Below are 461373 nucleotides of genomic sequence, written 5' to 3' on the forward strand. Positions count from 1 at the left end.
GTCGATCATGTGCTGTTGAGCAGCCGCACGGCGCAAGCCGATGCCGCGCAGAACATCTTCATCGTCCAAGGCGAACCGAGTGACCCCGCGCATCTGCGCGCGAGCATGGCAACCGCGGTAGCCGCGCAGACGCCCGCGGAAACGTCGTTCGAGCGAGCCCAGGAGCTGTCGCAAGCCGCGCAGGCACGCTCGCAGGACGACCTGCAGCAGCGCCAGGTGCAGGAACAGGCCGGGCCGCGCATCGTGTAGCGTGGCCTCGATACCACTGCCCCAGGTTCGCCCATGCCAGAAGGCCGGATGGTGTCTGGAAATCTGGAACACGTTCCGGCCACCGGGTAAACAACGCCTCAGCCCAAACGCTGCCCCGGGTTCTGCTGCTCCTGCTCGCGCGCCTGCTGTTCCGGCTGCAGCCCCACGGCCGGCTGCTGCGGGGCAATGCCCAGCTTCTGCAACGATTGCTCGGCCGGCACCTGCGCCGCTTCGGCGGTGGGCAGCATGGCGCGCAGATGGGCCGGGTTGGCCGGGTCGCCCTGCACCACGAAGATGTTGTGTCCGGCCGGGTGCTGGGCCGTGGCATTGCTCACCACAACGTGGTCGGCGCGCTCCAGGCCCTGTTCGCGGGCCTTCACGGTCAGGCTGGCGGTCAGGTTTTCACTGGTGGTGTCGAAGCTGCGGCCATGCTTTTCGTCCAGCGCGGCCACGCCCTGACGGATCTGCTGGTGAAGGATGTAATCGGGGTGGTCGGGGGTCATGGGGGCCTCCGTGTGGCCGCATCTGGATCTGGGTTGGCAGTGTAGAACGCCCATGGCTGCGTGGGTAACCGGTTTGTTGCTAGCCTGTATGCCTGCGGCGCAGGGGATGGCGCGCGCAGGTTTACCAGGATGCTTCGGGGAGAACGGCACGATGGACGTGCACACATTCAGGCGCTGGCTGCTGGGCATGGGGATGCTCGCACTGGCCGCTTCGGGGCATGCGCAGTCGATGCCGGCCGAGGGCGATGACCCCAGTTGTCCGGCACAGGACTTCGCGCAGTTCCTGCGCCACTTCACCGATCCGGCCGACGACCGGGTGCGCATGCGCTACACCACCGATCCGCTGGAATACGAGACCCCCGCCTATGGCGTGGCCAGCGAGGGCGGCCCGGTAGCTACCGAAGTGCACCGGGAACCGGGGCCGGCGCGGCTGCGTCGCCTGCGGGGCGCCACGCTGCGTGCCACCCCGGCCATCACCCCGCTGGCCGACGGTGGGCAGCAGGTACGCCTGGGCGACGATGGGGAGGCCGAGCAGTACACCTTCGCGCGCCGCTATGGCTGCTGGATGCTGACCCGGGTGGCCCGCCCGCAGGGCTGAGCCGGGTGCGGTGGAAGTGGTGCCCGGCTTGTCGGACCAGTTCATGCAAACCCGGTACGCTGGGCGCGTGGCGGTGCAGTGCTATCACCAGCGCTGACGGAGCGGACAGGAAGGCGATGGCAACGGAACTGGCGTACAGCGAGCAATTCAACGATGTGATCAATGCCGAGCGCGCCTATGAGCTGTACTGGGCGGGGGTGATCAGCGACCGGCGGGCCTTCGCCTGCCCGCAGGAGGGCTGCCCGGCGCGCTATACCTGCGTCAATCTGGAAACCGATGCGCTGAACCTGCAGGTGCAGCCGCATTACCGTGTCCTCCACAAGGGGCCAGCACACGTCGAAGGCTGTCCGTATGCGTCCGAGCGCGAAGCGCAGCAGGGAAGCGCCGCAGGCGAGGGCCAGACCCATGCAGCGGGCGCGCCACCGCCGGACCGGTTCCTGTTCGAGCGACCGGCCGATTACTTCACCGTGCGTGATGCGGCGCCCGCCGCAGGGGGCGGCAGTGGCAGCACGCGCGGCGGTGGCGGTGATGCGGCTGGCCTGCGCAGCCGTCGCACCGATTTCTATTCGGTGGCCTCGCTGGTGTCGCGCTGGTTGAAGGCACGCCGGGACGGTACGGACGATACCCAGACGCTGACTGCGGGCGCGACATCGGCGCTGAGCTACCGCGACATGTTCGAGAATTTCTCGCCGCGCCGGGCCCGTCTGTCCGGACAGGCGCGCGTGTACTGGGGCAAGGCGAAGATCGCGCAGACGCCTGACGGCTACCGCATCCGCTTCATGACGCGCGTCGATGCGCTGGGTGAGCAGGTGCTGGACCCACCGCAGGCGCCCACGGCGATGGTCTGGAACAGCGCGCTGACTGCTTCGAAGATGGGTGCGCTGCATATCAAGCGGCTGCAGCGCTTTGCCGCCAATGGCGAGGCCTGCGTGGTGTTCATCTTCGGTACGCCCACGCTGGATATCTCGCGCAAGGACCAGCGCACTTACCTGAACTTCAAGGTGACCCGCGTCGACCACGTGGACGTGCAGGCCGATGATGTCTATGACCGCATGAAGCGCCCGCAGGGCTGACGGCCCGGCCTGCGCCGTGCACGCGGTGTCACGGCCGCGGCCGATTCCCTCACGGCGGCTATCGGTGGGCCTGCCTAGGGTAGGTGCCTCCTTTCCCCACGGGAGCTGCCATGACTGCCCCTTCCATTCGCCTGCACGTTGAAGACACCGGCGGTACCGGCCGCCCGGTCATCCTGATCCATGGCTGGCCGCTGTCAGCCGAAGCCTGGAAGGCCCAGGTGCCGGTGCTGCGCGATGCCGGCTACCGGGTGATCAGTTACGACCGGCGTGGCTTCGGCCGTTCGGAGAAGCCCGCCGAAGGCTTCGACTACGACACGCTGGCAGCCGACCTTGCATCGATCATCGACACCCGCGATCTGCACGACGTCACTCTGGTCGGATTCTCGATGGGCGGCGGCGAGGTGGCGCGCTACATCGCCAACCATGGCCAGGATCGCCTGCACAGCGTGGTATTCGCCGCGGCGGTGCCGCCTTATCTGCTGAAGACCGACGACAACCCGAACGGTCCGCTCAGCCAGGAAAACGCCGATGCGATGCGCGAAGGTCTGCAGGCCAACCGGGAGACGTTCTTCGAGGGCTTCACCCGCGATTTCTTCAGCGCCAACGGGCAGTTGATGGTGACCGAAGAGACCCGCCAGGCGGCCATCGCCCTGTGCCACCAGTCCGACCCGCGGGCGGCGCTGGGCTGCATGCAGGCGTTCGCCACCACCGACTTCCGCGCGGACCTGGACAAGGTGAGTGTGCCTACCCTGGTGCTGCACGGTGACAGCGATGCGACGGTGCCGCTGGAAGGCTCGGGGGCGCGTACGCACAAGGCCATCGAGGGCAGCGAGCTGGTGGTGCTGAAGAACGCGCCGCACGGCTGCAATACCAGCCATACCGATGACTTCAACCTGGCTCTGCTGAACTTCCTGAAGAAGTAGGGCCGGAGAGGCATACTGCGGCCATGGCCAGCCCCCGCACCCCGCCCTGGAAGAAGCCCAACCCGAAGGGCCAGAAGAAGCAGCCGCTGTCGCCGGCGCAGAAAGACGCCGCGCGGCAGCGGGCCGAAGAGAACGGCCGCCGCTATCCGAACCTGGTGGACAACATGTGGGCGGCCAAGCTTCCACGCGGTTGAGGGGCTTCTTCGAAATGGCATGACGCAATGCACGCTGTCATGCGCGCGGATGCCGCGTCATCATCATGGGCCTGGCCCTATGGACGATGACGATGGATGCAAGCGTGCTGGCAAACGCGGGAGTTTCCGCGAAAGTAATTGCTGTTCTTGTGCTGGTTGCGGGTGCCGCGAAAGCGATCTATGCCCTGAAGGTGGACGGCCGCCGGAACCGGAAAGATTGCGTTGAGCTGTGGGACCCAAAGCGGGCCGGCGATGATTACTGGCTGGAGTCCTACGTCAATCTTCGCTACAGCGAGCGGTCACCGCCGGCCGATCTGGTGCGCCAGTGTCTGGCAGTGACCGATTCCACCCGGCGGTTGAATGATCTTGTGCTGTACTGGCAGTTCTTTACCGGCCATTCCATCGGCGATCTGCAGTGGAAACTGCGCTTCCGCAATCACAGAGGCTGGCGTATTGCCGAAGCCATCGCCTGGCTGCTGGCCTATCCGGCCGCGGTCACAGCCGGGGTCTTGTTCTTCTATTGGGGTGGTCCGGATGGCTGGGTGCTTGCGCTGATACTGCTGGCAGTGGGCGGCGGCTGCTTCTGGATCTTCCTCATGCTGCGTGGTGCCGCCAATGCGGAGCAGGCGCTGAAGAACGCCAGAGCTGCCCCGAAGCGAGCTGTGGCCTGAGTCCGTCTACTGCGCCAGGCGCGGCCCCCAGGCCCGCCAGCCGATTTCCCGCGATGGCGCCACCGTGCGCTCTGAAATCTGCACGGTCGGCGCGGCAGCGGGGGTAAGGGTGGCCAGCGCTGCACGCAGGCGCTCGGCCTGTACCGGCTGGCCCGTGGCAATCTGCAGGCGGTTGCCGTGGCGGCGTACCTGCACGGCAATCACCGCATGGGAATCGATCGGTGGGCCGTAGCGGCCGCGCCGGTAGCGCATGCTGACCGGTCGCACCGCCTGCATCAGCACGGGGGTCCAGGCGTGCAGCAGCGCATCCTGTTGCCCTTCGTCGATGGCAACGTCGATGACCGTGGACGGGTAACCCACGGCACTTTCCACCATCACCTGGAAGCGTGCGCCCTCCGGTGTCAGCACCGCCGTGCCAATCGCTGCAAGAATGACCACGGCCGCGGTGATCCACAGCCAGTGCCGCGGTGCCTGCGGCGGCACGTGAAAGTGTGTCAGGTTCGGCCTGCGCCGACGCATGCGGCGGTAGCGCCGCTTCGCGGCAGGGCTGTCCAGCAGACTCTCGGCGGGCAGCGCAATCTGCTGCGCAGGGCGCTTGGCCAGGCGCGCGCTGATCCAGCGCGACGCAAGCAGCGCGACCAGTCCACCCAGCAGCAGTGGGCCCACCAAGCGAACGAACAGATACAACCCCAGCATCGGCATCCCTCCTGTGCAGGATGCACATGATGGCGGAGATCCGCGCCGATGTCGCATTTGCCAGCCGACAGAGGCGATGGGCTTGGCTAGGATTCGCCTTCTTCGAAGCAACCACGCAGGTGGCCGATGACCGCTTTCTTCGGCCGTGTTTTCGGGCCCGGTTTGATGCTGTTGGTTTTCCAGTGCGTTTCGCTTCTGGCGGTGGGGCTGGAGGTGGGCTACTTCCATCTTCGCGTTGCATTGCTGCTGGAGCCGCTGTCACCGGCCTGCGGGGGCGACGATGCCTACGAGCGCATGCGCGTGGCCGAACATCTGCTGGCCCGGGCCAACGCGCTGGATGACTGGGACCCGCTGGCCTGGGTGCCGGCCACCACGCTGCTGCTGGCATTGACAGGCGCACTGGCGGCTTCGGTGGAACAGTGGCGGCGCAGCAGCCCAGCGTGCCGCGTCAGCGCCGGCCGCCTGGTGGCGCTGCAGGTTGGCGCGCTTGCCCTGGGCGGTACGATGCTGCACGCCTTCGACCGGGTCTGGCAGGCCTATATCACGCTGCTGCCCGCGGCCTGCATGACCGACGCATTGGTGCGCGAGGACGCCTCGCTTGCGGCATCGATGGGCTGGACCTTCCAGGTGTTCGACGCCGCGCGGGTGATGCCACCGCATGCTCCGGATGTGATGGCCATCGTGCTGATCGGTCAGCTGCTGGCGTCGTTGGCTGTGGGCATCTGGCTGTGGCGGCAGCCTTCGGCGTCGCTCGTGACATGACGCCCTGCCAAGGTCGGGGTTGGCATCGTGTGGCCGGCTGCGGCACGCTATGCACATGGACAAGGACGTTTCTCTGATCCGGGCCAGCAAGTTCCTGAGCCTGGTATTGCGGCACGAGCCGCAGAAGATTGGCCTGCAGCTCGATGCGCACGGCTGGGCCGACATTGCCGATCTGCTGCAGCGGATTGCCGAGCACGGGCATGCGCTCGATCGCGCGGACCTGCAGCGGCTGGTGCAGACCAACGACAAACAGCGTTTCGCGCTCAGTGACGATGGCCTGCGCATCCGCGCCAGTCAGGGGCATTCGATTGCGGTGGACCTGGGGTTGCAGCCGCTGGAACCGCCGCCGTGGCTGTACCACGGCACCGTGCCGCGCTTCCTGGAAGCCATCGCCACGCAGGGGCTGCGGCCGGGCGAGCGCCAGCACGTACACCTGTCGCTGGACCGACAGACCGCGCAGCAGGTGGGTTCGCGCCGTGGCGCGCCCGTCATCCTCAGCGTGGATGCCGGCCGCATGCATGCAGAGGGTCATCGCTTCTACCGTTCGGCCAATGGCGTGTGGCTGACCGACCACGTACCACCGAAGTACATCGCCGGATGAAGCCCTCGGCACTGACGACCGGGCGAGGCGCCGGGCTGTTCGTCCTGCCGGTGCTGGCCCTGCTGGCGCTGGCCCTGGCCGAGGCCGGCCTGCATCTGCGCGTGCAGTACGTGCTGGAGCCTGCCGCCGGCGCCTGTGCCCATCCCGATCTGGCCGCGCGTACGGCAGTGATGATGGCGATGCTGGAACGCGCGCAGGCGCTCCAGCTCTGGCAAGAGCTGCGCTGGTTGCCGATCGCCGGGGTGCTGCTGGCCCTGCTGTCTGCGCTGTGGGTGGGGCTGTCGGCGCTGCGCGGCGCCACGAGCCACGTGTGGCGAATGGCCACCACCTATGTGCTGCTGCAGGCCGGCGCGCTGAGCCTGGCCGCGTGGACCCTGTTCCGGCAGGAGCGTGCGTGGGCCAGCGTGAAGCAGCTTGCGCCGGTGGTCTGCGCGCTGGATTCCAGTGATCCGTCGGTGCCGGTGGCACAGACCCCGCAGCTGGCCTTCGATCTGTTCCTGGGGCGCAGTGCCGCGCTGCTGCACAACCCGGGGCAGTTGGCGATGGTGTTGGCCGCCGTGCTGCTGGTGGGCGTGGTGCTGGGGCTGTGGTTGTGGCGGGTCGCGCGCAGGTAGAGTGGCGGTTCCTGCCCGAACAAGGATGGATGGATGCGTTCGTTGCTGCGTGCCGTACCGTTGTTGCTGCTTTCGCTGGTGGCCCACGCCGCCGAGGTGGACCGCCGCATTGCGGTCACCATCGATGATCTGCCATGGGCGCGGGTGGATGAGATCGTGCCGGCCGATCTGCAGCAGCGGCATGCCGCATTGATGGCGCAGCTTCACCAGGCCAACGTGCCGGTGGTGGGCTTCGTGAATGAGAACAAGCTGGAAGTGGCTGGCAAGGTGCAGCCGCAGCGCGTGCAGATGCTGCGCGACTGGCGCGATGCCGGTTACGAACTGGGCAACCACACCTATTCGCACATGGATCTGAATGCCAAGGGCGTGGCGGCCTTCCAGCAGGACTTCCTGCGCGGCGAGCAGACGCTGCGGCCGCTGCTGGCCGAGCGCGGCCAGGTGCCGCAGTGGATGCGCCACCCCTACCTGCGCGCAGGGCGAACCGCTGAAGAGCGGGCGCAGATGGACGTATTTTTCCAGCAGCATGGCTACCGCGTGGCGCCGGTGACCGTGGACAACGGCGAATGGGTCTGGGCGTTCGCCTATGCCAACGTGATGAACGAGCAGGCCGATTCACCGGCGCGCGAGGCGCTGCTGCAGCGCCTGCGACGGGGCTACGTGCCGTACATGTTGAACAAGGTGGATTACTACGAACGGCAATCGCAGGCGCTGCTGGGCTACGCGTTGCCGCAGGTATGGCTGATGCATGCCAACGAACTCAATGCGGCGACCTTCGCCGAGCTGGTGGCCGCCACCCAGCGGCGGGGCTATCGCTTCGTGTCGCTGCAGGAGGCGCTGCAGGACCCGGCCTACGCGCGCGGTGCCGAAGGCTACAACGGCCGCTACGGCCCCAGCTGGCTGCACCGCTGGGCCATGGCCGAGAACAAGCCCAAGGACTTCTTCGCCGGTGAACCGGTGGTGCCGCAGTGGGTGAAGCAGTTGGCGAAGGTGAATTACGAGTGAGCGTCAGCGGCGCACGGCCAGCACGCCATCCAGCGCCAGCTCGGCCTTGAAGCCGGCCTTTTCCAGGCGCTTGGCCACTTCACGCGGCACATCGCGGCCGCTGGTGAGCTTGTTCGGCGCGCCGGTGTAATGGAACAGCCGGCCGCCCTTGCGGATGACGCGGGCCAGGTGGTCGTAGAACACCTGCGAATACAGTTCGCCGGCAATACCGAAGCGCGGCGGATCGTGCAGGATGGCATCGACGCTGTTGCTGGCCACCTGTTCGATCTGCTGCGAGACATCGCCATGGCTGAACTGCAGGCGCCCGCCCGCGGAAGCCGATTCCGGGTCGGGCGACCACGGGTTCAGCGTGCGCAGCCACATCACGTCGGCGTTCTTTTCGAACGAACGGATCTGGCCGACACCCGCTTCCAGCGCACAGGCGGCGAAGTAGCCCAGCCCGCCGCAGGTATCCAGGATGACCTTGCCGGCCGGCGCCACCAGTTCCACCTTGCGCCGCGCATCTTCGAACGGCGACAGCTTGGAGGTCGGCAGCATCTTGATGCCGTCGATCTCGAACGTCGGCGCGCCCCACTCGGTGGGCACCAGCTTGATGAGCGAACCGCTGTAGCGGGAAATGGGCGCGAAGTCCTCGCCATCCCAGTAGTACAGGGTGCGGTCCTTCAGTTTGCCCGGCCAGGGGTAGTGCTGGCCGCGGAACTGGAAGCCCTCTGCATCCAGAGTGACGGTTTCCTCGCTGCGGCCCAGGTCCAGTGAGCCCTGCCAGTCGCCTGCGCCCTTGTCGTGCGCGCGCTGCAGCGCCTGCGCGCTGTCGCGGGTGAGCAGGGGGCCGGAGTAATGGGGCACGGGCGGTACCGGGGGGCAGGTGGGGGAGGGCATGGTACCTGACCGGCCGTGAGAGCGTGGCGGGCGGGCGCCCTCGTACGCTGGCGCTAGGGTGGTTGCGTGGCGGGCCGCGTACGGACTGACGTGCAGGAGAAGCCGTGGGTGGCTGCCTCACCGCCCAACCAGGACGTTCCGTCGCCGGCCACCATGCCGTTTCCCGCGCAGGCGCGCTGATGTGCTGCACGGGTGGCGTCTGGCTGGCGATTGAGTTCGTAGCGCATTCGGCCATCCTCCTCCAGCACCCAGTGCACGGTCACCCGCTCGCTCGCGTCCCCGTCGATCGGCCAATCGATCGTGCGCAGTACCAGCGTTTCACCTTCGGCAGTGGTGAGTATCTGATCGAAGGCGCCCTGCGTGGCGGGCGCTGCGGTGGCGAGCAGAAGACTGAGCAGCATGGGGATGCCCCGGCAAAGCTTCAGCCTGGGGCGGGTTGCGCAGCGGCGCCATCAGAAACCTTGCAGATTACTCACACTTCACCGGATACACGGGCCCGGCGCCGATCAGCAGCAGGGCCATGTAGTCGCTGTCGCGGGCCTTGGCTTTCAGCGTGGCGCCGTCCTTTGCGTGGAACAGGCCAAAACCGCCGGCGCTGCGGATCAGGGCACTGTCGATCTGCTGGGCATCGTCGGGGAAGTACTTGCCGATGTCGCTGCGGCTGGCCTTGTACAGCGCGTTCGGTTCACGCTGCCAGCTGCCATTGCGCTCGAAGGAGACGAAGTACTGGCCGCCTTCCTTGTCGATGCGGAACTCGGCGGCGCGGCGCGTGCTGGTCGCGAAGCAACCCAGCAAGGGATCGCTGGAGAACGGCAGGTGGGTGTCGCCGCTGCAGGCGGCGAGCAACAGGGCACCGGGCAGCAGCAGGCAGAGCGCGCGCATGGGATGTCCCCACAGGGCAGGTGCGGCTAGTGTAGGCAGCAGCCGGGCGCGGCCCGTGCAGATAATCGGCAAGAACGAGGGAGCGGCGATGGCACAGGGCAGGGCACCGTGGTGTGGGCTGGCGAGCTGGCTGGGGCTGGTTGCCGGCTGGGGCGCGGGTTGGCTGGCGGCATGGGCGTTCGGCGCGAGCGCTCCGGTGGCGGGGCTGGCGGTGGCCGTGCTGGCATCGGTGCTGGTGGGCGGCGGGTTTGCCGTGGCCGCGAGGGTGCGCGGGGAGCGCCATGCGTGGCTGGGGATTGGCGGCGCGGCGCTGAGCGCGTTGCCGCTGGCGGCGTATCTGTTGCGGATGATGCTGAAGCTCTAGGCTTTTCGTAGAGTCGAGCTTGCTCGACTGCCTTGCACGGAAGCAGTCGAGCAAGCTCGACTCTACGGTGCGTTACGCGGTGCGGTGGATTTCCAGCGTGATGTGTACCAGCTCCTCGTGCACGCCCAAGGCCGCGCGCAGGGTGTCGGCGTCCAGGGCTGCATGGTGGGTGACCACGCTGGCGGCCACCGCGTATTTGCCACGCCCGACCTGCCAGACATGCAGGTCGGCCAAGCGCGCCTGCCACGGCCCCTGTTCGATGACTTCGCGCACTTCCGCCACCACCGGTGCATCCATCTGCGCATCCAGCAGGATGCGTCCACTGTCCCGCAGCAGGCCGATGGCCCACACGGTCACCAGCACTGCGCCCACCAGGCCCATCACCGGGTCCAGCCACGCCACGCCCCACAGCTTGCCGCCCAGCAGGGCGACGATGGCCAGTACCGAGGTGGCCGCGTCGGCCAGCACGTGGATGTAGGCCGAGCGCAGGTTCAGGTCGTGCCCGTGCGCGTGGCCATGAGCGTGATCGTGGCTGTGACCGTGATCGTGGTGGTGCGCATGTTCGTGGCCGTGACCATGTTGATGGTGGGCATGGCCCGGGCTGTCATGCAGCCACCACGCGCAGAGCAGGTTCACGCCCAGCCCCACGGCGGCGATGGCAATGGCTTCGTCGTAGTGGATGGGCGCCGGTACCCACAGCCGCTGCAGCGATTGCACCGCCATCAGGGCGGCCACACCCAGCAGGGCGATGGCACTGGTGTAGCCGGCCAGGATCTCGATCTTCCAGGTGCCGAAGGCGAAGCGCGGGTCATGGGCATAGCGGCGCGCACAGCGGTACGCGAACACCGACAGGCCCAACGCCAGCGCATGCGAACTCATATGCCAGCCATCGGCCAGTACGGCCATGGAGTTGAACCACCAGCCGCCGACGATTTCCACCAGCATCATGCCGACGGTCAGCCACAGGGCGCGGCGGGTGTTGCGTTCGGCCAGTGGGTTGCCGTCGTCGAACCGATGGTCGTGGCGGCGTGCGGCGGCGAGGAGGTCCAGTTGCATGGCGGTGGGGGGTCTTTGTAGATACCCCCATAGGGTATATGATTTGTGCATGGCACATGTACACACACAACGGAAACAGTTGCTGGCCCGGGTGCGCCGTATCGGCGGCCAGGTGGCGGCGTTGGAACAGGCCCTGGATCGACCCGAGGGAGAGCCCGGCGATTGCGCCGGCGTGCTGGTGCAGGTGGCCGCCGTGCGCGGCGCCGCCCACGGCCTGCTGATGGAACTGCTGCACGAGCATCTGCAGGGACACGTGGTGGCCGCTGAAGACCCGCAGCAGCGCGCCGCCGAGGCCGAGGTGCTGGTGGAACTGCTGCGCCGCTACGGCAAGTAGCGCCGGGCCACCCGGAGGCGGCACTGTGGATGGATCCGGAAATGTTATACCGTAACATTTCCATCCGCAGCCTCCCGCCCCGCATGAACCCTGTTTCCCGCGCCGACCGCCGCCTGCCGGTCACCGTCCTGTCCGGCTTCCTGGGGGCTGGCAAGACCACCTTGCTCAACCAGATTCTGCGCAACCGCGAGGGCCTGCGGGTGGCGGTGATCGTGAACGACATGAGCGAGGTCAACATCGATGCGCAGCTGGTGCGCGACGGTGGGGCCGCGCTGCGCCGTACTGAAGAGACGCTGGTGGAATTCAGCAACGGCTGCATCTGCTGCACCCTGCGCGACGATCTGCTGCAGGAAGTGCGGCGCCTGGCCGACAGCGGTCGCTATGACTACCTGCTGATCGAATCGACCGGCATCGGTGAACCCATGCCGGTGGCGGCCACCTTCGCCGTGCGTGATGAGCACGGCTTCAGCCTGGGCGACATCGCGCGCCTGGATACGATGGTGACCGTGGTGGATGGCAGCGCCTTCCTGGCCGATTTCGGTTCCACCCTGCGCCTGGCCGAGCGAGGCCAGCAGGCCGGGCCGGACGATGACCGCGGCGTGGTGGACCTGCTGTGCGAGCAGGTGGAATTTGCCGATGTGATCGTGGTCAGCAAGGTGGACCAGACCGACGATGACGTGCTGCAGGACACGCTGGCCGTGCTGCGTGGATTGAATCGCGAGGCGAAGCTGCTGCTGTCGCGCTTCGGCGATGTGCCGTTGACCGAGCTGCTGGATACCGGCCGCTTCGATTTCGAGCGTGCGCAGCAGGCACCCGGCTGGGTGAAGGAGCTGCGTGGCGAGCACACGCCGGAAACCGAGGAATACGGCATCGGCAGCTTCGTCTACCGCTCGCGCCGGCCGTTCCATCCGGGCCGCTTCGCACGCGCGCTGCAGCAGGGCATGCCGGGGGTGATCCGCAGCAAGGGCTGGTTCTGGCTGGCCAACCGCATGGACTGGGTGGGCGAACTGAGCAGTGTGGGCGCGGCTACCCGTACCCAGGCGGCCGGGTTCTGGTATGCGGCACGCGAACGTGTGCGTGCCGGTGACGAAGACACCACCCCGCTGCTGCCGCCCACGCCGCTGCCGTACAGCGACCTGGGCTGGGCGCGGCAGCAGGCTGATTGCTGGAGCGCGCCGCTGCCGGGCGTGGAGGCGTTTGCGGATGATGCTGAGCATGCGGCCATGGCACGGTCGTGGCATCCGCTATGGGGTGACCGGCGGCAGGAGCTGGTGGTGATTGGCGTGCACATGGACGAACGCGCCGTGCGCGCCACGTTGGATGCCTGCCTGTTGAACGACCAGGAACTGCGCGCCGGGCCGTTGCTGTGGCAGCAGTTGCCGCAGGCGTTTCCGGTGTGGAAGCGTTGAAGCAACAGCATCCACGCGTGGCGTGGATCTACTGGAATCCCGTGCCCATTCGGACGGGTAGATCCACGCCATGCGTGGATGGCGGTGGCGTGGGTGGGGTCAGATCCCTTTTGCGTTGCAAAAGGGATCTGACCCCGTCTGTGGGTCGTGCCACTGCCAACTATCGGCGCTTACCTGCAGTATCTGCGTGGGCCGCAGTGCCTGCAGCAGATGTGCGTCGTGGCTGACCATCATCAACGCGCCTGGCCATGCGGCCAGCAGCGATTCCAATGCGTCCAGCGCGGCCAGGTCCAGTGCGTTGCCGGGTTCGTCCAGCAGCAGGACCTGCGGCGCGGGATCGGCGTACAGCACGCTGGCCAGGGCGCCCTTCACCCGCTCGCCATCGCTCAGGCTGCTGGCCGGGCGCTGGATGCGCTGTGCATCCAGGCCCAGCAGGGCCAGACGCGTGCGCAGCTCTGCCGGGTCCGCACCGGCGTTGGCGGCCTGCACGGTCTGCAGGATGCTGCGATCACCGGCCAGCCCCAGCAGCTGCTGGTCCAGCAGCGCGAGCGGCGCGTGGCGCTGCACCTGGCCGCTGCGCGCTGGCAGCTGTCCTGCCAGCACCCGTAGCAAGGTGGATTTACCGGTGCCGTTGTCGCCCACCACGGCGATGCGCTCGCCGCGACGCAGCGACAGCTGCAGCGGCGCCGTGCAGCCGTGCGGTAGTACGAGATCCTGCGTCTGCAGCAGACGCGCGCTGCCACGTTCGCCGGCACCGGCAAACAGGGCCAGTTCGGGCGTCGCCTGCACGCCTGCCGCTGCCGTGCGCAGCTGGTCGGCGCTGGCCTGCAGGCGCGCCTCCTGGATCTGCCGCGCGCGGCCCAGGCTGGCTTCGGCACGTTGCTTCTGCCCGCCCAGCAGGATGGGGGCCTGGTTGGCCTGCCTGGCATCGCGTGCGCCGCGGGCCTGGCGCTGCTGTTGGCGTTCGTGCTGTTCGCGTGCGCTGCGCTGTTGCTGGCGATGCTGCGCACGCGCATGGTCCAGCGCCGCGGCCGCCGCTTCGCGCTCGGCGGCACGCGCCTGGGCATAGTGCTGCCACGGTCCGCTGTAGCGGTGCAGACCCTGCGCATCCAGTTCCACGATCTGCTGCATGTGACCCAGCAGATCGCGGTCATGGCTGATGACCAGCAGGCCGCCACGCCACTGCTGCAACTGCGTCTGTAGTTGGCGGCGATGCTGGGCGTCCAGGTGGTTGCTGGGCTCGTCCAGGATCAGCCAGTCGGCGCCGCTGGCCCACGCACCGGACAGTGCGACGCGCATGGCCTGGCCGCCACTGAGCCGCGCGGCCGGCTGGCCGACGTGCAGATCATCGGGCAGGCCCATGGACTGCAACTGCTGCTGCAGGCGTTCGCGCAGGTCCCAGCGGTCGCCCACGCAGGCGAAGTCCTGCTCATCAATGCTGCCGGCTTCGATACGGGCCAGGGCGGACAGCACTTCTCCGACGCCTGCCAGTTCGCCCACGGTGCCGCGTGGCGGATAGCCGGGCGTGGGCAGCAGGAACACACGCCCGCTGCTGCGTATCTGGCCGCTGTCGGGCGGCAGCTGGCCGGCGAGCAGGCGCGCCAGCACGCTCTTGCCCACGCCATTGCCGCCCACCAGCCCGGTGGCCAGCGGTTCGAAGGAAAACGACAGATCGGAAAACAACGGACGGCCATCGGCCAACCGATACGACACGCGATCAAGCGTGAGGGAATGCGAAGTCATGCGACCTCCAAGCAATGCCATGTCTCCCCTGCGCGCAGGGGCGGGAAGAGTCAGGCCGTCCGGTTTGCAGACGGCGGCATTACTGGCGCATTGGTCGCGAGCCTCTGGGGGGAATGATTGGAGATTATAGCGCCCGCAGGGCGCGCGGGTTGTAGAGTCGAGCCGTGCTCGACTGCTTTGCGTGGAGCAGTCGAGCGGAGCAGTCGAGCATGGCTCGACTCTACAGGAAGGGGGTTACGGTACGGTTTCCAGGCGGGCGCTGACGAAGTCGATGAAGGCGCGCAGCTTGGGCAGTACGTGGCGGCCGGACGGCCACAGCAGGTGGAAGATGCCGCAGGAATGCACGTGCTCGTCGAGCACGGTGACCAGGCGACCGTCGGCCAGCGCATGGCGCACGGAGTGCACGGGCACGAAGGCCAGCCCGCCATCGCGCAGTGCCATGGCCACGCGCGCTTCAATGGTGTTGGCCACCATGTTGACCGGCAGTTCCTGCGCGACTTCGCCGTCAGGCCACTGCACCGGCCACGCTTCCAGCTTGCCGGTGCTGGGAAAGCGATAGTGCAGCAGGCGGTGCTGCAGCATGTCCGCGGGCGTACGCGGTACACCGTGGCGCTGCAGATACGCCGGCGAGGCCACCACGCGGCGCGGGAATATGCCCAGGCGCCGTGCGTTCATGCGTGAATCGCTGGGCTCGCCCACGCGCAGCACCGCATCGAAGCCTTCTTCGATCACATCCACCAGGCGGTCGCTGAAATCCAGTTCCAGGCGGATATCCGGGTAGGCGGCCATGAAGTCGGCCAGCAGCGGCAGAGTCAGGTCGCCGACCAGCGGCAGGCTGATGCGCAGGGTGCCGCTGGGCGAGGCGCTCTGCTGGGCCAGTTCGGTACGGGCCGCATCGCGTTCGTGCAGGATCCGCCGGCAGCGTGCCAGGAACAACTGGCCTTCGGCGGTGAGGGTGATGCTGCGCGTGCTGCGATGGAACAGGCGCACGCCCAGCGCGTGTTCCAGCCGGGCCACGCATTTGCCCGCCGCTGATGCGGAAATGCCCTGCAGGCGGCCGGTTTCCACGAAGCTGCGGGTTTCAGCGGCATGGATGAAGGTCTGCAGGTTGGCCAGGTTGTCGAGCACGGACATGGCGGGCGTTCCGGGGGCATGGCGGTAGTGTGGGTCCGTCCATGGTGCCGATTGCGGACCGGGCAGTCCACGATGTAGGGAGCGTGACGTGGGTTTTTCCCGCGGGTGGCGGGCTCTAACGTGGCGGCCCTCCCTCCCAAGGATCGCCGTGATGAATGCACTCCCCACGTTGGCGCCGGACCCGGTGCTTCCTTCCGTGCAGCGCGTGCTGCAGCAGGCCCACCCCGGCCAGATCGTGGGGGCGGTGGTGCTGGTGCGCCAGCACGGTGCGTGGCGCCACGCCAGCGCCAGCGGGTTGGCCGACCGGGAACAGGGCCTGCCCATGCAGCGCGACCAGCTGTTCCGCTTGGCGTCGGTGAGCAAGCTGCTGCTGACCGTGGTGGTGCTGCGCCTGGTGCAGCAGGGCGTGCTGGATCTGGATGTGCCGGTGCAGCGCTGGCTGCCGCAGTTCCGCCCGGCATTGGCGAGCGGTGAAACGCCGGACATCAGCCTGCGCCAGCTGCTGAGCCACAGCAGCGGACTGGGCTACCGCTTCCTGGAAGCCGACGCGCAGGGGCCTTATGCGCGGGCGGGGGTGAGCGATGGCATGGATGCCAGCCCGATCACTCTGGCCGAGAACGTGCGGCGCATCGGCCAGGTGCCGCTGCAGTTCGCCCCCGGTACGCACTGGCTGTATTCGCTGGGCGTGGACGTGGCCGGTGCCGTGGCCGAGGCCGCCACCGGGCAGCGCCTGCAGGCCCTGTTCGAGCAGCATCTGGCGCGACCGCTGGGGCTGCGCGATACCGGCTTTTCCACCGCTGAAGGGCAACGCCTGGCCGTGCCCTATGTGGACGATCTGCCGCAGCCGCACCGGCTGGGTGAGGGCGAGACGGTGCCGGTCTACGCCGATACCGTGGGCATTGCCTACAGCCCGGCGCGCGCCACCGATGCCGCGCGTTTTCCTTCGGCCGGGGCGGGCCTGGTGGGCAGCGCCGACGATCTGATGGCGGTGCTGGAAGCGCTGCGCGATGTCGATCACTCGCAACTGCTGGCGCAGGAGCTGGCCGCGCAGATGGTCGGCCTGCAGGTCGGCCGTGCCGGCCCTCCCGATCCGGCGGGGTGGGGCTTCGGTCTGGGCGCGGCGGTGTTGTTTGACCCCGCTGCCGCCGCTACGCCGCAGGCCATGGGCACCTGGCGCTGGGGCGGTGCTTACGGTCACAGTTGGTTTGTCGATCCGCAGCGGGGCCTGAGCGTGGTGGCGCTGACCAACACGCTGTATGCCGGCATGCACGGGCCGTTCGTGGATGCGCTGCGCGATGCGATCTACGCCGACCTGGACGGTGCGCGATGAGCGGCCATGCAGCGGCAGACGCCTTGCCCGCAGGCGAGGCCACGCAGCTGCCGTGGCCAGCGCTGCTGGCACTGGCCGGTGGCGGCTTCATCACCCTGCTGACCGAAACCCTGCCGGCCGGTGTGCTGCGCCCGATTGGAACCAGCCTGGGCGTGAGCGATGCGGCGGCCGGCCAGTTGGTAAGCGTGTACGCGCTGGGGTCGCTGCTGGCGGCCCTGCCGATGACCGCGCTGACCCAGCGGCTGCCGCGGCGCCCGCTGCTGCTGGCGGCCATTGCCGGGTTCGTGCTGGTGAACACACTGACCGCGCTCAGCAGCAGCTACCCGCTGATTCTGGTCGCGCGCTTCCTGGCCGGTGTGTGCGCGGGCCTGCTGTGGTCGCTGGTGGCCGGCTATGCCGCGCGCATGGTGGTGCCGTCGCTGCAGGGCCGGGCCATCGCCGTGGCCATGGTGGGCTCGCCGCTGGCGCTGTCGCTGGGCGTGCCCGCGGGCACGTTGCTGGGGCAGCAGATCGGCTGGCGCTGGGTGTTCGCTCTGATGAGTGTGCTGGCCGTGGCCCTGCTGGGCTATGCGCGCTGGGCGCTGCCGGACCTGCCGGCCGCAGGCAGCGGCAAACGCACGCCGTTGGCGACGGTCTGGCGCCTGCCCGGCGTGCGCAGCACCCTGCTGGTGATGGCGCTGTACGTGCTGGCGCACAACGTGCTGTACACCTACATCGAGCCGCTGGCCCTGCTGGCCCACGCCGGCGCCTGGCTGGACCGCCTGCTGCTGGTGTTCGGCGTATCGGCCATAGCCGGCATTGCGGTGGCTGCGTGGGGCGTGGACCAGCATCTGCGCGCCCTGGTCTGGGCGGCGGTGCTGGGCTTTGCCGCCGCCGCGTTGGCCCTGCTGCTGTGGCCGGGCAGGCCGCAGGTGCTGCTGCTGGCAACGGCGTTGTGGGGGCTGGCGTTCGGCGCGGTACCGGCGTTGTTCCAGACCGCGCTGGCGCGCCGCGCCGGTGCCGCCGCCGATCTTGCCCAGTCGATGCTGGTGACCGGCTGGAACCTGGCCATTGCCGCCGGTGGCGTGGCCGGCGGCTTGCTGCTGCAGACCGGCGGTGCGCAGCAGCTGGCGTGGCTGCCGCTGGGCCTGCTGCTGGTGTGCGGGGCCTGGCTGCTGGCCCGGCCGCGGGCCTGGGGCTGACGGTCAGGTATCGGAGAATTCGCGCTCGATCGGCACGCTGCGCGGATTCTGCATGTGCTCACGCGCCGCACCATACTGCTGCTGGCGCCGGTGGTGGAAGGCCACGAATTCATCGCGTGGCAACGGCCGCGAGAACAGCCAACCCTGGCCGAACTGCACGTGCTGGCTGTGCAGGTAGGCCAGCTGTGCCTCGGTTTCCACGCCTTCGGCCACCACCCACAGGCCCAGTTCGCGGGCCATTTCGATGATGTGCGGGGTGACCGGCGTGGTGGCGCTTTCGGTGCCGATCGCATCGATGAAGGACTTGTCGATCTTCAGCGCATCCAGGGGCAGCTGCTCCAGGTACTGCAGGCTGGAATAGCCCACGCCGAAATCATCGATGGCGATGCTGTGGCCAGCCCGGCGTGCGGCGGCCATCATGGTGCGGGCACGGTCGATATCCAGGAAGCCGCGTTCGGTGGCTTCCAGCCAGATCTGCTGCGGCAGGATGCCGCTGCCGGCCATGCGTGCGGACACTACCTTCAGTGCACGGCCACTGCTGATGTCATCCGGTGCCAGGTTGATGGCGATGTGCGCGCTGCGGTCGGACACCAGCAACTCGCGCATGTCCTTCACCACGTTTTCGATCACCACATCGGTCAGCGCCTGGATCAGGCCGTGTTCCTCGGCCAGCGGAATGAAGATGTCCGGGCGCACCTGGGTGCCGTCGGGGTGCTGCCAGCGCACCAGTGCTTCGGCGCCCACGCAGATGCCGGTATCCAGTTCGATGATGGGCTGGTAGTGCAGGTACAGTTCGCGGCGGCGGATGGCGGTGGCCAGTTCGCCGCGCATGGACAGGCGCCGCTGTGACAGCCATACCACCAGGCCCACGCCCAGGGCGGCCAGCAGCAGGCCCACCGGCACGAACAGCCAGGCCTGCTGGCGGAAGGTGGCCGCCAGGGCGGTGCGCGGGGCGGTGGCGATGGCCAGCCATTGTTCGCTGCGCGCGCTGGCATACAGGGTGTCGTCATCCAGGCCTTCGCCCGGGTCGCGCAGCAGTTTCAGCAGCAGGGTCTGGTCGATGCCGCTCTGGCGGCTCAGCAGGCGCCCATCCGGGCTGGCCAGGGCCAGGCGCACATCGGGATCGGCGATGATGCCGACGAAGTGGCGCGGGTCCACCAGTACATCGTAGGAGCCGTACAGCACGGCCAGCACCTTGCGCCCGCCGGTGGCGGCCGGGCGGATGTCCACGGCGATGCCGGCGCCATCGCTGGTCACATGGTCGGCGCGCGGATGTTCCACAGTGCCTTCGAAGGCGCCCCACGAGGTGCAGCGCAGCCGGCCGCCTTCGAAATAGCCCATCTGGTCGATGGACGGGGTGGTCATCACCAGGGTCTGCATGCGCCGGATGTGCTCGCTGCTGCACGGGGCCATCGCACTGGCTTCGGCGGATTTCAGCGCGGCCAGCGCTTCCTGGTAGGACAGGTCGGCCCGCCGCAGGGTGCGTTCGGCGATGCCATGCAGGCGCTCCTGCTCCACGTCCACGGCGCTGTGCCAGGTGGCATAGACCATGGCGGCAATGGGCACGATGGCGGCCAGCAGGGCCGCAAAGACGCCGAGGATGATGACCCGCAGGCGGTTCATGGCCGGTACTCCGGGCGGGCGGGCAGGGCTGCGGGCATGGCGGCCGATCCTTGGACGGATGCCCTATCTGAGCATGTTGGCCGCCTGTGCGGAATGGGGCAGGACCGATAATCCGTCACATTGTGGCAATTGCGACAACCGATGACGGCAGCGATCCGGCTGAGACTGGCGCTCCGGGCCGCACAGGTCTACCGTCGGGGGCTTCACCCGCCCCTTCCAGCGCCCCCTTCCATGACCGAACCCGCCGCACCCCCGGAGCACCTGCGCCGCAGCCTGTCCAACCGCCACCTGCAACTGATCGCCATCGGCGGTGCCATCGGCACCGGCCTGTTCATGGGCTCGGGCAAGACCATCAGCCTGGCGGGCCCGTCCATCATCTTCGTCTACCTGATCATCGGCGCGATGCTGTTCTTCGTGATGCGGGCGATGGGCGAGCTGCTGCTGTCCAATCTGAACTACAAGTCCTTCATCGATTTTTCCACCGACCTGCTGGGCCCTTGGGCCGGTTTCTTCTGCGGCTGGACGTACTGGTTCTGCTGGATCGTGACCGCCATCGCCGATGTGATCGCGATCGCCGCCTATGCGCAGTTCTGGTTCCCCGAACTGGCCGCCTGGATACCGGCGCTGCTGTGCGTGCTGCTGTTGCTGGGGCTGAACCTGGTGACGGTGAAGCTGTTTGGCGAAATGGAATTCTGGTTCGCGCTGATCAAGATCGTGGCCATCTGCGCGCTGATCATCACCGGCGCCGGCCTGGTGGCCTGGGGCTTCACCTCGCCCAGCGGCCACACCGCCTCGCTGTCGAACCTGTGGAATGACGGCGGCATGTTCCCGATGGGGCTGGTCGGCTTCTTCGCCGGCTTCCAGATCGCGGTGTTCGCCTTCGTTGGCATCGAACTGGTGGGCACCACCGCCGCGGAAACCGCCAACCCCGAGCGCAACCTGCCCAAGGCGATCAATTCCATTCCGGTGCGCATCATCATCTTCTACGTGCTGGCGCTGATCGCGATCATGGCGGTGACGCCGTGGCGCCAGGTGGTGCCGGACAAGAGCCCGTTCGTGCAGCTGTTCGTGCTGGCCGGCATTCCCGCCGCCGCCAGCCTGATCAACTTCGTGGTGCTGACCTCGGCCACCTCGTCGGCCAACAGCGGCATCTTCTCCACCAGCCGCATGCTGTACGGCCTTGCTGAAGAAGGGCACGCGCCGCGTGGGCTTTCCAAGCTGTCGCGCGCGGCGGTGCCGGCCCGTGGGTTGCTGTTCTCGTGCCTGTGCCTGCTGGGCGGCACGCTGCTGATCTACCTGATTCCCAACCTGGTGACCGCCTTTACCCTGGTGACCACGCTGGCCACCGTGCTGTTCATCTTCGTCTGGTCGCTGATCCTGGTGGCCTACATGGTCTACCGCCGCCGCTACCCGGAACGGCATGCGGCATCGATCTTCAAGATGCCCGGCGGCGTGGCCATGTGCTGGGCCTGTCTGGTCTTCTTCGCCGCCGTGCTGGTGCTGCTGAGCCTGCAGGCCGACACCCGCCAGGCGCTGCTGGCCAGCCCGGCGTGGTTCGTGCTGCTGGGCGTGGGGTACTGGCTGCGCCGCAGAGCGGTGACGTGATTTGCGGGGTCGGATCCCGTTGCGTGGCAACGGGCTCTGACCCCATTCACCCGACCCCATTCACCCGGATTTAGCGGGCGCGGCCGGATCATCCGGCCGCCATGTTCCCCTGCCGTGCCGCCGTTGCGCTGTCGCTGCTGCTGGGCCTGTGGCCCGGCCTGGCGGCGGCGCGCACGGTGTACCGCTGCGTGCAGGGCAACACGGTCAGCCTGGCCACCGCTCCCGAGCCGGGTTCGCGCTGTACGGCAAAACAGATTGACGACAACGCGGTGCAGGCGCCCAACCTGTGGGGCAACATGGGGGTGTTCAGCGGCGTGCTGTACGAGCGCGAGCAGGACGGCACCCTAGTCTATTCCACCCGCAACCTGCCCGGTTCGCGCGTGTACCTGAAGTTCACCGTGGCCACGCCGCCGGGCGAGCCGGCACATGAAGGCCTGGGCAAGGTCGGCGCGCCGCAGCTCGCCCCACATGCAACGCAGTTCAAGGCAGCGGCCAAGGCCACCGGTGTGGACGATGCCTGGCTGCGTGCGATCGCCCATGCCGAAAGCAACTTCGACGCGCTTGCGGTTTCGCGCAAGGGCGCGCAGGGCGTGATGCAGCTGATGCCTGAAACCGCGGTGGAGTACGGCGTGCGCGATCCCTTTTCGGCGCAGCAATCGATCGACGGGGGCGCGCGCTACATGCGCAGCCTGCTGCGCCGCTACAACGGCGACCGCCCATTGGCGGCGGCGGCCTACAACGCCGGCATCGGTGCGGTGGCCCGCTACAACGGCGTGCCGCCGTATGCAGAAACCCTGGCCTACGTGGAGAAGGTGATGGCGCTGTACGCGCGCTACCGCCAGGCGATGGGCATCCGTAGCGAAGTGCCGGCGAAGTAGAGTGGTTCAGCGCGAAGACGCGTTTCCATACAGCGCGTAGCGCTCCACCCGGCCTACCTTGGCGATGGCCGCGCGCACATCGGCACGCTGCTTCAGCTGCCGCCAGCGCGCATCGATCTCCACTTCGGTGGGCAGCGACGGATAGACGCGCATGTCCTGCAGGTCCAGCAGCACCTCGGTACGGTCATGCGGCGACTGCAACTGGCCGATCAGCGCAGCGGCTGCACCGTCCAGATCGCCTTCTTCCAGCAGCATTTCCCGGTGGAAGGTGCGTGCCGTGTCGCGGTTGCGCACCAGGGTGGCCCGCGCGCTGGCTTCGGCGGCGGCGTCGCCTCGCTTGCGTGCGGCCAGGAAGCCCACCAGCGCCTGCGCCGATTCGCCATAGGGGCTCAGGTCGTCCAGCCGCGCCAGCACTGAGACTGCCTCGTCCAGCTGGTCGGTGGCAGCCAGCATGAAGGCCAGGTTGATGATGTGGTCGACATGGTCCGGCCCGCGTGAACCCACCTTCTCGGCCAGCCGAGCCGTGGCCACGGAATCGTCCAGGCGATCCAGCCGGCGCAGCGCGATCATCCGGTTGCTCAGCAGCCAGGCCAGCCATTGCGCCTCGGGGCCATTGGGCAGGTTGCCTTCGGCCACGAATCCGGCGATGCCGTCGCTGAACTGCACGACCTGCTCGTTCTCGCCCAACATCAACTGGGTGGAACTGAAATCGACCAGCGCGGCGTCCAGGCTGCGATCGAGCAGGCTGGAAACACGCAGCTCGTCCAGGTACTGGCGCGCTGCGCGCTCCGGGTCATAGCGTGGGTCATCGCGATCCACGTAGCGGTCGAAGCGCTTGTCGCTGCGCAGGGTGATCAGTTCCAGCGGTGTACGGACGCGTTCAAGCGTGGCCGCTACATCGCGGCCCGAATCGGTGTCGACCTGCAGGCTGGCCAGCAGCACCCAGAAGGCGCCTGGCTCCAGTCCATCACTCTTCCAGCCGTTGTCGAACAGGGCCTTGAGCACCTCGCGCCGGCGCGCAGGCTGGTCGCGCAGCGTGTACTGCAGGAAGCTGACCATCTGGGTATCGAATTCGAGCGGCTCGCGCGCATGCGCCGTGGCCTGCAGAAGATGGGTGACGGCCAGGTCGTTCTGGTCTTCGCTCAGATCGACCCACACCAGCGGCATCAAGGCCTCTACGTCGCCCGGATCGACCGCCAGTGCCATCTGCAGGTAGCGGCGGGCCAGAGGGTTGTCATGCTGCAGGTACGCGGTCACGCCGCCAACCCGCGCGCCCTCGGCACGCGCTTCGGGTGCGAGTGTGGCCAACTGCGGATCGTCGATCAGTTTCTCGAATTCGACCATCGCGCCCAGCGTGTTGCCGCTAGTGGCGGTGCTCTGCGCGTTCTCCCAGCGCTGCTGGAACGTGGTGGCGGCGGTGCTGTCGGCAGCCCCCGCAGCAAAAGGCGCAGCCAGCAGGATGGCGGACAGCGCAAGTGGCAGCAGGCGGGCAGGGGACATGGCGGTTCCATCCTTGGCGTGAGCGCTGATTGAAACCCGCCGCGCGGCTGGCGGCAAGCAAGGGCCGGGTAGCCGGCGCTGCAGGTGGTGGCACAACGACAGTGCAGCGACTATGGTCGTGGGCTGAAATCGGCAGGGATGATGCGTAGCGATGGCACAGCGGCAGTGGTGGATGGTGGGCGTGGTGGTGGTGACCGCAGCGGCGTTGGCCGCCACCTGGTGGCCTGACCGGGACCCCGAGGCATCCGCACCCGCTGGGCCGCAACCCACGCCCCTGGCCTGGACGGCGCAGATCGAAACGCTGGCCGGCGATGGCCATCCCGGCAATCGTGATGGCGCGGCCGCGCAGGCGCGCTTCGCCGACCCCTACGCGGTGGTGCGCACGGCGCAGGGCGCGGTGTACTTCACCGACGCCGGCGACAACAACCGTATCCGCCGCTGGTGGCCCGATGGCCGCGTGCAGACCGTGGCCGGGCAGGGCGAGGGGCGCGTGGACGGCCCGGCGCTGCAGGCCAGCTTCCACACGCCTTCGGGCATTGCCGCCGATGCGCAGGGCAACCTGTACGTGGCCGACACCGGCAACCACGCGATCCGGCGCATTTCTGTCGACGGGCAGGTGACCACGCTGGCCGGCGGCGAGCAGGGGTATGCCGATGGACCCGCCGCACAGGCACGCTTCGATGGGCCGATGGGCATCGCCGTGGATGCGCAGGGCCAGGTGTTCGTGGCCGATACCTGGAACGACCGCATCCGCGTGATCGGCACCGATGGCCAGGTGCGGACCCTGGCCGGTGGCGACCGCCCGGGGTTCACCGATGCGATCGGTGGCGAAGCGCGGTTCGATACCCCGGTGGCGCTGGCCTTCGATGCGCATGGCGCGCTGCTGGTGGCCGATCTGTTCAACAACGCGGTGCGCCGCGTGGGCGCCGACGGCGCGGTCAGTACGCTGGTGAGCAGTGGTGGGGTGATGAACGCCCCGCTGTCGTTGGCCACGACCCACGATGGCGTGCTGTACGTAGGCGACCTGGATGGGCGCGTGCTGCAGATCACCCCGCAGGGCCACCAGATTGCGCTGCTGGGCAACGACCGCCTGCCCCGCCTGGCGCGGCCCAGCGGTCTGGCCGTGGATGCCGATGGCAGCGTGCTGGTGGCTGATTCGACTGCCTACCGCCTGCATCGCCTGCGCCCGCTGCCAGTGGGCGAGCTTCCTGCACCGGCCCTGGTGGGTCCGGCCGCCGATGCCGGGTTGCCCGATACGGGCGGACGCTGGCCGCTGGCACCGCAGGACGGCTGGCACGAAGTGGTGGGCACGCTGGGCGAGGTACGTGGCAACTTCAAGGGTGAGAGCCGCCACCACCTGCACGGCGGTTTCGATGTGCGCGGTGACGTGGGGCAGACCGTGCTGGCCATCGCCGAGGGCAAGATCAGCAGCCCGATCGCCGCGTGGAGCCTGGGCGGGCAGGGCGAAGGCCTGGCGGTGGATCGCCTGAAGTACATCCACATGCGCGTGGGCCGCACGCCGCGCGGTGAGCCCTTCGATGCACGCTGGCAGCCGTTGTACGCCGACGACGGAACGCTGGAGCGCATCCGCGTGCGTCGTGGTACGCGCATCCACGTGGGGGATCGGCTGGGCAGCATCAACAGCCAGGCGCACGTACACCTGGCACTGGGCACCGGTGGTTTTGAGACCAACGCGGTGGCACTGGGCTTCCACAACTACGCCGACCACTTCGCCCCGCGTATCACCGACGTGGCGTTGCTGGACGACAACGACCAACCCATGGCGCCGGGCAGCGACGGCGTGGTGATGGTGGCGCGGCAGGGGCGTGGCGTGCAGATCGTGGTGGAGGCGTGGGACCAGGTGGACAACAACCTGCCGCGCCGCCGGCTGGGGCCGTACCAGGTGGGTTACCAGATCCTGGATGGCAACGGCCAGGCGTTGCAGGGCTACGAGCAGCCGCGCTGGAACATCGTGTTCAACCGCATGCCGCCACAGAATCTGGCGGCGAAGGTGGCCTATGCACCGGACAGCGGCATTACCGTGCATGGCAGCGCGGTCACCCGCTTCCGTTACCTGGTGACCAACACCGTGCGCGATGGCCTGATGGAAACCGGGCGCTGGCAGCCGGCGGCGCTGCCGCCGGGCGAGTACATCGTGCGTGCCAGTGCGCGTGACTACAGTGGCAACGAAGGCGTTGGCCGGCGCGAGGTCAGGGTGCGGCTGCTGCCGTAGCGGCGGGCGCGCCGCAGCGTTCGCGTTCGGCGTTCATGTCTTCCAGCGGCCGCACTTCGATGCTGCCGAAGCGTGCCCAGGGGAAGTCGCGGGCAATGGCCATGGCCTCGTCGCGGTTGCGCGCCACGATCAGGTTGAAGCCGGCCAGCAGTTCGCGGGTTTCGGCGAAGGGGCCATCGAGCACGCGGCTGTGGCCGTCGCGCACGCGCAGGGTCTGTGCGGTGTCCACCGGCTGCAGTTTCTGTGCGGCCAGCAGGGTGCCTTCGGCCTGCAGCTGGTCGGCGTGGGCCAGGCAGTCGCGCATCAGCGCGTTGAACTCTTCGCTGGGCAGGGCCTGCAGCAGGGCGGGCTCGATGTAGATCAGGAGCAGGTACTGCTGCATGGGATGGTCCTGGCGTGGCGGGCGGGGTGACCATGATGGCGCAGGTCTGCGCGGAATCATGCTGCAGCGCGAGAAGCGCGCCTTCGGCGGGGAACGGCGAACGGCGGAGCCCCTCCGTGGTGGGTGGTTTGTCGCGAGAAGCTGGGCTTGCTGGTTTGGGCCGGGCGGGTGGGGTTGGCGGGGACGCCGTGAATCCATCCGTGGAGGCTTAGCCGCGCCATCCATGGCGCGGATACCCCGCCAACCCCACCCGCCCGGCCCCAGACAAGTTCACGCGGCCGACCCACCACGGGAAATCACAAGCAAAAGCGAAAAGCGGGTCGCTTCGCTCCGTGGCCGGCACCGCGCGCAGACCGCCTTCGCTTTTGCTTTTGCCTTTTTCTCTTGATCTACCGTGGTGGGTCAGCCGCGTGAACCTGTCCGAGGCCGGTGGGGGTGGGGCCGCGGGACCGCAGGCGCCATGGATGGCGCCTACGAGCCTCCATGGATGGATTCACGGCGTGTCCCGTGGCCCCACCCCCACCGGTCCAACCCAGAACCCCCAGCTTTCAGCGACCAACCCCACCCCACCACGGAGGGGCTCCGCCGTTCGCCGATCCCCGCCGAAGGCGCGCTCTACGCGAGGAAAAGAATCTGCCAGGAACGTGTCGATTCCCCGCTGTGCTTTTGCTTTCGCCTTTTTCTCTTGATCTACCGTGGTGGGTCAGCCGCGTGAACCTGTCCGAGGCCGGTGGGGGTGGGGCCGCGGGACCGCAGGCGCCATGGATGGCGCCTACGAGCCTCCATGGATGGATTTACGGCGTGTCCCGTGGCCCCACCCCCACCGGCCCAGCCAGCGATCCCAGATAGCGACCCACCACGGAGGGGCTCCGCCGTTCGCCGACCCCCGCCGAAGGCGCGCTCTCCGCGGGAAAAATAATTTCCAGGAACCTGTCGATCCCCGTCCTCCTCGTTCGTTGTAAGAGTGAAGGGCGCGCCACTGCCGCCCACCGGAGACCGACATGAAAGTGATGGTGATCGTCAAAGCCAGCGCCGATTCCGAAGCCGGGCGCATGCCCAGCGCAGCGGAACTGACCGCCATGGGCGCCTACAACGAACAACTGGTCGCCGCCGGCATCATGCTCGCTGGCGAAGGCCTGCACGCCACCGCCCGCGGCCATCGCATTCAGTTCGGTGACGGTGCCCCGGCCGTGCAGCCCGGCCCGTTCGGCCCGGCCGAGCAGCAGATCGCCGGCTTCTGGCTGTGGGAAGTACGGTCGCTGGACGAAGCCATCGAGTGGGCGCGGCGCGCGCCGTTCAAGCACGGTGATGCCCTGGAACTGCGCCCGCTGATCACCGCCGAGGACTTCGGCGAGGCTTTCACCCCCGAATTACAGCAACAGGAACAGCGTCTGCGGAACCAGATCGACGCTTGAGCCCGCCGTAGTGCCATCGCCGGGTACGCCCCGGCACCCACGCCCCCGCCTTCCCAATGGAGCAATGCCATGAAACTGATTCCCTTCCTTGGCTTCAGCGGCCAGACCCACGATGCCATGGCGTTCTACGCCAAGGCGCTGGGCGGCCAGGTCACGTCGGAAATGAAGTACCGCGACATGCCGCCGTCCGATGAGCCCGGCTGCAGCGAGATGCCGCCGGAAACGTTGGACCACGTGGCGCACAGCCAGCTGGAGATCGGTGCGGCGATCCTGATGGCCGCCGATGGTCCCGGCGGCGAAGGTGGCAGCGCCACCACCATCAACGTGGACGTGGACAGCATCGAGGAGGCCGAACGCGTGTTCGCCGCGCTGGCCGAAGGTGGCCAGGTGCAGATGCCGATTGCCGAAACCTTCTGGGCACACCGCTGGGGCATGTTGATCGACCGCTTCGGCAAGCCGTGGATGGTCAACTGCATGAAGCAACCGTAACCGGCCCTCCCTTAAACCCAAGGAAAGCAGACCATGAGTGCAGCGCAACCGCAGATGATCTTCGTCAACCTGCCCGTGCAGGATCTGGAGGCGTCCAAAGCGTTCTTCAGCGCCCTGGGCTACCAGTTCAATCCCGCGTTCACCGACGAGAACGCGGCCTGCATGGTCATCAGCGAAAGCATCTTCGTGATGCTGCTGGTGAAGCCGTTCTTCCAGCAGTTCACCACCAAGGCCATTGCCGATGCACAGGCCAGCACCGAGGTGATCACCTGCCTGTCGGCGGACAGCCGCAAGGCGGTGGATGCGCTGGTGGACAAGGCGCTGGCGGCCGGTGCCCGCGAACCGCAGCCGGCGCGCGATTACGGCTTCATGTACCAGCGTGGCTTCCAGGACCTGGATGGCCATCTGTGGGAGATCGCGCACATGGACGGTGAACCGGGGTGAGCGGCACGCTTGTAGGGCCCGGCCGTTGATGCTGTGATCGGCACATGACCGAGCCCACCCTGACCCAGCGCATGGACACCCTGTGGCGAATGGAATCGCCCGTGCTGATCGCGCGCCTGGCACGGCTGCTGGGCGGTGACGTGGGCCGTGCCGAAGAGCTGGCCCAGGACACCTGGCTGGCCGCGCTGGAGCGCTGGCCGGCGCAGGGCATGCCGGACAACCCGGGGGCCTGGTTGATGACCACCGCACGCAACCGTGCCATCGATGTGCTGCGCCAGCACCAGCGGGTGGCCCAGCAGCACGCGCAGTGGGGCGAGCTGCTGCACCCGGCCGCGCTGCCCGCGCCCGATGACAACCACATGCTGGAAGACGACCTGGGCGACGATCTGCTGCGGTTGATGTTCGTGGCCTGCCACCCGCTGCTGCCGGCCGATGCCCGGGTGGCGCTGACCCTGCGCCTGCTGGGTGGCCTGACCACGGTGGAGATCGCCCGCGCGTTCCTGCAGCCGGAGCCCACCATCGCCCAGCGCATCGTGCGCGCCAAGCGCACGTTGGCGCAGAAGCAGGTGCCGTATGAGGTACCGCGCGCCGACGCGCTGCCGGAGCGGCTTGGTTCGGTACTGGAAGCGATCTACCTGATCTTCAACGAGGGCTACGCGGCCAGCGCCGGTGATGACTGGATGCGCCCGGCGCTGTGCGAGGAAGCCCTGCGACTGGCCCGCATCCTGGCCCATCGCATGCCAGCACCGCCGGTGCTGGGCCTGTTGGCGCTGATGGAACTGCAGGCCTCGCGCGCGGCATCTCGGGTGGACGCGCAGGGCATGCCGGTGCTGTTGGACCAGCAGAACCGCGCGCGCTGGGACTGGCTGCAGATCGCGCGTGGGCAGCAGGCGCTGGCGCAGGCCTTGGCCGCCGGCGGCCAGCACGATACCTACGTGCTGCAGGCGCAGAATGCCGCCTGCCATGCCGCCGCGCGGCAGGCGGTGGACACCGACTGGGCACGCATCGCGGCGCTGTACGCACAGCTGCTGCAGGTGATGCCGTCGCCGGTGGTGGCACTGAACCGCGTGGTGGCGGTATCGCGCAGCGATGGCGCGTTCGCGGCCTGGGCGCTGCTGCAGCCGCTGCTGGTGGATGCACGGCTGCAGGGCTATGCGCCGCTGCAGGTGGTGCGCGGCGAGCTGTTGCTGCAGTTGGGCAGGGAGGCAGATGCGCGTGACGCATTTGCCATGGCGGCGGCACAGACCCCCAATGCCGCCGAGCGCGCGGTGTTGCGGGAAAGGGCCGGCCACGCCCCGGAAAACTGAAGCCGACCAAGGCAGCACTTGTGGGCGGGCGCCTGAGCGGCTATGTTTCGCGCCCAGCAAACGTGAACGCGTTCGCATTCCGTGTCTAGACCCAGGAGCGGTTGGATGTTTTCAAGGACGAAGAGCGCGCCGCGCGCTTTTGCGCGCCTGCTTGCCTATGCGTTGTGCCTGGCCGTCTGGCCGCTGGCAACCCAGGCCGCAGAGAAATCACAGCAGGCCTACTGGGCCGGTTTCGCCTATACCGCCGATGCCGCCGCCGTAAAGGCGACCACGCCGCACGCGCAGGCAGTGCTGGAATCGCGCGGCCTGCTACCGTTGAACCAGACCCTGTGGCAGGCACTGCAACGCCGCAAGCCGGCGCAGCTGGAGCTGATCGATCAGCCTGTGGCCATGCTGGACGGCACCACCAGCGCCACCGTGCTGGCCGCCGCGCTGGACCGCGAAGTGGTGTCGGTCGAGCCGATCGGCAACCAGTACAAAGTGCTGGTGGAAGTGGCCCTGCAGGCGCTGTTCTTCGACTTCCGCGAGCGCCAGGTGATTGCCTCCTATCCGCTCACCCTGCAGCGCATTGACGTGCAGGATTACCGCCCGGACCGCGACGATATCGACGCGATCGTGGCCGACCTGCTGTACGGCAGCGCCGATACCAGCCTGTCGCAGGTGCTGGCCCAGGCCCTGGCCCAGGCAAAGTTGCCGGAAGCGGCCACGCGCCGCCTGCAGGTGGGCGCGGTCACCCTGTCCGATGCCACGCTGGCCAAGCTGCCGGACCCGAAGTGGGCCGACACGCTGCGCGCCACCCTGGCCCACGAGCTGTCCAAGACGCTGTCGTCCAACACCGGCGTCGGCCTGCTGCCGCCAGCCTCGGGCCAGGCGATCGGCGGTGCCATGGCCGCGCGCTTTGCCGACGGCAAGGTCTACCAGCTGAAGATTCCCGAGGCCGATTACCTGATCAGCGTGCAGGTGGATGCGCTGAAGAACGGCGTGATCGAAGAAACCCCGGCGATGAAGACGATGCTGTTCGGCGCGTTCTTCACCGCGAAAGTGACCGAGCCGTTCTCGGGCAAGGTCTATTTCGAACAGCCGCTGCGCAAGGGCGCCACCAAGGTGGTACCGGTCACGCAGTGGCAGGTTGACCAGTGGTCGGCCAGTTACGAAACCCTGCTGGCGGGCTTTGATGCCTTCGCCGGCGCCGCCGCCAAGCGTGCCGATTCGCGCACCTGGCTGGACGAACAGAAGCCGGGCGGCCGCCCGTTGCAGCAGCAGACCCAAGCCCTCCAGGAGTTGATCAAGTCATGTCGTTGATGCGTACCATCCTGCTCATCCTCATCGCCCTGGTGGTGGCTTCGCCGGTGGCGGCGCAGTCCGCCAGCTCGCGCGGCACCGGTTCGGCCAGCTACAGCCTGCGCCTGAGCGCCGGCACCCGCGCCGAAGCCCTGGAAAAGGCCAAGGTGAATGCACTGGAGGCGTACATCGCCGAAACCGGTGCGGCCAAGCTGCGCCTGTTCGAAGCGCGCCGCGCCGAGTTCATCGGTGAAATCGACCGCTACGTGCTCAGCGCCGTACAGCTGTCGGACAACGAAGACAAGAAGGCCAAGACCTACAGCGTGACCGTGCGTGCGGAAATCAACACCACGCTGCTGCAGACCAAGCTGGATGCCGGCTCGGCCGTGGCCGGCGCCACTGCGGCACAGCGTTCGCTGCTGACCTTCCTGTTCATGGCGCGCTCGCAGGACACCGTGCAGTCGTTCCAGGACAAGGAATACCGCCGTGCCGACGTGAGCACCAGCTACAGCGAGAACACCCGCGAAGGTGATTCGTTCCGTGGCAACTCGGTCAGCACCAACGGCAGCATCAACCAGAACGGCTCGATGTCGGTCACCACCGGCGGCAGCACCACCGCGCGCAGCGACAACATCAGCTGGAAGGTGGCCAATGCGGCTGAGGTGAACACCGCCATGACCGGTGCCTTCAGTGCCGCCGGCTATGAAGTGGTGGAAGCGGAATACGTGGAAGGTGAGTCGCGCGGCCTGCTGAACATCGAACGCATCCGCAAGGATTTCAGCACCGGCAACGATCTGGCCCCGGCCACCCTGCGCGATACCGCCAACGGCATCCGCGCGGCCAACATTCCGTACATCGCTGTGGGCACGCTGGACGTGGGCATGCGCGATCGCGATCCGGCCAGCGGCAACACCCGCGTGTTCGTCACTGTTACCGGCAAGGTGCTTGACGTGACCGGTCGCTTCCCGCGCACCGTGTCGTCGGTGGGCCCGGTGCAGTACTCCGGTACCGGCCCGAACGAAACCGTGGCCCGTACCAACGCGCTGCAGCTGGCTGCTGAAAAGGCGGCGCAGCAGATGATCAACGAACTGAACGTCAAGGCGGTTCGCTGATCCGCCACCCCGGTGGGTGCCGAGCTTGCTCGGCATCGCCCCGGGGTCACCGATTCCCCACGTGCCGCACCGCGGCCGTCTCTCTCATAAAGGAAATTCCATGATCCGCACTACCGCTCTTGCCGTGGCCATTGCCGCCGCCACCCTGTCGATGCCGGCCCACGCTGGCCTGGGCAAGCTGAAGGATCTGGCCGGTGCCGCCACCGGCACCTCCGCCAGCGCCTCCAGCGCCGCTGCACCGGACGAAGCCGCGCAGGAAGCGCTGGTGCGCCGTTTCGTCAGCTCGCAGTCGCATTCGCTGCAGGCGCAGACCTCGTTCGCACGTGCCTTCGGCCTGGCCGAGCAGGTGCAGCTGCTGGAAGCCGAGCGCCAGGCGCTGTCGTCCGGTTCGGTGAGCGTGGATGCCATGAAGAAGTCCGTCTCGGTGAGCGAGTCGGCCCAGGCCGCCATCGATGAGCGCGTGGCCGCGCAGCCGGAACTGAGCGCCGAATCGAAGCAGCACTACGCCGAAGGCCTGGTGTCGATGCTGGCCTCGGCCGCCGAAGCACAGAAGCTGGGCGGCGAAGCCGGTAACTTCACCGCGGGCATGAAGAACCTGGGCGCCACCCAGCTGGCCACCGTGGGCCGCAAGCTGGCCGCCGGTGCCTGGGTGGCCAAGGAATCGCCGGGCTTCATCAAGGGCCTGTACAGCTCGTCCAAGTCGGCCGTGACCTTCGCCAAGAAGAGCAAGGTGAAGGTGCCGTCCAACGCCGATTCGCTGCTCGACAGCCTCTGATCGCAGGTCCATGTCCATGCGCACCACTACCCGACTGATCGGCCTGGGCCTGGCCGCTGCCTTGCTGGCGGCCTGTGGCGACAAGGAAGCCCCGGCGGCGGACACCGCGCCGGCCCCCGCCAAGGAAAAGGCGGCCAGCGCGCTGGCCAGCAACGCACCGGCCGATGACGCGCCGTTGCGCGGCACGCCGGATTTCGGCGGCACCACCCAGGTCGCGCGCGAGGCCGACGGTATCGGCAGCACGCCGGAACTGGCGGTGCTGGCTGCCTTGCAGTCGGCGGTGGCGCAGGTCAATGGCGTGCGCGTGGCCAGCCAGATGCAGGGCCTGCGCGCAGGCCTGCATGTGGACGTGGATGGGGAACACGTCGGCGATATCCGCGCCGACGCGTTCACCCAGCAGATGATTGCCGGTTCGCAGGGTGCGGTGCTGGGCTATGAAATCCTGTCGCAGGACGAAGTGCGGCAGCTGGATGAAGAGACCATTGCCCGCGTGCGCGCCAGCGATGAAGGCTGGAGCTTCAAGGGCTCGGCCTCGGCCAGCGCGTCGGGCCAGGCCTCGGCGAAGGCCTCCGGCGGCGGTGGTTCGGCCGAAGCCAGCTACAAGGAAAACTACGAAGAGAACGTGCAGGTGGACGCCAAGCGCGGCGCCAGCTCGTTCGATTCGGACGTGACCCACCGCAGCATGCGCAGCTACTGGAAGGTGCGCGTGCGTGCACAGATTGCCCAGTACCGCGCGCCGGACGAACAGGGCAAGCCGAAGATCGTGGTGGCCCTGCCGCGCACCAAGTCCGGCAGCTATGCCGTGGGCGATGGTCGCGTGGATGCCGGCGAAGTAGCCGATGCCATTCGCGCGCGCCTGTCCGATACGCTGACCCAGACCCAGCGCTTCATCGTGCTGGACCGCGAGTTCGGCGATGAGTTGCAGGCCGAGATCGACCACATCAACAGCGGCAACGTGCGCCTGCAGGACACTGCACGCATCGGCCAGCAGTTGGCGACCGATCTGATCCTGATTCCCACCATCGAACGCTTCGAGTACCCGCGCAGTGTGCGCAACCTGCGCATGTCCGATCGCCAGGTCACCTCGTATTCCGGTGGCGGCCGCATCACCCTGCGCCTGGTCAACGCCACCACCGGCCAGGTGGTGATGTCCGACAGCTTCGACCACCAGCTGGCCTCGACCGGCCCCAGCACGCTGCCGCGCGTGGTCAACGGCCGCAACATGGCCGCCTCGATGATGGAATCGTTGTCCGGGCAGATCGGCACGACCATCGTCACCACGTTGTTCCCGGTGTCGGTGGTGTCGGTGGACGGCGACCAGGTGGTGCTGAGCCAGGGCGGTGAAACGCTGCAGGCCGGCCAGCGCTGGCAGGCCGTGCGCCTGGGCGAAGAACTGAAGGACCCGCAGACCGGTCGTTCACTGGGCCGCAGCGAGCACCCGTGCTGCACCATCCGCGTGGATCGCGTGGCCGCGCAGACCTCATACGGCACCATCGAAGACGGTGTGGACGCCACCCGTGGTGGCTTCCGCCCGGGCCAGATCGAGCTGCGGCAGAAGCTGGGCAGCAAGTCGGCCACCGCGGCTGCCACGGCAAGCGCATCGGCGGCACCGGCCGCCAGCGCGCGCCCGACGGCCAAGCCCAAGCCCAAGGCCGCTGCCGCTGCCGCACCGGCAGAAGACCCGAACTGGTAAGACATCGCGCGGGGTCAGATCCCTTTCCCATCGGGAAAGGGCTCTGACCCCTTCGTGTTACCAGAGCGAGACGTCAGTCGAGCATGGCTCGACTCTACAGGGGGGCGGGGCGCAGCCCTGCCGAACCCCTTACACTCCGGTAGGTTTGTCCTGCTGGAGAGAGCAATGAAACGAGTGGCACTGGGCCTGCTGGCCCTTTCGGTAAGCAGCGCATTGATGGCGGCCACGCCGAAGTTCGATGGCGCGCGTATTTCCGCCGATGTGAAGGAGCTGGCCTCCGACGCGTATGAAGGCCGTTCGCCGGCCACCGCCGGCGAAGAGAAGACCATCGCCTACCTCAGCAAGCAGTTCGCCGACGCCGGCCTGCAGCCGGGCGGCGACCTGAAGGATGGCAAGCGCCTGTGGACCCAGGCCGTGCCGCTGCTGAAGGGCGATATCGTCGGCGCGCCGCAGTTGGCGCTGCACCAGGGCGGCAAGACCGTGGCGCTGCAGCAGGGCAAGCAGATTGCCGTGCGCGCGGCCATGAACGGTGCCAGCGCAGTGGATATCAGCAAGGCACCGCTGGTGTTCCTGGGCTATGGCGTGAAGGCGCCGGAGCGCAACTGGGACGACTTCAAGGGCGTGGACCTGAAGGGCAAGATCGCCGTGGTGCTGATCAACGACCCCGACTTCGAGACCGGCAAGGGCGACTTCGACGGCAAGGGCATGACCTGGTACGGGCGCTGGCCGTACAAGTACGAAGAGGGTGCCCGCCAGGGCGCGCTGGGCGTGCTGATCGTGCATGAGACCGCGCCGGCATCCTACGGCTGGGCCACCGTGGCTGGTTCCAACACCAACACCATGTTCGACGTGGTGCGTGACAACCCCGCCGACACCCATCCGACGCTGGAAGGCTGGATCCAGCGCGATCTGGCGGTGGACCTGTTCCGCTCGGCCGGCCTGGATTTCGAGGCGCTGAAGAAGAAAGCGCAGCAGCGCGACTTCACCCCGGTGCCGCTGACCGGCGCCAGCCTGGATGCGAAGTACGCGGTGAAGACCGAGGTGATCACCTCGCACAACGTGGCCGCGCGCCTGGAAGGCAGCCGCCACCCGGACGAGACCATCGTCTACAGCGCGCACTGGGACCACATTGGCGTGGGTGAGCCCGATGCCCGTGGCGACCGCATCTTCAACGGCGCGCTGGACAACGCCAGCGGCACCGCTTCGCTGCTGGAACTGGCCCGTGGCTTCGCCAAGGGCAAGCGCCCGGAACGTTCGGTGCTGTTCCTGGCGGTCACCGCCGAGGAAAAGGGCCTGCTGGGTTCGGAGTACTACGCCACCCACCCGCTGTACCCGCTGGAAAAGACCGTGGCGATGATCAACATGGACGGCATGGCCCCGTTCGGTCCGTCGCGTGATTTCGGCATCTACGGCACCGCGCGCTTCGAGCTGCTGGACCAGCTGAAGGACGTGGCCAAGGGCTGGGACATCCGCTACACCCCCGACCCGAAGCCGGAAGCGGGCCTGTTCTTCCGTTCCGACCACTTCTCGTTTGCCAAGCGCGGCGTGCCGGCACTGTCCTGGTCGGCCGGGCAGGACTGGGTGGACGGTGGCGTGGCGGCGGGCAAGAAGGCGTCCGACGATTACACCGCCAAGCGCTACCACCAGCAGGGCGACGAGTGGCAGCCGGATTGGGTGTTCGCCGGTGCGGCACGCGACCTGGAAGTGCTCTACACGCTGGGCAGCCAGCTGGCCAACTCGCGCAGCTGGCCGAACTGGAGCACCGACGAGTCGTTCCGCGCCGTGCGTGACGCCAGCGCCGACCAGCGCAAGTAAGGCAAGGCGGGGTGCTGCCCCACCACCTACCGGTAGCGCCGGGCCATGCCCGGCGTTGCTGTAACAGCTTCCATCCCCGCTTTCCGGGGCTTCGTCGCAGGCCGCTTGTCTGCCCGGCGCGCCGGCCTATGCTCGCCTCACCCCTTCCCACCAAGGCACTGCCGTGTTCGCCAGCCTTACTCTCATTGTCCGTCATCTGTTGGCCTGGGCCGTGGCGTTGCTGGTGGCGGGCATGGTCTGGAGCGGCATCTTCAGCGGCATGAACGATGGCCCGGGCTGGATCTTCGGCCTGCTAGCGATGTTCCTGATGATTACCGCGCTGGGCAGCGCCATTACCCATGTGCGCCGGGTGTGGATGGTGGCCGGCAAGCTGGACGGCAGCACCCTGTCTGGCCGCCAGCGGCGCCAGGTGGAACTGCCCATGGACGCCGGCCAGGCCTACGCGGTGGTCGAGGCGGCGGTGGCCGAGCTGCCGCGCGTGGAAGACGTGGAAAATTCGGCTGGCAGCCTGCAGGTGCGCGCCTACGTGCGCCGCGTGGACCCCTGGAATGGCCGCCAGCCCTCGCGCTGGAATCTGCCGGCGCGGCTGGCGATCAAGCGCAACAGCGTGCAGGCCACGGTCACTCCGGGGCAGGGCACCAGCACGGTCACCCTGCTGTTCGAACCCGATGCCGGTTGGTGGGCCGATCTGCTGGCGCTGGATGAAGGCAGCAACTACGAGAACGCCGAAGCGGTGACCCGCGCGATCAGCCGCCGGGTGGCCGACCAGCGCCGCGACGAACAGGCCGCTGCCGAACAGACCCAGGTGGAAAAGGAACTGTCGGTGGCACGCCTGAACCTGCTGCACGCACAGGTGGAACCGCACTTCCTGTACAACACGCTGGCCAATGCACAGGTGCTGACCCGCACCGATCCAGGCCGCGCCGAGCAGATGCTGGGGCACCTGATCCAGTACCTGCGCAGTTCGCTGCCGCAGGTGGATGAATCGGTGTCGACCCTGGGCGTGGAGCTGGAACGCACGCGCGCCTATCTGGAAATCCTGCGCATCCGCATGGGCGCGCGGTTGGCGGTGGAAGTGCAGGTGCCCAACGAACTGCAGGGCGTGCACCTGCCGGCCATGGCCCTGCAGACGCTGGTGGAAAACGCGATCAAGCACGGCCTGGAGCCCAAGCCGGGTGGCGGCACGATCTGGATCCTGGCGCGTGGCTTCGATGACCACGTGACCGTGACGGTGGCCGACGATGGGCTGGGCTTCGGCCAGGGCACCAGCGGCACCGGTATCGGCCTGAAGAACCTGCGCGAGCGCCTGCGCCTGACCTGCGGCGAGCAGGCCGGCGTGGCGATCGTGGCCAACTTCCCCTCGGGCGTGGCCGCTACCATGACCCTGCCGCAGCCGGCCAAGGAGCGCACCCATGCCGCTTGAAGCCCTGATTGCCGAAGACGAAGAACTGCTGCGCCAGGCACTGGTGGACCAACTGGCGCGGCTGTGGCCGGAACTGAAGCTGGTGGCCGCGTGCGAGGACGGCGCCAGCGCGCTGGAGCAACTGTCCGAGAAACAGCCGGACATCGCCTTCCTGGATATCCGCATGCCGGGCATCAGCGGCATCGAAGTGGCCCGTTCGCTGTCCGAACTGAGCCCGCGCACGCAGGTGGTGTTCGTGACCGCCTACGACCAGTACGCCATCGATGCGTTCGAACAGGGCGCGATGGACTACCTGCTGAAGCCGGTCAGCGATGAGCGCCTGCTGGCCACGCGCGAACGCATCCTGTCGCGCCTGCCATCCACGCGCCAGGACGATGCCGTGCTGGAGCGGTTGCTGCAGCGCCTGGGCCCGTCGCAGGCGCAGCCCGAGCGTCCGCCGCTGGCCTGGATCACCGCCAGCAATGGCCGCGAAACGCAGCTGATCATGCTGGATGACGTGGTCTATTTCCGCGCCGACAACAAGTACACCACGGTGGTGACCGCCGAGGGCGAGAGCCTGCTGCGCACGCCGCTGCGAGAGCTGCTGGAGGCGCTGGACCCGCAGCAGTTCCGGCAGATCCACCGTTCCACCATCGTGCACATGAAGGCGGTGGCGGCGGTCAGCCGCGACGATACCGGCAGGGGCGTGCTGCGCCTGCGCCAGCGCCCGGAAACGCTGGTGGTCAGCCAGCCGTTCATGAGCCTGTTCCGCGGCATGTAGCAGGCGCCAGAAAGAACAATGCCACGGTGGCAGTGCACGGTGGCATTGTGGCTCCCCCCGCTTTCCGGGTGATCAGAACGCCGGTTGCAGCGTCATGTCGTGGTGGTGTTCGGTCTCGCCCACATGATTCAGGCGGCCCACCAGTTCCGAGTGCTGCTTCATGCGCCCGATCTCGGTCATGATGCGGATGTCTTCGTGGCGCAGTTCGCGCCTGGCGGTGACCGCCTGCTTGTAGTCCAGCACTTCCGGATAGTGCTCGGCCAGGTCCAGCGCTTCGGCCACGCATTCCACGCTGTCGGCACTGGAGCTGATGCGCGCGCGGCTGTTGAAGGCCTTCATCCAGCGTTCGAAGCCGGCGGTATGGTCGAACATGTTGGCCATGAACCAGATGACGAACAGGATCGACACCCACGAGCCGAACACGATCACCACGCGGGTGAAGGTGATATGGAAGTCGTCGCGCCACAGGTAGTTGGCGATCAGGCCCAGGATCAGCAGCGACGCTGCCTGCCAACCCACGATGGAGGCCATCAGCCACTGGCACTTGGCCTTGGCCAGCACGGCCACCTCGTCGCGGATCTGCTGCTCGCTCAGGTTGCGCCAGTGCGCGACCTGTTTTTCGAACGGGCTGCTGTACAGCTCGTTGTCCCGCAGCAGCATTCCCAAACCCTTGAACAAAGCAATCATGGCTGGCTCCTTTCTGGAACGTGCGTCGATCAGCATTGAACGATGTTGCGGATTCAGTTCTAGCACTTCCAGCGGCCGGTGCAATGGGCGCAAAGCGAAGGGGCGCAAGGGTTTTGCCTGAATGCGTGAAGATTGATGCGGTGCAGCATCGCATTCATAGGCTGCGACAAGATGTCGCAGGGTGAATCGTGCTGCGTGCGCACATGCTGCCGCGGCGCGGTCGTCGGGCTCGCCGCAGGGCGCCGGATCGCCCAGAATCAAGCCGGACCGCGCAGAACCCGGTCGATTCCGCCACCCACTGGACCCCGTATGCCGCCGTTGCTGCACCGCTTGACCCGCCCGGTTACCGCGCCCATCCGCCGCTGGGTACTCGACGCCTTCCCGCGTGGCCAGAGCGGTATTGATTACGACCACCCGCAGGGCGATCCCGGCTGGTTCGGACCGGACAGCATCACCTGGCGCGTGCATGCAGAACTGCCGTCCATGCTGGCCGGCGGGCTGTGCGCGCTGATGCTGCAGACCCTGCACCCGCGCGCGCTGGCCGGCGTATATGACCACTCCAATTTCCGCCAGGACCTGGTGGGGCGCTTGCGCCGCACCACGGCCTTCGTGGCCGGCACCAGCTACGCGCCCAGTGGCGAAGTGGAAACGCTGGTGGCCAAGGTGCGCCGCATCCATGCGCAGATCCGCGGCCGCACCGCACAGGGCCAGGCGTATGCGGCGGACGATCCGCACCTGCTGACGTGGGTGCACGTGACCGAGGCCTACGGCTTCCTGCAGGGCTACCGCCGCTATGGGCGCGAGGTTCCCGAAGCGATTGCTGACCGCTACTACGACGAGTACCGCTGCGTAGCCGAAGCGCTTGGCGCAGTGGACGTGCCGCGCAGCGAGGCGGAAGTGGCCGCGTACTTCTGTGCGCGCCAGCCCGAGTTGATGGCCGATGCGCGTTCGCGCGAAGTGCTGGAGGTGCTGTCCGCGGTGAACCTGCCGGTGCCGATTCCGGGGCTGTCACGCGCGGTGTTCCTGGGCGCCGGTGCAGCGCTGTTGCCGGACTGGGCCGAGGCGATGCTGGAACGCACGACTGCCCAGCGTGCGCAGGCGGCGGCTTCGGCGAAGCTGATGCAGGGCATGGCGCCGCTGTTCCGCCGCGCATTGCCCGATGGCCTGGCCACCCGGGCGTGCGCACGCATGGGCGTGCCAGTGGACGTATTGCGCGAGTGGCCGGCTGCGGGGTGATCCACGCTACGCGTGGACGGCACCCGGCGCCCCGTCTTGGGTAGGTGCCAACCTGGGTTGGCACAGCGTAGATCCACGCCATGCGTGGATGGGTGCCGGAAGGATCGTGCCAACCAAGGTTGGCACCCACCGACAGCGGGTGATGCGCGGCAAATTGTCTTTGGTAGGTGCCAACCTTGGTTGGCACAGCGTAGATCCACGCCATGCGTGGATGGGGTGCCGGAAGGATCGTGCCAACCAAGGTTGGCACCCACCAGAGGATGGGGTTGGCACCCACCAGAGCATGGGGTTGGCATCCACCAGAGCATCCCGCCCCCCGCAAACGAAACGGGCGCCTCGCGGCGCCCGTTCGCATCAAATCACCACACCTTGACCCGCTTTTCCGGGGCCAGGTACAGCTTCTGGCCGTCCTTCACTTCAAACGCCGGGTACCACGCATCGATGTTGCGCACGGTCAGCGCACGGAACTGGCCCGGTGCGTGCACGTCGGTCAGCAGCGAATTGCGCAGTGCCTGCTCGCGGCTCTTGCTGCGCCAGGCCTGGGCGAAGCCCAGGAAGAAGCGCTGGTCCGGAGTGAAGCCTTCCAGGGTCTGGCCCGGCTTGCCCTGCAGCGACAGCTGGTAGGCATCGTAGGCGGTACCTAGGCCGGCCACGTCGGCGATGTTCTCGCCCAGGGTCAGCTTGCCGTTCACGTGCACGCCCGGGAACGGTTCGTAGCTGCTGAACTGCGCGGCCAGCGCATCACCGGCGGCGTTGAACTGCTTCAGGTCTTCGGCCGTCCACCAGTTATGCAGCTTGCCGGTGGCATCGAACAGCGCGCCGGCGTTGTCGAAGCCGTGGCTGATCTCGTGGCCGATCACCGCGCCGATCGCACCGTAGTTCACCGCATCGTCGGCGGCACCGTCGAAGAACGGCGGCTGCAGGATCGCGGCCGGGAACACCAGGCGGTTTTCCAGCGGCACGTTCATCGCATTGATGGTCTGCGGCAGCATGGCCCACTCGCTGTGGTCCACCGGCTTGCCCAGCTTGGCGATGTTGCGCTCGTACTCGAAGCGTTCGGCACGCTGCGCATTGCCCAGCGGATCGTCGCGGCGGATCTCCAGGCCGGTGTAGTCACGCCACTTGTCCGGGTAGCCCATGCCCACGGTCAGGCCGGCCACCTTGGCCTTGGCGCTGGCCTTGGTCTGCGGTGACATCCAGGCCAGCGCGTCGATGCGCTTGGCGAAGGCGGCAATGATGTTCTTTGCCATCTCGTCGGCGCGTTCCTTGGTCTTCGCGTCGAAGTGCTTTTCCACGTAGCGCTTGCCGATGGCTTCGCCGACGGCGTGGTTGGCATCGTCCACCGCGCGCTTCCAGCGATCGCTCTGCTGCGGGGTGCCGCTGAGCGCGGTGCCGTGGAAGGCGAAGCGGGCGTCGGCGAAGGTCTTGGGCAGGTAGCTGGCGGCACGGTCCAGCGCGTGGAAGGTCATGTAGTCCTTCCAGGCATCCAGCGGCTCGGTGGCCACCAGCTTGGACAGGCCGGCCACGGCCTTGGGCTGCCAGACGATGAAGTCCTGCTGCTGGCCCAGCTTGGCCGCTTCCAGGAACGCGGCCCAGTCCATGCCCGGCGCCTTGGCGCTGAAATCGGCCTGGGTCCAGGGGTTGGCGCCCTTGGTTACGTCGTTGGTTTCTTCCTGGGTGGCATGCGCCTGGGCGATCTTGGTTTCCAGCGCCAGGATGCGCTGCGCCTTGCCGGCCGGGTCGGCCACGCCGGCCAGCTGCAGCACCTTGGCGATGTAGGCCTGGTACTGCTTGCGCAGCTCGGCCATGCGGCCATCGCCCAGGTAGAAGTCACGGTCGGGCATGCCCAGGCCACCCTGTACCAGATAGGGCGCGGTGCGGTCGGGCTGCAGCAGATCCACCGACACCCACAGGCCGAACAGGCGGTCGGTGTAGAAATTGGTGGCGTTCAGCAGGTCCACGTCGGCGCGCATGTCATCGCCCAGTGCACGGGCCAGGCCGGCCTTGTCGGTGATCGCACCGATGGCCTGCAGCTGCGGCTGCACCGGGGCCAGGCCGCGCTTCTCAATGCCGGCTTCATCCATGTAGGCGGCGTAGTAATCGCCGATCAGCTTGTCATCGCCGCTGGCCTGCGCGTTGCCGGCCGCACCTTCCAGGATGGCGCGGGTATCGGCCTGGGTCTTTTCGGCAATCACGTTGAAGCTGCCGAAGCGCGAACGGTCGGCCGGGATCTCGGTGTTCTTCACCCAGCTGCCGTTGGCGAAACCGAAGAAGTCATCGCCGGCGGCGATGCTGCGGTCCATGCCGCTGGCATCGAAGCCGAAGCTGCCCAGCATCGGCTTGGCGGCAGCCGGCGCGGCTTCGGCGGGGGCGGCCGTACCTGCCGCCGGCTCGGCCGGGCGATCGCAGGCGGCCAGGGACAGGCTGGCGAGAATGGCCAGCGCCAGGGTGGGACGGCGCAGCTTGGACATGGACTTCTCTTGCGACGGAAAACCCCAAGTCTAATCCTCTGCGGCAGCGCGGGACGCGCGCCAGCACGGGTTCGGGTGTGCGCGATCTGGCTGAACACGCGCCGCCGCGCTTCACGCAGTCATCGCGCTGGTGCATGCTGCGGGGTAGGGACCCACACAGGGAATGGCCCGCGGAGCAGGTGCAGGCGTCAAGAATGCCGCGCTGCGGCCGCTCTGGTCGGGGATGTGGAGGAATCGTTCGCGCATGAAGCCAGCTGTCTGCACAGGGAATACCGACCGATGCCCGCGCTGAAACGGGCGTTGGCCCGGCCGTTGCGTGCCATCACCTGGGGCGGCGTGGCGCTGGGCGTGCTGCTGGCCGTGGGCATGGCGGCCATGCTGGCCAACGACCACCAGCGCCGGCTGGAGGCTGCGCAGCGGCAGAGCCGCGCGCTGGCGGTGGGCAGTGAACGCCTGCTGGCGCTGGAGCTGCGCAACCTGGAACGGGCGCTGGCTGGGATTGCCGGCGATGCCGCCGAGCTGTTCAGCAACGTGCCGGCGCAGGCGCCGAAGCTGCTGGATGCGGCCATTGCCGGGGTGCTGCAGCGGCACGCCGAACTGCACAGCATCGTGGTGGTCGATGCCTACGGGCGCGCGCTGACCGGCGGTGCCGACGAACTGAAACTGCCGCTGTGGGCCGACCCGCAGCGGCGCGGGCAGGGCAGCGCGCTGTACCTGGGGCCGCCGCAACGCGCCGACGATGGCACCTGGGTGGTGCCGCTGGCTTTGCCGATGGCCGACGACCGCTGGCTGCTGGCGCGGCTGCGCTGTGGCGAGCTGCAGCGCATCATCGGCGGGCTGGACGTGGGCCCGAATGGCATGGTGTCGATCACCGATGCCGACGGCTTCATGCTGGCGCGCGTGCCCGATCCGTATGGCACGGTGGGCCGCCGCTACACCCTGCCGTACCGCAACCTGGTGGGCGGACCGGCGGTGGTGGAGCTGGGCAGCTTCCCCGGCGTGGTCGACCAGATTCCACGCATGTCCACCATCAGCACGCTGGAACACAGCCCGCTGGCGGTGCAGGTGGGGCTGGCCGATGCCGATGTGCTGGCCGCGTGGTGGCCCTACCTGCATGCGGCGGTGGCGATCCTGCTGACCTACGTGCTGGTGCTGCTGGGCCTGCTGTTCGCGATGCGCCGCAGCACCCGCAGCCAGCAGTGGATGGCGGCCGAACTGCGCACCGGCCACACCGAACTGCGCATGGCCCACCAGGTGGGCCGGGTCTGCACCTGGTACGTGGACGAAGACGCCGCGCTGCTGCACTGGTCGCCGCTGGCGCGCGAGATCTTCGGCGTGCAGACCGATGCCCTGCCGGTGGCCGAGTTCTTCGGGCGCGTGCACCGCGAAGATGCCGAACGGCTGCAGCACGCGTTCCATGAAGCGTTCGCGCGCGGCGCGGTGCTGGATGAAATGTTCCGCCTGGTGCTGCCCGGCGGCGATGTGCGCTGGGTGTCCGCGCGCGGGCAGCGGGTGGAACTGGCCGACAGCCAGCGGCGCATGATCGGTGCGCTGACCGACGTGAGCGAGCGCCATCTGGCGCGCGAACAGATGAACCAGGTCGAGCGCCGGTTCCGCCTGCTGTTCGACCGCAACCCGGCGCCGTTCTGGGTGTTCGATCCCGATACGCTGCGCTTCCTGGAAGTGAACGAAGCGGCGGTGCTGCAGTACGGCTACACGCGCGAGGAATTCCTCGGCATGAGCATCCTGGACATCCGCCCGCGCGAAGGCTGGGAGGAAGTGAAGGGCGCCATTGCCCGCGCCCGCGTGGGCGAACTGCAGGATGCGGCCGTGCGCATGCACCGGCGCAAGGATGGCTCGGTGTTCGAAGTGCGTGCGCACCTGTCCAAGCTGGATTTCGACGGCCAGCCCGCCTGCCTGGTGCTGGCCGAAGATGTGAGCGAGCGCTTGGCCTACGAGCGTGACCTGGCCTACCGCGCGCGGCACAACCCGGCCACCGGCCTGTTGAACGTGCGCGCCCTGAGCGAACAGCTGGACAGCCAGGACCGCGGCTACACCATCGCCTATGTGCAGCTGCGCGGCCTGCAGCTGGTGGCCGATACGCTGGGCCGTGACATCGGCGATGCCATCCTGCAGTCGATGGCCGCGCGCCTGGGTGGGTTGGGCGCGCGCTTCGGCACGCTGGCCTTCCAGCCGGCCGAAGACTTCGTGCTGGCCATTGCCCCGCAGCACAACACCCAGTCGGTGCTGGACGATCTGCTGCAGATCGTGTCGGCGCCGATGCGCGGCAAGGATTCGCTGCACCAGTTCGAGCCGCGCATCGGCGTGGCCGTGCGCGAGGAAGGCGATGCGCTGCGCGCCGAACAGGTGGTGGGCATGGCCGCGCAGGCGGCACATGCCGGCCGCGTGGAAGGCAACGTGGTGGCCTGGTTCGATGCGGCCGTATCCACCCGCTTGGCCGACCGGCTGCGCCTTGCCGGGCGCATCCATGCGGCCATCGACAACGAATTCCAGCTGTATTTCCAGCCCATCCGCCACGCCAGCGATGGCAGCCCGGCGGCGCTGGAAGCGCTGCTGCGCTGGCCGCAACCGGACGGCAGCTTCATTCCGCCCAGCGAGTTCATCCAGCTGTGCGAAGACACCGGGCTGATCCTGGCGCTGGGCCGCTGGGTGATCCGCGCCGCCGCACAGGCCCAGCGCCAACTGGTGGCTGCGGGCTGGGGCGAGCTGCCGATCGCGGTGAATGTGTCGGCGGTGCAGTTCTTCAACAGCGACCTGGTGGCCGAGTTCGCCCGCGCACAGGAAGATTTCGGCCTGGCCCGCGGCGCGCTGCACGTGGAGCTGACCGAAAGCAGCCTGATGCGCAAACCGGCGCAGGCCATGCAGACCATGCGCCGCCTGCACGAGCAGGGTATCTGCGTGTCGCTGGATGATTTCGGTACCGGCTATTCCAGCATGTCCTACCTGCAGCACCTGCCGCTGGACATCCTGAAGATCGACCGCAGCTTCGTGGCCGACGTGGAAACCAACCCGCGCAACGCCTCGATCTGCCGCGCGCTGCTGTCGCTGGGCCACAGCATGGGCCTGACCATCATTGCCGAAGGCGTGGAAACCCCGGGCCAGCTGGACTGGCTGGCCGCGCACGGCTGTGACCAGGTGCAGGGCTACCTGCTGGGGCGGCCGGCACCGCTGGAAAAGATCATCCAGGCGCTGGACGAAGTGGTTGCCTGATCGTGCAAACCCGCCGGGCCATGCCCGGCGGATGCGCTCACACTCCGGCGTCCACCAGGTAATCAATGAAACTGCGCACCTTCGGTGCCAGATGGCTGCGGCTGGTGTACACCGCGAAGATGCCGATCGGCGGCACTTCCCAATCGGGCAGCACGCGCACCAGGCGGCCATCGGCCAGCGCCTGTTCCAGCAGGAAATCGGGCTGCAGGATCACGCCCAGTCCGGCGATGGCGGCTTCGCGCAGCACGTCGCCGTTGTTGGCCTGCAGGATGCTGTTCACCGCCACGCGTACTTCGCCGCCGGGCCCCTGCAGCGGCCACTGGTTGCCCGAGGCCCAGTAGCTGTAACCCAGGCAGTCGTGCGCCGCCAGGTCCTGCGGCGTGGCTGGCGTGCCGCGCGCGGCCAGGTACGCCGGTGCCGCGCACAGGGTGATGCGGGCCTGGCCCAGGCGCCGGGCGATCAACGTCGGGCTGGGTTCGCGGGTAATGCGCAGAGCCACGTCGTAGCCTTCTTCCACCATGTCCACCAGACGGTCGGACAGCGCCAGGTCCAGTTCCACCTGCGGGTAGCGTTGCCGGTAGCCGGCCAGCAGCGGCCCCAGCCGGGCGATGCCCCAGCTGACCGGCGCGTTGATGCGCAGCGTGCCCGACGGTTCCAGCGCCTGCGCTCCTACGCTGGCTTCCAGCGCGTCGAATTCGGCCAGCAGGCGCACGCATTGGGCGTAGTAGGCGGCGCCGGCGCTGGTGGGGCTGACCCGGCGGGTGGTGCGGTGGAGCAGGCGGGTGGACAGGCGCTTTTCCAGCGCGGCCACCTGCCGGGTGACCCCGGCCGTGGATACCCCCAGCGCCTCGGCGGCGGCACTGAACCCGTTGCGCTCGACCACGGCCACGAACACGCGCATGGCGTCCAGAGTGTCCATTGTTGCGCCTTCTGAAATAAATACGGTCGTTTCATCGTATTTATCGGCTGGCGGCTGCGCAATAACCTGTACGCACTCTCCCTGAGGTACGCCCCCATGAAAACCTCCGCTGCTGCCGTTTCGCCGCTGGCCCCGTATGCCGCCACTGTGCTGCGCCTGGCCCTGGGCGGCCTGTTCCTGGTGCACGCGCTGACCAAGCTGCTGGTGTTCACCCCCGCCGGTACCGCCGCGTTCTTTGCATCGCTGGGCCTGCCAGGCGCGCTGGGCTACCTGACCATCGTGGTCGAGCTGGCCATCGCGGCGGCCCTGCTGCTGGGCGTGTACGCGCGCTGGGTGGGCCTGCTGGGCGTGCCGCTGCTGCTGGGCACGATCGTGACTGTGCACGGCGCCAACGGTTTCGGCTTCGCCAACGCCGGCGGTGGCTGGGAATACCCGGCGTTCTGGGCGCTGGCGCTGGTGGTGCTGTTCCTGCTGGGCGATGGCCGCTGGACCCTGCGTTCGCGCTGATCGCCGCTTCCCCCCGTATCTGGAGAACCTCATGTCCCGCCTGCCTTCGCTGTACATCTCCCACGGCTCGCCGATGACCGCCCTGCACCCGGGGCAGGTGGGCGTGCGGCTGGCCGAACTGGCCCGCGACCTGCCCACTCCGCGTGCCATCGTGATGGCATCGGCGCACTGGCTGGCGCGCCAGCCGTTGGTCGGCGCGCATCCGCAGCCGCCCACCATCCACGATTTCGGCGGCTTCCCGCGCGCGCTGTCCGAACTGCAGTACCCGGCGCCGGGCGACCCCGCGCTGGCCGAAGAAGTGGCCGGGCGCATCGCCGCGGCCGGCCTGCCGGTGGCGCTGGATGCGCAGCGCGGGCTGGACCATGGCGCCTGGGTGCCGCTGCGGCTGCTGCGCCCGCAGGCCGATATTCCGGTGGTGCCGCTGTCGATCCAGCCGATGCTGGGGCCGCAGCACCAGTTCGCGCTGGGCCGTGCGTTGGCGCCGCTGCGCGAACAGGGCGTGCTGCTGGTCGGCTCGGGCAGCATCACCCACAACCTGCATGACTGGCGCGACTACCAGGACGGCAAGGAAGCGCCCTACGTGCGCCCCTTCATTGAATGGGTGGAACAGCGACTGGCGGCCAACGATCGCGATGCGCTGTTCGACTACCGCCGCCAGGCGCCGTTTGCCGAGCGCGCGCATCCCACCGACGAGCATCTGCTGCCGTTGTACTTCGCCATGGGCGCGGCCGGCGGCGATGATTTCGGTGCCACCCGCATCGATGCGGGTATCGATGCGGGCATGCTGGCGATGGACCTGTACCGCTTCGATGGCGCCGCGCCCGTGCGGGAGGCCGCATGAGCGCCGTGCTGACGCCGGTGCTGGAGCGGCCGGCGCAGGGCAGGGCGCAGGGCCTGGTGGTGCTGCTGCACGGCGTGGGCAGCAACGAGCAGTCGCTGGCCGCGCTGGCCAGCACGCTCGATCCGCGCCTGCACGTGCTGCTGCCGCGCGCACCGCTGGTGTTCGGGCCGCAGGCGTTCGGCTGGTTCACCGTGTGCTTCGGCGCGCAGGGGCCGCTGATCGATCCAGCCCAGGCCGAAGCGTCGCGGGTGCTGCTGCGCGACTGGTTGGCCGTGCAGCAGCAGCGGCTGGGGCTGGATGCGCGGCAGACCGTGCTGGCCGGCTTCAGCCAGGGCGGCATCATGAGCGCCAGCGTGGCGCTGACCGCGCCGGAGCGGGTGAAGTCCTTCGCGATCCTGTGCGGCCGCATCCTGCCGGAGATCGCGCCGCTGATTCCGGCCGATGTGGCCGGCGCCGGGCTGGACGGCCTGGTGGTGCACGGGCGGCAGGATGACAAGCTGCCGTTTGCGCTGGCCGAAGCTGCCTCGCAGCGCCTGCAGGGGCTGGGCGTGGCTCACCGGCTGCGCGATTACCCGGTGGGGCATACCTTGTCGGCGGACATGCAGCAGGACACCCGGGACTGGATCGCGGCGCGTTTGCTGTCGCCGCCCTGACGCGCATTCATACGGGCGGCCGCAGCGGCCGCCAGCTGTGCTAAGTTTTTTTCCTGTCTCCGGCGCACACCGGTTTTTCCGGCCCCACGCGCCGCTTCCCGGAAGAAGCATGCACACCATCGAAGTCGTCCTGGCGATGCTGGTGGCCGTTGTCGCCAGCGGTTACCTGGTTCGCGTCCTGCCCTTTTCACTGCCGCTGCCGCTGGTGCAGATCGGCCTGGGCGCGGTCATCGCCGGAGTATTCAACCGCGGCCATGCGCTGGAACCGGAAGTGTTCTTCCTGCTGTTCCTGCCGCCGCTGCTGTTCCTCGATGGCTGGCGCATTCCCAAACAAGGCCTGTTCCGCGACAAGGGTGCGATCCTGGAACTGGCCTTCGGCCTGGTGGTGTTCACCGTCATCGGCGCCGGCCTGCTGATCCACTGGATGATTCCGGTGATGCCGCTGGCGGTGTGCTTCGCGCTGGCGGCCATCGTCTCGCCCACCGATCCGGTGGCGGTGGGCGCGATCGCTTCGAAGGCGCCCATTCCCAAGCGGCTGATGCACATCCTGGAAGGCGAATCGCTGTTGAACGATGCCTCCGGCCTGGTCTGCTTCCGCTTCGCCGTGGCCGCGGTGATGACCGGATCGTTCTCGCTGGCCACCGCCTCGCTCACCTTCCTGTGGGTGGCCGTTGCCGGCCTGGCGGTGGGCGTGGCGGTCACCCTGGGCGTGTCCACCTTCCAGCGCTGGCTGTGGCGCCGCTTCGGTGAAGAGCCCGGTGCGGCCATGCTGGTGAACCTGCTGATTCCGTTCGCGGCCTATCTGCTGGCCGAAGAAATCCATGCCTCGGGCATCCTCGCGGCCGTGGCCGCCGGTATTGCGATGAGCTACGTGGAGCTGACCGGCCGCGTGTCCGGCAGCATGCGCGTGCAGCGCGCCGGGGTCTGGAACATGCTGCAGTTCAGCTTCAACGGCATCATGTTCGTGCTGCTGGGCGAGCAGTTGCCGGGCATCGTCGAGCGCGCGACCACCACCATGAACGAGACCGGCCACCAGAGCGCCTGGTGGCTGCTGGTGTACGTGGTGGTGATCAACGCGATGTTGATCGCGCTGCGCCTGCTGTGGGTGTGGCTGTCGCTGCGCTGGAACCTGCTGCGCGCGCGCCGCCGTGGCCTGCAGCATGGCGAGGCACCGAACTGGCGCATCGTGGTGGCCACCTCGGTGGCCGGCGTGCGCGGTGCCATCACCCTGGCCGGCGTGCTGACCCTGCCGCTGTTCCTGCCCGATGGCAGCCCGTTCCCCGCGCGTGACCTGGTCATCTTCCTGGCCGCAGCGGTCATCCTGTTCTCGCTTGTGGGCGCCAGCGTGGCCCTGCCGCAGCTGCTGAAGGGCCTGCAGCTGCCGGCCGATTCGGGCGAGCGCAAGGAAGAGGACCTGGCCCGCAAGCTGTCTTCCAAGGCCGCGCTGGCCGGGGTGGAGCGCATGCGCCAGCAGTTGGTGATGAACCAGAACACCGACAACGTGCAGCTGTTCAATGACGCTGCATCGCGGGTCAGCCTGCTGTACCAGCGGCACCTGGAAAAGGACAACGAAGGCCCCGACGTGGACCCGGACAAGGTCAAGCGGATGGAGCAGGGCTACCGCCAGCTGCGCAGCGCGGGGCTGAATGCCGAACGCGAGGAGCTGTTCCGGTTGACCCGGCGCGGGGTGATTTCCGATGAGATCTCGCGGCGCCTGATCCGCAACCTGGACCTGCTGGAATCGCGCCAGCGCGGCTGACCCTGAGTTGTAGAGTCGAGCCATGCTCGACTGCTCTTGCCGGCAGGAGAGCAGTCGAGCATGGCTCGACTCTACAAGAAGGCGGTTATTCCGGCTTCTGTTCCAGGAAGTACACCTCGACCTTGCCCTTGACCTTGATGGTCATCGGGTTGCCGCGGCGGTCGCGCGCCTTGCCGGCCTGCACGCGGATCCAGCCTTCGCTGACCGAGTATTCCTCGACGTTGTCACGTTCGACATCGTTGAAGCGCACGCCCACGCCGCGCTCCAGCGCCTGCGCATCGTGGAAGGGGCTGGCCGGGTTGATGGCCAGGTGGTCGGGAGGGGTATCGCTCATCGCATCATTCACAGTGACGGCCACCACGGCCGGCTTCAGCGGCACAGGATAAACCGTAGAATGCCGGCCTGCCCCACAGGAATGCCCGCCATGCCCGACAACAGCGACTATTTCGACTTCGAGGAAGACGCCCACGATTTCGACGAGGACGACTTCGAGGCCCGCATCTGGAACCTGCTGGTACTGATCAACCCCGGCGATGACGAGCTGGCCCTGCAGCAGTTCAACCGCTGGCGCGAGATGCTGGCCGAGGCCGGCGAGCCGCTGGAGGCCGACGCGGACTGGCTGCCTGCGCTGTTCACCGCCATTGCCTGGCAGTCCGGGTTCGAGGTGGAGCGCGATGATCTGGAATCGCTGCAGTCGGCGGTGAACGAGCTGTCGGCGCGCTTCAACCTGCAGCTGGACTGGGGCGGCGACCTGGACGACGAGGATTTCGCCGAAGACCTGGACGGGGTGCAGCTGATGTCCACCGCTTTCGACCGCCTGCGCGAGCACAACTACACGCTGTGGAGCGTGGATGCCGGCAGCGGCGGCTTCACCGGCTGGATGGCGCTGACCCGCGACGACGATGCCCTGCTGGCGCTGTGTTCGTTGCTGAACGTGGAAGTGCGGCTGGGCAGCGACCCGTTCTGATCGATCGGCCCGCCCCGGCGGGGTAGATCGGGACCGGGGCGGAGAGCAGTCGACCAACGGTCGACTCTACCGGTATTGCGCGCGGGCGTTGGCGATCACCGCTTTCACCAGGGCGCGGTCGCTGTGCCGGGAAATGGCGCGGGCGCCGAGGGCGATCGCCTGCGCGCGCAGTTCGGCGTTGACGTCGTAGTGCGCGCCGCTGGCCTTGTTCTGGAAGGCCCGCGGTGGAATGCCGAGCTGCGCCGCCATGGCGTGCAGCTCGGCCAGGGTGTCGGCCATCAGGTGCGCCCAGCGCTGTCCGCGCCAGGCATGCACCGCGTCATCGACGTAGACCGCCACCGCCGCGGCCGGCTCAGGCCTGCGGCTTGCCGTCGGTGTCGGCGTCAGCGGCCACCGGGGCCTCGGCGTCGGCAGCGACTTCTTCGGCCACCACCGGTTCAGCGCTGGCATCTGCGCCTTCTTCGGCTTCCACGCCTTCGAACTCGGACACCAGCTTGTCCAGGTACTCATCGGCGGTCTGGCCGGCTTCAGCGGCCAGGGTGTCCAGCAGCTTCTGCAGCAGCTCGGAATATTCCAGGTTGACCTTGCGGCCTTCCTTTTCCTGCACGTTGGACAGGTGCTTGAGCATGGCCAGCATCGGCACCGGGTTGTCCGCGTTGCCCATGGTCTGGCCGCCGATGGCCAGCAGCCACTCGCGGCCCTGCAGGCCGATGGCGGCGACCGGCTGGCCGTCTTCGTTGGTCAGCACGGCATGGTTCTGCACCTGCTGCTGGGCGTTCAGGCGCAGGAACGGACGCTTGGCCTGCTGCTTCTTGCGCTTGTCGCGCTTGGCCTTGGAGTTCTGGGACATGGGTGGGGTCACCTGGAAAAGGAAAGACCGCCATTGTACTGCCCTTGGTAGGTGCGGACCTTGGTCCGCACGCGTTCCGGGCCGGGGGGCGGTAGAGTCGACTGTCAGTCGACTGGCGCGCGAAGCGCGGGATGGTGGATGCCAGCCCTGAAGCAGTCGACTGACAGTCGACTCTACCCCTCGATTCCCCGTCCCAACCTCCGGTCAGGGCGTCACGGCCGGAGGGCTGGCCTCGCCCTGTGCAGCCTGCACGTCCGGGTCGACCGTGGTGGCCGACAGCCCCACCTGCGGGCCGGCACCGGCCAGCGCGGCCTCTTCGGCGGCGTGGGTCATCACCACGATGCTGATGCGGCGGTTGATCGGGTTCTGCGGGTCCACCTTGTCGAACAGCACCGACGAGGACAGGCCCACCACGCGGGTGATCTTGCTGTCTTCCAGGCCACCATCGACCAGCGCACGACGTGCGGCGTTGGCGCGGTCCGCGCTCAGTTCCCAGTTGCCATAGCCGCGCGCGGCCGAATAGGCGGTGATATCGGTGTGGCCGGTCAGGCTGATCCGGTTCGGCACGTGGTTCAGGTACTCGGCCAGCTCGTGCAGGATCTGCTGCGTGTACGGCTTCAGCGACGCGCTGCCCAGGTCGAACATCGGCCGGTTCTGCTTGTCCACGATCTGGATGCGCAGGCCTTCCGGGGTCAGGTCCAGCAGCAGCTGGTCCTTGAACGGTTCCAGCGCCTGGCTGCGGCTGATCGCTTCCTGCAGCTCCTTCATCAGCGCTTCCAGCTGCTGCTTGTCGCGCTGCTGCTGGTCCACCGGCTGCTGCAGGGCCTGCTTCTGGTTCTGGAAGGGATCGTTGCTGTTGCCGCGGGACAGATCGGTGGCGCCGCCCAGCTTGATCATCGAGGTACTGGCGCCGCCCGGGCCGGCCATGCCCGGTGCCGGCGTGGGGCTCTGCCCGGCCAGCGGGCTGGGGTTGCGGAAGTATTCGGAAATGGCCGCGCGTTCGGGCTTGCTGGTGCTGGCCATCAGCCACAGCACCAGGAAGAAGGCCATCATCGCGGTCACGAAGTCCGCGTAGGCCACCTTCCACGAGCCGCCATGGTGGCCGCCGTGGCCGGCCTTCTTGACCTTGCGGACGATGACGGTGGGCTTGGTCTCGGCCATGGCTTACTTGACCGTCTTCAGGTGCTGCTCGAAATCGGAGAACGCCGGGCGCACGTTCGACGGCAGCGTCTTGCGGGCGAATTCCAGCGCGATCTTCGGGTTGTAGCCACGCAGGCAGGCCAGCAGCGCGGTCTTCACCGATTCGTAGATGCGGCTGTCCTGTTCGGCGCGGGCTTCCATGGCCGAGGCCATCGGGCCGACGAAGCCATAGCCCAGCAGGATGCCCAGGAAGGTGCCGACCAGCGCGCCGGCCACGTGGCCGCCCACTTCAACGATGTCGCCACCGATCGAGCCCATGGTGATGACGATGCCCAGCACGGCCGCCACGATGCCGAAGCCGGGCAGGCCGTCGGCCACCTTGGTCAGCACCTGCGACGGCGCCATGGCTTCGGCGTGGTGCTTTTCCAGCTCCAGTTCCAGCAGCGGTTCCAGCTCGTGCGGCTCGATGTTGCTGCCGATCATCAGGCGCAGGCAGTCGGTGATGAAATCGACCAGATGGTGGTCGGCCTGCACCTTGGGGTAGTTGGCGAACAGGGCGCTTTCGGCGGGGCGTTCGACGTGGTCTTCCAGCGCCATGAAGCCTTCGCGGCGGGCCTTGTTCAGCAGTTCATAGAGCAGGCTGAGGACATCGATGTAGTCCTGCTGCTTGTAGCGCGGGCCCTTGAACACGCCGACCATGGCCTGCAGGGTCTGCTTGACCGTCTTGGCCGGCGTGCCGACCAGGAAGGCGCCCAGGGCAGCGCCGCCGATGATGACCAGTTCGTAGGGCTGCCAGAGGGCACCCAGGCGGCCGTGGGCGCCGAGGTAGCCGCCGAGCACGCTGATGATGACGACCAGGAATCCAACGATGATGAGCATGGCGTGACGCAAGGAGGGGGGATATCTCCTTGTCGGCGCGGCACCGGGATTTCTGAAGAGCGGATTGTGTGAAGTCGGTCGGCGGGGGTGTTCAGTCCGCCGTGCCGGTCTCGGCGCCGCCGCGCTGCAGCGGATTGGGCCATGGCTCGCCCTGGCCGGTGAAAGAAAGTGAGACCGAATTCAGGCAGTGGCGCTCGAAGGTGGGCGGCGGGCCGTCCGGGAAGACGTGGCCCAGGTGGCTGCCACAGCGGGCGCAGGTGATCTCGGTACGCACCATGCCGTGGCTGGTGTCGCGGATTTCGCGCACATGGGCCGGGTCGTAGGGCGCGAAGAAGCTGGGCCAGCCGGTGCCCGAATCGAACTTGGTGCTGGAACGGAACAGCGGCAGCGCGCACAGGCGGCAGCAATAGACGCCGTCGCGCTTGTTGTCCAGGAACACGCCGCAGAACGGCGCCTCGGTACCGTGCTGCAGCAGCACGCGGCGCTCTTCGGCGCTCAGGCCGGCAACCAGCGCATCGGTCTGGGCGGCGGTGGGGGGCGTGAGGTCGAACGCGCTCATGCGGCTCTCCGGGGCGGTGGGATGCTGGCTGAAGTGGGGATGGCGGGGCGGCGTTGCAAGTGTGATGGCCATTCATGGGCGGCACACGGGGCCGGGTGCATGGTGGGGGCAATCCACGCTGGAGCGTGCCATGAACCGCCCCCTTGTCCTGCTGTTGTCGGCGCTGCTGCCTCTGGTGGCACAGGCACAGGTGCCCACCGGCAACCCGACCGGAACCCGCAGCAGCACCACGGTGGCGCCGCCGCCGGTGGCACCGCCGGTGCAGCCGGCACGCCCGCAGCCGCAACCGCTGCCTTCACCGCAGCCCCGCCAGCCGATCAAGGCCACCGGCCCGGCGCCGATCACCGCCACCCCTGCGCCGGCACTGCCGGACAAGGTCTACGACCGCAACGGCCGCATCGTGCCGGGGGTGAAGCCGGTGGGGCCAAACCGCGTGTTCGATTCGCGCACCGGGCGTTACTACGACAGCGTGCCGCAGGGCGCCGGGCAGCAGATCAAGCCGTGACAGGGCGTGCCGGGGTAGCGGCCTGAACCCAGCAAAACGCGTGCGTGCCGATCACCGTTTTTTCGCCTGCGATTAACCGCTGCGGGATCACCGTGGCGCTGCGCCGGCATGGTGTCGGCGCATGTCCTTCGTCCTATGGATCGCGATCATGAAGAACCAGCAGAACCGTCCGTCCGGCAAGGAACCGCAGGGCCGTAACCCGCAGCAGCAACAGCAGCAGATGGACCCGCAGCAGGCGCACAAGGGCGGCAAGCAGCAGGACCACCGCCAGCAGGGCGGCATGAAGCACCCGCAGCAGCGGTGAACGATCAGGGGTCAGAGCCCGCCATGCGGGATCTGACCCCACATTCTCGCCAGGGGTCGGATCCCGCGCAGCGGGCTCTGACCCCACACCCGGCACCGCTCAATCGGCAATCGGCAGCGCCCAGGTCTCTTTCACTTCTTCCATCACGATGTAGCTCTTGGACTCGCGCACATGCGGCAGGGTCAGCAGGGTGCTGCCCAGCAGCTTGCGGTAGCTGGCCATTTCGCTGATGCGCGCCTTCAGCAGGTAGTCGAAATCGCCCGATACCAGATGGCATTCCAGCACGTTGGGCAGCTTCAGCGCGGCGCGGCGGAATTCTTCGAAGATGTCGCCCGATTTGTAGGCCAGGCTGATTTCCACGAACACCAGCAGGCTGGCTTTCAGCGCGGTCGGGTCCAGGTGGGCGTGGTACCCGGTGATCACACCCTCGCGTTCCAGCCGGCGCACGCGCTCGGTGCAGGGCGTGGTGGACAGGCCCACCCGTTCACCCAGTTCGGTGAAGGAAATGCGGCCTTCGGCCTGCAGGATGCGCAGGATCTTGCGGTCGATCTTGTCCAGTTCGCGGGAGCGGGTGGCCATGGCCGTCAACCTCGGGGAATGAATCGCAGGGAAACTGCCTGACTGTAGTCCTAAAAACAGGCAAATGCTCTAGGATTGCGCGCCTATACTTCCCCAATTGTGGTCCCGGCGTGCTCAAACGCAGGGAATGATCGGGTTGGAGAGTCCCCATGCGAGTCCTCGTTCTTGGCAGCGGCGTGATCGGCACCACCAGTGCCTGGTACCTGCGGCAGGCCGGCTTTGAAGTCACGGTCATCGACCGCCAGCCGGGCCCCGCGCTGGAAACCAGTTTTGCCAACGCCGGCCAGCTCTCGTTCGGCTACACCTCGCCGTGGGCCGCACCGGGCGTGCCGAAGAAGGCCATCGGCTGGCTGTTCGAAAAGCATGCGCCGCTGGCCATCAAGCCTGGCATGGACCTGGCCCAGTACCGCTGGCTGTGGCAGATGCTGCGCAACTGCACCCAGGAACGCTATGCCATCAACAAGGCGCGCATGGTGCGCATGTCCGAATACAGCCGCGACTGCCTGAACGAGCTGCGCGCGCAGATCGGCATCGAATTCGAAGGCCGCGACCTGGGCACCACCCAGTTGTTCCGCACCCAGCAGCAGCTGGACGCCTCGGCGCAGGACATCGAGATCCTGGCCCAGTACGGCGTGCCCTACGAAGTGCTGGACCGCGCCGGCATCATCCAGGCCGAGCCTGCGCTGGCCCACGTGGATGGTCTGGTGGGTGCGTTGCGCCTGCCGCGCGACCAGACCGGTGACTGCCAGCTGTTCACCCGTCGCCTGGCCCAGCTGGCGGCCGACGCCGGCGTGGAATTCCGTTACGACCAGGACATCACCGGCCTGCAGGTCGAAGGCGACCGGGTAACCGGCGTGCGCATCGGCAACCGCGTGGAAACCGCCGACCGGGTGGTGGTGGCGCTGGGCAGCTATTCGCCGGCCATGGTGGCGCCGCTGGGCATGCGTCTGCCGGTGTACCCGCTGAAGGGCTATTCGCTGACCCTGCCGATCACCGACCCGGCGATGGCGCCGACCTCGACCATCCTGGACGAGAGCTACAAGGTGGCCGTCACCCGTTTCGACAACCGCATCCGCGTGGGCGGCATGGCCGAAGTGGCCGGGTTTGACCTGTCGCTGTCGCAGCGCCGCCGCGAAACCCTGGAACTGGTGGTGCGCGACCTGTACCCGAAGGGCGGCGACCTGGCCAAGGCGCAGTTCTGGACCGGCCTGCGCCCGGCTACCCCGGATGGCACGCCGGTGATCGGCGCCACCCCGCTGCGCAACCTGTACCTGAACACCGGCCACGGCACCCTGGGCTGGACCATGGCTTGTGGTTCGGGCCGCTACCTGGCCGACCTGATGAGCGCGCGCCAGCCGCAGATCAGCACCGAGGGCCTGGATATCTTCCGTTACGGCCAGTACGGCCACGCCCCTCAGCAGGAGAGCCGCGCATGCGTCCTGCCCGCGCGCTGATCGATCTGGGCGCGCTGCGCAGCAACTACCGCCTGGCCCGTGAACTGGGCGGCGGCAAGGCGCTGGCGGTGGTCAAGGCCGATGCCTACGGGCACGGCGCGGTGCGCTGCGCGCAGGCGCTGGAAGGCGAGGCCGACGGCTTTGCGGTGGCCACCATCGAAGAAGCACTGGAGCTGCGCCAGGCCGGTATCCGCGCGCCGATCCTGCTGCTGGAAGGCATCTTCGAAGCCAGCGAACTGCCGCTGGTGGCCGAACATGACCTGTGGTTCTCGGTGGGTTCGCCGTGGCAGGTGGAGGCGCTGGCCGCCTTTAACAGCCCGCGCCCGCTGACGGTCTGGCTGAAGCTGGACAGTGGCATGCACCGGCTGGGCCTGGACGTGGCCGGCTTCCGTGCCGCGCACGCGCGCCTGTCGGCGCTGCCGCAGGTTGAGCGCATCGTGATGATGACCCACCTGGCGCGCGCCGATGAGCTGGACAGCGAGCGCACGCATGAGCAGGCCGCAACGTTCAAGGCGGCCATCGACGGCCTGTCCGGCGAGACCAGCGTGTGCAATTCGCCGGCGCTGCTGGGCTGGCCCGATGTGCGCAGTGACTGGGTGCGCCCGGGCCTGATGCTGTACGGGGCCAACCCGCTGCCGGACGACAGCGCGCTGACCGCGCGCCTGCGCCCGGTGATGACCATGCAGTCGCAGGTGATTGCCGAGCGCTGGATCGAACCGGGCGAGCCGGTGGGCTATGGCGCCCGCTTCGTGGCCAAGGTGCGCACCCGCGTGGGCGTGGTGGCGCTGGGCTATGCCGACGGCTATCCGCAGTTCGCCCCGAATGGCACGCCGGTGCTGATCGACGGCCAGCCCGGTGGCCTGATCGGCCGTGTGTCGATGGACATGCTGACGGTGGACCTGACCGCCCACCCGCAGGCCGCTGTGGGCAGCGTGGTTGAACTGTGGGGCAGCGCACCCACCCTGGCCGAACTGGCCCCGCGCTGCGGCGTGAGTGCCTACCAGTTGCCGTGCGCGGTGAAGCGCGTGGCGCGGGTGTACCAGGATTAAGGGACGCCCGTTGCGCCCTGCGTGTCGACCAAGGTCGACACCTACCGGTGCGTGTTGCACCGGTAGGCGCGCGCTGTGCGGGCTTACCGCGCGGCGGTGACCTGCGGGGCCAGCTGCTTTTTCACCCAGTCATCGATCAGGCGCTTTTCGTAGCGCAGCGGATCGGTATCGCTGCGCACGCCGATGTTGTGCAGATAGCCGCTGTCACTCAGCTTCGCCTCGCCCTCGTTGACGATGCGGCCGCTGGCATCCTTCAGCGTGTACTGCAGGCTGATGCGCGGCGGGTAGATGTCACGCATGACCCGGATATCGCTGCCGCGCGGGCCGTGCCACGGTTCATAGTCGCCTGCACGCTTGATGTCGGTCACGGTCACATCCAGCGTCTGCCCGGGCTGCAGCGGCTTGGCCGCCGTGGTCTGGATGTAGCGGGCGATCTGCTGCACCCAGTCACCCCGCTCGGCTTCAAAGCGGTTGGTGGTCTGGCGCAGCTCGGTGAACTGCGCCGGATCGGTCCACTTCACGCTGACCGGGCCGTCGGCCTGCAGTGCACGGGGCGCATCGGGCGCGGTGACCGTGCGTGGCGCAGCGGTGGCGCTGCCGGCGGCCAGGGCACAGGCCAGCAGCAACGTGGCGGTAGTGAAACGCGAACGGTTCATGGCAGGACTCCTGCGGCCGGGATGGCCGACGGTCGGGGTTTCAGGGGCGAGTGTGAGCCTGCCCCGGAGGCGCAGCAATGGCCAAATGCGTCACAAATGGCCGTGGTTGCCGCGAATTCATGCTCGTCAAGCATGACCGACGGCGCTTGACGCTGTGAATACGTCCTTTGGAAGATGCTGTGCGTCCATACCGGCTTGCCTCGACCCCCTTTGTCCACACTGCCGCCCCTCGCCGAGCGCCCAGCCCCGCTGGCCCCCACGCCGGAAACCGATCTGCACCGAGGCGTGCTCGAGCGCATCAATGCCGGTTTCTGCGTGATTCACGTGATCTTCGAGGGCAGCCGTGCCGTTGATTACCGCTTCGTGGAGGTCAACGACGCGTTCGAGCGCCACACCGGCCTGAAGGACGTGCGCGGCAAGCGCATGACCGAGCTGGAGCCGAACCACGAGGGCGACTGGTTCCGCATCTATGGCGATGTGGCACGCAGTGGCCGGCCGGCGCAGTTTGAAATGGAAGCACGCGCGCTGGGGCGCTCGTTCTCGGTCGACGCGGTGCGCGTGGGCCAGGCCGGCGAAGACATGGTCGGCATCCTGTTCTTCGATGTGACCGCTCGCAAACAGATTGAAGTGGAGCTGGGCGAAAGCGAGGCCCGCTTCAGCGCGCTGGCCGACGGCCTGCCCATGCCGGTCTGGGTGCTGGACGACAAAGGCCACGCACGCTTCGTCAACAGTGCCTTCAGTGAATTCTTCGGTGGCGACGAAACCCGCGTACCGGAAGATGTCTGGCGCGGCCTGGTGCACCCGGACGACGCTTCGGTGTTCGAGTACGAGCTGCAGGAAGCGCTGAAGGCGCAGCGCTCGATGCATGCGCTGGTGCGCGCACGCCGTGCCGACGGCCAGTGGCGCTGGCTGGAAATGAATGCCCGCCCGCGCTTCTCGCGCATGGGCCGCTTCATTGGCCTGGCCGGCAGCAGCCCGGACGTGACCGACCGCCGCGAGATCGAGCTGGCCCGCGAAGAACTGCTGCAGTCCGAACGCGCAGCACGCAGCGCGGCCGAAAACATGGCGCGGTTGAAGGACGAGTTCCTGGCCACGCTGTCGCATGAACTGCGTACGCCGCTGACCACCATCCTGGGCTGGAGCGAACTGCTGCTGCAGCGCGTGGACAACACCAGCCCGCTGTTCAAGGGCCTGAACGTGATCGCCAGCAGTGCCACGGCACAGAAGCGGCTGATCTCGGACATGCTGGACCTGAGCAGCATGCTGCTGGGCAAGGTGCAGCTGGAAGTGGAATCGCTGGACCTGCGCGGGCAGCTGGTCGAAGCCATGGGTGCGCAGGAACTGGTGGCCGAAGGCAAGGCGCTGGACGTCACCCTGCAGATGCCCGAGGAACGCTGCCTGGTGCTGGGCGATGCCACGCGCCTGCAGCAGGTGTTCTGGAACCTGTTGTCCAACGCCATCAAGTTCACCCCGGCCGAGGGCCGCATCGACGTGCAGCTGCAGGCCGACGGCGCGTACTGGGTGGTGACCCTGCGCGATACCGGCGACGGCATTGCCCCTGAATTCCTCAACCATCTGTTCAGCCGGTTCCGCCAGGCCGATGGCACCACCACCCGCCGCCATGGCGGCCTGGGGCTGGGCCTGGCCATCGTGCAGCAGCTGGTGGAACTGCATGGCGGTACGGTCAGTGCGGCCAGCGAAGGCCATGGCCACGGTGCCACCTTCACCGTGCGCCTGCCGCAGCATTACCCCGACGCGGACAAGCGGCCGCTGCGCGAAGTGATCAGCGGTCCCATCGTCGAACCGATGGTGGTGGAGCCGTACCCGCTGCGTGGCCTGCACGTGCTGGCGGTGGAAGACCAGCCGGAAGTGCTGGAATACCTGCGGCGCATGCTGGAAGAGCAGGGCGCATCGGTATCAGCGGCCACCTCGGCCGTGGAAGCGCTGGCCCTGCTGGCCGACAACGGCCATCTGCACTACAACGTGCTGCTGACCGACATCGGCATGCCGGGCATGGATGGCTATGGGCTGGTGCGCACGCTGCGCGATGACATGGGCGTGGATGCCACCACCTTGCCGGCCGTGGCGGTAACCGCGCTGGCGCGCGCCGATGATCGCCGTCGGGCGCTGGCATCGGGCTTCCAGGAGCATGTGGCCAAGCCGTATTCGGTGGCCCAGCTGGTGGCGGCGGTGCGCCACGTGCAGGCGGCGCGCAACGGCGACGCATTGCACTGAGCATTCACGGCCGATCGGCGACCCTGCATGCAGGAGGTCGCCGAATGTCCCGTATCGCTCCCCGTATCCACACCGACCCGGCGCAGATCGCGCGCCTGGAATCCCTGCTGCCACAGCTGGAAGGCGAAACGCAGGTGGAACTGACCCTGCAGGATGGTCGTCGCCTGCTGGGCACCGTGGCAGTCAGGCCAACGGTGCAGCAGTTCCGTAATGACGCCGGTGATGAGGGCACCAATGGCCAGCTGCGCCTGGACGACTACGATGCGCCCGTACAGCAGCACTATGTGTGGCTGGACGAGATCGCCAGCGTGCGCAGGTTGCCGCCAAGGCCATGAGCACAGCCACCCACGGGGTGGCTCTACCCAGTAGAGCCACGCCATGCGTGGCTGGTCTGCCTAATGTTCAAACACGGTAGGCGTCGCCTCGAAGCGCCGCGCATAGGCGCGTTCTTCGGCCACGCGGGCGACTTCGTCATCGGCCAGGTCCGGGGCCCCATACACCGCATAGGCCACGGCACCGTCGGCGCCATGGCCGATCTGGTGCAGGCGGTAGCGCGAATGCCCGCCGCCGGTGTCCTCGGGGTAATGCACGGGCGGATGGCTGCCCTCCAGGTCCATTTCACTGTTGTCGACCACACCACCGACGAACAAGGCGCGCATGCAGGAGCTCCAATAGGTTGCGGGGGGAGCTCTTACCCTGAACCCTTCAATGTTGGCGGCGCATCAACGCCCCGTTGAACTTTCGCAAAGCGCGCCCGGGGCGGGGCGGGGCGAGCCGGTACAATGGACGGCCCTCACGCTTCCAGTACCCGCGCCGATGGCCGCCAGCGACGACGCCCCCCTGCAGACCCTGTTCCTGCCGTTTTCCAGCGGCGCCCTGCGCTGGCCGGAGGGTCCGGTGGCCTTCCTGCGCGCCCGCGATGGCTGGCCGCTGCGCGAAGCGGCCGGCACCCGCGAGGTCCACTTCGAACAGAGCTTTGCCCCGTTCGCCCAGCCGCTGCAGGCCAGCGGCTGGACCGTCAGCGGCCAGCTGGATGACGCCGCCGGCAAGGGCCGCTACCCGCTGGTGCTGGTGCTGCCGCCGCGCCAGCGCGAAGAAGCCCGCGCGCTGTTCGCCCGCGCCCTGGCCCTGGTGGCCGACGGCGGCCGCATCGTGGCCTGCCAGTCCAACAATGAAGGCGCGCGCTCCGGCGAAGGCGATCTGAAGCAGCTGACCGGCCTGGGCGGCTGCCTGACCAAGAACCATTGCCGGGTGTACTGGACCGCGCCACTGCAGGGCCAGCACGATGCCGACCTGGCCAAGCGCTGGGCCGCACTGGATGCGGTGCGGCCGATCATGGGCGGTCGCTTCCTCAGCCGCCCGGGCGTGTTCGCCTGGGACCGCATCGACCCGGCCTCTGCCCTGCTGGCCGAGCACCTGCCGGCCGACCTGGCCGGCCGTGCCGCCGATCTGGGCGCCGGCTATGGCTACCTGTCGCGCGAACTGCTGGAGCGCTGCCCGAAAATCACCGCGCTGGACCTGTACGAAGCCGAGCAGCGTGCGCTGGCCCTGGCCGAGCTGAACCTTGCACCGCCGCCGCGCGCGCTGCCGCTGCGTTTCCTGTGGCGCGACGTGACCGCCGGCATCGAGCCGGGCTACGACGTCATCATCAGCAACCCGCCGTTCCACACGCCCTCGCGCGCCGACCGCCCGGACATCGGCCAGCGCTTCATTGCCGTGGCCGCGCAGGCACTGCGCCCCGGTGGCCGCCTGTACGTGGTGGCCAACCGCCACCTGCCGTACGAGCACACCTTGAACGACAGCTTCGGCGCGGTGCGCGTGGTGGCCGAGCGCGATGGCTTCAAGCTGGTGGAAGCAGTGAAGGGGAAGGGCCGATGAAACTGGTCAAGCACATCGCCAACCTGGGCTACGGCAGCCGCAAGCAGGTGCAGTGGATGTTCCGCGAAGGGCGCATCACCGATGCCGACGGCGAGGTGCTGTACGCCGATGACCAGGTGCCGCACGAGGCGGTGCGGGTTGATGGCGAGCCGCTGGACCCGCCGCCGGGCCTGACCCTGGCCCTGCACAAGCCGGCCGGCTACACCTGTTCGACCAAGGACACCGGCCGCCTGATCTACGATCTGCTGCCGCCGCGTTTCCGCGACCGCGACCCGGTGCTGTCCACCGTCGGCCGCCTGGACCGCGAAACCAGCGGCCTGCTGCTGCTGACCGACGATGGCGGCCTGCTGCACCGGATCATCTCGCCCAAGTCGAAGCTGCCCAAGGTCTACGACGTGGCGCTGAGCGAAGACCTGCGTGGCGATGAAGTGGCGCTGTTCGCCAGCGGTACGCTGATGCTGGAATCGGAGAAGACCCCGCTGCTGCCGGCCGAGCTGGAGGTGCTGGGCCCGCGCCAGGTGCGGCTGGTGCTGCACGAAGGCCGCTACCACCAGGTACGCCGCATGTTTGCCGCCACCGGCAACCATGTGCAGTCACTGCACCGCAGCCGGGTGGGTGGCATGGACCTGCAGGGCCTGGACGAAGGCCAGTGGCGCATGCTCGATGCCGCCGACCTGGACACGCTGTTCGCCGTATGACCGTGATCGCTGCGCTGCCGTTCCTGCCCGACGCCGTCATCTTCGACATGGACGGCCTGATGATCGACAGCGAGCGCGTCTCGCTGGCGTGCTGGAACGAGGCGGCGCGGGCGAGCGGGCTGCCGCTGGATGAAAGCTTCTTCCTGCGCATGGTGGGCCTGGGTGACCGGGACTGCCGCGCGCTGCTGCAGCAGCAGGGGCTGAGCGAGGGCACGATCGAAACGCTGGTGGACACCTGCCACGCGCTGTACGACGCGCGCACCCAGCATGGACTGCCGCTGCGGCTGGGCATCATGGAGTTGCTGGAGCTGCTGAAGGCGCACGCCGTGCCGTGTGCGGTGGCTACGTCGACCCGGCAGCCGCGGGCCAACCGCAAGCTGGCCGCGGCCGGGCTGCTGCCGTATTTCGATGCCGTGGTAGCGGGCAACGACGTGGAGCGGCCGAAGCCGGCGCCGGATATCTATCTGCTGGCCGCCCGCAGGCTCGGGCAGGACCCGCAGCGCTGCCTGGCGCTGGAAGATTCACCGGCAGGCACGCGCGCCGCACTGGCAGCCGGCATGACCGTGATCCAGGTACCGGACCTTGTTGATCCGGACGAAGCGCAGCGAGCGCTAGGGCACCGCATCGTGACCTCGCTGCTGGACGCACACGCCCTGCTGCTGCCACTGCTGCGGTAGATATATGGTGGGTGCCGACCTGGGTTGGCACGCATGACCGCTCTGGTAGGTGCCAACCTTGGTTGGCACGATTTTAGAGCAGTCGAGCAAGCTCGACTCTACGGGGGCGACGTGGCACGATTTTCGAGCAGTCGAGCAAGCTCGACGCTACGAGGGCGACGTGGCACGCCCTTCCATCACACCCGGCCGAACACCAGCGCTGCGTTGGTGCCACCGAACCCGAAGCTGTTGGACATCACCGTATCCAGCTTCTGCTCGCGGCTTTCGCGCAGGATCGGGAAGCCTTCCACCGCCGGGTCCAGCTCGGTGATGTTGGCCGAACCGGCCACGAAGCCATCGCGCATCATCAGCAGGCAGTAGATCGCCTCGTGCACGCTGGCCGCACCCAGCGAGTGGCCCGACAGCGCCTTGGTCGACGACAGCGGCGGCACGGCATCGCCGAACACTTCGCGGATCGCACCCAGTTCGGTCACATCGCCCAGCGGGGTGGAGGTGCCGTGGGTATTCAGGTAATCCAGCGGACGGTCAACATTCTGCAGCGCCATCTTCATGCAGCGCACCGCGCCTTCGCCGGACGGTGCCACCATGTCGGCACCGTCGGAGGTCACGCCGTAGCCGATCAGTTCGGCGTAGATGCGCGCACCACGGGCCACGGCGTGGTCGTAATCTTCCAGCACCAGCATGCCGCCGCCGCCGGCAATGACGAAGCCATCGCGGTCCTTGTCATACGGGCGCGACGCGGTGGCCGGGGTGTCGTTGAAGCTGGTGGACAGCGCACCCATCGCGTCGAACATCACGCTCATCGACCAGTGCAGGTCTTCGCCGCCACCGGCGAACATGATGTCCTGCGCGCCATGGCGGATCATGTCCGCGGCCGCGCCGATGCAGTGCGCCGAGGTGGCGCAGGCGGCCGACAGCGAATAGCTGACGCCCTTGATCTGGAACGCGGTGGCCAGGCAGGCCGACACCGTCGAGCACATCGTGCGCGGCACCATGTACGGGCCAACCTTACGCACGCCACGGGCGCGCAGCAGGTCCACCGCACCCACCTGCCATTCGCTGGAACCACCACCGGAACCGGCGATCAGGCCGGTACGCAGCGCGCTGACCTGTTCCTGGGAAAGGCCGGCGTCGGCGATCGCATCGCGCATGGCTACGTAGGCGAAGGCCGCCGCATCGCTCATGAAGCGCTTCTGCTTGCGGTCGATCTGCGCATCCAGATCCATGTCCACGCGGCCGCCAATCTGGCTGCGCAGGCCGGCTTCAGCGTGGTCGGGCAGCGCGGTAATGCCCGCGCGGCCGTCGCGCAGCGCCGACGAGACGGTATCCAGATCGTTGCCCAGGCAGGAGGTGATGCCCATGCCGGTAATGACGACGCGACGCATCAGAAGCTCCCGGTTTCGGTGAACAGGCCCACGCGCAGGTCGCGGGCGTTGTAGATTTCGCGGTCGTCCACGTACATGCGGGCGTCGGCCTGGGCCATCACCAGCTTGCGGTTGATCACGCGGGTGATGTCGATTTCATAGCGCACCAGCTTCGCTTCCGGCAGCACCTGGCCGGTGAACTTCACTTCGCCGCAGCCCAGGGCGCGGCCCTTGCCGGGGGCACCCAGCCAGGTCAGGTAGAAGCCGGTCAGCTGCCACATGGCATCCAGGCCCAGGCAGCCGGGCATCACCGGGTCGCCGATGAAGTGGCAGCCGAAGAACCACAGGTCCGGGCGGATATCCAGTTCGGCACGCACCATGCCTTTGCCATGCGGTCCGCCGTCCTCGCGGATTTCGGTGATGCGATCGAACATCAGCATCGGGTCGTTGGGCAGACGGCCGGCGGCGGCGCCGAACAGTTCACCGCGGGCGCTGGCCAGCAGCTGGTCGCGGTTGAACGCGTGGAGACGAGTCATGGAAAGCGCATTCCTGGAAGCGAAAACAAGGCAACAAGTCCCCGAGGATGCACGACGGTTGCAACGGGAATCAAACCGCCACACCGTACGCGTGCGTAGTGTTCTGCGCCGGAATCGCGCATCCCGTTGATGCACAACGACCATACTTTGGCGTCTGGACGGGTACGGTGCAGGTATGATGGCGGCCGACCATGAACGCACTGCGCAAGATCATCCACGTAGACATGGACGCCTTCTATGCGTCGGTGGAGCAGCGCGACGCGCCTTCACTGCGTGGCAAGCCTGTGGTGGTGGCCTGGCGCGGCGCGCGTTCAGTGGTGTGCGCCGCGTCCTACGAAGCGCGGGTGTTCGGCGTGCGTTCGGCCATGCCGGCGCTGCGTGCCGAGCGCCTGTGCCCCGACGCGATCTTCGTGCCGCCCGATTTCGCCCGCTACAAGGCGGTCTCCCGGCAGGTGCGCGAGATCTTCCTGCGCCATACCGACCTGGTCGAACCGCTGTCGCTGGACGAGGCTTACCTGGATGTGACCGAGCCGAAGAGCGGCATGGCACTGGCGACCGATATCGCTCGCACCATCCGCGCGCAGATCCGCGAAGAAACGCAGCTGACTGCTTCAGCCGGCATCGCACCGAACAAGTTCCTGGCCAAGATCGCCTCGGACTGGCGCAAGCCTGATGGGCAGTTCGTCATTCCGCCGCAACGCGTGGATGCGTTCCTGTTGCCGTTGCCGGTGAACCGGGTTCCCGGCGTGGGCAAGGTGATGGAAGGCAAGCTGGCCGCGCGCGGCATCGTCACCTGTGGCGACCTGCGGCAATGGGCGTTGCCGGACCTGGAAGAAGCCTTCGGCAGTTTCGGCCGCAGCCTGTACAACCGCGCCCGTGGCATCGACGAGCGTCCGGTGGAACCGGACCAGCAGGTGCAGTCGATTTCCTCCGAAGACACCTTCGCCGAAGACCTGCTGCTGGAAGACCTGGCCGAGGCGATCGTGCAGTTGGCAGAGAAGACCTGGAAGGCCACGCGCAAGACCGAACGCATCGGTCATACCGTAGTGCTGAAACTGAAGACCGCCCAGTTCCGCATCCTGACCCGCAGCTTCACCCCCGAGCGCCCACCCGAATCGGAACAGGAGCTGCGTGACATCGCCCTGGCACTGCGCGCGCGCGTGGACCTGCCAGCCGATACCCGTTACCGCCTGGTGGGCGTGGGCCTGGGCGGTTTCCGCGAAAAGGAACCGGTAGTGCAGGGCGAACTGTTCGGGCACGACCCAACCCATCCCACAGAAATCTAGTCGTCAAACATGGGGTCAGAGCCCGTTGCGGAGCAACGGGATCCGACCCCAAGTCCATGAGCGCCGGCCAACTGTCGAAGGCGGGGTGGGTCCGGTTGCGGGGGCGTGAGCCGCATGGATGCGGCGACCGAGCTTACATGGACGTACTTGCAGCGTCCCCCGCGCGTGAGCAGGTGCAGGGCGCAGCCCTGCAAAAAAACTCCCCCTACCTTACGGCCACTGCATCTCGCCCTTGGCCACCTTCGCACTCAGCTCCAGTGATTCCACACCGGCCAGCGCCGGGTAGCGCGCCCGCATGGCCTGCACCAGCGCCGCACTGTCCCTGGCCTTGGCCGCTTCAACATCGAACGCACGGATGTAGTCGGCAGTGAAGCGCAACGCACTGGCATCCAGCGCCGCGCCCGGCGCGTAGTGCCCCGGCACCACCACCGTCGGCTTCAGTGCCTGCAACTGCTGCAGGGTCTGCAGCCAGTCCGCGTGCGATTGCGGCGTCTGCGTGTCGGCCATCCACACGTGTTCGCCCGCCACCACCGGAATGCCGCCGACGATCGCACGCAGCGAGGGCACCCACAGCACGCTGCGGTCCGGCGTCGGCCCGTCCAGGCCGATCAGCGGCAGGCGCTGGCCTTCCAGGACCAGTGCATCACCGTCCAGCACCTGCGGCACGACGATGCGCGCGGGTACGTCGGCGCCCATTTTCGGTCCCCAATACGCCAGCTTGGCGGCCTGGGTCTGCTGGATGTGGGCCACCGTCTGCGCGGTGGCGACGATACGTGCCTGCGGGAACGCATCCTGCAGCGTGGCCAGACCGAAGTAGTAATCCGGATCGCCATGGCTGATGTAGATCGTGGTCAGCTGCTTGCCACTGGCACGGACCTTTTCGACCAGCGCACGTGCGTCGCTGGCAGCGAACTGCGCATCGACCAGCAGCGCATCATGGCGGCCTTCGATCAGCACCGAGGACACCGCGAACATCGCCTGCGGCCCGGGGTGGAAGGTCTGCAGGTGCAGCTGTGACTTTGCAGCGGTGGCGGCAGCGGGCGCGGCGGGGGCGGCCAGCAGCGGTGCGCTGGCCGTGCCAAGTGCCAGCGCCATGGAGAACAGCAGAGCGTTGCGCATGCGCGATTCCTCGTAGCGTCGAGCTTGCTCGACGGGATAGCAGTCGAGGTAGCGTCGAGCTTGCTCGACGGGATAGCAGTCGAGGTAGCGTCGAGCTTGCTCGACGGGTTTTTGGGGTCAGTCGAGCAAGCTCGACTCTACGGTTTCGGCATCAATACGCGGCGGTGATGATCTGCTTCGGGTACTTGCCCGCTTCCAGTTCCGCCACGAAGGCGGCGCCGTAGTCGGCATAGCTGATGCGGCTGTGGCCTTCGGCATCGGCCAGGAAGGTCTTGGCCTGCACGCGGTACTGGCCGCGCTCGTCGCCCGGGCCGATTTCCGCCGCCGGCGAGAAGAACGTCCAGTCGATGTCCTCCACGGCCTGCAGCTGCTTCAGCGCTTCACGCGCGGCCAGTGCGTACGGCTTGTAAGCCTCGGGGAACCCGGGGGTGTCGACCAGCTGCACGCCCGGCGCCACTTCCAGGCTGCCGGCGCCGCCGACCACCACTACGCGCGGCACCTGGGCCTGGCGGGCAGCGGCCACCAGCTGGCCGGCCACGGTGGCGATCTGGCCGATGTCATCGCCCGGGCGCGGGCCATAGGCACTGGCCAGCACATCGTGGCCGGCAATGGCGGCAGCCAGCGCGTCGCGGTCATCCAGCGCGGCGATGACCGGGTGGGCGCCGGCCAGTTCGCCGGGCAGGTTCTGCGCGCTGCGCACGATCACGGTCAGTTGGTGGCCGTGGGCCAGGGCGTGGCGGGCAATCTGGCGGCCGATGTTGCCGGTGGCGCCGACGAGGGCAATCTTCATGGCAGGACTCCGTGGGGCAGTGGGTTGGGGTACGGGCCCACTGTAGGCGGCTGCAGTTGATCGAAAAACAGCGTATAACGCGCTTGTTTGTTGCATGGATCAAGCATATGGACCGATTGACCGCCATGACCGTGTTTGTCGAGGTGGCCGAGCGTGGCAGCCTGACCGCCGCCGCCGAGGTGCTGGACATGTCGCGGGCGATGGTCAGCCGCTATCTGGCCGAAGCCGAAGGCTGGCTGGGCGCGCGCCTGCTGCACCGGACCACCCGTCGCATCAGCCTGACCGCGGCCGGTGAGGCGGCACTGGCGCGCTTCCGGCAGATGCTGGCCATCGGCGAGGAACTGCAGGGCGAGCTGGCCAGCGACGACCCCGAACCGCACGGTACGTTGCGGATCACCGCCAGCGTGTCGTTCGGGCAGAGCCATCTGGCCCGCGCGGTGGCGGCGTTCGTGCAGCGCCACCCGGCCGCGCGCATCGAACTGCTGCTGGTGGACCGCATGGTGAACCTGGTGGAAGAGCGGGTGGATCTGGCGGTGCGTATCGCGCGGCAGATCGATCCGGGCCTGATCGCGCGGCGCCTGGCCACCTGCAGGTCGGTGCTGTGCGCCAGCCCGGCGTACCTGCAGGCACACGGCACGCCCACCGCGCCGGAACACCTGGCCGCGCACAACTGCCTGACCCACCACTACGTGGGCCGCAGCCTCTGGCAACTGCACCGCGACGGCCGCGCGCTGTCGGTGGCGGTGGGCGGGAATATCAGTGCGAACGAGGCATCGCTGCTGGTGGAAGCGGTACGCGCCAATGCGGGCATCGCCATGCTGCCCAGCTACCAGGTGGCGCCGCTGCTGCGCAGTGGCGCGCTGGTGGCCGTGCTGCCGGACTACCAGCTGGACGAGCTGGGCGTTCATGCCGTCTACGCATCGCGTCGACAGCAGCCCGTTATCATGCGCCGATTCCTGGATTTCCTGGCCGGCTGCTTCGAGCACGATCCGGCCTTCCAGGACCTCGACTGGCAACCGACGGGCAAGGAGAGCGCATGAACCATGGAACGGTAGTGAGGGATCACCGTCGTACGAGCTGGGAACTGCACGCGCAGCAGGCGCCGCCGCAGGCCCAGCCGGTGGATGCGGAGACCATCGCCGCCGCCCGCACTGGGCGCTGGCAGGTACACCTGACCCCGCGGGCGCTGCCCTTGGACTGGCTGGGCGATGTGCGTGGTCGCCGCATCCTGTGCCTGGCCTCCGGCGGCGGCCAGCAGGCGCCCGTGCTGGCCGCTGCCGGTGCCGATGTGACCGTGTTCGACCTGTGCGAGCAGCAACTGGCACTGGACCGTGCGGTGGCCGCACGCGATGGCCTGCGCCTGCAGGCGGTGCAGGGCGACATGCGTGACCTGCAGGCCTTCGGCCATGGCAGCTTCGATGTGGTGTTCCATCCGGTGTCCAACCTGTTCGTGCCCGATGTGCGGCCGGTCTGGGCCGAGTGCCACCGCGTGCTGGCGCGTGATGGCCTGCTGCTGGCCAGCTTCTACAACCCGGTGCTGTTCGTGGGCAGCGACGATGCGCCGTTGGCCGAACAGGGACTGATGCGCCCGCGCTTCGCCATTCCCTATTCCGATCTGGAAGACCTGCCCGCGGACGAGCGGCAGGCCAAGCAGGCGCGTGGCGAGGCGATGACGTTCGGTCACAGCCTGGGCGATCTGATCGGCGGCCAGCTGGACGCAGGGTTCGTGATCGAGCGCTTCATGGAAGACTGGCAGCCGCGCCCGCGGGTGCTGATCGAACGCTACCTGCCCGCGTTCCTGGCTACCCGCGCGCGGCGGATAGGCTGAGCGGATCGGCAGACCCGCAGGAGTACACTGGGCGGCCCACGTCGTACAGGTACCGTCTCTTGTCCTATCCCTATCCGTTGGTGGTGTTCGACCTGGACGGCACGCTGGTGGACAGCGCTGCCGATATCGCCGAGGCGCTGAACCGCACGCTGGAAGACATCGGGCTGGCACGCGTGGCCGAAGCAACCGTGCTGGGCTGGATCGGTGATGGCGTGCGGCGGCTGGTGGAACAGGCGGTGCAGGCGGCCGATCGCGAAGTGGACCTGGCACAGGTGATGCCGGTGTTCATGGTGCACTACCGCGATTGCCTGCTGCGCAGCCCGCGTCTGTTCGACGGCGTGCCCGAAGCTCTGGAGCAGCTGCGTGCGCGGCAGGTGCCGCTGGCGATCTGCACCAACAAGCCGGCCGCACTGGTGCCGCCACTACTGCAGCACCTGGGCATCGGCGATGCATTCGCACTGGTACTGGGTGGCGATTCACTGCCGCAGCGCAAGCCCAGCGGTGAACCGCTGCGGCATATCGCCGCGCACTTCGACCTGCCGGTCGCGCAGTGCCTGATGGTGGGCGATTCGCTCACCGACTACCGCGCCGCGCAGGACGCCGGCATGCCGATCGCCCTGGTGCGCTACGGCTACCCGCGCGGCCTGGACCTGCACACCGCGCAGGCCGTGGCGGTCATCGACGATCTGCGCGAACTGCCGGGCCTGGCCGCCGACCTGCCGACGGCGTGATGCATCGACAACGCCGGGCGGGGCCCCGGCGTTACCGTGTGCGCGTCAACCGATCACTTCGGCTGGTAGCGCACGCTCAGCTGGTACTCGCGGCCCGGCTGGTTGTACCAGGCAATGGTCTCGTACTGGCGATCGAACACATTGGCCACGCGCGCCAGCACCGACCACGCCGGGGTAAGCGCGTACTCGGCACGCAGGTCCAGCAGGCCATAGCCGCCCAGCTTCACCGCGTTGTCGGCATCGTCGAAGCGCTTGCCGGCGCCCTGCACGGTCAGGCCGGCACGGAAGTCGCCGAAGCGGCGGTCCACGTCCAGGCGCGCGGTCTGCTGTGCGCGGCGCGCCAGCCAGTTGTCGAACTGGCCGCTGCCGGCGGTGCGGTTGCGCGGGTCGGTGAAGCTGAGCTGCGCGTTGATGTCGAAGCCGGCCAGCACTGCGCCAGCGGTCAGTTCCACGCCGCGGATACGCGCCTTTTCCACCTGCTGCATCATGAAGGTGGCCGCGTCGTAGGTGATCAGGTCGTCGATGCGGGTTTCATACACATCCAGACCCCAGTGCCAGCCCTGGCCGTGCTGGGAAACGCCGATGTTGGCGCTCTTGGATTTCTCCGGATCCAGCGTCGGCACGCCGCTCCACGGGTCGTACAGATCGCTGAAGGTCGGTGCCTTGAACGCGGTGCCGTAGCTGGCGTTCACGCGCAGGCCGTGGCCCAGCTCCATCGCCCAGCCCAGGCTGCCGGTGGCATGGTTGCCGAACTGCTGGTTGTCGTCGTTGCGTGCGCTGGCCTGCAGCTGGTGGCGGCCGAATCGCGCCAGGTACTGCACGAACACGCCGGTGTTGCGGCGGCTGTCGACCAGGTAGCCGGCGCTGCTGCCATCCAGGTTGTCCTGGCTCCAGTCCACGCCGGTGCTCAACAGCTGGCCGTCGGCTACGCCGATGTCGGCCTGCAGCGACGCGCTGTCGCGGTGCGTCTGCGCGCTGCCACGCACACCGAAGTCGCCGAAGTTGTCCGACTCGTTGTCGCTGCGGCCGACGTTGGCGGTCAGCGCCAGGCGCTCGGAGGGCGTGTAACGCACCTTGCCGGCCAGTACCTGCTGGCGGGTTTCCGAGTAGTTGTAGTAGCCGTCGTAGTGGTTCTCACCATCGGCGCGCAGGGCGCTGCCTTCCACCGTCCACTGTTCGTTGAAGCTGTAGCCACCGCGCAGGCTCTTGGACAGATTGCGGTAGCCATCGCGATCGGGCTCATCGGCGAAGCAGCCGGTGAACAGGGTGGCCGACCCCCGGCAGGCATCGATGCCATCGCTGTGCTGGTAGGCGATGTCGGCGCCGAACCAGCCATTGCTGCCGCTGCCGCCGATGCCGCCGCTGGCCTGGCGCAGGCCATTGCTGCCACCGCCCAGCTGGAAGTGCGGCGCGAAGCTGCCGGCATTGCGTCGGGTGAAGATCTGGATGACGCCACCGATCGCATCGGCACCGTACAGGCTGGACTGCGGGCCGCGCACGATCTCGATGCGCTCGATCTGCGCCAGCGGCAGGTCCTGGAACATGGCCAGGTTCAGGTCAGCGCTGTTGATGCGCACGCCATCGACCAGCACTACCGTGTGCGAGGAATTGGTGCCGCGCAGGAACAGCGAGGTCTGCTTGCCCAGGCCGCCGGCGTTGGTCAGGTTGATGCCGGCGCGGCCGGCCAGCAGTTCCTGCAGCGAGGTGGCCTGGCTGGCCTCGATCTGTTCGCGGTCGATCACCTGCGCCGGCGCGATGCTGTCCTGCAGGGCGATCGGGGTGCGGGTGGCGGTGACCAGGATGGGGTCGAGCGCCTCGGTGGCCTCATCGGCCATCGCCAACGCGGGCAGGGTGGCCAGCACGGCCAGGGACAGCAATCGGGACTGCGGCTTCATCGGGGGAACTCCGGGTGCCGCGCACGCCCGCGCGGCGAAGGGGAGGAGCCACGAGGGCAGGCACGCGCCGATGCCGCAGCAGGCGCCGCGGTCATCCAGCGCCATGCCCACCGCATCGCGACCTGAGGCTTCCGGGCCGGTCTCCGGGCTTGCCGCCTGATGGCACCTGGGCCATCGTCCAGGCGCCTTCCCGTGCGCGCGGCACAGTGGCGTATTGCCTGGAACTGACGTGCTTACCGTTGCGGGGGCAGCGCCGGCCTGGCGTGTTGCCACGCGTCACCGGCTTCCCGTTTCAACCTGCCAGCCAAGGCCGCAGGTCACCTGGAAGTGCGCGCAGTCTAAGTCATTGCCTGGCGTGGGCGTTAGAGTAGTCGCCTCTCTGTGCTGGTGCCGTACCCATGGTTGCGAAGGATCGCCTGCAGTTTCTTGATGCCCTGCGTGGCCTGGCGGCCGTGTACGTCGTGCTGTTCCATGTGCAGTCGATGCCCGCACCTGCCTTGCCAGTGGCGGCGGCCTGGCTGCCGGCCGTGCAGATGGGGGCGACCGGCGTCGCGCTCTTCTTCGTGATCAGCGCGTTTTCCCTGTGCTACACCATGCCCCGGCACCATGCCAGCGGCAGGCCGCTGCTCAGCTTCTACCTGCACCGCTTCCTGCGCATCGCGCCGCTCTTCTATGTGCTGTTGATGTTTTCCCTGTTCCGCGATGGCCGCGGCGATCACCCTGGCCATTCATGGGGCGAGATCGCGGCGAACCTGTCCTTCACCTTCAATTTTTTCCCGGGGTGGGAACAGGGCATCGTATGGGCCAGCTGGGCGGTGGGCGTGGAGATGCTCTTCTACGCCATCTTCCCTGCGCTCTACCTGCTGGTCGGCAAGCCGCGCAGCGCCTGGCTGCTGATGGTGGGGCTGCAGGTGCTGGTGGTGTTGGCCTGGCTGGGCTGGCTCGGCCCGCGCATGGCGGCGTCATTGAGCGACTATGGGTGGCTGCGCCACGCCCCGGTCTTTGCGATGGGGCTGGTGGCCTTCCATGCCTTTGGCGCGCTGTCCCGATTGCCGGCGCAGCGCGCGCGGCAATGGGCCCACGGCTTGAATCTGCTGGGTGTGCTGCTGCTTCTGCTCGCCGCGTCCGCGATCTGGTGGCCTGCCGCCGGCCCTTGGCAGTGGCAGCTGTCAGGCATGGCATACGTGTGCCTGTTGCTGGGCTTCTCGCAGTGCCCGCCAGGTTGGCTCGTCAACCGCTGGACCGCATGGTTGGGAACCGTGAGCTACTCGCTGTATCTCGGCCACCCGATCGTGATTGCGGTGCTCGGTCCCGTCTTCGCGCGGGTGCTTGAAGTGCAGGGCGGCACTCTCGGCTATCTGCTGTGCGCTTCGATCACGTTGCTGGTGGTGCTGCCCCTGGCTGCACTCGGCCATCGTTTCGTGGAAGCGCCGATGATTCGCTTGGGCAAGCGGTTGCTGTCGCCCGCCATGCCGCTGCACACCGCCGCCGCAAATGGGCAGCGTGATGGTGGCGCACGCTAGAATGAAGCGCCCCGTCGCGGGGCATCAGTTCTGGAAGTTCTGCCCATGATCGTGTTCCACCTGCCGCCGCCCCTCGCCACTGACCTGCTCATGGCGCTACCGCGCCGACCGTTGCTGAGCGGCCGGCCGCGATGATCCTCGATCTGGTCCGCCACGCCGCCAATGGTCGCGATGAGTTCCTGGACGGCCGCACCGACCCACCGCAGCTTGCGCGTCTGCCGCAGGAACTGGTCGATGCCTACGCCGCGCAGGAATGGCAGCGGGTGATCAGTTCACCGCGCCTGCGTTCGCTGCACACCGCCATGGCGCTGGCCACGCCGCGCGGGCTGGATGTGGACGCCGACGAGGAATGGGAGGAACTGGATTTCGGTGACTGGGACGGGCAGAGCCTGTTCGATCTGCCGGAAGATGCGCTGGCCGCGTTCCATGCCGATCCGCATGCCTTCCCGCCGCCGCACGGCGAAAGCTGGGGGCACTTTGAGCGCCGCATCGCGCGTGCGTTGGACCGTCTGCTGGACGAGGAGGACGCCGCGCCGACCGTGGTGGTCAGCCATGGCGGACCGCTGCGGATGGTGCTGTCGCTGGTCTGTGGCCTGCCGCTGTCGCTGTGCTGGGCGCTGCGCATCGACCACGGCACGCGCCTGCGAGTGTGGGTCGAGCGCGGTGAAGTGGGGTTGGTGGGCGAACTGCTGGAGCTGCAGCAGCCCTGAGTGCGTCGCCGGGCATGGCTCGGCGCTACCCGACGAATACCGGGCCATGCCCGGCGAGCGCGGCGACCTCAATCTTCGTCGGCGCTGTCGGTCTCGTTGCCGTCGTCGTCGCCGTCATCGAAGCGCTGCTCGTGCACCGGGCCCGAGGCCGGGCCGGCAGCCTTCAACGGGTGTGCGGCAATGCGCGCTTCGTAGTCCTGTACCAGCGCTTCGCGCTGCGGCTCGCTCAGCTCCTGCCAGTGGCAGTCCAGCAGTGCGCCTTCCAGCGAATAGAGCAGGTTCAGGCTGGGCTTGAAGCCGGCCCGCTTGACCTTCACGAAGGCCCCGACCGCGCCCAGCGCGGCCAGGTCCTCGCGGCTGCGCAGACCAACCTGGCGCAGCCAGGCCGCACTCTTCGGGCCGATGTTGCGCAGCTTGGCCGCGCTCATCCCAACGCCTCCACGAACACGCGGGCGATGGCTTCCAGGCCGGCCTGGTCGTCGCCATCGAAGCGGGCGACCTTGGGGCTGTCGATGTCGAACACGCCGATCAGTTCATCGCCGCGCAGCAGCGGTACCACCAGTTCCGAACGCGAGGCCGAATCACAGGCGATGTGGCCGGGGAAGGCATCCACATCCTCCACGCGCTGGGTCACGCGCTGGCTGGCGGCGGCACCGCACACACCCTTGTCCAGCGGAATGCGCACGCAGGCGGGCAGGCCCTGGAACGGGCCGACGACCAGTTCCTTGCCGTCGTACAGGTAGAAGCCCACCCAGTTCAGGTCGGGCAGGGCGTGGTAGACCAGTGCAGAGAGGTTGGCCGCATTGGCGATGCGGTCGGTCTCGCCGTAGACCAGGCCACGGGCCTGTTCCAGCAGCTGGGCGTATTGTTCCGGCTTGCTGCCGGTAAGCGAGGCGTTGGCGAACATGGCCGCAGTCTAGCAAGCGCGCCCGGCCAGCGATAATGAACGCTCTGTTGCCCTGCTGGAGCCCTTGCCATGCCGTTGCCCACCGTGTTGCCACCGGCGCTGTTCGTCACCGGCACCGATACCGAGATCGGCAAGACCGCGGCCAGTACCGCGCTGCTGCACGCGCTGCGCCGGCGCGGCCTGCGCGCGGTGGGCATGAAGCCGGTGGCCAGTGGCAGCCACGATCTGGGCGAAGGGCTGCGCAACGACGATGCGCTGGCGCTGCAGGCGGCCAGTGACCCGGTGCCGGCCTATGCCGATCTGAACCCGTATGCGCTGCGGCAGCCGCTGGCGCCGGAGCTGGCCGCTGCCGAAGACGGCGTGCAGGTGCAGCTGGCGCCGATCGTGGCGGCCTTCGAGCGCCTGCGCGCCACCGCCGATACCGTGGTGGTGGAAGGCGTGGGCGGCTGGATGGCGCCGCTGTCGGCAGAGCTGGACCAGCTGGACCTGGTGCGCGCACTGCGGCTGCCTGTGCTGCTGGTGGTCGGCCTGCGCCTGGGCTGCGTGAACCATGCGAGGCTGACTGCGCAATCGCTGCAGGCGGCCGGGGTGGAGTGCCTGGGCTGGATCGGCAACCACATCGACCCGGCCATGCAGCGCCAGGACGAAAACATGGCCACGCTGGTGCAGCGCCTGCCGATGCCCTGCTGGGGCCGGCTTCCCCACCTGCCGGGCGCCGATGGCAGGACCCTGAGCCAGCACCTGGGCCCAGAGCAGCGCGCGGGCCAGCGGTAGAGTCGACTGTCAGTCGACTATCGCGCGCAGCGCGGGGTTTTCAGGCGTTCCACCGGAAGCAGTCGACTGACAGTCGACGCTACCCCGTCGTCACCGTCCCGTCGTCGATTCCAGCCGCTCCTCACCGTGCCGCCAACGCCCGCGCGATCGCACCCAACTGTTCCACTGCGCCGACGAACCGTGCATCCAGGCTCTGGCAGCACGACAGCCGCAGGCAATGGCGGTAACGGGCGCCGCGCGAGTAGACGTGCCCAGGCATGAACACGATGTCCTGCTGCAATGCGCGTTCGAACAGGTCTCCGGTGTCCACGCCGGGCACTTCCAGCCACAGCAGGAAGCCGCCCGAGGGCTCGGTGGCGCGCGTGCCGGCCGGGAAGTGCTCGGCCACCAGTTGCCGCAGGCGGCCCACCTGTTCGCGGTACAGCCGGCGCATGCGATGCAGGTGGTGCTCGTAGCCACCGCCTTCCAGATACGCGGCCACGGCATCGGCCAGGAACTGCGGCTCGCCGCCGGTGCTCTGGAATTTCAGCAGCGCGATGCGTTCGGCGAAGCGCCCGCCATCGAGCCAGCCGATGCGGTAGTCCGGCGCCAGCGTCTTGGAAAAGCCGCCCACCACCATCACCCAGCCGTCGCGATCAAAGGCCTTCAGCAGCGGCGCCGGTGGCTCGCTGAACTGCAGTTCGGCGTACACCGCATCTTCGATCAGGGGCAGCTGGCGGGCGTTGACCAGCTCGGCCAGGCGCTGCTTTTCGGCCACCGGCATGCTGCAGCCCAGCGGGTTGTGCACGGTGGGCATCACCACCACGGCCGCCAGCGCGGTGTGGTCCAGCAGGGCATCCAGTGCGTCCACATCCAGCCCGTGTTGCGGGTGGGTGGGAATTTCGATGGCACGCAGGCCCAGGTTGGCCAGCAGCGGGTACAGGTTGAAGTAGGACGGCGCTTCAATGCCTACCGCATCGCCGGGCTCGGCCACCGCGCGCAGCGCCAGCTGCAGTGCCTCCATCGCACCGTGGGTCAGCAGCAGCCGGTCGGCATGGGTGTGCAGGCCCATGCGCGGGCCGCGGCGCACGATCTGCGCCAGCAACCGTGGTGAGCCGTTGGTGCGTGCGTAGGTTTCCAGCGTGTGCTGGCCGTGGCGCAGCACCTGCGCCGTGTGCCGGGCCAGCTGCGCGCCGGGGTAGAACTGGCGGCCGCGCGGGCCGGCGAAGGCCAGATCGACCACGCCGGGGCGCTGCTGCGCGGCCAGCACCCGCGCCATCAACGCGTGTTGCTGCGGCGCGGTGGGGGCCGACGGCGCGTCACGCAGCGAGCGCTGCGGCGCAGACAGTCGTGGTGCTACCTCGAAGCCGGCCTTGGGGCGCGGGATCACCAGACCGGCATCTTCCAGTTGCCGGTAGGCGGCGATCACGGTGTTCAGGCTCAGCTGGCGCTGCGAGGCCATCTGCCGCAGCGAGGGCAGGCGGCTGCCCACCGGTAGCCGCCCGCCATGGATGGCTTCGGCCAGCTCGTCGGACAGGCGCTGGTAGCGGGGCGCGGCCACGCCGGCCTGCTCATCTGTATCCATCGTTCTGGCCATGGTCTGGCTCTGTACCCGTCTTGCCCGCGAGCCTAGCATGTTGCTGTCGGCCCGGCCTGATCGGGGCAGGGTCGAACTTTCGCAGCGCACGGCCCTGGTGGCCGTGCGCTTTTTTTTCGCGTGCTCGACCGATTGGCCCAGGTAGAGTCGAGCTTGCTCGACTGATCGGCAAAGCAGTCGAGCAAGCTCGACTCTACGAGGAGCCAAGTCGAGCAAGCTCGACTCTACAAAAGCGGGGTGCCATCAGCGCATCGGTACCAGCGTTGGCTGGCGGCGGTACAGCGCCGGGAACTGGCGGCCCAGCGCGGCCAGCTTCGGTGCGTCGTAATAGCGGATGTACGCGGCCTGCGGGTAGTTGGCCATGTAGTTCTGGTGGTAGGGCTCGGCCGGATAAAAGCGCTGGCCGCTGGCGATCTGGGTGACGATCGGCGCGCGGTAGACACCGGCCTGCTGCAGCTGGCCGACATAGGCGCGGCTGGCGGCCAGCTGGCGGGCATCGTCGCTGAAGATCGCCGAGCGGTACTGGCTGCCATGGTCCGGGCCCTGGCGGTTCAACTGGGTCGGGTCGTGTGCCACCGCGAAGAACACCTGCAGCAGCTGACCGTAGCTGACCTGGCGCGGATCGTAGTCCACCCTCACCGCTTCGGCATGGCCGGTATCACCGCGGCTGACCCGTTCGTAGCGCGCGTTGGCGGCGCTGCCACCGGCATAGCCCGACACGGCATTGCTCACACCTTTCACGTGCTGGAACACGCCCTGCACGCCCCAGAAACAGCCACCGGCGAACACCACGCTGGCATGGGTGGCATCGTCGGCGAACGCGGCCGCGCCGGTCGGTGCGGGCAAGGCCATGGGTGCAGGCGCGTCAACCGGGGCGGCCATGGCGCCCCGGTCCAGCAACAGCACCCCTGCCACCAGTGCGCTGGCGACCAGGCCGGCCACGCCGGCGGCAATTCCCTGTTCAAAGGACAGTTTCATCGCATCCTCCCGGTTCAACCGAAGGTAAAGGCGTAGGCCTGCACGCCCGCATCAAGGAACTCGATCTCGAAACGGTGCGGCACTACCGAACCGCGCTGGCGCACCAACTGGTACAGTCGGTGTTCGTCGACCACGCCGCTGCCATCGGCGCGCACATCCGCGCCGGCGTCCGCGGCTGGCAACGGCCTGCCATCCAGCAGCACGCGGAAGCGCACCGGGCGTCCGTCCGCGCCGGGGGCCAGCACCAGATGCAGGTCGCGTGCATGGAACTGGAAACCGATGCGACCGCCGCTCTGCTGCAGTTGCGCCGCTTCATCGCTTACCGTCCAGCGCCCGGCCAGCCCCCACTGGTTCAACTGCAGCGCAGCGGGCAGGGTGTAGTCGAACGGCGTGTCGTCACGCTGGCCGCCGGGCGAGGCGAACTGTTCGGCACGCGCATGGCCCAGGTAGGTTTCCGGTGAACGCAGGTTGCCCATGTCGGCCTGCGCGGCCACGCCCTGCAGATCGGCGGCAGCGGGGTCGGCCGGTGCCGGCAGATCGGTCTGCCCGGCCTCGGTCAGCAGGCGACGGATCACCTGTTCGGAATGCGCATAGTTGCCCTCGCCGAACTGGTGCGCGCGGATGTTGCCCTGCGCATCCACGAAGTAGTGCGCCGGCCAGTAGTTGTTGTTGAACGCGCGCCAGATCGCGTACTGGTTGTCCAGCGCCACCGGGTATTCAACCTTCAGCTGCTGCACCGCCTTCATGACGTTGCGCGGGTCGCGTTCGAAGGCGAACTCCGGCGTGTGCACGCCGATCACCACCAGGCCGTGGTCGCGGTAGCGACGTTCCCACTCGTGCACGTAGGGCATGGCGCGCAGGCAGTTGATGCACGAGTAGGTCCAGAAATCGATCAGCACGACTTTGCCGCGCAGCTGCTCGCGGTCCAGCGGCGGGCTGTTCAACCAGCCGGTGGCGCCGGTCAGTGCGGGCAGGGTGCCTTCCATGGGCAACGGTGCATCGGCCGCAGCAGCGCTGGCCGACATCATCATCGACGGCGGCGAAGGTTGCGCGCCGGGCACGGCATCGAGCAGACCCTGTTCGATGCGCGCGGTGCTGACCGTGGACAGGCGGGTCAGCAGGCCGGTATCCCAGCCCAGGCCGATGGCCACCACGGCCAGCAGCGCGGCAACGCCCAGCACCTTGCGCACGGCGTCGCCCAGGCCCAGGCGCGCCTGCAACGCACGGAACACGCGCCCGCCCACCCACACCGCCAGCGCCAGCGCGGTCATCGCACCCAGTGCATAGGCCAGCAGCAGGGCACTGGTGCCCACGCTGGCGCCATGCAGGGCGGCGCCGGTCAGCACCAACCCCAGGATCGGGCCGGCGCAGGGCGCCCACAGCAGGCCGGTGGCAATGCCGATCAGCAGCGAGGTACCGGCGCCACCCCGGCCGGCGGCATCGGTGGCGTCAGCACGCGCGCTCAAGCGCGCACCCACGCGCTGGAACGGCGCCAGCAGATGGTCGGCCAGTCGCGGCCACAGCAGCGCCAGCGCGAACAGCGCCATCAGTACCAGCGCCACCCAGCGCCCGATCTGGTTGGCCTGCGCCACCCATTGGCTGCCGACCGCGGCCAGGCTGGCCACCACGGTGAAGGTCAGCGCCATGCCCAGCAGCAGCGGCAGGGTGCTGCGCAGGAACGGCCTGTCGGCGCGCGCGAACACGAACGGCAGCACCGGCAGGATGCACGGGCTGAGCAGGGTCAGGGCACCGCCCAGGTAAGACAGCAACAGCAACAGCATGGTCAGGCTCCTGCAGCAGAAGAAGAGGTGCCAACGGGCACGCGCCAGCCACCGGCGGCGTCCTGCCGTGCCGGGCCCGGCTGGAACAGCAGCGCCACCCCGTTCATGCAGTAACGCAGCCCGGTGGGGCGCGGGCCGTCGTTGAAGACGTGGCCCAGGTGGCCGCCGCAGCGCCTGCAATGTGCTTCCACCCGCAGCATGCCGAAGGTGGTATCGCGGTCCTCGCCCACCGCGTTGTGCAGCGGCGCCCAGAAGCTGGGCCAGCCGGTTCCGCTGTCGAACTTGGTGGACGAGGAGAACAACGGCAGGCCGCAGCCAGCGCAGACGAAGGTGCCGCTGCGGTGCTCGCGGTCCAGCGGACTGCTGCCGGCCCGTTCGGTGGCCTGCTGGCGCAGCACCGCGTACTGCGCCGGGGTCAGCAGGCGGCGCCATTCGGCATCGCTGCGCATCACTTCAAACTGGCGTTGCGGGCGCGCTTCAGCGGCTGCCGGCGTGGCCCGGCTGCAGGCGGCCAGGCCGAGCAGGCCAGCGGCGGTGGCGGCACCGCCCAGACCCAGCAGGTGGCGTCGGGTGAGGGGCATGGCGGACTCCGGGAAGGGGCGACGGGGCCATGCTGCGCCCGCCCGGGTCAACGAATCCTCACGCAGGATTCAATTTTTCGTGAGGTATCGGCGGCCTTCCCGCGCCACAATGCGGGCAGCCTCCCCACTGGCCCCGAGCTGCCGATGTCCGCAAAACGCGTCCTGATTGTCGAAGACGATGCCCATATCGCTGATCTGCTGCGCATGCACCTGGCCGACGAAGGCTATGAGGTGATGCACGCGGCCACCGGCGATGCCGGCCTGCACCTGCTGGAACAGGATGGCCCGTGGGACGCGCTGGTGCTGGATGTGATGCTGCCGGGCGTGGACGGCCTGCAGGTCTGCCAGCGTGCGCGTTCGATGGCGCGCTACGTGCCGATCATCATCATCAGTGCGCGCGGCAGCGAGACCCAGCGCATCGTCGGCCTGGAGCTGGGCGCCGATGACTACCTGGCCAAACCCTTTTCCATGCCCGAGCTGGTGGCGCGGGTGCGCGCGCTGCTGCGCCGTGCCGAAGCGATGGCCCAGAGCGCCCGCATCGATGCCGGTGCGATCGATCTGGGCGGGCTGCGGCTGGACCCGGTCGCGCGCACCGCCTCGGTGGAAGGCAACGCGCTGGAACTGACCCCGCGTGAGTTCGACCTGCTGCTGTTCTTCGCCCGCCACCCCGATCAGGTGTTCGCCCGCATGGAACTGCTGAACCAGGTCTGGGGCTACCAGCACGATGGCTACGAGCACACGGTGAACACCCATATCAACCGCCTGCGCAGCAAGATTGAAACCGACCCGGCGAACCCGCGCCGGCTGCTGACCGTGTGGGGCCGCGGCTACAAGCTGGTGAACCCGGCCGGGGCGGGCGCATGATCACGCCGAACCTGTGGCAGAAGCTTGCCGCGGTGATCGCAGCGCTGATGCTGGTGTGCTGCATGGCGTTGCTGGCGCTGCAGATGCGCGCCAATACCCGGCACGAACAGGAAGTGGTGCAGCGGCTGTCGCTGGGCTTGGCCGAGCACATCGCCCAGCGCAGCGAACTGATGGACACCAGCGGTATGCGCGATGCCGCCGTGCGCGCGCTGTTCGGCCAGCTGATGGCGGTCAATCCCAGCGTGGAGGTGTACCTGCTGGACGAGCAGGGCCGCATCCTCGGCCACGATGCGCCCAGCGGCCACCTGCGCCGCGACCGCGTGGACGTGGCGCCGCTGCGCCGGCTGCTTGCAGGCGCGCCGCTGCCGATCCTGGGCGACGATCCGCGCAGCGAACACGGCCGCAAGGTGTTCAGCGTGGCGCCGCTGGTGGTGCAGGGGCGCCCGGCCGGCTATGTGTACGTGGTACTGGTGGGCGAGCACCGGCAGATGCTGGCCGACGATCTGGCCGCCAGCAGCCAGTGGAACACCACACTGTGGTCGATCGTGCTGGTCGGCAGCCTGGGCGTGCTGGCCGGCCTGCTGGCGTTCTACTGGGTCACCCGGCCGCTGCGGCGGCTGACCCGGCGCATCCAGGCGTTCGACATCGACGCGCCTTCGGTGTTGCCGCCGCTGGCACCGCTGCGCCCCGGCGAGCGCGATGAGCTGAAGATCCTCGAGCATGCCCATGCGCAGATGGCGCAGCGCCTGGGTGAGCAGTGGCAGCAGCTGCGCCAGCAGGATCTGCAGCGGCGCGAACTGGTGGCCAACATCTCGCATGATCTGCGCACGCCGCTGTCGTCGCTGCATGGCTACCTGGAAACCATGGCGCTGAAGGAGACCACGCTGGCGCCGGATGAACGCCGCCGCTATCTGGGCATCGCCCTGGCGCAGAGCGCGAAGGTGGGCCGGCTGGCACGCGCGCTGTTCGAACTGGCGCGGCTGGAACACGGCGAAGTGCGCCTGGAATGGGAGGTGTTCGCGCTGCCCGAGCTGGTGCAGGACGTGTTGCAGAAGTTCGAACTGGCGGCACAGGCACGTGGGCAGCGGCTGCACGCCGACGTGCCGCAGGGCCTGCCGCTGGTGCGCGCCGATCTGGGCCTGGTGGAGCGCGTGCTGACCAACCTCCTGGACAACGCGCTGCGCCACGCGCCGGATGGGGGGCAGGTCACGCTGACCCTGCGCGCCACAGAGGACAGCGTGCAGGTGAGCGTGGCCGACGATGGTCCCGGCGTGGCACCGGCGCTGCGCGATGGCCTGTTCCAGGCACCGGCAGCGCTGGGCGCGCGGCGTGGCGACAATGGCGGGCTGGGCTTGCTGATCGTGCAGCGCATCGTGCAGCTGCATGGCCGCCGCATCGAACTGCGCGACAGCGCGCAGGGTGCGCTGTTCGTGTTCAGCCTGCCGCGCGCGGACAGCGCGGCGGCCTGACGCGCCGCCGTCCCGCCGGGCATGGCCCGGCGCTACCGCGATGCACGCGACCGGACCCATCGTCGGTAGATCCACGCCCTGCGTGGATGCGTTTGGCCGAATCGCAGGCAAAAAAAGACCCGGCAGAGGGAGGGATCTGCCGGGTCCGGATTGCATGGGGGGAGGGACCCATGCAATGAGCGTGGGCGTAACGTCAGTGGCTGTTGGCCGTGGCGTCCGCCGGGGATTCGTTGTGGCCCTGTACCAGTTCAGACCAGGCCTTTCCGGCCTGCAGGCCCAGATCGACCATGTCCTGCTGGGCCTGGCCCAGCCGCTGCAGGTTGTCCTGCCACAGCTGTGCGCCCTTGGGCAGCAAGCCTGCCGGGTCCTCGCTGCGGGCCAGTTCGCCCAGCCAGCCGCCGGTCGCGGTCAGGTTGCGTTCCATCACCTTCAACTGCACGCCGAACATGCTTTCTGCGTTCTCCAGCGCCATCCGGTTTGCACGGGTGGCGGCCGCCGCCAGCTGGCGGGTGGCATCACTGAAACGATCGGCGAAGGCGTTGGCCATGGCTGCGTCGAAGAAGTTGATGCAATGCAGCATACGCCGATCATGCCGCATTGCAACAAAAATAACGAAGGCGCCCAAGGCGCCTTCAAAATACCTTCAGGATCAATGGCTTGATCAGCCGCCCGGGCCCCGGTAACGGCAGCCGGAGGTGCAGGTTTCGTGCACGGTGATCTCGCTCAGCGCGGGCAGTACCGGCTTCAGCTCGTTCCAGATCCACACGGCCAGGTTCTCGCTGGTCGGGTTTTCCAAGCCGGGAATGTCGTTCAGATAGTGGTGGTCCAGGCGCTCGTAGATGGGCTGGAAGGCCGCCTTCACGTCGCCGAAATCCATGATCCAGCCGGTCTGCGCGCCGGGCTCGCCTTCCACCTTCAGTTCCACCCGGAAGGAGTGGCCGTGCAGGCGCGCGCACTTGTGCCCCGGCGGCACGTTGGGGAGGCGGTGCGCCGCCTCGAGCATGAAGACTTTGAAGATTTCCATGCCGCGATTGTACGCCGCCCGCCGGGCGCTGACCCCCTGGCATCGGTTGCTGATGTAAACATTTCATTTCCATCTTGATAAAGAGATGTTAGCTTCTCTTATATCCGTATGAAGAGATGTTATTGGTCCGGGCCGGGCCAGGCATGGACTACTGCGGAACTTGTCGTCACCACCACCCCACGAACGTCATGCCCCAGAACACCCTCCTTGCAGCGGCCCTTGCGGCTGCCCTGGCCACGCCGTTGTCCGCGGCGGCCGACACCTCCACCGACGCCAGCGGCGAGGCCAGCACCCTGGCCGCCGTGCGCGTTACCGGTTCCAACATCAAGCGCTCGGACACCGAAGCCTCCAACCCCGTGCAGGTGATCGGCCACGAGCAGCTGCAGGCCAGCGGCAAGGCCACCGTGGCCGACGTGCTGCGATCGATCTCGGCCAACACCGGCAATGCCGCCAACGAAACCACCAACAACGGCTGGGCGTCGGGTTCGGCCGGCATCGGCCTGCGCGGCCTTTCGCAGAAGAACACGCTGGTGCTGCTGAACGGCCGTCGCCTGGCCAACTACGGCTTCCCGGCCGGCGGCCTGTCGGACACCTTCGTCAACCTCAACGCGCTGCCGCTGGTGGCCGTTGAACGCATCGAAGTCCTCAAGGACGGCGCCTCGGCCGTGTACGGCTCCGACGCGGTGGCCGGCGTGGTCAACATCATCACCCGGCAGAACTTCCAGGGCGCCGAAGTCGGCGGCAGCACCGGCACCGCCGACCAGGGCGGGCTGGACGAACAGAAGCTGCACTTCGTCGGCGGCATCGGCGATCTGGACAAGGATGGCTACAACATCCTGGTCAGCCTGGAAGGCTACAACCGCGACCGCCTGGACCAGGACCAGCGCGACCTGACCAAGAGCGGCATCTACAGCGACCAGCCCGGCGGCCGCTGGAACGGCTGGTCGGCCAAGGGCGCACGCTATCTGGTGAATGGCGTGTCGGTGCCGATGCTGGACGCCAACGGCAACTGCCCCACCGGCACCACCCTGGTGGCCAGCGCGCCGATCGACGGCCTGGCCGGCAACACCTGCGGCTTCAACCAGGCGCCGTACACCACCCTCATTCCGTCCACCAAGCGCTGGCAGGCCTACGTCAACGGCACCTTCCGCGTCAGTGACAACGTCGAAGCCTTCGGCGAAGTGCTGTACAGCGATATCAAGGGCGTGTCCTGGTTCGGCAGCAGCCCGTACTTCACCCTGGAAAGTGGCCGTTTCGCGCTCAATGCCGATACCGGGCTGGCCGAACCGGTGTCGTCCAGCCTGCCGGCCAGCAGCCCGTACAACCCGTATGGCCGCGCCATTCCCATCGAGTACACCTTCTTCGACCTGGGCGGCACCATCAAGACCAACCGTTCGCAGGCCTACCGCGGCCTGGTCGGCCTGCGCGGCAGCACCGACAACTGGGATTGGGAAGTGGGCGCGTTCGGTGCACGCAGCAGCGAGCGCGAGACCGTGTCCGGCGGCTTCGCCAACCGCTGGGCGCTGGCCGATGCGCTGGCCACGGGCAGCTACAACCTGCTGAACCCGTCGGCCACCCCGGCCGAGGTCATCAACGCGATCAACATCAGCACGCTGCGCCCGGCCGAATCGGTGCTGCAGGGCATCGATGCCAAGGTGTCGGGCACGCTGGGCCGCACCTGGGCCGGTGATATCGGCTTCGCCGCCGGTGCCGAATGGCGCCGCGAAAAACTCGACTCGGAAAACCCCTGGCAGATCGACGCCGGCCTGCAGATCCGCCCGGCCATCGCCGAAGTGCATGGCGAGCGCAAGGTGACCGCAGCCTACGCCGAAGTGAACGTACCGCTGGCCTCCACGCTCGAACTTTCCGCCGCCGCGCGCGCCGACCACTACAGCGATTTCGGCGATGCGTTCTCGCCGAAGCTGGGCCTGCGCTGGCAGCCGCTGGACATCCTGCTGGTGCGCGCCTCGGCCTCGAAGGGCTTCCGCGCGCCGTCGCTGTCGGAAAACTCGAACAGCACCAGCATTTCCTACGGCAGCGTGATCGATCCGCGTGATCCGGACGTGCCGGGCTCGCGGCAGAACCCCACCTTCTTCACCGTCGGCAACAACGATCTGAAGCCCGAGCGCACCCGCAGCTACAACCTGGGCTTCGTGCTGTCGCCGTGGTCGAACACCAACCTGAGCGTGGACTACTACAAGATCGAGCTGGACAACCTGGTCGGCACCAACAACAGCCAGACCCTGGTGACCGACAACGTGCCCGGTGCGGTGCTGCGCGATGACCGCGGCAAGCTGCTGGCGGTGTACAACCGCTACCAGAACCTGAGCAGCCTGAAGACCTCGGGCATCGATGTGGAACTGCGCCAGCGCATTCCCACCGAATCGTTCGGCGACTTCACCGTGTCCTCTGCCTTCACCCACGTGCGTGACTACCGTCGCCCGACCGTGGTCGGCGGCCCGCTGGTGGACTACGCCGGCAGCAACCTGGGCGCCACCCTGCCCAGGAACAAGGCCACCACCACGCTGGATTGGCGCTATGCCGACGTAAAGGCCGCGCTGACCTGGTACTACACCAGCGGTTACGACCAGAAGGCCAGTACCGCTGCCGCGGCCGTGCAGGATCGCGTGGATGCCTACAACCAGCTGGACCTGTACCTGGCCTACACCGGCTTCGAACAGCTGACCCTGTACGCCAAGGTGCAGAATTTGGCGGACAAGGAGCCGCCGTACGACGCCTCGTTCCCCGGTATCCGCGCGCCCTACGACTTCAGCCAGTACGACCTGCGCGGGCGCTACTTCACCGTCGGTTTCGATTACCGCTTCTGAACCACCGGCCGCGACCGGCCAGCACTGGCCGGTCGCGCTGCCCTGCATTCCGGGAAAACACCGTGTCCTTGCATCGCCGTACCGTACTGCCGCTGCTGATCGCCGCCGCCACCGTTCTCGCCGCGCCCAGCGTGGCCCATGCGCAGAGCGCCTACTTCTTCCCGCAGGCCAGCGAAGCCTCGGCCTTCGACGCCAGCATTCCCACCCCGGAACAGTTCCTGGGCTATCCGATCGGCAGTCGCTTCACCCGGCATGACCAGCTGGTGGCCTACTTCCAGGAACTGGCACGCCATTCGGACAAGATCAGCGTGCGCGAGATCGGCCGCAGCTACGAAGGCCGCCCGCTGCTGATCGCCACCGTCACCGCTGCCAGCAACCAGGGCCGGCTGGAGCAGATCCGCCAGCAGCACGCGACCCTGGTCGATCCGGCGCAGCCACGCAGCGCCGCCGGTGACAGCCCGGTGGTGGTGTGGCTGGGCTACAGCGTGCACGGCAACGAAACCTCCAGCGGTGAAGCGGCCATGCTGACCGCCTACTACCTGGTGGCCAACCGCAGCGCCGAAACCCAGCAGTGGCTGCAGCAGGCGGTGGTGCTGTTCGACCCGGCGCAGAACCCCGATGGCCGCGATCGCGCCGCCAACTGGCACAACGCCTGGGCCTCGGAACCGGCCTCGGCCGACCCGGCCGACAAGGAACACGTCGAACCCTTCCCGCAGGGCCGCACCAACCACTACTTCACCGATCTCAACCGCGACTGGCTGGCCCTGACCCAGCGCGATTCGCGGCCCAAGGTGGAGGTGTTCCACCAGTGGTACCCGAACGTGCAGATCGACTTCCACGAGATGGGCAAGGACAACACCTACTACTTCGAGCCGTCGCCGAAGAGCATGCACAGCCCGCTGATCCCGGCGGCCTCGTATGAATTCAACAAGACCCTGGCCAAGTACCATGCGCAGTCGCTGGATGCGTTGGGATCGCTGTACTACACCGGCGAAAACTACGACAACTTCTCCCCGGTCTACGGCTCCACCTATCCCGACTTCCACGGTGCGGTGGGGGTGACGGTGGAACAGGCCAGCTCGCGTGGGCGCGTGCAGGAATCGGTGAACGGTCTGCTGACCTTCCCGTTCACCATCCGCAACCAGGTGGCCACCGGGCTGGGCACCGTGCGCGGCGCGGTCACCGAACGCAGTGGCCTGTTCGACCTGCAGAAGAGCTTCTTCCAGAGCGCACTGAAGCAGGCCGGGCAGCAGCCGGTAAAGAGCTTCGTGTTCGGCGATGCACATGATCCGGCGCTGACCCGTCGCTTGCTTGAGCTGTTGCTGCTGCACCGGATCGATGTGCATGCGCTGCCGCGCGATGTCACCGTCGATGGCCAGACCTTCAGCGCAGGCAGCGCCTACGTGGTGCCGGTGCAGCAGGCGCAGTTCCGCCTGGTCCATTCGATCTTCGCCGAAACCCCGCCGATCAAGGGCGATGTGTTCTACGGCAGCACCAGCTATGCGATCGCGCCGGCCTATGGCGTGGCCTTCGCCGGCAGCCGCAGCCGCATCGACGGTGGTGCCGCGGTGACCGAACTGCCGGCCGCAGGCGGTGGCGTGGTCGGTGGCCAGGCAGCTTTCGCGTATGTCATCGACTGGCGCGATTACAACGCCAGCCGTGCCCTGGCCGAACTGCAGGGCAAGGGCGTGCTGGCGCGTGCCGCGTTCAAGCCATTCACCGCGGGCACGGCGCAGGGTGATGTGGCCTTCGCCGCAGGCAGCATTGTGATTCCCGTAGCGGGGCAGTCGCTGCAGGGTGCGGCACTGCTGGATGCAGTGAACGCGGCCACGCGCAGCGCCGGCGTGCAGGCCCACGCCCTGGCCAGCGGCCGCAGCCGCGATGGCATCGATCTGGGCAGCGACAGCGTCAAGGCACTGCGCAAGCCGGCGGTCGCGCTGGTGATGGGCGAGGGCGTGACCGCCACCGAGATCGGCTCGGCGTGGTTCCTGCTGGACCAGCAACTGCATCTGCCGGCCAGCAAGCTGGACCCGCAGCAGCTGGGCAAGGTGCCGCTGGATCGCTACACCACCCTGGTCCTCTCTGGCGGCAACTACGCCGGCGTGGATGCTGCGGCGGTGGCCGCGCTGAAGCGCTGGGTGCAGGCAGGCGGTTCGCTGGTGACCTATGGCAGCGCCTCGAAGTGGGCGATCGAGCAGAAGCTGGCCGATGGCGAAACGCTGGGCAAGGATGAAGACGCTGCCGACGAGAGTCGTCGCGCGTTCGGCGACCAGCGCGACATCGCCGCGATCGAACGGGTCAGCGGCAACATCCTCAGCGCCGACGCCGATACCTCGCACCCGCTGGCCTTCGGCGTACCGCGTCGGCCGCTGGCGGTGAACAAGGAAAATGCCGTGGTGCTGCAGCCCAGTGCCAATCCGTTCTCCACGGTAGTGCGCATCGACAGCCCGCCGCGGGTGAACGGTTATCTGTCCGAGCGCAACCGCAGCCGCGTGGCGGGCAGTGCCTGGCTGCTGGTATCGGCGCAGGGGCAGGGCAACGTGGTGTTGTTTGCCGATGACCCGGCGCACCGCAAGTACTGGCACGGCACGGATCGCCTGCTGATCAACGCGATCTTCTTCGGGAATCTGGTGAATCCTAGTAAAGCGCGGGGTTGAGGCTTTACGCGCCTACCTGATGCTTGGGTGGGAAGGACGGAGGGGCCGCGCAGGACACGCTGTAAATACATCCATGTAAGCTCGTAGGCGCCCTGCTCGTGTGCGCAATCCTGCGCACACGGCAAGACCGGGGTTGGGCGTCCTGCCCAACCCGCCCGAGGCATGCCTCGGGCCCATGGCGCCTGCGGTCCTGCGCAACCCCTCCGTCCTCCCCAGACAGTTTCCTGCGGACGCGGACGCATCAAACCCCAAGGCGGGAGCGAGGGCAAAAGCAAAAGCAAAAGCCGAAGCTCCTGCTTCGGCTTTTGTTTTTGAACTTGAATTTGAACTTGATCTTTCTTCTCCCGGCTACCCGGCGGGACAAGAAGGCGCTGGAAATGTCTGAAGTGGATCGGGGCGGGGGGAGCGCGAAACCGCAGGCGCCATGGATGGCGCCTACGAGCCCCCATGGATGGGTTTACGGCGTGTTTCGCGCTCCCCCCGCTCCGATCCGCCCCAAGCAGAACCAACCGCAGGCTCTCAAGCCATCCCGGTAGCCAGCCAAAAAAAAGGACGGCGCGTCAGCGCCGTCCCTCGATAGCCCCCAGCGCAGCGGGAAGCGCATCAACCGTCAGCCAGGATCAGCCGGCGCGACCGCCGCCGTTGCCGCCCTGACCGCGACCGCGGCCGCCGCCATTGCCGCCACCGCCACGACGCTGGCCCTGGCCGGCGCCAGCACCTGCACGCTGCTGGCCATTACCACCGCCTTCGCGACGGCCGCCGCCCGACTTCTTCGGGCCGGCATGCGCGTGGCGCGGCGCATCGCCGTGCGGGCGACGGGCGTGGCTCTTGCGCGGGGCGCGTTCGCCGGTTTCGTGCTCGGCCTTGCCCGGCGCACTGTTGCCCCAGCGGATCGGCACCTGCAGCTCGAAGCCCGGCACATCGCGGATATCCATGTCGCGGCCCAGCAGACGCGTGATCGCGCGCAGCAGCTTCACTTCATCCTGCGCGACCAGCGAAATCGCCTGGCCGGTGGCACCGTTGCGGCCGGTACGGCCAATGCGGTGCACGTAGTCTTCGGCCACCATCGGCAGATCGAAGTTGATCACCTTCGGCAGTTCGTTGATGTCGATACCGCGCGCGGCGATATCGGTAGCCACCAGCACGGTCACCCGGCCGGCCTTGAAATCGCCCAGTGCACGCAGGCGCTGGCCCTGGCTCTTGTTGCCGTGGATCGCCGCGGTCTTGATGCCGGACTTTTCCAGGAACGCAGCCAGCTTGTCGCTGCCGTGCTTGGTACGGGCGAACACCAGGGTCTGCTCGCGACTGTCCTGCGCCAGCAGGTGCAGCAGCAGGTCGCGCTTGCGGCCGCCGTCGACCGGATGCACGCGGTGGGTGATGGTTTCGGCCACGGTATTCTTCGGCGTCACCTGGATCTGTTCCGGGTTGCGCATGAACTCCAGCGCCAGCTGGCGGATGTTGTCCTCGAAGGTGGCCGAGAACAGCAGGGTCTGCCGGTTCTGCTTCGGCAGCTTGGCCAGGATGCGCTTGATGGACGGCAGGAAGCCCATGTCCAGCATGCGATCGGCTTCGTCCAGCACCAGCAGTTCAATGCCGGACAGGTCGATGCTGCGACGCTCCAGGTGGTCGATCAGGCGGCCCGGGCAGGCCACCAGCAGATCCACGCCACGGCGCAGGATGTCCAGCTGGTTGCCCATGCCCACGCCACCGTAGATGCAGGCGCTGGGAATGCGCAGGTACTTGCTGTAGCCGCGCAGGCTGTCGTGCACCTGGGTGGCCAGCTCGCGGGTGGGGGCCAGGATCAGCGCGCGCGGCTTGCGCGGGCCGCTGCGCACTTCCTGCGATGCGGTGCCCAGGTGCTGCAGCAGCGGCAGGCCGAAGGCGGCGGTCTTGCCGGTACCGGTCTGTGCGCCGGCCAGCAGGTCGCGACCGGCCAGCGCCAGCGGGATCGCCTGCTGCTGGATCGGGGTCGGGTTTTCGTAGCCCTGCTCGGCAAGCGCACGCAGCAGGAAGGGCGCCAGGCCCAGCGATTCAAAAGACATTGAGTTTGCTCCAAGTACAAGAAACGCCTGACCGATCGGACAGGCGGGGGCAGATCAAACTGATCGGCTGACTCGGAGCGTTCCCGTGAACCGCGCTGCGAGAAGTTGGGTGCAGCCGGCGCGGAGCACAGGCTGGAATGCGTGACGAACGGTGTCGGAGTGGGGGCGGGCGAAGGGGCGGACCCCGGTCGCCGGCGATCCCGAAGGGAAACGGACGGCCGCTGCAGACCCGCATAGTCTAACCGAAGCCTGAGACCTCACGCAAAAACCCCTGTTCAGGGAAGGGGAGGGGGCTGGCAGGGCTGCGCCCTGCACCCGCTACCGTCAACGTCAACGGCAACGTCAAAAGCGGGCTATCCGTGGGATGGCGGGGTGGGTCCGGTTGCGGGGGACGCCGTAAATACGTCCATGTAGGCTCGGTCGCGCCATCCATGGCGCTCACGCCCCCGCCACCGGACCCACCCCGCCTTCGACAGTTGGCCGCGAACTGTCGGAACGGCATTCTGCTCTGGTGGGTGTCGACCTTGGTCGACACGGATGAATTCATTCGATATCTGACAGATGTGTCGACCAAGGTCGACACCTACCAACAGCCGCGTGAATCTGTCAGAGGCGGGGCGGTGTGGCCTTGCAGGACCGCAGGCGCCATGGATGGCGCCTACGAGCCTACATGGACGTACTTGCGGCGTGTCCTGCAAGCCCACACCGCCCCGCCATCCCACGGAATGCCCGCTTTTGACGTTGCTTCAGTCGAGCATGGCTCGACTCTACAGGGGTGCAGGGCGCAGCCCTGCCGAACCCCCTCCTGCGGTAGGGTGGGCCGATGCCGCGCTGCAGCTTGGCTACACCGCGCATTTGATTACACTTGAAACTTGTTTGCCCACGACTCCGGACACCCACCCATGAAGCTTGGTTCTTTGAAGGAAGGCGGCCGCGACGGCACCCTCATCGTCGTCTCGCGTGACCTGCGCCACGGCGTACGCGCCACCGGCATCGCCGCCACCCTGCAGCAGGCGCTGGAAGACTGGAGCCACATCGCACCGCGCTTGAACGCCCTGTATGAATCGCTGAACGCCGGCGATGCCGATGGCGTGTTCGACCTGGACCCGCAGGCCCTGGCCGCGCCGCTGCCGCGTGCCTATGAATTCGTCGATGGCAGCGCCTACCTGCCGCACGTCGAGCGTGTGCGCCGCGCCCGTGGCGCCGAAGTGCCGGAAAGCTTCTACACCGACCCGCTGATGTACCAGGCCACCAGCGCCGCCTTCTATGGCCCGCGCGATGCCGTGAAGGTGATCAGCGAGGATTACGGCATCGATCTGGAAGCCGAACTGGTGGTGATCACCGACGACGTGCCGATGGCGGTCAGCGCCGAACAGGCCGCCGGCCATATCCAGCTGATCGGCCTGGTGAACGATGTCTCGCTGCGCAACCTGATTCCCGGCGAACTGGCCAAGGGCTTCGGTTTCCTGCAGTCCAAGCCGCGCTCGGCGCTGTCGCCGGTGTTCGTCACCCCCGATGAGCTGGGTGATGCCTGGCAGGACAGCAAGGTGCACCTGCCGCTGCTGACCCACATCAACGGCGCCTGGTTCGGTGCGCCGGAAGCCGGCGTGGACATGCAGTTCAATTTCGCCCAGCTGGTCGCGCATGCCGCCAAGACCCGCCCGCTGGGCGCCGGCGCCATCGTCGGCTCGGGCACCATCGCCAATGAAGACACCAGCAAGGGTGCCTCCTGCTTCGCCGAACAGCGCACCGTGGAAACCCTGCGCGACGGCAAGCCGAGCACGCCGTTCATGTCGTTCGGCGATGTGGTGCGCATTGAAATGCTCGATGCCGCCGGCAACAGCATCTTTGGTGCCATCGAGCAGCGCATCGAACAAGCAGCCAAGCCCTGAGCATGGAGGCGGCAATGGACATCCTGGTTGATGACGGCCCGGTCGACGACGGCATCGTGCTGTACACCTACTGGCGATCCAGCGCCGCCTACCGCGTGCGCATCGGCCTGGAACTGAAAGGCTTGGCCTGGGAAGGCCGGCCGGTGCATCTGGTGCGCGATGGTGGCGAGCAGCATGCCGACGCCTATGCCGCGCTCAATCCGCAGCAACTGGTGCCGACCCTGCTGCATGACGGCCATGTGCTGAACCAGTCGCTGGCGATCCTGGAATACCTGGACGAGCGCTTCCCGCAGGTGCCGCTGCTGCCGGCCGACGCCTCCGGCCGTGCGCGCGTGCGCGGCTTGGCACAGCTGGTCGCCTGCGATATCCACCCGATCAACAACCTGCGGGTGATGCAGTACCTGGAGCGCGATCTGCAGGTGCCGGCCGATGCGCGCACGCAGTGGACCCTGCGCTGGATGGCCGAGGGGCTGGCGGCAATGGAAACGATGCTGGCCAACAGTGGAGACACCGGTCGCTTCTGCCACGGCGATCGTCCTACCTTGGCGGATCTGTGCCTGATGCCGCAGCTGTACAACGCGCACCGGTTTGGACTGGACCTGGCGCCGTACCCGACGCTGCGCCGCATCGAGGCCGCCTGCCAGGCCGTGGACGCTTTCGAGCGCGCCCGCCCGGAGAATCAGGTTGATGCGATGAGGTGAGTCATTCAATGGCTGTCTTCAATGGGAAACTTGCAGTCATCGGTGCTGTAGTTGTCGCTGCCGGGGTGGCGATAGGCGCGGCTATGTGGTTCCGAACGGGATCGGCTGAGCCAATCTCGGGCACCGATGCGGGCTCCGATTCGTTATCCGGCTTAGTCAAAGCAGGGGGGCGGACAATGGAGAGCATTGGAGCAAGCTCCCTTGCTGAAGGGCGGATTGATTCTGTCCAAGTACCCGCGTCGCAGCTTGCGGCCAGTGACCCGCGGCTGGTTGCACTGTCCAAGGCAGAGCTGGCTTGGCTTGAGAAGCATTACTACCCTACACAGGCTGAACTGGATGCTCTGGATAGGATGGACCTGAAGGAACTTGCGCGATCAGCTGATCCGAAATCGAGGATGTTGTACGGCATTGCTCTCATCCGGCGAGATCAAGTGCCAGGCGCGATGCCTGCATTGAAAAATGCCGCCACGCTGGGAGCTTTCTATGCATACGAGGAGGCTGCCGCAGCCGAGTACGCAATGCTTACCAAGAGGGGAATGGACGCTCAGACGGTGCAGGACATGCTGCGAGCCAAGGTCGAAGTCGCCAAGATTCTGGGAGATCACCGGGCGGAGTATCTCCTTGGTAGGAACTTGCCAAGCGGATCGGTCGCCAATCCCGCTGCCGTGCAGCAGTACACGACTGAGTTTCTGCGGCAGCTGGGTATGAATGCACAGCTCATGGGCGTGAGTGCGTCCGGTCCAGATCCCCGGCCCAATGCGGATCTGTGGAGTGATGTCACAAAGCTGGGGAATTCCGGCTCAGCTGACGAACAGATCGACGTCTATAGCCGCAAGTGATCTCACGAGATGAACCCTGACATCCGGTTTTCAGCAAGTCCGGTGTGGGTGGCATCGTTGTTTGAGCAGGCCTCGCAATCAGCAACGATTGCGAGGGCCGCAGCAGCAGTTCAGCCAGACGGTCCTTCGGCCCTGTTTGCGCCGCGCCGCCACGCGGCAACGACGAGGGCAAGCCGTGATACTTGGCCAAGCGTGGGACCCTGGAGTTACCCGCGCGCGTGGCCGGCCTGCGCGTTCACCAGCATCTGCCGCAGGTCCTCGCGGAACAGCCGATAGCCGGCCTCGCGGCGCGCCTCATCGCCCTGCCGCAGCACCCACGCCGGGTGCACCGTGGCATAGCCGCGGGTGCCATCGTCCAGCGTGTGCCAGCGCCCGCGATCACGGGCCAGGCTGAAGTCCCGCCCGAACACGGCCATGGCGGCGGTCGCCCCCAGGCACACGATCAGCTGCGGCCGCACCCGCGCGATCTCGCCCATCAGCCAGGGCCGGCAGGCATGCACGTGGCGGCTTTCCGGCCGCTTGTGCAGCCGCACCTTGCCGCGTCGCTCGTGGTGGAAGTGCTTCACCGCGTTGGTCAGGTACAGCGTTGCGCGGTCGATGCCCAGCTCGGCCAGCGCACGGTCCAGCAGTTGCCCGGCGGGGCCGGCGAACGGGCGGCCGCTCAGGTCCTCCACATCACCGGGCTGTTCGCCCACCACCATCACCCGCGCATCGGCCGGGCCCTGGCCGAACACGGTCTGCGTGGCCGGCTCCCACAGCGGGCACTGCTGGCAGGTGCTGGCCTGCGCGCGCAGCGCCGCCAGGCTTCCATCCACGGCAGGGGCCGGCAGCACCCGCGCCGGCACCCGCCGCTGCGGTGCCTGGGCGGGCCGGTCGTGCATATCCTGTACCCGGCCTGCCGCCTCGCGCACCAGGCCCGGCAGCAGCTGCGCCTCGGGCAGGTGCCGCCAGTACTTGGCCGGCATTTCCTGCTGCATCATGCGGGTGTTCAGCCGCGCCGGGTTGAAGATGCTGGCGTAGTAGGTCTGCCACAACGCCTCGCGCGCATCCTCGGCCGGCGCATCTTCGCGCCGGCCACCCGGCCCGAAGCTCAAGGCCTGGCCGTCCCACTGCACGCTGCGGCCGGGGGTCAGGATCGCCCAGCGCATGCCGGCGAAGCGGCGCGCGAAGAACGGTGCCACGCGATCCACGATGTGGTGCTCCGGCTCGAACCAGGCAATGAACGCGTCCTGTTCGCCGGGCACTTCGCGGAAGCGCACGAAGGCTTTCATCTTGTGCGTGTCGCGGCGCACCGCCTGGGCCATCGCCATCGCCCGCAGCACGTCGGCGTCGGTCGGGTTGGACAGCACCGCGCGTTCGCCATGGGTGATCCGCCACAGCAGCCGGTACAGCAGGGCCATGCGTTGTGGTTCGCGGTGGCACAGCACGGTCGCGGCCAGTTCCAGGAACTCGCGCGGCACGCCGGGTTGCGCGCCCTGCGCCGGGTTGGCCGTCGCGTCGGGCAGGGCAGGGGCATCCAGCAGCGAGGCTTCGTGGCCCGGCAGCCAGTCCAGCTGCGATGGCGGCACCGCAGCCAGCAGCGCCCCGCGCGCGCCATCGCGCCAGGCCTGCAGCGACCACGGCGGGTCCACCCGTAGCGACCAGCGTTGCACGTCAGGCCGCCGGTGGCGTGTCGAACAGCGACCCCTGGCGCGGCGGCGGCGCCAGCCGCGCACGCAGCGCGGCCGGGTCGTCCAGCGCACTGCGCGGGTGGTGGTCGGCCAGTTGCACGAACGGCAGCAGCTTGTTCATGGGCGCCTTCAGGCGCGCGACATCGGCCACCCGCAGGCGACCGTGCCGGCGCGCCATCAGCACCCGCTTCACGTTGCGCACGCCCAGGCCCGGTACGCGCAGCAGCAGTTCCTTCGGCGCGCGGTTCAGATCCACCGGAAAGCGCTCCGGATGGCGGATCGCCCAGGCCATCTTCGGGTCGATATCCAGATCCAGCATGCCGTCGCCGCTGTTGTCGGTGATCTCATCCACGCCGTAGCCATAGAAGCGCAGCAGCCAGTCGGCCTGGTACAGGCGGTGTTCGCGCTGCAGCGGCGGTGGCTGCACCGGCAGTTGGCGGCTGGCATCGGGAATCGGGCTGAAGGCCGAGTAGTAGACCCGGCGCATGTGGTAGTTGCCGTACAGCCGATCGGCGCTGAGCAGGATCTGCTGGTCGCTGGCACCGTCGGCACCGACGATCATCTGCGTGCTTTGCCCGGCCGGGGCAAAGCGAGGCGGCCGCGGGCGCGCGCTGCGGGTGGGCGTGGATGTGGCCGCCACGGCAGGCGGCGCGCGGCGGGCCTCCTTGGCCTCGTCGATGCGCCAGCGCAGTTCACCCATCGCACCGCGGATGGTATGGCTGGTCTTTTCCGGGGCCAGCGCGGCCAGCCCGGCATCGGTGGGCAGTTCCACGTTGATCGAAAGGCGATCGGCATGGCGGCCTGCACTGGCCAGCAGTTCCGGCGACGCCTCGGGAATGGTCTTCAGGTGGATGTAACCGGCGAAGCGATGCTCCTCGCGCAGCTGCCGGGCCACTTCCACCATGCGTTCCATGGTGTAGTCGGCGTTGCGGATGATGCCGCTGGAAAGGAACAGCCCTTCGATGTAGTTGCGCTTGTAGAAATCCAGGGTCAGCGAGACCACTTCTTCCACGCTGAAGCGCGCGCGGGGCACGTTGCTGGAGACACGGTTCACGCAGTACGCGCAGTCGTACACGCAGAAGTTGGTCAGCAGGATCTTCAGCAGGGACACGCAGCGGCCATCGGGCGTGTAGCTGTGGCAGATGCCCATGCCCTCGGTGCTGCCAATGCCCCCGGACGCGCGCGAATCGCGTTTGCCGGCGCCACTGGAAGCGCAGGAGGCATCGTATTTGGCGGCATCGGCCAGGATGGCCAGCTTGCGAAGGGTTTCCATGACAGAAACCTACGGACAGGCGGTCTCATTGGATGAGACCGCCCCTTAACCCTTCAGGATTGCCGCCGGCTCAGAACCCGTGGGTGATGCTGGGCTGGGTGGCCGACGAGAAATCGGCGTAGGGATCGTGTTCGCCACTGCCGCCTTCGGACAGGCGGAACTTCAGCGCCAGACCATCGCGCGAATCGGCCGCACGCAGCGCCTCTTCCTGCTCGATCACGCCGCTCTTGGCCAGCCGGAACAGGCACTGGTCGAAGCTTTCCATGCCTTCTTCCAGCGACGATTCCATTGCCGCCTTGATCTCGTGTACCTGTCCGCGGCGCAGCAGGTCGCGGATCATCGGCGTGTTGATCAGTACCTCGGTGGCCGGCAGGCGGCGCCCGGCCTTGTTCTTCACCAGGCGCTGGCTGATCACCGCACGCAGGTTCAGCGCCAGGTTCATCAGCACGTTCTTGTGCGCGCTTTCCGGGAAGAAGTTCAGGATGCGCTCGATGGTCTGGTCGGCGTTGTTGGAATGCAGGGTGGCCAGGCACAGGTGGCCAGTTTCGGCGAAGGCGATCGCCGCCTCCATCGTTTCCGCATCCAGGATTTCGCCGATCAGGATCACGTCCGGCGCTTCACGCATCGCGTTCTTCAGCGCGTTGTGGAAGGCATGGGTGTCCAGCCCGACCTCACGCTGGTTCACGATCGACATCTTGTGTTTGTGCAGGTATTCGATCGGGTCCTCGATGGTGAGGATGTGCCCGGTGGTGGTGCTGTTGCGGTGGTCGATCATCGACGCCAGCGAGGTGGACTTGCCTGAGCCGGTGGACCCCACCACCAGCACCAGCCCGCGCGGGGTCATGATCACATCCTTCAGCACCTGCGGAAGATTGAGCTCCTCGATGCTGGGAATGCGGCTGCGGATGGCACGGATGACCATGCCCACCTCGCCGCGCTGCTTGAACACGTTGACGCGGAAGCGACCGGCGTCGGGCAGGGCGATGGCCATGTTGAGCTCCAGCTCGCGCTCGAACTGCGGCACCTGGCCTTCGTCCATCAGCGAGTAGGCGATCTTCTTCACCATGCCCGGCGGCAGGCCGGTATTTCCCAGCGGGTACAGCTTGCCTTCGATCTTGATGTACACCGGCGCACCGGTGGTCAAGAACATGTCCGAGGCGTTCTTTTCGGTCATCAGCTTCAGGAAGTAGCCGATATCCATCGCGAATTTTCCCCAACGAAACCGCCAGCGACCGTTGCAAGCACGGCGTCGGCTTGACGACAATGGCCACGTACCGACAACCGGGCACGGGCCTCCCCAATGAAACGACTTAGCTTCGCACAAATGCGCCAGGGCCTGTATGTGATGGCGTTGGCATTCGCGGTGTCTGCCCCCGTTGGGGCGCAGGAAGCCGCGCTGGAACTGGCCCAGGCCCAGCAGGCCGTGGAAAAGGCCACCCAGGCCGATGCCGACCAATATGCGCCAGACCTGATCGGCCTGGCCCGACAGGGGCTGGAACAGGCCCAGCGCGCCGCCGGCGACCGCCGCGAGCGCAAGAACGCCCCGGCCCTGGCCCTGCGCGCGGCCGCCGACGCCGACCTGGCCCGCGCCCGCAGCGAGGAGGCCACCGCCACCGCCCAGCTGCAGCTGCGCCGCAACGAGGTGAACCAGCTGCAGCGCCAGCTGTCGACCGGGGAGGACCGCCGATGAAGACGCTTTCCACCCTAGCACTGGCCACCGCGCTCGCCCTGCCGGGCCTGGCCCTGGCCGCCGACAACCCCATGGTGGGGCAGTTGACCCAGCGCCTGATGGCGATCCAGGCCAACCCGGACACCGCCGAATTGGGCGCCTTCGAGCGCATGCAGGCCCAGCAGGCCATCGCCACCCTGGAAAAGGCCAAGCGCCGCGACCAGGAGCTGGCCACCTACCTGGCCGAGCGCCGTGTGGACATCGCCGAAACCAGCGTGCGCGCCGCCCTGGCCGCCCGCGAGGTGGACCGCCTGGAGCGCACCCGCAGCGACCTGCTGATCGAAGCCAGCCGCCGCGACGCGGCCCGTGCCCGCCAGGAAGCCGAACAGCTGCGCATGCAGGCGCAGATGCAGGCCGAGGAGTCCGAGCGCCTGCGCCTGGCCGCCGAGGCCGAGACCCTGGCCCGCCAGGACGCCGAAAACGCCCTGACCAGCGTGGCCGGCAAGCAGCAGCAGCGCCTGAGTGCGGCCCAGCAGAACGCGGCCAAGCTGGCCCGTGAAGAGGCCGAGCTGGTGTCCGGGCAGAAGCTGCCGGGCTCGAAGTTCGACGGTCGTGGCGAAGTCTTCACCCTGGGCGGCGACGCCTTTGCCGCCGGTGCGGCCGGCCTGTCCGGCGGGGCGAAGAACCAGGCCAAGGCCCTGGCCGAGTACCTGAACATCGGCAAGAAGGGCCGGGTGCGCATCGAGGCCTATGACAGCGCCACCGGTGTGGGCCAGAAGCGTGCCGAAGCCCTGCGCGATGCGCTGGTGGCGGCCGGTGTCGCAGGCAACCGCATCCAGGTGGCCGGCAAGAAGGCCGCGTCCACCAAGGCCCGCTCGGCCGAGGTCATCGTGGCCCCGTAATTGTTTGAATTTGTTTGTTTTTCGTTGCTTTGAGTATTCAGCCTGAACCCCGCCACGGCGGGGTTCGGTCTTTTTGTCGCAGGGGCTTGAACCCGGCCTGCAGCAAGCGTAGGGTCAATCGTCCGGGACGCAATGCCGCGGACCGGACGATGGGAGGGCCGGGCCGATGCAAGCAGGGCGCGAACCGCAGCAGACCGACGTGCGCAGGCCAGTGCCGCGGGTCGTGGTGCGCACCCATGTGGCCATCTCCCGGCGCTCCTCCATGAACAACGCCCCGTGCCTTGCGGCCGGGGCGTTCGTGTATCTGTCGAAGGAGGTCCATCATGTTTGAAGATCAGCCCCAGAGCGAGATCGACGCCCGTCGCGCGTGTGATCCGGAGTTCCGGGCACTCCATGACCAGCACCGTAAGTTGAACAAGAAGTGCATGGACGCGGAGTTGGGTGTCCTCCCGATCGATGATGTCACCCTGGGTCGAATGAAGCGCGAGAAGCTGCTGGCCAAGCAACGCCTTCTGCGTATGTACGAAACCCCGCTTCCCACGACGTCCCCCACGCACTGACGCACGCGCTCACGCCCGGAACGGCGTGATCCGGCCATCGAAGGCCCGGCCAGGCACGTGACCTGGCCCCGCGGTATCGCCGGCAACGGCGGCCGCGCCAAGGCACCACAGGCGGTGGTGCCTTGGCCCGCAGGCCCCGGCCTGTGCAAAACCCTGCAGCCTGAGTCCACCGATGCGGGCGGTACCGGTCTCCTCGTCGATCCGGGGCCGTCCGCATCCTCCGTTCCTGGTCCGCCTGGACCCTGCTTTGGTAGGGGCCAACCTTGGTTGGCCTGCTGTGGCCGGCCGCTTTGGTAGGGGCCAACCTTGGTTGGCCCGCCGTGGCCGCTACCCAGCCGAGCATGGCTCGGCTCTACATAAGCGCCCACGTCGCGGTGCCTGACTTTCGGCGCCATCCGTCGGATAATCCATGGTCCGGCCCTGCGCGGCGCGAAACGAAAGTCCCCGAATGCCCATCCATTCTTCCGTCCTCGAACTCATCGGCAAGACCCCGATCGTCAAGGCCCAGCGCCTGGATACCGGTGTCTGCGAGCTCTACCTGAAGCTCGAAAGCGCCAACCCGGGCGGATCGATCAAGGACCGCATCGGCCTGTCGATGATCGAGGCCGCTGAAAAGCGCGGCGATCTGAAGCCCGGCGCCACCCTGGTGGAAGGCACCGCCGGCAACACCGGCCTGGGCCTGGCCCTGGTCGCGCAGCAGAAGGGCTACAAGCTCATCCTGGTGGTTCCCGACAAGATGAGCCGGGAAAAGATCTTCAACCTGAAGGCCATGGGCGCCGAAGTGCGCCTGACCCGTTCGGACGTGGCCAAGGGCCACCCCGAGTACTACCAGGACCTGGCCCAGACCATTGCCGAGCAGACCCCCGGCGCCTACTTCATCAACCAGTTCGGCAACCCGGACAACCCGGCCGCGCACGAATTCGGCACCGGCCCGGAAATCCTGGAACAGATGGGCGGTGACCTGGACGCGATCGTGTTCGGCTGCGGCAGCTCGGGCACCATGACCGGCCTGTCGCGTGCCTTCGCCAAGCTGTCGCCGAAGACCGAACTGGTGCTGGCTGACCCGGTGGGGTCCATCCTTGCCGAGTACATCAACGACGGCAACCTGAACGACAAGTCCGGCAGCTGGCTGGTGGAAGGCATCGGCGAGGACTTCCTGCCCTCGATCTCCGATTTCAGCCGCGTCACCAAGGCCTACCCGATCACCGACGCGGAAAGCTTCCACACCGCCCGCGAGCTGCTGGGCAAGGAAGGCATCCTGGGCGGTTCGTCCACCGGCACCCTGCTGGCCGCCGGCCTGAAGTACTGCCAGGAACAGACCACGCCGAAGAAGGTGCTGGTGCTGGTGCCCGACACCGGCAACAAGTACCTGTCGAAGATGTACAACGACTACTGGATGCTGGACAACGGCTTCCTGCAGCGCCCGCAGCACGGCGATCTGCGCGACCTGATCCTGCGCCCGTACGGCCAGCGTGACACCGTCGTTATCGGCCCGAACGACCTGCTGACCACCGCCTACCAGCGCATGAAGCTGTACGACGTGTCGCAGCTGCCGGTGATGGACGGCGACCAGCTGGTCGGCATCGTCGATGAAAGCGACGTGCTGCTGCACGTCTATGGCGACGAAGCACGCTTCCGCGACCCGGTGGCCACGGCCATGGTCAGCAAGCTGGACCGGCTGGACGTGAAGTCGCCCATCGAAGCCCTGCTGCCGGTGTTCGACCGCGGCCAGGTGGCCATCGTCATGGACGGCAACGCCTTCCTGGGCCTGATCACCCGCATCGACCTGCTGAACTTCCTGCGCCGCCGCGTGCAGTAAGCGCACGATCGCGCGCATTCGCTGCTGAATCCCGGTTTATCCGCGTCAAAGCCCGTTAAGGGCGCGCTGATAGACTCCCGCTCCTTCGACGGCGCCGAACACCGGCGCCATTCAGGAAACGAAATGTCCAACGCTTCCAAGCCCGATCGCGCGCTGGCCCTGGCCACGCTGGCCATCCACGGCGGCCAGTCGCCCGATCCGAGCACCGGCGCGGTGATGCCGCCCATCTACGCCACCTCCACCTACGCACAGTCCAGCCCGGGCGAGCACCAGGGCTTTGAGTACTCGCGTACGCACAACCCGACCCGCTTCGCCTACGAGCGCTGCGTGGCCTCGTTGGAAGGTGGCACCCGTGGTTTCGCCTTCGCTTCGGGCATGGCCGCCAGCAGCACCGTGATGGAACTGCTGGACGCCGGCAGCCACGTGGTGGCGATGGATGACATCTACGGCGGCACCTTCCGCCTGTTCGAGCGCGTGCGCCGCCGCACCGCCGGCCTGGATTTCAGCTTCGTCGACCTGACCGATCTGGCCGCCTTCGAAGCGGCGATCACCGCGCAGACGAAGATGGTCTGGATTGAAACCCCGACCAACCCGATGCTGAAGATCGTGGACATCGCCGCGGTGGCTACCATCGCCAAGCGCCATGGCCTGATCGTGGTAGTGGACAACACCTTCGCCTCGCCGATGCTGCAGCGGCCGCTGGAACTGGGCGCCGACCTGGTGCTGCATTCGGCCACCAAGTACCTCAACGGCCATTCGGACATGGTCGGCGGCATGGTGGTGGTCGGTGCCGACGCCGAGCTGGCCGAGCAGATGGCGTTCCTGCAGAACTCGATTGGTGGTGTGCAGGGCCCGTTCGACAGCTTCCTGGCCCTGCGCGGCCTGAAGACGCTGCCGCTGCGCATGAAGGCGCACTGCGCCAATGCGATGGCGCTGGCGCAGTGGCTGGAAAAGCACCCGGCGGTGGAAAAAGTGATCTACCCGGGCCTGCCTTCGCACCCGCAGCACGAACTGGCGGGCAAGCAGATGGCCGGCTTCGGCGGCATTGTCTCGATCGTGCTGAAGGGCGGTTTCGAGGCGGCCAAGCGCTTCTGCGAAAAGACCGAGCTGTTCACCCTGGCCGAATCGCTGGGTGGCGTGGAAAGCCTGGTGAACCACCCGGCGGTGATGACCCATGCCTCGATTCCGGTGGTACGCCGCGAGCAGCTGGGGATCAGCGATGCGCTGGTGCGGCTGAGCGTGGGCGTGGAAGAGCTGGGGGATCTGCAGGTGGATCTGGAGCGGGCGTTGGCGGCGGGGAATCGCTGATCCATGCAGAAGCACGCAAACATCCTGTTCCTGTTCCGCCAGCTCTTGGGTCGTGAATTGGCGGCACGCTATCGCACCACCACATTGGGCGTTCTCTGGCTGGTGCTGCAGCCGCTGTTGATGCTGTGCGTGTATACGCTGGTGTTCAGTGGCGTGTTCAAGGCACGCTGGGCCGGAGCCGCCTCCACCGGCGACTTCGCCTTGATGCTGTTCGCCGGCCTCGTTCCGTTCACTCTGTTGTCCGAAGTGCTGATCACGGCGCCGGGAATCATCGCGGGGCAGCCCAACTTCGTGAAGAAGGTGGTGTTTCCCCTGCCGGTGCTGTCGGTAGTGAAGGTCGCCGCCGCCCTGACTACGGCGGCCATCGGCCTGGCGATCCTGCTGGTCGCGCAGATCTGGCAGTCGGGCCTTCCCTCCGCCTGGGCACTCACCTCACCGCTGATCCTTCTGGAAATGACCCCCATGCTGCTCGCGATCGCCTGGTCGCTGTCGGCGCTGGGTGTCTACCTGCGGGATATCGGCCAGTTCGTCGGCATTCTCAGCAGCGTACTGCTGTTCCTCAGCCCCATCTTCTTCCCGGCACATGCAATGCCTGAAGCCGCCCGGGGCCTGGTGTACTTCAATCCGCTGGTCACGCCCATCGAACAGTTGCGTGCGGTGACCGTGCAGAACTCGGCTCCCGATCTGGCCATGCTGCTGCCGCACTTCCTGCTTTCAGTGGTGGCGGCGATGCTGGCTTACGCACTCTTCCGTCGCCTGTCGCGCGGATTCTCGGACGTCCTATGAACAACCCGCAGACTGCCGCGATGAGCGGCAACCCGGACGCGGCCATCGAAGTGCTGGGCGTGACCAAGGATTACCCGGTCTACGCCAACCCGCGCGAGCGCCTGATGTCGCTGCTCAAGCCATCCGGTGACAGGGCCAGCCGCACCTTCCGCGCGCTTGATGGTGTCAACCTGATCGTGCCCCGGGGGGAAACGGTCGGCATCATCGGTCGCAACGGGGCCGGCAAGTCGACCCTGCTGCAGATCCTGTGCGGAACCGTGCAGCCAACCTCTGGATCGATCAGCATCCGTGGCCGCTTCGCGGCACTGCTTGAGCTGGGCGCTGGTTTCAATCCGGACTTTTCAGGTCGTGACAACGTCTACCTGAGCGCGTCGCTGTTGGGGCTCAGCCGCAAGGAAGTGGATGACAAGCTGCAGTCGATCATCGATTTCGCCGATATCGGTGACTTCTTCGACCGGCCGGTCAAAACCTACTCCAGCGGCATGTATGTGCGCTTGGCATTCTCGGTGGCCATCCACACCGAGCCGGATGTACTGATCATCGACGAAGCGCTGTCGGTCGGCGATATCCGCTTTCAGATGAAGTGCCTTGCCCGCATCGAACAGATCCGTGCCCGTGGCGCCACCATCCTGTTCGTGTCGCATTCCCTGGAACAGGTCAAACGCTTCTGCCAGACCGCACTGTGGCTGGAGGGCGGTAAGGTGAAGCTGCACGGCGAGGCCAGTTTCGTCGCAGATCGCTTCCGCGATTACGAGCTGGGCAAGGACCAGGTGGCCGGCGCGGTTGAGCAGGAGCGCGAACGACCGGCATCCGGCAGCATTCCTGCCCACCTAGAAACAGTGGCGTTGAGTACCGACATGCTGGCTCCGTTCGAGCCGCTGTCGGTGGACATCAGCTACACGGTAGGGGATGAAGCCGTGGACGGCCTGCTGCTGGGCGTCGCGATCAAAGGCATGGACGGCCTGCACATCTTTGGGCCGAACACCTATCTGGAGCGGGTGGCCATCCCCACCTCACGGGGCTCGCACCGGGTGAGCTACCACATTCCGTCAATGACATTGCTGACGGGTTCCTATCGTGTCGATGTCGGTCTGTTCACCGACAAGGGGCTGGTGTGCCTGGACTATCTGTCCGAAGCCAGCGTGTTCACCGTGGCCGCGCCGTACTTCAGCGAGGGCGTGGTCTATATTCCGCATGAATGGAAGGTCCATGAGCCCGACGCTCCTTGAAATACCCTTCGACCATTACCAGCGCTACGGTGCCGCCACGCATCTGTTGAAGGCGCTGGATCTGGCCGCGCCGCGTGTTCTGGAAGTCGGTGCCAATCGCCAGCGCCTGCTTGGGCAGTTCCTGCCGGATGCCTCCTTCCTGTACACCGACCTCCATGCCGAGGGCGACGAGCAGGATTTCATCGTTGCCGATGCGACGGCGCTGCCGTTCCCGGACCAGGGCTTCGATGCGGTGGTCTCGCTGGACGTGCTCGAACACATTCCCACACCGCTGCGTACACGTGCTGCCGCAGAGATGGCGCGCGTGGCAGGTCGGGCGGTCATCGTCGGTTTCCCACCCGAGCAGGAGTGGGTCAAGGCCGCCGAGCTGGATGCGAACAACCGCTGGTTCGAGCTGTTCGGCGAAGACTATGTGTGGCTGCAGGAACACAAGGAGTTCGGCCTGGTCGACACGGCCGGGATCGTTGCCACATTCGAGGCCGCTGGCTTCACCGTGCTGCGTTTTGGCCAAGGCAATGCCGAACTCTGGGCCAGCCTGATGGGCGCGCATTTCATCAAGGTCAAGTACCCCGAGCTGGAGCCTCTGGTTGCCGCGGCAGACCGGCTCTACAACAGCCGCGTTTTCGCCGGTGACCACAGTGAACAGCCCTACCGGGAATACTGCGTGGCTGTGCGTCTTGAAAGCGACGCCGAACGCTTGCGGGCGGACCCGCCCTTCCAGGCTGGCCAGGACGAAGAAGCCACTGCGTTGCTGAAGGGTCTCGCCCGTGGCCTGCGCGACCTTGCCGTGCGCACGCGCAATTCGGAAGGCGAATGGGAAGCCACCGCGCGCGCACTTGATGCCTACATCGTCGATCTGGACTCAGCCAAGCGCGAATGGGGCGACACGGCCCGCTATGCGCTGGAACTGCAGGCAGCCAAGGATGCTGGTGATGCTCATTGGCTTGCGCAGCAACAGCAGTGGGAACACCGCGACCGGCAGGGCCAGCAGGAACTGGCGATGGCCAAGGAGCGCAACGAGCAATTGGTCGCTGATGCCATTGCCTCTGAACAGCGTGCTGAACAGATCCGGCTACGGAGCGCGGAAGATCTCGAGCAGCATGCTGCGGCATATGCCCGCTCGCGCAGAAGATGGAAGATCGCGATGCTTGTGATTGGCGTGGTTGGCGTTGCAGCGGGACTGCTGCTGGGTTGGGCAGTCTTTTGATCCACCACCATCATCGCTGCAAGTATGTGCTGAACAATAGAGGAAACGCCTGATGTCCAAGCTGCGCAACCTGACCAGAGGGATCTATTGGGGCCTGCGCCGAGCGAAGGGGCAGCGCATTCCCCTGCGTTCCATCATTTCCGCCGTGGTGCGCGCATCGCGCAGGGGGCCGCGACATCTGGTGCGGGCCATCCTGGCATACGCCAATGGCTCCCATCCGTTGGTGGGTACGGCCACCACGGCAGATGCCTATGAGCAGTGGCTCAAGGCGCAGCCTGCGCTGCCGGTACCCGCCGACGCGGGCCTGATCAGCATCGTGATGCCGGTCTGCAACACACCGGAAACGTTCCTGCGCGAGGCAGTAGCCAGCGTCGAGGCACAGACCTATCGCAACTGGGAGCTCTGCATCCACGACGATGCCTCCGACAAGCCGCACGTCGCACGCGTGCTTGAGGAGCTAGCCAAGCGCCTGCCGAACCTGCGTGTTTCCCGTTCGGAAACGCGCCAGGGAATCGCCGCGACCACCAATGCGGCCGTGTCGCTGGCCGAAGGCCGTTGGATCACCTTCCTGGACCACGATGACCTGCTGGAACCCGATGCGCTGGCAGCTGTGGTCGCCTGCCATCTGGAGACGACCGCTGACGTGGTCTACACCGATCACGACGTGCTGGGGGAAGACGGGCGCCTGCGCAATCCGTATTTCAAGCCTGACTGGAATCTGGATCTGTTCCTTTCGCAGATGTACCTGGGCCACCTGGTGAGCTTCGAGTCCGGCCTCGTCCGCCGGATGGGAGGCCTCCGAAGCGACTGTGATGGTGCCCAGGACTACGATCTTGTGCTGCGCTGCGTGGCAGCAGGTGCCAGCGTGGCACATGTGCCAAGGGTGCTTTACCACTGGCGCGCACATGCCGGGTCGACGGCCGCCAACGCTGCCTCCAAGCCCTACGCGCACCATGCAGGCCAGTTGGCATTGCAGCAGCACGTACAGAATGGTCACCCGGGCGCCCGGGTTGACGAGAGCGAGCAGTTGTTCTGCTACGACGTGCGCTACGCGTACGCCGATGAGGGTCCGCTGGCCAGCATCATCATTCCCACGCGCGATGGACTGGATCTCCTGCGGACCTGCGTCGAGTCGCTGTATGCCAAGACCCAGTACCGTGACTTCGAGATCATCGTGGTCGACAACGGGTCGACCCAGCCCGAGACCCTGGAGTGGCTGAAGGCCATGTCGCGGCGGCGCAACTTCCGGGTAATCGATGCCGATGTGCCTTTCAACTGGTCGGCGCTGAACAACCTGGCGGCACGTGAGGCGCGTGGCGAGGTCCTGGTGTTCCTCAACAACGATACTGAAGTCATCGACGGTGAATGGCTGCAGCGCCTGGCCGAGAACGCGCTGCGCCCTGACGTCGGCGTGTGCGGTCCGCTGCTGTTGTACGGGGACCGCACCATCCAGCATGCCGGAGTTGTGATCGGCATGGGCGGCTGGGCCGACCATGTGTTCAAGGGAGAGTCCCCGATCCACTTCCAGAACCTGTTCGTGTCGCCGGTGCTGCAGCGGCAGGTTCTCGCCGTCACCGGTGCCTGCATGGTGGTGGCGCGGGAGACGTTCGAGTCGCTGGGCGGGTTCGATGAGAGCTTCATCGTCTGCGGCAGTGACGTCGAACTGTGCCTGCGCGCGCACGCGCGGGGCCTTGCGACGGTCTACGTGGCGCGGTCGGTGATGATCCATCATGAATCCAAGACCCGCGATCCGCGTGCGATTCCCGAAAGCGATTTCGTGCGTTCTGCGCAGGCGTATTCCCCATATCGCGAAGAGGGTGATCCGTTCTTCAGCCCCAACCTGGATTACATGGCATCGTCTCCGCGTCTGCGTGGGGGCGCGCAATGAGCCGCATTGGAAACCTGTTGCGGCGCATTGCCGCACGCTTGGACGCCAGCGCTCCGGGCACTCCCACCCCCAGTACGAACGTTGCCGAGATCACTCCCTGCACACCGCGCAATGACCCGTGGGTGGGTAAGCGGCTGAACCTGGTGCTGCCCTCGATCAACAAGCAGCACTACTTCGGTGGCATCCATACGGCCGTGCTGATCTACCGCGAACTGTGCCGGCATTTTCCGGCGTCGCGGATCATCCTGGTGGACAGTTCGCCAGATGAAGAAGCGCTGTCGCGCTTCTCCGACCATGCCCTGGTACCCGCGGACCAGACGTCATCGGCGCTGCGCCAGATCGTGCCGTTCAGTGATCGCTACCAGAAGACGCTACCGGTAGCCGGCGAGGATATCTGGGTTGCCACCGCCTGGTGGACTGCGTATGCGGCCCAGCGCATGTCGCGGTGGCAGGGGGACAATGGTGGCGTGGACCGCCCGATGGTCTACCTGATCCAGGATTTCGAGCCGGGCTTCTATCCGTGGTCCAGCCAGTACGCGCTGGCGTTGAGTACCTATCGCCGTGACCGGGACATCGGCATCTTCAATACTGGCCTGCTTGCGGACTTCTTCGAGCAGCACGGCCTGCGCTATGCGCAGCGTTCCGTGTTCGAACCGGTACTGCATGATGGCCTGCGCCCGGCACTGCTGCAGGTGCGGCAAGCGCCTGCTCCGCGCAAGCGCCGCATCGTTGTCTATGCGCGCCCAGGTACGCCGCGCAATGCGTTCGAACTGATCTGCGAGGGCCTGCGCCTGTGGGGCTGGAAGGATCCGCGCGCGGCGCAGTGGGAGGTGGCTGCGCCGGGTGAACTTCAGGCCGATCTCGATCTGGGGCCGTTCGCACTGAAGGCCTTGGGCAAACTGGGTATCGACGCCTACGCGGAGCTGCTTTCCACCTCTGCGATCGGCCTGTCGCTGATGGTCTCCCCACACCCGAGCTATCCCCCGTTGGAAATGGCGGCCTTCGGCATGGGTGTTGTGACCAATCGCTACGACAACAAGCAGTTGGATGAAACAACGGCCAATGTGGTGTCGCTTGAGTCGATGACGCCAGAAGCAATCTGCGACGCCTTGATTGAACAGATCGATTTCTGTGAGGCCCGGGGAATGTTGCCGGGTATGATCGCTGGCGAGAACGATGCGCTGCTGCAGGTTGGCAGCTTTGACCAAGTGGCGGACGACGCGGCAGCTGCGCTGGGACTGTCGATATAGAGGCAATGGACCTGTAATGCTCAAGAATGGTTTTGCCTGGCCGGGGAGCGGCCAGTTGCTGCGATCGGCGCCTGTGCTGACCGCGCTGGTGATGTTGCTGCTCGCCTCGCCCTTCATCCACAGCTTCGACCAGGGAAGATTCCTGGTCCTGCTGGGAATTTCCCTTGCAAGTATGGGCTGGTTGGGTGGGATGTGCGCCCGTGTGTTCAAGCTCGAGGTAGTAATTGCGTCGCCGGCCCTGTTCACTCGAATCCTGCTGGGTCAGGTAACGTTGGTCGTGCTGTGGTTGGTGCTCTCGCCGTTGACCCTTTTGTGGTCGCACGGGCTTGGCCTGTCCTACGGCCTCCCGCTGGCTATTCTGGGGTTGATGGCGGGGACGTTATGGTGGCGTCGCGCGCAACTGTCCGTCTGGAAGCATGCGTTCTCCAGTGTTGACGGTGTATGGCTGCTGATCGCTCTCCTTGCCGTCATGGTCCTTCTGAAGGCAGGTGCGCACTATTCGCTGCGCGCGGGGGCACTCGGCTTGGATACTCACCAGCACATTGCTTTTACGCTGGATCAGTTTACTGCGGGCTATCCGAAGCTGTCGGCGGGTCATACGCTGTGGCTTGAAAAGTACCCGAAGATGCTGCATGTGCTGGCCGCCCTGTGGGCTTGGCCTGGGTTTGGCCTGCACATCGGCCCATTCCTGAAGATCCAGCCGGTTCTGCAGGCCACCGTAGCAGTCTTCGCCGTGGCTGAAGTCGTCCTGCTCTGGATGCGGCAACGACAGCTGTCGGTGACAATGTCCCGTGCCTGGGCTGTCATGCTGGTGGTCATTCTGGGGTACTGCATCCTGCGTGGCACCAGCTTCCTGTATCCGGTAGATGATCTCAACAGCACCGGTCGTCTGGCCGCCATCGCCACACTGTTGTTCCCTATGCTCTGCGCGATGCTGTGCTGGCTGGAACCAGCAAATAGTGGTCGACCCTGGCTGTTGGCTTGGCTCAGTCTGCCGCTCGCTGGAGCGATGGCGGCCAAGTTGAATCCTTCGCTCGCTATTGGCTTTGTAAGTTTCTCAGTGCCGGCATGGGTGCTCCTGGCGCTTCCCTTCTGGTTCCGGGTGGATGGATTGCGCGGCAAGCTTGGCATGCCGCTTCTTGGCTTGCTGGTTGGAGCAATACTAGGGGTGTTGCTGCTGCTGACGGATCCTTACTACCTGCAGTTGCTGGCCGAGGCCTCGCCAGTGGTGCGCCAGTTCGTCGAGCAGACGTTGGGGCTTCGTCTGCTGGTGGCTCCCGCAGAACTGGGGCGGTCCTCTGCAGAGTTCGTCAACCGCTTGTTCCAAGTGCTGCCTTGGGAGCTGTGGTACGGCCCGCAGCCTTCAATTGGAGGGCAGTACCTGCCCGATTCACAACAGGTGGTTGCCCATACACTCCTCCCGCTGACTCGTCCATTTGCCATGTTCACCCTTATGGTGGGCATTGCGATGCTGACAATCGCTCCCGCTTCGATCCGCGGTCGCCGGGCCTTCGATCTGTTGGTCATCACCCAGCTTGCACTGGCGGTGGCAGTTGCCGTCGCCCTGAGGGTTTCCAATATCACTACTCTGACGCTTGGGCATGACACGCTGGAAGCGAGCCTGCTCAGCACCTACACCCAACGCTACATTGGTCTACTGGCCATGTACGCTGTGTTTCTGCAGTGGATCCTGATACTGGCGACACTGGTCATGGCAGTTGATGCGGGAATTCAATGGCGCACCCCTCGTCTGCTGCAAGGAAGGGCGATGGACCTCGTTGGCCGGTACGCGATGGCGGTGGCAGCAGTTGCCGTAGTGGCCAGTTTCATCAGCGTCGATATCAAAGGGGTGACACCCGCAGACCAGGGGTGGACGTTCCCAATCAACGAGGCCGATGTGCGTGCCTTCCGGGCTGCCGAGCGTGCGCTGCCTGATGACGCCGTGGTGCTGGCTCCAGCCTATGCCATTGTTCTTAATGGCCGTGAGGACTGGGTTCTGCCTTCCATGTACGTAACCCCATACCTGCCATTTGCAAGCCGCGACTATTTGTTCAACGTCAGGCTCGGGTCTGGGTATGGGTTCTTCGCCAAGGATCTTCGCTCGATGTTCTGCCGCTCGCAGGTGAGGCAAACCCGTGAGATCCTGCGAAAAGCCGGGGTGACCCACTTGTTGGTGCATCGCTGGGAGGGGCAGGGGGATGAGAGGGCACTGGATGGACAGTACTGCTTGACCGGTTACCGGCAGTTGGGCGCGGCTGGCAAGCCAGTGGCGACCGGTCCCGGTGGTCTCGTGTTCTATCGTCTGGATCCTTGAGGTCAAGTTGGGCAATAACAAAGAGGAGAGGCATATGCTCGGAAAGTCTGACAGTGCGCTGAAGCAGGGAGTGCAGGCAATTGCCGTGGTCATACCGAGCTACAAGGTCACCCGGCATATCCTGGGCGTCATCGCCGGGATTGGTCCTGAAGTGGGTGCGATCTACTGCGTCGATGATGCCTGTCCTGAGCAGTCTGGACGTTTCATTGAGCAGAACAACACGGATCCCCGCGTTCGCGTGCTTTATAACCAGGTCAATCAAGGGGTGGGCGGTGCAACCATGACTGGCTACCGCCAGGCGGCTGCTGACGGCATGGCCGTCATCGTCAAAATTGATGGCGATGGCCAGATGGACCCTGCACTGCTCCCGTCGTTCGTTGCCCCGATCCTCAATGGTGAAGCCGATTACACGAAGGGGAACCGATTCTGGGATCTCTCCCAGATCAGCCAGATGCCCCTGCTTCGTCGCTTCGGAAACCTGGGACTCTCGTTTCTGGCCAAGGCCTCGAGCGGCTACTGGCGGTTGTTCGACCCAACCAATGGCTACACCGCCATCCATGCGGCAGTTGCCGAACGCTTGCCGATGGAAGCGATCAGCATGCGTTACTTCTTTGAGACCGACCTGCTTTTCAGGCTTAATGCGATGCAGGCAGTGGTTCAGGACGTGCCCATGGATGCGCGCTACGGCGACGAAGTGAGCAATCTGAAGGTCAGTCAGGTGCTTGGTGAATTCGCGCTCAAACACGCCAGGAATTTCTGCAAGCGAATCGCCTATCGCTACTATCTGCGCGATCTGACCATTGCATCGCTCGAACTGGTTGCCGCATTCGTTCTGCTCGGGGGCGGGATCATATATGGGGGCTGGAATTGGATTGTCGCTGCGGAGGCTGGCGTGTCTGCACCGGTGGGAACCGTCGTGCTTCCCGCCATCGCTATTGTCAGCGGCCTGCAGTTCCTGCTTGCCTTCCTCAGCTACGACATCGCCAATCAACCCGTTACGCCGGTGCATCGATCACTGATGGGGCTGCGCCGCTGACAGGCTCTCCCATCGTGGTCAGGTGAGCAGAAAGAACCAATTCTTTACGCTGGTTGTGCCGATTGGCCGCCTGCTAATATCGCCCCACTCGATTCCCCCCCCTGGGACGTGCAGGCTGATACCGCCGCGCAGCAGGGTAGTGGGTACTCATGCAGAGTATCTGCGCCCATGTCCACACCGAACCTGCAACTTCTGGAAGTAAAATGGACAACAACGGCACATCGGCACGTGTATCAGCCCTGACGAAATGGGGGTGGGGCGCTTCGGTCGTCGCTGGCCTGCTGCTGGTGCTGCTGCTGACCCCGTTTGCTTCGCCCATGCCCAGTGCGGGCTTGGATGGCTCCTGGTCCTTCGCCATGAATGTCGCGACCGCCGAGCACCTCCGCTTCGGCAAGGACATTATCTTCACCTTCGGTCCTTGGGCATCGGTCTATACCAACGTCTACCACCCAGGTATCGATAGCCTGATGATCGGCGGCTCTCTCTTGATTGCAGTCGCGATGTCGGGCGGCCTGTTTGCGGTCGCTCTTCCGCAGCGCCGCTTCCTGCTGCTGCTTTTCCCTCTTGTTGTTGGCCTGATCTGGTTGCCTTATGGCAGTGGCTGGCGCGACGCAACCCTTATGCTGCTGCCTCTGTTGCTGCCGTTGGCAGTTGCACGGGGCATCGAAACGGGGCGGCAGCACATAGGCATTCTGTGCCTGCTTGCCGCGGCGATTTCGATACTGCCGTTGGTGAAGGGCAGTTTCAGCCTATTGGCCGCAGGCTCGAGCCTGGTTGCTGTGCTGATGTGCTGGCGAACCTCGCCGCGTCTGGCCATCGCAATTGTCGTCACCGAAGTAGTGGTAATGCATGCTGCATGGCTGATCGCTGGCCAGACGCTGATGGATCTGCCGGGCTACTTCATTGCCCAAGCTCCAATCGTTTCCGGCTACACCAATGGCATGTCGGCTTCTGGCGATCCGAAGTTGACGAGCCTTATCCTCTTCCTGGCAACGGCGGTCCTGCTGGTTGGCATATCCGCTTTCGGCAATGTGCGGCGCCGATGGTATGCGCCGATTCTGTTTGGTCTCTATCTGTTCGTCACTTTCAAAGCTGGCTTCGTCAGAGGAGATCAGGCGCACGCAATGATCGCGTCGACCGGGTTGTTGCTGCTCGGCCTGCTGCTTTGTATTGCGCCAGGCAGCGAGCGTGGCAGAGGTATTGCCGCGCTCGCCGTCGGCGCACTAGGCTCTGTACTGATCGTGTTCTCGTACAGCATTCCTGACCCTGCGGTGGCACTGGCCAATTTGGGCGATGCAGTCAAGATGCCTGCGAAAGGTCTCTGGCAGCGCCTGTCGGACCGTGAATCGCTGGACCGCAGTTTCGAGCATCGCATCGCCGAGTTGCGAGCACAGTCTCCCTTCTCCTCGCAGACAGGTGAGGTAGATCTGTACTCTTATGATCTCACCTTGGTGCTGGCTGCAGAGGGCCTGAAGTGGAAGCCGCGCCCCATTCTGCAGAGCTATACCGCTTATACGCCGTCATTGATCCGCACCAATGCCGATCATTTGCGCAGCAATCCTCCGGCACAGATCTACTTCAACGCAGACACGATTGATCGTAGATATCCTGCTCTGGAAGATGGTGCCAGTTGGCTTGACCTGCTGGGCAGCTTCAGGGCGCAGCGGGTCGATTCCGGGTATGCCGTGCTTGGACGTCGCGCGGGACCGGCCACGCCGTTGCAGCCGCAGCCTGCTAAGGAGATCGAAGTCCCTCTCGGCCAGGAAATTGCCGTGCCAGGTTCGCAAGGACCGGTCTGGGCGAAGCTGGACATTCAGCAGACTCTTCTTGGGAAGCTGCATGGTGCGCTGTACAAATCTCCCCAGCTGGTGCTGTCGGTACGCTATGACACGGGAGAAGTTGCAACGTTCCGCATGATTGCAGGCATGGCATCCACCGGCTTCCTGCTGTCGCCGACGGTCATTGATGCAACCGGATTCGTTGCGCTCAGCTCGCACTATCGCGACGACCTCCTGGGCGACCGCAAAGTCGTCGCGATGAGTGTGCGTGGTGAGAGCGGTACGCGTTTCATGTGGAAGGGTTCATATCGGGCGACGTTAGCACCCTTGGATATTCCGATGACGACAGATGCAGATCGTGCGTTGACGGGCACATGGAAGGAAGGGCTGGCCTCTGAAGCCTACACGGTGGGCGGCAACTGCAATATCGAGGAGGTCAGCGGACAGAGCGTCACTGTCGAACCCATGGCGCTGCCGGGCCGTCTGTTCAAGGTGCGTGGCTGGGCAGCGGTGGATGCTGAAAAGGGCGTCCCCAACCAGGGTGCTTCTTTGCTCGCCGCGCTGCCTGGCGGCCATACGCTTGTGCTGCCTGCGAGGAACGTGCCGCGTCTGGATGTATCTGATCATTTCAAGAAGCCGGCGCTGGCCTATGCCGGGTATGAGGCTTATGTAGATGTGCGGAAGCTGCCCTCGGACGTGCACTTCCGCGTGCTGCAGAGCGATGGCGATCGGTGGCTGATCTGCCATCCGCCACTGCTGACCATTCATCGTACCGATACCTTGCCCGCGCCCCCCAACGACTGACCGGGGGCCCTGGTTGCTGCTGCTGGGTAGCGTTGCTGCTCAGCGGCGGAAGGAAAGCCGTTTGTGTCCGATGTAGCTGGTGATGGCCGGGATCATCACGCCAATTGCATGAGCGATGGTTTCGTTGTGGAAATCGATTCTCATTGCGGGCAGCAGCCAGTGTGCGGTGATCAGGCTGGCCAGGACTGTCTGCCCGACCGCAGCCAGATTGATCAGCAGGAACCACAGGAACTGATGGTGCAGACGATTACTGGACTTGCTGAATACAAATAACTTGTTGAGTGAGAATGCGGTGATCAGGCCGAGGCAGAACGCCAGCAGGATCGCCGGTACATAAGGCATCCAGTGGCTGAGCAGAATGCGCGAGCCGACATTGACCAGGGCGGCAACGCCGCTGGCCATCAGGAAGCGCATGAACTGGGTGGAGGGCGTACGTACGTTCATGCCGGTTCTGCCATTGGGTTGTTGCCGCGGACAGTACCGTGGGCTGGTGCAGCAGTTGTCATTTCTTCTCGTCTGGCACTGCCGTTTTCACCTCGATCTTCCAATCGTAGGGATTGACGGGGATGGTATGCGGTCCTGGCTGGCTGAGCTGCGCGGACTGTCCTTTCCAATCGAAATCCTTGAAAGGCGCCCGGCGTAGGTACTGCGCATTGGTCAGGGCGAACAGGCAGATCAACGCGGTGGTCATTGCGGTGGCATTGACGCGGCTGCGCCGTGTATGACCACTCAGCGCAAGCCATACAGCCCACCACCAGACCACCTTCGCCAGATAAAAATAGCGGTCGCCGCTGAGTGGTACAAGGGCTGCTGGATCAGTCATCCTGAGCATTGGCACGAACGTCTCGACGACGGCAAATGCAATGAAACCGAGCACCGTCAGGCGTGCATGGCCGTCGATACGGCGCGCCAGCAGCAGCGTACCGATCAGGAGGCCGTAAAGCAGCAGCCAGGCCGTGCCCGTAAGGAAGTCGCTGCCGAATATATGCGGCGGCACCAGTTTGGTGAACGTTGTGTCGAACACCCAGGTCGGCGCCATTCCCGCCAGACGCTGGGCTTGGGGATAGGACTGGATGACTGCGGCCTGCACGATGCCACCGATGGCGGTCGCGGCAATGGCCGGCAAGTCGCGATTGGTCATGAATCCAGACAGCGCGCCATTGAAGGGATCAATGCGCATACGTGCCGCCAACCAGGAAGCAGCCGTGATCGCGCCGATGACCGCAAGCAGCAGGGTGGAGAACGGCCCTGTGAGAGCAATGAGCATGATGACGGACGCGCGCAGCCAGGGGGTGATGCGCGATGTCGTAGCCTGCACCGGCAGCAGGCAGCAGACCGCCATCGCAAATTGCAGAAACCACTGGACGTTGGTGAGCGTGCCGAAGATTTCACCGTTGGTTGGTACCGCCAGCATCGATAGCGCCACGATCCATGCGGGTACAAGCCCGCGGAGGCGTCTGCAGGTATAGGTGATGGCCATCGTCGAAAGCAGGATGGCTGTAGCGTTGTAGATCAGTGGGGCTTTGGCAACCGGCAGCCAAGCAGCGATCCAGGCAACCAGGCGGGGTATCGCTAGCAGGTAGCCGGCATACGGTTCGAACAGCTGAGGCAGCACAAGGCCGTACTGGTCGGTGAAGAAAACGGTGGCATCTTCCGCCCAGAACTGCGGCAGGCTCAGCGCGTCGTTGCTCTTGTAGGCCATTACGAAGAGAACGACCAGGAATGTTCCCAGCCGCTCCCCCCGTGTGCCTTCCCGGCGTCCGGGCGTGATCAATGATAGTGAGGTCATGGGCAAGCCATCAGCAGAAGGAGGTCGGATTCCGCAGGCAGCGACGCGTGACTACTGGCCGGCGGTTGCATGGTCCGGAGGCGAACCGGCGGCAGCCGCCGCCAGTGCCGCCCCCACCGCAATGCTCTCGTTGATCGAGCGATCTTCCGGGTAGTAGTACGCCGTATCGGCCATGAAGAAGCCCTGCAGCGGCGTCTTCATCGGCGGCAGCATGTCCTGGAACCCGGGCGGGCAGATGGTCTGTGCGTACTCGTAGCGGTGGCAGTGCGTCGCCTTGATCCATTCCGGCTTGAACGCCGGGTTGATCATCGGCAGGTAGCTGATTACTTCGTCGATCAGCTGCTGGTTGCTCCACTGCCACTTGGGGTGGGTCTTGGGCATGTAGTAGGGCGCGTACACGATGTGTTCGCCCGGTCCGTTGCCCGGATTGAGGTTGCTGTACTCGATCAGGCCCGGGATGGTGATGCGGTCATCACTGATGTTCATCCAGAAGTTCTCGCTCACCGGCTGCGAGAGTTTCAGGATGACGCAGGCGACCGGAATGTTGTCGATCGCACCGACCTGGTCGGCGAAGGTCTTCGGCAGGCCCGGAACCAGCTTCGGCACGTACTGGATCGGCGCAGTGGACACAACGGCGTCGTAGGGCTGCTGCCCGGCGGGAGTGCGGATGCCGGTCACCTTGCCATCGACGGACGTCACTTCATCGATGGGCTGCGAGAGCAGGATGCATCCCCCACGGCGCTGGACGTCCGCAGCCATCTTCTCGAGCAGGACAGCCGAGCCACCCTCCAGGTAGCCCATGCTTTCATTGAACAGGTTGCGCCGCGACAGCGCCACGCGCTTGATGCGCGTGCCGATCCACGAAGCGGACAGGTCGTTCTGGTACTCGAAGAACTTTAGGGCAAAGGCCTTCTCCCACATCACCTTGTAGGCCTTCGGGCCGATCCAGCGGGTGATCCAGTCGCGGGCATTTTCCTTGTCCAGGGCGGTCCAGTCCTGGATGCCCTTGGTATGCATCACGTGCAGGGCATAGCGGATCTTGTCGACCAGGCCCAGGTGCGGGAAACCCAGCAGCGCAAAGGGAGTACCCCACTTGTGCAGCTTGCCCTGGTAGTAATAGCCCATCTTGGTGTCCGTCCAATGCAGGCGATCGGACAACTGCATCTCGTCGAGCAGCTTGAACAGGGGATAGTCGGTCTTGCAGATGAAGTGGTAGTAACGCTCGATGCGCAGGCCGTCGAAATCAAAGTCAGCCGACATGCCGCCGATGCGGTCGTCACGCTCGTACACGTCGACCTGGTGGCCCTGCTTCAGCAGTTCCAGTGCTGCCATGAGGCCCATCGGGCCGCTGCCGATGATGGCGAAAGTGCTCATTCTTGTGAAATCCCGTCTGATCTGTTGGGTCAGCGCTGCAGCACGATATGGCTGTAGCGCGGGTCGGTGTAGCTCTCTCGGATCGCATCCTCGAACGGCGTCTGCTTCACTCCGAATACCGCCTGGGTATCGATCCCCTTGAAGTCATCTCCGGCGCTCAGCGCCTTGAGCTGATCTGCGGTGAAGGGAGGCTTGCTGCTGAACAGGCTGTAGACCTTCAGCAGGAAGGCGAAAAAGCTGATCGGGATATGCACGATGAGCGTGTGCAGCTTCTTCACCCGCTTGATGGTGCGGATGATGTCCACGTAATCCACGCGGGTATCGCCGACGATGTCGAACACGTCGCCGTTGGGTTCGGTCTCGATGCACTTGGCGATGCAGCGGCAGAAGTCCCGTTCGTACAGCGGCTGGCGCATGAACCGCCCGTCCCCCGGAATAGGGAACACCGGGGTGCGTGCCATGAAGCGTGACAGCCAGCCAAGGTGTTTGGGGTCGAACCAGCCGAACATCAGCGTCGGGCGCAGCACGCAGTGGGGTTGGCCACTGGCCACCACCATCGCTTCCTGATCCCGCTTGGTGTTGGTGTAGTCATCCTTGGCGACGGAATTCACGACCGATGAGCTGATATGCACCATGTAGGGAACGGCGGCTGCCTTGCTGGCAGCCAGCACGTGCCCAGTCGCCGTCAAGTTGTTGCGGACGAACAGGTCGGTGGTCTTGCCGGTGATCTGTGCGTGCAGCTGCACGACAATTCGCGCACCTTCAAATGCGCGTGCCCAGTCACCCGGTTCGGCCAAGTCAGCCAGCACCGTCTGCACGTCCGGGTGCAGCTTGCGCAGGATTTCCAGGTTGTGTGCGTGCTTGTCGATGGCAACCAGCTGGGTATAGCCCTGCTGTTTCATCTCAACGATGAGGTTCTGTCCCACCAGGCCGGCGGCGCCGGTAATGACTATCTTGTCGTTCTTCTGTGCCATGGACCAACTCGACTACTGAAAGGAATGGGGTCAGCGCGGCTTGTACGCCACGACCAGCGCCTGCTTGCCCAGGATGTGCCACGCCAGCGGGATCTTCAGATACAGCGACACCAGCCACGGTGCCTGCGGCAGGCGGCTCTTGGTGGTGTAGGGCAGGAACCTGGGGATGACAACCCGCGGTTCCAGGCCCGCCATCAACACGCCCTCGACCAGGCTGCGGTCGCTCAACGCAGTGTGGTGATCGAAGTAATCCCAGTACTCGTCGTACAGGAAGCGGATGTTCGGCTGCAGGATGATCGCCCGGCCGCCGGGCTTGAGCATGCGAGCGCTCTCACGCAGCGTCTGCAGCACCAGGTCCTTGGTTGGCAGGTGCTCCAGGAAGTTGCTCATGAACACGGCGTCGACACTGGCATCGGGGATCGAGGCCACTGCCGTGCAGCTCTCATTGATGATGCGGATGCCGTCGGTGGCGAACTGGCGGACATCGGGGTTCAGATCGACGGCAATCTTTCCGGCCGCCGCAATGTTGTTGATGAATTCGCAGTACCCCGCACCAATGTCGACCACCGTGTCGGACGGGTTCACGAACCGACTGAAGTATTGGCTGCACAGCACCTGCCAGATCCGGTTCTTGTTGGCGAGTTCTTCCTTGGGGAAACGGTGCTGATAGAGTACGTCGAGGTCGCGATCGATATCCGGCATACGGGTCGTCCTGGTTAGTGGTTCGTGGTTCAGGTCAGAGGGAGATGCGGCGGAAAACGAATTCGGGGATGTTCTTGATGATCATCATGATCGCCCACCAGAAGCCTGGCAGGTAAGCCACGGCTTTGCGCTTGCCAATGGCCTTGACAATGCCTGCGGCCACTTTGTCGGGCGTTGCCCACAGCGCGCCCTTCTTGAACGCGGCTGTCATCGGCGTATCGACGAAGCCCGGCTTGATCACCAGTACGTTGACGCCGGCCGGGCGCAGACGCTGGCCCAGGCCACTGAGGTAGGCCGTGACGGCGGCCTTGGCGCTGCCGTAGAGGTAGTTGCTGGCGCGGCCACGATCACCAGCCACCGAGGAAATCACCGCCAGCGTGGCGCCGGACTGCAGGCGCTGGGCCAGGGCTGCCGCCAGGGCGATGGTCGAGGTGCCATTGGTGGCAAATTCGCGCAGTGACAGGCCGACCGAAGCGTTGCATGCCGCCTGGTCAGGCAGGGTGCCGTGGGCGATCAGCACCATGTCGATGCCGCCCAGGGCAGCCCAGGCGTGGTCCAGCAGCGCACCGTGCGCGGACAGGTCGTTTACGTCCAGCACGCCGGTCTCTACGCGCTGGGCGCCGCGCACGCGCAGGTCGGCAGCGATGGCGTCGAGCTTGCTGCCGCTGCGGCCCACCAGGTACATGGCCGCAGCGCGCCCGGCGTACAGGCGTGCGACCGATTCAGCGATGGCCGATGTCGCGCCGATGATCAGGATCTTCTGCATGCTTACTCCATCACCCGGCGCCAGAAGCCGGATGAGAATCGAGGGTCGATGAAACGGGAGAATGCTTCCCAGGCAGGGTACGCCTGGCGGAACAGGAGGCCGGACATGCGTGCATCCTTGGCTGGATACACCGCGCCGCCCGCTTCGCTGACGATGCGATCCAGCCGATCTAGCATTTTCAGCAGCTCCGGGCCATCATTTGGAAAATCCAGCGCCAGGGTGGTGCCCGGGCGAGGGAAGGACAGCATGCCCGGCGAGGGCCGGTCACCGAATTCCTTCAGTACGGCCAAAAAAGAGCCTCGGCCGCTGCGGGCAATTTCGCCCAGCAATGCGGCGGTGGCGTCGCGCGCGGTAGCGGGCGGCAGTACGCACTGGTGCTGCAGGAAGCCGCGTGGGCCGTACATGCGGTTCCAGTGGTTGATGCCGTCCAAGGGGTAGAAGTAGCTCTGGTAATGCGATACATGGCGCGCCCGGCGTGCCGGCTGCCGCCAGTAGTAGAGCGTATTGAACGGGCGCAGGGTCAGTCGGTTCACCAGTGAGACCGGCGGTACCAGTGGCATGCTGCGGCGCGGGGCCGAACTGGGGGTGGCGGCCTGTACATCTCCCGGGGCATGGTCGCCGCGCAGGAAGTGGCCACGGCCCAGGTTCGCGCCCTTGGCCAGGCAGTCGATCCAGGCCACCGTGTACTCGAATCCGTCGGCAGAGGCGTGCGAGAGTTCAAAAAACTCATCGAGGTTGCCGAAGCGGATCGACTCGGTTTCGATCCATGGGCCCGGCACCCGCCGAAGCTGCAGCTCGACCCGGGTGATGAAACCAGTCAGGCCCAGGCCACCTGCGGTGGCAGCGAACATGCCGCTGCTGTCGGCGGGCGTCAGCTGCTGGCGGGAGCCGTCGCTGCGCAGCAGCTCAATGCACCGCACGTGGTGGCAGAACGTGCCGGCACGATGATGGTTCTTGCCATGCACGTCATTGCCAATGGCCCCGCCGACGGTGGCGTAGCGGGTGCCCGGTGTGACCGGCAGGAACCAGCCGCGGGGCAGGGCGATGTCGAGGATGTCGGCCAGGGTGATCCCGGCCTCGCACCGAACGATGCCGGTGGCGGGGTCGAAATCGATGAAGCGGTCCAGGCCACGGCTGGTCAGCAGGGTGGCGCCTGGGTTCAGGCAGCTGTCGCCGTAGCTGCGGCCATTGCCATGCGGCAGCACGCTGCCGCCATCGGATGGCATCGGCAGGGCGGCGTCGCGGTCAAGCACCGGAAGTATCCGTTGCTCCACCCGCGGGTAGCGCCCCCAAGATTGGCCGCTCGCCCCGCTCATATCGCCAGCAGGACGATCAGTACGCACAGGCCGATGACGACCTGGCTGCCACGGTCCATGGCCGCGAACACGATCGGATCATCATGCATGTCGCCGCGGTGGGAGACGATCCACATACGGCTGATCCAGTACAGCAGGATCGGGCACAGCAGCCAGAGCAGCTTGGGATTGCGGTACAGCTCCAGGCTTTCCGGGCTGTTGATGTAGAGCGCGAACACCAGCACGCCGATGTAACCAGCGGCCGCACCCAGTGACTGCACCAGCGGCAGGTCGGCGACCGAGTAGCCACGGCCGATGGCCATTTCCTTGCCATTGGCCAGGGCCGACGCCAGTTCGGTATAGCGCTTGAGCATGGCCAGGCTGAGGAACACAAACATGGAAAATGCCAGCAGCCAGAACGAGAGTTCCGAGCCGATCGCCACTGCGCCGCCGATGATGCGTACGGTATACAGCGCTGCGAGAAGAACCACATCGATCATCACGATGCGTTTGAGCTTGAGCGAGTAGCTCAGGGTCATCACGTAGTAGCAAACCAGTACCAGTGCAAACTCGGCGCTGCACACAAGGGCCAACGCGAAGCCCGCCAGCGTCATCAATGGCGCCAGCAGCAGGCCGTGTAGCAAGGGCAGCCTACCCGCAGCGAAAGGCCGCTTGCGCTTGCGAGGGTGCATGCGGTCCGGGGTGAGGTCGAGCAGGTCGTTGAGCAGATAAACGCCGGAGGCGCACAGGCCGAAGGCAAGGAACGCGACACCTGCATCGGCGATTGCGGCAGGATCCAGGAAGCGATGTGCGGTCAGCAGGGGCACCAGCACCAGAAGGTTCTTCAGCCACTGGTAGATGCGCAGGGCCTTGATCCAGGTCATCAGGCCGCCGTTCTGTGCAGGCAGATGGGCCAGTACCTCGGTGTGGCGGGCGGCATCGCGGGCCAGGCCGTTGCCGTTGTTCACCACGATAGCGCCGCCGGCATGTGCCCAGACCTTCAGGTCCACGCGGCCGTTGCCCATGTAATCGAAGCCGCGTTCACCGAAGCGCTCGGCCAGCGCCTGCCCCTTGTTGCTGCCGGACAGGTTGGTCTGGCCATCGCTGGCCATGACTTCCTCGAACAGCCCCAGATGGTCGGCAATGGGTTGTACCAGCAGCCGGTCGGACGCCGTGCAGAGCACGCGCGGGCGCTGCGTGGTAGTGCGCAGGATCTCCAGCACGCGCTCGTCGTAGGGCAGCGTTTCGGCCGGCAGTTGTACCCGCGAGGCCAGTTGGCGCTTCACATGGGCCTTGCCGCGCAGCAGCCAGAACGGAACCAGGAACAGGTAGAGCGGGTTGTGGGCCAGAAGCGCCAACAACGATTCGTACAGGATGTCCGAGCGGAGCAGGGTGCCGTCGAGATCCACGCAGAGGGCACGGTGTTCAATGGCCAAAATTGGGAACTCCAGGAAGCAGTTGGTGCATGTGGGTATGGATCAGAGTTCGGACGGGCGTACGGCGGACGATGCGCCACTGGTCGTCTTGGAGCGTCGCTGTGCTGGGTGTATCTCAAGGCTCGCCATGGCAAGCATTCCCACTGCAATGGCGAGCCACAGGCTTGCAAGTCGTATGCCTACGGCCGCTGTGACAGCGATATGCATGCTGGCGCCAATTGCATTCAGCATCAGGACGATGGCAGCTTCGGTCGTACCGACGCCACCCGGAACGAAAGATGCGGCACCGGCCAGCATTGCAATGGGATAAATACCCAGTGAATGCTGCCAACTGATGGACAAGCCGAGGACGGAACAAAGAGCAGCAAATGCCAACGCGGTCAGCAGCCATGCCAGTGTACCCAGCAGCAGTCCAGGAAGTGCAACCTGTGGACGCAGCAGTGGCCCCGTCTCGCGAACACCGGCAACCATGAACGTGGCCAAGCGGCGCGTCCAGACGCCCGGCAGGCGGGCGCCTATTGAGGAGATCTGATGCAGAAGCCAAGGCCAGCGGCCGGCCAGGTAAAGTAGGACAAGGCAACCGGCTACCAAAGTGGCCAATACGCCAAAGGCGGGGATGAGTGTTGCAGCTCCCACCCCAAGCAAGATGATGATAAGCAGATCCAAGGCACGTTCGGCGATAAAGGTCGCCAGAACCGTATGGGCGGGGACATTGAGGTTGCCGAAGTAGCGAATGCGCAGCAGTTCACCGGCCTTGCCCGGTGACGCGGTGAAGGCGAACCCCGCAATGTAGGCACGCAGGCCTTCCCGCCAAGGAACTTGATGCCCTTGGGCACGCAGCAGGTAATGCCAGCGCTGGTAGCGCAGGAGGAAACTACCCAGCACCATCAGTGCGCAAAGCGCCAGCGGTGCGCGCAGTTCAGCCAGGCGGGAGAGCACGTGGGTATCCCGGTCGACGAACAGCATCAGGCCCAGGTAGCTTGAGCTCACTAACAGCAGAAAGAAGATGCCCTGCCAGCGTTGATGCCGGACTTTGGCTGGCTGGCGGGGTAAGGTGGGGAGCGGACGCAAGTTGGCGGGGCTCCGGTTGAGGATTCAGCAGGCCTGATCCAGCATTCTAGCGACATTTCTTGACAAGACTTGAATGTTCAGAGATCTGGGCCCACGACCAATGGAAGCATGGAGGGGCCAGATATCCAGCTCTGCCCCCTTTGCTGCTTTGCCGTATCGCAGGGGCCGATCCCCTCAGTTGCCCGGGCGCACGTCACTTCATGTGCGTGTCGATCACCATGTCCATGGACTTGTAGCGCTCAATGGCCTGTTTTGCCCCGTCGTAGGATGCCTGAAGGGACTCGGGGACATCGGGACCCCGGTACGAACCCTCTGCGTCGGTCAGGACGTACTCACCGCCAATGTTGGAGACACGGTCGAGCTCGCACTGCTCGAAGAAGGTACAACCCAGGAACAGGTTGTGGCTCTTCCTGACGCCCAGCAGACTCAACAGCGAAGGCGCGAGATCCAGTGAGTTCTTGCCAGCAGCATCGATTTCGCGGTGCTCAACGCCTTTCCAGTATATCAGCAGCGGTATGGTGTCGACAAAATAGCCCTTGATGCGGCTGTCCGCATCCACGGTTACCGGATCTGGATAGGTGGAATGGTCCGCCGTGACGACCAGAATGGTGTTCTCGTGCAGGCGGCTTGCCATGAAGCGGTCGATGAAGCGGCCGATGTCGCGATCGTAGGTATGGAAGCGATTGAGGACGATGTTACGTCCATCACCGTATTTTTCTTCGCCGTCCAGGAATGCGTGGGTCTGGAAGTTGTACATGGCTGCGAAGAATGGTTTTTCACGCGGTTGTGCCTCCAGTTCCGACAGCGCGCTGTTGAAAAGCTCTGGATCAGTCAGGTACTTAGGCATGACGGATGACCCGTCACCTCGTACATGGGTGTCGAACAGGTAGTCGCGCCCAAGCGTGCGGTCGAAACCCAGAGTTTCCACCATCTTGTTGATGTACTCCTGCTGGGACAGGAAGAAGACGCTGCGGTAGCCCTGGGCTCGCAATATTTCCGGGATGCTGATGCGGGAGACTGCTGTGATGTCGCCAGATACGTCGCGTTGGCCAATCCCCGTTCCTTCCTTGTTGTAACCATCGATCTCCTGGTGTCCTGAGGTGATCTGACCGCGCAGGCCGCGGAAGGTCGCTGCGGTGTGATTGTAGTAGTTCTTCAGAACAAGCGAGCCGCCCGCCAGTCGATCAAGATGGGGCATGAGTCCCGGATGCGCGCCACCGTAGGTTTCCATCCAGCGAGCGGACATACCCTCGGTGAAAATCACGATGACATTTGGCTGGGCCACGAGAGTGTTGGTCATTTCTGCGGGAAAACCCTGCTGATAGACTGTTCTCCTTGAGAAAGCCGCTCGCGCCTCGATCAGTTCCGCCGCACTAAGCTGTGCCCGATTGCTCATGCCTGCATATGTCGCGTAGGCACGTACCAGTGATGACACGGGTGCTTCGCCGCGTGCCACGACGATCCCGCGAGCCAGGGGTTGGTCGTGGACCATCCCAGCGTAGGCCGCGGCGGTTATTCCAAGCAATACCAGTCCCGTGCCCGGTCGCAATCGGGGCTGGTCCAAACGGTGGACGAACGCGAAAGTTACGAAGGCGAGCAGGTAAGCGCCCAGCATCGCGTAAGCACCGTTGAATGCGATGAGGCCCGTTACTTCCTGGTTGGCGAAGGCAATCGGCGGTATCAGTCCCCCGGAGAGCCACACCGAGTACAGCTGGGCAACGTAGACGAAGCCTGCCGCTGCCGGAAGCGCCAGTGCCAGGATGCGCAGCAGCCGGTTCCGCACACCCAGCGCAACGTGGGTGGCCAGATCGATCAGCGCCAGTTCCAGCAGGAAGCTGATACCAAGGTACAGAAGGTCAGCGTGGGCGTAGTAGCGGTTCATCCGCACCAGGAGGACGCCGGTCAGCAATCCTGCAACGCACGTTCCCCAGCCCGGAAGGCGTCGGGAGATACTCAAGATATTGTTGCTCATCAGCCAATTGGAAGAATCGCCAAGGAATTCTTCCTGGTTGCCTCTCTGGAATAGGTAGGGGCATTGGACTGGCCGAGCGGAATCAGGCGAGCGGCAATCCATGCCGGGCTGGATCATACGGGTTTGTCACAGAAACTACACATTCGTGAATTCGCAACCCTTCGACACGTTGGAATGCTCTTGGTTACGTTGAGATGCGTTCGGGCGAAAACGAAACAAAAGTTTGCCGATCGTGGTGAAAAGCCCGGCCTGGATGCGATCTGTTTGCATCTGTGAAAAGAAAAGCCGGCATCCAGGATGTCAGCTTTCAGAAATGGAACACTATGTTCCGTTTTCTCTACAGTGAGGCTATGCGCTGTGCGTGGCGTTTGCGTCGCTACAACTGAGGGGCATGCCCCGCGTGGAGACCACCGTCATGCTGGTCTCCTGAACACGAGCCGCGAGAAAATCAGGTAGTTCCATGCGGCGACCATTCCCATCACCAGAATCTTGGCGGCAAGCGGATGGATCCCCAGCGGGCCCACCATGAGGAATATGCACGCGTTGCTGGCCGCCAGGTTGATGGCAGCGAGGATGCCGTATTTCAGGAGCTCGTGGCCGGCGTTTCCGTCGCTGCGGAATACCCAATGGCGATTGAGCAGGAAACTGACCACGAAACCGCACGAAAAGCTCAGCGACTGGTTCACCAGCAGCCATTTCGGCCCGAAAGTAAATTGCAGGGCGAAGAATGCGGCGTATTCCACTGCCGCGGCGGAGCCACCGGCAACCAGGAAGCGTAGGAGTCGTTGTGTCATGGAATATCCGGCAGGGGCCAGGGCGTCGTCAGGCGACGCCCTGGCCAGCTGATCGGCGTCAGAGCGCCTTTTCCAGCTCCGGCAGGATCGCAAACAGATCCCCCACCAACCCGATGTCGGCAATCTCAAAGATCGGCGAGTCCGCGTCCTTGTTGATTGCGACAATGGTGCCAGCATCCTTGATGCCGGTCAGGTGCTGGATGGCACCGCTGATGCCCACGGCCACGTACAGTTCCGGCGCGATGATCTTGCCGGTCTGGCCCACCTGCAGATCGCTGGGCACGTAGCCGGCGTCAACGGCGGCACGCGAGGCACCGACGGCGGCCCCGAGCTTGTCGGCCAGCTGGAAGATCACCTTGAAGTTCTCTTCCGAACCGACGCCACGGCCACCGGAGACTACGCGCTTGGCGGCCTGCAGGTCCGGGCGGTCGCTGGCACCGGCGGCCAGGCCCACAAAGCGGGTATGGGTCGGCAGGGCCGCATCCACGCTGGCCGCTTCAACGGTGGCATTGCCACCCTGGGCGGCTTCCGGCCAGGAGGCGGCGCGCACGGTAGCGACCACGATCTGGTCGGCCGGGGCTTCCACGGTGATGATCGCGTTGCCGGCATAGATCGGGCGCTTGAAGGTGTGGCTGCCTTCCACGCTCATCAGGTCGGACACCTGGTTGACGCCCAGCAGGGCGGCCACGCAGGGCATCAGGTCCTTGCCGAAGGTGGTGGACGGGCCGAACACGTGGCTGTAGCCCTTGGCCAGCTGCGCGATCTGCGGGGCCAGCACCTGGGCAATGGCCTGCGCATTGGCGGCGTTGGCCACGGTCAGGACCTTGGCCACGCCGGCGATCTTCGCTGCTTCAGCGGCAACCGCGGCCGGGTCGGCGGCCAGCACCAGCACGTCGATGCTGGCACCGCTGATGGCGGCGGCGGCGCTGACGGTCTTGGCGGTGGCGGCGTTGAGCTTGCCGTCGTGGTGCTCGGCGATGACGAGAATCTTGCTCATTACAGCAGCCCCTTCTGCTTGAGTGCGGCAACCAGTTCGGCCGCGTCCTTGACCATTACACCCTTGCTGCGCTTGGACGGCGCGGCGTACTGGGTGGTCTTGAAGGTGTCGGCGGCTTCAACGCCCAGATCGGCCAGCTGCAGGGTTTCCAGCGGCTTGGCCTTGGCCTTCATGATGTCCGGCAGCTTGATGAAACGCGGCTCGTTCAGGCGCAGGTCGGTGGTGACCACCGCCGGCAGGTCTACTTCCAGCGTTTCCAGGCCGGCGTCGACTTCGCGGGTGACCGTGGCCTTGCCGTCGGCAATGTCCAGCTTGCTGGCGAAGGTCGCCTGCGGGCGGCCCCACAGCGTGGCCAGCATCTGGCCGGTCTGGTTGGCATCGTCGTCGATGGCCTGCTTGCCCAGGATCACCAGGTCCGGCTGTTCCTTCTCGATCAGCTTGAGCAGGGTGCGCGAGGCGGTCAGCGGCTGGATGGCCTGGTCGGTCACCACGTGGATGGCGCGGTTGGCGCCCATGGCCAGGCCATTGCGCAGGTGCGCCTGGGCGTCGGCCGGGGCGATGGTGGCGACCACCACTTCCGTGGCGATGCCCTTGTCGCGCAGGCGCAGGGCTTCTTCCAGTGCGATTTCATCGAAGGGGTTGGGGGACAGCTTGACGCCGTCGGTGACCACGCCGGAACCGTCCGGCTTGACCTGAATGCGGACGTTGTAGTCCACCACGCGCTTGTACGCGACGAGGATTTTCATCTGGTACTCGATCCTTGTAGTGCCGGCCGTTGGCCGGCTCACAGTAACGGGAAACGTCCGGTCCTCGCACAGCAACCGGTTCGGGGGTGGGATCTGGATTCTAACTGGCCTTGCGCGACCATGCGAATGCGTATGGTTTGTTGCGTTGCGTCAAAAAACACTGAATCCGCCTGCGCCGTTCACCACGTGCAGGCAGTCGTGAAGAACGCCGCCCTGTATGCTGTGGCGCTGTGTCGGAGCACCTGCGAGTGCTCCCAGGATGAATTCACTAACAGGAGAACAGGTAGTGCCCACTTGGCTTGTCACCGGCGGCGCCGGCTTCATTGGCGGTAACTTCGTTCTCGAAGCCGTCGCCCGCGGCATCAAGGTCGTGAACCTGGATGCGCTTACCTACGCCGGCAACCTGAAGACCCTGTCCAGCCTGGACGGCAACCCGAATCACGTATTCGTGCAGGGCGACATCGGCGACCGTGCCCTGGTGGCGCGCCTGCTGGCCGAGCACCAGCCCGATGCGGTGCTGAACTTCGCCGCCGAAAGCCACGTGGACCGTTCCATCGACGGCCCGGGCGCCTTCATCCAGACCAACGTGGTGGGCACCCTGGGCCTGCTGGAAGCGGTGCGTGACCACTGGAAGGGCCTGCCGGCCGACAAGGGCGCGGCGTTCCGTTTCCTGCACGTGTCCACCGACGAGGTGTACGGCACCCTGGGCGAGACCGGCAAGTTCAGCGAAACCACCCCGTATGCGCCCAATTCGCCGTACTCGGCGTCCAAGGCAGCGTCGGACCACCTGGTGCGCGCGTTCCACCACACCTACGGGCTGCCGGTGCTGACCACCAACTGCTCGAACAACTACGGCCCGTACCACTTCCCGGAAAAGCTCATTCCGCTGGTGATCGCCAAGGCGCTGGCCGGCGAGCCGCTGCCGGTGTACGGCGATGGCAAGCAGGTGCGCGACTGGCTGTTCGTGACCGACCACTGCGAAGCGATCCGCACCGTGCTGGCCAAGGGCCAGGTGGGCGAGACCTACAACGTGGGCGGCAATTCGGAAAAGCAGAACATTGAAGTGGTGCACGCGATCTGCGCGCTGCTCGATGCACGCCGCCCGCGCGACGATGGCCAGCCGCGCAGCAGCCAGATCACCTATGTCACCGACCGCCCCGGCCATGACCGCCGCTACGCGATCGATGCCTCCAAGTTGAAGAACGACCTGGGCTGGGAACCGGCGTACACCTTCGAACAGGGCATCGCCTTCACCGTTGACTGGTACCTGGACAACCAGGAGTGGGTGAACGGCGTGCTGGATGGCAGCTACCGCCTGCAGCGCATCGGCACTTCGGCCTGAACCCGGGAGACGACATGACCCAACGCAAAGGCATCATCCTGGCCGGCGGTTCCGGCACGCGGCTGTATCCGATCACCAAGGGCGTCAGCAAGCAGCTGCTGCCGGTGTACGACAAGCCGATGATCTACTACCCCCTCAGCGTGCTGATGCTGGCGGGCATCCGTGAAGTGCTGATCATCAACACCCCGCACGAACAGGCCCTGTTCCAGCAGCTGCTGGGCGATGGTTCGCAGTGGGGCATGGATATCCAGTACGCCGTGCAGCCCAGCCCCGATGGGCTGGCCCAGGCCTACCTGATCGGCAAGGACTTCGTGGCCGGCAAGCCGAGCTGCCTGGTGCTGGGCGACAACATCTTCCACGGCCACGGCCTGCGCGAAGTGCTGCGCAACGCCGACCAGCGCGACCAGGGCGCCACCGTGTTCGGTTACTGGGTGAATGACCCGGAACGCTACGGCGTGGCCGAGTTCGACAAGAACGGCAAGGTCATCGACCTGGTGGAAAAGCCCGAGAACCCGCGCTCCAACTACGCGGTGACCGGCCTGTACTTCTACGACGGCAATGCCAGCGACTACGCCGCCGAGCTGAAGCCTTCGCCGCGCGGCGAGCTGGAGATCACCGATCTGAACCAGCGCTACCTGCGCGAGGGCCACCTGCACCTGGAAGCGCTGGGCCGCGGTTATGCCTGGCTCGATACCGGCACCCACCAGTCGCTGCTGGAAGCGTCCAACTTCATCGAGACCATCCAGACCCGCCAGGGCCTGCAGGTCTGCTGCCCGGAGGAAATCGCCTTCGGCAAGGGCTGGATCAGCGCCGAGCAGCTGGAAGCACTGGCTGCACCGCTGATCAAGAATGGCTACGGCCAGTACCTGCACAAGCTCGCATTGCGTGGAGTCGTTCCGTGAAAGTAATTGAAACCAAGTTGCCCGGCTGCGTGGTGATCGAACCGGCCGTGTTCGGCGATGCCCGCGGCTATTTCTTCGAAACCTGGAATGCCGAGCGCTTCGCTGCGCTGGGCCTGCCGGACCGCTTCGTGCAGAGCAACGTGTCCACGTCGGCCAAGGGCGTGCTGCGCGGCCTGCATTACCAGTGGCCGCGCCCGCAGGGCAAGCTGGTCAGCGTGCTGGAAGGTGAGGTGTACGACGTGGCCGTCGACATCCGTCGCGGCTCGCCCACCTTTGGCCAGTGGGAAGCGGTGGTGCTGAGCGCGGAAAACAAGAAGCAGTTCTGGATTCCAGAAGGCTTCGCCCATGGCTTTGCGGTGCTGTCCGAACGCGCGGTCTTCAGCTACCTGTGCACCGAGGTCTACCTGAAGGACTTCGATGCCGGCGTGCGCTGGAACGATGCTGATATCGCCGTGGACTGGCCGATCAGTGCGCCGACGCTGTCGGCCAAGGATGAGGCCGCGCCCTTCCTGAAGGACATTGCCGAGGACCGCCTGCCGGTCTACACCGCATGACCGTGCTGGTGTTTGGCGGCAACGGCCAGGTCGGACAGGAACTGCTGCGCGCACTGGCCCCGCTGGGGCCGGTGGTGGCGACCACGCGCAGTGGCCAGTTGCCCGATGGCAGTGCCTGTGAAGTGGCCGACTTCGGCCAGCCTGACAGCCTGCCGACGCTGCTGGACCGCCTGCAGCCGTCGGTGGTGGTGAATGCCGCCGCCTACACGGCGGTGGATCGTGCCGAACAGGACGCGGAGGCCGCCTTCGCGGCCAACGCGCAGGCGCCGGGCGTGATCGCGCGCTGGTGCGCGGCCCATGGTGTGCCGTTCGTGCATTACTCCACCGACTACGTGTTCGATGGCCAGGGCAGCGCGCCGTATCGCGAAGACGAGCCGACCGCACCGCTGGGCGTGTACGGCACCAGCAAGCGCGACGGCGAGGACGCCGTGCGTGCCGCAGGTGGGCGCCACCTGATCTTCCGCACCGCGTGGGTGTATGCCTCGCATGGCGCGAACTTCCTGCGCACCATGCTGCGGGTGGGCGCCGAGCGCGACCAGCTGCGGGTGGTGGCTGACCAGATCGGCACGCCGACCCCGGCCGCGCTGATTGCCGATGTGACCGCGCAGGCATTGCAGCATCCGGGGCAGCTGTCGGGCACCTGGCACCTGACTGCCAGCGGCCAGACCAGCTGGCATGGCTTTGCCGAGGCGATCTTTGCGCAGGCTCTGGCGAGTGGCGTGCTGGCGAACGTGCCGGCGGTGGAAGCCATTGCCAGTTCCGAGTACCCGACCCCGGCCAAGCGTCCGGCCTGGTCGGTGCTGGACAACCGCAAGCTGCAGCAGGACTTCGGCATCGAACTGCCGGCATGGCAGGATGGCCTGAAGCGGGTGATGGCGGAGATTGCCACCGCGTAGCGTCGAGCTTGCTCGACTGAGGGCGGTCGCGGCATACGCGCCGCTCCGCTTGTGGATCCACGCATGGCGTGGATCTACCGGTCAGCAGAGAAGGGGGCAGAGCCCGTTGCGCAGCAACGGGATCCGACCCCAGCGGTCCAGCTCAGCTGCGCCCGTAGGTGTCTTCGAAGCGCACGATATCGTCTTCGCCCAGGTAGCTGCCCGACTGCACTTCGATCAGTTCCAGCGGCAGCTTGCCCGGATTGCGCAGTCGATGGGTCACGCCCAGCGGAATGTAGGTGCTCTGGTTCTCGCTGAGCAGGATCACTTCATCGCCACGGGTCACTTCGGCGGTGCCGCTGACCACGATCCAGTGCTCGGCACGGTGGTGGTGCATCTGCAGGCTGAGCGTGCCGCCGGGCTTGACGGTGATGCGCTTGACCTGGAACCGCTCGCCGTTGTCGATCGAATCGTAGGCGCCCCACGGGCGGTAGACCTTGCGGTGCCAAGTGGCTTCGCTGCGGCCATCGGCCTTCAGCTGCGCCACCACGGTCTTGACCTCCTGCATGCGGTCGGCCTTGCCGACCAGCACCGCATCGTCGGTCTCCACCACGATCACATCATCCAGGCCGACCATGGCCACCAGGCGCTGGCCGTAGGCGTAGGTGTTGCGGCAGTCGATGGCGATCACATCGCCCTGGTGGGCGTTGCCGTTGCCATCCTGCTGCGACACATCGCGCAGCGCCGTCCACGATCCCACATCGTTCCAGCCGGCATCCAGCGGCACGACCACGGCATCGGCGGTCTTTTCCATCACCGCGTAGTCGATCGAATCCGACGGCACAGCGGCGAAGGCATCCTTGTCCAGGCGGGTGAAGTCGGCATCGCGGCGGGCCTGCTGCCAGGCGCTGCGGCTGCCGGCCAGCATCTGCGGCTGGAAGCGCTCCAGTTCCTGCAGGTAGCGCGAGGCCTTGAACAGGAACATGCCGCTGTTCCAGTAGTACTGGCCGCTCGCCACGTAGCCGCTGGCGGTTTCCAGGTCGGGCTTTTCGACGAAGCGCTCGACCGCACGCACGCCTTGGCCGTCGGCGGCCTTGATGTAGCCGTAGCCGGTTTCCGGGCCGGTCGGCACGATGCCGAAGGTAACCAGCTTGCCGGCCTCGGCCGCACCAGCGGCGGTCTGCACGGCACTGCGGAACGCGGCTTCGTTGGTGATCACGTGGTCCGAGGGCAGCACCAGCAGCAGCGCATCGGCGCCGTCACGGGTGGCCTCCAGCGCGGCCACGGCAATGGCCGGTGCGGTGTTGCGGCCCATCGGTTCCAGGATGATCGCGGCCGGTTCGGCACCGACCTGCTGCAGCTGTTCGGCCGCCACGAAGCGGTGTTCTTCGTTGGCGATCACCAGCGGGCCGCGGCTGGCGATCGGTGCCACGCGCTGCCAGGTGGCCTGCAGCATGGTGCTGTCGCCGGCCAGGGGCAGGAACTGCTTCGGGTAGGCTTCGCGCGACAACGGCCACAGGCGCGTGCCGGAACCACCGGACAGGATGACGGGTTGGACGATGCTCATCGGCAGGATTCCGCTCAGGCCTTCAGCAAGGCTGCAATTTCGTCGGTGCGCGCCTGCATCAGCGCTGCGTCGCCACGGGCTTCCACGTTCAGGCGCAGCAGCGGCTCGGTATTGGAGCTGCGCAGGTTGAAGCGCCACTGGCCGAAATCGGCGCTGATGCCATCGGTATGGTCCAGCGCCGGTGCCTGGTCCGCGAAGTGCGCCATCACCCGGGCCACGGCGGCCTTGGCATCGGCCACCTTGAAGTTGATTTCGCCGCTGCACGGGTAGGCCGCCATGCGGTCTTCCACCCAGTCGGCCAGCGAACGCCCACTTTCAGAAACCAGCTGCGCGATCAGCAGCCACGGAATCATGCCCGAGTCGGCATAGGCGAATTCGCGGAAGTAATGGTGCGCGCTCATCTCGCCGCCATACACGGCATCTTCGGCGCGCATCTTTTCCTTGATGAAGGCATGGCCACTCTTGCACAGTACCGGCACGCCGCCGGCCTGTTCCACCATGTCGGTGGTGTTCCAGACCAGGCGGGGATCGTGCACGATCTTGCCGCCCGGGTTGCGCGCCAGGATCGCCTTGGCCAGCAGGCCGACCAGGTAGTAGCCCTCGATGAAGCGGCCGCTGTGGTCGAAGAAGAAGCAGCGGTCGAAGTCACCATCCCAGGCAATGCCGAAATCGGCGCCGTGTTCGCGCACGGCCTCGGCCGTCGCTGCGCGGTTTTCCGGCAGCAGCGGGTTGGGAATGCCATTGGGGAAGTTGCCATCGGGTTCATGGCAGATGCGGATGAACTCGAACGGCAGGTGCGGCGCCAGCAGGTCGACGATGGCGCCGGCGCCACCGTTGCCGGCGTTGACCACCAGCTTCAGCGGCTTCAGCTTGCCGGCATCCACGTAGCTCAGCAGGTGCTGGATGTAGGCGCGCTTGTCGTGCTGCGCGGTCTGCGCGGCACTCGGCGGCTGCTCGCTGCCGGTATCGGCGGCCACGGCATCGGAGATGGCGAACAGGCCGGTATCGGAACTGATCGGCCGCGCGTTTTCCTTCACCAGCTTCATGCCGTTGTAGTCCATCGGGTTGTGGCTGGCGGTCACCATCACGCCGCCGGCCGCACCTAGGTGGTCGGTCTGGAAATAGACTTCCTCGGTGCCGCACAGGCCGATGTCGATCACTTCGCGGCCCACGCCGCGCAGGCCCGCGGCCAGCGCATCCTGCAGGGCCGGGCTGGTCAGGCGCACGTCGTGGCCCAGCACGACCGGACCGGGGGCGAGCTGCGCGGCCAGGGCCACGCCGATACGGCGGGCCAGGTCTTCGTTCAGTTCTTCCGGCACGCGGCCGCGGATGTCATAGGCCTTGAAGGCGGGCAGGGGCATCGAGCGAGTCCTTGGTGAGATCAGCTGGTTAGTGTAATCCCAGCCCTGTGTGGGAATCGTTTCCATTGCCCCAATGACAGCTGACCTGCGTACCTCTCAGGTGGCGCTTGGCTTCCGCCGCCGCCGCGCCTTCGGTGTCACCCCCGGCAACGGCGCCAGCAGCGCCTCCAGATCCTCGTCGTTGAAGCGCGGTGCGGCCGAATCGGCGCCTTCCAGCAGGGTATCGGCCAGCGCGGCCTTGCGCTGCTGCAGCTCGGCAATGCGTTCTTCGATGCTGCCGGCTGCAATCAGCCGGTACACGAACACCGGTTGCTGCTGGCCGATGCGGTGCGCACGGTCGGTTGCCTGGTTTTCCGCTGCGGGGTTCCACCAGGGGTCGAAATGGATGACCGTGTCGGCTGCGGTCAGGTTCAGGCCGACGCCGCCGGCCTTCAGGCTGATCAGGAAGATCGGCACCTCGCCCTGCATGAAACGCTGCACCGGGGTGGCCCGGTCCTGGGTGTCGCCGGTCAGTTGAACGTAGCCCAGGCCCAGCTCGTCCAGTGCCTGGCCGATCAGCGCCAGCATGCTGGTGAACTGCGAGAACAGCAGGATGCGGCGGCCTTCTTCCACCATCTCCGGCAGCATGTCGCGCAGCAGCTCCAGTTTCGCCGACGGCGCCTGCCGGGCCGGTGCTTCACCGGGCAGCAGGCGCGGGTCGCAGCAGACCTGGCGTAGCTTCAGCAGCGCATCGAGCACCACGATGTGGCTGCGGCCCAGTCCCTGGCTGGCCACCGCTTCGCGCACCTTGGCTTCCATCGACGCGCGCACGGTTTCGTACAGATCGCGCTGCGCGCCTTCCAGCGCCACGCTGCGGGTGATCAGGGTCTTGGCCGGCAGTTCGGTGGCCACCTGGTCCTTGCGCCGGCGCAGCATGAACGGGCGCAGACGCTGCGCCAGCAGGTGCGCGCGCTGCGGATCGGTGCCGCGCTCGATCGGGTGCCGCCAGTGCTGGTTGAACAGCTTCTCGCTGCCCAGCAGACCGGGCAGCAGGAAATCGAACTGGGTCCAGAGTTCGCCCAGGTGGTTTTCCAGCGGCGTGCCGGTCAGGCACAGCCGGTGCCGTGCATGCAGGGTGCGCAGGGTGACCGCCGCGCGCGACTTCGGGTTCTTCACCTGCTGCGCCTCGTCCAGGATCAACAGGTGGTAATCGTGGGCCTGCAGCGCCGCTTCATCGCGCCACAGCAGCGGGTAGGTGGTCAGCACCAGGTCGTGTTCGCCGATGCGCGCGAAGTCATCGGTGCGGTCGTTGCCGTGCAGGACCAGCACGCGCAGGTCGGGGGTGAAGCGCGCGGCTTCGCTCTGCCAGTTGTGCAGCAGTGAGGTCGGCACCACCACCAGCGCCGGCTGCTGCAGGCGCCCGGCCTCTTTTTCCAGCAGGATGTGCGCCAGCGTCTGCAGGGTCTTGCCCAACCCCATGTCGTCGGCCAGCACGCCGCCCAGGTCCTGTTGGCGCAGGTACTGCAGCCAGGCCAGCCCCTCGCGCTGGTACGGGCGCAGGGTGGCGGCCAGGCCGGTGGGCGGTTCCACCTCGCCCAGTGCGGGCGCCTGCATCAGCCGCTGCACCAGCGCGCGGGTGTCCTTGCGGCTCTTGAACTGCAGGCGGGCATCGTCCTGCAATGCACGCAGGCGGCCACGGTCGCGAGCGGACAAGCGCAGGGCGCCGCCGCGCTGGGTGAACAGGTCGGCCAGCAGGGCGATGACCGGCTTCAGCCGGCCGGCGCGCAGCGCAATGCGTGTGTTGTCGCCGGCCGACAGCAGGATGTTCTCATCATCGCCAATGCTGTCGATCTGCCCGCGCAGCCAGCGCGGATCGGTCTGCAGCACCTGCTGCAGCAGCGGCGCCAGGGCCACGCTGCGGTCGTCGACCTGGATGTCCAGCGCCAGCGTGAACCAGCCTTCGTCCTTCGGGTCGGTCTGGATGTCCAGCTGGATATCGTCCACCCGGGTGATGCGGTGGCGGAAATCGTCGGCCGGCTCGATCTTCCAGCCCAGTGCTTCCAACCGCGGCACTTCGTCCAGCAGGAAATGGGTCCAGTCGTGGGTGCGCAGGTCGAACTGCGGTCCGGCGCCGTCCAGCACCGCGCGCGGGTTCTGGTCGCGGTACAACTGCGCACTGCGCAGTTCTTTTTCGCGCCGGGCTTCTTCGGCCAGGTCGCGCGGCAGCAGGGCCAGGCGGCCCTCGGCATCGTGCGCGAACAGGGTGGGGTCATCCAGGAAGCGCACGTGTTCGTCGTACTCGAACGCCACGGTGGCCACGTCGGCCCACTGCGACGGCGCGCGGTAGCCCAGCCAAGCGGGCCGGAATTCCACCGTATGCAGGCGCAGCACCGGGGTCATGGCCTGCACCTGCAGCGTGGCCAGCGCGGCGTCGCCGCCGGGGCGCGGCAGGGCCGGGTCGATCTGCATCAGCAGCTGGGCCACGATGGGTTCTTCGTTGGGCAGCAGCGGTGGCAGCTCCAGGAACTCATCGGCGTCGGCCACGGCCACGTCCAGCAGCAGCGGCCCGACCTCGCCGGTGGCCGGGTCCAGGTAGCAGGCCGACTGGCCCAGCACCATGCCCTGCGCACCGCCTTCCACCTCCAGCCAGGGGGTGGGCAGGGTCGTGCCCTGCTGCGGCAGGGCGCGCCAGCCCAGGGTGCCACGGCGCGGTGCACCGCTGCGGGCGGGCACGCGCTGGCCCGGGCCGTCGCCATGGATCCAGCCATGGCCGCTGGCCACGATCAGCTGCAGGGTCGCATTGATATCGAACTGACGACCCTTCATGCGGCCCTGGCGCAGCGCCCATAGCTGCGCCAGCACGGCCACGTCGTCCTGGCTGAGGTAGCCGGGCGGCTCCAGCAGCAATTCAGGGGTGATGTCCAGCAGCTTTTCGAAGGTGAGTGGCCCGCCGGCGGGCTGGTGGGTGCGGCGCGGCAGGATCGCGGGCCGGTTCTGGAAGGTGCCCACGTCGAAGGCAATGCCACGGGGGTGCGCGCGCGCCGGCGTGCTTCGCGCGGCCTGCCAGCGCGACAGTTCGTCCAGCAGTTCGGCACGCGGCGGCATGGCCAGGTCCTGCGCGCTCAGGGGGGCCGGGTCCTGCGCCAGCTCGGGTTCCAGCAGCTGGATGACCAGCACCGTGGCCACGTGCTTGCAGTTCTGCCCCACCGGGCAGGTGCAGTGGCTGTGCAGGCGGCTGCGCGCGGTGCGCGTGCTGGCGGCCAGGTCGATTTCCACGTGGTAGGGCTGGCGCGCGCTGCCCTGGACGTCTGCACTCAGCGTGTCGCCCTGCAGCTGCAGGTCGCGCACGCTGGACAGGTAGTGCGCGGTCTTCTGCAGCGTGCGTTCGTCGATCCAGCGCAGAAGGTCTTCGTCGGTGTAGGTCAGGGCCATCGCTACCTGCGGGGGAGGCGGCGTGGGGCGAACCACGCTGCGTGGAGGGTGCGGCATTCTACCCAAAGCCCCTGCAACGCCCCGACAATGCTGCGGCGCATCCAGGGCCCGGGCGGGCCTGCGGCTAGAATGCCCTCATTCTTACCGTGCAGGGCAGTACAGCAATGCAGCAATCGACTTCCAGCAGCAAGCGCAGCAAGCGCTTCGCCTCGGCGGCACAGGCGCTGCAGGGCGTGGTCGCCGATGGCCAGATCCTGGCCGTGGGCGGCTTCGGCCTGTGTGGCATTCCCGAAGCACTGATCGCGGCGCTGCGCGACAGTGGCGCCAAGGGCCTGACGGTCATTTCCAACAATGCGGGCGTGGACGGCTTCGGCCTGGGCCAGCTGCTGGAAACGCGGCAGATCAAGAAGATGATCTCGTCCTACGTGGGCGAGAACAAGGAATTCGAACGCCAGTTCCTGGCCGGCGAGCTGGAACTGGAATTCAATCCGCAGGGCACCCTGGCCGAGCGCCTGCGCGCCGGCGGTGCGGGCATCCCGGCGTTCTTCACCGCCACCGGTTACGGCACCGTGGTGGCCGAGGGCAAGGAAACCCGTGAATTCGACGGCAAGCACTATGTGATGGAAACCGCGCTGCGCGCCGACGTGGCCCTGGTGAAGGCGTGGAAGGCCGACGAGGCCGGCAACCTGGTGTTCCGCAAGACCGCGCGCAACTTCAACCCGGCCTGCGCGATGGCCGGCAAGGTGTGCATCGTGGAAGTGGAGGAGGTGGTGCCGGTGGGCGCGATCGATCCGGACCAGGTGCACCTGCCGGGCATCTATGTGCACCGCATCGTGCACAACCCGCATCCCGAAAAACGCATTGAACAGCGCACGATCCGCGCGGAGGGCAACTGAGATGGCGTGGACCCGTGACGAGATGGCGGCCCGCGCCGCCCGTGAATTGACCGATGGCGCCTACGTGAACCTGGGTATCGGCCTGCCGACCCTGGTGGCCAACCATATTCCCGAAGGCGTGGACGTGTGGCTGCAGTCGGAAAACGGCCTGCTCGGCATCGGCCCGTTCCCCACCGACAGTGAAGTGGACGCCGACCTGATCAACGCCGGCAAGCAGACCGTGACCGCGCGCGCCGGTGCCAGCTACTTCGGCAGCCACGACAGTTTCGCGATGATCCGCGGTGGCCATGTGAACCTGGCCATCCTGGGCGCCATGCAGGTGACCGACAAGGGTGACTTGGCCAACTGGATGGTGCCGGGCAAGATGGTCAAGGGCATGGGCGGCGCGATGGACCTGGTGGCCGGTGTGCAGCGCGTGGTGGTGCTGATGGAACACACCGCCAAGAACGGCGAGCACAAGATCCTGGCCGAATGCTCGCTGCCGCTGACCGGCGTGGGCGTGGTCGATCGCATCATCACCGATCTGGCCGTGTTCGACGTGACCGACGACGGCCTGCGGCTGGTGGAAGCCGCGCCGGGCGTGCGTGATGACGAACTGAAGGAAAAGACCGGCGTCGCGTTCGCGCGCGCTTGATTGAACGCACGGGGGCCGATGGCCCCCGCTGCTCAACTGCGGCGGGCGTAGGCGTAGTCGGTGCCGCTGGCTTCCGGCTCGCCCAGGCAGGCTGCTGCGGTGGCTGCGCGCAGACCGGTGTGTTCGCAGCAGGCGCCCAGCATGCGCTCGATGGCGTGGGCCAGGGTGCCATCGATCTGGCCCTGCTCAGGATCGAAGTCGCTGCGGTACAGATGCGCGTCCAGCAGTGGGCGCAACGCCTGCAGGCGCCACCAACCCATGCTGCCGGCGCCGAACACGCTGGCAGCGGGGTCCAGCGACAGGCCCAGGCGCGTGCGCAGCCGCTGCACCGCGGGGCCGTTGCCGCCCATGAAATCGGCAACGGCGAGCAGATGCCCTTCGGCAACCACCATGCCCAGGCTCGGGTCGGCCTGGAACGCCGCCAGGATGCGTGCGGCGCGGCCACCCTGCACCAACCGCTGCAGCAGTTCCTGGCGCCACTGGTCACCATCGGCGCGATGGGTGGAGCGCTTGGTGTGCAGCTTCAGCACCACCTCGTGCCCATCCTGCAGCAGGCCTTCGGCAACCTGCAGGAAGGGCAGGATGTCGCGGCCGTGGTTTTCCACGGCAACGATGTCACCCTGCAATCCGTGCTGCACCAGCGCATCGCGAACCGCGTCGACCTGCGTTGCCGGTGTGGTGACCACCAGTCGCCAGGGCAGTGCCGTTTCCTTCACTGCCGACAGCACTTCCGGCAGGGTTTCCAGATACCACGCGTGCAGGTGCAGCGCCGGCTGTGGTTGCCTCGGCACTGCCGGCGACAACGCCTCACGGGTGGCCTGCAACCAGGCATGCCCCAGCCGTGCATCCGGTTCCAGCACGGCGCCCTCGGCCCACTCGTTCCAGGCATTGATGAACACCATGCGCTGGTGCTGCGGGGCCTGCGCCAGGCGCTCATGCACGGTGCTGCGCAGCCAGTCGCGGTAGCCGCGCGGCGACGCATGCAGATACACGCGCCCGCGCCCGGAACGCCGGGCTTCGTTGTCCCAGCCTGGGTTGACCCCGGGATAGAGCGGGTAATCGGGCAGGGGGCGGGCGGCGATCTCGCTGGCCAGCTCGCGCCAGTCACGCACATCGCCATTGAAATCGGGGTTGAGCAGCCACTGCTGCGCCGACAGCGAGCGCGGGTTGCTCATGTTGGGCGGGAACTCGACCGCCGCATCGAAGCCGATGTCGCGCGGATCGGGGCGTTCGAAGCCCTGCACATAGGCCAGGTGGATCTCGCCCACGCCGTTGTCGCGGCACCAGCGGCGCCAGCGCTCGGCGGTGGCGCGTGCATCGGGCAGCAGGTTCGGTCGGTAGACCAGCAGCATCGGCCGGCCATCGACCTTCAATGCACGGCGGTCGCGCAGGTACGGCGCCACGTGGGCGATGAATGCCAGGTCATCATCGGCGCTGTGCTGCTGGCCGATCAGGATGTCGTCGTCGCGGCCGTCCCAGCGCCGTGCCCAGTTTTCATTGGCCCAGCACAGGCAGAACGGCAGCGTGATGCTGTCATCGTCCAGCCACTGTCGCAGCGGGTCTTCCATCAGCGTGCGGCCGCTGAACCAGTAGTAATAGAAGCAGAACGCGCCGATGCCGTGCTCGGCGGCAAGCTGCGCCTGGTCGCGCATCACCTGCGGATTGCGCAGGTCATAGAACCCCAGATCGGCCGGCAGTCGCGGTTGGATGTGACCTTCGAACTGCGGCAGGGCGCGGGTCACGTTGCGCCATTCGGTGAAGCCCTTGCCCCACCACGCGTCGTTCTCGGCAAAGGTGTGGAACTGCGGCAGGTAGAACGCGACCAGGGTGGCGGGCATCGGCTCCGGCAGCGCGGCCGCCTGCCGCGGGCGGTGACCGATGGCGGGCTCGTCGGCGCGCCAGCGCAGCTGCGCGCTGGCCCGTGGGCCACCGGTGTCCTGCTGTCCCTTCGGCGGCGGGGGCACCCAGTCGCCATGTCGGGCCAGCAGGCGGGTGCGCAGGCGGTCGCGCTGTGCCTGCGACATCGGCAACGCTCGGAACACCGCGCGCAGCAGCGGAAACAGGGCCTGGCGCAGGCGGCTGCCGCTCATGGCTGGGCGCCCCGGTAGTGGGCGTGGACGGCAGGCGGCGGAAGCATGGCAACGGTCATGCCGCCATTTTCGGTGCTGGCGGCCACGACGGCAAACGCGGCCGTGCTAGCGTGTGGCGATGCTGTTTCCCCATGACCTGCCCGACGCGGATGTGCGCCACCTGCCGGGTTGGCTGTCCCCCGCTGCAGCCGATGCCCTGCTGCCAGCCCTGCAGGCGCAACTGCCGTGGGAGGTTCACCGCATCCGCATGTTCGGCAACTGGGTGGATTCGCCGCGGTTGAGCTGCTGGATCGGTGATCCGCAGGCGCGATACCGCTATTCCGGCGCACTGTTCGAGCCGCGGCCGTGGACGCCGCTGCTGCAGGCGCTGCGTGAACGGCTGCTGGCCGAAGGCATCGGCCGCTTCAACAGCGTGCTGGTGAACCGCTACCGCAGCGGTGGGGATTACATGGGCTGGCATAGCGACGACGAGCCAGAGCTGGGGACTGAACCGCTGATTGCCTCGTTGAGCCTGGGCGCGGTTCGCCGCTTCCTGCTGCGCCGCCGCGATGAACCGGCGCGCAAGGCCGAATTCCTGCTGGGCCATGGCGATCTGTTGCTGATGGGCGGCAGCACCCAGGGCTTCTACCAGCACGCGCTGCCGAAGATGGCGCGGGTGCAGGACGAGCGCATCAACCTGACATTCCGGTGGATCACCCCCCGCGGGTGAAAGCGGGGTCAGAGCCCTTCCTTGCGGGAAGGGATCCGACCACGGGGCATGCAGATGGGGTCGGATCCCTTTCCCGCAGGGAAAGGGCTCTGACCCCTGCAATCTCAGCGCGGCAGTGCCTGGCGGTCGCGCTGCCCGCTCACCAGCGTCCAGCCCACCACGTCCTGCGCCAGCTGCTGCAGGCCGCGTTCGAACGCGGCGGCCACGGCCGGCACGTCGGTGCTGCCCACCGGCTGTTGCTGGCGGAAGGTGTGGTCGGCCACCACGCGCTGGTCGGCCACGTGGATGAGCTTGGCGTTCAGTTCAATCACCACCGTCGGCGTGGCCTGGCCCTGGTAGTCCGACTCGAAGCGGCGCACGTCGGTGGTCAACTTGTAGTCGGCGCGGATGCCGGCGGCCACGCGGGCCACGCCGGGCAGGCGGCCGGAATCTTCGAAGCCGCGCAGCAGGGTGTCTTCGATCATGTCGGTGGCCGGCTGTGCCCAGCTGGCGCCGCGGTAGATCTCCAGTTCCGACGGCGTGGGCCGCACGTTGATGCGCGGGCTGTCGACCATGCGCGCGGCGCTGGGCTTGGCCAGCACCAGCTGCCAGTCACCCTGCGGCCAGGCCGGGTCCACCTTCACCTGCACCGCAGGCGAATACAGGGTGACCGGATTCTTGTCGCCGCTGCCGAGGATCGAGCAGCCACCCAGCAGGGCAACGGCCGAGGCGGCCAGCAGCAGGCGCGGAAGGGTCATCGGGCTCATTTGGGTTCGAACTCCTTCGGTGCATCGCGGCCCAGCAGGTAGCGCGCGGGGTTGTTTTCCAGGCGGTCGCTGACCCGGCGCAGGTCGCGGATCAGGCCGCGCAGTTCGGTCAGGGTCGGGCCCAGCTGGCCCAGGCCATCGTTGGCGAAGCTGTTGATGGCCGCGCGGTTCTCGCCCAGGATCGAATCGGCATTGCCAGCGGCCGAATCCAGCTTGCCCAGGGTGGCATCGAGCTTGTCGATGATGCCCGGCAGCTGCTGCACCAGGTTCTTGTCCAGGCGCTCGATGGTGCCGTTGGTGGTCTTCAGCGTGGTATCCAGGCTGCGTGCCGCGTCGCGCGCACTCAACAGCAGCGCCTGGGTGCCCTGGTCACGGTCGGCCAGGCCGCCGCTGATCGTTTCCAGATTGGCCAGGGTGGCGTTGATCGAGGCGACGTTGCGGTCGCTCAGGATCTGGTCCATGCGTTCGACGATGCGGTTGGCCACGTCGGTGATGTTCTGCAGCGCCGACGGCGTGGTCGGAATGATCGGCGCCGGGTCCTTGTTCACCGTGGTCAGGGTGGGCGCCTGCGGCGTGCCGCCACTGAGCTGGATGATCGACGGGCCGGTCAGGCTGGTGATGGCCAGCTTGGCGCGGGTATCGGTCTTGACCGGCGTGTTGGAATTCAAGCGGATGCGCGCGACCACCTGGCGCGGGTCGTCGGGCACCAGGTTCAGTTCGGTGATCGACCCCACCGCGATGCCGTTGTACTGCACCGGGCTGCCCACCGACAGGCCGGTGACCGCTTCGCGGAACACCACGCGGTATTCCTGCCAGGTGCGGTCGGAGGAGTACTTGGCCGCCCACAGGCCGAAGGCCAGCAGGGCCAGGCCGGTGATCAGGGTGAACGCGCCGATCAGCACGTAGTTGGCTTTGGTTTCCATGGCTCAGGCACTCTCGATCTGTTCGCCACGCGCGGCGCGCGCGCGGGGTCCGTGGAAGTATTCCTGGATCCACGGATGATCCAGTTTCTCGATGTCCGGCAGCGGCGCGTTGGCTACCACCTTGTGGTCGGCGATCACCGCCACCCGGTCGCAGATGGCGTACAGCGTGTCCAGGTCATGGGTGATCAGGAACACGGTCAACCCCAGCGCTTCCTGCAGGGTCTTGATCAGGCGGTCGAACGCGGCCGCGCCGATCGGGTCCAGGCCGGCGGTGGGCTCGTCCAGGAACAGCAGCGGCGGGTCCAGCGCCAGCGCACGGGCCAGGCCAGCGCGCTTGCGCATGCCGCCGGACAACTGCGACGGCAGTTTGTTGATGGCATCGGCGGGCAGGCCGGCCAGCTTCACCTTCAGCAGGGCCAGTTCGTAATGCCAGCGTTCGGGCAGTTCGCGGTGGTGTTCCTTCAGCGGCACCTGCACGTTCTCGCCCACGCTGAGCGAGGAGAACAGGGCGCCATCCTGGAACAGCACGCCGGTGTTGCGCTCGATGTGCAGGCGGCTTTCCGCATCGTCGGCGCGTGCGTCGCGGCCCAGCACTTCAATCTGCCCGGCGTCGGGCACGCGCAGGCCCAGGATTGACCGCATCAGCACCGATTTGCCGGTGCCCGACCCGCCGACCACGCCCAGGATCTCGCCGCGGCGCACGTCCAGGTCCAGCCCTTCGTGCACGGTCTGGCTGCCGAAGCGGTTGGTCAGCCCGCGCACGCGGATGGCCAGGTCGTGGCCCTGGTCATCCTGCATCTGGGTGTCATCGGGGTGTGGGTGTGTGCTCATCTCACCAGTCCATATGCATGAACCACAACGCCGCGAAGGCGTCGATGATGATCACCAGCGAGATGGTCTGCACCACGCTGGAGGTGGTGCGTTCGCCCACCGACTGCGCCGTGCCTTCCACCTTCAGCCCTTCCAGGCAGCCGATCAGGCCGATCACCAGGGCGAACACCGGCGCCTTGGACAGCCCCACCAGCATGTGCCGCACTTCCATGGTTTCGTGCATGCGCGCGATGTACATCTGCGGCGGAATATCCAGATCGAACGCGCCCACGGTGATGCCGCCGGCCAGACCGGCTGCCATCGCAATGAAGGTCAGCAGCGGCAGGGTGACCAGCAGTGCCAGCAGGCGTGGCAGCACCAGCAGATCGATCGGGTCCAGGCCCAGGGTGCGCATCGCATCGATCTCTTCGCGCGCCTTCATCGCACCGATCTGCGCGGTGAACGCACTGGCGGTGCGGCCGGCCAGCACGATGGCGGTCAGCAGCACGGCGAACTCGCGCAGGAAGGCGATGCTCACCAGTTCCACCACGTAGATCTCCGCGCCGAAGTCGCGCAGGATGGTGGAGCCGAGGAAGGCGATCACCGCGCCCACCAGGTAAGACAGCAATGCCACCAGCGGTACCGCGTCCAGGCCCACCTGTTCCATCTGGTGCACGGTGGCGGTCAGGCGGAAGCGGCGCGGTTCCTTGAACAGGCGCGCGGCCTTGACCAGGTTCTCGCCCAGGAAACTGCACAGCGCCTTGATGTTGTGGCCGGTGGTGTGGACGCTGACGCCCAACCGCTCCAGCGCCGCCAGCACACCGAAGTCGCGCTTGGGCTTGGGCCGGTCGTCGGCCACTTCTTCGATGGTGCACACCAGTGCCTGGTGGTCGGGCCGGAAGTGCAGGGCCTGTTCGCCCAGATCGGCACGATGGGCCACCCGCAGCACCTGCAGCACGCCGGCCGAATCCAGCTGTTCGATGGCGGTGGCGTCGATGCCGGTCAGTTTCTCGGGAACGTCGCGCAGCACCTCGGCCGCCGCCAGTGCGGTCTTCAAGGTCCAGTGGCCGGACAGATGGATCAGCCCGGGATCGTGGGCATCCTGTTCCAGCCGGGGGCTGTGGTTCGGGGTCATGGGGGCCATTCGGGTCGCAGCATAACCGTTCTGAATTGCACGTCGCGTCGAACCGGGATGAATTTCTCCTGCCGGGCCCGCTCTAGGTAATACTACGGCGCATGTCCGCCGATGCTCACGCCATCCCCACGCCCCAGGCCACCTATGCGCAGCGCGTGGCCTTTGTTTCCGAGATCGCCGGTCGCCTGCACAGCTATGGCACCACGGCCCAGCGCCTGGAGGCCGCCGTGGTGGCGTTGGCGCGGCAACTGGACCTGGATTGTGAGCCGTGGTCGAACCCCACCGGCATCATCCTCAGCTTCAGCGACCCCGCGCGCGCCATCGGTTCCAGCGACATCACCCGGGTGATCCGCCTGGCGCCGGGCGAGAACGACCTGCACAAACTGAGCGTGGCCGACCGCATTGCCGAGGAAGTGGCCAACGGCCGCATGAGCCTTGCCCAGGGCCATACCGCGTTGCGCCAGCTGGACAAGGACCCGGGCCGCCGCGGCAAGCTGCGCACCATCCTGTCCTTCAGCCTGGGCGCGGCCGGCGTGGCCGGCATGTGGAAGCTGCCGTGGCTGGACATCGCTACGGCTGGCGTAATCGGCCTGATGATCGGCCTGCTGGGCATGCTGACCGATCGCCGCCCGGCCACCCGCGAAGCCGGCGAGGCGCTGGCCGCGCTGCTGGCCGGCATGGTCGCCACCCTGGTGGCGGCGTTCGTGGGCGCGCTGAATCTCAACACCGTCATCATTGCCTCGCTGGTGGTGTTGCTGCCGGGCATGTCGTTGACCAATGCAGTGAACGAACTGGCCAGCCAGCACTGGGTTTCGGGCACGGCGCGTTTTGCCGGTGCGCTCACCACCATCATGAAACTGAGCGTGGGCGCGATGATCGCGGTCACCCTGGCCGATGTGCTGGGCCTGGACCCGGTGATCCGTGCCTCGCGTCCGCAGGGGCCGTGGGTGGAATGGGGCTCGCTGCTGACCGCCGCGTTCGCATTCGCCATGTTGTTCAAGGCCAACCGCCGCGATTACCCATGGGTGATTGCCGCGTCGGTAGCCGGCTATGCCATTTCCAAATTCGGCGGCCACGCCTGGGGCGCACCAGCGGGCATTTTCCTGTCAGCCATGCTGCTGACCGCCGGCGGCAATCTGTTTGGCCGACTGGTGGGTCGCCCGGGCGCGATCATCCGCCTGCCCGGCATCATCATGATGGTGCCCGGCAGCACCAGCCTGCGCGGCGTGCTGACCCTGGTGCAGCAGCAGGACGTGGGCGCCGGCCAGAGCGTGTTCCTGACCGTGCTGAACGTGGTGATGGCGCTGGTGGCCGGCCTGCTGTTCGGCAACCTGCTGATGCCGGCGCGCAAAACCCTGTGATCGGTAGCGCCGGGCCGTGCCCGGCGGATCGGAACACCACCGCTGCGCTCGCCGGGCATGGCCCGGCGCTACCCACAAAAAAACGCCGGCTTTCGCCGGCGTTTTCTCATTCAAACCCGTGCAGGACTCAGGCCTTCTTGATCAGGAAATCTTCCGGCTTCTTGTTGCCCTTGGCGGTCAGCTCGGCCATCCAGCGCGGCTGCTTGCCGCGGCCGGTCCAGGTTTCCTTCGGGTTGGCCGGGTTGCGGTACTTCGGTGCCACCTTGCCCAGCTTGCGGCCGGCGGTCTTGGCCGGAGCCTTGGCAGCCTTGCGTGCACGCGGTGCCGGGGCAGCGGCGCCACCGAACAGTTCGTCGATGGTGTAACCCTCGGTCTTGGCCAGCTTGGTCAGCTGGGCGCGCACCTTGGTGATCGGGCGGCGCTTGGCGACGATGGTCTGCTGCTTCTTGGCGGTACGGATCAGGGCGCCCAGCTCACGTGCCGACAGGCCGCTCAGGTCGATGCTCATGCAAATACTCCGGGAAATACGGTGATGGACAGGGACGAGCCGGTCCATGGCGGTCGCTGGACAGGGTAATGTCGATTTACTGCCAGCACAAACATTTATTGGTTACTGATATTACGAATTGCGACTGCCGACATATTCAGACGCTGATGCCACCGGTGGACGCAAAAAAAAGACCGGGGCGGACCCCGGTCTTTCCATCAGCCCTGCAGTCGCTGCAGAAGGGTGGCCTTGTCCAGGCTCTCGGCCTCGCTGGCCTTGCGCGAGCGGTATTCATACGTACCGGCGGCCAGGCCGCGCTCGCTCACCACCACGCGGTGTGGAACGCCGATCAGCTCCATGTCGGCGAACATGGCGCCCGGGCGCAGGCCGCGGTCGTCCAGCGCCGCATCCAGGCCGGCGTCGCGCAGTTCCTGCAGCAGTGCAGCGGCGGCCTCGGCCACGCCCGCATCGCCCTTCGGGTTGATCACGCAGACCACCACCTGCCAGGGCGCCATCGCCTCGGGCCAGATGATGCCGGCGTCGTCGTGGTTCTGTTCGATGGCGGCGGCCACCACGCGCGAAATACCGATGCCGTAGCAGCCCATGGTCATCACCGCGGCCTTGCCGTTCTCGTCCAGCACGGTGGCCTGCAGCGCCTCGGCGTACTTGCGGCCGAGCTGGAACACGTGGCCGACCTCGATGCCGCGGGCGATCTTCAGTTCGCCGCCGTCGCGGGCGCGGTCACCGGCACGCACGTTGCGGATATCCACCACTTCCGGTTCCGGCAGGTCGCGGCCCCAGTTCACCCCAGCCAGGTGGAAACCGGCCTCGTTGGCACCGACGACAAAATCGGCCATGGCCGCCACTTCGCGGTCGGCCAGCACGCGGATCGCCTTGGCCGGGCCGACCGGGCCCAGGAAGCCGGGCACGCTGCCCAGGTGCTCGGCGATTTCCGCTTCGCTGGCAAAACGCTGGTCTTCCAGGCCAGCCACCTTGGCCAGCTTGATCTCATTTACTTCGTGGTCGCCGCGTACCAGCGCCAGCACGAAGCCGGCCTCGGTCATCAGCGCCACCGACTTCACCGTGCGCTGCAGGTCGATGCCGAGCAGGGCGGCCACGTCTTCGCAGGTCTTCTGGGTGGGCGTGTCCACCTTGCGCAGGGTTTCAGCGGCGGCCGCACGCGGCGCCGGATCAGCGGCAACGGCGGCTTCCATGTTGGCCGCATAATCCGAGCCGGTGGAAAACACCAACGCGTCTTCGCCGGAATCGGCGATCACGTGGAATTCCTGCGATGCGTCGCCGCCGATGGCGCCGGAGTCGGCCTGCACCATGCGGAAATCCAGGCCCAGGCGGGTGAAGATGCGGCTGTAGGCCGCCTTCATGTTTTCGTATTCGCGCACCAGGTCTTCATCGTGCAGGTGGAACGAGTACGCATCCTTCATCAGGAATTCGCGCGCACGCATCACGCCGAAACGCGGGCGGATCTCGTCGCGGAACTTGGTCTGGATCTGGTAGAAATTCACCGGCAGCTGCTTGTAGCTGGACAGCTCGCTGCGGGCGAAATCGCACGCCGCTTCTTCGGCGGTGGGGCTGTAGCAGAAGGTCTGTTCCTTGCGGTCCTTGATCTTCAGCAGCTGCGGGCCGAACTTTTCCCAGCGCCCGGTCTGTTCCCACAGTTCCTTGGGCTGGATGGTGGGAATCTGGAATTCCACGGCGCCGGCGCGGTCCATTTCCTCACGCACGATGCGTTCCACCTTGCGCAGTACGCGCAGGCCCAGCGGCGACCAGGTGTACAGGCCCGAGGCGAGCTTGCGGATCATGCCGGCGCGCAGCATCAGCCGGTGGCTGGTCAGCTCGGCGTCGCTGGGGGTTTCCTTGGTGGTGTGCAGGTGGAACTGGGAGAGGCGCATCGTCGGCTTCGGGATAACGGCAGAGACGCCTATTCTGCCAGCCCGGCCGGGGGGTGGGGTACTGGCAGGGCTTGCAGCCCTGCACCCGCTTGGGGCAACGGCAACGGCAACGGCAACGTCAAAAGCGGGCTATCCGTGGGTTGGCGGGGTGGGTCCGGTTGCGGGGGACGGCGCAAGTACGTCCCTGTAGCCTCGGTCGCGCCATCCATGGCGCTCACGCCCCCGCAACCGGACCCACCCCGCCTTCGACAGACTTCCGCGATCTGCCAGAACGGCATCCCGCTCTGGTAGGTGTCGACCTTGGTCGACACGGCTGAATTCATTCGATTTCTGACAGATGTGTCGACCAAGGTCGACACCTACCAACAGCCGCGTGAACCCGCCATCCACGGAAAGCGCGCTGTTGCTGTTGCTTCAGTCGAGCATGGCTCGACTCTACAGCAGGTGCAGGGCTGCAAGCCCTGCCGAACCCCCTCAGCCGGCCGGGGGGCAGTAGGCTTTGATGGCGGCTTCGGCCAGGCCCTTCTGCGCGGTGCGCTGTTCCGGGGTCAGGGCCGTGTCGGCCTTGCCATCGCCATCGGTGTCCTTCATCACCGGGCCGCTGCCCTCCAGCAGGGTCACGTTGGCACGCGCGGTGCTGCACTGCTCCGGCACCGGGGCCGCTTCCGCAGCGGGCGCCGCCGGGGTCTGCGGGCTGCGTGCCTGCTCGCGGGTTTCGTATTTCGCACCGGCCGGCGGCGTCTCCGAATACTGGGTCACGCCCTTGGCGTCCTTCCACTTGTAGACCGGGCCGGCCTGCGCCGTGGCCGTGGCCAACAGCAGCAGGAAACCAAGGCAGGGCAGGGCACGCATGGCAAACTCCACAGAATGGGCGTAGAACGCCGATTGCAGCATTGCCGCCGACCGCTGGCAAGTCGATTAAACTGGATTCCATGGACCCGATCACACCGCCGCCGCGTTCGCGCACGATTTACCTGCTGCCCAACCTGTTCACCACTGCCGGTCTGTTCTCCGGCTTCTACGCGATCATCGCCGCGGCCAACGACCAGTTCGTCAATGCGGCCATCGCCGTGTTCGTGGCGGCGGTGATGGATGGCCTGGACGGGCGCGTGGCGCGCCTGACCGGTACCAGCAGCGAATTCGGCGTGCAGTACGACTCGCTGGCCGACCTGGTCAGCTTCGGCATGGCACCGGCGCTGGTGATGTACCACTGGTCGCTGTCCGAACTGAAGCTGGACGGTGAACTGGCTGGCCGCCTCGGCTGGGCCGTCGCCTTCCTGTACGCCGCCTGCGCGGCGCTGCGCCTGGCCCGCTTCAACACCCAGGTGGCGGTGGTCGACAAGCGCTGGTTTGTCGGCCTGGCCAGCCCGGCTGCGGCCGGCTTGATGATGTCCTTCGTCTGGGCCTTTGCCGACGGCACCCTGGGCTGGAGCGGTGACCAGCTGCGCTACGTGGCGCTGGCGGTCACCGTGGTGGCGGCACTGTTGATGGTCAGCCGGGTGCGCTTCTGGAGCTTCAAGGGCGGTGCTGCCAAAGGCACCCGTTCTGATCGCGTGCCGTTCCTGGTGCTGGCCCTGGTCCCGATCGCCATCGCCATTGCGGTCATTGATCTGCCGCGCGTGCTGCTGGCCGTGGGCGTGTTGTACGCCTTGTCCGGCCCGGTGATGTGGGCGCTGCAACGCCTGCGCAAGAAGCCCGAGGCCGCGTGAGCCAGGACCTGCCCGTGTTGTGGTCACCGGCCCAGCAGGCCTGGCTGCAGGCCATGGGCTACACCGTGTTCCACGACGGCCAGCTGGTCGCCGAGCTGGACGCGGCGCTGCAGTTGAGCGTGGCCGAAGCCGAGGCGGCGTCGACGCCTGCCCCGGAACCGGCGCGATCCGCACCGCGCATGGCGCCTGCCGACAGCGCCGATGTTCCGTTCGAACCGCGTGCCGAGCGCGCCGCTGCGCCGCGGCGGCCGCCACCGGTGGCCGCCCCGGATACCGCGCCGGCGGTCACGCGGCCGCTTCCCTCGGGCAACGCGCGGCAACCGGCAGTACGGCTGCCCGACCGCCTGCAGATCGCCCTGCTGCGTGCGTCGGGCTGCAATCCGAATGACCCGGCCACGCAGGCATTGATGGACAGCTGGCCGCTGGAAACCCTGCGCCGCGACCCGGCCGCCAAGCGCGCGCTGTGGCCGCAGCTGCGTGCGCTGCGCAAGCGGGGCACGCCATGAGTGCGGTCGCCCAGCCGGGGCCGGTCAGCCTGCGCGCGCTGCGCGAGAATGACCTCAACGCGGTCATGGCCATCGAGGTGCGCGGCTACCCTTACCCCTGGACCCGTGGCATTTTCCTGGACTGCCTGCGCGCGGGTTACCCCGGGCTGGCGATGGAACAGGACGGCCTGCTGATCGGCTATGGCGTGTTGAGCCTGGCTGCTGACGAGGCGCACGTGCTCAACATCTGCATCGATCCGCTGGTGCAGTCGCGCGGCCTGGGCCGGCAGTTGCTGCGTGCGCTGGTCGAGATGGCGCGCAACCGTGGCGCGCAGCGCGTGTTCCTGGAAGTGCGGCCGTCGAACACGCCGGCGCTGCGGCTGTACCACAGCGAAGGCTTCAACGAGATTGGCCGGCGCCCGCGTTACTACCCGGCGGCGCAGGGCCGCGAAGATGCGCTGGTGATGGCCATCGAGCTGGTGGCTGACGACGTGCAGGTCATGCCGCCGCTGTAGTAGCCGCTGCGCTCGCCGGGCATGGCCCGGCGCTACCCGGGTGCCAACCGCAGTGCCAGCACCCCGCCCACGATCAACCCGGCCGCCAGCCAGCGTGCGCGCGGCACGCGTTCGCGCAGCAGAAACACGGAGATCAGCAGGGCGAAGACGATGGACGATTCGCGCAGCGCGGACACCATCGCTACCGGTACCTGGGTCATCGCCCACAGCGCCATCGCGTAAGAGGCGGTGGTGCCGATGCCACCGGCCAGACCCAGCGGCCAATGCTGGCGCGCGTAGGCCAGCACGGCGCGGCGGCGGGTGTACAGCGCCCACGCCGGCAGCGGGATGCCCGACAGCAGGAACAGCCACAGTGTGTAGGCCAACGCATTGCCTGACTGCCGCGCGCCATGTGCATCGACCAGCGTATAGGTGGCGATCATCAGCGCGGTCAGCAGGGGCAGGCCGAGCTGGCCGCCGCGCGCGCCCAGTGCCATGCACAGGATGCCGGTGCTGACCAGCACCACGCCCAGCCAGGCGGCAGGCGGCAGCGACTGGCCGAGCAGACTGCCGGCCAGTGCGACCAGGATCGGCGCGCAACCGCGCATCAGCGGGTAGGCCAGGCTCATGTCCACCTGCTGGTAGCAGCGCGCCACCAGCCCGTAGTAGATCACCTGCAATACCACCGAGGCCGCCAGCCAGGGCCAGCTGCCGGCTGCGGGAAACGGCAGCAAGGGCAGGGCGGCCGCCGACAGCAACGCGGCGCTGCCGGTAACCAGCACCGTGCCGAGGAATTTGTCCGGCCCGCGTTTGACGATCGCGTTCCAGCTGGCATGCAGCGCAGCAGCGGCCAGCACCAGCAGGAAGATGGAAAGTGGCATCGCCCGATGATGCCATGTGGTGGTGGGTGCCAACCTCAGCAGAGAAGGGTAGGTGCCAACCTTGGTTGGCACACTGCTCAGTGCGGACCAAGGTCCGCACCTACCAGAGCCCGGTGAGGTAGGTGCCAACCTTGGTTGGCACACTGCTCAGTGCGGACCAAGGTCCGCACCTACCAGAGCCCGGTGAGGTAGGTGCCAACCTTGGTTGGCACGTCGCTCAGTGCGGTCCAAGGTCCGCACCTACCAGAGCCCGGTGAGGTAGGTGCCAACCTTGGTTGGCACGTCGCTCAGTGCGGACCAAGGTCCGCACCTACCAGAGCGAAGGCAGTGCGGACCAAGGTCCGCACCTACCAAAGCACATCCCACCCGTGCAGTGTTACAGCTTCGCGCGCTGTTCCTGCAGGCCCGCCAACTGGGTGTTCCAGTCAACCAGGCGCACGCGCTCCTGCTCGACCACGGCCGGCGGCACCTTGTCGGTGAACTTGGCCAGCTTGGTCTCGCTCTTTTCCTTCTCGCTTTCCACGCGCTTGATCTCCTTGTCCAGGCGCGCGCGCTCGGCATCCAGGTCGACCAGGCCTTCCAGCGGCACCAGCAGCTTCAGCTCGCCCACGATCGCGGCGGCGGCCGGCGGTGCGCTTTCGCCTTCGGCCAGCCACTGGATACTGTCCAGCTTCAGCAGGAACGACAGCGAGGCACTGAAGCGTTCGATGCGCACGCGATCCTGTTCGAGGCCGGCCTGCAGGCGCAGCGGCACCAGCTTGGACGGGGCCACGTTCAGTTCGCTGCGCACACGGCGCACCGCGCTGATCACCGCCTTCAGCCATTCCACGTCGGCCTCGGCCTGGGCGAAGTCACCGGCGAATTCGTCGGCGGTCGGGTACGGGCGCAGCGACAGCGTGGTTTCGGCCAGGCCCAGGCGCGGGGCCAGCTGCTGCCACAGCTGTTCGGTAATGAACGGGGTGAGCGGGTGCAGCAGGCGGAGCAGCGCTTCCAGCACGTACAGCAGGGTGTGGCGGGTGCTGTCGGCGTCGGCGGCGTCGGCACCGTTCAGCGCCGGCTTGCTCAGTTCCAGGAACCAGTCGCAGAACTCGTTCCAGGCGAACTCATACAGGCATTGCGCCAGCAGGTCGAAGCGGTAGTTGGCGTAATGACCCTGTGCCTCGGCCGACACCGCGGCCAGGCGCGCCAGGATCCAGCGCTCGGCATCGGTGCGCGGGGTCGGCACGCCGGTGAACGCAGCACCCTCGGTGTTCATCAGGGTGAAGCGGCTGGCGTTCCACAGCTTGTTGCAGAAGTTCTTGTAGCCCTCGGCGCGGTTCATGTCGAACTTGATGTCGCGGCCGTGGGTGGCCAGCGCGGCGATGGTGAAGCGCAGCGCGTCGGCACCGTGGGCGGCAATGCCGTCCGGGAACTCCTTGCGGGTGGCCTTCTCGATCTTCTCCACCATCTTCGGCTGCATCAGGCCGCCGGTGCGCTTGGCCACCAGGTCGTCGATGCTGATGCCGTCGATGATGTCCAGCGGGTCGAGCACGTTGCCCTTGCTCTTGGACATCTTCTGGCCCTGGCCGTCGCGGATCAGGCCGGTGAAGTAGACGTCCTTGAACGGGATCTTCCCGGTCAGGTTGTCGGTGGCCATGATCATGCGCGCCACCCAGAAGAAGATGATGTCGAAGCCGGTGACCAGCACCGACGAGGGCAGGTAGCGGTCGAAGCCACGCTCGGCCATGGCCTGCTCGTTCGGCCAGCCCAGGGTCGAGAACGGCCAGATCTGCGAGGAGAACCAGGTTTCCAGCACGTCGCTTTCCTGGGTCAGCAGCACATCGCTGCCCAGGTTGTGCTTGGCGCGCACTTCGTCTTCGCTTCGGCCCACGTAGCAGTTGCCGGTGGCGGCATCGAACCAGGCCGGAATGCGGTGGCCCCACCACAGCTGGCGGCTGATGCACCAATCCTGGATGTTGGTCATCCAGTGGCGGTAGGTGTTGATCCAGTTCGGCGGCACGAACGCGATGCTGCCCGGCTTTCCATCGGTACCTTCCACAAGTTCCAGGCCACGACGCGCCAGCTCGTCCATCTTCACGAACCACTGGTCGGTCAGGTAGGGCTCGATCACCTGGCCGGTGCGGTCGCCGCGCGGCACCTGCAGCTTGTGCGCCTTGGTCTCGACCAGGATGCCCAAGTCTTCCAGTTCGGCCAGCACGGCCTTGCGCGCTTCGTAGCGGTCCAGGCCCTGGAAGCGTTCGGGCGCGTTTTCATTCAGCGCCGCCACTGGGGTGAACAGGTTGATCATCGGCAGGCTGTGGCGCACGCCCACCTGGTAATCGTTGAAATCGTGCGCCGGGGTGACCTTGACCACGCCGGTACCGAATGCGCGGTCCACGTAGTCATCGGCGATCACCGGCACGCGGCGGCCGGTCAGCGGCAGCACCACCTGCTTGCCGATCAGGTGCGCATAGCGCTCGTCTTCCGGGTGCACCATCACCGCGGTATCGCCCAGCAGGGTTTCCGGGCGGGTGGTGGCCACGACCAGGTAATCGCGGGTTTCGCGCAGGGTTTCCACGCCGTCGGCATCGCGCTCGACGTGCTCGTAGCTCAGGCCTTCGTCCAGCGTGTAGGCGATCGACCACAGGAAGCCGTCTTCCTCGGCGCTCTCCACTTCCAGGTCGGAAATGGCGGTCTTCAGCACCGGGTCCCAGTTCACCAGACGCTGGCCGCGGTAGATCAGGCCCTGTTCGTGCCAGCGCACGAAGGCCTCGACCACCGCTGCAGACGGCTGCGGGTCCATGGTGAAGGTGCTGCGCGACCAGTCGGCCGAGGTGCCCAGGCGGCGCATCTGCCGCTCGATGGTGTCACCGGACTGCTGCTTCCACTCCCACACCTTGCCGATGAAGCCTTCGCGGCCCAGCGAATCGCGGGTCTCGCCCTTGCCTTCCAGCGCCAGGTTGCGGCTGACCACCATTTCGGTGGCGATGCCGGCGTGGTCGGTACCGACCTGCCACAGCGTGTCGTAGCCGCGCATGCGGTGGTAGCGCACCAGCGCATCCATCAGGGTCTGCTGGAAGGCATGGCCCATGTGCAGGGTGCCGGTCACGTTCGGCGGCGGCAGCAGGATGGTGTAGGGCTCACCCTGGCCGGACGGCTTGAAGTGGCCGGCGTCTTCCCAGGCCTTGTAGAGGTCGGTCTCGAAGGACGTCGGGTCGTAGCTGGAGGCGAGTTGGGTCATGCGGGGGAACCAGGAGGTAATCGTTGAAGGATCAGGGCGCGGCAGCGGTCCATCAAGGGGGCCGGCGCGGCCTTACATGTCGTGCTTGTTCAGGTCGTAGCCGGCGGTCTTGTACTGGCGCCAGCGCTCGCGCAGCGGTTCGCGCGCTTCCGGGTCGGCCGGCACCACTTCCAGCACGCGCTCGCACTGGCCCAGCCAGGGTTCGTCGCGCAGGTTGATCACCAGCGGGCGCATCGGCGCTTCGTCGCCGGGGATGGAAATGAGCACCACGGCCTCTTCCTCGTCCACGTCCTCGCCCACGATCTGGTGCGGGATATAGGCGTCCTCGTCGAAGGACCAGAGCAGTTCGTCCAGTTCTTCGGCCTGGGCCTGGTCGCGGGCCAGCACCAGGGCGGGCAGCCCGGCGTCGTTGGCCTTGCGCGCCAGTTCGCAGACCAGGCGCAGCGGCTCGGTCAGGAAGCGGGGCTTGGCGATCAGGTAGAAATCAGCGCGGGGCATGGCAGGGTCCGGGTCGGGCAGGGGCCCGGCGTGCCGGGCGGGGGCAGGCCGGAGGATGCCCCGGCCGGCGGGCGCCGGCCAGGGGCAGGTACGGCATCAGGCGCGGGCGACCTGGTCCAGCAGCCACTGGCTGAGCAGGCCCACCGGGCGGCCGGTGGCCATGCCACGCTTGCCTTCATCGCTGGCCACGCCGGCGATGTCCAGATGCGCCCAGCGCTGCCCTTCGGCAAAGCGCGACAGGAAGCAGCCGGCGGTGATGGCGCCGGCCCAGCGGCCGCCGATGTTGTAGACGTCGGCGAAGGTCGAATCCAGCATCGGCTGGTACTCGTCCCACAGCGGCAGGCGCCAGGCGCGGTCGAACACGTGCTCGCCAGCGGCCAGCAGTTCGTTGGCCAGGTCGTCGTGCTTGCTCATCAGGCCGGCGGTCTGGTGGCCCAGGGCGACCAGGCAGGCGCCGGTCAAGGTGGCCACGTCCACCAGGGCCTGCGGTTCGAAGCGCTGTGCGTAGGTCAGCGCGTCGCACAGGATCAGGCGGCCTTCGGCGTCGGTATTGCCCACTTCGATGGTCTTGCCCGACATCGAGGTGATCACGTCGGACGGGCGGTAGGCATTGCCGTCAATGGCGTTTTCCACGGCCGGCACCACCACCACCAGGTTCAGCGGCAGCTTGGCCTTCACGGCCGCGACGAAGGTGCCGATGACGTTGGCGCCACCGCACATGTCGTACTTCATTTCCTCGATGCCGCCCTGGGTCTTCAGGTTCACGCCACCGGTATCGAAGGTGATGCCCTTGCCGACCAGCACGTACGGCTTGGCGTCACCGCCGCCGGACCACTTCAGCACGACCAGGCGCGGGCGGTTGGCCGAGCCACGGGCCACGGCCAGCAGCGAGCCCATGCCCAGCGCTTCCATCTGGGTCTCGTCGAGGATGTCGGCTTCGGCACCGTCGTGCTCAGCGGCGAACTTCACGCCCACTTCAGCCAGGTAGGCCGGGGTGCAGTAGTTCGGCGGCAGGTTGCCCAGCTCGCGGGCGAACTCCACGCCGGCGGCGATGGCCTGGCCCTGGGCCAGGGCCTGGGCGTCATCACCGGCGATGGCCAGCTGGGCCAGACCGGCGTCATCGGCCTTCTTCTTGCCCAGGGTGGCGGTGTAGCGGTAGGCGGCGTGGTCGGCGGCAATGACCGCCTGGCGGATCGCCCAGGCCGCGTCGCGGTCCTTGATGGCCACTTCGGACAGGGTGAACAGCGCGCTGCGGGCGGCGCCGGCCTTCAGCGCGCGCACGGCGTCGCCAACGGCCTTCAGGTACTGCGGCACGCCGAAACGGGCGGCATCGCCCAGGCCGACCACCAGCACGCGCGGGGCGGACACGCCCGGCAGGTCGTGCAGCAGGGTGGTGGCGCCGGTCTTGCCGGACAGGTCGCCGCGCTGGGCAAGGGCGGCCAGACGGCCGCCACTGGCGGCGTCCAGCGCCTGCGCGGCCGGGGTCAGGCTGTGGTCGGCATAGGCGCCGACCACCAGGCAGTCAACGGTGGCGGCAGCCGGAGCGAGGTGGTTCAGGGTGAATTCGAGGGCCATTGAGCAGATTCCATTGGCGAGTCCGTACAATCGCAGGCCGTTTACGCCCAGACAGTAGACTGGGCGGCACCGCGAACGAACCCCAGAGTTTAAACCACCGCCCCATGTTGAAGCTCGACCGATACCTGCTGGGCGATTTCGTCCAGAGTTTCCTGGCTACCCTGATCGTCCTGCTGGTGGTCAGCGTGGGCGGCGTGCTGGTGGACATCCTCGGCAACATCGCCGACGGACGCCTGCCGGCCAAGCTGCTGTTCTCACAGCTGGGCCTGCAGTTCATCGCCTACATGCCGCTGATCCTGCCGCTGGCGCTGATGCTGGGCCTGCTGCTGGCCATCGCCCGGCTCTACCGCGATTCGGAAATGGCGGTGATCACCGCCATTGGCGTGGGCCCCAAGCGCCTGCTGCGCCCGCTGCTGATGCTGGTGGTGCCGGTGGTGCTGGTGGTGGGCGCCTGTTCGCTGTGGCTGGGCCCCTGGGCCGGGCGCACCGCCGAACAGATGATCCAGGACGCCAACCGCAGCGTGCTGATGGCCGGCCTGGAGCCCGGGCGGTTCACCCCGCTGCCCAATGGCGGGGTGGTCTACCTGTCCTCGATCTCGCCCGATGGCACCCAGCTGGGCAAGGTGTTCCTGCAGCGGCAGAAGGACGACCGCCTGGAAGTGGTGTCCGCCGCCGGCGGCCGCATGTACTTCGAAGGGGCGCGCCAGCGCTTCCTGGAGCTGGACGACGGCCACCAGCTGGAGGGCCCGCTGGCCGGCGCGCTGGATTACCGGCTGGCCACCTTCGCCCGCAATGACGTGGCCCTGCCCGACGGTACCGAGGCGCGCAAGGACGATGATCCGGAGCTGATGGCGACCACGAAGCTGATCGGCGATGACCGCCCCGAGGCCCAGGCCCAGCTGCACCGCCGCCTGGCGCCGCCGCTGATCGCGCTGGCCTTCGCCCTGCTGACCGTGCCGCTGGGGCGCAGCTCGCCGCGCCAGCAGCGCTACGGGCGCATGATGCTGGCCCTGCTGGCCTACATGGTGGGCACCAACCTGACCTTCATCGGCGCCGGCTGGATCGCCGACGGCAGGATTCCCGGCGCGCTGGGCCTGTGGTGGCTGACCCTGCCGCTGCTGGCGTTCGCCATCTGGATGTACGCGCGCGATGGCCGCCTGGCCCGCCCGAAGGGAGGCCGCGCATGAAGCTGCGCCCGATGCGTTTCGATTTCTACCTGGGCCGTGCGGTGTTCACCACCGTGCTGCTCACCTGGGCGGTGCTGACCGGCCTGGACGTGGTGATGGCCTTCTCCGGTGAGTTCAAGGACATCGGCAAGAACGGCTATTCGCTGGGCCACGCTGCGGCATGGGTGCTGTACACCGTGCCCCGCCGCGCCTACACCTTCTTCCCCACCGCTGCGGTGATCGGCGCCCTGATGGGGCTGGGCCAGCTGGCGGCCACCTCCGAGCTGACCGCGCTGCGCGCGCTGGGCCTGTCGCGCAAGCGCCTGAGCGTGTCGGTGGCCATCGCCCTGTCGCTGCTGACCGGGTTGATGGTGATCAGTGCCGAAACGGTGGGCCCGTGGGGCCAGAACCGCGCCGATGCGCTGAAGATGAGCGCCAAGTGGGGCACCGACATCGCCGTGGCCCGCTATTCGGGCATGTGGGCGCGCGAGGGCGATACCTTCCTGAACGCGGCCAGCGGCGAAGAGCAGCTGGTGGGCGAGAAGGGCACGCGGCTGATCCTGCGCGATGTACGCCTGTACCAGATTGCCGACGACGGCCGCATCGCCACGCTCACCCATGCCGCCACTGCCGAGCACGACAAGGATGGCTGGGTGCTGACCGGCGTGCGCCGCGATACCTTCGGCGAACGCTCGGCCACCCGCCAGGAAGTGGCCCGCGAACCGTGGAATTCGAAGCTGGATGCCGGCGCGCTGGCCACCGGCATCGCCAAGCCGCGCAACCTGAGCGTGTCCGAGCTGAGCACCAGCATTGCCTACCGCGAGCGCAACGGCCTGGATGCGCGTGATTTCGAGGATGTGTACTGGAGCCGCTGGTTCTACCCGGTGAACGTGCTGGCGCTGTGCCTGGCCGCCGTGCCGTTCGCCTTCGGTTCGCTGCGCAGCGGCGGCATGGGCAAGCGTCTGTTCCTGGGCATCCTGTTCGCGCTGGGCTTCTGGCTGCTGCAGTTGTTCTTCGGCCGCATGGCCGGTGCGTTGAAGTTCGATTACCGCATTGCCTACGCGTTGCCGCCCATCGTCATGCTGGCGGTGTCCGGCTGGCTGTTCAGGCGCCGGTAGCGTCGAGCTTGCTCGACGAACCCAGCACGTAGCGTCGAGCTCCAGCGTCTCGGCGCCCGAACGTCGTTTCAAAGGACCCGGCAGGTCCGCGCCTTTCCGCGCGGGCCCTGCCTTTACCGCGAGCGCGCGCGTTGCGCATCTCGCTTCACTTCAAGGATGAACATGATCCGCGCACGTCTGCTTCCCTCGCTTGCCGCCCTGCTGTTGCTGGTGGGCTGTACTGGTCCGGTCGATTTCGAGATCGACAACCCCACCGACACGCCGGTCACCCTGACCATCGACGCGCAGCCGCACGTCATCCCGGCGCACACCACGGTACCGGTCAGCCTGGAACCCGGTCAGCACCGGCTGCAGAGCGAGAAGATCGGCACGGTGCGCATGGTGGTCTATGCCGATGGCATCGGTGGCCTGATCAACCCGACGCTGGGCGAGTACGTGATCGTCACCGAGCAGTACGTCACCAACAAGACCAATTCCGGCGGGCTGGTGTCGAAGGTCGAGCTCAATGACGTGGAGATCGACGGCCCGTACGTGAAGGCGACCGGCCTGTTCATTCCGCGCAGCTGGGATGTGGGCCTGCTGGGCGAACTGCCGACCACGGTGGTCTCCAACAGCCCGGACACGTCGTCGGACTACCGCACCAAGCTCTTCAACGTGCCCGGTTTCTTCGAATACCTGGACGCCGAGGACGATCTGCGGGCCGCTTTCGGGCCCCTGGGCTACCAGCCGCCGCAGGCAACCGTCGAGTTCACCGAAACCAGCCTGCCCGAGCTGCCGGCTGCGTTCGAGGAACAGGGCAAGCCGATGCGCGACCTCTACGCGCAGTACCTGGCCGCCAGCGATGCCGGTGAGCAGAAGCGCCTGAAGAAGGCCAGCCTGAAGCTGTGGCAGGAATTCGCCCAGGCCCAGGGCAAGCTCAATGGCAAGATTCCGGTGCCCGATGACGTCAAGGCCACCGCGTTCTCGTCGCAGTTCTTCGAACTGTGGGCGCAGCCGGCGGTGATCCTGCCCGACGCCTGACCGGCGTGCGGTGGTAGCGCCGGGCCATGCCCGGCGGATTCCTTCAGCGCTTGGGCACCCGCACCATGCGGGTGCCACTGGCGCGGTCGTGCCAGGTCAGGCGTTCGCGATCCAGCCACGCCCACCAGAACCCCAGCCCGCCCAGCAGCAGCGACAGCGTGCCCATGGCGAAACGCCGCCACAACTGGCCGCGCCGCAGCGCCGTGCCATCGCGCGTTTCCAGCTTCAGCCGCCACGGGCGCATGCCCAGCGTCTGCCCGCCGCGCCGCCAGCTGGCCGTGGCATAGGCACCGGTGATGACCCAGCACACCGCCCACAGCAGCCACTGCCAGGCGCTGAACGGTGCGATGTTTTCGCGCTGCGCGTGGCCGCTGACCGTATAGGCCACGGTGAACACCGTGCCGGCCAGCATCCACAGCGCCAGCACCGGCCACAGGTCGTAGAACAGGGCCAGCAGGCGCCACAGCAGCAACGTGCGGGGGCGATCGGAACCGGGCGCGGCCACGGGGGCCGTTTCACTGGCGGGGCTGGACATGCGCCGAGCATACGCAAAGCTGGCCCTGCCCGCAGCGGCCCACGTATCCTGCGTGCATGGCCGTTGTTTCCACCCCCGCCGAGCGTCGCCAACTGGTCCAGCAACTGCCCGAGCCGCGCGGCGAAGACAGTGCGCGCATCCAGCGTTTCCTGGACGCGGCCTGGGCCGAGAACGGGCTGGCCCGCGCCACCCTGGACAGCTACCGGCGCGATCTGGAAGGCCTGGCGCGCTGGCTGGACGGTCGCGATGGCGGCCTGGCCGGGGTAGAGCGCCCGGGCCTGTTCGATTACCTGGCCTGGCGCACGCGTCATGGCTGGTCGCCGCGCAGCAACGCCCGTCTGCTGTCGGCGCTGCGCGCCTTCTTCGCCGATGCGGTGCGCCGTGGCGAGCGCAGCGAGGACCCCAGTGCGCTGCTGGACCCGCCGAAGCTGCCGCGCCTGCTGCCCAAGGCCTTGGCCGAGAGCCAGATCGATGCGCTGCTGGCGGCACCGGATATCGACAGCCCACTGGGCCTGCGCGACCGCGCCATGCTGGAACTGATGTACGCCGCGGGCCTGCGCGTGAGCGAACTGGTGCTGCTGCCGGCCACGGCCGTGAACCTGCGCCAGGGCGTGCTGCGGGTGACCGGCAAGGGCAGCAAGGAACGGCTGGTGCCGCTGGGCGAAGAGTCGCAGCACTGGCTGGAACGTTACCTGCACGACGCGCGCCCGCTGATGGTGGGCAAGGGCAGAGTGCAGGCGCTTGCCGATGGGCAGACGCCGTTGTTCATCGAACCCAGCCTGCACGCACTCACCCGGCAGGCGTTCTGGCACCTGGTCAAGCGGCACGCGCAGGTGGCCGGCATCGATCCGGCGCGGATAAGCCCGCATGGCCTGCGCCACAGCTTCGCCACCCACCTGCTGAACCGCGGTGCAGACCTGCGCGCGCTGCAGATGCTGCTGGGCCACAGCTCGCTGTCCACCACCCAGATCTACACGCTGGTGGCGCGCGAGCACCTGCAGCAGCTGCACGCCCGCCACCACCCACGCGGCTGAGCGGGCGGCTGAACCCGCGCGCGGGTGTGTGCTCGCGTTCGCGGTGCCGCTGCCGGGCCTGTGTCAGAATCGCAAGTCATCTTCCCAGCAGGTTGCTCCATGCTCCGATTCGCCATTGCCGCTGTGTTCGGCGCGCTCAGCCTGACCGCCTGTGCACAGCCGGCGCCGCCTGCCGCCAAGGCACCTGCTGCTGCGGCCCCCCGGCCGGCGGCGGCCAACCCTGCCGCCGAACAGGCAGTGCGCACCGCGCTGTCGGCGCTGAACCCGGGCTTCACCATCGACTACATCGGCGCCGCGCCGTTCCCCGGCTTCCGCGAAGTGCTGGTGTCGGGCCAGCTGCTGTACGTGTCCGACGATGGCCGCTACCTGTTCCAGTCGCAGCCGTATGACACCCAGGCGCGCGGGCCGGCCAACAGCGCGGGGCTGCTGGATTACCGGCGTGGCCTGCTGGCCAAGGCCAACCATGGCGACCGCATCGTGTTCGCCGCGCCGAATGCCAAGTACACCATCAGCGTGTTCACCGACATTGAATGTGGGTACTGCCGCAAGTTGCACCAGGACATCGCCGAGCTCAACCGCAACGGCATCACCGTGGAATACCTGGCGTTCCCGCGCATGGGGCTGGGCAGCAAGGACTACACCGACATGATCTCGGTCTGGTGCGCGGCCGATCGCCGCCAGGCGCTGACCAACGCCAAGCGCGGTGGCAGTGTGCCGGCCAAGAACTGCACCAACCCGGTGGCCATGCAGTACGCACTGGGCCAGCAGCTGGGCGTGAATGGCACGCCGGCCATCTTCGCGCCCGACGGCACCCAGCTGGGCGGCTACCTGCCGCCGGCACAGCTGCGCGCCGCGCTGGAAAAGCTGTCGGCCAAGCGTTGATTGAATTGCCGCCGGGTTTGCCCCGGCGGATGTCGCACGTCTGCGAAAGGCCGAGGACGCGATGCGTCCCCGGCCTTTTGCTTACTTCAAGCCATCACTGACCGCCTTGGTCAGCGTGCCCTGCGCATCGTCGCCGCTGAATTCCCAGACGAACGCGCCGCCCAGGCCCTGGGTCTTAACGTACCCCATCTTGCGGGTGATGTTGGCCGGGGTGTCGAAGCTCCACAGCGTGCTGCCGTTGTAGATCCAGGTGGCACCGGCGGTGTTGTCGGTGTAGCTGGACCAGGCCAGGTTCTTCAGCACCTTCCAGTCTTCGATGCCCGCTTCGTAGGTACCCGGCGCCGCACCGCTGGCGGTCTGGTACAGCCCGTTGTTGGCGTTGGCCACCCCGGTCCAGCCACGCCCGTAGTAGCCGATGCCCAGGTTCAACTTGGCCGCTGGTACGCCGCGGCTGATGAACGCCTCGATCGCATCGTTGCTGTTGTACAGCGCGGTATCACCGGTGGACGGATCATTGGGCGAATCGAACAGCGCCGAGTGGTGGTTGGTCTTCGCATCCCACGCGCCGTGGAAGTCGTAGGTCATCACGTTGATGTAGTCCAGGTACGGGTGGTACGCGGCCGGGTCGGTCACCCGCACCTTGTCGATGCCGGCACCCACCGCCACGGTCAGCAGCAGCCCGGGGCGCACCGCATCCAGCTGGCGGCGGAACTCGGCCAGCAGCGCGGTGAAGTTGGCGTTGTCCTCCGGCGTGCCGCAGGCCAGGCCACAGGCCACCGGGTATTCCCAGTCGATGTCGATGCCGTCGAACACGCCCAGTGCCGCACCGGTGCCGCCGGCGCCGTCGGTCACCGGCAGGTTGCCCTTGATGTAGGCATCGATGCACGAGGCCACGAACGCCTGCCGGTTGGCCGGTTGTGCGGCGCTGGAGAAACCACGCGACCACGTCCAGCCGCCCAGCGAGATCAGCACCTTCACGTTGGGGTACTTCGCCTTCAGCTGCTTCAACTGGTTCCAGTTGCCGCGCAGCGGCTGGTCCCAGGTATCGGCGCTGCCGCTCACGCTTTCGCCGGCACCGAAGGCCTTGGTGTAGTCGGCGAAGGCATCGCCGCCCACGCCCGTGTTCGGATCGGAGGCCTGGGTGACGCCCACTTCGCAGCGGTTGTTGCGCACGTTGCCGAAGGCGTAGTTGATGTGGGTGAGACGGGCGGCCGAGCCGCTGCTGTCGATGTTCTTCACCCGGTAGTTGCGGCCATAGATGCCCCACTGGGTGAAGTAGCCGATGACCCGCTTGCCGGTACCGCCGCCGCTGTCGGCCAGGGTGGTGGCGCTGGTCGCGGTGCCCTGCGCCGAGGCATTGCCGGCGTTGTCGCGGGCCCGCACGCGGTAGCTGTAGGTGGTGGAGGCCGTCAGGCCGCCGTCGACATAGCTGGCGCTGGACGGCGAGCCGACCAGGCTGCCGTTGCGGTACACGTCATAGCCGGCTACACCGCTGCCGCCGGTGTTGTCGGTGGACGGGCTCCAGCTGAGCGCGATGCTGCTGGATGTGCGCGTTCCCACGGCCAGGCCGCCGGGCACGCTGGGGGCGGTGGTATCGCCACTGGCCGCGTTCACCGTGATGGTGATGGTGGGCGTGCTGGTGGTGGCGTTGTTGTTGTCGGTGGCGACCGCGCGCAGGGTGTGGCTGCCGATGCTGGCGTTGGCCCAGCTGGCGCTGTACGGCGCGCTGGTGTCCACCCCGATCGAGCTGCCATCGCGGAAGAACTCGACCTTGCTGACGCTGCCGTCGGCGTCGCTGGCGGTGGCGTTGACCGTGATCGTGCTGCCGGCGCTGAAGCTGGCGCCATTGGCCGGGGAGGTCAGGCTGACCACCGGCGGCTGGTTGGCGCCGCTGCCATCGCAGGCGCCCAGGTTGGTGTAGTAGGGCGCACCGGCCGGGTGGTCCGGCGGGGCGTTCCAGATGTCCTGGTTGGCCCGGTAGAGCACGCCGGCCTTCTGCAGGGTATCGCCGGCCCGGTAGATCTTGGCCTGGTCCCATTCGGCCACGCCGGCACAGCTGGCGGCCTGGGCCAGGCCGGGCAGGGCGGCGGCCCCGGCGGCCAGGGCCAGCAGCCAGGCCAGGCGGCGCGGGCGACAGCGGCGGGGGGAAGGTTCGGCACTGCGTACATCGGCACTCTGCACAAACGTGTCGTACATGGTGTTTCTCCGATCGACCAAGAGGCGCGCGGGCCCCGATGGCACCGCGCGTAACGCAGGTCCGGGCGTCGCCGGGGAAGGCGACGGTGGGAGCGGACGGGGTACCTGGCCGGGCCGGGGAGAGAGTCCGGCTGGCCGGGTAGGGACAACGTTGTCATCAATTGCCGGGTCAATCCGTGAGCCAGCGCATGGTTCCGCGATTCCGGGGTTCCGGGATTCCCGCGATTCCCGCGAAGAGCGGCGCTGGCGCGCGGTTGGCTGCCATCGGCGGAGCCCCCTCGTGGCTGGGGATTGCCGCGAACAGCGGATTTCCTTGGGTTGGCCGGGCGGGTGGGGTCAGGCGGGGACGCCGTAAACCCGTCCATGGGGGCTTAGCCGCGGCTTGCTCGTGTGCGCTTTCCTGCGCACACGGCAAGACCGGGGTTGGGCGTCCTGCCCAACCCGCCCGAGGCATGCCTCGGGCCCATGCCGCGGATACCCCGCCTGACCCCACCCGCCCGGCCCTGGACAGGTTCCTGCGCGTGCCAGCCACGAAAGACAAGAAGAAAAGATCAAAAGCAGAAGCAGAAGCCGGTCGCTTCGCTCTCATCCACGCATGGCGTGGATGGATCCATCGGCGGCGCTGGCGCGCGGTTGGCTGCCATCGGCGGGGCCCCCTCGCGGCTGGGGATTGCCGCGAACAGCGGATTTCCGTGGGTTGGCCGGGCGGGTGGGGTCAGGCGGGGACGCCGTAAACCCGTCCATGGGGGCTTAGCCGCGGCATCCATGCCGCGGATACCCCGCCTGACCCCACCCGCCCGGCCCTGGACAGGTTCCTGCGCGTGCCAGCCACGAAAGACAAGAAGAAAAGATCAAAAGCAGAAGCAGAGGCAGAAGCCGGTCGCTTCGCTCTCATCCACGCCATGCGTGGATGGATCCATCAGATATCGCAACACATCCGGGGTCAGAGCCCGTTGCGAGGCAACGGGATCCGACCCCGTGCAGTTCCGGCAGCTCGCGGGAAACTGTCGGACCCGCCCCGCCATCCCCCAGGAAACCCGCTGTTGCTGTTGCTCCGGCTGGTGGTCCAGTCGAGCAAGCTCGACTCTACGGGGTGCCGGGCGCCGCCCGGCCAAAGCCCACCCCCCGGTTCCGGTACAATGTCGGGCCCGTTTCCCAACTACGGTTCCCCGGACATGATGGTCCTCGAGGGCGCGCCCGCCCTGTCGCCGTTCCGCCGCGAACGTCTTGAATCCCGCCTGCAGTCCATCGCTCCCTCCCTGCGCATCAGCGGCGCCTGGCACGTCTACTTCGTGCAGCCCGAAGGCACGGTCGCGCCCGACGTGGCCACCCTGTGCCGCATCCTGGAAGCCCAGCCGCAGGCGCAGGCCGTGGCCGACGGTGCGGTCAGCCGCGTCGTGGTGCCCCGCCTGGGCACGCTGTCGCCGTGGTCCAGCAAGGCCACCGAACTGGTGCGCGGTGCCGGCCAGCCGGTCAGCCGGGTGGAACGCGGCCTGCGCATCGACGTGCTGGGCTGGCCGGCCGATGCCGCCGCCCAGCAGGCCCTGGTGAAGGCACTGCATGACCCGATGACGCAGTCGGTGCTGGAATCGGCCGAGCAGGGCCAGGCGCTGTTCAGCAGCCCGGCGCGCGGCGAACTGGAACGCGTGCCGGTGGACCAGCTGGAGGCCGCCAACCAGCGCCTCGGCCTGGCCATGGCCCAGGACGAGATCGACTACCTGCGCGAACGCTTCACCGCGCTGGGCCGCTCGCCCTCGGACGTGGAACTGATGATGTTCGCGCAGGCCAATTCCGAGCACTGCCGGCACAAGATCTTCAACGCCAGCTGGACCATCGACGGCCAGGAACAGGACCGTTCGCTGTTCCGGATGATCAAGAACACCCACCAGCAGACCCCGCAGCACACGCTCAGCGCGTACAGCGACAATGCCGCGGTGATCGAAGGCCATCCGGCCTCGCGCTATCGCCCTGATCCGGCCACCGGCGAATACCGCCGCGAGCCGCAGGTGCCCAGCGCGTTCCAGATCAAGGTGGAAACGCATAACCACCCGACCGCGATCGCGCCGTTCCCGGGTGCCTCAACCGGCAACGGCGGCGAGATCCGCGATGAAGGCGCTACCGGCCGTGGCGGCAAGCCGAAGGCCGGTCTGTCCGGGTTCTCGGTCTCGCACCTGCGCATTCCCGAGCTGCCGCAGCCGTGGGAAGCGCCGCGCGCGCTGAACCCGCGCATGGCACCGGCACTGGAAATCATGACCGATGGCCCGCTCGGCGGCGCCGCGTTCAACAACGAGTTCGGCCGCCCGAACCTGCTCGGTTACTTCCGCAGCTTCGAGCTGCCCGAAGGCGCCGATCTGGTCCGCGCCTACGACAAGCCGATCATGCTGGCCGGTGGCCTGGGCGCGATCGATCGCATCCAGGTCGACAAGATCAAGCTGCAGGCCGGTGATGCCGTCATCGTGCTGGGTGGCCCGGCCATGCTGATCGGCCTGGGCGGCGGTGCCGCCAGTTCGGTGGCCTCCGGCGAAAGCGCCGAAGACCTGGACTTCGCCAGCGTGCAGCGCGACAACCCGGAAATGGAACGCCGCTGCCAGGAGGTCATCGACCGCTGCGTGGCGATGGGCGCCAACAACCCGATCAAGTTCTTCCACGACGTCGGCGCCGGTGGCCTGTCCAACGCCATCCCCGAACTGCTGCACGATTCGAACGTGGGCGGCGTGATCGACCTGGGCAAGGTGCCCACCGATGACCCGTCGCTGTCGCCGATGCAGCTGTGGTGCAACGAATCGCAGGAACGCTACGTGCTGGGCGTGGCCCAGGAACGCCTGGCCGAGTTCGCCGCGCTGTGCGCGCGCGAGCGCTGCCCGTTCGCTGCGGTGGGCGTGGCCACGGCCGAAGAACACCTGGTGGTGGCCTATGGCGCCGTGCCGGGCCACACCCCGGCCGACGCGCCGATCGACCTGCCGATGGACGTGCTGTTCGGCAAGCCGCCGAAGATGCACCGCGACACCGCGCACCCGCCGGCCCCGCGCTGGCCGGCGCTGAAGACCGGCGGGCTGGATCTGCAGGAAGCCGGTCTGCGCGTGCTGGCGCACCCCACCGTGGCGTCGAAGAACTTCCTGGTCACCATTGGTGACCGCAGCGTGGGCGGCCTGACCGCGCGCGAACAGATGGTCGGCCCGTGGCAGCTGCCGGTGGCCGACGTGGCCATCACCCTGGCCGACTTCGACGGCGTGGCCGGCGAAGCGATGTCGCTGGGCGAGCGCACGCCGCTGGCCCTGCTCGATGCCGCCGCTTCGGCGCGCATGGCCGTGGGCGAAGCGCTGACCAACCTGTGCGCGGCCCCGGTCGACGCGCTGGATGAGATCAAGCTGTCGGCGAACTGGATGGCCGCCGCCGGCCACCCGGGCGAAGACGCGCTGCTGTACGACGCGGTGAAGGCGGTGGGCATGGAACTGTGCCCGCAGCTGGACATCAGCATTCCGGTGGGCAAGGACTCGCTGTCGATGCAGGCGCAGTGGCACGACCAGGGCGAAGCGCACAAGAGCGTGTCGCCGGTGTCGCTGGTCATCTCCGCGTTCGCGCCGGTGGCCGATGTGCGCCAGCAGCTGACCCCGCTGCTCGACCGCGAGGTGGACAGCGAGCTGTGGCTGATCGGCCTCGGTGCCGGCAAGCAGCGTCTGGGCGGTTCGATCCTGGCCCAGGTGCATGCCGACCACGGCGACCTGCCGGCCTTCGCCGGTGCCGCCCCGGACCTGGACGACCCGCAGCGCCTGCGTGGCTTCTTCGAACTGATCCGCGATGCGCGCCAGGCCGGCCTGCTGCGTGCGTACCACGACCGCAGCGATGGCGGTGCCTTCGCCGCGCTGTGCGAAATGGCCTTCACCTCGCGCCTGGGCCTGGACATCACCCTCGACGCCTGGGGCGATGATCCGTTCCGCAGCCTGTTCAACGAAGAACTGGGTGCGGTGGTGCAGATTGCCCGCGAAGACCGCGCCGCGTTCGCCGATCTGGTCGAGCGCCATGCGTTGATCGAGTGCGCACAGCGCATCGCCAAGCCGACCACCGCACCGGTGGTGCGGGTGTCGCTGGGCGGCGAAAACCTGGCCGAGTGGCGCTGGGAAGCGCTGTTCGACGCCTGGTGGTCGGTCACCCACGCCATGCAGAAGCGCCGCGACAACCCGGAAAACGCCGACGCCGAGCGCGAGATCGCCCGTGCCTTCAACGCACCGGGCCTGAAGCCGAAGCTCAGCTTCGACCTCGCCGAGGACGTGGCAGCGCCGTTCATCAACACCGGTGCGCGCCCGCGGGTGGCGGTGCTGCGCGAGCAGGGCGTGAATGGCCAGATTGAAATGGCCAACGCCTTCGAACGTGCCGGCTTCAGCGCATTCGATGTGCACATGAGCGATCTGATCGAAGGTCGCGTGGCCCTGCAGGACTTCACCGGCCTGGTCGCCTGCGGCGGCTTCAGCTACGGCGACGTGCTGGGTGCCGGCCGTGGCTGGGCTACCTCGGTGCTGGAACGCAGCGCGCTGCGCGATGCCTTCGCCGCGTTCTTCGCCCGCGAAGACAGCTTCGCGCTGGGCGTGTGCAACGGCTGCCAGATGATGAGCCAGCTGAAGGACATCATTCCCGGTGCCGAGCACTGGCCGCAGTTCCGCCGCAACGCCAGCGAGCAGTTCGAAGCCCGCACCGCGCTGCTGGAGGTGGTGGAATCGCCGTCGATCCTGCTGCGTGGCATGGCCGGCTCGCGCCTGCCGGTGGCCGTGGCCCACGGCGAAGGCCGTGCGGTGTTCGCCAACGCGGTGGACCAGGCGGCCGCGCGCGTGTCGCTGCGCTACATCGATGGCAACGGCAACGTGGCCAGCCAGTACCCGCTGAACCCGAACGGTTCGCCGGACGGCATTACCGGCCTGACCAGCAGCGACGGCCGGGTGACCATCATGATGCCGCACCCCGAGCGCACCCCGCGCGCGCTCAACCTGAGCTGGGCGCCGGCTGAATGGCAGGGTGATTCGCCGTGGATGCGCATGTTCCGCAACGCACGCGTCTGGTGCGGTTGATCGTCCACCCCGCGCACGCGCCAATTCGATGACGTATGGAAACCCGCCGGCAACCCCGGCGGGTTCTTGTTTGTATTGCGTGAATATCGTGTGCTGTCCACGAGTTACAGCGCGTTACACGTTCTACGACATGTTCACGTGGTTCTAACGAAATAACCGCATAAACGCATAAAACGGTGAACTGGTTCACGACAGTAGGTTTTGTTCCGTCAAACTCTTGACGGAAGATAATCTTCACGTTAACACTGCCAGTCCGTTTTGAATTCATTCATTTCGTAGTAACGCATTGCGCAACGGAAGGCGCTCTTGCCTCTCTGCGCGTTCTGCGCGAACACCGTCGTAAATCACGCGAATAGACGCCCCCAGGGGACGTTGGGCCGGATGGCCCAGCGATGGCGTTGCTTTGCCTAAAAACCAGTCCACTCAGGAGCCGTATCGATGAATCGGATTTATCGCAAGGTCTGGAACAAAGCATTGGGTCAGTTGGTCGTTGCCTCGGAACTGGCAACCTCGGACCAGGCCGGTACGGTTGTCGACAAGCGGCAGAAGCAGGGCGGCAGCGCGCCGACGGTGCTTGCCGCCGGCCTGCTGATGGCCCTGGGCTGGACAAGCCTGGCGCAGGCGCAGTCGGTGGAAGTGGGCGGCAACGCCAATTGCGTAACGATCAGCAGCAGCGTGATCGACCAGTGCGTGGTCGATGGCAGCGCCAACGCCAGTGGCCGCAACGCGGTTGCGGTCGGCACCGGCAGCACCGCCAGCGCGGCCAACAGCGTGGCGCTGGGCGCCGGCTCGACGGCCAACCGCGCCAACACGGTGTCGGTCGGCGCCAGCGGCAACGAACGGCAGATCACCAACGTGGCCGCGGGCACGGCGGCCACCGATGCAGTAAATCGCGCGCAGCTGGATGCGCAGGCACAGGCACAGGCGCAGGCCACCCAGGCCGCACTGGCCGCGGCCACTGCAGAAGGCAGCCGCTACTTCAAGGCCGACGGTGCCGGCGATGACAGCGACGCGGCGCAGATCGACGGCGAGGGCGCATTGGCCGCCGGCGCCGACGCCACGGCCAGCGGCGACGACACCACCGCGCTGGGCAGCGCCGCGCAGGCAAGCGCCGACAGCGCGACGGCCGTCGGTGCGCAGGCCCAGGCCAGCGGCAGCGGCAGCACCAGCGTTGGTGCCGGCAGCGTCGCCAGTGGTACCGCATCGGCCAGCTTCGGCGTCGGCGCCGAAGCCACCGGCGGCTACAGCACCGCGCTGGGCGGCCTGTCCAACGCATCTGCATTCAACGCCACGGCGGTCGGCAATGCCGCCAACGCCACTGGCTCCAGCAGCGTCGCGGTCGGCGGTGATGCACAGGCCAGCGGTGCCAACAGCACCGCCACCGGCCAGGCGAGCATTGCCAGCGGCACCAACAGCGTGGCCGTCGGTGGCGCCCTGTTCGGCCTGCTCGCAACCGAAGCATCGGGCGATTACTCCACCGCCGTCGGTGGCGGCGCGTGGGCGCCGGGTACCAACAGCACGGCACTGGGCAATGCCGCCGAAGCGCAGGGCGACAACAGCGTCGCCCTGGGTGCTGACTCCATCGCCAACCGTGACAACACCGTGTCGGTGGGTGGCGCAGGCAACACGCGCCAGATCACCAACGTGGCCGCCGGCACCGAAGGCACCGATGCGGTGAACAAGGACCAGCTGGATGCAGTGGCCGCCGCCGCCGAAGCAACCAGCAAGTATTTCCAGGCCAGCGGCAGTGACGACAGCGACGCCGGCGCACTGGCCGAGGGCGACAGCGCACTGGCCGCCGGTGAAGCGGCCAATGCCATCGGCGATGGCACCACCGCGCTGGGCGGCGGCGCACTGGCCATTGCGGCCAACGCGACGGCCGTGGGCTACAACAGCTCGGCCACCGGTGAAAATGCTGCGGCCGTGGGCAGCAACGCGCAGGCCAGCGGCAGCGACAGTGCCGCACTGGGCAGCGGCGCGGTGGCCAGCGAAGTGAGCAGCACCGCGACCGGCACCGGCGCGCAGGCCACCGGCGTGTACAGCACCGCCAACGGTGCCGAAGCCATCGCCAGCGGCGCGCAGTCGCTGTCCAGCGGCTTCCGCGCCTCGGCTTCGGCCGATGGCACCACCGCGGTCGGTGGTTACAGCGAAGCCAGCGGTCGCCTCGGGTCGGCGCTGGGCTACGGCACCGTGGCCAGCGGCGCCAACAGCACCGCGGCCGGCGTGTTTGCCACGGCCACGGGCGCCGGTTCGGTGGCCGTGGGTGAGGCCAGCGAAGCCAGCGGCGATGAGAGCGTGGCCATCGGCGGCAGCACCTATTTCGGCCTGATTCCGGCGCGCGCCAGCGGCTACGGTGCGGCGGCCTACGGTGCCGGCGCCTGGGCCACCGAAGACTATGCAACGGCCATCGGCTGGAACGCCTGGGCCGATGGTGCGCAGTCCACCGCACTGGGCGCCAGCGCCACCGCCAATGGCAGCAACAGCGTGGCCATCGGTGCCGCCTCGCAGGCCGACCGTGACAACACGGTGGCCGTCGGCGCCGACGGCAACGAACGCCAGATCACCCACGTGGCCGACGGTACCGAAGCCACCGATGCGGTGAACAAGGGCCAGCTGGATGCAGTGGCCAGCGTGGCCGAAAACACCAGCACCTACTTCAAGGCCACCGGCAGCGATGACAGCAGCGCCGGTGCGTTCGCCGATGGCAGCAATGCCACCGCCGCCGGTGAGGCCGCCAATGCCCTGGGCAATGGCACCACCGCACTCGGCAGCGGCGCCACCGCGGTCAACAGCAATGCCACCGCGGTGGGCTTCAACGCATTGGCCAGCGGCCAGAACAGCGCCGCCTTCGGCAACAACGCGCAGGCCGTGGGCCCGGGCAGCGTGGCCGTCGGTGGTGCCGCCGTGGACGAGCAGGGCAACCCGCTGATCACCAACGGCGGCGTGCCGGTCGATACCGGTGCAACCAGCGCCGGCGTGGGCGGCACCGCCGTCGGTGCCAGCGCCGAAGCCGGTGGCTTCGCCTCCAGCGCCTACGGCGTGGGCGCCTATGCTGGCGGTGCGCAGTCGGCGGCGTTCGGCGCCGTGTCCAACGCCATTGGCGATTACTCCACCGCGCTGGGCACCAGCAGCGTGGCCACCGGCACCAGCAGCGTGGCCATCGGTGGCCCGGCTGACCTGATTCCCGGCCTGGGCTTCTTCGTGCAGACCCAGGCCAGCGGCGAAGCCGCCACGGCGGTCGGCGCCGGTGCCATTGCCAGCGGCGACTACGCCACGGCCAACGGCACGCTCACCGAAGCGTCGGGTGCCGAGGCGACGGCCGTGGGCTACTTCGCCTACGCACCGGGTGAACAGTCCAGCGCGCTGGGCGCACAGACCTGGGCCAGTGGCGCGCAGAGCACGGCGGTCGGCTTCTACGCCACCGCGCGCGGTGCCAACAGCGTCGCCCTGGGCGCGAACTCCGAAGCGGTGCGTGACAACAGCGTGGCCGTGGGCAGCAGCGGCAACGAACGGCAGATCACCAGCGTGGCCGCCGGTACCGAAGCCACCGATGCGGTGAACAAGGCGCAGCTCGATGCCGTGGCCGACACCGCCGATACCACCGCGCACTTCTTCCAGGCGCAGGCCGAAGAGGGCACCGATGCCGGTGCCTACGCCGAGGGCGCAGGTGCGGTCGCGGCCGGTTCGGCCAGCAATGCCATCGGTGCCGGTGCGCTGGCGCAGGGTGCCGGTGCCGGCGCGTTGGGCGCCGATGCCGTGGCATTGGGCCGCAACACCTTCGCCGACGGCGATGGCGCGGTGGCCGTGGGTGGCCTGGGCCAGGCCTACGACGAGTACAACCAGCCGCTGCTGGACGACGAAGGCAACCCGGTGCAGGTGGGGACCACTGCGTCGGCCGGTTCCACCGCCGTGGGCAACGCGGCGCAGGCCACCGGGCTGACCAGCAATGCCTTCGGTAGCGGCGCGCAGGCCACCGGCGACAACAGCTTCGCGGCGGGCAGCAAGTCGCGCGCCACCGGCAGCTATGCCGTCGCCATCGGTGACAGCGCGTTTGCCGGGGCCGATGACAGCACCGCCGTGGGCGGTTACAGCACCGCCAGCGAAGCGGGCGCCACCGCATTCGGTTCCGGCGCCTGGGCGACCGGCAGCAACGCCTCTGCGTTCGGCCCGGCCGCATGGGCCAGTGCCAATGGCGCCACCGCCATCGGCTACAACAGCTGGGCCAACGGCACCAGTTCCACTGCGGTCGGCCGCGGTGCCTTCAGCTACGGCGCCAACAGCGTGGCACTGGGCTTCCAGGCACTGGGCAACAGCATCAACAGCATCGCCATCGGCACCAACACGGTGGCCGGCGGCGAAAGCGCCATCGCCCTGGGCGCCGGTAGCACGGCCAGCGGCAGCAATGCGGTCGCGCTGGGCGCAGGCTCGGTCGCCGACCGCGACGGCAGCGTGTCGGTGGGCAGTGCCGGCAACGAACGCCAGGTCACCAACGTGGCCGCCGGTACCCAGGCCACCGATGCGGTGAACAAGTCGCAGCTCGACGCCGTTGCCGCCACCGCTGAATCCACCAGCAAGTACTTCCAGGCCAGCGGCAGCGACGACAGCGATGCCGGCGCCTATGTGGAAGGGGACAACGCGCTGGCGGCCGGTGAAGCGGCCAATGCCATTGGTGACGGTGCCAGCGCGCTGGGCGCCGGTGCCAACGCCATCGGCAGCAATGCGCAGGCCATCGGCTTCAACGCCCTGGCCACGGCTGCCCACGCCAGCGCGGTCGGTGCCAATGCACAGGCCACCGGCGAGTACGCCACTGCGCACGGTGCCGAAAGTGAAGCCAGCGGCGAACAGAGTGCCGCCTTCGGTGCGGCCGCCGTGGCCAGTGGCGCCGGCAGTACCGCCAGCGGCGTGCTGTCCGAAGCCAGCGGCGAAGAAGCGGTGGCCGTGGGCTACTTCAGCACCGCCAGCGGCGAGGCATCCACCGCGGTGGGCAGCGAAAGCGTGGCCAGCGGCACCGCCTCGGCGGCATTCGGCATCGGTGCCGAAGCCACCGGCGGTTACAGCACCGCCATCGGCGGCTATTCCAGCGCATCGGCGTTCAACGCCACCGCACTGGGCAACTTCGCCAACGCCTCCGGTTCCAACAGCGTCGCCCTGGGCGGCGATGCCGAGGCCTCGGGCGCCTACAGCACCGCTACCGGCCAGGGCAGCCTGGCCACCGGCACCAATGCGGTGGCCGTCGGTGGTTCGTTGTTCGGCCTGCTGGCCACCGAAGCATCGGGTGACTACTCCACCGCCGTCGGTGGCGGCGCCTGGGCACCGGGTACCAACAGCACCGCGCTGGGCAACGCAGCCGAATCGCAGGGCGCCAACAGCGTCGCCCTGGGTGCCGACTCCATTGCCGACCGTGACAACACGGTGTCGGTGGGCGGTGCGGGCAATACGCGCCAGATCACCAACGTGGCCGCCGGTACCGAGGGCACCGATGCGGTGAACAAGGACCAGCTGGATGCAGTGGCCGCCGCCGCCGAAGCCACCAGCAAGTACTTCCAGGCCAGCGGCAGCGACGACAGCGACGCCGGCGCCTACGTGGAAGGCGAGAACGCGCTGGCGGCCGGTGAGGCGGCCAATGCCATCGGCGATGGCAGCACCGCCCTGGGCAGTGGCGCCACCGCCGTTGCGGCCAACGCCACCGCGGTCGGCTTCAACAGCCTGGCCACCGGCGGCAATGCGGCCGCGGTCGGCACCAACGCACAGGCCAGCGGCGAAGACAGTGCCGCCCTGGGCAGTGGCGCTGTCGCCAGTGCAGTGAGCAGCACCGCTACCGGTGCCGGCGCACAGGCCACCGGCGTGTACAGCACCGCCAACGGTGCCGAAGCCATCGCCAGCGGCGCACAGTCGCTGTCCAGCGGCTTCCGCGCCTCGGCCTCGGCCGATGGCACCACCGCCGTGGGTGGTTACAGCGAAGCCAGCGGTCGCCTCGGTTCGGCGCTGGGCTACGGCACCCTGGCCAGCGGCGCCAACAGCACCGCGGCCGGCGTGTTCGCCACCGCCAGCGGCGCCGGTTCGGTGGCCGTGGGTAATGCCAGCGAGGCCAGCGGCGCTGAAAGCGTGGCCATTGGTGGCAGCACCTACTTCGGCCTGATCCCGGCCCGTGCCAGCGGTACCGGCTCGGCCGCGTTCGGCGCCGGTGCCTGGGCCACCGACGACTACGCCACCGCCATCGGCTGGAACGCCTGGGCCGATGCGGCCGACGCCACCGCACTGGGTGCCAACGCCAGCGCCAGTGCGGCCAACAGCGTCGCGCTGGGCAGCGGTTCGCAGGCCACCCGCGCCAACACGGTGTCGGTCGGCACGGCCACCGCGCAGCGGCAGATCACCAACGTCGCCGCCGGTACCGAAGCCAGCGATGCCGTGAACAAGGGCCAGCTGGATGCGGTTGCCGCCACCGCCGATGCGGTCGGCCAGCGCTTCCAGGCCAGCGGCACCGGCACGGCAACGGCGTCGGGCACCGACGCGGTGGCCATCGGGGCCAACGCCACGGCCAGCGGCAGCCGCAGCAATGCGGTCGGCAGCGGTGCCACCGCCATCGGCAACGCCGCTCTGGCGCTGGGTGCCAACAGTGGCGTCACCGGCAACAACTCGGTGGCCCTGGGTGCCGGTTCGCGCGCCGTGGAAGCCAACGTGGTGTCGGTCGGTGGTGGCAATGGCACCGCCGGTCCGGCCACCCGCCGCATCGTCAACGTGGCCGATGGCCGCATTGCCGCCGGCAGCACCGATGCGGTCACCGGTTCGCAGTTGAACGTGACCAACCAGCGCGTGGGTGCGGTGGAAACCCGCGTGGGTGATTTCGACTCGCGCATCGCCACCATGGAAACCAGCACCGCCAATGCCGTCGGCTACGACGATGCCAGCCGCGATCGCCTGACCCTGTCCGGCATGGATGGCACCACGATCGACAACGTGGGCGCCGGCAGCATCGCCGCCGGCAGCCGCCAGGCGGTCACCGGTGGCCAGCTGTTCCAGTCGCTCAGCGATGCCGCCAGCTTCCTCGGCGGTGGCGCCAGCGTCGGCCTGCAGGGCGTGTTCGTGGCACCGAACTACGTGATCCAGGGCAGCACCTACAGCAACGTGGGCGACGCACTGGGCGCGCTGGACCGCAAGGTGACCGAGCTGGACCAGCGCACCGCCGGTGGTTCCAGCCGCGCCAGCACCGCCAGCACCGCCACGGCCAGCCTGCGCAGCGCCAGCACCACCGCGCAGGCGTCGGTGGCCGAACTGTCCACCGCGGCCGAGTCGGATCCGGTGGCATCGCGCACCGACATCCCGGCCAAGCCCAGCGTGGGTGGCACCAGCACCGCACAGCCGGCTGCCGCCGTCGGTGCGGTCAGCGTGGGTGAGGGCGCAGTCGCCAGTGCGGCCTCGTCCACCGCCATCGGCCAGGGCGCGACGGCCTCGGCCGCCAACGCGGTGGCCCTGGGCCAGGGTTCGATTGCCGATCGTGCCAACACCGTGTCGGTGGGCAGCGAGGGCAACGAACGCCAGGTCACCAACGTGGCCGCCGGTACGGCCGCCACCGATGCCGTGAACAAGAGCCAGCTGGATCGCGGCATCACCACCGCTAACAGCTACACCGACAGCCGCGTGCAGGCCGTCGCCGACAGCTTCGATGTGTTCAAGGGCGAAGTTGATGGACGCCTGCGCCACATGGACCGCCGCATCGACCGCCAGGGTGCGATGAGCGCGGCCATGTTGAACATGGCCACCAGTGCCGCCGGTATCCGCACCCAGAACCGGGTCGGCGTCGGCATCGGTTTCCAGGGCGGCGAATCGGCGATGTCGCTGGGCTACCAGCGTGCGATCAGCGATCGCGCCACGGTCACCCTGGGCGGTGCGTTCAGCAGTGATGACGCCTCGGTCGGCGTCGGTGCCGGCTTCGGCTGGTAAGCGGGAAGCGCGTGCCGGTGGCCACGTGCCACCGGCACGTCATGCAGTGAAGGCCTGAGGGGGCGAGGCACGGCAACCCTGGTGGGCCAGCCAGGGCAGTCGCAGGGAATGATGGCCGTAGTGAGCTCCGCCCGTGCACTGGGTGGAGAAGGAAAGCTCAACCATGACCTTGAAGAGGATTTCGAACGTGACCAAGAAGCAGAACCTTCGCATCAACGTACTGGCTGCCGCCGTGCTGTCGCTGACGGTCGGCGTCGGTGCCGCCCATGCGATCAATCCGGGCACGCCCAGCGCACCGGCCCGTGTGGCCAGCGCCGACCAGCAGGCCGTGGACGGCATCATCGTCAAGTACCGCACCGGTACCGCCGCCGCCAGTGACCGTTCGAGCAAGCTCACCGTCGTTCAGTCGGCGCTGTCGCGCGCGATTGTCAGCAGCGGCACCAGCAGCCGCGCGTTGTCGCTGTCGCCGCAGGTCGAGCGCAAGCTGGGCACCGGCAGCGATCTGATCCGCCTGAAGTCGCGCCTGGCCGGCGCGGAAATGAAGAAGGTGCTGGCCGAACTGAACGCCGATCCGTCGGTGCAGTACGCCGTGGCCAACGTGCGCCTGCAGCGTTCGGACCTGCGCGCCAGCAATGCGCAGCCGGCACTGGTGCCCAACGATCCGAACTACGCCCAGTACCAGTGGAACTTCTACAACGCCACCAGCGGCGTGAACGCACCGGCGGCGTGGGATGTCTCGCAGGGCGAAGGCGTGGTGGTGGCCGTGCTCGACACCGGCATCCTGCCGGGCGTGCCGGACTTCGGCGACAACCTGCTGCCGGGCTACGACTTCATCAGCGACAAGGAATCCTCGCGCCGCCCGACCGACGGTCGCGCCCCGGGCGCCACCGACTACGGTGACTGGGTGGAAACGGCCAACGAGTGCTACAACGGCTCGCAGCCGGAAGGCAGCTCCTGGCACGGTACCCACGTGGCCGGCACCATCGCCGAAGTGACCAACAACGGCAGCGCGCTGGCAGGCCTGGCCTACAAGGCCAAGGTGCTGCCGGTGCGCGTGCTCGGCAAGTGCGGCGGCACCCTGGCCGACATCAGCGACGCCATCACCTGGGCCTCCGGTGGCACCGTGGCCGGCATTCCGGCCAACACCACCCCGGCTGAAATCATCAACATGAGCCTGGGCGGCGGCGGCGCGTGCGACGCGGCCTACCAGGATGCGATCAACGGTGCCGTTTCGCGCGGCACCCTGGTGGTGGTGGCCGCCGGCAACGAAACCGACAACGCCGCCAACTACCGTCCGTCCAGCTGCGCCAACGTGGTCTCGGTCGGCGCCACCCGCGTCACCGGCGGCATCACCTACTACTCCAACTACGGCGCGGTGGTCGATCTGGCCGCACCGGGTGGCGGCGGCAGCGTGGACGGCAACCCGAACGGCTACATCTGGCAGGTCGGCTCCAGCTCCGACACCACGCCCGATGCCGGTGAGTGGGTGCTGATGGGCAAGGGCGGTACCTCGATGTCCTCGCCGCACGTGGCTGCCGTGGCCGCGCTGGTGCAGAGCGCACTGGCTGCCAATGGCAAGGATCCGCTCAGCCCCGCTGCGCTGGAAACGCTGCTGAAGCAGTCGGCACGTCGCTTCCCGGTCACCATTCCGGCCGCCACCCCGATCGGCACCGGCATCGTCGATGCCAAGGCCGCACTGGATGCCGCGCTGAAGGAACCGTGCACCGAGAACTGCGAGCCGGAAGGCATCCCGCTGACCAACAAGGTGGCCATCAGTGGCGTGGCCGGCGCTGCCGGCAGCGAAACCGTCTACACCTTCCAGGCTGAAGCCGGCAAGCAGCTGAGCGTGCTGACCTATGGCGGCACCGGCAACGTGTCGGTCTACCTGGCGCAGGGCCGCGTGCCCACCGCCACCGACAACGATGCCAAGTCGACGCGCCCGGGCAACACCGAAACCGTGCGCGTGGCCAAGCCGGTCGCCGGCACCTACTACGTGAAGGTGGTGGGCGAGGCGGCATTCGGCGGCGTGACCATCCTGGCCACCCAGTAACGGCCCAGCGGTTGCAGATGTTGTCGTAAGTGAATTGGCGGCGCCCGTTACCGGAAGGTGACGGGCGTCGTCTTTTGTGGTCCTGCGCGTGCAGGACGGCGGAAACCCCGGCCAAACTGCTAAAGTCAGGGCGATCGACAGGAGAGTCATGTGAACGCGCTCGCTGCTACCGCCCACGACGACGCCGAAGGCCGCATCCTGGATGCCCTGCTGTCGCGTGGCCGGTTGAAGGATGCTGACCTAGCGCGCGCGCGGCCGCTGCATGCCGAAGCCGGCGGCAGCCTGCTGGCGCTGCTGGTGCGGCTGGGCCTGGTCTCCGAACGTGACCAAGCGCAGGCCAGCGCCGACGTGCTCGGCCTGCCGCTGCTGGAAGGCAAGCAGTTGCCCGAGGCCCCGCCGCAGTCGCTGGCCGAAGGGTTGCCGTTGTCGCAGCGGTTCCTGAAGCAGTTCCATGTCTGCCCGTTGGCGCTGGACGAGCACGGGGTACGCCTGTGGCTGGCCGATGCGCACGATCCCTACCCGCAGCAGGCCGTGCAGCTGGCGTTGGGCGTACCGGTCACCCCGGTGCTGGGCATGCGCGCGGAAATCGACGATCTGGTTGAACGCTGGTTCGGCCAGGGCCGCAGCGCGATGGGCGCCATCGTGGAAACCGCCGATGGTGAAGGCGGCGCGGTGGACGACATCGAACACCTGCGCGACCTGGCCTCCGAAGCACCGGTCATCCGCCTGGTCAACCTGGTCATCCAGCGGGCGGTGGAACTGCGCGCCTCCGATATCCACGTTGAACCGTTCGAAAGCCGGCTGAAGGTGCGTTACCGCGTGGACGGCGTGCTGGTGGAAGGCGAAAGCCCGCCAGCCAATCTGACCGCAGCGGTGATCAGCCGCATCAAGATCATGGCGCGCTTGAACATCGCCGAGCGCCGCCTGCCGCAGGATGGCCGCATCATGCTGCGCGTGCAGGGCAAAGAACTGGACCTGCGTGTCAGCACCGTGCCCACCGCGCATGGCGAAAGCGTGGTCATGCGCCTGCTCGACCGCGAAACCGTGGTGTTCGACTTCCACCGGCTGGGCTTCACCGATGCCTTCCTGCCGCAGTTCCGCAAGGTGCTGGAACAGCCGCACGGCATCCTGCTGGTCACCGGCCCCACCGGCTCGGGCAAGACCACCACGCTGTACACCGCGCTCAGCCAGCTCAATACCGCCGACGTCAAGATCATCACCGTCGAAGACCCGGTCGAGTACCAGATCGAAGGCATCAACCAGATCCAGGCCAAGCCGCAGATCGGCCTGGATTTCGCCAACGCGCTGCGCAGCATCGTGCGCCAGGATCCGGACATCATCATGATCGGCGAAATGCGCGATCTGGAAACCGCGCGCATCGCGATCCAGTCGGCGCTGACCGGTCACCTGGTGCTGTCCACCCTGCATACCAACAACGCCGCCGGTGGCATCACCCGCCTGCTCGACATGGGCGTGGAAGACTATCTGCTGACGTCCACCATCAACGGCATCCTGGCCCAGCGTCTGGTGCGCCGCCTGGAGCCCACCCACGCCGAGCGCTACGAGGCCTCGCCGGAGGAAATCGAACGCTTCGAACTGCGCCGCCTGCAGCCACAGGGCACCATCCATCTGTTCCGCCCGAAGCCGTCGGCGCTGGCGCCTACCGGTTACCTGGGCCGCACCACCATCATGGAATTCCTGGTGATGAACGATGCGCTGCGTCGCGCGGTCATGCGCCGCGATGGCATGGGCGAAATCGAACGCATCGCCCGCGAGGCCGGCATGCGCACCATGTACGAAGATGGCCTGGCCAAGGCGTTGAGCGGGCAGACCACCATCGAAGAAGTGCTGCGCGTGACCGAGGAGGGTTGATGCGCGCCGGAGCCTGCTGCTGACATGCCGAACTACCGCTACAAGGCGCTGAACCCGCATGGCGAAGTCTTCGATGGCCAGATGGAAGCGGCCAGCGAAGCCGAGCTGATCGCGCGCCTGCAGGACCAGGGGCACCTGCCCATGGAAACCCGGCTGGCCGATGGCGGTGCCGTGGGCGGCAGCAGCCTGCGTGGCCTGTTCCGGCCGCGGCCGCTGCAGGGCGCGGCGTTGCTGCAGTTCACCCAGCAGCTGGCCACCTTGCTGGCCGCTGGGCAGCCGCTGGATCGCGCGCTGTCGATCCTGCTGGGCCTGCCCGAAGACGAGCGTTCGCGCCGGGCGATCACCGACATCCGCGACGTAGTGCGTGGCGGCGCGCCGCTGTCCACCGCGCTGGAACGGCAGCACGGTCTGTTCTCGCGCCTGTACGTGAACATGGTGCGTGCCGGCGAAGCCGGTGGCAGCCTGCACGACACGCTGCAGCGCCTGGCCGATTACCTGGAACGCAGCCGCGCGCTGCAGGGCAAGGTGGTCAACGCCCTGGTCTACCCGGCCATCCTGCTAGTGGTGGTGGGCGGTGCGCTGCTGTTCCTGCTGGGCTACGTGGTGCCGCAGTTCGCGCAGATGTACGAAAGCCTGGACGTGGCGTTGCCATGGTTCACCAACATCGTGCTGCAGATCGGCCTGTTCGTGCGCGACTGGTGGATCCTGCTGCTGGTGGTGCCGGCGGTGCTGGTGCTGCTGCTGGAACGCAAACTGCGCCAGCCCGCGTTCCGCCTGGCACTGGATGGCTGGCTGCTGCAGCGCCGTGGCATCGGCCGCCTGCTGGGCGAACTGGAAACCGCGCGCCTGGCACGTACCCTGGGCACCCTGCTGCGCAACGGCGTGCCGCTGCTGGGGGCGCTGGGCATCGCCCGCAACGTGCTGGGCAACCGCGCGCTGGCCACCGATGTGGACAGCGCCGCAGACGAAGTGAAGAACGGTGCCGGCCTGTCGCTGGCATTGTCGCGCGGCAAGCGCTTCCCGCGCCTGGCCCTGCAGATGATCCAGGTGGGCGAAGAATCCGGCGCGCTGGACACCATGCTGCTGAAGGCGGCCGATACCTTTGAACAGGACAGTGCCCGCCGCATCGATCGCCTGCTGGCGGCCATGGTGCCGGCCATCACCCTGGTGCTGGCCTCGGTGGTCGGCGCGGTGATCGTGGCCGTGCTGGTGCCGCTGTACGACCTGACCAATGCCATCGGTTGATGATGGCCCTTCCCACACTCCCGCTGTTCCGTACCTGAAAGGACCGACCATGATTGCTTCCCGTCGACCGATCCGCCTTTCCTTCACCGCCGCTCGCCACCAGTCGGGCATGAGCCTGCTGGAAATCATCATCGTCATCGTGCTGATCGGCGCGGTGCTGACCCTGGTCGCCAGCCGCGTGCTGGGCGGCGCCGACCGCGGCAAGGCCAACATCGCCAAGGCGCAGGTGCAGACCGTGGCTTCCAAGATCGACAACTACCAGCTCGATACCGGCAAGCTGCCGGGCACGCTGGAAGACCTGATCAACGCCCCGGCCGGCACCGGTGGCTGGCTGGGCCCGTACGCCAAGGCGGCCGATCTGAACGACCCGTGGGGGCATGCGCTGGAATACCGCGCACCGGGTGAAGGCCAGCCCTACGATCTGATCAGCCTGGGCAAGGATGGCAAGCAGGGCGGCAGCAGTGTCGATGCCGATATCCGCTACGAGCCGTAAGCCTGCATGATCCGCATCCTGCCGCGCCGGTTGCCCCGACCGCGCCTGCACGGCAGGCGTGCAGCGGGCCTGTCGCTGCTGGAAATGCTGCTGGTGATCGCGCTGATTGCCGCCATCGGCCTGATCACCGCCGCGGGCCTGTCGCGCGGCTTCGCCGGCATGCAGCTGCGCAGCGCCGGCAAGGACATCGCCAACCAGCTGCGCATGGTGCGCGCCCAGGCCATCGCGCGGGGCGAACCGCAGCGGTTCGTGATCGAACCGGCGCAGCACCGCTGGACCGGCGCCAACCAGCGCCAGGGCACGCTGCCGGAAACGCTGCAGGTGCAGTTCGAAGGCGCCGCTCAGTTGTCCACTGGTGCAGGGCAGGGCGTGATCGAGTTCCATCCGGACGGCGGCGCCAGCGGTGGCCGCATCCGCCTGCAGCGCGACAGCGCCGAATGGCGCATCGACGTGGGCTGGCTGACCGGCGAAGTACGCTCCGGCCCGTGGCAGGCGCAATGAAGCGGCGCGCGCGTGGCTTCACCCTGCTGGAAGTGATCGTGGCCTTCGCCCTGCTGGGCCTGGCGCTGACCTTGCTGCTGGGCAGCCTGTCCGGCGGCGCGCGGCAGGTGAAGGACGCCGAGCTGCGCACCCGTGCGGTGCTGCATGCGCAATCGCTGCTGGCCGCCGCAGGGGTGGAGGAACCGCTGCAGGCCGGGCGCCAGCAGGGCGAGTGGGAGCAGGGGCGCTTCCATTGGGAACTGCAGGTGCAGCCCTGGGTGGAGCCGCGCGCGGGCAACGTGCCCGTCGCCGATTCCCCCGGCGCGCCCTGGCTGGCCGAACTGCAGTTGCAGGTTCGCTGGGGCGATGGCGCGCGCGAACAATTGCGTTGGCGCAGTCTGCGCCTGCTGCCGCCGGACCTGGAGCGTGCACGGTGAAACGGCAGGCACGCGGCTTCACCCTGGTGGAAGTGATGCTGGCCACCGTGCTGCTGGCCGGCGGCCTGGCGCTGGCGTTTGCCAGCGTGCGCTCGGCCATGGCGGTCAGCCAGCGTGGTGAACAGATCGCCGCCGACAGCGAGCGCATGCGCGCGGTGCAGGGGCTGCTGCGGCGGCAGTTGAGTGCGGCGCTGCGCAGTCCGATGGAAGTACCGGACCCCACCCGCGAGCCGGTGTACTTCAGTGGCGATGAAAGCGGCATGCAGTTCGTGGCCGATCTGCCGGGTTACCTGGGCCGCGGTGGCCCCTACCTGCATGCGCTGCAGGTGGAGGGCCAGGCCGGCGAGCGCCGCCTGCTGCTGGGCCTGGTGCTGCTGCAGGAAGGCGAACAGCTGCCGGAAACCCCGCCGCGTGCGCCGGAAGTGCTGGCCGAGCATCTGCGCGATGTGCAGCTGCGCTACCGCGGCGTGGATGCAGCCAGCGGCCAGATGACCGACTGGTTGCCGCGCTGGGACGATACCCGCCGCCTGCCGTTGCTGGTGGAAGTGCAGGTGCGGCCCGCGCGCGGCCCGGCCTGGCCGCCGCTGGTGGTCGCCCTGCGTGCCGGTGGTGCCGCCGGAGGTATCCGATGAGGGCCATGCGCGGGGCCGCGCTGGTGCTGGTGCTGTGGCTGATCGCACTGATGACCGCGCTGGTGGGCGCATTCGCGCTGACCGCCCGGGTCGAGCACCTGCAGCAGCGGGTGCTGGATGACGACGGGCGCGGCCAGGAACGTGCGCGTGCCGGCCTGGAATATGCGCTGATGCGACTGCGCGCCGATCCGCAGCGCCCGGCCTGGCAGGCCGACGGCCGCACCTACCGGTGGCAGTTCGACGATGCCCGCGTGGATATCCGCGTGGTGGACGAGAACGGCAAGATCAATCTGAATGTCGCCGACGCTGCGCTGCTCACCGCCTTCCTGAAGGCACTGGGCGAAAGCCCCGACGATGCACAGCGGCTGGCCGGGGCCATCATCGACTGGCGTGACGAGGACAGTCTGCAGCAGCCCGGCGGTGGCGCCGAAGCGCCCGATTACGCAGCGGCCGGCCTGCCGTACGGCCCGCGCAACAAGCGCTTCGAAACCCTGGGCGAGCTGCAGCGGGTGCTGGGCATGCGCGCGGCGCTGTACCAGGCCATGCTGCCGCACATCACCCTGTACAGCCGCATGGCGCGGCCCGATCCGCGCTTCGCCACTGCCCCGGTGCTGGCGGCGCTGGGGCTGGACGCCGAGCAGGTACTGGCGCAACGGGCCCAGCAGGAGCGTGACGAAGATTCAGGTGCGGGCACGTCAACCCTTGCCAGCGGCAGCGGCACCTATAGTATCGAGTGCCGCGCCATCGACGGCAGTGGACGCCAGTCGGTTCTGAAGGCGGTGGTACGCAACGGCTCGGGCGGAGTGCCCGGCCAGACCTACACAGTGCTTCGCTGGGAGCAGGGAATGGCAGCAAGATGACAGCATGGCAGGACAGCGTGCGGCAGGTGCAGGGCCGGATCGGCCCTGGCGTCGGCCATTTCCTGCGCTGGTGGCGGCAATCGTTGCTGGCCTGGGTGCCGGCACGCTGGCAGTGGGCGCTGGGCTGGTCGCAGGCGCGCCTGCTGCTGCAGCGCGACGGCGACCAGGTGCAGGTCTGGCGTGATGGCAGTGCCGGCCCCGAACGCGTGGTGCGCCTGCCGTGGCCGCTGGCGCCGGCCGATCTGGACCGCGTGCTGGAACCGCGCCTGCGGCGCCTGCCGCGCGTCTGGCTGCTGCCGGTGGCGCAGGTGCTGCGCCGCAGCCTGCGCCTGCCCAGCGCCGCCGCCGATCGCCTGCACGCCGTGGTGGGCTATGAAATCGACCGGCAGACGCCCTTCGAGGCCAGCCAGGTCAGCTACGACGTGCGCGCCCTGGGCACGGCCGGCGACGGCCTGCTGCAGGTCGAGCTGGTCGCCTGGCCGCTGCGCCAGCTGGACACCTGGCGCAGCCAGGCCGGTGACTGGGCCGATGCCCTGGCCGGCGTGGATGCCATCGACGAACACGGCCAAACGCTGCAGGTGAACCTGCTGCCGCCGGCGCAGCGCCAGCGCCGCGTTGATCCCAGCCGGCGCTGGAACCTGGTGTTGGCCGCCGCCGCCCTCGTGATGCTGGTGCTGGCCGCACTGCAGCTGCTGGACAACCGGCGCGACGCTGCCGACGCCCTGCGCGAACAGGTCGAACGCAGCGCCCGCAGTGCCCGCGGCGTGGCCAGTGAACGCAGCCAGCTGCAGGCGCTGATCGACGGCGCCGCCTTCCTGGAAAAGCAGCGCAGCCAGCGTGCCACCACGGTGGAACTGTGGACCGAGCTGACCCGGCGCCTGCCCGACGGCACCTATCTGGAAAAACTGGCGATCGAGAACAACAGCCTGCAGTTGATCGGGCTTAGCGGGCAGGCATCGCAACTGGTCGCGCTGCTGCAGGATGCGCCGCAGTGGCGCAAGGTGAACCTGACGGGCGTGCTGCAGGCCGACGGTGCCAGCAGTGGCCGCGACCGCTTCACCCTCACCGCCGAACTGCAGCCGTTGCCGGCCGCCGCCGCTCCCGCCCCCGCTGCACGCAAGGAGGCGGCCGATGCCGATGCCCAACCCACGCCGTGACCGCTGGCTGGCGCTGGCCCTGTTGCTGGCCGTGCTGGGCGTGGCCTACCTGCTGCTGGTGCACCCCTGGTTCACCCAGCCGCTGCTGGCCATCAACGAAGACGTGGCCGCGCTGCGCGAACGCCAGCAGCGCGTGCAGGCGCAGCTGCAGCAGCAGCCGCAGATCGAACAACGCTTGACGGAAACCCGCCAGGTGCTGGAACAGCGCCCCGGCTTCCTGCGCGAAGCCACTGCCGAGGCGGCCGCCGCCGCGCTGGGCGCACGGCTGCAGGATGCGGTGGCCATGGCCAGCCCCGGCAACCGCAGCTGCACGATCAGCAACCGCACGCCGCTGACCGACAACCGACGCGATGCCGAATTCGTGCGCGTGGCCATGCAGGTGCGGCTGCGCTGTGGCGTGGCCGAACTGGCCACCGTGCTGCACAGCCTGGAAACCGGCAGCCCGCGCCTGTTCGTGGACAACCTGAACCTGATCGCGCAGCGCTTCCAGCAGTCGGCCAATGAATCCGGCCTGGGCCTGGATGTGTCCTTCGAGCTGGCCGGTTACTTGTTGCCCGGCGCGGCGGCCGACAGCGCAGCGCCGGCGGTTGCCAACGCCGCGGTCGTTGCACCGGAAGCAGCCGCTCCGGCTGAGCCGGCCGCGGATGCCGCGGCCGATGCCGCCGCCGATTCCGATGCAGGGGAGGGCGCCGAATGAAGCTCGATGCGCTACCCCTGCGCACGGGGCTGCTGCTGGCCGTGGCCGGTTGGGCGGGCGCCTTGTGGCTGGCCACTGGCTTCGGCCTGGGTAGCCGCCTGCCAGCAGGCCCGGACGATACCGGCGGTGCCGCTGCATTGCCCTCGCTGCCGCCACTGGCGCCCGAACGCATGGCCGCGGCCGACAGTTACAGCGCCATCAGCGAACGTCCGCTGTTTGCCGAAGACCGGCGCCCGCGCCCGTATCTGCTGGGCGGCAGCGAACCGGCCGCCAGCGCGGCCCTGCGCCTGACCGGTGTGCTGCTGACCGACAGTTTCAGCATGGCCACCTTCACCACCGAACAGAACCGTTCGTTGCGCCTGCGCCTGAACGGCGAGGCCGTGGACGGCTGGCAGCTGGTCGCGCTGGAACCGCGCCAGGCCACGGTCATCGGCCCGTCGGGCAACCAGGTGCTGGAACTGGCCACCTTCAACGGGCAGGGCGGCGAACCGCCGACCGTGCTGCGCGGCGCCAATGGTGCGGTGCCGCCGGCAGGCGTGGTGGTGCCGCCACCGCCACCCAGCCCGGCCAGCGGCAGCAACAGCAGCGCCCAGCGCCCGGTCGACCTCGCGGCCTCTTCGGCTGCCGGTCCGGCGGCGCAGAGCACGCCCGCCCCCAACACCAATGCCAACGGTCCTAGCGAAGCGCAGATGCAGGCCATCCGCGAACGCATCCAGGCCCGTCGCCGTCAGCTGCAGCAACAGCAGCAACAACCGTCGCCGCCCCCGGGCGATGGCACCAACCGATAGAGTGAATGCATGAACCTGCGTTTTCTGCCCTGGTCCCTCGCCCTGACGCTGCTGGTCGGCTGCGCCACCGTGTCCGGCCCGAACGTTCATCGCAGTGCCACCCCGCCGCCAGCACAAGCCGGTGCCGCGGCGGCCGATCCCCAGGTCGTCGAGGGTGATGCCGCCGCAGGGACACCGCAGGCGGTGATCCGCCGCGGCAGCGGCACCATGATCAACCGCGAAGCCGCACGTGCGCCGTCACCGGCGCTGCATTCGGCCAGCGGTGGCAGCGCCACCTTCAACTTCGAAGGCGAGTCGGTGCATGCGGTGGTCAAGGCCATCCTCGGCGACATGCTGGGTCAGAACTACGTCATCGCGCCGGGCGTGCAGGGCACGGTCACCTTGGCCACGCCCAAGCCGGTGTCGCCGGCACAGGCGCTGAACCTGCTGGAAATGGTGCTGGGCTGGAACAACGCGCGCATGGTCTACAGCGGTGGCCGCTACAACATCGTCGCCGCCGACCAGGCGCTGGCCGGCACCGTCGCACCGAGCACCGCACCGGCTTCCAGCGCGCGTGGCTTCGAGGTACGGGTGGTGCCGTTGCAGTTCATATCCGCCAGCGAAATGAAGAAAGTGCTGGAGCCGTACGCGCGGCCCAACGCCATCGTCAACGTTGATACCGGCCGCAACGTGATCACCCTCGGGGGTACCCGCGCCGAGCTGGAAAACTACCTGCACACCGTCGAGATCTTCGACGTCGACTGGCTGTCGGGCATGTCGGTGGGCGTGTTCCCGATCCAGTCGGGCAAGGCCGAGCAGGTCGCCAGCGATCTGGAGAAGGTCTTCGGCGAGGACAGCAAGACGCCCAGCGCCGGCATGTTCCGCTTCCTGCCGCTGGAAAACGCCAACGCCGTGCTGGTCATCACCCCGCAGGTGCGCTACCTGGACCAGATCCAGCAGTGGCTGGATCGCATCGACACCGCCGGTGGCAGCGCGCGCCTGTTCTCCTACGAGCTGCGCTACATCAAGGCGCGCGATCTGGCCCAGCGCCTGGCCGAAGCCTTCGCCAGCAGCAACAACCGCAACAGCCGGGGTTCCTCGGCCGGGCTGGCCCCGGGCGCGACGCCGATGCAGCTGGACAGCCGCGGCGGCGATACCAGCAACAGCAACAACAGCAGCGATTTCGGTGGCAGCAGCAACGGCACCAGCGGCGCCAGCGGTGGCATGGCCAGTGCGATGAACCTGCCCCAGCGCCAGGAGGGCAACATCAGCGTCAGCCTTGATGTGGAAGGCGATACCGTCGGTGTTTCGGCGGTGGAAGAAACCAATGCCCTGCTGGTGCGCGCCACCCCGCAGGCCTGGCGTTCGATCCGCGAAGTGATCGAGAAGCTCGACGTGATGCCGATGCAGGTGCACATCGAAGCGCAGGTAGCCGAGGTCGACCTGACCGGCGACCTGAAGTACGGCGTCAACTGGTTCTTCGAGAACGCCGTGCAGGGCCAGAGCTACACCGGCGCCACCGGCGGCGCGACCTTGCCCAGTGCACTGGGTCGCAACATCTGGGGCAGCTTCGCCGGTGCCATCACCGGCAGCGAGACTGGCTGGACCTTCCTCGGCAAGAACGCCGCGGCGGTGGTCAGCGCACTGGACCAGGTGACCAATCTGCGCCTGCTGCAGACCCCGTCCATCTTCGTGCGCAACAACGCCGAGGCGCAGCTGAACGTCGGCACCAAGATTCCGATCAACTCGGTATCGCTCAACACCGGCATCAGCGACAGCACCTACAGCCAGGTGCAGTACCTGGATACCGGCGTGATCCTCAAGGTGCGCCCGCGCATCACCCGCGATGGCGTGGTGTTCCTGGACATCGTGCAGGAAGTCAGTTCGGCCGGCGCGACCCCGTCGGGTTGTGACGCAACCAAGACCACCTGCAACCCGCCCATCAACACCCGCAAGATTTCCACCGAGGCGGCTTTGCAGAGCGGTGACACCATCATGCTGGCCGGCCTGATCACCAACTCCGATGAAGACACCTCCAACGGTGTCCCGGGCCTGAGCCGCCTGCCGATCATCGGCGGTCTGTTTGGCAGCAAGGGCAAGGTGAACAAGCGTTCGGAAGTGATCGTGCTGCTGACCCCGACGATCGTGCGCAACGGGCAGGAAGCGCGGACGCTGACTGACGAATACAGCAACCGCTTCCGTGCAATGGAACCGTTCCCCACGCGCGAGCGCAAGAAGTAGGGTTTTTCTTTTGCAGGGCTTGCAGCCCTGCACATGCTCAATGCAACGGCAACGGCAACGGCAACGTCAAAAGCCGCATTCCGTGGGTTGGCGGGGCGGTGTCGGATTGCGGGGACGCCGCAAGTACGTCCGTGTAGGCTTGGCCGCCGCATCCATGCGGCGGACACCCCGCAATCCGACACCGCCCCACCTTCGACAGGTTCACGCGGCTGTTGGTGGGTGCCGACTGTTGGTCGGCACATCTGTCGGATATCGAATGAATGATCCACGCATGGCGTGGCTCTACTGGGACGCGCGGCTTTGGGTAGGTGTCGACCTTGGTCGACACGATTTTTCCGTCAGATACCAATATTCAGAACGGGATCCGACCCCGTGCCGTTCCGACAGATCGCAGGAAACTGTCGAAAGCGGGGTGGGTCCGGTTGAGGGGGTGTGAGCGGCATGGATGCCGCGACCGAGCCTACATGGACGTATTTGCGGCGTCCCCCGCAACCGGACCCACCCCGCCAACCCACGGATCGCCCGCCTTTGATGTTGCTTCAGTCGAGCATGGCTCGACTCTACAGGGGTGCAGGGCGCAGCCCTGCCGGTGCTAACCTACCGCCACCGACAACCACGGAGGCGGGATGGGGGCGATCGTGTTGTTGCCGCTGGGCGTGGACGATGCCGTGCTGGACCGCTGCCTGGCCGCGCTGGATGCCGGTACCGCACCCGGTACCGCCGTCTGGTTGGCCGACGATGCGCAGGCCGGGCCGCGTGCGCAGGCCGTGGTCGAACACTGGCTGGCGCATACACCGCTGCAGGCCGAATACACCCGTCGCGCGCGACCGTTGGGCGAAGTGGCCCACCTGGATGAAATGCTGCGTGCCTGCGAAGGGCTGGATGTGGCCGTGCTCGCGCCGGACTGCGTGCCAGCGCCCGGTTGGCTGCAACAGCTGCAGGCTTGTTTCGCCCGTGATGCCGCCATCGCCACCGCCACACCCTGGTGCAACGCCGGCGAAACCGCCGCCTGGCCACGGCTGGGCGAGATCAATCCGGAACCGGCTGATCCGGCCCTGCTGGCCCACACCTGCGGCGCCTTGCCCAGCCTGCACCCCGAACTGCCTTCGGCGGTGACCCATGCGGTGCTGGTGCGCGGCAACGCGCGCCGCCGCGCGGGTGGCCTGGACGTGGACAGTTACCTGGGCTGGAATGCCGCGCTGGTGGACCTGAGCCTGCGCATGGCCGGTCTGGGCTGGCGCAACGTGCTGTGCGAGAACGCCTTCGTCAGCCGCGCCGGCGAAGCCCCCAGCCGCGAAGGTGACCTGGAAGCGCTGGCCGCGCGCTGGCCCGGCTGGATGCCGCGGCTGGCCGATTTCCTGATGCACGACCCGCTGCACGGATTGCGCCAGGATCTGCAACAGCAGCTGCAGCAGGCGATAATGCCGCGCGGGCAGGGCGACCTGTTCGCGCAGCCATCGCCGCCGGAGTCGCCCGCTTGAAGTCCGCCATCGCCGCCATCGTTGTGACCTACCAGAGCGGCAGCACCATCGATGCCTGTCTGTCGCGGCTGCGCCAGTCGCAGGACGTGGCCGAAATCCGCGTCATCGACAACGGCTCGCTGGACGACACGCTGGACATCATCCAGCGCCATGCCAGCCACGATGCGCGCGTGCGCTTCATCGGCAATCCGGACAACCCCGGCTTCGCCGCAGCCAACAACCAGGGCGTGGCCGATTCGCACAGCCCCTGGCTGGCCTTCATCAACCCGGACCTGATGGTCGAGCCCGACACCCTGGCCGCGCTGCGCGCGCGCGCCGAAGGCCTGGGGGATGCGCTGCTGGGGGTGGAACAGGTGGACGAGCAGGGCCAGGCCGACGATGCCGTGCGCCGCCGCGATCCGGATTTCCTGGCCATGCTGCGCTCGCCGAGCCGTGGCGGCCGGCTGGCCATCCCGCGTGATCCGCAGCAGACGCTGCAGGTGGTGCCGGCCCTGTCCGGCGCGCTGCTGCTGATGCCGCGCGTCTTGTTCGACCGCATCGGCGGCTGGGATGCGGGGTACCGGCTGCATGCCGAAGACCTGGACTTGTGCCGCCGCGTGCGCGACGCCGGTGGGGTGGTGGCCATCGCCAACGATCTGCAGGTCACCCATGTGCGTGGGGTCTCCAGCCGCTCGCGGCCGTTCTTCGTGGAATGGCACAAGCACCGTGGCCTGTGGCGCTATTTCAGCAAGTTCGAGGCGAAGCAGCGCTCGTGGCCGGTGCGGGGGCTGGTGTGGGGCGCGATCTGGGCGCATGCGCTGCTTCTGGTCCCCCGGTTGCTGCGCAAGGCGCTCTGACCGCCGGGTAGGGGCGGGGTATTTGCCCGATTGCGGGAACGCGATTCACCTGATCGGGCGCATAATGGCGCCATGGCCATCATCCAGTCCCTGCTCGACACCGACCTGTACAAGTTCACCATGATGCAGGCGGTGCTGCACCAGTACCCCAGCGCCCAAGTGCAGTACCGGTTCAAGTGCCGCAACCCCGGTATCGATCTGGCGCGCTACATCGAACAGATCGATGAGGAAATCGATCATCTGTGCAGCCTGCGGTTCACCGATGCCGAGCTGGACTACATGCGTGGCCTGCGCTTCGTGAAGCCGGACTTCGCCGATTTCCTCGGCCTGTTCCACCTGGACCGCAAGTACATCCGCCTGCGCCCGTCGCAGACCGTACCCGGCGAGATCGACCTGGACATCACCGGGCCGTGGCTGCACACCATTCTGTTTGAAGTGCCGCTGCTGGCGATCATCAACGAAGTCTGGTTCCGCAACACCACCACCGCCGATTTCGCCGAGGGCGAGCGCCGTCTGCAGGCCAAGGCCGCGCTGCTGCGCGATACCCCCGGTTTCGAACAGTGCCGCATTGCCGACTATGGCAGCCGCCGGCGTTATTCGCGCGACTGGCATGCACGCCTGCTGCCGCTGCTGCGCGATGCGCTGGGCCCGCAGCTGGTGGGCACCAGCAACGTGCATTTCGCCCGCCTGTACGGCATGACCCCGCACGGCACCATGGCCCACGAATACCTGCAGGCCTTCCAGGCACTGGGGCCGCGCCTGCGCGATTCGCAGGTGGCGGCGCTGGAATCGTGGGCGCGCGAGTACCGCGGCGACCTGGGAATCGCACTGTCCGACGTGGTCGGGCTGGATGCCTTCCTGCGCGACTTCGACATGTACTTCTGCAAGTTGTTCGACGGCGTGCGCCACGATTCGGGCGACCCCTTCGACTGGGGCGACCGCATGCTGGCGCACTTCCAGCAGCGCCGCGTGGATGCCCGCAGCAAAGTACTGGTGTTCAGCGATGGCCTGGACATCACCAAAGTCATGCGCCTGTACGATTACTTCCGTGGGCGCTGCCAGGTGGCCTTCGGCGTGGGTACGCACCTGACCAACGACCTGGGGCCGACCCCGCTCAACATCGTCATCAAGATGGTCCGCTGCAACGGCCAGCCGGTGGCCAAGCTCAGCGATTCGCCGGGCAAGAGCATGTGCGACGACCCTGGCTACCTGGCTTACCTGCGCCAGGTGTTCGAGCTTCCCCCCGCAGAACCGGCGTAAGGCAACAGCGCGTGCCTTCGGGTGCGCGCGTCAGGTTGATGTGTTGACTGTGTGTTGATGCCGCAGGCGTGAAGATCGACGGTATCATGCCGTCCTTGCCACGCAATTGTGACGCGCGTCATCAATTGCACCGTTTCCGCTGCAGTTTTTTCCTGCCTGCTCGCCCATGAACCTACAGATCGTTGTCGAAAGGATGCCGGCATGACGCCGCCGCGACTGGCCGTGGCGGACGTTGCGGCCGAGTTCGTGGAGATGCGCCCGGGCGGCGTGTACTGGGCCGTGGCCGCCGGCAGTGCGCCGGCCGATCTGCTCGGGGCGGGCACTCTGGCGGCCGCGACCGACCTGGACGAGGCGCTGCTGGTGACCTTGGGGCGTACCGTCGAACCCCTGCTGGCCTTGTTGCAGCCCGACCAGGGGCCGGCGCGCGTGCGCCTGTTCCAGCGCTCGCACCCGGGCATGCAGCAGGCCCTGCGCAGCCTGCCGGGCGATCTGCCGCGCGCCTCGTCGGCGGCTACCGCGCTCAGCATCGTGCAGTTCCCGGTAGCGGCGCTGGATGGCTGGGACGATGCGCGCCTGGCGCGCTGGTGCCAGCAACTGCAGCAGTGGGCGCAGCGCGCCGGCCAGGTGCTGCTGCTGCTGTGCCACGGCGAAGTGGCCACCCTGGCGCCGCGCCTGCTGCCGTTGAACCGCAGCTGCGCGGGCGTGGCCCAGTTGCACCCGCACCGGGGCGCACTGCAGCTGCTGCTGCACTACTGGGCCAACAGCCATGGCGTTGTGGCCCAGCGGGCATTCGCGGTGGAAGCGGTGGGCAACCAGTTGCAACGGATCGCCGATGACCAGACCGACGCGGTGAGCGTGGCCGGTGATGGCGGCAGCGACTGTGATCTGTTTCTGGCCCAGGCCGATGTGCTGGAAGGCGCACCGCCGTTGTCGTCGGCGTGGAAGCTGTACGACGGCTGGGCGGGGTTGATGCCGGCCGCGCTGCGCGCCAACGAAGCCACGGTGGTGCTGGCCATCAATGAAAACGCGCAGGTGGACGCTTTGGCCCGTCTTCTGCACCGCCTGCGCCGCGAGCGCGGCGATGCGCTCAAGCTGGTGGTGCGCGAGCTGCAGCCCTGCCTGCGCTATGCCGACGAACGCCTGCTGCTGCAGTGTGGCGGCAGCCTGGTGGTGCCGGCGCACACGCCGCTGCCGCGCCTGCTGACCCTGCTCGATGCCGTGCAGCGCCAGCGCTGGCAGGGGCAACTGGCCGATGACCCGGAACCGCTGATCCGCTCGCACCGGCCGCCGCCGATCAGTGGCCTGGTCAGCGTGGCCCGCTTCCGCCAGATTGCCGGCGAGCGCATCGATCTGGATGGCAGTGCGGTGGAAAGTGCGGTGCTGGCGCTGCAGCCGGTGGCCGGCCTGCGCGCCGAACAGACCCTGCAGCAGCTGCGCATCCGTCGCCAGGGCGACGTGGTCTGCGTCTATCGCGGGCAGGTCCGCCTGTTCCTGTTCGGCTGTCGCCGCGATGCCATCGAGCAGGCGCTGTCCAACCTGTTCCGCCTGCCGTGGCGCGAACTGTTCGACGGCTACCAGCGCCTGGCCGAATACGATCTGGCCTCGATGAATGCCACCGGCAGCGACCCCGAAACCGAGCCGTTGCCGCCCCCTGACGCCACGCCCGAGCCGGCGCCGGTGCAGGTGGCGACGTTTGCTGAACCGAAGCCACTGCGGCTGGGAGAGGATGCATGACCACCGACCAGCAGCTGTGGACGTTGATCGTTGCCTGCGCGGTACTGATGATTCCCTTTGGCGCCATGCTGGGCGCGCTCTGGCGCATGGCGCGCCGCGCCGTGCAGCGTCTGCTGCCGCCGCGCCAGCTGCGCCGCGTGGGCGTGCGCCAGCGTGCGCCGCGGAGGCCTGCATGAGTCCGCAGCCGTTGCCTGCTTCGCCCTTCGCCTGGGCCGACCTGCGCGGTTGGAACCTGTATTTCCTGTCCAAGGTGGCGCTGGCCTGGATGGGCGCACTGAACCTGAAGCTGCTGCCCAACCTGCTGTTCCTGGCCGCGCTGCTGGTGCCGCTGCGCTGGCGCTGGGCGCGCATCGCGCGCACGGTGGTGGCGGTGCCGGTGGGCGTGGCCCTGTATTACCAGGACACCTGGTGGCCGCCGTTCCAGCGCCTGCTGGCGCAGCCGGGCGTGCTGGATTTTTCCGCCGACTATTGGCTGGAACTGGCGCAGCGTTTCATCAACTGGCAGATGGTGGCGGTGCTGTCGCTGCTGGTGGTGGGCTACGTACTGCTGAAGCCGTGGCTGCGGGTGACCACGCTGAGCGTGCTGGGCATGCTCGGCATGGCCGTGCTGGCCCTGCCATTGCCGGCGGGCTGGGGTTGGGGGCAGGGCCAGACCGTGGCGGCCACCGGCACCGGCGGGGCAGCCACGCGCGCGCTGGCACCGGCCAGCAACGATACGCTCAACGCCTGGCTGGCCAGCTTCTACCAGCAGCAGGCCACGCTGAAGACCACCTTCCCGGCGCCGGCCAGCGGCGCACCGTTCGACGTCATCATCCTCAACATCTGCTCGCTGGCCTGGAGCGATCTGGATGAAGTCGGCCTGCGCCAGAACAACCTGCTGGACCACATGGACGTGGTGTTCGACGATTTCAATTCGGCCACCGCCTACAGCGGCCCGGCAGCGATCCGCCTGCTGCGCGCCAGCTGCGGCCAGACCTCGCATACCGCGCTGTTCGACCCGGTGCCGGCCGAATGCCAGTTGTTCTCCAACCTGCAGCGGCTGGGTTTCCAGAGCGAACTGGCGATGAACCACGACGGCCACTTCGACGATTTCATCGGTGAACTGTCGCGCTACGGTGGCCTGCAGGCCAAGCCGATGGATATCAGCGCCTTCCCGCGTGCGCTGGTGGCGTTCGACAAATCGCCGCTGCGCCGCGATGGCGATGTGCTGATGGGCTGGTTGAAACAGCGCCAGGCCGAATCCAGCCCGCAGGTGGCCCTGTTCTACAACACCATCTCGCTGCACGACGGCAACCGCATCGTCGGCGCCGATGGCCGTGCCGCCGCCGCCGATTACAAGGCGCGCGCGAACATGGTGCTGGGCGACATGGCAGGTTTCGTCGATGCGGTGGAAAAGAGCGGGCGCCGCGCGATGATCGTGGTCGTGCCCGAGCACGGCGCAGCCCTGCATGGCGACCGCATGCAGATTCCGGGCATGCGCGAGATTCCCAGCCCGTCCATCACCCATGTGCCGGTGGGGGTGAAGCTGGTCGGCATGGGCGCGCCGGCCGCCGGTGGTCCGCGCCACGTGCCCGAACCCAGCAGTTTCCTTGCCATTTCCGAACTGGTGTCGCGCGTGTACGCGTTGAATGCGCAGTCGCCGCCGGCTGATCGGGATTGGAACAGCCTGCTGCAGGGCCTGCCGCAGACCCCGTCGGTTTCGGAAAACGAAGGCGCCAAGGTCATCGATTACGACGGCAAGCCGTGGCTGCAGCTGCAGGGCAGCCAGACCTGGAGCCCCTACCCGGAGGACAAGCGCTGATGGCCGACATCCTGGCGGTGCCTGCCACCCTGTCGGTGGAACAGGACGATATCGACCTGCTGCGCCGCAGTCTGGCGATGCCGGACATGCGGTACGTGGATTTTTCCGCGAACAACGAACGCGCCCAGGCACTGGCGCGCTGGCCGCTGCTGGCCGAGCTGGAGCGCCTGCCATGACGTTGACCCTGTCACTGCAGGGCGTGCGCGGCGGCACCGGGGTGACCACGGTGCTGGCTGCATTGGGCCAGGCCCTGCATGCGCAGGGCCTGCGTGTGCTGCTGGTGGAAATGAGCCCGGACCAGATGCTGGGCCTGCACCTGGGCCTGGCCGCCGGCGAGCGCGCCGGCTGGGCCCGCGCCCAGCTGGACGGTGCTGACTGGCGCGCGGCCGCATTCGCCTGTGCGCCCGGGCTGGCCGTGCTGCCCTATGGCCAGGTTGATGCCAGCGAAGCCCTGCAGCTGGAAGACGCGTTGGCGGCAGCGCCACAGACCTGGGCCGAGCGCCTGCCCACGTTGTCGGCACAGTTCGACTGCGTGCTGTTCGATCTGCCGCAGCGCCTGCCCGCGCATGTGGCGGCCATCAACACCCACGGTGGGTGCCGCCTGCCGCTGCGCCTGGCCTGCGTGGACCCGGCCAGCCACGTGCAGCTGCACCGCCAGCGCGAGGATGAGCGGCGCCTGCTGGTGAACCGCTACGACCCGGCCGTGCAGGTGCAGCGCGACCTGATGCAGCTGTGGCTGCACAGCCATGGCGCCGGCCTGCTGCCGCAGCCGCTGCACGAGGATGCGCAGGTGCCGGCGGCGCTGGCCAGCAAGCAGCCACTGGGCCAGCACGCAGCCGATTCGCTGGCCGCCGCCGATGTGCAGGGGCTGGCCCTGTGGTGCCTGGCGGAAGCGGCGCGCCTGCAACGAGCCGAGGCTGGCCGGCGATGATGAGCCAGCGGGTCTATTACCTGGACTGGGGGCGGCTGCGCCACCGCGTGCATGCGGCCTGGCCGACCCGCGCGGTGCTGTGGCTGCTGCAGGCCCTGGGCTGGGCGCTGCTGCGCCTGGAAGGACCCGCCTGGCAGGGCCTGGCACCGCGGCTGCGCGCCGCGTTCCCGCAGCTGCAGGGCGACCGCCGCTGGCGCCCGGGCGACCCGATCCGACTGCTGGTGCAGGCGCTGTGGCTGTCGGTGGTGCGCCTGGTGCCGCGCCGATCGCTGCGCCGGCAGCGGCTGGCGCGCGCACGCCAGCAGCGCATCGCCGAACTGCGCGGCGCGGCCGGTCGCGGCCACGTGCGCTACCTGCGCACCATGCGCGATGCCCCCAAGGATGTGTGGAACAGCCGGTTCATGGCCTGGGCCGGCGAGCGCGTGCGCGCCCTGTCGCCGCGCGCGCGGCGCTGGGCGACGGCGGCCATCGGTGTTGCCACCCTGGGCCTGGCGCTGCTGTGCGTCACCCAGCCCTTCAGCTACCTGGCGCAGTTCGTGTTCGTGCTGCTGCTGTGGGCCATCGCCCTGCTGGTGCGGCGCATGCAGGGGCGCTACGCCACCCTGGTTCTGGTGGTGCTGTCGATCACCGTGTCCTGCCGTTACCTGTGGTGGCGCTACACCGCCACGTTGAACTGGAACAGCACCTTCGACCTGGTCTGTGGCCTGATCCTGCTGGCCGCCGAAACCTATTCCTGGCTGGTGCTGATGCTGGGCTACGTGCAGGTGGCCTGGCCGCTGCGTCGGCGCCCGGCGCCGCTGCCGGCCGACGTGCGGCAGTGGCCCACCGTCGATGTGCTCATTCCCACCTACAACGAAGACCTGTCGCTGGTGCGGCATACGGTCTACGCCGCGATGGGCCTGGACTGGCCGGCCGACAAGCTGCGCATCCATATCCTGGACGACGGCAAGCGCGAGGAATTCCGCGCGTTCGCCGAACAGACCGGGGTGAACTACATCACCCGCACCGACAATCGCCACGCCAAGGCCGGCAACCTGAACCATGCGCTGACTCTGATCGACGGTGAGCTGGTGGCCATCTTCGATTGCGACCACCTGCCAGTGCGTTCGTTCCTGCAGGTCACCTGCGGCTGGTTCGGCCGTGACCCGAAGCTGGCGCTGGTGCAGACCCCGCACCATTTCTTCTCGGCCGACCCGTTCGAACGCAACCTGCAGGTGTTCCGCAGCGATCCCAACGAAGGCGAGCTGTTCTACGGCCTGGTGCAGGATGGCAACGACCTGTGGAACGCCGCCTTCTTCTGCGGCTCGTGCGCCGTCATCCGCCGCGAGGCGATCGATGCCATTGGTGGCTTCGCCACCGAAACCGTCACCGAAGATGCGCACACCGCGCTGCGGCTGCACCGCAATGGCTGGAACTCGGCGTACCTGCGCATTCCGCAGGCGGCGGGCCTGGCCACCGACAGCCTGGGCGCGCACGTGAACCAGCGCATCCGCTGGGCACGCGGCATGGTGCAGATCTTCCGCATCGACAATCCGCTGATCGGCAAGGGCCTGAGCCTGTTCCAGCGGTTCTGCTACGCCAACGCCATGCTGCACTTCCTGGCCGGCATTCCACGCCTGGTGTTCCTGACCGCGCCGCTGGCGTTCCTGCTGCTGCACGTCTACATCATCTATGCGCCGGCACTGGCCATCCTGCTGTTCGTGGTGCCGCACATGGCCCATGCCAGCCTGACCAACGCGCGCATCCAGGGCAAATACCGCCGCCCGTTCTGGGGCGAGGTGTACGAGACCGTGCTGGCCTGGTACATCGCACGGCCGACCACGGTGGCCTTGTTCAGCCCCGGCCGCGGCAAGTTCAACGTGACCGACAAGGGCGGCACCCAGGATGGCGACCGCTTCGACTGGCGCGTGGCACGGCCGTACCTGGTGCTGGCGCTGCTGAACGTGGCCGGCCTGTGCTTCGCGGTCTGGCGCTTCATGCACGGCCCGGCCGATGAGCGCGGCACGGTGATCGTCAGTTCGCTGTGGGTGCTGTACAACCTGCTGATCATCGGCGGTGCGCTGGCGGTGGCCGCCGAAGTGCAGCAGGTGCGGCGCACGCACCGCGTCACCACGCACCTGCCGATGGCCCTGCAGGTGCCCGATGGGCGCCGCCTGCGTGGCGTGCTGCAGGACTATTCCAACGACGGCGTGGGCGTGGAGCTGGGCAACGACCCCGGCCTGGCCGAAGGCGCGCGGGTACACGTGCTGCTGGGCCGTGGCCGCCGTGAGTTTGCTTTCCCCGCACGCGTGCAGCGCACCATGGGCCACCGCCTGGGCCTGCTGCTGCAGTTCGACAGCGAACGCCAGCGCGTGGAGTTCGCCCAATGCACCTTCGCCCGTGCCGATGCCTGGCTTGACTGGCATGCCGGCTACCAGCCCAAGAGCCTGCCGCGCAGCCTGTGGAGCGTGCTGGTGCTGGGCTGGCGCGGTTACCGGCGGATGGGCGATTTCGCCCCGTTCGACCTCGACCGGCCCGTGCACTGGAGCCGGCGCCTGCTGCGCTGGATGGCCAGCTTCGCTCCGCAACGTCCGCTTCCCTCCCACCCGGCTGACCCAGCCGCTGACCCAGGGCTTCGTCCATGAGCATTTCCTCTCCTCTGCGCTGGCTGCTGCTGCCGCTGCTGGCCCTGCCGGTCGCTTCGGGCAACAGTGCCCCCGCGCCGGCCAGCCTGCCCGCGACCACCGGATCCACGCCTGACACCGCACCGGCGCAGGTGGCCGTGCCCACGCCGGTGAATGCCGCCGTGGTGCCCGCGCCGCGGCCGGAACCGGCGCAGGCCGAAACCTGGGCGGGCAGCGCCTGGCCGTGGCAGCGCGAAAGCACGTTTGCCGAGCTGGGCCGCCGCCAGGATGTGCTGCTGTCGGGCGTGCGCAACACCACCACACTGGAATTCCAGGTGCGCCGCGATCGCCTGGCACGCGAAGCCGAGCTGGACCTGAGCTTCACCCCGTCGCCGTCGCTGCTGCCAACGCTGTCGCACCTGCGCGTGTACCTGAATGACGCGATGATGGGCGTGGTGCCGATCAGCAACGACCAGCTGGGGCGCCCGGTGCAGGCCAAGCTGCCGCTGGATGCGCGGCTGATCGCCGATTTCAACCAGGTGCGGCTGGAGTTCGTCGGCCACTACACCGACATCTGCGAAGAGCCCACGCACAGCTCGCTGTGGGTGAACGTTTCGAGCAACAGCACGCTGCGCCTGGGCGGCCAGCCGCTGGCCATGCAGGACGATCTGGCCAACTTCCCGCTGCCGTTCTTCGATCCGCGCGACACCGCGCGGCTGGAACTGCCGGTGATCTACGGCACCGCGCCGACCCTGGCGCAGCAGCGTGCCGGCGCGATCATGGCGTCGTACTTCGGCAGCCTGGCCGGCTGGTGGCGGCAGGCGCGCTTCCCGGTCAGCTTCGGTGCGCTGCCGGACAAGGGCCATGCCGTGGTGCTGGCGGTGAACGGCAAGTTCCCGCCGGTGATCGCCAACCATGCGCCGGTGCAGGGCCCAGTGGTGGAACTGATGGCGCTGCCGGACGACCCGCAGCGCAAGCTGCTGCTGGTGCTGGGCCGCAACGACGAGGATCTGCAGAAGGCCGTGGCGGCCATGGCCGCGGGTAACGTGCTGTTCCGCGGCAAGCGGGTGGCGATCGACCAGATCAAACCGCTGGCCCCACGCAAGCCCTACGACGCGCCCAACTGGGTGCGCACCGACCGTGCCGTGCGCCTGGGTGAACTGCTGGATTACCCGCAGCAGCTGCATGCCAACGGCGTGGCCCCGCAGCCGATCACGGTCAACCTCAACCTGCCGCCGGATCTGTTCATCTGGCGCAACCAGGGCATTCCGCTGAACCTGCGCTACCGCTACACGCCGCCGTTCGGCAGCGACGAATCGCGGTTGGGCGTGGCCATCAACGACCAGTTCATTTCCAGCTTCCCGCTGGTGCGCCGCAACGGCAAGCAGGGCCTGGAAGAAATCCGCCTGCCGGTACTGGCCGGTGACGCCGGTGCCGACGCGGGGCGCCTGCTGATTCCGTCGCTGAAGCTGGGCGACCGCAACCAGCTGCGCTTCGATTTCAACTTCGCCAGCGTGATGGGAAGTGCCCAGCGCGACCATTGCCAGACCGTGCTGCCGCCGAACCTGCAGGCGGCGATCGAAGAAGATTCGACCATCGATTTCTCCGGCTTCCACCACTACATGGGCCTGCCGGACCTGTCCGCGTTCGCGCTCAGCGGTTTCCCGTTCACCCGCATGGCCGATCTGTCTGAAACGGTGGTGCTGGTGCCAGCGCAGACCAGCGAAGCGCAGGCCAGCCTGCTGCTGAACCTGGTGGGCGGGCTGGGCGTGCAGACCGGTTACCCCGCCTACGGGCTGCGCCTGTCCAACGATTGGAAGCAGGCCAGCACCTTGGATGCCGACCTGTTGATGCTGGGCGCACTGCCCGATGAACTGCGCGGCAGCGACCAGCTTTCGCTGCTGATCGACGCCCAGCGCACGCGCCTGTTGAACGGCCAGTCGCCGTCGCCGCAGCAGGCGATGGAACAGGCCCGCCGTGGCAGCCGCCAGGGCGATCCGGCGGTGACCGAAGTGGCGGTGACCGCCGATGCACCGTTCGCCGCCATCGTCGGCCTGCAGTCGCCCCACCACGCACAGCGCAGCATCGTCTCGCTGGCTGCCAGTGGTGCGGCCGACTACGGTCTGCTGGACGAGGCCCTGAGTGATACCGGCAAGCGCCAGGCCATCGCCGGTTCGGTGGCGATCCTGCGCACCTCGGGCATCCACAGCCAGTTTGTGGGCGAGCACTACTACGTCGGCTCACTGCCGTGGTGGTTGCTGCTCTGGTACCACCTGGCCGATCACCCGGCGTTGCTGGCGGTGCTGGCAACGGTGGTGGTGCTGATGGTCGCCTTCCTGCTGTGGCGCACGCTGCGCTGGGTGGCTGCCAAGCGGTTGGGCCCGGACCACTGATGGCACGCGCGCGGCATCCGCTGGTCGCCGCCTCCGGCCTGGTCCTGCTGGGCCTGGCCGGCGTCGGCCCGTGCCAGGCGCAGGCGCTGCCGGCCACGCCGGGCGGCACGGTGGCCGAGCAGCGGCAATGGCTGTTGGAACAGGTGCGCATCGGCGAAGCCAGCGGCCGCCAGGGTCTGATCGAAGACGCATTGGCGCGGCTGCGCATGCTGGCCCCGGATGACCGCAGCACGCTGTTGGCGATCCTGGAAGTGCAGCTGTCGCAGCAGAAGATGGCCGACGCCGATGCCACCCTGCAGCGCCTGCGCCAGCTGGGGGCGGGCAGTCGTGAACTGGCCGCCGGCGAGCGCCTGTGGCGGGCCTACCGTGGCGATCTGCAGCAGGACCTGCAGCAGGCGCGCCTGTTCGCCGCCGGTGGCCGCAGCGACGAAGCACTGGTGATCTATCGCCGCCTGTTCAATGACGATCCGCCCGGGCTGCAGCTGGGCCTGGAGTACTGGCGCCTGCGCGGCGCGCAGGCCGATGGCCGCGCGCTGGCGATCCGCGAGCTGAGTGCGCTGGACCGCAGCTATCCCGGCAATACCGCGCTGCTGCAGACGTTGTCGCAGCTGCTGTTCGCCGCCGGTCGCGATGCCGAAGCGCTGGCCGCGCTCGAGCGCATGGGGCGCAATCCCGAAGCGCGCACGCTGGCCGCCGATGCCGAATGGGACTTCCTGCAGGACCAGCCGGCCGATGATGCCAACGTGCGCCGGCTGCAGGCCTTCATCACCCGCAATCCGAACTTCAACGACATCGCGCTGGTGCGCGAGCGCTATGCCGACCAGCACAAGCGGGTGAGCGACCCGGCCTGGCGTGCCGGCCTGCGCGGCCAGCAGTTGCTGGATCGTGAGCGCAATGCCGAGGCCGAGCGGGCCTTCCTGCAGGCCTTGCGTGGCTATCCGCGCGAAGCCGAATTCCTGGGCGGGCTGGGCATGGCACTGATGCGGCAGGGGCGCCGCGAACAGGCCATCAGCTATTTCCAGCGTGCCGTGCAGGCCACGCCGGCCGGTGACAGCACCGACAAATGGACCGACCTGCTGGCCAGTACGCGTTACTGGCTGCTGCTGGACCAGGCCGAAGCGGCACTGGCCAGTGGCAACGTGGACCAAGCGCAGGCGCTGTACGAGCGCGCGCGCCGCCAGCAACCCGGTGAGATCAATGCACAGCTGGGGCTGGTGGACGTGGCCGTGGCCCGTGGCGACGATGCCGGCGCCGAACGCCTGCTGCTGGCCGCGCAGCGCCGCGCCCCGCGCGATGCCAATGTGATCCGCAAGCTGGTGCAGCTGTACGGGCGCACCGATCCGCAGCGGCTGGAAAGCTTCATCCATTCGCTGCCGGCCGCACAGCAGAAGCTGTATGCCGAAGATCTGCGGCAACTGCAGATCAGCCGGCTGCGCGAGCGTCGCGAACAGGCGCTGGCCGCCGGCGACGCCGCCACTGCAATAAGCCTGGGCCAGCAGTTGCGCCAGGAACTGCCCGGCGATGCGTGGCTGGCCTTTGCACTGGGCAATGAACTGCGCAGCGCCGGCCGCGACGACGACGCCGATGCGGTGGTGGCCGACATGGCCGCGCGCAATGACAGCAGCGAAGCGCGCTATGCGCAGGCCTTGTACCTGTCCGGCAGCGACCGCCTGCCGCAGGCGCTGGCGGTGCTGGACAGCGTGCCGCGCGAGCGCTGGGACGAAGACATGCGTGCGCTGTCGCAGCGCCTGCAGCGGCAGCAACTGGTGGAACACCTGTGGGAGCTGCGCGCGCAGGGCCGCGAGCCGGAAGCCATCGCACTGCTGCAGCAGCAACCATCCAGCGCCGACAACAACCTGCTGCTGGCCGAATGGGCGCGCCTGCGCGGTGATGCGGCACAGGCACTGCATTACTACCAGCAGGTGCTGGCCGCGCAACCGGACAACGTCGATGCCCAGCTGGGCCAGGTGCAGGCGTGGATCGCGCAGGGCGATCTGCCGCGGGCACGCCAGCAGATGCACGACGCGCCGCCGCAGGTGGCCGACGATGCGCTGGGCCAGCAGCGGCAGTTGGCCGGCATCTGGACCGACCTGCATGAAAATGCGCGCGCGCTGCAGATCCTGCGCGGGCTGCTGGCGCGCAAGACCGAAGCCGATGCGCAGTCCTGGCGCGATGCGGCGCGGCTGGTGCGCGCCGATGATCCAGAGCAGGCGCTGGACATGTACGCCCAGGCCATGGCCGACAACGGCCTGCTGGCCCCGGCGCAGGCCACGCCGCGCGACAACCGCGCGCTCACCCTGGCCAGCCGCCAGACCGAGGGCGATGACTGGCTGCGCAGCAGCCTGCGCAGCGACGTGGACACGCTGTACCAGCAGCAGAACCCGACGCTGACGGTGATGCAGGATTCCGGCCGCCGCAGCGACGGCACGCCGGGCCTGTCGCGGCTCTCGCGTGACACCCGCATCGCCCATCTGGATGCACCGTTTGCCGGTGGCCTGGGCTGGGCGCGCATCGAGCAGGTGCACTTCGATGCGGGCCGGTTCCAGACCGGCGACGATGGCACCTTCGACGAAGATTTCGGCAGCTGCGATCTGGATCTGCTGCAGGCCGATGGCACCGCGCTGCGCGCGCCCGGCTGCAGCCGCTACGTGCACCAGCGGCGCAATTCCGGTGCCGGTTTCGCCGTGGGCTGGCGCACGCTGGACGACCGCTGGAACATCGACCTGGGCCACACCCCGTCCAACTACGTGGTGGGCAACTGGCTGGGTGGGGTCACCTTGAACGGTGACCTGGGCCGGCTGGGCTGGGGCGCCACGGTGTCGCGCCGGCCGATGACCAATTCATTGCTGTCCCAGGCCGGCGCGGTCGATCCGCGCAGTGGCATTGCCTGGGGCGGGGTCACCGCCAATGGCGTGACCTTCAGCCTGGGCTACGACGAAGGTGGCCGCAACGGTGTCTGGTCGAACTGGAGCTGGCACCGCCTGACCGGTCGCAACGTGGAAGACAACACCCGCGCGCGGGCGATGGCCGGCTGGTACCACAAGCTGATCCAGCGGCCGGACATGCGCCTGGACGTGGGCACCACGGCCATGTACTGGCGTTACCAGAAAGACCTGGGCGGCTATTCGCTGGGGCAGGGCGGTTACTACAGCCCGCAGCGCTATGCCTCGCTCAGCCTGCCCGCCAGCTTCGCCTGGCGCAGCGACAACTGGTCGCTGCGCGTGGATGCGTCCTTCAGCGTGTCCAGTGCGCGCACCGCGTCCATCAGCCGCTATCCCGACCAGGCCCTGATCGAGCGGGTGATCGCCCAGCTGGAGCCGCAGTACGGCCCGCTCACGCTCGACCCGGATGGCCTGTACACCAGCAGTGGTCGCAGCAGCGGTACCGGCTCGCGCCTGTACGCGGCGGTGGAACGGCGCCTGGGCGACCACTTCGTACTGGGCGCGGCCGGTACGCTGCAGCGCAGCCGCGATTTTTCGCCAAATACCTTCCAGCTCTATCTGCGCTATACGCTGAAGCCGTGGCAGGGCAACCTGCCGTTGCCGGTGTCCCCGCTGGTGCCCTATGGCGAATTCCGCTGATCCGCAGCGCCGCCGCCTGCTGCAGGTGGCCGCGACCCTGCCGCTGCTGGCCCACGTGGGCGCGCAGGCACAGACCGCGCCTCGCTGGCCGGCCTGGCAGGTGCTGCAGGCCAGCAGCCTGAGCCACGACGGGCGCATGATCGACCGCAGCCAGGACGACCAGCGCACCACGTCCGAAGGGCAGTCCTATGCACTGTTCTTTGCCCTGGTGGACAATGACCAGGCCTTGTTCGACCGGGTGCTGGGCTGGACCCAGGACAACCTGGCCGGCGGTGACATGGCCGCGCGTCTGCCGGCCTGGCTGTGGGGGCGCGATGGCAAGGGCGGCTGGCGCGTGCTGGACGACAACCCCGCCTCCGATTCCGATCTGTGGCTGGCCTACGCGCTGCTGGAAGGGGCGCGGTTGTGGCGGCGCCCGGCATTGCAGGTGATCGCCACCGGCATGCTGGCGCAGGTGCGTGCACGCGAGATCGTCGAACTGGACGGGCTGGGACCGATGCTGCTGCCGGGCCCGCAGGGGTTCATCGAAGACGATGCCACGCGGGTCAATCCCAGCTATCTGCCGCTGCCACTGCTGCGGCGCTTCGCCACCGTGGACAAGCAGGGGCCGTGGCAGGCGTTGGCCCGCAACACGGTGGCGCTGCTGCAGCAGACCAGCCCGCACGGCTTCGCGCCGGACTGGGCGGCCTGGCGCAAGGGCGCGTTCGTGGTGGACCCGGTGAGGGGCCCCGTGGGCGGCTACGATGCCATCCGCTGCTATGTCTGGGCCGGCATGACCGCAGCGCGCGACCCGCTGTTCCGGCCGCAGCTGCAGGCCTTGTCTGGCCCGCTGGAACGCCTGCGCAGCGGCGGCGCGATGTGGGAAAAGGTGGATACCCGCAGCGGGCAAGGGCAGGGCGAAGGCAACTACGGGTTCCGTGCCGCGCTGCTGCCGTACCTGCAGGCGCAGGGCGAAACGCAGCAGGCGCAGGCGTTGTTGGCCAGCCTGCCAACGGTGGAACAGCAACGCAGCGCCGAACCGGCCTACTACGCGCAGATGCTTACCCTGTTCGGCCGCGGCTGGATGGAAGGCCGCTGGCGCTTCGCCGCCGACGGCCGTCTGCAGCCGCGTTGGTAGGGGTTGAAACGCGGGGTCAGAGCCCTTTGCGCTGCAAAGGGATCTGACCCCAGCCGCAACCGACGGGGTCGGATCCCGTTGCGCAGCAACGGGCTCTGACCCCATTCAAGGGTCATTCCAACGCGTAGCGCAGCACGAACAGCACCGCCACCAGCCACACCGCCGGGTGCACTTCGCGCCAGCGCCCGGTACCGGCCTTCAGCGCGGCATAGGCAATGAAACCAAAGGCCAGGCCATTGGCGATGGAGTAGGTGAACGGCATGGCCAGCGCACACAACGCCGCCGGCACCGATTCGGTCAGATCGCTCCAGTCCACTTCCACCAGCTCGCGCAGCATCAGCCCGGCCACGAACAGCAGGGCAGGGGCAGTGGCATAGCCGGGCACCATCGCCGCCAGCGGCGAGAACAGCAGCGCGGCCAGGAACAGCGCCGACACCACCAGCGCGGTCAGGCCGGTGCGGCCGCCCACCTGCACGCCCGAGGCGCTTTCGGCGAAGGCGGTGGTGCTGCTGGTGCCCAGCAGCGAGCCCGCCACGATGGCCGTGCTGTCGGCCAGCAACGCGCGGCCGAAGCGCTTGGGCGCGCCCGGCAGCTTCAGCAGGCCCGCACGCCCGACCACGCCGTACAGCGTGCCGGTGGCATCGAACACTTCCACCAGCACGAACACCAGCACCACCTGCAGCAGCACCGCAATCGGCGCGCCGCCGTCGTGGTGCAGCAGGCCGGGAAGATCCAGCTGCAGGAAGGTGGGGGCCAGGCTGGGCGGCAACGACACCAGCCCCTTGAACTGCACATCGCCCAGCGCCCACGCCACGGCGGTCACCGCCAGGATGCCGATCAGGATCGCACCGCGCACGCGGCGTGCTTCCAGGATCGCAATCAACAGGAAGCCGCCCAGGGCCAGCAGCGGCGGCGCGGTATTCAGCGGGCCCAGCGCCACCAGCGTGTCTTCGTTGGCAATGATCACGCCCGACTTCTGCAGCGCGATGATCGCCAGGAACAGACCGATGCCGGCCACGATGGCCGAGCGCAACGACGAGGGAATGCCGGCCACCAGCCAGGCGCGCACGCCGGTCAGCGACAACACCAGGAACACCAGACCGGAAATGAACACCGCTGCCAGCGCCTGCTGCCACGGCAGACCGGCGGCACCGACCACGGTGAAGGCAAAGAACGCGTTCAGGCCCATGCCCGGGGCCATGCCCACCGGGAAGTTGGCGGCCAGCGCCATCACTGCCGAACCCAGCGCCGCCGCCAGGCAGGTGGCAACGAACACCGCGCCGGCATCCATGCCCGTGGTTCCCAGGATTTCCGGGTTGACGAAGACGATGTAGGACATCGTCAGGAAGGTGGTGACACCGGCCAGCAGCTCGGTGCGCACGGTGGTGCCGTGCTGCTGCAGCTGGAACAGGCGTTCGAACAGGGACATGGGGGTACTCACAACAGTGGGCGTCACCACCAACGGTGGTGACCTACCGAAAGAGAAAGGCCGCGCGAGCGCGGCCTTTCCGGTTGCCTTATTTCAGCGCCTTGAAGCGCAGGCGCTTCGGCGCGGCGTCGTCGCCCATGCGGCGGCGCTTGTCTTCTTCGTACTCGCGGTAGTTGCCCTGGAAGAACTCCACGTGCGAATCGCCTTCGAACGCCAGGATGTGCGTGGCGATGCGATCCAGGAACCAGCGGTCATGCGAGATGACGAAGGTGTTGCCCGGGAATTCCAGCAGCGCATCTTCCAGCGCACGCAGGGTTTCGATGTCCAGGTCGTTGGACGGTTCGTCGAGCAGCAGCACGTTGCCACCCTGCAGCAGGGTCTTGGCCATGTGCAGGCGGCCACGCTCACCACCGGACAGCGAACCGACCATCTTCTGCTGGTCCTGGCCCTTGAAGTTGAAGCGGCCGATGTAGGCGCGCGACTGGATCTCGATGCCGTTGATGTTGAGGATGTCCAGGCCGCCGGCGATTTCCTGGAAGACGTTGTGGTTGCCCTCCAGCTTGTCGCGGCTCTGGTCGACATAGGACAGCTTCACGGTCGGGCCGACCACGATTTCGCCCGAATCCGGCTTTTCCTGGCCGGTGATCATCTTGAACAGGGTCGACTTACCGGCACCGTTGGGGCCGATGATGCCGACGATGGCGCCGGCCGGCACCAGGAAGCTCAGGTCGTCGAACAGCAGGCGGTCGCCGAACTTCTTGGAGACGTTCTTGAACTCCATCACCGCATTGCCCAGGCGCTCGCCCGGCGGGATGAAGATTTCATTGGTCTCGTTGCGCTTCTGGTAATCGACCGACTGCAGCTCTTCCAGGCGGGCCAGACGGGCCTTGCCCTTGGTGCGGCCGCCCTTGGCGTTCTGGCGCGACCACTCCAGTTCCTTCTGGATCGCCTTCTGGCGAGCCTTTTCCTGGTTGTCTTCCTGCTTCAGGCGCTCATCCTTCTGGGTCAGCCAGTCGGTGTAGTTGCCCTTCCACGGAATGCCGCGGCCGCGGTCCAGTTCCAGGATCCACTCGGCGGCGTTGTCCAGGAAGTAGCGATCATGGGTGACGGCCACCACGGTGCCGGTGTAGCGCGCCAGGAACTGTTCCAGCCATTCCACCGACTCGGCGTCCAGGTGGTTGGTCGGTTCGTCGAGCAGCAGCATGTCCGGCTTCTGCAGCAGCAGGCGGCACAGCGCCACGCGGCGCTTTTCACCACCGGACAGCTTGCCCACGATGGCATCCCACGGCGGCAGGCGCAGCGCATCGGCGGCCACGTCCAGCTGGTTTTCCAGGGTGTGCGCGTCGCCGGCGGCCAGGATCGCCTCCAGGCGCTCCTGTTCCTTGGCCAATGCGTCGAAGTCGGCGCCTTCCTCGGCGTAGGCGGCGTACACCGCTTCCAGCGCGGCCTGGGCCTGCAGCACTTCGCCCACGCCTTCCTCCACCGCTTCACGCACGGTCTTGGTCGGGTCCAGTTCCGGTTCCTGCGCCAGGTAGCCGACCTTGATGCCCGGCTGCGGACGGGCTTCGCCCTCGAAATCGGTGTCCACGCCGGCCATGATCTTCAGCACGGTGGACTTGCCGGCGCCGTTCAGGCCCAGCAGGCCGATCTTCGCGCCCGGGAAGAAGGACAGCGAGATGTCCTTGATGATCTGCCGCTTGGGCGGGACCACCTTGGACACGCGGTTCATGGTGTAGATGTATTGCGAGGACATGAGGTCTCCGTAGGGGCGCGGCCCTGCACCCGTCCGTCAGCGGGAAGATCCCGGACGACAGCGGGCGCAGACTGAAATGGAATACCGCCAATTATAGCCGGAACCGCCTGTTCCCCGCGCCGCCCTTGGCCCCCGGGGCTGGCCGCTGCCTGAATACTGCGTCACATCCTGCGAATCGGAACCGTTTCCAGCCAATATCCGTTCAGACGCAATGCGCAAGATTGGCCTCACCACCCACCGAGCAGAGGTTTCTCATGCGCATCAACCGAATCATGGCCGGAGCCGTGGCCTCTGTTCTGGCCCTGGGCGCGGTCGCCCCGGCGTTTGCCGACAACGACCACCGTGACCGCCGCGAGTGGCGCGAAGACCGCCGTGACGACCGTCGCGAGTACCGCCACGACGTGCGCGAGGCCCGTCGCGACTACGAACGTGATCGCCGCGATGCCCGCCGCGACTGGCGCCACGACCATGGCTACCGCCCGGCACCGCCGCCGCCGCGCGTGGTCTACCGCCATGGCCCGGGCCCGGGCTACGGCTGGCAGCGTGGGCACCGCTACCGCGATTACTACCGTGGCCCGATCTACGTGGTGAACGATTACCCGCGTTACCACCTGCGTCGCCCGCCGTATGGCCACCACTGGATCCGCGACGACCGCGGCAACATGCTGCTGGTGGCCGTGGCCACCGGCATCATCGCCGACTACATCATCAACAACCGCTGATGCAGCAACGGGGTCGGAGCCCTTCCCTGCGGGAAGGAGTCCGACCCCACCAGCCCGGGGTCGGATCCCTTCCGCAAGGAAGGGCTCTGACCCCACAGCCCCGGGGTCGGACCCTTTTCCAGCGGAAAAGGCTCCGACCCCTTTCAGCACTTAGAACGCCACCGACAGATCCAGCTGTGCGCCGACATCGCGCTGGCCATCACCGCGCTGCCCCTGCATCTGCAGCGACAGACGGCTGTTGTCGGTCGGGCTGACCGCCACGCCCAACTGGGCCAGCGCACTGCGGCGGGCCAGCGGTGCGGCGGCAATGCCGAAGTCCTGCGTACCTTCCACGAAACGCGCGGTGGCCTGCGGCAGGCGATCACCGCCGGCCAGCTGCCAGCCCACGCGCGCGGTCAGCGCCGCACGGTCACGCTGGCCGCCACTGATGTCCCAGTCCGCGCGCAGCGCGGCCAGGCCGGTGCGGTAGCGGGCGGTTTGGCCATCCAGCTGCAGGGCACTGTGCCCGCCGTGCTCCTGGGCGCCGTCGCTGCGCAGCCGCACCTGTGCCAGTTCCAGTTCCGGGGTCAGTTGCAGGCGCGGACCGCCGAAGGTCCAGCCAGCACGCAGGAAGGCGGTGGTGCCGGTGGCGTCTTCGCGCGCGGCCAGGCCTTCGGACAGCGTGCTGCCCACCTGCGCGGTGCGGGTGCTGTCGGTGCGGTAGTCGGCGCGGCTGACGCCCGCACGCAGGCTCAGGCCCTGCCAGCGGTACTGGCCGTAAACGCCGTACTCGGTGCTGTCGGTCTCGGCGCGTGCATCGCGCTGGGCCAGGCGGCTGACCAGCTGCTGCTGGCCTGCGGCCACGCCCAGTTCCAGTGCATCGCCGAACATCCAGCCAGCGCCGGCCATCAGCCCGTGCTGCGAACTGCGCAGCCCGGCGTTCTGCGCGCTGGCATCGGTACGCCGCTGGCTGCTGCTGCCGGCCACCCAGGCGCGCACGCCCGGGGCGATCTGCCCGGCCATCGCCGCACCATCCAGATGGCGGTCAATGCCATCATGCAGGAAGCGGTTCTGCAACAGGGCGCCGCGGCTGGCCGCATGGATCTCGCCGGACAGGCTGTCGAACGCCGGCACCACATCGGCCACGTCCAGGCGCACCACCGCGTCATAGACCGCGTTGCCATCGCCCAGCGCTTCCACTGCGCCGGCCACGGCCTTCTGGTTGTCGTTCACCACAACGTCCGGGAAGGCCAGTTCGATGTCCGGCATCGCGATGTCGTTGCGGGCCAGGGTCAGGTAGACGTTGCTGGCGTCGTAGTCCAGGGTCGGGCTCAGGAAGGCGAGGGTGGTGGAGACACCCGAGAACGTGCCCTGCACGCCCTGTGCGGCGCTCAGGATCGTGTAGCGGGTACGCGGCGACCAGTCGCCATTGCTGGCCAGGGCCAGCGTGTTGCCGCCCTGCAGGGTGGCCGTGCCACCGACCAGCACGCGGTCACTGCCGCCGTCGGCGCCCATATCCAGCAGGTAGCGCGAGCCGTTTTCCATCAGCAGGTTGCCGGTCATCGACAGCAGGTCGTAGCTGCCGGTGGCGCCGGTCACGCCCGGGGCCAGGCTGGCATTGCTGCGGATGATCACGTTGCCCAGTTCACCGGTACCGGTCAGTTCGGTGCCGGCGGCCATGTCGACCAGGCCACCGATGCTGCCGCGCACTTCCATGGCACCGGCCTGCACGCGGGTGGTGCCGGTAAAGCCACTGCTGTCGCCCAGCAGGGTCAGCAGGCCCGCGTCCAGCTTGACCACATCACCGGCGCCGGACAGCACATTGGCGAACACGGTATGGCCGTTGCGCTGCAGCTTCAGCGTCGCGCCCGAGGCCACGTCCACCGAACCGCGGATCGCGCCGTTGCCGGCCAGCACCAGCGTGCCCTGTTCCACCAGGGTGCCGCCGTTGTAGCGGTTGTCGGCGTAGCTGGTCAGCGTGCCGCTGCCGATCTTGCGCAGCGTACCGGCACCGGTCAGGGTGCCGCTGAACAGTGCATCGACCTGGTCGGTATCCAGCGTGGCAATGCCGTTCAACTGCATGTCCACGTTGCTGGTGAAGGCGGTGTTGGTGAAGTGCAGGGTGCCGTTGTCGATCAACACGCTGGCGCTGCCGCCGCCGCGGTAGATCTGCCCGCCGGCAAGGTTCAGCGTGCCTTGCGGGCCAACGGTGAGCGAACCGCTGCTGCCGCTGGCACCGCCCAGGCCCAGCACGCCGGCAACGTTCAGTACCGCACCGTCGCTCACCTGTACCGCGCCGCTGCCGAAGTTGCCGATGGTCAGGCGGCCGATGCTGGCCGAACTGCCTGCGTCGGCCAGGCGGAAGGTGCCGTCGCCCAGCGTGTTTTCGCCCACGCCCACATCGCCGGCGGTCAGCTGCGCGCCGTCCAGCACGTTCAGTTCGGCCACGCCATTCTGGCCCACGGCAATGTAGCCGGTGCTGGCGTGCGTGCCGGCGCCGCGCAGTTCCAGCACGGCATCGGAAACGCCGGCGGTGTGGCGCTGCTGGGCCAGCTGGGTGCTGCCCAGCACGGTCAGCGTCGCGCCGTCTTCAACCACCATGCGGCCGGTGCCGGTGAAGCCGATCAGCAGGTCGCTGTTGTTCAACCAGCTGGAACCGCTGCCGGTTACCAGTGCTTCGCCGTGGGCCACGGAGGCGTAGCTGCCCAGGCGCGCCACGCCGGTCTCGAAGCTGCCGCCGGCGCGTACGTTCACTGTGCCCGCGCCCTGTGCGCCCACGTGGATCAGATCGGTCGCGAAGCGCGAACCGGCATCGGCCACGGTCAGTACGCCGGTGCTGCCCAGTTCCGAGGCCACCCACGTGCCCTGCGCATTGTCCACTTCGCCCCCGTCCAGCACGTCCAGCGTGCCGTTGCCGAGGTGGCCGACGCCGATGCTGTTGTTACCGATCCACTTCGATCCCACACCGGTCACCGTTGCATGGCCGATCGAGCCGGCCTCGGCGGCGATGAAGATGGCGGTGCTTTCGAGGATGCCGCCATTGCGGATCAGCAGTTCGCCGCTGCCGGCGTGGCCGACGTCGATGCGCCAGGACACGGCGTTGGGCACATCCACCACGACTTGGGTCGGGCTGTCGATGTACGCGTAGTTTTCAACGGTCAGCTGCGGGGTGCCGTTGGTCCAGCCGCCCGGCGCGAACCAGGTGCCGTCCAGTACCGAGGGATCGCGCTCGGTGATGACCGTGGCCTGCGCGGCGGCCTGGCCGCTCATGGCCAGACCCACGGCCAGCGCCAGCAGCGAGGTGCAGGCCGCACGGCGGCGGGTGGAAGCAGTGGTGCGACGAACAGCCAGCGTCATTGCCGGCGAAGCCTGGTACGAATGGATCACGCGTGATTTCCCCTGTTTGGACAGGGCGTATCGGCCGCGGATCGGCAGGCTTTAGGTTGATGAATGAAAAAACATGAAATAGCAAGGAAGCCGGTCACGCTTCCTTGAATTGGGTGGCCGGGCCGCGCGAGGCGCCTGCGGGGCTGCCGGCACGCAGCAGGGCCAGCACATCATGCCATGTACGCCGCGCCAAGCCCCGTTGGCCGCGGTCGCCGCCGCCCCCCGGCGCGCTTACAATTACGGGCCCGCTGTCCCCCTACTGCCTGGAGTGACCGATGTTCCCGCGTGACGTCCGCATCGAAACCTACGATCCCGAACTGGCCAAGGCCATCGCCGCCGAAACCCAGCGCCAGGAAGACCACGTCGAGCTGATCGCCAGCGAGAACTACACCAGCCCGGCGGTGATGGAAGCCCAGGGCAGCCAGCTGACCAACAAGTACGCCGAAGGCTACCCGGGCAAGCGCTACTACGGTGGCTGCGAATACGTGGATATCGCCGAGCAGCTGGCGATCGACCGCCTGAAGCAGCTGTTCGGCGCAGACTACGCCAACGTGCAGCCGCACAGCGGTTCGCAGGCCAACCAGGCCGTGTACTTCGCCCTGCTGCAGCCGGGTGACACCATCCTGGGCATGAGCCTGGCCCACGGCGGCCACCTGACCCACGGTGCCAAGGTCAATGCCTCGGGCAAGCTGTTCAATGCCGTGCAGTACGGCGTGAACGACCAGGGCCTGATCGACTACGACGAAGTCGAGCGCCTGGCCCTGGAGCACAAGCCGAAGATGGTCGTAGCCGGTTTCTCGGCCTATTCGCAGGTGATCGACTGGGCGCGCTTCCGCGCCATCGCTGACAAGGTCGGCGCGTACCTGTTCGTGGACATGGCCCACGTGGCCGGCCTGGTCGCCGCTGGCGTCTACCCGAGCCCGCTGGAACACGCGCACGTGGTCACCTCCACCACCCACAAGACCCTGCGCGGCCCGCGCGGCGGCATCATCGTCGCCAAGGGCGCCGACGAAGACCTGGTCAAGAAGCTGCAGTCGGTGGTGTTCCCGGGCATCCAGGGCGGTCCGCTGATGCACGTCATCGCCGCCAAGGCCGTGGCCTTCAAGGAAGCGCTGGAGCCGGGCTTCACCGCCTACCAGCAGCAGGTGGTGAAGAACGCCCAGGCGATGGCCGGCACGCTCATCGCGCGCGGCTACAAGATCGTCTCCGGCGGCACCCAGAACCACCTGATGCTGGTCGACATGATCGGCAAGGACGTGTCCGGCAAGGACGCGGAAGCCGCGCTGGGCAAGGCCCACATCACCGTCAACAAGAACTCGGTGCCGAACGACCCGCGTTCGCCGTTCGTGACCTCGGGCCTGCGCCTGGGCACCCCGGCGGTCACCACCCGTGGTTACGTCGAACAGGACTGCGTGGACCTGGCCAACTGGATTGCCGACGTGCTTGACGCCCCGGCCGATGAAGCCGTCATCGCCCGCGTGCGCGACGCCGTCAGCGCGCAGTGCCGCAAGTACCCGGTCTACGGCTGATTGCCGCAGGGAAGGGCCGGGGTCGGATCCCTTTCCGAAGGAAAGGGCTCTGACCCCACCAGCCGACCCCGGGGTCGGATCCCTTCCCGCATGGGAAGGGCTCTGACCCCGCCAGCAGGAACCCCGCGCATGGACGAGCGCCGTCTCAAACACATCTACATCGCCCTGGCGGTGCTGTTCGGCCTGCCCAGCCTGCTGCTGGGCGCGGTCGGCGCCTTCATCGCCGCCATGATGGGCGTGTTCGCCTTCATCCGTGTGGACGCAGACAGCCTGCGCTTCGGCAGCGGCCTGCTGCTGTGGGGGCTGGCCGGGCTGTCGGGCCTGCTGGCCTGGGTGATGCTCAGTACATTCTGGCTGCGCGGGGGCTTCGCCGGCCTGCGCGCGGCCTGGTCGGGCTGGTGGTGGCAACTGGCCCTGGGCATGCTGGCCACGCTGCCGATGCTGGTGCTGGCACTGACCTATTTCTCCGAACTGGGCCTGACCGTATTGAACAGCCTGTTCGCCGGGCCCTCGTTGCTGGTGCCGGCGACTGTGCTGTTCTGGCTGCGCTGGCTGGGCCCGGCATCGTCCGCCGCGCAGGGCCGCGACCATGCGTGAGCGCACGCATCGGCGCATCTACATTGCGCATGGCCTGCTGCTCGGGCTGCCCGCGCTGCTGGCCGGCGGCCTGGTGGCGGGCTTCGGGGTCTATACCTTCCTCACCCGCAGCGCCTTCATGCGCGGCGACGAGGGCACCGTGCTGTTCCTGTGGTCGGCGTCCGGCCTGGCGGGCCTTGTCGGCTGGCTGTGGCTGAGCGTGTGCTACCTGCGGCAGGGCCGCCGGGCATTGCGGCACACCCACGCGCTGCCGTGGATCGGGCTGGCGCTGGGCGGGCTGGCGGCGCTGGGCGTGGTGGGCTACATCGGGTTTGCCTGGGCCACCGGCAGCCCATGGCAGGTGCTGGGCTACCTGCTGCTCGGGCCGCCGCTGCTGGTGCCGGCAGCGCATCTGGCGTGGTTGCGCTGGGGCGCGACCGACGCTGTGTGACGGGTGGTTGGACGTTTCAAAGAAATTGCATGGTGTGCTGCAGGCGTCAGGACTAGGGTCTTCCGAGCTACTGAAAGGAGCCCCCGATGCAATCCTGGCGCCGCCGACACGGCCTCTACCTGTTTCTCCACAGCCTTCTTTTTTCCATTCCCTGCGCGTTGGCCGGATTGTTGGGTTCGCTGCTGCTGCTGCTGGGGGTATGGGCGCAGGGCGGTGACAACAGCGCAGTTCTTGGATTGCTTGCGCTGTGGGGTCTGCTGTCTGTGACGGCGATCCCACCTGTTTACCAGCTCGTAAACACGTGGCAGCTGCGCGGACCGGATGGATTGAAGCCCGCCGCGCCAGTGCTGGGGACGCTCTTTCTAGTGTCAGCTGCTCAGGCTGTGTCCGCGTTGGTGATAACAGTTTCAAGTCTTGGAGTGCATCCGATACTGCTGATATTGGCAATCGGTTGGGGGGCTCCCTGGATCAGCCTCGCCTGTCACCTCCGATGGCTGTCGAAAGCCAGCGGGGGCCCGTGACGTAAAACGGAATTTGCTGCGTGGGCCCTTCTCAGGTACCTTTGCGACGCTGCCATGACCGTGGCATCTAGGTTGCCCCCTGAGCCAGGCGTTTCATGCATTGCCCCTTCTGCCAACATGCCGATACCCGCGTCATCGATTCGCGCGTCTCTGAAGACGGCGCGACGATCCGCCGTCGGCGTGAGTGCGAGGCCTGCAACGAACGTTTCAGCACGCTGGAAACCGTCGAACTGAAGCTGCCGGCCATCGTCAAGAGCGACGGCACGCGCGAGGCATTCGACCAGCGCAAGGTACGCGCCGGCTTCGACCGCGCGCTGCAGAAGCGCGCGGTGCCGGAAGAAAAGATCGAAGCGGCGGTGCGCGCGGTGGTGCATCAGCTGCGCATCAGTGGCGAGCGCGAAGTGCCCTCGATCAAGGTGGGCGAGTTCGTGATGAACGAACTGCGCAAGCTCGACCATGTTGGCTATGTGCGCTTCGCTTCGGTCTACCGCAGCTTCGAAGACGTGGCCGATTTCCGCGAGGAGATCGAGAAGCTGGAACGCGACCTGCCGTCCAGCACCGAACAGCTGCAGCTGCTGGGCGATGTGATCGCCCTGACCAAGAAAAAGAAAGGCTGACGCCCCGGTAGGTGCCAACCTTGGTTGGCACGGAGGCGCCCATCCACTGGTGGGTGCCAACCGTTGGTTGGCACGATGGCGTGCATCCACACCGACGGCGTTACCATGGCGCCATGACCACTCCGTTCTCCGCCCTCGACCACCTGCACATGGCCAACGCACTGCGCCTGGCCGAGCGTGCCGCTTACACTACCCGCCCCAATCCGATGGTCGGCTGCGTCATCGCCCACGGCGAGCGCGTGGTCGGGCAGGGCTGGCACCAGCGTGCCGGCGGCCCGCATGCCGAAGTGTTCGCGCTGCGCGAAGCGGGCGACGAGGCGCGTGGCGCTACCGCCTACGTCACCCTGGAACCCTGCGCACACTACGGCCGCACGCCACCGTGTGCGCTTGCGCTGATCGAAGCGGGTGTATCGCGCGTGGTCGCTGCCATGCGCGATCCGTTTCCGCAGGTCGATGGCGGTGGCTTCGACCTGCTGCGCGCGGCGGGCATTGAAGTCGCCGAAGGTTTGATGGCCGCGCAGGCGCGCGAATTGAACAAGGGCTTCCTGTCGCGGGTGGAGCGCAACCGCCCGTGGCTGCGGGTGAAGCTGGCCGCCAGCCTGGATGGCCGCACCGCGATGGCCGATGGCACATCGAAGTGGATCACTGGCGCGGCCGCACGCGAAGACGTGCAGCACTGGCGCGCACGCGCGGGCGCCATCCTGACCGGTGCCGACACCGTGCTGGCCGACGACCCGATGCTGACCGTGCGCCTGGCCGACACCGAGGTGCTGCCGCCACTGCGCGTGGTGCTGGATTCGCGCCTGCGCTCGCTGGAGTGCAGCCGCGTGCGCGAGGGTGGGGCGCCAACGTTGTACCTGCACGATGCGGCGGTGAGCGCACCGGATGCAGCCGATGCCGAGTTCGCCAGTGTGCCCAGCGTGGATGGGCGGTTGGATCTGGGCGCCGTGCTGGCGCTGCTGGCCGAGCGCGGCATCAACGAAGTGCATACCGAAGCTGGTGCCACCCTGGCCGGTGCGCTGCTGCGCGGCGGCTGGGTGGATGAGCTGCTGCTGTACCAGGCGCCAACGCTGCTGGGTGACAACGGTCGACCGCTGCTTGCTGGCCTGGGCATCGACGCGATGGAGCAGCAGCGTCGCTTGCGCGTGGTCGATCAGCGCCAGGTGGGCCAGGACCTGCGGTTGCTGCTGCGCGCGTGACACTCCGGTGGGCGCCGACCTTGGTCGGCGCTGGGGCGCCCATCCACGCATGGCGTGGATCTACTCGTCTTCCAGCAGCGCCATCGGCACCGTCGATTGCAGTACCTGTGTGAGCGACACACAGCGCCCGAGCAGCTGCAGCCAGCGGCCGTCATTATTCGGGCAGCAGCAGACGCTCCACCCACACGTGCAGCGGGGGCAGATCCTGCGGTATCCAGGGATCGCTGTCGCTGTTGCGTGCCAGGATCACCTGATGGGTCTGTGCGCGGCTGGGCGCGTGCTGCAGGCGGGTGATGGCCGCGCGCACATCCGACAGCGCATCGTGCTCGCTATCTGCACCGGCCGGCGCAGCATCGCCCTGCGCGGCCAGATCGGGCATCTGGCAGGTGTAATCAACAATGGCGATCTGCAGGCCGTCGTTGTCCCGGCGCTCGCTGCCCGTGCTGCGGCAGTGGGTCTGCTGCAGTGCCAGCGCGATCTGCCGTGACAGCTCGCGGCCCAGCCGGGTGCGCGCATCGTCAGCCGGCGTATCGCCCAGCACCACCCGGTCCACTGCATCTTCCCAGCGTTCATTGCGCAGCGGCGCGCCCGTCAGCTGCGAGACCTGCGCGGCGGCGTCTGCATCGCCCTCCAGCATGAAGCGCGCGAACAGGTCAAAGCTCTGTTCCGCCGTGGGAAGCGCAGGCTGCGCGGACGCAGAGAAAGCCATGAACAACAGGGCAAATGGCAGGCGTGGCAACGGGCAGACTCCGTGACGGGAAAAGATCGGGCGCGGCATCAGTCCGCATCGTCGGGCAGGTGTTCGTTCCATTCGAAAATGGGGGCCAGTAGTGTGGCCGCCAGCCCCCATCGATTCAGCGCCGACACGTCACGCGCATTCGTCGGTCCACATCATTTCGGCCACCGGGCGCAGTGCCTTGCATTCCTGCGTCATTGCCTCGGCCGACTGCACCTGCGCCTTGGCCTTCAGTTCCTCGGCCATGGCATCCACGCCGCTGATCTGGTCCGGGGCGATCTTCGCCACGCAGCTGCGGTGCTGCTGCAGCAGCAGGTCGCAGCCCGGTACGCCGGTCACCTTCGGTGCATCGGCAGCGGCGGCGTCCTGCATCCATTCGTCGAACGGTGCCAGCGCGCCCACCACCGGGCCGATCAGATCGTCGAAGTTGGCGCTGTACCAGAACGCGCCGTCCTTGGCCGTGTACAGCTTCAGGCTGCCGGTGATCGGCTGGCGCGGGCCGCTCTGCAGGGCTTGGGTGTAGGCCTGGGTGAAGCGGATGCGCGTGGCCGGGGTGCCTTCGGCCAGGCTTTCGGCGAACAGCGGGCGCACGCTGGACAGATCCACCGCCTGGCAGCGGAACTGCACCGTGGCGATCTTCTGGTCATCCACGTATTCGTTGTCTTCCACCTGGCTGCCGGTGGCGCGGCACTGCGAACCCTGCAGGGCCTTGGCGTACATCGCCTCGGCGGCGGCCGGGTCGGCCTTGGCGCCAGCGCCAGCCAGCACCACCTGCCACGGTTCGGCCAGCGCCTTGGCCAGCGCACCGGCCGGCGGGCTCAGCGCGTCTTCGCCGTCGAAGGCCGGCTTCAGCGCTTCGTTCAAGCGGACGGTGGCCGCCGTGTCATCTTCCAGCAGGGCGCGCGCGTACAGGTCGAAGGTCTGTTCGGGGGTCAGCGCGGCCGGGGCGGCGCCGGCCAGCAACGGGGTGCCGATCAGCGCGGTGGCCAGCAGGGTGCGAAGGGGGGTCTTCATGACGGATTTCCTGTTCCAGAGGCGCGCAAGCCTAGCCGATCCGCATGAAAAAAAACGGGCCCCTTGCGGGGCCCGTTCGATCACACGACGAGGATCGAGCAATCAGAAGCTGGCGCGCACGCCGGCGGAGAACTGGGTGACGTCGCGGTAACCGGCCACTTCGCCCACCAGACCCCAGGTCTTGGTGAAGTTGATCTGGCCGCCGACCGAGCCGACCCAGGTGCCTTCGAATTCATTGCCACCGTCCATGTAACCGGCCTTGATCCAGGCTTCGGTCATGCGCGACGGCTTGCCACGCAGGCCCATGGTGGCGCGCACCAGATTGGTGTGGTCCTTGCTGGTCAGGCGGCCGAAGTCCACGTCCTTCACGGTCAGCTCGGCCTGCTGGCGCACCCAGGCGATGTCGGCGGTGTAATCCACGCGGTCGCTGAAGGGCATGTGGTAGCCGATGCCCAGCTCGGGCTGGTTCAGTTCCAGCTTGAAGGTGCCGTAGGTGTAGTCGTAGGACTTGCTGGCGTAGTTCCAGGCGCCGAACACGTGCACCTGCTCGGCCAGCGCGATCGAACCGCGCAGGTAGCCGCCGTCGATCTTCGGATCATTCAGGTCGTCGTCGCTGGTCTTGAACTGGGTCCAGCCACCTTCAACGTAGGTGTAGCTCAGGGCTTCGGCCTGGGCCGACAGCGGGGCAACGGCCAGCAGGGCGGCCACGATCAGAATCTTGCGCATGGAAGTTCCTGTAAGAATTTCAGTCCATTGGCGGGATACCGTCGTGGCAGCCCGTGGCGACGTCATGTCGTCCGAACCGGGAGTTTAATGAAAAATTTACAGATTGCGAGCGACGCCCGTCACAGCTGGGGGCGGTGAGTGGGGCCCCCGTGGGGTCAGAGCCCATTGCTGCGCAATGGGATCCGACCCCAGGGGAACCCCGTTCAGTCTGGGCTGGTACACTAGGCGGGCCGGTTCGCCGGTACACAAACGTCTTCAGGGCGGGGTGCGATTCCCCACCGGCGGTAGGTGCGCAAGCACGAGCCCGCGAGCGCCCCGGCCCACGGCCGGGGGTCAGCAGATCCGGTCCAATGCCGGAGCCGACGGTATAGTCCGGATGAAAGAAGACGGTGCCACAGGGCCTTCGCGGCCCTGCGCCCGCCTGTTTGCCTTGCGGCGTTTTTCGCTCACTTTCCGCGGAGAACGTTACTTGTTTACTGGAATCATCGAAGGCGTCGGCCGTCTGGCCGCGCGCGAAGCCATCGGCGGCGATGTCCGCTTCACCTTCAACGTCGGCAGCCTGCCGTTCGACCACGTGCAGATGGGCGAGAGCATCGCCATCAACGGCGTGTGCCTTACCGTCATCGCGTTCGACGCCAGCAGCTTCCAGGCCGATGCGTCCACCGAGACCCTGGGCCTGACCACGCTGGGCCAGCTGGCCGAAGGCGCGGTCATCAACCTGGAACGCGCCATGCGTCCGACCGACCGCCTCGGCGGCCATCTGGTCAGCGGCCACGTCGATGGCCTGGGCCAGGTGCTGTCCATCCACGAAGATGCCCGTGCCCAGCGCTGGCGCTTTGCCGCGCCGGCGGCGCTGCGCCGCTATATCGCCAAGAAGGGCTCGATCTGCGTGGACGGGGTCAGCCTGACCGTCAATGAAGTGGACGATGAAGGCTTTGAAGTCGCGCTGATCCCGCACACCGTGGCCAATACCGCGTTCTCCGCCACCGGCGTGGGCAGCGCGATCAATCTGGAAATCGACCTGGTCGCTCGGTATGTCGAGCGGCTGTTGGGTGAAGGAGCCCGCGCATGAACTTCGCCCCCATCCCCGAGATCCTGGAAGACATCCGCCAGGGCCGCATGGTCGTCATCGTCGATGACGAGGACCGCGAGAACGAAGGCGACCTGATCATGGCCGCCGAGCTGGTCAAGCCGTCGGACATCAACTTCATGGTCACCCACGGCCGTGGCCTGGTGTGCCTGCCGCTGACCCGCACGCGCGCGGCCGATCTGGGCCTGGCGCCGATGGTGCAGTCCAATACCGCGCAGTTCCAGACCAACTTCACCGTCAGCATCGAGGCGGCTGAAGGCGTGACCACCGGCATTTCCGCCCATGACCGCGCCCACACCATCCGCACCGCGGTGAAGCCGAACGCGAAGCCGGCCGACCTGCACCAGCCGGGCCACATCTTCCCGCTGATCGCCCAGCCTGGCGGCGTGCTGACCCGCGCCGGCCACACCGAAGCCGGCGTGGACCTGACCATGCTGGCCGGGCTGGAACCGGCCGGCGTGCTGGTGGAAATCCTGAACCCCGACGGCAGCATGGCGCGCCGCCCGGAACTGGAAGTGTTCGCCCGCGAGCACGGCCTGAAGATGGGGTCCATCGCCGATCTGATCGCCTATCGCCTGGCCACCGAAAAGACCGTCGAGCGCGTGGACGAGCGCGAGATCGACACCGAATTCGGCCCGTTCAAGCTGGTCACCTACCGCGACCGCATCGCCCACGACCTGCATTTCGCCCTGGTGCGTGGCACCCCGGCGGCCGATACCCCCACCCTGGTGCGAGTGCAGGTGGAAAACCCGCTGGCCGACCTGCTGCACTGGCGCCGCGACGATTTCGGCGTGGCCGCCACCGATGCGCTGCGCGCCATTGCTGCAGAAGGCGCCGGCGTGATGGTGGTGCTGTCGGCCCCGCGCGACGGCGAAGCCCTGCTGGCCCGCCTGCGCCAGCAGCCGGCGCCGGTGGTGACGGGCAAGGACAAGGACGTGGGCCAGTGGCGCCGCAACGGTGCCGGCGCGCAGATCCTGTCCGATCTGGGCCTGGGCAAGCTGCGCGTGCTGGGTACCCCCCGCCGCCAGGTCGGCCTGGCCGGCTATGGCCTGGAAGTGGTGGAGACGGTGACCCTGTAAGGGGGGCCCGATGGGGTCGGAGCCCGCGGCGCGGGATCCGACCCCGGTAGCGCCGGGCCATGCCCGGCCGATGCCAGGCCCCCGCCAACCACGGCCGGGGCCCATCCACGCTAGAATTACCCCCTTATCGAACCCCCAAGCCGCTTATGAGCCACTACGAAGGCGATCTTCGCACCCCTGAAACGGCGCGCTTTGCCATCCTGGCCAGCCGCTGGAACGCCCGCATCACCGATGCGCTGGTCGCTGGCGCCCGCCAGAGCCTGGCCGGCAATGGCATCACCGAAGCCAGCATCGACGTGATCCGCGTGCCGGGTGCCTGGGAACTGCCGCTGGTGGCCGCGCGCCTGGCCGCCGCCCACGAACACGCCGCCATCCTCACCCTGGGTTGCGTGATCCGTGGCGACACCCGTCACTACGAACACGTGGCCGACCGCTGCGCCGAAGGCCTGATGCGTGTGCAGCTGGATTTCGGCGTGCCGGTGCTGAACGGCGTGCTGGCGGTGGAACGTGTTGAAGACGCCGAGGCCCGCGCTGGCGGCAGCCACGGCAACAAGGGTGAAGAAGTCGCACTCGCTGCATTGGAAATGGTCAACCTGCTGGAGCAACTGCCATGAACAAGAACACCCAGGGCAAGCCCTCCGGTAAACCCGTCCGCCGTGATGGCATCGATCCGGTGCTGCGTTCGCGCGCCCGCCGTCGTGCCGTGCAGGCCCTGTACGCCTGGCAGATTTCCGGCGGCAACGCACAATCGCTGATCGCCCAGTTCGCCCACGAACAGGCCCGCGAAATCGCCGATCTGGCGTATTTCGAAGCGCTGGTGCATGGCGTGCTGGACAACCGTCGTGACATCGACGAAGCCCTGGCGCCGTACCTGGACCGTGGCATTGAAGAAGTAGACGCCATCGAACGCGCCGTGCTGCGCCTGGCCGGCTACGAGCTGCGCTACCGCCTGGACGTGCCGTACCGCGTGGTCATCAACGAAGCCATCGAATCGGCCAAGCGCTTCGGTTCCGAGCACGGCCACACCTACGTCAACGGCGTGCTGGATCGTGCCGCCGTGGAATGGCGCAAGGTCGAATCGGGTCACTGATCCGGTTCTGCCCCTGGCGGATGCCCTGACACCGCCTCTGGTGGGTGCCCCGTCACCACCTCCGGTAGGTGCCAACCTTGGTTGGCACTGACGCCTGATATCGCCATTACCTCGGGAGCACGCCATGTCCCTGGCCGAATTCGCCCTCATCGACCGCATCCGCGCCCGCACCGTCGAGCGCGACGACATCGTGCTGGGCATCGGTGATGACGCCGCTCTGCTGCAGCCCCGTGCCAATGAGCAGCTGGTGGTCACCGCCGATACGCTCAACAGCGGCGTGCATTTCCCGGCCGAAACCCCGGCCTTCGATATCGGCTGGAAGACGCTGGCGGTCAATCTTTCCGATCTGGCCGCAATGGGCGCGCGCCCGGCCTGGTGCACGCTGGCGCTGTCGCTGCCGGAGACCAGCGAAGAATGGATCGAGGCTTTCGCCGATGGTTTCTTTGCACTGGCCGACCAGCACGACATCGCCCTGATCGGTGGTGATACCACCCGTGGTCCGCTGTCGCTGACGGTGACTGCCATGGGCCAGGTCGGCCGCGGCCAGGCACTGCGTCGTGACCGCGCGCAGGTTGGTGATGACATCTGGGTCAGTGGCACCCTGGGCGATGCCGCCGGTGCGCTGCGTCTGTGGCAGCAGGGCGCATTGAACGTGGCCACGGCCACGCTGCTGGCGGACTACGAGAGCCTGCGCCTGCGCCTGCTGCGACCGACGCCGCGGGTGACCCTGGGCCTGCGTCTGCGTGCGTTCGCGCATGCGGCGGTGGATGTGTCCGACGGCCTGCTGGCCGACCTGGGCCATATCGCCACGCGAAGCGCGGTGGCCGCGCATGTCGATGCCGATCTGTTGCCGGTTTCCAACGCGCTGCGTGAGTTGCTGGGGCGCGACGGTGCACGTGACTGTGCATTGCGCGGGGGGGATGACTACGAACTGTGCTTCACCGCCGCGGCCAGCCAGCGCGATGCGCTGCACTACCTGGCCGAATCGCTGGACCTGCCGCTGACCCGCATCGGACGTATTGCCGAAGGGCAGGGCGTGCATGTGGATGGCGAAGCCGCCGACGGCGGTTACCAGCACTTCGCCTGAGCGAAGACGCCGGGCATGGCCCGGCGCTACCGCGCTGTTGTGGTAGGTGCCAACCTTGGTTGGCATGCCGTCTCGTTCTGCATATGGTCTTGCGGCCATGTCAACCAAGGTCGGCATCTACCAGAAGCGGTGCAGCTTTCGCTCATGCTGCGTGCACTTGCAAACCGACATATTCGGCCAGCCCACGGCAGGCCAACAGCACGCCTTCTCGCACATCGTCGCCCACCTGTTGATCCGGATCGCCGTCCACGCGGACACGCTCGATGGCGTGCAGCAGTTCCAGCAGTAGTGTCAGCCCGGCATTGGCGCGGTCGAGGCGTGCCATCGCGACGCCATGGCCTTGGGTGCGGGTTTTCCAGGGCCACGGTCGCCCGTCGGCGGCTTCCACGTGGCGAATGCGCTGCAGGCAACCGAGCAGGGTGATGCCTTCGTCGGTCTGGGCGCTCATCGTGCTGCCCAACGTGGTTTCCAGCGCTTTGGCCAGGTCATCCGGCAGGCGTTCAACGGCATCGCCCAGAGTGGCGAACAGATAGGGATAGAGCGAAGAAGTCATGGCGGCATCCTTGTGCTGATGGCAAAGGGCCACCCTCACGCTGGGCGAGGGCGGCGGACGGTGCGTGGTTGCAATACCGGTGATTAGCGTCGCCAAATGCCGGCGGGCACGAGGCCCCCACGCACCGCCCGCCAAAGACGCGCGGACGGATTGCCTGCCGGCGCCGCTGAACAGAAAAGGCGGCGCCGGCAGGCAAGCGTAAACGACACTAATCAAACGGGATTGCAAGCCCGTGCCACCCGTTGTCGGTGGCGCCTCATGATGGGCACGAAGGTGCCGCTGTACCAATCAGAAAAGTTTCAAATTCGAAATTTCTGCAATCTGCATGCATGCGCAGCGTGGTCGTGCAGGATGAGGCGATTGCGTCAAATCTCGTGCAGCGTCCTTGTAGAGCCGAGCCATGCTCGGCTTACCGCGCGAAGCGCGGAATTCTTCGCGATCTGACCGGAGAGCAGCCGAGCATGGCTCGGCTCTACAGAAAGCGCATCGTGCACAGTGGAACGGCGCCGGATTGCTCCGGCGCCGTTTTTGTTTCATTACCAGCGGTATGCCACAGATAGATTGCCAGTTGCTTCGCGGTACCCACTATCACCGCGCATCACGCCGAAGCCACCCCAGGCACTGAAACCGGAACGGAATTCCACCCGTGCACCCGCGCTCAGTTCATAGCGGTTGCGCGGAATGCCGGCCTTCAGCACTTCGTCGTCAAAGGCGATGCCATTACCCGCGCCATCGCGGTACCAGTTGGCCGCCAGGTACGGGCTGACCGAGGCACCCGCGGCCGAGCGCGACTCACCCTGCAGGCGCAGGCCGGCGCGACCAGACAGGCCGTTGTTGCCCGCTGCACGCACCACCGTGCCGTTGGTTTCGGTATGCACATCCGTCTTCGCATCGGTGTAGACCAGCTGCAGCTCCGGCTGCAGGCTCAGCGCGGTGTTGCCGATCTGGCCGATGCCGAAGCGGTAGCCGGCTTCCACCGAGGACTGCCAGATATCCGAGTCGTAGCGTTCCTCGGCCAGGCCATCGCCCTGCACGCGGTTGCGGAACTGGCCGCGCTGCACGTTGGCATCCACATACAGCGCGTCGGTGCGCCAGTTGCCGTACACGCCCAGTGCGCCACCTTCCAATTCGCCACGCGCGCGGTAGCCGGTAACCTCCGACTGTGAGGTGGTGCGGCTGCGTGCAGCGGTGCCCATCACGCCGACGCGGCCACGGCCGTCATCGAACGCGCCCAGGTCCGCCCCCAGCTGCAGGCGCGCGCGCTGCACGCGCAGGTCCAGCTGATCGTCTGCGGCCGACCACCGGCTCTGCGTGCTGCCGATACTGGCCCAGCCGCTTACGCCCTCGGCGTCGGTGTGCTGACGTTCGGCTGCCGAATGACGCAGTACCTCGCGCAGCGCGAACTGGTTGGCCAGGTAGGCACCGGCCTCCGGGCGCAGCACCGGCGTGGGCGGATCGACCGGGTCCACCGGGTCGATCGGCTTGCACTCCGGCAGGGTGGGGTCTGCCACGCAGGGGTCCGGCGTGGTCGCCAGTTCCGAGCGCAGGTACCAGTTGCCGTTGGCATCCTTCACCAGGAAATACTCGTACTGGCCGCCGACCGCGCGGCCCATCAGGTCGAACTGCGCATTGGACGCGCCGCCGATGTCGATCAGCTCGATGCCGCGATCCGTTTTCGCACCGGCACCGCCGGCATTGAGCACACGCACATGGGCCTGGCCGTCGGCATCGCCGGCAATCACCAGCCTGTCGGTGGCCGAGGTGTCATCGCCCAGCGCAGTGTTGAACACCAGCGTGCCGCCCTGGCCGCTGAAGCTATCCAGCGCCAGCGTGTTGAACTGCGCGCCACTGCCCAGGCCCACGGTGCCGGTCGCGCCCAGGGCGAGGTGGCCAACGCTGCTGTCGCCGGTCATCAGCCAGGTGCTGTTCTGGTCGATGGACGCGGTGGTGACGTTGCTGAAGCGGCCGTCGATCTGTGCGTGGTTGCGCATGCTCACCGCCAGCAGGCTGTTGGGTGCTGCTGCCACGTCGCGGGTCACATCGCCGATGAGTCGAGCGTTGTCCACCGAGAAGTTGACCACAGTCCGGCCGTTGCTCGGCGAACTTGTAAGGCTGCCCACCCGTAGCAGGTGGCCGTCACCGCCGAAGAGCTGGGCGCCATTGACGACGTTGATATCGACGGTTGAACTGCCCAGCGCGGTGACACGTATGGCAGCGCCGCGCGTCGACTGCAGGGTGGACGCATCCACGTTCAGGATCGTGGTGCCACGCAGATCGGTGCGGCCGAGCAGATAGGCGGCATGGTTGTCGCCCTGCACATGCGAACCGTTGATCACGTCCGCCCGGCCCCCATTGCCCATACGAATGCCAACGCCGCGATTGAACGCGTTCGCATCAGCAGCGACCTCGCTTGCCCGAACCTCGGTGGAGTCGATCACTGCGCGGCCATGGCCATCCAGCATGTCGATACCGATCGTGCGCACCGGGTTGGGGGGGACACCGTGCTCCGGCGAGACCAGTACCCGACTGCCTTGCAGGTGCAGCGATGCCGCTTCCCCCATGATGATGCCGCCGCCGCGGACGGTGCTGTTCAGGGCCGTCAGCGTTGCGCTGTCGTGCAGTGCAAGGGCATAGGGATAGTTGCCGCCATCCTCGCCCTTGTCCACGGTGGCACCATCAAGGCGGACCACGGAGGTGTCACGGACCGTGATACGGAAGGTCGAGCCCCCGGTGACGAACAGCCGCGAGCCACTGCGCAGATTCCAGAATTCAGCTGGGTCATCCTGAAGGACTTCAGCGGATTCGTTGTCCAGGTTGCGTGCAATGGCAGTTAGCGGAAGTGCCAGCATCGCCAGCAGCAGGCCACGGGTGAGCGGGCGCATGCGCGGCGGCACACGAGGGGTGTGGGGGATCATCTGAGGTCCTTTGAGTGTGGAAGACGGCGAAGGCCGAGCCCGGTCCTGGCCGGGGGCGAAGTCTCCGCCGCTGCGCAGTGCGCTTCCATGCAACAAATCTGAAAATCGCGGAACTTCAACAGATCATCAGCGACAGTGTTCATGCTCAACCGTTACGACGACAGTTGATGACGGCTTCAACGCGAAGATGAGGCACTCGGCCAGCCGACCGGTGCCGCCGGTGACCTCGTATAGGGTGCGGAAGTGCGAATCACGACACCGTGCCCGGCGTTGTCCCCGGAGTCCGGGCTGGAGGCATGATGTCGAGTCGGGGTGGATCCCTCCCTTGGGCGGGAGAGGGATCCGACCCTAGAGCGCTTTACCAGCGGTACGCCACAGACAGATTACCGGTTGCCTCGCGATACCCACTGTCACCGCGCATCACACCAAGCCCGCCCCAGGCACTGAAACCGGAACGGAATTGCACCCGTGCACCCGCGCTCAGTTCATAGCGGTTGCGCGGAATGCCGGCCTTCAGCACTTCGTCGTCAAAGGCGATGCCATTGCCCGCACCATCGCGGTACCAGTTGGTCGCCAGGTACGGGCTGACCGAGGCACCCGCGGCCGAGTGCGATTCACCCTGCAGGCGCAGGCCAGCACGGCCCGACAGGCCGTTGTTGCCCGCTGCACGCACCACCGTGCCGTTGGTTTCGGTATGCACATCCGTCTTCGCATCGGTGTAGACCAGCTGCAGCTCCGGCTGCAGGCTCAGCGCGGTGTTGCCGATCTGACCGATGCCGAAGCGGTAGCCCGCTTCCATCGACGACTGCCAGATATCCGAGTCGTAACGCTCCTCGGCCAGGCCGTCGCCCTGCACGCGGTTGCGGAACTGGCCGCGCTGCACGCTGGCATCCACATACATGGCGTCGTTGGCCCAGTTGCCGTACACGCCCAGCGCGCCACCTTCCACCTTGCCGCGTGCACTGAAGCCGGTCACGTCCGAACGCGAAGTCGCGCTGCTGCGTGCGGCGGTACCCATCACGCCGATGCGGCCACGGCCGTCATCGAACACGCCGATATCCGCACCCAGCTGCAGGCGCGAGCGGTCCACGCGCAGGTCGAGCTGATCATCCACCGCGCCGAGCTTGCTCTGGGTGGCGTCCACGCGGGCCCAGCCACGGATGCCGTCCGCCGCAACGGCGCCGCCCTGACGATCGCGGTAGCTGTGGCGCAGCATCTGGTCCATCGCGAACTGGTTGGCCAGATAGGCGCCGGTTTCCGGGCGCAGGATCGGCAGCGGCGGCTCCACAGGGTCAACAGGGTCAACAGGATCGACAGGATCGACAGGATCGACAGGTTTGCACTCCGGCAGGCTCGGGTCCACCACGCACGGGTCTGGCACGGTGGCCAGCTCCGAGCGCAGGTACCAGTTGCCATTGGCGTCCTTCACCAGGAAGTACTCGTACTGGCCGCCCACGGCGCGGCCGACCAGATCGAACTGCGCGTTGGACGCGCCGCCGATGTCGATCAGCTCGATGCCGCGATCGGTCCTGGCGCCGGCACCACCAGCATTGAGCACGCGCACGTTGGCCTGGCCGTTGGCATCGCCAGCAATCACCAGCTTGTCGGTCAGCGAGGTGTCGTCGCCGAGCTGCGTGTTGAACAGCAGGGTGCCGCCGTTGCCGGTGAACTGGTCCAGGTTGAGGGAGTTGAACGCGCTGCCGTTGCCCAGCGCCACGGTGCCGCCGGCGCCCAGAGTGAGGTGGCCGACAGTGCTGTCGCCGGTCATCAGCCAGGTGGCATCGCTGTCGATGCTGGCCGTGGTGACGTTGAGGAAGCGGCCGTCGATCTGGGCTTTGTTGCGCAGGATCACGTCCAGGCTGCCGTTGGTGACGGAGGTCCGGTCGAAGGTGAGGTTGCCTGCCAGGCGCGAATCATCAACGGTGAAGTTCACTTCCGTAAGTGCACTGCTGGTGTAGTCAGCCCCCACCAGCAGTAGATTGCCGTCGCCACCGTCCAGATGAGCGTTGTTGACCACGGCGATGTCGTAGGTGTTGTCGGTCAGTGGCATCACCTGCACGGCGGCGCCGCGCCCGGATTGCAGCAGGGAGTCATCGACAGTCAAGCGGACAACGCCGGTTCCATTGGCTGCGCCCCACAGCAGGGCGCCCACGTTTGCACCGGTGACGCCGGAGCCGTTCACGATGTCGATCGCGCCCACCTGCAGGCGCACGCCCAGGCCGCTGGCGTACGGCGACGGTCCACCAGGGGCGTCCTGCACATCGATGCGGCTTGCGTCTATCCGCGCGTAGGGGTTGGCGCCGTTGGTGGTGGCAAGGTTGATCAGATCCACACCGATCGCCTTCTGGGTGGTGGGAACCAATTGGTTGGTGTGGACGATGACGCTACCGCTGACCAGCCGGGCCGATGCGCCCGGGCCATCCAACGTGATGCCCCCGCCGGTGAATCGGCTGCGGGTGGCATCCAGAGAGGCACTGCCATACAGATTGATGGCACTCTGGGAAGTGGCGGCCAGTCCCGTACGATGCACCTCTGCACCGTCCAGGATGATGGAGGAGGTGTCGCTGGCGGCGATCTGGTTGCTACGCGCGCCGGTCACAGTCAGCTTCGATCCGTTGATCAGGGTCCAGGCCTCGACCGGATCGCCAGCGACAACGTCGGCCGTCTGGCCATCAAGGTCCCCCGCCAGTGCGGCGGCGGCGGGCAGGGTCGCCAGCGCGATCAGCAGGCTGCGGAGGAGCGGGCGCACGGTGGGCCCGCAGGTTGAGCGGGTATCGGGGGCGATCTGCATGGATGAATCCTTGTGTCAGGGAGGGAGACACGCGCCACCACACCGGGCCAACCGTATTCAGGTCAGGAGCCGTATTGCCTCGGTTCCTGTGAAACTCCCGTGAGGATGGGGACTCAAAGCGATAGCACGTGTCTTTGTTGGCCGCAGTGTCACGGCCAGCGCTCCGCCATCCCATGCAAAAAGTTGCAAAGCGCGCTCAACACCCGGCATCGCTTCAGGCACTGTGCAGGACTGCGACACGGTGTCGCAGGTGCGTTGCAGCACGTTCATTCGCCGCGGATCGTATAGACGTGCCAGGTCCGGCAACACTTTGCCCGGGGTTGAGAATCCCGTGCGGGTCCAGTGCGGCCTTGATCGCGCGCATCGTTGCCAGCGTGGCCGGGGTGAACGCCTGCGCGATGAGAATGAAGGCTACGCGGAAAAATTTTGTAGAGCCGAGCCATGCTCGGCTTGCCGCGCAAAGCGCGGCACTCTTCATGATCTGATCGGAAAGCAGCCGAGCATGGCTCGGCTCTACAGAAAGCGCATCGCGCGTAGTGAAACGGCGCCGGGTGCTCCGGCGCCGTTCTCTTTCCATTACCAGCGGTAGGCCACCGACAGATTGGCGTTGGCTTCGCGATACCCGCTGTCACCGCGCATCACACCAAACCCGCCCCAGGCACTGAAACCGGAGCGGAATTCCACCCGTGCACCTGCACTCAGTTCATAGCGGTTGCGAGGAATGCCGGCCTTCAACACTTCGTCATCGAAGGCGATGCCATTGCCCGTACCATCGCGGTACCAGTTGGCCGCCAGGTACGGACTGACCGAGGCACCCACGGCCGAGCGCGATTAGCCTTGCAGGCGCAGGCCGGCACGGCCGGAAAGACCACTGTTGCCCGCCGCACGCACCACGGTGCCGTTGCTCTCGGTATGCTCGTCGGTCTTGGCATCGGTGTAGATCAGCTGCAGTTCCGGCTGCAGGCTCAGCGCGGTGTTGCCAATCTGGCCGACGCCGAAGCGGTAACCGGCTTCCACGGACGACTGCCAGATGTCCGAGTCGAAACGTTCCTCGGCCAGGCCGTCGCCCTGCACGCGGTTGCGGAACTGGCCGCGCTGCACGCTGGCATCCACGTACATCGCATCGTTGGCCCAGTTGCCGTACACGCCCAGCGCACCACCTTCCACCTTGCCGCGTGCACTGAAGCCGGTCACGTCCGAGCGCGAAATGGCGCTGCTGCGTGCCGCAGTGCCCATCACGCCGACGCGGCCACGGCCGTCATCGAACACGCCGATGTCCGCACCCAGCTGCAGGCGCGAGCGGTCCACGCGCAGGTCGAGCTGGTCATCCACCGCACCCAGCTTGCTCTGCGTGGCGTCCACCCGGGCCCAGCCACGGATGCCGTCCGCCGCCGCGGCGCCGCCCTGGCGGTCGCGGTAGCTGTGGCGCAGCATCTGGTCCAGTGCGAACTGGTTGGCCAGGTACGCGCCGGTTTCCGGGCGCAGGATCGGCGTGGGCGGATCGATCGGATCGATCGGATCGACCGGATCCACCGGCTTGCACTCGGGCAGGGTCGGGTCCACCAGGCACGGGTCCGGCGCGCCACCCAGTTCCGAACGCAGGTACCAGTTGCCATTGGCGTCCTTCACCAGGAAGTACTCGTACTGACCGCCCACGGCGCGGCCGACCAGATCGAACTGCGCGTTGGACGCACCGCCGATGTCGATCAGCTCGATGCCACGATCGGTCTTGGCACCGGCACCGCCGGCATTGAGCACGCGCACGTTGGCCTGGCCGTTGGCATCGCCGGCGATCACCAGCTTGTCGGTCAGCGAGGCGTCGTCGCCCAGCTGGGTGTTGAACAGCAGCGTGCCGCCGTTGCCGATGAACTCGTCCAGGTTGAGGGTGTTGAACGTGCTGCCATTGCCCAGTGCCACGGTGCCGCCCGCGCCCAGGGTGAGATGGCCGACGTTGCTGTCGCCGGTCATCAGCCAAGTAGCATCGCTGTCGATGCTGGCGGTGGTGACGTTGATGAAGCGGCCGTCGATCTGGGCTTTGTTGCGCAGGGCGACATCCAGGCTGCCATCAATCGTTGCGGCTTCGAAGCTGATATTGCCGACCAGACGCGCGTTATCCACGTTGAAGCGCACATGGCTGGCCCCCGGGGTAGTGCTACCGGTGCGGGAATCCACCTGCAGCAGATTGCCATTGCCCGCGATCAACTGTGCGCCGTTTGCCACGGTGATCTCGAAATCGGCAGCCCGGTCGCCGGCCACGCGGATGGCCGCGCCGCGGCCGGAGCGAATGGTGGAACCGTCAATACCCAGGCGTAGCGTGTCGGGCGTATAGATCGAGCCGTACATCAGCACGCCCACGTTGTCGCCGTCGATTTCCGAACCGTTGACGATGTCCACGCGCCCATTTTCCATGCGCACGCCCAGACCACTGGAAATATCGCTGCCGCTTGTCGTGTCCTCCACGCGAACATAGGTGGAGTCCAGAATGGACCAGGCACCAGGCAAGGGAATGCCGCCGGGGGTGCTGCCAAGAGTCAGACCGATGCTGAGTGGATTACTTGGCAGCAGGCCGTCGGCAGCGGTGACAAGAATGCGGCTGCCAATCAGGTGCGCCGAAGAGGAACCCTGGACCAGGATGCCGCCGCCACGGATCGTACTGAACTCTGATTCGAAACGTGCCGTTCCGTCCAGTTCCACTGCTCGCTGGTGGGAGCCGCTGCGGTTGATGGTGGCATTCCGTGTGGTCACGCGTGAATCAACGGCACGGATGTTGTTGGTCTGCCCACCCGTCACGTTCAATATCGCATCGTTGCGCAGCGTCCATTCTTCAATCGGGGCGCCGTCATTGACCGTTCCCACGGTACCGTCCAGATCACCGGCCCAGGCGCCGGCCAGCGGCAGCATGCAGAGTGCGAGAACGATGCCACGCGCCAGCGGGCGTTGATGAGGATAAGCAGTCCGGGTGCGATGACGGTTCATGGTCTTGTCCTTGCTGGGAAAGAGTCGACACAGGGAGTCGTTCAGGCGCTCGTTCACGGACGTGGCCTTTTCGGCCTCTGCGCGTGAGCGTGATGGGCCTAAGCAGGCACGCCGTGTCTTGATCGGCACGAATTCTGGGCGCGGGCACGGCTCCGGCCCATTCAATTAGTTGCAAAGCGCTGGCCGTATGAACGCTCGGGTCGGCCGACGTTCAGCGCAGTGTGTCTGGTCTGTACACGGGTGCGTCAGTACGCCGCAGTGGTGCCGATACGCAATCAATTCGATAGGCGCCATTGCGGCCCCTTCCTACGGTAGGGGCCCTTTCATTGGAGCGTCCCCTGCATGCGTCGTGTACTTCCTCGCCCCCATGTGCTTGCCGTGGGGTTGTCCGCCGCCCTGGCGTCGTCGGTCGCCATGGCACAGCAGGTCATCGCCGATGGTGACGAACAGAACCCGGCTGCAGGCGAATACCACACTACTGATCCGGTGGAACCGGGTAATCCGGCCGGGCATGCGTTCCTTGCCATCAACGGCGGCACCCTCATTCCAACCGGACCGGTCAACCTGATTACCGAAGGGCTGCGTGCTTCCGCTGCACGCGCCGAGGGTGCAGGAAGCCGTATCCAACTGCAGGCGGGCAGCGTCCTGACCTCCGGCTATGGTGCCGCCGGCCTTTCCGCCGCCAATGGCGGCCAGGTACACGCTAGCGGAACGCACATCGAAACGCGCGGCACCGCGGCGTCGGGGGCCGAAGCGTTGTCCGGCACGCTGTCACTGGACAACGTGCGGATCACCACCCGTGGCGGGCTGGCCCATGGCATCAGTGTGCAGCAGGGGCAGGCGGAGGTGCGCGACAGCGTGATCGAGATTCTTGGCGACCAGTCCAATGGGTTGGAAGTGCGTGATGGAACATTGTTGGCCGAGCGTATGCAGATCGCTGTAGCGGGGTCAGGCTATGGCGTGTGGGCGCAGGGCGGCAGCGATGTCACGCTGCGCTCGGCACGGATCGACGGCAGCGGCGCCGGGGCATCGGGCGTGCTGGTGGGGCTGGGCAGCAAGGTGGTGCTGGAAGATGTCGACATCGAACTCTCCCACGAACGCTCCGGGATGGGCCTGTTCGTCGGCGGTGAGCTTGAGATGCGCGGAGGCAGCGTGCATGCACGGGGTGACAGCGCCTCCGCGGTCAGCTTCGCCGCCGGTGGTGGCGGCGTGCTGCGCCTGGATGGGGTTGAGCTGTCCGGTCACTTCGGCATCCATATGACCGAAGGCGCGGACCTCACCCTGCATGGCAGCCGGCTGGACAGCGTGTCGACCGGCATCGACATGAACCAGCGTGATGTGGTTGCGCGTGTGACCGATTCGTTCATCACCACTCGCAATGGCGTTGGCATTCGAGTGGTGAATGGGGATCTGGTAGTCGACGGATCGACCATCACGGCCGATGGCACCTATTGGCAAGCCATTTCGGTGCTGGGAGGCACCGCGCAGGTTACCGGCAGCAGATTGCGGACCCTTGGCCAGAATGGTCATGGGTTGTACGCGGAAGGCGGTGTATCTGCCACGCCGACAGCGAATGGCAACACGATTGACATTCTTACTGAAGGCGACGGTGCCATCGGTGCGATCGCCCGGTTGGGCGGCACCGTGCACCTTGCCGACAGCGTGGTGCGCACCACCGGCATCAATTCGCATGGCGTGCTGTCCGGCGGCAGGGGCGAAATGACGCTGACCAATACCCATGTGCGCACTGAAGGCGAAGGCGCTTGGGCGGCAGTGATCAACGACAACGGCCGCATGAGCATCGATGGTGGCTCGCTGGTAAGTGCCCAGCACGGTGGCATCTGGCTGCGCAGCAGCCGCGGTCCGGCGCTGACGTTGAGCAACGGCGTAGTGGTGTCCGGTGGCAACGGCATCGGCCTGGCGCTGGATGCTGCGGTTGCTGGCCGCTTCGACGTGGCGCTGGACGGTGGCTCGCAGTTGCACGGCGATATCGTCATCACGCCGGAGGACGAAGGCGCCGGGCTGGTGCCGCAGTCCGAGGTGCACGTGCGTCTGGCGGATGGTGCGCTGTGGCAGGGGTCTTCCGATCTGGTGCAGACGCTCGCGCTTGAAAGCGGCAGCCAATGGACGTTGACCGGCGATGCTACGGTGGGTGATCTGCAGGTGCGCGACAGCGCGCTGGCACTGTCCGACGGCAGCGGCCGCTTCAACACGCTTACCGTGGACGGCGACCTGCACAGCGAAGGCGCCACGTTCCTGTTCCAGGGGGCGCTGGCCGGTGATGATTCGGCCATCGACCGCCTGCACGTGCGTGGTGATACCTCCGGTGATGCACTGATTGCGGTGAGGAACATCGGCGGTGTGGGTGCACCCACCGCTGATGGCATCCAGCTGATCGAAGTGGACGGCGCATCGCTGGCCAGCTATGCGCTGACCGGGCGTGCCGTGGGTGGTTCGTACGAGTACTTCCTGTTCCAGGGCGGCCTGGCCGATCCCACCGATGGCCATTGGTACCTGCGCTCGCAGTGGTTCGATGTCTGCGAGGACGACCCGGGTGCGCCGGGTTGCGTGGTGAACCCGGGCCCGGGTCCGGACCCGATTGAAGGGGGAGAGGGCGAGGACGGTGGCGGCATCGTCGATCCGATCCGGCCGCCGCCGGTACTGCGCCCGGAAGCCGGTGCCTATCTGGCGAACCAGTCGGCTGCGGTGAACATGTTCGCGCACCGGATGCATGATCGTGGCGGCACGCGCACTGACGAGCGCACTGCATGGGCACGCGTGGGTCGTAGCAATGCGGACTTCACTGCGGTGGGTGGGCAGCTTTCGGTGGATGGCAATACGTCGGTGCTGCAGATCGGCAGTGACCTGCTGCGACGTGGCAATGCCACGTTCGGCGTGATGCTGGGCAATGGCCGTGCTGACAATCGTGTCGCCTCGGATCTGACCGGCTACACCGCCACCGGCCGCGTGCGTGGTACCGCCGTGGGTGTGTACGGCACCTGGTTGCAGGATGCAGAGGGAACCGGCGGCGCCTATGTGGATGCGACCGTGCAGTTCGGCCGCTTCGACAACCGTGTGCAGGGTATCGGCCTGGAGCCGGAGCACTACGACTCGCGTGTGGCCACTGCGTCACTGGAAGTGGGCCATACCTTCAATGTGTGGCAGGGCGCCGCCAGTGTTCTGTACGTGCAGCCGCAGCTGCAGCTGACGTATGCGGACTACCGTGCGGATCGCCACGTGGAGACGAATGGCACGGTTGTCGACGAAGCGGATGCGGGTGGCCTGAGCGGGCGCCTGGGCGTGCGCGTGTTCGGTCATGGCAGTGCGACCGGCAACTCGGTGCAGCCGTACCTGGGCGTGAACTGGCTGCGCGGCAGTGGTACCAGCGCCCTGCAGTTCAACGATGACACGCTGGGCGCGGATGTGCCGCGTAACCGCTATGAAGTGCAGGCCGGTGCCGAGTTGAAGCTGGGCCAGCGCTGGGGCGCATGGGGTGGCCTGGGCGTACAGCGCGGTGACCATGGCTACCGAAACGTGGGTGGCCAGGCAGGTGTGCGCATGGCCTGGTAGGGGATGACAGCGGGGTCGGATCCCATTGCGCAGGCAATGGGCTCTGACCCCACTCGGATCGTTGGTACCACGCCACGACCGACGGAAATTGTGCGGACCAAGGTCCGCACCCACCAGAGGCTTTGCCGCCAACCACAGGGCTCTCAGCCCTCGCGATGGGTCACACCGGCGGCAGAACCTTGCCCGGGTTGAGAATCCCATCCGGGTCCAGCGCGGCCTTGATCGCGCGCATCGTCGCCAGCGTGGCCGGGCTGAACGCCTGCGCCATGAAATCGCGCTTGGCCAAGCCAATGCCATGCTCGCCCGACAGCGTGCCGCCCAGCGCCAGCGTCAGTTCGAAGATCTTCGGCAGCGCGGCATGCGCGCGTGCGTTCTCGTCGGCGTCGTCCGGGTGGTAAAGAATGTTGACGTGCAGGTTGCCGTTGCCGGCATGACCGAAGGTCACGATTGTCAGTGTGTACTCGCGTGCCAATGCCTGCACACCAGCCACCAGGTCGGGAATGCGCGACACCGGCACCACCACGTCTTCATTGATCTTGCCGGGCGCGACGGTACGCAGTGCGGGCGACAAGGCCTTGCGCGCGGCCCACAACTGGTCACGCGCGCGACCTTCCATTGCCACGTCCAGCTCGATCATGCCGTCGCCTTCGGCGGCGCTGGCCAGGGCCTGCAGCAGGTAGGGCAGGGTGTCGTGGTCACCATCGGCTTCGACCAGCAGCATCGCGCCGGCCTCGGGTACTTCAGCGCCGTTCAAGCGCAGCAGCTCCAGGCTGCGTGCATCCATGAATTCCAGGCGCGTGGGCACCACCGGCTGCGACATCAGGCGTGACACCGCGGCGGCGGCCGCATCGGCATCGCGGTACAGCACGCGCAGGCCAGCCTGGCTGACCGGCAGTGGGGTCAGCTTGAGGGTGGCTTCCACGATCAGCGCCAGCGTGCCTTCGCTGCCCACCAGCAGGTGGGTGAGGTCGTAGCCGGTGGAATCCTTGGTGTAGGCGCCACCGCAGCGGATCACCTCGCCGGTGCCGGTCACTGCCACCAGGCCGAGCACGTTGTCGCGGCTGGTGCCGTACTTCACCGCGCGCGGGCCGCCGGCGTTGCAGGCCAGGTTGCCGCCCACGCTGCAGATATCTGCGCTGGAAGGATCGGGCGCCCAGAACAGGCCATGCGGAGCGAGTGCCTGCTGCAGGGTGCCATTGAGCACGCCCGGCTGCACCACAGCGCAGCGATCACCGGCACGGATCTCGACGATGCGGTCCATGCGGGTGAACGACAGCACGATGCTGCCCGGCAGCGGCACGGCCGCACCGGTGGTGCCGGTGCCGGCGCCGCGCGCGACCAGTGCCACGCCATGCGAACGGCACGCGCGCACCAGCGCCTGCACCTGTTCGATATCGGCCGGCAGAGCAACGGCCGCCGGGCGCTGGCGGCGCCAGGAATTGTCCTGCGCATTCGCCTCCAGCGCGTTGTCATCCATGCGCCAGCCCTCCGTGCCCAGCAGGGGGGACAGTTCGGCAACCAGGGCGGCGGGCAGGGCAGTACTCATGACGGTTCTCGCGGGACAGCAGGGGCAGGTTGGATCAACTTCCAGGCAACAACGGCGCCGGCCAGCGGCAGCCACACCCAGCGCAGTTCAGACAGCAGCGTGGCCATGCCACGTGCGCTGAAGAACTGCGGAGCGAAAGGCGAAACGCGGATCGGCCGCCAGGGCGCGAAGAAGCGGTGTTCGCTCCACGGCCAGGCCAGGGCAACACCCAGGCCGCCGGAGGTCATGGCGTCGAGCAGGGGATGGCTGGCCGCGCAGACGAAGACGAATACCGCCGCCTGTAGCGTGGACGCCACCGTTGGCCGCGCCGTGGTAGGTGCCAACCTTGGTTGGCACGAAACCGCCGACCAACGTCTGCGACTACCGGAGCTGTGTGACGCCGACCAAGGTCGGCCGCTACCAAAGAACGCCACCAACGCGGCCAACACCGCCAACACCCCGGCGAACAGCAACGAATGACTGGCCCCGCGATGTCCGAACGCATCGGCATAGGGAATGTGCAGCACGAAGGCCAGCACATCGGCATCGGGCAGCATCGCCGCCACCACGCCGGCAGCCAGCAGCCACGACGGAATGCGGCCGCGATCGGCGGCGCACCACAAAGCCAGCGGCACGGCGGCGTGGGTGATGATCGAAGGCATCAGTCACGCACCATGGTAGTGCCGGCCAAGCTGCGCTCTGGTAGGTGCCAACCTTGGTTGGCACAGAAACGCCGACCAAGGTCGGTCTCTACCAAGGCGGACGGTACCCATCAGCAATCATCCAAGCGGAATGCATCGCGCAGCCAAGACAGCTGCGGCGGTTCACCCGTAGCTTCCACCACATCAAAGCGGCAAGGCGCATCGGCCAGCGCGGGATGGTCCTGCAGGTACAGCAACGCGGCATGCGCCACACGTCGGCACTTGCGCACATCCACCGTGGCCGCACCACTACCGAAGTCCGAACGTGCGCGGTAGCGCACTTCCACGAACACTACGATGCCGGCGTCTTCCATCACCAGGTCCAGTTCGCCGCCGCGGTAGCGCACGTTGCGCGCGCGCGGCTGCAGGCCGGCCTGTTGCAGGTGCTGCTCGGCGGCGGCTTCCACCGCCGAGCCCCGTTGCAGATGCTCAGCGACCACCGGCGATCGGCATCGGGCGGCCACCACTGAAGGTGGACCACGCCGGCTGGCGCAGGATGTTGCCGTTGCTGTCCAGGTACAGCGTGCCGGTGGCGCCATCCAGGCCACCTTCGTTGGACAGCTTTTCCAGGTAGGCGCTGATCTTCCAGGCATCGGCGCCGAAGGCGAACAGGCGACTGGCCGCACCGCGCGCGCTGGGCAGGGTCTGCGCCACCTGGGCGGCCGAGGGCAGGCCGGACACGCTGCGTACGTTCCAGGCTTCGTTGGGGTAGATGATGCCGTCCAGCGCCACGTCCTCTTCCACCTTGCCGCTGCCAGTGGTCAACTGCGAGGTGCCCACGCGGGTGGCGCCACCGGCACCGGCCAGGGCCAGCTGCGGGGCCAGCAGGCGGGCCTGCGGCGCACGCACGGCCAGGAACACGGCATCGACCTGGCCCGCATTGCGGACCTGGGCGCCCACATCGCCCACCGCGTCGCTGATGCTGACGGTGGCGGCAACCGTGCCACCGCGCTGGGCAAAGCGCTGCGCGAAGGCGGCGGCGGCGCGGCGGCCGGTCTCGTCACTGCTGTTGATCACCAGCGCCTTGCTGCGCTCGCGGCCACGCAGGTATTCGGCGGCGACGATGCCATCGTCTTCCGGCGCCAGCGAGAACCCGGCACTGCCGGCCGGCGGCGCGTCCTTGCCGCGATTGAGGCCCAGCACCGGCACCGGCAGCTGGGCGCGGCCGTACACCGCGTCCACCTCGTCGCGGCCCAGCGGGCCAACCACGAAGTCCACGCCCGAGGCCACCGCCTTGTCATAGGCGGCCAGTGCACCGGCCGGGGTGCCGGCGGTATCGAAGAAGTTGATCTCCGGGCGGCGCCGGCTTTCGCCGTAGTACGCGGCCAGCAGGCCATCACGCACCGGCTGTGCCGCGGTGGCCAGGCGGCCGCTGAGCGGCAGCAGCACGGCCATCTTCGCCGGCGGGCGGTAGCCATCGCTCATGGCCGGCGGGCGCTTGCTGGTGTCGAACTGGGCCGCGCCGTCGCGGTCGAACGGGCGCGGCAGCGGCAGGCCGCGCGCAATCAGGGCGCGGCCGGCGAAGTTGTACAGCGGGTCGTTGGCCGGCAGCGCGGCGGCGCGGCTGCGCAGGGTGGCATCGTCCAGCGTGCCCAGCAGGCCGGCGATCGCGGCCTGGTTCTCGTTGCGGGCGGTGCCGGTCAGGCCGGCATGGGCGCGGGCACGCTCGGTCGCTGCGGCGAAGCTGTCACCGCTGGCCTGCAGGGCGCTGGCGCGGGCCAGGTACCAGCGGGTACGCAGGCTGGGGTGCACGTTGTCGCCGTGCTCCTTCAGCAGGGCCAGGGCCTGTGCCGGCTGCTTGTCGGCCAGTGCCAGCTCGGCGCTGGCCAGCTGGAAGCGCTGCAGGCTGGCACCGCTCAGCTGGCGGGCGGTCAGCTGGCCCAGCAGGCTGCGCGCGCGGGCGCTGTCACCGGCCAGGTGCCAGGCCCATGCCGCGTCGGCCAGGGTATTGCTGCGGGCGGTGCCGCGCAGGGTGGCGGCCTGCGCTTCCAGCTGCAGGGCCGCGTCGCGCGGCTTGCCCTGTTCAATCAGCGCCAGCGCCTGGCTCTGGGCCGGCGATTCGGGCGCGCTGGTCAGGCTGGTGGTGGCACAACCGGCCAGCAGCATCAGCGAGAGCGACAGGGCGGAGATCCGTGCGGCGGGCTTGTTCATGATCGGGTCCATGCGATGAGGGCAGCGGCCTTGGCCAGGTACACGCTACGATTCTACCCTTGCCCCGTGAGTACCGCTGAAATGAGTGTGCCAACCCTGTACGTCGTCGCCACGCCGATCGGCAACCTGGCCGATCTGAGCCCGCGCGCGCAGGAGGTGCTGCGTTCGGTGGCGGCCATCTGTGCCGAAGACACCCGCCGCAGCGGCCAGCTGCTGTCCCATTTCGGCATCCAGCAGCCGCTGGTGGCCCTGCACGAACACAATGAAGAGGCCCTGGCCCAGCGCCTGGTGTCGCGGCTGCAGGCCGGTGAATCGCTGGCACTGGTGAGCGATGCCGGCACCCCGCTGGTCAGCGACCCGGGCTTCCGCCTGGTGCGCGCGGCCCGTGCGGCCGGTATCAAGGTCAGCCCCATTCCGGGTGCCTGCGCCGCCATCGCCGCGCTGAGCGTGGCTGGCCTGCCCAGCGACCGCTTCAGTTTCGAGGGCTTCCTGCCGGCCAAGGCCAGCGGCCGCCGTGACCGCCTGCAGGCGCTGGCCGGTGAAGTGCGCACGATGGTGTTCTATGAATCCTCGCACCGCATTGCCGAATCGCTGGCCGACATGGCCGCCATCTTCGGCGGCGACCGCCCGGCGGTGCTGGCGCGTGAGCTGACCAAGCTGTTCGAGACCGTGCTCGATGGCGATCTGGCCAGCCTGCTGGCGCGGGTGGAAGCCGACGACAACCAGCGCAAGGGCGAGTTCGTGGTGATGGTGCAGGGCGCCGGCGACGATGAAGAAGCCAAGCTGGCCGAGGGCCGCCGGGTCTACGCCAAGCTGAGCGAGCACCTGCCGCCGTCCACCGCCGCCAAGCTGGCCGCCGAGCTGACCGGCGCCCCGCGCAAGGCGTTGTACGGAAGTTGATGGAGTGTGCGGACCAAGGTCCGCACCCACTAGGGCCGCGCGATCGGTAGATCCACGCCACGCGCGGATGAACGCGCCGCGTGCCGCGATCAACCGGGCAGGAAGGCCGCGCGTAAGCTAGAATGTGCGCTGGCGGAGTCGGCCAGACAGTCGCGTCGTCCCTTCGGGGGTGCCGAGGAAAGTCCGGGCTCCATAGGGCAAGGTGCCAGGTAACGCCTGGGCGGCGCAAGCCGACGGAAAGTGCAACAGAAAGATACCGCCTACGTCTTCTTCGGAAGGCCGGTAAGGGTGAAATGGTGCGGTAAGAGCGCACCGCGAGTCTGGTAACAGACCGGCACGGCAAACCCCACCTGGAGCAAGACCAAATAGGGATCCTTTGGCGCGGCCCGCGTTGGATCCGGGTAGGTTGCTTGAGCGTTGCGGTGACGTAACGCCTAGAGGAATGACTGTCCATGACAGAACCCGGCTTATCGGCCGGCTCCGCCTCCTTTTTCGAGTGGCCATCCACGCATGGCGTGGATCTACCAGGCACGCCCACGCATGGTGCCGCTTCTGCGTAGAGTCGAGCTTGCTCGACTGCATTGCGCCACGTACGGACAGTCGAGCAAGCTCGACGCTACCTAGAACGCGACGTGGCTTTCGCCCAGGAACGCGCCCTGCGCGCCGAAGCGGCGCTCGTGCATCTGGCCGTGGCCGTCGTGGTCGATCAGCAGCACGGTGCTGGCGCGGGTGCCGTAGTCGTCACCGCGGATGAAGGCGGGGCTGAGCCAGCGTTCGCGCTCCAGGCCGATGCCGGTGTCGGGCAGGTCGCTGTCAGTTGGGCGGTGTTCGTCGGCCAGGGCAGTCCACAGCGGGGTCAGAGCCCTTTCGCTTTGCGAAAGGGATCCGACCCCTTCGGACTCAAACCAAGCCGATAGCGCGGCCATCAGCCGGCGGGTCTTCGGCCACGGGGCGTCCAGGGCGCCGTTGGACATGCCATGCACGCCCGCGTCCAGCGTCTGCCGTTCAGCGGGGTGGTTGCCCAGGTATTCCAAAGTGTGACCGTCGGCCAGCAGCAGGTTGAACGGCGCGTAGGCGCCGGCCACCGCGGCCAGGCGGTCCATGTGCGCGCCGGCGGGATCGCGCCCGCGCAGGAAATCGGCCACCAGTGCGCCACGCGACGGCCCACTCTGTGCGGCCAGCGGGTCGCGCACGTTGGTCACCACCGCCATGCGGCCCGCGGTGCCCACCCCGGCCCAGCCACCACCCGAGCGCAGGTCGCGCCCGCCGATGATCGCCGGTTCGTTTTCCCAGGGGGCCAGCGCCGCCGTGGGGCGGGCGTGGAACTCATCGCGGTTGCCGACCATCACCAACCGCCAGCGCGGGTGCTGAAGCCAGCCAAGAGCAAGCAGGCACATGGCGTCATTGTGCCCGGTTTGCGCAGTGTGGCGCCGCTTTCAGCGCGAACTGGATGAATGCGCGGCCGATGTTTCACGCCCTCTACACGCCCCTGAACTTCGGTTCAATCTCAAAAATTGAGACGGATCAGCAACTTGTGGATAAGCCTTGAACAATTCTCTAAACATTGCTGCAAGCCATTGATGCGGCAGGCGATTTCCCTGCTGAAAAGTTGTTGACAACCCTTGGCCCGCTGCTAAGGTGGGCATCAGAGGGAAATCCGGGTGTTTTGTGGGTTTTCGTGGTTCAATGTTTCACCGGGCGAAGGATAGGTGCACGCGTCGTGTTCCAGGGCGAGACGGCCATCACAGTTGACGACAAAGGACGCATGGCGGTTCCCACCGCCTACCGCGACCTGGTCGCGCGTGCCAGCAACAACCGTCTTGTCCTGACCTACAACCCGTTCGAAGCCGGCTGCCTGTGGCTGTATGCAGAGTCGGAATGGGAACGGGTCCGCGACGATGTGATGTCCAAGCCCAACACCCAGCGCGTCGTGCGCCTGTTGCAGCAGAAGCTGGTCGGCTCGGCCGCCCACCTCGAGCTGGACGGCAACGGTCGTATCAGCATTCCCGCCAGCCACCGCGGTGCGGTGGGCATTGAAAAGAAGGCGGTATTGCTCGGTATGGGCGACAAGTTTGAATTGTGGAGCGAGCAGGCGCATCGGGCCCTGATCCAGCAGACATTGTCTGACGAGGATCTGGGTGATGGGCTTCTCGATCTGAAGTTGTGAGCCGGGGTGCCCGGATGCGCCCAGAAGCGCAGACCGGTCACCTTCCGGTGTCGCAGTCGCCGGCGGTGCACCTGCCGGTCCTGTACACCCAGGTCATCGAAGGCCTGAGGGTGATCGAAAACGGACGTTATCTGGATGGCACGTTCGGTCGTGGCGGTCATGCACGTGGCGTGCTTACCCAGCTCGGTCCCGAGGGGCGCCTGCTGGTCATGGACAAGGATCCGGAAGCCATTGCCGTTGCCGAGCGCGATTTCGCGCCGGACCCGCGCGTGTCCATCTTCCGTGGCAGCTTCGCCCAGCTGCTGCAGTGGAACGAGACGGCCGAAGGCCTGGACGGCGTGCTGTTCGACCTGGGCGTGTCCTCGCCGCAGCTGGACGTGGCCGAACGCGGTTTCAGCTTCGGCAAGGACGGCCCGCTGGACATGCGCATGGACCCGGACAGCGGTGAAAGCGCCGCGCAGTGGCTCAACCGCGTGGAAGATCGCGAGATCGCTGACGTGCTGTGGACCTACGGCGAGGAGCGGCAGAGCCGCCGCATCGCCCGTGCCATCGTGGCCCGCCGCGAGAAGCAGCCGTTCACCCGCACCGCCGAACTGGCCGAGCTGATCGCCTCGGTGATGCCGCGTGGCAAAGACAAGATCCACCCGGCCACGCGCAGCTTCCAGGCCATCCGCATCCACATCAACCGCGAGCTGGCCGATCTGGAAGCCGGACTGGATGCGGCCGTGGAACGGCTCAAGCCCGGTGGCCGGCTGGCGGTGATCAGCTTCCATTCGCTGGAAGACCGCATCGTCAAGCAGTACATGAACCGCCTGGCCAAGGCGCCGCCGGCCAACCGCCGCCTGCCCGAAGCTGAGGTGTTCGTGCCGACGCTGGATCTGATCGGCGGTGCCATCAAGGCCACCGACGAAGAACTGGCCGCCAACCCGCGTGCCCGCAGCGCCGTGCTGCGCGTGGCGCAGAAGCGGGAGGCCGATGCATGAGCCGGCTGCTGCTGATCATCCTGTTGGCCTGCACCGTGGCCTCGGCGATCGGCGTCGTGTTCGTGCGTCACCGTCACCGGCAGACGTTCATCGAGCTGTCGCGCGCCGAGCGCACGCGCGATGACATCAACCTGGAGTTCGGCCGCCTGCAGCTGGAACAGGCCACCCTGGCCGAGGCCAACCGGGTGGACCGCATCGCGCGCGAAAAGCTGGGCATGAAGTTCCCTGAAGCTGCCGACGTGGTGGTGGTGCGCCCATGAGCAAGACCGGCCGCAACCGCCCGCGCAATGCCTTCAACCTGCGCCAGCGCCTGCGCTGGGTCGCCCTGGCGCTCGGCCTGTGCTCGGTCTCGCTGGTCGGTCGCGCCGCCTACGTGCAGATCGTCAACGCCGACTTCTACCAGCGCCAGGGCGAAGCGCGTTACCTGCGCGAGCTACCGATCAAGACCTCGCGCGGCATGATCACCGACCGCAACGGCGAGCCGCTGGCGGTGTCCACCCCGGTCGCCTCGATCTGGGTAAACCCGCAGGACCTGCTGCGCTCGCCCGAGCGCATTCCCGAGCTGGCCCAGGCCGTGGGCATGTCGGTGGACGAACTGAGCAGCCGCCTGTCGCAGAAGTCGGACAAGGAATTCATGTACCTGCGCCGCCGGATCAATCCGGACGAGGCAGAGAAGGTGGTGGCGCTGAAGATTCCCGGCGTGGCCGCGCAGCGCGAGTTCCGCCGCTTCTACCCGCAGGGTGAAGCGATGGCGCACGTGCTGGGCTTCACCAACATCGACGACCGCGGCCAGGAAGGGCTGGAGCTGGCCTTCGACGAATGGCTGCGCGGCAAGGCCGGCGCCAAGCGGGTGATCCGCAACCGCAAGGGCGAAACGGTGGAAAGCGATCTGCTGCGCGCCGCCGAGCCGGGCAAGGACCTGACCCTCAGCATCGATCGCCGCATCCAGTACCTGGCATTCAAGGAACTGCGCAACGCACTGGTGGCCAACAAGGCGGCCGGCGGTTCGATGGTGATCATGGACGTGGCCACCGGCGAGATCCTGGCCATGGTCAACCTGCCCACCTACAACCCGAATTCGCTGAACGGTGCGGTGCCGGACACGCGTCGCAACCGCGCCGTGACCGACCTGGTCGAGCCGGGCTCGACGATGAAGCCGCTGACCATTGCCACGGCGCTGCAGGCCGGGGTGGTGACCAAGGACACCATCATCGACACCAACCCGGGCTACATGACCCTGGGCCGCTTCACCATCCGCGACGTGCCGCGCAACAACGGCGTGCTCAACGTGACCGGCGTGATCACCCGCAGTTCGAACGTGGGCGCTGCCAAGGTTGCGGCCAAGCTGCCCGACCAGACCTTCTACGATTCGATCCGCAGCTTCGGTTACGGTTCGGTGCCGCACAGTGGTTTCCCCGGTGAATCCGGTGGCGTGGTGCTGCGCCCGGCGCGCTGGTCGGGTACGTCCAAGACCACCATGTCCTACGGCTATGGCCTGAATGTCACTCCGCTGCAGATCGCCACGGCTTATTCGGCCCTGGCCAACGGCGGCAAGCTGATCGCACCGACCTTCGTGAAGGGCCAGCGCAACGAAGGCAAGCAGATCATCGATCCGGCCGTGGCCAAGGAAGTGGTGGCCATGATGGAAACCGTGGTGACCCAGGGCGGCGCCAAGCAGGCGGCGGTGCTGGGCTACCACGTGGCCGGCAAGACCGGTACGGCGCGCAAGGCCGGCCCGGGTGGCTATGAGCGTGGCCACTACAACTCGCTGTTCGCCGGCGTGGTGCCGGCCACCAACCCGCGCTTTGCCACCGTCATCGTCATCAACGACCCGCAGGGCGGCAAGTTCTATGGCGGTCTGGTCTCGGCGCCGGTGTACCACAACGTGATGGAAGGCACCCTGCGGCTGATGGATGTGCCGCTGGACGACCTGCAGTCGTGGCTGGCCGCCCAGCAGTCCGGAAAGATGGGCCATTCGGCGTCCATCCTGCCGGCACCGCCGGCTGAAACCGCGTTGCCGGCCGATGCCGCCGCCGAATTCGACGCCGCGCTGCCCAGCGCGCAGAACCATGTGCCGGCCCCGCCCGCGGGAGGCACGCAATGAGCCCTTCGATGTTGCTTTCGCAGTTGCTTCCCGACGTTGCCCTGGCGGGCAACGATCCCGTTCTGACCGGCCTGGTGCTGGACAGCCGTGCCGTGCGCCCCGGTAATGCCTTCGTGGCGATTGCCGGCTTCGGCGCGCATGGCCTCGGCTTCGTCGACCAGGCGCGTGCCGCCGGTGCCAGCGCCATCCTGTTTGAACCGCCGGCCCCGGCCGAACTGCCTGCGCCGGCCGACGCCATCGCCGTGCCCGGCCTGCGTGCCCGCCTGGGCGCGATGGCTGACCAGTTCCATGGCGCGCCGTCGCGCGCCATGACCATGGTGGGCGTGACCGGCACCAACGGCAAGACCTCCACCGTGCAGCTGCTGGCCCAGGCCTGGCACCTGCTCGGCACGCCCAGTGGAAGTATCGGCACCCTGGGTGCCGGTCTTTATGGCGCGGTGGAACCGACCGGCTTCACCACCCCGCTGGTGCTGCAGATGCATGCGCTGCTGGCGCAGCTGCGCGCCGACGGTGCGCAGGCCGTGGCCATGGAAGTGAGCTCGCACGCGCTCGACCAGGGCCGCGTGGATGCGGTGCACTACGACGTGGCGGTGTTCACCAACCTCACCCGCGACCATCTGGATTACCACGGCGACATGGCCAGCTACGGCGCGGCCAAGGCACGCCTGTTCCACCGCCCGGGCCTGAAGGCCGCGGTGGTGAACCTGGACGATGCGTTCGGTCGCCAGCTGTTTGCGGGTCTGCCGGCCGGCGTGCAGCCCATTGGCCTGAGTTCGCGTGGCGCCGAGGGCGCCCGCGTGCGTGCCGAAGCCCTGCAGCTGGATGGCCGCGGCATCGGCTTCGAACTGGTGATCGACGGCGCACGCGCTGCGGTGCAGTCGCCGCTGCTGGGCCGCTTCAACGTGGACAACCTGCTGGCCGTGGCCGGCAGCCTGCATGCGCTGGGTCAGCCGCTGCAGCGCATCGCCGCCGTGCTGTCGGCGCTGCAGCCGATCCGCGGCCGCATGAACCGCCTGGGCGGCGAGAACGGCCTGCCCACCGTGGTGGTCGACTACGCACACACCCCCGATGCGCTGGAACAGGCGCTTGAAAGCCTGCACGGCCACCTGCAGGGCACGTTGTACTGCGTGTTCGGCTGCGGTGGCGAGCGCGATACCGGCAAGCGCCCGCAGATGGCGGCCATTGCCGAGCGCCTGGCCAACCAGGTCATCGTGACCGACGACAACCCGCGTGGCGAAGACGGCGACGCGATCGTGGCCGACATCCTGGCCGGCTTCACCGATGCCTCGGCCGTGACCGTGCAGCGCAGCCGCGCGCGGGCGATCGGCCTGGCCGTGAAGCGTGCCGCTGCGGGCGACATCATCCTGATCGCCGGCAAGGGCCACGAGCCCTACCAGGAAGTGAACGGCGTGCGCCACGACTTCGATGACACCGAAGTGTCGGCCGCGGCGCTGGCCGCCAAGGCCGGTGTGCTGGCCGGGGAGGGTGCGGCATGAAGCGCACCCTGCTTTCGCTGATCGCACACTGGGCCGGTGGCGAGATCCACGGCGACGACGTGGCCATCGACGCGGTCAGCAATGACACCCGCAGCCTGGGTGCGGGCAGCCTGTACGTGGCCCTGCGCGGCGAGCGTTTCGACGGCCATGACTTCGCCGCCGACGCGCAGGCACGCGGCGCCAGTGCGCTGCTGGTCGAGCGCCTGCTGCCGCTGGACGTGCCGCAGGTGCTGGTGGCTGACAGCGAACTGGCCCTGGCGAAGATCGCCGCCGGCATGCAGCGCGACCGTCGCACCGAGGTGTTCGCGATCACCGGCAGCAACGGCAAGACCAGCGTGAAGAGCCTGTTGCTGTCGATCCTGCAGCAGGTGGCCGCGCACGCCCACAAGGTGGTGTACGCCAACCCCGGCAACCGCAACAACGAGATCGGCCTGCCGCTGGCGGTGATCGATGCACCGGAAGATGCCGACTACGCCGTCTACGAGATGGGCGCCGGCAAGCCGGGCGACATTGCCTACCTGACCGACATCGCCCGCCCGCGCTATGCGCTGGTCAACAACATCGCTCCGGCGCACCTGGAACGCATGGGCAGCCTGCTCGGCGTGGCGGTCACCAAGGGCGCGATCTACGCGGCACTGCCGGCCGATGGCGTGGCGGTAATCAACGTGGACGATGCCTACGGCCGCTGGTTCGAACAGCATTTCGTCGGTACCCCGGCGCGCTGCCGTGTGCTGCGCTACGGCCTGGACCACAGCGCCGACGTCACCGCGCGCGATATCCGCGCCGGTGCGCAGGGCAGCCAGTTCACCTTGGTTGCGCCGCAGGGCGAGGTGGGCGTGGTGCTGGGTCTGCCCGGCCGCCACAACATCAGCAATGCGCTGGCCGCTGCCAGCCTGGCGCTGGGTGCAGGCATCGGCCTGGACCTGGTGGCCGCCGGCCTGGCCACCGCGCAGCCGGTGCCGGGCCGCCAGATCGCCCACACCCTGCACAGCGGTGCGGTGCTGGTCGATGACAGCTACAACGCCAACCCCGGTTCGCTGGCTGCGGCCATCGATGCCCTGGCCGCTGCGCCGGAAGAGGGTTGGCTGGTGTTGGGTGACATGCGCGAGCTGGGCCCCGATGCCGAGGCCCTGCACGCGCAGGCCGGCCTGCGCGCCCGCGCGGCCGGTCTGAAGCGTCTGTACGCGCTGGGCCCGCTCAGCGCCGCCGCCGCGGTTGCCTTCGGTGAAGGTGGCCGCCATTTCGCCACCCATGATGCGCTGTCGAAGGCGCTGCAGGACGAGTTGCACGCTGGTGTGCGCTGCCTGGTCAAGGGTTCCCGTGGCAGTGCCATGGACCTGATCGTCAAAGCGCTGCTGGCGCAAGGAGAGGAATCCCCGCATGTTGTATGAACTGGCTCGATGGTTGCAGCAGTTGGAGAGCCTGTTCGGGCTGTTCAACTACCAGACCTTCCGCGCGATCCTGGCCGCGCTGACGGCGCTGTTCCTGTCGCTGTGGCTTGGCCCGGCGGTGATCCGCCGGCTGGCCCAGTTCAAGGGCGGCCAGCCGATCCGTACCGATGGCCCGCAGACCCACTTCTCCAAGGCCGGCACGCCCACCATGGGCGGTTCGCTGATCCTGCTCACCGTCACCCTGTCGGTGCTGATGTGGGCCGACCTGCGCAACCGCTACGTGTGGCTGGTGCTGGCCGTGATGCTGTGCTTCGGTGCCATCGGCTGGTACGACGACTGGATCAAGATCGTGCGCCGCGACCCGAACGGTCTGAAGTCGCGCTGGAAGTACCTGCTGCAGTCGATCTTCGGCCTGGCCGCGGGCATCTTCCTGTTCCAGACCGCCGATGTGCCGGCGGCGCTGACCTTCTACATCCCGATGTTCAAGTCGGTGGCGTTGCCGCTGGCCGGCATCGGCTTCGTGGCCATCGCCTATTTCTGGATCGTCGGCTTCTCCAATGCGGTGAACCTGACCGACGGCCTGGACGGCCTGGCGATCATGCCCACGGTGCTGGTGGCCTGCGCGCTGGGCGTGTTCGCCTATGCGTCGGGCAACGTGGTGTTCGCCAACTACCTGCAGATTCCGCAGATTCCCGGCGCCGGTGAGCTGGTCATCATCTGCGCGGCCATTGCCGGCGCGGGCCTGGGCTTCCTGTGGTTCAACACCTATCCGGCCATGGTCTTCATGGGCGACATCGGCGCGCTGTCGTTGGGCGCGGTGCTGGGCACGATCGCAGTGATCACCCGCCAGGAGCTGGTGCTGGTGATCATGGGCGGCGTGTTCGTCATCGAAACGCTGTCGGTGATGATCCAGGTCGCCTCGTTCAAGCTGACCGGCAAGCGCGTGTTCCGCATGGCGCCCATCCACCACCACTTCGAACTGAAGGGCTGGCCCGAGCCGCGCGTGATCGTGCGCTTCTGGATCATCTCGGTGGTGCTGGTGCTGATCGGCCTGGCCACGTTGAAGGTGCGCTGAGCATGAACGACCTGTCCCGCCAGGCAACCCGCCTTGAAGCCATCGAAGGCAGCTACGACAAGTGGCTGCTGGGCGCGATCATCGCGCTCACGGGCGTGGGCGTGGTGATGGTGGCGTCCAGTTCGATCGCGCTGATGAGCAGCCCGTTCTACTACCTCAACCGCCACCTGATCTTCCTGGCGGTGGGCATCGTGCTGGCGGTCATCGCCGCGCGCACCGAACTGAAGTCGATCGAGCAGTACAACCAGGTGCTGCTGCTGGGCTGCTTCGCGCTGCTGCTGGTGGTGTTCATTCCCGGCCTGGGCAGCAGCGTGAACGGCGCCCGCCGCTGGATCAACCTGGGTATTTCCAAGTTCCAGACCGTGGAAGCGGTGAAGGTGCTCTACATCGTCTGGCTGTCCAGCTACCTGGTGCGCTTCCGCGATGAAGTGAACGCGACCTGGCCGGCCATGCTGAAGCCGCTGGGCGTGGCCGGTGCACTGGTGGTGCTGCTGCTGCTGCAGCCCGACTTCGGTTCGTCCACCCTGCTGCTGGCCATCACCGCCGGCATGCTCGTTCTGGGCGGGGTGAACATGCCGCGCATGTCGATGCCGGTGGTGATCGGTCTGGTGGGCATGAGCGCACTGGCCATCATCGAGCCGTACCGCATGCGCCGCATCACCTCGTTCCTGGACCCGTGGGCCGACCAGCAGGGCGACGGCTACCAGCTGTCCAACGCGCTGATGGCGGTGGGCCGCGGTGAGTGGACCGGCGTGGGCCTGGGCAATTCGGTGCAGAAGCTGTACTACCTGCCCGAAGCGCATACCGACTTCATTTTCTCGGTCACCGCCGAGGAATTCGGCTTCCTGGGCACCTGCGTGATCATCGCCCTGTACGCGCTGCTGGTGGGCCGCACCTTCTGGCTGGGCATGCGCTGCGTGGAAATGAAGCGCCACTTCTCCGGTTACATCGCCTTCGGCATCGGTCTGTGGATCAGCATGCAGACCTTCGTTTCGATCGGCGTGAACCTGGGCATCCTGCCGACCAAGGGCCTGACCCTGCCGCTGATCTCGTCCGGCGGTTCGTCGGTGCTGATGACCTGCGTGGCGATGGGCCTGCTGCTGCGCGTGTCCTATGAACTGAAGCGCGCCGAGCGCCGCCAGGCCGTGCGCATCGGCGCGGCCGACGAAGGCATGCCGTTGGCCGTGGCCACCGCGCCGGCAGCCCCGGCCGCACCGGCAGCGGCGCCTTCGGTGGCCAACGCTGCGGCCAGCACGGCGGCCGCGGCGGCCCCGGCTGCAGCCGCGCGCGGCACCAGCCGCCTGCAGTCGCGCATTGAACCGACCTTCGGGAGGCTGTCATGAGCGCCGCCCCGACCACCACGGCCAGCAACCGCCCGGTGATGATCCTCGCCGGTGGTACCGGCGGTCACATCTTCCCCGGCCTGGCCGTGGCCCGCGTGTTGCGCGAGCGTGGCGTGCCGGTCACCTGGATGGGCGCCGACGGCGCGATGGAAACCCGCCTGGTGCCGCAGCACGGCATCCACATCGATACGCTGGCCATCACCGGGCTGCGCGGCAAGGGCAAGCTGGCCCTGCTGGCCGCACCGTGGCGGCTGATGCGCGCGCTGCGTGCGGCCGGCATGATCATCCGCCAGCGCCAGCCGCGTGCCGTGGTCGCCTTCGGTGGCTTCGCGTCCGGTCCCGGTGGCATGGCCACGCGCCTGCATGGCCTGCCGCTGATCGTGCACGAACAGAACCGTGCGCCGGGCCTGACCAACCGCATCCTGTCACGCTACGCGCGCCGCCTGCTGACCGGCTTCCCCGGGACCTTCGCCAAGGGCGAGGAGTTCGTCGGCAATCCGGTGCGCGCGGAAATCGCCGCCATCGCACCGCCGGAACAGCGCTTCGCCGACCGTCACGGTCCGCTGCGCGTACTGGTGGTCGGTGGCAGCCAGGGCGCACGTGCGCTGAACACCGGCGTTCCGCAGGCCATTGCCGCGCTGGGCGCCGGCGTGGCGGTGCAGGTGCGCCACCAGAGCGGCGAGAAGATGCACGCCGAAGCGGTCGAAGCGTATGCCAAGGCCGGTGTGCAGGCTGAGATCACCCCGTTCATCGCCGACATGGCCGACGCCTTCGCCTGGGCCGACCTGGTGGTGTGCCGTTCCGGCGCGTCCACCCTGGCCGAACTGTGCGCGGTGGGCGTGGGCAGCGTGCTGGTGCCATTCCCCGCCGCCGTTGATGACCACCAGACCCGCAACGCGGAGTACCTGGTGGAGCGCAACGCGGCCGTGTTGCTGAAGCAGGACGGAACGCTGGCCGACGGCATTGCCGCACTGCTGCGCGAACTGTCCGAAAATCCCGCCCGCCGCATGCAGATGGCGCAAGCCGCGCGTGCCCTGGCCAAGGTCGATGCCGCCGAGCGCATCGCCGATATCATTCTTGAGGAAGCAGTATGAAGAAGGCCTGCCATAGCGCCTGCCACGCGCGAGGCCGCGCATGATCCGCCGCCTGCACGACACCAACGATCTGGTGCGCGCGTTCCCGCGCGTGCATTTCGTCGGCATCGGCGGCACCGGCATGAGCGGCATCGCCGAAGTGATGCTGACGCTGGGCTACGAAGTGTCCGGTTCGGACAACGCCGACAACGCGGCCACCCGCCGCCTGGCCGGTCTGGGGGCGCGCATCATGCGCGGCCATTCGGCGGCCAACGTGCTGGGCACCGACTGCGTGGTGGTGTCCAGCGCCATCCGCGAAGACAACCCCGAGCTGATGGAAGCGCGCAGCCAGCGCATTCCGATCATGCCGCGCGCGGCCATGCTGGCCGAGCTGATGCGCTTCCGCCGCGGCATCGCCGTGGCCGGCACCCATGGCAAGACCACCACCACCAGCCTGACCGCGGCGGTACTGAGCGAAGGCGGCCTGGACCCGACGTTCGTGATCGGTGGCCAGCTGCTGGCCGCCGGTGCCAACGCCAAGCTGGGCGGTGGCCAGTGGCTGGTGGCCGAGGCCGACGAAAGCGATGGCAGCTTTCTGCGCCTGAACCCGCTGATGTCGATCATCACCAACATCGATGCTGACCACCTGGAAAACTACGGCAACGACTTCGCCCGCGTGCAGGCGGCCTTCGCCGAGTTCCTGCAGCGCCTGCCGTTCTACGGCCTGGCCGTGCTGTGCATCGACGACCCGGAAGTGGCCGCGCTGGCCGCCAAGACCCCGCGCCACGTGATGAGCTACGGCATGAGCCCGCAGGCCGACGTGCGTGCGGAAAACGTGGTGCAGGAAGGTTCGCGCATGCGCTTCACCCTGCGCCTGCCGCAGGGCACCAGCCAGGAAGTGGTGCTGGCCCTGCCGGGCAAGCACAACGTGCTGAACGCCCTGGCCGCTGCGGCGGTGGGCTGGCAGCTGGGCGTGGCGCCGGACGCGATTGCGCGTGCGCTGGAAAGCTTCGCCGGCGTCGGCCGTCGCTTCAACGATCTGGGTGAAGTGACCACCGCCAGCGGCGCCAAGGTGCGCATCATCGACGACTACGGCCACCACCCCAGCGAGCTGGAGGCAGTGTTCGCCGCGGCGCGCGGCGGCTGGACCGACAAGCGTCTGGTCGTGGCCTTCCAGCCACACCGTTACAGCCGTACCCGCGACCAGTTCGACAAGTTCGCAGCGGTGCTGTCCAGCGTGGATGCGCTGGTGCTGAGCGAGGTCTACCCGGCAGGTGAGGAACCGATCGCCGGTGCCGATTCGCATGCGCTGGCCCGCGCCATCCGTGCGCGCGGCCGCAGCGAGCCGGTGGTGGTGGGCAAGGCCGCCGAGCTGGCCAGCGTGCTGCCGGACGTGCTGCAGGACGGTGACCTGCTGCTGATGATGGGTGCCGGCGACATTGGCGCCGTGGCCAGCCAGATCGCGGTGGAAGGCTTCAAGACGGAGGGCCAGGCGTGAGCACGCTGACCTTCCCGCCGCTGCGCAGCACCGACCCGGCCGTGTTCGGCCGCGTGGCCGTGCTGCTGGGCGGCACGTCCAGTGAACGCGAGGTCTCGCTCGATTCCGGCCGCAATGTGCTGGAAGCGCTGCAGGCGCGCGGCGTCGATGCCTTCGCCGTCGATGGCATTCCGGCGCTGGCCAAGGCCCTGGCCGGCGGTGGCATCGACCGCGTGTTCAACATCCTGCACGGCCACAACGGTGGCGGTGAGGACGGCATCGTGCAGGGCCTGATGGATGCCTTCGGCGTGCCGTACACCGGCTCCAACGTGCTGGGTTCGGCACTGAGCATGGACAAGATCCGCACCAAGCAGGTGTGGCTGTCGCTGGGCCTGCCGACCCCGCAGTACCGCAAGGTGACCGCGGAAAACGTGCATGCGAACGCAGCCGAGCTGGGCCTGCCGGTGGTGGTCAAGCCGGCCAACGAAGGGTCCAGCGTGGGCATCAGCCGGGTGACCGACGACGCCGGCCTGGACGAAGCAGTGGCCTTGGCTGCGCGCTACGACGGCCAGCTGCTGATGGAACAGATGGTGCTGGGCGACGAACTGACCGTGGCCATCCTGGGCGATGTGGCGCTGCCGTCGATCCGCATCGTGCCCAAGGGCCAGTGGTACGACTACAACGCCAAGTACATTGCCGAAGACACCCAGTACCTGTGCCCGGGCCTGGACGGCGCCGACGAGGAAGAGATCGGCCGCATCGCGCTGGCCGCCTTCCGCGCGGCGGGCTGCCGTGGCTGGGGCCGGGTGGACGTGATGCGTGACCGTGCCAGCGGCCGCTTCTTCCTGCTGGAAGTGAACACCGCCCCGGGCATGACCAGTCATTCGCTGGTGCCCAAGGCGGCAGCACAGGCCGGCATCGGTTTCGAGGAACTGGTGTGGCGCGTGCTGGAACAGACCCTGGAGGCATCGCACGCATGAACGCGGTGCTGCGCATCTTCGTCTGGCTGTTGGCGCTGTCGGTGGTAGCACTGCCGGTGGTGGCCGTGGTCAATGGCTGGGTTGGCGCCGAGCGCTGGCCGCTGGCGAAGCTGCGTGTGCACGGTGAGTTCAAGCGTGTGCCGCCGGAACAGCTGCAGCAGGTGCTGCTGCCGTATGCACACGCCGGTTTCTTCGCGGTGAAGCTGCAGGATGCGCAGGACGCGCTGGAAAAGCTGCCCTGGGTGGAAAGCGCGCGCGTGCGCAAGCAGTGGCCGGATGTGCTGGAAGTGACCCTGGTCGAACACAAGCCGTTCGCCCGCTGGGGCAACGACCGCCTGCTGTCCGAGCAGGGCAAGCTGTTCCCCACGCCGAAGAAGCTGGCCGACCTGCAGCTGCCCGAGCTGGACGGCCCGGACAGCCAGACCGAAGAAGTGGTGAAGCTCTACAACGATTCGCGCGCGTTGTTTGCGCCGGCCGGCGTGGATGTGCGCCGGCTGAGCATGGATGCGCGCGGCAGCTGGTCGCTGCTGCTGAGCAATGGCACCGAAGTGGTGGTGGGCCGCGACGATGCCCGCTCGCGCCTGCAGCGCTTCGTGCGCGTGCTGCCGCAGCTGGCCAACCAGGCCGCACCGATTGAACGGGCGGACCTCCGCTATACCAATGGTTTCACGTTGAGCTGGGGCACCCCGCCCCCGGCCGACGCGCCGGCCACCCCGGCACGAAGGACGCAGGAAAGGACATGAATCGCAAGGGTGACAAATCGCTGATCGTCGGCCTGGATATCGGCACCTCCAAGGTGGTGGCGCTGGTGGGCGAGTATTCGCCGGGCAACCCGATCGAAGTGATCGGCATCGGCTCGCATGAATCGCGCGGCTTGAAGCGCGGCGTGGTGGTGGACATCGAATCGACCGTGCAGTCGATCCAGCGTGCGGTGGAAGAAGCCGAGCTGATGGCCGGCTGCGAGATCCGCTCGGTCTACGCCTCCATTTCCGGCAACCACGTGCAGTGCAAGAACTCGCCGGGCATCGTGCCGATCCGCGACGGTGAAGTGACCTGGGGCGACCTGGATCGCGTGCTGGATGCGGCCAAGGCGGTGGCCATTCCGGCCGACCAGAAGATCCTGCACGCCATTCCGCGCGAATACGTGCTGGATGATTCGCAGGAAGGCATCCGCAACCCGGTGGGCATGACCGGCGTGCGCCTGGAGGTGCATGCGCACCTGGTGGTGTGCGCGCAGTCGGCCGCGGCCAACATCAGCAAGTGCGTGCAGCGCTGCGGCCTGCAGGTGGACGACCTGGTGCTGTCCTCGCTGGCGTCCAGCGTGGCGGTGCTGACCGCCGACGAAAAGGAGCTGGGCGTGGTGCTGGTGGACATGGGCGCGGGCACCACCGATATCGCGGTGTTCGTGCAGGGTGCGATCTGCCACACCGCATCGCTGCCGATCGCCGGCGACCACGTGACCAATGACATCGCGCACATGCTGCGCACGCCCACCCCGGAGGCCGAGCAGATCAAGGTGCGCTACGCCTGCGCCCTGGCCCAGCTGGCCACCGCCGAGGAAAGCATCCAGGTGCCGTCGGTGGGCGACCGCCCGCCGCGCCGCATGCCGCGCCATTCGCTGGCGCAGGCGGTGCAGGGCCGTTACGAGGAAATCTTCGAGATGGTGCAGGCCGAACTGCGCCGCTCCGGCTTCGAGGAACTGGTGCGTGCCGGCCTGGTGCTGACCGGTGGTGCATCGAAGATGGAAGGCGTGGTGGAACTGGCCGAGGAAATGCTGCAGATGCCGGTACGCGTGGGCATTCCGCAGCACGTGACCGGACTGGGCGAAGTGGTGGGCAACCCAGTGCATGCCACCGGCGTGGGCCTGCTGCTGATGGGCAGCCAGAACGAACACCCGCGCCGCCCGTCGCTGCCCACCGGGCGCGCCGGCAGCATGTTCAAGAAATTGAAGACCTGGTTCCGCGGCGAGTTCTGACGCGCAACCTGCAGCACCCGGGCGTGCCCGGTCGCAACACCCGCAACACCTGCAGTACCGCTTCAAGGCAACACACAACCCACACAGCCGCAACGGCAACATGACGCGCAAAGGCAGGAGGCCTGAACGCCCATGCCACCGAAAGCGGATACAACGAGGACACGGACATGGCGCATTTTGAACTGATCGAAAAGATGGCACCCAATGCGGTGATCAAGGTGGTTGGCGTGGGCGGCGGCGGCGGCAATGCCGTGGCGCACATGGTCAACTCGGCAGTGGATGGCGTGGAATTCATCACCGCCAACACCGACTCGCAGGCCATCAAGAATTGCGGTGCCAAGCTGCAGCTGCAGCTGGGTACCAACGTGACCAAGGGCCTGGGCGCAGGCGCGAACCCGGAAGTGGGCCGCCAGGCCGCGCTGGAAGACCGCGAGCGCATCATGGACGCCCTGCAGGGCGCGGACATGGTGTTCATCACCGCCGGCATGGGCGGCGGCACCGGCACCGGTGCGGCACCGGTGGTGGCCCAGCTGGCCAAGGAAATGGGCATCCTGACCGTGGCCGTGGTCACCAAGCCGTTCCCGTTCGAAGGCCGTCGCCGCATGCAGGTGGCACTGAAGGGCATCGAGGAACTGAGCCAGCACTGCGACTCGCTGATCACCATTCCCAATGAAAAGCTGATCACCGTGCTGGGCCGCAACGCCACCATGATCCAGGCGTTCCGCGCTGCCAACGACGTGCTGCAGGGCGCCGTGCAGGGCATCGCCGATCTGATCGTGCGCCCGGGCCTGATCAACGTCGACTTCGCCGACGTGCGCACCGTCATGTCCGAAATGGGCCTGGCGATGATGGGTACCGGCACCGCCCGTGGCGATGACCGCGCCCAGGCCGCCGCTGAATCGGCCATCCAGAACCCGCTGCTGGACGATGTGAACCTGGCCGGTGCCAACGGCATCCTGGTCAACATCACCGCCGGCGCCGACTTCACCATGGCCGAGTTCGACGAGATCGGCCGCACCATCGATGGCTTCGCTTCCGAAGACGCCACCGTGGTGGTCGGCACCGTGCTGGACCCGGACATGCAGGACGAAGTGCGCGTGACCGTGGTGGCCACTGGCCTGAACCGCGTGTCAGCCAGCAAGAGCCAGCGCCCGGGCGAGCGTGCGCCGATCAAGCTGGTGCGCAACGCCACCACCGGCCAGCCGGAATTCGGCGACTTCGACAACGGCGGCGATGCGGTGTCCAAGGCCGTGGGCGGCATGGGCCTGGGCCTGCGCCGTGCCAGCAGCGACAGCGTGGCCGCGTCCACCCCGTCGGCACCGAGCGCTTCGTCGCCGGCGGCCGCCGAACTGCCCAACGACTACCTGGACATCCCGGCGTTCCTGCGCCGCCAGGCGGACTGAGCGGGGTAGCCCGGGGCTTGTCCCCCCCGGGTTGCGCCACCATGTCCTGAAACGCAGGCGCCGGGCCAGGATGGGCCCGGCCGCCTTGCTTCGCGCGTCCCACCGGCGTCTACACGGCGTTTCAGCCGGGGTATGGGACCCTGCGTGTTAATCTAGTGTGTCACTTCCGGTCTGCCCCCCATGATCCAGCAACGCACTCTCAAGAACACGATCCGCGCCACCGGCGTTGGCCTGCACAGCGGTGACAAGGTCTACATGACCCTGCGCCCGGCACCGGTCAACCATGGCATCGTGTTCCGTCGCGTCGATCTGGACCCGGTGGTGGAAGTGCCCGCCAAGGCCGAACTGGTCACCGAAGTGACCCTGTGCACCGGCCTGACCTGCAACGACGCCAAGATCCAGACTGTCGAACACCTGATGTCGGCCCTGGCCGGCCTGGGTGTGGACAACATCATCGTCGAACTGTCCTCGCCGGAACTGCCGATCATGGACGGTTCGTCCGGGCCGTTCGTGTTCCTGCTGCAGTCGGCCGGCATCGTGGAACAGAACGCGCCCAAGCGCTTCATCCGCGTGCTGAAGACCGTGGAAGTGACCGAGGGCGACAAGGTGGCCCGCTTCACCCCGTACGAGGGCTACAAGCTGGGCTTCACCATCCAGTTCGACCACCCGATGATTCCGGCCAAGCAGTCGCGCCAGGAAATCGAGTTCTCCACACAGGCCTACACCAAGGAAATCTCCCGCGCGCGCACCTTCGGTTTCATGCGCGACCTGGAATACATGCGCGAGCGCAACCTGGGCCTGGGCGGTTCGATGGACAACGCCATCGTGCTGGACGAGTTCCGTGTATTGAACGAAGACGGCCTGCGCTACGCCGACGAATTCGTGCGCCACAAGATTCTTGACGCCATTGGCGATCTTTATCTGGCCGGTGGCCAGGTGTTGGGGGCCTACGAGGGCTTCAAGTCGGGCCACGCGCTCAACAACAAGCTGGTGCGCGCGCTGATGGCTGATGCCACCGCCTGGGAATGGGTGACCTATGAATCGCCCAGCGTGGAAGACCCGGTGGTGTATGCCATGCCGGCCTACGCGTGATCGCTTAAGTTGTTGAATTGAATAGAAACGACGCCGCCTTCCAGGGCGGCGTTGTCGTTTCCGTGGCCGCTGCCGACCGGCGCCGTGAAGCGTGACGTGAATGCGCTCACCGGGTCACGGTTTTGTGAACCCGGCCGATCGAAAGCCTGAATTTAACGTTGTTTTAACAACAATCTAACGACTCGACCACGGGGTGCCGCTAGGATGCGACCCGGCCCCCGAAAATGTTTCACGCTGCGGTGACACGCGCGACGGGGAGCGGAGCCGGATGCTCCGCTGCCATCAGGACCCTTTTCCCGTTTTACCGGGGACATCCTGCAAGGCTGCCAAGGCGTCGCGTAGCCCTTTGTGCGTGGCGGCTGAAACTGCGTGGGGGCCATTCCGGTTGTCGTGCGCTGGGGAGCGCGAGGGAGTGGGAGACGCAGTCTTGATGGTCACCTTGGTGGCCTTCAGCCCGATGGACCGGGCCGCGTCGAGCAACTGGGCTTCGGCAAGCCGCAACTTGGCATGCCAGACCGGGGATTCGACGAGAAAAACGAGGTGTTCGCCGTCCACATTGGCCAACCGGCAACGGTTGCGCAGCGGGGGCGGCAGTTGGGGGCGCAACTGACGGTCCAGCGCGTCGAGCCACAAGGCACGCCGCAGCGGGTTCCCGCTTTTGTCCGCCATCACTGCATCCAGGGCCGGTTTCGGCTTGGACGCAGGGCGAACGCTGGATTTCGGCTCAGACATGAAAACTCACTGATGGCATTCAAAAAGATCGTAATCAAAACGCGTGAACGTCAGGCCAAATCGCCGCTCACGCGTCTGCGGTTCTACTTCGAGGACCGCCCCCGCGCCCTGCTGGGCAGCGTGCTCGGGGTAGGCTGCATTATCGGCCTTGCCGGCGGCTTCGGCGCCAGTGCGCTGAACGACTCGCGCCTGCAGGCCAAGGTCGACCGCCAGGAGGCCGAGCTGGCCAAGGTCCAGCGCGATGCGCAGACCCAGGTCAACGCACTGGCCGCGCGCATGGGCGAGCTGCAGGCCCAGGCCACCCGCCTGAACGCGCTGGGCGAACGGCTGACCCAGATGGGCAAGCTGGAAGACGGCGAATTCGACTTCAACGAGACCCCCGGCCTGGGTGACGGCGATGCCGGCGGCCCGACCGCGGACATCCCGGTGAAGGACGTCAACGCCGACTTACAGGTGCTGGAGCAGCGCTTCGCTGCTTCAGGCCGCCAGTTGTCGGTGATGGAATCGCTGATGTTCGACCACCAGTTGCAGCAGAACGCCGTGCCCTCGCGCATGCCGATCCGCAACACCTACATTACGTCCAACTTCGGTACCCGTGCCGACCCGTTCGGTCGCGGTGCCGCCACCCACAAGGGCATGGACTTCCACGCCCGCGTCGGTGACCCGGTGATGTCGGTGGCCGATGGCGTGGTCAGCTTCTCCGGGGTGAAGGGCGGCTACGGCAACGTGGTCGACGTGGACCATGGCAACGGCTACGTGACCCGCTATGCGCACAATTCGCGCCTGGTGGTGAAGGTGGGCGACCTGGTGCGCGCCGGCCAGGAAGTGGCCAAGGCCGGTTCCACCGGCCGCTCGACCGGTGCCCACGTGCACTTCGAAGTCTGGGAAAACGGCAACGTGGTCAACCCGCGCAAGTTCCTGGGTGACGGCGGCAACACGCCGGTGGGCCGTATCAGCCGCGGCTGAGCCCCCGTCCGGGGTCGGATCCCTTCCGCAACGCGGAAGGGCTCTGACCCCATCGCGCAAGGGTTGAAACCCCTGCCGCCCGTCCCAAGCTACAATGGGTGTTGCCATCGACAGGGCGCCAGGCGCCCTGTTTCGTTTGCGGCGGACGGATCCCCAGGGGATGACCGGGCCGCTGTGTCCATCCAACCCGGTTCCTTCAATGATCAACAGCCTGCTTACCCGCGTATTTGGCAGTCGTAACGAACGACAGCTGCGCCAGCTCAACCGCATCGTCGCCAAGATCAATGCGCTGGAGCCGGAGATCGAGAAGCTTTCCGACGAGCAGCTGCAGGCCAAGACGCCGGAGTTCAAGCAGCGCATCGCCGGCGGTGAAGCCCTGGACAAGGTGCTGCCCGAAGCCTTCGCGGTCTGCCGCGAAGCCGGCCGCCGCGTGCTGGGCATGCGCCACTACGACGTGCAGCTGATCGGCGGCATGGTGCTTCACCTGGGCAAGATCGCAGAAATGCGCACCGGTGAAGGCAAGACCCTGGTGGCGACCCTGCCGGTGTACCTGAACGCGCTGGAAGGCAAGGGCGTGCACGTGGTCACCGTGAACGACTACCTGGCCCGCCGCGACGCCGCGCAGATGGGCAAGTTGTACAACTGGCTGGGCCTGAGCGTGGGCGTGGTGTACCCGGGCATGCCGCACAGCGACAAGCGCGAAGCCTACGCCGCCGACATCACCTACGGCACCAACAACGAATTCGGTTTCGACTACCTGCGCGACAACATGGCGCTGTCCAAGGCCGACCGCTACCAGCGCGGCCTGCACTACGCCATCGTCGACGAAGTCGACTCCATCCTGATCGACGAAGCCCGTACCCCGCTGATCATCTCCGGCCCGGCCGACGATTCCCCGGAGCTGTACATCCGGGTGAACCGCATCGTGCCGAACCTGGTGAAGCAGGAAGCCGAAGACGGCGAAGGCGACTTCTGGGTCGACGAAAAGGGCAAGCAGGTGCACCTGTCCGAAGCGGGCATGGAGCACGCCGAGCAGCTGCTGGTCGACGCCGGCATCCTCGACGGCCAGACCGAAGGCCTGTACGCGGCGCAGAACCTGACCGTGGTCCACCATCTGAATGCCGCACTGCGCGCGCACGCCATCTACCAGCGTGACGTGGACTACATCGTGCGCGACGGCGAAGTGGTCATCGTCGATGAGTTCACCGGTCGTACCCTGTCCGGCCGCCGCTGGTCCGACGGCCTGCACCAGGCCGTGGAAGCGAAGGAAGGCGTGCCGGTACAGCGCGAGAACCAGACGCTGGCCAGCATCACCTTCCAGAACCTGTTCCGCATGTACAAGAAGCTGTCCGGCATGACCGGTACGGCCGATACCGAAGCATTCGAATTCCAGAGCATCTACGGCCTGGAAGTGGTGGTCATTCCGACCAACCGCCCGACCATCCGCAAGGACAGTCCGGACCAGGTGTTCCTGAACCGCAAGGGCAAGTTCAATGCGGTGCTGGCCGACATCGAAGAATGCGCCAAGCGCGGCCAGCCGGTGCTGGTGGGTACCACCTCGATCGAAACCTCGGAAATGCTGTCCGAGCACCTGCGCAAGGCCGGTGTGAAGCACGAAGTGCTCAACGCCAAGCAGCATGACCGCGAAGCGACCATCGTTGCCAACGCCGGTCGCCCGGCCGCCGTGACCATCGCCACCAACATGGCCGGCCGTGGTACCGACATCGTGCTGGGCGGTTCGCTGGAAGCGGAAATCCACGAGCTGGGCGAAGGCGCGACCGACGAGCAGAAGGCCGCGATCAAGGCCGAATGGCAGAAGCGCCACGATGCAGTGAAGGCCGCTGGCGGCCTGCACATCGTCGGTACCGAACGCCACGAATCGCGCCGTATCGACAACCAGCTGCGCGGTCGTTCCGGCCGCCAGGGTGACCCGGGTTCGTCCCGCTTCTACCTGTCGCTGGAAGACAACCTGATGCGCATCTTCGCCTCTGACTGGGTGCAGAAGGCCATGCGCATGATGGGCATGAAGGAAGACGACGTCATCGAAGACCGCCTGGTCAGCCGCCAGATCGAGAAGGCGCAGCGCAAGGTGGAAGCGCACAACTTCGACATCCGCAAGAACCTGCTGGACTTCGACGACGTCAACAATGACCAGCGCAAGGTGATCTATTCCCAGCGCGATGAACTGCTGGACGCCGAGTCGGTGAAGGACAACGTCGATGGCATCCGCGACGATGTGATCTTCGACGTGGTGGCGCGCTTCGTGCCGCCGAACTCGATCGACGAACAGTGGGACCTGCGCGGCCTGGAAGCTACCCTGGAATCGGATTTCGGCCTGCAGATGTCGCTGGTCGACATGGTCAAGTCGCACGAAGAACTGGACGCCGAAGCCATTGCCGCCAAGGTGCTGGAGCGCGTGAACCAGCACTTCGCCGAGAAGGAAGCCGGCGTGGGCGAAGAGACCATGCGTGCGCTGGAAAAGCACGTGATGCTGACCGTGCTGGACCAGAGCTGGAAGGAACACCTGGCCCGCATGGACTACCTGCGCCAGGGCATCTACCTGCGCGGCTACGCACAGAAGCAGCCCAAGCAGGAATACAAGAAGGAAGCCTTCGAGCTGTTCTCGGACATGCTGGAAAACGTGAAGCGCGAAGTGGTGACCCTGCTGGCCCGCGTACGTATCCGCAGCGACGAGGAAGTGCAGGCGCTGGAAGCGGCCGAACGCCAGCAGGCGCAGGCGCGCCTGAGCCAGTCGCAGTTCCAGCACCAGGATGCCGGCGGCTACAGCGCCGACGAAGAAGCCGCCCAGGTGCAGGCCGCACAGCAGGGCGTGGCGCAGCGCCAGCGCGACGAACCGAAGGTCGGCCGTAACGACCCGTGCCCGTGCGGCAGTGGCAAGAAGTTCAAGCACTGCCACGGTCAGCTGAGCTGAGCTGAGTAAACCGAGCTGAGTCGCAAAAGCCCCGCAAATGCGGGGCTTTTTTCGTTCTGGCAGATGCGTCTTGTGAGCCATTTCCCATAACAAGAGTTTTCAGATTTATCTGACCCATGTGTCGGGGCAACCCCCACAGCAAAGTCAGACCCGTGCCATGGGCATGCCCCGTTCGCGCCCGTATGTTGCACGGGCTCTGCGGTGGGACTGCAGAACCTGCCGGCGGAGCTGCGTCGATGTCGCCCCCGCGATACCGCGCATCCCTGATCGACAAACACATGGAGCTTCATGAACAGGATCTATCGCCAGGTGTTCAACCACACCACCGGCCAGGTGCAGGTTGCATCTGAACTCACCACGTCACATTCGCCGGGCCGCGCCAGCGTCGGCCACGTCCACCGTTCGTCGTCGCTGCGCAGCGCGCTGCTGCTGGCGCTGGGCCTGGCCGCGCTGCCCGCGCAGTCGGCGCTGGCCGCTGCCTATGACTTCCCCAGCAACGAGACCGTGTCCGACAGCCGCGGCTATGTGGATGGCTTCCGCATCGGTGTGAATTCGCCGATCACCATCGACCTGATGCCGGGCGCGGTGCTGACCGCCAATGGCCCGGTGTCGCTGGGTACGACTGTCGGCGGCATCGGTACCCTGAACGTGACCGGGCTCGGCAGCAGCGTCGTGCTGACCGACACGTTCGAAGACATGCGCGTGGGTGATGCCGGCAAGGGCGTGCTGAACCTGACCGGCGGCGGCACCGTGACCGTGGCCCGCAACGTGGTCCTGGGCAACGTGTCCGGCGGCGAGGGTGCGGCGCTGGTCAGCGGTGTGGGTTCCAAGCTCACCGCACGCCAGATCGATATCGGCAAGGCCGGTACCGGCAGCCTGGTGATCAGCGACGGTGGTGTGGTTGACACCACCGCGGTGAACAGCTCCACCCTGCTGCAGGGCATGCGCATCGGCGCGGACGCAGGCAGCACCGGTTCGGTCACCGTCGACACCGGTGGTGTACTGAACATCGCCAACAACCACCTGATCGTCGGCCAGCGCGGCCAGGGCGAGCTGAACATTGCCAGCGGCGGCATCGTCAACGTCGGCCAGACCCTGGCCGTGGGCATCGTCGACGGCGCCACCGGCACGGTCAACGTGACCGACGGCGTACTGGTGGCCCAGGACATCCTGCTCGGCCAGGAGTCCGGCTCGACCGCCACTCTGCGCGTGTCCGGCGCCAGCACCGTGCAGACCGACACCTTTGAACTGGGCGAACGCGGCAATGCACTGCTGCGCGTGGAAAACGGTGGCGTGCTGCGCGCCACCACCTCGCTGATCGCCGAAACGCCGGACGGTTCGTCGGGTGACCGTGGCCAGGTCGGCCGCATCGAAGTCAGCGGTGCCGGTTCGGCCATTGAATCGGCGCGTGTGGATGCCACGGCCAGCCTGTTGATCGACAACGGCGGCGCGATCCGTTCGAACGTGGCCAACATCAAGAACTCGTTCGGCGCCGGTACCGGCGCCAGCCGTGCCAAAGCCACCCTGACCGGTGCCGACAGCCAGTGGATCAACACCGGCGTGATGGAAGTCACCACCGACCTGCAGGTGCTCGACGGCGCCCGCATCAGCACCGACACCCTCAGTGTGTCCGGTGGCTCGGACTTCCCGAAGGGCACCGCCGCGCTGTACCCCGAACAGGTCGTGGTCAGCGGCGAGGGCTCGTCCATCACCGCTGCCAACGGTATCTCCGTCGGCCGCACCACCTTCGATCCGCTCGGCGTGCTGGCGGTGAACAACGGTGCCAAGCTCAGTGCCGGCACCGGCTATACCCTGGACAACAGCGGCTATCTGGTCATCGGTGGCGGCCTGCAGGACTGGACCGCTGCCGACGGCCCCACCTGGGCAGCGGCCGAAGCGGCCGGTGAACTGGATGGTTCGCCGATCACCATGAACAACGGCCAGGGCGGCCTGCTGTTCAACCACACCGGTGACATCACCCTGTCCAATACCATCGCCAGCTCGTCTGCGTCGATGACCTACGGTGGCCTGCACCAGCTGGCCGGCAGCACCACCCTGGACGGTGACCTGACCGCCTTCGGCGGCGACATCAACGTCAGCGGCGGCACCCTGGTCATCAATTCCGATACCTATACCGGCCAGGGCTACACCGGCAGCAGCCAGGCGGTGACGCAGGACATCACCGTGACCGGCGGCACCCTGGTGCTCAATGGCGCGTCGGGCTTCCAGCAGGAGATCAACTACGGCACGGGCCTGGGCAGCGCGATCATCCGCAGCTCGACCGCCACCATCCGCGACGGCGGCGTGCTGGCCGGCAACGCCACCGTGGGCCAGACCTTCGTGCGCAATGGCGCGGTGCTGTCTCCGGGCCAGAACGGTGTGGGCGCCATCACCATCGATGGTGACCTGTACTTCAACAACATGGCCGTCACCCCGGAACAGGTCGCCGGCAAGGCGTTCTACGATGTGGACGTGCTGGGCAACGGCCAGGCCGACCTGCTGACGGTGGCCGGCAAGGCCTACCTGGGCAAGGTCAACTACGCCGGTGAACACGGTGCCACCGGCGTGCGCATCACCGCGCTGGACCCGGCCACCAGCTACCAGAATGGCCAGAGCTACACGATCCTGAGCGCGGCCGGCGGTATTGAAGGCCAGTTCGATGACGTGATCTCGCGTTCGGCCTTCCTCGACCCCAGCCTGGTGCAGGCCGGCAACGACGTGCGTCTGCTGATCGCGGTGAAGAGTGACGAGACCGGCCCGGGGCCTGGCCCGGGTCCGAACCCCGATCCGGGTACGCCGGGCACGCCGGGTACCCCGGGCGAGGGCGGTGGCGTGACCCCGCCGGCCGTGTTCGGTGCCGTTGCCGCCACCGGCAACCACCTGGCCATTGCCGGCGCGCTGGATACCCTGCAGCAGTCCGGGCAGGCGCTGGCGCTGTACAACCAGCTGCTGATGCTGGACGCCGACGAAGCGCGGCTGGCCTTCGATCACCTGTCCGGCGAAATCCACGCCAGCAACCGTGCGTTGCTGCTGGACGATCGCTTCCTGCGTGAAGGCATCTCCCAGCGCCTGCGCACCGACCCGACGATCAAGGCGCAGGGCGGCGGTTTCTGGCTGTCCGGCGGTGGCGCCGCCAATCGCCAGGACGGCGACCACGGCAGCGCCCGCAGCCGCCAGCACCGCGAAGGCCTGATGGCCGGCCTGGACTGGACCTTCGGTGAAGCCTGGACGGTGGGCCTGGCCGCCGGTGCCGAGACGCTGCGCCAGCAGGTGGACGCGCGCAGCAGCAAGGCCGATGTCGATGCCGTGCACGGTGGCCTGTACGCCTCCTATCGCATGGGCGAAGCCTGGTTCACCGCCGGTGCCAGCTATGCCGACTACGACCTGGATACCGATCGCACGTCGATCGTCGGTGGCATGCAGCAGCGCCTGCGTGCCGGCTACAGCGCCGATGCCGTGTCCGGCTTCGCCGAAGGCGGCTGGGACATGGACCTGGATCGCCTGGTGCTGACCCCGTACGTGGCCGTGGCCTACACCCGCCTGTCCACCGATGCGGCGCAGGAAACCGGCGGCAGCACCGCGCTGGTGATCGATGCCAGCAAGGACGAGGTGTGGACCGCGACCGCCGGCCTGCGCGCCAGCTGGGACATCAGCGCCGGCCAGGACGACGGTGCCCGACTGGTGGCCGGCCTGGCCTGGCAGAACGCGGCCGGCGATGTGCGCAGCAGCTCGCGCCAGCGCTTTGCAGTGGGCAGCAGCACCTTCAGCATCGATGGCGTGCCGCTGGCCCGCAACGTCGGCATTGCCGAGCTGGGCGTGTCGGTGAACATCGGCGACAACAGCCGTCTGTCGCTGGGTGCACAGGGCCGCGCCGGTGGCGGCCAGCACGAGCTGGGCGCGCAGATGACCTGGAACGTGCAGTTCTGATCACGCGTACTGCGTGGATGTAGACCGGGGGCCCCGCAAGGGGCCCCTTTTTTTTGGTTCTTCAGCCAACTCCGGAACGCGCTTCTTGTGAGCGTCTGCTCACAACGAAATTTTTCAGACTTGCCCGACTCACGTGGCGGGGCAACCCTCACAGGAAAGTCGGACCCCTGCCATGTGCATGCATCGACGCCGCCCGTAACTTGCTGGAGCCCCGCGGCGGGGCTGCAGAACCTGCCGGCGGAGCTGCGCCGATGTCGCCCCCGCGGCATCGCGTATCCCTGATCGACATCCACATGGAGCTTCATGAACAGGATCTATCGCCTGGTGTTCAATCGCACCACCGGCCAGATGCAGGTCGCATCTGAACTTGCCGCCTCGCAAGCGCCCGGTCGCGCCAGCGTCGGCCACACCCACCGCCCCGCGTCGCTGCGCACTGCGCTGCTGCTGGCCCTGGGCCTGGCCGTGCTGCCCGCGCAGTCGGCACTGGCGGCCGCGTACGAGTTCACCGCCGACGACACGGTGAGTGATCCGCGCAGCTACGTCGACGGCTTCCGCGTCGGCCCGGACGGCACCGTGGTGGTCAACGTTGTCGATGGCGGCAGCCTGGCAACCAACGGATTTGCTTCCCTGGGCACGCTGGCCGGTGGCGTCGGCACGTTGAACGTGTCCGGTACCGGCCGCGTCAGCCTGACCAGCGTGTTTGACGACATGCGCGTAGGCGATGCCGGCAGGGGAGCGCTGAACGTCAGCAACGGCGGCACCGTCGCGGTGAGGCGCAACGTGCTGCTGGGCACCCTGGCCGGCAGCCACGGTGCGGTGCGGGTCGACGGTGCAGGTTCAACGTTCACCGCACGCCAGTTCGAGGTCGGCAACTTCGGCAGCGGTGAACTGGTGATCAGCAACGGCGGCGTGGTGGAAACCATTACCGCGCCCGTTCCGCTGTCGTACGGCATGCGCATCGGCGCGTCATCAGGCAGCACCGGTTCGGTCACGGTCGACACCAGCGGCGTACTGAACATCACCGACAACCATCTGTTCGTCGGCCAGCGCGGCAATGGCGAGCTGAACATTGCCAGCGGTGGTGCGGTCAACGTTGGTCGGACCCTGGCGGTGGGCATAGACGACGGTGTCACTGGCACGGTCAGGGTGACCGATGGCGGCGTCCTGGTGGCCAAGGACATCGTGCTCGCCCAGAATACCGACACGACCGGTACCCTGCTGGTGTCCACGGCCAGCAGCGTGCAGGCCGATACGGTCGAACTGGCGCACTACGGCCACGCGCTGCTGCGGGTGGAGAACGGTGGCGTGCTGCATGCGACCACCTCGCTGATCGCCGAAGGGCCGAACCTGCTCTTCGGCGACGAGGGGCAGGTTGGGCGCATTGAAGTGAGTGGCGCGGGTTCGGCCATTGAGTCGGCGCGCGTGGAGGCCACGGCCAGTCTGCGGGTCGACAACGGCGGCGCGATCCGTTCGGACGTGGCCAAACTCCAGAATTCGTACGGTGCCAGTGCCGACGGCAGCCGGACCAAGGCCACCCTGACCGGCGCCGGCAGCCAGTGGGTCAACAGCGGCGCCATGCAGGTCACCACCGACCTGCAGGTGCTCGATGGCGCCCAGATCACCACCGATACGCTCACCGTGACCGGTGGCGCGCAGTGGCCCAAGCACGACATCGAGCCGTACCCCGAACAGGTCCTGGTCAGTGGTGCCGGTTCGTCCATCAGCGCTGCCAACGGCATCACCGTCGGCAGGGGCACGTTCGATCCGCTCGGCGTGCTGGTGGTGAACAACGGTGCCACGCTCAGTGCCGGCACCGGCTATACGCTGGACCACAACGGCTACCTGGCCATCGGTGGCGGCCTGCAGGACTGGACCAGGGCGGGCGGCCCGGTGTGGGCAGCGGCCGAAGCGGCCGGTGAACTGGACGGTTCGCCGATCACCATGAACAACGGCCAGGGCGGCCTGCTGTTCAACCACACCGGTGACATCACCCTGTCCAACACCATCGCCAGCTCCTCTGCGTCGATGACCTACGGTGGCCTGCATCAACTGGCCGGCAGCACCACGCTGGACGGTGACCTGACCGCCTTTGGCGGCGACATCAACGTCAGCGGCGGCACCCTGGTCATCAATTCCGATACCTATACCGGCCAGGGCTACAGCGGCAGCAGCCAGGCGCTGCCGCAGGGCATCACCGTGACCGGCGGCACCCTGGTGCTGAACGGTGCGTCGGGCTTCCAGCAGGAGATCAGCTACGGCGCGGGCTTCGGCAGCGCGATCATCCGCAGCTCGACCGCCATCGTCCTCGACGGCGGCGTGCTGGCCGGCAACGCTACCGTGGGCCAGACCGTCGTGCGCAACGGCGCGGTGCTGTCTCCGGGCCACAACGGTGTGGGCACCATCACCATCGATGGTGACCTGTACTTCAACAACATGGCTGCCACCGCCGAGGAGGTCGCCGACAAGGCGTTCTACGACGTGGACGTGCTGGGCAACGGCCAGGCCGACCTGCTGACGGTGACCGGCAAGGCCTACCTGGGCCACGTCGCTCATTCCGGTGAACATGGTGCCACCGGCGTGCGCATCACCGCGCTGGACCCGGCCACCAGCTACCAGAAGGGCCAGAGCTATACGATCCTGAGTGCGGCCGGCGGCATTGAAGGCCAGTTCGATGACGTGATCTCGCGTTCGGCCTTCCTCGACCCCAATCTGGTGCAGACCGGCAACGACGTGCGTCTGTTGATCGGGGTCAAGAGTGACGGGCAGGGCCCGGATACCGGTTCGGAGGATGGCGGCGTGACCCCGCCGGCCGTATTCGGCGCCGTGGCCACCACCGGCAACCACCAGGCCATTGCCGGCGCGCTGGACACCCTGCAGCAGTCCGGGCAGGCGCTGGCGCTGTACAACCAGCTGCTGATGCTGGACGCCGACGAAGCGCGGCTGGCCTTCGATCACCTGTCCGGCGAAATCCACGCCAGCAACCGTGCGTTGTTGCTGGATGATCGCTTCCTGCGTGAAGGCATTTCCCAGCGCCTGCGCACCGACCCGACGATCAAGGCGCAGGGCGGTGGCTTCTGGCTGTCCGGCGGTGGCGCCGCCAATCGCCAGGACGGCGACCACGGCAGCGCCCGTAGCCGCCAGCACCGCGAAGGCCTGATGGCCGGCCTGGACTGGACCTTCGGTGACGCCTGGACCGTGGGCCTGGCCGCCGGTGCCGAAACGCTGCGCCAGCAAGTGGATACGCGCAGCAGCAAGGCCGATGTCGATGCCGTGCACGGCGGCCTGTATGCCTCCTACCGCATGGGCGAAGCCTGGTTCACCGCCGGTACCAGCTATGCCGACTACGACCTGGATACCGATCGCACGTCGATGTTCGGTGGCATGCAGCAGCGCCTGCGTGCCGGCTACAGCGCCGATGCAGTGTCCGGCTTCGCCGAAGGCGGCTGGGACATGGACCTGGATCGCCTGGTGCTGACCCCGTACGTGGCCGTGGCTTACACCCGCCTGTCCACCGACGCCGCGCAGGAAACCGGCGGCAGCACCGCGCTGGTGATCGATGCCAGCAAGGACGAAGTGTGGACCGCGACCGCCGGCTTGCGCGCCAGCTGGGACATCAGCGCCGGCCAGGACGACGGTGCCCGCCTGGTGGCCGGCCTGGCCTGGCAGAACGCGGCCGGCGATGTGCGTAGCCGCTCGCGTCATCAGTTCGTGGTGGGCAGTAGCGCGTTCAGCATCGATGGCGTACCGCTGGCCCGCAATGTCGGCATCGCCGAGCTGGGCGTGGCGGTGAACACCGGCGCACACAGCCGTCTGTCGCTGGGCGCGCAGGGTCGTCTGGGTAGCGGTCAGCGTGAGCTCGGCGCACAGATGACCTGGAACGTGCAGTTCTGATCACGCCTGCCGCTTAGGTGTAGAGCGGGGCCCCGAAAGGGGCCCCCTTTTCAGGGTTGCGCTGGGCGCCGCCGATTGGGCATGCTCTGGCCATGCCTCCCCCGAAACGATCGATTCATGTGGTGGCCGCAGTCATCACCGACGCCCGCGGCCGCGTGCTGCTGAACCGCCGCACCGAGAACCGCGACATGGCCGGGCTGTGGGAGTTCCCCGGCGGCAAGCGCGAACCGGGTGAAACCTCCGAACAGGCCTTGGTGCGCGAACTGCGCGAAGAGCTGGGCATCGAGGCCGACATCGGCGACTGGCTGATGGATGTGCCGCAGCATTACCCCGACAAGCACTTGACCCTGGAAGTGCGCCATGTGCGCAGCTGGAAGGGCAGCCCGCGCGGGCGCGAAGGCCAGGCCATCACCTGGGTAGCCCAGGACAAGCTGGGCCGCTATTCGATGCCGCCGGCAGATCTGCCAGTGGTAGCTGCGCTGCGCCAGCCCGACCAGTACCTGATCACCCCGGCGCCGGCCGACGATGACGTGCTGGCAGAGCAGTGGCAGCAGCGGCTGCAGCAGGCGGTTGCCGCCGGCCACCAGCGCATCCAGTTGCGTCTGCCGTCGCAGCACCCGCAACGCCAGCTGCTGATCGAAAGCGCCATCGGCTCCCACCGTCGCGGCGGGCCGCAGTGGCTGGTCAACCGCGATATCGAATTGGCCGCGGCGCTGGGAGTCGGGGTGCATCTGGGCAGTGAGCAGGTGCTGGCGCTGGCCGAACGGCCCTTGCCGGCCGGCCAGCTGGTGGCTGCCTCGTGTCACGACCTGGCGCAACTGCAGGCCGCGCAGCGGCTGGGCTGCGACTTTGCAGTGCTGGGGCCGGTGCAGGCCACTGCCAGCCATCCCGGTGCCACGCCGCTGGGCTGGGAAGGATTCGCTGCGCTGCGTGCGCAGGTGTCGTTGCCGATCTACGCGTTGGGCGGGATGGAACCGCACCACGTGGCCGACGCCCGCCGCCACGGCGCACAGGGCATCGCCGCGATCCGCGGCCTGTGGCCCACCTGAGCGGGCGCCTGAGGGGTCGGATCCGCGCGCAGCGCGGCTCTGACCCCAGAGGTTGCCAGAGGTTGAGGCAGGGTCAGAGCCGCGCTGCGCGCGGATCCGACCCCACCGGTGGATGCGATCTCAAAGGGTGATCCAGAAACACCCGTACTGCCGCCGCAACCCCACCACCGTGGCCGCGCGCGTAGCGCTGCCCGGCAGCGTCTGCTCCAGCCGCAGCCCCACCGGGTGCCGGCGCACAGGTGTCTCAGCGTCCTCAGGGTCGGATCCCTGCACCGCAGGGCTCTGACCCTCATCCACCGCCTGCTGCGGGTACACCGGCACCACATCCACCAGCGGGCGCCGCACAACCGATTCCAGCTGCCCCAGGATGCGCTGCGCTCCTGCATCGGACACCGCACCCCACAGATACAGCGACGACAGCCGATTCACATCGCCGGTCGCCACGGCGGTCTGCACCGCCTGCACCAGCTCGCTCAGCCGGCGCGGGCACTGCGCACCCAGTGTGTCGCGCTGCGCGGTGGCACCGGCCGGTGCGGGCGGCGGTTGCCGCGACCGCGCGCCCAGGCTGTCGCAGGGGCGGTCGGTGTACACGCTCTGGCCCTGCGCATCGGTACAGCGGTTCAAGCGCGTGGCCTGCGCGTGGGCCAGCACCGGCAGACTGGCCAGCACGACAGCCAGCACGGCGGGAATTGCGAGGTTCATGGGCCCAGCGTAACGCCGATGCCGACAAAGTTGTGCGTAATCAGCCCTGCAACAGCTTCAGCACCGACACCGTCGGCTTGGCCAGGTTCAGGGTGTAGAAGTGCAGGCCCGGCGCGCCGCCGTCCACCAGACGCTGGCACAGCCCGGCGACCACCTCGGCACCGAACGCCCGCACCGATTCGGCATCGTCGCCGTATGCCTGCATCTTGCGGCTGATCCAGCGCGGGATTTCGGCGCCGCACTGTTCGGAAAAGCGGCGAAGCTGGCTGAAGTTGGCGATGGGCATGATGCCCGGCACGATCGGCACGGTCACGCCCAGCTTGCGCACGGCATCCACGAAGTGGAAATACGCATCGGCGTTGAAAAAGTACTGGGTGATGGCGGCATCGGCGCCGGCATCGATCTTGGCCTTGAAATGCCGCAGGTCGGCCAACGCATCCGACGCCTGCGGGTGGGTTTCCGGGTAGGCGCCCACTTCAATGTGGAAGGCGTCGCCGTGTTCGGCACGGATGAAGGCGATCAGTTCAGCGGCGTAGCGCATGTCGCCGGGAAACCCCATGCCCGAGGGCAGGTCGCCGCGCAGTGCGACCAGCCGGCGGCAGCCGATGGCGCGGTACAGCTTCAGCAGCTCGCGGATCTCCTGGCGGGTGCCGCCCACACAGGACAGGTGGGGTGCCGCGTCGAAACCATGGTGCTGGTTGAGGTGGCGCACCGTTTCGGAGGTGTAGCTGAGCGTGGAGCCACCGGCGCCGAAGGTACAGGACACATAGTCGGGCGCGTAGGCCTTCAACCGGGCGGCGGCACGGTCCAGCTGGCCACGCTGCTCATCGGTCTTGGGCGGGTAGAACTCGAAGCTGATGGCGGTCATGGCACGGGCAGTGGCGGCGGGTGCGGTTGAGTATATCTCTCCATCAAGATGGATGTGAAGCTGTATCACGTGAAGAACTGGCCCGTCGCGAGGGACCGTTCACCCGGCTGCCGGGCCGTTGCTCCTGAATCGCAACCGCGGACCCCGCTCCGCCGGCACGCTGCTGCCGTGGCAATTTCGCCCGATGAAGGAGCAGTGCGATGAAGAACCTGTTGGCACGGCTGGTGATGATTGGCGTGGCGATGACGGCGCTGGGGCCCGGGCTGGCGCACGCCGCCACTGCGACCAGCGGCACCGTCCAGGTCGAGGTCGTCGGCACCGGCCGTCCGCTGCTGATGATTCCCGGCCTGAACAGCAGTGCGGAGGTCTGGCGCGAGACCTGCCTGGCGCTGAAGGACGTGCAGTGCCATCTGCTGCAGTTGCCGGGCTTTGCCGGCGCGGCGCCCGCCGATCCGCTGCCGGACGACTTCCTGTCGGCCATGCGCGATCAGGTGCTGGCCTATGTGCACGCCCGGAAGCTGCACCGTCCGGCAGTGATCGGCCACAGCCTGGGCGGCGTGCTGACCCTGGCCATGGCCGTGCAGGAACCGGATGCGCTGGGGCCGTTGATCATCGTGGACGCGGTGCCGTTCTACGCCGGCATGCAGAACCCGCAGGCCACTGCGCAGAGCGTGCGGGCGCTGGCCGGGCAGATGCGCGCCTCCATGCTGGCGGCGGACGCGGCCAGCTACCGGGCACAGGCCGAGGCGGCACTGGCGCCGCTGACCAACGTGGCCGCGCGACTGCCGGAACTGCAGCGCTGGGGCCGCGACAGCGACCGTGCCAGCACGGCGGGTGCGATGTATTCGCTGCTGGTGCATGACCTGCGGCAGGAGGTGGCCAGCATCCGTTCACCCACCCTGGTCCTCGGTGCGTGGGCGTCGTACCAGGCCTTCGGTGCCACCGAAGCGTCGGCGCGCACGATCTTCCAGACGCAGTACGCGGCACTGCCAGATGTGCGCATCGAACTGAGTGCCAGCGGCCACCATTTCCTGATGTGGGATGATCCGCAGTGGCTGCAGGCGCAGGTGCAGGCGTTCCTGGACAGCCACCGCTGATGCTTGCTGCCTTGGGGTTCCACCATGCCTGATCCCACCTCCACGCTGCGCTTCTGGCTGATCAACGGCATCGGCTGGATGCTGTTCGGCCTGCTCAGTCTGGCCATGAGCGGGGCCTTCGGCGCGGGCGCCAGCAGTGGCGGCACGTTGATCAGCGTGGGCCTGGCCATTGCGCTGTGCGCCGTCAGCGGCGCCATGCGCGCGCTGGCGGGGGCGCGCCACTGGTGGCAGCTGGAGGTTGGCGCGCTGGCCGTGCGGCTGGCGCTGGCGGTGTTGCTGGGTGCGGCCCTGGCGCAGTTGCTGCTGACCGCCGTGCTGCAGCCGGCGCTGGCGCTGGGGTGGGTGGATTTCGCTGGCCGGCCGGCCGATTTCCGCCCACTCGCACGCGTGCTCTACTGGCTCAACACCGTGCTGGTGCTGGGCCTGTGGACCGCGATATGGGCGGGCCTGCACAGCGTGCGCCGTGCGCGCCATGCCGAACTGGCCCGTCTGCGCGCCGAGGCCGAACGCAGTGCGCTGGAGCGCGACGCGCTGCGTGCGCGGCTCAATCCGCACTTCGTGTTCAATGCACTGAACAACCTGCGCGCACTGATCCTGGAAGATCCCGAGCGCGCGCGCGACATGGTGACCCGGCTGTCGCGCACTTTGCGCCAGGCATTGGCGCACAACCGCAGCGAGCAGGTCACCCTGGCCGAGGAGCTGGCCGTGGTTGATGACTATCTGGCCATTGAAAGCATCCACTTCGAGCAGCGCCTGCAGGTGCAACGCCACATCGATGCCGATGCCCTGCAGGCACAGTTGCCCGCGATGGCGCTGCAGCTGCTGGTGGAAAACGCGATCAAGCACGGCATCGCCCAGCGCGCGGGCGGTGGCGAGGTGCACATCCGTGCAACGCTGGACCGCGATGTGCTGCGCCTGCAGGTGGACAACCCACGGCCCAGCGGCAGCGATGACATCCATGGTCATGGCATCGGCCTGGCCTATCTGCGCGCGCAGCTTGGCAGCCAGGGGCGCTTCACCCTGCAGCCGGTGGGCCAGGGTATGCAGGCCGTGCTGGAGATTCCGCAATGAGTGGCATGCTGCGCGTACTGATTGTCGACGATGCGCGGTTGGCGCGGCAGGAGCTGCGCACGCTGTTGTCGGCCTGGCCGTGGGTGCAGTGCGTGGGCGAGGCCGATGACGTGCCGGCCGCCCGCGCGGCCATTGCCACGCTGGCGCCGGACCTGGTGCTGCTGGATGTGCAGATGCCCTCCGGCAGCGGCTTCGAGGTGCTGGACGGGCTGGAACGCGTGCCGGCGGTGGTGTTCGTCACCGCCTACGACACTTACGCGGTGCGCGCCTTCCAGGCCAACGCGCTGGATTACCTGGTCAAGCCGGTCGAGGCGCCGCGTCTGCTGGAAGCACTGCAGCGGGCACGCCAACGCGAGGACATGCAGGCCGAAGTGCCGGCGGCGCGCGGCGCGCTGGGCGCGCATGACCAGGTGTTCGTGCGCGACGGCGAACGCTGCTGGTTCGTGGCGGTCAGCGAGATCGGCCGCCTTGTTGTGGATGGCAACTACACCCGCCTGTGGTTCCGCGGCGAGAACGCCCTGCTCAGCCGTAGCCTGAGTGCGCTGGAAGCGCGACTGCCACCAGACATGTTCTTCCGTGCCAACCGCAACACGCTGGTGAACCTGCGCCGCATCCGTGCGGTGACACCCAGCGTGGGTGATGGTTATGACCTGGCACTGGATGATGGCAGCGAGGTGGAAGTATCACGGCGGCAGGCGAGGGAGCTACGGGAGCGGATGGCGCTGTAAACGGAAGCTCCGACACGCACTCATAACTCTGCACTGACCGGGCTGGTGAGGAAGCCCCAGAGCAGCCTCGCCATTACCGCCGGAGAACGTGCCTGCGCGCGCATGGTCCAGCAGCGCATCCAGGCGCGGGCGGTCGTAAAGATGGCCTGCGAGCAGCACCGCATGGATGCGGCGGGTATTGCGGATGTCCTGCAGGGGATTGCCGTCGAGCAGCACCAGGTCGGCTGCTTTTCCTACCGCCACACTGCCGTGCACGGACTGCAGTTCCAAGTGACGCGCGGCCTGCAGTGTGGCCGCGCGCAGCACATCGGCCTGGCCCAGGCCGGCCTGCTGCAGCCATTGCAGTTCATCGTGGTAGCGGAATCCGCCCAGGCCGGTGTCGGTGCCGACCAGTACCTGCACGCCAGCGCGATGGGCGGCGCCGGTCAACGCAAGGCCATGGCGGAAGTACGCCTGCAGTGCGGCATCGCCACGGGGGCCGGGATAACGTGCGGCAGTAGCTTGAAGATCATCGCGCCAGGCCCAGCGCGACAATGGATCCAGATAGGCCAGACGAGGGTCGTTGATGAAGGCCGGATCACGGGCGCGCGCATCTTCCTCGCGGGTGACATGGGTGGGCACGAACACGGCACCACTGGCGTGCATCAGCGCGAACGCTTCCTCGCAGACTGCGGACTGGTGACCTGCGACCATCTGCTCGGCCAGCGCCGTTGGATCCTCACCATCGAGCTTGCCTTCGCGCCATTGCGTGGCATTGTCGAAGCAGTGGCGGGGAAATACATGCGCGTGCTCGAAGCTCCGCTGGCCGGCCTGCAGCGCATCCTGCAACTGGACCGCCTTGGGCAGGTGGCCGACCAGCGGACGCTGCAGGCGCTGTGCCTCGACAGCCAGCTGTTGGTAGGTATCCGCGCGCAACCGGTTGTAGACCTTCAGTGCATCGATGCCGCGGGCATCGTATTCGCGTGCACGGCGGATCGCTTCATCTGCCCGCATCTCGGGGTCTTCGAAGTAGAAGCTGGCCACCTGCACGAAGCGGGGCGCGACCTGCTGCCCTGCAATGGCCTGGGCGGTCCAGCGGCGCTTGTCGGCCACGCAGGCGATCAATGGATCAGTGCGCTGCGGGCAATCCATCATGTCGCGTGTGCCGGTGATGCCGTTGGCCAGCATCATTGGGAATTGGAGCTGGGGTGACAGCTGCAAGGCGTGGGTGTGCATGTCCCAGAATCCCGGCGACAGCCAACGGCCGCCGGCATCAAGCACTGGTAGCGCCGGATCCGGGGTCGCATCGCCAATGGCAGCGATGCGGCCTTCGCGTACCGTCACTGTGGTGGGTTCGCTGGCCTGTCCGTTCACCACATCCAGCACCCGCACATTCACGATTACCCGGCTGTTGCCGGTTTCGGGCTTCGGCGGTGCCTGCAGTGGCCAGAACAATGCGGCGGCGAACAGCAAGGGAGGCGTTGCCAGGCTGGCGGTGAATACCAAGGCCAATCGCTTCCAGCGGCGGCGAGGGGAGGAGGACAATGCGCGTGCTGCTTCCATGAGCCAGCGATCCTTGCAGGAGGTCACCGGCAGGGTGCGACAATGGCGGCCCTGGCGCCAGTGACCTTCGGTTCGCGGCCCCTCGGCCGGGCCGCGGCGGTTACTCTGTGCTGGACCTTCTGCTGCCACCACACCATGTCCATCGTCCTCACCGAATTCGCCCGTCCCCGCCTGTTCCCGCGCGTGCCGCGTGGCAACACCATCCAGGACGTCAGCGCCGAGCAGTTCCAGGCGCACCTGAACGCGCACGCGCCGTTCAAGGTGCTGGATGGCTATGCGCCGTTCTGCAAGCTGTTCGTCTACGAGAACTGGACCAGCACGCGCTGCCTGACCGTGCCGGTCACTGATGCCAACCGGCACCTGCTGCGCAGCGGCTATGAAGCGCGCAACCGCGAGGAGCTGCCGGTCCTGGTGCGCTGGTTCGAGGGTGTGGAATCGCCGCGCGCGAATTATCTGGTGGTGATCCTGTACAGCGCCGAGCAGCTGGCGAAGGAAGGCTCGCCGATCGAAGCCGACTGGGGCATCGTCGGCTGCATCTACACCGCCGAGCCGGAAGAGGTGCCGATGGCCCCGATCACCATGATGCGCAATGCGCTGGGCGTGGAGGAGGGCGGTTCCGGCGTGCCGCTGGACCGCGAGGCGTACCGGCGTTCGGTGGAATTCTGGGAAAACAACGCCAACTGGCGGCCGTAGGGGGATGCCTGCCGCAAGGTGAACGTGGCAAGGACGGCGGGGGCGCTACCATGTCGTCGGTTGAACGCATGGAGCACAACATGGAACACAACAGGACGGTTCGCTCATGGATGCCGATTGCGCTGTGTGTTTCGGCGCTATTGGCAGCCTGTGACGGTTCGGCAGCACGATACGAGGCAGGGGCTGCCTGCGGCGGCTTGTCCGATATGACCGCGATTCGCGATGCCGGCGTTGACGCGCTGCGGTCCCAGGCGGAAGCAGGGCGGTGCACCTTCCATGCCGAAGCCGATGATGCAGCCGCGCTGGCACGCCAGCAGGCAATGTTGCAGGCGGTGTCGGTCATCGCCTGCAGCGCGCCGGCCATCTCCGTGGGTGAAACATCACCGGTACGCTTGGCACTGCAGCTGCCCGCGCGCTGCCCGTTGGCATCCAGCACGCCGTTGATTTCCACGGGCAGGAGCTGGCACAAACGTCAGCCGTTCTCGATACCGTTCTATCCCCCTGCCGCCATTCGCGAGCAGCAGGAGGGGCGCGTCGAGCTGACGCTTCTACTGGATGCGCAGGGCAAGCCGCAGGCGATCATCGTGGCCCGGTCCACGGGTCACCCGCTGCTGGATGAGGCCGCACTCAAGCATGCCCGTGCATGGCGCTATGAGTACGAGGCACCGGGAAAGCCGGCTTCCATGAGCCTGGTGCGCGATACGGTTGACTTCAAACTCAACTGATCCGTTCAGGGCTGGGCGGCGGCCTTCCACTCCCACCACGGATAGTGATACTCGCGGTCGATGGCCTGCCAGTGCTGGCCGCAGAGGGTGCAGGCGACGCTGTGGCAGTCGCCCCAGCCATCCTCCGCTGCGTCAAGCGACAGCAGCTGCATTTGCCCGTGTTCGATCAGACGACGAGGGTCGAAGAACGGATAGCTGGGGTTGAGTGCACACAGGCAGCCAGTGGCCGCTTGCCAGTAACGCAGCCGCTGCAGCGCCGCCTTCAGGTGCGCCTGGTTGCTGACCAGCATGCCGCCCAGCGCAATGCCCGCGCTGCGCTGCTCGATCAACGCCGCATGCGGTGCCAGCGCATCCAGCGACGCGGCATCGAACAGGCGGGCGGTCGTACGCGCGGCGTCGGTGATGCGTTCGCCGTCGCCTGACAACAGGTCCTGCAGCAGCGCCTGCGCCTGGGCATGGTCGAGAACGGGGGCTGGCGCCGCAGACCACGGCCAGCGCATCAGCGCGCCTTGCCGATGGCGGCGAAGCGTCCGCCGGTGAGCTGCAGCAGATCGCGCGGTGCCAGTTCCACTTCCAGGCCGCGACGGCCGGCGCTGACGTGCAGCGTGTGCAGCGGTTCCGCACTGGCATCGAGGAAGGTACGCAGGCGCTTCTTCTGCCCCAGCGGGCTGATGCCACCGACCAGATAGCCGGTCGCGCGCTGTGCGGCATCGGCAGTGGCCATTTCGCACTTCTTGCAACCCGCGGCTTCGGCCAGCGCCTTCAGGTCCAGCTGGCCGGCCACCGGCACGATGGCCACCAGCAGCTCGTGGGTTTCGGTGCTGGCCAGCAGGGTCTTGAACACCTGTGCCGGGTCCAGGCCGAGCTTTTCCACGGCTTCGCTGCCATAGGAGGCGGCGTGGGCATCGTGCACGTAGCTGCGCACGGTGTGGGTGATCTTCTCGCGCTTGAGGAGATTGATGGCGGGGGTCATGCGTACATCGTAGCGCGCAGGCGCGGGCCTGCCTTGACCGAGGCTACTGGTGGGCCCCTGCGATAATGCGCGCTGCACACCGTCTGGAATCTCATCATGCGCGCACCGCACCTGCTTCATGGCCTGACCCTGGATAGCGAGCCGTGCGCGGGGCCCTACCCACCGCAGGGGTTCTGGCCGATCGCCGAAGGCGCGCTGGGCAACGGTGATCAGTTCGGTCTGTACTGGCCATTGGGACGCGAGGCTGAGCCGCCCGTGGTCTGCGAGATGTTCCATGACGAAGGGCGCATGGTGTTCCGCCACTCCTCGCTGGATGTCTTCGCGCAGTGGCTGGATGCCGGTGGCGCAGAGGACGACGACGATGCGGGCGGGGCGCCGCATGAGCACGCGGTCCCGGATGCGGAATCGCCATTGCCCTTGATCGAGCGCGCGCAGCTGCATGTGCAGGCCGCTGAGCCGGCCCAGGCAATCGGGCTGCTGGAAGATGCCTGCAGCCGCTTTCCGGAACTGCAGCGTGCGTGGGCGATGCTGGCAGGGCAGCAGATGCGCCTGGGCCAGCATGCGGAGGCGGTGGCGGCGGCACGTTCTGCCATTCTGGCGAACTGGGCGTTCGGCATTCCCGAGCCCGGTGTGCTGCGTATCCTGCGTACAGCCGATGCCAGCGGCGATCCCGTGCTGGTGATGGCCCAGCAGATGGGATTCGGCTTCGGTGGCGCCAAGACCAACCCGGACTATGCGCTGATGCAGGCGTGCATTGATCAGTGCTGGCAGGCGGGCGACACGCTGGCGGCACTGCGTGTGAGCCAGAACCGCTGCTACGTGTTGAGCAGCGAGACTGTTTCCTTCCAGCAGCGCGAAGGCTTCGACCTGGAGGCCTGGCGGCGCGACTTCGCCGCACGGTGCCAGACTGCGCTGCACGATGACCGGCAGCGCATGTAGATCCAGACCATGGGGTCGGAGCCCTTTCCGCTGGGAAGGTATCCGACCCCGGTTACGCGGAATCAGCGCGACATCGACTGCTGGGTCTGCATCTGTTCCTGGGTCTGCCGCTGCGACAGTTCGTTGTCCAGCGCCTGGCTCTGCCGCGTGCTGTCCTGCAGGTTCTGGTTCACCGCCTGCGACAGGTCGACGTAGGTGCGGTGCATGGCGGGATCGCCGAGCTGGCCCTGCACCGCGAACACGCCCTGGTTGTCCGGCCGCGCCAGCACGGTGTCGACCTGGCTCATGCCGGCCACCTTGGACTCGTAAGCCACCTGGCCAGCAGCATTCTCGAGCTGGTTGCGGTCATTGAACAGCGGCGACAGGCCGCCCTGGCGGCGCTGTTCTTCCAGCGCTTCCAGCTTTTCCACGACCTGCTGGTAACGCGGGTTGTCGGCGTGGCCCGGGCTGGCCATGGTCGGCTCGGCCGCTGCGCGTTCCTGTTCGGCCGCCTGCGCGTGCTGCTGGGTGGCTGCATCCAGCGCGCCCAGCGTGTCGCCGCCCGCCTTGCCGTCGACAGTGAGCTGGTGGTCGCGCTGGAACTGCTTGACCGCTTCCAGGGTGCCGGGGCCGAAATCGCCATCGGCCACCAGCGGCTTGCCGTCCTTGCCCAGGTAGCCCAGGTCCGACAGCTTCTGCTGCATGGCCTGCACCTCATCGCCCTTGCTGCCGTTGACCAGCACGCCGTTGCCCGCAGGCGTTCCGGGCGAACCGTGCGAGGGGGCATGGGTGGGAGTGATGCCGATCTGGGTCATGGCCCGGTCGAAGCGCTCATCGCGGCTGGCCACGGCGCCCGGCGCCTGGATGCCGTACTTGGTGGCATCGACGAAGTTCTGCACGTCGCCACGGGTCGGCGGATTGCCGGCCTGGATGGTGCCGCCCTGCAGCTTTTCCGCGTTGCCGGCCAGATAGTTGATGAACTGCGGGCCCATGCTGCCGAACTGGTTGTCGTAGTCGGCCATGGCCAGCTGCAGTTCCGGGTTGGCCGCGATGGCATCGGCGGCGGCCGGGTTGGTGGCACGCACCTTGGCGATGGCGTCGTCGACGCGCTCGATGGCGCTGTCCAGCTTGGCGTTGGTGAGCTCGTCCATCTTCGCCTGCGGAATGGCCTGCAGCTTGGCGTCGAGCGCCGCCAGCTGCTGGGTGCTCAGCCCGCCCTGCTGCGACAGCAGTTCGATGTCACCGGCGGTGAAGCCGTTGTCGCGCAGGAAGCGCCGGGCCTGCGGGTTGCCGCCGACGTCGAACTGCACCAGCCCGAACGAGTAGGTGCTGGCGCCCTTCTGCGCGTATGCGAAGTGGTCCAAGTGGCGGGTGTTGCCGCCCAGCTCGGTGTTGAGGAACAGCGTGGACAGCTGTTCGCGGGTAAGCGTGGAATCCGTTGCCATGGTCATGGTCCTTCAAAGAGGGAAAAAGAGCCGGGCGCGCCCGGCGGATCTCAGCCGGCGCAGTGCTGCTGGGTGAAGCCGAGCAGCTGGCGGGTGGCCTGGGTGCCGTAGGCGGCCGGTGCCGGCTCCAGCGCGAACTGGCCCACCATCTGGTTGCTGCACAGCTGCACGTTGCGCTTGCCGGCGGTGGTTTCCTGGGTGCAGTTGGCCGCCAGCAGGGCGTTGGGGCCGCCGCCCATGTTGGTGGCGGCGCTGCAGCCCAGCAGGCGGCCTTCCTGGCCGTTTTCGCCCAGCAGCGTATTGAAGGCTGCCAGCTGGCTGTTGGGGTCGCGCAGGACCAGCGTGTCCACGCACTGCTGCTGGCCGTCGGGCGTTTCGCAGGCATCCTGGTCGACCAGGCCGTCACGGGTGGCGGTCAGCACCTTGATGCGGTCGGCGAACACCTGCTGCAGGCACTGTGCGTCGCCGCACAGGTCGCGCGTGTGCTGGACCCAGCGCTGCTGCTCGGCCTGCAGCCTGGTCTGGCCTGCACTGTCCAGGGTGGCCTGTGCGGTGGCCAGGGCCTTGCCCAGGTCCGCGTCCAGGCCGGTCAGGGCCGGATCCTTGCAGATCAGGGTCTGCGCCGGCGATGCGCCATCGGCACAGGCGGTGCTGCCTGCAGGGGCCGCCGCCGGGGCGGTGGCCTGGGCGTCGCTGGACGGCGGGGTGCAGGCGGCCAGCAGGGCCACCCAGCACAGGGTCATCAGGGGCTTCAGGGCCCGGGTCATACGTTCACTGCTGCGCTGCATGTCGATCCTTTGATGTCTGCGTCCTGGCGCATGGCCTGCGGGCGGCAGGCATGGGGCGAACCATGGAACGGGGGCGCCGTGGCGGCCGCACGGAGCGGGCTGGGCACTGGAACACCTGCGGCGGGGGCCGCAGGGGGGGGAAAGCGTAGCAAGCGACTTCGTAGGGCTCTGTGACAGGACGCGCGGAACACAAAACGGGCGCCCGAAGGCGCCCGTTCTGTGTAAATCCGTTGCGGGGGTCAGAGCCCTTTCCTGCGGAAAGGGATCCGCCCCGCAGCAGTAGATCCACGCCATGCGTGGATGGGGTCATTGGCGGTCGAACGGAAAAACAAAACGGGCGCCCGAAGGCGCCCGTCCTGTGTGCGTCGTTGGGGGTCAGAGCCCTTTCCTGCGGAAAGGGATCCGCCCCCGCAGCAGTAGATCCACGCCATGCGTGGATGGGGTCATTGGCGGTCGAACGGAAAAACAGAACGGGCGCCCGAAGGCGCCCGTTCTGTGTGCGTCGTTGGGGGTCAGAGCCCTTTCCTGCGGAAAGGGATCCGCCCCCGCAGCAGTAGATCCACGCCATGCGTGGATGGGGTCATTGGCGGTCGAACGGAAAAACAGGACGGGCGCCCAAAGGCGCCCGTCCTGTGTGCGTCGTTGGGGGTCAGAGCCCTTTCCTGCGGAAAGGGATCCGCCCCCGCAGCAGTAGATCCACGCCATGCGTGGATGGGGTCATTGGCGGTCGAACGGAAAAACAGAACGGGCGCCCGAAGGCGCCCGTTCTGTGTGCGTCGTTGGGGGTCAGAGCCCTTTCCTGCGGAAAGGGATCCGCCCCCGCAGCAGTAGATCCACGCCATGCGTGGATGGGGTCATTGGCGGTCGAACGGAAAAACAGGACGGGCGCCCAAAGGCGCCCGTCCTGTGTGCGTCGTTGGGGGTCAGAGCCCTTTCCTGCGGAAAGGGATCCGCCCCCGCAGCAGTAGATCCACGCCATGCGTGGATGGGGTCATTGGCGGTCGAACGGAAAAACAGAACGGGCGCCCGAAGGCGCCCGTCCTGTGTGCGTCGTTGGGGGTCAGAGCCCTTTCCTGCGGGAAGGGATCCGACCCCGGCACGATCAATAGCGGTAGTGGTCCGGCTTGAACGGGCCCTGCACCGGCACGCCGATGTAGTCGGCCTGTTCCTGGGTCAGGGTGGTCAGCTTCACACCGATCTTTTCCAGGTGCAGGCGGGCCACTTCTTCGTCCAGGTGCTTGGGCAGCAGGTAGACCTTCTTCTCGTAGCTGTCCTTGTTGGCCCACAGGTCGATCTGGGCCAGGGTCTGGTTGGCGAACGAGTTGGACATGACGAAGCTCGGGTGGCCGGTGGCGCAGCCCAGGTTCACCAGGCGGCCTTCGGCCAGCAGGAAGATCGCATTGCCGTTGGGGAAGATGTACTTGTCCACCTGCGGCTTGATGTTCACGTGCTTCACGCCCGGGAACGCCACCAGCGCATCGACCTGGATTTCGTTGTCGAAGTGGCCGATGTTGCAGACGATGGCCTGGTCCTTCATCGCGCTCAGGTGCTCGATGCGGATGATGTCCTTGTTGCCGGTGGTGGTGACGTACAGGTCGGCACGGCCCAGGGTCGATTCGATGGTGTTGACTTCGTAGCCTTCCATCGCCGCCTGCAGGGCGCAGATCGGGTCGATCTCGGTGACGATCACGCGCGCGCCGTAGGCACGCAGCGAGGCGGCGCAGCCCTTGCCCACGTCACCGTAGCCGCAGACCACGGCGACCTTGCCGGCCAGCATTACGTCCATCGCGCGCTTCAGGCCATCGGCCAGCGATTCACGGCAGCCGTACAGGTTGTCGAACTTGCTCTTGGTGACCGAGTCGTTGACGTTGATCGCCGGGATCAGCAGGGTGCCGGCCTGGGCCAGCTGGTACAGGCGGTGCACGCCGGTGGTGGTCTCTTCGGAGACGCCCTTCCAGTCCTTCACCACGCGGCCCCAGTAACCCGGGCGCTCGGTGGCAACGCGCTTGAGCAGGTTCTTGATGACCTGTTCTTCGTGCGAGGACGAAGCGGTGTTGACCCAGTCGCTGCCGTTTTCCAGCTCGTAGCCCTTGTGGATCAGCAGGGTCACGTCACCGCCGTCGTCCACCACCAGCTCCGGGCCGGTCAGGGTGCCGTCGGGAAGGGTGAAGGTCAGCGCGTCCAGGGTGCAGTCCCAGTACTCTTCCAGGGTTTCGCCCTTCCAGGCGAACACCGGGGTGCCGGTGGCGGCGATGGCCGCAGCAGCGTGGTCCTGGGTCGAGAAGATGTTGCACGAGGCCCAGCGCACGTCGGCGCCGATGTCCTTCAGGGTCTCGATCAGCACCGCGGTCTGGATGGTCATGTGCAGCGAGCCGGTCACGCGTACGCCCTTCAGCGGCAGGCTGGTGGCGTGCTTGCGGCGGATCGACATCAGGCCCGGCATCTCGTGCTCGGCGATGTCCAGTTCCTTGCGACCCCAGTCGGCCAGGGTGATGTCGCGGATCTTGTAGTCACCTTCGGTGGAGAAGGTCTTGGCAACAGCGTTCATGCAGTAGCTCCGGTTGTGGACGAGCAGATGCTCGTATCTAGCCGGGCGCCGTTGTTACAAAGCCACCTTACCGAGCCTGGCCGGGCCTCATGGGTTCCGGTCGCAGCGCCCCTCGGCAGGGGAGAACGCCCAGTATATCGCGGCCCCCAACCATCGGCAGATGGGGGCCGTGGCGCTGCCTGTTAAGGTCGGGGTCTTCACGCACCGAAACAGGAAGAACGATGAGCAAGCACGCGCGCCGCCAGCGGCGCTGGACCGGTCTGGTCCTGTCGATGGCCCTGCTGGCCGTAGCGCCGCTGGCCTGGTCGGCCGGTACCGCGCCGGCCGCTGCCGCCCAGGCCGCCACCGGCTACGAACTGCCGTCGGCCGCGCTGCAGGCGGTGGTGGACGCGCCGCGTGCGCCCACGCTGTCCCTGTCGCCGCGCCGCGACGTGGCCGCGCTGATGCAGATGCCGTCGCTGCCGTCGATCCAGGTGGTGGCGCAGCCGGAACTGAAGCTGGCCGGCGTGCGCATCAACCCGCGTACCTTCTCCGACAGCCGTTTCAGCTTCGGCCAGAAGCTGTGGCTGATGAACGTGGCCGATGGCAAGGAGCGGCAGATCAGTGGCCTGCCGGCGCAGTTGTCGATTGCCGGCCTGTCCTGGTCGCCCGACCAGAAGTGGCTGGCCTTCAACCAGGTGGACGCGGCCAGCGGTGCCAACGAACTGTGGCTGGTGGACGTGGCCGCTGGCAGCGCCCGCCGCCTGCAGGCCGGTCTGAACACGGTGTTTGGCGAGGGCTACCAGTGGCTGCCTGACAGCCGTGGGCTGATCGTCATGACCCGCGTGGCAGGCGCAGGTGATCCGCCGCCGGCCGATGGCGTGCCCACCGGCCCGGCCGTGCAGCAGACCGGCAAGAGCAGCGGTGTGGTGTCCATCCGCACCTACCAGGACCTGCTGAAGAACGAGGCCGACGCGCGCCTGTTCGACTACTACGCCAAGGCCCAGCCGATGCAGGTCGGCCTGGACGGGCAGACCCGTGCGCTGGGTGCGGCGGGTATCTATCTGGACTTCAGCGTATCGCCCGACGGCAACTACCTGCTCAGCCAGCGCGTGCAGCGTCCGTATTCCTACGTGGTGCCGGTGGGCAGCTTCCCGCGCCGCATCGAAGTGCTGGACCGTAACGGTCAGCTGGCCCACACCGTGGCCGTGCGGCCGCTGGTGGAAGGCCTGCCGACTGGCAACGATGCCGAAGTGACCGGCGTGCGTGACATCAGCTGGCGCGCCGACGCCGGCGCCACCCTGGTCTGGGCCGAGGCGCAGGACGGTGGCGATCCGAACCGCGAAGCGAAGGTGCGCGATGCGGTGTTCATGCAGGCCGCGCCGTTCGACAAGCCGCCGGTGACCCTGGCCCAGCTGGGCAGCCGTTTCGCCGGCATCACCTGGGGCCGCGGCGACCTGGCCCTGCTCAATGAGTCGTGGTGGAAGACCCGCAACAGCAAGACCTGGCGCATCGCCCCGGACGATGCCGCGCAGGCGCCGCAGCTGCTGTGGGACCGCGATGCGCAGGACCGCTACAACGATCCGGGCCGTGCCGGCGTGGTGCGCGATGTGAATGGTCGCGCACGCCTGCAGACCACTGCTGACGGTCGCAGCATCTTCCTGTACGGGCAGGGCGCTTCGCCGGAAGGTGACCGTCCGTTCGTGGACCGCTTCGATATCGAAAGCCGCCAGGCCACGCGCCTGTTCCATTCGCAGGCGCCGGCCTATTCGCTGCCGGTTGCGCTGCTGGACCAGGAAGGCACGTCGTTGCTGCTGACCCGCGAAAGCCCCGACGAGCCGGCCAACTACCAGGTGCAGTCGCTGGCCGATGCCAGTGCCGCGCCGCGCGCGCTGACCCACTTCGCCCACCCGCTGCCGCAGCTGAAGGGCGTGCAGAAGGAGCAGATCCGCTACAAGCGTGCCGATGGCGTGGACCTGACCGCCACGCTGCTGCTGCCGCCGGGCTACGACCCCAAGCGCGATGGCCCGCGCCCGCTGCTGATGTGGGCCTACCCGGGTGAGTTCAAGAGTGCCGCCGCGGCCAGCCAGGTGACCGATTCGCCGTATCGCTTCAACGCGGTCAGCTACTGGGGCCCGCAGGCGTTCCTGGCCAAGGGCTACGTGGTGCTGGCCAGCCCGACCATGCCGATCATCGGCGAGGGCGACAAGGAACCCAACGACACCTACATCGAACAGCTGGTGGCCAACGCGCAGGCCGCGGTGGACGAAGTGGTGCGTCGTGGCGTGACCGATCGTGACCACATCGCCATCGGTGGCCATTCCTACGGCGCTTTCATGACCGCCAACCTGCTGGCCCACACGCGCCTGTTCAAGGCCGGCATCGCCCGCAGCGGTGCCTACAACCGCACGCTCACCCCGTTCGGTTTCCAGGCCGAGGAGCGCAACTACTGGCAGGCGCAGGACGTCTACCAGAAGATGGCGCCGTTCAACTACGCGGACAAGATCAAGGATCCGATCCTCTTCATCCACGGTGTGGACGACAACAACTCCGGCACGTTCCCGATCCAGAGCGAGCGCATGTTCGCAGCGGTGAAGGGCCTGGGCGGCACCGCGCGGCTGGTGATGCTGCCCAACGAATCGCATGCCTACCGCGCACGCGAATCGATCATGACCATGCTGGCCGAAAGCGAGCGCTGGCTGGAACAGACCCTGGGCCCGGTGCCGCAGGGCAAGGCGAAGAAGAAGCGCTGAGGCGTGTGTGATGGCGGCCCCTGCAACGGGGGCCGCCGGAGGTAGAGTCGACCGTTGGTCGACTATCGCGCGCAGCGCAGGATCTCGGTAGTCGACCAACGGTCGACTCTACCCCGTCGGTATTTCCGCGATGGGTGTATCCGTAGCCGGACGATACGTGCAGATGAAACCATTTTCGCGCCGCAGCAACGGCGGCGAACTGGGGTAGGCTTGGCGACGGATCATGCCCAGAGGTTCGTGCGTCGCCGATGAACGAGTACCGCAGCAGCATCGAATTCGCTTCCCCCGATCTTCCGCTTCGCGATGATGTGCGCCGGCTGGGCGCACTGGTTGGCGATCTGCTGGTGGAACAAGTCTCCGCCGCGTTCCTCGATGATGTGGAGGATGTGCGCACCCGCGCCATCGCCCGCCGCGAAAACCAGGCGCCGCTGGCCGAACTGGCGCAGGGCCTGGCCGGGCGCACGCCGCAGCAGGCCGAAACCATGGTGCGTGCGTTCAGTACCTACTTCCAGGTGGTGAACATTGCCGAGCGCGTGCACCGCATCCGCCGCCGACGCGATTACCAGCGTGCCGGTACCGCCGCGCCGCAGCCTGACGGTCTGCAGGACGCGCTGCAGCACCTGAAAGCGCAGGGCGTGAGCCTGGACGAACTGGCACAGTGGTTGCCGCGCATCGACATCGAACCGGTGTTCACCGCCCATCCCACCGAAGCGGTGCGCCGCGCGCTGCTGGAAAAAGAACAGTTGATGGTGGCCAGCCTGGTGGACAACCTGGATGGCCAGCGCACGCCCGGTGAAGCCGCCGCCGACGCCGCGCGCTTCCGCATGGCGCTGACCGCTTCGTGGCAGACCACCGATTCATCGCCGGTGCGGCCCACCGTGGATGACGAACGCGAACACGTGGGTTTCTATCTGGTGCAGGTGCTGTACCGGGTGATCCCGGTGCTGTACGAATCGCTGCAGCAGGCGCTGCGCGATACGTATGGGCAGGAACTGCCGCTGCCGCGCCTGCTGCGCTTCGGCACCTGGGTGGGCGGCGACATGGACGGCAATCCCAACGTGGATGCCGGCACCATCCGCAACACTCTGGATGCGCAGCGCCAGGCGGTGCTGGGCCGTTACCAGAAGGAACTGCTGCAGCTGGCCAGCCTGCTCAGCCAGTCCACCGAGCGGGTGGGGGTGAGCGAGGCGCTGCAGGCGCGCGTGGCGCAGTACCAGCAGCAGTTGCCGCAGGTGCAGTCGCGGCCACGCCATGCCGACATGCCGTACCGTCTGCTCAACGACCGCATGCGTGCGCGCCTGCAGGCCACGCTGGACGATGCGCACGGTGCCTATGCCGGCCCGGATGAACTGATCGACGATCTGCAGCTGATCCTGGACAGCCTGCGTGGCAACCGCGGCGAGCATGCCGGTGGCTTTGCGGTACAGCGGCTACTGTGGCGGGTGAAGACCTTTGGCTTCCATCTGGCGCGGCTGGACGTGCGCCAGGAATCGAGCGTGCATGCGCGCGCGCTGGCGGCGGTGCTGGGCGGTGAGGCGGCATGGCAGGCGCTGGACGCGCTGGGCCGGGCGCGGTTGCTGGGCCCGCACGCCAGCGGCGAAACACCGTTGCCGGCCGGCAGCGATGAAGGCAACGCGCGCCTGGATGCCGTGTTCGCGGCGCTGGCCGATGCCCGCACACGCCACGGTGCCGATGCCTTGGGCAGCTACATCATTTCCATGGCGCATGACCGCAGCGACGTGCTGGCGGTGCTGGCGCTGGCGCGGCGCGGCGGCCTGGTCGATGACGAGGGCGCGGTGCCACTGGATATCGCCCCGCTGTTTGAAACCGTGGACGATCTGAAGCGCGGTACTGCCACCCTGCGGGACCTGCTGGCCGACCCGGTGTATCGCGCACACCTGCGCGCACGGGGCGATGTGCAGATGGTGATGCTGGGTTATTCGGACAGCAGCAAGGATGGCGGCATCGCGGCATCGCGCTGGGGCCTGCAGCGCGCCCAGGTAGAACTGCTGGAAGTGGCCGCCGAACATTCCATTGGGCTGACCTTCTTCCACGGCCGTGGCGGCTCGATCAGCCGTGGCGGTGGCAAGACGACCCATGCGGTGGATGCTTCGCCGCGTGGCAGCATCGATGGCCGCCTGCGGGTGACGGAGCAGGGCGAGGTGATCCACCGCAAGTACGGCATCCGCGCGCTGGCCTTGCGCTCGCTGGAACAGTCCACCGGCGCGGTGCTGCGCGCCAGCCTGCGCCCGCGTGCGGCCGAGCCACGCGAAGACGACTGGCGGCCGGTGATGGACCAGGTGGCTGCCGCCAGCAGCGAGGTCTATCGGGCATTCGTGGGCCAACCGCAGTTCATGGACTACTTCCGCACCGCCACGCCGATCGATGTGATCGAGCGGATGACGCTGGGCTCGCGGCCCTCGCGGCGGCTCGGCCAGGACGCGGCGCTGGGCAACCTGCGGGCGATTCCCTGGGTGTTCGCCTGGAGCCAGGCGCGGGCGGTCATTCCCGGCTGGTATGGCGTGGGCAGTGGCCTGCAGGCGGCTGTGGATGCCGGCCATGAGCAGACGCTGCGGGACATGGCGCGCGACTGGCCATTCTTCCGCACCTTCCTGGATGACATCGCCATGGTGTTGTCCAAGGGCGATATCACCATTGCCGAGCAGTTCTCGCTGCTGTCCGGCGATCTGCACGGGCGGTTCTTCCCGCAGGTGCAGCGCGAGCTTGAACTGACCCGGCACTGGCTGCTGGCGCTGCTGGGCCAGAAGACGCTGCTGGACCACGATGCGCGGCTGGCGCTGTCGATCCGCCTGCGCAACCCGTATGTGGATCCGATCAGCGTGCTGCAGGTGGATCTGCTGCAGCGCTGGCGGGCCAGTGGGCGCGAAGATGACGATCTGCTGCGCGCGCTGGTGGCGTGCGTGAACGGCGTTTCGCAGGGCGTGCAGAATACCGGTTGATCTTCGGCATCCGCCGGGCATGGCCCGGCGCTACCTGCCCCGGTGGGTGCGGGCCGGTATCGTCGAGCTTGCTCGACTGACGCAGAACCCAGTCGAGCACGCTCGACTCTACTCGGGAGACGGCGGGTTGGAGGCCAGCAGTTCCAGATGCCGCTGCTCCATTTCCTGCCGCAGCTGGCGGCGGATGAGTGCAGCGGCATGGCGGCGGCGCTCGTCGCTGGTTTCCAGCTGCAGCGGCGGCACGGCGGTCGGCTTGCCGGCCTCGTCCACGGCCACCATGGTGAAGAAGCAGCTGTTGGCGTGGCGCACGCTGCGCTTGAGGATGTCCTCGGCCACCACCTTCACGCCGATTTCCATCGACGAGGTGCCGGTGTAGTTCACCGAGGCCAGGAAGGTGACCAGTTCACCCACCGCGATGGGCTGGCGGAACATCACCTGGTCCACCGACAGGGTAACCACGTAGCTGCCGGCGTAGCGGCTGGCGCAGGCGTAAGCCACCTGGTCGAGCAGGCGCAGGATCGCACCGCCGTGTACCTTGCCGGAAAAATTGGCCATGTCCGGCGACATCAGCACGGTCATGGACAGCTGGTGGGATTTGAGTTCGGTCGACATGGCCTGATTGTATCGGGCATGGACCGCGTAGCGTCGAGCTTGCTCGACTGCCGATGCCAGGAGCAGTCGAGCAAGCTCGACGCTACGCAAAAGAGAAGGGCCGCTTGCGCGGCCCTTCTGCAAGGTCAGCCGACTAACAGTCGGCTCTACCGGTCGGCTCTACCCGTCGGCTCTACCGGCCGGCCTTACTTCAGCTTGGCGTCGGCGCGCAGGGCGGCGGCGCGGTCGGTCTTCTCCCAGGAGAAGGCCGTGGCGTTGACGGTCTCGCCTTCGCCGTTGAGGTAGCTGAACTCCTTCGGCTTGCGGCCGAAGTGGCCGTAGGCCGCGGTCTGCTGGTACATCGGGTGGATCAGGTCCAGCATCTTGATGATGCCGTACGGGCGCAGGTCGAAGTGCTTGCGGATCAGCTTCTCGATCTTGTCGTCGCTGATCTTGCCGGTGCCGAAGGTGGTGACCGAAATCGAGGTCGGCTCAGCCACGCCGATGGCGTAGGAGACCTGCACTTCGCAACGGTCGGCCAGGCCGGCGGCAACCACGTTCTTGGCGACGTAGCGGGCCGCGTAGGCAGCCGAACGGTCGACCTTGGACGGATCCTTGCCGGAGAACGCGCCACCACCGTGACGGGCCCAGCCGCCGTAGGTGTCGACGATGATCTTGCGGCCGGTCAGGCCGCAGTCGCCCACCGGGCCACCGATCTCGAACTTGCCGGTCGGGTTGATGTGGAACTTGGTGCCCTTGTGCAGCCACTTGGCCGGCAGCACCGGCTTGATGATCTCTTCGCGGACGGCCTCGATCAGGTCCTTCTGCTTGATGCCCGGGGCATGCTGGGTCGACAGCACGACCGCATCGATGGCCGAGACTTCGCCGTTTTCATAGCGCAGGGTGACCTGGCTCTTGGCATCCGGGCGCAGCCAGGACAGCGGCGAGTTGCGCTTCTTGCGGATCTTGGCCTGCTGTTCCACCAGGCGGTGCGACAGGTGGATGGCCGCCGGCATGTAGCTGTCGGTTTCGTTGGTGGCGTAGCCGAACATCAGGCCCTGGTCGCCAGCGCCCATTTCTTCGGGCTTCTTGCGGTCCACGCCCTGGGCGATGTGCGGTGACTGCTTGCCGATCAGGTTCAGCACGCCGCAGGTGGCGCCGTCGAAGCCGACGTCCGAGCTGTCATAGCCGATGTCCGTGATGACCTTGCGGGTCAGCGCTTCCAGGTCGATCCACGCGCTGGTGGTGATTTCACCGGCGACGATGGCAACGCCGGTCTTGACCATGGTTTCGCAGGCCACGCGGGCGCGCTGGTCCTGGGTCAGGATCGCGTCCAGCACCGCATCGGAGATCTGGTCGGCAACCTTGTCCGGATGGCCTTCGGAGACCGACTCGGAGGTGAAGAGATAGCTGGACATCAGGCGGTATATCCCTTGATTCGGATGGAAAGATGGGCGCGCATGATACACGGGGTGCGCCGCCTGTGCATTGTGAACCCAGACAGGTTGCCGGTGGTTAAGGCGGTGTGCCCGTCTTCACAGGCCCTGCGGGGCGCAAGTGCCTGATGTTGCAGGGCCAGTGTTCCATCTGCGTGACCATTGGCGGGCCGCCCGGGCGGGTGGGTGCGCGGGGCAGGGCCGTCATTTTTCTGCCGCCAAACCGCCATCTGCCTGCCTTGGCCGGGGCGCAGGCTCTGCGCCAATCCGGCCGCCGGGCACCCGCGAGCACGCCATGCAGGAACTGCAGCAGCGCCTCCAGCAACGCTTCCCCGAATGGTTCCATGGCCGCCGGGGGCAGCTTGCCCGGCCCCTGCTGCGCGGTATCGGTCGCTGGTCGCGGCTGGACCGCATCGAGGCCTTCCTGCAGCGCAGCGAAGGCCTGCGCGGCTTCGATTTCGTCGCCGCCAGCCTGGACTTCCTGGGCAGCCCCTACCAGCTGGAAGCCGGCGCGCTGGATCGCATTCCGGCGCAGGGGCGGCTGCTGATCGTGGCCAACCACCCGTCCGGGGCGCTGGACGCGCTGGCCCTGCTGGATGCGGTGGGCCGGGTGCGGCGCGATGTCCGCATCGTGGCCAACGACCTGCTGGGCGCGCTGGCGCCGCTGCAGGAGCTGCTGCTGCCGGTGCGCATGCTGGGCGGCAAGGTGCAGCGCGCGAGTCTGCTGGCGGTGGAACAGGCGCTGGGCGCCGAACAGTGTGTGATCGTGTTCCCCGCCGGTGAAGTGTCGCGGCTGTCGGTGCACGGCATCCGCGATGGGCGCTGGCAGCGTGGCTTCGTCCGTTTCGCCCGCGCATCGTCGGCGCCGGTGCTGCCGGTGCGGGTGCAGGCGCGCAATTCACTGCTGTTCTACAGCGCTTCGGCGTTGTTCAAGCCGGCCGGCACCGCCTTGCTGGCGCGCGAGATGTTCGCCCGCCGCGGGCGCCCGTTGCGGCTGCAGATCGGCCAGCCGATGCAGCTGGCCCACGGTGATGCCAGCGCCCAGCTGCTGGCGGTGCGGCGCGCGCTGTACGCCCTGCGCTGCGGCGACGCGGCCGCGCCGGCGCAGGAACCGCTGGCCGCACCGCTGCCGCCGGCCGAGGTGGCCAGGGCGGTGGCGGCGGCCCAGCAACTGGGCCAGACCGGTGACGGCAAGCAGATCCTGCTGGCGCGCTGCGCAGCGGGTTGCCCACTGCTGCTGGAACTGGGGCGCCTGCGCGAACTGACCTTCCGCCGCGTGGGCGAGGGCACCGGTCGCGCGCGCGATCTGGACGCGTTCGATCTGGACTACCAGCACATCGTGATCTGGGATGCGGTGGCGCAGCGCATCGCCGGTGCCTACCGCATCATGCGCGGCGCCCAGGCGCTGGCCCGTCGCGGCCTGGGCGGCCTCTACAGCGCTTCGCTGTTCCGCTATTCCGACGATGCGATTCCGCGCATCGCCGAAGGGCTGGAACTGGGCCGCAGCTTCGTGGTGCCCGATTACTGGGGCAGCCGCAGCCTGGATTATCTGTGGCAGGGCATCGGTGCCTACCTGCAGTGCCAGCCGGGCATCCGCTACCTGTTCGGCGCGGTGTCCATCAGTGCGGCATTGCCGCGCGATGCACGCGAGCAGCTGGTGGCCTACTACCAGCGCTACCACGGTGGCGCGCAGGGTCTGGTCGAATCGCATCGTCCGTTCCAGTATTTCGCCGCACCGCCCAGCTACGGTGAACTGGACGCAGCTGCAGCCTTCGAGGTGCTGAAGGCCAACCTGGCCGCGCTGGGAACGGCGGTGCCGACGTTGTACCGGCAATACACCGAGCTGTGCGAACCCGGTGGTGCCCGCTTCCTGGCCTTCGGTGTCGATCCGGATTTCAGCGATTCCATCGACGGCTTGATCGAGGTGGACCTGCAGGCGATCCGGCCGCACAAGCGCAAGCGCTACCTGCGCGATGCCGGGGTGGTGGCATGAGCGGGGTGGCGGCGCTGCCGCCGCGCCATCGGGCCGTGTTCGTGTCTGACGTGCACCTGGGCTCGCCGCATTGCCACGCCGCAGAACTGGCGGGCTTCCTGGGCCGGTTGCGCTGCGAGAAGCTGTATCTGGTGGGCGACATCATCGATCTGTGGTGGATGGCTCACCGCAGCGCGCGCTGGCGGCAGTCACACAGCGATGTGGTGCAGGCCCTGCACGCGCTGCGCAGGGCGGGCACCGACATCATCTACATTCCCGGCAACCACGATGCCTCGCTGCGCCAGGTCTGCGGCATGATGCTGCCGGCCATGCAGGTGCGCCGGCGGGCCATCCATGTGACCGCTGATGGCCGCCGCCTGCTGGTGGTGCACGGCGACGACTACGACGGCGTCACCCACTTCGGCGGACTGCAGGAACGCTTCGGTGATTGGCTGTACTACCGCATCCTGACCGGCAACCGCCTGTTCAATGCGGTACGCCGCCCGCTGGGGCTGCGCTACTGGTCGTTGTCCGAGTTCCTGAAGCGGCGCAGCAGTGCCGCCGAGCGCTACATCCAGCGCTTCGTGCAGGCCGGCCTGGACGATGTGCGCCGGCGGGGGCTGGACGGCATCGTCTGCGGGCACATCCATCGCGCGGCGCTGATCGAACGTGATGGCCTGGTCTATGCCAACGATGGTGACTGGGTGGAAAGCCTGAGCGCGCTGGCCGAGGACCACGACGGCGCCTTGCGCCTGCTCGACCACACCGGCCGGACCCTGGTCGAGTTGCCAGGCGCACGCATCCGACAGGCCGCCTGATGCCGCGCGAGGGGTAGAGTCGACTGTCAGTCGACTATCGCGCGCAGCGCGGGATTTTCGCGGTATTACGGAAGACCAGTCGACTGACAGTCGACTCTACCGTCGTTCCGCCGTTCCGCCGTACGTCGACCCTGCGCGCGCCTTCGCGCTAGCATCGCGGCATGGACTCATTGACCCAGATCGTACTCGGTGGCGCGGTAGCCGCTGCCATCGCTCCGCCCGGCCATCGCCGCGCGGCCCTGTTGGCTGGCGCGGCGCTGGGCACTCTGCCGGACCTGGACGCGCTCTGGCTTGGCTTCACCGCCAGCGACCCGGTGGCGAACATGGTCGAGCACCGCAGCTTCAGCCACTCGCTGCTGGTGCTGCCCTGGGTGGCCGCCGCGATCTGGTGGCTGTTCAAACGCTTCGGCCATGGGCGCGTGGCACAGTCGCCAGTGCGCTGGTTCTGGGCGATCCAGCTGGCGCTGGTGACCCATCCGCTGCTGGACGCGTTCACTGTCTACGGCACGCAGTTGTGGTGGCCGCTGCAGCCGCATCCTGCCATGGGCTCCAGTGTGTTCATCATCGACCCGGCTTACACCGTGTGGCTGCTGCTGGGCTGCGTGCTGGCCTGGTTCGGTCGCGCGCGGCCCTGGGCCGGCAAGGTGCTGGGCGTGGCACTGCTGGTCAGCAGCGCCTACCTGGGCTGGGGGCTGGTGGCCAAGGCGCAGGTGGACAAGGCCGCGCAGCAGAGCCTGGCCGCGATGGGCCTGGGCGATGCGCCGCGCTTCTCGGTGCCGATGCCCTTCAACACCCTGCTGTGGCAGGTGGTGGCGATGACGCCCAACGGCTACGTGGTGGGCGATCGTTCGTTGTTGGCCGACAGCGGCCCGATGCAGTTCGAAGGGCATGCCTCGAACGTGCAGGCACTGCGCGAGACGGCACACCTGCCCGCGGTGCAGCGCCTGCAATGGTTCAATCGCGGCTTCATGCGCGCGCAGGTGGTCGATGGCACCCTGGTGCTGAGCGATCTGCGCATGGGCCTGGAACCGGACTACACCTTCAACTTCGCCGTGGCCCGCCAGGCCGACGGACAGTGGCAGCCGATCGTGCCCGAGCAGCGCCGCACCGATTACAGCAGCCCGCAGGCGCGGGCCGCGATGAAGGGCCGGCTGGCGATGATGTGGCAGCGCATCTGGCACACCCCGTAGATCCACGCATGGCGTGGATGGTGCAGTAGATCCACGCCATGCGTGGATAGGCTTTCAATACACCGTAGCGCGGCCCTGCACGAACGAATAGAAGAACACCGCGTTGGGATCGTTCTGCACCAGTCGGAACTCGCGGCGCATGCCTTCCACGGTGTCTTCGTCCACCGCACCGGCCTGCAGCAGCTGGTCGGCCGCCGACAGCAGCAGCTGTTCCCAGAACGCGATCATGGTCTTGCGGCGCGCCGGTTCGCGGTTGTCCAGGTGGATGGTCTTGATTTCGGTATGCACGTCGCGGAAGCCGCCGGCCAGCAGCAGGTTGCCCAGCTTGGCGCCGACGAACGGGTCGCCGCCGTGGTCGTACTGGAAGTCGTTGAAGGCCATCCAGTAACGCCAGATGTGCGGCGAATACGGATCGAGCAGGAACGACGCATTCATCACTTCAGTGATGTACACCGGCGAACCCGGCGCCAGCACGCGGCGGACTTCGCTCAATACGCGGGCCGGCGAAGGCACGTGCTCCAGCACCCAGCACAGGAAGGCCGAATCGAAGCTGCGCGCCTCGAACGGCAGTTCACCGGCATCGGCCTGCTGCAGGGTGTAGCGGTCGCTGCACCAGGGCGTGCGCGCCAGGTTCTCGCGCGCCGTGGCCAGCTGGGCCTCGCTCAGGTCCACGCCGGTCACGTGCAGGTCGGGGAAACGGCGCAGCAGGATCTCGGTCTGCGCGCCCACGCCGCTGCCCACTTCCAGCAGGCGGCGGGCGCCGCTGTAGTCGATCTGGCCGAAGATGCTCGATTCCAGCAGGCGTGCCTGGGTCATCAGGCGCTGCTGTTCGGTGCCGGAAAAACCGTGCAGATAGGTGGGGGAAGAGATCGGCGGGGTCATGGCGGGCTCGTGTGGCGGTCGAGTTTGCTTGGGAGCGTCGAGCTTGCTCGATGCAGGGCGCGTAGAGTCGAGCTTGCTCGACTGTTTTGAAAATCAGTCGAGCAAGCTCGACTCTACCAATGCGGTGGTCGAGCAAGCTCGACTCTACAAGTGCGGGCGTCGAGCATGCTCGACGTTGCGAATGGGCTGGCGGTCAGGCGGCTGTGGGCATGGCCGGCTCCCCGGCGATCAGGCGGTCGAAATACTCGGCCGTCAGTGCGATCTGGCTGGCCGGGTCGTCGGCGCGGTTCACCACGGCGCGGAAGGCGGCATTTTCCGGGCGGTCCTTGGCGTACCAGCCCAGGTGCTTGCGGGCGATGCGCACGCCCTGCGGTTCACCGTAGAACGCGTGCAGTGCATGCAGGTGGCCCAGCAGGATGTCGCGCACTTCGGCCAGCGACGGCGGCGGCAGTTCCTGGCCGGTGGCCAGGTAGTGCGCCACTTCGCGGAAGATCCACGGCCGGCCCTGCGCGGAGCGGCCGATCATCACCGCGTCCACCCCGGTCTGCTGCAACACCTGCGCGGCCTTCTGCGGCGAATCGATATCGCCATTGGCGATGACCGGAATGCGCAGCGCGGCCTTGATCTCGGCAATGGTGCTGTATTCGGCCTGGCCGGTGTAATGCTGGTCGCGGGTGCGGCCATGCACCGCCAGTGCGGCAATGCCACTGTCCTCGGCAATGCGCGCAATCAGCGGGCCATTGCGATGGTCGCAGTCCCAGCCGGTGCGGATCTTCAGCGTGACCGGCACCGGCACCGCGTTCACCACCGCCTCCAGGATGCGCGCCACCAATGCCTCGTCGCGCATCAATGCGGAGCCGGCCCAGGCGTTGCACACCTTCTTGGCTGGGCAGCCCATGTTGATGTCGATGATCTGCGCGCCGTGGTCGACGTTGTAGCGGGCCGCCTCGGCCAGCTGCTGCGGCTCGGTGCCGGCAATCTGCACACTGATGGGGGCCGGCTCGCCGTCATGGTCCATGCGGTGGATCGACTTGCGCGTGCTCCAGAAGCGCGGGTCGCTGATGGTCATCTCCGAGGCGGCCAGACCCGCACCCAGCCGTTTGCACAGCAGGCGGAACGGTTTGTCGGTGACGCCGGCCATGGGCGCCAGCACGACGTTGGGGGCAATGGTGTACGGGCCGATCTGCATGTGCCCATTGTAGGGCGCGGGCGGGGCGAAGGCCCGCTGCCAGGGGCGCCCATTCAGGCCGATCCGGACCGAGGTCATGCCACACCGGAATCAGCAGATGCTTGACGGTTGCTTCCGCCGCCCCAAGGGCTGGGCCATGGTGGGCGGCTGGGTCAGGCGCTAACGCCCATCCACGCATGGCGTGGATCTACTGCCCCTACAGTTCGATCATGGTGGGCGGCGGGACACAAAAAACCCCGGGCGTTCGCACGCCCGGGGTTCTCATTCACGCATGGCGTGGATTTACACGTCAGCCGGGGTGAAGCGCGGCATGGCCGCGGCAGCGCCTTCCTTTTCGGTGGAACGGCCGGCGAACTGGTTGGCGAAACGCACGTGGCGCGCGAACGGGGCGTCCGGCACCTGGGCGATCGAGGCGGCCAGTGCGCCGTTGAACGCATCGCCGGCACCGGTGGTGTCGATCGCCTGCACCTGTTCGGCACCCACGCGGTAGTAGGGCTGGGTATCGCCGCGCAGCTGCTCGTCGGCATGCGACACGAACACACCCACCGCACCCAGGGTGACCACCACGGTGCCGTTGCCCACCAGCTTGCGGCACAGCGCATGCAGGCTGGCGCCGTCCAGTGCGGCCACATCGTCGGCGTCCACGCGCTCGCCCACGTGGCGGCCGAGCAGGGCGGCGAACTCGGTCTCGTTCGGGGTGATCACGTCGGCCAGCTTCAGCAGGCCGATGCTCGAGGGGGCGTCGGCCGGGGCCGCGTTGAGCACGGTGGTCACGCCGGCTTCGCGGGCCGCGGCCAGTGCCGCTTCAATGGTCTGCACCGGCGATTCCAGCTGCACCAGCACCACCTTGGCGCCGGCGAGCAGGGCCTGCTGCTGCTGCAGGAAGTCGGTGCTGAGGGCGGCATTGGCGCCGGGGCCGATCACGATGGTGTTGCGGCCACGGGCATCCACGTAGATACCGGCGGTGCCGGTCGGCTCGGCGCTGGCCTCGGCGATCAGGGCGAAGCCGTCCTGCGCGGCCAGGTCACGGGCCATGGCGCCACCGGCGTCGTCGCCCAGCGCGCACAGGAAGTGCGTGTCGGCACCGGCACGGCTGGCGGCAACCGCCTGGTTGAAGCCCTTGCCACCGGGGCCGGTGCTGTAACGGCCGGCAATGGTCGCACCCGGTGCCGGCAGTGCTTCGCACCGCCACACGTGATCGACATTGAAGGAACCGACGACAACGACACTGCTGCTCATAGGGAATCTTTTCTCAAACAGGGGTTCAGCTGAAATGGGTCAGCACGCCGGCGATGGTGGCCGTCATGAAGGTAGCGATGGTACCGCCCAGCACCGCGCGCAGGCCGAACTTGGCCAGGTCGTGGCGACGTTCGGGGGCCAGGCCACCGATGCCACCGATCTGGATGGCGATCGAGCTGAAGTTGGCAAAGCCACACAGCGCATAGGTCGCGATCAGGCGGCCTTCGTCGGACAGGCTCACGCCGGCCACCTGGCCGTTTACGATCTGCGACAGCTCGGTGTAGGCCACGAACTCGTTGATCACGACTTTCTGGCCGATCAGCGAGCCCACCGTGGTGGCGTCGGCCCACGGGGTGCCGATCACCCAGGCAATCGGCGCCAGCACGTAGCCGAAGATGGTGGACAGGTTGGTCGGCTTGCCGATGGCGGCAGCCAGGCCGGTCACATCACCGATCCAGGTCAGCGGGGCATTCAGCAGGGCGATCAGGGCGATGAAGGCCAGCAGCATGGCGCCGATGTTCAGGGCCAGCTTCAGGCCATCGCCGGCGCCGGCAGCAGCGGCGTCGATGATGTTGCTGGAGGTCTTCTCCACTTCCATCTTCACCGTACCGCGGGTCAGCGGGGTGCCGGTTTCCGGAATCAGCAGCTTGGCCACCACCAGGGTTGCCGGGGCGGCCATGATGCTGGCGGCCAGCAGGTGCTTGGCGTAGAACGCCTGCTGCACCGGGTCGCCACCGCCCAGCATGCCCACGTAGGCCGCCAGCACGCCGCCGGCGATGTGGGCCATGCCGCCGATCATCATGGTCAGCAGCTCGGACTGGGTCATCTTCGGAATGTACGGGCGCACGGTCAGCGGCGCCTCGGTCTGGCCGATGAAGACGCTGGCGCAGACGCTGGTGGTTTCCGCGCCGGACACGCGCATCACCTTGGTGATCGACCACGCCATCACGCGCACGATGCCCTGCATGATGTTCAGGTGGTACATCACGCCCATCAGCGCCGAGAAGAAGATGATGGTCGGCAGCACCTGGAAGGCGAAGATGAAGCCGTAATTCTTCGTGTCCATCAACGAGCCGAAGATGAAGCCCGAGCCTTCGTTGACGAAGCTCAGCACCTTCACGAAGCCCTTGCCCAGGGCATCGAACACGTCACGGCCGCCCGGCACCAGGATCACCAGCGCCGCGAACGCGATCTGCAGGGTGATGCCGGTGACGACCAGCTTCCAGTCCACCGCGCGCTTGTTGTTGGAAAACAGCCAGGTGATGCCGATCAGCACCGCCAACCCGAACAGGCCGAAGCCGATCCTGCCCAAACCTTCGACCATGTGGTGACTCCCCTGGGGCGTCGCGAAAAACGGGAAGCCTAGTGCAGGGCAGGGGCCGGAGCAAGGAAAAGCCGCCTGCCGGTTCCCATCGGCACCGAACAAGCCAGCAACGGCAAGGGCTTGGCGGTTGCCGGGACAGGTAGAATGGGGTCTCGATCCCGGCCCGGATGCGGGCCTGCAGCAGGAGATTGTCATGCTCTACCGTCGCCTGGGCTCCACCGGCCTGCCGATTTCCGCCCTGTCCTTCGGCGCCTGGGTGACCTTCGGCGACCAGGTCGCCCGGGACGAGTCGCGCAACCTGGTGGCCGCCGCCTGGGACCATGGCATCAACTTCTTCGACAACGCCGAGGGCTATGCCAACGGCCGCGCCGAGCAGGTGATGGGCGATGTGATTGCCGATCTGCGGCTGCCGCGCGACGGCTACTGCGTGTCCAGCAAGGTGTTCTTCGGCAGTGCCAAGGACCCGCGGCCGACCCAGCGCGGCCTGTCGCGCAAGCATGTGACCGACGCCTGCCACGCCGCGCTCAAGCGCCTGCGGGTGGACTATCTGGACCTTTATTACTGCCACCGCCCGGATCCGGACGCGCCCATCGCCGAGACCGTGCATGCCATGGATACCCTGGTGCGGCAGGGCAAGGTGCTGTACTGGGGCACGTCGGAATGGTCGGCCGCGCAGATCCAGCAGGCGCTGGAAGTGGCCGCGCGGCACAACCTGCAGGGCCCGTCGATGGAGCAGCCGCAGTACAACCTGCTGCACCGCGAGCGGGTGGAAGTGGAGTACGCCCCGCTGTATGAAGCGCCGGGCCTGGGCACGACCATCTTCTCGCCGCTGGCGTCGGGGCTGTTGAGCGGCAAGTACGACGATGGCATTCCCGCCGACGCACGTCTGGGCCGTGACGGCATGGGCTGGCTGCAGGACCTGGTGCTGGGCGACAACGCTGCCGCGCGCCTGGCCCAGGTTCGCCGCTTCAGCCAGGTCGCCCGCGAGCTGGGGCATGCCCCGGCCAGCCTGGCCATTGCCTGGTGCCTGCGCAACCCGAACGTGTCCAGCGTGATCCTCGGCGCCAGCCGGGTGCCGCAGCTGCTGCAGAACCTGCAGGCGCTGGACGTGCTGGCGCAGATGGACGAGGCCGGCTGGGCACGGGTGGAAGCCGCGTTCGTCTGATCGCCCTGGTGGCGCCGAACCCGCGCGCCACGCCTTTCGTAGAGTCGAGCTTGCTCGACTGCTCCTGCCTTTGCCTTTCGTAGAGTCGAGCTTGCTCGACTGCTCGTGAGCAAGAGCAGTCGAGCAAGCTCGACTCTACCCAATCAATAGCCACTGTCTATTGAAATTAACAATTCAATAGATATTCTCATCGCCCGAATTGAGAATGGTTGTTGATTGTCAACTGAGAATCATTATCATCTATCGCGTCCCTCGCACGAGTCCAGACGCTCATGAATGCTCAACCTGTACTGCTGCGCCCCGAAACGCTGACCCTCCGCGACCGCCCGGTGCGTGCCGTTCCGGCCGAAGAGGTCATCGACAGCGAAGCCCTGCTCAAGGGCCGTCGTGAAATCCTGATCCAGCACGGCGACCGTTTCTATCGGCTGCGCCACACCAGCAACGACAAGCTGATCCTGACCAAGTAACGCGGTCTGGTCGCCCGCACCCCTCCCACCTGCCGGTCCGCTGGCAGGGTGGGCGACCCGTCCGCTCCCGCTCTCTCCCCCTCGGCTGTCCGTGCACGTTCTGCGTGCCGGTGGCCGGGGGTTCCCCCTGTGTGCCCGAAGACCCAAGACCGATGACCCGCCAGACCGTCCTGTCGATCGCTCTGTGGATGGCCCTGCCGCTGTCCGCCCATGCCGCCGCCGAAGCCGATGCCGCGCCCGACGCGCGCGAATTTGATCGCGTGCAGGTCACCGCCACGCGCACCGAACGTGCCGTGAGCGATGTGGCCGCCACGGTGGATGTGATCGACCGCGAACAGATGGACCGCCATCTGGTGCAGGACATCCAGGACCTGATCCGCTACGAGCCGGGTCTGTCGGCCAGCCGCAGCGCCACCCGGTTCGGCCTGGGCAGCATCCGCATCCGTGGCCTGGACGGCAACCGCGTGCGCATCCAGACCGACGGCATCGCCATGCCGACCAGCTTCAGCATCGGCTCGTTCTCCAACGCCAACCGCAACTTCACCGATCTGGACACGCTCAAGCGCGTGGAGATCGTGCGCGGTCCGGCCAGTTCGCTGTACGGCTCCGATGCGCTGGGTGGCGTGGTGGCCTTCGTCACCAAGGACCCCACCGATTACCTGAAGGATGGCAAGGACAGCTACGTTGGCCTGAAATTCGGTTACGACGGTGAATGGCAGGGCCTGCTGGGTGGCATCACCACCGCCTTCGGTGGCGACCGCTGGAGCGGCATGGTCAACATCAACCACCGCCAGGGCCAGGAAACCGACAACCAGGGCGACGTGCGCAGCCGCGACAACACCCGTACCGCGGCCAATCCGCAGGATCGCGACGGTCGCAGCGGCCTGGCCAAGCTGGTGTTCGCGCCCAGCGCGGACCAGCGCTTCCGCCTGACCGTGGAAGGCAACGAGGACAGCACCGATACCGATGTGCTGTCGCTGATCGACCGCACCACCACCACCGGCATGAAAGCGCACGACACGCAGGAGCGCACCCGCGTGTCCTTCGCCCATGAAATGGATGCGCTGGACAAGGCCTTCGCCGACAGCCTGCACTGGCAGGTCTACAGCCAGCACAGCGAAACCACCCAGGTCACCGACGAAGACCGTGCCAACCGCACCCGTCGCCATCGCGAGTTCAACTTCGACCAGCAGGTGTACGGCCTGCAGGCGCAGTTCAACAAGGCCTTCAGCACCGGCAGCGTGGAACACGCGTTGACCTATGGCTTCGAAGGCGCGCGCACCGAGATCCGGCAGAAGCGCGATGGCTACCAGGTGCTGGCCAACGGCCAGGTGACCAGCACGCTGCTGCCCGATGTGTTCCCGGTGCGCGATTTCCCGATCAGCAAGACCACCGAACTGGGCCTGTATGCACAGGACGAAATGCGCATGACCGGCGGCAAGCTGTCGCTGGTACCGGGCGTACGCGTGGACCGTTACGAGCTGAAGCCGGACGTGGATTCGATCTTCGCCCAGGATAACCCCGGCGTTGCCGTCACCAAGCTGGAAAAGACCAGCGTCTCGCCCAAGCTGGGCATGGTCTATCGCTTCAGCGACGCCTGGTCGCTGTTTGCCGGCTACTCGCGCGGCTTCCGTTCGCCGCCGTACAACGACGTCAACCTGGGCTTCACCAACTTCGCCTTCGGCTACACCGCCATTCCCAACCCGGATCTGAAGCCGGAAACCAGCGATGGCGTGGAACTGGGCCTGCGTTTCCTGTCGCCGGCGGCGTACGTCAGCCTGAGTGGCTACTACAACGACTACAAGGATTTCATCGAGTCGCAGTCGCTGGTCGGCACCAACGCGCAGGGCCTGATGGTGTTCCAGTCGCGCAACATCGCCGATGCGCGCATCTACGGCGCCGAGCTGAAGGCCGGCGTTGATTTCGGCCAGATCAGCCCCGCGCTGCAGGGCTGGGCGCTGCGCAGCGCGGTGGCCTGGTCGCGCGGTGACAACAAGACCGAAGACACCCCGCTGGATTCGGTGGACCCGATGCGCGGCACGGTTGGCCTGATGTACGACACCGATACCTGGGGCGTCGAGCTGGCCGGCACCTTCGTCAAGCGCAAGGACCGGGTCGCCTCGGCCACGGTCTACCGCCCGGCCGGCTACGGCGTGGCCGACCTGATGGCGCACTGGAACTTCGCTCCGGGCGCCACCTTCAACGTGGGCGTGTTCAACCTCGGTGACAAGCGCTACATCGACTGGTCCAACGTTGGTTCGACCCTGTCGGCCAGCAGCAGCGTGCTGGACCGCTATACCAGCCCCGGCCGCACGCTGTCGGCCAGCCTTGCCGTTTCCTGGTGAATCCCATGAGCCGAGCCCTGTCTGCACGTCGTCTGTCGTCGTCCCTGCCGCGGGTGCCGCTGCAGGTCTGGCCCACGCCGGCGCAGCTGGCCGCGCTCGGCACCGTGTTGTGCCTGTACCACGCCGATGGCAGCGAGATCGGCGGCTGGCGCCAGGCGGTTTCGGTGCACGCCTGCCAGGGCGTGGACAGCGAAGGCCTGCGCGAAAGCCTGTGTTTCCTCGATGCCCGCGGCCGCTGTGTGTGGCGCCTGTACCTGCTGCCGGACAGTGATTTCCTGGCCTGGGACCGGCTGGTGGCCGCGTTGCCATCGGCGCCGTCGCGCGATGCCGATGGCAGCGTGGGCGAACGCCTGTGGCGGCGCCTGGCCGGCCACCTGGGCGGGCAGCGCTGGCGCCTGTGCGCACTGCGCCTGCATGCGGCCGAAGAGGGCCGCACACTGGCCGCCAGCCTGTCCACGCTGTCCTCGCTGGGGGCGGCCACCGCGCGCCGCATCGCCCGCCTGGAAGGCGCAGAGGGCGAACTGGCCATCGATGACTGCTGCTGTGCCGACGCTGCGCGCCGCCCGGCCCCGCGCGCGCCGGACGATCTGCCGCTGGTGCGCCTGTAAGCGCGCGCCCGCTGCAACGCTCCTGATGGAACGACTACCGGCCACGGATGGCCTTTCCATGAACCGTAGAGCCAAGGACATTCGATGAAGTTGCAGACAGCCAGTGCGATGCTGCTGCTCGCCGCCACCGGCGCAGCCCACGCCCAGCCCTCCGACATCGCCCGCGACCACGCCAGCATCCTGGCCATGCAGGGCGAATACACCGTGGATTTCGCCTTCGACGAAACCGTACTGCTGAAGCCGGGCTACGAACGCGCGCCGGCCATGCGCAGCGGCGGCAACGAAGTGGTGGTGGTGGTGGAAGACAGCCCGAAGCGCGTGGTGCTGCAGCACCTGCTGCTGGATGAAAAGAGCGGCCATGTGACCAAGCACTGGCGGCAGGACTGGGTGTACGAGGCGCCGAACCGTTTCGAATTCAGCGCCGAGCAGACCTGGCAGGTGCGTGCCATCCCGGCCGCGCAGAACCAGGGTGCCTGGACCCAGTGCGTGTACGAAGTGAGTGATGCCCCGCGCTACTGCGGCACCGGGCGCTGGAGCTATGACAACAACGTGGCGACCTGGACCAGCGATCTGAGCTGGCGTCCGTTGCCGCGCCGTGAGTACACCAAGCGCAGCGACTACAACGCGCTGGCGGTGATCAACCGCCACACCCTGACCCCGAACGGCTGGACCCACGAGCAGTTCAACACCAAGGTGCAGCGCAACGCCGATGGCAGCCAGGTGGAAATCGCCCGCGAGTTCGGCTTCAACGACTACATCAAGACCACCGATGTCGATTTCACCCCGGCCCGCGATTACTGGAAGGCCACTGCCGGTTACTGGGGCAAGGTGCGCCAGCGCTGGGACGGCTTCCTCGGCCAGGCCCCGGGCGTGCACCTGAAGACCAAGCTGGATGGCATGGCGATGATCATTCCGCTGTTCACCCAGGCCCAGGACATCCAGGACGGGAAGAAGGTGAAGGACGCGCAGATCGACGAGGTCTTCGCCAAGTACGTGGAAAAAGCCCCCTTGTAGAGTCGAGCCATGCTCGACTGCCTCTCTCCGGCAGCGCATCCATGCATGGCGTGGATCTACTTCCGCTTTGGGTAGGTGCCGAGCTTGCTCGGCACGCTCCCGGCTCAGGACGCCGGCGTACCCAGGGTCGTCAGGTCCAGCCCGGCGACCTGGAACGCGCGCAGGGTGGCCTGCAGGCTCGCCTCGTCATCGCGTGTGCGCACGCCCCTGATGGCGTCGCTGCAGCGCACGCGGTCGGTGCTGCACGCGGCCCGGTCGGGCAGCAGCAGTGCGGTCTGCGCGACCAGGATCGCCATGTGCGCCACTTCCTTCCTCGGTTTCGGTTGGCCCTGATAGAACCGGTCGAACTCCACACGCAGCCCGGCCAGGACCTCGGCGTCACTGCGCGTGTGCGCCCCGTCGGCGGTGACCAGATAGGTCGGGTGGCCCTCGTGGAAGGCGCGCACCTCGTCGGCCAGCACCGTCTCCAGCACGAAGGCCTGTACCGGGTCCGGCACAAGGCCGGGCGCAGTGCGCGCAGATGCGGCCGACATCGCCAGCAGCAACGGCACGCCGACCAGCAGGGCGCGCAGGCAGAGGCCGTAGTTCATTCCTATTCCTTGAACATCAGAAACGCGGCGATCACGATCAGCGCGAACGCGGCCCAGTGGTTCCACTTCAGCGGCTGGTCCAGGTAGAACGCGGAAAACACCGCGAAAACCAGCAGGGTGATCACTTCCTGCATGCCCTTCAGCTGCGGCGCTGAATACACCGCGCTGCCGAGGCGGTTGCCCGGCACCTGCAGGCAGTACTCGAAGAAGGCGATGCCCCAGCTGACCATGATGACCAGCATCAGTGGCGCGCTCTTGTACTTCAGGTGCCCGTACCAGGCAAAGGTCATGAACACGTTGCTGGCGACCAGCAACAGCACCGGGTACAGGTAAGCGGTGAACGGCATCGGCGTACGCCCTGGGGGAAAGGCGGCAAGCATACGCAGCGCGGCGTGGACTGCACATCCACGCCGCGCTGCCGGTGCTCAGGCCTCGCGCAGGGCCAGCGCCGGCGGGGTGTGCAGGATCCGCCGGGTACCCCACCAGCCGGCCAGCAGGCTCAGGCCGATGCCCAGCACGCCGCCCAGCAACAGGCCCGGCCAGGGCGGCAGCAGCGGCAGTTCGAACACCTTCTGCGAGACCAGCAGGCCGATCGCCGCCGCCGCACCCACGGCCAGCGTGGCGGCCAGGGTGCCCAGCGCACCGAATTCCACCAGCACCGCGCCGCGCAGCTGGCGGCGGGTGGCGCCCAGGGTGCGCAGTACCGCACTGTCATAACGCCGCTCGCCGGCAGTGGCCTGCAGCGCCGCCAGCAGCACCAGCACGCCGGCCAGCAGGCTGAACACCATCACCAGCTGCACCGCCTGCGCGACCCGGTTCATCACATCGCGCACCTGCGAAATCACCGCGTCCACATCCAGCAGGGACAGGTTGGGCTGGGCCCGTACCAGCTCACCCAGGCCTGCGGCCTGGCCGGCCGGCAGGTGGAAGGCCGACAGCAGGTTGTGCGGGGCATCGCCCACCGCGTTGGGGTTCAACAGCACGAAGAAGTTCGGCCGGAAGGTGTTCCAGTCGGCCTTGCGGATACTGGTAACGGTGAACTCGCGCTGCTGCTCGCCGACGGCGATGGTGATGCGATCGCCCAGGTGCGCGCCGTAGCGCCGCGCCCAGCCGGTTTCCACCGAGGCCTCCGCCGCGGTGCTGTCGGCCTGCCAGAAGCGGCCTTCCAGCAGTGCATTGGCCGGCGGGAAGGTGCTGCGCCAACTGAAGTTCAGCGGGCGGTTCTCGTCGTCGTCTTCGCGCGGGCCGTTGTTCGCGCCGTTGCCTTCGGCGCCGGCCTGGTCCACGCGCAGCGGCGGCTTGCCGTTGATCGCGATCAGGCGGCCTGTGGCCATCGGCTCGATGCTGGCGTCGTCCGCGCCCAGGCCACGCAGGGTGGCCAGCACGCTGTCGCGCTGTTCGGGCTGGATGTTGATCAGGAAGTAATTGGGGGTATCGGCCGGCAGGCGCTCGCGCCATTGCTGCAGCAGGCCCGGCCCGGTCACCGCCAGCAACAGCAGCGCGCACAGCGACAGCGACAGGCCTACCAGCTGCATCACCGCCAGCAGGCGGCGCCGGGTCAGTGCAGCCAGGCCAAGCCGCCAGTTGCCGTGCAGGCGGTGCTGCAGGCCGCGCAGCACCTGCAGCAGCACAAAGCCCAGCACGCCGGCGGCCAGCGCCAGCGCGGCCAGCCCGCCCAGCACCCACAGCGCCAGTTTCAGATCGCCGGTCACCTGCACGGCCAGCAGCAGGCTGGCGCCCAGCGCGGCCACATAGGCCAGCAGTGAGGCCGGTGGCAGCGCGGCGAACGAGCGGTTCAGCACCCGCATCGGCGGCACCCCGCGCAGGCGCAGCAGCGGCGGCAGGCCGAAGCCGAACAGCAGCAACAGGCCGATGCCGGCGCCGGTCAGTGCCGGGGTGGCTTCAGGCAGCGGCAGGCGCTGCGGCACCAGACTGCCCAGTGCCTGCACCAGGCCTTCCTGTGCGGCCATGCCCAGTGCGATGCCCACCGCACAGGCCGGCACCGCCAGCATCAGCAACTGCAGGGCCAGGCCCAGCAGGATGTCGCGCTGGCGTGCGCCCAGGCAGCGCAGCACGGCCACCTGGTCGATGCGGCGCAGGGCAAAGCGGTTGGCGGCCAGGGCGGTGGCCACGCCGGCCAGCAGCACCGCCAGCAGCGCGCTCAGGCCCAGGAAACGGCCCGCCAGATCGAAGGCCTGGCGCACCCCGCGCTGGGTGTCATCCACGCTCAGCACGCGCATGCCCTTGGTCTGTGGCAGCAGCCACTGCCGGAACGCGGCGATCTGCGCCGGATCGCCGGCGAACATCAACCGGTAGTTGATGCGGCTGCCGGGGCCGAGCAGGCCCGTGCCGTCCACGTCGGCGCGGTTCACCAGCAGGGTAGGGGACAGCGTCAGCAGGTCGCCGCCGGTATCCGGCTCGGCTTCGATGATGCCGGCGATGCGCAGCGTGCCCGCGCCAAATTCCAGATCGTCGCCGGCCTCCAGGCCCAGCGCCTGCAGCAGCCGTGGGTCGGCGTAGGCCTGGCCCTTGGGCGGCATGCCGGCGCGCTCGATCAGCGCCCCGCCCGGGGTGGCACGCACGCGCAGGCTGCCGCGCAGCGGGTAGCCCGTTTCCACCGCCTTGATGCTGGCCATCTGGCTGGCATCACCCTGGAACAGCACGCTGCCGAAGCCGGCAATGCGGGTGTGGGCCAGGCCGCGCCGCTGCGCTTCTTCGGCGAAGGCTGCAGGCGGTTCGTTGCGGCTGCCCACGCCCAGGTCGCCGCCCAGCATTTCCGCGGCACTGCCGGTCAGGGCCAGGTTCACCCGGTTCACCAGGGTGCCCACGGCGGTCATCACCGCCACGCCCAGCACCAGCGCGGCGAACACGGTCAGCAGGTCGCCGGCCAGCGCCTCGCGGCGCAGCGCACGCCAGGCATGGCGCAGCAGGTTCATGCGTGCGCCTCGTGGGCGACGTCCTGCAGGCGGCCGTTGTCGATGCGGTGGATGTGCTGGCAGCGCTGTGCCAGGCGCAGGTCGTGGGTCACCAGCACCAGGGTGGTGCCACTGCTGGCATTGAGTTCGAACAGCAGGTCGCTGATGTGCTGGCCGGTGGCCTGGTCCAGCGAGCCGGTGGGCTCATCGGCGAACAGGATGCGCGGGCGGCTGACGAAGGCGCGGGCCAGGGCCACGCGCTGCTGCTCGCCACCGGACAACTGGCGCGGGTAGTGGCGGCCACGATGGGCCAGGCCCACCGCCTCCAGCACCTGCTGCACGCGGGCCGGGTCTTCGCGGCCGGCCAGTTCCAGCGGCAGGGCCACGTTCTCGGCGGCGGTCAGCGCCGGCAGCAGGTGGAAGCTCTGGAACACGAAGCCCACCTCGCGCGCACGCAGCTGCGCCCGGGCTTCTTCGTCCAGCGCGCCCAGATCCTGACCGGCCACGCTGATGCGGCCGTGGCTGGGCAGGTCCAGCCCGGCCAGCAGGCCCAGCAGGGTGGTCTTGCCGGAACCGGAGGCGCCGACAATGGCCACGCTGGTGCCTTCATGGACGGTCAGGGTGATGTTGTCCAGTATGTGGACTTCACCCTCCGGGCCCTGCACGGTCTTGCCGACCTGGTCGACGGCGATGGCGACGGGCGCGCTGCGGGGGGACAGGCTGTCGATGAGGAGACTCCAATGCGCGTTACAGGATGGAGCCGGCAAGCCGGCACGATGATGGTGCTGCTGCTAGGGTTGCTGCTGGCGCCCCTGCTGGCCTGTGCCAAAGGTCCGGGCGGCACCGTGCTGGTGCTGGGCGACAGTCTCAGTGCTGCCCACAATATCCCGGCCGATGCCGGCTGGGTCAGCCTGCTGGACAAGCGGGTCAGGCAGCAGTCGAAAACTCCGCCGCGCATCGTCAATGCCAGCATGAGCGGGGAAACCACCGCCGGCGCGCTGACCCGCCTGCCGGGCCTGCTGGCGCGGGAAACGCCCAGCGTGGTGGTGATCGCCCTGGGCGGCAACGATGCCCTGCGCGGGCTGACCCCGCTGCAGGTGCGCGGCAACCTGGAAAAGATGGTGCAGGCCAGCCAGAAGGCCGGTGCCAAGGTGCTGCTGCTGGGCATCGACGTACCGCCCAACTACGGCCCCGGCTACCGCCAGCGTCTGGCCGCGGTCTACCGGGGCCTGGCCGACCAGTACAAGGTGCCGCTGCTGCCGTTCCTGCTGGAAGGCGTGGCCCTGCAGCCGGGGCTGATGCAGGCCGACGGCCTGCACCCCACCGCCCAGGCGCAGCCGAAGGTGCTGGACAACGTCTGGCCGCTGCTCAAACCCCTGCTATGAACCGTTTCCGCGTGTCTTGACGGAACTTCACATCGCGTCCACCGTCGATGGGGCATGTTTCACAAAGCTGAAGACAGAGGGAATCACATGCGTCAGACGAAGGAGACTTCCGGCTTGGTGCTGGTGGTCGAGGACAACCGCAACATCTCCGAGATGATCGGCGAGTACCTGGAAGGCCGTGGCTTCGAGGTGGATTACGCGCAGGATGGCCTGGACGGCTACCGTCTGGCTGCCGAGAACAGCTACGACGTGGTCGTGCTGGACCTGATGCTGCCGCGCCTGGACGGCATCGAGGTATGCCGCCGCCTGCGCAACGATGCACGCAAGTCGACGCCGGTGCTGATGCTGACCGCGCGCGACACCCTGGACGACAAGCTGACCGGCCTGGGCTTTGGTGCAGACGATTACCTGACCAAGCCGTTCGCCATCCAGGAACTGGAAGCCCGGTTGCGCGCGCTGATCCGCCGCGAGCGCCGCCAGGTGGGTTCGGAAGTGCTGAAGGTGGCCGACCTGGTGCTCGACCCGGTCAGCATGCGCGCCACCCGCGCCGGTACCGAACTGCAGCTTTCGCCGATTGGTCTTCGCCTGCTGACCATCCTGATGCGCGAATCGCCGCGCGTGGTCACCCGCCAGGAAATCGAGCGCGAGATCTGGGGCAACGGCCTGCCCGATTCGGACACGCTGCGCAGCCATCTGTACAACCTGCGCAAGATCATCGACAAGCCGTTCGACCGCCCGCTGCTGCACACCGTGCAGAGCGCCGGTTACCGCATCGCCGATATCGCCCAACCGATGGCCTGATCGGTGCTGGCGCAGGCACAGACCCGCCCCGGCCCTGGCCGGGGCCCGGGGCAGCGGGCGGGCAGCTTGTTGCCAGTGTGGTCACCGTCCGTGCACGACCGTGGCACGTGACGCTGCCTATAATCGCAGCGCTTCGACCGGGACCCCGCAATGCCGCACGGCCTGCCGCGCAAGATCCGCATCGTTTTCATCCTGCAGGCCGTGCTGGCCAGCCTGGGCATCCTGCTGGGTGCCTGGCTGGTCGCGCTGGTGATCAAGCACAGCCTGGTGGGCGCGGCCCTGCGCGAAGAGGCGTCCTACTACTGGACCCTGTACGCGGCCTCGCCGGCACAACCGCCGCCCAACACCCAGAACATCCGCGGCTACCTGTTGGAACGCGGTCAGTCCAGCCTGTCGCTGCCGCCCAACCTGCGCGCGCTGGAGCCGGGCTTCCACGAACTGCCCGGCGATGACCAGCTGGTGCTGGTGGACGCGCGGCCCGAGGGGCGCCTGTACCTGGTGTTCCTGCGTTCGCGCGCGGAAATGCTGGCGTTCTGGTTCGGCATCGTGCCGGTGCTGCTGACCCTGCTGGCCGTGTACGGCGCCAGCTGGGTGACCTACCGCGCCTCCAAGCGCCTAGTCTCGCCGGTGAACTGGCTGGCCCGGCGCGTCTCACGCTGGGACCCGGGGCATCCGGAAGCGGCCGACCTGGAGCCGGACAAACTGCCGGCGGACATGCAGGGCGAGACCCGGCAATTGGCCGCAGCGCTGCATTCGCTGGCCACCCGGGTCAGCGACCACGTGGCCCGCGAGCGCAACTTCACCCGTGATGCCAGCCACGAACTGCGCACGCCGCTGACGGTGATCCGCGTGGCCAGTGACATGGCGCTGGCCGACGACGGCCTGGAACCGCGCCTGCGCCGCAGCCTGCAGCGCATCCAGCGCGCCGGGCGGGACATGGAAGCGGTGATCGACGCATTCCTGATCCTGGCCCGCGAGGCCGACATCGAACCGCAGATCGAACTGTTCGATGTGAACGACGTGGTGCGCTACGAAGTGGACAACGCGCGCGAACTGCTGGGCAACCGCCCGGTCAGCATCGCCCTGCACAGTGCCGAACCGGTGCAGCTGCACGCCCCGCCGCGGGTGCTGCAGGTGGTGGTCAGCAACCTGGTGCGCAATGCCTGCAACTACACCGACGAAGGGCGCATCGATGTGGATGTGCAGGCCGACCGGGTGGTGGTGCGCGATACCGGCATCGGTATGTCCGAAGAGGCGCTGGCGCGGGCGTTCGAGCCGTTCTACCGCGCCGAACCGGACCGCCCGCAGGGCACCGGCCTGGGCCTGTCGATCGTGCGCCGCCTGTGTGATCGCTTCGGCTGGAAGGTCAGCCTGGCCAGTGAGCCGGGCAAGGGCACCGAAGCGACCGTCATCTTCCGCTGACCCCACGCCGGGCCATGCCCGGCGTCCGCAATGGCTCAGTTGCAGTTGACCTTCGGTGCCAGCGCCTGGGTCCAGATCGCGTACCCGGCCGGGGTCATGTGCAGCATGTCCTCGCGGAACAGCTTCGCATCGGGCTGGCCATCGGCACCCAGCATGGGGGTGTAGATGTCGGTGTAACCGGTGTTGGGCAGCTTCGCCAGCGCGGCCTTGATCTGCGCGTTGGCTTCGTTGATCGCCGGCAGCAGGTGCGCACGCGACGGGCTGGGCTTGATCGACAGGTATTCCACCTTCGTCTTCGGCAGGTCGCGGTGCACGCGCTGCACGAAGGCTACCACGTCGTCACGCACCTGGCTGGCGCTGCGGCCGCTGTTCAGATCATTGTCGCCGGCATAGAAGAACACCTTGCACGGCGCATACGGCACCACGATGCGGTCGGCGTACCAGGTGCTGTCGCGCACTTCCGAACCGCCGAAGCCGCGATTGAACACCGGCTGGGTGGGGAAGTCGCGGGCCAGGGTGTCCCACATGCGGATGGACGAGCTGCCGATGAACTCGATGCCACCGCGCGGCGGCGGCGAGGTGCGGTCGGTCTGGGCGAAGGCGGCCATGTCGCCGGCCCAGGCCACGTTGGACACCTGGTCGGGCACGGACGGCGATGCCGGCGGGCTGAGCGCCTGCGCCAGCGGTGCGGCAGTCAGCAGGCCCAGCATCAGCAGGCAGGTACGGCGACGGGTCATCGGGCTCTCCAGCGCAACAATAAGGACGTTCATCATAGGAGCTGGGCCGGCAGGCCGCTTGTCCCTGTCAGGTGGCGCACGGTCGGGGCCGGGGTGCCACGGCGGCCCTTGTGGCAAAATGGGCGCCATCTGCCCCTCCCTGTGCCTTCATGATCTCCTGCCGTGCGTCTGAGCGGTCGCTGCGCCGCGCCCCTGTTGCTGGACCCCTCGCCCGTGGCTGACAACTTCGGCCACATGCCCCGCGGCCCGCGCCGCATCTTCCAGGCCGCCCGCTGGTCCTGGCAGGGCCTGCGCGCCGCCTGGCTGCACGAGTCCTCGTTCCGCCTGGAGGTCTACCTGCTGGTACTGCTGGCGCCGTTGGCGCTGTGGCTGGGCCAGACGCCGGTGGAGCGCGCGCTGCTGATCGGCTCGATGCTGCTGGTGCTGGCCATGGAGCTGGCCAATTCGGCCATCGAAGCGGTGATCGAGCGCTATGGCCCGGAGATCCACGAACTGGCCGGCCGCGCCAAGGACATGGGTTCGGCGGCGGTGTTCGTGCTGATGATGAACGTACTGCTGTGCTGGGCCCTGGTCGTGGTGCCGCACCTGTTGGCCGGCACCTACGGCTGAACCTCCCATTCCCCACTGCCTTGAAGAGTTTCCATGTCCTTTGAGTTCCTCGCCGACCCCAACGCCTGGGTGACCCTGTTCACCCTGAGCGCGCTGGAAATCGTGCTCGGCATCGACAACCTGGTGTTCATCTCCATCGCCGTCAGCAAGCTGCCGGAAGAGCGCCGCCCGTTCGCCCGCAAGCTCGGCATCGCCGTGGCCTGCATCACCCGCATCCTGCTGCTGGTGTCGCTGGCCTACCTGGCGCACATGTCGGCCAACCTGTTCAACGTGGCCGGCATGGGCATTTCCATCCGCGACCTGGTGCTGATCGTCGGTGGCCTGTTCCTGATCATCAAGGGCTACCTGGAGATCAAGGAACTGATCACCGGTGGCGACGATGAAAACCCCGCCACCAGCAAGGCCTCGGGCGTGTTCGGCATGGTCATCCTGCAGATCGCGATCATCGACATCGTGTTCTCGCTGGACTCGGTCATCACCGCGGTCGGCATTGCCGACCACATTCCGGTGATGGTGGCCGCGATCCTGCTGTCGGTCATGGTGATGCTGCTGGCCGCCAACCCGCTGGGCCGCTTCATCGACGCCAACCCGACGGTGAAGATGCTGGCGCTGGCCTTCATCCTGCTGATCGGTGCGGTGCTGATCCTGGACGGCCTGGACGTGCACGTGCCCAAGCCCTACATCTACGCCGCGATGGGCTTCTCGGTGCTGGTGGAGTGGCTGAACCTGCTGATGCGCCGCCGCGCACGCGAACACCACGTGCCGGGTGCCGGCGACTGGTAAGCGCGTTTCCTGGAACCCCCGGCCTGGCCGGGGGTTCTGCGTTATGGGGATCTGTGAACCGGGGTCAACACTGTTTCCCCGCCACGGGGCTTAATCCGGCCGGGCAAAGCGCGCACCCTGTGCGCTTCTTTTCACAGGCCTGCCCCACGCAGGAAACGTCCATGAACTCCAGAGCCGCCTTGCTGGCCCTTGCCGTCGGCGCCTTCGCCATCGGCACCACCGAATTCGCGCCCATGGGCCTGCTGCCGGTCATCGCCGACGGCGTGGGCGTGGGCATCCCTACTGCCGGCATGCTGATTACCGCCTACGCGGTGGGCGTGATGCTGGGTGCGCCGGTGATGACCCTGCTGATGGGGCGCTTCGGCAAGCGCACCGCGCTGATGCTGCTGATGTCGATCTTCGTGGTCGGCAACCTGCTGTCGGCGCTGGCGCCGAACTACGGCCTGCTGCTGCTGTCGCGGCTGGTCACCAGCCTCAACCACGGCGCGTTCTTCGGCATCGGCGCGGTGGTGGCCGCCAGCCTGGTGCCGAAGGACAAGCAGGCCGCGGCCGTGGCCACCATGTTCATGGGCTTGACCATCGCCAACATCGGCGGCGTGCCGCTGGCCACCTGGGCCGGGCAGCAGCTGGGCTGGCGCCTGTCCTTTGCCGGTACGGCGGTGCTGGGCGTGGTGGCGATCACCGCGCTGGGCCTGGCCCTGCCGGCTTCGGCGCCGGGCCCGCGCCCGGACGTGCACCGTGAGCTGAAGGCGATCATGCAGCCGCAGGTGCTGCTGGCGATGGCGACCACGGTGCTGGGGGCCGGTGCGATGTTCACCCTGTACACCTATGTGGCGCCGGTGCTGACCGAGCTGACCGGTGCCTCCAATGCATTCATCGCGGTGTCGCTGGCGCTGGTGGGCATCGGCTTCACCGTGGGCAATGGCATTGGCGGGCGTCTGGCCGACTGGTCGCTGGACGGCGCCACGCGCATCCTGCTGGCGGTGCTGGCCCTGTTGATGCTGGTGCTGCCGCTGGCGTTCATGAGCCACGCCACCGCTGCGGTGGGGCTGCTGTTATTCGGTGCGGCCACCTTCGCGATCGTGCCGCCGCTGCAGATCCGGGTGATGCAGGCGGCGACCGAGGCGCCGGGCCTGGCGTCGTCCATCAATGTGGGTGCGTTCAACCTGGGCAATGCGCTGGGGGCCGCGCTGGGCGGGGCGGTGATCAGCCTGGGCCTGGGTTATGCGGCCATTCCGGTGGCCGGTGGGTTGCTGGCGGCTGCCGCGCTGGTGCTGGCGTGGTGGGGGCGGGTGCGCGCCCCGGCCGCCGAAGCCTGCTGAGGAGGTGGGTTGCGGCAGGGCTTGCAGCCCTGCACCCGCCGAATCAACGTCAACGTCAAACGCTGGCATTCCGTGGGATGGCGGGGTGGGTCCGGTTGAGGGGGACGCTGCAAGTACGTCCATGTAAGCTCGGTCGCCGCATCCATGCGGCTCACGCCCCCTCAACCGGACCCACCCCGCCTTCGACAGTTTCCCGCGGTCTGTCGGAACGGCCTCCCGCTTGGGTGCGTGTCGGCCTCCCGCTCTGGTAGGTGTCGACCTTGGTCGACACGAATGCCGGAAGCATCGGCTCTTGCTCTTGCTCTTTTTTGATCTTCCCGCGGTGCGCAGGAAACCGTACGAGGCCGGGCGGGTGGGCGTGGCGGGGGTATCCGCGCCATGGATGGCGCGGCTAAGCCTCCGAGGACGGATTCACGGCGTCCCCCGTCATGCCCACCCGCCCGGACTACCCCGATGATCGATGAGCACCACCACCGCGGAGGGGGCGGCGCCCGATGGCCGATCTTTCACCGCGTCCGTGGCATGCTCGGCACATCGTCCACCCGGAATTGCCACCATGCGCCTGTTCACCCGTGTCCTGCCCCTGCTGCTGCTGGCCGGCCTGCTCTCCGGCTGCGGCTACAACACCATCCAGCAGAAGGACGAGGCCGTGAAGGCCAGCTGGTCCGAAGTGTTGAACCAGTACAAGCGCCGCGCCGATCTGGTGCCCAACCTGGTGCAGACCGTGAAAGGCTTCGCCAGCCAGGAAGAGCGCGTGCTGACCGAAGTCACCAACGCCCGCTCGCGGGTCGGCCAGATCAACGTCAACGCCGATGATGAAGCCTCGCTCAAGCAGTTCCAGCAGGCGCAGGGCGAACTGGGCAGTGCGCTGTCGCGGCTGCTGGTGGTTACCGAGAACTATCCGGTGCTGAAGTCCGACGCCAACTTCCGCGACCTGCAGGCGCAGCTGGAAGGCACCGAAAACCGCATCACCGTGGCCCGTGGCCGCTACATCCAGCAGGTGCAGGACTACAACACCTACATCCGCTCGTTCCCGCAGTTGATCACCGCCAAGATCTTCGGCTACCAGCCCAAGCCGAACTTCAGCGTGGAAAACGAGGCGCAGATTTCCAACGCGCCGGCGGTCGATTTCGGCAACGCGCCGCAGCAGCCGCCGGCAGCGCAGCCGGCGAACTGATCCATGCGCCTGCCCACCGCGCTGCTGGCCCTGCTGCTGTGGCTGCCGCTGGCCGCGCAGGCGCAGCAGCTTGCGCCGATTCCGGCGCTGGATTCGCCGGTGGTCGACACCACCGGCACACTGGATGCCACGCAGAAGCAGGCACTGGTGCAGCAGGCGCTGGCGCTGCAGCAGCGCAAGGGCAGCCAGCTGCAGGTGCTGGTGGTGCCCAGCACCCAGCCCGAGGACATCGCGCAGTACACCACCCGTGTGTTCGATCAATGGCAGATCGGCCGCAAGGGCGTGGATGACGGCGTGCTGCTGGTGGTGGCCAAGGACGATCGGCGGGTGCGCATCGAACCGGGCTATGGGCTGGAGGGCGCCATTCCCGATGCCATTGCCAACCGTGTCATCCAGGAATACCTGGTGCCGCGTTTCCGTGCCGGCGACTACGCCGGCGGCATCACCGAAGCGACCGCGGTGCTGGTCAAGCTGATCGATGGCGAGGCCCTGCCAGCGCCGGTCAGCAGCCAGCGCGGCGCTGACAGCGGCGACGGCGGTGATACCTGGGCGCTGGCGCTGTTCATTGGCGTATTTGCCGGCAGCATCCTGCGCGGGGTGTTCTCGCGGGTGCCGCGCCCGCTGCGCGGCCTGCTGGGCGGTGGCGGCGCCGCGCTGGCGGCCTTCCTGTTCACCTCCACGCTGCTGGCCAGTGGCCTGGCCGGTATCGTCGGCCTGATCGTGGCCATGCTTTCGGGCCACCCCGGCCGCTTCGCCGGCGGCGGTGGCTGGGGCGGTGGCAGTTGGGGCGGCGGGGGCGGCGGTGGTTTCGGCGGTGGTGGCGGCAGCTGGGGCGGCGGCGGTGGCCGTTCCGGTGGCGGTGGCGCTTCGGGGGGCTGGTGATGATCAGGCGTATCGGGCGGCACCTGTTTTCCCCGTCGCTGCGGCGGGCCTTCCCGCCGGCGGTGCTGCAGGCGATCACCGAGGCCATCGCCAGTGGTGAACAGCGCCACGGCGGCCAGGTCATGTTCGCGGTGGAAGCCGATCTGCCCCTGCACGCGCTGTGGCGGCGGGTGACCCCGCGGCAGGCGGCTGAGCAGGCCTTCGCCCAGCTGCGCACCTGGGATACCGCGCATAACAACGGCGTGCTGATCTACCTGCTGCTGGCCGACCACGCCATCGAGATCGTGGCCGACCGCGGCCTGCACGGCCGGGTCAGCCCGGCGCAATGGCAGCGCATCTGCACCCATCTGCGCGAAGGGCTGCGCGGCAGCGAGCCGGTGCAGGCCCTGCGCGATGCCATCGATGAAGTCTCCGGGCTGCTGGCCGGGCACTTTCCGCCCGGTTCGGGGTCCGACGATGACGGGCTGCCCAACACCCCGCAGCTGCTTGGTTGAGCCGCGGCGGCGCTGGCCCGAGAATAGGCGTTCACCTGCAAGGCACCTTCCATGATCTATTTCCACGATATCGACCCCATTGCCCTTTCGCTGGGGCCGATCAAGGTGCACTGGTACGGCATCATGTACCTGCTGGGCTTCACTGCAGCCTGGCTGCTGGGGCGCAAGCGCATCGCGCAGGGGCGCCTGCCGGGCGTCGATGCCAACGGTTTTTCCGACCTGCTGTTCTACGCCATGCTGGGCGTTGTGCTGGGCGGGCGCATCGGCTACATGCTGTTCTATGCACTGGGCGATTTCCTGTCCAACCCGGTGCTGCTGTTCAAGGTATGGGACGGTGGCATGAGCTTCCACGGCGGCCTGCTGGGCGTGGTGGTGGCGTGCTGGTGGTGGTCGCGCAAGCAGCGCCTGCACCTGTTCGACACGATCGACTTCATGGCGCCGCTGGTGCCGATCGGCCTGGCACTGGGGCGGGTGGGCAACTTCATCGGCGCCGAGCTGTGGGGCAAGTACACCGACGGCACCTGGGGCGTGGTGTTCCCTTCGGGCCTGCCAGCACCGCTGAACCAGCTGGATGCGGCCACGCTGAAGGCACAGTTCGCTACCGGCGCGCTGAACCCCTACGCGCGCCATCCCTCGCAGCTGTATGAAGCGGCGCTGGAAGGCGTGGTGATGTTCACCGTGCTGTGGATGGTGTCGGCCAAGCCGCGCCACCGCTACCTGGTGTCGGGCCTGTTCGCGCTGATGTACGGCATCTTCCGCTTCGGCCTGGAGTTCGTGCGCATGCCCGACAACGGGGTCTACATCGCCTTCGGCTGGCTGACCAAGGGCCAGCTGCTGAGCCTGCCGCTGGTGGCGCTGGGCCTGGTGCTGCTGGCACTGTCGCGCCGCGCACCGGTGCTGCAGCCGCAGCCGCTGGTGGCGGCGGAGGGCAAGGCATGAAGGCCTACCTGGACCTGCTTTCGCACGTGCTCGAACACGGCGCCGAGAAGAGCGACCGCACCGGCACCGGCACCCGCAGCGTGTTCGGCTGGCAGATGCGCTTCGATCTGAACGAAGGCTTCCCGCTGGTCACCACCAAGAAGCTGCACCTGCGCTCGATCATCCACGAGCTGCTGTGGTTCCTGAAGGGCGACACCAACATCGGCTACCTGAAGGACAACCAGGTACGCATCTGGGACGAGTGGGCCGACGCCAATGGCGATCTCGGCCCGGTGTACGGCAAGCAGTGGCGCAGCTGGGCCACCGCCGATGGCCGCGAGATCGACCAGATGCAGTGGCTGGTGGACGAGATCAAGCGCAATCCCGATTCGCGGCGGCTGGTGGTCAGTGCCTGGAACGTGGGCGAGCTTTCGCAGATGGCGCTGATGCCGTGCCACAACCTGTTCCAGTTCTACGTGGTGGACGGCAAGCTGAGCTGCCAGCTGTACCAGCGCAGCGGCGACATTTTCCTGGGCGTGCCGTTCAACATCGCCAGCTACGCGTTGCTGACCCATATGGTGGCGCAGGCCACGGGTCTGGGCGTGGGCGACTTCGTGCATACCCTGGGCGATGCCCATCTGTATTCGAACCACTACGCGCAGGCCCGTGAACAGCTGTCGCGTGAACCGCGCGCGCTGCCCAAGCTGTGGCTGAACCCCGAGGTGACCGATCTGTTCGGTTTCCAGTTCGACGACATCCGCATCGACGGCTACGACCCGCACCCGGCCATCAAGGCCCCGGTAGCGGTATGAGGCTGCGCAGGTGTGTGCCCCCGCTGCTGCTGGCCGGCGTGCTGTGCACGGGCGCGTACGCGGCACCGGCCGATACGCTGGGCTTGGCCCGTGAAGTCAACGCACAGATCGTGCACAGACACATGCGCGAGGAAGCCCACGCGTTTGCCGCGGCATTCAACGGCAGCACGATGATGCCCGAGGACATTCCGGCAGGCTGCCAGGCGCAGATGCGCGAGGCGGTGACCGGCATGTACGCGGCGATGACCGAGCACCTCAAGGCGGGCATCGAAGAGCCGGAGTACCAGCGCGTGCTCGAGCAGCAGCTCGCCAGCGTCTACTCCAGCGACCAGTTGCAGGCGTTTCTGGTGCGGGCTGCCGACACCGACACCGACACCGATAGGGCGGCGTTGTCCGCGGAGATCCTGTCAGGCCCCGGCCTGAAGGACATCGAGGAGGCGCAGATGCAGAAGATCGTCGATGGCATGGATGAGAAGTCCCCGTCCAGCCCGGCGCTGGCGGCAGCGTTGCAGGCGGCCAGTGCCGCCAAGGCTGCCTGTGAACGGCTGCAGATCGATGCCGGTTGAGGAGGTCGCAGCGATGAAACTTTCGATGGTCGTAGCGCTGGACCGCAACCGTGGCATCGGCCAGGGCAATGCCATGCCCTGGCACCTGCCGGACGACTTCAAGCATTTCAAGGCGCTGACCCTGGGCAAGCCGATCCTGATGGGGCGCAAGACCGCCGAATCGATCGGCCGGGTGCTGCCGGGGCGGACCAATCTGGTGCTGACCCGCAGCGGCCAGGTGCCGTTCGAAGGCATGCGTGCGGTGGCATCGCTCGAAGAAGCCAAGGCCATTGCGGCGGGCGAGGGCGCCAGCGAGCTGTGCATCATTGGCGGTGGCGAAATCTTCCGCCAGCTGCTGGACCAGGCCAGCGACCTGTACCTGACCTGGGTGGACGCCGAGGTGCCGGCCGATACGCATTTTCCCGAAGTCGACCCGGCGGTGTGGCAGGAAACCAGCAGCGAGCCGCACCCAGCCGACGCACGCCACGCCTACGCGTTCCGCTTCGCGGACTACACGCGCCGCTGACCCCGGGTAGAGTCGACCGTTGGTCGACTGCCCCTGTTCGGACCATGCGAAACCCCGCGCTCCGCGCGATAGTCGACTGGTAGAGTCGACCGTTGGTCGACTGCTCCTGGTTCGGACCATGCGAAACCCCGCGCTCCGCGCGATAGTCGACTGACAGTCGACTCTACCGCTGTGCCTTCAGCTCTGCGGCGGTGCGCCGTTGTTATTGCCACCACCACCACCGCGACGGCGACGACGACGCGGGCCACGGTTGCCCGGCGCGGCAGGCTGGCCGTTGCCGCCTTCCTTGCTCGGTGCAGCCGCAGGTGCACGCGGCTGCGGCGGGCGTGCCGGCGGCCGTGCGTTGGCGACCGGCGCCGGCACATCACGCCCCGGCACCTGCACCACGCGCAGTTCATCGGTATCCAGCTGCAGGGCGGTCAGCTTGCCACCCCAGACCGCGCCGGTATCGATGGCGTGCACGCCCTGGGTGATGGTCAGGCCCAGCGCCGACCAGTGGCCGCAGACGACCTTCAGGTCGCGCTCGACCCGGCCGGGCACTTCGAACCAGGGGTACAGCCCCTGTTCCTGGGTGCCGGGCGTGCCCTTGTCTTCAATGCCGATGCGCCCGCGCGGGGTGCAGTAGCGCATGCGGGTGAGCACGTTGATGATCGCGCGCGAGCGGTCATAGCCGGCCAGGTTCGGGGCCCAGCTGGGCTTGTCGCCGTACATGTTGCGGAACAGCTTGCGATAGCCGGCGCCGTGCAGTTGCAGTTCCACTTCGGCGGCATGCTTTTCGGCCATCTGCGTGGTCCACTTCGGCGCCAGGCCGGCATGCACCATCATCCAGCCCAGCTCGCGGTCCACGTGCACCAGCTTCTGCAGGCGCAGCCACTCCAGCAGCTCGTCGCGGTCTTCGGCCTGCACGATGCGCAGCAGGTCCGGGTTGACCTTGCGCTGCTCTTCCTCGGTGCGCGCACCCACGGCCAGCAGCGAAAGATCATGATTGCCCAGCACCACCACGCTGTGCTCGCGCAGCGAATGCACCAGGCGCAGGGTTTCCAGCGATTGCCCACCGCGGTTCACCAGATCGCCGCAGAACCACAGGGTGTCCTGCGCCGGGTCGAAGCGGATCTTTTCCAGCAGGCGCTGGGTTACGTCGTAGCAGCCCTGCAGGTCGCCGATCGCCCACACACTCATCGTCCGGCCTCCGTGTCAGTGCAGGGTACGCGGGATGGCCAGCACGAAAGGTGCGACCGGCGCGGCAAATTCAGTGCCATCGTCGGCAACCATGTCGTAGTGGCCCTGCATGGTCCCGTGGTCGGTGCCCAGCATGACACCCGAGGTGTAGTGGAAGTCTTCACCGGGCCGCAGGCGCGGCTGTTCGCCGATCACGCCATCGCCATCGACATGCTCGACGCGACCGTTGGCGTCGGTGATGCGCCAGTGGCGCGCGATCAGGCGCGCGGCCACGCGGCCACGGTTGCGGATGCGGATCGTGTAGGCGAACGCATAGCGGCCGTCTTCCGGCGCGGATTGGTCGTCGAGGAAGCGCGGGGCAACTTCAACGGAGATGGCGTAAACGTCAGCGTCTTCCATACCGGCAGTGTAATCAGGTGGCATTGGCCAAAGCGATGAATTCAGCCACATCCAGCTGTTCGGCACGGGCATCGGGGCGCACGCCGGCAGCGGCGAACTGTTCGGCGGTCACCACCTTGCTCAACGCGTTGCGCAGGGTCTTGCGGCGCTGGCCGAAGGCGGCCTTGACCACCTCGGCAAAGCGCGCGTGATCGTGGATGGCGATGGTGGCCGGGTCGCGCGGCACCAGCCGCACCACGGCCGAATCGACCTTCGGCGGCGGCCGGAACGCGCCCGGCGGCACCACGAACAGCGAAGTGACCTGGCAGTAGGCCTGCAGCATCACGCTCAGGCGGCCGTAGACCTTGCTGCCCGGGCCGGCGGCCATGCGGTCGACAACTTCCTTCTGCAGCATGAAATGCATGTCGCGGATGACCGCGGCATGTTCCAGCGCATGGAACAGGATGGGCGAGGAGATGTTGTAGGGCAGGTTGCCGACCAGGCGGATCGGCTGGCCGGCGGCCAGTTCGGTGAAATCCACGCGCAGCACGTCGCGGTGGACGATGGTCAGCTCGCCCAGCGGCTCGGCGGCCGCGGTGAGCGGCGCGATCAGGTCGCGGTCGAACTCGATTACGGTCAGTTTCGGATGGACGCGCAGCAGGGGCAGGGTGATCGCACCCTGGCCAGGGCCGATCTCGACCAGGCGGTCGCCATCCTTGGGGTTGACCGCCATCACGATCTTGTCGATGTAGTGGCGGTCGGCCAGGAAATGCTGGCCAAGCTGTTTCTTGGCCGGGGCGGTAAACACCGGGCCGGAGGGGGAATGCGGGGAATTCATGCGCTCAGTGTACGTTGCCGGGCCAATTGCGCACACAGGGCCGTGGCGGCCTGCAGGCTGGACGGGTCGGCAATGCCGCGTCCGGCCAGGTCCAGCGCGGTGCCATGGTCGACCGCCACGCGCGGGTAAGGCAGGCCCAGGGTCAGGTTCACGGCCTGTTCGAAGCCCGAATACTTCAGTACGGGCAGGCCCTGGTCGTGGTACATGGCCAGCACGGTGTCGAACCCGGCCAGCTTGGCCGGCAGGAAGGCGGTGTCGGCCGGCAGTGGCCCGACCAGATCCATGCCCTCTGCGCGCAAGCGCTGCAGCAGCGGAATGATCAGGTCCAGTTCCTCGCGGCCCAGATGGCCGTCTTCACCGGCATGCGGGTTCAGGCCCAGCACGGCGATACGCGGGGCGGCCAGGCCGAACTCACCGCGCAACGCGGCATGCACCGTGCGCAGGGTGTGTTCCAGGGCAGGCGCGGTGATCGCATCGGCCACTTCGCGCAAGGGCAGGTGGGTGGTGGCCAGCGCAACGCGCACGATGTCGTTGGCCAGCATCATCACCACCTTAACCCCGGCCTGGTCGGCCAGCAGTTCGGTGGTGCCGCTGTAGGCAATGCCGCCTTCGTTGATGACCGCTTTGTGCACCGGGCCGGTGACCACGCCGTGCAGTTCGCCGGACAGGCAGGCCTGGCCGGCACCGAGCAGGGCGCCGATGACAGCGCTGGCGTTGGCCGGGTCGGCCTGGCCGAAGCGGCTGGGCGCGGCATTGGCCACCACGCGCAGGCGCAGATCGCCAGGCAGACGCGCGTGCGCATCTTCCGGCAGCAGTTGCAGGGGCAGGTTCAGCGCGGCGGCGGCCGCGCGCAGGGTGTCCGGGTCGGCGAAGGCCAGCAGCCGGCAATCATCGCGCGGCTGCTGTACCAGGCGGACACACAGTTCCGGACCGATCCCGGCGGGCTCGCCCGGTACCAGCGCGAGCTCGGGGCGCATGGGTCAGGACTGCGGCGGGGTGGCGGTGTTTTCCGCCCGGTCGCCGCTGCGGAAGCTGACGTAGGCTTCGCCACGCAGTTCCTGCAGGAAGCGGTTGTATTCCTCTTCCAGCTTGCGGCGGCCGATGGTTTCACGCACCTGGGCACGCTGGTTGTCGCTGGTCACGTCGGTCTGGCGCGTGGCAACGCGCTGCACGATGTGCCAGCCGGCATCGGTACGGAACGGCTGGCTGACGCCGCCATCCTGGATGCCTTCGACCTGCTGGCCGAACGCCGGACCGAAGGCATCGGCCGGGAACCAGCCCAGATCGCCGCCCTGGCCCTTGCTGTTGCTGTCTTCCGACGATTCCTTGGCCACCTGCTCGAAGTCGGCACCACCGGCCACGCGGGCACGCAGGGTGTCGATCTTGGCCTTGGCGGCGGCATCGGTCTGGTTGCCGTCCACGCGCACCAGGATATGGCGGGCATGGTATTCGGTGACCGTGTGGGCACCGGCGGCGGCGTTGGCATCACGCACTTCCACCAGCTTCAGCAGCTGGAAGCCGCTGGGGCCGCGGATCGGGCCAACCACATCGCCGGCCTTCATCTGCTGCATCATCTGCGCGAATGCCGCCGGGATTTCGTCCAGCGTGCGCCAGCCCAGATCGCCGCCTTCCAGCGCGTTGGGGCTGTCCGAATAGCGCACGGCAGCGGCGTTGAAGTCCAGCTCGCCCTTGTCCAGCAGGGCCTTCACGCCGTCGGCCTTCTTCTGGCCGGTAGCGATCTGGTCGGCGTTGGCGCCGTCGGGCAGGGCGACCAGGATGTGCGCCAGGTGGTACTGGTTGCCGGCGGTGGCCTGCTGCTTCAGCGCGGCGTCCACTTCACCCTCGCTCACGCTGATGCGGCTCTGCGCGAAGCTCTGGCGCAGGCGCTGCACGGTGATTTCGTCGCGCACCGAGGAACGGAATTCCTCGAAGTCGATGCCGTCATGGGCCAGGCGCTGGCGCAGGCTGTCCAGGTTGGAACCGTTCTGCTGGGCGATGGAGTTCATCGCCTGGTTCAGTTCCTGGTCGCTGACACGGATGCCGCTGCCCTGGGCGCGGGCCACCTGCAGCTTCACCAGCACCAGGCGCTCCAGCACCTGGCGGCTGAGCACGTCGTCCGGCGGCAGCTGGTTTTCGCGGCCCACGTACTGGGCCTTGATGTTGGCGATGGCGCGCTGCAGTTCACTCTGCAGGACCACGTCCTCGTCGACGACCGCAGCAATGCGGTCCAGCGGCTGGGCCTCCTGCGCGATGACCTGCAGGGGGGCGGACACGCTGGACACCGCCAGCAGCGAGGCGAGAAGAACGGGGAAGCGCTTGGTCATGGGATCAGATTCGGATCGTAGTCGTCCCGGGTCACCCCGGTATTGCTGGGCGGCACCAGATAAAGGTCGTCGCGGTTGTACCCGAGGATAGCACGGCGCAGGGTACGGTCCGTGTCCTGGCCCAGCGAGCTCAGGCCCTTCAGCACGAACTCGATCTGGATGGAATTGTTCAGGTCGCCTTCGCGGTTGCGCACGTACCGGCGGGCCACGGCACGCACGGCCAGGCAGCAGCTGTCCCACTGCACGCCGCCGATGATTTCCAGCGGCGCCTTGTCTTCCAGCGAGTAGTAGTAACGGCCAACCAGGCTCCAGCGCGCATTCAGCGGGTACAGGAACGACAGGTCGGCCTGCTTCAGCAGGTCGGTGCCGTCGGGGTTGATGCGGTGGCGGTAGGTCAGGTTGACCACGCCATCGTTGGACATCAGGTAGCGGGCGCGGAAGCTGGCCAGGTCCTCACGCTTGTACTTGGGGTCCCACTGGTAGGTGGCGCTCAGGGTCCAGCGGTCGTTCACCATGTAGTTGGCGTCGGCGATCCAGGCCGACTTGCCCTTTTCAACCGGTGCGCCGCCCGGGGTGGTGGTCACCCGCGATTCGTCGAAGTACTGGATCTGGCCGATGCTGGCCGAGAACCGTTCCTTGCCGGTGGTCTGGTCGATGAAGCGGGTGCCCAGCGCCATGGTCAGCTGGTTGGCATCGTTCTGGCGGTCGGCGCCGGTGTAGCGCGAATCGCGGAACAGCTGGCCCCAGCTGAAGGTGAAGTCACGGGTGTCGAACAGCGGCAGGTCGTCCTGGTTGCGGTACGGCGTGCGCAGGTAGAACAGGCGCGGCTCCAGGGTGTGCAGGAACGACTTGCCACCGATGGTGGTTTCGCGGTCGAAGAACAGGCCGGCGTCCAGGCTGGCGATCGGCAGCGAGCGGCTGGGCGAGGTGTTGCCGCGCAGCTGTTCGGCGCTGGCCGTGGCCGGATCGATGCCCTGCGAGGTCAGCACCGTTCTGCGGATGCTGTCGGCCAGGCCACGTTCCAGGTCATAGGCGGTATAGCGGTAGGCCAGGGTCGGGGTGACATACCAGGCCGCGCCGCTGAACGGGAAGGAGATCGACGGCTTGATGTCCAGGCGCGAACCGCCGTCCATGCGGGTCACGTTGCCGGTGCGCGCATACTCCTGGTCCGCGCCGTACTTCTCATTCACGTCGTCGTGGGTGAAGCGCACCGCCTCGGCGTACAGGCTGGTTTCGACCCACGGCAGCAGCGGCTTGTCCCAGGTGAAGTACAGGCGCGGCTGTCGGTTGTAGGCCAGTGCCGATTCGGTCAGGGTGTAGTCGGTCAACTGCCAGCGGTCGGCCATGATGCCGGCGGTCCAGTCCTTGCCGGTGCCGTACAGGCCGATGGTGCTCTGCAGGTTCGACGCGGTCACACCGACCAGACGGTTGGAGAAATCCTCCACGTAGCGCTCGTCGCTGACCCAGGCCAAGTTGGCGCGGGCCTGCCAGTGGCTGTCCACGTTGTGGTAGCCACTGAACATCACCCGGCCGCGGTCGCGGTCGCGCAGCTTGTCGTTGGGGATGTAGGCGGTCAGCAGCTCGCCGCGGCCGCCGTTGTAGAGATAGCGGAACTCGTTGTCCAGCATCAGCCCGCGCTCGCTCATGTAGCGCGGCATCAGGGTGTCGTCGTAGTTCGGCGCCAGGTTCAGGTAGATCGGCTGGGTGTAGTCGAAACCATTGCGGCCGGACATGCCCAGCTGCGGGAACAGCAGGCCGGTCTTGCGGCGGTCGTCGATCGGGAACTTGAAGTACGGCGCCCACAGCACCGGCACCTTGCCGATGCGCAGCACCGCGTTGCGGGCGGTACCGAAGCCTTCGTCGTTATCCACGTCGATCTGCGGTGCGGTCAGCTTCCACACCGGCTGCGAGGGGTCGCAGGTGGTGTAGGTGGAGCGATGCATCTGGCCCACGGCGCCCTGCAGGTCGACCGATTCGGCCTCGCCGTTGCCACGGCGCGACACCAGCTGGTACTGGATGTCGGTGATCTTGTGGGTGTCGCTTTCCTGGTTGCCCTCGGCGCGCTTGGCCACCATGCGGATCGAGGAATCCTGGTAGCGCACGTTGCCGTCGGCGATGTAGTTGCCGGTGTCGGTATCGAAGCTGAGCTTGTCGGTGCCCACGAACTGGTCGCCGCGGCGCAGGGCGACGTTGCCCTGGTACTGCGGCACGGTGGTGGTGCCCAGCAGCTGGTCGCCTTCGATGTCGGTGGGCTGCTGCTCGCGCTGGGCGCTGGCGGCGGCCGCGTCCTGCCCCGGTACCGGGGTGGGGGCATCGGTGAAGGCGGGAATGACTTCGGTGGCCGGGCACAGGCCCCAGTTGAGCGGCTTGTCATCGGCCATCGCCGGCAGGCAGACAGCGATGCTCAGGGGCAGGGGAAGCAGGCGGAGGGCTCGGCGCACGCGGTTCGGATTCGGGCGAAAACGGACCGTAGATTGCCCCATCCCTTGCATAGGGGCAATGAAGGCGTCCGGCCGAGGCCGGTTCGGGTTCATCCTGGGCGCGCCGCAGCGGCCCCCTGCAGCAGGGTCTGCACGTGGGCCACGCTGCATTCGGCCAGCGCCTGCAGGTCGTAGCCGCCTTCCAGCATGGACACCACGCGGCCGGCCCCATGGCGCCGCGCCAGCGCATGCAGTTCGCCGGTGATCCAGGCGAAATCCTCGGTTTCCAGCATCAGGTCCGCCTGCGGGTCGCGCAGGTGGGCATCGAAACCGGCCGAAATCAGCAGCAGCTGCGGGCGGAAGTCGTCGATGGCCGGCAGCATCTCGTCGGCCCAGACGTTGCGGAAGCGGAAGCCACCGCTGCCCGGCGGCAGCAGGATGTTCATCAGGTTGCCGGCGCCACGGTCGCGGCGCAGGCCCGAGTTGGGGAACAGGCCGGCCTGGTGGGTGCTGTAGTACGACACCCGCGCGTCATGCTGGAAGATGTCCTGGGTGCCGTTGCCGTGGTGCACGTCGAAGTCGACCACGGCAATCCGTTCCAGCCCGTGGCGGTCGCGCGCATAGGCGGCGGCGATGGCGATGTTGTTGAGCAGGCAGAAGCCCATGGCCGTACTGCTGGTGGCATGGTGGCCCGGCGGGCGCACCGCGCAGAACGCCAGCGGGTCATCGCCCAGCATCACCGCGTCCACCGCAGCCACGCCGGCACCGGCGGCGTGCACGGCGGCGCTGGCCGAACCGGGCGAGGTCCAGGTGTCCATGTCCAGCTGGCGCAGCGGCAGGGTCTGCGGCTGCAGCACGAAGTCGAGCAGGGCGCTGTCGTGGACCCGGCTCAGCTCGCCGAACTTGGCCGGCGGGGCCTGCTGCCAGTCCAGCTGGCCGGGGAAGGCCTGCTGCAGGGCGTCGAGCACCACCTGCAGCCGTTGCGGGCATTCGGGATGGCCCGGACCCGGGTCGTGCAGCAGGCAGGACGGATGAGTGAAGACCCGCACGTGCTCAGGCCTGCCGGTGCTGCGGTTGCCACAGCGCTTCGCCGTGGCCATCGGCGCGGGCCAGCACGCGGGCCAGCACGAACAGCAGGTCCGACAGGCGGTTGAGGTAGTGCAGGGCTTCGCCGCGCACGGCCTGCGCCCGGGCCAGGCTGACCGTTTCGCGCTCGGCGCGGCGCACGATGGTGCGGGCCAGGTGGCAGCGCGCCGCCGCCTCGCCGCCAGCGGGCAGGATGAATTCCTTCAGCATGGGCAGGCCGGCGTTGTAATGGTCCAGCTGCTGTTCCAGTGCGGAAACGTCGGCGGCATGGATGGCCGCATGGCCAGGCACGCACAGCTCGGCGCCCAGATCGAACAGCTGGTGCTGCAGATGCACCACCAGCGCACGCACGTCGTCAGGCAGCGGCGCGGCCAGCAGCAGCCCCAGGGCGGCATTGGCTTCGTCCACGGTGCCGTAGGCGGCGACCCGCAGATCGTCCTTGGCCACCCGGCTACCGTCGCCCAGGCCGGTGCTGCCGTCGTCGCCGGTGCGGGTGTAGATGCGCGAAAGCCGATGCCCCATGCCGGTGCTCAGTGGTGGATGTCGCGGCGGGCCTGGTGCAGCTTCAGCATCTGCTCCACAGCCAGTTGCAGCGCCGCAGCCAGGACCACGTAGATGGCGGTGGTGCGCAGGTATGGCCCGAACCACTGGGCGTAGTTCTGTGCCCAGCCGGCCAGGGTCGGTTCGGCCACGTTGCGGCTGGTCCAGTAGAACCCACCCTGGGCCAGCAGGTGGCACAGCGCCACCGACACCACCAGCAGCGGCACGCCCTTGGCCAGCACCGACCAGTGCGCGCCGTGGTAGTTGTGGCCCAGCAGCAGGCCGCCGGCCCACAGCGAGAAATACGCCGGCAACAGCAGCCAGTAACCCGGCGACACGCAGTAGTGCTGCCAGAAGTCCAGCCCCGCGCTGCGGATCACGATCCAGTCCACCAGCACGGCGAACACCATCAGCAGCGGGAACGCCCAGCGGGTCCAGCGGGCCAGATAGAAGCCGCCGATGAAGAACACGGCCCAGGAGGCATCGGGGATGGCTGCGAAGTGGTTCACCCGGGTCGCCGCCAGCAGCAGCACAAGCACGGACAGGACAAAGGCGCGATGGGCGGTGTCGGACATGGCGAAGACCCGTGGGGCGGATTCAGCTTCCATTCTAGCCCGCCGCGCGGCCCTGCGCAGGCGCGGCGTGCCGGGTCTGGATGGCGTGGCGAGCGCGTATCATGGGCCCATGAGTGAACGACATGACGTGCTGATCGTCGGTGGCGGTCTGGTCGGGGCCAGCCTGGCCATCGCCCTGGAGCGGCTGGGCCGCAATGTAGCCCTGCTGGAAGCCAGCCCGGCCGGTGAACTGCCGGCGGTGTTCGACCAGCGCAACCTCAGTTTCGCCGCGGCCACCGTGAACGCACTGACCGCGCTGGGGGTGATGCAGAAGCTGGCGATGCCGCCCGGCCCGATCCGTCGCATCCACGTCAGCCGCGCCGGCGACTTTGGCCGCGTGCAGATGGATGCGGCCGATTACGACCGGCCGTGGTTCGGCCAGGTGGTGGTGGCCCGCGACTTCGGCCAGGCGCTGGAGGCGCGGCTGCAGGAACTGCCGCAGCTGCAGCGCTACCGCCCGATGCGTTTCATCGGCCTGGGTGCAGTGGTCGACGGTTACCGGCAGGTCCATGTGGCTGACGATGCGGGCGAGCGCGTGCTGCTGGCCCGGCTGGTGGTGGGGGCCGATGGCACCGCCAGTGGCGTGCGCGATGCGCTGGGCATTGCGGTGGACCGCCATGATTTCCAACAGACCCTGTTCGTGGCCCGCGTGCGCAGCCAGCGCGCGCCCGATGGCAGTGCGTGGGAACGCTTCACCGATACCGGCCCGACCGCGCTGTTGCCGCGCGGCGACCGCCACTTCGGCTGTGTGCACGGCGTGGCCCGCGACCAGGCCGAGGCGGTGATGGCGCTGGACGATGCGGCCTGGCTGCAGCGCCTGCAGCACACGCTGGGCTGGCGCGCCGGGCGCTTGCTGGAATCGGGCCCGCGCAGTGCCTACCCGCTGGTGCAGGTACTGGCGCGCGCGCTGGTGGGCGAACGCGCGGTGCTGCTGGGCAACGCCGCGCAGACCATCCACCCGTTGGGCGCGCAGGGCTTCAACCTGGGCCTGCGCGACGCGCTCACCCTGGCCGAGCTGCTGGAGGCGGCCGATGAAGATGCAGGCCGCGAGGCACTTCTGCAGGCCTACGTGGCCCGGCGCGCGGAAGACCGGCAGCAGACCGTGGCGTTTTCCGGTGGGCTGGCACGGCTGACCAGCAATCCGGCACCGCTGCTGCGCCCGCTGCGCAGCCTGGGCCTGGTGGCGGCACAACGCGCCTCGGTGCAGTCGATGCTGGTCGGCGGTGCCATGGGCTTCCGTGGCGACGTGCCGCGCCTGTGCCGTGGGGAGGCTGCATGAGCCGGCGCATGCGACTGGATGTGGCCGTGGTGGGCGGCGGCGTTGTCGGCGCCGCCTGTGCACTGGCGCTGGCCGATGCCGGTCTGTCGGTGGCGCTGGTCGAAGGGCGCGAGCCGCCGGCCTGGCAGGCGGCGCAGCCGGATCTGCGGGTGTTCGCCTTCGCCGCCGACAACGTGCAGCTGCTGCAGCGCCTGGGCGTCTGGCCGGCCATTGCACAGGCGCGTGCCTGGCCCTACCGGCGCATGCAGGTGTGGGACGCGGCCGGCGGCGATGACCTGCTGTTCGACGCAGACCGCTTCGGTCGGCGCGAGCTGGGGTTCATTGTTGAGAACGGCCTGCTGCAGGACCGCCTGTGGGCCGCATTGCCGGCGGCGGGCGTGCAGCTGCATTGCCCGGGGCGGGTGGAAGCGCTGGAACAGGACGACGAAGGTGTACGCCTGCGGCTGGACGATGGGCGTCGCGTGGATGCCGCATTGGCCGTGGCCGCCGATGGCGCCGATTCCACCCTGCGCCGCTTGGCCGGGATCGAGGTGGAATCGCACGATTATCACCAGCGTGGCGTGGTGGCCTACGTGGACAGCGCGCTGCCCAATCAGGCCACGGCCTGGCAGCGTTTCCTGCCGACCGGCCCGCTGGCCCTGCTGCCGGTGGCCGAGCGCCGCAGTTCGATCGTGTGGACCCTGCCGGAAGACGAAGCGGCACGCGTGCTGGCGCTGGACGACGCCGCGTTCAATCGCGAGCTGACCCGCGCCTTTGCCGGCCGGCTGGGCGAACTGCGCCTGGCCTCGGCGCGCGCGGCGTTCCCGCTGCGCCGGCAGCTGGCCCGCCACTATGTGTCCGGTCGCGTGCTGGCGCTGGGCGATGCGGCGCACGTGGTGCACCCACTGGCGGGGCAGGGGGTGAACCTGGGCCTGCGCGACGTGGCTGCCCTGCAGCAGTGGCTGGCACCCTCGGCCGAGCGCCGTGGCCAGCCGCGCCTGTCGCCGCAGCGGCTGCAGCGCTGGGCGCGGGAACGGCGCAGTGACAACCAGATCGCCGCCTACAGCTTCGATGCGATCAACCGGCTGTTTTCCAACGACGAAATGCACCTGACCCTGGCCCGCGGCCGCGCGCTGGGCTGCGTGGGCAAGTGGCCGCCGGTGGTACAGGCATTCTGGAAGCGCGCCGCCGGCGTCTGAACGGCACGCCGCTCTGGCACCTACCCACCGCGCGGCACGGCTTTGGTAGGTGCCAACCTCGGTTGGCACGTCTGTCAGGCAACGTCAGCCCAGATGGGGCGAAGGTGTTTCCGAGGTTGTGCCAACCAAGGTTGGCACCTACCGACTGCGCGGTACGTTGCCCTGGCACCCACCGACCGCGCGGTACGCCGCTCTGGTAGGTGCCAACCTTGGTTGGCACGTCTGTCAGGCAACGTCGGCCCAGATGGGGCGAAGGTGTTTGCGAGGTTGTGCCAACCAAAGTTGGCACCTACCAACTGCGCGGTACGTTGCTCTGGCACCCACCCACCGCGCGGTACGCCGCTCTGGTAGGTGCCAACCTTGGTTGGCACGTCTGTCAGGCAACGTCGGCCCAGATGGGGCGAAGGTGTTTGCGAGGTTGTGCCAACCAAAGTTGGCACCTACCAACTGCGCGGTACGTTGCTCTGGCACCCACCCACCGCGCGGTACGCCGCTCTGGTAGGTGCCAACCTTGGTTGGCACGTCTGTCAGGCAACGTCGGCCCAGATGGGGCGAAGGTGTTTGCGAGGTTGTGCCAACCAAAGTTGGCACCTACCAACTGCGCGGTACGTTGCTCTGGCACCTACCCACCGCGCGGCACGGCTTTGGTAGGTGCCAACCTTGGTTGGCACGTCTGTCAGGCGACGTCTGCCCAGATGGGGCGAAGGTGTTTCCGAGGCTGTGCCAACCAAGGTTGGCACCTACCGAATGCGCGGCACGTTGCTCTGGCACGCACCCACCGCGGCACGCGGCTCTGGTAGGTGCCAACCTTGGTTGGCACGTCTGTCAGGCAACGTCGGCCCAGATGGGGCGAAGGTGTTTGCGAGGTTGTGCCAACCAAGGTTGGCACCTACCGACTGCGCGGTACGTTGCCCTGGCACCCACCGACCGCGCGGTACGCCGCTCTGGTAGGTGCCAACCTTGGTTGGCACGTCTGTCAGGCAACGTCGGCCCAGATGGGGCGAAGGTGTTTGCGAGGTTGTGCCAACCAAGGTTGGCACCTACCGACTGCGCGGTGCGTTGCCTTGGCACCCACCGACCGCGCGGTACGCCGCTCTGGTAGGTGCCAACCTTGGTTGGCACGTCTGTCAGGCAACGTCGGCCCAGATGGGGCGAAGGCGTTTCAGAGGTTGTGCCAACCAAGGTTGGCACGTCTGTCAGGCAACGTCGGCCCAGATGGGGCGAAGGCGTTTCAGAGGTTGTGCCAACCAAGGTTGGCACCTACCGACTGCGCGGTGCGCGCCTCAGCGCAGCGGCGAGGCGAGCACCGTGATCTCTTCACGGTCGTGGTACAGCTGCTTGGCCCGTACCACCAGCGGCTTGCCTGCCTGTTCCTGGAACAGGTCCAGGCACAACCGCGTCTCGTCCCAGCGCTTCTTCATCGGCAGCTTCAGGTTGAAGATCGCGTGCCGGCACCAGCCTTCGCGGAACCACGTAGCCATGCGTTCGGCCACGCGGCGCGGCTGTTCAACCATGTCGCAGACCATCCAGTCCAACGGCTGGTCCGGGTGCCAGTGGAAGCCGTCGGCGCGCAGGTGTTCGACCAGCCCGGTATCCAGCACGTGCTGGCGCAACGGGCCATTGTCGATGCTGAGCACATGCACGTGCTGGCGGGTCAGCACCCAGGTCCAGCCGCCGGGCGCGGCGCCCAGGTCGGCCGCGCGCATGCCCGGTTTCACCAGGGCCTCGCGCTCTTCCGGTGCCAGCAGGGTCAGCAGTGCCTCGTCCAGCTTCAGCGCCGAACGCGACGGGGCTTCCGGCAGCAGCTTCAGGCGCGGAATGCCCAACGCCCACGGCGCGCTGTCGGCCGGGTCGGCCACGCAGACGAACGCATGTGTGCCATCGACGAAGACCACATGCAGCCGCGGCAGGCGCGGGTTCGGCTTGTCGGTCAGCTTGCCGGCCTTGCGCAGCGCCGGGCGCAACGCATTGCCGAACGCGCGGGCCAGGCCGGACAGCGGCTTGCCGGCATCCGAATCGGGGTGTTCCACCCACAGATCGCCGAAGCGCGGCGCATCGGCCAGCACCTCCAGCATCGGGGTGATGCGGTCGCTCGGGTCCAGCTGCGGCAGCTCGGCCAGTACCACCAGCTTCTGCCGCGCGAAGATCAGTTCGCGCCACGGCAGGCGCGGGGCCAGCGCGGCGGCTTCGTCGCACATGAACAGCACGTAGCCGTCATTGCGCTGGGTGCGTGCATAGCCGGCGAAACCGGCCTGGCCGGCGCGGTGCTGCAGCTCGCCGGCCAGCTCGGGCTCGAAGCCCTGCCGGCACAGGCAGAGCAGGCCGATTCCGGTCTCAGTAACGGGTGCCATCGGCTTCCCCATAGGCACGCAGCACGCCGCGCGCGGCATCGCGGTTCAGGCCCTGCACCACTTCAATGCCGCGCTTGTTCAGCTCGCCCACCCAGTCGGCCGGCAGCGGGCCTTCGTCGAACGGGGTCAGTTCTTCCACGTCGGCCGAGCTGGCGCCGATCAGCAGGCGGTCGATGCCGGCCCACACGGTGGCGCCGTAGCACTGGCAGCACGGCTGCGAGCTGGTGGCCAGGGTTACCGGCGACAGCACCGCGTTCAGGCGCGGGGTCTGCAGGCGCTGCTGGGCCAGCATGTAGGCCATGTTTTCGGCGTGGGCCAACGAGGTGGCGTGCGGCACGACGCGGTTCACGCCGGCGGCGATCACCTTGTCATCGGGGCCGAACACGACGGCGCCGAACGGGCCGCCACTGGCGTGTTCGACATTCAGCCGCGACAGCTCGATCGCCAGTGCGACCTTGGCCTCGTCGCCCGGATAGCGACGATCCAGGTCGATCTGGTCGTGGATCCAGGCGGGAAGGGTCAGGTGGACTTGCGCGTACAGCATCGCGGGGGTGCCTCGTAGGGTGGAAAGGTGGGGCAGGAACAACAGCCGGCGCGCAGTGTAGCCGCAGCGGCATGCAGCGGGGGTGTCGGCGCGGGATCAGGCGTCGGTTTCGGCGTCCGTGTCGGTGCGGACCACCACGTACTGCTTGCGGAACTCCAGCCCGGCCTGCGGCCAGCGCGCAGCGTAGGCGCGCAGCAGGGGCAGGGCGGCGGGGAAATCATGGCCGTTCACCCGGCAGTCGGCCTCGCACTGGCCGTCGGCATCGCGCGAGGCGAACAGGCGGATGCCGAGGAACTGGCGGGTCTTCAGCAGATCGTTGAACGCCTCCAGGCTCTGGGTGAACAGGCAGCAGGGGCAGGAGCCGTGGTCGTCCTCGCTGCAGGCGGCGGTTTCATCGCGGGGTTCACTGCGGTAGTGGGCCAGCGGCCCCAGCACCACCGCGCGCGCCAGCGCCGTGCCGGTTTCCTCGGCCGGGTAGCGCAGGGTCAGCATCTGCAGCTCCGGCGCATCGTCGGCGCCGATGGCCGCCTGCAGGGTGGCCAGGTCGACCCGCACCCAGTTTTCGAAGCCGGACAGCACTGCATCCTGCTCGCTGTCGCCGGCGGCGTGCTGGTACTCGAACAGGCCGTCAGCGAACAGTTCCGGATGGCGTGCCTCGATCACCGTGGAGGTCTGCCAGCCGCCATTGTCGCGGGCGTTCGACGCAACGCCGTGCGCGACCAGGCGCAGGCCGCTGTCCAGCACCAGCTCGGTGCCGTCGACGGTGCAGGCAATGTCGCGGCCGTGCAGGACCTGCATCAGCAGCGGAAGAAACGGGTTGGCGGTAGCGGTCATGTCAGGCCTGTCAGTGAAAGGGGGCAGCGGTCACAGCGCTTCGCGTTCGTCGCGGTAGCGCTGCGCCTGTGACTGCTGCTGCGGGTCATCGCCATGGTCGCGCAGCCAGGTGTCCAGCTCGCGGCGGTAATCAGCGCGGAAGCGCTCGTTGCCGGGGCTGAAATGCAGCCTGCGTGCGGCCACCTCCACCCGCTCGCGTGCACGGGCGCGTGACTGGGCGATGCCATGCGGCGATTCGTTGGTGAGGATCACGATGCTGCGCGGGAAGCCCGGCGCGTACTTCACCACGAAGGGCTGGCCCTGTGCGGGAATGCGGATCGCGTTTTCCAGCGGCCACAGCGAGATCGTGTTGGTATGGAACACCACGTCCACATCCTGGCCATCGGCGGTGTGCACCACCGCCTCGTAACGCCAGATGTAGCGGTCGTTGAGGGTGGAACTGGTTTCCTCGGCCTTGACGATCACCGCTTCGCCGCGCTCGCCGATCCCGTTCACCCAGGCCGCATTGACGAACGAACCCAGGAAAATGTTCAGCATCGCCAGCGGAAACATGGCGATGAGGTACAGCGGGGTGCGCCGCCACCACGACAGCAGCCCGGCCAGCGCCATCAGCACCGGCAATGCCAGCAACGGGTGCTGGGACAGGAACCAGAGCAGGGCGGAGAGGGCGGCGGTCATTGTCGCGGGCGTGCGGGCGCCGTCCTGGCGCCCGCGCGGTTCCTCAGGCCGACCAGGTGTCGCGCAGGGTCACGCTGCGGTTGAACACCGGCTTGGCTTCGGTGTGGTCGCGGCGGTCGGCGACGAAGTAGCCGGTGCGCTCGAACTGGAACGACTGTTCCGGCGTGGCGCTGGCCGCGGCCGGTTCAACATAGCCGGTGACGGTGCGGCGCGATTCCGGGTTCAGGTAATCGCGGTAGGTCTTGCCTTCCGATTCGTCGTCCGGGTTCGGCACCGAGAACAGGCGGTCGTACAGGCGGATTTCCGCCGGCACGCCATGCACGGCGCTGACCCAGTGGATGGTGCCCTTCACCTTGCGGTTGGCGCCTTCCATGCCCGGGCGCGATTCCGGATCCAGCCAGCCGCGCAGCTCGGTGATGGTGCCATCGGCATCCTTGATCACTTCATCGCAGCGGATGATGCCGGCGCCGCGCAGGCGCACTTCGCCGCCCGGTACCAGGCGCTTCCAGCCCTTGGGCGGCACTTCGGCGAAGTCCTCGCGGTCGATCCACACTTCGCGTGCGAACGGCACCTGGCGGCTGCCGAAGCTCTCGTCCTTCGGGTGGTTGCTGAAGGTCAGCTGTTCTTCGTGGCCCTCGGCCAGGTTGGTCAGCACCAGCTTCACCGGGTCGATCACCGCCATGCGGCGCGCCGCGGCGCTGTCCAGGTCTTCGCGCAGCGCGCCTTCCAGTACGCTGAAATCGATCATCGAATTCTGCTTGCTGATGCCCACGCGCTCGGCGAACAGGCGCATCGCGGCCGGGGTGTAGCCACGGCGGCGCAGGCCCTGCAGGGTCGGCATGCGCGGGTCTTCCCAGCCGTCCACCAGCTGTTCGGTCACCAGCGCCATCAGCTTGCGCTTGCTCATCACCGTGTAGTTGATGTTCAGGCGCGAGAACTCGATCTGGCGCGGCTTGGCCGCTTCGCGCGGCAGGCCGGCGTCGACCAGCGGCTGGGTCAGCGCATCGTCATGGGCGAAATCGACGTTGTCCACGCACCAGTCGTACAGCGGGCGATGGTCTTCGAATTCCAGCGTGCACAGCGAGTGGGTGATGCCCTCGATGGAATCGCCCAGCGCATGGGCGAAGTCGTACATCGGGTAGATCGGCCACGCGTTGCCGGTGTTCTGGTGCTCGACGTGCTTGATGCGGTACAGGGCCGGATCGCGCAGGTTGATGTTGCCGCTGGCCATGTCGATCTTCGCGCGCACGGTACGCGCGCCGTCGGGGAATTCACCGGCACGCATGCGGCGGAACAGGTCGAGGTTTTCCTCCACGCTGCGGTCGCGCCACGGCGACGGGCGGCCCGGCTCGGTCAGGGTGCCGCGGTAGGCGCGCACTTCCTCGGCCGACAGATCGCAGACATAGGCCTTGCCCTGTTCGATCAGCTTCTCGGCGGCCAGGTAATAGGTCTGGAAGTAGTCCGAGGCATGGCGCAGCTCGTTCCACTCGAAGCCCAGCCAGCGCACGTCGTCCTGGATGGCGGCCACGTACTCGGGGTCTTCCTTGGCCGGGTTGGTGTCGTCGAAGCGCAGGTTGCACACGCCGCTGAACTCGCCGGCCAGGCCGAAGTTCAGGCAGATCGACTTGGCATGGCCGATGTGCAGGTAGCCGTTCGGCTCGGGCGGGAAGCGGGTCTTGATCGCCTGGTGCTTGCCGCTGGCCAGGTCCTCGCGCACGATCTGGCGGATGAAATCGCGCTTCTCGTGGCTGTCGGCGGGGGTCTCGGGGCTGGCGGGGGTGTGCTCGGACATGAGTCTGGGGCGAAAAAGGGCAGAAAGACCAACAGTCTAGCGCGTACCGGCCAGGGCTGCCGGGGTTTGCCGCCATGCCCGGCGGGCGCAGCGGCGCGATTCAGGCCCCGGGCGTATGCTGGAACCCTGCCCCGAGGAGCTGCCCCATGCACATCGTGTACAAGGCCGACAACCTGTTCGACGCCCACCTGGTGAAGCACGCGCTGGAAGACGCAGGCATTCCCGCCTTCGTGTTCGGCGAATCGCTGCTGGGCGGCATGGGCGAGCTGCCGCTGTTCGGCGTGCTGCGGGTCGGCATACCCGACGCGGCGCGGCCGCAGGCCGAAGACATCGTGGCCGGGCTGGACTTGGGCCAGGGACCGGCCGACCCCATTTCAGATGCAGACGATTGGGTCGGACAACCGGCGTAGGAGCGCATCATGTTGGGAATTGGCCAGGGCATCCTCGGCATCGGGGCCTTCAAGCAGCGTCTGCCGCGTGCGGAAGAGGCACTGCCGGGGCGCGACCAGCCGTTGCCGCTGCACAGCAACCAGCACTTCGTGAACAGCCATCCGCTGAAGGACCGCTTCGCCGGCCTGCAGCAGATCCGTTTCGCGCTGGGCTGTTTCTGGGGCGCCGAGCGCAAGTTCTGGAGCGAACCGGGCGTGTACAGCACCTCGGTGGGCTATGCCGGTGGCATCACCCCGAACCCGACCTACGAAGAGGTCTGTTCGGGCCTGACCGGCCACACCGAAGTGGTGCAGGTGGTGTTCGATCCGGCGGTGGTCAGCCTGGAGCGGCTGCTGCAGCTGTTCTGGGAAAGCCATGACCCGACCCAGGGCATGCGCCAGGGCAACGACACCGGCACCCAGTACCGTTCGGCCATCCATGCCACGAGCGAGGCGCAGTACGCGGCCGCGCTGGCCAGCCGCGAGGCCTACCAGGCACAGCTGGATGCGGCCGGTTACGGGCCGATCACCACCGAGATCGTGTACCCGGCGCCGGAGTACTACTACGCCGAGGATTACCACCAGCAGTACCTGGCGAAGAACCCGAACGGCTACTGCGGGATTGGCGGCACCGGCGTGAGCTGCCCGATCGGGCTGGATGTGGAGGCGCCGCGCTGACGCGCGGAGGTCCGCCTGTAGAGCCGACCGGTAGAGCCGACGGTAGAGCCGACCGGTAGAGCCGACTGTTAGTCGGCTGACAGCAAAAGCGGCTCTGGGTTGCTGAGGATCCGGCGGGACGGGGGCGGCTGGCAGGACACGCCGCAAGTACGTCCCTGTAGGCTCGTAGGCGCCATCCATGGCGCCTGCGGTCCTGCCAGCCGCCCCCGTCCCACCTTCGACAGCTTCCCGGTGGCGGTAGGTAAGAGCATGGGTTACTGACGAACTGGTGGAAAAGAAAAAGGACGCGTCCTTCGCCGCGTCCTTTTTCTTTGATCGTGCATTGCCCCGTAGAGTCGAGCTTGCTCGACTGCGAGCAAGCGCAGCGCGCGACCCGCTGTTGCTCTTCTTTCCTTCTTCCGTGGCGGGCGGCCACCGGGAACTGTCAGAGGGCGGGCGGGTTGGGTTCGCGGGAGTGTCCGCCGCATGGGCCCGAGGCATGCCTCGGGCGGGTTGGGCAGGACGCCCAACCCCGGTCTTGCCGTGTGTGCAGGACAGCGCACACGAGCAAGCGGCGGCCAAGCCGCCAAGGATGGGTTTACGGCGTCTCCCGCGAACCCGACCCGCCCGACCCAGCGCGGCTGTTGTTCCAGCAGTCAGTCGAGCAAGCTCGACTCTACCGAACCGAGCCCCCCGCCACGAGGGGCTCAGCCGTTGGCCGCAATCACAGTTCCGAACGGATGCGCTCGCGCAGCGCCTGCAGGTCCTTGGCGAAGGCGTCGATACCGGTGGCCAGCTTCTCGGTGGCCATCGGGTCCGCTGCCAGGTCGGCCGCGAACTTCGCCGCGTCGATCGGGGTCACCGCCACGCCGTCGGCCGCACCGGCCACCAGCTTGCGCGGCAGTTCGCCGTGGTCGGCGTCCAGCTTTTCCAGCAGGTCCGGCGAAATGGTCAGGCGGTCGCAGCCGGCCAGCGCTTCGATCTGCGCGGTGGAACGGAACGAGGCGCCCATCACCACCGTCGGCGAACCACGGCGCTTGAACTCGGCATACACGCCGCGCACGAACTTCACGCCCGGGTCTTCGTCGATGTTGGCCGGGGTCTGGCCGTTGGCCACGTACCAGTCCAGGATGCGGCCCACGAACGGCGAGATCAGGAACGCGCCGGCTTCGCTGCAGGCCAGCGCCTGGGTCGGGTTGAAGATCAGGGTCAGGTTGCAGTCGATGCCTTCGGCCTGCAGGATGCGCGCCGCTTCCACGCCTTCCCAGGTGGCGGCGATCTTGATCAGGATCTTTTCGCGCGGCACGCCGGCGTCGGCGTACATCTGGATGAACTGGCGGGCCTTGGCCACCGTCGCAGCGGTGTCGTGGGCCTGGTCGGCGTCCACTTCAGTGGACACGCGGCCCGGCACCAGGGTGCTCAGCAGGGCGCCCACGCCGATGGTCAGGCGGTCGGCCACGGCATGCACCACGGCTTCGCGGTCGCCGCCCTGCTGGCGGCCCCAGGCCAGTTCGCGCTCGATCAGCTCGGCATAGACCGGCAGGTCCAGTGCCTTCTTCACCAGGGTCGGGTTGGTGGTGCAATCCACCGGCTGCAGGCGCTTGATCGCGTCGTAGTCACCGGTATCGGCAACGACTACCGACAGTTCGCGCAGCTGGGACAGTTTGGACGTGTTGCTCATTACGGCTCCTGGTGCAGGGAAATCGGATCGCGCGCGGTGCGCAGCGGGTTTCAGGGGCGGTCGTTGTGGACCGCGGTCACGCGCAGCCGCAGCTTGCGGCCGCCGGGGGCGTTCCAGTCGATGCTCTGGCCAACGGCCAGGCCCAGCAGGGCGCTGCCCACCGGGGCCAGCACGGACACCTTGCCTTCATCGACATTGGCTTCGCGGGGGAAGACCAGGGTCAGGACGTGCTTCTCGCCCGAGACCTCATCTTCGCACTCCACGCGCGAATGCATCATCACGATGCCTTCGGGAATCTGATCCGGCGCCAGCACGGTGGCCCGGTTGAGTTCCTGGGAAAGCGCGAGCGCGGCAGGCGTCTGGCTCAGCGCGGGGGAATCGAGCATGGCCTCCAGGCGGTCCATGTCGAAGCTGGAAACGGTGATCGACGGCGGCAGGCCGCTGGCGGTGTTCATGGTGGTGCTCCTTGGTTGAAAGCCATGCAAAAGGCGGCGCTTCGAGCGCCGCCTGGGGCTATTGTGGGGACAAATGTGGCCGGAATCGACTCCCGGCCGTGCCGCGGCAGGTTCGACGGGGTTCAGCCGTTCAGCAGCGGCTGCGCCACCACCGGCGCTTCGCCGGCCGGCACGCCCTGGTCGTCCAGGGTGAACAGCGCCTGCGGCAGCTGTTTGAACTGTTCGGCCAGGTCCATCAGGAAGCCATGCATGGCCGAGCTGCGCCGCCAGATCATGGCGATGCGGCGGCTGGGCCGGCCTTCGCCGACGAAATCGATCAGGCGGATGTTGCTCGAGCGCGGCACCGGCGGCTGCACCGACAGGCTGGGCAGCAGGGTGATGCCCACGTCGGCGGCGACCATCTGCCGCAGGGTTTCCAGGCTGGTGGCGCGGAATTCGGATTTCTCGTTGGCGCCGAACAGGCGGCACACTTCCAGTGCCTGGTCGCGCAGGCAATGGCCGTCTTCCAGCAGCAGCAGCTTCTGCGTGGCCAGTTCCTGCACATCCATGTGTTCGCGGCGGGCCAGCGGATGGCGGCCGGAAACGGCCAGCAGGAATGGCTCTTCAAACAGGAATTCGGCATGCAGCTGGTCGTCCACCACCGGCAGTGCCAGCAGCGCCGCGTCCAGCCTGCCGTCGCGCAGGCGCTCCAGCAGCACATCGCTCTTTTCTTCCACCAGCAGCAGTTCCAGTTCCGGGAAGCGGCTGCGGATGCGCGGAATGACGTGCGGCAGCAGGTACGGCCCCAGGGTGGGGAAAATGCCCAGGCGCACGGTGCCGGCTTCCGGGTCGCGGTTGCGCCGCGCTGCTTCCTTCAACTGCTCCACTTCGGACACGATCACCCGCGCCCGCGCGGCCGCTTCCTGGCCGGCGGGGGTCAGCATCACCTTGCGCGGCGCACGTTCCACCAGCGGCAGCCCCAGCTCTTCCTCCAGCTTGCGGATCTGGGTGGACAGCGTGGGCTGGCTGACGAAACAGGAGGCGGCGGCCCGGCCGAAATGCTTGTGATCGGCCAAGGCCACCAGGTACTTCAGATCGCGTAGGTTCATCCTTCAGACCCCAGGGAAAACGGACCGGCGGTCGGCTTGGTCGACCCAGCAGGCTAACGATGTTCCCGGTGGGCTGGGAACGGTGGATCAGGCCGCTTCGGCCACCGCACCACTGCCGGTGCTCACCGACGAGCGGATCAGGTGGTCGAAGGCGCTGAGTGCCGCGGTGGAACCGGCGCCCATGGCGATGATGATCTGCTTGTAGGGTACCGTGGTGCAATCACCGGCGGCGAACACACCCGGCACGTTGGTCTGGCCACGGTCGTCGATCACGATCTCGCCGCGCGGCGACAGCGCCACGCTGTCCTTCAGCCATTCGGTGTTGGGCAGCAGGCCGATCTGCACGAAGATGCCTTCCAGCTCGACGCGGTGGGAATCGCCACCCACGCGGTCCTTGTAGACCAGGCCGGTCACCTTGCTGCCATCGCCCAGCACTTCGGTGGTCTGTGCGCTGGTCAGTACAGTCACGTTGCCCAGGCTGCGCAGCTTCTTCTGCAGCACTTCGTCGGCACGCAGGCTGGAATCGAACTCCAGCAGCGTTACATGCGACACGATGCCGGCCAGATCGATGGCCGCTTCCACGCCGGAATTGCCGCCGCCGATCACCGCCACGCGCTTGCCCTTGAACAGCGGGCCATCGCAGTGCGGGCAGTAGGCCACGCCCTTGTTGCGGTACTGGTCTTCGCCCGGCACGTTCATCTGCCGCCAGCGCGCGCCGGTGGACAGGATGACCGAGCGCGACTTCAGCACCGCGCCATTTTCCAGCTGCACCTGCACCAGGCCGTCTTCACCGGCCGGCACCAGCGCGCTGGCGCGCTGCAGGTTCATGATGTCCACTTCGTACTCGCGCACGTGCTGTTCCAGCGCCGTGGCCAGCTTCGGGCCTTCGGTTTCCTTCACCGAAATGAAGTTCTCGATGGCCATGGTGTCCAGCACCTGGCCACCGAAGCGCTCGGCGGCGATGCCGGTACGGATGCCCTTGCGCGCGGCATAGATGGCCGCTGCGGCACCGGCCGGGCCACCGCCCACCACCAGGACGTCGAAGGCGTCCTTGGCGGCGATCTTCTCGGCATCGCGCTTGCCGGCGTTGGTGTCCAGCTTGGCCACGATCTGCTCCAGGGTCATCCGGCCCTGGTCGAACACTTCACCGTTGAGATAGACGGTGGGCACGGACATGATCTCGCGCTTTTCCACTTCCTCCTGGAACAGCGCACCGTCGATGGCCACGTGCTGGATGCGCGGGTTCAGCACCGCAGCCAGGTTCAGCGCCTGCACCACGTCCGGGCAGTTCTGGCAGGACAGCGAGAAGTAGGTTTCGAACTTGTACTCGCCTTCCAGGTTCTGCACCTGCTCGATCAGCTCGGCGGTGGCCTTTGACGGATGACCGCCCACCTGCAGCAGCGCCAGCACCAGCGAGGTGAACTCGTGGCCCATCGGCAGGCCGGCAAAGGTCAGGTGGATATCCTGGCCCGGGGTACCCAGGTCGAACGAGGGCACGCGGCCCTGGCCATCGCGCAGCACCTGCAGCGAAATCTTGTCCGACAGGCTTTCCAGGGTCTGCAGCAGTTCCAGCATTTCCTGCGACTTGGCGCCATCGTCGGCGCGCGCGGTGATCTGGATCGGGCGGGTCACGCGTTCCAGATAGGTCTTCAGCTGCGACTGCAGGTTGGCGTCCAACATGGTTCTCTCCTGGTTTCAGGCAAAGCGTGGGCGTGGCACCGCTGTAGAAGGTAGCGGACCAGCAGGGGGTAGGGGTGAACCCAAGACAGCGACCGTGGAAGGGGCTGGCTGGCCAAGGCTGGCGTGCGTTGGCTGTCTTGGGTTCACCCCCACGCCGGCGTGGGGCCGGCACGGGGATGAAGGGCGCGCACTGGCGTGGGGCCAGCGCAGGCCGGTAGCGCTTTAGATCTTGCCGACCAGGTCCAGCGACGGGGTCAGGGTCTTCTCGCCTTCCTTCCACTTGGCCGGGCAGACCTGGTTCGGGTTGGCGGCGGTGAACTGGGCGGCCTTCAGCTTGCGCAGGGTCTCGGCCACGTCACGGGCGATCTCGTTGGAGTGGATCTCCTGGGTCTTGATCACGCCTTCCGGGTTGATGATGAAGGTGCCACGCAGGGCCAGGCCTTCTTCTTCAATGTGCACGCCGAAGGCGCGGGTCAGCTTGTGGGTCGGGTCGCCCACCAGCGGGAACTGGGCCTTGCCCACGGCCGGCGAGGTTTCGTGCCAGACCTTGTGCGAGAAGTGGGTGTCGGTGGTGACGATGTAGACCTCGGCGCCGGCCTTCTTGAATTCGGCGTAATGGTCAGCGGCGTCTTCAATCTCGGTCGGGCAGTTGAAGGTGAAGGCGGCCGGCATGAAGATCAGGACGGACCACTGGCCCTTCAGGCTGTTGTCGGAAACCTTGATGAACTCGCCGTTGTGGTAGGCATTGGCTTCGAACGACTGGATCGGAGTGTTGATCAGGGACATCGTTTTTCCTCTGGGTGAAGGGGAGTGGGTGAATCGACAGGAGCTAGGTTACCGATTCCGCATCGATAAGAACAATGCATTGATTTCATCTATTCAATAGATACTGTCTATTGAAATTCAGTGGGTAGCTTGCCAATTGGACGCCAACCGTCCTGCAACTCTATGTATGGAAAGGAAAATTTCCTGGACCGGCGGCGTGGGCCTGATAGCCCGCCCTTATGCCAGTCCCGCCAACCTGAACGAACCCCGCTTTTGTAGAGTCGAGCCATGCTCGACTGCTTTTGCCTTGTAGAGTCGAGCCATGCTCGACTGCTTTTGCCTTGTAGAGTCGAGCCATGCTCGACTGCATTGCCGAAGCAGTCGAGCAAGCTCGACTCTACAATTGCAGCATGTCCTTTGAATCCGAATCCTCGCTGCGCCAGATCGTGGCCGCGGCCACCGCCCGGCTTGGCGGCCTCGACGCCCGCCACGAGGCCGAACTGCTGCTGCTACACGTGCTGGAGCGCCCGCGAAGCTGGCTGTTCGCCCACGCCACCGAACCGCTGCCGGAAGCTGAACAGGCCGCCTTCGAGGCGCTGCTGGCCCGCCGCATGGCTGGCGAGCCGGTGGCCTACCTGACCGGACGCCGTGGCTTCTGGACCCTGGATCTGGACGTCGACGCCGCTACCCTGATCCCGCGACCGGAAACCGAGCTGCTGGTGGGGCTGGCGCTGGAGCGCCTGCCGCCGGACCGCGCCCTGCAGGTGGCCGACCTCGGCACCGGCAGCGGTGCGATTGCCCTGGCCCTGGCCAGCGAGCGCCCTCAGGCGCAGGTGCTGGCCACCGACGCCAGTACTGCTGCACTGGCCGTCGCCGCGCGCAATGCCACACGCCATGAACTGCGCAACGTGCGCTTCGCCGAGGGTGGGCGTGACTGGTATGCGCCGCTGCAGGGCGCGCGCTTCGACCTGATCGCCAGCAATCCGCCCTATATCGCCAGTGACGACCCGCACCTGCAGCAGGGCGACCTGCGCTTCGAACCGGCCACGGCACTGGCGTCGGGCGTGGATGGCCTGGACGACATCCGTGCCATCGTCGAAGGCGCCTGCGCGCACCTGCAGCCCGGTGGCTGGCTGCTGGTCGAACACGGCTGGGACCAGGGCGCGGCGATCCGCGCGCTGTTCGACGCCGCGGGCCTGGCCGAGGTAAGCACCGCGCAGGACCTTGAACAGCGCGACCGGGTCACCCTGGGGCGGCGACCGGCCTAGAATGGGGGTTCTCCTGCCAGCGGCAGGGCACCACCACGGAGCTGCAAGCATGCGTACGCTGTACCCCGCCATCACCCCCTACGACGTCGGCACCCTGAAGGTCGACGACCGCCACACGCTGTACTTCGAACAGTGCGGCAACCCGGACGGCAAGCCGGTGGTGATGCTGCACGGGGGCCCGGGTGGCGGCTGCAGCGACAAGATGCGCCAGTTCCACGACCCGGCCAAGTACCGCATCATCCTGTTCGACCAGCGCGGCGCTGGCCGTTCCACCCCGCACGCGGACCTGGTCGACAACACCACCTGGGATCTGGTGGACGATATCGAAAAGCTGCGCGAGCACCTGAAGGTCGATCGCTGGCAGGTGTTCGGCGGCAGCTGGGGGTCGACCCTGGCGCTGGCCTACGCCGAAACCCACCCACAACGGGTGACCGAACTGGTGCTGCGCGGCATCTTCATGCTGCGCCGCTGGGAACTGGAATGGTTCTACCAGGAAGGCGCCAACCGCCTGTTCCCCGATGCCTGGGAGCATTACCTGAAGCCGATTCCGGCGGTGGAGCGCCATGACCTGATCTCGGCGTTCCATCGCCGCCTGACCAGCGACGACGAAACCACCCGGCTGGAAGCGGCCAAGGCGTGGGCGGTGTGGGAAGGCGCGACCAGCTTCCTGCACGTGGACGACGACTTCATCAACAGCCACGAAGATCCGCACTTCGCCCTGGCGTTCGCCCGCATCGAGAACCACTACTTCGTCAACGGCGGCTTCTTCGAGGTGGAAGACCAGCTGCTGCGCGACGCGCACCGCATTGCCGATATTCCCGGCGTGATCGTGCACGGCCGCTACGACGTGGTCTGCCCGCTGGCTAACGCCTGGGACCTGACCAAGGTGTGGCCGAAGGCGAAGCTGGAAATCACCCCGGCGTCGGGTCATTCGGCATTCGAAGCGGAGAACGTGGACGCGCTGGTGCGCGCCACCGATAGTTTTGCCTGAGGCAAAACCATCCACGCATTCCACCTTATCCCCGCGCCTGTCGGCGCGCCCCCTTGAACAACAAGGGGGCTCTGCTCCAGAACGGGTACGGTGCACTGATCAGTAGAGCCAGGCCACGCCTGGCTGCTCCTGCTCTGGATCCTCATCCACGCATGGCGTGGATCTACCAATGCCCGGCCAGCAGGGCTTCGGCCAGTACCTGCAGCTTCGGTGAGTGCTGCCGCGACGGCGGGTAGATCAGCGACAGGGCGCGGCTGCGGCCTTCGAACGGCTGCAGCACGCGCTGCAGGCGGCCGTCGGCCAGGGCGTCGGCCACGGCGAAATCCATCACCTGCACGATGCCGATGCCGGCGATGGCCGCTTCCACCAGCGGGTCGCCGCTGTCGAACACCATGCGGGTGGCGGGCGCCATCTCGCACAGCTGACCGTTCTGCATGAACTGCCAGTCCACCACCCGCCCACTGCGCAGATTGCGCACCGCCAGGCAGGCGTGGGCCTGCAGATCGGCCACCTGCAGGGGTGTGCCGCAACGGGCCAGGTAGGCCGGACTGGCCACCGTGACCCAGCGCAGCGGTCGCAGCGCGCGCGCCACCATGCGCTGGTCGGCGATCGGGCCGGTGCGCAGGGCCGCATCGAAGCCTTCTTCCACCAGGTCCACCAGCCGGTCGCTGAGCACGGCCTCTACCTGCAGCTGCGGATGCCGTTCCAGCAGTGGCCCCAGCATCGGCACCAGTACCTTGCGCCCGAACATCGAGGGCGCGCTGATCTTCAGCACGCCCGAGGGCATGCAGGGGCGATCGGCCAGTTGCCGCTCGGCGTCTTCCAGCCCGCACAGCAGGGGCGTTACCTGGTCCACGAATTGGCGGCCGTCCGGGGTCAGTGCCACGTTGCGGGTGTTCCGCTGCAGCAGCTTCACCCCCAGCGCGGCCTCCAGCCGCCCAATGGCGCGCGACAGGCCCGACTGACTCAGCCCGAGCTGGCCGGCGGCCACGGTGAAACTGCGCGCTTCGGCCACCTGCACCAGCATGCGCACGGCGTTGAGATCGGTTGACGGTCCATTCATGCGAAAAATCATCGCAGATATCGACGTGGAGGGGTTTATTGATCGTGCTGCATCAATGAGACTGCGCTCCCCCCTTGCTCCAGGCCGCCGATGCCTCCCCTCAAGTACCCCCGCTGGGCGCTGACCCTGCTTGCCACCGCGCAGCTGATCATCGCCCTGGATGCCACCATCATCTTCGTCGCCCTGCATGACATGGGCCGCGCGCTGCAGATCAACGCGCAGCAGCTGCAGTGGGTGGTCAGCGCCTACACCGTGGCGTTCGGCGGCAGCCTGCTGCTGGGTGGGCGCGCGGCCGACCTGATCGGGCGCCGCCGCTTCTACCGGCTTGGCATGCTGCTGTTCGCGCTGGCCTCGCTGCTGGGCGCGCTGGCACCCAATGCCACGCTGCTGATCATCGCGCGTGCGGCACAGGGCATCGGCGCCGCGCTGTTGTTCCCGGCCACGCTGGCACTGATCAACACGCTGTATGCGGAAGGCCCGGTGCGCAACCGCGCGCTGGCGATCTGGAGCATGGCCAGCGCGGTCGGCCTGGCGCTGGGCACCCTGCTGGGCGGGGTGCTGACCCAGGCCTTCGGCTGGCCGGCGGTGCTGGCGGTGATCGTACCGCTGGCCACCGCATGTGCGATCGCCGCCGGTGTGTGGCTGCCGGCCGATGGCCCGCGCGCGCAGGGCCGTTCATTCGACCTGGCTGGCTGCATCACCGTCACCCTGGGCGGCAGCCTGCTGGTGACCACCCTGGTGCAGGGGCCGGAATGGGGCTGGACCGCGCCGGCCACGCTGGGCTGCCTGGTGCTGTCGGCGCTGCTGCTGGTGGCCTTCGTGCAGATCGAGCAGCGCAGCCGCGATCCGCTGATGCAGTTCGCGCTGCTGCGCCTGCCGGGCCTGCGCGCGGCGCTCGGCCTCACCTTCGCCTTCATGAGCAGCTACGGCGTGCAGTACTACTTCATGGCGCTGTATTTCCAGGATGGTTACGGCTGGAGCCCGCTGCAGGCCGGCTTGGCGTTCCTGCCAGCCACGGCGGTGTGCACGCTGGGCATCCAGTTGGCCGAGTGGGCCTTGCAGCGCTGGAGCGCACGCAAGGTGCTGGTGCTGGGCCAACTGGCCGGTGCCCTGGGCATCGCCTGGGTGGCGGCCACCCTGCCGCACGGATCGAACTTCTGGCCGCTGCTGCCGGGCGTGGTGGTGTTGAGCATCGGCCAGGGCATGACCTGGACCTCGATGTGGATCGTGGCCGGGCAGGGCGTGCCAGCCGCGCAGCAGGGGGTGGCCTCGGGCATGGCCGCCACGGCGCAGCAGATCGGCGGCGCGCTGGGCCTGGCGGTGCTGGTGATGGTGGCCAATGCCGGTGCCGGCGCAGCGGGGTCGGCGACCGCGCTCGATGGCCTGGTGCGTGCCGAATACGGTGCCGCGTTGTTCGCCCTGTTCGGTGTGCTGATCGCGCTGGGCCTGCGCCCGGCAGCGGTAGACTCGAACGCCCCTGCCTGCCTGGCCAATGACGCATGATCGAACTGCTGGACCTGGAACAGACGCTGCAGGCCTTCGCGGCCTGCAACGATGACCACGACGTGTACGCATCCTTCGGCTGGGTGCATTCCAGCGAAGGCGATCTGCTGCAGGCGCGCTTCTGGTTGCCGCCTGACGAGGACACCGCCTTCGACGATGACAACGACGTGCCGGCCCAGGCGCGCGCGCTGGGGCTGACCCCCTACCTGGAGCCGGCCACGTTTGCCGACGTGCTGGACGTGCAGAAGCGCCAGCATCCGTTGTCCGGCCTGGCCGACTACGCGCAGGCGCTGGCCTATTACCACGAGTACGACGCGTTCCAGCAGGTCGAGGGCATTGACGAGGCGCTGGGCGAAGCCACGGCCGAAGCGCAGGCGGCGGCGCGCGCGGCCGGTGTGGGCGCGGGCATCTTTGCCTCGTTCGATCTGCAGATGGTGGCCTGTCCGGACGCTCGGTTGAAGGCCGCTGCACAGTGCGTGGCCCGTCTGCACGAGGTGCCGGTGGGCGAGGCGCTGGCACGTTGCCGTGCACTGCCGCTGCTGGTGGGCGAAGCGCTGGACCGCAACCGCGCGCAGGCGATCAAGCAGGACTTCGAGGCGATCGGCGCGACCGTGCAGGTGCACGGATTCAAGCCGTTCCCGTGGATGGACGCGCCCCGCCTGCGGTAGCGCCGGGCCATGCCCGGCGAGGCGCAACGCGACGGTGGATTCCAATGCCGCCGGGCATGGCCCGGCACTACCGTCCTTTGATTACGTGGATGGCGCTCATGCCGCCGCCAGCAACGCCGGCTGCAATGCACTGAAAATCCGCGCCAACCGCTGCGCCCATGCCTGCTGGCCGGCGGCATCGGCAATCAGGTCCTGGCGGATCTCCAGTTCCACATGCACCAGCCCACGGTCTTCGCCGTGCACCGGCACCGCGTAGTCGCTGTTGCGGTTCACCGAATACGGTTCGTTGTCGCCCACCACCAGATCGCCCTCGTTGCGCAGGGCCTGCAGCAGCGCCTGCGCGAAGCGGGTGTCCTGGTGGTAGAGCACGCCGGCGTGCCACGGTCGCTGCACGCCGTTCATTGCCGGGGTGAAGCTGTGCATCATCACCAGCAGGGTCGGCCGGCCCGCATCGCGGCGCGCGTCCAGTTCGGCATTGATGCGCGCGTGGTAGGGCGCATGGATCGCGTCGATGCGCTGCTGGCGCTGCGCTGCCGACAGCCCGGCGTTGCCCGGCACCACCGTGTGGTCGCTCACTTCCGGAATCAGCGTGGGCGATGCCAACGGGCGGTTGCAGTCGATCAGCAGGCGCGAATAGGTCTGTTTGATCGCCCAGGCATCAAGCAGCTCGGCCAGTGCACGGGTGGTGCCGGCAATGCCGATGTCCCAGCCGATGTGGCGATCCAGTTCGTGCTGCGGCAGGCCCAGCTGTGCCAGGCCGCGCGGTACCTGCTGGCCGGCGTGGTCGGCCAGCAGCAGGTAGGGCGACGCCCCCTGTGCGCGGTGGACGGTGTAGATGGCCGGGTCGTCGGCACCCAGCAGGGCCGGCAGACCGTGCAGGTCGGCGTCAGCCACGCGGGCGACCATCCAGGTGGTGTTCGATCATCCACAGCCCCGCCCACAGCTTGGCGTCCAGCTCGTAGCCTTCGCCCATCTTCTGCACCAGCCAGGCTGCCGCGTCGCTGCGCGAAATCTCGTGCACGGTGATGTTCTCGCTGTCATCGCCGCCGCCGCTGCCCACCCGGCGCAGGCCGGTGGCGCGCACGAAGGCGATCTTTTCGCTGCTGGCGCCGGACGAGGTCGGGCCGATCATCAGCACTTCGGCATGGTCGGCGGTCCAGCCGGTTTCTTCCTCCAGCTCGCGCACCGCCGATGCTTCAATCGATTCGCCCGCATCCACGTCGCCGACCAGGCCAGCCGGCATTTCGATGGTCGGGGCCTGCAACGGCACGCGGAACTGTTCGACGAACAGCACCTTGTCCTCGGGGGTGACCGCAATGATGATCGCGGCCAGGCCGCCGGCGTGGGTGCGTTCGCTGTACTCCCAGGTGCCGCGCACCACCATGCGCTGGTACTTGCCTTCGTAGACGACACGCGGTGCTTCAGTGTTGCGCTGGCTCATGCGGGCTCGCTGGGTGTGGGAAGAGGGTCGGCCATGCCGGTGGCGGCGAACAGGCGGCGGCGGGTCAGCGGCCCGAAACGCAGGGTCTGGCACAGGCCATCCAGCAGCTCCGGGTCGGCGGGCTGGCGCAGCAGGCCCGGTGCGCTGCCGTCCAGCGGCGCGTCCAGGGCAATGGTGGTCAGCTGCCGCCACAGCAGGGCGTGCTCGCGCTGTTCGCGCAGGCGCACGGCCATCTGTGCCGCACCGCGCAGGCGCAGGAACGGCACTTCATCGATACGTTCAAACAGCGCATCCATGCTGCCGAAGTGGGCCAGCAGCACCGCCGCCGATTTGGCGCCCACGCCGCTGACGCCGGGAATGTTGTCCACCGCATCGCCGCACAGCGCCAGATAGTCGGCAATCTGGTGCGCATGCACGCCGTGGCGGGCCTTCACCCCGGCCACGTCCCAGCGCTGGTTGCGCGCGTAGTCCCACTGCTCGTCGTGGTCCAGCAGCAGCTGCGACAGATCCTTGTCGGCGGAAATGATCACCCCGCGGTGGCTGCCGCGGTGGCGGTGCAGGGCGCTGCCGATCAGGTCGTCGGCCTCGAAATCATGATGGGCCAGCACCGCCAGCCCCAGCGCGGCGCACAGCGCCTTGCAGTGCACGAACTGGCGCTTCAGCGCTTCCGGTGCCGGGTCGCGGTTGGCCTTGTAGGCCGGGTACAGGCGGTGGCGGAAGCCGCTGTCCAGGGCTTCGTCGAAGGCGATGGCGATGTGCCGGGGGCGCTCGCGTTCCAGCAGGTCCAGCAGGAAGCGGGCAAAGCCATGCACGGCATTGGTCGGCCAGCCCTGGCTGTCCTGGAACTCGTCCGGCAGCGAGTGCCAGGCGCGGAACACGTAGATGCTGGCGTCGACCAGGTACAGCGGCGGTGCGGGCATGGCGCTCACGGCGCTCACGGTGCGGTCCAGTCCTGCAGCAGGGCTGCCGCATCCGGGCGTTCGCGCTCGGGCACGGCCGCCTTCGGCGTGCCGATATGGATGAAGCCGGCAATCCGCTCGCCGTCGGCCAGGCCCAGGTGTGCGTGCACGGCCGGGTCGAAGGCCATCCACGCGGTCAGCCACTGGGCGCCGAAGCCCAGCGCCTGCGCGGCCTGCAGCAGGGCGAAGCAGACGCAACCGGCGGTCATCAGCTGTTCCTGCTCGGGCACCTTGGCGTCCGGGCGCGGGCTGGCCACCACCACGATCACCAGCGGGGCGTGGCTGAAGCGCCGCCGGTCCTTCTCGAACACGGCATCGCCGGCGTGCGGATCGCGCTCGCGGCTGCGTTCGGCCAGAAAGTCGCCCAGAGTGTGACGCGCATCGCCGGCGATCTTCAGGAAGCGGAAGGGCACCCGCTTGCCGTGGTCGGGCACGCGCACCGCCGAGGTCAGCATGCGCAGCAGGGTGGCCGGGTCCGGTCCGGGTTCGCCCAGCTGCCGCGAGGGCACCGAGCGGCGGGCATCCAGGGCGAGCAGGGCAGCGGGGTCGGGCATGGAGTCTGAACCGGTCATCACGGGCACATGATTATAGTCGGGGTGGTTGATGACGCCCGTCGTGTCGCGTCTGCCATTCAAATAACAAACTGTGATGAACGTCATGCCACTGGCGCGGCGCCTGACGCCGCTTCCCCTCGCCTCGCAGGCCCCGCACGGCTTACGATACCCGTCTTGCCGGGCCGCCGGTCGTGAGGTTTGAAGTGAGGACTGTTTCACTGTCCGTGACAGGCTGGCCGGCCTACCATCGGCGTACCGGTGCATGGGGTGCACCGGCCGTCGCGATGTCCATGATGTCAGTCGCAATAGAGAAGGTGGGGAGCCTTCCCGAATGATGAGCGCGCCCACTCCGATGGGATCGCCGGGTCGTGACCCGGCCCAGCTTCAGCTTGCCCGGGACATGGTCCTGCCGGCGCTGTGCCAGGCATTTGCCGCGGCACTGGCCCGCTTCGACGATGCCCTGTTCGACCGTGCCGGCAATGCCGGCGCGTCGCAGCTGCTGTTCCTGGATGCCATGCGTGAGCTGCGCCGCCGTCGCGCCGAGATCGAGGCCGCCTATGCCGGCCACCTGCAGCGGGCCTGGGCCGCACTGGCCACCGGCGAACCGCTGTCGGCCGAGGCCACCCTGTCCGGGCCGGCCGAAGAAGGCCTGAGCCTGATTCCCGAACATGTACTGGAATCGCGGCTGGCCGTGCGCAACTTCGCCACGGTGCTGCTGCGCGATTTCAAGCCGGTGCTGGCGCGCCTGGACCGCCGGCTGGGCTGGCTGGTCGGCGCCGGCGAACTGGATGCCGACCGCAATCCGGTCAGCCCCGAGCACCTGGGCGTGGCCATCCACGAGGCGTTCGCGCACTGCGAGCTGGCCCCGGAAGTGCACCTGGTGCTGATCAAGCTGTGCGAGCGCGACCTGCGCGTGCCGGTGGGGCGCATCTACGAAAAGCTGGACGAACAACTGGCTGCCGCCGGGGTGATGCCGCAGATGGGCGCGCCGCGTCGTGCCCCCTCCGCCGCGCCGTCGCGGCCGCCGCCGGGCCTGGATGACCTGGTCGAACAGCGCGCCACGCCCGGCTTCGACACCGATTTCAGCGACGAAGAACAGGCCGCGCCGGCTTGGGCGCAGCGCTTTGCCGCGCGCTGGTCCGAGCGCCGCGGGCACATGCAGCAGCACCTGGGCGTGGAAGAAGGCCCGGCCGGTGAAGGCTACGGCGGCCAGCAGGGCATGCTGCTGGAAGCCCTGCATGAGCTGCTGCAGCAGACGCGCCACGTGCGCGAAGACGCAACGTCGGCCGCGCAGGTGGCCGTGGGCCAGCATCGCCCGCTCAGCCAGCGCGAAATGATGTCGGTGCTGTCGCTGCTGCAGGCCACGCCCAGCGCCACGCTGCGGGCGGCCATTGGCGAAGACGGCGAATCGCTGGCGCAGCGCCTGAAGAGTGAAGTGCTGTCCAGCGCGACCCGGCTCGGCGCCGATCCCGGCCAGACCCGCCTGGACCCGCAGGACGAGGATGCGATCGATCTGGTCGGCATGCTGTTCGACGTGATGCTGGACGAGCGCGAGCTGGAAGGCCGTTCGCGCGAGCTGATCGGCCGCCTGGTGGTGCCGTTCGTGAAGGTGGCCATGCTCGACCGCCGCATGTTCGTGCAGAAGACCCACCCGGCACGCAAGCTGCTCAATTCGCTGGCCGAGGCCTGCGAGGGCAACACCGGCGAAAGCCAGGCCGAGCGCATGCTGATGGCCAAGGTGGAAGAAATCATCGAACGCCTGGTGGCCGAGTTCAACGAGAACCTGGCCATCTTCCTGACCCTGGAAGAAGAGTTCCGCGAGTTCCTGGTGCAGCACCGCCGCCGCGTGGAAATTGCCGAGCGCCGTGCCGCCGAGACCCAGCGCGGCCAGGAAAAGCTGGAAATGGCCCGCAGCCGCGCCGGTGCCGAACTGGACCGGCGCATCGGCGATGCCACGCTGCCCTCGGCCATTGCCGAATTCCTGCGCCAGCCGTGGCAGCACCACCTGACCCTGGCGCTGCTGCGCGAGGGTGAAGAGGGCAGTTCGGTAGCCGAGGCCCTCAGCCTGGGCGATGGCCTGCTGGAAGAAGTGGCCGAAGCGCGCCGCCAGATCGTCGGCAAGCCGTGGCTGCAGGCCTGGCAGCCGGCGCTGGCCAAGGTGTTTGCCAGCGTGGGCGTGCACGGCGATGCCGCCAGCGCGGCGATCGATGCACTGCACGACACGCTGCAGGGCATTGCCGAATCGCGCCCGGAACTGCAGCGCGCGCTGCCGGAGCTGCCGCAGGTGGCGCTGCCGACACCGCCGGCGCCGGAAACGGCGGCCGTCGAACTGGGCGGGCAGGTGGATACCGACGATTTCGACAACGCCGACGCCGATCGCTTCCGCCGCATGGAAATCGGCAACTGGCTGGACTTCGTCGACAAGGACGGCAAGGTGCAGGCCGGCAAGCTGTCCTGGGTCAGCCCGATCTCCTCGCGCCTGCTGTTCGTCAACCGCCGCGGCGTGCGCTTCTGCGTGGCCTCGCCGGAAGAACTGGCGGTGATGGTGCGCCTGGGCCGCCTGCGCGCCCACGTGGACGATGGGGCCTTCGACAGCGCCATGCAGGGCGTGATCGACCGCCTGGACCCGGGCAGCGCCACCCTGCACTGAGCCGGGCACCCCTGCTAGGATCGGGAAAACTCACCGATCAGCGGGGACCTGCATGGCCGTGGCGTTGCTGGGGATGAAGGAGACCGCGCCGGGCGAACGGCGCGTGGCGCTGACGCCGGAAACGGCGAAGAAGCTGGGCGCACTGGGCATCACCGTCTGGTACGAAGCCGGCGCCGGCCTGGCTGCCGGTTTCCCTGATGCCGCCTATGACGATGCCGGCGCACGCGCGTTCGACGCGGCGCGCTGGCCCGAGATCGACATCCTGCTGTGCGTGCAGAATCCGCCCGCGGCGCAGTTGAACCTGCTCAAGCCCGGTGCCAGCGTGGTCGGCCTGCTCGCGCCGGCGGCCGATCCCGCCCTGGCTGCGCTGGTGGCCGACGACCGCCTGCGGCTGTTCCCGCTGCAGCAACTGCCGCGCACCACCCGTGCGCAGGCCATGGACGTACTCAGTTCGCAGGCCGGCATGGCCGGCTACAAGGCGGCGTTGATCGCCGCCGATCGCGCGCCACGCTTCTTCCCGATGCTGACCACCGCCGCCGGCACGGTGCGGCCGGCCAAGGTGCTGGTGATCGGCGCCGGCGTGGCCGGGCTGCAGGCCATTGCCACCGTGCGCCGTCTGGGCGCACAGGTGGAAGGCTTCGATGTGCGGCCGGAAACCCGCGAGCAGATCCAGTCGCTGGGCGCGCGTTTCCTTGACCTGGGCGTGAGCGCGGTGGGCGAGGGCGGTTATGCGCGCGCGCTGACCGACGAGGAGCGCGCCGAACAGCAGCGGCGGCTGGGCGAGCACCTGCGCAGCGTGGACGTGGTGATCTGTACCGCCGCGGTGCCGGGGCGACCGGCGCCGACGATCGTCACTGCGGCCATGGTCGAAGGCATGGCGCCGGGCAGCGTGATTGTCGACCTGGCCGCCGAAAGTGGCGGCAACTGTGCACTGACCCAGCCTGGCCAATGCATCGAACACCACGGCGTGGTGATCGACGGGCCGCTGCACCTGGCCAGTCGCGGCGCCACCCAGGCCAGCGAGATGTATGCGCGCAACCTGCTGAACTTCGTGGCGCTGTTCGTGCGCGAAGGACAGGTCGCGTTCGATTGGGACGACGAACTGCTGGCGAAAACGCGCTGGCAGCCGTGAACCGCGCGGGGTCAGGGGTCGGATCCCTTTGCGCCAGCTAAGGGCTCTGACCCCGTTCCCGGCGTCTTACCGCGGCCTGGCCGGCGGCGGGTTGTCGCGCACCCAGTCGCTGCGCTGCTCGGGCGTCATCTGCGACCAGCGCTCGCGCAGCGCATCGCGCTGGGCCGGGCTCAGCTGGCGCATCTGCCCAAACAGGGCGCGGGCCTGCTCGCGCTGTTCCGGGCTCATGTGCTCGAAGCGGCGCAACCCGCGCCGCGCCTTGTCACGTTCTTCCGGGCTCATCGACTGCCAGCGCTGGCCGTGCGACAGCATGCGCTGGCGCTGCGCGGCGTCGGCGCCGTTCCAGCGGTCGCGCAGTGGCGCCAGCAGGGCCTCACGCTGGGCCGGACTCAGCTGTTCCCACGCCGGCAGCGGCGCAGCGGGTGCCACGCGCGCCGGCGCGGCCGGTGCGGAGGACTGGGCCAACGCTGGCGCGGCCGGCAGCACGGCCAGGGCGATCAGGATCGGCAGGGTTGAAACTCGCAGCATGGTTCACTCCATCGCCAGGTCGGTGTCGCCCAGCCACAGGTACAGATCGGGATTCTCGTCGTACAGCGCGCCGTTGTCGTCCACCGCGGCCACGGCAGGCGGCGCCACCGGCGCAGTATGCGGGGCGGTACCGGTGAACTGCACGCCGATGCCCAGCGCAACCACCAGCGAACACGCGGTGGCCAGCCACCAGCGGCCACGGTCGCGGCGCGCCCCTGCAGCACCGTGCCGGGCCTGGCGCAGCCGCGCCAGGGTGGCCGGGGAAAGCGACTGCAGCGCGTGCCCGTGCAGGCTGCGCAGGGCGTCGTCGGAAGGCAGGGAGCGGTTCACGGGTCGATCTCCAGATGGTCCTGCAGCGCCTGTCGGGCGCGTGCCAGATGGGTTTTGACGGCACCTTCGCTGCAGCCCATGGCGCGCGCGGTGGTGGCGCCGTCCAGGTCCTGCAGCACGCGCAGGGTGAAGGCTTCGCGCTGGCGGGCGGGCAGGGTGCGCAGTGCCTGCACCAGCTGCTGGTACTGCTGGCGCTGCTCGTGCGCCTGCGCCGGGTCCGGGCCGGGGTCGGCCCAGTCGATCTCGCCGCCGTCGGCGTCCTGGTTGTCGCGCCAGAACGGCAGGCGGAAGCGGCGTCGCCGCTGCATGTCGATCACCCGCCGGCGCAGGATGCTCCAGAACAGCGGCGCCCACTCGGCGGCCGGCTTGTCGGCGTAGTCCAGCATGCGCATCAGCGCATCCTGCACGGCATCCAGCGCATCGTCGCGCTGGCGCAGGCCGGCTTCGGCGAAGCGGAACGCGCGCGGGCCGACGCCGGCCAGGAACGCCTCCAGCGACGCCGGCAAGGCCTCGCTGTCAGCGGTCGGGGGAAGAGGGCTGCTCACCAGCACAGGGTACGGTTCCTCGCTCACGGTCACCATCGACAACGCGTGAGCGCGCCCGTGGTTGACCGGGCCGCGCACCGGGTTCAGCCCGTGGTTATGATGGGGCGACGAAGACAGAGCGGGAGGCGTTGCCGATGAGTGACGGGTTCGTGGCGCTGTACATCTTCATGCTGGCCGCCATTGCCGGCCACGTGATCATTTCGCGGGTGCCGGTCATCCTGCATACCCCGCTGATGTCGGGTTCCAACTTCATCCACGGCATCGTGCTGATCGGCGCCATGGTGGTGCTGGGCCACGCACAGACACCGCTGGAAAAGGCGCTGGGCTTCCTGGCCGTGGTGCTGGGGGCGGGCAATGCCGCCGGTGGCTACGTGGTGACCGCGCGCATGCTGGAAATGTTCAAGCCCAGCGCGCCCAAGGCCGGCAAGGATGCAGCCAAGGAGCCGCAGGCGTGAACATCAGCACGGTTGAACTGCTCGATTGGCTGGTCAAGGCCAGTTACCTGGTGGCCGCCACCCTGTTCCTGCTCGGCCTGCAGCGCATGGCCTCGCCGCTCACCGCGCGCAGCGGCATCCGCTGGGCCGGGCTGGGCATGCTGCTGGCCACCGCGGCCACCTTCTTCCTGCCCGAACTGCACAACGTGCCGCTGATCCTGGTGGCGCTGCTGCTGGGCGCGGGCCTGGCGTGGTGGTCGGCCGGCAAGGTGGCCGTGACCGACATGCCGCAGATGGTGGCGCTGTACAACGGCATGGGCGGCGGTTCGGCGGCGGCCATCGGCGCGGTGGAATTGCTGCGCTACGCCTTCCTGGCCCACCGCGATACCCGCCACTGGAGCGCGCAGGCGCTGGCCGACCTGGCTGCGCGCCAGCCTTCGGCCACCGTGCTGCTGCTGGCGGTGGTCGGCGCGGCCATCGGTGCGGTGTCGCTGTCCGGTTCGGTCATCGCCTGGGCCAAGCTGGATGGCCGCCTGGACAAGCGGGTGACCTGGCCCGGCCAGCAGGTGCTGAACCTGCTGGTGGCGCTGGCCGTGGTGGTGCTGGGCATCATTGCCGCCAGCACGCTCAGCACCTGGGCCATCGTCGGCTTCTTCGTGCTGGCGCTGGCCCTGGGCGTGCTGATGACCTTACCGATCGGTGGCGCCGACATGCCGGTGGTCATCTCGCTGTACAACGCCTTCACCGGCCTGGCGGTGTCCTTCGAAGGCTATGTGCTGGGCAACGAGGCACTGATCATCGCCGGCATGATGGTCGGCGCGGCCGGCATCCTGCTGACCCGGCTGATGGCCAAGGCGATGAACCGGCCGATCCGCAACGTGCTGTTCTCCAACTTCGGCGGCGGTGCGGCGGGCGAAGCGCAGGCGATCAGCGGGTCGCAGAAGCCGATCGATGCGGCCGACGTGGCCGCGATGATGGCCTTCGCCGAACGCGCGGTGGTCGTGCCCGGCTACGGCATGGCCGTGGCCCAGGCCCAGCACAAGATCTGGGAACTGGCGCAGCGGCTGGGACAGCGCGGGGTGAAGGTGAAGTTCGCCATCCACCCGGTGGCGGGGCGCATGCCCGGGCACATGAACGTGCTGCTGGCCGAAGCCGGCGTGCCCTACGACCTGATCGCCGACATGGACGACATAAACCCCGAATTCGCCACCACCGACGTGGTGCTGGTGATCGGCGCCAACGACGTGGTCAACCCGGTGGCCCGCACCGACCCGGCCAGCCCGATCTACGGCATGCCGGTGCTGGACGTGGTGAACGCGCGCAACGTGGTGGTGATCAAGCGCGGCAAGGGCACCGGCTTTGCCGGCATTGAAAACGCCCTGTTCTATGCCGACAACACGCGCATGCTGTACGGCGATGGCGCCGAAGCCGCCGCCGCCTTGGTCAGCGAATTGAAGGCCCTCGACGGCGGCCATTGAGCGGAGGTTGCACCCGGTAGGTGCGGACCTTGGTCCGCACGCGCCTGGCGGGCAGCAGCCGGCACCCCCGCATCCACGCATGGCGTGGATCTACCCGGGTGTTCCCGGTAGGTGCGGACCTTGGTCCGCACGCTCCTGCCGCGCAGCCATCGGCGCGCTCAGCGCGCCAGCCAGGCGCCGACCACCACGCCCACTGCCAGCCAGATCCATTCCATCGCCCCGTTGGCCAGGTTGGTCAGGGTCCAGGCCAGGTGCGGGCCCATCCGCAGCGAGGCATCCATCGGGTTCAGCCCGATCGAGCCACCCATCCACGCACTGGCAATGCTCCAGTACGCCACTGCGCTCACCAGCAGCGTGCCCAGCACCACCAGGGCAATGCGCAGCCGGCCCGGGCCCAGCGTGCCCAGGCGCAGCATGAACACCAGTTCCAGCGCGGTCACCACCGCCATCCAGCCGACCTGGCGGCCGGTCATCAGGGCCAGCAGCACCCAGGCCATGGGAGCAACAAGCAGGCCCAGCAGCAGCATGAAGGGCCAAAGCCAGGTCACGGTCCTGGCACGTGTGGCATTGGAGGACATCGAAGCTTCCTGAAGGTCAGCCACAGGATACTGTGGTTTGCCGCAGCGCACCGGCGTCGGTGGGGCGGGCGGGGTAGAATGCAGGCTTGCGCGGCCCGGTCCGCGGCCCCATATCGATCCCCATGTATTCCCGTAGCAGCGAACCTGTCCACTTCGAACGCGACTGCGAGGCCGTGATGGTCCCGCAGGGCGACACCGTCACCCTGCCTGCCGGCAGCTATGGGTACATCACCCAGGCGCTGGGCGGCAGTTATTCGGTGTTTGTCGAAGGCAATCTGTTCCGCATCGCCGGCAAGGACGGCGACGCCATCGGCAAAGAGGCGCCGGCGCCGCTGGAGCTGCCCGACGACGCCACCGACGAGCAGGTCGAACAACTGGTGTGGCAGCAGCTGCGCACCTGCTTCGACCCGGAAATTCCGGTCAACATCGTCGAACTGGGCCTGGTCTACGAAGTGGAGATCAAGCACCTGGACGAAGGCCAGCGCGAGATCGACGTGAAGATGACGCTGACCGCGCCGGCCTGCGGCATGGGTGACATCCTGGTGGACGATGTGCGCAGCAAGCTCGAAATGATCCCGACGGTGGCCCAGGCCGACGTCGAGCTGGTGTTCGACCCGCCGTGGAACCAGCACATGATGTCCGAGGCTGCGCGGCTCGAAACCGGCATGCTTTGACCCACGGTCCCGCAACTGGCGGGGCCGGCATTACCCGCAACCAGAACAGGAATCCTCCGGTGTCCCAGTCCATCCCCAGCTTCGCCGTCACCCGTTCGGACCACCCGCGCAGCGCTGAAGAGCGCGCCCAGATCCTGGAGAAGCCGGGCTTCGGCCTGCACTTCACCGACCACATGGTGGAAGTGCGCTGGGACAAGGATGCCGGCTGGCACAACGCCAACGTGCGTGCCTACGGCCCGCTGCAGCTGGACCCGGCCGCCGCCGTGCTGCACTACGGCCAGGAAATCTTCGAAGGCATCAAGGCCTACCGCCATGCCGACGGTTCCATCTGGACCTTCCGCCCGGATGCCAACGGCCGTCGCCTGCAGCGCTCGGCCCAGCGCCTGGCGCTGCCGGAACTGCCGGTGGAGATCTTCGTTGAATCGCTGAAGCAGCTGATCGCGCTGGACAAGGACTGGGTGCCGTCGGCCGACGAATCCAGCCTGTACTTCCGTCCGTTCATGATCGGCGACGAAGCCTTCCTCGGCGTGCGCGGCGCGCACAAGGCCGGCTACTACGTCATCGCCAGCCCGGCCGGCCCGTACTTCGCCAAGGGCGTTGCCCCGGTCTCGATCTGGCTGTCCACCGAATACGCGCGTGCGGCCAAGGGCGGCACCGGTGCGGCCAAGTGCGGCGGCAACTACGCCGCTTCGCTGCTGCCGCAGCAGAAGGCGCAGGCGCAGGGCTGTTCGCAGGTGCTGTTCCTGGACCCGGTGGAAGGCAAGTACCTGGAAGAACTGGGCGGCATGAATGTCTTCCTGGTCTACAAGGACGGCACCCTGGTCACCCCGGAACTGTCCGGCAGCATCCTGGAAGGCATCACCCGCGAAAGCATCCTGCAGCTGGCGCGCGACCGTGGCATGAAGGTCGAAGAGCGCAAGGTCACCATCGATGAGTGGAAGCAGGGCGTGGCCTCGGGCGAGATCGCCGAAGTGTTCGCCTGCGGCACCGCCGCGGTGGTCACCCCGATCGGCCAGCTGAAGGGCGAAGGCTTCTCGGTGGGCGACATCAACGCACCGGCCGGCGAAGTCACCATGTCGCTGCGCCAGGAACTGACCGACATCCAGTACGGCCGCCTGCCGGACCGCCACAACTGGCTGGTCAAGCTGGGCTGATCGCCCTCAGCGCGTTTGTAGAGTCGAGCCATGCTCGACTGCTCTGTTGCCTGGTTTCCCAGCAAAGCCCGTCCTCGCGACGGGCTTTCTGCATTGTGGCGACCCATCCCGGCACCACAGGTGCCGATGTCGGCAAAGACATCCCGGGACAGCGAAAGTCCCAGTCATGTCCGTGCACGTGACGTGAAAGTTCCTTCACCTTCACAAACCCTCCACACGGAAAGTCTCAGAACAGACATTTCATGTTGCTGAAAAGACACTGAAAATCTTGTGGTGTCCGGATCGAGCCTTTAGCGTCATCTGACAGCGGATCGACAGGGGAATCCGCTGGCTCACCGGACGCCGAGCCGCGCCCTCGTTCCTTGCCAAGCGCTCGCGCCGGTGCTTCTGCCGATTCCGGCATTCACACCACTAGAAAGGGAAATTCCGATGTCCCAGGTTTCGCATCTGCGTGCGCGCAAGTCGTGGGTGGTTCTCAGTGCGTCTGTTGTCACCTCCCTGCTGCTGGCCGCCCCGGCCTTCGCCGGTGACGTCCAGCTCAGCGGCCTGCAGTCCGCCCCGACGCACCAGCGTTTCATCGTGAAGTACCGTGAAGGCAGTGCCCCGGTGGCCAACACCACCGCACTGGCCTCGTCCCTGAAGACCGCTGCGGCCGGTCTGTCCAGCAGCCAGGGCCGCGCCCTGGGCCTGCAGGAAGTCCGCAAGCTGGCCATCGGCCCGACCGTGGTCAAGACCGACCGCGCGCTGGACCAGGCCGAATCCGAGCTGCTGATGCGCAAGCTCGCCGCCGACCCGAACGTGGAATACGTGGAAGTCGACCAGATCATGCGGCCGACCCTGGTGCCCAACGACGCCCGCCTGAGCGAACAGTGGGGCTTCGGCACCTCCAACGCCTCGATCAATGTCCGCCCGGCCTGGGACAAGGCCACCGGCACCGGCGTGGTCGTGGCGGTGATCGACACCGGCATCACCAACCATCCGGATCTGAACGCCAACATCCTGCCCGGCTATGACTTCATCAGCGATGCCGCCATGGCCCGCGATGGCGGTGGCCGTGACAGCAACCCGAACGACGAAGGCGACTGGTACGCCGCCAACGAATGTGGCACCGGCTACCCGGCCTCCAACTCCAGCTGGCACGGTACCCACGTGGCCGGCACCATCGCTGCGGTGACCAACAACAGCACCGGCGTGGCCGGTACCGCCTTCAACGCCAAGGTCGTGCCGGTGCGCGTGCTGGGCAAGTGCGGCGGCTACACCTCCGACATCGCCGACGCGATCGTCTGGGCCTCCGGTGGCACCGTCAGCGGCGTGCCCGCCAACGCCAACCCGGCCGAAGTGATCAACATGTCGCTGGGTGGCAGCGGCAGCTGCTCCACCACCTACCAGAATGCAATCAACGGTGCGGTTGGCCGTGGCACCACCGTGGTGGTCGCCGCCGGCAACAGCAACACCAACGTGTCCTCGGCCGTGCCGGCCAACTGCCCGAACGTGATCGCGGTGGCCGCCACCACCTCGGCCGGCGCCCGCGCCAGCTTCTCCAACTACGGCACCGGCATCGACGTGTCGGCACCGGGTGCCAACATCCTGTCCACCCTCAACACCGGCACCACCGTGCCGGCCAGCGCCAGCTATGCCTCGTACAACGGCACCTCGATGGCGGCACCGCACGTGGCCGGCGTGGTCGCGCTGATGCAGTCGGTGGCACCGAGCCCGCTCAGCCCGGCGCAGGTGGAAAGCATCCTGAAGAGCACCGCGCGCGCGCTTCCGGGTGCCTGCTCCGGCGGTTGCGGTGCGGGCATCGTCGACGCCGATGCAGCGGTCACGGCCGCCATCAACGGCGGTGGTGGCACCACCCCGGAACCGGGTGGCACCGTGCTGCAGAACAATGTGCCGGTGACCGGCCTGGGCGCGTCCAGCGGCGCCTCGCTCAGCTACACCGTGCAGGTGCCGGCCGGCAGCAGCCAGCTGCGCGTGGCCATCAGCGGTGGCAGCGGTGATGCCGATCTGTACATCCGCCAGGGCAGCGCCCCGACCGATACCACCTACACCTGCCGCCCGTACCTGAGCGGCAACAACGAGACCTGCACCGTGAACAGCCCGGCCGCTGGGACCTGGCACGTGCGGGTGAAGGCCTACAGCACCTTCTCGGGCCTGACCCTCAACGCCCAGTACTGAGCCCAAGTCCCTCTCCAAGGGCACGCCCCGGCTTCGGCCGGGGTGTTTTTTTCATGGGCGGCGGCTGCATCAAAGCGTCGCCGTGCAAGGTACTTGCTCCTGCTGGCCGCACGCGGCGATCTGTCAGGAGGGGATCATCCCCTCAACCCAGCAGCAACCGAAACGCCGAATCCATCCGCGCGACAGCGCGCCGTGGAACCTCAGACCGATTCGAAGCGGTTGGCGGCCACGTTCTTGCGCACGTGCTGCGGATCGAAGATGCGCCCGTTCATGGCGATGTACACGCCCGACGGCAGCGACTGCACCGCGCCGATGGCACAGCCGATGTTGAATTCGGCATCCGAACCGCGGAAGCGCGCCGGGCTGAGCGCACCGGTCATCACGATGGTCTTGTCGGCGATGGTCGACAGCACCTTGCCGGTCTGCACCATCGAATCGGTGCCGTGGGTGACCAGCACGTGGCGGGTCGGCTGCGCGGCGATGGTGGCCCGGATCAGCTCACGGTCCTCATCGTTGATGTGCAGCGAATCCTTGCGCAGGATCGGAATCACATTGAAACGGAAGGTCACCCCCAGCTCGCGCAGGATCATGCCGATCTGCGGGTCGCCGATCTGGTAGTCCGACTTGTCGTCGAAGTAGATCTTGTCGATCGTGCCACCGGTGGTGACGACCAGGAGTTCTTCCATCATGTGCATGCGCGAAACCAGGACAGGTACAGCGGCGCGGGGCCGGGAACACAGATGATACGGCCCGGCGGGCGCAGCGTCAGCGCCGCTTGCTGAAGCGGGCCCGCAGGCCGGGCAGGCTGGCGGAGAAGATCACCAGCAGCGCCAGCGCCACTTCGATCAGGGCCAGCGCGCGGGTCTGCGGGTGGCTCCAGGCGCTCATCACGCCGTGGCTGAACCAGCCCAGCGCCAGCACCGAGGCCCAGAAGCCGGCCTTGCGCCAGCCCAGGCGCAGGGCGATGGCCAACGCCAGCGGTGGTGCGGTGAACACCAGCTGGGTCGCCAGCCAGTGCTTGTCATTGATGAACCAGCCCACGAACAGCGCGGCCAGGCCCAGCAGCGCCAGCAGCAGCACGGTATGGGGCGCGCGGTTCATCGGGCCAGGCGCTGCGCGATATCGGCCACGCGCCGGCCCAGCGCCCGCGCCAGCAGGGCTTCATCTTCGCTGGGCTGCGGGTCATCGGCGGCGCCGGCCACGTGGCTGGCACCGTAGGGCGTACCGCCACTGGTGGTGTGGCTCAGCGCCGGCTCGGTGAAGGGGATGCCCACGATCAGGCAGCCGTGGTGCAGCAGCGGCAGTTGCATCGACAGCAGGGTCGATTCCTGGCCGCCGTGCATCGACGCGGTGGAGGTAAACACCCCCGCCGGCTTGCCGGCCAGCGTGCCGTTCACCCATTCGGCGCCCAGCCCATCCAGGAAATGCTTGACCGGCGCGGCCATGTTGCCGAAGCGGGTGGGGCTGCCCAGCAGCACGCCCTGGCATTCGGCCAGGTCCTGCACGCTGACATACGGGGCGCCTTCATCGGGCACCGGGGGCTGCGCGGTCTGGGTCACGGCGGCCACCGGCGGCACCGTGCGCAGGCGCGCGCTCATGCCCGGCACTTCGCCGATACCGCGCGCGATCTGGCGCGCCAGCCGTGCCACCGAACCGCCGCGGCTGTAGTACAGCACCAGGATTTCGCCCATCGTGCCCAGGTCTCCTCATCGTGTGGACGCCAGTATGGCTATCCTGCACGCATTCCGCATCGGGTACCCTTGCGCCGATGGAACCTCTGGATACGCTCAACCTGTGGATGGAGCGCGCGCGGGATCGCGCACGGACCGCCAGCTTCGGCCGCTTCCTGTGGCGGCGCTTTCTCGACGACCGCCTGTTCCAGGCCGCCGCCGCGCTGGCCTACACCACCGTGTTCGCGCTGGTGCCGCTGGCAATTGTCGTATTCGGCGTGCTGTCGGCCTTCCCGGTCTTCGACCGCTGGAGCGACCAGCTCAGCGACTACGTGTTCTCCAACTTCGTGCCCAGCGCCGCGCGTGCGGCCGAAGGCTATCTGCGGCAGTTCTCGGCCAGTGCCGGCCAGCTCACCGCTGCCGGCTTCATCGCCCTGGTGGTGTCGCTGCTGATCACGCTCAACAGCGTGGAAGAAACCTTCAACCAGATCTGGCGGGTCGGCTCGACCCGGCCCAAGCTCACCCGCTTCCTGGTGTACTGGACCGTGCTGACCCTGGGCGCGATGCTGGCGGCAGCGTCGCTGGCGGTGTCGGCGCGGGTGCTGGCGCTGCCGCTGTTCGGCACCCAGGAAGGGCGCTGGCTGGCCGATCTGGGCCTGCGGCTGGCGCCGGTACTGATCGAATTCATCTGCATCATGCTGGTCTACCGCGTGGTGCCGCACCACACGGTGAAGTGGCGCCACGCGATTCCCGGCGCCGTGCTGGCCGCGGTGATGCTGGAACTGGTGAAGTGGGGCATCGGTGCCTACCTGGGCAGTTTCCAGTCGTACCAGAAGCTGTATGGCACCGTGGCCTTCGTGCCGATCCTGCTGCTGTGGATCTACCTGTGCTGGGTGGCCGTGCTGCTGGGCGCTTCGCTGGCCTCGTCCATGGCCGCCTTCCGCTACCAGCCGGTGGAACTGCGGTTGCCGCAGGGCTACGAGTTCTATGGCCTGCTGCGCCTGCTCGGCCGCTTCCATTACGCGCGCGCCGCCGGCAAGGGGCTGGATGACGATGAAATCCTGCGCATGGAGCCGATGCTGACCGACTCGCTGCTGCAGGACCTGGTCTGCAACCTGCAGGACATCGGCCTGCTGCGCCGCGATGAGCGTGGCGAGTGGCTGCTGGCGCGTGACCTGGAACAGGTCAGCCTGGCCGATCTGTACGAATGCACCCAACTGCGCATTCCGGTGGCCGAGCAGCACCTGCCTTACCGCGACGACAGTCTGGGCCAGGCCGCGCTGGCGGCGCTGGACGAACTTCGCCTGCCGCTGCGCGAGCGCTTGAAGCGGCGCGTCAGCGATATCTATTCCGCTCCCGGAGACACCCCATGATGCACAAGACCCCGTTGTTGCTGGCCCTGCTGCTGGCCCTGGCGGCCTGCAAGCCGGCACAGGAACCGGCGCCCTCCAGCAGCGCGCCGCCGGCGCAGGCGCCCACCCCGGCCGCACCGGCGCCGGTTGAAGAGACCCCGGCCGAGCGCACCACGGCCGAATTTCCCACCCTGAAGATGAAGGCGGTGGACGGCAGCGACTACGACCTGGCCGCCCATCGCGGCAAGTGGGTGGTGGTGAACTTCTGGGCGACCTGGTGTGCGCCCTGCCGCAAGGAAATGCCGGAGCTGTCAGCGCTCCACGCCATGCGCAACAACATCGAAGTGGTGGGGTTGGCCTACGAAGAAATCGAAGTGCCGGAGATGCAGGCGTTCCTGGGCAAGCATCCGGTGACCTATCCGATCGTGGTGGTCGATCCCTTCGACCCGCCCGCCGATTTCGCCATTCCGCGCGGGCTGCCGCTCACCCACCTGATCGCCCCCGATGGCAAGCTCGCGCACACCTTCCTGGGCCCGGTCACCGCCGCCGACATCGAACAGCAGATCGCCGCAGCCCGGTAGAGTCGACCGTTGGTCGACTGAAGATACGGCGGGGTCGGATCATCCACGCACGGCGTGGATCTACCGATCCTCAACCGGGAACTCTTCGATCGGCTTCAGCACGTCGTAGTGCTCGCGGTGCAGCTTGCCTTTCAGCGCCGGCAGTTCCGGCAGTGGTGCATCCACCCGCGTGTCCGGCAGCCGGTCCAGCAGGTTGCGCACCAGGGTCAACCGCCCCAGCCGCTGGTCGTTGAAATCCACCAGGGTCCACGGCGCCTGCTCGCGGTGCGTCGCCCGCAGCATCGCCTCGCGCGCCTCGGTATACGCGCTGTACTTGCTGCGCGATTTCAGATCCACCGGTGACAGCTTCCAGCCCTTCAGCGGATCCACGTGCCGCTCGGCGAAGCGCTTTTCCTGCTGGGCCTGGTCCACGCACAGCCAGTACTTGAACAGCAGGATGCCTTCATCCACCAGCAACTGCTCGAACACCGGTGCCTGGCGCAGGAAGCGCTGGTACTCGCTCTCGCTGCAGTAGCCCATCACCCGTTCCACGCCAGCACGGTTGTACCAGCTGCGGTCCATCAGCACGATCTCGCCTGCGGCAGGAAGATGGCTGGCGTAACGCTGGAAATACCACTGGGTGGCTTCGCGGTCGGTCGGCTTGGGCAGGGCCACCACCCGGCACTGGCGGGGGTTCAGGTGCTGGCTGATCGCCTGGATCGCCCCCCCCTTGCCGGCGGTATCGCGGCCCTCGAACAGCACCAGCAGGCGCTGCCCCGTGTGCTGTACCCAGCGCGCCATCGCCGTCAGTTCCAGCTGCAGCGGCTGCAGCAGTGCGTCGTAGTCCTTGCGTTTCAGCTTGCCCATGGGTGCACCACGCGGGAAGGAAACCCGAGCCTAGCGCAGCCGATGTCGACGCCGGGGTAGAGTCGACCGTTGGTCGACTAACGCGCGCAGCGCGGGCTGTTCCTGGGCCCCTGCGAAGGGCAGTCGACCAACGGTCGACTCTACCCAGCCACGCCTGTCCAGCCGTGCTCACGCGCCAGCGCCTGCAACAACGCGGACAGATCCAACGCAAACCCGGCCATGTCGAACACGCCGCTGCGCTCGCGCGCCTGCGCCAGCTGCGCGCGCAGCGCCGACAGGGCCGACGGGTCGTTGCCCAGCGCGCTGGCGGTCGCCACGAAGGCGGCATCGTCGGCCACGTTCATGGCCTGCAGGCCCAGGTGATGGTTCAGGCTGCCGGCCACGCGTGCGGCGAAGGTCTCGCCCGGGCAGGTCAGCACCGGACAACCGGCCCACAACGCATCTGATGCAGTGGTGTGTGCGTTGTAGGGATGGGTGTCCAGAAACAGGTCGGCCAGGGCGTAGCGCGCCAGGTACTGGGGATGGGCGAGCTTGGCCATGAACACCAGTCGCGACGGGTCCACGCCCGCGGCACGTGCGGCATCGCGCAGGCGCGCATCGGCCTTGCCTGGCCCGGACAGCAGCCACAGCACGCTGCCCGGTACCGCCTGCAACACGGCAAAGGCGCGCGCCATGCTGCGCGGATTGAGCTTGTAACTGTTGTTGAAGCAGCAGAACACCACGCCCTGTGCGGGCAGGCCGCAGTCGGCGCGGCTGGGCGCCGGTTCCACAACGCGGGTGTTGTCCGAGGGCTGGAACGCGCGCGGCAGGCGCAGCACGCGTTCGCTGTAATGCGGTTCCAGCGCAGCGGGCAGGGCGAAGCCATCGGCTACCACGGCATCCAGCCACGCTGCACCGGACGTGCCTGGATACGCCAGCCAGTTCAGCTGCAGTGGGGCAGGGCGCATGGCCAGCACTTCCGGCGTGCCGCCGCCGCCCCAGCCGCGCAGGTCGAACAGCAGGTCGATGCCCAGCGCGCGGATGCGTGCGGCGGTCTCGGCGTGGCGCAGCCCGGCCACGTCATGCAGCGTGGTGGCCGCCTGCAGGCGCTGGCGGATGCGGCTGCCATCGTCGCGGTTCAGGGCAAACAGATGCAGCTGCAGTGCCGGATTGGCCCGCAGCTGCTCGAACAGCGCCACCGTCAGCAGACCGGTCGGATGCGCACCGAAGCCGTTGGAAAGAAAACCCACGCGTAGCGGTCCGCGCTGCCGCACCTGCGCCGGCGGCAGCGGCCGTACCGAGGCAGCCACGGCCGTGGCCCGGCTGCGCGCGCAGGCCAGCTGTTCGGCCGCGCTGGCGTCTTCGCTCAGGAAAGCAAACGGTTCAACCACGCCCTGGCCAGAGGCCACCGCACGGCGGACCTGCGCGGCCAGCGCATCCAGATCGCGCCAATCGCACAGGCGGCGCTGCCAAGCCAGGCGCTGGGCGGCAATGTAAGGCTCGCCCGGCATCAGGGTGTGCGCGCGCCGATAGGCCTCGGCGGCGCCTTCGGCATCATTGGCATCTTCCAGCGCATGGCCCAGCCACAGGGCAATGCCCGGATGCTGCGGCGCCAGCGTGGATGCCTGGCGCAGCAGGGTGGCTGCATCGGCATGGGCGCCGGCCATCCAGGCCACGCGGCCCAGCCGTGCCAGCGCTTCGGGGTGGTCGGGGCGCAGCTGCAGTGCGCGCCGCGCGGCGTGTTCGCCGGCAGCGATGTCGCCCGCTTCCAGTTCCACGTCGGCCAACATCACCCAGGCAACGAAATCGCCCGGCTGGCGGGCCAGCGCCTGCTGCAGTTGCTGCCGTTGCTGCCAGGCCGACACCGTGCTCAGCCCGCCGAAAGCTGGGCCAGCGCGTCCACCTGGTGCTCGTGGCTCAGGCGCTGCAGCAGCGGGTCCAGATCGCCCGCCAGCACATTGGGCAGGTCGTACAGGGTCAGCCCTTCCACGCGATGGTCGGTGATCCGGCCCTGCGGGAAGTTGTAGGTGCGGATGCGCTGGCTGCGATCGCCGCTGCCCACCTGCAAGCGGCGTGATTCGGCCTGCGCGGCATCCTGGCGCTGGCGTTCGGCATCCAGCAGCTGTGCCTTCAGGCGCTTCATCGCCTTGTCCCGGTTGGCGTGCTGGCTGCGCTCGGTCTGGCATTCCACCACCACGCCGGTCGGCACGTGGGTGATGCGGATGGCCGATTCGGTCTTGTTCACGTGCTGGCCGCCGGCACCGGACGAACGGAACGTATCGACCTTCAGGTCGGCGGGGTTGATGACGATCTCATCCACCTCGTCCGCTTCGGGAATGATCGCCACCGTGGCCGCGGAGGTATGGATGCGGCCCTGCGATTCGGTGGCCGGCACGCGCTGCACGCGGTGCGTGCCCGATTCGAACTTCAGGCGCGAGAACGCACCGCGGCCGACCACACGGGCCACCACTTCCTTATAGCCGCCATGTTCGCCGGGGCTGTCCGATTCGATCTCGACCTTCCAGCCCTGGCGCTCTGCATAGCGGGCGTACATGCGGAACAGGTCGCCGGCGAAGATTGCCGCTTCGTCGCCGCCGGTGCCAGCGCGCACTTCCAGGAACAGGTTGCCGTCGTCGCGCGGGTCGCGCGGCACCAGCAGCAGCGCCAGTTCCTGCTCCAGTTCCTGCAGGCGGGCCTGGGCAGCGGCGATCTCTTCGTCGGCCAGCTCGCGCAGGTCCGGATCGGCGCGCATGCCCTCGGCGGCCGTCAGGTCGGCCTTGGCGCGGGCTTCTTCGGCCAGCGCGGTGGCGATCGGTTCCAGTTGGGCGAATTCGCGCGAAAGATCGCGGAAACGGGCATTGTCGGCGACCACGTCGGGTTCGGCGAGCAGGCGTTCCAGTTCTTCGCGGCGCTCGGCCAGCGCTTCCAGCTTACGGCGCAGGGTCGGCGTCATCGGGTCTCACGGGGGGATGGTGGTAGCCCGGCGTTGCCGGGAACAGGCGCTGCGCGGCGCGGGTCAGCTCGGCATCGCCGCTGAGTGCGGCCGCGCGCAGGGCCGCTGTGGGTGGGTGCAGCAGGCGGTTGGTCAGGCCATGGGCCAGCAGTTCCAGGACTTCATCGGCCGACTTGCCGTTGGCCAGCTGCTGGCGCGCACGCTCCAGCAGTTCGGCGCGGGTGGCTTCGCCGAACGCGCGCAGCTGCCGCAGCGGCGCCTGGTGGGCGCTGGCCTGCAGGGTTTCCACATAGCGCGATACCTGCAGGTCGATGATCGCCTCGGCCTCGGCGGCGGCCTCGCGGCGCCCGCGGCGGTTGTCTTCCACCGCACGCTCAAGATCGTCCACCGTGTACAGGAAGGCGTCGTTCAGCGTGGCGACATCGGCTTCGATGTCGCGTGGCACGGCCAGGTCGAACAGCAGCATCGGCTTGTGCCGGCGCGCGCGCAGGGCATTGGCCACGGCAGCGCGGTGGATCACCGGCTCACGCGCGGCGGTGGCCGAGAACACCACGTCGGCCTCGGCCAGGTGGCGCTCCAGCTCGGTCAGCGGCAGGGCCACACCGCCGTGGCGGCTGGCCAGTTCCTGGGCATGGGCCAGGGTGCGGTTGGCAATCAGCAGGCGCCTCACCTTGCCTTCGCTCAGGTGGCGGGCGGCCAGTTCGATGGTTTCGCCCGCGCCGACCAGCAGCACGGTGGATTCATCCAGGCGCGCGAACGCGTTCTGCGCCAGGCGTACCGCCGCCGAGGCCACCGACACCGGGTTGGCGCCGACCTGGGTATCGGTACGGGCGCGCTTGGCCACCGAGAAGGTCTGCTGGAACAACCGGTCCAGGCGTTGGCCCAGCAGGCCGTGATCGCGGGCGGTGGACCAGGCGTCCTTCACCTGGCCCAGGATCTGTGGTTCACCCAGCACCATGGAATCCAGCCCGGTGGCGACCCGGAACAGATGGCGCACGGCATCGGCGTCGGCATGCTGGTACAGGTAGCCCTGCAGATCGCCGGCCTGCTGCTGCAGCCAGTGGTCCAGCGCCTGCGCCGAATCGGCTACCGCGTACAGTTCAGTGCGGTTGCAGGTGGACAGCAGCACCGCCTCGGCGATCTGCGGGGTATCGCGCAGCGAACCGAGCGCGCGCGGCAGCGCCTCACCGGCGAAGGCTGCGCGTTCGCGCAGTTCCACCGGTGCGGTCTGGTGATTCAGTCCGAGCACCCACAGGGTCATTGTTCAGTTGCTTGCGATAAGCTGCTGGCCATTGGACGACATTTTAAGGCCCCGATGCCGACGATGCCCGCATTGATTCGCATCCCCAGTGTTCTGCTGCTGTCCCTGGCCTGTGCCCAGGCGGTGTCGGCAGCGCCGGCCAAGGCCCCCACACGGGCCCCGGCCGCCGAAGCACTGGCCCTGGAACCGGTGATCGCCGGCGAATTCGCCCTGCAGGCCGGCAAGCTGGCCGAGGCCGCGCGCTGGTACCTGCAGGCGGCCCAGCAGACCGACGGCGACGCTGGCCTGGCCGAGCGTGCCACCCGTATTGCCATGCTGGCCAACGAGGATGCCAATGCCGCAAAGGCGCTGGCCCTGTGGCAGCAGCGTGCCCCGGCCTCCCTGCCGATGCGCAGCGCCGCGGCCGCCCTGGCCATGCGCCAGGGCAACGTGAAGACGGCCCGCAGCGAACTGCAGTCACTGCTGCAGGACAGCGACGAGCAGGGCTGGAAGTTCGCCCTGGCCGCCCTGATCGGCGGCGGGCGCGATCCGGCGGTACCGGCGCAGGTGCTGGGCGAACTGGTCGATGCCAATGCCATTCCGGCCAGGATCGAGGCCTGGCAGGAGTTCGGGCGGCTGGCCCTGCGCATGGAAAAGCCGGAGCTGGCGCAGCGCATGATTGACGAAGTTGTGCGCCGCTTCCCGCAGGAACCGCGGGTGGCGCTGCTGCGCGCCAGCCAGTTGCAGCAGGCCGGGCAGACCGGGCAGGCGCTGACGCTGCTGCAGGGCGTGGAGCCGCAGACCCGCCGGGATCCAGACCTGCGCAACGCCGTGGCCATTGCCTATGACAGCCTGGGCCAGCCGGCCGCGGCCGAACGCGTGCTGGCATACGGCCCGCAGGACGTGCAGACCTGGGGCATGCGCGCATCGCTGCTGGCCAAGCAGGGCGACAAGGCGGCGCTGGGCAATCTGTACAACGAATTGTCGCGCCAGGCGGCCAAGCCCGATCCGGCGCAGCGCCTGCTGCTGGGCAAGATCGCCGAGTACCTGCAGCGTTATGCCGAGGCGGTGAACTGGTACCACAGCGTGCCCGGCGGTGAAGAACTGAGCGAGGCGCGCCTGCGTGCGGCCAACGCGCAGGGCCTGGCCGGTCGCCAGGACCTGGCCCTGCAGGAAGTGCACGCCATCCAGTCCGATGCGACGGTGGACGATGACGTGCGCCGCGATGCCTATCTGCTGGAAGCCGAACTGCGCCAGCGCGCCGACGATCTGCCCGGTGAACTGGATGCCCTGGCGCGTGGCCTGGCCGCCTATCCGGATGAGAACGCGCTGCTGTACGCGCGCGCCCTGGCCTGGGAACGCCGCGACGATATCGCCCGTGCCGAGGCCGACCTGCGCAAGATCCTGGTGACCGAGCCGGAAAACGTGCCGGCGCTGAATGCACTGGGCTACACCCTGGCCGACCGTACCGGGCGTTACCAGGAGGCCTTGGAGTTGATCGACCGTGCGCGCGTGGCCGAACCGGACAACGCCGCCATCGTCGACAGCTACGGCTGGGTGCTCTACCGCCTGGGGCGCAACGAAGAGGCGCTGGTGCAGCTGCGCCGCGCCTGGACCCTGGCCAAGGACCCGGAAATCGCCGCCCACGTGGGCGAAGTGCTGTGGGTGCTCGGCAAGCATGACGAGGCCCGCCACTTCTTCGACGAAGCGGCCAAGCTGGACCCCGAGAACCGCGCGCTGCTGCGCGCCCGCGAGAAATTCAATCCATGAGTGTTTCCACGTTCCGCCCGCTGCTGCTGGCGGCGATGACCCTGGCGGTCAGTGCCTGCACCAGCGTCGGCACCCAGAAGACCCCGGCGCCGGAAGTCGTCTACACCGTTTCGCCGGCCGCCGAGCGCGCCGAAGAGGCGCGCGTGCAGGCGCTGCGTGCGCAGCCGGATTACGCCTTCCAGGGCCGGGTCGCGGTCAGCAAGGGCAAGAACGGCGGCAGTGGCCGCATCGACTGGGTGCAGCAGGGCAGCGAGTACCGCGTGCAGCTGAGCGCGCCGGTCACCCGCCAGAGCTGGACCCTGCAGGGCGACGCAGTGCAGGGTGGGGCGCGGCTGGAAGGGCTGGGCGACGGCCCGCGCACAGGCGACGACGCGCGCCTGTTGCTGCTCGATGCCACCGGCTGGGACATCCCGGTCAGTGAACTGTCCGACTGGACCCGCGGCCTGGTGCTGCGCGGCAGCGGTGAAAGTGCCGTGGAGCGTGATGCCGAGGGCCGCCCGCGGCGCATGCAGCAGGCCGGCTGGCTGATCCAGTACCTGGATTGGTATCCGGCGCAGGACGGACGTCCGGCCCTGCCGCGGCGGATCGAGGCCAGCCGCGAGGACGCCAAGGTACGCCTGCTGGTGGACCAGTGGGGCGCCGACGCCCCATGACTGCGCAGATTGACGCCGACGGCTGGTCCTGGTGGCCGGCCCCGGCCAAGCTGAACCTGTTCCTGCATATCACCGGCCGCCGCGCCGACGGCTACCACGAACTGCAGACCGTGTTCCGGCTGCTGGACTGGGGCGATCGTATCGGCCTGCGCCTGCGTGAAGACGGTCAGGTGCGCCGCGAAGGTGACGGCCTGGCCGGCGTGGCGGAAGACCAGGACTTGGCCGTGCGGGCAGCGCGGTTGCTCAAAAAAGAGGCCAATATCACCCAAGGTGCGGACATCATCGTCGAAAAGCATGTGCCTGCGGGTGGCGGCTTCGGCGGTGGCTCGTCCGATGCAGCCACCGTGCTGGTGGTGCTGAACCGGCTCTGGCAGGCCGGCCTGGACGAAGATGCGCTGGCTGAACTGGGCCTGCATCTGGGGGCCGACGTGCCGGTGTTCGTGCGCGGCCGCAATGCCTGGGCCGAAGGGGTGGGCGAGCGCCTGCAGCCGATCGCGCTGCCTGCGGCCTGGTATGTGATCGCCGAACCGGGCGTTCACGTGCCCACCCCGGCCCTGTTCGCTGACCCGGATTTGACGCGCGACAGCCCAGTTGCGAAAATAGAGGACTTCGCTTCCGGCGCTCTGGTCGGAAACGTGTTCGAGCCGGTGCTGCGCCGTCGCGAGCCTGCCGTCGAGGCGGTGCTTGCCGCGTTGAGCCGCATAGGCCGGGCACGTTTGACCGGGTCCGGAAGTGGTTGTTTCGTCGAGTTCGATTCGCAGGCTGCCGCAGAGCAGGGACGAGCGAAATTGCCGAAGGAGTTGCGGGCAAGGGTGGCAGCGGGCGTCATGCGTTCGCCACTGCTGGAAGCACTCGAGCAACACTGATTCATCACTGCAGGGGCGTCGCCAAGAGGCCCAAGGCACCAGGTTTTGATCCTGGCATTCGTAGGTTCGAATCCTACCGCCCCTGCCAATTGCGGCTGTGTCCGCGCCTTCCAGCGCATCGACCGCGCGGGACGTGGAAACAGCCGCGGTGTTGTCAGCAGCAAGGGCCCAACGGTCCTTGCCGCTACCGGATCCCCGCCACTCGTCCCCGCCCGAGACAATCATGATGCAAGAGTCCCCGAACCTGCTGGTATTTTCCGGCAACGCCAACAAACGTCTGGCGCAGAACATCTGCAAGGAACTGGGGGTTCGCCCGGGCAAGGCGCTGGTCTCGCACTTCTCCGATGGTGAAGTGCAGGTGGAAATCGAAGAGAACGTGCGCAAGCAGGACGTCTTCGTGATCCAGCCGACCAGCGCGCCGAGCGCGGAAAACCTGATGGAACTGCTGGTGCTGATCGACGCGCTCAAGCGCGCATCGGTGAACAGCGTGACCGCCGTGGTGCCGTACTTCGGTTACTCGCGCCAGGATCGCCGCATGCGCTCCTCGCGCGTGCCGATCACCGCCAAGCTGGCGGCGAAGATGTTCAGCACCGCTGGCGCTGATCGCGTGCTGACCGTCGACCTGCACGCCGACCAGATCCAGGGCTTCTTCGATATCCCGGTGGACAACGTGTATGCGTCCCCGTTGCTGCTGGCCGACATCTGGCGCGCCTACGGCACCGAGAACCTGATCGTCGTTTCGCCGGACGTGGGCGGCGTGGTCCGCGCCCGCGCCGTGGCCAAGCGCCTGGATGATGCCGACCTGGCCATCATCGACAAGCGCCGCCCGCGCGCCAACGTCTCCACCGTGATGAACATCATCGGTGACGTCGAAGGCAAGACCTGCGTGATGGTCGATGACATCGTCGATACCGCCGGCACCCTGTGCGCTGCTGCCGCTGCCCTGAAGGCGCGCGGTGCGCTGAAGGTCGCCGCGTACTGCACCCACGCGGTGCTGTCGGGCCCGGCGGTGGACAACATCACCAACTCGCAGCTGGACGAACTGGTGGTGACCGACACCATCCCGCTGAAGGACGCCGCGCGCGTGTGCAGCAAGATCCGCCAGCTCAGCGTGGCGGAAATGCTGGCCGAAACGATGCGCCGCATCGCCTTCGGTGAGTCGGTCAGCTCGCTGTACGTCGATTGAGAATCCGCCCCTGCCGGCAACGGCGGGGGCATGCCCGGATGCTTCTGGTCGCGGAAGCATCTTCAAACCGCCTCGCCGCACGGCAAGGCAACAACCTGAGTAGTCGAAAATGTCGAAGACCCATGAAATCAAGGTCACCAAGCGTGAACTGCAGCGTAAGGGTGCGAGCCGCCGCCTGCGTCACGCTGGTGTGATCCCGGCCATCGTGTACGGCGGCAACGCCGAGCCGGTGGCCATCAGCCTGGACCACAACGAAATCTGGCTGGCCCAGCAGAACGAGTGGTTCTATGCCTCCATCCTGGACCTGAACCTGGACGGCCAGGTGCAGAAGGTGCTGCTGCGTGACATGCAGCGCCACCCGTACAAGCAGCTGATCATGCACCTGGACTTCCAGCGCGTGAACGAGAACGAAGCCCTGACCGCTTCGGTGCCGCTGCACTTCATCAACGAAGACACCTCGCCGGCTGGCAAGGCTGCCGACGTCGTGGTCACCCACGAACTGAAGGAAGTGACCATCACCTGCCTGCCGAAGGACCTCCCGGAGTCGATCGAAGTCGACCTGGGCGGCCTGAACGCCGGTGACGTGGTGTACCTGTCCAACATCAAGCTGCCGAAGGGCGTGGAAATCCCGGCCCTGGCGCTGGGCAAGGACCACGACGACGCCATCGTCACCGCCAAGACCGGCAAGGTCGACGCGGCCGACGAAGAAGCTCCGGCTGCCGAGTAATACCCAAGCGGTGCCTGCCTTCGGGCAGGCACCGTGCTGGAAGGAACCATGGCAGGATTGCGACTGATCGTCGGTCTGGGCAACCCCGGATCGGAACACGCCCGGACCCGGCACAATGCCGGGTTTCATTTCGTTGAGGCCCTGGCTGAAAAAGCCGGTGCGCGCTGGAACGTGGACAGCAAGCTGTTTGGCGAGACCGCCAAGGTCGAGATCGCCGGGCAGACGGTCTGGCTGCTGAAGCCGGCCACCTTCATGAACCTCAGCGGCAAGTCGGTGACCGCCGCACAGCGGTTCTGGAAGATCGAACCGGAAGAAACCCTGCTGGCCCACGATGAGCTGGACCTGCCGCCGGGTGCGGTACGGCTGAAGTTCGACGGCGGCCACGGCGGCCAGAACGGCCTGCGCGACACCATGCGCCTGCTCGGCCACGGCAAGTTCCACCGCCTGCGCGTGGGCATCGGCCACCCCGGCCACAAGGATCGCGTGGTGGGCTGGGTGCTCGGTCGCCCGAGCAAAGACGACGACGTCCTGATTGCCCGTGCCATCGACGATGCCATCGACGTGCTGCCGCTGGCGGTACAAGGCGATTTCAACGAAGCGATGAAGCGCCTGCACACCCCGAAATAGCGCTTCTGGTAGGTGCCAACCTTGGTTGGCACACAATCAACCAGACCGGTAGGTGCCAACCTTGGTTGGCACACAATGATCGACACCGAGATGGATTGGCCAAGCAGCGCGCGCGCTGTTTCACCAATCACTTTCACCCCAGAGAGCTGTCACCCATGGGTATCAAATGCGGCATCGTCGGCCTGCCCAACGTCGGCAAGTCGACCCTGTTCAACGCGCTGACCAAGGCGGGCATCGCCGCGGCGAACTTCCCGTTCTGCACCATCGAACCGAACGTCGGCATCGTGCCGGTGCCGGACCCGCGCCTGGGCGAACTGGCCGGCATCATCAATCCGCAGAAGGTCATTCCGACCGCCGTGGAATTCGTCGACATCGCCGGCCTGGTCGCCGGTGCCGCCAGCGGTGAAGGCCTGGGCAACAAGTTCCTGGCCCACATCCGCGAAGTTGATGCGATCACCCACGTGGTGCGCTGCTTCGAGAACGCCGACGTCATCCACGTCAACAACAAGGTCGACCCGATCTCGGACATCGAAACCATCGATACCGAACTGGCGCTGGCCGACCTGGACAGCGTCGAGAAGGCCCTGAACCGCGCCGAGCGCGCCGCCAAGGGTGGCGACAAGGAAGCGGCCGCGCGCAAGCCGGTGCTGGCCAAGCTGCAGGCTGCCCTGTCCGACGGCAAGTCCGGCCGTTCGGTCGGCCTGGACGAGGAAGAGAAGGCGCTGGTCCGTGACCTGTTCCTGCTGACCCTCAAGCCGGTGATGTACATCGCCAACGTGCTGGAAGACGGTTTCGAGAACAACCCGCACCTGGACGCCGTGCGCGCCCACGCCGCCGCCGAAGGCGCGCAGGTGGTGCCGGTGTCGGCCGCGATCGAAGAAGAGCTGTCCCAGCTCGACGACGAAGACCGCGACACCTTCCTGGCCGACCTGGGCCTGAGCGAGCCGGGCCTGAACCGCGTGATCAACGCGGCCTACAGCCTGCTGGGCCTGCAGACCTACTTCACCGCTGGCGTGAAGGAAGTCCGCGCATGGACCGTGCGCAAGGGCGCCACCGCCCCGCAGGCTGCCGCCGTCATCCACACCGACTTCGAGAAGGGCTTCATCCGCGCCGAAACCATCGCGTATGACGACTTCATCAAGTACAAGGGCGAAGCCGGCGCCAAGGAAGCCGGTCGCCTGCGCCTGGAAGGCAAGGAATACCGCGTGCAGGAAGGCGACGTGCTGCACTTCCGCTTCAACGTCTGATCCTGCCGCAACGGATCGACCCCGAACGCCCCGCCCTGTGCGGGGCGTTCGCGTTTCTGGCGCCGCGGCGATGGCTGGTGAAAAAACAACCACGCACTGAAACGCTTGCCGTGCGTGGCTCTCAGCCACTTGTCCACACCAAACCCCCACCACTTTCCACGCGCGGTGTGGAAAACCATGGGGTGCCCGCCAGGTAGGTGCCAACCTTGGTTGGCACAGCACGCCGTGGATAAATTTTCACCACGCCCCGAAGCGCCTGCGCCGCAACGCTCGCACCCACTTGTCCACACCAAGTTCCCATCGCTCTCCACGTGCCGTGTGGAAAACAATCCTGGATGTGGACAAAAAAAAGCCACCCCTAAAAACGCTTGTACGGCAATGCTCGCACCCACTTGTCCACACCAAGTTCCCATCGCTTTCCACGCGTGGTGTGGAAAACCCTGGCGGCGCGCTCTGGTAGTCGCCCACCTTGGTGGGCGCGCGGCAGGTCCATGCCCACCAAGGTGGGCATCTACCAAAGCCCGGTTCCCCTCGCATCCTGTGCTCTGGTAGTCGCCCACCTTGGTGGGCGCGCGGCAGGTCCATGCCCACCAAGGTGGGCATCTACCAAGGCCCGGTTCCCCGCGCATCCTGTGCTCTGGTAGTCGCCCACCTTGGTGGGCGCGCGGCAGGTCCATGCCCACCAAGGTGGGCATCTACCAAGGCCCGGTTCCCCGCGCATCCTGTGCTCTGGTAGTCGCCCACCTTGGTGGGCGCGCGGCAGGTCCATGCCCACCAAGGTGGGCATCTACCAAAGCCCGGTTCCCCTCGCATCCTGTGCTCTGGTAGTCGCCCACCTTGGTGGGCGCGCGGCAGGCCCATGCCCACCAAGGTGGGCATCTACCAAAGCCCGGTTCCCGTCGCATCCTGTGCTCTGGTAGTCGCCCACCTTGGTGGGCGCGCGGCAAATCCATGCCCACCAAGGTGGGCATCTACCAAGGCCCGGTTCCCCTCGCATCCTGTGCTCTGGTAGTCGCCCACCTTGGTGGGCGCGCGGCAAGTCCATGCCCACCAAGGTGGGCATCTACCAAAGCCCGGTTTCCCTCGCATCCTGTGCTCTGGTAGTCGCCCACCTTGGTGGCCGCGCGGCAAATCCATGCCCACCAAGGTGGGCATCTACCAAAGCCCGGTTCCCAAACGAACAAGGCCCGCCAATGGCGGGCCCTGTTCTCCACAGCCTGCGCTGCAGTGCGCCTTACAGCGCGCTGCCACCAAACTTGTGGGTGTACTGCAGGTTGATCGTGCGCCCCACCGTGTCGAACCAGGAAACGTCGTAGTAGGGGTACGCCGTGTACGAGGCGTCCTTCGGCGGCATCTTGTTGAACACGTTCACCACCGACAGCGACAGCCGCGCGTGGTCGTCGAAGCGGTACTGCACCGACGCGTTGTAGCGGTAGGTCGCCTTGATGTACGGGCTGTCCCCGCTGTCCCAGTCGAACACCTGGTCGTAGCTGTCCGAGGTCGGCAGCTTGCCCAGGCGCGAACCGTACACCGTGGCCGACCACGCCGCCTTCTCCCAGGTCACGCTCAGGCTGGTCTTGGTGCGCGGAATGTCGAAGCCACTGTTCACCGCGAACTGGTCTTCCACCGGATCGCCCGGGAACTGCTGGAAGTCGTGCTTCTTCACCCAGGTGTGGTTGCCGTTGAAGGAGAACTCGCCGATGCCGGTCTGCACGCGCCAGCGCAGGCCCACGTCCACACCCTGGGTGCGCTCGCGGGCGATGTTCACCGGGTTCACGTGCACGCCGTACAGGCGGCCGTCGTCGGTGCGGGTCACCCGGGCCAGGGCATCCACGCAGGTGGCCGAGGTGGCGTCCAGCTCGCCCAGGCGGCAGGCCGCCTCGTCGCGCAGGATCGCGTCCACGTTCATGTCCTGCACTTGGTTGCGCATGTCGATGTCGAACCAGTCCGCGCTGATGTCGAAGCCGCCGCCGGGCGACCAGACGAAACCGGCGCTCCACGAGGTGCTGGTTTCCGGATCGAGGCGACGGTTGCCTTCGCGGCTGCGGATCAGGTTCTCTTCGTAGTCGCTGCAGTCATCGGCGCCGTCGCTCAGGCAGCCGTAGTAGTCGTTGCCGGCGGTCTCGTCGTTGCCGGGGCCGGCGTACACGTAGTGCAGGTCCGGCGCACGGAACGCGGTGCCGTAGGAACCGCGCACCAGCAGCGTGTCGATCGGTCGCCACTCCAGGCCGCCACTCCAGGTGGCCTTGCCGATCGTGTTGCCCGAATAGCGGTACTGGTCGTAACGGCCGGCCACGCTCAGGTTCACGCTGTCCAGCAGCGGCATGCGCAGCTCGGCGGCGGTGGCCCAGCGGTTGCGCGAGCCTTCGCCGTTGGAATCCTTCCAGCTGTAGTAGTAGTACTGCGTGGCCAGCGGATCGGGGTTCAGTGCGTAGGCCTGCTGACCCACTTCCATGGTGGCGGCAAAACCGGCATCGCCGCCGGGCAGGCCGAACAGCGCGCCATTGGTCAGGGTAAAGGCGGCCGTTTCCGTGCGCGACTTCGGCGTATAGGTGGTGCGCGCGGCGATCGAGTCGTACTCGGCGCGGGTCAGCGGACGGTACAGGCGGTCCGGGTCGGCGTTGTAGATCGGGAAGCCGTCGTCATCCTCGCCCAGCTGCGGGCCCAGGAACAGATCGTTGGCCTTGGCCGCCACGATCTGCGGCCAGCTGATCCGCGACTGGTACTGCGAATGGCTCAGCGCGGCTTCGTAATCCCAGTTGCCGGTCAGGTTGCCCTTGAAGCCGGTGGTCACGCTGAAGGTCTTCTGCGTGCTGCGCACCATGGCGTTGCGCAGGCCGCCCATTTCCTCTGGCGAGAACTGGCGCTGCCAGAACTCGATTTCACCGGTGGCGGCATTGTTGAAGTAGCCCGACTCGTCACCATCGGGCGCCATGCGGCCCCACGAGGTGACATCGCGCATCAGCGCCAGGCTGTGGTAGCCCAGCTGCACGTCGGCGAACCATTGCTGGCCGTTGTCGAAGTCGTAGCTGAGCGAGGCGTAGCCATTGGCGCCGCGGCGCTTGCTGAGGATGGTGCCGTAGCCGATCGACGCATCGCTGCCGCAGTAGTAGCCGTAGCGCGGGCGGAAGGCATGGTAGGTGCTGCCGTTGTTCTGCCCGGCCAGGGCATCGCAGGTGGCCGCACCCGGGTCCAGGTAGTCATCGTTGTAGTCGGTGCGCAGGTAAGCGCGGCGCGCAATCCGCGAGCCCTCGGTGGGGCCGTCCTGGGTCGAATCCTGCTGTTCGCGCTCGTACGCCCACAGCGGGGTCTGCGACTGCAGCTCCACGCTGTATACCGCGTTGAAGTTGCCGCGGCTGAAGCCACTGGCCAGGCTCATGTCGAACGAATCGCCGCCACCTTCGGTGGTGGTGCCCATGCGCACGTCCACGGTGGTGCCATCGGCCTGCTTCTTCAGGATGAAGTTGACCACGCCGGCGATCGCGTCCGAGCCGTAGATGGCCGAGGCGCTGCCGGTCAGCACTTCAATACGCTCGATCATGCCCAGCGGAATGTTGGACACATCGGTGAAGTTGCTGCGGCCCTGGAACGGCATCGGGAAGTCGGCAATGCGGCGGCCGTTGACCAGCACCAGCGTGTGGTTCGGGCCCAGCCCGCGCAGATCGACCTGTTGTGCGCCGGGCGAGAAGTCGGCGCCGCTGGACGACTGCTGGCTCTGCGTCTCGCCGCCGTTCTGGGTCATCGCGCGCAGCACGTCCGGCACGCTGGTGAAGCCGGCCGACTGGATCTGCTCGGCGCTGATCACGGTGATCGGTGCCGGGCCTTCCACCTGCGCACGCGGAATGCGCGAGCCGGTGACCTGCACCGCGTCCAATTGTTGAACCGAAGCGGTCGCCGGATCCTGGGCCGCGGCCGAAGCAGCCACCCCCATCAACGCCAGCTGGATCGACCACGCCATCGCCTGTCTACGCATGAAGAATTCCCGGAAGTGATGCCGGCCCGCAGAGGAGGGGCCCTGTCCCCCATTCAGTTTTCCCGGATGGGCGCGCGCATTTAACGCCTTTTTTATGTCCTTGACTACTGTCTTTCTATCTGGCAAAGAGTGAAAACGGTTGCAAGTCGATTCTGTTCAGGGAGATCAGCATGCGACAGGCCTTTTCCGGTCTCTGGCTTCGCCTGGCCCTGTGCACGGGGATCGCGCTGGTGTGGGCGCTCCCGGCCGCTGCACAGACCCTGCAGGATCCCGGCTTTGCCTATTACGAGACCGGCGACCTCGACGCGCCCCGACCGGGCCCGCGCGCGCCGGCGATGATGCTGATGGGCGGCGGCGAGTGGGTGCCGGAGGCCTTCCAGTGGTGGTTGCGGCAGGCGGGCAACGGCCGTGTGCTGATCCTGCGCGCCTCCGGCGGCGACGACCTGCAGCAACGCCTGCACAACGACATTGGCGGCACCACCGCGGTCCAGACCCTGGTCTTCGACAGTCGCCGCGGTGCCGACGATCCGGCCGTGCTGCGGGTGGTTGCGGCGGCCGACGCGATCTTCATCGCCGGCGGCGACCAGGCCCGCTACATCCGCTTCTGGAAGGGCACGGCGCTCAACCGGGCCCTCAATGCCCACGTCCGCGCCGGCAAGCCGATCGCTGGAACCAGTGCCGGGCTGGCGATCCTGGGTGGCTATGCCTATGGCGCGCTGGATGGCGGCAGCATCGATTCGGCCAGTGCGTTGGCCGACCCGCGTGGCGCGGCCGTCACCCTCGACCATGGCTTCCTGCAGATGCCTTACCTGCAGCGCGTGGTCACCGACACCCACTTCGACAAGCGCGACCGCCTCGGCCGCCTGATCGTCTTCGTCGCCCGGGCCGCGCAGGACAGTGGCGATCCGGACATGGTCGGCATCGGCGTGGACGAAGATACCGCCCTGTGCGTGGAGCCCGATGGCCAGGCCCGTGTCTACAGCGCGGACGGGCAGGGCAAGGTCTGGGTGGTGCGCCCCGGGCGTGGCGCCGACCACCTGGTCGACGGCGAGCCGCTGCGCTTCCATGCCGTGCCGGTCACGGTGGTCGCCTCGGGTGGCCGCCTGCGGCTTGATGATTTCCAGGCCGACGTGGACGATCAGATGCTGGCTGACATCGATGACGGCCTGATCGAGCTCACCCGCCGCTAGCGTCGGGCGTGGCCCGGCGCTATCGAACCTCATTCCCCTGGAGACGTACCCGATGAAACTGCGCCTGGCGCTGTCTGCCCTGTTGTCCCTGCCCCTGCTCGCGCAGGCGGCTGCACCCTCACCGCTGCTGGTCATCCATGGCGGCGCAGGCGTGGAGCGCAAGGACCTGTCGCCTGCCGAGGAAAAGGCGGCGCGCGACGCCTTGAAGGCGGCGTTGCTGAAGGGCCACGCCGAGCTGGCCGCGGGCCGCCCGGCGCTGGCCGCAGTGACGGCCGCGATCACCGTGCTGGAGGACGATCCGACCTTCAACGCAGGCAAGGGCGCGGTGTTCACCCATGACGGGCGCAACGAGCTGGATGCGGCGGTGATGGACGGCGCCAGCCAGGCCGCCGGTGCGGTGGCGGGCGTGCAGCGGGTGCGCAATCCGATCCTGCTGGCGCAGACGGTCATGCAGAAATCCCGCCACGTGATGATGGTGGGGCAGGGTGCCGAGGCGTTTGCCGCCGAGCAGGGCATCACCCTGGTCGATCCCTCCTACTTCCGTACCGAAAAGCGCTGGCAGCAGCTGCAGCGGGCACTGAAGGAAGAGGCCAGTGGCCAGGCCCATGCCGATCTGGAAACGGCCAGGCACTTCGGCACGGTCGGTGCGGTGGCGCTGGACGCGCAGGGCCATCTGGCGGCAGGCACCTCCACCGGCGGCATGACCAACAAGCGCTACGGTCGGGTCGGCGATTCGCCGATCATCGGCGCCGGCACCTGGGCCGACGCGCAGTGCGCCGTGTCCGGTACCGGTTGGGGTGAGTACTACATCCGTACCGCGGCGGCGCACGAGATCTGCGCGCGCATCCGCTACCAGGCGCAGTCGCCGGAACAGGCGGGCAGGGCGGTGATCAACGAGATGATTCCGAAGATGGGCGGCGACGGTGGCGCGATCGTGCTCGCCGCAGACGGAAAAATGGCCACGCCGTTCAACACCCAGGGCATGTATCGGGGCTGGATTGGCGCCGACGGTGTGCCACATGTCGCTATTTTCGCCAGCGATCCCCTGCCGCTTCCCGGGCAATAACCTTGTGCATCAAGGGGTTTGCAACAACGTGTGAAAAAAGTGGAAAAAAGCGTTGACAGCCCCCCGCCTCATCAGCAGAATAAGCGGCTCACCACCACACACCGCACCGCTTCGGCGGCACGGGATGGGGCGGTAAGGAGGGATACCCAAGCGGCCAACGGGGGCAGACTGTAAATCTGCTGGCTTACGCCTTCGGTGGTTCGAATCCACCTCCCTCCACCAGTTTCACGTTGTGACATTCCCGGCGCGGGAGTAGTTCAATGGTAGAACCTCAGCCTTCCAAGCTGATGGTGCGGGTTCGATTCCCGTCTCCCGCTCCATTGAATGAACTTTGAATATTATCGAGTTCGTGTCATAATGCAAAACTCGGCTCACGTAGCTCAGTCGGTAGAGCACTTCCTTGGTAAGGAAGAGGTCGAAGGTTCGATTCCTTTCGTGAGCACCATCTTAAGCATCACCTCTCAGACGAATTCGAGATAAGCAGCCATGGCCAAGGGTAAGTTCGAGCGCACCAAGCCGCACGTCAATGTCGGCACCATCGGTCACGTCGACCACGGCAAGACCACGCTGACCGCCGCACTGACCAAGATCGGTGCCGAGCGCTTCGGTGGTGAATTCAAGGACTACTCGGCGATCGACGCCGCGCCGGAAGAAAAGGCGCGTGGCATCACGATCTCGACCGCGCACGTCGAATACGAATCCACCACCCGTCACTACGCCCACGTCGATTGCCCGGGCCACGCTGACTACGTCAAGAACATGATCACCGGTGCCGCCCAGATGGACGGCGCGATCCTGGTGTGCTCGGCCGCTGACGGCCCGATGCCGCAGACCCGCGAGCACATCCTGCTGTCGCGTCAGGTCGGCGTGCCGTACATCGTCGTGTTCCTGAACAAGGCCGACATGGTTGACGATGCCGAGCTGCTGGAACTGGTCGAAATGGAAGTCCGTGAACTGCTGAGCAAGTACGAGTTCCCGGGCGACGACACCCCGATCATCTCGGGTTCGGCTCGTCTGGCGCTGGAGGGCGACCAGAGCGACATCGGCGTGCCGGCGATCATCAAGCTGGTCGACGCGCTGGACACCTGGATTCCGGAGCCGGAGCGTGCAGTCGACAAGCCGTTCCTGATGCCGGTGGAAGACGTGTTCTCGATCTCGGGCCGCGGCACCGTGGTCACCGGTCGTATCGAGCGCGGCGTGATCAAGGTCGGCGAAGAAATCGAAATCGTCGGTATCCGTCCGGTGCAGAAGACCACCGTGACCGGCGTCGAAATGTTCCGCAAGCTGCTGGACCAGGGCCAGGCAGGCGACAACGCCGGTCTGCTGCTGCGCGGCACCAAGCGTGACGACGTCGAGCGCGGCCAGGTTCTGGCCAAGCCGGGCACCATCAAGCCGCACACCACCTTCGAAGGTGAAGTGTACGTGCTGTCGAAGGACGAAGGCGGCCGTCACACCCCGTTCTTCAACGGCTACCGCCCGCAGTTCTACTTCCGTACCACCGACATCACCGGTAAGGCCAACCTGCCGGAAGGCGTCGAGATGGTGATGCCGGGCGACAACGTGAAGATGGTTGTCGAGCTGATCAACCCGGTGGCAATGGACGAAGGCCTGCGCTTCGCCATCCGCGAAGGCGGCCGTACCGTCGGCGCCGGCGTGGTCTCGAAGATCATCGCGTAAGCCTGCAGTGCCGGCGGTTGCATAGCGCCGCCGGTTACGCGAATGGCGGGCCGGGAACCTCGGTCCGCCTTCGCCGTCTAAGGGAAGGCAAGTTTCAATCTGTACGCCAGTAGCTCAATTGGCAGAGCAGCGGTCTCCAAAACCGCAGGTTGGGGGTTCGAGTCCCTCCTGGCGTGCCATCTGCCACCCTATCCAGCGGCCAAGCCGTCGCTAAAGCAGATATAGCCCGATGAATAGCAAGATCGAACACTCCAAGGATACTTCCGCCACCGGTGGGGATATCGTCAAGTACGCCCTGGCCTCGCTGCTGGTGCTGGCTGGTCTGTTCGTCTGGTTCTGGTTCTCCGCTGATTCCGGTCGTGCCACCCAGTTGGGGGCGTGGACGGGTCAGCTGCGTGCGTTGGCGGTGGTGGTCGGTCTGGTTGGCGGTGTCGGCGTGTTCATGCTGACCGGCAAGGGGCGCGACACCCGCGAATTCCTCTCCGAGTCGCGCTTCGAACTGCGCAAGGTGGTCTGGCCGACGCGCCAGGAAGCCGTTCGCATGACCTGGGTCGTGATTGTCGTGGTGGTCATCCTCAGTCTGCTGCTGGGTGGCTTCGACTTCCTGATCCAGAAACTGACTCAGTGGTTCCTGAGCCGCTAAGGAGAAATGCATGAAGCGTTGGTACGTCGTTCACGCCTATTCGGGCTTCGAGAAGTCGGTTGCGCAGGCCCTGCGTGATCGCATCGCCCGTGATGGCATGGAAGAGCGCTTCGGCGACGTCCTGGTCCCGACCGAAGAAGTGGTCGAGATGCGTGCCGGTCAGAAGCGTCGTTCAGAGCGCAAGTTCTTCCCGGGTTACGTGCTGGTCCAGATCGAGACCCACGAAGAAGCCGGTATTCCGCGCATCGACAACGAAAGCTGGCACCTGGTGAAGGAAACCCCGCGCGTGATGGGCTTCATCGGCGGCACCGCCGATCGTCCGCTGCCGATCGCCGATTCCGAAGCCGAGGCCATCCTGAACCGCGTTCAGGAAGGCGTGGAAAAGCCGCGCCCGAAGGTGCTGTTCGAGCCGGGCCAGATGGTTCGCGTCACCGATGGCCCGTTCAACGATTTCAATGGCGTCGTCGAAGAAGTCAACTACGAGAAGAGCCGTCTGCGCGTCTCGGTGCTGATCTTCGGTCGTGCCACCCCGGTCGAGCTCGAGTTCGGCCAGGTCGAAAAGGCCGTCTGACCGCCTGTAGAGTCGAGCCATGCTCGACTCTCGGCCTCGGAGGGTGGTGCAGTCGAGCATGGCTCGACTCTACAAGAGGAACCGGGCACTGCCCGGTTTCCTTCGTTTACGTGCCGCTTCAGGCACGTGAAGAAAAAACCTGCTATAGTGCGCGGCTCCCGCTGGGATGCCAGCGGAGCCAGGCCGCCGCAAGGTGGCCTTCGGCGTGATTTCAAAACGCGATGCCGGGACGCGTGATTCCCGGTCCGATGGGGAGCCTGTTGTCGAAAGGCGCTAGCACCCGGAGAGCACTCAAATGGCAAAGAAAGTTGTCGGTTACATCAAGCTGCAGGTGAAGGCCGGTCAGGCCAACCCCTCGCCGCCGGTCGGTCCTGCGCTGGGTCAGCGCGGCCTGAACATCATGGAATTCTGCAAGGCGTTCAACGCTGCCACGCAGAAGCTCGAGCCGGGTCTGCCGGTTCCGGTGATCATCACGGCCTACTCGGACCGTACGTTCACCTTCATCACCAAGAGCACCCCGGCCACCACCCTGCTGAAGAAGGCCGCTGGCATCTCGTCGGGCTCCAAGCGCCCGAACACCGAGAAGGTCGGCAAGGTCACCCGTAAGCAGCTGGAAGAGATCGCCAAGGCGAAGGAACCGGATCTGACTGCCGCCGACCTGGACGCCGCCGTGCGTACCATCGCTGGCTCTGCCCGTTCCATGGGCCTCGTGGTGGAGGGTTAATAAGATGGCACAGACCAAGCGTGAGAAGGCCATCAAGGCCGCCGTTGTCCCGGGCAAGTCGTACGCCTTCGAGGACGCGATCAACATCCTGAAGAGCGCCACCAAGGCCAAGTTCGTCGAGTCGATCGACGTTGCCGTGCGCCTGGGCGTCGATGCGAAGAAGTCCGACCAGCAGGTCCGTGGCTCCACCGTGCTGCCGGCTGGTACCGGCAAGTCGGTCCGCGTTGCCGTGTTCGCTCCGGCCGGTGCCAAGGCTGACGAAGCCCTGGCCGCTGGCGCCGAAGCCGTCGGTATGGACGACCTGGCCGAGAAGATGCAGGCCGGCGACCTGAACTACGACGTCGTCATCGCGACCCCGGATGCCATGCGCGTCGTTGGTAAGCTGGGCACCGTGCTGGGCCCGCGCGGCCTGATGCCGAACCCGAAGGTCGGCACCGTTTCCCCGAACCCGGGTGAAGCCGTGAAGAACGCCAAGTCGGGCCAGGTCCGTTACCGCACCGACAAGGCCGGTATCATCCACTGCACCATCGGCAAGGCCGACTTCGCCGAAGACGCGCTGAAGTCGAACCTGACCGCGCTGCTGCTGGACCTGATCAAGGCCAAGCCGGCTACCTCGAAGGGCACCTACCTGCAGAAGGTTTCGGTCAGCTCGACGATGGGCCCGGGCGTCACCGTCGACCAGTCGTCGCTGACCCTGAAGTAATTGTTTCAAGCGGTCACGGTACCTTCGGGCACCGTGACCGTGACATTTGAAGGCATCGCCGGCCGTACACCGCCGGCGGTAGCCGTCAAAGACCGCAGGCGCGGTCGTGGCAATACCGGCGACGGGCACGGAAGCTCGATATGGCAGGGAGTCGCCGCCGGCGCAGCAATGACCGCTTAATCGATTCCCCGGAATCAACCTGCGTAGATGGTGCCCTTCTGGAGTTTTTCTGGTTCACGCACGTCTGGGATCTTCCCCGATTGCACTCCAGGTCTGGAACGGCCCACCCCCGGAACATCATTCCGATGTTCCCGGCGTCCAGGACGGATGCCGCACAGGACCGCACACGGCAGGAGCCGTAAGCGGAGTTCAATTGGAGGAGTGCAATGGCTCTCAATCTGTCCCAGAAGCAAGAAGTAGTCGCCGAGCTGGCAGACGTCGCCGCCAAGGCCCACTCCTTGATCGCAGCTGAATACGCTGGCACCACGGTCGCTCAGATGACCGCGATGCGTAAGCAGGCTCGTGAAACCGGTGTTTTCTTGAAGGTTGTCAAGAACACCCTGGCGTCGCGCGCTGTTGAAGGCACCGAGTTCGCAGTCGCACAGGACCAGATGGTTGGTCCGCTGCTGTACGCGTTCTCGCTCGAGGAGCCCGGCGCAGCCGGTCGCCTGATCAAGGAAGCCGCCAAGGGCAACGACAAGCTGAAGGCTAAGGTCGTCGCCATCGGTGGTGAAGTGTTCCCGGCAAGCCACGTCGACGTGCTGGCATCGCTGCCGACCCGCGACCAGGCCCTGGCCATGCTGGCCCGCGTCCTGACCGAGCCGGTCACGATGTTTGCCCGCGCCATCAAGGCAATCGGCGACAAGCAGGGTGGTGGCGACGTCGCCGCCGACGCTGCTGAACCGGCCGCCGAGACCGCCTGAGTTTCGACTAATCGTGGTTCCTGACGGAACCTCAATCCAGAAAAACATCCAAAGGTAATTATCATGTCCCTTACCAACGAACAGATCGTCGACGCCATCGCCGAGAAGTCCCTGATGGAAGTGATGGAGCTGGTCAAGGCCATCGAAGAAAAGTTCGGCGTCTCCGCCGCTGCTCCGGTTGCCGTGGCTGCTGCCGCTGGCCCGGCTGCCGCTGTTGAAGAGCAGACCGAATTCACCGTCACCCTGAAGACTGCCGGCGACAAGAAGGTCGAAGTCATCAAGGCCGTCCGCGCCATCACCGGCCTGGGCCTGAAGGAAGCGAAGGACCTGGCCGAAGCCGGTGGCGTCCTGAAGGAAGGCGCTTCGAAGGACGAAGCCGAGAAGATGAAGAAGGACCTGGAAGCTGCTGGCGCGACTGTCGAAGTCAAGTAAGCACTTCCCTTGCATCGTCATCGATTCACGGCGATGCAGCCAAGGCTGGGGGCGTAAGCCCCCGGCCTTTGGTCGTTCCTGCGGTGCTGTGGATCCGAACCCATCGGTAGATCCACGCCATGCATGGAACCGATCGGTAGATCCACGCCATGCGTGGATGCAACAAGCGGCAAAAAGCCCAACACGGGCTGCAGTCAAACCCCGGCCGGCCAGCGCAGCGCGCGGCAGCAGGGGCGCGGTAGCAGACGAGTTGGCAGTTGGAAGTAGCGGGAGAAGGCGTGCTGGTGCCGGCAATACCAGCGACTTCCAACTGACAATTTCAAGTTCCCTTCGGGTTGTGGACGCACGACCCGCACAACAAGGTGGAAGACCTCATGACGTCCTATTCGTTCACCGAAAAAAAGCGCATCCGCAAGGATTTCGGCAAGCAGCGCTCGATCCTGGAAGTTCCCTTCCTGCTCGCCATCCAGGTGGATTCCTACCGTGATTTCCTCCAGGAAAACGTCGATCCGGCCAAGCGCGCCGATTACGGCCTGCACGCTGCGCTGAAGTCGGTCTTCCCGATCGCCAGCTACAGCGGCAATGCCGCCCTGGAATACGTCGGCTACAAGCTGGGCGACCCGGTCTTCGACGAGCGTGAGTGCCGCCAGCGTGGCATGAGCTACGGTGCGCCGCTGCGCGTCACCGTGCGCCTGGTCATCTACGACCGTGAGTCGTCGACCAAGGCCATCAAGTACGTGAAGGAGCAGGAGGTCTATCTGGGCGAAATCCCGCTGATGACCGAAAACGGCACCTTCATCGTCAACGGCACCGAGCGCGTCATCGTCTCGCAGCTGCACCGCTCGCCGGGTGTGTTCTTCGACCATGACCGTGGCAAGACCCACAGCTCGGGCAAGCTGCTGTACAGCGCCCGCATCATTCCTTACCGCGGCTCCTGGCTGGACTTCGAGTTCGACCCGAAGGACGCGCTGTTCACCCGTATCGACCGCCGCCGCAAGCTGCCGGTGTCGATCCTGCTGCGCGCGCTTGGCTACAGCAACGAAGAGATGCTGGCCGAGTTCTTCGAGATCAACACCTTCCACATCAACCCGGATGAAGGCGTCCAGCTGGAGCTGGTGCCCGAGCGCCTGCGTGGCGAAACCCTGGGCTTCGACCTCGCCGACGGCGACAAGGTCATCGTGGAAGCCGGCAAGCGCATCACCGCGCGCCACATCAAGCAGCTGGAAGCCTCGGGCATTGCCGCCCTGGCCGTGCCGGACGACTACATCGTCGGCCGCATCCTGTCGCACGACGTGGTCGATGCGTCGACCGGTGAACTGCTGGCCCAGGCCAACGACGAAATCAGCGACGAACAGCTGCAGAACTTCCGCAAGGCCGGCGTCGATGCGGTGGGCACCCTGTGGGTGAACGACCTGGATCGTGGCCCGTACCTGTCCAACACCCTGCGCATCGATCCGACCAAGACCCAGCTGGAAGCCCTGGTCGAAATCTACCGCATGATGCGTCCGGGCGAGCCGCCGACCAAGGATGCCGCGCAGAACCTGTTCCACAACCTGTTCTTCACCTTCGAGCGCTACGACCTGTCCGCGGTCGGCCGCATGAAGTTCAACCGTCGCGTGGGCCGCAAGGAAACCACCGGCGAAGCCGTGCTGTACGACCGCAAGTACTACGGCGAGCGTAACGACGAAGAATCCAAGCGCCTGGTTGCCGCCCACGGCGACAGCTCCGACATCCTGGACGTGATCAAGGTCCTGACCGAGATCCGCAACGGTCGCGGCGTGGTCGATGACATCGATCACCTGGGCAACCGTCGCGTGCGTTCGGTCGGTGAAATGGCCGAAAACGTGTTCCGCGTGGGCCTGGTCCGCGTCGAGCGCGCGGTCAAGGAACGCCTGTCGATGGCCGAGTCCGAAGGCCTGACCCCGCAGGAGCTGATCAACGCCAAGCCGGTCGCCGCAGCCATCAAGGAGTTCTTCGGCTCCTCGCAGCTGTCGCAGTTCATGGACCAGAACAACCCGCTGTCGGAAGTGACCCACAAGCGTCGCGTCTCGGCCCTGGGCCCGGGCGGTCTGACCCGTGAGCGCGCCGGCTTCGAAGTGCGCGACGTGCACCCGACCCATTACGGCCGCGTCTGCACCATCGAAACCCCGGAAGGCCCGAACATCGGCCTGATCAACTCGCTGGCCGTGTACGCCCGCACCAACCAGTACGGTTTCCTCGAGACCCCGTACCGCAAGGTCGTGGACGGCAAGGTGTACGACGAAGTCGAATTCCTGTCGGCCATCGAAGAAAACGAGTACGTCATTGCGCAGGCCAACGCGCTGACCGACGCCAACAGCGTGCTGACCGAGCAGTTCGTTCCCTGCCGCTTCCAGGGCGAATCGCTGCTGAAGCCGCCGGCAGAAGTCCACTTCATGGACGTCTCGCCGATGCAGACCGTGTCGATCGCAGCCGCGCTGGTTCCGTTCCTGGAGCACGATGACGCCAACCGTGCACTGATGGGCGCCAACATGCAGCGCCAGGCCGTGCCGACCCTGCGTGCGCAGAAGCCGCTGGTGGGTACCGGCATCGAACGCGCCGTGGCCCGTGACTCGGGTGTGACCGTGAACGCCCGTCGTGGTGGCGAGATCGTGCAGATCGACGCCGCGCGCATCGTGGTGAAGGTGGTTGAAGAAGAAATCGTCGGCGCAACCGATGCCGGCGTGGACATCTACAACCTGGTCAAGTACACCCGTTCGAACCAGAACACCTGCATCAACCAGCGTCCGCTGGTCCAGGTGGGCGACATCATCGCCCGCGGCGACGTGCTGGCCGACGGTCCGTCCACCGACATCGGCGAGCTGGCCCTGGGCCAGAACATGCTGATCGCGTTCATGCCGTGGAACGGCTACAACTTCGAAGACTCCATCCTGCTCTCCGAGCGCGTGGTGGAAGAGGATCGTTACACCACGATCCACATCGAAGAGCTGACCTGCGTTGCGCGTGACACCAAGCTGGGGCCGGAGGAAATCTCCGCCGACATCCCGAACGTTTCCGAGCAGGCGCTGAACCGCCTGGACGAAAGCGGCGTGGTGTACATCGGTGCCGAAGTCCGCGCCGGCGACATCATGGTCGGCAAGGTCACCCCGAAGGGCGAAAGCCAGCTGACCCCGGAAGAGAAGCTGCTGCGCGCGATCTTCGGCGAGAAGGCTTCGGACGTGAAGGACAGCTCGCTGCGCGTTCCGCCGGGCATGGACGGCACCGTCATCGACGTGCAGGTCTTCACCCGCGATGGCATCGAGAAGGACAAGCGCGCCCGTCAGATCGAAGAGTCTGAAATCAAGCGCGTCAAGAAGGACTTCGACGACCAGTTCCGCATCCTGGAAGCGGCCATCTACATGCGTCTGCGTTCGCAGATCGTGGGCAAGGTGGTCAACGGTGGCGCCGGCCTGAAGAAGGGCGACGTGATCTCCGACGCCTTCCTGGACGGTCTGAAGAAGGCCGACTGGTTCGCCCTGCGCATGAAGGACGAGGACGCTTCGGAAGCCATCGAGCGCGCACAGAAGCAGATCCAGGCGCACGAGAAGGAATTCGAGCGTCGCTTCGCCGACAAGCGCGGCAAGATCACCGCCGGCGACGACCTCGCCCCGGGCGTGCTGAAGATGGTCAAGGTGTTCCTGGCCGTGAAGCGCCGCATCCAGCCGGGCGACAAGATGGCAGGCCGCCACGGTAACAAGGGTGTGGTGTCCAACGTGGTGCCGGTCGAGGACATGCCGTACATGGCCTCGGGCGAAACCGTGGACATCGTGCTGAACCCGCTGGGCGTGCCGTCGCGTATGAACATCGGGCAGATCCTGGAAGTGCACCTGGGCTGGGCCGCCAAGGGTCTGGGTCGCAAGATCCAGGCGATGATGGAAGCCCAGGCGGCCGTGGCCGACCTGCGCAAGTTCCTGGACGACATCTACAACCACGATGACACCAACGTGGCCAACCGTGTCGACCTGTCGCAGTTCAGCGACGAGGAACTGCTGCGCCTGGCCCGCAACCTGACCGACGGCGTGCCGATGGCCACCCCGGTGTTCGACGGTGCCACCGAAGCGGAAATCAAGCGCATGCTGGAACTGGCCGACCTGCCGAGCAGTGGCCAGACCCAGCTGTACGACGGCCGCACCGGTGAAGCCTTCGATCGCCACACCACCGTTGGCTACATGCACTACCTGAAGCTGAACCACCTGGTCGACGACAAGATGCACGCCCGTTCGACCGGTCCGTACTCGCTCGTCACCCAGCAGCCGCTGGGCGGCAAGGCGCAGTTCGGCGGCCAGCGCTTCGGTGAAATGGAAGTCTGGGCGCTGGAAGCCTACGGCGCGGCCTACACCCTGCAGGAAATGCTGACGGTGAAGTCCGATGACGTGCAGGGCCGCAACCAGATGTACAAGAACATCGTCGACGGTGAGCACGAGATGGTCGCGGGCATGCCGGAATCCTTCAACGTGCTCGTGAAGGAAATCCGCTCGCTGGCCATCAACATGGAACTGGAAGACAACTGATCCATGCCGGCGCGGCGGTTACCGCCGCCGCGCCGCTGGCAGTGAACTGAAAGCCCATCGACACAGCATTCCTCCTTTCGGAGAACACCATGAAAGACCTGCTCAACCTCTTCAACCAGCAGCGCCAGACGCTGGACTTCGACGCGATCAAGATCGCGCTGGCCTCGCCGGACCTGATCCGCTCGTGGTCCTTCGGCGAAGTGAAGAAGCCGGAAACCATCAACTACCGTACCTTCAAGCCGGAACGTGACGGCCTGTTCTGCGCCGCCATCTTCGGCCCGGTGAAGGACTACGAGTGTCTGTGCGGCAAGTACAAGCGCATGAAGCACCGCGGCGTGGTCTGCGAAAAGTGCGGCACCGAAGTGACCCTGGCCAAGGTGCGCCGCGAGCGCATGGGCCACATCGACCTGGCATCGCCGGTCGCGCACATCTGGTTCCTGAAGTCGCTGCCGTCGCGCATCGGCCTGATGCTGGACATGACCCTGCGCGACATCGAGCGCGTGCTGTACTTCGAAGCCTACGTGGTGACCGAGCCGGGCCTGACCGCCCTGGAGCGCCGCCAGCTGCTGACCGAAGAACAGTACCTGCAGGCCCGCCAGGAGCACGGTGACGACTTCGACGCCGCCATGGGCGCCGAGGCCGTGTACGAACTGCTGCGCACCATCGACCTGCAGTCGGAAATGACCCGCCTGCGCGAAGAAATCGCCAGCACCGGTTCGGAAACCAAGCTGAAGCGACTGACCAAGCGCATCAAGCTGATCGAAGCCTTCCTGGAATCGGGCAACCGTCCGGAATGGATGGTCATGACCGTGCTGCCGGTGCTGCCGCCGGACCTGCGTCCGCTGGTTCCGCTGGACGGCGGCCGCTTCGCGACATCCGACCTGAACGACCTGTACCGCCGCGTCATCAACCGTAACAACCGCCTGCGCCGCCTGCTCGAACTGAGCGCGCCGGACATCATCGTGCGCAATGAAAAGCGCATGCTGCAGGAATCGGTCGATGCGCTGCTGGACAACGGCCGTCGCGGCCGTGCCATCACCGGCACCAACAAGCGCCCGCTGAAGTCGCTGGCCGACATGATCAAGGGCAAGCAGGGTCGCTTCCGCCAGAACCTGCTGGGCAAGCGCGTGGACTACTCGGGCCGTTCGGTCATCGTGGTCGGTCCGTACCTGCGCCTGCACCAGTGCGGCCTGCCGAAGAAGATGGCGCTGGAACTGTTCAAGCCGTTCGTCTTCGCCAAGCTGCAGCGTCGTGGCCTGGCCACCACCATCAAGGCCGCCAAGAAGCTGGTCGAGCGCGAAGAAGCCGAAGTCTGGGACATCCTGGAAGAGGTCATCCGCGAACACCCGGTGATGCTGAACCGTGCGCCGACCCTGCACCGTCTGGGCATCCAGGCGTTCGAGCCGGTGCTGATCGAAGGCAAGGCCATCCAGCTGCACCCGCTGGTCTGCACCGCGTTCAACGCCGACTTCGACGGTGACCAGATGGCCGTCCACGTGCCGCTCTCGCTGGAAGCCCAGCTGGAAGCGCGTGCGCTGATGATGTCCACCAACAACATCCTGTCGCCGGCCAACGGCGAGCCGATCATCGTGCCGTCGCAGGACGTCGTGCTGGGTCTGTACTACATGACCCGCTCGCTGGAAAACAAGAAGGGCGAGGGCATGGCCTTCGCCAACATCGCCGAAGTCAAGCGCGCCTACGACAACCGCGTGGTGGAACTGCACGCGCGCGTCAAGGTCCGCATCACCGAAGTGGTGACCGACGAGGAAGGCAACAAGCAGAACAAGACCTCGATCGTGGACACCACGATCGGTCGCGCCCTGCTGGCTGAAATCCTGCCGGAAGGCCTGCCGTTCGCGCTGGCCAACACCGAGCTGACCAAGAAGAACATCAGCCGCCTGATCAACTCCAGCTACCGCCAGCTGGGTCTGAAGGACACGGTCGTGTTCGCCGACAAGCTGATGTACACCGGCTTCGCCTACGCGACCCGCGCCGGCGTCTCCATCGGCATCGACGACATGCTGATCCCCGACGAGAAGAAGGGCATCCTCACCGAGGCCGAAGCCGAAGTGCTGGAAATCCAGGAGCAGTACCAGTCGGGCCTGGTCACCGCCGGCGAGCGCTACAACAAGGTGGTCGACATCTGGTCGCGTACCAATGAACGCATCGCCAAGGCGATGATGGACACCATTGGTACCGAGAAGGTGGTCAACGCCAAGGGCGAAACCATCGACCAGAAGTCGATGAACTCGCTGTACATCATGGCCGACTCCGGTGCGCGAGGCAGCCAGGCGCAGATCCGTCAGCTGGCCGGCATGCGCGGCCTGATGGCCCGTCCCGATGGCTCGATCATCGAGACGCCCATCAAGGCGAACTTCCGCGAAGGCCTGAACGTGCAGGAGTACTTCAACTCCACCCACGGTGCCCGTAAGGGTCTGGCCGATACCGCGCTGAAGACCGCGAACTCGGGTTACCTGACCCGTCGTCTGGTCGACGTGGCGCAGGACGTGGTGATCACCGAGGTGGATTGCGGTACCACCGAAGGCCTGATCATGACCCCGATCGTGGAAGGCGGCGACGTGGTCGAGCCGTTGAAGGACCGCGTGCTGGGTCGCGTGGTTGCCGAGGACGTGTTCCTGCCGGGCAACGACGAAGATCCGATCGTGACCCGCAACACCCTGCTCGACGAAGCCTGGGTGGCCAAGCTGGAAGATGCCGGCGTGCAGACCATCAAGGTCCGCTCGACCATCTCCTGCGAATCGGCCTTCGGCGTCTGCGCTCGCTGCTACGGCCGCGATCTGGCCCGTGGCCACCTGGTCAACATCGGTGAAGCGGTCGGCGTCATCGCCGCCCAGTCCATCGGTGAGCCGGGTACCCAGCTGACCATGCGTACGTTCCACATCGGTGGTGCGGCGTCGCGAGCTGCTGCGGTCGACAACATCACCGTCAAGACCACCGGTTCGGTCAAGTTCAGCAACCTCAAGTCGGTCGAGCACGCCAACGGCTCGCTGGTGGCAGTGTCGCGCTCGGGCGAAATCTCGGTGCTCGATGCCCACGGCCGTGAGCGTGAGCGTTACAAGCTGCCGTACGGTGCCACCATCACGTCCAAGGACGGTGATGCGATCAAGGCTGGCCAGACCGTGGCCAACTGGGATCCGCATAACCACCCGATCGTGTCGGAAGTGGCCGGTTTCATCCGCTTCATCGACTTCGTCGACGGCATCACCGTCATCGAAAAGACCGATGAACTGACCGGTCTGGCTTCGCGCGAAATCACCGATCCGAAGCGTCGTGGTGCACAGGCCAAGGACCTGCGCCCGATCGTGCGCATCGTCGACGCCAAGGGCAACGACCTGTCCATCCCGGGCACCGATCTGCCGGCGCAGTACCTGCTGCCGCCGCGTTCGATCGTCAACCTGCAGGACGGCGCGCCGGTGGGCGTGGGCGACGTGGTCGCCAAGATCCCGCAGGAAGCGTCCAAGACCCGCGACATCACCGGTGGTCTGCCGCGCGTGGCCGATCTGTTCGAAGCGCGCAAGCCGAAGGATCCGGCGGTGCTGGCCGAGCGTTCGGGCATCATCAGCTTCGGTAAGGACACCAAGGGCAAGCAGCGCCTGATCATCAAGGACACCGATGGTTCGGAACACGAAGAGCTGATTCCGAAGTACCGCCAGGTGATCGTGTTCGAAGGTGAGCACGTGACCAAGGGCGAAACCATCGTGGACGGCGAACCGAGCCCGCAGGACATCCTGCGTCTGCTGGGTGTCGAACCGCTGGCCGCCTATCTGGTGAAGGAAATCCAGGACGTGTACCGCCTGCAGGGCGTGAAGATCAACGACAAGCACATCGAAGTCATCACCCGCCAGATGCTGCGCAAGGTCGAGATCACCGACCAGGGCAGCAGCAAGTTCCTGAACGGTGAACAGGTGGAGCGTCAGCGCGTGATCGAGGAGAATGCGCGCCTGGCCACCCGCAGCGAACTGCCGGCTCACTTCGATCCGGTGCTGCTGGGTATCACCAAGGCATCGCTGGCCACCGAATCGTTCATCTCGGCGGCGTCGTTCCAGGAAACCACCCGCGTGCTGACCGAAGCTGCCGTCCGCGGCACCAAGGACAACCTGCGCGGCCTGAAGGAAAACGTCATCGTCGGCCGTCTGATTCCGGCCGGTACCGGCCTGTCCTACCACAGCAGCCGCCGTCGTGGCGCTTCGGGTCTCACCGACTCGGAGATGCAGGCCCTGACCGGTACCCCGGCCGCGGCTGAAGCACCGGCCGCCGAAGTGGAAGCTGAACAGGCTTCGGAAGACTGAAATACCGGTCCGGCCGCAACGCCGGACCACCCCGTCGGTGCAACGACGGGATTGGGACAGGGCAGGGTGGACCGCTCGCGGTTCACCCGGCCAACCTGAACGGGGTACATGGAGGCCCCCCAGTAACGTTCCAGGATCAGGAACGGGCTTGACAGAACGCGTTTGACTGCGTTCCTGACAGGTTGCTACAATCGTCTGTCTCAGCAGGCCAGAAATTTGGCCTGCTTTAACATTTCCGCATCTCTGGCCGGATTTCCGGCCACCAATCAGAAGAACCTACTGATGGCGACGATCAACCAGCTGGTCCGCAAGCCGCGGCAAGCTACTACGTACAAGAGTGCCTCGCCGGCGCTCGACAAGTGCCCGCAGCGCCGTGGCGTCTGCACGCGCGTCTACACCACCACCCCGAAGAAGCCGAACTCGGCTCTGCGCAAGGTTGCCAAGGTCCGCCTGACCAACCAGGAAGAAGTCATTTCCTACATCGGCGGTGAAGGCCACAACCTGCAGGAGCACTCCGTGGTCCTGATCCGTGGCGGTCGCGTCAAGGATCTGCCGGGTGTGCGTTACCACACCGTTCGTGGCTCGCTCGACGCCGCCGGCGTTGCCAAGCGTCGCCAGGCCCGTTCCAAGTACGGCGCCAAGCGTCCGAAGGCATAAGGAGAGACCACTATGTCGCGTAAGGGTAATACTCCGCAGCGTTCCGTCCTGCCGGATCCGAAGCACGGAAGCGAAACCATCGCCCGTTTCATCAACATGGTCATGCAGAGCGGCAAGAAGTCCGTCGCTGAAAAGATCGTGTACGGTGCCATGGACGTCATCTCCGAGAAGAACGCCAACTCGATCGAGCTGGTGCAGAAGGCTCTGGACAACGTCGCTCCGGCGGTCGAAGTGAAGTCGCGTCGCGTCGGCGGCGCCACCTACCAGGTGCCGGTCGAAGTGCGCGCCTCGCGCAAGATGGCCCTGGCCATGCGTTGGCTGATCGACTCCGCGCGCAAGCGTGGTGAGAACACCATGCCGAAGAAGCTGGCTGCTGAACTGATCGACGCCGCGGAAAACCGTGGTGGCGCCATCAAGAAGCGCGAAGAAACCCACCGCATGGCCGAAGCCAACAAGGCATTCGCCCACTACCGCTGGTGAGTTTGACGGCCTTGTAAAACAGGCAGGGCAGCACCATCACGGTGCTGCCTCGCGGCCCCAGAAGGGCTGCGCCAATCCGAAGGCCGCCGCAAGGCGGCGTTCGGCCATCCGAAATCCAAGAAATCTGAGAGGCTCCCCGTGGCCCGTTCCACTCCCATCGAGCGTTACCGTAACTTCGGCATCATGGCCCACATCGATGCCGGCAAGACCACCACGTCCGAGCGCATCCTGTTCTACACCGGCAAGAGCCACAAGATCGGTGAAGTGCACGACGGCGCCGCCACCATGGACTGGATGGAGCAGGAACAGGAACGTGGCATCACGATCCAGTCCGCTGCCACCACCGCGTTCTGGAAGGGCATGGACAAGTCCCTGCCGGAGCACCGCTTCAACATCATCGACACCCCCGGGCACGTCGACTTCACCATCGAAGTGGAGCGCTCGCTGCGCGTGCTCGACGGTGCGGTGTTCGTGCTGTGTGCCGTCGGTGGCGTGCAGCCGCAGTCGGAAACCGTGTGGCGCCAGGCCAACCGCTACAAGGTGCCGCGCATTGCGTTCGTCAACAAGATGGACCGCACCGGCGCCAACTTCTACAAGGTCCGTGACCAGCTGAAGGCCAAGCTCGGCGCCGTCGCCGTGCCGATGCAGCTGCCGATCGGCGCTGAAGAAGGCTTCAAGGGCGTTGTCGACCTGCTGAAGATGAAGGCCATCCACTGGGATGAAGCTTCGCAGGGCATGAAGTTCGAGTACGGCGACATCCCGGCCGAGCTGCAGGAAAAGGCTGAAGAAGCCCGTACCTTCATGATCGAGACCGCGGCTGAAGCCAGCGAAGAGCTGATGGAAAAGTACCTGGGCGGCGAAGAGCTGGCCGAGTCGGAAATCATCAACGCGCTGCGTACGCGTACCCTGGCCACCGAAATCGTCCCGATGTACTGCGGTTCGGCGTTCAAGAACAAGGGCGTGCAGGCCATGCTGGACGGCGTGATCCAGCTGCTGCCGTCGCCGGTTGACGTGCCGGACGTGACCGGTACCGACGTGGACGACGAAAACGTCGCCATGACCCGCAAGTCCGACGACAAGGCTCCGTTCTCGTCGCTGGCCTTCAAGATCATCACCGACCCGTTCGTCGGCGCGCTGACCTTCTTCCGTGTCTACTCGGGCACCCTGAATGGCGGCGACACCGTGCTGAACTCGGTGAAGGGCAAGAAGGAGCGCATCGGCCGCATCCTGCAGATGCACTCGAACAACCGCGAAGAAATCAAGGAAGTTCTGGCTGGTGACATCGCTGCTGCCGTGGGCCTGAAGGACACCACCACCGGTGACACCCTGTGCTCGATCGACCAGCCGATCATCCTGGAGCGCATGACGTTCCCGGAGCCGGTGATCTCGATGGCCGTCGAACCGAAGACCAAGTCGGACCAGGAAAAGATGGGTCTGGCCCTGGGCCGTCTGGCGCAGGAAGATCCGTCGTTCCGCGTCAAGACCGACGAAGAATCCGGCCAGACCATCATCTCGGGCATGGGCGAGCTGCACCTGGACATCATCGTCGACCGCCTGAAGCGCGAGTTCAACGTTGAAGCCAACGTCGGCGCGCCGCAGGTGGCCTACCGCGAAACCATCACCCTGGCTGACGTGAAGTCGGACTACAAGCACGCCAAGCAGTCCGGTGGTAAGGGTCAGTACGGTCACGTCGTGATCGAACTGTCGCCGATCACCGCTGAAGACCGTGCCGATGCCAAGATCGCTCCGCTGATCAAGGACGACTTCCTGTTCATCAACGACATCACCGGTGGTGTGATTCCGAAGGAATTCATCCCGTCGATCGAAAAGGGCCTGCGCGAAACCATCACCAGCGGTCCGCTGGCTGGCTTCCCGGTCGTGGACGTCAAGGTGAAGCTGGTGTTCGGCTCTTACCACGACGTCGACTCGTCGGAAATGGCGTTCAAGCTGGCCTCGTCGATGGCCTTCAAGCAGGGCTTCTCCAAGGCCAAGCCGGTCCTGCTGGAGCCGATCATGAAGGTCGAGATCGTGACCCCGGAAGACTACCAGGGTGACGTGATGGGCGACGTCAGCCGTCGTCGCGGCGTGCTGCAGGGTTCCGACACCACCGGTGACGGCTCCGCTTCGATCATCAACGCGATGATCCCGCTGGGTGAAATGTTCGGCTACGCCACTGCGCTGCGTTCGCAGACCCAGGGCCGCGCCACCTTCACCATGGAATTCGACCATTACGAGCCGGCGCCGAACAACATCGCCGAAGCCGTCATGAAGAAGGGCTGAGCCTCGCTCAGCCTCTCCTGAAAACCACTTTCAAAATCAAGGTAAACAACAATGGCAAAGGGTAAGTTCGAGCGCACCAAGCCGCACGTCAACGTCGGCACCATCGGTCACGTCGACCATGGCAAGACCACGCTGACCGCAGCACTGACCAAGATCGGTGCCGAGCGCTTCGGTGGCGAATTCAAGGATTACTCGGCAATCGACGCCGCTCCGGAAGAGAAGGCTCGTGGTATCACGATCTCGACCGCGCACGTCGAATACGAATCCACCACCCGTCACTACGCCCACGTCGATTGCCCGGGCCACGCTGACTACGTCAAGAACATGATCACCGGTGCCGCCCAGATGGACGGCGCGATCCTGGTGTGCTCGGCCGCTGACGGCCCGATGCCGCAGACCCGCGAGCACATCCTGCTGTCGCGTCAGGTCGGCGTGCCGTACATCGTCGTGTTCCTGAACAAGGCCGACATGGTTGACGATGCCGAGCTGCTGGAACTGGTCGAAATGGAAGTCCGTGAACTGCTGAGCAAGTACGAGTTCCCGGGCGACGACACCCCGATCATCTCGGGTTCGGCTCGTCTGGCGCTGGAAGGCGACCAGAGCGAAATCGGCGTGCCGGCGATCATCAAGCTGGTCGACGCGCTGGACACCTGGATTCCGGAGCCGGAGCGTGCCGTCGACAAGCCGTTCCTGATGCCGGTGGAAGACGTGTTCTCGATCTCGGGCCGCGGCACCGTGGTGACCGGTCGTATCGAGCGCGGCGTGATTAAGGTCGGCGAAGAAATCGAAATCGTCGGCATCCGTCCGGTGCAGAAGACCACCGTGACCGGCGTCGAAATGTTCCGCAAGCTGCTGGACCAGGGCCAGGCAGGCGACAACGCCGGTCTGCTGCTGCGCGGCACCAAGCGTGACGACGTCGAGCGCGGCCAGGTTCTGGCCAAGCCGGGCACCATCAAGCCGCACACCACCTTCGAAGGCGAAGTGTACGTGCTGTCGAAGGACGAAGGCGGCCGTCACACCCCGTTCTTCAACGGCTACCGCCCGCAGTTCTACTTCCGTACCACCGACATCACCGGTAAGGCCAACCTGCCGGAAGGCGTCGAGATGGTGATGCCGGGCGACAACGTGAAGATGGTTGTCGAGCTGATCAACCCGGTGGCAATGGACGAAGGCCTGCGCTTCGCCATCCGCGAAGGCGGCCGTACCGTCGGCGCCGGCGTGGTCTCGAAGATCATCGCGTAATCTGGTAGTATCTGCGCCCCGATGTTGCCTGGGTAGGGCATCGGGGCGTATCAAATGGGAAAGCAGGCACAGGATGTGCCTTGTGTTCCCCGGACCAGGAACGGTCAATGCCATTCAGGCGGCGTCAACAGGCAACTGTTGACAGCTGCCTTGCGTGCCATTATGCTTCCACGTCTGGGCAGACCGGGAAACTGGCCTGCCTACGTTTTTGGGGTCTATGGATTGACCTTGTCGGCCTGCAGGAGTGCGGGCCGTCTGTATTCAGGGATTTCACGGGACAAAGCAACCCAGAGGCTTTGTCTGTCGCTCTTTTAACGAAGGAACCTACCGCCATGGCGGACCAAAAGATCCGGATCCGGCTGAAAGCGTTCGATCATCGTCTGATCGACCGTTCGGCCAGCGAGATCGTTGAAACGGCCAAGCGGACCGGCGCGCAAGTGCGTGGCCCGATCCCGCTGCCGACCAAGATCGAGCGTTACACCGTCCTCGTTTCCCCGCACGTCGACAAGGACGCGCGTGACCAGTACGAGACCCGCACGCACAAGCGCGTGCTCGATATCGTTGACCCGAATGACAAGACCGTGGACGCGCTGATGAAGCTCGAACTGGCTGCCGGCGTCGACGTTCAGATCAAGCTGACCTGAGGACTACGACCATGACGAAGAAGTATTCGTTGGGCTTCGTGGGCCGCAAGGCTGGCATGAGCCGCGTGTTCACTGAAGATGGCCGCTCCATCCCGGTGACCCTGATCGAAGCAACCCCCAACCGCATCGCGCAGATCAAGACCGTCGAAACCGACGGCTACAGCGCCGTGCAGGTGACCGTCGGCGCGCGTCGCGCTGCCCTGGTCAACAAGCCGGAAGCCGGCCACTTCGCCAAGGCGAAGGTGGAAGCGGGTCGTGGCCTGTGGGAATTCCGCGTTGAAGACGCGCAGCTCGGCGATTTCGCCGTTGGCGGCGAAGTCAAGGCGGACATCTTCGAAGTCGGCCAGATCGTCGACGTCCAGGGTGTCACCAAGGGTAAGGGTTTCCAGGGCACCATCAAGCGCCACAACTTCCGTATGGGCGATGCAACCCACGGTAACTCGCTGTCGCATCGCGCGCCGGGTTCGCTGGGTCAGCGCCAGACCCCGGGTCGCGTTTTCCCGGGCAAGAAGATGTCGGGCCACATGGGCGCGGTGCAGCAGAGCACCCAGAACCTGGAAGTGGTCAAGGTCGACGTCGAGCGCGGTCTGATCGCAGTTCGCGGCGCCGTTCCGGGCGCGGCGGGTGGCGACGTGATCGTCCGTCCGGCGAGCAAGGCATAAGGAGAGATGACGATGGAACTCGTTATCACGGGTAGCAACAACAAGGTCTCGGTCTCCGACGCCGTGTTCGGTCGCGATTTCAGCGAAGATCTGGTCCACCAGGTCGTCGTTGCTTACCGCAACGCCGGTCGCGCCGGCACCAAGGCACAGAAGACTCGCTCCGAAGTGGCTGGTACCACCAAGAAGTCGAAGAAGCAGAAGGGCGGCGGCGCGCGTCATGGCGCACTGACGGCTCCGATCTTCGTCGGCGGCGGTGTCACCTTCGCGGCCAAGCCGCGCAGCTTCGAGCAGAAGGTCAATCGTAAGCAGTACCGTGCCGCCATGTGCGCGATCCTGTCCGAGCTGAACCGTCAGGGCCGTCTGACCATCGTGGAGTCCTTCGACGTCGAAGCGACCAGCACGAAGGGTCTGATCGCCAAGCTGGCCGGCCTGGAAGTGGGCAAGCGCCCGCTGATCGTCACCGAGGAAGCCTCCGAGCACCTGTACCTGTCGGCTCGCAACGTTCCCTACGTGGAAGTGCGTGACGTGCAGGGTCTGGACCCGGTGTCCCTGGTTGGTGCCGACACGGTCGTCATCACCGCTGACGCGGTCAAGAAGGTCGAGGAGTGGCTGGCATGAACAGCAACGAAAAAATCTTCAGCGTGCTGCGTGCCCCGCGTGTCTCCGAAAAGACCGCGCGCCTGCAGGAACTCTCCAACCAGTATGTCTTCGAAATTTCGAACGAAGCCACCAAGGCCGATGTAAAGGCCGCGGTTGAGCAGCTGTTCGACGTCAAGGTCGAAGCCGTCAACGTGGTCAACGTCAAGGGCAAGAACAAGTCCTTCCGTAACCGTGCTGGCCGCCGCGGCGATTGGCGCAAGGCGTACGTTCGCCTGGCCGACGGCCAGTCGATCGATGTAACGGCCAAGGCCTGAGGTACATCCCATGCCATTGATGAAATTCAAGCCCACTTCTCCCGGCCGCCGTTCGGCCGTGCGCGTGGTTACTCCCGACCTGCACAAGGGTGCTCCGCACGCCGCACTGGTCGAGTCGCAGAGCCGCTCGGGTGGTCGTAACCACCACGGCCGCATCACCGTGCGTCACGTCGGTGGTGGCCACAAGCAGCACTACCGCATCATCGACTTCAAGCGCAACAAGCTGGGCATCCCGGCGCGCGTGGAACGCATCGAATACGATCCGAACCGCACCGCCCACATCGCCCTGCTGTGCTACGTCGACGGTGAGCGCCGCTACATCATCGCCCCGAAGGGCCTGAAGGCTGGTGATCAGGTGATCGCTGGTTCGGACGCCCCGATCAAGGCTGGCAACACCCTGCCGCTGCGCAACATCCCGGTCGGTACCACCATCCACTGCATCGAACTGAAGCCCGGCAAGGGCGCTCAGATCGCCCGCGCCGCTGGTGCGGCCGTGCAGCTGGTTGCCCGCGAAGGCATCTACGCCACCCTGCGCCTGCGCTCGGGTGAAATGCGTAAGGTTCCGGTCGAGTGCTGCGCCACCATCGGTGAAGTCGGCAACGACGAGCACAGCCTGGAAAAGCTGGGCAAGGCCGGTGCCAAGCGTTGGCGCGGCGTCCGCCCGACCGTTCGTGGTGCTGCCATGAACCCGGTTGACCACCCGCACGGTGGTGGTGAGGCGAAGGCCGGCCAGGGTAACCCGCACCCGGTCACCCCGTGGGGTGTCCCGACCAAGGGTTACAAGACGCGCCATAACAAGCGCACTCAGCAGTTCATCGTCCGCGATCGTAGGGGCTAATCGACCATGGCACGTTCACTCAAGAAGGGCCCGTTCGTCGATCACCACCTCGTCAAGAAGGTGGAGGCCGCTGCGGGCAGCAAGAAGCCGATCAAGACCTGGTCGCGCCGTTCGATGATCCTGCCTGACATGGTAGGCATCACCATTGCCGTGCATAACGGCAAGAACCACATCCCGGTTCTCGTCAACGAGAACATGGTCGGCCACAAGCTCGGCGAATTTGCCATCACCCGGACCTTCAAGGGTCACGGTGGTGACAAGAAGTCGGGCAAGTAAGGAGAGATGACAATGGAAGCGAAAGCCATCCTGCGCACTGCGCGCATCTCCCCGCAGAAGGCTCGTCTGGTCGCTGACCAGGTGCGCGGTCTGCCGGCCGAGCGTGCGGTCAACCTGCTGAAGTTCTCGGACAAGAAGGCTGCCCACCTGATCAAGAAGGTGGTGGAGTCGGCTATTGCAAACGCCGAGAACAACCAGGGCGCCGACGTCGACGAGCTGAAGGTTCAGACCATCATGGTTGATGAAGGTCCGACCCTGAAGCGTTTCATGGCGCGGGCGAAAGGCCGCGGTACCCGCATCCTCAAGCGCACCAGCCACATCACTGTGGTTGTGGGCGCCGGCAAGTAAGCGGATAAGGAAAAGACCATGGGTCATAAAGTTCATCCGATTGGTATCCGCCTGGGTATTTCCAAGGACTGGAACTCCAAGTGGTACGCCAATAAGGCCGAGTTCGCTGGTTACCTGGCAGCCGACCTGAAAGTGCGCGACATGCTGCGCAAGAAGCTGGCTCAGGCCGGCATCAGCAAGATCCTGATCGAGCGTCCGGCCAAGACCGCTCGCGTGACGATCCACACCGCCCGTCCGGGCGTGGTGATCGGCAAGCGCGGTGAGGACATCGAGAAGCTGCGCAAGGAAGTGAGCGAGATGATGGGCGTCCCGGCGCACATCAACGTCACCGAAGTGCGCAAGCCGGAACTGGACGCGCAGCTCGTTGCCGAGTCGATCGCCCAGCAGCTGGAGCGTCGCATCATGTTCCGCCGCGCAATGAAGCGCTCGGTCGGCAACGCGATGCGCCTGGGTGCCCTGGGCATCAAGGTCAACGTCGGTGGCCGCCTCAACGGTGCAGAAATCGCCCGTTCGGAGTGGTACCGCGAAGGCCGCGTGCCGCTGCACACCCTGCGTGCCGACATCGACTATGGCTTCGCTGAAGCCAAGACGACCTACGGCATCATCGGCATCAAGGTCTGGATCTACAAGGGCGAAGTCTTCGATTTCTCCCAGGTTGGCCAGGAAAAGCAGGACGACACCCCGTCGCGCAATGATCGTCACGATCGCGGCGACCGCGGTGACCGTCAGCGCCCGGCTCGTGAAGCGAGGTAACGACAATGTTGCAACCCAAGCGAACCAAGTACCGCAAGGTACACAAGGGCCGTAACGAAGGCCTGAGCTGGAGCGCCAACGCTGTCAGCTTCGGCGAGTACGGTCTGAAAGCAACCGCCCACGGTCAGCTGACCGCGCGTCAGATCGAAGCGGCCCGCCGCTCGATCAGCCGCTACGTCAAGCGCGGCGGCAAGATGTGGATCCGTGTGTTCCCCGACAAGCCCATCACCAAGAAGCCCATCGAAGTTCGAATGGGTTCGGGTAAGGGTAACGTGGAATACTGGGTGGCCCAGATCCAGCCCGGCCGCATGATCTATGAAATCGAGGGTGTTACCGAAGAAGTGGCACGCGAGGCGTTCCGCCTGGCCGCCGCCAAGCTCTCGGTCACCACCACTTTCGTGACCCGGACGGTGCGCTGATGGATATCAAAACTCTCCGTGAAAAGTCGGCTGACGAACTCAAGGCCCACCTGATCGACCTGCGTAAGGAACAGTTCTCTGTCCGTATGCAGCAGGTCACCGGCCAGCTGCCGAAGACCCACGACATCCGCCGGGTCCGTCGCGAGATTGCTCGCGTCAAGACCCTGCTCGGCAGCACGAAGTAAGGATGGCCGCTATGAGCGACAATACTGAAAACAAGGCGCTGCGCACGGTCGAAGGCCGTGTCGTCAGCAACAAGATGGACAAGACGGTTACCGTCCTGGTTGAGCGTCAGGTCAAGCACGCGCTGTACGGCAAGTACATCAAGCGCTCGACGAAGCTGCACGCCCACGATGCCGACAACGCCTGCAAGGAAGGCGATGTCGTCCGCGTGACCGAGATTGCTCCGATGTCCAAGACCAAGAACTGGCGCGTGGTGGAAGTCATCACGCGTGCGGCTGAATAAGGAGTCTGAATCATGATCCAGATGCAGAGCTACCTTGACGTCGCGGACAATTCGGGTGCCAAGCAGGTGATGTGCTTCAAGGTGCTGGGTGGTTCCAAGCGCCGTTACGCCGGTATCGGCGACATCATCAAGGTCACCGTGAAGGATGCGATTCCGCGCGGCAAGGTCAAGAAGGGTGAAGTGTATGACGCCGTCGTGGTGCGTACCCGCAAGGGTGTGCGTCGCGCCGACGGCTCGCTGATCCGCTTCGACGGCAACGCTGCCGTTCTGCTGAACAACAAGCAGGAGCCGATCGGTACCCGTATCTTCGGGCCGGTGACCCGTGAACTTCGTTCGGAGAAGTTCATGAAGATCGTCTCGCTCGCTCCCGAAGTGCTGTGAGCGACAGGAGATAATCATGGCTAACCGTATCAAGAAGGGCGACCAGGTTGTCGTCAATGCCGGCAAGGACAAGGGCGAGCGTGGCGAAGTGCTTCGCGTCGACGGCGACCGCGTGGTCGTTGCCAACGTGAACATCGTCAAGCGCCACACCAAGCCGAATCCGCAGGCAGGCGTTGCCGGCGGCGTGGTCGAGCGTGAAGCGTCGATCCATATCTCCAACGTGAATGTGCTGAACCCGGCTTCGGGCAAGGGCGAACGCGTTGGCTTCAAGGTGCTGGAGGATGGACGCAAACTGCGTGTGTTCCGCTCCAGCGGTGAGGCGCTCGACGCCTGAGGAATGTGAAGATGACTTCCCGTCTCGAAAAGTTTTACAAGGAAGAAGTGGTGCCGGCGCTGATGAAGCAGTTCGGCTACACCAATCCGATGGAAGTGCCGAAGCTGGTCAAGGTCACCCTGAACATGGGTGTCGGCGAAGCGGCCACCAACAAGAAGATCCTGGAAAACGCCGTCGGCGACATGACCAAGATTTCCGGCCAGAAGCCGGTTGTCACCAAGTCGCGTATCTCGGTTGCGTCGTTCAAGATCCGTGATGGTTGGCCGATTGGCTGCAAGACCACGCTGCGTCGCCACAAGATGTACGAGTTCCTGGACCGCCTGATCAACATCTCGCTGCCGCGCGTGCGCGACTTCCGTGGTGTTTCCGGTCGTTCCTTCGACGGTCGCGGCAACTTCAACATGGGTGTGAAGGAACAGATCATCTTCCCGGAAATCGACTTCGACGCTGTCGACGCGATCCGCGGCATGGATATCGCCATCACCACCACTGCGAAGACCGACGCGGAAGCGAAGGCGCTGCTGGCAGCGTTCAAGTTCCCGTTCCGTAACTGATTCGTCGAGGATACCGAAATGGCAAAGACCTCCATGGTCAACCGCGACATCAAGCGGGAAAAGCTGGCCAAGAAGTACGCCGACAAGCGTGCCGCTCTGAAGAAGATCGTCTCCTCGCTGGAGTCGAGCTACGAAGAGAAGATCGAAGCCGCAACCAAGCTGGCCAAGCTGCCGCGCGATTCGTCGCCGAGCCGCCAGCGCAACCGTTGCGAGCTGTCGGGCCGTCCGCGTGGCGTCTACAGCAAGTTCGGCCTGGGCCGCAACAAGCTGCGTGAAGCCACCATGCGCGGCGACGTGCCGGGCCTGCGCAAGGCCAGCTGGTAATCCCAGCCGGTCCTGCGACCAGGAACCCCTCCGGGGGTTCCTGAACAGGTCAGGGCAGGCATTCAGGCTTGCCCAAGCAAAAAAAACCCGAAGAGCCCGGCGCAAGTCGGGCTCTTTTGGCGTATACTCCCGCGTCTTGCCCTGCGCGAGCGGGGTTGTAGGGGTAGGCCATTGGCCTGCCGCAAGAAGGGACCTGGCCCGTTTCCAGGAGACAACAGATTTTCGCGAAAGCGGATATCGGTGCACTCAAAGGTACTCATATGAGCATGACTGATCCCATCGCCGACCTGCTGGTCCGCATCAAGAATGCGGCCGCGGTTGGCAAGCAGACGGTGAAAGCCCCGTCGTCCAAGATCAAGGTTGCGATCGCCCAGGTCCTGAAGGACGAGGGTTACATCACCGACCTGCGCGTGACCCAGCTGGAAAACAACAAGTCCGAGCTGGAAATCGTGCTGAAGTATTTCGAAGGCAAGCCGGTCATTGCGACCCTGAAGCGCTTCTCGCGTTCGGGCCTGCGCCAGTACCGTGGCAAGAGCGAACTGCCGAAGGTCATGAACGGCCTGGGTATCTCCATCATTTCCACCTCCAAGGGCATCATGACTGATGCGCAGGCGCGCCAGCTGGGCGTCGGCGGCGAAGTCCTGTGCTTCGTGGCCTAAGGCGAGAGGAGTAAGAATATGTCCCGCGTAGCCAAGAAGCCCGTCGACCTGGGTAAGGTTGAACTGAACGTCCAGTCCGAATCCGTCACCGTCAAGGGCCCGAAGGGCACCCTGTCGCTGCCGAAGCCGGCCGGCATTGCCATCAACGTCGAGAACGGCGTTGCCACCCTGAGCACCGAGAATGCGGATCTGATCCCGCTGACCGGTACCGTCCGCGCCATCCTGTCCAACATGGTCAAGGGTGTTTCCGAAGGCTTCGAGCGCAAGCTGGAGCTGGTCGGCGTGGGTTACCGTGCTGCCATGCAGGGCAAGGACCTGAGCCTGTCGCTCGGTTTCTCGCACCCGGTGGTGTTCGTTGCTCCGGAAGGCATCACCATCTCCACCCCGACCCAGACCGAGATCCTGGTCCAGGGTGCCGACAAGCAGGTCGTTGGTGAAGTTGCCGCCAAGATCCGTGCGTTCCGCAAGCCGGAACCGTACAAGGGCAAGGGCGTGAAGTACTCCGACGAAGTCATCATCCGTAAGGAAGCCAAGAAGGCCTAAGCGCGAGTCCCTCACCAGGGAAAAGCCTGACCTTCAGCTTTCAAGGAAAACACATCATGAACAAGAACATCGCCCGCCTGCGTCGCGCCAAGTCGACCCGTGCTCACATCCGCGAGCTGGGTGTGGCCCGTCTGTCGGTGCTGCGCACCGGCCAGCACCTGTACGCACAGGTCTTCACCGCCGACGGCTCCAAGGTGCTGGCTGCTGCCAACACCACCCAGGCCGACGTCAAGGACGGCCTGAAGAACGGCAAGAACGCCGACGCCGCTGCCAAGGTTGGCCGCATCGTTGCCGAGCGCGCCAAGGCCGCTGGCATCGAGAAGGTTGCCTTCGATCGTTCGGGTTACCGTTACCACGGCCGCATCAAGGCCCTGGCTGACGCCGCCCGCGAAGCCGGCCTGCAGTTCTAAGAGGTCAGGGCAGGGGACGTTCGTCTCCTGCCCGCCTGCTCGCCAGCCTGAGCGAGGCTGGACGGCGCCGTTCTTCTGCAGCGGCCCACCGGAACAACGCGGTACTCCACAACCATAAGCGGCCCCGAGCCGTACATACCCAAACAACCAAGGAATCAAGATGGCAGAAGAACGTCAGCAGCGGGGTCGCGATCGCGACCGCAACCGCGAAGAGAAAGTCGACGACGGCATGATCGAAAAGCTGGTCGCGGTCAACCGCGTCAGCAAGACCGTCAAGGGCGGTCGCCAGTTCACCTTCACCGCCCTGACCGTGGTCGGCGACGGCGAAGGCAAGGTCGGTTTCGGCTATGGCAAGGCGCGCGAAGTGCCGGTCGCCATCCAGAAGTCGATGGAACAGGCTCGCAAGAACCTGGTCAGCGTTGACCTGAACAACGGCACCCTGTGGCACACCATCAAGGATGGCCACGGCGCTGCACGCGTGTTCATGCAGCCGGCTTCGGAAGGTACGGGCGTCATCGCCGGCGGTGCCATGCGCGCCGTGCTGGAAGCGGTGGGCGTGAAGAACGTGCTGGCCAAGGCCACCGGTTCGCGCAACCCGATCAACCTGGTGCGTGCCACCGTGAAGGGCCTGACTGCAGCGCAGTCGCCGGCTCGCATCGCGGCCAAGCGCGGCAAGAAGGTGGAGGAACTCAACCATGGCTAATGAGTCCAACAAGACTGTGAAGGTGCGCCTGGTGCGCGGCCTGCGTGGTGCTCAGTCGCGTCACCGTCTGTCGGTGCGTGCTCTGGGTCTGAACAAGCTCAACGATGTGCGTGAACTGAAGGACAGCCCGCAGGTTCGCGGTCTGATCAACACCGTTCACTACCTCGTCAAGGTTGAGGAGTAATCGATCATGACTCTGCGTCTCAATGAACTGAGCCCGGCACCGGGCGCCCGCACCGAGCGCACCCGCGTCGGTCGCGGTATCGGCTCGGGCCTGGGCAAGACTGCCGGCCGCGGCCACAAGGGTTCGTTCGCCCGTAAGGGTGGCGGCAAGATCAAGGCTGGCTTCGAAGGCGGCCAGACCCCCATGCAGCGTCGTCTGCCGAAGATCGGCTTCCGTTCGCCGATCGCCAAGGACACCGCTGAAGTGCTGCTGTACGCGCTGGACAAGCTGCCGGCCGGCGAGATCGACTTCGCCGCCCTGCGTGCTGCCAAGCTGGTCCCGAGCACTGCCAAGAAGGCCAAGGTCGTCGTCAAGGGCGAAGTGACCAAGGCGTTCACCCTGAAGGGTATTGCTGCCACGGCTGGTGCCAAGGCCGCGATCGAAGCTGCCGGCGGCAGCGTAACGGAGTAAGAAAATCATGGCGCAAGCTGGCATCGGTAACCTCGCGGGCGGAATGGGCAAGTTCACTGAACTTCGCCAACGTTTGCTGTTCGTCGTCGGGGCTTTGATCGTCTATCGCATTGGCTGCTACGTGCCGGTGCCGGGCGTCAATCCCGATGCCATGCTTGCCATGATGCAACAGCAGGGCGGCGGCATCGTGGACATGTTCAACATGTTCTCGGGCGGCGCCCTGCACCGTTTCAGCATCTTCGCGCTGAACGTGATGCCGTACATTTCGGCATCGATCGTGATGCAGCTGGCCGTCCACATCTTCCCCGCGCTGAAGGCGATGCAGAAGGAGGGTGAGTCCGGCCGCCGCAAGATCACCCAGTATTCGCGCATCGGCGCCGTGCTGCTGGCAGTGGTGCAGGGCGGTTCGATCGCCCTGGCCCTGCAGGGCCAGGTCTCGCCGTCGGGCGCTCCGGTCGTCTACGCACCGGGCATGGGCTTCGTGCTCACCGCCGTGATCGCGCTGACCGCCGGCACCATGTTCCTGATGTGGGTCGGTGAGCAGGTGACCGAGCGCGGCATCGGCAACGGTGTGTCGCTGATCATCTTCGCCGGCATCGTCGCCGGCCTGCCGACCGCGGTCATCCATACCTTCGATGCCTACCGCGACGGCAACATCCAGTTCATCCAGCTGCTGCTGATCGCCATCGTGGTGCTGGCCTTCACCTTCTTCGTGGTGTTCGTCGAACGCGGCCAGCGCCGCATCACGGTGAACTACGCACGTCGCCAGGGCGGCCGCAACGCGTACATGAACCAGACCTCGTTCCTGCCGCTGAAGCTGAACATGGCGGGCGTGATCCCGGCCATCTTCGCCTCCAGCCTGCTGGCCTTCCCGGCCACGCTGACCATGTGGGCCGGCCAGGCTGCCAACCAGAGCACCTTTGGCCAGATCCTGCAGAAGGTCGCCAATGCCCTGGGCCCGGGCGAGCCGCTGCACATGATCGTGTTCGCTGCGCTGATCACCGGTTTCGCGTTCTTCTATACCGCGCTGGTGTTCAACTCGCAGGAAACCGCCGACAACCTGAAGAAGTCGGGCGCGCTGATTCCGGGCATCCGTCCGGGCAAGGCCACCGCCGACTATATCGACGGCGTGCTGACCCGCCTGACCGCAGCCGGTTCGGCTTACCTGGTGATCGTCTGCCTGCTGCCGGAACTGATGCGCACGCAGCTGAACGCCTCGTTCTACTTCGGTGGTACTTCGCTGCTGATCGTGGTGGTGGTGGTGATGGACTTCATCGCCCAGGTGCAGGCGCATCTGATGTCGCACCAGTACGAGAGCCTGCTGAAGAAGGCCAACCTGAAGGGCGGCAACCGCGGCGGCTTTGCTCGCGGCTGATCAGCCTGTTATACTTTCGTCTTCCTGACGTGATGGTCCCTCCGCTTCGCGGACTCCGGCCACACAAACGAAGGGCGGCCCCCGCAGCGGTTCCGGGTGGGGGTGTGATGAGGTGGTCCCGCGCAGGAGTAGCGCGGGCGGCCCCGGAGGAAACTCCAGGTCCAACCCCATCCGGCGCCGGAGCCTGGGCACACTCCCCAGGCCGGGTTCATGAAACCAATGGTTTCACGGGCTTCCATGTAAACCGGAACCTTGTTAGTATCGCTAGTTCACTTTTTTGATCCATCCTGCCGGATTGGCGCGCCTACGGTGCGCTGTCGGCCATCACTCAGCTGGAGAACCGCGTCATGGCGCGTATTGCAGGCGTCAACCTGCCAGCCCAGAAGCACGTCTGGGTCGGGTTGCAAAGCATTTACGGCATCGGCCGTACCCGTTCGAAGAAGGTCTGCGAAGTCGCAGGCGTTGCTTCGACCACCAAGATCCGCGATCTGTCGGAGCCGGAAATCGAGCGCCTGCGCGCCGAAGTCGGCAAGTACATCGTGGAAGGCGATCTGCGCCGTGAGATCGGTATCGCGATCAAGCGCCTGATGGACCTGGGCTGCTACCGCGGCCTGCGTCACCGTCGTGGCCTCCCGCTGCGTGGCCAGCGCACCCGTACCAACGCCCGCACCCGCAAGGGTCCGCGCAAGGCGATCAGGAAGTAAGGGACTGACAAATGGCTAAGCCCGCTGCTAAGACCAAGAAGAAGATCAAGCGCGTCATCACTGATGGCGTTGCCCACGTCCACGCTTCGTTCAACAACACCATCGTGACCATCACCGACCGCCAGGGCAACGCTCTGTCGTGGGCGACCTCCGGTGGCGCTGGCTTCCGCGGTTCGCGCAAGTCGACCCCGTTCGCAGCCCAGGTGGCTGCCGAAAAGGCCGGTCGTGCTGCGCTGGACTACGGCGTGAAGTCGCTGGAAGTCCGCATCAAGGGCCCGGGTCCGGGCCGTGAGTCGGCCGTGCGTTCGTTGAACAACGTCGGCTACAAGATCACCAACATCATCGACGTGACGCCTATCCCGCACAACGGGTGCCGTCCGCCGAAGAAGCGTCGCGTCTAAAGGGAGCGATAAGAAATGGCTCGTTATATCGGTCCTACCTGTAAGCTCGCCCGTCGCGAAGGCGCCGACCTGTCCCTGAAGAGCCCGGCGCGTGCGCTGGACTCCAAGTGCAAGCTGGAGCAGAAGCCCGGCCAGCACGGCGCCACTGCCCGTAAGGGCAAGCTGTCCGACTACGCCACCCAGCTGCGTGAAAAGCAGAAGGTCAAGCGTATCTACGGCCTGCTGGAGCGTCAGTTCCGCAACTACTACAAGAAGGCCTCGACCAAGAAGGGCAACACCGGCGAGAACCTGCTGCAGCTGCTGGAAACCCGCCTGGACAACGTCGTCTACCGCATGGGCTTCGCCGTGACCCGTCCGGCTGCCCGGCAGCTGGTGTCGCACCGCGGCGTCACCGTGAACGGCAAGTCGGTCAACCTGGCTTCGTACCAGGTCAAGGCTGGCGACGCCATCGCTCTGTCGGAAAAGGCTGCCAAGCAGCTGCGCGTCCAGGAAGCCCTGACCGTCGCCGCCCAGCATGACCTGAGCCCGTCGTGGGTCGAAGTGGATTCCGGTAAGTTCACCGGCATCTTCAAGGCTGTTCCGGATCGTTCGGACCTGCCTGCGGACATCAACGAAGCGCTGATCGTCGAGCTGTATTCGAAGTAATTCACATTGGAGAGCCCCCGGCGACGGCCGGGGGTTCACTAGGAGAACCCGCAACATGACGGTTACCGCCAACCAGGTTCTGCGTCCTCGCGGTCCGCAGATCGAACGCCTTACCGACACCCGTGCAAAGGTCGTTATCGAACCTTTGGAGCGGGGTTACGGGCATACGCTGGGCAACGCCCTGCGTCGCGTGCTGCTGTCGTCCATCCCGGGCTTCGCCATCACGGAAGTCGAAATCGACGGCGTGTTGCATGAGTACACCACGGTCGAAGGTCTGCAGGAGGACGTGCTCGAAGTCCTGCTGAACCTGAAGGACGTGGCCATCCGTATGCACTCCGGCGACAGCGCCACCCTGTCCCTGTCCAAGCAGGGCCCGGGCGTTGTCACCGCTGCCGATATCAAGGTCGACCACAATGTGGAGATCCTGAACGGCGAACATGTGATCTGCCACCTGACCAAGGATACGGCGATCAACATGCGTCTGAAGATCGAACGTGGTTTCGGCTACCAGCCGGCTGCCGCGCGTCGTCGTCCGGACGAAGAAACCCGTGCCATCGGCCGCCTGGTCCTGGATGCCTCGTTCTCGCCGGTCCGCCGTGTCGCCTACGCCGTGGAAGCGGCGCGTGTCGAACAGCGTACCGACCTGGACAAGCTGGTCATCGATATCGAGACCAACGGCACCATCGACGCCGAGGAAGCCGTGCGCACCGCCGCCGACATCCTCAGCGACCAGCTGTCGGTGTTCGGTGACTTCACCCACCGCGACCGCGGTGCGGCCAAGCCGGCCAACAACGGCGTGGATCCGGTGCTGCTGCGCCCGATCGACGACCTGGAACTGACCGTGCGTTCGGCCAACTGCCTGAAGGCGGAAAGCATCTACTACATCGGCGATCTGATCCAGAAGACCGAAGTGGAGCTGCTGAAGACCCCGAACCTGGGCAAGAAGTCGCTCACCGAAATCAAGGAAGTGCTGGCCCAGCGTGGCCTGTCGCTTGGCATGAAGCTGGAAAACTGGCCGCCGGCCGGTGTCGCCAGCCACGGCATGCTGGGCTGATACAGCCCCCTGCTGTACCTGAAGGCTCCACCGTTCGCGGTGGAGCCTTCAACCGGTTTACGAAACACGCCACGACGAACCGAAGGTTCGCGGGCAGGTCGTCCAGGACGGATGACCAGGACCATCCGCAGTCCGTGCAGCAACGCCAGGAAGGCGACATCGATCCACAACGCCTCATCATTAATCAAGGAATTCCACCATGCGTCACCAGAAGTCTGGCCGTAAGTTCAGCCGCACCAGCGCCCACCGCGAAGCAATGTTCAAGAACATGGCTGCCTCGCTGTTCAAGCACGAGCTGATCAAGACCACCCTGCCGAAGGCCAAGGAACTGCGCCGCGTTGCCGAGCCGCTGATCACCCTGGCCAAGGTCGACTCCGTCGCCAACCGCCGTCTGGCCTTCGCCCGTCTGCGCGACAACGAAGCCGTGGGCAACCTGTTCACCATCCTGGGCCCGCGCTACGCGAACCGTCCGGGCGGCTACCTGCGTCTGCTGAAGTGCGGCTTCCGCGCTGGCGACAACGCACCGATGGCCTACGTCGAGCTGGTTGACCGTCCGGCCGTGGCCGAGGCAGTGGCCGAGTAATCGGACCGCTCCAACGCGACACAGCGAAAGCCCGGCGACTGCCGGGCTTTTGCGTTTCCGGGGTCGGATCCCGTGCCGCAGGCACGGGCTCTGACCCCATGATCGCCGCGCAACGGGTGAGAGCCCTTTGCCTGCGCAAAGGGATCTGACCCACACCGTTCCGACAAGCGTGGCCTGCAGCGGTTCGAACGGCGCGCGCTCTCGGTTACGCTTGACGCCTGATCACTTGAGCGTTGACGATGAATCCACTGCGCTGGCCCTTCCGCGCCCAGTTTTTCCTGGGCTTCCTGATCTGCGCAGGCCTGCTGGGCTTTGCCATCTTCCTGCAGCTGAAGATGGGGCTGGAGCCCTGTCCGCTGTGCATCTTCCAGCGCCTGGCCTTCGCCGCCCTGGGGCTGCTGTTCCTGATTGGCGCCCTGCATGGGCCGTCGAACCGCCCGGGCCGGGCGACCTACGGGATTCTCGCCTTCATCGCCGCAGCGGTCGGGTTCGGCATTGCCGCGCGCCATGTGTACGTGCAGCTGCTGCCGCCGGAGATGGGCGCGACCTGTGGCCCGCCGCTGAGCTTCCTGAGCGAGACCATGGGGCCGCTGGAAGTGTTCCGCACGGTGCTGACCGGCACCGGCAACTGCGGCAACATCGACTGGAGCTTCCTGGGCCTGACCATGCCGATGTGGTCGGGCGTGTGGTTCGCGCTGCTGGCGGTGTGGGCGCTGGTGGTGTCGCTGCGCAAGGTAGTGCGTTGAGAGACAAGCGGGGTCAGATCCCTTTGCGCAGCAAAGGGATCTGACCCCGCACCGTGAATGGGGTCGGGAATGGGGTCAGAGCCCTTTGCTGCGCAAAGGGATCCGACCCCTGTCCGGCTCCTGTCTGCTCAGAAGTCCTGCTGCAGGCTGAGGTAGGCGCCGCGGCGCGGGCCCCACTGCGGGGCAAACACGCCCACGCCACCGCCGTCACGCAGCTGGTAGCTGCGATCCAGCGCATTGATCACCGCCAGCTGCACGTGCAGCGGGTGGCCGCTGTCGGCGTTGAAATCGTGCCCGGCGCTCAGGTTCACCTGCAGGTACGACGGCAGTTCGCCGCCATTGGGCACGGTGTCGGTGTCAGAGCGCAGGCCACTGCCGAATACATAGTTCGCACCCACCCGGTTGTGCCCGGCAAAGGCGTAGCTCAAGCCGCCGGACGAGGTCAGCCGCTGGTCGTGGTCCAGGTGGATCCAGTGCTGGGCCGCATAGGCCAGCGCGTCTGGATCCAGGTTGTACTGGCCGGTGATGACGTCGGTGCCGATCGCCTTGCTCAGTGCCGCGTTGAAGTAGGCGCTGAAGGGCCCGTTGCTGTAGTCGGCGCTGAATTCCAGGCCACGGATATGGCCACGGCGGTAGTTGAAGGTGGAATAGATGTAGGCGGCGCCGAACTGGCCTTCGTCCTGCAGACGGTCCACCCGGCGGTCGTACGCATCCAGGCCCAGGGTGAGGTGATCGCCGACCTGCTGCGAAACGCCGATGTCGTAGTAATCGCTGCGCTCGGCCAGCGGCGTGGTGGTGCCGCCGGCAGGCTGTGCGTTGGTGGTGCCGTCGTACAGGGCGATGTCGGTGCTGCCGATCAGTTCGCTGGCCGGCGGGGTGAAGTAGCGCGAATAACCCGCGTGGACGGTCGTGCTGCCGCTGGCATTCCAGACCACGCCCAGGCGCGGGCTCAACTGGCCTTCGGTATGGCCGAAGGCGGTGTAGCGGTCGCCGCGCAGGCCGTAGTTCACGGTCCAGTCGTCACCGATGCGCCATTCGTCCTGCACGTACAGGGCGGCGGTGCGTGCGGTGAATGCATTGGCATCGGCAATCTGCAGCGGCGTGGTGCTGGCCTGCTGGTCTTGCGCATCCACCGGGAACACCCAACTGGCGTTGCTGGCGCGCGCATCTTCGTGGTTGCCGTACAGGCCATAGCGCAGGGTGTGGTTCATCCCCAGCGGGGTGGAGAAATCGGCCTGTACGGTGCTGGCGCGGTTGCTGCGCTGTACCTGCGAGGCGACGCCGCTGAATACCAGGTCGCCGGCGATGTCGGGGTTGAAGCCCACATCGCTGTAGCGCTGGCCGGCCGAGAGCTGGTAGGCGGTGTCGCCCAGGTTGCCCTGCAGCACCAGCATGCCGAAGCGGGTGGTTTCGCGCTGGGTTTCGTCCAGCTGGCTGGAGTCGAAGGTGGTGGTGTCCAGATAGCCGAACTGCGGTTCCTGGCCGGGGTTGACCGGAATCTGGAAGCGGTTGTTGGCGAAGCCGGCGAACAGGCTCAGGCGCGTGTTGTCGTTGACCAGGTAGGTCAGGTCGGCGAAGGCCTTGCCCTGGTGGGTGTCGTCATGCTGCGGCTGGCGCGTATTGGTCGGGCTTTCCAGGCCAACCTCGTTCTGGTCGTAGTTGCCGGTCAGGAACCAGCTCCAGCGCCCCTGGCTGCCCCACCACGAGGCGTTGGGGTTCACCTTGCCGTACGAGCCGGTGGTGATGCCGGCGCTGCCGCCATTGCCCAGCTCGGCGCCGCTGCGGGTGGTGATGTCGACCACGGCGGCGGTGCGCTCGCCGAACTGGGCCGGCAAGGCGCCGTCCATCAAGCGGATGCTCTTGATGGTGCGCGCATCCAGGGTCTGGCCGAAGCCGGAGATGGATTCGGGCAGCAGTACGCCGTTGATCCGGTACTGCAGGTTGGCGTGGTCGCCGCGCACGTGCACGCCACCGTAGGAGTCCTGGACCACGCCCGGGGCCTGCAGCAGCACCTGGCTGAGCGGCGCTGCGGCGCCCAGCGGCTGTTTCTGGATGTCCTCGGCGGTGATCTGGTACTGGCTGCTGCCGATGTCCGGCGACAGCGCGTTGCGCGCCTGGTCGAGCTGGGCGCTGACGGTGACCACGTCGAGGTCTCTCACGGCCGGGGACGCGCTGTCGGCGGCCAGGGCGACGGTGGGCAGGCTGGCCAGGGCCAGGACGAGGGTGACAGCCGTTGCGAGCGGGGAGGGCTTCATGGTCGGGATGGGGTCGATGGGAGGGGGAGGCCGGTCCATGACGGGAAGTGTTACTTCCTAACAACTGAGTGCGGATCATGCGCCTGCCCGGGGCGCTGTGGGCATGCCGGTTGTGGCGGATCGGCATGCGCTTTGTGCGCCGTTCAGCTGTCCGGCCCGGGCCAGGTGCTTTGCGTCAGCCGCGCCCTCTGCGACCATGAACGTCCCCCTCCTGTTCCTCCGGATGTCCGCAATGAGCCTGTCCGCCGTTCCGCCTGCCGCTGACCCTGCCACCGCCGCCGTGGGCGCTGCCTGGTCGCCGGAAAGCTGGCGCGGCAAGACCGCGCTGCAGATGCCGACCTACCCGGACCCGGTGGCCCTGGATGCCGCCCTGCACGAACTCAAGCGCCTGCCGCCGCTGGTGACGTCCTGGGAGATCCTGGCGTTGAAGCAGCAGCTGGCCGACGCGCAGGAAGGCAAGCGCTTCCTGCTGCAGGGTGGCGATTGCGCCGAGAACTTCAGCGACTGCGAATCAGGCACGATTTCCAACCGGCTGAAGGTGCTGCTGCAGATGAGCCTGGTGCTGGTGCACGGCCTGCGCCAGCCGGTGATCCGCGTGGGTCGCTTCGCCGGCCAGTACGCCAAGCCGCGCTCGGCCGACACCGAGACCCGCGACGGCGTGACCCTGCCCAGCTACCGCGGCGATGTGATCAACGCGCCGGCCTTCACCGAAGCGGCGCGGCTGCCGGACCCGAAGCGGATGCTGCAGGCCCACGCGCATTCGGCGATGACGATGAACTTCGTGCGTGCGCTGATCGATGGTGGCTTCGCCGATCTGCACCACCCCGAGTACTGGAACCTGGACTGGGTGCGGCATTCGCCGTTGGCTGCCGAGTACCAGAAGATGGTGGCCTCGATCGGCGACGCCGTGCACTTCATGGAAACCCTGGCCGGGGCCCGCGTGCACAACCTCAACCGCATTGATTTCTACACCTCGCACGAAGCGCTGCTGCTGCCCTACGAGCAGGCGCTGACCCGGCAGGTGCCGCGCCAGCAGGGCTGGTTGAACCTGAGCACGCACTACCCGTGGATCGGCATGCGCACGGCGGCGCTGGACGGCGCGCACGTGGAATACCTGCGCGGGGTGCGCAATCCGATCGCGATCAAGGTGGGCCCGTCGGTACAGCCGGACCAGTTGCTGCGCTTGATCGATGTGTTGAACCCCGAGGACGAACCGGGCCGCCTGAGCTTCATCCACCGCATGGGCGCGGCGCAGATTGCGGAAAAGCTGCCGCCGCTGCTGGATGCGGTGAAGCGCGATGGCCGTCGCGTGCTGTGGGTGTGCGATGCCATGCATGGCAACACCGAAAGCACGGCCAATGGCTTCAAGACGCGCCGCTTCGACAATGTGCGCAGTGAAGTGGAGCTGTCCTTCGATCTGCATGCGGCGGCGGGCACGCGGCTGGGCGGTGTGCACCTGGAGCTGACCGGTGAGGATGTGACCGAATGCACCGGCGGTGCGCGTGAACTGACCGAGCGCGATCTGGAGCGCGCCTACCGTTCGACGGTGGACCCGCGCCTGAACTACGAACAGTCGCTGGAAATTGCGATGGCGATCGTGCGCAAGCAGGAACAGGCACGGTAAGGGTTTTTTGGGGCAGGGCTGGCAGCCCTGCACCTGCTTTGGGGCAACAGCAACAGCAGGAGCGGATTCTCTGCGAGTGGGCGGGGCGGCACGGGGTCGGATCCCGTTGCGCAGCAACGGGCTCTGACTCCGGATTCATTTCGATTCCGATTGAGATTCATCCACGCATGGCGTGGATCTACCAGATCGCGGGAAATTGTCGAAGGCGGGGTGGGTCCGGTTGCGGGGGTATCCGCGCCATGGATGGCGCGGCTAAGCCCCCATGGACGGGTTTACGGCGTCCCCCGCAACCGGACCCACCCCGCCATCCCGCGGAATGCACGCTTTTGACGTTGCTGTTGACGTTGACGTTGATTCAGCAGGTGCAGGGCCGCAGGCCCTGCATCAAACCCCACCCGCTGACGTGATGCTCATGCCGCCTGCGCGACCCTGTGGGTTCATGCAATGCGCGAGGGGCTGCGGTGGGCTGGCAACATGTGCAGGACTATCTGTGGCCGATCGGTGCGGCACTGCTGCTCGGCGGCCTGGCCGCGTGGGGCGTGCTGGCCCTGTATCGCCGCCTGCGCGGGCGCGACCGGCGGCGCGCGCGCATCGGTCGGGTGATCGGGCCGCCGTTGGCGATGGCGTTGCCGCTGTTGCTGCTGGTGCCCGCGCTGCAGGCCACGCCATTGCCCGAGCGCATGCTGGACCAGGTCCTGCGTGGCGTGCATATCGGCCTGACCGCCTGCTTCATCTGGCTGCTGGTGCGGGGCGTGGCGGCCGGCGAGCGCGCGATCCTGCGCAGCCATCCCATCGATGTGTCCGACAACCTGGAAGCGCGCCGCATCCAGACCCAGACGCGCGTACTCAGTCGCGTGTTGATGGGCGGCATCATCGTGCTCGGCGCGTCGCTGGTGCTGCTCACTTTCCCGATGGTGCAGAAGATCGGCACCGCGCTGCTGGCGTCGGCGGGCTTGATCGGTCTGGTTGCGGGCATCGCGGCCAAGCCGGTGTTCGGCAACCTGATTGCCGGCCTGCAGATCGCCCTGACCCAGCCGATCCGACTGGACGACGTGGTGATCGTGGAAGGTGAGTGGGGCCGCATCGAAGAGATCGGCAGCAGCTACGTGGTGGTGCGCATCTGGGACGAACGGCGCATGGTGGTGCCGTTGACCTGGTTCATCGAGCACCCGTTCCAGAACTGGACGCGGCGCAGCGCCGATCTGCTCGGCACGGCCTTCCTGTGGCTGGACTATCGCGCGCCCATCGCGGCGATCCGTACCGAGCTGGAGCGGATCTGCCGCGGCGAGGCGCTGTGGGATGGCCGTGTCTGCGTGACTCAGGTGACCGAGACCAGCGAACGGGCGATCCAGGTGCGTCTGCTGGTCAGTGCGCGCAATTCCGGCGACGCGTTCGATCTGCGCTGCCTGGTGCGCGAGCGCATGCTGGATTTCCTGGCTCGCGAACATCCGCAGGCGCTGCCGCAGGTGCGCGCACGGCTGCACCAGGATGATGAGATGGACATGCCGCGTGGGCCACGCGCGCGTACCGCCGATGTGCGTTCGCCCGGTGCCGAGGATGGCGAGGCCGCCATCGTGCCGGTGGAATCGCTGCCGGACCGGTAGCGCCGGGCCATGCCCAACGCGCGCAGCGGCATGGCGCGATCAGGGATCGCCGGTGTCGATCAGGGCATCGGTATCGAAGTGCGGCGGCCTGCGCGCGCGGGTGCGCTGTTCGTAGGCATAGCCCATTTCGATCAGCTTCGGTTCGCTCCACGCGGTGCCCATGAACAGCAGGCCCGCCGGCAGGCCATCGATCTGCCCCATCGGCACGGTCAGGCTGGGGTAGCCGGCCACGGCGGCCACGCTGTAGCTCTCGCCCGGGAAGTCGTCGCCACGGCTGCGCAGCGGCCAGGCGGTGCCGGTGGTGGGCGCGACCAGGGCGTCCAACTGTTGTGCCGCCAATGCGGCATCGATGCCTTCCGGGCCCGCCAGGCGCCGGGCATCGCTGCGTGCGCGGATGTAGGCGGGGTCGGACAGGCCCGGGGTCGCGTTGGCTTCCTCCAGCAGCGATTGGCCGAAGCGGCCCAGTTCCTGCCCGCGGTTGGCCTGGTTGAAGGCGATCAGTTCGGACAGGCTGCGCAGCGGTGCGTGGTAGGTGGCGAAGTAGCGCTCCAGCCCGGCCTTGAACTCGTACAGCAGCACCAGGCGCTCGGCGTCGGCCCAGGCGCCGGCGTTGGGCAGTTGCACCGGCACCACCACGGCGCCGGCGCGGCGCAGTTCCGCCGCCGCGTGCTGCATCAGCGGGGCCATGCCGGGGTACTGCGACAGCGGCGTCTGCAGCAGCCCGATGCGCTTGCCGCGCAGGCCGTCCGGGTCCAGCCGGGCGGTGTAATCGTAGACCGCCCGGCCAGGCATGGTAGCGGTGGCCGGATCGGCCGCATCGCGACCGGCAATGGCGGTCAGTACGGCGGCCGCATCGGCCACGCTGCGGGTCATCGGCCCGGCCGTGTCCTGGCTGAAGCTGATCGGGATGATGCCCTCGCGGCTGACCAGGCCGACGGTGGGCTTCAGCCCGACCACGCCATTGATCGCGGCCGGGCAGACGATGCTGCCGTCGGTTTCGGTGCCGATGGCAACGCTGCCCAGGTTGGCGGCCACGGCCACCGCACTGCCGCTGCTGGAACCGCAGGGGGAATGGCTGAGCCGGTAGGGGTTGCGGGTCTGGCCGCCGCGTGCGCTCCAGCCGGACACCGAGTTGGCATCGCGGAAGTTCGCCCACTCGCTCAGGTTGGTCTTGCCCAGCACCACGGCGCCGGCTTCGCGCAGGCGCCGCACCAGGTAGGCATCGCCCGGGCGGAAGCCCTGCAGGGCCAGTGAGCCGGCGCTGGTGGCCATGGGCGCGGCGTTGATGTTGTCCTTCAGCAGCACCGGGATGCCGTGCAGGGGGCCGCGCAGGCGCCCGCTGCGGCGTTCGCGGTCGCGCTCGCCGGCTTCCTTCAAGGCATCGGGGTTGAGCTCGATGACCGCGCGCAGGCGCGGCCCGGCGCGGTCCAGCGCGGCGATGCGCTGCAGGTAGGCGCCGGTAAGGGTGACGCTGTCCAGTTCGCCCGACACCATGCGCGCCTGCAGGTCGGCCACATCGGTTTCGGCGTAGGGGAAGGGGGCGCTGCTGGCCGCAGGTTCGGCGGCATGGGCGCTGGGCGCGGGCGCGCTGCAGCCTGCACTGGACAGGGCCGCCAGGACGAGGATCAGACAGCTGGGCAGGGTCGGCAGGGACAGGCGCATGGCTGGGCGTGCGAGGCTCCGGCGGCCAGTCTAGCCGCTGCTCAGCGCTTGCGCTTGCGCAAGTCGCGCGCCAGCACGTAGACGACCACCAGGTTGATGGCCAGTACGCTGCCCGAGGCCCAGCCCGGGTGGCGGATGATCGCGTAGATATCGAAGGGCAGGTAGATGGAGGCGGTCAGGCAGCCCAGCCACGAGGCCCAGGCCTTGGCCTTCCACAGGCCCCAGGCTTCGACCAGGTGCAGCAGGCCGTAGCCGATCATCGCCGCCGCGGCCAGATGCACCGCGTCGGGACTGATCATGTTCAACAGCGAGGGCAGGGTGCCGTGATCCGGGTCCAGACTGAAACGCCGGATCAGGGCATTGACCCCGTCGCGAAGCGGCTGCGGACCGAGCATTTCCAGCCCGGTCGCGGCCAACAACGCCAGCATCGCCTTGCTCGCTTCGAGCAGGGCGATGACATGGAGACCCGGATGCCGATGCGGATCCGGGTTGTAGCCGTTCTGGCTCACGGTCTGCTGGCTCAGCCGCCGCGCGAAGCCTTCTTGCGGTCGCTTTCGGTCAGGAACTTCTTGCGCAGACGGATCTCCTTCGGGGTGATCTCGACCAGCTCGTCGTCTTCGATGAAGTCCAGGGCCTGTTCCAGCGAGTACTTGATCGCCGGGGTCAGCTGGATCGCATCGTCCTTGCCCGAAGCGCGCATGTTGGTCAGCGGCTTGGTCTTGATGGCGTTGACGGTCAGGTCGTTGTCCTTGGAGTGGATACCGACCAGCTGACCTTCATACACGTTGTCGCCTTCAGCAGCGAAGAGCTTGCCGCGTTCCTGCAGCGGGCCCAGCGAGTAGGCGGGGGTGACGCCCGGCGCATTGGCGATCATCACGCCGTTGATGCGCTTGGCGATGGCGCCCTGTTCCTTCGGACCGTAGTGGTCGAACACGTGGAACAGCAGGCCCGAACCCTGGGTGAGGGTCTTGAATTCGTTCTGGAAGCCGATCAGGCCACGGGCCGGGATCGAGTATTCCAGGCGCACGCGGCCCTTGCCGTCCGGCTCCATGTTCTTCAGCTGGCCCTTGCGGGTGCCCAGCTTTTCCATCACGCCGCCCTGGTGCACTTCTTCGATGTCCACCACCAGCTGCTCGATCGGCTCCATCATCTGGCCGTCGATTTCCTTGATGATCACTTCCGGGCGCGACACGGCCAGCTCGTAGCCTTCGCGACGCATGTTCTCGATCAGCACCGACAGGTGCAGTTCGCCACGGCCGGAGACCAGGAACTTGTCGGCGTCTTCCAGCTGTTCGACCTTCAGGGCCACGTTGTGGACCTTTTCACGGTCCAGGCGGTCCTTGATCTGGCGGCTGGTCAGGAACTTGCCACCGGACAGATCCTTGTTGCCGGCGAACGGCGAGTTGTTCACCTGGAAGGTCATCGAGATGGTCGGCTCGTCGACGGTCAGGGCCGGCAGCGCTTCCGGGGTGTCCGGGTGGCACAGGGTGTCGGAGATGGTCAGCTCCGGAATACCGGAGATGGCGACGATGTCACCGGCTTCGGCAGTGTCCTGCTCGATGCGCTCCAGGCCCAGGAAGCCCAGCACCTGCGCGACCTTGCCGTTGCGCTTCTTGCCCTCACGGTCGATGACCGCGACCTGCATGTTCTTCTTCAGGGTGCCGCGCTGGATGCGGCCGATGCCGATGACGCCCACGAAGTTGTTGTAGTCCAGCTGGCTGATGCGCATCTGGAAGGCGCCTTCCGGATCGACTTCCGGCTTCGGCGCGTGCTGCATGATCGCTTCGTACAGCGGGGTCATGTCGCCGTCGCGCACGGTGTCTTCCAGGCCGGCATAGCCGTTCAGGGCCGAGGCGTAGACGATCGGGAAGTCCAGCTGCTCGTTGGTGGCACCCAGCTTGTCGAACAGGTCGAAGACCTGGTCGATCACCCACTCCGGACGCGAGCCCGGGCGGTCAACCTTGTTGACCACCACGATCGGCTTGAAGCCCATCGCGAAGGCCTTCTGGGTAACGAAGCGGGTCTGCGGCATCGGGCCGTCCATCGCGTCGACCAGGATCAGCACGGTGTCGACCATCGACAGCACGCGCTCGACCTCGCCGCCGAAGTCGGCGTGCCCCGGGGTGTCGACGATGTTGATCCGGTTCTTGATACCGGTCTTCTTGTCTTCCCAGGTGATGGCCGTGTTCTTGGCCAGGATGGTGATGCCGCGTTCCTTTTCCTGGTCGTTGCTGTCCATCACGCGCTCGGCGAGGACGGTGCGCTCGGACAGGGTGCCGGACTGCTTCAGCAGCTGGTCGACCAGGGTGGTCTTGCCATGGTCGACGTGGGCGACGATGGCGATGTTGCGAAGATTTTCGATGGACATGCGAAAGGGGGCCAGTCGGCGCCGGATTTGGAAAAAGAAGTCCAACATTATACGTCTAACTTGACGCTTGGCGAAAACCCATGTTGCAGGACCGCCCCAGCCCCATTCAGCTGGGGCCTGAACGGGGGGCCGCGGCTGCGCCGATGGTCGAAGCCGCCAGCGCCACGGGGCGGGTGTAAACTAGGTGGCTAGACGCGTTCCCCTTTGCATCAAGGATCTTCATGTCCCTCATCGCCACTTTCGACACCACCCAGGGCCCGATCAAGGTCGAGCTGTTCGCCGACAAGGCGCCGCTGACCGTGGCCAACTTCGTGAACCTGGTCAAGCAGGGCTTCTATGACGGCCTGATCTTCCACCGCGTGATCGCCGACTTCATGATCCAGGGCGGCTGCCCGCAGGGTCGTGGCACCGGCGGCCCGGGCTACAAGTTCGAAGACGAAACCAACAACGGCGTGAAGCACGAGGTCGGCTCGCTGTCGATGGCCAATGCCGGCCCGAACACCAACGGCAGCCAGTTCTTCATCACCCACATCAAGACCGATTGGCTGGACGGCCGCCACACCGTGTTCGGCAAGGTGCTGGAAGGCCAGGCCATCGTGGATTCGGTCAAGCAGGGCGACGTGATCCATTCGATCACCCTGGAAGGCGATGTCGACGCCGCGCTGGCCGCCAAGGCTGATCGCGTGGCCGAGTGGAACAAGATCCTCGCCGCCTGATTCCCCTTTGAAACGGCCACCCACGGGTGGCCGTTTCCACGTTCCCCGCCGCCTGCCAGGCCTGCGTGGCCACGCCCGCGGCGTCCTATCCAACGCTTGCAAGCAAGAGGAAACCCCCATGAAAGCACCCGTTCGTGTTGCCGTGACCGGCGCTGCCGGCCAGATCGGCTACGCCCTGCTGTTCCGCATCGCCTCCGGCGAAATGCTGGGCAAGGACCAGCCGGTCATCCTGCAGCTGCTGGAACTGCCGGTGGACAAGGCCCAGGCCGCCCTGAAGGGCGTGATGATGGAACTGGAAGACTGCGCCTTCCCGCTGCTGGCCGGCATGGTCGGCACCGACGACGCCGAAGTGGCGTTCAAGGACGCGGACATCGCCCTGCTGGTCGGCGCGCGTCCGCGCGGCCCGGGCATGGAGCGCAAGGACCTGCTGCTGGAAAACGCCAAGATCTTCACCGCCCAGGGCGCGGCGCTGAACAAGGTCGCCAGCCGTGACGTGAAGGTGCTGGTGGTCGGCAACCCGGCCAACACCAACGCCTACATCGCCATGAAGTCGGCCCCGGACCTGAAGCCGGAAAACTTCACCGCCATGCTGCGCCTGGACCACAACCGCGCGCTGAGCCAGCTGTCGAACAAGCTGGGCAAGCCGGTTGGCGGCATGGAAAAGCTGGTGGTGTGGGGCAACCACAGCCCGACCATGTACCCGGACTACCGTTTCGCCACCGCCGATGGCGCGTCCATCGCCGATGCGATCAACGACCAGGAATGGAACGCCAACACCTTCATCCCGACCGTGGGCAAGCGCGGCGCGGCCATCATCGAAGCCCGTGGCTCGTCCTCGGCTGCTTCGGCTGCCAACGCCGCCATCGACCACGTGCGTGACTGGGTGCTGGGCAGCAACGGCAAGTGGGTGACCATGGGCGTGCCGTCCGACGGTTCCTACGGTATTCCGGAAGGCGTGATCTTCGGCTTCGCGGTGACCACCGAAAACGGCAAGTACACCCTGGTGAAGGATCTGCCGATCGACGACTTCAGCCAGAAGTACATCGACAAGACCCTGGCCGAGCTGGAAGAAGAGCGCTCCGGCGTGGCCCACCTGCTGGGCTGATACGGGCCTAGCCCGGTACGCAGAAAACGGGGAAGCTTCGGCTTCCCCGTTTTCGTTTGAATGACTACGGACACCGATGATCCACCTGCATTACATCGATGACGCGCTGCTGCTGGCCGAGAAGCCGGCCGGCCTGCTGTCCGTGCCGGGCCGCAGCGAGGAAAACCAGGACTGCGTGATCACACGCCTGCAGGCGGTATGCCCGGATGCACTGACCGTGCACCGGCTGGACCAGGTGACGTCGGGCCTGCTGCTGCATGCGCGCGGCAAGGCGATGCAGGCGGCGTTGTCGATGCAGTTCGAGCAACGACAGGTGGGCAAGCGTTACGAGGCCGTGCTGCAGGGCCTGCTGGCCGACGATGCCGGTGACGTGGACCTGCCGCTGATCGTGGATTGGCCGAACCGGCCGAAGCAGATGGTCGACCACGCGCGCGGCAAGCCGGCGCTGACGCGCTGGCAGGTGTTGGCGCGCGATGTGGAGGCGGGCACAACGCGCGTGGCGTTGGAGCCGGTGACCGGCCGCAGCCATCAGTTGCGCCTGCACATGGCCAGTCTTGGCCATCCCATCGTGGGTGACGTGCTGTACGGCGCCGCGCCGGCGCAGCGGGTGCATCTGCATGCGTGCGCGTTGGCGTTCACGCACCCGGTAACGGGTGCTGCACTGGCATTCGAGTCCGCGGCGCCGTTCTAGGGGCTTCGGCAGGGCTTGCAGCCCTGCACCTGCTGTAGAGTCGAGCCATGCTCGACTGAAGCAACAGCAAAAGCGGGCATTCGGTGGGATGGCGGGGCGGTGTGGGCTTGCAGGACACGCCGTAAACCCGTCCATGGGGGCTCGTAGGCGCCATCCATGGCGCCTGCGGTCCTGCAAGCCCACACCGCCCCGCCTCTGACAGATTCCTGTGGCTGTTGGTAGGTGTCGACCTTGGTCGTACATCCGGTACTACAACGAGAATCGTATCCGCTTGAAACTAAAGGGCTTGAGCCCCGTACAGTACCGGGAGCAGGCCGCGCTGGCCGCCTGATCCCCCACCTGTCCAACTTCAGGGGGTCATTTCATGGACGGGTTTACGGCGTACCCCGCAACCGGACCCAACCCGCCATCCCCAGGAAGCCAGCTTTTGACGTTGACGTTGACGTTGACGTTGACGTCAGCAGGTGCAGGGCTGCAAGCCCTGCAGAACACACCCACCCCCTACCAAGGTAGGGCGGCCCGGCCGCCAGCCCGGCACTATGCTCGAACCCATGACTTTGTCTGGGAGGGCTGCGTCATGAACTACGAAGAAACCTACCGCCGCTCGATCGACGAGCCGGAGGCATTCTGGGGCGAGGAAGCCAAGCGCATCCATTGGCATACGCCGCCAAAGCAGGTGCTCGATTACAGCAACCCGCCGTTCCGCCGCTGGTTCGTCGGCGGTGAAACCAATCTCTGCTACAACGCCGTCGATCGCCACCTGGCTGATCGCCCCGACCAGCTGGCGCTGGTGGCGGTGTCCACCGAAACCAACGTCACCCGCGAGATCACCTACCGCCAGCTCCATCGCGAAGTGAATGATTTCGCCGCGGTGCTGCAGCAACTGGGCGTGGGCAAGGGCGACCGGGTGGTGATCTACATGCCCAACATGGCCGAAGCCGTGTTCGCCATGCTGGCCTGCGCGCGCATCGGCGCGGTGCATTCGGTGGTGTTCGGTGGCTTTGCCGCGCACAACCTGGCACTGCGCATCGACGATGCCAAGCCCAGACTGCTGATCGCCGCCGACGCCGGCATGCGCGGTGGCAAGGTCATTCCGTACAAGGGCATGGTCGATGCCGCCTGTGCCGAGGCGGCCAATCCGCCGCCGCATGTGCTGATCGTCTCGCGCGGGCTGGATGCTGCCGAACCGCGCGTGCCGGGGCGCGATGTGGACTACGCCGAACTGCGCGCGCAGGTGGGTGAAGTGGATGTGCCGGTCACCTGGCTTGAATCGAGCGAGCCCAGCTATCTGCTCTACACCTCCGGCACCACCGGCAAGCCCAAGGGCGTGCAGCGCGATGTGGGCGGCTATGCGGTGGCCATGGCGCAGTCGATGGAAACGGTGTTCGACTGCCGTCCGGGCCAGGTGATGTTCTCCACCTCGGATGTGGGCTGGGCCGTCGGCCATTCCTACAACGTGTATGGCCCGCTGATCGGTGGCTGCACGTCACTGCTGTACGAAGGGCTGCCGACCAACCCGGACCCGGGCATCTGGTGGGCGCTGTGCGAGCAGTACGGCGTGCGCACGATGTTTTCCTCGCCTACGGCGATCCGCGTATTGAAGAAGCACGATGCCGACTTCATCCACCGCCATGACCTGGATGCACTGAAGTATCTGTTCCTGGCCGGCGAGCCGTTGGATGAGCCTACCGCGCACTGGATCAACGATGCGCTGGGCAAGCCGATCATCGACAACTACTGGCAGACCGAAACCGGTTGGCCGGCGCTGACCCTGCTGCCTGGGCTGGACATGAAGCCGGTGCGCTTCGGCTCGCCGGGCTTCCCCAACCTCGGTTACCGCATGAAGGTGATCGATGAGAACACGGGTGAAGAAGTCGCCGCTGGGCAGAAGGGCGTGCTGGTGGTCACCCCGCCGTTGCCGCCGGGCTGCATGAGCACGGTGTGGAACGACGATGCGCGTTTCATGCAGAGCTACTTCAGCCACTTCAAGGAACTGCTGTACAGCTCGCTGGACTGGGCGATCCGCGATGACGATGGCTACACCTTCATCCTCGGCCGCACTGACGATGTGATCAACGTGGCCGGCCACCGGCTGGGCACGCGTGAGATCGAGGAAGCCATTTCCGGCCACCCGCGCGTGGCCGAGGCGGCGGTGATCGGGGTGAAGGACGAGCTGAAGGGGCAGGTGCCGCTGGTGTTCGTCACCCTGAAGCAGGGCTTGCAGGGCGATGATCCGGCGCCGGTGGTGGCCGAGATGATGGCCGCCGTTACCGCTTCACTGGGTGCGGTGGCGCGGCCGGCGCACATCCATGTGGTCAACGCGCTGCCCAAGACCCGCTCGGGCAAGCTGCTGCGGCGCTCGCTGCAGGCGCTGGCCGAACAGCGCGATCCGGGCGATCTGTCCACCCTGGACGATCCGGGCGCGTTGGAAGAGATCCGCCGCGCGCTGGGGCGCTGACCGCTGCCCCGGTAGCGTCGAGCTTGCTCGACTGCTTCTGACAGGCCGGTAGAGTCGAGCTTGCCCGACTGCCCAGCCAAGAGCAGTCGAGCGAGCTCGACTCTACCGGGCGATCAGGGGCAGTCGAGCGAGCTCGACTCTACCGGGCGATCAGGGGCAGTCGAGCGAGCTCGACTCTACCTCCCCCGGAACATGCGCTAAGCTCGGCCTTGGGGAGCGCGCCCCGCAGGGCGCGCAGATACGGCGCACCAGGCAAGGGGGATGCATGGCATTGCTGCATGGCAAGACGGCCGCTGGCCGCCAGGAAATCGAAGACCGCGGCCGGCGCTTGCCGGCGGCGCTGCGTTCGCTGCTGCTGATGGTCGACGGGCAACGCAACGACACTGAACTGCAGGCGCTGTTCGAAGGCCTGCGTGCGCCACCGGATGCGCTGCAGCAGCTCAGCGCGATGGGCCTGATCGAGGTGGTCGGCGGCGCCGCCGACGTGGTGCCCACGCGCGGCATCAGCAGTGGGCGCGAACAGGATCCGGCGCTCTACCAGCAGCTGTATGACGCAATGAGCGAGGCGGTGCGCCGCCATCTGGGCCTGAAGGGCTACTTCCTGCAACTGAAGATCGAGCGCTGCAAGGATGCGCTGGCACTGGAGCGGCTGTGCCCGGAACTGCTTGCGGCCGTGGGCAGTGCGCGCAGCCCGGCACTGGCCCAGCGCTGGTGGCAGGAAACCCAGGCGCGCCTGGCCACCACCGTCGCCGGGGTCGTGCCCGGCTGATGCAGGGCGTACAGTGGCCTGCTCTTTCCACTGGAAGCGCCACGTGCAGGACGACATCGACGACACCGATACCCCCGGCTGGGATGCGATCAATGCGGCCCTGGCGCCGCTGTATGCCGGGCAGACGCCGCAGCATTTCGGCACGGCACTGCCCTATACGCTGGGCGGCCAGGATCCGCTGGATGGCATCAGCGTGTACTGGGCCGATGCGCCGCAACCGCATTGGCACTACGTGACCTACGGCTTTTCCGAGCTGTATGCGAAGGAAAGCAGCGATGCGCAGGTCAGTGGCTATGGGTTCGAGCTGACCTTCCGCCTGGCCGCCAGTGCCGGTGAAAGCGCCGGCAGCACCCCGCCGGTGTGGCCGATGAACCTGCTGCAGAACCTGGCGCGCTATGTGTTCGGCAGCGGCAACGTGTTCGAGGATGGCCACCATCTGAATGCCAACGGCCCGATCGCGCTGGAGACCGACACCCGCCTGTGCCACCTCGCCTTCGTGGCCGACCCGCAGCTGCCGCCGCGCGACACCGCCAACGGTCACCTGCAGTTCCTGCAGCTGGTTGGCTTGACCGACGAGGAAATGGAAGCGATCAAGCGCTGGTCCACCCGCGGCGTGCTGCAGGTGCTGCAGCCGGCGATGCCGCTGTGGATCAGCGATCTGCACCGCGGCAACCTGCTGGATGATCCGGTGCTGGCCGCGCAGGTGCAGGAAGGCAGCCAGCGCGAAGGGTCGACCACCGGCATGCTGTTCGTCGAGACGCTGCACTGGCGCCAGCAGGACGGCGTGACCACGCTGGTGCTCGGCGCGGGCCAGGTGCACAGCGTTGCCGAGCTGCTGGGTCTTCGCCTGCGTCACGGCAAGCCGCTGGAACTGGTCAGCGGTGAACGGCAGTGGACCTTCGCCCCGGGCGGGGCGGACGCTGCCACGGCGATCGGCGATGACAGCGCGTACTGGGTGCTGGACGAGGCCAGCCTGCAGGCGGCTGCGGCGCTTCCGGCGCAGCGCGGGGTCTACCCGCTGAACGCGGCGCTGAAGATCGAGGTGGTGCCAACCCAGCTGCGCGACGGCAAGGGCAACGTGATCCGCGAGATCGGTTGAGCGTAGCGGTGAAGCCGATGGGGTCGGAGCCGCCTGCTGCGCAGGCGGATCCGACCCCGCACTGGCATCAGGCCAGGCCTTCGGCCTTCAGCACGGCCTGCACGCCGGCGTCGGCGTCCATGCGCGCCTTGTAGGCGGCCAGGTTGTCCAGACCGGACAGGTCCACCTTGGTGCCGGCTGCCCAGCGCAGGGTGATGTAGAAGTACGGATCGGCGAAGCTGCGGAAACCGGCCAGCCAGGGCTTGTCGGCCAGCTGCTTGTCGGCGGTTTCGAACAGCGCGCGCAGGCGCTTGTGGGCGGCGGCACGGACCGCATCGTACTGGCCTTCGTCGGCAATGAACTTGCCCGGTGCGAACAGCGGCGAGAACGCCGGGTGCACGTCGGAATTGACGAAGGACAGCCAGCGGGCTGCTTCGGCGCGCTGGCGCGGGCTGCCATCGCCGCCCAGGCCGGCCTGCGGGAAGCTGTCGGCGATGTAGCCCATGATGGCGGCGTTCTGCACCAGCACGAAGTCGCCATCGACCAGCGCCGGGACGGCGCCTGCCGGATTGATCTTCAGGAATTCCGGACCCTTCAGGGTGTCCTTGTTCAGCAGTTCCACTTCGAACGGCTGGCCGGTCCACTGCAGGGCGATGTGGTCGGCGGTGGAGCAGGCACCGGGCTTGCTGTACAGCTTCATGGGAACTCCAGGGTAGGGCGTGGTGGAAACACCCACTATCCCAGAGCCCCGGCAGCGGCGGCAACGCTGCCGCCGGCAACAGATCGTTACGACTGGCGAGGCTTGAGGTTCTGCACCTTATAGAAGGTGTGATCGCCGATGGTGGCCACCTGGTAGGCGTTGCGCCAGTTCGGGCTGGCAATGGCCAGTGCGGCGAAGTGGCTGGCGCCGGGCACGATCTCGCGGCGTTCGCCGGCCGGCAGCGCCCAGTTGCGCTCGGCGTCGAAGGCCACGTTCATGGCTTCACTCCAGGCGGCATCGTTGCCCAGCTGGGTGCCGGGCGATACCAGGGTGGGCGCGAACTGCTTGCGCGCGGTCACCACCTGGCACATCGAATCGCCCCACAGCCCGCTGTCGAGGCGGCGCAGGGCCACTTCGGCCACGGCCTGCTGGCCGCGCAGGGTCTGGTCGCGGGCTTCCAGGTAAACGGTGGTGCTCAAACACAGCGAATCAGCCGCCGGCTGCGGCAACAACTGCGACAGCCAGAGAATCCAGGCCAGTTTCATATGACTCCTTGCTCCGTATGGGCCGCACCGCGCGGTTCCGGCTGCGGGGGGCGGCCGGGGGGCTGGGTACGACTTGGCGTGATGGGGAGGCGGCCATCGGGGCCGCCCCGTGGGCGGCCTCCAAAACATTGATCACGAACCGATCAGGGAGGACCGCACCGGCTCACCGGAAACTGGCTGGTGAGCGGAAAGATGGCGCAAGGTAGGGGGCTGTTACCGAACGCTTCCTGAATCGCTCGGCTTGACATTCAGCTTCGGGGGCGGTGACGGAAATCACATTTGCGCCCCCATTCATCTACAAATCAGAGCGCGGCGGCGACGCGACTGCCCTGATTGATCGCGCGTTTTGCATCCAGTTCTGCCGCCACGTCGGCACCGCCGATCAGCTGCGCGGTGATGCCCGCAGCGTCCAGTTCGGCCTGCAACGCGCGCTGCGGTTCCTGCCCGGCGCAGATCACCACGTGGTCCACCGGCAACAGCTGTTCGCTGCCGTCCACGCGGATGCGCAGGCCGGCATCGTCCACGCCCAGGTACTCCACGCCACCGAGCATGCGCACGCCCTTGGCCTTCAGCGTGGCGCGGTGGATCCAGCCGGTGGTCTTGCCCAGGCGGGCACCGGGCTTGCCGGGGCTGCGCTGCAGCAGCCACAGCCGCCGCGGCGAGGCTTCCACCACGGGCGTGGCCAGCGCGCCGCGCGCCTCGAAGCGGGCGTCCACGCCCCATTCGGCCATCCAGCGCTGCGGGTCCAGCGCAGGTGAGGGACCGTCATGGCTGAGGAATTCGCCCACGTCGAAGCCGATACCGCCGGCGCCGATGATCGCCGCGCTGGCGCCCACCTGCACCCGGCCCAGCAGCACGTCCAGGTAGTTCACCACCTTGGGGTGGTCGGCACCGGGGAAATCGACCCGGCGCGGCACGATGCCGGTGGCCAGCACCACGTGGTCGAAGCCGGCCAGCGCGGTGGCGTCGGCGCGGGTGCCCAGGCGTACGTCCACCCCGGTTTCGGCCAGCTTGTGGCGGAAGTAGCGCAGGGTCTCGTGGAACTCTTCCTTGCCGGGAATGCGCTTGGCCACGTTGAACTGGCCGCCGATCTCATCGCCGGCATCGAACAGGGTGACCTGGTGGCCACGCTCGGCGGCCACCGTGGCACAAGCCAGCCCGGCCGGCCCGGCGCCGACCACGGCGATCTTCTTCGGCGCAGCGGTGGGGCGGTAGACCAGTTCGGTTTCGTGCGCGGCGCGCGGGTTCACCAGGCAACTGGCCAGCTTGTTTTCGAACACATGGTCCAGGCAGGCCTGGTTGCAGGCAATGCAGGTATTGATGGCCTCCGGGCGGCCGGCGCGCGCCTTGTTCGTCCACTGCGGGTCGGCCAGCAGCGGGCGGGCCAGCGACACCATGTCGGCGCCGCCACTGGCCAGGATGCGCTCGGCAACGTCGGGCATGTTGATGCGGTTGGTGGCCACCAGCGGCACCTTCACGTGCGGCTTCAGCTTGGCGGTGACCCCGGCGAACGCGGCGCGCGGCACCGACGTGGCGATGGTGGGAATGCGCGCCTCATGCCAGCCGATGCCGGAATTGATGATCGTCGCGCCGGCGGCCTCGATGGCCTGGGCCTGCTGCACGATCTCTTCCCAGTTGCTGCCGTTGTCCACCAGGTCCACCAGCGACAGGCGGTAGATGATGATGAAATCCGGCCCGCAGGCCTCGCGGATGCGGCGCACGATTTCCACCGCAAAGCGCATGCGCTGGCTGGCATCGCCGCCCCAGCGGTCGCTGCGGGTGTTGGTGCGTGGGGCGATGAACTCGTTGATGAGGTAGCCCTCCGAACCCATCACTTCCACGCCGTCGTAGCCGGCCTCGCGGGCCAGCCGGGCGCTGCGCGCGTAATCGGCGATATGGCGCTCCACGCCGCTGGCCGACAGCGCGCGCGGGGTGAACGGGTTGATCGGTGCCTTCAGCTTCGAAGGTGCCACCGACAGGGGATGGTAGGCATAGCGCCCGGCATGCAGCAGCTGCAGGCAGATCTTCGCGCCGTGCTGGTGTGCGGCGGCGGTGAGCTGGCGGTGCGGGCGCACTTCCCAGGGCCAGGACAGCTTGCCGCCGAACGGCTTCAGCCAGCCGACCACGTTGGGCGCGAAGCCGCCGGTGACGATCAGGCCCACGCCGCCCTCGGCACGCTCGGCGAAGTAGGCGGCCAGGCGCGGGAAGTCACGGGCGCGGTCTTCCAGGCCGGTGTGCATCGAGCCCATCAGAACCCGGTTGCGCAGCTGGGTGAAGCCCAGGTCCAGCGGGGCGAACAGATTCGGGTAGGCGGTTTCGTTGGCTGGCGACATGTCGATACGCTTGCGTACGGAAGCGCGAAGCGTGCCGTGAAACGGCGGCCGGGGCAAGGGGCGCCGCGGCCGCGACCGATCACCCCACGCCGCGCTGCGCGCTCGCCGGGCGGGGGGCGGCGCCCGCCGCCGGGGCGCGGCCGATGCCGAACCAGCCCAGGGTGATGCCGCACAACGGCCCGATCAACACGGCGAAGGCCAGTGTGCCCAGGCCGACATCGCCGCCCAGCCACCAGCCCAGCAGCAGCACGCTGCCTTCAATCAGGCTGCGCACCTTCCAGATCGGCCAACCGGTACGGGCGTGCAGGCCGGTCATCAGGCCGTCGCGCGGGCCCGGGCCCAGGCGCGCGCCGATGTACAGCCCGGTGGCCAGGGCGACCAGCAGCAGACCCCCGGTGAACAGCGCAAGCTGCCAGCCCAGCGCGGTGGCCGGCGGCAGCAGCCACAGGCCGATCTGCGCCGAGGGCCCGATCAGCAGCACGTTCAGCACGGTGCCGGCGCCGGGCTTCTGCCGCAGCGGCCACCACAGAAGCAGCACCAGCGCGCCGATGGCGTTGGTGGCCAGACCGAACGACAGCGGCGTCTGCGCGGCGATGCCCTGCGACAGCACATCCCACGGGGCGACGCCGATGCCGGCGCGGATCATCAGGGCAGCACCAAAGCCGTACAGGAACAGGCCGGTGATCAACTGCAGCAGGCGCAGGGGCAGGGCGGTAGGCATGGGGGACTCGGGGATGGGGGAGGGCAACTGTTGCCACCGTAATCCCGAATTCCGCGCTGCAATAGATACAGATGCCGGGCAATCCGCGCACACAGTCGGCGGCATGGGGGTAGAGTCGAGCTTGCTCGACTGTCGTCTCGCGAAGTCGAGCAAGCTCGACTCTACCGGCCTTGTCAGTCGAGCAAGCTCGACTCTACCCGGCCGTTATTCCCAGCCGGACAGCGCCAGCTTGCCGATCGTGCGCCTGCTGGCCAGGCGCTCATGCGCTGCCTCCACGTTGGCGGCGTTGATGCTGCCCACCACTTCACTCAGGGTGCCGCGCAGCTGGCCGGCGTCGATCATGCTGGCTGCACGGTTGAGGATGCGGTGCTGTTCAATCTGGTCGGCGGTCTGGAATCGCGCGCGGGCGAACATGAATTCCCAGTGGATGCCGATGCACTTGGCCTTGTAGGGATCGCCGATGCGCAGCGGCCCGCGTGGCTCGACAATCAGCCCGACGTGGCCCTGCGGCGCCACGATCTGCCCCAGTTCGTCCCAGTAATGGTCGGTGTCAGCCAGGTTCAGGGCCACCTGCACGCTGTCCACGCCCAGGGCCTGCAACTGCGGCTGCAGGGGCTGGCGGTGGTCGATCACATGGGCCGCGCCCATCCGTCGGCACCAGTCCACGGACGCTTCGCGCGACGCTGTCGCAATAACCTCGAAACCGGCGTGCTGGGCCAGTTGGATCGCCATCGAGCCCACACCGCCGGCGCCGCCGATCACCAGCAGGCGTTGCCCGGCATGGCGGCGCCCGTCCAGCTGCAAGGGCATGCGCTGGAACAGCAGCTCCCACGCAGTGAGCGTGGTCAACGGCAGGGCGGCAGCTTCGGCGAAATCCAGCGTGGTGGGCTTGCGCGCCACCAGCCGTTCATCCACCCATTGGTACTGCGCGTTGCAGCCCGGGCGGGTCACGTCGCCGGCGTAATAGACCTCGTCGCCGGAAGCGAACAGGCTGGCCTCTTCACCGATCGCCTCCACCACCCCGGCCGCATCCCAGCCGAGTACCCGGGGCCGGTCGAGCATGGCCCCGGTGGTGGCCGCGCGCTGCTTGCCATCGACCGGGTTGACCGAGATCGCCTGCACCCGCACCAGCAGATCACGCCCCCGCGGAGGCAGGGGCGGAGGCAACTGCACATCCTGCAGCGCAGGCAGAGATTCACGACACAGGGCGACGGCTTTCATCATGACTCCGGCTCGGTTCGTGCGTTCATCATAAGGTTCCTCACCTCGATGGGCGCGCGCTGAATCGTCGCGAGTTTCCCTTTTCCACAGTTGTCACATTGTGTCCTTAATGCCCCTCAAACCCTTGTGCCACGGGGGTATTGCGGATTTTCATGATCCTGTATAGGGTTTCAACGTCGGACCGGTGGCTGGTCGGGTACGACGCTTCACATGTTACGGGACTGTTAACATGACCTTCACCCGCCTGAGCATAATGTTCGCGGCGGTGGCGTGCTGAATCGGCTGTCTGAACATCGACGCAGTAGTGCTGGCCCATGCCTCTACCGGTTTCATACCCCCGAAATAGGAGCTGTACTCAATGAACAAGAAGATCCTTACTGCCGCGCTGCTGGGCGGTCTGGCTTTCGCCCAGGCTGCGTCGGCGCAGGAGTTCGATGACCGCTGGTACCTGACCGGTTCGGCTGGCTTCAACTTCCAGGACAGCGACCGTCTGACCAATGATGCCCCGTTCGTCACCCTGGGTCTGGGCAAGTTCATCAGCCCGAACTGGTCGCTGGACGGTGAGCTGAACTACCAGAACCCGAACTTCGACGCCAACCAGGATCTGAACTGGTCGCAGTACGGCGTGTCGTTCGACCTGCGTCGCCACTTCATCCAGGAAGGCCGCGGCTGGAACCCGTACATCGTCGGTGGCCTGGGCTACCAGAAGTCCGAGGAAGAGTACGCTGCCCTGGACAACAACGGTCCGCGTGAGCGCAAGGACGGCAACCTGTCGGCCAAGCTGGGCGTCGGCCTGCAGACCACCTTCGAAAAGCGCGTTGCTGTCCGCGCCGAAGTGGCCTACCGCGCTGATTTCGACGACCAGAGCGTTGCCGCTCGCGACGAAAGCTGGTTCGGCGACGTGCTGGCTTCGGTCGGCGTCGTGATCCCGCTGGGCCCGGCCCCGGTGGCTGCTGCCCCGGCTCCGGCTCCGGTTGCCCCGAGCTGCGCCGACCTGGACGACGACGGTGACGGCGTCAACAACTGCGACGACAAGTGCCCGAACTCGCAGCCGGGTCAGACCATCGGTCCGGACGGTTGCCCGGTGCCGGTCTCGATCGAC

403 protein-coding genes, 5 tRNA genes, 1 other RNA gene, 3 pseudogenes and 3 riboswitches (2 of these 415 running past the window's edge) are annotated in these 461373 nt (G+C 67.1%); of the genes and pseudogenes, 261 read left to right on the plus strand and 151 right to left on the minus strand.

Features of this window, described 5'->3' with window-relative positions; translation table 11 throughout:
• Positions 1-249 carry the end of an XVIPCD domain-containing protein gene (locus C1933_RS02205; RefSeq protein WP_199911405.1) on the plus strand. It extends 819 nt beyond the left edge of the window, so only the last 249 of its 1068 coding nucleotides appear in the window; its start codon lies beyond the left edge, outside the window; the stop codon is at positions 247-249.
• A gap of 98 nt (positions 250-347) precedes the next feature.
• Here C1933_RS02205 and C1933_RS02210 read toward each other — a convergent pair whose 3' ends face one another.
• Entirely contained in the window at positions 348-752 is a 405-nt protein-coding gene (locus C1933_RS02210) for an XVIPCD domain-containing protein (protein ID WP_234414626.1), read from the minus strand.
• 151 nt (positions 753-903) lie between these two features.
• On the opposite strand from C1933_RS02210, the gene C1933_RS02215 reads away from it, so the two are divergent.
• From C1933_RS02215 to C1933_RS02230, 5 genes are all read left to right on the plus strand, one after another.
• Complete coding sequence (locus tag C1933_RS02215) at positions 904-1350, plus strand: hypothetical protein (protein WP_108752006.1); 447 nt, start codon at positions 904-906, stop codon at positions 1348-1350.
• A 116-nt stretch (positions 1351-1466) separates the two neighbouring features.
• On the plus strand, positions 1467-2423 hold the full coding sequence (locus tag C1933_RS02220; RefSeq protein ID WP_108752007.1) for a hypothetical protein: 957 nt from the start codon (positions 1467-1469) through the stop codon (positions 2421-2423).
• Positions 2424-2533: 110 nt separating this feature from the next.
• Positions 2534-3346 (plus strand): alpha/beta hydrolase, encoded by an 813-nt coding sequence (locus C1933_RS02225; RefSeq protein ID WP_108752008.1) that lies wholly within the window; start codon positions 2534-2536, stop codon positions 3344-3346.
• A 23-nt stretch (positions 3347-3369) separates the two neighbouring features.
• The gene (locus tag C1933_RS20210; RefSeq protein WP_199911406.1) at positions 3370-3540 is read left to right on the plus strand and encodes a hypothetical protein; all 171 of its coding nucleotides are present in this window, start codon (positions 3370-3372) and stop codon (positions 3538-3540) included.
• Between the two features lie 92 nt (positions 3541-3632).
• Positions 3633-4211: a hypothetical protein gene (locus tag C1933_RS02230; protein WP_159093935.1), complete on the plus strand. Its 579-nt coding sequence runs from the start codon at positions 3633-3635 to the stop codon at positions 4209-4211.
• 6 nt (positions 4212-4217) lie between these two features.
• On the opposite strand, the gene C1933_RS02235 is transcribed toward C1933_RS02230, so the two are convergent.
• Entirely contained in the window at positions 4218-4907 is a 690-nt protein-coding gene (locus tag C1933_RS02235; protein WP_159093936.1) for a hypothetical protein, read from the minus strand.
• Positions 4908-5072: 165 nt separating this feature from the next.
• Between C1933_RS02235 and C1933_RS02240 the strand changes: the two genes are divergently transcribed.
• From C1933_RS02240 to C1933_RS02255, 4 genes are read left to right on the plus strand one after another with little or no spacing between them, the layout of a single operon-like run.
• Positions 5073-5669, plus strand: a complete 597-nt coding sequence (locus C1933_RS02240) for a hypothetical protein (RefSeq protein WP_159093937.1) — start codon at positions 5073-5075, stop codon at positions 5667-5669.
• A gap of 55 nt (positions 5670-5724) precedes the next feature.
• Positions 5725-6270 carry an RNA 2'-phosphotransferase gene (locus C1933_RS02245; protein WP_108752012.1) on the plus strand — a complete coding sequence of 182 codons (546 nt, stop codon included), beginning with the start codon at positions 5725-5727 and terminating at the stop codon, positions 6268-6270.
• Positions 6267-6884, plus strand: coding sequence for a hypothetical protein (locus C1933_RS02250; RefSeq protein WP_108752013.1), 618 nt, complete (start codon positions 6267-6269; stop codon positions 6882-6884). The genes C1933_RS02245 and C1933_RS02250 overlap by 4 nt, the downstream gene beginning before the upstream one ends.
• 33 nt (positions 6885-6917) lie before the next feature.
• Positions 6918-7886 carry a polysaccharide deacetylase family protein gene (locus C1933_RS02255; protein WP_108752014.1) on the plus strand — a complete coding sequence of 323 codons (969 nt, stop codon included), beginning with the start codon at positions 6918-6920 and terminating at the stop codon, positions 7884-7886.
• 3 nt (positions 7887-7889) lie between these two features.
• On the opposite strand, the gene C1933_RS02260 is transcribed toward C1933_RS02255, so the two are convergent.
• The 3 genes from C1933_RS02260 to C1933_RS02270 form a co-directional block, all read right to left on the minus strand.
• Complete coding sequence (locus tag C1933_RS02260; protein WP_234414627.1) at positions 7890-8765, minus strand: MnmC family methyltransferase; 876 nt, start codon at positions 8763-8765, stop codon at positions 7890-7892.
• Between the two features lie 53 nt (positions 8766-8818).
• Positions 8819-9166, minus strand: a complete 348-nt coding sequence (locus tag C1933_RS02265) for a hypothetical protein (RefSeq protein WP_108752016.1) — start codon at positions 9164-9166, stop codon at positions 8819-8821.
• A gap of 67 nt (positions 9167-9233) precedes the next feature.
• A complete protein-coding gene (locus C1933_RS02270; RefSeq protein ID WP_108752017.1) occupies positions 9234-9647 on the minus strand; it encodes a hypothetical protein in 414 nt (137 codons plus the stop codon).
• 88 nt (positions 9648-9735) lie between these two features.
• Between C1933_RS02270 and C1933_RS02275 the strand changes: the two genes are divergently transcribed.
• The gene (locus C1933_RS02275; RefSeq protein ID WP_108754710.1) at positions 9736-10011 is read left to right on the plus strand and encodes a hypothetical protein; all 276 of its coding nucleotides are present in this window, start codon (positions 9736-9738) and stop codon (positions 10009-10011) included.
• Between the two features lie 72 nt (positions 10012-10083).
• Here C1933_RS02275 and dmeF read toward each other — a convergent pair whose 3' ends face one another.
• Positions 10084-11067, minus strand: coding sequence for a CDF family Co(II)/Ni(II) efflux transporter DmeF (gene dmeF, locus C1933_RS02280; protein ID WP_108752018.1), 984 nt, complete (start codon positions 11065-11067; stop codon positions 10084-10086).
• A 49-nt stretch (positions 11068-11116) separates the two neighbouring features.
• Between dmeF and C1933_RS02285 the strand changes: the two genes are divergently transcribed.
• Together C1933_RS02285 and C1933_RS02290 are read left to right on the plus strand one after the other, a co-directional pair.
• On the plus strand, positions 11117-11401 hold the full coding sequence (locus tag C1933_RS02285; RefSeq protein WP_108752019.1) for a metal-sensing transcriptional repressor: 285 nt from the start codon (positions 11117-11119) through the stop codon (positions 11399-11401).
• An 83-nt stretch (positions 11402-11484) separates the two neighbouring features.
• Positions 11485-12810 (plus strand): GTP-binding protein, encoded by a 1326-nt coding sequence (locus C1933_RS02290; protein ID WP_108752020.1) that lies wholly within the window; start codon positions 11485-11487, stop codon positions 12808-12810.
• A 99-nt stretch (positions 12811-12909) separates the two neighbouring features.
• Here the strand turns inward: C1933_RS02290 and C1933_RS02295 are convergent, their stop codons facing one another.
• Entirely contained in the window at positions 12910-14553 is a 1644-nt protein-coding gene (locus C1933_RS02295; RefSeq protein ID WP_108752021.1) for an ATP-binding cassette domain-containing protein, read from the minus strand.
• A gap of 234 nt (positions 14554-14787) precedes the next feature.
• Complete coding sequence (locus C1933_RS02300) at positions 14788-15687, minus strand: LysR family transcriptional regulator (RefSeq protein ID WP_108752022.1); 900 nt, start codon at positions 15685-15687, stop codon at positions 14788-14790.
• 151 nt (positions 15688-15838) lie between these two features.
• Between C1933_RS02300 and C1933_RS02305 the strand changes: the two genes are divergently transcribed.
• On the plus strand, positions 15839-17017 hold the full coding sequence (locus C1933_RS02305; RefSeq protein ID WP_108752023.1) for a serine hydrolase domain-containing protein: 1179 nt from the start codon (positions 15839-15841) through the stop codon (positions 17015-17017).
• A complete protein-coding gene (locus C1933_RS02310) occupies positions 17014-18198 on the plus strand; it encodes an MFS transporter (RefSeq protein WP_108752024.1) in 1185 nt (394 codons plus the stop codon). Before C1933_RS02305 ends, C1933_RS02310 begins: the two co-directional genes overlap by 4 nt.
• Before the next feature lie 3 nt (positions 18199-18201).
• Here the strand turns inward: C1933_RS02310 and C1933_RS02315 are convergent, their stop codons facing one another.
• Positions 18202-19821 carry an EAL domain-containing protein gene (locus tag C1933_RS02315; RefSeq protein WP_108752025.1) on the minus strand — a complete coding sequence of 540 codons (1620 nt, stop codon included), beginning with the start codon at positions 19819-19821 and terminating at the stop codon, positions 18202-18204.
• 231 nt (positions 19822-20052) lie between these two features.
• On the opposite strand from C1933_RS02315, the gene cycA reads away from it, so the two are divergent.
• Positions 20053-21426 (plus strand): D-serine/D-alanine/glycine transporter, encoded by a 1374-nt coding sequence (cycA, locus tag C1933_RS02320; protein ID WP_108752026.1) that lies wholly within the window; start codon positions 20053-20055, stop codon positions 21424-21426.
• A 101-nt stretch (positions 21427-21527) separates the two neighbouring features.
• Positions 21528-22304: a lytic transglycosylase domain-containing protein gene (locus tag C1933_RS02325; RefSeq protein ID WP_108752027.1), complete on the plus strand. Its 777-nt coding sequence runs from the start codon at positions 21528-21530 to the stop codon at positions 22302-22304.
• A 6-nt stretch (positions 22305-22310) separates the two neighbouring features.
• Here C1933_RS02325 and C1933_RS02330 read toward each other — a convergent pair whose 3' ends face one another.
• Positions 22311-23804, minus strand: coding sequence for a hypothetical protein (locus C1933_RS02330; protein ID WP_108752028.1), 1494 nt, complete (start codon positions 23802-23804; stop codon positions 22311-22313).
• Between the two features lie 151 nt (positions 23805-23955).
• On the opposite strand from C1933_RS02330, the gene C1933_RS02335 reads away from it, so the two are divergent.
• Complete coding sequence (locus C1933_RS02335) at positions 23956-26037, plus strand: NHL repeat-containing protein (RefSeq protein ID WP_108752029.1); 2082 nt, start codon at positions 23956-23958, stop codon at positions 26035-26037.
• On the opposite strand, the gene C1933_RS02340 is transcribed toward C1933_RS02335, so the two are convergent.
• The gene (locus C1933_RS02340) at positions 26015-26419 is read right to left on the minus strand and encodes a YciI family protein (RefSeq protein ID WP_108752030.1); all 405 of its coding nucleotides are present in this window, start codon (positions 26417-26419) and stop codon (positions 26015-26017) included. The genes C1933_RS02335 and C1933_RS02340 overlap by 23 nt on opposite strands.
• Positions 26420-27420: 1001 nt before the next feature.
• On the opposite strand from C1933_RS02340, the gene C1933_RS02345 reads away from it, so the two are divergent.
• The 11 genes from C1933_RS02345 to C1933_RS02395 all read left to right on the plus strand — a co-directional run bounded on the left by C1933_RS02345 (position 27421) and on the right by C1933_RS02395 (position 38933).
• Positions 27421-27834, plus strand: coding sequence for a YciI family protein (locus tag C1933_RS02345; RefSeq protein ID WP_108752031.1), 414 nt, complete (start codon positions 27421-27423; stop codon positions 27832-27834).
• 69 nt (positions 27835-27903) lie between these two features.
• Entirely contained in the window at positions 27904-28323 is a 420-nt protein-coding gene (locus C1933_RS02350) for a VOC family protein (protein ID WP_108748350.1), read from the plus strand.
• 33 nt (positions 28324-28356) lie between these two features.
• Positions 28357-28767, plus strand: coding sequence for a VOC family protein (locus tag C1933_RS02355; RefSeq protein WP_108752032.1), 411 nt, complete (start codon positions 28357-28359; stop codon positions 28765-28767).
• Between the two features lie 44 nt (positions 28768-28811).
• Positions 28812-30074, plus strand: coding sequence for a sigma-70 family RNA polymerase sigma factor (locus C1933_RS02360; protein WP_108752033.1), 1263 nt, complete (start codon positions 28812-28814; stop codon positions 30072-30074).
• A 105-nt stretch (positions 30075-30179) separates the two neighbouring features.
• Positions 30180-31376 (plus strand): hypothetical protein, encoded by a 1197-nt coding sequence (locus tag C1933_RS02365; RefSeq protein WP_108752034.1) that lies wholly within the window; start codon positions 30180-30182, stop codon positions 31374-31376.
• On the plus strand, positions 31367-32467 hold the full coding sequence (locus tag C1933_RS02370; RefSeq protein WP_108752035.1) for a hypothetical protein: 1101 nt from the start codon (positions 31367-31369) through the stop codon (positions 32465-32467). The genes C1933_RS02365 and C1933_RS02370 overlap by 10 nt, the downstream gene beginning before the upstream one ends.
• Positions 32468-32567: 100 nt before the next feature.
• Positions 32568-33242, plus strand: a complete 675-nt coding sequence (locus C1933_RS02375) for a hypothetical protein (protein WP_108752036.1) — start codon at positions 32568-32570, stop codon at positions 33240-33242.
• A 16-nt stretch (positions 33243-33258) separates the two neighbouring features.
• A complete protein-coding gene (locus C1933_RS02380) occupies positions 33259-34935 on the plus strand; it encodes a CsgG/HfaB family protein (RefSeq protein WP_108754711.1) in 1677 nt (558 codons plus the stop codon).
• Between the two features lie 165 nt (positions 34936-35100).
• Positions 35101-36750 carry a M28 family metallopeptidase gene (locus C1933_RS02385; RefSeq protein ID WP_108752037.1) on the plus strand — a complete coding sequence of 550 codons (1650 nt, stop codon included), beginning with the start codon at positions 35101-35103 and terminating at the stop codon, positions 36748-36750.
• Positions 36751-36913: 163 nt separating this feature from the next.
• Positions 36914-38173 (plus strand): histidine kinase, encoded by a 1260-nt coding sequence (locus tag C1933_RS02390; RefSeq protein WP_108752038.1) that lies wholly within the window; start codon positions 36914-36916, stop codon positions 38171-38173.
• The gene (locus C1933_RS02395) at positions 38163-38933 is read left to right on the plus strand and encodes a LytTR family DNA-binding domain-containing protein (RefSeq protein WP_108752039.1); all 771 of its coding nucleotides are present in this window, start codon (positions 38163-38165) and stop codon (positions 38931-38933) included. Before C1933_RS02390 ends, C1933_RS02395 begins: the two co-directional genes overlap by 11 nt.
• Before the next feature lie 72 nt (positions 38934-39005).
• On the opposite strand, the gene C1933_RS02400 is transcribed toward C1933_RS02395, so the two are convergent.
• The gene (locus C1933_RS02400; RefSeq protein ID WP_108748360.1) at positions 39006-39620 is read right to left on the minus strand and encodes a hypothetical protein; all 615 of its coding nucleotides are present in this window, start codon (positions 39618-39620) and stop codon (positions 39006-39008) included.
• Between the two features lie 309 nt (positions 39621-39929).
• Here C1933_RS02400 and C1933_RS02405 point away from each other — a divergent pair, with 309 nt between their 5' ends.
• Positions 39930-40856, plus strand: a complete 927-nt coding sequence (locus C1933_RS02405) for an oxygenase MpaB family protein (protein ID WP_108752040.1) — start codon at positions 39930-39932, stop codon at positions 40854-40856.
• 359 nt (positions 40857-41215) lie between these two features.
• Here the strand turns inward: C1933_RS02405 and C1933_RS02410 are convergent, their stop codons facing one another.
• Positions 41216-43327 (minus strand): M13 family metallopeptidase, encoded by a 2112-nt coding sequence (locus C1933_RS02410; RefSeq protein ID WP_108752041.1) that lies wholly within the window; start codon positions 43325-43327, stop codon positions 41216-41218.
• Between the two features lie 279 nt (positions 43328-43606).
• Here C1933_RS02410 and C1933_RS02415 point away from each other — a divergent pair, with 279 nt between their 5' ends.
• Entirely contained in the window at positions 43607-46558 is a 2952-nt protein-coding gene (locus C1933_RS02415) for an EAL domain-containing protein (protein WP_233614817.1), read from the plus strand.
• Positions 46559-46595: 37 nt separating this feature from the next.
• Here the strand turns inward: C1933_RS02415 and C1933_RS02420 are convergent, their stop codons facing one another.
• Complete coding sequence (locus C1933_RS02420; protein WP_108752043.1) at positions 46596-47477, minus strand: LysR family transcriptional regulator; 882 nt, start codon at positions 47475-47477, stop codon at positions 46596-46598.
• A gap of 96 nt (positions 47478-47573) precedes the next feature.
• Between C1933_RS02420 and C1933_RS02425 the strand changes: the two genes are divergently transcribed.
• From C1933_RS02425 to C1933_RS02440, 4 genes are all read left to right on the plus strand, one after another.
• Positions 47574-47984 carry a DoxX family protein gene (locus tag C1933_RS02425; RefSeq protein ID WP_108752044.1) on the plus strand — a complete coding sequence of 137 codons (411 nt, stop codon included), beginning with the start codon at positions 47574-47576 and terminating at the stop codon, positions 47982-47984.
• A 31-nt stretch (positions 47985-48015) separates the two neighbouring features.
• The gene (locus C1933_RS02430; protein ID WP_108752045.1) at positions 48016-48825 is read left to right on the plus strand and encodes a class III extradiol ring-cleavage dioxygenase; all 810 of its coding nucleotides are present in this window, start codon (positions 48016-48018) and stop codon (positions 48823-48825) included.
• Positions 48822-49478, plus strand: coding sequence for an alpha/beta fold hydrolase (locus tag C1933_RS02435; protein WP_108752046.1), 657 nt, complete (start codon positions 48822-48824; stop codon positions 49476-49478). The genes C1933_RS02430 and C1933_RS02435 overlap by 4 nt, the downstream gene beginning before the upstream one ends.
• Before the next feature lie 109 nt (positions 49479-49587).
• Positions 49588-51237, plus strand: a complete 1650-nt coding sequence (locus C1933_RS02440) for a Na+/H+ antiporter (protein ID WP_108752047.1) — start codon at positions 49588-49590, stop codon at positions 51235-51237.
• Positions 51238-51322: 85 nt separating this feature from the next.
• Here C1933_RS02440 and C1933_RS02445 read toward each other — a convergent pair whose 3' ends face one another.
• Complete coding sequence (locus C1933_RS02445) at positions 51323-51571, minus strand: DUF3297 family protein (protein ID WP_108751456.1); 249 nt, start codon at positions 51569-51571, stop codon at positions 51323-51325.
• Positions 51572-51661: 90 nt separating this feature from the next.
• On the opposite strand from C1933_RS02445, the gene C1933_RS02450 reads away from it, so the two are divergent.
• Positions 51662-52204 carry a hypothetical protein gene (locus C1933_RS02450; protein WP_108748369.1) on the plus strand — a complete coding sequence of 181 codons (543 nt, stop codon included), beginning with the start codon at positions 51662-51664 and terminating at the stop codon, positions 52202-52204.
• 66 nt (positions 52205-52270) lie between these two features.
• On the opposite strand, the gene C1933_RS02455 is transcribed toward C1933_RS02450, so the two are convergent.
• The 5 genes from C1933_RS02455 to msrB (C1933_RS02475) all read right to left on the minus strand — a co-directional run bounded on the left by C1933_RS02455 (position 52271) and on the right by msrB (C1933_RS02475) (position 55632).
• Positions 52271-52543 carry a DUF4031 domain-containing protein gene (locus tag C1933_RS02455; RefSeq protein WP_108752048.1) on the minus strand — a complete coding sequence of 91 codons (273 nt, stop codon included), beginning with the start codon at positions 52541-52543 and terminating at the stop codon, positions 52271-52273.
• Positions 52544-52556: 13 nt separating this feature from the next.
• A complete protein-coding gene (locus tag C1933_RS02460; RefSeq protein ID WP_108752049.1) occupies positions 52557-53054 on the minus strand; it encodes a hypothetical protein in 498 nt (165 codons plus the stop codon).
• A gap of 204 nt (positions 53055-53258) precedes the next feature.
• Positions 53259-54215, minus strand: coding sequence for a flagellar motor protein MotB (gene motB, locus C1933_RS02465; RefSeq protein WP_108752050.1), 957 nt, complete (start codon positions 54213-54215; stop codon positions 53259-53261).
• A 3-nt stretch (positions 54216-54218) separates the two neighbouring features.
• A complete protein-coding gene (gene motA, locus C1933_RS02470; protein WP_108752051.1) occupies positions 54219-55073 on the minus strand; it encodes a flagellar motor stator protein MotA in 855 nt (284 codons plus the stop codon).
• A gap of 91 nt (positions 55074-55164) precedes the next feature.
• Complete coding sequence (gene msrB / locus C1933_RS02475; RefSeq protein ID WP_108748374.1) at positions 55165-55632, minus strand: peptide-methionine (R)-S-oxide reductase MsrB; 468 nt, start codon at positions 55630-55632, stop codon at positions 55165-55167.
• A gap of 130 nt (positions 55633-55762) precedes the next feature.
• On the opposite strand from msrB (C1933_RS02475), the gene C1933_RS02480 reads away from it, so the two are divergent.
• Both C1933_RS02480 and C1933_RS02485 read left to right on the plus strand, forming a co-directional pair.
• On the plus strand, positions 55763-56137 hold the full coding sequence (locus tag C1933_RS02480; RefSeq protein WP_108752052.1) for a classical arabinogalactan protein 4: 375 nt from the start codon (positions 55763-55765) through the stop codon (positions 56135-56137).
• Between the two features lie 121 nt (positions 56138-56258).
• A complete protein-coding gene (locus C1933_RS02485; protein ID WP_108752053.1) occupies positions 56259-56441 on the plus strand; it encodes a lana protein in 183 nt (60 codons plus the stop codon).
• A gap of 99 nt (positions 56442-56540) precedes the next feature.
• On the opposite strand, the gene C1933_RS02490 is transcribed toward C1933_RS02485, so the two are convergent.
• Positions 56541-57020: a winged helix-turn-helix transcriptional regulator gene (locus C1933_RS02490; protein ID WP_108748377.1), complete on the minus strand. Its 480-nt coding sequence runs from the start codon at positions 57018-57020 to the stop codon at positions 56541-56543.
• Between the two features lie 149 nt (positions 57021-57169).
• Here C1933_RS02490 and C1933_RS02495 point away from each other — a divergent pair, with 149 nt between their 5' ends.
• Both C1933_RS02495 and alr read left to right on the plus strand, forming a co-directional pair.
• Complete coding sequence (locus C1933_RS02495) at positions 57170-58474, plus strand: D-amino acid dehydrogenase (RefSeq protein WP_108752054.1); 1305 nt, start codon at positions 57170-57172, stop codon at positions 58472-58474.
• Complete coding sequence (gene alr, locus C1933_RS02500; protein ID WP_108752055.1) at positions 58453-59523, plus strand: alanine racemase; 1071 nt, start codon at positions 58453-58455, stop codon at positions 59521-59523. Before C1933_RS02495 ends, alr begins: the two co-directional genes overlap by 22 nt.
• Positions 59524-59606: 83 nt before the next feature.
• Here the strand turns inward: alr and C1933_RS02505 are convergent, their stop codons facing one another.
• Complete coding sequence (locus C1933_RS02505) at positions 59607-60179, minus strand: DUF3016 domain-containing protein (protein ID WP_108752056.1); 573 nt, start codon at positions 60177-60179, stop codon at positions 59607-59609.
• A gap of 174 nt (positions 60180-60353) precedes the next feature.
• Between C1933_RS02505 and C1933_RS02510 the strand changes: the two genes are divergently transcribed.
• Both C1933_RS02510 and C1933_RS02515 read left to right on the plus strand, forming a co-directional pair.
• The gene (locus C1933_RS02510) at positions 60354-62414 is read left to right on the plus strand and encodes a PAS domain-containing sensor histidine kinase (RefSeq protein ID WP_234414629.1); all 2061 of its coding nucleotides are present in this window, start codon (positions 60354-60356) and stop codon (positions 62412-62414) included.
• Between the two features lie 44 nt (positions 62415-62458).
• Entirely contained in the window at positions 62459-62749 is a 291-nt protein-coding gene (locus tag C1933_RS02515; RefSeq protein ID WP_108752057.1) for a DUF3247 family protein, read from the plus strand.
• A 60-nt stretch (positions 62750-62809) separates the two neighbouring features.
• On the opposite strand, the gene C1933_RS02520 is transcribed toward C1933_RS02515, so the two are convergent.
• Complete coding sequence (locus C1933_RS02520) at positions 62810-63073, minus strand: hypothetical protein (protein WP_108748382.1); 264 nt, start codon at positions 63071-63073, stop codon at positions 62810-62812.
• Between the two features lie 157 nt (positions 63074-63230).
• On the opposite strand from C1933_RS02520, the gene C1933_RS02525 reads away from it, so the two are divergent.
• From C1933_RS02525 to C1933_RS02535, 3 genes are read left to right on the plus strand one after another with little or no spacing between them, the layout of a single operon-like run.
• Entirely contained in the window at positions 63231-64292 is a 1062-nt protein-coding gene (locus C1933_RS02525; protein WP_108752058.1) for a class I SAM-dependent methyltransferase, read from the plus strand.
• Complete coding sequence (locus tag C1933_RS02530) at positions 64289-64990, plus strand: pseudouridine synthase (protein WP_108752059.1); 702 nt, start codon at positions 64289-64291, stop codon at positions 64988-64990. The genes C1933_RS02525 and C1933_RS02530 overlap by 4 nt, the downstream gene beginning before the upstream one ends.
• A complete protein-coding gene (locus C1933_RS02535) occupies positions 64987-65667 on the plus strand; it encodes an HAD family phosphatase (protein ID WP_108752060.1) in 681 nt (226 codons plus the stop codon). Before C1933_RS02530 ends, C1933_RS02535 begins: the two co-directional genes overlap by 4 nt.
• Positions 65668-65843: 176 nt before the next feature.
• Here C1933_RS02535 and fabB read toward each other — a convergent pair whose 3' ends face one another.
• Together fabB and fabA are read right to left on the minus strand one after the other, a co-directional pair.
• On the minus strand, positions 65844-67052 hold the full coding sequence (gene fabB, locus C1933_RS02540) for a beta-ketoacyl-ACP synthase I (RefSeq protein ID WP_108752061.1): 1209 nt from the start codon (positions 67050-67052) through the stop codon (positions 65844-65846).
• Entirely contained in the window at positions 67052-67567 is a 516-nt protein-coding gene (gene fabA, locus C1933_RS02545) for a 3-hydroxyacyl-[acyl-carrier-protein] dehydratase FabA (protein ID WP_079220498.1), read from the minus strand. The genes fabB and fabA overlap by 1 nt, the downstream gene beginning before the upstream one ends.
• Before the next feature lie 191 nt (positions 67568-67758).
• Here fabA and dinB point away from each other — a divergent pair, with 191 nt between their 5' ends.
• Positions 67759-68853, plus strand: a complete 1095-nt coding sequence (gene dinB, locus C1933_RS02550) for a DNA polymerase IV (protein WP_108752062.1) — start codon at positions 67759-67761, stop codon at positions 68851-68853.
• A gap of 210 nt (positions 68854-69063) precedes the next feature.
• Here dinB and C1933_RS02555 read toward each other — a convergent pair whose 3' ends face one another.
• Both C1933_RS02555 and C1933_RS02560 read right to left on the minus strand, forming a co-directional pair.
• Positions 69064-69972: an MBL fold metallo-hydrolase gene (locus C1933_RS02555; RefSeq protein WP_108752063.1), complete on the minus strand. Its 909-nt coding sequence runs from the start codon at positions 69970-69972 to the stop codon at positions 69064-69066.
• Positions 69973-70123: 151 nt separating this feature from the next.
• Complete coding sequence (locus C1933_RS02560) at positions 70124-70762, minus strand: NAD(P)H-binding protein (RefSeq protein ID WP_108752064.1); 639 nt, start codon at positions 70760-70762, stop codon at positions 70124-70126.
• Between the two features lie 107 nt (positions 70763-70869).
• On the opposite strand from C1933_RS02560, the gene C1933_RS02565 reads away from it, so the two are divergent.
• The 3 genes from C1933_RS02565 to gph are packed head-to-tail and all read left to right on the plus strand — an operon-like array spanning position 70870 to position 73321.
• Positions 70870-71802: a LysR family transcriptional regulator gene (locus C1933_RS02565; protein WP_108752065.1), complete on the plus strand. Its 933-nt coding sequence runs from the start codon at positions 70870-70872 to the stop codon at positions 71800-71802.
• Positions 71803-71816: 14 nt separating this feature from the next.
• Complete coding sequence (locus C1933_RS02570) at positions 71817-72590, plus strand: methyltransferase domain-containing protein (protein WP_234414634.1); 774 nt, start codon at positions 71817-71819, stop codon at positions 72588-72590.
• A 59-nt stretch (positions 72591-72649) separates the two neighbouring features.
• On the plus strand, positions 72650-73321 hold the full coding sequence (gene gph, locus C1933_RS02575; RefSeq protein WP_108752067.1) for a phosphoglycolate phosphatase: 672 nt from the start codon (positions 72650-72652) through the stop codon (positions 73319-73321).
• Positions 73322-73374: 53 nt separating this feature from the next.
• On the opposite strand, the gene btuB is transcribed toward gph, so the two are convergent.
• Positions 73375-75216, minus strand: a complete 1842-nt coding sequence (gene btuB / locus C1933_RS02580; protein ID WP_108752068.1) for a TonB-dependent vitamin B12 receptor — start codon at positions 75214-75216, stop codon at positions 73375-73377.
• A 116-nt stretch (positions 75217-75332) separates the two neighbouring features.
• A riboswitch (cobalamin riboswitch) is annotated at positions 75333-75556 on the minus strand.
• A 58-nt stretch (positions 75557-75614) separates the two neighbouring features.
• Here btuB and C1933_RS02585 point away from each other — a divergent pair.
• Positions 75615-76739 (plus strand): acyltransferase, encoded by a 1125-nt coding sequence (locus tag C1933_RS02585; protein ID WP_108752069.1) that lies wholly within the window; start codon positions 75615-75617, stop codon positions 76737-76739.
• A gap of 131 nt (positions 76740-76870) precedes the next feature.
• On the plus strand, positions 76871-77449 hold the full coding sequence (locus C1933_RS02590) for a histidine phosphatase family protein (RefSeq protein ID WP_108752070.1): 579 nt from the start codon (positions 76871-76873) through the stop codon (positions 77447-77449).
• A gap of 68 nt (positions 77450-77517) precedes the next feature.
• On the opposite strand, the gene C1933_RS02595 is transcribed toward C1933_RS02590, so the two are convergent.
• Positions 77518-77877 carry a TfoX/Sxy family protein gene (locus C1933_RS02595; protein WP_108752071.1) on the minus strand — a complete coding sequence of 120 codons (360 nt, stop codon included), beginning with the start codon at positions 77875-77877 and terminating at the stop codon, positions 77518-77520.
• Positions 77874-78356 (minus strand): GAF domain-containing protein, encoded by a 483-nt coding sequence (locus C1933_RS02600; RefSeq protein ID WP_108752072.1) that lies wholly within the window; start codon positions 78354-78356, stop codon positions 77874-77876. Before C1933_RS02600 ends, C1933_RS02595 begins: the two co-directional genes overlap by 4 nt.
• 84 nt (positions 78357-78440) lie before the next feature.
• Here C1933_RS02600 and bioD point away from each other — a divergent pair, with 84 nt between their 5' ends.
• Positions 78441-79130: a dethiobiotin synthase gene (gene bioD / locus C1933_RS02605; RefSeq protein ID WP_199911438.1), complete on the plus strand. Its 690-nt coding sequence runs from the start codon at positions 78441-78443 to the stop codon at positions 79128-79130.
• Between the two features lie 121 nt (positions 79131-79251).
• On the opposite strand, the gene C1933_RS02610 is transcribed toward bioD, so the two are convergent.
• The 4 genes from C1933_RS02610 to msrB (C1933_RS02625) form a co-directional block, all read right to left on the minus strand.
• Entirely contained in the window at positions 79252-80694 is a 1443-nt protein-coding gene (locus C1933_RS02610; protein ID WP_108752074.1) for a PLP-dependent aminotransferase family protein, read from the minus strand.
• 255 nt (positions 80695-80949) lie between these two features.
• Positions 80950-81684, minus strand: a complete 735-nt coding sequence (gene msrA / locus C1933_RS02615; protein WP_108754713.1) for a peptide-methionine (S)-S-oxide reductase MsrA — start codon at positions 81682-81684, stop codon at positions 80950-80952.
• A gap of 14 nt (positions 81685-81698) precedes the next feature.
• Positions 81699-83465 (minus strand): cytochrome c biogenesis protein CcdA, encoded by a 1767-nt coding sequence (locus tag C1933_RS02620; RefSeq protein WP_108752075.1) that lies wholly within the window; start codon positions 83463-83465, stop codon positions 81699-81701.
• Positions 83466-83467: 2 nt separating this feature from the next.
• Positions 83468-84046 carry a peptide-methionine (R)-S-oxide reductase MsrB gene (gene msrB, locus C1933_RS02625; protein WP_108752076.1) on the minus strand — a complete coding sequence of 193 codons (579 nt, stop codon included), beginning with the start codon at positions 84044-84046 and terminating at the stop codon, positions 83468-83470.
• A 144-nt stretch (positions 84047-84190) separates the two neighbouring features.
• On the opposite strand from msrB (C1933_RS02625), the gene C1933_RS02630 reads away from it, so the two are divergent.
• Together C1933_RS02630 and C1933_RS02635 are read left to right on the plus strand one after the other, a co-directional pair.
• The gene (locus C1933_RS02630; RefSeq protein WP_108752077.1) at positions 84191-84910 is read left to right on the plus strand and encodes a response regulator transcription factor; all 720 of its coding nucleotides are present in this window, start codon (positions 84191-84193) and stop codon (positions 84908-84910) included.
• Positions 84907-86379: a HAMP domain-containing sensor histidine kinase gene (locus tag C1933_RS02635; protein WP_108752078.1), complete on the plus strand. Its 1473-nt coding sequence runs from the start codon at positions 84907-84909 to the stop codon at positions 86377-86379. Before C1933_RS02630 ends, C1933_RS02635 begins: the two co-directional genes overlap by 4 nt.
• Positions 86380-86572: 193 nt before the next feature.
• Here the strand turns inward: C1933_RS02635 and C1933_RS02640 are convergent, their stop codons facing one another.
• Together C1933_RS02640 and queD are read right to left on the minus strand one after the other, a co-directional pair.
• On the minus strand, positions 86573-86926 hold the full coding sequence (locus tag C1933_RS02640) for a phasin family protein (protein WP_108751458.1): 354 nt from the start codon (positions 86924-86926) through the stop codon (positions 86573-86575).
• Positions 86927-87040: 114 nt separating this feature from the next.
• Complete coding sequence (queD, locus tag C1933_RS02645) at positions 87041-87403, minus strand: 6-carboxytetrahydropterin synthase QueD (RefSeq protein WP_108748405.1); 363 nt, start codon at positions 87401-87403, stop codon at positions 87041-87043.
• Positions 87404-87591: 188 nt separating this feature from the next.
• Here queD and C1933_RS02650 point away from each other — a divergent pair, with 188 nt between their 5' ends.
• Positions 87592-90231, plus strand: a complete 2640-nt coding sequence (locus C1933_RS02650) for a TonB-dependent receptor (protein ID WP_108752079.1) — start codon at positions 87592-87594, stop codon at positions 90229-90231.
• A 62-nt stretch (positions 90232-90293) separates the two neighbouring features.
• A complete protein-coding gene (locus tag C1933_RS02655; protein ID WP_108752080.1) occupies positions 90294-92888 on the plus strand; it encodes a M14 family zinc carboxypeptidase in 2595 nt (864 codons plus the stop codon).
• A 620-nt stretch (positions 92889-93508) separates the two neighbouring features.
• Here C1933_RS02655 and C1933_RS02660 read toward each other — a convergent pair.
• Positions 93509-94930, minus strand: coding sequence for a DEAD/DEAH box helicase (locus C1933_RS02660; protein WP_108752081.1), 1422 nt, complete (start codon positions 94928-94930; stop codon positions 93509-93511).
• A gap of 902 nt (positions 94931-95832) precedes the next feature.
• On the opposite strand from C1933_RS02660, the gene C1933_RS02670 reads away from it, so the two are divergent.
• Genes C1933_RS02670 through C1933_RS02680 form a run of 3 tightly spaced genes read left to right on the plus strand, consistent with a single transcriptional unit; the run spans position 95833 to position 98362 of the window.
• Positions 95833-96822 carry a fumarylacetoacetate hydrolase family protein gene (locus C1933_RS02670; protein WP_108752082.1) on the plus strand — a complete coding sequence of 330 codons (990 nt, stop codon included), beginning with the start codon at positions 95833-95835 and terminating at the stop codon, positions 96820-96822.
• Between the two features lie 14 nt (positions 96823-96836).
• Positions 96837-97523 (plus strand): maleylacetoacetate isomerase, encoded by a 687-nt coding sequence (maiA, locus tag C1933_RS02675; RefSeq protein WP_108752083.1) that lies wholly within the window; start codon positions 96837-96839, stop codon positions 97521-97523.
• 8 nt (positions 97524-97531) lie between these two features.
• A complete protein-coding gene (locus tag C1933_RS02680; RefSeq protein WP_159093938.1) occupies positions 97532-98362 on the plus strand; it encodes a hypothetical protein in 831 nt (276 codons plus the stop codon).
• Positions 98363-98568: 206 nt separating this feature from the next.
• Here the strand turns inward: C1933_RS02680 and C1933_RS02685 are convergent, their stop codons facing one another.
• The 3 genes from C1933_RS02685 to C1933_RS02695 all read right to left on the minus strand — a co-directional run bounded on the left by C1933_RS02685 (position 98569) and on the right by C1933_RS02695 (position 102506).
• On the minus strand, positions 98569-100014 hold the full coding sequence (locus tag C1933_RS02685) for a UdgX family uracil-DNA binding protein (RefSeq protein WP_234414636.1): 1446 nt from the start codon (positions 100012-100014) through the stop codon (positions 98569-98571).
• A gap of 1 nt (position 100015) precedes the next feature.
• Positions 100016-101305: a putative DNA modification/repair radical SAM protein gene (locus C1933_RS02690; protein ID WP_108752086.1), complete on the minus strand. Its 1290-nt coding sequence runs from the start codon at positions 101303-101305 to the stop codon at positions 100016-100018.
• A gap of 70 nt (positions 101306-101375) precedes the next feature.
• Positions 101376-102506 (minus strand): PilT/PilU family type 4a pilus ATPase, encoded by a 1131-nt coding sequence (locus tag C1933_RS02695; RefSeq protein ID WP_108748415.1) that lies wholly within the window; start codon positions 102504-102506, stop codon positions 101376-101378.
• A 123-nt stretch (positions 102507-102629) separates the two neighbouring features.
• Here C1933_RS02695 and C1933_RS02700 point away from each other — a divergent pair, with 123 nt between their 5' ends.
• From C1933_RS02700 to C1933_RS02760, 14 genes and pseudogenes are all read left to right on the plus strand, one after another.
• Positions 102630-102995 carry a DUF4398 domain-containing protein gene (locus C1933_RS02700; RefSeq protein ID WP_108748416.1) on the plus strand — a complete coding sequence of 122 codons (366 nt, stop codon included), beginning with the start codon at positions 102630-102632 and terminating at the stop codon, positions 102993-102995.
• Complete coding sequence (locus tag C1933_RS02705; RefSeq protein WP_108752087.1) at positions 102992-103876, plus strand: OmpA family protein; 885 nt, start codon at positions 102992-102994, stop codon at positions 103874-103876. Before C1933_RS02700 ends, C1933_RS02705 begins: the two co-directional genes overlap by 4 nt.
• A gap of 323 nt (positions 103877-104199) precedes the next feature.
• Positions 104200-104436, plus strand: coding sequence for a YdcH family protein (locus C1933_RS02710; protein WP_108748418.1), 237 nt, complete (start codon positions 104200-104202; stop codon positions 104434-104436).
• A 448-nt stretch (positions 104437-104884) separates the two neighbouring features.
• On the plus strand, positions 104885-106255 hold the full coding sequence (locus tag C1933_RS02715; protein ID WP_108752088.1) for a pyridoxal-phosphate dependent enzyme: 1371 nt from the start codon (positions 104885-104887) through the stop codon (positions 106253-106255).
• 123 nt (positions 106256-106378) lie between these two features.
• A complete protein-coding gene (locus C1933_RS02720) occupies positions 106379-107563 on the plus strand; it encodes a cystathionine gamma-synthase (protein ID WP_108752089.1) in 1185 nt (394 codons plus the stop codon).
• 3 nt (positions 107564-107566) lie between these two features.
• A complete protein-coding gene (locus C1933_RS02725; protein WP_108752090.1) occupies positions 107567-108349 on the plus strand; it encodes an ABC transporter permease in 783 nt (260 codons plus the stop codon).
• A 104-nt stretch (positions 108350-108453) separates the two neighbouring features.
• A complete protein-coding gene (locus C1933_RS02730) occupies positions 108454-109578 on the plus strand; it encodes an ABC transporter ATP-binding protein (RefSeq protein WP_108754714.1) in 1125 nt (374 codons plus the stop codon).
• A pseudogene (locus C1933_RS20305) lies at positions 109559-109873 on the plus strand (class I SAM-dependent methyltransferase); the annotation flags it as partial. The gene C1933_RS02730 and the pseudogene C1933_RS20305, both read left to right, overlap by 20 nt.
• On the plus strand, positions 109874-110785 hold the full coding sequence (locus C1933_RS02735; RefSeq protein ID WP_234414708.1) for a wsae: 912 nt from the start codon (positions 109874-109876) through the stop codon (positions 110783-110785).
• A 52-nt stretch (positions 110786-110837) separates the two neighbouring features.
• On the plus strand, positions 110838-112673 hold the full coding sequence (locus C1933_RS02740; RefSeq protein ID WP_234414638.1) for a glycosyltransferase family 2 protein: 1836 nt from the start codon (positions 110838-110840) through the stop codon (positions 112671-112673).
• Positions 112674-112813: 140 nt separating this feature from the next.
• Positions 112814-113923: a hypothetical protein gene (locus C1933_RS02745; protein WP_234414709.1), complete on the plus strand. Its 1110-nt coding sequence runs from the start codon at positions 112814-112816 to the stop codon at positions 113921-113923.
• 16 nt (positions 113924-113939) lie between these two features.
• Positions 113940-116237, plus strand: a complete 2298-nt coding sequence (locus C1933_RS02750; RefSeq protein ID WP_108752092.1) for a hypothetical protein — start codon at positions 113940-113942, stop codon at positions 116235-116237.
• Between the two features lie 34 nt (positions 116238-116271).
• Positions 116272-117273, plus strand: a complete 1002-nt coding sequence (locus C1933_RS02755; protein ID WP_108752093.1) for a glycosyltransferase family 2 protein — start codon at positions 116272-116274, stop codon at positions 117271-117273.
• Positions 117274-117476: 203 nt separating this feature from the next.
• On the plus strand, positions 117477-119855 hold the full coding sequence (locus C1933_RS02760; RefSeq protein ID WP_108752094.1) for a hypothetical protein: 2379 nt from the start codon (positions 117477-117479) through the stop codon (positions 119853-119855).
• Between the two features lie 39 nt (positions 119856-119894).
• On the opposite strand, the gene C1933_RS02765 is transcribed toward C1933_RS02760, so the two are convergent.
• The 13 genes from C1933_RS02765 to C1933_RS02825 all read right to left on the minus strand — a co-directional run bounded on the left by C1933_RS02765 (position 119895) and on the right by C1933_RS02825 (position 133771).
• Positions 119895-120299 (minus strand): GtrA family protein, encoded by a 405-nt coding sequence (locus C1933_RS02765; protein ID WP_108752095.1) that lies wholly within the window; start codon positions 120297-120299, stop codon positions 119895-119897.
• Between the two features lie 58 nt (positions 120300-120357).
• Positions 120358-121557, minus strand: a complete 1200-nt coding sequence (locus C1933_RS02770) for a hypothetical protein (protein ID WP_159093939.1) — start codon at positions 121555-121557, stop codon at positions 120358-120360.
• A gap of 138 nt (positions 121558-121695) precedes the next feature.
• Complete coding sequence (locus C1933_RS02775) at positions 121696-123018, minus strand: NAD(P)/FAD-dependent oxidoreductase (RefSeq protein WP_108752097.1); 1323 nt, start codon at positions 123016-123018, stop codon at positions 121696-121698.
• A gap of 29 nt (positions 123019-123047) precedes the next feature.
• A complete protein-coding gene (locus tag C1933_RS02780) occupies positions 123048-123992 on the minus strand; it encodes an NAD-dependent epimerase/dehydratase family protein (RefSeq protein ID WP_108752098.1) in 945 nt (314 codons plus the stop codon).
• A gap of 30 nt (positions 123993-124022) precedes the next feature.
• Positions 124023-124694 (minus strand): class I SAM-dependent methyltransferase, encoded by a 672-nt coding sequence (locus C1933_RS02785; protein WP_108752099.1) that lies wholly within the window; start codon positions 124692-124694, stop codon positions 124023-124025.
• A 34-nt stretch (positions 124695-124728) separates the two neighbouring features.
• Complete coding sequence (locus C1933_RS02790) at positions 124729-125460, minus strand: SDR family oxidoreductase (protein ID WP_108752100.1); 732 nt, start codon at positions 125458-125460, stop codon at positions 124729-124731.
• Between the two features lie 2 nt (positions 125461-125462).
• Positions 125463-126776, minus strand: a complete 1314-nt coding sequence (locus C1933_RS02795; protein ID WP_108752101.1) for an FAD-binding oxidoreductase — start codon at positions 126774-126776, stop codon at positions 125463-125465.
• Positions 126773-128164, minus strand: a complete 1392-nt coding sequence (locus C1933_RS02800) for a UbiA family prenyltransferase (RefSeq protein WP_108754717.1) — start codon at positions 128162-128164, stop codon at positions 126773-126775. The genes C1933_RS02795 and C1933_RS02800 overlap by 4 nt, the downstream gene beginning before the upstream one ends.
• Positions 128165-128233: 69 nt before the next feature.
• The gene (locus C1933_RS02805) at positions 128234-129262 is read right to left on the minus strand and encodes a lysylphosphatidylglycerol synthase transmembrane domain-containing protein (RefSeq protein WP_234414640.1); all 1029 of its coding nucleotides are present in this window, start codon (positions 129260-129262) and stop codon (positions 128234-128236) included.
• A 193-nt stretch (positions 129263-129455) separates the two neighbouring features.
• The gene (locus C1933_RS02810; protein WP_234414642.1) at positions 129456-131234 is read right to left on the minus strand and encodes an LTA synthase family protein; all 1779 of its coding nucleotides are present in this window, start codon (positions 131232-131234) and stop codon (positions 129456-129458) included.
• A 413-nt stretch (positions 131235-131647) separates the two neighbouring features.
• Positions 131648-132028, minus strand: coding sequence for a GtrA family protein (locus tag C1933_RS02815; protein ID WP_108752103.1), 381 nt, complete (start codon positions 132026-132028; stop codon positions 131648-131650).
• Positions 132029-132086: 58 nt separating this feature from the next.
• Positions 132087-133025 (minus strand): electron transfer flavoprotein subunit alpha/FixB family protein, encoded by a 939-nt coding sequence (locus tag C1933_RS02820; protein ID WP_108752104.1) that lies wholly within the window; start codon positions 133023-133025, stop codon positions 132087-132089.
• A complete protein-coding gene (locus tag C1933_RS02825; protein WP_060380126.1) occupies positions 133025-133771 on the minus strand; it encodes an electron transfer flavoprotein subunit beta/FixA family protein in 747 nt (248 codons plus the stop codon). Before C1933_RS02825 ends, C1933_RS02820 begins: the two co-directional genes overlap by 1 nt.
• Positions 133772-134057: 286 nt before the next feature.
• Here C1933_RS02825 and rfbB point away from each other — a divergent pair, with 286 nt between their 5' ends.
• Genes rfbB through rfbD form a run of 4 tightly spaced genes read left to right on the plus strand, consistent with a single transcriptional unit; the run spans position 134058 to position 137465 of the window.
• On the plus strand, positions 134058-135113 hold the full coding sequence (gene rfbB, locus C1933_RS02830; protein ID WP_108752105.1) for a dTDP-glucose 4,6-dehydratase: 1056 nt from the start codon (positions 134058-134060) through the stop codon (positions 135111-135113).
• Between the two features lie 14 nt (positions 135114-135127).
• Positions 135128-136015 carry a glucose-1-phosphate thymidylyltransferase RfbA gene (gene rfbA / locus C1933_RS02835; protein WP_108752106.1) on the plus strand — a complete coding sequence of 296 codons (888 nt, stop codon included), beginning with the start codon at positions 135128-135130 and terminating at the stop codon, positions 136013-136015.
• Positions 136012-136569 (plus strand): dTDP-4-dehydrorhamnose 3,5-epimerase, encoded by a 558-nt coding sequence (gene rfbC, locus C1933_RS02840; RefSeq protein ID WP_108748438.1) that lies wholly within the window; start codon positions 136012-136014, stop codon positions 136567-136569. Before rfbA ends, rfbC begins: the two co-directional genes overlap by 4 nt.
• Entirely contained in the window at positions 136566-137465 is a 900-nt protein-coding gene (gene rfbD, locus C1933_RS02845; protein WP_108752107.1) for a dTDP-4-dehydrorhamnose reductase, read from the plus strand. The genes rfbC and rfbD overlap by 4 nt, the downstream gene beginning before the upstream one ends.
• A gap of 142 nt (positions 137466-137607) precedes the next feature.
• Here rfbD and C1933_RS02850 read toward each other — a convergent pair whose 3' ends face one another.
• The 3 genes from C1933_RS02850 to C1933_RS02860 all read right to left on the minus strand — a co-directional run bounded on the left by C1933_RS02850 (position 137608) and on the right by C1933_RS02860 (position 143783).
• Positions 137608-139011, minus strand: coding sequence for a mannose-1-phosphate guanylyltransferase/mannose-6-phosphate isomerase (locus C1933_RS02850; protein WP_108752108.1), 1404 nt, complete (start codon positions 139009-139011; stop codon positions 137608-137610).
• Positions 139012-139025: 14 nt separating this feature from the next.
• On the minus strand, positions 139026-140372 hold the full coding sequence (locus C1933_RS02855; RefSeq protein WP_108752109.1) for a phosphomannomutase: 1347 nt from the start codon (positions 140370-140372) through the stop codon (positions 139026-139028).
• A gap of 96 nt (positions 140373-140468) precedes the next feature.
• Positions 140469-143783, minus strand: a complete 3315-nt coding sequence (locus C1933_RS02860) for a DEAD/DEAH box helicase (protein ID WP_108752110.1) — start codon at positions 143781-143783, stop codon at positions 140469-140471.
• Between the two features lie 164 nt (positions 143784-143947).
• Here C1933_RS02860 and C1933_RS02865 point away from each other — a divergent pair, with 164 nt between their 5' ends.
• Complete coding sequence (locus C1933_RS02865) at positions 143948-144679, plus strand: CoA transferase subunit A (RefSeq protein WP_108748443.1); 732 nt, start codon at positions 143948-143950, stop codon at positions 144677-144679.
• Position 144680: 1 nt separating this feature from the next.
• A complete protein-coding gene (locus C1933_RS02870; RefSeq protein ID WP_108752111.1) occupies positions 144681-145313 on the plus strand; it encodes a CoA transferase subunit B in 633 nt (210 codons plus the stop codon).
• Between the two features lie 32 nt (positions 145314-145345).
• Here C1933_RS02870 and C1933_RS02875 read toward each other — a convergent pair whose 3' ends face one another.
• Entirely contained in the window at positions 145346-147403 is a 2058-nt protein-coding gene (locus C1933_RS02875; RefSeq protein ID WP_108752112.1) for a glycoside hydrolase family 99-like domain-containing protein, read from the minus strand.
• 118 nt (positions 147404-147521) lie between these two features.
• On the opposite strand from C1933_RS02875, the gene C1933_RS02880 reads away from it, so the two are divergent.
• Positions 147522-148112 (plus strand): alpha-ketoglutarate-dependent dioxygenase AlkB, encoded by a 591-nt coding sequence (locus tag C1933_RS02880; protein ID WP_108754719.1) that lies wholly within the window; start codon positions 147522-147524, stop codon positions 148110-148112.
• A gap of 104 nt (positions 148113-148216) precedes the next feature.
• Here C1933_RS02880 and C1933_RS02885 read toward each other — a convergent pair whose 3' ends face one another.
• Genes C1933_RS02885 through C1933_RS02900 form a run of 4 tightly spaced genes read right to left on the minus strand, consistent with a single transcriptional unit; the run spans position 148217 to position 151735 of the window.
• The gene (locus C1933_RS02885) at positions 148217-148858 is read right to left on the minus strand and encodes an ABC-type transport auxiliary lipoprotein family protein (protein ID WP_108752113.1); all 642 of its coding nucleotides are present in this window, start codon (positions 148856-148858) and stop codon (positions 148217-148219) included.
• On the minus strand, positions 148855-149781 hold the full coding sequence (locus tag C1933_RS02890; protein WP_108752114.1) for an MlaD family protein: 927 nt from the start codon (positions 149779-149781) through the stop codon (positions 148855-148857). Before C1933_RS02890 ends, C1933_RS02885 begins: the two co-directional genes overlap by 4 nt.
• Before the next feature lie 3 nt (positions 149782-149784).
• Positions 149785-150612: an ABC transporter ATP-binding protein gene (locus C1933_RS02895; RefSeq protein ID WP_108752115.1), complete on the minus strand. Its 828-nt coding sequence runs from the start codon at positions 150610-150612 to the stop codon at positions 149785-149787.
• A gap of 1 nt (position 150613) precedes the next feature.
• Positions 150614-151735 carry an ABC transporter permease gene (locus C1933_RS02900; RefSeq protein ID WP_199911409.1) on the minus strand — a complete coding sequence of 374 codons (1122 nt, stop codon included), beginning with the start codon at positions 151733-151735 and terminating at the stop codon, positions 150614-150616.
• A 92-nt stretch (positions 151736-151827) separates the two neighbouring features.
• Here C1933_RS02900 and C1933_RS02905 point away from each other — a divergent pair, with 92 nt between their 5' ends.
• Positions 151828-153087: a threonine/serine exporter family protein gene (locus C1933_RS02905; RefSeq protein ID WP_108748451.1), complete on the plus strand. Its 1260-nt coding sequence runs from the start codon at positions 151828-151830 to the stop codon at positions 153085-153087.
• Between the two features lie 127 nt (positions 153088-153214).
• Here C1933_RS02905 and C1933_RS02910 read toward each other — a convergent pair whose 3' ends face one another.
• The 3 genes from C1933_RS02910 to C1933_RS02925 all read right to left on the minus strand — a co-directional run bounded on the left by C1933_RS02910 (position 153215) and on the right by C1933_RS02925 (position 156336).
• Complete coding sequence (locus C1933_RS02910) at positions 153215-153595, minus strand: H-NS histone family protein (protein WP_108748452.1); 381 nt, start codon at positions 153593-153595, stop codon at positions 153215-153217.
• Positions 153596-153792: 197 nt separating this feature from the next.
• Complete coding sequence (locus C1933_RS02915) at positions 153793-155484, minus strand: proline--tRNA ligase (protein WP_108752117.1); 1692 nt, start codon at positions 155482-155484, stop codon at positions 153793-153795.
• Between the two features lie 474 nt (positions 155485-155958).
• Positions 155959-156336, minus strand: coding sequence for a DUF4124 domain-containing protein (locus C1933_RS02925; protein ID WP_108754720.1), 378 nt, complete (start codon positions 156334-156336; stop codon positions 155959-155961).
• 80 nt (positions 156337-156416) lie between these two features.
• Between C1933_RS02925 and pssA the strand changes: the two genes are divergently transcribed.
• The 3 genes from pssA to rimI are packed head-to-tail and all read left to right on the plus strand — an operon-like array spanning position 156417 to position 158193.
• Positions 156417-157193 carry a CDP-diacylglycerol--serine O-phosphatidyltransferase gene (pssA, locus tag C1933_RS02930; RefSeq protein ID WP_108752119.1) on the plus strand — a complete coding sequence of 259 codons (777 nt, stop codon included), beginning with the start codon at positions 156417-156419 and terminating at the stop codon, positions 157191-157193.
• A 53-nt stretch (positions 157194-157246) separates the two neighbouring features.
• Complete coding sequence (locus C1933_RS02935) at positions 157247-157699, plus strand: hypothetical protein (RefSeq protein WP_199911440.1); 453 nt, start codon at positions 157247-157249, stop codon at positions 157697-157699.
• On the plus strand, positions 157696-158193 hold the full coding sequence (rimI, locus tag C1933_RS02940; RefSeq protein WP_108752121.1) for a ribosomal protein S18-alanine N-acetyltransferase: 498 nt from the start codon (positions 157696-157698) through the stop codon (positions 158191-158193). The genes C1933_RS02935 and rimI overlap by 4 nt, the downstream gene beginning before the upstream one ends.
• A gap of 32 nt (positions 158194-158225) precedes the next feature.
• Here the strand turns inward: rimI and C1933_RS02945 are convergent, their stop codons facing one another.
• The 4 genes from C1933_RS02945 to C1933_RS02960 all read right to left on the minus strand — a co-directional run bounded on the left by C1933_RS02945 (position 158226) and on the right by C1933_RS02960 (position 164346).
• The gene (locus C1933_RS02945) at positions 158226-159053 is read right to left on the minus strand and encodes an EamA family transporter (RefSeq protein WP_108752122.1); all 828 of its coding nucleotides are present in this window, start codon (positions 159051-159053) and stop codon (positions 158226-158228) included.
• Between the two features lie 376 nt (positions 159054-159429).
• Complete coding sequence (locus tag C1933_RS02950; protein WP_108752123.1) at positions 159430-162273, minus strand: valine--tRNA ligase; 2844 nt, start codon at positions 162271-162273, stop codon at positions 159430-159432.
• Between the two features lie 72 nt (positions 162274-162345).
• Positions 162346-162771, minus strand: a complete 426-nt coding sequence (locus C1933_RS02955) for a DNA polymerase III subunit chi (protein WP_108745936.1) — start codon at positions 162769-162771, stop codon at positions 162346-162348.
• Positions 162772-162867: 96 nt separating this feature from the next.
• Positions 162868-164346, minus strand: a complete 1479-nt coding sequence (locus C1933_RS02960; RefSeq protein ID WP_108752124.1) for a leucyl aminopeptidase — start codon at positions 164344-164346, stop codon at positions 162868-162870.
• Between the two features lie 104 nt (positions 164347-164450).
• Between C1933_RS02960 and lptF the strand changes: the two genes are divergently transcribed.
• From lptF to C1933_RS02975, 3 genes are all read left to right on the plus strand, one after another.
• Positions 164451-165533 carry an LPS export ABC transporter permease LptF gene (gene lptF / locus C1933_RS02965; protein ID WP_108752125.1) on the plus strand — a complete coding sequence of 361 codons (1083 nt, stop codon included), beginning with the start codon at positions 164451-164453 and terminating at the stop codon, positions 165531-165533.
• Complete coding sequence (gene lptG, locus C1933_RS02970; RefSeq protein WP_108752126.1) at positions 165530-166630, plus strand: LPS export ABC transporter permease LptG; 1101 nt, start codon at positions 165530-165532, stop codon at positions 166628-166630. Before lptF ends, lptG begins: the two co-directional genes overlap by 4 nt.
• Before the next feature lie 162 nt (positions 166631-166792).
• Positions 166793-167650 carry a hypothetical protein gene (locus C1933_RS02975; protein WP_108754721.1) on the plus strand — a complete coding sequence of 286 codons (858 nt, stop codon included), beginning with the start codon at positions 166793-166795 and terminating at the stop codon, positions 167648-167650.
• Between the two features lie 43 nt (positions 167651-167693).
• Here C1933_RS02975 and C1933_RS02980 read toward each other — a convergent pair whose 3' ends face one another.
• Complete coding sequence (locus tag C1933_RS02980) at positions 167694-168185, minus strand: RDD family protein (protein ID WP_108752127.1); 492 nt, start codon at positions 168183-168185, stop codon at positions 167694-167696.
• A gap of 56 nt (positions 168186-168241) precedes the next feature.
• Between C1933_RS02980 and xerD the strand changes: the two genes are divergently transcribed.
• Together xerD and C1933_RS02990 are read left to right on the plus strand one after the other, a co-directional pair.
• A complete protein-coding gene (gene xerD / locus C1933_RS02985; RefSeq protein ID WP_108752128.1) occupies positions 168242-169219 on the plus strand; it encodes a site-specific tyrosine recombinase XerD in 978 nt (325 codons plus the stop codon).
• A gap of 99 nt (positions 169220-169318) precedes the next feature.
• Positions 169319-170101: a DsbC family protein gene (locus C1933_RS02990; protein ID WP_108748466.1), complete on the plus strand. Its 783-nt coding sequence runs from the start codon at positions 169319-169321 to the stop codon at positions 170099-170101.
• Positions 170102-170182: 81 nt separating this feature from the next.
• Here the strand turns inward: C1933_RS02990 and C1933_RS02995 are convergent, their stop codons facing one another.
• A complete protein-coding gene (locus C1933_RS02995) occupies positions 170183-172297 on the minus strand; it encodes a glycosyl hydrolase family 18 protein (protein ID WP_108752129.1) in 2115 nt (704 codons plus the stop codon).
• A gap of 1175 nt (positions 172298-173472) precedes the next feature.
• On the opposite strand from C1933_RS02995, the gene purL reads away from it, so the two are divergent.
• The 26 genes from purL (at position 173473) to bcsZ (ending at position 215966) form a co-directional block, all read left to right on the plus strand.
• Positions 173473-177357 (plus strand): phosphoribosylformylglycinamidine synthase, encoded by a 3885-nt coding sequence (gene purL / locus C1933_RS03000; RefSeq protein WP_108754722.1) that lies wholly within the window; start codon positions 173473-173475, stop codon positions 177355-177357.
• 438 nt (positions 177358-177795) lie between these two features.
• A complete protein-coding gene (locus tag C1933_RS03005) occupies positions 177796-185298 on the plus strand; it encodes an ESPR-type extended signal peptide-containing protein (RefSeq protein ID WP_108752130.1) in 7503 nt (2500 codons plus the stop codon).
• 187 nt (positions 185299-185485) lie between these two features.
• Positions 185486-187348, plus strand: a complete 1863-nt coding sequence (locus C1933_RS03010) for a S8 family peptidase (protein WP_108754723.1) — start codon at positions 185486-185488, stop codon at positions 187346-187348.
• A gap of 150 nt (positions 187349-187498) precedes the next feature.
• Positions 187499-189220, plus strand: coding sequence for a type II secretion system ATPase GspE (gene gspE, locus C1933_RS03015; RefSeq protein WP_108752131.1), 1722 nt, complete (start codon positions 187499-187501; stop codon positions 189218-189220).
• A 24-nt stretch (positions 189221-189244) separates the two neighbouring features.
• Positions 189245-190465, plus strand: coding sequence for a type II secretion system F family protein (locus C1933_RS03020; protein ID WP_108748471.1), 1221 nt, complete (start codon positions 189245-189247; stop codon positions 190463-190465).
• 49 nt (positions 190466-190514) lie between these two features.
• Complete coding sequence (gene gspG / locus C1933_RS03025) at positions 190515-190958, plus strand: type II secretion system major pseudopilin GspG (protein ID WP_108748472.1); 444 nt, start codon at positions 190515-190517, stop codon at positions 190956-190958.
• Positions 190959-190964: 6 nt separating this feature from the next.
• Entirely contained in the window at positions 190965-191459 is a 495-nt protein-coding gene (locus C1933_RS03030; protein WP_108752132.1) for a GspH/FimT family pseudopilin, read from the plus strand.
• Entirely contained in the window at positions 191456-191875 is a 420-nt protein-coding gene (locus C1933_RS03035) for a prepilin-type N-terminal cleavage/methylation domain-containing protein (protein ID WP_108748474.1), read from the plus strand. The genes C1933_RS03030 and C1933_RS03035 overlap by 4 nt, the downstream gene beginning before the upstream one ends.
• Positions 191872-192507: a type II secretion system protein J gene (locus C1933_RS03040; RefSeq protein ID WP_108752133.1), complete on the plus strand. Its 636-nt coding sequence runs from the start codon at positions 191872-191874 to the stop codon at positions 192505-192507. The genes C1933_RS03035 and C1933_RS03040 overlap by 4 nt, the downstream gene beginning before the upstream one ends.
• Positions 192504-193367, plus strand: a complete 864-nt coding sequence (locus tag C1933_RS03045) for a general secretion pathway protein GspK (RefSeq protein ID WP_108752134.1) — start codon at positions 192504-192506, stop codon at positions 193365-193367. The genes C1933_RS03040 and C1933_RS03045 overlap by 4 nt, the downstream gene beginning before the upstream one ends.
• A complete protein-coding gene (locus C1933_RS03050) occupies positions 193364-194524 on the plus strand; it encodes a PilN domain-containing protein (RefSeq protein ID WP_108752135.1) in 1161 nt (386 codons plus the stop codon). The genes C1933_RS03045 and C1933_RS03050 overlap by 4 nt, the downstream gene beginning before the upstream one ends.
• Positions 194505-195221, plus strand: coding sequence for a type II secretion system protein GspM (gene gspM / locus C1933_RS03055; RefSeq protein WP_108754724.1), 717 nt, complete (start codon positions 194505-194507; stop codon positions 195219-195221). Before C1933_RS03050 ends, gspM begins: the two co-directional genes overlap by 20 nt.
• A complete protein-coding gene (locus C1933_RS03060) occupies positions 195218-196009 on the plus strand; it encodes a general secretion pathway protein GspN (protein WP_108752136.1) in 792 nt (263 codons plus the stop codon). Before gspM ends, C1933_RS03060 begins: the two co-directional genes overlap by 4 nt.
• Before the next feature lie 9 nt (positions 196010-196018).
• On the plus strand, positions 196019-198229 hold the full coding sequence (gene gspD / locus C1933_RS03065) for a type II secretion system secretin GspD (RefSeq protein WP_108752137.1): 2211 nt from the start codon (positions 196019-196021) through the stop codon (positions 198227-198229).
• A gap of 626 nt (positions 198230-198855) precedes the next feature.
• A complete protein-coding gene (locus C1933_RS03070; RefSeq protein ID WP_108752138.1) occupies positions 198856-199710 on the plus strand; it encodes a glycosyltransferase in 855 nt (284 codons plus the stop codon).
• Complete coding sequence (locus C1933_RS03075) at positions 199707-200546, plus strand: glycosyltransferase family 2 protein (protein WP_108752139.1); 840 nt, start codon at positions 199707-199709, stop codon at positions 200544-200546. The genes C1933_RS03070 and C1933_RS03075 overlap by 4 nt, the downstream gene beginning before the upstream one ends.
• A gap of 72 nt (positions 200547-200618) precedes the next feature.
• Entirely contained in the window at positions 200619-201806 is a 1188-nt protein-coding gene (gene pncB, locus C1933_RS03080) for a nicotinate phosphoribosyltransferase (RefSeq protein ID WP_108748482.1), read from the plus strand.
• 201 nt (positions 201807-202007) lie between these two features.
• Positions 202008-203540 carry a BcsE family c-di-GMP-binding protein gene (locus C1933_RS03085; RefSeq protein WP_108752140.1) on the plus strand — a complete coding sequence of 511 codons (1533 nt, stop codon included), beginning with the start codon at positions 202008-202010 and terminating at the stop codon, positions 203538-203540.
• Positions 203537-203716, plus strand: a complete 180-nt coding sequence (bcsF, locus tag C1933_RS03090) for a cellulose biosynthesis protein BcsF (RefSeq protein WP_108748484.1) — start codon at positions 203537-203539, stop codon at positions 203714-203716. Before C1933_RS03085 ends, bcsF begins: the two co-directional genes overlap by 4 nt.
• Positions 203713-205341 (plus strand): cellulose biosynthesis protein BcsG, encoded by a 1629-nt coding sequence (bcsG, locus tag C1933_RS03095; protein ID WP_108752141.1) that lies wholly within the window; start codon positions 203713-203715, stop codon positions 205339-205341. Before bcsF ends, bcsG begins: the two co-directional genes overlap by 4 nt.
• Positions 205341-205517 carry a cellulose biosynthesis protein BcsR gene (gene bcsR / locus C1933_RS03100; RefSeq protein WP_108752142.1) on the plus strand — a complete coding sequence of 59 codons (177 nt, stop codon included), beginning with the start codon at positions 205341-205343 and terminating at the stop codon, positions 205515-205517. Before bcsG ends, bcsR begins: the two co-directional genes overlap by 1 nt.
• A complete protein-coding gene (gene bcsQ / locus C1933_RS03105) occupies positions 205514-206272 on the plus strand; it encodes a cellulose biosynthesis protein BcsQ (protein ID WP_108752143.1) in 759 nt (252 codons plus the stop codon). The genes bcsR and bcsQ overlap by 4 nt, the downstream gene beginning before the upstream one ends.
• The gene (bcsA, locus tag C1933_RS03110) at positions 206272-208896 is read left to right on the plus strand and encodes a UDP-forming cellulose synthase catalytic subunit (protein ID WP_108752144.1); all 2625 of its coding nucleotides are present in this window, start codon (positions 206272-206274) and stop codon (positions 208894-208896) included. Before bcsQ ends, bcsA begins: the two co-directional genes overlap by 1 nt.
• A complete protein-coding gene (gene bcsB, locus C1933_RS03115) occupies positions 208893-211268 on the plus strand; it encodes a cellulose biosynthesis cyclic di-GMP-binding regulatory protein BcsB (protein WP_108752145.1) in 2376 nt (791 codons plus the stop codon). The genes bcsA and bcsB overlap by 4 nt, the downstream gene beginning before the upstream one ends.
• On the plus strand, positions 211268-214849 hold the full coding sequence (gene bcsC / locus C1933_RS03120) for a cellulose synthase complex outer membrane protein BcsC (RefSeq protein ID WP_108752146.1): 3582 nt from the start codon (positions 211268-211270) through the stop codon (positions 214847-214849). The genes bcsB and bcsC overlap by 1 nt, the downstream gene beginning before the upstream one ends.
• Positions 214833-215966 (plus strand): cellulose synthase complex periplasmic endoglucanase BcsZ, encoded by a 1134-nt coding sequence (bcsZ, locus tag C1933_RS03125; RefSeq protein WP_108752147.1) that lies wholly within the window; start codon positions 214833-214835, stop codon positions 215964-215966. Before bcsC ends, bcsZ begins: the two co-directional genes overlap by 17 nt.
• Before the next feature lie 112 nt (positions 215967-216078).
• On the opposite strand, the gene C1933_RS03130 is transcribed toward bcsZ, so the two are convergent.
• Together C1933_RS03130 and ettA are read right to left on the minus strand one after the other, a co-directional pair.
• Positions 216079-217395: an NCS2 family permease gene (locus C1933_RS03130; RefSeq protein ID WP_108752148.1), complete on the minus strand. Its 1317-nt coding sequence runs from the start codon at positions 217393-217395 to the stop codon at positions 216079-216081.
• 88 nt (positions 217396-217483) lie between these two features.
• Positions 217484-219148 (minus strand): energy-dependent translational throttle protein EttA, encoded by a 1665-nt coding sequence (gene ettA / locus C1933_RS03135; RefSeq protein ID WP_108752149.1) that lies wholly within the window; start codon positions 219146-219148, stop codon positions 217484-217486.
• 254 nt (positions 219149-219402) lie between these two features.
• Between ettA and C1933_RS03140 the strand changes: the two genes are divergently transcribed.
• The gene (locus C1933_RS03140; RefSeq protein ID WP_108752150.1) at positions 219403-219870 is read left to right on the plus strand and encodes an RcnB family protein; all 468 of its coding nucleotides are present in this window, start codon (positions 219403-219405) and stop codon (positions 219868-219870) included.
• 150 nt (positions 219871-220020) lie between these two features.
• On the opposite strand, the gene C1933_RS03145 is transcribed toward C1933_RS03140, so the two are convergent.
• Positions 220021-223206: an autotransporter domain-containing protein gene (locus C1933_RS03145; RefSeq protein ID WP_108752151.1), complete on the minus strand. Its 3186-nt coding sequence runs from the start codon at positions 223204-223206 to the stop codon at positions 220021-220023.
• 305 nt (positions 223207-223511) lie between these two features.
• Between C1933_RS03145 and glyA the strand changes: the two genes are divergently transcribed.
• The 6 genes from glyA to ribD all read left to right on the plus strand — a co-directional run bounded on the left by glyA (position 223512) and on the right by ribD (position 228129).
• On the plus strand, positions 223512-224765 hold the full coding sequence (glyA, locus tag C1933_RS03150; RefSeq protein ID WP_108752152.1) for a serine hydroxymethyltransferase: 1254 nt from the start codon (positions 223512-223514) through the stop codon (positions 224763-224765).
• A gap of 129 nt (positions 224766-224894) precedes the next feature.
• Positions 224895-225362, plus strand: coding sequence for a hypothetical protein (locus C1933_RS03155; RefSeq protein WP_108752153.1), 468 nt, complete (start codon positions 224895-224897; stop codon positions 225360-225362).
• Positions 225355-225792, plus strand: coding sequence for a hypothetical protein (locus C1933_RS03160; protein ID WP_108752154.1), 438 nt, complete (start codon positions 225355-225357; stop codon positions 225790-225792). The genes C1933_RS03155 and C1933_RS03160 overlap by 8 nt, the downstream gene beginning before the upstream one ends.
• An 86-nt stretch (positions 225793-225878) precedes the next feature.
• A complete protein-coding gene (locus C1933_RS20075; RefSeq protein ID WP_159093940.1) occupies positions 225879-226313 on the plus strand; it encodes a hypothetical protein in 435 nt (144 codons plus the stop codon).
• 95 nt (positions 226314-226408) lie between these two features.
• Positions 226409-226930 carry a transcriptional regulator NrdR gene (gene nrdR, locus C1933_RS03165; protein WP_108748499.1) on the plus strand — a complete coding sequence of 174 codons (522 nt, stop codon included), beginning with the start codon at positions 226409-226411 and terminating at the stop codon, positions 226928-226930.
• A gap of 113 nt (positions 226931-227043) precedes the next feature.
• Positions 227044-228129 carry a bifunctional diaminohydroxyphosphoribosylaminopyrimidine deaminase/5-amino-6-(5-phosphoribosylamino)uracil reductase RibD gene (gene ribD, locus C1933_RS03170; protein ID WP_108752155.1) on the plus strand — a complete coding sequence of 362 codons (1086 nt, stop codon included), beginning with the start codon at positions 227044-227046 and terminating at the stop codon, positions 228127-228129.
• Between the two features lie 154 nt (positions 228130-228283).
• On the opposite strand, the gene C1933_RS03175 is transcribed toward ribD, so the two are convergent.
• The 3 genes from C1933_RS03175 to C1933_RS03185 form a co-directional block, all read right to left on the minus strand.
• Positions 228284-228868 carry a hypothetical protein gene (locus C1933_RS03175; protein WP_159093941.1) on the minus strand — a complete coding sequence of 195 codons (585 nt, stop codon included), beginning with the start codon at positions 228866-228868 and terminating at the stop codon, positions 228284-228286.
• 129 nt (positions 228869-228997) lie between these two features.
• Positions 228998-229879 carry a hypothetical protein gene (locus C1933_RS03180; protein WP_108752157.1) on the minus strand — a complete coding sequence of 294 codons (882 nt, stop codon included), beginning with the start codon at positions 229877-229879 and terminating at the stop codon, positions 228998-229000.
• Positions 229880-229981: 102 nt separating this feature from the next.
• Positions 229982-230605: an outer membrane beta-barrel protein gene (locus C1933_RS03185; protein WP_108752158.1), complete on the minus strand. Its 624-nt coding sequence runs from the start codon at positions 230603-230605 to the stop codon at positions 229982-229984.
• 247 nt (positions 230606-230852) lie between these two features.
• Positions 230853-230997, plus strand: a riboswitch (FMN riboswitch).
• A 77-nt stretch (positions 230998-231074) separates the two neighbouring features.
• On the opposite strand from C1933_RS03185, the gene C1933_RS03190 reads away from it, so the two are divergent.
• The 5 genes from C1933_RS03190 (at position 231075) to thiL (ending at position 234951) form a co-directional block, all read left to right on the plus strand.
• Positions 231075-231677, plus strand: a complete 603-nt coding sequence (locus C1933_RS03190; protein WP_108752159.1) for a riboflavin synthase — start codon at positions 231075-231077, stop codon at positions 231675-231677.
• Complete coding sequence (ribB, locus tag C1933_RS03195) at positions 231674-232774, plus strand: 3,4-dihydroxy-2-butanone-4-phosphate synthase (RefSeq protein WP_108752160.1); 1101 nt, start codon at positions 231674-231676, stop codon at positions 232772-232774. The genes C1933_RS03190 and ribB overlap by 4 nt, the downstream gene beginning before the upstream one ends.
• Before the next feature lie 146 nt (positions 232775-232920).
• Positions 232921-233388: a 6,7-dimethyl-8-ribityllumazine synthase gene (gene ribH / locus C1933_RS03200; protein WP_108752161.1), complete on the plus strand. Its 468-nt coding sequence runs from the start codon at positions 232921-232923 to the stop codon at positions 233386-233388.
• Positions 233385-233864: a transcription antitermination factor NusB gene (nusB, locus tag C1933_RS03205; protein WP_108752162.1), complete on the plus strand. Its 480-nt coding sequence runs from the start codon at positions 233385-233387 to the stop codon at positions 233862-233864. Before ribH ends, nusB begins: the two co-directional genes overlap by 4 nt.
• A gap of 124 nt (positions 233865-233988) precedes the next feature.
• Complete coding sequence (gene thiL / locus C1933_RS03210; protein WP_108752163.1) at positions 233989-234951, plus strand: thiamine-phosphate kinase; 963 nt, start codon at positions 233989-233991, stop codon at positions 234949-234951.
• 142 nt (positions 234952-235093) lie between these two features.
• Here the strand turns inward: thiL and C1933_RS03215 are convergent, their stop codons facing one another.
• The 5 genes and pseudogenes from C1933_RS03215 to C1933_RS20450 all read right to left on the minus strand — a co-directional run bounded on the left by C1933_RS03215 (position 235094) and on the right by C1933_RS20450 (position 244186).
• A complete protein-coding gene (locus C1933_RS03215) occupies positions 235094-235504 on the minus strand; it encodes a hypothetical protein (protein ID WP_108752164.1) in 411 nt (136 codons plus the stop codon).
• A gap of 536 nt (positions 235505-236040) precedes the next feature.
• The gene (locus tag C1933_RS03220; RefSeq protein ID WP_108752165.1) at positions 236041-238419 is read right to left on the minus strand and encodes an autotransporter outer membrane beta-barrel domain-containing protein; all 2379 of its coding nucleotides are present in this window, start codon (positions 238417-238419) and stop codon (positions 236041-236043) included.
• A 358-nt stretch (positions 238420-238777) separates the two neighbouring features.
• Positions 238778-241210: an autotransporter outer membrane beta-barrel domain-containing protein gene (locus C1933_RS03225; RefSeq protein WP_108752166.1), complete on the minus strand. Its 2433-nt coding sequence runs from the start codon at positions 241208-241210 to the stop codon at positions 238778-238780.
• Positions 241211-241424: 214 nt separating this feature from the next.
• Positions 241425-241688 carry an FAD-linked oxidase C-terminal domain-containing protein gene (locus C1933_RS03230; RefSeq protein WP_234414644.1) on the minus strand — a complete coding sequence of 88 codons (264 nt, stop codon included), beginning with the start codon at positions 241686-241688 and terminating at the stop codon, positions 241425-241427.
• 98 nt (positions 241689-241786) lie between these two features.
• Positions 241787-244186 (minus strand): annotated as a pseudogene (locus C1933_RS20450) (autotransporter outer membrane beta-barrel domain-containing protein).
• Between the two features lie 342 nt (positions 244187-244528).
• Here C1933_RS20450 and C1933_RS03240 point away from each other — a divergent pair.
• Complete coding sequence (locus tag C1933_RS03240) at positions 244529-247756, plus strand: autotransporter outer membrane beta-barrel domain-containing protein (RefSeq protein ID WP_108752168.1); 3228 nt, start codon at positions 244529-244531, stop codon at positions 247754-247756.
• A gap of 160 nt (positions 247757-247916) precedes the next feature.
• On the opposite strand, the gene C1933_RS03245 is transcribed toward C1933_RS03240, so the two are convergent.
• From C1933_RS03245 to C1933_RS03260, 4 genes are all read right to left on the minus strand, one after another.
• Positions 247917-249302, minus strand: coding sequence for an FAD-linked oxidase C-terminal domain-containing protein (locus C1933_RS03245; protein WP_108752169.1), 1386 nt, complete (start codon positions 249300-249302; stop codon positions 247917-247919).
• Entirely contained in the window at positions 249299-249943 is a 645-nt protein-coding gene (locus C1933_RS03250; protein WP_108752170.1) for a metal-dependent hydrolase, read from the minus strand. The genes C1933_RS03245 and C1933_RS03250 overlap by 4 nt, the downstream gene beginning before the upstream one ends.
• A gap of 110 nt (positions 249944-250053) precedes the next feature.
• Positions 250054-250449 (minus strand): YraN family protein, encoded by a 396-nt coding sequence (locus C1933_RS03255; RefSeq protein ID WP_108752171.1) that lies wholly within the window; start codon positions 250447-250449, stop codon positions 250054-250056.
• A complete protein-coding gene (locus C1933_RS03260) occupies positions 250412-252133 on the minus strand; it encodes a penicillin-binding protein activator (RefSeq protein WP_108754725.1) in 1722 nt (573 codons plus the stop codon). Before C1933_RS03260 ends, C1933_RS03255 begins: the two co-directional genes overlap by 38 nt.
• Positions 252134-252214: 81 nt before the next feature.
• Between C1933_RS03260 and rsmI the strand changes: the two genes are divergently transcribed.
• Together rsmI and rnpB are read left to right on the plus strand one after the other, a co-directional pair.
• Positions 252215-253033, plus strand: coding sequence for a 16S rRNA (cytidine(1402)-2'-O)-methyltransferase (rsmI, locus tag C1933_RS03265; protein WP_108752172.1), 819 nt, complete (start codon positions 252215-252217; stop codon positions 253031-253033).
• 134 nt (positions 253034-253167) lie between these two features.
• An RNA gene (gene rnpB / locus C1933_RS03270) (RNase P RNA component class A) lies at positions 253168-253519 on the plus strand.
• A gap of 134 nt (positions 253520-253653) precedes the next feature.
• Here the strand turns inward: rnpB and C1933_RS03275 are convergent.
• Positions 253654-254430, minus strand: a complete 777-nt coding sequence (locus C1933_RS03275) for an NRDE family protein (RefSeq protein ID WP_108752173.1) — start codon at positions 254428-254430, stop codon at positions 253654-253656.
• 323 nt (positions 254431-254753) lie between these two features.
• Between C1933_RS03275 and mraZ the strand changes: the two genes are divergently transcribed.
• From mraZ to lpxC, 15 genes are all read left to right on the plus strand, one after another.
• Positions 254754-255200, plus strand: a complete 447-nt coding sequence (gene mraZ, locus C1933_RS03280; RefSeq protein WP_004143635.1) for a division/cell wall cluster transcriptional repressor MraZ — start codon at positions 254754-254756, stop codon at positions 255198-255200.
• A 14-nt stretch (positions 255201-255214) separates the two neighbouring features.
• A complete protein-coding gene (gene rsmH, locus C1933_RS03285; protein WP_108752174.1) occupies positions 255215-256183 on the plus strand; it encodes a 16S rRNA (cytosine(1402)-N(4))-methyltransferase RsmH in 969 nt (322 codons plus the stop codon).
• Complete coding sequence (ftsL, locus tag C1933_RS03290; protein ID WP_108748523.1) at positions 256180-256443, plus strand: cell division protein FtsL; 264 nt, start codon at positions 256180-256182, stop codon at positions 256441-256443. The genes rsmH and ftsL overlap by 4 nt, the downstream gene beginning before the upstream one ends.
• Entirely contained in the window at positions 256440-258287 is a 1848-nt protein-coding gene (locus tag C1933_RS03295; RefSeq protein WP_108752175.1) for a penicillin-binding protein 2, read from the plus strand. The genes ftsL and C1933_RS03295 overlap by 4 nt, the downstream gene beginning before the upstream one ends.
• A complete protein-coding gene (locus C1933_RS03300) occupies positions 258284-259783 on the plus strand; it encodes a UDP-N-acetylmuramoyl-L-alanyl-D-glutamate--2,6-diaminopimelate ligase (RefSeq protein ID WP_108752176.1) in 1500 nt (499 codons plus the stop codon). The genes C1933_RS03295 and C1933_RS03300 overlap by 4 nt, the downstream gene beginning before the upstream one ends.
• Positions 259780-261174, plus strand: a complete 1395-nt coding sequence (murF, locus tag C1933_RS03305; protein ID WP_108752177.1) for a UDP-N-acetylmuramoyl-tripeptide--D-alanyl-D-alanine ligase — start codon at positions 259780-259782, stop codon at positions 261172-261174. The genes C1933_RS03300 and murF overlap by 4 nt, the downstream gene beginning before the upstream one ends.
• Complete coding sequence (mraY, locus tag C1933_RS03310) at positions 261164-262249, plus strand: phospho-N-acetylmuramoyl-pentapeptide-transferase (protein WP_108752178.1); 1086 nt, start codon at positions 261164-261166, stop codon at positions 262247-262249. The genes murF and mraY overlap by 11 nt, the downstream gene beginning before the upstream one ends.
• A gap of 2 nt (positions 262250-262251) precedes the next feature.
• A complete protein-coding gene (gene ftsW, locus C1933_RS03315) occupies positions 262252-263592 on the plus strand; it encodes a putative lipid II flippase FtsW (RefSeq protein WP_108752179.1) in 1341 nt (446 codons plus the stop codon).
• Positions 263589-264686: an undecaprenyldiphospho-muramoylpentapeptide beta-N-acetylglucosaminyltransferase gene (gene murG / locus C1933_RS03320; RefSeq protein ID WP_108752180.1), complete on the plus strand. Its 1098-nt coding sequence runs from the start codon at positions 263589-263591 to the stop codon at positions 264684-264686. The genes ftsW and murG overlap by 4 nt, the downstream gene beginning before the upstream one ends.
• A 40-nt stretch (positions 264687-264726) precedes the next feature.
• Positions 264727-266163 carry a UDP-N-acetylmuramate--L-alanine ligase gene (gene murC, locus C1933_RS03325; protein WP_108752181.1) on the plus strand — a complete coding sequence of 479 codons (1437 nt, stop codon included), beginning with the start codon at positions 264727-264729 and terminating at the stop codon, positions 266161-266163.
• On the plus strand, positions 266160-267122 hold the full coding sequence (locus C1933_RS03330; protein ID WP_108752182.1) for a D-alanine--D-alanine ligase: 963 nt from the start codon (positions 266160-266162) through the stop codon (positions 267120-267122). Before murC ends, C1933_RS03330 begins: the two co-directional genes overlap by 4 nt.
• The gene (locus tag C1933_RS03335) at positions 267119-267865 is read left to right on the plus strand and encodes a cell division protein FtsQ/DivIB (protein ID WP_108748532.1); all 747 of its coding nucleotides are present in this window, start codon (positions 267119-267121) and stop codon (positions 267863-267865) included. The genes C1933_RS03330 and C1933_RS03335 overlap by 4 nt, the downstream gene beginning before the upstream one ends.
• Positions 267862-269097: a cell division protein FtsA gene (ftsA, locus tag C1933_RS03340; protein WP_079220634.1), complete on the plus strand. Its 1236-nt coding sequence runs from the start codon at positions 267862-267864 to the stop codon at positions 269095-269097. Before C1933_RS03335 ends, ftsA begins: the two co-directional genes overlap by 4 nt.
• A gap of 167 nt (positions 269098-269264) precedes the next feature.
• Positions 269265-270500, plus strand: coding sequence for a cell division protein FtsZ (gene ftsZ, locus C1933_RS03345; protein WP_108748533.1), 1236 nt, complete (start codon positions 269265-269267; stop codon positions 270498-270500).
• Between the two features lie 180 nt (positions 270501-270680).
• Positions 270681-271592 carry a UDP-3-O-acyl-N-acetylglucosamine deacetylase gene (gene lpxC, locus C1933_RS03350; protein ID WP_108748534.1) on the plus strand — a complete coding sequence of 304 codons (912 nt, stop codon included), beginning with the start codon at positions 270681-270683 and terminating at the stop codon, positions 271590-271592.
• A gap of 282 nt (positions 271593-271874) precedes the next feature.
• On the opposite strand, the gene C1933_RS03355 is transcribed toward lpxC, so the two are convergent.
• Positions 271875-272324 (minus strand): DUF721 domain-containing protein, encoded by a 450-nt coding sequence (locus C1933_RS03355; protein WP_108748535.1) that lies wholly within the window; start codon positions 272322-272324, stop codon positions 271875-271877.
• 12 nt (positions 272325-272336) lie between these two features.
• On the opposite strand from C1933_RS03355, the gene C1933_RS03360 reads away from it, so the two are divergent.
• The 5 genes from C1933_RS03360 to C1933_RS03380 all read left to right on the plus strand — a co-directional run bounded on the left by C1933_RS03360 (position 272337) and on the right by C1933_RS03380 (position 285089).
• Positions 272337-273290, plus strand: a complete 954-nt coding sequence (locus tag C1933_RS03360) for a M23 family metallopeptidase (protein ID WP_108752183.1) — start codon at positions 272337-272339, stop codon at positions 273288-273290.
• Between the two features lie 199 nt (positions 273291-273489).
• Complete coding sequence (gene secA / locus C1933_RS03365) at positions 273490-276222, plus strand: preprotein translocase subunit SecA (RefSeq protein ID WP_108752184.1); 2733 nt, start codon at positions 273490-273492, stop codon at positions 276220-276222.
• Positions 276223-276510: 288 nt separating this feature from the next.
• Complete coding sequence (locus C1933_RS03370; RefSeq protein WP_108752185.1) at positions 276511-280149, plus strand: autotransporter domain-containing protein; 3639 nt, start codon at positions 276511-276513, stop codon at positions 280147-280149.
• A 303-nt stretch (positions 280150-280452) separates the two neighbouring features.
• A complete protein-coding gene (locus C1933_RS03375) occupies positions 280453-284040 on the plus strand; it encodes an autotransporter domain-containing protein (protein ID WP_108752186.1) in 3588 nt (1195 codons plus the stop codon).
• Positions 284041-284132: 92 nt separating this feature from the next.
• The gene (locus tag C1933_RS03380) at positions 284133-285089 is read left to right on the plus strand and encodes a Nudix family hydrolase (RefSeq protein WP_108752187.1); all 957 of its coding nucleotides are present in this window, start codon (positions 284133-284135) and stop codon (positions 285087-285089) included.
• A gap of 120 nt (positions 285090-285209) precedes the next feature.
• Here the strand turns inward: C1933_RS03380 and C1933_RS03385 are convergent, their stop codons facing one another.
• Both C1933_RS03385 and metF read right to left on the minus strand, forming a co-directional pair.
• Positions 285210-285791 carry a DUF4124 domain-containing protein gene (locus C1933_RS03385; protein ID WP_108752188.1) on the minus strand — a complete coding sequence of 194 codons (582 nt, stop codon included), beginning with the start codon at positions 285789-285791 and terminating at the stop codon, positions 285210-285212.
• Between the two features lie 40 nt (positions 285792-285831).
• Complete coding sequence (metF, locus tag C1933_RS03390; protein ID WP_108748541.1) at positions 285832-286659, minus strand: methylenetetrahydrofolate reductase [NAD(P)H]; 828 nt, start codon at positions 286657-286659, stop codon at positions 285832-285834.
• Between the two features lie 200 nt (positions 286660-286859).
• Between metF and C1933_RS03395 the strand changes: the two genes are divergently transcribed.
• Genes C1933_RS03395 through C1933_RS03405 form a run of 3 tightly spaced genes read left to right on the plus strand, consistent with a single transcriptional unit; the run spans position 286860 to position 289555 of the window.
• Positions 286860-287756 carry an alpha/beta hydrolase gene (locus tag C1933_RS03395; RefSeq protein WP_234414645.1) on the plus strand — a complete coding sequence of 299 codons (897 nt, stop codon included), beginning with the start codon at positions 286860-286862 and terminating at the stop codon, positions 287754-287756.
• Positions 287757-287780: 24 nt separating this feature from the next.
• Positions 287781-288827: a histidine kinase gene (locus tag C1933_RS03400; RefSeq protein WP_108752189.1), complete on the plus strand. Its 1047-nt coding sequence runs from the start codon at positions 287781-287783 to the stop codon at positions 288825-288827.
• Entirely contained in the window at positions 288824-289555 is a 732-nt protein-coding gene (locus tag C1933_RS03405; RefSeq protein WP_108752190.1) for a LytTR family DNA-binding domain-containing protein, read from the plus strand. Before C1933_RS03400 ends, C1933_RS03405 begins: the two co-directional genes overlap by 4 nt.
• Here the strand turns inward: C1933_RS03405 and C1933_RS03410 are convergent.
• Positions 289532-291097 carry an amidohydrolase family protein gene (locus C1933_RS03410; RefSeq protein ID WP_234414646.1) on the minus strand — a complete coding sequence of 522 codons (1566 nt, stop codon included), beginning with the start codon at positions 291095-291097 and terminating at the stop codon, positions 289532-289534. The two genes, C1933_RS03405 and C1933_RS03410, sit on opposite strands and share 24 nt — an antisense overlap.
• 135 nt (positions 291098-291232) lie before the next feature.
• Here C1933_RS03410 and C1933_RS03415 point away from each other — a divergent pair, with 135 nt between their 5' ends.
• Together C1933_RS03415 and C1933_RS03420 are read left to right on the plus strand one after the other, a co-directional pair.
• Positions 291233-291790: a DUF3228 family protein gene (locus C1933_RS03415; protein WP_108752191.1), complete on the plus strand. Its 558-nt coding sequence runs from the start codon at positions 291233-291235 to the stop codon at positions 291788-291790.
• A gap of 80 nt (positions 291791-291870) precedes the next feature.
• Positions 291871-292515, plus strand: a complete 645-nt coding sequence (locus C1933_RS03420; RefSeq protein ID WP_159093942.1) for an energy transducer TonB — start codon at positions 291871-291873, stop codon at positions 292513-292515.
• A gap of 5 nt (positions 292516-292520) precedes the next feature.
• On the opposite strand, the gene C1933_RS03425 is transcribed toward C1933_RS03420, so the two are convergent.
• Together C1933_RS03425 and ybaK are read right to left on the minus strand one after the other, a co-directional pair.
• Entirely contained in the window at positions 292521-293015 is a 495-nt protein-coding gene (locus C1933_RS03425) for a hypothetical protein (protein ID WP_108752193.1), read from the minus strand.
• Positions 293015-293488, minus strand: coding sequence for a Cys-tRNA(Pro) deacylase (gene ybaK / locus C1933_RS03430; protein WP_108752194.1), 474 nt, complete (start codon positions 293486-293488; stop codon positions 293015-293017). The genes C1933_RS03425 and ybaK overlap by 1 nt, the downstream gene beginning before the upstream one ends.
• A gap of 96 nt (positions 293489-293584) precedes the next feature.
• Here ybaK and C1933_RS03435 point away from each other — a divergent pair, with 96 nt between their 5' ends.
• Positions 293585-294427, plus strand: a complete 843-nt coding sequence (locus tag C1933_RS03435; RefSeq protein WP_108752195.1) for a tetratricopeptide repeat protein — start codon at positions 293585-293587, stop codon at positions 294425-294427.
• Between the two features lie 62 nt (positions 294428-294489).
• On the opposite strand, the gene C1933_RS03440 is transcribed toward C1933_RS03435, so the two are convergent.
• From C1933_RS03440 to ahcY, 3 genes are all read right to left on the minus strand, one after another.
• Positions 294490-295851, minus strand: a complete 1362-nt coding sequence (locus C1933_RS03440) for a peptidoglycan-binding domain-containing protein (RefSeq protein WP_234412292.1) — start codon at positions 295849-295851, stop codon at positions 294490-294492.
• A 50-nt stretch (positions 295852-295901) separates the two neighbouring features.
• On the minus strand, positions 295902-296618 hold the full coding sequence (locus C1933_RS03445) for a lysozyme inhibitor LprI family protein (protein WP_234414647.1): 717 nt from the start codon (positions 296616-296618) through the stop codon (positions 295902-295904).
• Between the two features lie 1123 nt (positions 296619-297741).
• The gene (ahcY, locus tag C1933_RS03450) at positions 297742-299187 is read right to left on the minus strand and encodes an adenosylhomocysteinase (RefSeq protein WP_108752198.1); all 1446 of its coding nucleotides are present in this window, start codon (positions 299185-299187) and stop codon (positions 297742-297744) included.
• Between the two features lie 36 nt (positions 299188-299223).
• A riboswitch (S-adenosyl-L-homocysteine riboswitch) is annotated at positions 299224-299307 on the minus strand.
• 101 nt (positions 299308-299408) lie between these two features.
• Here ahcY and C1933_RS03455 point away from each other — a divergent pair.
• Positions 299409-301919 carry a prolyl oligopeptidase family serine peptidase gene (locus C1933_RS03455; RefSeq protein WP_108752199.1) on the plus strand — a complete coding sequence of 837 codons (2511 nt, stop codon included), beginning with the start codon at positions 299409-299411 and terminating at the stop codon, positions 301917-301919.
• A 248-nt stretch (positions 301920-302167) separates the two neighbouring features.
• Entirely contained in the window at positions 302168-304879 is a 2712-nt protein-coding gene (gene ppc, locus C1933_RS03460; RefSeq protein WP_108752200.1) for a phosphoenolpyruvate carboxylase, read from the plus strand.
• 108 nt (positions 304880-304987) lie between these two features.
• Here the strand turns inward: ppc and C1933_RS03465 are convergent, their stop codons facing one another.
• A complete protein-coding gene (locus C1933_RS03465) occupies positions 304988-305491 on the minus strand; it encodes an acyl-CoA thioesterase (RefSeq protein WP_108752201.1) in 504 nt (167 codons plus the stop codon).
• Between the two features lie 185 nt (positions 305492-305676).
• The gene (gene metK / locus C1933_RS03470) at positions 305677-306888 is read right to left on the minus strand and encodes a methionine adenosyltransferase (RefSeq protein WP_108748558.1); all 1212 of its coding nucleotides are present in this window, start codon (positions 306886-306888) and stop codon (positions 305677-305679) included.
• Between the two features lie 313 nt (positions 306889-307201).
• Here metK and C1933_RS03475 point away from each other — a divergent pair, with 313 nt between their 5' ends.
• From C1933_RS03475 to C1933_RS03485, 3 genes are all read left to right on the plus strand, one after another.
• Positions 307202-308899 (plus strand): GNAT family N-acyltransferase, encoded by a 1698-nt coding sequence (locus C1933_RS03475; RefSeq protein ID WP_108752202.1) that lies wholly within the window; start codon positions 307202-307204, stop codon positions 308897-308899.
• Entirely contained in the window at positions 308896-309696 is an 801-nt protein-coding gene (locus C1933_RS03480; protein ID WP_108752203.1) for a UDP-2,3-diacylglucosamine diphosphatase, read from the plus strand. Before C1933_RS03475 ends, C1933_RS03480 begins: the two co-directional genes overlap by 4 nt.
• A gap of 161 nt (positions 309697-309857) precedes the next feature.
• Entirely contained in the window at positions 309858-310886 is a 1029-nt protein-coding gene (locus C1933_RS03485; RefSeq protein WP_108752204.1) for a metal-dependent hydrolase, read from the plus strand.
• A gap of 54 nt (positions 310887-310940) precedes the next feature.
• Here C1933_RS03485 and C1933_RS03490 read toward each other — a convergent pair whose 3' ends face one another.
• The 4 genes from C1933_RS03490 to C1933_RS03505 all read right to left on the minus strand — a co-directional run bounded on the left by C1933_RS03490 (position 310941) and on the right by C1933_RS03505 (position 315520).
• The gene (locus C1933_RS03490; protein ID WP_108748562.1) at positions 310941-311768 is read right to left on the minus strand and encodes a class I SAM-dependent methyltransferase; all 828 of its coding nucleotides are present in this window, start codon (positions 311766-311768) and stop codon (positions 310941-310943) included.
• A gap of 193 nt (positions 311769-311961) precedes the next feature.
• Entirely contained in the window at positions 311962-312957 is a 996-nt protein-coding gene (gene dusB / locus C1933_RS03495; protein ID WP_108754727.1) for a tRNA dihydrouridine synthase DusB, read from the minus strand.
• 282 nt (positions 312958-313239) lie between these two features.
• Positions 313240-314196, minus strand: a complete 957-nt coding sequence (locus tag C1933_RS03500; protein ID WP_108752205.1) for a ribokinase — start codon at positions 314194-314196, stop codon at positions 313240-313242.
• Positions 314197-314221: 25 nt separating this feature from the next.
• A complete protein-coding gene (locus tag C1933_RS03505) occupies positions 314222-315520 on the minus strand; it encodes a nucleoside transporter C-terminal domain-containing protein (protein WP_108748564.1) in 1299 nt (432 codons plus the stop codon).
• A gap of 193 nt (positions 315521-315713) precedes the next feature.
• Between C1933_RS03505 and C1933_RS03510 the strand changes: the two genes are divergently transcribed.
• From C1933_RS03510 to C1933_RS03530, 5 genes are all read left to right on the plus strand, one after another.
• Positions 315714-316685: an aldo/keto reductase gene (locus C1933_RS03510; RefSeq protein ID WP_108752206.1), complete on the plus strand. Its 972-nt coding sequence runs from the start codon at positions 315714-315716 to the stop codon at positions 316683-316685.
• A 272-nt stretch (positions 316686-316957) separates the two neighbouring features.
• Positions 316958-317152 (plus strand): hemin uptake protein HemP, encoded by a 195-nt coding sequence (locus C1933_RS03515; protein ID WP_108748566.1) that lies wholly within the window; start codon positions 316958-316960, stop codon positions 317150-317152.
• 152 nt (positions 317153-317304) lie between these two features.
• On the plus strand, positions 317305-319497 hold the full coding sequence (locus tag C1933_RS03520; RefSeq protein WP_199911410.1) for a TonB-dependent hemoglobin/transferrin/lactoferrin family receptor: 2193 nt from the start codon (positions 317305-317307) through the stop codon (positions 319495-319497).
• A gap of 5 nt (positions 319498-319502) precedes the next feature.
• A complete protein-coding gene (locus C1933_RS03525; RefSeq protein ID WP_108752207.1) occupies positions 319503-320105 on the plus strand; it encodes a Hemin transport protein in 603 nt (200 codons plus the stop codon).
• Between the two features lie 84 nt (positions 320106-320189).
• Positions 320190-321119, plus strand: a complete 930-nt coding sequence (locus tag C1933_RS03530; RefSeq protein ID WP_108752208.1) for a DUF6607 family protein — start codon at positions 320190-320192, stop codon at positions 321117-321119.
• A gap of 104 nt (positions 321120-321223) precedes the next feature.
• On the opposite strand, the gene C1933_RS03535 is transcribed toward C1933_RS03530, so the two are convergent.
• The 4 genes from C1933_RS03535 to C1933_RS03550 all read right to left on the minus strand — a co-directional run bounded on the left by C1933_RS03535 (position 321224) and on the right by C1933_RS03550 (position 325289).
• A complete protein-coding gene (locus C1933_RS03535; protein ID WP_108752209.1) occupies positions 321224-321709 on the minus strand; it encodes a hypothetical protein in 486 nt (161 codons plus the stop codon).
• A 2-nt stretch (positions 321710-321711) separates the two neighbouring features.
• Positions 321712-322056: a DMT family protein gene (locus tag C1933_RS03540; protein ID WP_108752210.1), complete on the minus strand. Its 345-nt coding sequence runs from the start codon at positions 322054-322056 to the stop codon at positions 321712-321714.
• Between the two features lie 78 nt (positions 322057-322134).
• Positions 322135-324645 carry an FtsX-like permease family protein gene (locus tag C1933_RS03545; protein ID WP_108752211.1) on the minus strand — a complete coding sequence of 837 codons (2511 nt, stop codon included), beginning with the start codon at positions 324643-324645 and terminating at the stop codon, positions 322135-322137.
• Positions 324642-325289 (minus strand): ATP-binding cassette domain-containing protein, encoded by a 648-nt coding sequence (locus C1933_RS03550; RefSeq protein ID WP_108752212.1) that lies wholly within the window; start codon positions 325287-325289, stop codon positions 324642-324644. Before C1933_RS03550 ends, C1933_RS03545 begins: the two co-directional genes overlap by 4 nt.
• Positions 325290-325364: 75 nt before the next feature.
• Here C1933_RS03550 and C1933_RS03555 point away from each other — a divergent pair, with 75 nt between their 5' ends.
• From C1933_RS03555 to C1933_RS03565, 3 genes are all read left to right on the plus strand, one after another.
• Positions 325365-326009 (plus strand): arylesterase, encoded by a 645-nt coding sequence (locus tag C1933_RS03555; RefSeq protein WP_108752213.1) that lies wholly within the window; start codon positions 325365-325367, stop codon positions 326007-326009.
• Between the two features lie 87 nt (positions 326010-326096).
• Positions 326097-326810 (plus strand): response regulator transcription factor, encoded by a 714-nt coding sequence (locus C1933_RS03560; RefSeq protein WP_002811889.1) that lies wholly within the window; start codon positions 326097-326099, stop codon positions 326808-326810.
• 150 nt (positions 326811-326960) lie between these two features.
• A complete protein-coding gene (locus tag C1933_RS03565) occupies positions 326961-328232 on the plus strand; it encodes a HAMP domain-containing sensor histidine kinase (RefSeq protein WP_108752214.1) in 1272 nt (423 codons plus the stop codon).
• Between the two features lie 35 nt (positions 328233-328267).
• Here the strand turns inward: C1933_RS03565 and C1933_RS03570 are convergent, their stop codons facing one another.
• Positions 328268-328969, minus strand: coding sequence for an SGNH/GDSL hydrolase family protein (locus C1933_RS03570; RefSeq protein WP_108752215.1), 702 nt, complete (start codon positions 328967-328969; stop codon positions 328268-328270).
• A 213-nt stretch (positions 328970-329182) separates the two neighbouring features.
• On the opposite strand from C1933_RS03570, the gene C1933_RS03575 reads away from it, so the two are divergent.
• The 10 genes from C1933_RS03575 to C1933_RS03620 all read left to right on the plus strand — a co-directional run bounded on the left by C1933_RS03575 (position 329183) and on the right by C1933_RS03620 (position 337037).
• Positions 329183-329578, plus strand: a complete 396-nt coding sequence (locus C1933_RS03575; RefSeq protein ID WP_108751473.1) for a diacylglycerol kinase — start codon at positions 329183-329185, stop codon at positions 329576-329578.
• Positions 329579-329611: 33 nt separating this feature from the next.
• Positions 329612-330361, plus strand: coding sequence for a TerC family protein (locus C1933_RS03580; RefSeq protein ID WP_108748578.1), 750 nt, complete (start codon positions 329612-329614; stop codon positions 330359-330361).
• A gap of 161 nt (positions 330362-330522) precedes the next feature.
• On the plus strand, positions 330523-331683 hold the full coding sequence (locus tag C1933_RS03585; RefSeq protein ID WP_108752216.1) for an MFS transporter: 1161 nt from the start codon (positions 330523-330525) through the stop codon (positions 331681-331683).
• A gap of 556 nt (positions 331684-332239) precedes the next feature.
• Positions 332240-332860, plus strand: a complete 621-nt coding sequence (locus C1933_RS03590; RefSeq protein ID WP_108752217.1) for a LemA family protein — start codon at positions 332240-332242, stop codon at positions 332858-332860.
• 3 nt (positions 332861-332863) lie between these two features.
• Positions 332864-333742: a TPM domain-containing protein gene (locus C1933_RS03595; RefSeq protein WP_108752218.1), complete on the plus strand. Its 879-nt coding sequence runs from the start codon at positions 332864-332866 to the stop codon at positions 333740-333742.
• On the plus strand, positions 333742-334236 hold the full coding sequence (locus C1933_RS03600) for a TPM domain-containing protein (RefSeq protein WP_108752219.1): 495 nt from the start codon (positions 333742-333744) through the stop codon (positions 334234-334236). Before C1933_RS03595 ends, C1933_RS03600 begins: the two co-directional genes overlap by 1 nt.
• Before the next feature lie 51 nt (positions 334237-334287).
• Positions 334288-335175, plus strand: a complete 888-nt coding sequence (gene lgt / locus C1933_RS03605; protein WP_108748584.1) for a prolipoprotein diacylglyceryl transferase — start codon at positions 334288-334290, stop codon at positions 335173-335175.
• A complete protein-coding gene (locus C1933_RS03610; RefSeq protein WP_108752220.1) occupies positions 335172-335966 on the plus strand; it encodes a thymidylate synthase in 795 nt (264 codons plus the stop codon). The genes lgt and C1933_RS03610 overlap by 4 nt, the downstream gene beginning before the upstream one ends.
• On the plus strand, positions 335963-336532 hold the full coding sequence (locus C1933_RS03615) for a hypothetical protein (RefSeq protein WP_234414648.1): 570 nt from the start codon (positions 335963-335965) through the stop codon (positions 336530-336532). Before C1933_RS03610 ends, C1933_RS03615 begins: the two co-directional genes overlap by 4 nt.
• A 13-nt stretch (positions 336533-336545) precedes the next feature.
• Positions 336546-337037: a dihydrofolate reductase gene (locus C1933_RS03620; RefSeq protein WP_108752221.1), complete on the plus strand. Its 492-nt coding sequence runs from the start codon at positions 336546-336548 to the stop codon at positions 337035-337037.
• 177 nt (positions 337038-337214) lie between these two features.
• Here C1933_RS03620 and C1933_RS03625 read toward each other — a convergent pair whose 3' ends face one another.
• From C1933_RS03625 to C1933_RS03665, 9 genes are all read right to left on the minus strand, one after another.
• On the minus strand, positions 337215-338216 hold the full coding sequence (locus C1933_RS03625; protein ID WP_108752222.1) for a symmetrical bis(5'-nucleosyl)-tetraphosphatase: 1002 nt from the start codon (positions 338214-338216) through the stop codon (positions 337215-337217).
• Between the two features lie 15 nt (positions 338217-338231).
• Positions 338232-338615 carry a Co2+/Mg2+ efflux protein ApaG gene (gene apaG, locus C1933_RS03630; protein ID WP_108752223.1) on the minus strand — a complete coding sequence of 128 codons (384 nt, stop codon included), beginning with the start codon at positions 338613-338615 and terminating at the stop codon, positions 338232-338234.
• Positions 338616-338628: 13 nt separating this feature from the next.
• Positions 338629-339432, minus strand: a complete 804-nt coding sequence (rsmA, locus tag C1933_RS03635) for a 16S rRNA (adenine(1518)-N(6)/adenine(1519)-N(6))-dimethyltransferase RsmA (protein ID WP_108748589.1) — start codon at positions 339430-339432, stop codon at positions 338629-338631.
• Entirely contained in the window at positions 339429-340409 is a 981-nt protein-coding gene (pdxA, locus tag C1933_RS03640; RefSeq protein ID WP_108752224.1) for a 4-hydroxythreonine-4-phosphate dehydrogenase PdxA, read from the minus strand. Before pdxA ends, rsmA begins: the two co-directional genes overlap by 4 nt.
• A 3-nt stretch (positions 340410-340412) precedes the next feature.
• A complete protein-coding gene (locus tag C1933_RS03645; protein WP_108748591.1) occupies positions 340413-341756 on the minus strand; it encodes a peptidylprolyl isomerase in 1344 nt (447 codons plus the stop codon).
• Positions 341753-344197 (minus strand): LPS-assembly protein LptD, encoded by a 2445-nt coding sequence (gene lptD, locus C1933_RS03650; RefSeq protein WP_234414650.1) that lies wholly within the window; start codon positions 344195-344197, stop codon positions 341753-341755. The genes C1933_RS03645 and lptD overlap by 4 nt, the downstream gene beginning before the upstream one ends.
• Before the next feature lie 89 nt (positions 344198-344286).
• Positions 344287-345225 carry a histone deacetylase family protein gene (locus C1933_RS03655; protein WP_108751474.1) on the minus strand — a complete coding sequence of 313 codons (939 nt, stop codon included), beginning with the start codon at positions 345223-345225 and terminating at the stop codon, positions 344287-344289.
• 4 nt (positions 345226-345229) lie between these two features.
• Complete coding sequence (locus C1933_RS03660; protein ID WP_108752226.1) at positions 345230-345784, minus strand: cob(I)yrinic acid a,c-diamide adenosyltransferase; 555 nt, start codon at positions 345782-345784, stop codon at positions 345230-345232.
• Between the two features lie 8 nt (positions 345785-345792).
• A complete protein-coding gene (locus tag C1933_RS03665; protein WP_108752227.1) occupies positions 345793-346377 on the minus strand; it encodes a hypothetical protein in 585 nt (194 codons plus the stop codon).
• A gap of 109 nt (positions 346378-346486) precedes the next feature.
• Here C1933_RS03665 and ubiH point away from each other — a divergent pair, with 109 nt between their 5' ends.
• Together ubiH and C1933_RS03675 are read left to right on the plus strand one after the other, a co-directional pair.
• Positions 346487-347695, plus strand: coding sequence for a 2-octaprenyl-6-methoxyphenyl hydroxylase (ubiH, locus tag C1933_RS03670; protein ID WP_108752228.1), 1209 nt, complete (start codon positions 346487-346489; stop codon positions 347693-347695).
• Positions 347692-348873, plus strand: coding sequence for a UbiH/UbiF family hydroxylase (locus C1933_RS03675; RefSeq protein WP_108752229.1), 1182 nt, complete (start codon positions 347692-347694; stop codon positions 348871-348873). The genes ubiH and C1933_RS03675 overlap by 4 nt, the downstream gene beginning before the upstream one ends.
• A 1283-nt stretch (positions 348874-350156) precedes the next feature.
• Here C1933_RS03675 and rlmM read toward each other — a convergent pair.
• From rlmM to C1933_RS03700, 5 genes are all read right to left on the minus strand, one after another.
• The gene (gene rlmM, locus C1933_RS03680) at positions 350157-351224 is read right to left on the minus strand and encodes a 23S rRNA (cytidine(2498)-2'-O)-methyltransferase RlmM (RefSeq protein ID WP_108752230.1); all 1068 of its coding nucleotides are present in this window, start codon (positions 351222-351224) and stop codon (positions 350157-350159) included.
• Complete coding sequence (locus C1933_RS03685) at positions 351208-351768, minus strand: nucleoside deaminase (protein WP_108752231.1); 561 nt, start codon at positions 351766-351768, stop codon at positions 351208-351210. Before C1933_RS03685 ends, rlmM begins: the two co-directional genes overlap by 17 nt.
• Positions 351769-351864: 96 nt before the next feature.
• Positions 351865-352602 carry a DUF6348 family protein gene (locus C1933_RS03690; protein WP_108752232.1) on the minus strand — a complete coding sequence of 246 codons (738 nt, stop codon included), beginning with the start codon at positions 352600-352602 and terminating at the stop codon, positions 351865-351867.
• 30 nt (positions 352603-352632) lie between these two features.
• Positions 352633-353280, minus strand: coding sequence for a hypothetical protein (locus C1933_RS03695; RefSeq protein WP_108752233.1), 648 nt, complete (start codon positions 353278-353280; stop codon positions 352633-352635).
• A 43-nt stretch (positions 353281-353323) separates the two neighbouring features.
• A complete protein-coding gene (locus C1933_RS03700) occupies positions 353324-355072 on the minus strand; it encodes a glutamine--tRNA ligase/YqeY domain fusion protein (protein ID WP_108752234.1) in 1749 nt (582 codons plus the stop codon).
• Positions 355073-355218: 146 nt separating this feature from the next.
• Between C1933_RS03700 and C1933_RS03705 the strand changes: the two genes are divergently transcribed.
• On the plus strand, positions 355219-355482 hold the full coding sequence (locus tag C1933_RS03705) for a DUF2007 domain-containing protein (RefSeq protein WP_108752235.1): 264 nt from the start codon (positions 355219-355221) through the stop codon (positions 355480-355482).
• A 30-nt stretch (positions 355483-355512) separates the two neighbouring features.
• Positions 355513-356178 carry a peptide-methionine (S)-S-oxide reductase MsrA gene (gene msrA / locus C1933_RS03710; protein ID WP_199911441.1) on the plus strand — a complete coding sequence of 222 codons (666 nt, stop codon included), beginning with the start codon at positions 355513-355515 and terminating at the stop codon, positions 356176-356178.
• A 703-nt stretch (positions 356179-356881) separates the two neighbouring features.
• On the opposite strand, the gene C1933_RS03715 is transcribed toward msrA (C1933_RS03710), so the two are convergent.
• The 5 genes from C1933_RS03715 to ahpC form a co-directional block, all read right to left on the minus strand.
• Positions 356882-357838 (minus strand): transaldolase, encoded by a 957-nt coding sequence (locus tag C1933_RS03715; RefSeq protein WP_108752237.1) that lies wholly within the window; start codon positions 357836-357838, stop codon positions 356882-356884.
• Positions 357839-357888: 50 nt separating this feature from the next.
• A complete protein-coding gene (rnk, locus tag C1933_RS03720; RefSeq protein ID WP_108752238.1) occupies positions 357889-358293 on the minus strand; it encodes a nucleoside diphosphate kinase regulator in 405 nt (134 codons plus the stop codon).
• A gap of 122 nt (positions 358294-358415) precedes the next feature.
• A complete protein-coding gene (locus C1933_RS03725) occupies positions 358416-359381 on the minus strand; it encodes a LysR substrate-binding domain-containing protein (protein WP_108752239.1) in 966 nt (321 codons plus the stop codon).
• Between the two features lie 87 nt (positions 359382-359468).
• Positions 359469-361061 carry an alkyl hydroperoxide reductase subunit F gene (ahpF, locus tag C1933_RS03730; RefSeq protein ID WP_108752240.1) on the minus strand — a complete coding sequence of 531 codons (1593 nt, stop codon included), beginning with the start codon at positions 361059-361061 and terminating at the stop codon, positions 359469-359471.
• Between the two features lie 222 nt (positions 361062-361283).
• Complete coding sequence (gene ahpC, locus C1933_RS03735; RefSeq protein ID WP_107229920.1) at positions 361284-361847, minus strand: alkyl hydroperoxide reductase subunit C; 564 nt, start codon at positions 361845-361847, stop codon at positions 361284-361286.
• A 389-nt stretch (positions 361848-362236) separates the two neighbouring features.
• On the opposite strand from ahpC, the gene prmC reads away from it, so the two are divergent.
• Both prmC and pip read left to right on the plus strand, forming a co-directional pair.
• A complete protein-coding gene (gene prmC / locus C1933_RS03740) occupies positions 362237-363094 on the plus strand; it encodes a peptide chain release factor N(5)-glutamine methyltransferase (RefSeq protein ID WP_108752241.1) in 858 nt (285 codons plus the stop codon).
• A 49-nt stretch (positions 363095-363143) separates the two neighbouring features.
• The gene (pip, locus tag C1933_RS03745) at positions 363144-364085 is read left to right on the plus strand and encodes a prolyl aminopeptidase (protein ID WP_108752242.1); all 942 of its coding nucleotides are present in this window, start codon (positions 363144-363146) and stop codon (positions 364083-364085) included.
• 163 nt (positions 364086-364248) lie between these two features.
• On the opposite strand, the gene C1933_RS03750 is transcribed toward pip, so the two are convergent.
• Entirely contained in the window at positions 364249-365148 is a 900-nt protein-coding gene (locus tag C1933_RS03750) for a LysR family transcriptional regulator (protein ID WP_108754730.1), read from the minus strand.
• Between the two features lie 90 nt (positions 365149-365238).
• Here C1933_RS03750 and C1933_RS03755 point away from each other — a divergent pair, with 90 nt between their 5' ends.
• Both C1933_RS03755 and C1933_RS03760 read left to right on the plus strand, forming a co-directional pair.
• The gene (locus C1933_RS03755) at positions 365239-366651 is read left to right on the plus strand and encodes an MFS transporter (protein ID WP_108748609.1); all 1413 of its coding nucleotides are present in this window, start codon (positions 365239-365241) and stop codon (positions 366649-366651) included.
• A complete protein-coding gene (locus tag C1933_RS03760; protein WP_108752243.1) occupies positions 366648-367319 on the plus strand; it encodes a hypothetical protein in 672 nt (223 codons plus the stop codon). The genes C1933_RS03755 and C1933_RS03760 overlap by 4 nt, the downstream gene beginning before the upstream one ends.
• Before the next feature lie 96 nt (positions 367320-367415).
• Here C1933_RS03760 and C1933_RS03765 read toward each other — a convergent pair whose 3' ends face one another.
• From C1933_RS03765 to C1933_RS03780, 4 genes are read right to left on the minus strand one after another with little or no spacing between them, the layout of a single operon-like run.
• Positions 367416-368213: an N-formylglutamate amidohydrolase gene (locus tag C1933_RS03765; RefSeq protein ID WP_108754731.1), complete on the minus strand. Its 798-nt coding sequence runs from the start codon at positions 368211-368213 to the stop codon at positions 367416-367418.
• Positions 368206-368760, minus strand: coding sequence for an NUDIX hydrolase (locus tag C1933_RS03770; RefSeq protein ID WP_108752244.1), 555 nt, complete (start codon positions 368758-368760; stop codon positions 368206-368208). The genes C1933_RS03765 and C1933_RS03770 overlap by 8 nt, the downstream gene beginning before the upstream one ends.
• Positions 368757-369680, minus strand: a complete 924-nt coding sequence (locus C1933_RS03775; protein ID WP_108754732.1) for a 5'-3' exonuclease H3TH domain-containing protein — start codon at positions 369678-369680, stop codon at positions 368757-368759. Before C1933_RS03775 ends, C1933_RS03770 begins: the two co-directional genes overlap by 4 nt.
• Before the next feature lie 14 nt (positions 369681-369694).
• Positions 369695-370273, minus strand: coding sequence for a nitroreductase (locus C1933_RS03780; protein ID WP_108752245.1), 579 nt, complete (start codon positions 370271-370273; stop codon positions 369695-369697).
• 331 nt (positions 370274-370604) lie between these two features.
• Here C1933_RS03780 and C1933_RS03785 point away from each other — a divergent pair, with 331 nt between their 5' ends.
• Both C1933_RS03785 and C1933_RS03790 read left to right on the plus strand, forming a co-directional pair.
• Positions 370605-372923 (plus strand): DUF1631 domain-containing protein, encoded by a 2319-nt coding sequence (locus tag C1933_RS03785; RefSeq protein WP_108752246.1) that lies wholly within the window; start codon positions 370605-370607, stop codon positions 372921-372923.
• Between the two features lie 52 nt (positions 372924-372975).
• The gene (locus C1933_RS03790) at positions 372976-374055 is read left to right on the plus strand and encodes an NAD(P) transhydrogenase subunit alpha (RefSeq protein ID WP_108752247.1); all 1080 of its coding nucleotides are present in this window, start codon (positions 372976-372978) and stop codon (positions 374053-374055) included.
• Between the two features lie 66 nt (positions 374056-374121).
• Here C1933_RS03790 and C1933_RS03795 read toward each other — a convergent pair whose 3' ends face one another.
• The 3 genes from C1933_RS03795 to C1933_RS03805 are packed head-to-tail and all read right to left on the minus strand — an operon-like array spanning position 374122 to position 375494.
• Positions 374122-374583 (minus strand): DUF3106 domain-containing protein, encoded by a 462-nt coding sequence (locus C1933_RS03795; protein ID WP_108752248.1) that lies wholly within the window; start codon positions 374581-374583, stop codon positions 374122-374124.
• A 3-nt stretch (positions 374584-374586) separates the two neighbouring features.
• The gene (locus C1933_RS03800; RefSeq protein WP_108748615.1) at positions 374587-374913 is read right to left on the minus strand and encodes a hypothetical protein; all 327 of its coding nucleotides are present in this window, start codon (positions 374911-374913) and stop codon (positions 374587-374589) included.
• Positions 374910-375494, minus strand: coding sequence for an RNA polymerase sigma factor (locus tag C1933_RS03805; protein ID WP_108752249.1), 585 nt, complete (start codon positions 375492-375494; stop codon positions 374910-374912). The genes C1933_RS03800 and C1933_RS03805 overlap by 4 nt, the downstream gene beginning before the upstream one ends.
• A 98-nt stretch (positions 375495-375592) precedes the next feature.
• On the opposite strand from C1933_RS03805, the gene C1933_RS03810 reads away from it, so the two are divergent.
• Both C1933_RS03810 and C1933_RS03815 read left to right on the plus strand, forming a co-directional pair.
• Positions 375593-375913 carry an NAD(P) transhydrogenase subunit alpha gene (locus C1933_RS03810; protein WP_108752250.1) on the plus strand — a complete coding sequence of 107 codons (321 nt, stop codon included), beginning with the start codon at positions 375593-375595 and terminating at the stop codon, positions 375911-375913.
• Positions 375910-377370, plus strand: a complete 1461-nt coding sequence (locus C1933_RS03815; protein WP_108752251.1) for an NAD(P)(+) transhydrogenase (Re/Si-specific) subunit beta — start codon at positions 375910-375912, stop codon at positions 377368-377370. The genes C1933_RS03810 and C1933_RS03815 overlap by 4 nt, the downstream gene beginning before the upstream one ends.
• Before the next feature lie 158 nt (positions 377371-377528).
• Here the strand turns inward: C1933_RS03815 and C1933_RS03820 are convergent, their stop codons facing one another.
• A complete protein-coding gene (locus tag C1933_RS03820; RefSeq protein WP_108752252.1) occupies positions 377529-377948 on the minus strand; it encodes a hypothetical protein in 420 nt (139 codons plus the stop codon).
• A 122-nt stretch (positions 377949-378070) separates the two neighbouring features.
• Between C1933_RS03820 and sufT the strand changes: the two genes are divergently transcribed.
• The 3 genes from sufT to C1933_RS03835 all read left to right on the plus strand — a co-directional run bounded on the left by sufT (position 378071) and on the right by C1933_RS03835 (position 381954).
• Positions 378071-378622 (plus strand): putative Fe-S cluster assembly protein SufT, encoded by a 552-nt coding sequence (sufT, locus tag C1933_RS03825; protein WP_108748620.1) that lies wholly within the window; start codon positions 378071-378073, stop codon positions 378620-378622.
• Between the two features lie 59 nt (positions 378623-378681).
• Complete coding sequence (locus C1933_RS03830; protein WP_108752253.1) at positions 378682-379776, plus strand: branched-chain amino acid aminotransferase; 1095 nt, start codon at positions 378682-378684, stop codon at positions 379774-379776.
• Between the two features lie 429 nt (positions 379777-380205).
• Entirely contained in the window at positions 380206-381954 is a 1749-nt protein-coding gene (locus tag C1933_RS03835; protein ID WP_108752254.1) for a S8 family peptidase, read from the plus strand.
• A 200-nt stretch (positions 381955-382154) separates the two neighbouring features.
• On the opposite strand, the gene C1933_RS03840 is transcribed toward C1933_RS03835, so the two are convergent.
• The 3 genes from C1933_RS03840 to wrbA form a co-directional block, all read right to left on the minus strand.
• On the minus strand, positions 382155-382640 hold the full coding sequence (locus tag C1933_RS03840) for an asparaginase domain-containing protein (RefSeq protein ID WP_108748623.1): 486 nt from the start codon (positions 382638-382640) through the stop codon (positions 382155-382157).
• A gap of 79 nt (positions 382641-382719) precedes the next feature.
• Positions 382720-383055 carry a DUF2069 domain-containing protein gene (locus C1933_RS03845; RefSeq protein ID WP_108752255.1) on the minus strand — a complete coding sequence of 112 codons (336 nt, stop codon included), beginning with the start codon at positions 383053-383055 and terminating at the stop codon, positions 382720-382722.
• Positions 383052-383645 carry an NAD(P)H:quinone oxidoreductase gene (gene wrbA, locus C1933_RS03850; RefSeq protein WP_108752256.1) on the minus strand — a complete coding sequence of 198 codons (594 nt, stop codon included), beginning with the start codon at positions 383643-383645 and terminating at the stop codon, positions 383052-383054. Before wrbA ends, C1933_RS03845 begins: the two co-directional genes overlap by 4 nt.
• Positions 383646-383722: 77 nt before the next feature.
• Here wrbA and C1933_RS03855 point away from each other — a divergent pair, with 77 nt between their 5' ends.
• Together C1933_RS03855 and C1933_RS03860 are read left to right on the plus strand one after the other, a co-directional pair.
• On the plus strand, positions 383723-384997 hold the full coding sequence (locus tag C1933_RS03855; RefSeq protein WP_108752257.1) for a YihY family inner membrane protein: 1275 nt from the start codon (positions 383723-383725) through the stop codon (positions 384995-384997).
• Positions 384994-385557 carry a TlpA disulfide reductase family protein gene (locus tag C1933_RS03860; protein ID WP_108752258.1) on the plus strand — a complete coding sequence of 188 codons (564 nt, stop codon included), beginning with the start codon at positions 384994-384996 and terminating at the stop codon, positions 385555-385557. Before C1933_RS03855 ends, C1933_RS03860 begins: the two co-directional genes overlap by 4 nt.
• A 60-nt stretch (positions 385558-385617) precedes the next feature.
• Here C1933_RS03860 and ppk2 read toward each other — a convergent pair whose 3' ends face one another.
• From ppk2 to hemA, 4 genes are all read right to left on the minus strand, one after another.
• Entirely contained in the window at positions 385618-386403 is a 786-nt protein-coding gene (ppk2, locus tag C1933_RS03865) for a polyphosphate kinase 2 (RefSeq protein WP_108752259.1), read from the minus strand.
• Positions 386404-386543: 140 nt separating this feature from the next.
• On the minus strand, positions 386544-388247 hold the full coding sequence (locus tag C1933_RS03870) for a tetratricopeptide repeat protein (protein ID WP_108752260.1): 1704 nt from the start codon (positions 388245-388247) through the stop codon (positions 386544-386546).
• Positions 388248-388252: 5 nt separating this feature from the next.
• The gene (gene prfA, locus C1933_RS03875) at positions 388253-389335 is read right to left on the minus strand and encodes a peptide chain release factor 1 (protein WP_108752261.1); all 1083 of its coding nucleotides are present in this window, start codon (positions 389333-389335) and stop codon (positions 388253-388255) included.
• Entirely contained in the window at positions 389313-390596 is a 1284-nt protein-coding gene (gene hemA, locus C1933_RS03880) for a glutamyl-tRNA reductase (protein WP_108748631.1), read from the minus strand. The genes prfA and hemA overlap by 23 nt, the downstream gene beginning before the upstream one ends.
• A 63-nt stretch (positions 390597-390659) precedes the next feature.
• On the opposite strand from hemA, the gene C1933_RS03885 reads away from it, so the two are divergent.
• The 8 genes from C1933_RS03885 to ychF all read left to right on the plus strand — a co-directional run bounded on the left by C1933_RS03885 (position 390660) and on the right by ychF (position 397651).
• On the plus strand, positions 390660-392345 hold the full coding sequence (locus C1933_RS03885; RefSeq protein WP_199911411.1) for a tetratricopeptide repeat protein: 1686 nt from the start codon (positions 390660-390662) through the stop codon (positions 392343-392345).
• The gene (lolB, locus tag C1933_RS03890; RefSeq protein ID WP_108752263.1) at positions 392342-392998 is read left to right on the plus strand and encodes a lipoprotein insertase outer membrane protein LolB; all 657 of its coding nucleotides are present in this window, start codon (positions 392342-392344) and stop codon (positions 392996-392998) included. Before C1933_RS03885 ends, lolB begins: the two co-directional genes overlap by 4 nt.
• Positions 392995-393864: a 4-(cytidine 5'-diphospho)-2-C-methyl-D-erythritol kinase gene (gene ispE, locus C1933_RS03895; RefSeq protein ID WP_108752264.1), complete on the plus strand. Its 870-nt coding sequence runs from the start codon at positions 392995-392997 to the stop codon at positions 393862-393864. The genes lolB and ispE overlap by 4 nt, the downstream gene beginning before the upstream one ends.
• A gap of 11 nt (positions 393865-393875) precedes the next feature.
• A tRNA-Gln gene (locus C1933_RS03900) sits at positions 393876-393952 on the plus strand.
• Positions 393953-394090: 138 nt separating this feature from the next.
• Complete coding sequence (locus tag C1933_RS03905) at positions 394091-395050, plus strand: ribose-phosphate diphosphokinase (protein WP_108751479.1); 960 nt, start codon at positions 394091-394093, stop codon at positions 395048-395050.
• A gap of 109 nt (positions 395051-395159) precedes the next feature.
• Positions 395160-395777 carry a 50S ribosomal protein L25/general stress protein Ctc gene (locus tag C1933_RS03910; protein WP_108752265.1) on the plus strand — a complete coding sequence of 206 codons (618 nt, stop codon included), beginning with the start codon at positions 395160-395162 and terminating at the stop codon, positions 395775-395777.
• Positions 395778-395825: 48 nt separating this feature from the next.
• The gene (pth, locus tag C1933_RS03915) at positions 395826-396404 is read left to right on the plus strand and encodes an aminoacyl-tRNA hydrolase (RefSeq protein WP_079220740.1); all 579 of its coding nucleotides are present in this window, start codon (positions 395826-395828) and stop codon (positions 396402-396404) included.
• A gap of 155 nt (positions 396405-396559) precedes the next feature.
• Entirely contained in the window at positions 396560-397651 is a 1092-nt protein-coding gene (gene ychF / locus C1933_RS03920; RefSeq protein ID WP_108752266.1) for a redox-regulated ATPase YchF, read from the plus strand.
• A 1234-nt stretch (positions 397652-398885) separates the two neighbouring features.
• Here the strand turns inward: ychF and C1933_RS03925 are convergent.
• On the minus strand, positions 398886-401624 hold the full coding sequence (locus C1933_RS03925) for a TonB-dependent receptor (RefSeq protein WP_108752267.1): 2739 nt from the start codon (positions 401622-401624) through the stop codon (positions 398886-398888).
• A 170-nt stretch (positions 401625-401794) separates the two neighbouring features.
• On the opposite strand from C1933_RS03925, the gene C1933_RS03930 reads away from it, so the two are divergent.
• From C1933_RS03930 to C1933_RS04170, 47 genes are all read left to right on the plus strand, one after another.
• The gene (locus C1933_RS03930) at positions 401795-402814 is read left to right on the plus strand and encodes a cyanophycinase (RefSeq protein ID WP_108752268.1); all 1020 of its coding nucleotides are present in this window, start codon (positions 401795-401797) and stop codon (positions 402812-402814) included.
• A gap of 52 nt (positions 402815-402866) precedes the next feature.
• Positions 402867-403880 (plus strand): isoaspartyl peptidase/L-asparaginase, encoded by a 1014-nt coding sequence (locus C1933_RS03935; RefSeq protein WP_108752269.1) that lies wholly within the window; start codon positions 402867-402869, stop codon positions 403878-403880.
• Positions 403881-404016: 136 nt separating this feature from the next.
• A tRNA-Tyr gene (locus C1933_RS03940) sits at positions 404017-404102 on the plus strand.
• Between the two features lie 24 nt (positions 404103-404126).
• Positions 404127-404200 (plus strand) — tRNA-Gly (locus C1933_RS03945).
• A gap of 49 nt (positions 404201-404249) precedes the next feature.
• Positions 404250-404325, plus strand: a tRNA-Thr gene (locus C1933_RS03950).
• A gap of 41 nt (positions 404326-404366) precedes the next feature.
• Entirely contained in the window at positions 404367-405557 is a 1191-nt protein-coding gene (gene tuf, locus C1933_RS03955; RefSeq protein ID WP_108752270.1) for an elongation factor Tu, read from the plus strand.
• A 103-nt stretch (positions 405558-405660) separates the two neighbouring features.
• Positions 405661-405736 (plus strand) — tRNA-Trp (locus C1933_RS03960).
• A gap of 50 nt (positions 405737-405786) precedes the next feature.
• Positions 405787-406200 carry a preprotein translocase subunit SecE gene (secE, locus tag C1933_RS03965; RefSeq protein WP_108748648.1) on the plus strand — a complete coding sequence of 138 codons (414 nt, stop codon included), beginning with the start codon at positions 405787-405789 and terminating at the stop codon, positions 406198-406200.
• Between the two features lie 10 nt (positions 406201-406210).
• The gene (gene nusG, locus C1933_RS03970) at positions 406211-406771 is read left to right on the plus strand and encodes a transcription termination/antitermination protein NusG (protein ID WP_108748649.1); all 561 of its coding nucleotides are present in this window, start codon (positions 406211-406213) and stop codon (positions 406769-406771) included.
• Positions 406772-407066: 295 nt separating this feature from the next.
• The gene (gene rplK, locus C1933_RS03975; RefSeq protein ID WP_004145248.1) at positions 407067-407495 is read left to right on the plus strand and encodes a 50S ribosomal protein L11; all 429 of its coding nucleotides are present in this window, start codon (positions 407067-407069) and stop codon (positions 407493-407495) included.
• A gap of 4 nt (positions 407496-407499) precedes the next feature.
• Positions 407500-408198 carry a 50S ribosomal protein L1 gene (gene rplA / locus C1933_RS03980; RefSeq protein ID WP_108748650.1) on the plus strand — a complete coding sequence of 233 codons (699 nt, stop codon included), beginning with the start codon at positions 407500-407502 and terminating at the stop codon, positions 408196-408198.
• 386 nt (positions 408199-408584) lie between these two features.
• The gene (gene rplJ, locus C1933_RS03990; protein WP_108748651.1) at positions 408585-409121 is read left to right on the plus strand and encodes a 50S ribosomal protein L10; all 537 of its coding nucleotides are present in this window, start codon (positions 408585-408587) and stop codon (positions 409119-409121) included.
• A gap of 63 nt (positions 409122-409184) precedes the next feature.
• Positions 409185-409553, plus strand: coding sequence for a 50S ribosomal protein L7/L12 (gene rplL / locus C1933_RS03995; RefSeq protein WP_108752271.1), 369 nt, complete (start codon positions 409185-409187; stop codon positions 409551-409553).
• 374 nt (positions 409554-409927) lie between these two features.
• A complete protein-coding gene (rpoB, locus tag C1933_RS04000) occupies positions 409928-414082 on the plus strand; it encodes a DNA-directed RNA polymerase subunit beta (protein ID WP_108751480.1) in 4155 nt (1384 codons plus the stop codon).
• A gap of 89 nt (positions 414083-414171) precedes the next feature.
• Positions 414172-418392, plus strand: coding sequence for a DNA-directed RNA polymerase subunit beta' (rpoC, locus tag C1933_RS04005; protein ID WP_108748653.1), 4221 nt, complete (start codon positions 414172-414174; stop codon positions 418390-418392).
• A 282-nt stretch (positions 418393-418674) separates the two neighbouring features.
• Positions 418675-419049 carry a 30S ribosomal protein S12 gene (gene rpsL / locus C1933_RS04010; protein WP_004145320.1) on the plus strand — a complete coding sequence of 125 codons (375 nt, stop codon included), beginning with the start codon at positions 418675-418677 and terminating at the stop codon, positions 419047-419049.
• A gap of 12 nt (positions 419050-419061) precedes the next feature.
• Positions 419062-419529, plus strand: a complete 468-nt coding sequence (gene rpsG, locus C1933_RS04015; RefSeq protein ID WP_108748654.1) for a 30S ribosomal protein S7 — start codon at positions 419062-419064, stop codon at positions 419527-419529.
• A gap of 138 nt (positions 419530-419667) precedes the next feature.
• A complete protein-coding gene (fusA, locus tag C1933_RS04020) occupies positions 419668-421809 on the plus strand; it encodes an elongation factor G (RefSeq protein WP_108752272.1) in 2142 nt (713 codons plus the stop codon).
• 51 nt (positions 421810-421860) lie between these two features.
• Complete coding sequence (tuf, locus tag C1933_RS04025; RefSeq protein WP_108752273.1) at positions 421861-423051, plus strand: elongation factor Tu; 1191 nt, start codon at positions 421861-421863, stop codon at positions 423049-423051.
• 332 nt (positions 423052-423383) lie between these two features.
• A complete protein-coding gene (rpsJ, locus tag C1933_RS04030) occupies positions 423384-423695 on the plus strand; it encodes a 30S ribosomal protein S10 (RefSeq protein WP_005408208.1) in 312 nt (103 codons plus the stop codon).
• 11 nt (positions 423696-423706) lie between these two features.
• Positions 423707-424357, plus strand: a complete 651-nt coding sequence (gene rplC / locus C1933_RS04035) for a 50S ribosomal protein L3 (RefSeq protein WP_004145336.1) — start codon at positions 423707-423709, stop codon at positions 424355-424357.
• 12 nt (positions 424358-424369) lie between these two features.
• Positions 424370-424975 (plus strand): 50S ribosomal protein L4, encoded by a 606-nt coding sequence (gene rplD, locus C1933_RS04040; protein WP_102944279.1) that lies wholly within the window; start codon positions 424370-424372, stop codon positions 424973-424975.
• The gene (gene rplW, locus C1933_RS04045; protein WP_049470489.1) at positions 424972-425271 is read left to right on the plus strand and encodes a 50S ribosomal protein L23; all 300 of its coding nucleotides are present in this window, start codon (positions 424972-424974) and stop codon (positions 425269-425271) included. Before rplD ends, rplW begins: the two co-directional genes overlap by 4 nt.
• 10 nt (positions 425272-425281) lie before the next feature.
• Positions 425282-426109 carry a 50S ribosomal protein L2 gene (gene rplB / locus C1933_RS04050; RefSeq protein WP_108748657.1) on the plus strand — a complete coding sequence of 276 codons (828 nt, stop codon included), beginning with the start codon at positions 425282-425284 and terminating at the stop codon, positions 426107-426109.
• 6 nt (positions 426110-426115) lie between these two features.
• The gene (rpsS, locus tag C1933_RS04055; RefSeq protein WP_005415413.1) at positions 426116-426385 is read left to right on the plus strand and encodes a 30S ribosomal protein S19; all 270 of its coding nucleotides are present in this window, start codon (positions 426116-426118) and stop codon (positions 426383-426385) included.
• A 12-nt stretch (positions 426386-426397) separates the two neighbouring features.
• Entirely contained in the window at positions 426398-426733 is a 336-nt protein-coding gene (gene rplV, locus C1933_RS04060) for a 50S ribosomal protein L22 (protein WP_080375339.1), read from the plus strand.
• Between the two features lie 18 nt (positions 426734-426751).
• The gene (rpsC, locus tag C1933_RS04065) at positions 426752-427486 is read left to right on the plus strand and encodes a 30S ribosomal protein S3 (protein WP_005415414.1); all 735 of its coding nucleotides are present in this window, start codon (positions 426752-426754) and stop codon (positions 427484-427486) included.
• A gap of 5 nt (positions 427487-427491) precedes the next feature.
• Positions 427492-427905, plus strand: a complete 414-nt coding sequence (rplP, locus tag C1933_RS04070) for a 50S ribosomal protein L16 (RefSeq protein WP_025879305.1) — start codon at positions 427492-427494, stop codon at positions 427903-427905.
• A complete protein-coding gene (gene rpmC, locus C1933_RS04075; protein WP_004154487.1) occupies positions 427905-428090 on the plus strand; it encodes a 50S ribosomal protein L29 in 186 nt (61 codons plus the stop codon). Before rplP ends, rpmC begins: the two co-directional genes overlap by 1 nt.
• A gap of 11 nt (positions 428091-428101) precedes the next feature.
• Positions 428102-428371, plus strand: a complete 270-nt coding sequence (rpsQ, locus tag C1933_RS04080) for a 30S ribosomal protein S17 (protein WP_004145355.1) — start codon at positions 428102-428104, stop codon at positions 428369-428371.
• A gap of 12 nt (positions 428372-428383) precedes the next feature.
• Positions 428384-428752 carry a 50S ribosomal protein L14 gene (rplN, locus tag C1933_RS04085; protein ID WP_010483978.1) on the plus strand — a complete coding sequence of 123 codons (369 nt, stop codon included), beginning with the start codon at positions 428384-428386 and terminating at the stop codon, positions 428750-428752.
• A 16-nt stretch (positions 428753-428768) separates the two neighbouring features.
• Entirely contained in the window at positions 428769-429086 is a 318-nt protein-coding gene (gene rplX / locus C1933_RS04090) for a 50S ribosomal protein L24 (RefSeq protein WP_108748658.1), read from the plus strand.
• Positions 429087-429097: 11 nt separating this feature from the next.
• Positions 429098-429640, plus strand: a complete 543-nt coding sequence (rplE, locus tag C1933_RS04095) for a 50S ribosomal protein L5 (protein WP_004145361.1) — start codon at positions 429098-429100, stop codon at positions 429638-429640.
• A gap of 18 nt (positions 429641-429658) precedes the next feature.
• The gene (rpsN, locus tag C1933_RS04100) at positions 429659-429964 is read left to right on the plus strand and encodes a 30S ribosomal protein S14 (protein WP_108748659.1); all 306 of its coding nucleotides are present in this window, start codon (positions 429659-429661) and stop codon (positions 429962-429964) included.
• Between the two features lie 260 nt (positions 429965-430224).
• On the plus strand, positions 430225-430623 hold the full coding sequence (rpsH, locus tag C1933_RS04110) for a 30S ribosomal protein S8 (protein WP_005408210.1): 399 nt from the start codon (positions 430225-430227) through the stop codon (positions 430621-430623).
• 18 nt (positions 430624-430641) lie between these two features.
• On the plus strand, positions 430642-431166 hold the full coding sequence (gene rplF, locus C1933_RS04115; RefSeq protein WP_108752275.1) for a 50S ribosomal protein L6: 525 nt from the start codon (positions 430642-430644) through the stop codon (positions 431164-431166).
• A 56-nt stretch (positions 431167-431222) separates the two neighbouring features.
• On the plus strand, positions 431223-431576 hold the full coding sequence (gene rplR / locus C1933_RS04120) for a 50S ribosomal protein L18 (protein ID WP_093817438.1): 354 nt from the start codon (positions 431223-431225) through the stop codon (positions 431574-431576).
• Positions 431577-431736: 160 nt separating this feature from the next.
• Entirely contained in the window at positions 431737-432279 is a 543-nt protein-coding gene (gene rpsE / locus C1933_RS04125) for a 30S ribosomal protein S5 (protein WP_053448882.1), read from the plus strand.
• Complete coding sequence (gene rpmD / locus C1933_RS04130; RefSeq protein ID WP_004145412.1) at positions 432272-432463, plus strand: 50S ribosomal protein L30; 192 nt, start codon at positions 432272-432274, stop codon at positions 432461-432463. The genes rpsE and rpmD overlap by 8 nt, the downstream gene beginning before the upstream one ends.
• A 6-nt stretch (positions 432464-432469) precedes the next feature.
• The gene (gene rplO / locus C1933_RS04135; RefSeq protein ID WP_004154498.1) at positions 432470-432913 is read left to right on the plus strand and encodes a 50S ribosomal protein L15; all 444 of its coding nucleotides are present in this window, start codon (positions 432470-432472) and stop codon (positions 432911-432913) included.
• Between the two features lie 7 nt (positions 432914-432920).
• Positions 432921-434288: a preprotein translocase subunit SecY gene (secY, locus tag C1933_RS04140; protein ID WP_108752276.1), complete on the plus strand. Its 1368-nt coding sequence runs from the start codon at positions 432921-432923 to the stop codon at positions 434286-434288.
• 347 nt (positions 434289-434635) lie between these two features.
• Entirely contained in the window at positions 434636-434992 is a 357-nt protein-coding gene (rpsM, locus tag C1933_RS04145) for a 30S ribosomal protein S13 (RefSeq protein ID WP_004145437.1), read from the plus strand.
• Positions 434993-435003: 11 nt separating this feature from the next.
• On the plus strand, positions 435004-435393 hold the full coding sequence (gene rpsK / locus C1933_RS04150; RefSeq protein WP_042614211.1) for a 30S ribosomal protein S11: 390 nt from the start codon (positions 435004-435006) through the stop codon (positions 435391-435393).
• A gap of 15 nt (positions 435394-435408) precedes the next feature.
• A complete protein-coding gene (gene rpsD, locus C1933_RS04155; RefSeq protein ID WP_004145446.1) occupies positions 435409-436038 on the plus strand; it encodes a 30S ribosomal protein S4 in 630 nt (209 codons plus the stop codon).
• A 55-nt stretch (positions 436039-436093) separates the two neighbouring features.
• Positions 436094-437092, plus strand: coding sequence for a DNA-directed RNA polymerase subunit alpha (gene rpoA, locus C1933_RS04160; protein ID WP_010483975.1), 999 nt, complete (start codon positions 436094-436096; stop codon positions 437090-437092).
• 199 nt (positions 437093-437291) lie between these two features.
• Positions 437292-437675 (plus strand): 50S ribosomal protein L17, encoded by a 384-nt coding sequence (rplQ, locus tag C1933_RS04165; protein WP_108748664.1) that lies wholly within the window; start codon positions 437292-437294, stop codon positions 437673-437675.
• Between the two features lie 239 nt (positions 437676-437914).
• On the plus strand, positions 437915-438421 hold the full coding sequence (locus C1933_RS04170) for a disulfide bond formation protein B (protein WP_108752277.1): 507 nt from the start codon (positions 437915-437917) through the stop codon (positions 438419-438421).
• A 128-nt stretch (positions 438422-438549) separates the two neighbouring features.
• Here the strand turns inward: C1933_RS04170 and C1933_RS04175 are convergent, their stop codons facing one another.
• Entirely contained in the window at positions 438550-440676 is a 2127-nt protein-coding gene (locus C1933_RS04175; protein ID WP_108752278.1) for a TonB-dependent receptor, read from the minus strand.
• 232 nt (positions 440677-440908) lie between these two features.
• Between C1933_RS04175 and C1933_RS04180 the strand changes: the two genes are divergently transcribed.
• Positions 440909-442300, plus strand: a complete 1392-nt coding sequence (locus C1933_RS04180) for a 3-deoxy-7-phosphoheptulonate synthase class II (protein ID WP_108748666.1) — start codon at positions 440909-440911, stop codon at positions 442298-442300.
• A gap of 461 nt (positions 442301-442761) precedes the next feature.
• Positions 442762-443904, plus strand: coding sequence for a mechanosensitive ion channel family protein (locus C1933_RS04185; protein WP_108752279.1), 1143 nt, complete (start codon positions 442762-442764; stop codon positions 443902-443904).
• Positions 443905-443943: 39 nt separating this feature from the next.
• Here C1933_RS04185 and C1933_RS04190 read toward each other — a convergent pair whose 3' ends face one another.
• Genes C1933_RS04190 through typA form a run of 3 tightly spaced genes read right to left on the minus strand, consistent with a single transcriptional unit; the run spans position 443944 to position 447934 of the window.
• Positions 443944-445566 (minus strand): amidase, encoded by a 1623-nt coding sequence (locus tag C1933_RS04190; RefSeq protein ID WP_108752280.1) that lies wholly within the window; start codon positions 445564-445566, stop codon positions 443944-443946.
• A 41-nt stretch (positions 445567-445607) separates the two neighbouring features.
• Positions 445608-446075, minus strand: coding sequence for a DUF2127 domain-containing protein (locus C1933_RS04195; RefSeq protein ID WP_108752281.1), 468 nt, complete (start codon positions 446073-446075; stop codon positions 445608-445610).
• Positions 446076-446086: 11 nt separating this feature from the next.
• On the minus strand, positions 446087-447934 hold the full coding sequence (gene typA, locus C1933_RS04200; RefSeq protein ID WP_108748670.1) for a translational GTPase TypA: 1848 nt from the start codon (positions 447932-447934) through the stop codon (positions 446087-446089).
• Between the two features lie 221 nt (positions 447935-448155).
• Between typA and C1933_RS04205 the strand changes: the two genes are divergently transcribed.
• The 7 genes and pseudogenes from C1933_RS04205 (at position 448156) to C1933_RS04235 (ending at position 454772) form a co-directional block, all read left to right on the plus strand.
• Positions 448156-448650 (plus strand): peptidylprolyl isomerase, encoded by a 495-nt coding sequence (locus C1933_RS04205; protein ID WP_108748671.1) that lies wholly within the window; start codon positions 448156-448158, stop codon positions 448648-448650.
• A gap of 118 nt (positions 448651-448768) precedes the next feature.
• Positions 448769-449755 carry a malate dehydrogenase gene (locus tag C1933_RS04210; RefSeq protein WP_108748672.1) on the plus strand — a complete coding sequence of 329 codons (987 nt, stop codon included), beginning with the start codon at positions 448769-448771 and terminating at the stop codon, positions 449753-449755.
• 76 nt (positions 449756-449831) lie between these two features.
• On the plus strand, positions 449832-450446 hold the full coding sequence (locus tag C1933_RS04215; RefSeq protein WP_108752282.1) for an RluA family pseudouridine synthase: 615 nt from the start codon (positions 449832-449834) through the stop codon (positions 450444-450446).
• A 235-nt stretch (positions 450447-450681) separates the two neighbouring features.
• Positions 450682-450777: pseudogene (locus C1933_RS04220) on the plus strand (IS3 family transposase); the annotation flags it as partial.
• Between the two features lie 246 nt (positions 450778-451023).
• Positions 451024-452904: a propionate--CoA ligase gene (gene prpE / locus C1933_RS04225; RefSeq protein WP_108752283.1), complete on the plus strand. Its 1881-nt coding sequence runs from the start codon at positions 451024-451026 to the stop codon at positions 452902-452904.
• 265 nt (positions 452905-453169) lie between these two features.
• Positions 453170-453673 (plus strand): hypothetical protein, encoded by a 504-nt coding sequence (locus C1933_RS04230; RefSeq protein ID WP_108752284.1) that lies wholly within the window; start codon positions 453170-453172, stop codon positions 453671-453673.
• 43 nt (positions 453674-453716) lie between these two features.
• Positions 453717-454772: a suppressor of fused domain protein gene (locus tag C1933_RS04235; RefSeq protein WP_108752285.1), complete on the plus strand. Its 1056-nt coding sequence runs from the start codon at positions 453717-453719 to the stop codon at positions 454770-454772.
• 67 nt (positions 454773-454839) lie between these two features.
• Here the strand turns inward: C1933_RS04235 and C1933_RS04240 are convergent, their stop codons facing one another.
• From C1933_RS04240 to C1933_RS04260, 5 genes are all read right to left on the minus strand, one after another.
• The gene (locus C1933_RS04240) at positions 454840-455451 is read right to left on the minus strand and encodes a glutathione S-transferase N-terminal domain-containing protein (RefSeq protein WP_108752286.1); all 612 of its coding nucleotides are present in this window, start codon (positions 455449-455451) and stop codon (positions 454840-454842) included.
• A gap of 86 nt (positions 455452-455537) precedes the next feature.
• Entirely contained in the window at positions 455538-455996 is a 459-nt protein-coding gene (locus tag C1933_RS04245) for a cell wall hydrolase (protein ID WP_108748678.1), read from the minus strand.
• A gap of 302 nt (positions 455997-456298) precedes the next feature.
• A complete protein-coding gene (locus C1933_RS04250; protein ID WP_108752287.1) occupies positions 456299-458329 on the minus strand; it encodes an NADPH-dependent 2,4-dienoyl-CoA reductase in 2031 nt (676 codons plus the stop codon).
• 79 nt (positions 458330-458408) lie between these two features.
• A complete protein-coding gene (locus tag C1933_RS04255) occupies positions 458409-459050 on the minus strand; it encodes a hypothetical protein (protein WP_108752288.1) in 642 nt (213 codons plus the stop codon).
• Between the two features lie 204 nt (positions 459051-459254).
• A complete protein-coding gene (locus tag C1933_RS04260) occupies positions 459255-460271 on the minus strand; it encodes a zinc-binding alcohol dehydrogenase family protein (protein WP_108754733.1) in 1017 nt (338 codons plus the stop codon).
• A 358-nt stretch (positions 460272-460629) separates the two neighbouring features.
• Here C1933_RS04260 and C1933_RS04265 point away from each other — a divergent pair, with 358 nt between their 5' ends.
• A protein-coding gene (locus C1933_RS04265) for an OmpA family protein (protein WP_108752289.1) crosses the window boundary here: on the plus strand, positions 460630-461373 show its 5' portion. Its footprint extends 348 nt past the window's final position; 744 of the gene's 1092 nt are visible here — the first part of the coding sequence; the start codon lies at positions 460630-460632; its stop codon lies off the right edge, out of view.

The sequence above is a fragment of the Stenotrophomonas sp. ZAC14D2_NAIMI4_6 genome (assembly GCF_003086875.1).
Classification (GTDB): Bacteria; Pseudomonadota; Gammaproteobacteria; order Xanthomonadales; family Xanthomonadaceae; genus Stenotrophomonas.

Bases quoted from the DNA above. Each gene is read 5' to 3' on its own strand.
- C1933_RS02210 (WP_234414626.1), bottom strand. From the start codon at position 752: ATGACCCCCGACCACCCCGATTACATCCTTCACCAGCAGATCCGTCAG.
- C1933_RS02215 (WP_108752006.1), top strand. From the start codon at position 904: ATGGACGTGCACACATTCAGGCGCTGGCTGCTGGGCATGGGGATGCTC.
- C1933_RS02220 (WP_108752007.1), top strand. From the start codon at position 1,467: ATGGCAACGGAACTGGCGTACAGCGAGCAATTCAACGATGTGATCAAT.
- C1933_RS02225 (WP_108752008.1), top strand. From the start codon at position 2,534: ATGACTGCCCCTTCCATTCGCCTGCACGTTGAAGACACCGGCGGTACC.
- C1933_RS20210 (WP_199911406.1), top strand. From the start codon at position 3,370: ATGGCCAGCCCCCGCACCCCGCCCTGGAAGAAGCCCAACCCGAAGGGC.
- C1933_RS02230 (WP_159093935.1), top strand. From the start codon at position 3,633: ATGGATGCAAGCGTGCTGGCAAACGCGGGAGTTTCCGCGAAAGTAATT.
- C1933_RS02235 (WP_159093936.1), bottom strand. From the start codon at position 4,907: ATGCTGGGGTTGTATCTGTTCGTTCGCTTGGTGGGCCCACTGCTGCTG.
- C1933_RS02240 (WP_159093937.1), top strand. From the start codon at position 5,073: ATGCTGTTGGTTTTCCAGTGCGTTTCGCTTCTGGCGGTGGGGCTGGAG.
- C1933_RS02245 (WP_108752012.1), top strand. From the start codon at position 5,725: ATGGACAAGGACGTTTCTCTGATCCGGGCCAGCAAGTTCCTGAGCCTG.
- C1933_RS02250 (WP_108752013.1), top strand. From the start codon at position 6,267: ATGAAGCCCTCGGCACTGACGACCGGGCGAGGCGCCGGGCTGTTCGTC.
- C1933_RS02255 (WP_108752014.1), top strand. From the start codon at position 6,918: ATGCGTTCGTTGCTGCGTGCCGTACCGTTGTTGCTGCTTTCGCTGGTG.
- C1933_RS02260 (WP_234414627.1), bottom strand. From the start codon at position 8,765: ATGCCCTCCCCCACCTGCCCCCCGGTACCGCCCGTGCCCCATTACTCC.
- C1933_RS02265 (WP_108752016.1), bottom strand. From the start codon at position 9,166: ATGCTGCTCAGTCTTCTGCTCGCCACCGCAGCGCCCGCCACGCAGGGC.
- C1933_RS02270 (WP_108752017.1), bottom strand. From the start codon at position 9,647: ATGCGCGCGCTCTGCCTGCTGCTGCCCGGTGCCCTGTTGCTCGCCGCC.
- C1933_RS02275 (WP_108754710.1), top strand. From the start codon at position 9,736: ATGGCACAGGGCAGGGCACCGTGGTGTGGGCTGGCGAGCTGGCTGGGG.
- dmeF (WP_108752018.1), bottom strand. From the start codon at position 11,067: ATGCAACTGGACCTCCTCGCCGCCGCACGCCGCCACGACCATCGGTTC.
- C1933_RS02285 (WP_108752019.1), top strand. From the start codon at position 11,117: ATGGCACATGTACACACACAACGGAAACAGTTGCTGGCCCGGGTGCGC.
- C1933_RS02290 (WP_108752020.1), top strand. From the start codon at position 11,485: ATGAACCCTGTTTCCCGCGCCGACCGCCGCCTGCCGGTCACCGTCCTG.
- C1933_RS02295 (WP_108752021.1), bottom strand. From the start codon at position 14,553: ATGACTTCGCATTCCCTCACGCTTGATCGCGTGTCGTATCGGTTGGCC.
- C1933_RS02300 (WP_108752022.1), bottom strand. From the start codon at position 15,687: ATGTCCGTGCTCGACAACCTGGCCAACCTGCAGACCTTCATCCATGCC.
- C1933_RS02305 (WP_108752023.1), top strand. From the start codon at position 15,839: ATGAATGCACTCCCCACGTTGGCGCCGGACCCGGTGCTTCCTTCCGTG.
- C1933_RS02310 (WP_108752024.1), top strand. From the start codon at position 17,014: ATGAGCGGCCATGCAGCGGCAGACGCCTTGCCCGCAGGCGAGGCCACG.
- C1933_RS02315 (WP_108752025.1), bottom strand. From the start codon at position 19,821: ATGAACCGCCTGCGGGTCATCATCCTCGGCGTCTTTGCGGCCCTGCTG.
- cycA (WP_108752026.1), top strand. From the start codon at position 20,053: ATGACCGAACCCGCCGCACCCCCGGAGCACCTGCGCCGCAGCCTGTCC.
- C1933_RS02325 (WP_108752027.1), top strand. From the start codon at position 21,528: ATGTTCCCCTGCCGTGCCGCCGTTGCGCTGTCGCTGCTGCTGGGCCTG.
- C1933_RS02330 (WP_108752028.1), bottom strand. From the start codon at position 23,804: ATGTCCCCTGCCCGCCTGCTGCCACTTGCGCTGTCCGCCATCCTGCTG.
- C1933_RS02335 (WP_108752029.1), top strand. From the start codon at position 23,956: ATGGCACAGCGGCAGTGGTGGATGGTGGGCGTGGTGGTGGTGACCGCA.
- C1933_RS02340 (WP_108752030.1), bottom strand. From the start codon at position 26,419: ATGCAGCAGTACCTGCTCCTGATCTACATCGAGCCCGCCCTGCTGCAG.
- C1933_RS02345 (WP_108752031.1), top strand. From the start codon at position 27,421: ATGAAAGTGATGGTGATCGTCAAAGCCAGCGCCGATTCCGAAGCCGGG.
- C1933_RS02350 (WP_108748350.1), top strand. From the start codon at position 27,904: ATGAAACTGATTCCCTTCCTTGGCTTCAGCGGCCAGACCCACGATGCC.
- C1933_RS02355 (WP_108752032.1), top strand. From the start codon at position 28,357: ATGAGTGCAGCGCAACCGCAGATGATCTTCGTCAACCTGCCCGTGCAG.
- C1933_RS02360 (WP_108752033.1), top strand. From the start codon at position 28,812: ATGACCGAGCCCACCCTGACCCAGCGCATGGACACCCTGTGGCGAATG.
- C1933_RS02365 (WP_108752034.1), top strand. From the start codon at position 30,180: ATGTTTTCAAGGACGAAGAGCGCGCCGCGCGCTTTTGCGCGCCTGCTT.
- C1933_RS02370 (WP_108752035.1), top strand. From the start codon at position 31,367: ATGTCGTTGATGCGTACCATCCTGCTCATCCTCATCGCCCTGGTGGTG.
- C1933_RS02375 (WP_108752036.1), top strand. From the start codon at position 32,568: ATGATCCGCACTACCGCTCTTGCCGTGGCCATTGCCGCCGCCACCCTG.
- C1933_RS02380 (WP_108754711.1), top strand. From the start codon at position 33,259: ATGCGCACCACTACCCGACTGATCGGCCTGGGCCTGGCCGCTGCCTTG.
- C1933_RS02385 (WP_108752037.1), top strand. From the start codon at position 35,101: ATGAAACGAGTGGCACTGGGCCTGCTGGCCCTTTCGGTAAGCAGCGCA.
- C1933_RS02395 (WP_108752039.1), top strand. From the start codon at position 38,163: ATGCCGCTTGAAGCCCTGATTGCCGAAGACGAAGAACTGCTGCGCCAG.
- C1933_RS02400 (WP_108748360.1), bottom strand. From the start codon at position 39,620: ATGATTGCTTTGTTCAAGGGTTTGGGAATGCTGCTGCGGGACAACGAG.
- C1933_RS02405 (WP_108752040.1), top strand. From the start codon at position 39,930: ATGCCGCCGTTGCTGCACCGCTTGACCCGCCCGGTTACCGCGCCCATC.
- C1933_RS02410 (WP_108752041.1), bottom strand. From the start codon at position 43,327: ATGTCCAAGCTGCGCCGTCCCACCCTGGCGCTGGCCATTCTCGCCAGC.
- C1933_RS02415 (WP_233614817.1), top strand. From the start codon at position 43,607: ATGCCCGCGCTGAAACGGGCGTTGGCCCGGCCGTTGCGTGCCATCACC.
- C1933_RS02420 (WP_108752043.1), bottom strand. From the start codon at position 47,477: ATGGACACTCTGGACGCCATGCGCGTGTTCGTGGCCGTGGTCGAGCGC.
- C1933_RS02425 (WP_108752044.1), top strand. From the start codon at position 47,574: ATGAAAACCTCCGCTGCTGCCGTTTCGCCGCTGGCCCCGTATGCCGCC.
- C1933_RS02430 (WP_108752045.1), top strand. From the start codon at position 48,016: ATGTCCCGCCTGCCTTCGCTGTACATCTCCCACGGCTCGCCGATGACC.
- C1933_RS02435 (WP_108752046.1), top strand. From the start codon at position 48,822: ATGAGCGCCGTGCTGACGCCGGTGCTGGAGCGGCCGGCGCAGGGCAGG.
- C1933_RS02440 (WP_108752047.1), top strand. From the start codon at position 49,588: ATGCACACCATCGAAGTCGTCCTGGCGATGCTGGTGGCCGTTGTCGCC.
- C1933_RS02445 (WP_108751456.1), bottom strand. From the start codon at position 51,571: ATGAGCGATACCCCTCCCGACCACCTGGCCATCAACCCGGCCAGCCCC.
- C1933_RS02450 (WP_108748369.1), top strand. From the start codon at position 51,662: ATGCCCGACAACAGCGACTATTTCGACTTCGAGGAAGACGCCCACGAT.
- C1933_RS02460 (WP_108752049.1), bottom strand. From the start codon at position 53,054: ATGTCCCAGAACTCCAAGGCCAAGCGCGACAAGCGCAAGAAGCAGCAG.
- motB (WP_108752050.1), bottom strand. From the start codon at position 54,215: ATGGCCGAGACCAAGCCCACCGTCATCGTCCGCAAGGTCAAGAAGGCC.
- motA (WP_108752051.1), bottom strand. From the start codon at position 55,073: ATGCTCATCATCGTTGGATTCCTGGTCGTCATCATCAGCGTGCTCGGC.
- msrB (WP_108748374.1), bottom strand. From the start codon at position 55,632: ATGAGCGCGTTCGACCTCACGCCCCCCACCGCCGCCCAGACCGATGCG.
- C1933_RS02480 (WP_108752052.1), top strand. From the start codon at position 55,763: ATGAACCGCCCCCTTGTCCTGCTGTTGTCGGCGCTGCTGCCTCTGGTG.
- C1933_RS02485 (WP_108752053.1), top strand. From the start codon at position 56,259: ATGTCCTTCGTCCTATGGATCGCGATCATGAAGAACCAGCAGAACCGT.
- C1933_RS02490 (WP_108748377.1), bottom strand. From the start codon at position 57,020: ATGGCCACCCGCTCCCGCGAACTGGACAAGATCGACCGCAAGATCCTG.
- C1933_RS02495 (WP_108752054.1), top strand. From the start codon at position 57,170: ATGCGAGTCCTCGTTCTTGGCAGCGGCGTGATCGGCACCACCAGTGCC.
- alr (WP_108752055.1), top strand. From the start codon at position 58,453: ATGCGTCCTGCCCGCGCGCTGATCGATCTGGGCGCGCTGCGCAGCAAC.
- C1933_RS02505 (WP_108752056.1), bottom strand. From the start codon at position 60,179: ATGAACCGTTCGCGTTTCACTACCGCCACGTTGCTGCTGGCCTGTGCC.
- C1933_RS02510 (WP_234414629.1), top strand. From the start codon at position 60,354: ATGCTGTGCGTCCATACCGGCTTGCCTCGACCCCCTTTGTCCACACTG.
- C1933_RS02515 (WP_108752057.1), top strand. From the start codon at position 62,459: ATGTCCCGTATCGCTCCCCGTATCCACACCGACCCGGCGCAGATCGCG.
- C1933_RS02520 (WP_108748382.1), bottom strand. From the start codon at position 63,073: ATGCGCGCCTTGTTCGTCGGTGGTGTGGTCGACAACAGTGAAATGGAC.
- C1933_RS02525 (WP_108752058.1), top strand. From the start codon at position 63,231: ATGGCCGCCAGCGACGACGCCCCCCTGCAGACCCTGTTCCTGCCGTTT.
- C1933_RS02530 (WP_108752059.1), top strand. From the start codon at position 64,289: ATGAAACTGGTCAAGCACATCGCCAACCTGGGCTACGGCAGCCGCAAG.
- C1933_RS02535 (WP_108752060.1), top strand. From the start codon at position 64,987: ATGACCGTGATCGCTGCGCTGCCGTTCCTGCCCGACGCCGTCATCTTC.
- fabB (WP_108752061.1), bottom strand. From the start codon at position 67,052: ATGCGTCGCGTCGTCATTACCGGCATGGGCATCACCTCCTGCCTGGGC.
- fabA (WP_079220498.1), bottom strand. From the start codon at position 67,567: ATGACTCGTCTCCACGCGTTCAACCGCGACCAGCTGCTGGCCAGCGCC.
- dinB (WP_108752062.1), top strand. From the start codon at position 67,759: ATGAACGCACTGCGCAAGATCATCCACGTAGACATGGACGCCTTCTAT.
- C1933_RS02555 (WP_108752063.1), bottom strand. From the start codon at position 69,972: ATGCGCAACGCTCTGCTGTTCTCCATGGCGCTGGCACTTGGCACGGCC.
- C1933_RS02560 (WP_108752064.1), bottom strand. From the start codon at position 70,762: ATGAAGATTGCCCTCGTCGGCGCCACCGGCAACATCGGCCGCCAGATT.
- C1933_RS02565 (WP_108752065.1), top strand. From the start codon at position 70,870: ATGGACCGATTGACCGCCATGACCGTGTTTGTCGAGGTGGCCGAGCGT.
- btuB (WP_108752068.1), bottom strand. From the start codon at position 75,216: ATGAAGCCGCAGTCCCGATTGCTGTCCCTGGCCGTGCTGGCCACCCTG.
- C1933_RS02585 (WP_108752069.1), top strand. From the start codon at position 75,615: ATGGTTGCGAAGGATCGCCTGCAGTTTCTTGATGCCCTGCGTGGCCTG.
- C1933_RS02590 (WP_108752070.1), top strand. From the start codon at position 76,871: ATGATCCTCGATCTGGTCCGCCACGCCGCCAATGGTCGCGATGAGTTC.
- C1933_RS02595 (WP_108752071.1), bottom strand. From the start codon at position 77,877: ATGAGCGCGGCCAAGCTGCGCAACATCGGCCCGAAGAGTGCGGCCTGG.
- C1933_RS02600 (WP_108752072.1), bottom strand. From the start codon at position 78,356: ATGTTCGCCAACGCCTCGCTTACCGGCAGCAAGCCGGAACAATACGCC.
- C1933_RS02610 (WP_108752074.1), bottom strand. From the start codon at position 80,694: ATGGATACAGATGAGCAGGCCGGCGTGGCCGCGCCCCGCTACCAGCGC.
- msrA (WP_108754713.1), bottom strand. From the start codon at position 81,684: ATGAAACTGTCCTTTGAACAGGGAATTGCCGCCGGCGTGGCCGGCCTG.
- C1933_RS02620 (WP_108752075.1), bottom strand. From the start codon at position 83,465: ATGCTGTTGCTGTTGCTGTCTTACCTGGGCGGTGCCCTGACCCTGCTC.
- msrB (WP_108752076.1), bottom strand. From the start codon at position 84,046: ATGCCCCTCACCCGACGCCACCTGCTGGGTCTGGGCGGTGCCGCCACC.
- C1933_RS02630 (WP_108752077.1), top strand. From the start codon at position 84,191: ATGTCCGCAAAACGCGTCCTGATTGTCGAAGACGATGCCCATATCGCT.
- C1933_RS02635 (WP_108752078.1), top strand. From the start codon at position 84,907: ATGATCACGCCGAACCTGTGGCAGAAGCTTGCCGCGGTGATCGCAGCG.
- C1933_RS02640 (WP_108751458.1), bottom strand. From the start codon at position 86,926: ATGGCCAACGCCTTCGCCGATCGTTTCAGTGATGCCACCCGCCAGCTG.
- queD (WP_108748405.1), bottom strand. From the start codon at position 87,403: ATGGAAATCTTCAAAGTCTTCATGCTCGAGGCGGCGCACCGCCTCCCC.
- C1933_RS02650 (WP_108752079.1), top strand. From the start codon at position 87,592: ATGCCCCAGAACACCCTCCTTGCAGCGGCCCTTGCGGCTGCCCTGGCC.
- C1933_RS02660 (WP_108752081.1), bottom strand. From the start codon at position 94,930: ATGTCTTTTGAATCGCTGGGCCTGGCGCCCTTCCTGCTGCGTGCGCTT.
- C1933_RS02670 (WP_108752082.1), top strand. From the start codon at position 95,833: ATGAAGCTTGGTTCTTTGAAGGAAGGCGGCCGCGACGGCACCCTCATC.
- maiA (WP_108752083.1), top strand. From the start codon at position 96,837: ATGGACATCCTGGTTGATGACGGCCCGGTCGACGACGGCATCGTGCTG.
- C1933_RS02680 (WP_159093938.1), top strand. From the start codon at position 97,532: ATGGCTGTCTTCAATGGGAAACTTGCAGTCATCGGTGCTGTAGTTGTC.
- C1933_RS02690 (WP_108752086.1), bottom strand. From the start codon at position 101,305: ATGGAAACCCTTCGCAAGCTGGCCATCCTGGCCGATGCCGCCAAATAC.
- C1933_RS02695 (WP_108748415.1), bottom strand. From the start codon at position 102,506: ATGGATATCGGCTACTTCCTGAAGCTGATGACCGAAAAGAACGCCTCG.
- C1933_RS02700 (WP_108748416.1), top strand. From the start codon at position 102,630: ATGCGCCAGGGCCTGTATGTGATGGCGTTGGCATTCGCGGTGTCTGCC.
- C1933_RS02705 (WP_108752087.1), top strand. From the start codon at position 102,992: ATGAAGACGCTTTCCACCCTAGCACTGGCCACCGCGCTCGCCCTGCCG.
- C1933_RS02710 (WP_108748418.1), top strand. From the start codon at position 104,200: ATGTTTGAAGATCAGCCCCAGAGCGAGATCGACGCCCGTCGCGCGTGT.
- C1933_RS02715 (WP_108752088.1), top strand. From the start codon at position 104,885: ATGCCCATCCATTCTTCCGTCCTCGAACTCATCGGCAAGACCCCGATC.
- C1933_RS02720 (WP_108752089.1), top strand. From the start codon at position 106,379: ATGTCCAACGCTTCCAAGCCCGATCGCGCGCTGGCCCTGGCCACGCTG.
- C1933_RS02725 (WP_108752090.1), top strand. From the start codon at position 107,567: ATGCAGAAGCACGCAAACATCCTGTTCCTGTTCCGCCAGCTCTTGGGT.
- C1933_RS02730 (WP_108754714.1), top strand. From the start codon at position 108,454: ATGTCGCTGCTCAAGCCATCCGGTGACAGGGCCAGCCGCACCTTCCGC.
- C1933_RS02735 (WP_234414708.1), top strand. From the start codon at position 109,874: ATGGCGCGCGTGGCAGGTCGGGCGGTCATCGTCGGTTTCCCACCCGAG.
- C1933_RS02740 (WP_234414638.1), top strand. From the start codon at position 110,838: ATGTCCAAGCTGCGCAACCTGACCAGAGGGATCTATTGGGGCCTGCGC.
- C1933_RS02750 (WP_108752092.1), top strand. From the start codon at position 113,940: ATGCTCAAGAATGGTTTTGCCTGGCCGGGGAGCGGCCAGTTGCTGCGA.
- C1933_RS02755 (WP_108752093.1), top strand. From the start codon at position 116,272: ATGCTCGGAAAGTCTGACAGTGCGCTGAAGCAGGGAGTGCAGGCAATT.
- C1933_RS02760 (WP_108752094.1), top strand. From the start codon at position 117,477: ATGGACAACAACGGCACATCGGCACGTGTATCAGCCCTGACGAAATGG.
- C1933_RS02765 (WP_108752095.1), bottom strand. From the start codon at position 120,299: ATGAACGTACGTACGCCCTCCACCCAGTTCATGCGCTTCCTGATGGCC.
- C1933_RS02770 (WP_159093939.1), bottom strand. From the start codon at position 121,557: ATGGCCTACAAGAGCAACGACGCGCTGAGCCTGCCGCAGTTCTGGGCG.
- C1933_RS02775 (WP_108752097.1), bottom strand. From the start codon at position 123,018: ATGAGCACTTTCGCCATCATCGGCAGCGGCCCGATGGGCCTCATGGCA.
- C1933_RS02780 (WP_108752098.1), bottom strand. From the start codon at position 123,992: ATGGCACAGAAGAACGACAAGATAGTCATTACCGGCGCCGCCGGCCTG.
- C1933_RS02785 (WP_108752099.1), bottom strand. From the start codon at position 124,694: ATGCCGGATATCGATCGCGACCTCGACGTACTCTATCAGCACCGTTTC.
- C1933_RS02790 (WP_108752100.1), bottom strand. From the start codon at position 125,460: ATGCAGAAGATCCTGATCATCGGCGCGACATCGGCCATCGCTGAATCG.
- C1933_RS02795 (WP_108752101.1), bottom strand. From the start codon at position 126,776: ATGAGCGGGGCGAGCGGCCAATCTTGGGGGCGCTACCCGCGGGTGGAG.
- C1933_RS02810 (WP_234414642.1), bottom strand. From the start codon at position 131,234: ATGAGCAACAATATCTTGAGTATCTCCCGACGCCTTCCGGGCTGGGGA.
- C1933_RS02815 (WP_108752103.1), bottom strand. From the start codon at position 132,028: ATGACACAACGACTCCTACGCTTCCTGGTTGCCGGTGGCTCCGCCGCG.
- C1933_RS02820 (WP_108752104.1), bottom strand. From the start codon at position 133,025: ATGAGCAAGATTCTCGTCATCGCCGAGCACCACGACGGCAAGCTCAAC.
- C1933_RS02825 (WP_060380126.1), bottom strand. From the start codon at position 133,771: ATGAAAATCCTCGTCGCGTACAAGCGCGTGGTGGACTACAACGTCCGC.
- rfbA (WP_108752106.1), top strand. From the start codon at position 135,128: ATGACCCAACGCAAAGGCATCATCCTGGCCGGCGGTTCCGGCACGCGG.
- rfbD (WP_108752107.1), top strand. From the start codon at position 136,566: ATGACCGTGCTGGTGTTTGGCGGCAACGGCCAGGTCGGACAGGAACTG.
- C1933_RS02850 (WP_108752108.1), bottom strand. From the start codon at position 139,011: ATGAGCATCGTCCAACCCGTCATCCTGTCCGGTGGTTCCGGCACGCGC.
- C1933_RS02855 (WP_108752109.1), bottom strand. From the start codon at position 140,372: ATGCCCCTGCCCGCCTTCAAGGCCTATGACATCCGCGGCCGCGTGCCG.
- C1933_RS02860 (WP_108752110.1), bottom strand. From the start codon at position 143,783: ATGGCCCTGACCTACACCGACGAAGACCTTCTGCGCTGGATCGACGAA.
- C1933_RS02865 (WP_108748443.1), top strand. From the start codon at position 143,948: ATGCAGCAATCGACTTCCAGCAGCAAGCGCAGCAAGCGCTTCGCCTCG.
- C1933_RS02870 (WP_108752111.1), top strand. From the start codon at position 144,681: ATGGCGTGGACCCGTGACGAGATGGCGGCCCGCGCCGCCCGTGAATTG.
- C1933_RS02875 (WP_108752112.1), bottom strand. From the start codon at position 147,403: ATGAGCGGCAGCCGCCTGCGCCAGGCCCTGTTTCCGCTGCTGCGCGCG.
- C1933_RS02880 (WP_108754719.1), top strand. From the start codon at position 147,522: ATGCTGTTTCCCCATGACCTGCCCGACGCGGATGTGCGCCACCTGCCG.
- C1933_RS02885 (WP_108752113.1), bottom strand. From the start codon at position 148,858: ATGAGCCCGATGACCCTTCCGCGCCTGCTGCTGGCCGCCTCGGCCGTT.
- C1933_RS02890 (WP_108752114.1), bottom strand. From the start codon at position 149,781: ATGGAAACCAAAGCCAACTACGTGCTGATCGGCGCGTTCACCCTGATC.
- C1933_RS02895 (WP_108752115.1), bottom strand. From the start codon at position 150,612: ATGAGCACACACCCACACCCCGATGACACCCAGATGCAGGATGACCAG.
- C1933_RS02900 (WP_199911409.1), bottom strand. From the start codon at position 151,735: ATGGCCCCCATGACCCCGAACCACAGCCCCCGGCTGGAACAGGATGCC.
- C1933_RS02905 (WP_108748451.1), top strand. From the start codon at position 151,828: ATGTCCGCCGATGCTCACGCCATCCCCACGCCCCAGGCCACCTATGCG.
- C1933_RS02910 (WP_108748452.1), bottom strand. From the start codon at position 153,595: ATGAGCATCGACCTGAGCGGCCTGTCGGCACGTGAGCTGGGCGCCCTG.
- C1933_RS02915 (WP_108752117.1), bottom strand. From the start codon at position 155,484: ATGCGCCTCTCCCAGTTCCACCTGCACACCACCAAGGAAACCCCCAGC.
- C1933_RS02925 (WP_108754720.1), bottom strand. From the start codon at position 156,336: ATGCGTGCCCTGCCCTGCCTTGGTTTCCTGCTGCTGTTGGCCACGGCC.
- pssA (WP_108752119.1), top strand. From the start codon at position 156,417: ATGGACCCGATCACACCGCCGCCGCGTTCGCGCACGATTTACCTGCTG.
- C1933_RS02935 (WP_199911440.1), top strand. From the start codon at position 157,247: ATGGGCTACACCGTGTTCCACGACGGCCAGCTGGTCGCCGAGCTGGAC.
- rimI (WP_108752121.1), top strand. From the start codon at position 157,696: ATGAGTGCGGTCGCCCAGCCGGGGCCGGTCAGCCTGCGCGCGCTGCGC.
- C1933_RS02945 (WP_108752122.1), bottom strand. From the start codon at position 159,053: ATGCCACTTTCCATCTTCCTGCTGGTGCTGGCCGCTGCTGCGCTGCAT.
- C1933_RS02950 (WP_108752123.1), bottom strand. From the start codon at position 162,273: ATGACCCAACTCGCCTCCAGCTACGACCCGACGTCCTTCGAGACCGAC.
- C1933_RS02955 (WP_108745936.1), bottom strand. From the start codon at position 162,771: ATGCCCCGCGCTGATTTCTACCTGATCGCCAAGCCCCGCTTCCTGACC.
- C1933_RS02960 (WP_108752124.1), bottom strand. From the start codon at position 164,346: ATGGCCCTCGAATTCACCCTGAACCACCTCGCTCCGGCTGCCGCCACC.
- lptF (WP_108752125.1), top strand. From the start codon at position 164,451: ATGTTGAAGCTCGACCGATACCTGCTGGGCGATTTCGTCCAGAGTTTC.
- lptG (WP_108752126.1), top strand. From the start codon at position 165,530: ATGAAGCTGCGCCCGATGCGTTTCGATTTCTACCTGGGCCGTGCGGTG.
- C1933_RS02975 (WP_108754721.1), top strand. From the start codon at position 166,793: ATGATCCGCGCACGTCTGCTTCCCTCGCTTGCCGCCCTGCTGTTGCTG.
- C1933_RS02980 (WP_108752127.1), bottom strand. From the start codon at position 168,185: ATGTCCAGCCCCGCCAGTGAAACGGCCCCCGTGGCCGCGCCCGGTTCC.
- xerD (WP_108752128.1), top strand. From the start codon at position 168,242: ATGGCCGTTGTTTCCACCCCCGCCGAGCGTCGCCAACTGGTCCAGCAA.
- C1933_RS02990 (WP_108748466.1), top strand. From the start codon at position 169,319: ATGCTCCGATTCGCCATTGCCGCTGTGTTCGGCGCGCTCAGCCTGACC.
- C1933_RS02995 (WP_108752129.1), bottom strand. From the start codon at position 172,297: ATGTACGACACGTTTGTGCAGAGTGCCGATGTACGCAGTGCCGAACCT.
- purL (WP_108754722.1), top strand. From the start codon at position 173,473: ATGATGGTCCTCGAGGGCGCGCCCGCCCTGTCGCCGTTCCGCCGCGAA.
- C1933_RS03005 (WP_108752130.1), top strand. From the start codon at position 177,796: ATGAATCGGATTTATCGCAAGGTCTGGAACAAAGCATTGGGTCAGTTG.
- C1933_RS03020 (WP_108748471.1), top strand. From the start codon at position 189,245: ATGCCGAACTACCGCTACAAGGCGCTGAACCCGCATGGCGAAGTCTTC.
- gspG (WP_108748472.1), top strand. From the start codon at position 190,515: ATGATTGCTTCCCGTCGACCGATCCGCCTTTCCTTCACCGCCGCTCGC.
- C1933_RS03030 (WP_108752132.1), top strand. From the start codon at position 190,965: ATGATCCGCATCCTGCCGCGCCGGTTGCCCCGACCGCGCCTGCACGGC.
- C1933_RS03035 (WP_108748474.1), top strand. From the start codon at position 191,456: ATGAAGCGGCGCGCGCGTGGCTTCACCCTGCTGGAAGTGATCGTGGCC.
- C1933_RS03045 (WP_108752134.1), top strand. From the start codon at position 192,504: ATGAGGGCCATGCGCGGGGCCGCGCTGGTGCTGGTGCTGTGGCTGATC.
- C1933_RS03050 (WP_108752135.1), top strand. From the start codon at position 193,364: ATGACAGCATGGCAGGACAGCGTGCGGCAGGTGCAGGGCCGGATCGGC.
- gspM (WP_108754724.1), top strand. From the start codon at position 194,505: ATGCCCAACCCACGCCGTGACCGCTGGCTGGCGCTGGCCCTGTTGCTG.
- C1933_RS03060 (WP_108752136.1), top strand. From the start codon at position 195,218: ATGAAGCTCGATGCGCTACCCCTGCGCACGGGGCTGCTGCTGGCCGTG.
- gspD (WP_108752137.1), top strand. From the start codon at position 196,019: ATGAACCTGCGTTTTCTGCCCTGGTCCCTCGCCCTGACGCTGCTGGTC.
- C1933_RS03070 (WP_108752138.1), top strand. From the start codon at position 198,856: ATGGGGGCGATCGTGTTGTTGCCGCTGGGCGTGGACGATGCCGTGCTG.
- pncB (WP_108748482.1), top strand. From the start codon at position 200,619: ATGGCCATCATCCAGTCCCTGCTCGACACCGACCTGTACAAGTTCACC.
- C1933_RS03085 (WP_108752140.1), top strand. From the start codon at position 202,008: ATGACGCCGCCGCGACTGGCCGTGGCGGACGTTGCGGCCGAGTTCGTG.
- bcsF (WP_108748484.1), top strand. From the start codon at position 203,537: ATGACCACCGACCAGCAGCTGTGGACGTTGATCGTTGCCTGCGCGGTA.
- bcsG (WP_108752141.1), top strand. From the start codon at position 203,713: ATGAGTCCGCAGCCGTTGCCTGCTTCGCCCTTCGCCTGGGCCGACCTG.
- bcsR (WP_108752142.1), top strand. From the start codon at position 205,341: ATGGCCGACATCCTGGCGGTGCCTGCCACCCTGTCGGTGGAACAGGAC.
- bcsQ (WP_108752143.1), top strand. From the start codon at position 205,514: ATGACGTTGACCCTGTCACTGCAGGGCGTGCGCGGCGGCACCGGGGTG.
- bcsA (WP_108752144.1), top strand. From the start codon at position 206,272: ATGAGCCAGCGGGTCTATTACCTGGACTGGGGGCGGCTGCGCCACCGC.
- bcsB (WP_108752145.1), top strand. From the start codon at position 208,893: ATGAGCATTTCCTCTCCTCTGCGCTGGCTGCTGCTGCCGCTGCTGGCC.
- bcsC (WP_108752146.1), top strand. From the start codon at position 211,268: ATGGCACGCGCGCGGCATCCGCTGGTCGCCGCCTCCGGCCTGGTCCTG.
- bcsZ (WP_108752147.1), top strand. From the start codon at position 214,833: ATGGCGAATTCCGCTGATCCGCAGCGCCGCCGCCTGCTGCAGGTGGCC.
- C1933_RS03130 (WP_108752148.1), bottom strand. From the start codon at position 217,395: ATGTCCCTGTTCGAACGCCTGTTCCAGCTGCAGCAGCACGGCACCACC.
- ettA (WP_108752149.1), bottom strand. From the start codon at position 219,148: ATGTCCTCGCAATACATCTACACCATGAACCGCGTGTCCAAGGTGGTC.
- C1933_RS03140 (WP_108752150.1), top strand. From the start codon at position 219,403: ATGCGCATCAACCGAATCATGGCCGGAGCCGTGGCCTCTGTTCTGGCC.
- C1933_RS03145 (WP_108752151.1), bottom strand. From the start codon at position 223,206: ATGACGCTGGCTGTTCGTCGCACCACTGCTTCCACCCGCCGCCGTGCG.
- glyA (WP_108752152.1), top strand. From the start codon at position 223,512: ATGTTCCCGCGTGACGTCCGCATCGAAACCTACGATCCCGAACTGGCC.
- C1933_RS03155 (WP_108752153.1), top strand. From the start codon at position 224,895: ATGGACGAGCGCCGTCTCAAACACATCTACATCGCCCTGGCGGTGCTG.
- C1933_RS03160 (WP_108752154.1), top strand. From the start codon at position 225,355: ATGCGTGAGCGCACGCATCGGCGCATCTACATTGCGCATGGCCTGCTG.
- C1933_RS20075 (WP_159093940.1), top strand. From the start codon at position 225,879: ATGCAATCCTGGCGCCGCCGACACGGCCTCTACCTGTTTCTCCACAGC.
- nrdR (WP_108748499.1), top strand. From the start codon at position 226,409: ATGCATTGCCCCTTCTGCCAACATGCCGATACCCGCGTCATCGATTCG.
- ribD (WP_108752155.1), top strand. From the start codon at position 227,044: ATGACCACTCCGTTCTCCGCCCTCGACCACCTGCACATGGCCAACGCA.
- C1933_RS03180 (WP_108752157.1), bottom strand. From the start codon at position 229,879: ATGAAGACCCCCCTTCGCACCCTGCTGGCCACCGCGCTGATCGGCACC.
- C1933_RS03185 (WP_108752158.1), bottom strand. From the start codon at position 230,605: ATGCGCAAGATTCTGATCGTGGCCGCCCTGCTGGCCGTTGCCCCGCTG.
- ribB (WP_108752160.1), top strand. From the start codon at position 231,674: ATGAACTTCGCCCCCATCCCCGAGATCCTGGAAGACATCCGCCAGGGC.
- ribH (WP_108752161.1), top strand. From the start codon at position 232,921: ATGAGCCACTACGAAGGCGATCTTCGCACCCCTGAAACGGCGCGCTTT.
- nusB (WP_108752162.1), top strand. From the start codon at position 233,385: ATGAACAAGAACACCCAGGGCAAGCCCTCCGGTAAACCCGTCCGCCGT.
- thiL (WP_108752163.1), top strand. From the start codon at position 233,989: ATGTCCCTGGCCGAATTCGCCCTCATCGACCGCATCCGCGCCCGCACC.
- C1933_RS03215 (WP_108752164.1), bottom strand. From the start codon at position 235,504: ATGACTTCTTCGCTCTATCCCTATCTGTTCGCCACTCTGGGCGATGCC.
- C1933_RS03220 (WP_108752165.1), bottom strand. From the start codon at position 238,419: ATGATCCCCCACACCCCTCGTGTGCCGCCGCGCATGCGCCCGCTCACC.
- C1933_RS03225 (WP_108752166.1), bottom strand. From the start codon at position 241,210: ATGCAGATCGCCCCCGATACCCGCTCAACCTGCGGGCCCACCGTGCGC.
- C1933_RS03230 (WP_234414644.1), bottom strand. From the start codon at position 241,688: ATGAAGAGTGCCGCGCTTTGCGCGGCAAGCCGAGCATGGCTCGGCTCT.
- C1933_RS03240 (WP_108752168.1), top strand. From the start codon at position 244,529: ATGCGTCGTGTACTTCCTCGCCCCCATGTGCTTGCCGTGGGGTTGTCC.
- C1933_RS03245 (WP_108752169.1), bottom strand. From the start codon at position 249,302: ATGAGTACTGCCCTGCCCGCCGCCCTGGTTGCCGAACTGTCCCCCCTG.
- C1933_RS03250 (WP_108752170.1), bottom strand. From the start codon at position 249,943: ATGCCTTCGATCATCACCCACGCCGCCGTGCCGCTGGCTTTGTGGTGC.
- C1933_RS03260 (WP_108754725.1), bottom strand. From the start codon at position 252,133: ATGAACAAGCCCGCCGCACGGATCTCCGCCCTGTCGCTCTCGCTGATG.
- rsmI (WP_108752172.1), top strand. From the start codon at position 252,215: ATGAGTGTGCCAACCCTGTACGTCGTCGCCACGCCGATCGGCAACCTG.
- C1933_RS03275 (WP_108752173.1), bottom strand. From the start codon at position 254,430: ATGTGCCTGCTTGCTCTTGGCTGGCTTCAGCACCCGCGCTGGCGGTTG.
- rsmH (WP_108752174.1), top strand. From the start codon at position 255,215: ATGCGCCCAGAAGCGCAGACCGGTCACCTTCCGGTGTCGCAGTCGCCG.
- ftsL (WP_108748523.1), top strand. From the start codon at position 256,180: ATGAGCCGGCTGCTGCTGATCATCCTGTTGGCCTGCACCGTGGCCTCG.
- C1933_RS03295 (WP_108752175.1), top strand. From the start codon at position 256,440: ATGAGCAAGACCGGCCGCAACCGCCCGCGCAATGCCTTCAACCTGCGC.
- C1933_RS03300 (WP_108752176.1), top strand. From the start codon at position 258,284: ATGAGCCCTTCGATGTTGCTTTCGCAGTTGCTTCCCGACGTTGCCCTG.
- murF (WP_108752177.1), top strand. From the start codon at position 259,780: ATGAAGCGCACCCTGCTTTCGCTGATCGCACACTGGGCCGGTGGCGAG.
- mraY (WP_108752178.1), top strand. From the start codon at position 261,164: ATGTTGTATGAACTGGCTCGATGGTTGCAGCAGTTGGAGAGCCTGTTC.
- ftsW (WP_108752179.1), top strand. From the start codon at position 262,252: ATGAACGACCTGTCCCGCCAGGCAACCCGCCTTGAAGCCATCGAAGGC.
- murG (WP_108752180.1), top strand. From the start codon at position 263,589: ATGAGCGCCGCCCCGACCACCACGGCCAGCAACCGCCCGGTGATGATC.
- murC (WP_108752181.1), top strand. From the start codon at position 264,727: ATGATCCGCCGCCTGCACGACACCAACGATCTGGTGCGCGCGTTCCCG.
- C1933_RS03335 (WP_108748532.1), top strand. From the start codon at position 267,119: ATGAACGCGGTGCTGCGCATCTTCGTCTGGCTGTTGGCGCTGTCGGTG.
- ftsA (WP_079220634.1), top strand. From the start codon at position 267,862: ATGAATCGCAAGGGTGACAAATCGCTGATCGTCGGCCTGGATATCGGC.
- ftsZ (WP_108748533.1), top strand. From the start codon at position 269,265: ATGGCGCATTTTGAACTGATCGAAAAGATGGCACCCAATGCGGTGATC.
- lpxC (WP_108748534.1), top strand. From the start codon at position 270,681: ATGATCCAGCAACGCACTCTCAAGAACACGATCCGCGCCACCGGCGTT.
- C1933_RS03355 (WP_108748535.1), bottom strand. From the start codon at position 272,324: ATGTCTGAGCCGAAATCCAGCGTTCGCCCTGCGTCCAAGCCGAAACCG.
- C1933_RS03360 (WP_108752183.1), top strand. From the start codon at position 272,337: ATGGCATTCAAAAAGATCGTAATCAAAACGCGTGAACGTCAGGCCAAA.
- secA (WP_108752184.1), top strand. From the start codon at position 273,490: ATGATCAACAGCCTGCTTACCCGCGTATTTGGCAGTCGTAACGAACGA.
- C1933_RS03370 (WP_108752185.1), top strand. From the start codon at position 276,511: ATGAACAGGATCTATCGCCAGGTGTTCAACCACACCACCGGCCAGGTG.
- C1933_RS03375 (WP_108752186.1), top strand. From the start codon at position 280,453: ATGAACAGGATCTATCGCCTGGTGTTCAATCGCACCACCGGCCAGATG.
- C1933_RS03380 (WP_108752187.1), top strand. From the start codon at position 284,133: ATGCCTCCCCCGAAACGATCGATTCATGTGGTGGCCGCAGTCATCACC.
- C1933_RS03385 (WP_108752188.1), bottom strand. From the start codon at position 285,791: ATGAACCTCGCAATTCCCGCCGTGCTGGCTGTCGTGCTGGCCAGTCTG.
- metF (WP_108748541.1), bottom strand. From the start codon at position 286,659: ATGACCGCCATCAGCTTCGAGTTCTACCCGCCCAAGACCGATGAGCAG.
- C1933_RS03395 (WP_234414645.1), top strand. From the start codon at position 286,860: ATGAAGAACCTGTTGGCACGGCTGGTGATGATTGGCGTGGCGATGACG.
- C1933_RS03400 (WP_108752189.1), top strand. From the start codon at position 287,781: ATGCCTGATCCCACCTCCACGCTGCGCTTCTGGCTGATCAACGGCATC.
- C1933_RS03405 (WP_108752190.1), top strand. From the start codon at position 288,824: ATGAGTGGCATGCTGCGCGTACTGATTGTCGACGATGCGCGGTTGGCG.
- C1933_RS03410 (WP_234414646.1), bottom strand. From the start codon at position 291,097: ATGGAAGCAGCACGCGCATTGTCCTCCTCCCCTCGCCGCCGCTGGAAG.
- C1933_RS03415 (WP_108752191.1), top strand. From the start codon at position 291,233: ATGTCCATCGTCCTCACCGAATTCGCCCGTCCCCGCCTGTTCCCGCGC.
- C1933_RS03420 (WP_159093942.1), top strand. From the start codon at position 291,871: ATGGAACACAACAGGACGGTTCGCTCATGGATGCCGATTGCGCTGTGT.
- C1933_RS03425 (WP_108752193.1), bottom strand. From the start codon at position 293,015: ATGCGCTGGCCGTGGTCTGCGGCGCCAGCCCCCGTTCTCGACCATGCC.
- ybaK (WP_108752194.1), bottom strand. From the start codon at position 293,488: ATGACCCCCGCCATCAATCTCCTCAAGCGCGAGAAGATCACCCACACC.
- C1933_RS03435 (WP_108752195.1), top strand. From the start codon at position 293,585: ATGCGCGCACCGCACCTGCTTCATGGCCTGACCCTGGATAGCGAGCCG.
- C1933_RS03440 (WP_234412292.1), bottom strand. From the start codon at position 295,851: ATGGCAACGGATTCCACGCTTACCCGCGAACAGCTGTCCACGCTGTTC.
- C1933_RS03445 (WP_234414647.1), bottom strand. From the start codon at position 296,618: ATGACCCGGGCCCTGAAGCCCCTGATGACCCTGTGCTGGGTGGCCCTG.
- ahcY (WP_108752198.1), bottom strand. From the start codon at position 299,187: ATGAACGCTGTTGCCAAGACCTTCTCCACCGAAGGTGACTACAAGATC.
- C1933_RS03455 (WP_108752199.1), top strand. From the start codon at position 299,409: ATGAGCAAGCACGCGCGCCGCCAGCGGCGCTGGACCGGTCTGGTCCTG.
- ppc (WP_108752200.1), top strand. From the start codon at position 302,168: ATGAACGAGTACCGCAGCAGCATCGAATTCGCTTCCCCCGATCTTCCG.
- C1933_RS03465 (WP_108752201.1), bottom strand. From the start codon at position 305,491: ATGTCGACCGAACTCAAATCCCACCAGCTGTCCATGACCGTGCTGATG.
- metK (WP_108748558.1), bottom strand. From the start codon at position 306,888: ATGTCCAGCTATCTCTTCACCTCCGAGTCGGTCTCCGAAGGCCATCCG.
- C1933_RS03475 (WP_108752202.1), top strand. From the start codon at position 307,202: ATGCAGGAACTGCAGCAGCGCCTCCAGCAACGCTTCCCCGAATGGTTC.
- C1933_RS03480 (WP_108752203.1), top strand. From the start codon at position 308,896: ATGAGCGGGGTGGCGGCGCTGCCGCCGCGCCATCGGGCCGTGTTCGTG.
- C1933_RS03485 (WP_108752204.1), top strand. From the start codon at position 309,858: ATGGACTCATTGACCCAGATCGTACTCGGTGGCGCGGTAGCCGCTGCC.
- C1933_RS03490 (WP_108748562.1), bottom strand. From the start codon at position 311,768: ATGACCCCGCCGATCTCTTCCCCCACCTATCTGCACGGTTTTTCCGGC.
- dusB (WP_108754727.1), bottom strand. From the start codon at position 312,957: ATGCAGATCGGCCCGTACACCATTGCCCCCAACGTCGTGCTGGCGCCC.
- C1933_RS03500 (WP_108752205.1), bottom strand. From the start codon at position 314,196: ATGAGCAGCAGTGTCGTTGTCGTCGGTTCCTTCAATGTCGATCACGTG.
- C1933_RS03505 (WP_108748564.1), bottom strand. From the start codon at position 315,520: ATGGTCGAAGGTTTGGGCAGGATCGGCTTCGGCCTGTTCGGGTTGGCG.
- C1933_RS03510 (WP_108752206.1), top strand. From the start codon at position 315,714: ATGCTCTACCGTCGCCTGGGCTCCACCGGCCTGCCGATTTCCGCCCTG.
- C1933_RS03515 (WP_108748566.1), top strand. From the start codon at position 316,958: ATGAATGCTCAACCTGTACTGCTGCGCCCCGAAACGCTGACCCTCCGC.
- C1933_RS03520 (WP_199911410.1), top strand. From the start codon at position 317,305: ATGACCCGCCAGACCGTCCTGTCGATCGCTCTGTGGATGGCCCTGCCG.
- C1933_RS03525 (WP_108752207.1), top strand. From the start codon at position 319,503: ATGAGCCGAGCCCTGTCTGCACGTCGTCTGTCGTCGTCCCTGCCGCGG.
- C1933_RS03530 (WP_108752208.1), top strand. From the start codon at position 320,190: ATGAAGTTGCAGACAGCCAGTGCGATGCTGCTGCTCGCCGCCACCGGC.
- C1933_RS03535 (WP_108752209.1), bottom strand. From the start codon at position 321,709: ATGAACTACGGCCTCTGCCTGCGCGCCCTGCTGGTCGGCGTGCCGTTG.
- C1933_RS03540 (WP_108752210.1), bottom strand. From the start codon at position 322,056: ATGCCGTTCACCGCTTACCTGTACCCGGTGCTGTTGCTGGTCGCCAGC.
- C1933_RS03545 (WP_108752211.1), bottom strand. From the start codon at position 324,645: ATGAACCTGCTGCGCCATGCCTGGCGTGCGCTGCGCCGCGAGGCGCTG.
- C1933_RS03555 (WP_108752213.1), top strand. From the start codon at position 325,365: ATGCGCGTTACAGGATGGAGCCGGCAAGCCGGCACGATGATGGTGCTG.
- C1933_RS03560 (WP_002811889.1), top strand. From the start codon at position 326,097: ATGCGTCAGACGAAGGAGACTTCCGGCTTGGTGCTGGTGGTCGAGGAC.
- C1933_RS03565 (WP_108752214.1), top strand. From the start codon at position 326,961: ATGCCGCACGGCCTGCCGCGCAAGATCCGCATCGTTTTCATCCTGCAG.
- C1933_RS03570 (WP_108752215.1), bottom strand. From the start codon at position 328,969: ATGACCCGTCGCCGTACCTGCCTGCTGATGCTGGGCCTGCTGACTGCC.
- C1933_RS03580 (WP_108748578.1), top strand. From the start codon at position 329,612: ATGTCCTTTGAGTTCCTCGCCGACCCCAACGCCTGGGTGACCCTGTTC.
- C1933_RS03585 (WP_108752216.1), top strand. From the start codon at position 330,523: ATGAACTCCAGAGCCGCCTTGCTGGCCCTTGCCGTCGGCGCCTTCGCC.
- C1933_RS03590 (WP_108752217.1), top strand. From the start codon at position 332,240: ATGCGCCTGTTCACCCGTGTCCTGCCCCTGCTGCTGCTGGCCGGCCTG.
- C1933_RS03595 (WP_108752218.1), top strand. From the start codon at position 332,864: ATGCGCCTGCCCACCGCGCTGCTGGCCCTGCTGCTGTGGCTGCCGCTG.
- C1933_RS03600 (WP_108752219.1), top strand. From the start codon at position 333,742: ATGATCAGGCGTATCGGGCGGCACCTGTTTTCCCCGTCGCTGCGGCGG.
- lgt (WP_108748584.1), top strand. From the start codon at position 334,288: ATGATCTATTTCCACGATATCGACCCCATTGCCCTTTCGCTGGGGCCG.
- C1933_RS03610 (WP_108752220.1), top strand. From the start codon at position 335,172: ATGAAGGCCTACCTGGACCTGCTTTCGCACGTGCTCGAACACGGCGCC.
- C1933_RS03615 (WP_234414648.1), top strand. From the start codon at position 335,963: ATGAGGCTGCGCAGGTGTGTGCCCCCGCTGCTGCTGGCCGGCGTGCTG.
- C1933_RS03620 (WP_108752221.1), top strand. From the start codon at position 336,546: ATGAAACTTTCGATGGTCGTAGCGCTGGACCGCAACCGTGGCATCGGC.
- C1933_RS03625 (WP_108752222.1), bottom strand. From the start codon at position 338,216: ATGAGTGTGTGGGCGATCGGCGACCTGCAGGGCTGCTACGACGTAACC.
- apaG (WP_108752223.1), bottom strand. From the start codon at position 338,615: ATGGAAGACGCTGACGTTTACGCCATCTCCGTTGAAGTTGCCCCGCGC.
- rsmA (WP_108748589.1), bottom strand. From the start codon at position 339,432: ATGAATTCCCCGCATTCCCCCTCCGGCCCGGTGTTTACCGCCCCGGCC.
- pdxA (WP_108752224.1), bottom strand. From the start codon at position 340,409: ATGCGCCCCGAGCTCGCGCTGGTACCGGGCGAGCCCGCCGGGATCGGT.
- C1933_RS03645 (WP_108748591.1), bottom strand. From the start codon at position 341,756: ATGACCAAGCGCTTCCCCGTTCTTCTCGCCTCGCTGCTGGCGGTGTCC.
- C1933_RS03660 (WP_108752226.1), bottom strand. From the start codon at position 345,784: ATGGGGCATCGGCTTTCGCGCATCTACACCCGCACCGGCGACGACGGC.
- C1933_RS03665 (WP_108752227.1), bottom strand. From the start codon at position 346,377: ATGTCCGACACCGCCCATCGCGCCTTTGTCCTGTCCGTGCTTGTGCTG.
- ubiH (WP_108752228.1), top strand. From the start codon at position 346,487: ATGAGTGAACGACATGACGTGCTGATCGTCGGTGGCGGTCTGGTCGGG.
- C1933_RS03675 (WP_108752229.1), top strand. From the start codon at position 347,692: ATGAGCCGGCGCATGCGACTGGATGTGGCCGTGGTGGGCGGCGGCGTT.
- rlmM (WP_108752230.1), bottom strand. From the start codon at position 351,224: ATGGCACCCGTTACTGAGACCGGAATCGGCCTGCTCTGCCTGTGCCGG.
- C1933_RS03685 (WP_108752231.1), bottom strand. From the start codon at position 351,768: ATGCTGTACGCGCAAGTCCACCTGACCCTTCCCGCCTGGATCCACGAC.
- C1933_RS03690 (WP_108752232.1), bottom strand. From the start codon at position 352,602: ATGACCGCTACCGCCAACCCGTTTCTTCCGCTGCTGATGCAGGTCCTG.
- C1933_RS03695 (WP_108752233.1), bottom strand. From the start codon at position 353,280: ATGACCGCCGCCCTCTCCGCCCTGCTCTGGTTCCTGTCCCAGCACCCG.
- C1933_RS03700 (WP_108752234.1), bottom strand. From the start codon at position 355,072: ATGTCCGAGCACACCCCCGCCAGCCCCGAGACCCCCGCCGACAGCCAC.
- C1933_RS03705 (WP_108752235.1), top strand. From the start codon at position 355,219: ATGCACATCGTGTACAAGGCCGACAACCTGTTCGACGCCCACCTGGTG.
- C1933_RS03715 (WP_108752237.1), bottom strand. From the start codon at position 357,838: ATGAGCAACACGTCCAAACTGTCCCAGCTGCGCGAACTGTCGGTAGTC.
- rnk (WP_108752238.1), bottom strand. From the start codon at position 358,293: ATGAACACCGCCAGCGGCCTGCCGCCGTCGATCACCGTTTCCAGCTTC.
- C1933_RS03725 (WP_108752239.1), bottom strand. From the start codon at position 359,381: ATGAACCTACGCGATCTGAAGTACCTGGTGGCCTTGGCCGATCACAAG.
- ahpF (WP_108752240.1), bottom strand. From the start codon at position 361,061: ATGTTGGACGCCAACCTGCAGTCGCAGCTGAAGACCTATCTGGAACGC.
- ahpC (WP_107229920.1), bottom strand. From the start codon at position 361,847: ATGTCCCTGATCAACACTCCGATCCAGTCGTTCGAAGCCAATGCCTAC.
- prmC (WP_108752241.1), top strand. From the start codon at position 362,237: ATGTCCTTTGAATCCGAATCCTCGCTGCGCCAGATCGTGGCCGCGGCC.
- pip (WP_108752242.1), top strand. From the start codon at position 363,144: ATGCGTACGCTGTACCCCGCCATCACCCCCTACGACGTCGGCACCCTG.
- C1933_RS03750 (WP_108754730.1), bottom strand. From the start codon at position 365,148: ATGAATGGACCGTCAACCGATCTCAACGCCGTGCGCATGCTGGTGCAG.
- C1933_RS03755 (WP_108748609.1), top strand. From the start codon at position 365,239: ATGCCTCCCCTCAAGTACCCCCGCTGGGCGCTGACCCTGCTTGCCACC.
- C1933_RS03760 (WP_108752243.1), top strand. From the start codon at position 366,648: ATGATCGAACTGCTGGACCTGGAACAGACGCTGCAGGCCTTCGCGGCC.
- C1933_RS03770 (WP_108752244.1), bottom strand. From the start codon at position 368,760: ATGAGCCAGCGCAACACTGAAGCACCGCGTGTCGTCTACGAAGGCAAG.
- C1933_RS03775 (WP_108754732.1), bottom strand. From the start codon at position 369,680: ATGCCCGCACCGCCGCTGTACCTGGTCGACGCCAGCATCTACGTGTTC.
- C1933_RS03780 (WP_108752245.1), bottom strand. From the start codon at position 370,273: ATGCCCGACCCCGCTGCCCTGCTCGCCCTGGATGCCCGCCGCTCGGTG.
- C1933_RS03785 (WP_108752246.1), top strand. From the start codon at position 370,605: ATGATGAGCGCGCCCACTCCGATGGGATCGCCGGGTCGTGACCCGGCC.
- C1933_RS03790 (WP_108752247.1), top strand. From the start codon at position 372,976: ATGGCCGTGGCGTTGCTGGGGATGAAGGAGACCGCGCCGGGCGAACGG.
- C1933_RS03795 (WP_108752248.1), bottom strand. From the start codon at position 374,583: ATGCTGCGAGTTTCAACCCTGCCGATCCTGATCGCCCTGGCCGTGCTG.
- C1933_RS03805 (WP_108752249.1), bottom strand. From the start codon at position 375,494: ATGGTGACCGTGAGCGAGGAACCGTACCCTGTGCTGGTGAGCAGCCCT.
- C1933_RS03810 (WP_108752250.1), top strand. From the start codon at position 375,593: ATGAGTGACGGGTTCGTGGCGCTGTACATCTTCATGCTGGCCGCCATT.
- C1933_RS03820 (WP_108752252.1), bottom strand. From the start codon at position 377,948: ATGTCCTCCAATGCCACACGTGCCAGGACCGTGACCTGGCTTTGGCCC.
- sufT (WP_108748620.1), top strand. From the start codon at position 378,071: ATGTATTCCCGTAGCAGCGAACCTGTCCACTTCGAACGCGACTGCGAG.
- C1933_RS03835 (WP_108752254.1), top strand. From the start codon at position 380,206: ATGTCCCAGGTTTCGCATCTGCGTGCGCGCAAGTCGTGGGTGGTTCTC.
- C1933_RS03840 (WP_108748623.1), bottom strand. From the start codon at position 382,640: ATGGAAGAACTCCTGGTCGTCACCACCGGTGGCACGATCGACAAGATC.
- C1933_RS03845 (WP_108752255.1), bottom strand. From the start codon at position 383,055: ATGAACCGCGCGCCCCATACCGTGCTGCTGCTGGCGCTGCTGGGCCTG.
- wrbA (WP_108752256.1), bottom strand. From the start codon at position 383,645: ATGGGCGAAATCCTGGTGCTGTACTACAGCCGCGGCGGTTCGGTGGCA.
- C1933_RS03855 (WP_108752257.1), top strand. From the start codon at position 383,723: ATGGAACCTCTGGATACGCTCAACCTGTGGATGGAGCGCGCGCGGGAT.
- C1933_RS03860 (WP_108752258.1), top strand. From the start codon at position 384,994: ATGATGCACAAGACCCCGTTGTTGCTGGCCCTGCTGCTGGCCCTGGCG.
- ppk2 (WP_108752259.1), bottom strand. From the start codon at position 386,403: ATGGGCAAGCTGAAACGCAAGGACTACGACGCACTGCTGCAGCCGCTG.
- prfA (WP_108752261.1), bottom strand. From the start codon at position 389,335: ATGACGCCGACCCTGCGCCGTAAGCTGGAAGCGCTGGCCGAGCGCCGC.
- hemA (WP_108748631.1), bottom strand. From the start codon at position 390,596: ATGACCCTGTGGGTGCTCGGACTGAATCACCAGACCGCACCGGTGGAA.
- C1933_RS03885 (WP_199911411.1), top strand. From the start codon at position 390,660: ATGCCCGCATTGATTCGCATCCCCAGTGTTCTGCTGCTGTCCCTGGCC.
- lolB (WP_108752263.1), top strand. From the start codon at position 392,342: ATGAGTGTTTCCACGTTCCGCCCGCTGCTGCTGGCGGCGATGACCCTG.
- ispE (WP_108752264.1), top strand. From the start codon at position 392,995: ATGACTGCGCAGATTGACGCCGACGGCTGGTCCTGGTGGCCGGCCCCG.
- C1933_RS03905 (WP_108751479.1), top strand. From the start codon at position 394,091: ATGCAAGAGTCCCCGAACCTGCTGGTATTTTCCGGCAACGCCAACAAA.
- C1933_RS03910 (WP_108752265.1), top strand. From the start codon at position 395,160: ATGTCGAAGACCCATGAAATCAAGGTCACCAAGCGTGAACTGCAGCGT.
- pth (WP_079220740.1), top strand. From the start codon at position 395,826: ATGGCAGGATTGCGACTGATCGTCGGTCTGGGCAACCCCGGATCGGAA.
- ychF (WP_108752266.1), top strand. From the start codon at position 396,560: ATGGGTATCAAATGCGGCATCGTCGGCCTGCCCAACGTCGGCAAGTCG.
- C1933_RS03925 (WP_108752267.1), bottom strand. From the start codon at position 401,624: ATGCGTAGACAGGCGATGGCGTGGTCGATCCAGCTGGCGTTGATGGGG.
- C1933_RS03930 (WP_108752268.1), top strand. From the start codon at position 401,795: ATGCGACAGGCCTTTTCCGGTCTCTGGCTTCGCCTGGCCCTGTGCACG.
- C1933_RS03935 (WP_108752269.1), top strand. From the start codon at position 402,867: ATGAAACTGCGCCTGGCGCTGTCTGCCCTGTTGTCCCTGCCCCTGCTC.
- tuf (WP_108752270.1), top strand. From the start codon at position 404,367: ATGGCCAAGGGTAAGTTCGAGCGCACCAAGCCGCACGTCAATGTCGGC.
- secE (WP_108748648.1), top strand. From the start codon at position 405,787: ATGAATAGCAAGATCGAACACTCCAAGGATACTTCCGCCACCGGTGGG.
- nusG (WP_108748649.1), top strand. From the start codon at position 406,211: ATGAAGCGTTGGTACGTCGTTCACGCCTATTCGGGCTTCGAGAAGTCG.
- rplK (WP_004145248.1), top strand. From the start codon at position 407,067: ATGGCAAAGAAAGTTGTCGGTTACATCAAGCTGCAGGTGAAGGCCGGT.
- rplA (WP_108748650.1), top strand. From the start codon at position 407,500: ATGGCACAGACCAAGCGTGAGAAGGCCATCAAGGCCGCCGTTGTCCCG.
- rplJ (WP_108748651.1), top strand. From the start codon at position 408,585: ATGGCTCTCAATCTGTCCCAGAAGCAAGAAGTAGTCGCCGAGCTGGCA.
- rplL (WP_108752271.1), top strand. From the start codon at position 409,185: ATGTCCCTTACCAACGAACAGATCGTCGACGCCATCGCCGAGAAGTCC.
- rpoB (WP_108751480.1), top strand. From the start codon at position 409,928: ATGACGTCCTATTCGTTCACCGAAAAAAAGCGCATCCGCAAGGATTTC.
- rpoC (WP_108748653.1), top strand. From the start codon at position 414,172: ATGAAAGACCTGCTCAACCTCTTCAACCAGCAGCGCCAGACGCTGGAC.
- rpsL (WP_004145320.1), top strand. From the start codon at position 418,675: ATGGCGACGATCAACCAGCTGGTCCGCAAGCCGCGGCAAGCTACTACG.
- rpsG (WP_108748654.1), top strand. From the start codon at position 419,062: ATGTCGCGTAAGGGTAATACTCCGCAGCGTTCCGTCCTGCCGGATCCG.
- tuf (WP_108752273.1), top strand. From the start codon at position 421,861: ATGGCAAAGGGTAAGTTCGAGCGCACCAAGCCGCACGTCAACGTCGGC.
- rpsJ (WP_005408208.1), top strand. From the start codon at position 423,384: ATGGCGGACCAAAAGATCCGGATCCGGCTGAAAGCGTTCGATCATCGT.
- rplC (WP_004145336.1), top strand. From the start codon at position 423,707: ATGACGAAGAAGTATTCGTTGGGCTTCGTGGGCCGCAAGGCTGGCATG.
- rplD (WP_102944279.1), top strand. From the start codon at position 424,370: ATGGAACTCGTTATCACGGGTAGCAACAACAAGGTCTCGGTCTCCGAC.
- rplW (WP_049470489.1), top strand. From the start codon at position 424,972: ATGAACAGCAACGAAAAAATCTTCAGCGTGCTGCGTGCCCCGCGTGTC.
- rplB (WP_108748657.1), top strand. From the start codon at position 425,282: ATGCCATTGATGAAATTCAAGCCCACTTCTCCCGGCCGCCGTTCGGCC.
- rpsS (WP_005415413.1), top strand. From the start codon at position 426,116: ATGGCACGTTCACTCAAGAAGGGCCCGTTCGTCGATCACCACCTCGTC.
- rplV (WP_080375339.1), top strand. From the start codon at position 426,398: ATGGAAGCGAAAGCCATCCTGCGCACTGCGCGCATCTCCCCGCAGAAG.
- rpsC (WP_005415414.1), top strand. From the start codon at position 426,752: ATGGGTCATAAAGTTCATCCGATTGGTATCCGCCTGGGTATTTCCAAG.
- rplP (WP_025879305.1), top strand. From the start codon at position 427,492: ATGTTGCAACCCAAGCGAACCAAGTACCGCAAGGTACACAAGGGCCGT.
- rpmC (WP_004154487.1), top strand. From the start codon at position 427,905: ATGGATATCAAAACTCTCCGTGAAAAGTCGGCTGACGAACTCAAGGCC.
- rpsQ (WP_004145355.1), top strand. From the start codon at position 428,102: ATGAGCGACAATACTGAAAACAAGGCGCTGCGCACGGTCGAAGGCCGT.
- rplN (WP_010483978.1), top strand. From the start codon at position 428,384: ATGATCCAGATGCAGAGCTACCTTGACGTCGCGGACAATTCGGGTGCC.
- rplX (WP_108748658.1), top strand. From the start codon at position 428,769: ATGGCTAACCGTATCAAGAAGGGCGACCAGGTTGTCGTCAATGCCGGC.
- rplE (WP_004145361.1), top strand. From the start codon at position 429,098: ATGACTTCCCGTCTCGAAAAGTTTTACAAGGAAGAAGTGGTGCCGGCG.
- rpsN (WP_108748659.1), top strand. From the start codon at position 429,659: ATGGCAAAGACCTCCATGGTCAACCGCGACATCAAGCGGGAAAAGCTG.
- rpsH (WP_005408210.1), top strand. From the start codon at position 430,225: ATGAGCATGACTGATCCCATCGCCGACCTGCTGGTCCGCATCAAGAAT.
- rplF (WP_108752275.1), top strand. From the start codon at position 430,642: ATGTCCCGCGTAGCCAAGAAGCCCGTCGACCTGGGTAAGGTTGAACTG.
- rplR (WP_093817438.1), top strand. From the start codon at position 431,223: ATGAACAAGAACATCGCCCGCCTGCGTCGCGCCAAGTCGACCCGTGCT.
- rpsE (WP_053448882.1), top strand. From the start codon at position 431,737: ATGGCAGAAGAACGTCAGCAGCGGGGTCGCGATCGCGACCGCAACCGC.
- rpmD (WP_004145412.1), top strand. From the start codon at position 432,272: ATGGCTAATGAGTCCAACAAGACTGTGAAGGTGCGCCTGGTGCGCGGC.
- rplO (WP_004154498.1), top strand. From the start codon at position 432,470: ATGACTCTGCGTCTCAATGAACTGAGCCCGGCACCGGGCGCCCGCACC.
- secY (WP_108752276.1), top strand. From the start codon at position 432,921: ATGGCGCAAGCTGGCATCGGTAACCTCGCGGGCGGAATGGGCAAGTTC.
- rpsM (WP_004145437.1), top strand. From the start codon at position 434,636: ATGGCGCGTATTGCAGGCGTCAACCTGCCAGCCCAGAAGCACGTCTGG.
- rpsK (WP_042614211.1), top strand. From the start codon at position 435,004: ATGGCTAAGCCCGCTGCTAAGACCAAGAAGAAGATCAAGCGCGTCATC.
- rpsD (WP_004145446.1), top strand. From the start codon at position 435,409: ATGGCTCGTTATATCGGTCCTACCTGTAAGCTCGCCCGTCGCGAAGGC.
- rpoA (WP_010483975.1), top strand. From the start codon at position 436,094: ATGACGGTTACCGCCAACCAGGTTCTGCGTCCTCGCGGTCCGCAGATC.
- rplQ (WP_108748664.1), top strand. From the start codon at position 437,292: ATGCGTCACCAGAAGTCTGGCCGTAAGTTCAGCCGCACCAGCGCCCAC.
- C1933_RS04170 (WP_108752277.1), top strand. From the start codon at position 437,915: ATGAATCCACTGCGCTGGCCCTTCCGCGCCCAGTTTTTCCTGGGCTTC.
- C1933_RS04175 (WP_108752278.1), bottom strand. From the start codon at position 440,676: ATGAAGCCCTCCCCGCTCGCAACGGCTGTCACCCTCGTCCTGGCCCTG.
- C1933_RS04180 (WP_108748666.1), top strand. From the start codon at position 440,909: ATGAGCCTGTCCGCCGTTCCGCCTGCCGCTGACCCTGCCACCGCCGCC.
- C1933_RS04190 (WP_108752280.1), bottom strand. From the start codon at position 445,566: ATGCGCCTGTCCCTGCCGACCCTGCCCAGCTGTCTGATCCTCGTCCTG.
- typA (WP_108748670.1), bottom strand. From the start codon at position 447,934: ATGTCCATCGAAAATCTTCGCAACATCGCCATCGTCGCCCACGTCGAC.
- C1933_RS04205 (WP_108748671.1), top strand. From the start codon at position 448,156: ATGTCCCTCATCGCCACTTTCGACACCACCCAGGGCCCGATCAAGGTC.
- C1933_RS04210 (WP_108748672.1), top strand. From the start codon at position 448,769: ATGAAAGCACCCGTTCGTGTTGCCGTGACCGGCGCTGCCGGCCAGATC.
- C1933_RS04215 (WP_108752282.1), top strand. From the start codon at position 449,832: ATGATCCACCTGCATTACATCGATGACGCGCTGCTGCTGGCCGAGAAG.
- prpE (WP_108752283.1), top strand. From the start codon at position 451,024: ATGAACTACGAAGAAACCTACCGCCGCTCGATCGACGAGCCGGAGGCA.
- C1933_RS04230 (WP_108752284.1), top strand. From the start codon at position 453,170: ATGGCATTGCTGCATGGCAAGACGGCCGCTGGCCGCCAGGAAATCGAA.
- C1933_RS04240 (WP_108752286.1), bottom strand. From the start codon at position 455,451: ATGAAGCTGTACAGCAAGCCCGGTGCCTGCTCCACCGCCGACCACATC.
- C1933_RS04245 (WP_108748678.1), bottom strand. From the start codon at position 455,996: ATGAAACTGGCCTGGATTCTCTGGCTGTCGCAGTTGTTGCCGCAGCCG.
- C1933_RS04250 (WP_108752287.1), bottom strand. From the start codon at position 458,329: ATGTCGCCAGCCAACGAAACCGCCTACCCGAATCTGTTCGCCCCGCTG.
- C1933_RS04255 (WP_108752288.1), bottom strand. From the start codon at position 459,050: ATGCCTACCGCCCTGCCCCTGCGCCTGCTGCAGTTGATCACCGGCCTG.
- C1933_RS04260 (WP_108754733.1), bottom strand. From the start codon at position 460,271: ATGAAAGCCGTCGCCCTGTGTCGTGAATCTCTGCCTGCGCTGCAGGAT.